The organism is Pseudomonas sp. Pseusp88, assembly GCF_047303955.1.
Classification (GTDB): domain Bacteria; phylum Pseudomonadota; class Gammaproteobacteria; order Pseudomonadales; family Pseudomonadaceae; genus Aquipseudomonas.
In genome coordinates this window covers 1-368264 of sequence record NZ_JBGLYM010000004.1, presented here as the reverse complement: position 1 = coordinate 368264, position 368264 = coordinate 1, and the positions used below count along the sequence as shown (strand labels likewise).

Genomic DNA, 368264 nt, shown 5'->3' with positions numbered 1-368264 from the left:
TCGGCAAGTTGTTGGAGGGGGATGCGCAGAAAAATAATGCGCCTGGTCTGTAGGAGCTGCCGAAGGCTGCGAACCGATTTGTCTGACACAACGCTTTCGCAGCCTTCGGCAGCTCCTACAAGCCCTCATTTCAAATCATAAAATCGTACTGACGCTTATTCGCGCAAATCCGACTCATGAATCGGCTGGTCACGATGGGTGGCGCGCTGATACTGCGCAGGCCAGGTCGCCAGGCGTCCGCCCAGGTCGTCATCGGCATGCAGCGGCCAATAAGGGTCACGCAGCAACTCACGGGCCAGCAGGATGATGTCGGACTGGCCGGTACGCAGAATATGTTCGGCCTGGGCCGGCTCCGTGATCATGCCGACGGTGCCGGTGGCGATACCGGCTTCCTTGCGTACCCGTTCGGCAAAACGCGTCTGGTAGCCGGGGCCAACAGGGATTTCCGCGCTGGCCGACGTGCCGCCCGACGATACGTCGATCAGGTCCACGCCCAAGTCTTTCAGGCGTCGCGCCAACTCCACAGTCTCATCCGGATTCCAGCCGTCCTCGACCCAGTCAGTGGCCGAGACCCGGACAAACAACGGCAACTCTTCCGGCCAGATATCACGGATGGCCTGGGTCACTTGCAGGGTCAGGCGAATGCGGTTCTCGAACGAGCCGCCGTATTGGTCCTGGCGCTGGTTGCTGATCGGCGACAGGAACTGGTGCAGCAGGTAGCCATGGGCGGCGTGGACTTCCACCACCTTGAAACCCGCCGTCAGCGCCCGCTTGGCGGCGGTGACGAATGCCTCAATCACCTCTTGAATCTGGCTTTCGCTCAGCTGTACCGGCTTGGTGTAGGTCGGATCGAAGGCAATCGGTGACGGCGCCCACGGGATCCAGCCGCCTTCGCTTTCCGGCACGCTGCCATGCTTGCCCAGCCACGGCCGCCAGGTGCTGGCCTTGCGCCCGGCGTGGGCCAGCTGAATGCCAGCCACCGCACCCTGAGCAGTGATAAAGCGGGTGATGCGTTGCAGCGGCTCGATCTGTTCGTCGTTCCACAGCCCCAGGTCTTCCGGGGTGATGCGACCGTCCCGGGTCACTGCAGTGGCCTCGGTCATGATCAGACCCGCGCCGCCAACCGCACGACTACCGAGGTGGACCAGATGCCAGTCATTGGCCAGGCCATCGACGCTGGAGTACTGACACATCGGCGATACCGCAATGCGGTTGCGCAAGGTCAGCTGGCGAAAGGTGCAGGGTTCAAGCAGCAGGCTCATGGGGACCTCTCAGGCAAGGAAATCGGACTGTTCTGACATTATCTAGAGACTAGTCGACAATCCGATCCCCACCGGGGTTCCTGAGAGGCCTTGGCTTAGCGCGGGGCGATATGCACGACCATCAACTGCACCGTCTCATTGCCGCGAAATTCGTTGACGTCCAGCTTGTAGGCCAGCTCGACCCAGCGAATATTCGGATTGGGCCAGATATCACGGTCTACGCCAAAGGCTATGCCATCGAGCTTGAGGCTGCCGCATTCGCTCTTGAGCACCATCTTCAGGTGACGCTCGCCCACCACCCGCTGTTCGACCAGCTGGAATACGCCATGGAACAGCGGCTCGGGGAAGTGCTGGCCCCAGGGACCGGCATTGCGCAGGGCGCGGGCCAGTTCCAGGTGGAACTCTTCGACAGCCAGACTGCCATCGGAAAGCAGGCGACCGGTCAGGTCATCCTCGGCCAGATGCCGACGCACTTCTTCGTCGAAGGCCTGGGCAAATAGCGGGAAATTGGCCTCAGTCAGAGTCAGGCCGGCCGCCATGGCATGGCCGCCAAATTTGCTCATCAACGTCGGATGACGGGCATTGACGGCTTCCAGTGCGTCACGAATATGGAAACCCTGCACCGAACGGGCCGAGCCTTTGAGCAGGCCATCCCCGGCATCGGCAAAGGCGATGGTCGGGCGGTGATAACGCTCTTTGAGGCGCGAGGCGAGGATCCCGATCACGCCCTGATGCCAGTCGGCATCGAACAGGCAAAGGCCGAACGGCATCGACTCCAGCGGCAGGTCCTTGAGCTGCGCCAGGGCTTCGTGCTGCATGCCCTGCTCGATGCTCTTGCGGTCCTGGTTCATCCCATCCAGTTCCTGGGCCATCTCCCGGGCACTGACGGGATCGCTGCTGAGCAGGCATTCAATGCCCAGGCTCATATCGTCCAGACGCCCGGCCGCATTGAGTCGCGGGCCGATGATAAAACCGAGATCGGTGGACGTGATGCGCGACGCCTCGCGCTTGGCCACTTCCAGGATCGCCTTGATACCGGGGCGGGCGCGGCCGGCACGGATCCGCTCAAGGCCCTGATGGACCAGAATGCGGTTGTTGGCGTCCAGCGGCACCACGTCGGCAACACTGCCCAGGGCCACCAGGTCGAGCAATTCACCGATATTCGGCTGCGGCGTGCTGGCGTACCAGCCCATTTCGCGCAAACGTGCACGCAAGGCCATGAGCACGTAGAACATCACACCGACCCCGGCCAGGGCTTTGCTCGGGAACGGGCAACCAGGCTGGTTGGGATTGACGATGGCATCGGCCAGCGGCAGCTCGGCGCCGGGCAAGTGGTGATCGGTGACCAATACTCGCAGGCCCGCAGCCTTGGCCGCCGCCACGCCTTCGACGCTGGAGATGCCGTTGTCTACCGTCACCAGCAGCTGCGGCTTGCGTTCCAGCGCTACAGCGACGATTTCCGGCGTCAGACCGTAGCCGAACTTGAAGCGACTCGGCACCAGATAATCGACATGGGCCGCGCCCAGCAGGCGCAGGCCCAGCACGCCGACAGTACTGGCGGTGGCACCGTCGGCATCGAAATCGCCAACTATCAGGATGCGCTGGCGCTGCTCCAGCGCCGTCACCAGCAGGTCGACGGCAGCATCGATGCCTTTGAGTTGCTGAAAGGGAATCAGCCGCGCCAGGCTTTTATCCAGTTCGGCTTCACTGGCGACGCCACGGGCTGCGTACAAGCGCGTCAGCAGAGGTGGCAGATCGCCTAAAAATGGCAGGGTCGCCGGCAGGGCACGGGGTTCGATACGCATCGATCAGCCGCGCTCGCCCGCGAGCCATTGCAGCTGCACTTCATGCTGGCCGCGATCGTCGGTGACGAAAATGGTGCCTTCGCTGATCATCACATCCCACTTGATGACCCGTGGCATGTCCTTGGCCAGGGTTTCCAGAACTTCCTGGGGCACGGCGGCGATATTGACGTTTTTCAGGTTCTTGACCGCAGGAATCACCTTGCCTTCCCAGACCCGCAGGCTACCGTAAGCCAGCAGGCTGGTACGTTCAGTGCGACGCGAGCACCAGGTCAGGCGATCAGCATCCGGCTGACCGACTTCGATCCAGTGCAGGACGCGGTCATCCAGGCTTTTTTCCCACAGCGCGGGCTCGTCGACTTCCGACAGCCCACGGCCGAAGGACAATTGCTCGTTGTACCAGAAGGCATAAGCCAGCAGGCGCACGGTCATGCGTTCCTCGGTTTCCGAGGGATGACGAGCGATGGTCTGCTTGACGCTCTCGTAAACCCCGCGATCGAGGTCGGTGAGGTTCAATTCGAATTTGTAGGTCGTGGACGGCTGGGCCATGAACGGACTTCTGGAAGCGGAGAAAGGCGGCAAGTCTAACCGATGCCGAGGCGGCGAACGATAAAAGCACGCGGTCTGGCCGTGGCATACACCCCCTTGATGGCGGCAATCGCCCGCCCTTAAGGGCTTTCGGTAAAAAATCCACTGGCGCAAAGATGGGCGCATGCCCTTTAATTACCGACCGAAGTCTTAAAAGACTCATCCGTTTGACCCCCTTTGACCTCCATTCGGACTATCCGGGTAGCGACAGGGGTCTTCTTGCCGGGCGCTTGCCCTTCCTGCACGCAACATTTATCGGGGATGACATCAGCGAATGGTCGGACACGCCTCAAGAATTGCGCGCTCATGCATGAGCTCATTGCTATTGGGACTGGCCCTGTCCAGTGCCGCCAGCCCGAGCCAGGCCAAGGACACTCTGACTTGGCTGCTGCGTGATCTGCCACCGTCGACGATTTTTGCCGGACCTCTTGAGGGCAAGGGGGTCATCGATCAATTGATGCCGTTGCTGATCGCGAAAATGCCCGAATACGACCATGTGACAATGCGGGTCAATCGCGCCCGAGGCATGCAAATGCTGCAAGAAACGTCCCTGACCTGCGACCCGACCCTGATCTGGACTGCCGAACGGGCGAAAACCATTGCCTTTTCAATTCCCACCTATGCCGTGATCAGCAATGGTCTGATCGTGCGCAACGATGACATGGGCCTGTTCAACCCGTTCCTCAAGGAGGGGCATGTCGACCTCTCCGCCCTCCTGGCCAGTAAGACCGTAAAACTGGGAGTTGTTGCCGAGCGCAGCTATGGCGCGGTCATCGATCAGATCCTGCAGGGGGTCGAACCCGGCGATATCAATGCCCATTACGGCAACAATGCCATCGGCAGCCTGCTGCAAATGGAACGCATGGGCCGTCTGCAGGCGGTGATTGGCTTCTGGCCGGAAGCCCGCTATCTGGCGCAGCAGCAAGGGATGGCGCCCGAAGAATTCAACTTCCTGCCGATAAAAGGCGCCCCCAAGTATCAGTTCACTCACTTCGGCTGCTCCAATACGCCGCAAGGTCGCCAGGCGATCGAGATCATCAACCGGGAAATGCGTTCTCTGCGCCAGACCAGGCTGGTGGACCTGTACGCGCAATGGCTCGATGGCAACACCCGCAAGGAATACGAAGAAGACGCCAGACACTTCTACGACAAGCAGTAATGTTGTCTTTTCCTGTGGGACCGGCCAAATCGCAGACAAAAGAAACCCCGAGCAGCGGGGAGACTACTCGGGGTAAACCGCGGTCCATCCGGACCCGAACGACAGGCCACAATCACCGGAGCACAATGTTTGAACCTGCCGTACTTCATAGGAGTACCGCACGAACATAAGGTTCCCGGACGTTAAACAAAACCTGCCGAGGCAGTGAACGCACGGCTAGATGCGACGTGGCGCAGGGCGGCAATCATACTGGGTTCAAGACGTCCTTCAGCGATCATCAAATCCCGGTGAAATCCATCCACGACATCCGTCAGCAGACGCTTGTCATGCAACTGCTCGGCCGAGACAACGCGCTCGAGCACAACAGCGCCAGCGGCATCTTTCAGGGTAACCAGACGCTCGCCACGAGAACCGGCAGCGCCCAGGCTGGCGTGGTACGGGGTCAGCGCTTCGCTTAGCAACAAGCTGATATTTTCCATCTGGATCACCACTCAACAGTTTGAATGCAAAGGTGCTTATCAATGACCTTCGGCCAATGCAGAAAGTTCGTCGGCACCCTGTGCGGGTGTGTTGCGGCTACCCGAAGCTTCGAGCATGCCAGCGGAATGTGACAGGGAGAAAACGGCCAGCGAACCAGGCTTTGCAAGCGTGTACAGGGCAATGCGCCAGATAAACGGGCCAACGCGAAACTGTAGGAAAAATCGCGAATAATTATTCCCATGCCTTACAGCTCGTTCATCACATGCAGGCAATTACAGGTCGCGGGTTCATGTGCAATAGCAGCCACCAACCCGCTCAGGGACGTCCTCGACCATCTTGCCATGGAGCCATACAGTGAGTGCTCTTACCGATCAAACCTTGCGCATCATCCTGGCGGACGATCACCCTATTTTCCTGATCGGGCTGCGGGTCGTACTGGAACAGGACAGTCTCGCCCAGGTGGTGGCCCAGGCCGCCAGCCCCGACGAACTGCTGCAACTGCTGCACAACCGGGCGTGCGACGTGCTGGTTACCGACTTCATGATGCCGACCGAACAGCAAAACGACGGCCTGCGCCTGCTACAGCGCATTCGCCGGGACTTTCCCGAACTGCCCATAATAGTGGTCACTACCCTGAATAACGCCGCACTGTTTCGCACCATTCTGGAACTGGGGATTCAGGGGCTGCTCAGCAAGGCCAGCGTGGCCAGCGAACTGCCTGAGGCCATCAGCAACGTGCGCCGACAAGACACATACGTGGCCGACTCTGTTCGTCATACGCTGCTTGCGGCCGCAGACTATGGAACCGACGAGAATACGCCGGTGAACAAACTGTCGCCCCGGGAGTTGGAAGTGATGCGCATGCTGGCCAGCGGCAATTCCGTCATGGGCATCGCCACGCGCCTCAACCGCAGCAAGCAGACGGTCAGCGCCCAGAAGATCAGCGCCATGCGCAAGCTGGGGTTGGACAACGATGCCGCGCTGTTTCTTTATCTGCAGGAAAACGGGCTTTCCTGACAGGTTGCAGGCCTGCTTCGTTGTGCCCGGTCCGCGATCCATGCCTGCAAGTCCGTCGCGCACATCGGTCGGGCGATGAAATAACCCTGTACCGCCGGATCCCCCAGGCACAGCAGGGAATGGAAGTCATCCAGGGTCTCTACCCCCTCCACCACCACGTCCAGGGCCATGCGCCGGGCGATGAACATGGCGCCGGTCACCGCTGCGCACTTGCGCTCATCGTCAGCCATGCCACGGACAAATTCCGCCGGGATCTTCAGCTCCGAAAACGGCAATTGCAGCAGGCGCTGGATATTCGAAGCGCCAGTGCCGAAGTCATCGATGGATAACTTGCAACCCTGCATCCGCAGACGCAGCAGCCCCTCCAGTTGCCAGGCGGCCAGTTCATCGCCACCCCACTCGACGATTTCCAGGGTCAGCACCTCTGCGGGCAGGGCAAAACGGCTCAGCAGGTCAGACACCTGACTGGCGAAATCAGCCTGTTCCAGCAATGCCGGAGCGATATTGACCGCCACGGGCAGCGCTTCGCCCTGTCGCCGCATCTGCTCGGCGGACAATTGCAGAGCGCGCTCCATGATCCGCCAGGTCAGCGCCTGCAGCAGGTCCGCCTGCTCTATCGCAGCCATGAAATTGCCAGGGGTCAACAGCCCATGGCGCGGATGCTGCCAGCGTGCCAAGGCCTCGACACCGAGCAATCGGCCATTGAGGCTGACCTTGGGCTGAAAGTGGGCAATCCATTGCCCGGCGAGATGCTGTGGGTCCATGTCACCGCACAGGGTCGCGTAACTGAAGGATTGGCGCAGCGACGGCAGCCGAGTGATGCAGGAAGACGGCGGTCGTTCGTCATACCGGCGCAGCAATTCACCCAAGACCATGGCCGATGCCGGCTTGGGCACGCAGCCCAGCACCTCGACTCCCCGCTTGCGCGCCAGTCGTGCGACGGCGTCCAACACACTGCGCTCAATGCCACTGACGAGGATTAACGCCCGAGCGGCCTGTCTTTGCGCCAAATGAGCGATGAAGGCGATGCCATCGGGACCCTCCATCTGTACATCGCAGATGGCGATATCCACCTCGCCTCGTCGCTCCAAAGCCTCACAGGCATCGGCGACAGAGGCGGCCACCCGCACATCGAAAATCTGGTTGGCATTGAGCATCTGATGCAGGGCCATCAGCTGGAAAGGGTTGTCTTCGAGAATCAAAACCTTGAGCGCGTGCATAGCCTGGCCTCCACATCACGAAACCTGCACTCTAGCGGTACCGCCAGCCCCGCCACATAGGACAAGTCTTAAAGTACGAAACCGGCCAACTGGTTTGCGATATCGGCCCGCAACCGATCAATCGACAACTCCAGCTCCGGCCAGTGTGCCGTGAGATCCTGAGCCCCCTGCGCGCGTATCCGGCCAGTCCACTGCGCGCAGACTCTGGCCAGGGGTGCAGCATTGATCAGACAGGCTGCGCCCTTGAGACGGTGCAGCGAAGCCTCCAGCGCGCTCAGATCCTGCCGGGCGACCGCCGCGCGCATGGCGTCCCTTTCTTCGAGCAGATTCTTGTCCAGCTCTTGCAACAGGCGCTGCATCTGCTCTTCATTGGCCCGGGTCATCCGCCGCAGTGTCCCCACTTCGAAGCTCGACTCCTTGAAACGTTGCGCCAGCAGGCTCGACAACCGCGTCAGCGACACCGGCTTGACCAACACGTCGTCCATGCCCGCCTGGGCGCAGCGCGAACCCTCCTCCAACGTGGCATTGGCGGTACAACCGATGATCATGCCCGGACGACGCTGCTCCCGGCGTTCCAGACGACGCAGAGTTTCGGCAAGTACATAGCCGCTCATACCCGGCATATTGCAGTCGGTGATGACCCCGTCGAAGCTGTCGTCGCGCCAATACTGCAAGGCCGCCTCGCCGTGTTCCGCGCACACCACGTCGTGGCCGAGAAACTCCAGTTGCCGGGCCAGGACCAGACGGCTGGCGGACAGATCGTCCACCACCAACAGGCGTAAACGCAGCTCGGCGGCGGCTATCGGCTCTTCGTCAGGCTCCGGGCGGGCCGACTGGGTAGTACTGCGCACCAACGGCAATTCGAGACTGACCCGAGTACCGCTGCCTTCGATACTGCTCAGGGCAATCCGCCCCTCCATCAGCTCGACCAGTTGCTTGCAGATGCTCAGGCCCAGGCCGCTGCCGCCATAGCGCGCAGCGGTCTCGCCACTGCCCTGGATAAATGGCTCGAACAGATGCGGTTGTTGCTCCGCCGGAATGCCCGCTCCAGTGTCTTCGACAGATATCCGCACAAGGGCCTTGTCGGAGGCGGACTCAAGCGCCTCGACGCGAATCACCACCGATCCCCGGGCAGTGAATTTCAAGGCATTGCCAAGCAGGTTGTGCAGCACCTGACGCAGGCGTAGCGGGTCCAGCCAGTAATCGCCTTCAGCCTCGGCGGCGAATAGCAGTTGCAGCTCCAGCCCTGACTGTCGGGCGCGACCGTCGAACAACTGCCGGATACTCTCCAGTAGTGGTCGCAATGGCGTGACGGCGGGCGCCAGTTGCATGCTGCCCGATTCGATCCTGGCAAGGTCAAGACTGTCGCCGATCAGCGCGATCAGTTCCCTTGCCGAGCGATAGGCTACGTCCAGCCCTTCGCTGAGGGTTTCGCCCCGTTGCAGTGCCTGTTCACGCTCCAGTTCCAGCAAACCGATGATGGCGTTCATCGGTGTGCGAATCTCGTGACTCATGCTTGCCAGGAATGCACTCTTGGCTTCATTGGCCTGATCCGCATGGGCGCGTGCCTGCTCCAGCTGCGCCTGCAGGCGTTTGCGCTCGGTAATGTCGATCCAGCCACCCAACAGCCCCTGCAGTTGCCCGTCGGCGCGGAAGAACGGCACGGTCCATTGCCAGACGTCGACTTGCCGGTCCAGCAGCTTGAGACGGCGATCGGCAAACACCGGCGCTGGCGACCGGGTTTGCAGCAGCGTCATGTGATCCCCGTGCAGGACCTCGGCGCTTTCGCGCGGGATCAGGTTGATATCGATCAGGCGTCGGCCCCTCATTTGCGCGAAACACAGGCCAAAGCTTTCCTCGTAACTGCGATTGCAGGACAGCAGACGGCCCTGCAGGTCTCGGACGTAGATCGGAATGGGGATGCCGTCGAGCAACGCGTGCTTGAACGCCAGTTGATCGTTGAGCTGCTCTTCGGCTTTGCGCCGCTGACGTATCTGCACCTTCAGGCGACTGCTCCAGATCAGCGAAACCAGACCCGACAGCAGCGCCAGCACGACTGTCCAATGGACCCATTGGGGAATTCGCTGCCATAACGACGGGGCTGGAATCAACGCGCCGCTGAGCCACTTCACGCGAATCGCGCGCATCTCGGCCACGGGAAACTCTTCCAGCGCTTTGTTGAGGATGCTCAGCAGCTCAGGATGGGATTTCACCACGGAGAAACGATCCGGCGACCACAGCCCCTCTACCTGCCGCCCGACCCTGAGCTTGCCTGGTGGAAACAGATGAGCTCCGGCTTCATTCTGGATAGTTACCTGCGCCTTGCCTTCGCTGACCATTCTGCGCGCATCGTCGTAAGTGGCGACGGACAACAGACGAATACCCGGGTATTCGCGCCGGATCAACTCTTCCAGCGCATGCCGGGCGGGCAGCGCCAGGGTCAGGCCATTGAGTTCCTGCAGCCTGTCTGGCGAAGGTGAATCTTCCCTGACGACAAACATCCAACTGTTGCCGCCAAACGAATAGGTGAAGTTGAGAAACCGTTTGCGCTCGACATTTTCCGCCAGGGACGTATTCATGTCGGCCTCGCCGGCCTGCAGCGTTCTGATGGTGGCCAGAGTCGAAGGGCTTTCCTTGAAAACGAACTGCAGACCGGTCAGGCGCGAGACCCGGGCCAGCACCTCGACGTTCAGGCCGATCCATTGATCGTTCTTGTCGCGATAGATGTAAGGCGGATGTTGCGCAGCGACAACAGTGACTATCGGGTGCCGGGTAATCCAGTGCTGCTCGGACCGGCTGAGGGTGATGCGCTGGCCGGTTACGTCAGAGCCGAGGCCGAGGGTCCAGCGGCCGAGAATTTCCCGGCTCACCGATGGCTCGATACTACCCAGAGCCGTATCGATAAGGCGCAACAGTCGTTGATCATTCTGGCGCGTAGCGAAAGCGAACCCTACGGCTGGCAGGGCACTCTCGAATTTGATCTGCAGGTCCAGATAGGGCCGCAAGGCCAGGTATGAACGCACGATGAGTTCATTGCCAACGAAGGCATCGACCTCGCCCTGGCCGACCGCCTCCAGGGCACTGAACAGGTTGGGCGCCAGAACGATTTCGCTGTCGGGATAAGCCTTGTGCAGTGTCCCGGCATCGGCATAACCATCCAGTACCGACACACGATTACCCCGCAGGTCAGGCATCATCCGGGTGTCTCTGCCACGGCCGACGACCACCGAACGGTCGGGCATGTACTCGACAGAAAAGCCCAGCTTGTCTACACCACGTTCGAAGCCGTTGGCGCTGGTGAGAATATCGATGCGGCCATCGTGCAGATCACTGACGGCGTCCTCACGCTGAACAAAGCCGACAACCGTGACGGGTATGCCCAATCGGCTGCTGATCAGGCTCAGGTAGTCGGCGCTGATGCCCTGATAGCGATTCTGGTCGCTGGTGATATCGATGGGTTCGTAATCGGCGATGGCGATGCCTACCCGCAGTTTCTCGCGCCGGTCAAGCCATTGCCGGTCCTCGGCCTCGAGCGGCAATGGCGCCACCGTGACGAAGGGCGGCGGCAGGCCGAAAGGCAGGCTCTCGGCAGCCACGGCCCATTGTCCGCCGAGCAACAAAAGACATAAAAACAGGACAGGAGCAGAGGCGCCATACGCGAGCCAGAAACGGGCTCGGAGGCAGGTTTGTTTCACAGCCACAGACAATCCACATGAGTTCTTGAACCCGCAAAGTGTGGCACGCAGAAAGCAGAAGGCCCGCCAAGTGGCGGGCCCTAAGTTGTTACACAACGATACCGTTAGAGCGGCTTACCGCGATTGCCGTGCTGACTGACGAAGGCCTGTATGGCTTTCAGGTCATTGGGCAGAACGGTGCAACGTTCTTCACGCTCGAACAAATCAGACAAATGTGCAGGCAGCTCAAGCGCTTTTCCTACACCCGCCTTCTCCACAGCCTCAGGGAACTTGACCGGGTGCGCCGTCCCCAACACCACCATCGGGGTGTCCAGGCTGCGTCGGCAGGCGCGTGCGGCCTTGACGCCAATGGCGGTATGCGGGTCAAGCACTTCGCCAGTGGCGGCAAAGACTTCGGCGATGGTTTCACAGGTCTGCTCATCGCTGACAGCCAGGGAATCGAACAGCTTGCGGGTTTCGTTCCAGCGATCGTCTTCGACGCTGAAACCGCCACCTTGCTTGAAGGTGTCCATCAGACCGGCAATGGCGGCACCGTTACGACCGTGCATGTCAAACAGCAGGCGCTCGAAGTTCGACGAAACCATGATGTCCATGGACGGCGACAGCGTGGCGTGCAGGGTTTCCTTGACGTACTGATTGCCGCTCATGAAGCGGTGCAGGATGTCGTTGCGGTTGGTGGCGACAATCAACTGGTTGATCGGCAGGCCCATGTTCCGCGCCAGGTAACCGGCGAAGATATCGCCGAAGTTGCCGGTCGGCACCGAGAACGCTACTGAGCGCGCCGGGCCGCCCAACTGCAGGGCTGCATGGAAGTAGTAGACGATCTGGGCCATGATCCGCGCCCAGTTGATCGAGTTGACCGCGACCAGACGGGTACCCTTGAGGAAGCCCTGATCGGCGAAGCTGTTCTTGACCATTTCCTGGCAGTCGTCGAAGTTACCTTCCACCGCGATGTTATGAATGTTTTCGCCGAAGATGGTCGTCATTTGCCGACGCTGAACTTCCGAGACACGGTTGTTCGGGTGCAGGATGAAGATGTCGACGTTGTCGCAACGACGGCAACCTTCGATGGCCGCCGAGCCGGTATCCCCGGAGGTGGCGCCGATGATGACGACGCGCTCGCCACGCTTGGCCAGGACATAATCCAGCAGGCGCCCCAGCAGCTGCAGGGCAAAGTCCTTGAACGCCAGGGTCGGGCCGTGGAACAGCTCCAGCACCCACTCATTGCCATTGAGCTGACGCAACGGCGCCACGGCGCTATGGGCGAATACGCCGTAGGTTTCCTCAAGAATCTTCTTGAAGTCGGCATCGGGAATGCTGCCGGTCACGAATGGGCGCATGACCCGGAAAGCCAGTTCGTGATACGGCAGGCCGGCCCAGGAGGCGATTTCTTCCTGAGTGAAGCGTGGCAGGTTTTCCGGAACATACAGACCACCGTCACTGGCCAGGCCAGCGAGCAACACGTCTTCGAAATTCAGGGCTGGCGCCTGGCCGCGAGTACTGATGTAACGCATGGGAAGCAAACCTTTGGTTTGAGCTGAAAGCTTCAAGCGGCAAGCGGCAAGCAGAGCGCGATCGGCTTCTGACTTGCAGCTTGTGGCTAATAGCTTGCAGCTGAATTAATTAAGATGTTCGACGCGAATCCGAACCACCGGCCCGACGACGTCCTGCAAGGCTTCCAGCGCCTTGATGGCATCGTTCATACGCTGCTCCAGCACACGGTGCGTGAGCAGGATCATTGGAACCAGGCCGTCATGTTCTTCGACTTCTTTCTGCATGATCGATTCGATATTGATCCCGCGCTCCGACAGGATGCTGGCCACCTGGGCCAGCACGCCCGGGTGGTCCTTGCCCTGGATGCGCAGGTAATAGGCGCTTTCGCAGGCCTCGATGGGCAGAATCGGGTGGGCCGACAGGCTGTCCGGCTGAAACGCCAGGTGCGGCACGCGATTCTCCGGGTCGCAGGTCATGGCACGAACCACGTCCACCAGGTCAGCGATGACCGACGAAGCCGTCGGCTCCATACCGGCACCGGCGCCGTAGAACAGGGTCGAACCGGCGGCGTCGCCGTTGACCATCACGGCGTTCATCACGCCATTGACGTTGGCGATCAGGCGGTCGGCCGGGATCAGGGTCGGATGGACCCGCAACTCGATACCCGAAGCAGTGCTGCGCGCCACGCCCAGGTGCTTGATGCGATAGCCCAGGGCTTCGGCGTAGTTGACGTCAGCCGTGGTCAGCTTGGTGATGCCTTCGGTGTAGGCCTTGTCGAATTGCAGCGGGATACCGAACGCGATCGAAGCCAGGATAGTCAGCTTGTGCGCGGCGTCGATGCCTTCGACGTCGAAGGTCGGATCGGCTTCGGCATAACCCAGGGCCTGGGCCTCGGCGAGTACGTCAGGGAAGGTACGGCCCTTCTCGCGCATCTCGGTAAGGATGAAGTTACCGGTGCCATTGATGATCCCGGCGACCCAATTGATACGGTTGGCCGACAGACCCTCACGGATGGCCTTGATTACCGGAATACCACCGGCAACCGCAGCTTCGAACGCAACGATCACGCCCTTCTCCCGGGCCTTGGCGAAGATTTCGTTGCCGTGCACGGCGATCAGCGCCTTGTTGGCGGTGACCACATGCTTGCCGTTTTCAATGGCCTTGAGCACCAGCTCACGGGCCACGGTGTAGCCACCGATCAGCTCGATGACGATATCGATTTCGGGGTTGCTGGCGACCGCGAACACATCGGTCGTAGTCGGTGTACCGGTAATCTGGCAATTGGGGTTGGGTGTGCGAACGGCAATTTGCGCCACTTCGATTCCACGCCCGGCACGGCGGGCAATCTCCTCGGCGTTGCGCTGAAGAACGTTGAAGGTACCGCCACCGACAGTACCCAGCCCACAGATGCCTACTTTGACCGGTTTCACTATGAACTCCCCGTAAAACGACCGGCGTGGGGCCGGCCGTGGAAAACAGCCGCATAAATGCATGCGGCTCTCTGAATGGTTTATTTGGCGGCCAGGGCCAGCTTGGCGACTTGCGGTGCCGGCTGATAACCCGGAATCAGCTGACCGTCAGCCAGCACGATGGCAGGCGTGCCATTGACGCCGATCGACTGGCCCATGGCAAATTGCTTGGTCACTGGATTGGCGCACTTTGGCGCTTCGATGTTCTTGCCGTCGACCATGCGGTTCATGGCGTCCTTGCGATCCTTGGAGCACCAGACCGCCTGCAACTGTTCGTCACCCGGCGAGCCAAGGCCCTGGCGCGGGAAGGCCACGTAGCGTACTTCGATGCCCAGCTTGTTCAGCGCGGGCACTTCGGCGTGCAGCTTGTGGCAGTAAGGGCAGGTGGTGTCGGTAAACACGGTGATATGGGATTTGGTCTCGCCAATGGCCGGGTAGACCACCATCTCGGCAGTCGGGATGCCGTTAATGGTTTTAGAGATGGCCAGGCGCTCAGTCTTCTCGGTCAGGTTGACCGGCTTGCCGCCCTGGATCTGATAGAGGTTGCCCTGCATCACGAACTGGCCGTCGGCGCTGGCATAAAGTACGCGGCCGCCCTGCAGCTTGACTTCATACAGGCCGTTCAGCGGGCTGCTCGAAATGCTGTCCACTGGCAGTTCCAGCTCGAGCGAGGCCAGGGTCTTGCGAATGGCCTGCTCAGCGGCGGCATCAGCCTGGGCGAACATACTGAAGCTGCTGGTCAGCACTACGGCGGCGGCAGCGATAATCCGGGTCACGCGCATGAAAAATCCTCGGGCGGTGGGCAGTGGGGTGGCTCTGAAAACAGGGATGGCCAGCCGCAATCTGCGAAACCGGCAAAGCCTATCACATAAGGTCCGTGAGGCCGAAAGAACGGATGCTCCTTTACCCTCGCGGGTGATGTTTGGCATGCATTTCCTGCAACCTGGCCCGAGCCACATGGGTATAGATCTGCGTGGTCGACAGATCGCTATGCCCCAGCAGCATTTGTACCACCCGCAGATCGGCGCCATGGTTAAGCAGATGGGTGGCAAAGGCGTGGCGCAAGGTGTGGGGTGACAAGGCAGCACTGATGCCCGCCACTTTCGCCTGATGCTTGATGCGGTGCCAGAAGGTCTGCCGGGTCATCTGCTCGCCGCGCTGACTGGGAAACAGCACATCGCTGGGGCGACCGTTCAGCAGCTCGCTGCGACCGTCGCGCAGATAGCGCTCGACCCAGACAATCGCCTCCTCACCCATGGGTACCAACCGCTCCTTGCTGCCTTTGCCCATGACCCGCAACACGCCCTGGCGAAGATTGACTTGATCCAGGGTCAGGCTGATCAATTCGGTGACCCGCAGGCCGCAGGCGTACAGCACTTCGAGCATGGCACGGTCACGCTGGCCGATGGACTCACTCAGGTCAGGCGCAGCCAACAGCGCCTCCACGTCGGCCTCCGACAGAGACTTGGGCAATGGCCGACCCAGTTGCGGCATATCGACCTGCAAGGTGGGGTCGATAGCGATCAGCTTTTCCCGCAGCAGATAGCGATAGAAGCCACGTACGCCAGAGAGGAAACGCGCAGTAGAGCGAGGCTTATAGGCATTGTCGAGGCGCCAGCCAAGGTGATCAAGAATGGCATCGCGGCTGACAGCGACCAACTCGATGCCACGCTCCTGTAACCAGCCATTGAATAGCGCCAGGTCGCTGCGGTAGGAATCGCGAGTGTTATCCGAGAGGCCTTTCTCCAGCCAGAGTGCGTCGAGGAATTGGTCTATCAGGGGGTGATCGATGGCGGGCATGGTTGATTCGAGGGTTTGCAGAGAAAGCGGGGAGGATACCGCATCCACAAAAACCCCGTCCTCGTCGGAGCGAGGCTTGCCCGTGAACAGGCCGGTACATCCGACAGATTTTCTGAGGGCAAAATATCGTATTCGCGGGCAAGCCTCGCTCCAACGAACCTGTTTCAAAGGCAACAAAAAAGGCAGCCCGCAGGCTGCCTTCTTTTGCATCGGAAGCTGGACTTAAGCCAGTTTTTCCTTGATGCGAGCTGCTTTACCGGACAGGTCACGCAGGTAGTACAGTTTGGCCTTGCGAACGTCGCCGCGACGTTTCACAGCCAGGCTGTCGATTTGCGGGCTGTAGGTCTGGAAAGTACGCTCTACGCCAACACCGTTGGAGATTTTACGAACAGTGAAAGCACTGTTCACGCCACGGTTACGCTTGGCAATTACTACGCCTTCGAACGCCTGCAGACGTGCGCGGTCGCCTTCCTTCACTTTCACCTGAACGACAATAGTGTCGCCCGGGGCAAAGGTAGGGATCTCTTTGGTCATCTGCTCTGCTTCGAGTGCAAGAATGATTTTGTTAGTCATGCTGTGCTCCTAAGGTAATCCGTCTGGATCAACCATCGATACGTTAACTATCGTCCCGCTCGCGGATGTATTCCGCCAGCAGCTTCTTCTCTTCTCCAGAAAGCGAGCGGCTTTCCAGAAGATCGGCGCGTCGTTCAAAGGTCCTTCCAAGGGACTGCTGTAAACGCCAACGCCGGATGTGTGCGTGGTTGCCACTCAGCAACACGTCGGGAACACGCTGATCCGCATACACCTCCGGTCGGGTGTAATGCGGGCAATCCAGCAGACCATCCGTGAAGGAATCTTCCTCCGCGGAATCCACATGCCCTAAAGCTCCAGGCAGCAGTCGCGTAACCGCATCGATCAGTACCATTGCCGGCAACTCGCCACCGGACAGTACGTAGTCACCAATCGACCACTCTTCATCGACATGAGCATCAATAAAACGCTCGTCAATGCCTTCATAGCGACCTGCGATCAGGATAAGTGCTTCTTCCTTCGCCAGTTCGCGTACCGCAGACTGATCCAGCTTGCGGCCTTGTGGCGACAGGTAAATCACCTTCGCCGCTTCCCCCGCTGCCTGCCTGGCCGAAACCAGAGCATCCTCCAGGGGCTTGATCTTCATCACCATGCCCGGACCACCGCCAAACGGGCGATCGTCCACAGTGTGATGTCGATCCGTTGTGTAGTCCCGCGGATTCCAACAAGTCAGCTGCAACAGCCCTTGTTTCACCGCACGACTGGTAATCCCGTATTCACTGATGGCAGAAAACATCTCGGGAAACAGACTGATCACTTCTATGCGCAGGCTAGCCATGGCTTAGAAGTCCGCGTCCCATTCCACCTTCATCTCGCCAGCACCCAGGTCGACGGCCAACACGCATTGCTCGGTATAGGGCAACAGGCGTTCGCGATCATCCAGACTGCCCGCGCAGGGCTTTACCACCATGACATCGTTCGAGCCGGTTTCGAGAAGATGATCGATTTTCCCGAGCAGTTGCCCGAGTTGGTCGATGACCTTCAGACCTACGAGCTGGTACCAGTAGTACTCGCCGTCGGTCAGATCAGGGAACAGGTTACGCGGCACGCAGATCTCATAACCGGACAGAAGACGAGCTTCCTCGCGATCATCGAGACCCTTGAGCTTTGTGACCAGGAACTTGCCTTGCAAGCGTCCGCTGACCAGCTCTGCCTGTTTTACGCTCCCCTCGCGCCGAAGCGTCCAGTTCGTGTAGTCCAACAGGTTTCCAATTGGATCAGTAAAGGAGTACACCTTCACTTCGCCGCGAACGCCATGTACTGAATAGATCTTGCCGATAACGATCAAATCGTCGGCAGAGGCTGGCGTCGCGTTCATATTGCTCAGGCCGCAGCCTTAGCGTTTTCCTTGAGCAGCTGTGCAACGCGCTCGGAAGTTTGTGCACCAACGCTCAACCAGTAGTTGAGGCGCTCTTGGTTCACGGACAGACGGATTTCCTGACCACGGGCAACCGGGTTGAAGAAACCGATTTGCTCTTTGTGCGAACCGTCACGCGCATTGCGGCTGTCGGTTACGGTCAGGTGGTAGAACGGGCGCTTTTTAGAGCCGCCCAGGGCAAGACGAATAGTTAGCATTGAACATCGTTCCTGTAGTCGGTGCTGCAAATCTAAGATGCACAGCGGGCATGGGTGCCCGAAAGGCCGCATATTCTAAGGAATATCCAGACTTTTGCAAATGACTTTTTCCGGCGCCTATCGGCATGCCATCCAGATCTGCTATGGAGCCGTCGATTAAAACGGCAGATAAAAGCCCGCCGGAGCGGGCCTGCCGGAGATTGCTCTCCGGATGAACGGTGCGCAGACGAGGCCGCGCACCACTCAATTACATTTTTGGCATGCCGCCGCCGGGCATCATTCCGCCCAGGCCACGCATCATTTTGGCCATTCCGCCTTTGGCGGAGAACTTCTTCATCATCTTCTGCATCTGCTTGTGCTGCTTGATCAGACGCCCGATATCCTGCACCTGGGTGCCGGAGCCCATAGCGATACGACGCTTGCGCGAACCGCTGATCAGGTCCGGGTCACGACGCTCGGCCGGGGTCATCGAGTTGATGATGGCTTCCATCTGCTTGAACTGCTTCTCGGCCGCGCCCTGGGCATTGCCCATCTGCGCCAGATTCACACCGCCCATGTTCGGCAGCTTGTCCATCAGGCCGCCGAGGCCGCCCATGTTCTTCATCTGTTGCAGTTGGTCGCGGAAGTCTTCGAGATCGAAGCCTTTGCCTTTCTTGAGCTTCTTCGCCAGTTTGTCGGCTTTCTCCTTATCGAGGCCTTGTTCGGCCTGCTCGATAAGGCTGAGCACGTCGCCCATGCCGAGGATGCGCGAGGCGATACGGTCCGGGTGGAAAGGCTCGAGGGCGTCGCTCTTCTCGCCCATACCGATGAACTTGATCGGCTTGCCGGTAATCGCCCGCACCGACAGCGCCGCACCACCGCGGGCGTCACCGTCGACCTTGGTCAGGATCACACCGGTCAGGGGCAGTGCGTCACCGAAGGCCTTGGCCGTGTTGGCGGCGTCCTGGCCGGTCATGGCGTCGACCACGAACAGCGTCTCGGCCGGTTTGACCGCAGCGTGCAGCGCCTGGATCTCGCCCATCATCTCGGCGTCGATGTGCAGACGACCGGCGGTGTCGAGGATCACGACATCAATGAACTTGAGTCTGGCTTCCTTGATTGCCGCGTTCGCAATATCCACCGGCTTCTGGCTGATATCGGACGGGAAGAAGGTCACGCCAATGTCGCTGGCCAGGGTTTCCAGCTGTTTGATCGCCGCAGGGCGGTAGACGTCGGCCGAAACCACCATGACGGTTTTCTTTTTGCGCTCTTTGAGGAAGCGCGCCAGCTTGCCGGCAGTCGTGGTTTTACCCGCACCCTGCAGGCCGGCCATGAGAATCACGGCAGGCGGAGTAACGTTGAGGGTCAACTCTTCGTTGGCCACCCCCATCATCTCTTCCAGTTCGGCCTGGACGATCTTCACGAACGCCTGGCCCGGAGTCAGGCTGCGCGACACCTCGGTGCCTACCGCACGTTCCTTGACCTTGTTGACGAAGTCCTTGACCACCGGCAGGGCGACGTCGGCCTCCAGCAGCGCCATCCGCACTTCACGCAGGGTGTCTTTGATGTTGTCTTCAGTCAGCTTGGCCTTGCCGGTGACATGGCGCAGCGTCTGCGAGAGACGGTCAGTTAGATTTTCAAACATGCGCGATCCTTTCAGGTTCTCGAAGAACCCCGGTTGATGCGGCCCGGCCCGTGAAAAATGGCGCTCGGCGAGCCTGCGGCTTGAGCAGGTCGCGGATTATAGCGAAGACTCTGCGCGGCGGACACCATCGGTCTTTCGTGCAGCGCCGGTTCTATGCCAAACTCAGCGCCTTTCGGGCCCGTCCATCAGGATCTATGTTCCCTCTACCACCCAGTCTGCTCCCCAGCATCGCCGCCGCCATCCTTTATGCCGCTGCGACTATTTATCAGGTCATGCGCCTGCGTCAGGCCATCAAGGTCGACAAACGCCTGCTGGGCCTGCTCGGCACGCTCGCAGTCATTGCTCACGCCTTCGGCCTGTTCACGCAGTTGGTGCGCCCCATCGGCATGGGCCTGGACTTTTTCAGTGCATCGAGCCTGATCGCCCTGGCAGTGATTTCGGTAACCCTGATCGCCTGCCTGCGCATCCCGGTGGAAAATCTGCTGGTCCTGTTGTTCCCCCTGGGCTTCGCCACTGTGCTGTTTTCCCAGTTCGCCCCCACCGGCACCGTACAGACCATCGTCGAAGAGCCCGGCATTCTCAGCCATATCCTGCTGTCGATCCTGGCCTACGGCATGTTCACCATCGCCGTGTTCCAGGCTTTGCTGTTGCTGGTACAGGATCACCGCCTCAAGCATAAGCATCCGGCTGGCCTGATCAAAAACTTCCCGCCGCTGCAAACGATGGAAAGCCTGCTGTTCGGTTTTCTCTGGGCCGGCTGGATCCTGCTGTCGCTGTCACTGATTTCCGGCTGGCTGTTTGTCGAGAATCTGTTTGCCCAACATCTGGTACACAAGACGCTGCTGGCCTGCCTGGCGTGGATCGTGTTCAGTGTGCTGTTATGGGGCCGCACTCGCCTTGGCTGGCGTGGGCACAAGGCCATCCGCTGGACCCTGGGCGGCTTCCTCCTGCTGATGCTGGCCTACTTCGGCAGCAAGCTGGTACGTGAATTCATCCTGCACATCTGACGGGCGTTGATTATGGATAATTTGCCCATCGCTCCATTGCTTGGAGTGCTGGCCCTGCTGGCGCTCTGGTCAGGGCTGCTGACTGCCGTCGAAATCGCCCACTATCGGCTCAAGTTCCGGCAAAACCCCAGCCGCCCGGCATCTGTCGTACATCCGGAACCGGCCTTCGAGCTGAACAGCCTGATTCTGGGCAACACCCTGATCAAAGTGCTGATCACCGTGATCATCACCCTGCTGGCGCTCAACCAGTGGTTCTACAACGGCGCCACCGTGGCGTGGCTCGGCACTACCGCCCTGCTGTTGATCTTCGTCGAGCTGATTCCTCGCCGCCTGGCTGCGCGCTACCCAGCAGGCGTGGTACTACTGGGCAATGCCGTACTGCGCCTGCCGATGAAGCTGCTGTGGCCACTGACCTGGCTGTTCAACTGCATCGCCCGCAGCCTGTTGCGTCCGTTTCTGCCGCGCCAGGTGGCACCCGGCGAGCCACAGGACGAAGACGAGCCAATACCCCGGTCACATCATGATGGCGTCATGGACCACCATCCCGGTCGTGCCCACGTCCTGTCCGGTATTCATGCCCTGGACAGCTTCACGGTCAATGACATCCTGGTCCCGCGCAACGACGTTGACGGCATCAACCTGGACGACAGCATCGAGCAGATCATCGACCGCCTGATGATCTCCCGCCATACCCGCCTGCCGGTCTATCACAACGACATCAACCAGGTGCAGGGCGTGCTCAATACGCGGCAGATCAGCCATCTGCTGCCCAAGCGCGAACTGACCAAGGAAACCTTGCTGGCCTCCTGTTATGAACCTTATTTCGTCCCGGAAAGCACGCCCCTGCAATTGCAGTTGCTGAACTTCCATAAGCAACAGCGCCGCCTGGGCGTGGTAGTGGACGAATACGGTGAAGTACAGGGCATCGTCAGCCTGGAAGACATTCTCGAAGAGATCGTCGGCGAATTCGAAAGCGAGCATTCCCTGGATAACCCGCACATCCACCCTCAGGCCGACGGCCGCCTGGTGGTGGACGGCGCCGCTTCGATCCGCGAGCTGAACAAGAGCCTGGGCTGGCACCTGCCCTCCGATGGCCCCAAGACCATCAACGGCCTGATTACCGAAGCCCTGGAAACCATTCCGGACAGCTCGGTCTGCCTGAAGATCGGCCCATATCGCCTGGAAATCCTGCAAACCGAAGACAATCGGGTGACGCGGGTGATGATGTGGCAGAAATCCATGGTCCGCCCTGTCAATTGACGGGCCACGGCTCTTGTTCTGGGTACGCCGCCCTTCCTATAATCGCCGACAGCTTACCCAGCCCCGCCGATCCGCGTGCTACCCGCACTGAACGTGATCCGGCCAGTCACCAGCCAATCGTTTCCTGGCGTCCGCTCACACCCTGAGCGCGAACCGACGCCCTCGGCCCTGATCCGGGCCAACCTGATCGCGCTGTAACCAGAATAATTAACCATTGCCGCAGTGACCCGTCCCTCGACGAGCGCTGACAGGCAAGACGACTGTCAGGGATATCCGCATGACCAGCACCTCCGCCTTGGGTGAGCATAACGAGCAGGCCGCTCCGGCCAACTCTGCCGCGCGCGTCGCCACCGCCAGCTTTATCGGCACGGCCATCGAGTTCTACGATTTCTACGTCTACGCCACCGCCGCCGCACTGGTGATCGGACCGGTGTTCTTTCCACAGACTTCCAGCACCGCACAGATGCTGTCGGCTTTTCTGACCTTCGGCATCGCCTTTCTCGCCCGTCCGCTGGGCTCGGCACTGTTCGGCCACTTCGGCGATCGCATCGGCCGTAAATCGACCCTGGTAGCCTCGCTGCTGCTGATGGGGATCTGCACCACATTGATCGGCGTGTTGCCGGGCTACGCGCAGATTGGTTCATGGGCGCCGATCCTGCTCTGCGTGCTGCGCTTCGGCCAGGGCCTGGGGTTGGGCGGCGAATGGGGCGGTGCTGCGCTGCTCGCCACGGAGAATGCGCCCAAGGGCAAGCGCGCCTGGTTCGGCATGTTCCCGCAACTGGGGCCGTCCATCGGCTTCCTGGCGGCCAACGGCCTGTTCCTGACCCTGGCCATGACCCTGACAGACGAGCAGTTCCGCAGTTGGGGCTGGCGCATTCCATTCCTGCTCAGCGCCGTACTGGTGGTGATCGGGCTGTATGTGCGGCTCAAACTTGAAGAAACGCCGATTTTCGCCAAGGCCATTGCCCGTCACGAACGTCTGAAAATGCCCATCGCCGAACTGTTCGCCCAGTACTGGGCGCCAATGCTGCTGGGTGCAGCCTCGATGGTGGTGTGCTACGCGCTGTTCTACATCTCCACGGTGTTTTCCCTGAGCTATGGGGTCAAGAGCCTGGGGTACAGCCGCGAGACCTTCCTCGCCATGCTGTGCTTCGCGGTGCTGTTCATGGCCGCCGCCACCCCGCTGTCGGCCTGGGCCAGCGATCGTTTCGGACGCAAGCCGGTGCTGATCATCGGTGGCGTACTGGCGATTCTCTCCGGCTTCCTCATGGAGCCCCTGCTGACCCACGGCACGACCGGGGCCGTAACACTGTTCCTGAGCATCGAGCTGTTTCTGATGGGCGTGACCTTCGCGCCGATGGGCGCCCTGCTGCCTGAATTGTTCCCGACCCGCGTGCGTTACACCGGCGCGTCGGCGGCTTACAACATCGGCGGCATTGTCGGCGCATCGGTGGCACCGTTCTTCGCCCAGCAACTGGTGGAAATGGGTGGCTTGAGCTGGGTGGGCGGTTATGTCTCGGTAGCCGCACTGATCAGCCTGATCGCCGTACTGTGCCTGAAGGAAACCCGTCACACGGATCTGGATACGATCGCCTGATCGTTAAAGATTTCCTGTGAAAAAGGCTTTGGCCGGAAATACCCTTTCCTGGCTAAAGCCGATCCACGCAAGCCCTTTGCCCCTCCCCTGCGACTCGCGCACCGGGCTTGCAACATCGCGCTTGCAGCCATCAGATAGCATTCGATGCGCCGGATGGGCGCACTCAGACCGGTCCGGCTTCCTGCGCATTCCCGGACAATCAAGCATCCGCACGCACGAGCCAGCGAGCCGCAAACCAGAGATATACGGGTCCATCGTTGCTTCCACCGGACGCCCATCGGACGAGGCCTTTCTCCGGTGATATCGCAGCTAGACTCAGCCTGACGGACGAACCATGCCAGGCACTCTTGTAACTCCCCGCCGGTCAAGCCATGCCCCATGACCATGTACGCAGTATTTGTGCGCTGATCCAATCGATAACAACCGAAAAGCAGGCGACATACACGACATGATCAACACGCTAGGCATCATGCAGCCTTACTTCTTTCCCTACCTGGGTTATTTCCAGCTGATTGCCTCCGTGGAACGAGGAGTGATCTTCGACACCGCGCAGTACGGTCGCAAGAGCTGGATGAACCGTAACCGGATCCTTGATGGCAAGGGCGGCTGGCAATATATCAATGTGCCCGTTAGCACGACCCTGGGCACCTCGATCAAAGAGACGATAGTGATTGATCACAACGCCGCGCTGCAGCGCATCCTCGGCCAACTGGAACTGTACCGGGGCAAGTCGCCGTTCTACAGACAGGTTGTAGAACTGGTAAAAAGTGCGTTTGGTGCAGTCAAGAACAACAGCATCAGCGATCTGAATACCCAGTCGCTGAACGTTGTTTGTGACTATCTGGACCTGGGCTTCGACTGGGTCCCTCATTCGGCCATGAACCTGCAACTGCCGCCCATCGAACATCCGGGACAATGGGCATTGGAAATCAGCAGCCAGCTGGAAGCTGGTCGCTATATCAATGCGCCGGGTGGTCGGGGGATCTTTGTTGCCAGCGAGTGGCAGGAACGTGGAATAGAGCTGCGTTTTCTGGACCTGTCGACCTTCATTTACGCCACCGGCCCATTCCCGTTCATCGAGAATCTCTCAATCCTTGATGTGCTGATGTGGAACGAACCGGGTGAAATCGTCGCGTATATCCGGCAGCAGACCCGGCTGGCCTGCTGATCGCACGTTGCCACTCCCCTTCAAGCGCGGAGCAGCCCGCCATTGCCTCAAGACAATGACGGGGTGGCTGAAACGTTGTCCTTACAACTGAACCTTCACCGAACGCGAAGCGCGAGTGGCCTTGGCACGAGCAACCTCCACCGACTCATCACGCGCCAATGCAACGCCCATGCGGCGCTGACCATTGACTTCCGGCTTGCCGAACAGGCGCAGGGCGGTGTCTGGCTCGCTCAGGGCCTGCTCGAGGTTGGCGAACGCGGTCTGGGTCGATTTGCCTTCGACCAGGATCACCGCCGAAGCCGACGGGCCGAACTGACGGATCAATGGAATCGGCAGGCCCAGAATAGCGCGAGCATGCAGGGCAAATTGGGACAAGTCCTGGGAAATCAGAGTGACCAGGCCTGTATCATGAGGGCGTGGCGAAACTTCACTGAACCACACCTGATCGCCCTTGATGAACAGCTCGACGCCGAACAGGCCGCGACCACCCAGGGCCTCGGTCACCGCCCTGGCAACGCGCTCGGACTCGGCCAGGGCCACCGGGCTCATGGCCTGGGGCTGCCACGACTCCTGATAGTCGCCCTTCTCCTGACGATGGCCGACCGGCGCACAGAACGTAGTGCCGCCGACATGACGCACAGTCAGCAGGGTGATTTCGTAATCGAAATCGATAAAGCCTTCGATGATCACCCGGCCCTTGCCGGCACGGCCGCCTTCCTGGGCGTAATCCCAGGCACTCTGAATATCAGCAGCGCTCTTGAGCAGGCTCTGGCCCTTGCCCGAGGAACTCATGACCGGCTTGACCACACATGGGAAGCCCAGATCTTCGACGGCCTTGCGGTAGTCTTCGAAGGTATCGGCAAAATGGTATGGCGAGGTCGGCAGGTCCAGCTCTTCAGCGGCCAGACGACGGATGCCTTCACGATTCATGGTCAGTTGCGCGGCGCGGGCCGTCGGGATCACGGTAAAGCCTTCGGACTCCAGCTCCACCAGGGTCGCAGTGGCGATGGCTTCGATTTCCGGCACAATGAAGTGCGGTTTCTCGGCTTCGATCACGGCACGCAGGGCATCGCCGTCAAGCATATTGATCACGTGACTGCGATGAGCAACCTGCATGGCTGGCGCATTGGCATAACGGTCGACAGCGATCACTTCCACGCCCAGGCGTTGCAGTTCGATCACCACTTCCTTGCCCAGCTCGCCGCAGCCGCAGAGCAAAACACGGGTCGCGGTAGGCGACAGTGGAGTTCCGATTTGAGTCATCTCAGGTCCTCGTGGAAGAGATATCGAGGGCAGCCCGCCATTGCGCGAGCGACCGCTGTGGAGAAAGGCGCGCAATTTACCACGAAGGCCCCACGAATTGGACCTTGGAGCGGACCGCCGTGTTACCGACAGAACTTGTGGGAGCGAATTTATTCGCGAAGAGGCCTGAACATCCAATGCATGTTCATTGTTTGAAATACCGCTTTCGCGAATGAATTCGCTCCCACAACGATCTCATGGCAAATCATAAGGTTACAGGGCGTGTGACAAGAGCCGCCTTCAAGCCGAAGGCGCCACCGCCCACAGCACACCACTGGCCTTGGCCCGTTCATGGCACAGCACAAGTACCGCACGCCGCTCGTCATTGTTCATGCGGCCCCAGCCGGTAATTTCCGCGACGCTGCGCTGGCAGCCAATGCAGATATCGTCGTTGTCCAGGGCGCAGATGCTCACGCAGGGCGAGCGAACCGGTTTTTCCGTACTCATCATTCGTCCTGAGGCACCAGGTCCCGGGCGTAACGCTGGGCATTGTGGACGTAGTGAGCGGCACTGGCTTCGAGCATTTTCTTCTGCACGTCAGTCAGTTCGCGCACCACTTTGCCGGGGGAGCCCATGACCAGCGAGCCGTCGGGAATGATCTTGCCCTCGCCGATCAACGAATTGGCGCCGATGATGCAGTACTTGCCGATCTTCGCGCCGTTGAGAATCACTGCGTTGATGCCGATCAGGCTGTAATCGTCGACGCTGCACCCATGGAGCATGGCGTTATGGCCAATGGTCACGCCCTTGCCGATATCCAGGGGCGAGCCCATGTCCGTGTGCATCACGGTACCATCCTGCACGTTACTGTTTTCGCCGATATGGATCAGCTCGTTGTCGCCACGCAATACTGCGTTGAACCAGACGCTGGCGCCGGCTGCAAGCTTGACCTTGCCAATCAGCGTGGCGTTGGGCGCGACCCAACTTTGCGGGTCAGTTTCGACGCGGGAATCCCCCAGTCGGTATTTCATGCAGTTGTCCTCAGGCAGACCATGCTCGAACGGCTGGCGCTTTTATAAGGTAATCGAGTGTGCAGGCGGTTGGTGCAGGCTGATCTTGCTGTCGTACAGCACATTGATCAGCTCGACGATCATGATCGCGGTCAGGCCCCAGATCTTGTACTCGCCGAAACGGTAGCTGGGCACATACCAACTGCGGCCCTGATAATCGATGCGATGGGTATGCTCACGTACGTCCTGACGAAAAAAAGACAAGGGCACACTGAACACAGCGGCAATTTCGCCATCATTGGGCCGGTATTCAACGAAGTCCGGAATCACGCCGACATAAGGTGTGACCTTGATGCCATGCTTGGAGATCAACGGGCTCAACGGGCCGATAATTTCAACCAGCCCTGGCGGCAGGCCAATCTCTTCTTCCGCTTCGCGCAGCGCGGTGAAGACCAGGTCGGGGTCTTCGGGGTCGCGGCGGCCACCGGGGAACGCCACCTCGCCGCCATGGGTCGACAGACCGCTGGCGCGCAGGGTCAGAATCAGCTCGGGATCGTCACTGCGGGTAATGGGCACCAACACCGCAGCCTCGGGAAAACGTCGATCCGTCTCCAGAGTACTCGGCGTATGGCTGCTTACTCGTCGAAGTAGCTCGTCCAGCATGGGAAATCTCGATTTGTTGCTTACCCCGCATCATGCACCAAAGCGAGCCAACGCCCAACCCCTTGTAGGACAACTTGCCGAGTCATAACAGGACACGCCAAGATAGCGCCTGACCAAGGACAAGAAAGCCACCATGAAATTTTGCAGCCAGTGCGGCCATACCGTCATCCAGCGCATTCCCGAGGGCGATAGCCGCCTGCGCTACGTCTGTGAACAGTGTCAGACCATTCACTATCAAAACCCCAATATCGTCGCCGGCAGCCTGCCGACCTGGGGTCGACAAGTGCTGCTGTGCCGCCGCGCCATCGAGCCGCGCCTGGGCTACTGGACCCTGCCAGCCGGCTTCATGGAGAACGGCGAAACCGTCGAACAGGCCGCCCGCCGGGAAACCGTCGAAGAAGCCTGTGCCACCCTTAAAGATCTGCACCTTTATATGTTGGTGGACGTGCCGCACATCAGCCAGGTCCACGTGTTCTACCGCGCTGAACTGGCCAGCCTGGATTTCGCTGCCGGCCCTGAGAGCCTGGAAGTGCGGCTGTTCGACGAAGCCGATATTCCCTGGTCCGACCTGGCCTTCATGACCGTGCGCAAAACCCTGGAATGCTTCTTCGCTGACCGCAAGCTTGAGGTATATCCTGTGCGTACTGACGCGCTGCCACCTTCACGGCCCATTTAACTTACCGGGCCAAGCGCCGATATATCGACTTTACAGCTGTTTTTTGGGGATACCGTTTCGATGCGCTGGTTGCTCGCCCTCTTCTGCTTTTCATTTATTCCGCTGTCCCAGGCCGCCTTCACCCAGACCATCGTGCCCAAGGGCAGCGAACAAGAGTTCGTCGGCAACAAGGTGATCAATACCGAGAACATTGCCGACCGCAAGATCGAGAAAGTGCTGATCCTCAAGTCCGCCCATCAATTGCAATTGATCAGCGGCGGCGAAGCGCTCAAGACCTATCGTATTTCCCTGGGCAAGCAACCCAAGGGCCCGAAGCTTCAGGAAGGTGACCAGCGCACCCCGGAAGGTTTCTACTGGCTCGACTGGCGCAAGCCCAGCAACAACTTCAACCTGTCGATGCACATTTCCTATCCCAACGTCAGCGACTCGGCCCGCGCCCGCCGTGAAGGGGTCAAGCCCGGCAGCATGATCATGATCCACGGCACGCCGATCGACGAAGAGTATCCGGAGTGGTACTTCCATACCCTGGACTGGACCAACGGCTGCATCGCGATGAAAAACACCGATATGCGCGAAGTCTGGGATCTGGTGAAGGACGGCACGATGATCGAGATCAGGCCGTAGGGATTGGATGAGGTTCGACGCGGATAATATGGGAGCGCATTTGGTGGGAGCGGATTCATCCGCGAAAGCGGTGTTCCAGGCGACATATATGCGCTGAATGTACCGGTCTCTTCGCGAATGAATTCGCTCCCACAGAATTCGCTCCGAAAGAACCCACATAATTCATGGCAGATCAGAAGTTTTCCAGCCGCCAGACCTCGTAAGCCGGGGTTTCGTAGGGATGGCTCTGCTTGAGAGCCATCACCACCGACTCAATCAGCTCGTCAGCCACGACCAGCTCGACCTTCCACTCGTCCACCCGCTCGACCTCGCCAGCCTGCCCGATAAACGGCTTTGCACCGTCCAGCGGGCGAAACTGGCCATGGCCGAGCACCTGCCAGGCGCAACGGTCGTAGTCGCCGATTCGCCCTGCTCCAGCGGCGAATACAGCGTCCTTGACCTGCTCCACATGGCTCGGTGGCACGAAGAAGGCGAGCTTGTACATCGTCTTCTTAGTTAACCCAAACGCGCGCGTTACGGAACATGCGCATCCACGCCGCATCTTCGCTCCACTCATCCGGACGCCAGGAGTTCTGCACACCACGGAAAACCCGCTCAGGGTGCGGCATCATGATGGTGACGCGACCGTCGCGGCTGGTCAGACCGGCAATGCCGCGCGGCGAGCCATTCGGGTTGGCCGGGTAGGCTTCGGTGACCTTGCCATGATTGTCGACAAAACGTACGGCAATGGTGCCGGACACATCGGCCTGCAGCAGGGATTCATCGTTGGCGAACTCGGCGTGACCTTCACCGTGGGCGATGGCGATCGGCATACGCGAACCGGCCATGCCTTGCAGGAAGATCGACGGCGATTCCTGAACCTGAACCATGGCCACACGGGCTTCGAACTGCTCGGAGCGGTTACGCACAAAATGCGGCCACAGCTCGGTGCCCGGAATCAGTTCGTGCAGGTTGGACAACATCTGGCAACCATTGCACACGCCGAGGGTAAAGCTGTCCTTGCGCTCGAAGAAGCCCTGGAAGGCGTCACGGGCACGGGCATTGAACAGCGCCGACTTGGCCCAGCCTTCACCGGCGCCGAGGACGTCACCGTAGGAGAAGCCACCGCAGGCGACCAGACCCTTGAAGTCGTTCAGGTCGACGCGACCGGCAAGGATATCGCTCATGTGCACGTCGATGGCGTTGAAGCCGGCGCGGTCGAAGGCCGCAGCCATTTCCACCTGACCGTTGACGCCCTGCTCGCGCAGCACTGCCACTTGTGGGCGAACGCCTTTCTTGATGTAAGGCGCAGCCACGTCGTCGTTGACGTCGAAGCCCAGCTTGACGCTCAGGCCCGGATTGTCTTCTTCCAGCAGGGCGTCGAATTCCTGATCGGCACACTCGGCGTTGTCGCGCAGGCGCTGGATCTGGTAGCTGGTTTCTGCCCACTGGCGTTGCAGCAGACGACGCTGGCCGGTGAAGACCGCCTCGCCATTGAAGCTGATGGCGACTTCGTCGTTGTTCACCGGCTGACCGATGACCGCAACGCAGTCTTCCAGACCGGCAGCGCTGAACTGAGCCAGCACTTCGGCGGTGGCGTCCTGGCGAACCTGAATCACCGCACCCAGTTCTTCGTTGAACAGGATCGCTGACAGTTCGGCAGAGGTTTGCGCCAGGCCATCGAGGTGCAGGTTCAGGCCGCAATGACCGGCAAAGGCCATTTCCAGCACGGAGACCATCAGGCCGCCATCGGAACGGTCGTGATAGGCCAACAGGTGACCGTCAGCGTTGAGGCCCTGGATCACGGCGAAGAACGCCTTGAGATCTTCGGCATCATCGACATCCGGCGCGATGCGGCCAAGCTTGCCGTGAGTCTGGGCAAGAATCGAAGCGCCCATGCGGTTCTGGCCACGGCCCAGATCGATCAGGATCAGATCGGTCTCGCCCTTGTCCATGCGCAGTTGCGGGGTCAGGGTCTGGCGGATATCGGTGACCGGGGCGAAACCGGTAACGATCAGCGACAGCGGCGAGGTCACGCTCTTCTCGGTGCCCTCATCGCTCCAGCGGGTTTTCATGGACATGGAGTCCTTGCCCACCGGAATGGTGATGCCCAGCTCAGGGCACAGCTCCATGCCGACTGCCTTGACGGTGTCGTACAGACGCGCGTCTTCGCCCGGGTGACCAGCAGCGGACATCCAGTTGGCGGACAGCTTGATATCGGAAATCTTGCCGATGCGCGAAGCCGCGATATTGGTCAGGGTCTCACCGATTGCCATGCGCCCGGACGCCGGAGCGTCGAGCAAGGCCAGCGGCGTGCGCTCACCCATGGCCATGGCTTCGCCGGTGTAGACGTCGAAACTGGTAGCGGTCACGGCGCAGTCAGCCACCGGAACCTGCCACGGGCCGACCATCTGGTCACGGGCCACAAGGCCGGTGATGGTGCGGTCGCCGATGGTGATCAGGAAGCTCTTGCTGGCCACGGCCGGGTGATGCAGCACGCGCTGCACGCTTTCTTCCAGGTCCAGGGCGCTCGGGTCGAAATCATCGCCCTGCTCGGCTTCGCGAGCGACCGAACGGTGCATGCGTGGCGCCTTGCCCAGCAGCACTTCCAGCGGCATGTCCACCGGGCTGTTGCCGAAGTGGCTGTCGGTTACGGTCAGCTGCGGCTCGGCAGTTGCCTCGCCGACTACCGCGAACGGGCAGCGCTCGCGCTCGCAGATGGCCTTGAAGCGTTCGAAGTCTGCGGCGCCGACTGCCAGGACATAACGCTCCTGGGATTCGTTGCTCCAGATTTCCAGCGGCGCCATGCCCGGCTCGTCGTTAGGCACATTACGCAGTTCGAAGCGACCGCCACGGCCGCCATCGTTGACCAGCTCAGGGAAGGCGTTGGACAGACCGCCCGCGCCGACGTCGTGGATAAAGCTGATCGGGTTCTTGTCACCCAGTTGCCAGCAACGGTCGATGACTTCCTGGCAACGGCGTTCCATCTCCGGGTTTTCCCGCTGTACGGAAGCGAAGTCCAGGTCCGCCGAACTGGTGCCGGTGGCCATGGACGAGGCCGCGCCGCCGCCCAGGCCGATCAGCATGGCCGGGCCACCCAGTACGATCAGCTTGGAGCCGACCAGGATCTCGCCCTTCTGCACGTGTTCTTCACGGATGTTGCCCATACCACCGGCGAGCATGATCGGCTTGTGGTAGCCGCGCACTTCGTCACCGTGAGGGGTGCTGATGGACTGCTCGAAAGTACGGAAATAGCCGGTCAGGGCCGGACGACCGAATTCGTTGTTGAATGCGGCGCCGCCCAGCGGGCCTTCGATCATGATGTCCAGCGGGGTGACGATGCGCTCGGGCTTGCCGTACGGCACTTCCCAAGGCTGTTGGAAACCGGGGATATTCAGGTTGGAAACGGTGAAACCGGTCAGGCCGGCTTTCGGCTTGGCGCCACGACCGGTTGCGCCTTCGTCGCGGATCTCGCCGCCGGAACCGGTGGAAGCACCCGGGAACGGAGCGATCGCAGTCGGGTGGTTGTGCGTCTCGACCTTCATCAGGATATGCACCGGCTCCTGCACCGCGCCGTACTGGCGGGTCTCAGGGTTCGGGAAGAAACGTCCGGCAACACTGCCGACGATCACCGAAGCGTTGTCCTTGTAAGCCGACAACACGCCTTCGCTGTGCATGACGTAGGTGTTCTTGATCATGCCGAACAGGCTTTTTTCCTGACTCTCGCCGTCGATATCCCAACTGGCGTTGAAGATCTTGTGACGGCAATGTTCGGAGTTGGCCTGGGCAAACATCATCAGTTCTATGTCGTGAGGGTTGCGCCCCAGACCGTTGAAACTGGTGACCAGATAATCGATTTCGTCTTCGGCCAGGGCCAGGCCCAGCTCGACGTTGGCCTTTTCCAGCGCGGCGCGACCACCACCGAGAATGTCCACTGCGGTCAGCGGCTTGGGTTCGGCGTGGCTGAACAGCCCTTCGGCCTGATCCAGGGACGACAGCACCAGCTGGGTCATGCGGTCATGCAGACCGTCGGCAATCAGCTGGGCCTCGGCTTCGCTGAATTGCCCTTCTACATAGAAGGCAATGCCGCGTTCCAGGCGCTGAATCTTGCTCAGACCGCAGTTGCGGGCGATATCGCTGGCCTTGCTCGACCATGGCGAAATCGTGCCGAAACGCGGCAGGACCAGGAACAGGCGACCGCGCGGCTCTTGAACCGGCACACTCGGGCCGTATTTCAGGAGGCGGGCTAGCACCTGTTGGTCTTCGCCGGTCAGGACGCCGGAGACTTCAGCGAAGTGGGCGAATTCAGCGTACAAGCCACTGACAGCCGAAACTTTTTGTTTCAGTTGTTCAAGTAATTTGCTGTGGCGGAAGGCGGAAAGGGCAGGAGCACCGCGCAGGATCAACATCTTCGGGACAGCCTCGGGAAGGGGGTGTGCTTTGAGGCCGTGCATTCTAGCCTAAACGGACTCTTTCGGCACCCGAAACGGCTGAATCCGCAGTAGCCGGTTATCGATAGTACCTGTACGGCGTCTGAACGGCGTTTCTCTAGCAGACCCGACCCTCGCTGTCGATATATGGCGACGGGTGTCCTTTGCGTATACTGCACCGATGTTTTCCCGATCAGATTTCCGCCCTCGTTGCGCCAAATGGCTCATCGCCACCGGACTCTTCCTGATGCTCAGCGCCTGTGTGGACAAACCCAACACACTGGAGCGAGTAAAGGAGGACGGCGTACTGCGCGTGATCACCCGCAACAGCCCGGCCACCTACTTCGAAGATCGCAACGGTGAAACCGGCTTCGAGTATGAATTGGTCAAGCGTTTCGCCGAAGATCTCGGCGTGGAACTGAAGATCGAAACCGCCGACAACCTCGACGACCTGTTTGACCAGATGCAGAAGCCCGGCGGCCCGGTGCTCGCTGCGGCCGGCCTGATCGACACGGAGAAACGCAAACAGCAGGTACGCTTCTCCCACTCCTATCTCGAAGTCACCCCCCAGATCATTTATCGCAACGGCCAGTCACGCCCGACCGACGCAGGCGATCTGGTGGGCAAACGCATCATGGTGCTTAAAGGCAGCAGCCATGCCGAGCAGCTGGCGGCGCTGAAAGCCAAGAATCCAGCCATCGAATACGAAGAATCCGACGCCGTAGAAGTGGTCGACCTGTTACGCATGGTTGATGAAGGCCAGATCGACCTGACCCTGGTCGACTCCAACGAACTGGCGATGAACCAGGTGTACTTCCCCAACGTGCGGGTTGCCTTCGATCTGGGCGAGGCGCGCAACCAGCGCTGGGCCGTGGCCCTGGGTGAAGACAACAGCCTGCTCAACGAGATCAACGCCTATCTCGACAAGGTGCAGAAGAACGGCATGCTGCAGCGGCTCAAGGATCGCTACTACGGCCATGTCGATGTATTGGGCTACGTCGGCGCCTACACCTTCGCCCAGCACCTGCAGGAGCGCCTGCCCAAATATCAGAAGAACTTCCAGGCCTCGGCCAAGCAGTCCCAGGTGGACTGGCGCCTGCTCGCGGCCATTGGCTATCAGGAATCGCTGTGGCAGCCCGACGTCACCTCAAAAACCGGTGTGCGCGGCCTGATGATGCTGACCCAAAGCACCGCCCAGGCCATGGGCGTGGCTAACCGCCTGGATGCCAAACAAAGCATTCAGGGCGGGGCCAAGTACTTTGCCTACATAAAGGAACAGCTGGATGACAAGATAGAAGAGCCGGATCGTACATGGCTCGCTCTCGCTTCCTACAACATCGGTAGCGGTCACCTCGACGATGCCCGCAAATTGGCGGAAAACGAGGGCCTGAATCCCAATAAATGGCTCGACGTTAAAAAAATGCTGCCCCGCCTGTCGCAGAAACAGTGGTACCGCAAGACCCGCTACGGCTATGCCCGCGGCGGCGAGCCGGTGAGCTTCGTGGCCAACATCCGCCGCTACTACGACATCCTCACCTGGGTAACCCAGCCGCAACTGGAAGGCAGCCAGGTCGCCGAAGGGAATCTGCATGTACCGGGTGTCGATAAGAAGCCGCCTGAAACGGCGCCGAAGTTGTAGGGGCTCAATCCTTTTACTGGAGCACATCCTGTGGGAGCGAATTCATTCGCGAAGACGCGGGTACATCCGACGTATGTCTATCGACTGAAATATTGCTTTCGCGGATGAATCCGGTCCCAAAAAATCTCAGCCAGACATTCAAACCTTCGCCCGGCGCATCCTGAAAAACTCGCTCAACATCGCCCCGCACTCCTCCCCCAGCACCCCGCCCTCATACAACACCCGATGATTGAGAAAGCCCTGGGCAAAGAACTGCCCCTGGCTCTGCACGATCCCGGCCTTTGGCTCCAGGGCGCCATACACGACGCGCATGATCCGCGAATGCACGATCAGCCCGGCGCACATGCTGCACGGCTCAAGCGTCACGTACAGGGTGGTACCCGGCAGCCGGTAGTTGCTCACAGCCTGAGCGGCATCACGGATGGCGACCATCTCGGCATGAGCACTGGGGTCATTGCCACTGATCGGCCGGTTGAAGCCGCGGCCAATAATGACTCCGCCCTGCACGACGACGGCGCCCACCGGCACCTCGCCCAATAGCGCACCCTCGGCCGCCAGGGCCAGGGCCTCGCCCATGAAATACTGGTCGTTGCTGCGATCAATGATCGGTGGCTGCCTCATCAGGACACCTCGATAGCGGCCATAAGCCCGGTTTCCATATGATCGATCACATGGCAGTGGAACATCCACACGCCGGGATTATCCGCTACCAGGGCCACACGGGCACGCTCGTTGCGCCCCAACAGAAAGGTATCGGTGAAATACGGGATGACAGGCCGACGATTCGACGCCAGCACCTTGAAACTCATGCCATGCAAATGGATCGGGTGCTGATACTGGGTCATGTTCTTCAGTTCGAAGATATAGCTCTTGCCCTTGATCAGTTTGGCGATAGGCCGGTCAGCGCAGGTCTTGTCGGTGATATCCCAGGCCTGGCCATTGATCTGCCACAGGCTCGGCGGCTTGCCGTTCTCTACGTTGACCGACACCGCCCCCGCCCACTCGATATTGAAATTCAGTTTCTCGGCGCTCTCCAGATCCGGCTCGGCAATAGGGTTGGCGGGCAATGCTGGTGGCCACTCCCCCGGCGCATCGTTACTGGCCACCGAACGGAAGGTGCCCAGGCGCACCGGCCCATTGCGCAGCGACAACTCTTCACCCGCAGGCGGTGCCTTGATCGCCAGGCAAATGCGCATGCCCGGCCCGAGCCAGTAATCCTCGCCCAGCGGACGTGGCGCCACCGGGTTGCCATCCAGCGCGTAGATCTGCGCCTCGGCCCCCGGCAAGTTCAGGCGATAAGTGACGGTGTTATCGAGATTGAGAATACGTACCCGCGTGACTTGCCCCGCAGGCAGATCGATTACCGCCTGGGGCACGCCATTGAGCGTCGACAGGCGCCCCGCCGTGCCCTCGCGCGCGGCTTCACGGGTCACGCTGAACTCGGTAAAGGCCCCGACTTCATCCACATGCCAGCTCTTCAGACTCACCGTGCGCTCATGCCGGAAGCCGGTCGGCTCGCGTTCCTCGACAATCAGCGGCCCGACCAGCCCGCGCCCCAGTTCCTCGCTGCTGCTGACATGGGGGTGATACCAATAGCTGCCTGCGTCGGGCACCAGGAACTTGTAGTCGAAATACTCGCCCGGCTTGACCGGCAACTGCGAAACATAAGGCACGCCATCCATCTCCAGCGGCAGGCGAATGCCATGCCAGTGAATCGTGGTCTCCACCGGCAGTTGGTTGATAAAGCGCAAACGCAACCACTCGCCCTGGCGCACCCGCAGTTCAGTGCCCGGCGCCGAACCGCCAAAAGCCCAGGCCGGGGTCTGATGCCCGGCAACCAGTTCGACATCCAGTGGCGCCGCGATCAACTCAAAGTCGTGCCCCTCTCCCGGCCCGCGTCGCCCCAGCCAATAGCGCGAAGCACCGCCTGCGCCCAGCCCCACCACGGCAAGCCCGGCCAGCCCTCCGAGAATTTGTCGACGGGTAAAGGACATAAACGCACACACCTGCAAAACGAGAAAGAGACGCACCTGAGAATGGGTACGAGGGGCGAACAGGATACAGGTGCGCTTGTAAAAAATTAAGGGAACGCAAGGTCGCACCGATAGGGAAAGCTGCGACCCCGCGATTGACCGTCAGCGCGCCAGCAGCATCGCGAAATAGCCAAACACCGTCAGCAGAATCCCGGACACCGCGTAAGCCACCGGAAAACCGATCCAGGGCACGGTACTGTCGATTTCCTTGGCCGCCTCGCGCGCCGGTCCAGAATGACTTCGCGCCCCCGCCACACCGCCCATGAGAATCGCCGGGTTGATCTTGAACACATGAAAGCCTACCGCCCAGACGATAAACGGCGGAATCGTGCAGGCCACAAACCCCAGCACAAAGATCTTCAGCGCGATGATTGCGCTGATCTGTGAAACCAGATTCGCCCCCGCATTCACCCCGACAATCGCAACAAAGAAAATCAGGCCCATGTCTTCCAGGATGTTACGCGCCGCATTGGGCGTATTGCCGAAGAAACGCACCCGCGATACCAGCGACGAGACGATTATCCCCGACACCAGCAAGCCGCCGGCATTGCCCAATCCCACCGCCGCACCAAATGCCGGGACTTGAATCAGGCCGATCAACAACCCCAACACCATGCCCAGCGACAGCGTCAGCAGATCGGTCGCCGTACTCGGCCGCGCCACTTTCCCGAGCAATGCCGTGGCCTTGTCGATGGCACTGCGCAGCCCAACCAGATGCATCACATCCAGACGCTGCAAGCGCGTTTCCAGGCCAACGGGAATCGGCGCGCCGCCCCGCTCAATGCCGACCAACTGCACTTGCCCGGCAATCGGCGACTGGCTGAATTCCTTGAGCGCCTTGCCGATGGCGTCGTGATGGGTCACCAGAATCACCGCCTCATCCAACGGTATATTCAGCGCCCGCGCATCCGGCACTTCAGGCCCGATCAGGCCCATGTGATCCGTCAATGCATCCAGGCTGCCACCCAGGGCAATCACATCGCCCTGTTGCAACACCAATGCTGGATCGGCGCCCAGCAACGTGTCGCCGCGTTCGACATTCTCGATCTGGTACTGAGCAAACCGCTCGCGAAATTGCGCGATGGTCTGGCCGACCAACTCGGTATTCATCAATCGATAGGCCCGCAGATCAAAGGGGCGATAACCGCTGAGCCCGGCGTCATCGACGTTCGGCACACCGTGCTCGATCTCGTACTCCTTGGCTGCCTTGCGCGCATCGACGCCCCACCAGCGCGGCAGGTATTTGCAGATCAGGATGATACCGACCGTGCCCCAGATATAGGTGATGCCATACGACAGCGCGATCATGGCCGTCGCCGCCGCGGCGGTGGTGCCCGGTGGCAACGGCACTACGCCCGAGGTAATGGCCTGCTCGGCAGAACCGATAGCCGCCGACATGGTTTGCGAACCGGCAAGAATACCGCCCGCCGCGCCCACCGGCAGCGATAGCAGCCGAACACCCAGGACCACGATACCCAGCCCGAGGAACGACGACAGAATCGCCAGGAAGGTGAACTTCAGCCCGTCGCCCTTGAGACTGTTGACGAACGAAGGGCCGACCCGCAGCCCGACGCCATACATGAACAGGTAATAGAACAGGCTCTTGGTGAAGTTATCGAGCGCGAAATGCACGCCGTAATACGACGCCCAGGTCGCAATGGCACAGCCGATGACGATGGCCCCCGCTACCGCGCCCAGACCATAACCCTTGATGGTACCGCGCCCGACCCAGACGGACAGGCCAACCACCAGGAATAAAAGAATGTAAGGGTTGTCATGCAGAAAAGTAAAAAAGGCAGTCACTATGATTCGCACCCGGCTGTGAAACGCTGAAGGCACCGGACCTCAGGGCCCGGTGAGCGTGAAATGCGTTTAGCCAAGGTTCGGGGTGTCGGCCGGGATAACCGGCGCAGCAATGGCGCCGTGACTGAAGCTTGGTCCGGCATCGGAATGCACCACCGGATTTTTCTGCAAGTAATCAATGGCCTTGCGCAGATCATCGAGCAACAGTGCGACCAGGTCGCGACTCACGCCATGGCGCACCAGAATCCGCTGCACCACGATGTTCTGACGGTCCGACGGCAACGGGTAAGACGCGATTTGCCAGCCGCGCATGCGCACGCGCTCCGACAGATCGTAGAGACTGAAGCCATGGTCGATGCCGTCCTTGAGCTTGTAGCAGACCGCCGGCAGCCCATCTTTGCCGTCGTACACCAACTCCAGGGGGGCAAACTTGACGATCTCCGACGCCAGCCACTGCGCCGTATCGGAACAAGCCTGCTGAATGCGTGTGTAACCGTCACGCCCGAGCCGCAGGAAGTTGTAGTACTGGGCAATGATTTCGCCGCCCGGCCGACTGAAATTCAGGGCAAAGGTAGCCATGTTGCCGCCCAGATAGTCCACGTAGAAGATCAAGTCCTCCGGCAGATCCTCAATGGAGCGCCAGATCACCCAGCCCACGCCCAACGGCGCCAGGCCGTACTTGTGACCCGAGGCATTGATCGACTTGACCCGCTCGATCACGAAGTCCCACTGCAGCTCCTGCTGAATGAACGGCGCGATAAAACCACCGCTGGCCGCATCCACATGAATCGGAATATCCAGGCCGAGGTCGCGCTGCATTGCATCCAGCTCGGCAGCCAGGGCGGCGACCGGTTCGTAGATACCGGTGAAGGTCACGCCCAGGGTCGCGACAACGCCAATGGTGTTCTCGTCGCAATATTCGCGCAAATCCGCCGGGCGCAGGCCCAGGGCGTCGCCGCGCAACGGTACTTCGCGAATTTCCACGTCGAAATAGCGGGCGAACTTCTTCCAGCAGATCTGCACCGGTCCGCAGACGAAATTCGGCTTGTCCGTCGGCAGGCCAGCGGCTTCCCGGCGCTTTTTCCAGCTCCACTTGAGGGCCAGGCCGCCGAGCATCGCCGCCTCACTGGAACCCGTGGTCGAACACCCCACGGTCTGCCAGGACTTCGGCGCATGCCAGAGATCGGCAATGATGTGCACGCAGCGGTTTTCAATCTCGGCGGTCTGCGGGTATTCGTCCTTATCAATCATGTTCTTGTCGAGGGCATCGGCCATCAACTGCTTCACCTCGGGCTCGACCCAGGTGGTACAGAACGTCGCCAGGTTTTGCCGGGAGTTGCCATCGAGCAGCAGCTCGTCCCGTACCAGGTTGTAGGCCGACGACGGCGTGGTCGAATGGTCCGGAAGGCGGTATTTGGGCAGTTTGTGCTGGGAAGAACCACTCGAATAGACGTCTTCGATGGCTTGGTCTTGAATCTCTACGGTTTTGTGAAGTGCCATGGAATCCTGCTCTTGAATGAGGGAAATGGCGTAGACGTTGATCGCGCCAAAGGCGGATCAGACTGCGTCAGGAGAGAAGCGGTAGGACGGTGAGGACGCTCAAGCCATACGGGACATGGCGTTGAGAGGAGGCAATTGCGCGTGATGGCAATGAACGGAAGATGCGAGCACTTAGGGCTCTGTATTTGCCGCGCGCAGTGTTGCATGTATGCCAGCGCGGAAAGATGACATGGATCAATTAAACGGCAGAAACACGCCGAGGATCGATCAAACGCTCATGGATATGCTTGCCCGAATCATGCCGCGCTCATACGAACGGCATATCCCAGACCCGGGCATCATGAAAGGTCAGTTCCAGGCCAATGCGTTCCCCCTCGCGCACGCGACTGATGGCGTGCTTGAGATTGACCCGGTAATAGCCGTTGGCGCCCTTGACCGGACGTTCGGCCGTGCTGATGATCGCTACGTCGCCGAGCTTGAGCGGCAACACCATCGGCCGCGATTGCATGCGCGGACGCTGCTCGGTCATCACGAATTCGCCACCCTGGAAATCCTTGCCCGGCTCGGACAGCAGCGCGACTATCTGCAACGGGAATACCTGCTCGTCATCGTTGCGCTGTTGAAGCGACGCATAATCTTGCGGACCGAGCCGGCTCAAGTGGGATTGCCCCAGGGTTTGGCCCGCCTGCTGATTACGTCGCACAAACTCGTCAAACTCCTGGGGGTAGCGATCACTGACACCGAGGATTTCGTTCCATCGATTGGCCATCACCGTCAGATGGCGATAGAAGGTCGTACGCCAGATATCCAGCGGCGCGGGCAGACTGGCGCCGAAGTAGTACAGTTCGCTGCCGCCCGGATCGACCGGGGCTAACGGCGCATGGTGGATGGACTCCCTGGTTTCGACCTGACGCGCCAGCTCGCGCGCAGTATCCGCAGCCAACAGACCGTGCAGCACGGCGTAGCCTTCGCTATCCAGTTGCCGGGCGATATCCGCCCAATCCAGGCACTCGATAATGCTGTGGTCTGAAGTCATGGCCAGTCTCGTCATCAGGCCTGAGCTTCCCGGAGCAGCAGTTCACGCTTGCGCTCGACACCCCAGCGGTAGCCGGAAATGTCGCCATCGCGTCGCACCACGCGGTGACAGGGAATGGCCACGGCAATGTGGTTCCTGGCACAGGCCTGGGCCACGGCGCGTACCGCCTTGGGCGAGCCGATGCGGTTGGCGATATCCGCGTAACTTACAGTGGTGCCCGGCGGGATTTCGCGCAGCGCCTGCCAGACACGTTCCTGGAACGCCGTGCCCTGCACATCCAGGGGTAGGTGCAGGCCGATTGAAGGTGCCTCGATAAAGCCCACAACCTGGGCGATCAATTGCTCGAACTCGCCATCGCATCCGATGATTTCCGCCTTGGGAAACTGATCCTGCAGATCCCGCGCAAGCACATCGGGGTCCTCGCCCAACAAAATCGCGCAGATGCCGAGCTGGCTCTGCCCGACCAGAATCGCGCCCAGAGAGCACTGGCCAATTGCAAAGCGGATGACCGCTCCGGCACCACCTGCCCGATAGTCCCGCGGGTGCATGCCCAACAGTTGATCTGAGACTTCATAGAAGCGGCTGTTGGAGTTGAAACCGGCGTCGTAGATGGCACTCGTCACGGTGGCATCCGGACTGCTCAGCTCCTTGCGCAGCCTGCGGGCACGGTAAGCCGAACTGTAGGCCTTGGGTGTCAGACCCGTTTCGGCCTTGAACAGGCGATGAAAGTGAAACGGACTCATGCCCACTTCAACGGCCAGGTCATCGAGTGAAGGGGGGGTCTGCGAGGTCTCGATCAACCGGCAGGCACGCGCCACCATCTCGGCACGTCCGGCCGCAGCGCTGGTCTGATCGGCCCGCGCCCGGCGACTGGCACGGTACCCCGCCGCTTCGGCGGCCTCGGCGGAGTCAAAAAACTCGACGTTTTCACGCTTGGGCAACCGTGCTGCAGAACTGGGCTGGCAATACACGCCCGTGGTGCGAACGGCATAAAGAAAGTGGCCGTCGGCCGCCGCGTCCCTCACCTGTACGGCCGCCCAACGGGCATCGTCCGTGGCATAGGCAGTAATCATAGTCATGACGGAAATCTCGAAGTCGTTGAACACAGCATCAGAGTAAGCAGGACTTCAACCGCAAGAACTCCGATTCTTGCGCATGAATTCATCGCGCGTTGTGAAAAATCAGGCCCACGGCATGACGCTTGCCACTGCGAATCAGGCTGACGCCATGGCGCATGGCGGCCTTGCGTATACCGCGCTGCCCCATTACCGGCCGCTGATTGACCGTAAACACCACGGCATCGCCTTGACGCAGCGCGACCACCTCGGCGCGCCGGGTTTTGGCCGAAAGCTCAGTCATGACGAACTCACCACCGTTGAAATCCCTGCCGGGCTCAGCCAACAGAATGGCCACCTGCAATGGGAAAACAAGTTCGCCATACAGATCCTGATGCAGGCAGTTGTAGTCGCCCGCGCCGTACTGAAGTATCAGTGGCGTAGGCCGTGTCTGCCCGGCTTCGTGGCAGTGCTGCAGAAACTCGTCCAGTTCGCGCGGATACTGCGTGTCGATACCCAACTGTCGATTCCAGCCGTTGGCGATCGGCGCAAGCCTGGCATACAGGGCATGGCGCAGCTCGTTGAGCAACTCAGGCAACGGATACGCGAAATACTTGTATTCTCCACGCCCGAATCCGTGGCGAGCCATCACGACCCGCGAACGAAAGCCCTCTTCCCGGGAGTAGAGGGTCGCAAGCTCAACGCACTGTTGCGCCGTCAGAAGACCAGGCAACACAGCGTGCCCGTGAAGATCAAGGGAGCGCTCGATATCCCCCCAATCGCCGGTCGCGGGCGTCATGAAGCAGCCATTCTGGCGCGCTCGAAATCAGGCGTGCGATAGGCCTCTTCCGGGATTTCACCGAGTCGGGAGCCATGGACCTTGGGCCCCAGACCGTAGAACTCCTGAAAGCTCATGATGAGCGGGCGCCATTTATCCGGATCGATTCGATCCGCATGACCATCCATCAGGATCGATTGCTCCACATGCACACGGGTGATCCTCGCTTCCAGCACAGCAATAAAGCCGGCCAGCGGGCCATTGGCGTCATAGCCGTTCTCATGTTCCAGAACCGCCTCCAACTGCACCGGACACTCGGCGACCCGGGGCGCGAGCACCGTTTCCGATGGGGCTTTGGTCAGTCCGGCGATGGCGAACTTATCCTTAACAAAATGATAGCCACGCACGATCTTGTCTTCAGGCACCGGATTGGAACCCGTCGTGCGCGCCAGACGATCAACGGCCGAGACCTGGGCCGGTGAAGGCAGATTGATCACAAACTGTTTGGTACGGCGGATGTTCTCGGTGGTCTGGGAATTGCCCTGAAGGCCGAGAAAGCACCGCCAACCAAGCCAGAACACCGAAGACATCGGCGCCAGATTGGCGGTGCCGTCCTCATTGACGGTGCTGAGCAAAGCAACGGGCGTACCGAAATACAGAATGGACGGGTGGGCGGTAACGTGCATGGCAACTCTCCTTGGGATGATGCGATGCACGATGCCAGTCGGCTTGAAGCTACACGCTCCGATTCTTGCTTTGGTATTTATCTTTTTGTAGGAGCCGGCTTGCTGGTGTTCGAGTGCGAAGCACTCGCAATAGCTTCAGCGAATGATCTGATCCCATCGCCAGCAAGCCGACTCCTACGGGCTCTGTGTTTGCTATTCGATAACGCGGTGTCAGAGACAGGGCCGGATTTCCCTGCCTTACACCGTCCTCAGATCTGCGCCAACCCACCATCAACCGCCAGCTCACTGGCAGTCATGAAACTGCTGTCCGCCGACGCCAGAAACGCCGCCGCCGCCCCCAGCTCCGAAGGTTCAGCCATACGCTGCAGCGGATTCATCGCCGCAAAAACCTTCATGCCCTCCTCGCCCAGCGCGGCCTTGGCCAGTTCGGTTGCCGTCGGCCCGGGCGACAGCACGTTGACCCGAATGCCAGTGCCCTTCAGGTCTTCCGCCCAGGATTTCGCCAGGTTACGCACCGCCGCCTTGCTCGCGCTGTAGGCACTGAATGCCGGGGCGCCCGTGGTGCCGGCGCTTGAGCCGGTAAGGATGATCGAACCGCCCTGCCCCATCAGCGGCAACGCCTTCTGCACCGTGAAAATCGAGCCCTTCACATTGGTATCGAAGGTCTCGTCAATGTGCTCGCCGGTGATCTGGCCCAGCGCCAGCGGACTGCCCGCCCCGGCATTGGCGAAAACGATATCGAGGGTGCCACGCTCGGCCTTCACCGCAGCAAAGAGTCGGTCGAGGTCATCCGGTTCGGAAACCGAGCCCTTCACCGCCCGGGCATTAGGCCCGAGGTCAGCCACGGCGGTGTCGAGGGCCTCCTGGCGGCGGCCAAAGATAAAGACAAAGGCGCCCTCCTCAATGAAGCGCTTTGCCGCAGCGAAGCCGATGCCGGTAGCGCCACCGGTGATTACCGCAGTCTTGCCATTCAGTCTGGTCATGTCGTGCATCCTCGTTGGAGTTGTGCGCAAGCACAGCTGCTTGCTTGAGGACGAGTATGCAGAGCTGATAACCTAACGACCAGTATGCACATTTTGGTAAGTATGGAAAAAATGACGAAATCTACGGAAATCTGCGACACCGGCTGCGGGCTCAACGCCACGCTGCGCATCATCTCGGGCAAGTGGAAACCGTTGGTCCTGTTTTTCCTGCGCAACGGCCCGAAACGCTACGGCGAGCTCAAACGCCTGATCCCCGGCGTCAGCGACAAGGTGCTGATTCAGTCTTTGAAGGATCTGGAGGCCGACCGGGTATTGTCGCGAACCGACTACAAGGAAGTGCCGCCACGCGTCGACTACGCCCTCACCCCGCTGGGTCGCAGCCTGGCTGAAGCGATCATCCCGCTGTGCACTTGGGGCACGGAGAATGCGGCGCAAATGGCGAGTATCTTTGCCGAACGGGATGCTTCGGCTTAGGGGGATGCTGACGCCGGCCCCAAAAAGCCAAAAGCCCGCAATCAAGCGGGCTTCGGGGTGTTTCTTGCTGGTGGGTGCCGGTCAGTGCCGGGCGCCTATCATTCCCACTCAATAGTCGCCGGCGGCTTGCTCGACACATCGTAAGTCACGCGGGAAATCCCTTCGATCTCGTTGATGATCCGGCCACTGACGGTTTCCAGCAGTTCGTAAGGCAGGTGTGCCCAACGTGCGGTCATGAAGTCGATGGTCTCTACAGCGCGCAGTGCCACAACCCAGGCGTAGCGGCGACCATCGCCGACGACGCCGACGGATTTGACGGGCTGGAACACGACGAAGGCCTGGCTGACCTTGTGGTACCAGTCGGCCTTGCGCAGTTCTTCGATGAAGATATGGTCGGCGCGACGCAGCAGGTCGGCGTATTCCTTCTTCACTTCACCGAGGATCCGCACGCCCAGGCCCGGGCCCGGGAATGGGTGGCGGTAGACCATGTCGTAGGGCAGGCCCAGTTCCAGACCCAGACGGCGGACTTCGTCCTTGAACAGTTCGCGCAGGGGCTCGACCAGTTTCAGGTTCATTTCTTCCGGCAGGCCGCCCACGTTGTGGTGCGACTTGATCACGTGGGCCTTGCCGCTTTTCGCGCCAGCCGACTCGATCACGTCCGGATAGATGGTGCCCTGGGCCAGGTACTTGATGTTGTCCAGCTTGCAGGATTCGGCATCGAACACGTCGATGAAGGTGCGGCCGATGATCTTGCGCTTCTTCTCCGGATCGCTCTCGCCCGCCAGATTGTTGAGGAACTGCTCTTCGGCGTTGGCGCGGATCACCTTGACGCCCATGTTCTCGGCGAACATGGCCATCACTTGCTCACCTTCGTGCAGGCGCAGCAGGCCGTTGTCGACGAAGACGCAGGTCAGCTGGTCGCCGATAGCCTTGTGCAGCAGGGCTGCGACAACGGAGGAGTCAACGCCGCCGGACAGGCCCAGCAGGACATTGTCGGTGCCGACCTGGGCACGGATGGTGGCGATGGCGTCTTCAGCGATCTTCGACGGCGTCCACAGCGCTTCACAGCCGCAGATATCGAGGATGAAGCGCGACAGGATGCGACCGCCCTGCTTGGTGTGGGTCACTTCCGGGTGGAACTGCACGCCGTAGTAGCCGCGGGTGTCGTCGGCCATGCCAGCGATCGGGCAGCTCGGGGTGCTGGCCAGGATGTGGAATTCTTCGGGCATCCTGGTGACCTTGTCACCGTGGCTCATCCACACGTCGAGGCCGAACAGGCCATCGGCGTCGATGTGGTCTTCGATGCCATCGAGCAGGCGGCTCTTGCCGACCACATCGACACGGGCGTAACCGAACTCACGCAGGTCGGAGCCTTCTACCTTGCCGCCCAGTTGCTCGGCCATGGTCTGCATGCCGTAGCAGATGCCGAAGACCGGCACGCCCAGATCAAACACTGCTTGCGGGCAGCGCGGGCTGTTGGCTTCGTGCACGGACTCGGGACCGCCGGCGAGGATCACGCCTTTGGGAGCGAACTGGCGAATGGCTTCATCGTCCATGTCGAACGGGTGCAGCTCGCAGTACACACCGATTTCACGCACGCGGCGAGCGATCAGCTGGGTGTACTGAGAACCGAAGTCGAGGATCAGGATACGGTGAGCGTGAATGTCGAGGGCCATGATTCAGTCTCGTCTAAGTCAATCAGTAACTGTCGTGATTCAGAAACAACTCGGGGCTGAATAAAACAGCCCCGGTTGCTTAACGATTTGCTTGAAGGCTCAACCTACGCGGTAGTTCGGCGCTTCTTTGGTGATCTGTACGTCATGCACGTGGGATTCGGCCATGCCGGCACCGGTGATGCGGACGAACTCAGGCTTGGTACGCATCTCTTCGATGTCGGCGCTGCCGGTGTAGCCCATGGAGGAGCGCAGGCCGCCCATCAGTTGATGGATGATCGCTGCCAGCGAACCCTTGTAGGCCACACGGCCTTCGATACCTTCCGGCACCAGCTTCTCGGCGCCTTCGGACGAGTCCTGGAAGTAGCGGTCCGAAGACCCCTGGGCCTGGGACATGGCGCCCAGCGAACCCATACCGCGGTAAGCCTTGTAGGAGCGGCCCTGGAACAGTTCGATTTCGCCCGGCGCTTCTTCAGTACCGGCGAACATCGAACCCATCATCACGCAGCTTGCGCCGGCAACGATGGCCTTGGACAGGTCGCCGGAATAGCGGATACCGCCGTCGGCGATCAGGGGAATACCGGTGCCTTCAAGGGCTTCGGCGACGTTGGCGATGGCGCTGATCTGCGGCACGCCGACACCGGCAACGATGCGCGTGGTGCAGATCGAGCCAGGGCCGATACCGACCTTGACCGCATCGGCGCCAGCGGCAACCAGTGCCTTGGCAGCAGCGCCCGTGGCGATGTTGCCACCGATGACCTGGACTTCAGGGAAGTTCTCTTTGACCCAGCGAACGCGGTCGATCACGCCTTTGGAGTGACCGTGGGCGGTGTCGACCACCACCACGTCAACACCGGCGGCGACCAGTGCGGAAACACGCTCACCGGTGTCCTTGCCGGTACCGACAGCGGCACCAACGCGCAGACGACCCTGGTCGTCCTTGCTGGCCAGCGGGTAGGCCTTGGATTTTTCGATGTCCTTGACGGTCATCATGCCCTTGAGGGCAAAGTTGCCATCAACGATCAGGACTTTTTCCAGACGGTGCTTGTGCAACAGTTCGCGCACTTCGTACTTGTCGGCGCCTTCGCGCACGGTGACCAGACGCTCTTTGGGCGTCATCACTTCGCGGACGGGGATATCCAGACGGGTTTCGAAGCGAATGTCGCGGGACGTCACGATGCCGACCAGGTCGCCATTGTGCAGGACCGGTACACCGGAAATGTTGTTCTGACGGGTCAGTTCGAACAGGTCGCGCACAGTGGCGTCGGCCTCGATGGTGATCGGGTCCTTGACCACACCGGCTTCGAACTTCTTGACCTTGCGAACTTCGGCAGCCTGCTGCTCGATGGTCATGTTCTTGTGGATGATACCGATACCGCCTTCCTGAGCCATGGCAATGGCCAGACGGGCTTCAGTCACGGTGTCCATCGCAGCGGAGACCAAGGGGATATTCAGTTCGATGCCACGGGTCAAACGGGTTTTCAGACTGACTTCATTAGGCAGTACCTCGGAATAACCGGGCACAAGGAGAATGTCGTCGAAAGTAAGGGCTTCTTGGCTGATACGCAGCATCGCGGGGGCTCCCAGGCGGGAAATTGGAAGCGCGCCATTATACCCAGACACCCCCCTTCACTCAATGTAAACCTCAGGCTAATTCACGATTACCTTATAAATGTACTTTTACCCAGGAAACAGGACGGTCCAGGCGTTCGGCAAATTCATCGAGAAAGCTTTGCTTGAACGAGGCTTGCAGCCAGTCATTGAAGATAAAACCCAGGTTTGAGAAGCCGCAGGGCTCGAGAAACAGAAAACCATTGATGTCATCCTCATGACGACATTCCGGACAGGTGAAGTTATCGGTATGGCCGGGCATCCAGTCTTCCAGGCTGTCGAACAGCGCCTCGCCGATCTCGCGGCGGCACTCCGGGCAACCGGCTTCCTCGGCAAAATCCTTGAGCGGGGTATAGATGCAGCGCCTGGTGACGATCTCCAGGCCATTGACTGTCTGGCCGAACGGCAGCGCCTCGGGGTGCTCCACCACGCGGCGGGCGCCGGGGGCGATGGCGTAGGCCATCTTGTTGTAGGTTCGCCCGCAGGTGCTGAGCTGCTCCTCGACCACATCGAGTTTCACCAGCCAGCGCAGGATCAACCGCGCCCGGGCTTCATGGCCGGGGAAGGAGGAAATCTGCGGGACGATAATGCTTTGGGTGTTCATTTAAAAACCTGTGCCGTGTGCGCTTCTATATATGAAGGTGCGTTTTGTGGGAGCGGATTCATCCGCGAAGCGGTATCCCAGACACTGAAGCCATATCGAATGTACCGGCCTCTTCGCGAATGAATTCGCTCCCACAGACGACTGGCCGCGGATTATACCCATTCCCCGGCAATGCCTTTATGATGCCGCACATGATCAAAGACCCCTTCGCAAGACTCGGCCTCGACCGGGAAGTCCTTACCGTCAGCCAGCTCAACGGCCGTGCCCGGGTGTTGCTGGAAGATGTGTTCAGCAATATCTGGGTCGAGGGCGAGATATCCAACCTGTCGCGCCCCGCTTCGGGCCATGTGTATTTTACCCTCAAGGACTCCGGCGCCCAGGTGCGTTGCGCGCTGTTCCGCCAGAGTGCGGCACGGGTGCGGCAGGCGCTGAAGGACGGTCTGCAGGTCAAGGTGCGTGGCAAGGTCTCGCTGTTCGAAGGCCGTGGCGATTACCAGTTGATCCTGGATACCGTCGAACCGGCCGGTGATGGCGCCCTGCGTCTGGCCTTCGAGGCACTCAAGGACAAGCTCAACGCCGAAGGCCTGTTCAGTGCCGAGCGCAAGGTGGCCCTGCCCCTGCATCCGCAGCGTATCGGCATTGTCAGCTCACCTACCGGTGCGGTGATTCGCGACATCATCAGTGTTTTTCGCCGCCGCGCGCCCCAGGTCGAACTGACCCTGATTCCCACCGCCGTTCAGGGCCGCGAAGCCATCAACCAGATCGTGCGCGCCCTCAAGCTGGCCGACGCCCGTGGCTTCGATGCCCTGATCCTGGCCCGCGGCGGCGGCTCTCTGGAAGACCTGTGGTGCTTCAACGAAGAAGCCGTGGCCCGGGCCATTGATGCCTGCGTCACGCCGATTGTCAGCGCGGTCGGCCATGAAACCGATGTGTCGATCAGCGATTTCGTCGCCGACGTCCGCGCGCCGACGCCCTCTGCCGCTGCCGAACTGCTTGCCCCTGATACCAGCGACCTGCATCGCCGCGTGGAAAACCTGCAACGACGCCTGATCAGCCGCATGCAGGATCGCCTGATGCGTGATCGCCTGCGCCTGGAAGGTGTATCGCGGCGCCTGCGTCATCCCGGCGAACGCCTGCGTCAACAGGCCCAGCGCCTCGATGACCTGGACCTGCGCCTGCGTCGCGCCTTCGAGCAGCAGGGCCACAAACGTCAAGTGCGTCTGGCCCATCTGCAAAGCCGCCTTGGCGCCCAGCATCCGGGCCGCACCCTGGCCTTCCTGCGGCAGCGCCTGGACGTACTGGCCGAGCGCCTGCCCCGGGCTATCCGCGAGAACCTCAAGACCCGCCGCCTGCAATTGCAGAATCAAGTTCAGACGTTGAATGTCGTCAGCCCCCTGGCAACTCTGGGCCGTGGCTACAGCATCCTGCTCGACGAACGCGGCCATGCCATACGCCGCGCTGAACAGACCCGACCCGGCCAGCGCCTGACCGCCCGCCTGGGTGAAGGCGAGCTGCAAGTGCGGGTCGAAGACAATCACCTGACACCTGTCACCCTTTCTTTACTGGATTGAGCCAAGCCATGCTGCGTGTTATTGCCCCTCTGTTCGCCCTGTGCCTGGCCCTGCCCGCCTACGCCGACAGCTATATAAGCCGCGCGCTGAACAAGCCGGTGCCCGGTGGCGTGGCAGTGATCGACCTCGGTGCCGCCGCCCAGGCCCCCAAGGCCACCTTCCAGGGCAAACAGGTATTGGTGGTCAAGGAACAGGACAGTCACTGGCTGGCCATTGTCGGCCTGCCACTGACCCTCAAGCCCGGCAATCAACAACTCGCCAGCGGCGGCCGCCAGTTGAGCTTCGTGGTCGGCAGCAAGAAATACCCGGAACAGCACATCACGTTGCAGAACAAGCGTCAGGTCAATCCCGAACCCCAGGACCTCAAGCGCATCGAGAAAGAACAGGCCCTGCAGTTCGCCGCCTACCGCAGCTTCAGCCCGGTCACGCCAAGCAACCTGATCCTCGACAAACCCGTGGACGGCCCGCTGTCGAGCAAGTTCGGCGTGCGCCGCTTCTTCAACGGCGAAGAACGCAACCCGCACTCGGGCCTGGACTTCGCCGTACCGGCCGGCACACCGATCAAGTCGCCGGCCGCTGGCAAGGTAATTCTGATTGGTGACTACTTCTTCAATGGCAATACCGTATTCGTCGACCATGGCCAGGGCTTCATCAGCATGTTCTGTCATATGTCGAAGATCGATGTGAAGGTCGGCGATGCCGTGCCCCGTGGAGGCGTAGTCGGTCGTGTCGGCTCCACCGGCCGCGCGACCGGGCCGCATATGCATTGGAATATCAGCCTCAATGATGCGCGGGTTGATCCGGCGATCTTTATTGGCGCCTTCCAGCCTTGAGATGAAGAAGCTGTTGCGCGACCTGAAAATACCGCGCAACAAATCTACAGTTAGCCGGGACATGACGCGATTAAATCCCGCCATAAGGAAAATTTGAGGAGCCTTTCCCAATTTTTCGCAAGAGCTTGCCAACTTTCACCCCAATGGGTACGGTTGGGCTTATGAAAACCTCTCAGACCCTCATTCTGTTGCGCCAGCATCGCTGCCTCAGCCTGGTCAGTGCCCGACTGCCAAGCTAGATCGCGGTGCCTCGCCCCTGTCTTCATTTCATACGGTGGCCGCCTCTTCTCGGCCTCTTCAGTACCAAAGGATTGTTTCCATGACCATGCTCAAAGACCCTTCGACCAAGTACCGTGCGTTCCCTGTCATCGACTTGCCTGATCGCACCTGGCCGTCCAAGACCATCACCGAAGTGCCGATCTGGTGCAGCTCCGACCTGCGCGACGGCAACCAGTCGCTGATCGAGCCGATGGACGCGGTGAAGAAACTGCGTTTCTGGAAAACCCTGGTCCAGGTCGGCGTCAAGGAAATCGAAGCGTCGTTCCCGGCAGCCTCCCAGACTGACTTCGACTTCGTCCGCACCCTGATCGAAGACGGCCACATCCCGGATGACACCACCATCCAGGTGCTGACCCAGGCCCGTGAAGACTTGATCGCCCGTACCTTCGAATCCCTGCGCGGCGCGAAAAAGGCCATCGTGCACTTGTACAACGCCACGTCGCCGTCCTTCCGCCGCATTGTCTTCAATCAGGACAAGGCCGGTGTGAAAGAGATCGCCGTCAACGCTGCCAAGCTGTTCGTCAAATACGCCGCCCAGCAGCCGGAAACCCAATGGCAGTTCGAATACTCCCCTGAGACCTTCAGCGCCACCGAGCTGGAGTTCGCCAAGGAAGTCTGCGACGCGGTCATCGAAGTGTGGAATGCCACACCGCAGAACAAGGTGATCCTCAACCTGCCGGCCACTGTTGAAGTGGCTACGCCGAATATCTACGCCGACCAGATCGAATGGTTCTGCCGCAATATCACCCGTCGTGACAGCGTGCTGATCAGCCTGCACACCCACAACGACCGTGGTACCGGCGTTGCTGCGACCGAGCTGGGCCTGATGGCCGGTGCAGATCGCGTCGAAGGCTGCCTGTTCGGCAACGGCGAGCGTACCGGCAACGTTGACCTGGTAACCGTGGCATTGAACATGTACACCCAGGGCCTGAACCCGCAACTGGACTTCTCCGACATCGACGGCGTGCGCAAGGTCGTCGAAGAGTGCAACCAGATTCCGGTTCACCCGCGCCACCCTTACGTCGGCGACCTGGTTCACACCGCATTCTCCGGCTCGCACCAGGACGCCATCCGCAAGGGTTTTGCCCAGCAGAAGGAAGACGGCGTCTGGGAAGTGCCTTACCTGCCGATCGACCCGGCCGATATCGGCCGCAGCTACGAGGCAGTGATTCGCGTCAACAGCCAGTCGGGCAAAGGTGGCATCACCTATCTGCTGGAGCAGGAATACGGCATCGCCCTGCCCCGCCGCATGCAGATCGAGTTCAGCCAGGTCGTGCAGGGTGAAACCGACCGCCTGGGCCTGGAAATGACCGCGCAACAAATCTACGCCCTGTTGCACAGCGAGTACCTGCAAGCCAACACCCCGTATGCGCTGGTCAGCCATCGCCTGCAGGAAGAAAACGGCCATAGCGCTGTGGAAGTGGAGGTGTCCAGCACCGGTCAGGGCGAAACCAACCTGACCTGGCGCGGCAAGGGCAATGGCGCCCTGGAAGCCCTGGTAGCTGGCCTGCCGGTTCCGGTTGAGATCATGGACTACAACGAACACGCCATCGGCGTGGGCACCACGGCCAAGGCCGCTGCCTACATCGAACTGCGGGTCAATGGTGAACGCGCGGTGCACGGCGTGGGGATCGATGAAAATATCACCACCGCCAGCTTCAAGGCACTGTTCAGCGCCCTTAACCGCGCGTTGAGCCAGGCTCAGGCCAAGGCGGCTTAAAAGCTGCGGTGACAAAAAAAGGCCCTTTTCAGGGCCTTTTTTATTCGTGGGTTCTGGCAGTCAGGAAGCTCGTACCAATACGGCATAACCCACTGAGATATATCGCGCTTTTGTGGGAGCGAATTCATTCGCGAAAGCTTTATTTCTGACGCCGCCAATGTGTTGGATGTACTGGCCCCTTCGCGGATGAATCCGCTCCCACAGATCCGACGATATGCACGCGCTACTGTGCGAATTCATTCGCGAAAGCTTTATTCCGGACACCGCCAATGTGTTGGATGTACGGGCCCCTTCGCGGATGAATCCGCTCCCACAGACCCGATGATATACACACGCTACTGTGGGAGATTCTATGTCTGGGGGGAACCCCCAGACATAGAACTCGGATTTTGTACCGCTCGATCAAGCCGTGGTATTGACGCTGCCCTTGGCCTGGTCCTGCATCATCTGCATCAACGCTGCCTGCTCGGCACCCAACTCAGCGGTGGTACCGGAGATCTGCTGCTGGATCGCCATGACCTGCTGGGCCTTGATCTCTTCCGGCGCCTTGGACTGCTGCGCGGCCGCCAACTGCTTCATTTGCTCTTGCAGACGTTTCTGAGTCTCCTTGATCCGCTCCTTCAACTGCTCGATGGCCTGCTCGGCAGGCGAACCGCCGGAACTCTTGGCACCCGAGCCATTGGTGTTCTGGGCCGGCTTGGACACGGTAGCTTTCAGATTCACGCCCACTGTAGTGGCATCGGCGTTGGCTTTGTCCTGATCGGCTTTCGAGGCAAGCGTGAAAGGGCTGCTGTAGAGGTTCAGCGAACTCGTATTGATAGTGGTCATAGCGAACTCCTGTTATGTAGAGCGGCTATCGACCAATACCGGCAGAACTTGAATCGAGCGCAAGATAAAGAGCCCGCAACCTTAGGTTGCGAGCATCTTGTGTCGTAACGGGTATCGCTTTGAAAACGACTCAGGCGGTGGTGTCGATACCGCCGCTGCTTTCCAGTTGCATCAACGCCGCCTGCTGGGTCGACAGGGTCGCCGTGGTACTGGCGATCTGGCTTTGTGCAGCCATGACCTTTTGCTGCTTCTCCTCGTCGGAGCCTTTGGCAGCCTGGGCAGCAGCGAGCTGTTGTTGCTGCTCCTGCAACTGCTTCTGGGTTTCCTTGATCTGCGCTTCCAGCTTCGCGATGCTTTCCTGGGTCGCCGTGCTGGACGACGAACCGCCGCCACCGCCACCCGCCGCACCACCACTGGAAGACGCCTTGGCGCCGCTCACATCGGCAGTGGCCGTAGTCGAAGAGGTGCTGCTGGAGTCAGTTGCGGTGGTGTCGTCGGTCGTGTTGCTCTTCACCGAAACGGTGAACGAAGACGAGTACAAGCTGAGGGATGAGGTGCTGATGGTCGTCACTTGGGGAGCCTCCTGATTGATATGGCTAATATCGACCCCAGCTCCCCATAACTGTAGCTAATTAGTGTATCTCGAATGTATCAGCGTCGAGATATGCCGGAAACCTTGAGCGGTAGGCCGCGAGTTCCGTGGCGCTCAGGGTGACCTCGAAAACACCGTCGGCCTCCCCGGCACCGAACAGGCTTTCACCCTGGAAGTCCAGGACCTGACTGTCACCGGTATAGGCAAAGCCTTTGCCGTCGGTGCCGATACGATTGACCGCCGCGACATAACACAGGTTTTCGATGGCCCGGGCTGGCAGCAGACGATTCCAGTGCAAGCGACGAGCACCGGGCCAGTTGGCGGTGTAAATCAGCAGGTCGGTGTCCTGGGCCGAACGGCTCCATACCGGGAAGCGCAGGTCGTAGCAGATCAGTGGTCGCACACGCCAACCCTTGAGCTCGAACAGCACCTGACGCTCGCCGGGGCTGTAGTGCTTGTGCTCACCGGCCATGCGGAACAGGTGGCGCTTGTCGTAGTGCTGCAACTCACCGTCGGGGCGTGCCCACAGCAGGCGATTGCGATGGCTGCCATCGGCGGCGCGGACAATCACGCTGCCGGTGACCACGGCGTTCAGGCGCCTGGCCTGGGCCAGCATCCAGGCGGCGGTCGGGCCGTTTTCCGGCTCGGCCAGCAACTCCGACTCCATGCTGAAGCCGGTGGTGAACATTTCCGGCAGGATCACCAGGTCGGCGCCTTCGGCCTGATCGAGCAAGGCATCGAAGTGTTCGTGGTTGGCCTGGCGGTCATGCCAGGCCAGGGTGGTCTGGACCAGCACCACCTTGAGATCGGGTAACTCGCTTAGATCACGCATAGTTTCTCTGCTGCTTGGCGCAGCGTCTCCTCGCGCTTGGCGAAGCACAGGCGAATGATGCGCTGTCCTTCGGGTGGGTTCTGATAGAAAACCGACACGGGAATACTGGCAACACCGTGTTCACGGGTCATCCACAGAGACATGTCTACGTCGTTGAGGTCCGGGCGGATCTGCGAATAGTCCACCAGCTGGAAATAGGTGCCGCCGACCCGATTGAAGGTAAAGCGCGACGCCGCCAGTTGGTCGCAGAAGAAATCCCGCTTGGCCTGATAGAACGCCGGCAGTTCTTCGACGTGCTCCGGGTGGGCGGCCATGAAGTCGGCCAGGGCCCATTGCAGCGGGGTTACGCCACAGAAGCTGACGAACTGGTGAATCTTGCGCAGCTCGGCGGTCAAGGCTGGCGGCGCGACCACGTAGCCGGTTTTCCAGCCGGTGACGTGATAGGTCTTGCCGAACGAGCTGACCACGAAGGCGCGCTGATACAACTCTTCATGGGCCAGTACACTGGCATGCTGGACGCCGTCGTATACCAGATGCTCGTAGACTTCGTCGCTGACCAGATAGATATCGCGATTGGCGATCAATGCCGCCAGTTGATCGAGTTCGGCACGGGTGATCAGGGCGCCGCTGGGGTTGTGCGGGCTATTGATGATGATCATGCGCGTGCGCGGGCTCAACGCATCGCTGAGCTTCTGCCAATCGATGGCAAAATCATTGATGCCCAGTTGCACATGCACGCACCGGCCACCCGCGAGTTCGACTGAAGGCTCATAGCTGTCATAGCAAGGATCGAAGACAATCACTTCGTCGCCAGGGCGGATTACCGTCTGGATGGCGCAGAAAATCGCCTGGGTCGCGCCTGGGGTGACCGTGACTTCGCTGTCCGGATCAACCTTGCGGCCATAGCTGCGGGCGATCTTCGCTGCAATCTGCTGGCGTAATGCAGGCAGGCCGGTCATTGGCGAGTATTGGTTATGGCCTTCGGCAACATGGCGGCTAAGCGCATCGCGCAAGGCTTGCGGGCCGTCGAAATCCGGGAAGCCCTGGGACAGGTTGATTGCCCCGGTCTCGGCGGCGAGCTGGGACATCACGGTAAAAATGGTGGTGCCCACGTTGGGCAATTTGCTGCTGATCATCGAGCCTTTCCCTGCGGTACACCCGGCTCCACAGCGGCACGGGTCAGGCAGGATAGCCCATAGCGCAAGCATAAAAAAAGGCGCCATTGGCGCCTTTTTCCGAGAAAGCCTTTTACAGAATCAACGCTTATCGCGGCGCTTCTTGTCGGCTTTCTTGTGGTGCGACATCATTCGACGCTTCTTGTTGACCTGGCGGTCTGTCAGCGTGTTCTTGTTGCCTTCGTACGGGTTCTCGCCGCCCTTGAATTCGATGCGGATCGGCGTGCCGACCAGCTTCAGGACGCGGCGATAAGTGTTTTCCAGATAGCGCACGTACGACTTGGGTACTTTCTCGACCTGATTACCGTGGATCACGATCAGCGGCGGGTTGGCACCACCCAGGTGCGCATAGCGCAGCTTGATGCGGCGGCTGCCCACCATCGGCGGAGCATGCTCGCTGACGGCGTCTTCGAGGATCTGGGTCAGGCGGCTGGTCGGCCAGCGGGTAACCGCCGACTTGAACGAATTCTGCACCGACTGATACAGGTTACCCACGCCCGTGCCGTGCAGGGCCGAGATGAAGTGGATATCGGCGAAGTCGACGAAGAACAACCGGCGTTCCAGCTCGGTCTTCACGAAATCGCGTTCGCTCGGCACCATGCCATCCCACTTGTTCAGTGCGATAACCAGGGCGCGCCCGGCTTCCAGGGCAAAGCCCAGCAGGTTGAGGTCGTGATCGACCACGCCTTCCCGGGCGTCCATGACGAAGATGACCACGTTGGCGTCTTTGATCGCCTGCAGCGTCTTGACCACCGAGAACTTTTCGACTTCCTCGTGGATCTTGCCGCGCTTGCGCACACCGGCCGTGTCGATCAGCGTGTACTTCTCGTCGTTGCGCTCGAACGGGATGTAGATACTGTCGCGGGTGGTGCCAGGCTCGTCATAGACGATGACCCGGTCCTCACCGAGCATGCGGTTGACCAGGGTCGATTTGCCGACGTTCGGACGGCCGATAATGGCGATCTTGATGCCGTCTTTTTCGCTCGGGCCAGGGATGCGCTTGGCTTCCTCGCCTTCGGCGACGTGCTCGGCTTCGCCCTCTTCAGGCTCTTGCTCGTCACGGGGGAAATCGCGCAGGGCGATTTCCAGCATCTGGCTGATGCCACGGCCATGGGCGCCGGCTACCGGAATGGCGTCACCGAGGCCCATCGGGCTGAATTCGGCGCGGGCCAGCTCAGGATCGATGTTGTCGATCTTGTTGGCGACCACGTAGGAACGCTTGTTGCGCTTGCGCAGGTGCTCGCCAATCATCTGGTCCGCAGCGGTGTAACCGGCGCGGGCATCGACCAGGAACAGCACAACATCGGCTTCTTCGATGGCCAGCAGCGACTGCTCGGCCATCTTTTCGTCCATGCCGTGCTCATCGCCGGAAATACCACCGGTGTCGATCAGGATGTAGGAGCGCCCCTGCCACTTAGCCTCACCGTATTGGCGATCACGGGTCAGACCGGACAGATCGCCGACGATGGCGTCACGAGTCCTGGTCAGGCGGTTGAACATGGTGGACTTGCCGACGTTCGGTCGGCCCACCAGGGCGATTACGGGAACCATGCGGCTCTCCACTTCGTTATTTCAGAAAATACAAAAGCCGCTGCACAGCAGCGGCCGGAGCTTGGCGCGACACACCGAGTGTCGCAGGCCTTGTCTGGGCAAGGCCGCTCGACGCCTGCCTCCCGCGTCAGGCAGGAGGCTCACATCGAGCATAGACAGCCATTACTTGATCGTCAGGGCTTCCAGTTTGCCGCTGTTGCCGTAGACATAGATCATGTTGCCATCCACCAGCGGCCGGGCACGCAGGCCGTCACTGTCGATACGCTCGCGACCGACGAAGCGACCGTCAACCTGGCTGAGCAGGTGCAGATAGCCTTCGAAGTCACCCACGGCGACATAGCTGGAGTAAACCTCTGGCGAACCCAGCTGGCGACGGGCCAGTTGGTCGTTGGTCCACAGACCGGTGGTGGTGCGCTCATCGACGCCCTCGACCGAACCGTTGGCCAGGCTCAGGTAGACGCTGCCAAAACCCTGGGCGACACCCGAGTAGCTGGAGGCATCACGCTGCCAGAGAATACGGCCGCTTTCCAGATCCAGACCGGCAACGCGGCCCTGATAGCTGGCGACGTAGATGGTATTGCCCGACAGCAGCAGGCCACCGTCGATATCGACCACGCGATCGAGCTCGGAACGACCTTGAGGGATGGCAACACGTTGCTCCCAGACCGGTACGCCGTTGCTGGTATCCAAAGCTACGACCTTGCCGGTGGAAAGACCGGCAATCGCCAGGTGATTGGTCACCAGCGGTGCGCTGGTGCCGCGCAGGGTCAGTACCGCCGGGGTGCTTTCGTAGATCCAGCGACGGTTGCCGGTGGACGCATCGAAGCCGACCACACGGTCGTCCTGGGTCTGTACCACGACCACATCACCGTTGTTGACTGGCGGTGCCAGTACTTCGCTGGTGACGTGGGCGCGCCATTTCTCTTCACCGTTGGTCGCGTCCATGGCGATGACTTCGCCCTTTAGCGTACCGATGGTCAGCATGCCGTACGCCACGCCGACTGCGCCGGATACCGGCACCTTGAGATCTTTCTTCCAGATCACGTCGCCGGTCATGCGGTTCATGGCTACCACTTCGCCATTGACGTCGGCGGCGTAAATCTTCTCGCCATCCAGGGCCGGAACCAGCATGTTGTAGGTTTTACCCTGACCATCACCGATGGAGCGGCTCCATTGCTTCTGCAGGACCACTTCTTCCTTGAAAGAAGTCAGTTCGGCGGGCGGCAATTCCTTTTTGCTGTTGCTGCTGCAACCCACGGCCATAACGGCCAGGGCCAGCAATGCTGCATGTTTCCAACGGATCACGTCACGCATCCCCTTTGGCCAGGTCGTCGAGTTTCATTTGCAGGTCACCCACGGCAGCCTCTTCGGACAGCGCGGATTTAGCTTTCTGGTAAGCAGCATGGGCTTCATCAGCGCGACCCAGTTGTACCAGCAGGTCACCCTTGAGCTCTTCACGACTGGCCAGGAACGCCTTGTCGGCATCACCAGCGAGCAGTTTCAGCGCATCTTCGGTCTTGTTCTGTGCCGCCAGGATCCGGGCCAGACGCTCACGGGCGATTTCGCCCAGGGTCGGGTTGACCGGCTTGTCGAGTACAGTCTTCAGCTCAGCTGCAGCATCATCGAGCTTGCCGGCATCGACGGCAACCTTGGCAACGAACAGGCTGCCGTATTGGGCGTAGGCGGTCCCAGCGTATTCGCTTTTCAGCTTGCCGGCGATGTCGGCGACACGGCCGATATCAGCCTGACCGCTTGGCGTCAGCGCAGTTTCGAGCAGTTGCTGATACAGCGCCGAGGCACCCTGGGTCTGGTTGCCCTGATATTTCTGCCAGGCCTGCCAGCCAAAGAACACGATCAACGCCAGCAGACCGCCAGTCACCAGGGGTTTGCCGTTGCGCTGCCACCAGTCCTTCATTACCGCCAGCTCTTCATCTTCGGTACGCGACACCCCAATACTCCTATTCGCTAAATCGGCTGTTAATCAGCTCTCAACCCTGCACGACGCAGGCGGCCAGGTGCTCGGACAGAGCATCCCAGGCAATATTTTGTTGTTCGCCCTGACCACGCAGGGGTTTGACACCGATGATCTGCCGCGCCAGTTCTTCTTCACCGAGGATCAGGGCAAACAGCGCACCGCTCTTGTCGGCCTTCTTGAACTGGCTCTTGAAGCTGCCGGCACCGGCATTGACTTGCAGGCGCAGGTCCGGCAACTGGTCGCGAACGCGCTCGGTCAGGGCCAGGGCAGCCAGCTCGGCCGCTTCGCCGAAGGCACAAAGGTAGACGTCGACCTGACGGGAGATCTCTTGCGGGATCTGCTCCAGGGTTTCCAGCAGCAGCACCAGACGCTCGATGCCCATGGCGAAGCCAACGCCGGAGGTCGGCTTGCCGCCCATCTGCTCGACCAGACCGTCGTAACGACCACCGGCACACACGGTGCCCTGGGCGCCGAGTTGGTCGGTGACCCACTCGAAAACCGTCTTGCTGTAGTAATCCAGGCCGCGCACCAGCTTGGGATTGATCACATAAGGAATGCCGGCTGCATCCAGACGCGCTTTCAGGCCTTCGAAATGCACGCGGGACTCTTCGTCCAGGTAATCCGCCAGTTTCGGCGCATCCACCAGTACGGCCTGGGTGTCCGGGTTCTTGGTATCGAGCACGCGCAGCGGGTTGGTCTTAAGACGGCGCTGGCTGTCTTCGTCCAGTTCGCTCAGACGGCTGGAGAGGAATTCGACCAGGGCGTCACGATAACGGCCACGGGCTTCGCTGGTGCCAAGGCTGTTGAGCTCGAGCTTGACCGCGTTGCGGATACCCAGCAGGCCCCACAGGCGCCATGTGAGCACGATCAGTTCGGCGTCGATATCCGGACCATCGAGGTTGAAGACTTCGACCCCGATCTGGTGAAACTGGCGGTAACGGCCTTTCTGCGGACGCTCGTGGCGGAACATCGGGCCGATGTACCACAGCTTCTGCACCTGGCCACCACCGGTGATACCGTGCTCGAGTACCGCGCGCACGCAGGCCGCCGTACCTTCAGGGCGCAGGGTCAGGGAATCGCCATTGCGATCCTCGAAGGTGTACATCTCTTTTTCGACGATGTCGGTGACTTCGCCGATGGAGCGCTTGAACAGCTCGGTGAACTCGACGATGGGCATGCGGATCTGGCGATAACCATAGTTATCCAGCAGGCGCGAAACAGTGCCTTCGAAGTAGCGCCACAGCGGCGTTTGTTCCGGCAGGATGTCGTTCATGCCACGAATGGCTTGCAGGGACTTGCTCACAAAAAATCCTTAGCGAAATCTTCTATTGGCCACACTCAGCCGCGGGCGATGAGCGCCGCTTCGGCTGCGACTTTTTCGGCCGCTTTCTGCCGGATCAAGCGTTCAAGCTCATCCACCAGATTGTCATTGGTCAGTTTCTGCGCCGGCTTGCCATCGATGTAGATCAGGTTCGGCGTGCCACCGGTGAGGCCGATATGCGCCTCCTTGGCTTCGCCAGGACCATTGACCACACAACCGATCACCGCGACATCCAGCGGCACCAGCAGATCTTCAAGGCGCCCTTCCAGATCGTTCATGGTCTTGACCACATCGAAGTTCTGCCGCGAGCAGCTCGGGCAGGCGATGAAGTTGATCCCACGGGAACGCAGGTGCAGCGACTTGAGGATGTCGTAACCGACTTTCACCTCTTCGACCGGGTCAGCGGCCAGGGAGATGCGGATAGTATCGCCAATTCCTTCGGCCAGCAGCATACCGAGGCCGACGGCAGATTTCACTGTGCCTGAACGCAGGCCACCGGCTTCGGTGATGCCCAGGTGCAGAGGCTGAATGATTTGCCTGGCCAGCAGACGGTAGGCTTCAACCGCCATGAACACGTCAGAGGCCTTGACGCTGACCTTGAAGTCCTGGAAATCCAGACGGTCCAGGTGCTCGACATGGCGCAGGGCCGACTCGACCAAAGCAGCCGGGGTCGGTTCGCCGTATTTCTTTTGCAGGTCTTTTTCCAGGGAACCGGCATTGACCCCGATGCGAATCGGGATACCACGGTCACGGGCAGCATCGACCACCGCACGCACACGATCTTCGCGACCGATGTTGCCGGGGTTGATCCGCAGGCAATCGACACCCAGTTCGGCCACGCGCAAGGCGATCTTGTAGTCGAAGTGGATATCGGCGACCAGAGGCACCTTGACCAATTGCTTGATGCGGCCAAAGGCTTCGGCGGCATCCATGTCCGGTACGGAAATGCGCACGATATCGACACCGGCGGCTTCCAGACGGTTGATCTGGGCGACCGTGGCGGCGACATCATTGGTGTCGCTGTTGGTCATGCTCTGTACGGCAATCGGCGCATCACCGCCGACAGGGACCGAGCCAACCCAGATTTTGCGGGATTCGCGACGCTTGATCGGAGATTCACCGTGCATGAGTTATTGCCCCAGCTTCAGGCGAGCAGTCTCGCCACTGGTGAATGGAGCGACGTCGACTGCCTGACCGTTGTAGGTCACCTGGGCGCCGCGGGCGTAACCGAGGCGTACGGTCAGCGGCGGCTTGCCATTGACGTCAACGCTGTCGCCTTTGCGTTTCAGGCCACTGAGCAGCACCTTGCCGCCGCCGTCGGTGACCTGGGTCCAGCAATCGGCAACAAATTGCAGCTTCAACTGACCATTACCTGCCGGCACTTCAACCGCAGGCGCCGCTTCGCTGGTAGTCGGTGCAGCCGTTGGCGCGGTGCTGGTCGGCGCCGTGGCAATCGTTGGTGCAGCAGTTTGTGGCACATGGGCAGGTGCAGCTGGCGGCGTTGCGGTGCCGTGGGTTGCAGTTCCCGGAGCCGTCGGAGCCGGAGTGGCCGCCGGGGCTGTCGCGGTTTCTGCAGACGGCGCGGTATTCAGTGGCAGAGGCGCGTCCTGAACCGGCTTGGGTGCTTCTTCCGGCTCGTCCAATGGGTGAATCTGCGTGGTACCGTCGGCGCTTTCCACTTCCACATGCTCAAGCGCCAGACCGCCCTGGTCCTTGCCGCGGGAAGAGGTTTGATCCTGCCACCAGACAAACCCGCCACCGACCAGCACGACCAGCAGCAGCAGGCTGACGATCCGCAGGATATTGTGGGACAGGCGCACGGGTTCTTCGATGCGGCCCAGGGCATGTACAGCGCTGCCCTTGCCGTCGGTACCGGTGGTCTGGTCGAACTGATTGACCAGCGCGGACTGATCCAGGTCCAGCAGCTTGGCGTAGGCACGGATATAGCCGCGGGCGAAAGTGTTACCGGGCAACTTGTCGAATTCACCGGCCTCGACGTGGCTCAGGGAAGCCACGGTGAGGTTGAGCCTCAAGGCCACATCGGGCAGCGACCAGTTCCTGCTCTCGCGGGCCTGGCGCAGGGTTTCTCCAGGATTCATGCGAGTGGTTGCCACAACTTCGGGATGCGCCGCTTTCATCATTGCTCCGACAGGTATTGCTGATATTCCGGCGTACCGGGATAGAGTCTTTTTAGTAGCAGGCCGTAACTGGCCACTTTGTTGCGATCGTCATAGATCTTGCCCAGTCGCGTACCGAGCAACAGGCTGCGCGCGTTCTGCTCGCTGACCTTGCTGAAACGATCGTAGTATTCGCGCGCCGGCACATATTGCCCGTCTTCGTAAGACAACTCAGCCATTTCCAGCAATGAACGTGACAATTGACGATCCAGGTGCAGCGCCTTGGTGAAGTGTTCGCGTGCGGTTTCGCGCTGCCCCAGCTGGATGGCGGTCAGGCCCAGGTTCTCGAAAACCCGTGAACGACCGGTGTAGAGGTTGTCTTCGGCGGCCTGCTGGAAACGCTCATAGGCTTCCTTGTACTTCTTCTGCTCGAACAGGAAGCTGCCGTAGTTGTTGAGGATGCGGGCGTCGTTATGGCTGTTGGACAGGGCCTTGCGGAAATACTGCTCGGCCAGTTCCGGCTCCATCTCGGCCTGGAACACCAGAGCCAGAGTGGCGTTGGCGTCCGGGTCGGAGCTGTTCATTTCCAGGGCTTTCTTGAGCGGCACCTTGGCCCGCTCGGTCTGCCCCTGCTGCAGGTAGCCCACGCCGAGCTGGACGTAGGCCGCACGTGCCTCGTCACGTCCCTTGCTGGTGCTCATGGGGTCGATATTACCCGATGAAACGCAACCAACCAGCGAGGTCAGGACCAACAGCAGCAGCGCAGCACGCACAGACATGGGTACCCTCTCGGTCAGTTTCGCGGCGCGGCGCTTTGCACCACATCGGCCTCGGCACTCAGCTCACGCACAGCAATGTAACGTTCACTGCGGCGAGTCCGATCCATGACCTGGCCCACCAACTGGCCACAGGCTGCATCGATGTCTTCGCCGCGCGTGGTGCGCACAGTGACGTTGAAACCGGCTTGATGCAACTGATCCTGAAAACGGCGTATCGCATTGTTGCTCGGACGCTCGTAACCGGAGTGCGGGAAAGGGTTGAACGGGATCAGATTGATCTTGCAAGGCGTGTCCTTGAGCAGCTCGATCATCTCGACTGCGTGCTCGACCTTGTCGTTGACATCCTTGAGCAGGGTGTACTCGATGGTCAGGACGCGCTTTTCGCCCAATGCCGACATGTAGTTGCGGCAGGACTCAAGCAGCATTTTCAGCGGGTATTTCTTGTTGATCGGTACCAGCTGGTTGCGCAGCGCATCGTTAGGCGCGTGCAGCGACAGGGCCAGGGAGACGTCGATATGCTTGGCCAGCTCATCGATCATCGGTACCACGCCGGAGGTGGACAGCGTCACACGGCGCTTGGAAATGCCATAGCCCATGTCGTCCATCATCAGATGCATGGCGGCAATGACATTATCGAAGTTCAGCAGCGGCTCACCCATGCCCATCATCACCACGTTGGTGATGGCACGGTCGACGGTCGCCGGGACGCTGCCAAAGGATTTGTTGGCAATCCACACCTGACCGATGACTTCGGCGGCGGTGAGGTTGCTGTTGAAACCTTGCTTGCCGGTGGAGCAGAAACTGCAATCCAGGGCACAGCCTGCCTGGGACGAAACGCACAAGGTGCCGCGCTTGCCCTGGGGAATATAGACGGTCTCGACGCAGCTGCCGGACGCCACGCGCACCACCCACTTACGGGTGCCGTCGCTGGAAATGTCCTCGCTGACCACTTCCGGACCGCGAATCTCGGCACAGGCCTTGAGCTTTTCGCGCAGGGCCTTGCCGACATTGGTCATGGCGTCGAAATCATCGACACCATAGTGGTGAATCCACTTCATTACCTGACCGGCACGGAAGCGCTTCTCCCCTATCGAGTCGAAGAACTTTTCCATTTCCAGCTGAGTCAGCCCCAACAGGTTTGTCTTGCCAATCGATTCAGTCATGAATTCACCTTCGCTCGTAGACCAGAGTCTTATCGAGCGGTTACTTCGGTAGCAGCGAAGAAGTACGAGATTTCGCGGGCAGCAGCGGCTTCCGAGTCGGAACCGTGAACAGCGTTGGCGTCGATGGAGTCGGCGAAGTCAGCGCGGATGGTGCCGGCAGCAGCTTCTTTAGGGTTGGTAGCGCCCATCAGCTCGCGGTTCAGAGCGATAGCGTTTTCGCCTTCCAGAACCTGAACAACAACCGGACCGGAGATCATGAAAGCAACCAGGTCGCCGAAGAAACCGCGAGCGCTGTGCTCAGCGTAGAAGCCTTCAGCTTCAGCCTTGGACAGTTGCTTGAGTTTCGAAGCAACGACGCGCAGGCCGGCTTTTTCGAAACGAGTGGTGATCTCGCCGATTACGTTTTTAGCAACGGCGTCAGGCTTGATGATCGAGAAAGTACGTTGAACAGCCATGTGAAACTCCAGAAACTGTGATTAAAGCGAAAAATTAAACCCGCGAATTATACGCGGGTTCTTGAGTATTGCCTAACTGCTATGCGTTGCAGACCGTTAGTCGGCCTCTTCGATCCATAAGGTCTGAATGGCTTCCAGTACCTTTTCTCCGCCTCGGTCGGGAACATCGTCGAAATCCGGCAATTCCATGACCAGATTGCGCAACTTGACGAAATTCACAGAGAGGGGATCGATATCCGGATGCCTTTCGGCCAACTGAATCGCAATTTCCTGTACATCAACCCATTTCAGGCTCATGACCGTTCCTTGAATCAATGCGGCGCTTCGGCCGCATGGTTGAGCGAATATTTCGGGATCTCGACGGTCAGGTCTTCACTGCCGACCCTGGCTTGGCAGGCCAGGCGTGACTGCGCTTCCAGGCCCCACGCACGATCAAGATAGTCCTCTTCCAGCTCGTCGGCTTCTTCCAGCGAGTCAAAACCCTCACGGATGATGCAGTGACAAGTGGTGCAGGCGCAGACACCGCCGCAAGCGCTCTCGATCTCGATATGGTTGTCGTGGGCCACTTCGAGGATGGATTTGCCTTCCTCGGCCTCGACAACCATACCGTCCGGGCAGTGCTCGGCGTGTGGCAGAAATATGACCTGCGGCATCAGTTATTCCTCGATTTCATTCAGATTGCGCCCTGCCAGTGCGGCCTTGACCGTCGAATCCAGGCGGCGGGCTGCAAATGCGTCGGTCACTTGCGACAGACGCTTGGTCTGCTGCTCGATGGCCGGACCATCGGTGCCTTGCATCAATTCACGGAGTTCATCCATCTGCAATTCGATGACCATGCGCTCTTCGGCATCAAGCAGACGCTCGCCATCAGCCTCCAGGGCACCCTGTACGGCCTCCAGCAGACGCTCGGCGTCCACCTGCTGCTCACGCAGGACCCGAGCGACCTTGTCGTCGCTGGCGTACTGGAACGAATCCTTGAGCATGCGGGCGATTTCACCGTCGGTCAGGCCGTAGGACGGCTTGACCTGGATGCTCGACTCGACGCCCGACCCCAGCTCACGGGCGGACACGTTAAGCAGGCCATCGGCATCAACCTGGAAGGTCACACGGATCTTCGCGGCACCGGCCACCATCGCCGGGATACCGCGCAGCTCGAAGCGCGCCAGGGAGCGGCAATCGCTGATCAGCTCGCGCTCACCCTGCAGGACATGGATCATCATGGCCGTCTGGCCGTCTTTATAAGTGGTGAAGTCCTGGCCGCGGGCGACGGGGATGGTGGTGTTGCGCGGAATCACCTTCTCCATCAGGCCGCCCATGGTTTCCAGCCCCAGGGACAGCGGAATCACGTCCAGCAACAGCAATTCTTCGCCATCACGCTTGTTGCCGGCGAGAGTATCGGCCTGGATCGCGGCCCCGATGGCCACCACTTGATCCGGATCGATTTCGGTCAGCGGCTTGCGCCCGAACAGTTCGCCCACGGCTTCACGCACGCGAGGAACACGGGTCGAACCGCCGACCATGACCACGGCTTCGACTTCTTCAATTTCAATACCGGCATCGCGTACAGCACGACGGCAGGCTTTCAGGCTACGGGCCAGCATCGACTCGATCAGGCCGTTAAACGCATCGCGAGTCAGCTCGCCTTTCCAGTCGCCGTAGGCAACTTCAACCGACGCCGCGTCGGTCAGGGCTTCTTTTGCCGCGCAGGCTACCTGCAACAGGCTGCGCTGGGCAGAAGGGTCGATATCGGCGGACAAACCGGCCGAGCTGACGATCCAGCTGGCGATGGCGTGGTCGAAATCATCACCACCCAGGGCGCTGTCGCCACCGGTGGCCAGCACTTCGAACACACCGCCCGTCAGGCGCAGGATGGAAATATCAAAAGTACCGCCACCCAGGTCATAAATAGCTACAACGCCCTGGGCATGCTGATCCAGGCCATAGGCCACGGCAGCCGCAGTCGGCTCGTTGAGCAGGCGCAGCACGTTCAGGCCGGCAAGACGCGCAGCGTCCTTGGTGGCCTGGCGCTGGGCATCATCGAAATACGCGGGAACCGTGATTACCGCCCCGACCAGTTCGCCACCCAAGGTCTGTTCGGCGCGCTGGCGCAGGACCTTGAGGATGTCGGCCGAGACTTCCACCGGACTTTTCGGCCCCTGCACCGTATCAATGAACGGCATATGGGATTCGCCGCCGACGAAGCGGTAAGGCAGTTGCTCACCCAATTGCTTGACGTCAGCCAGACCGCGACCCATCAGGCGCTTGACCGACAGCACGGTGTTGAACGGGTCAATGGACGCGGCAGCCTTGGCCGACTGCCCGACTTCCACACGATCGGCGTGATAGCGCACGGCCGAAGGCAGGATGACCCGGCCTTCAGCGTCGGCCAGGGGCTCGGAAAGACCACTGCGTAACGCAGCGACCAGCGAATTGGTGGTGCCCAGGTCGATTCCCACAGCCAGACGGCGCTGATGGGGTTGAGGACTTTGGCCGGGTTCGGCGATCTGCAGTAGAGCCATGCTTATCTGAACATCACAGGCGCGCCGCCCAAGGGCGACACGGGGTTAGTCGTCGAGGCGCTCTTCCAGCTGGCGCACTTCATAAGAGAGCTTGTCGAGGAACTGCATGCGCCGCATCAGGCGTTCGGCCTGGTCGCGTTGCGCTGCGTCATCCCAACAGGCGGCAAAACTTTCGCCCAACTGCTCCTGAGCCACTTTCAGCCGCCGCTTGAACACGGCAACTCCCGCCAGATCCGCATCGTCCTGCAGTTCCTCAAGCTCTTCGCGCCATTGCATCTGCTGCATCAGGAACTCGGGATCTTGCACGGTGACTTCCAGCGGCACCTCACTGCCCCCAATGGCCAACAGGTAACGCGCCCGTTTCGGCGCACTCTTGAGGGTCTGGTAGGCTTCGTTGAGGCTGGCGGAACGCTCAAGCGCAACGCGCTGCTCACGCTCGGAAGCGTCGGCAAAGCGATCGGGGTGCACGCTACGCGCCAATTCGCGGTAGCGGGTGGCCAACTGTTCAAGATCCAGGCGGAAACCGGGCTGGAGATCGAACAGGGCGAAATGACAAGGAGTACCCACGTTCAGCCTCAGACGTTGAAGCTTTCGCCGCAGCCACATTCACCGCGCGAGTTGGGGTTGTTGAACTTGAAGCCTTCGTTCAACCCTTCCTTGACGAAATCCAGTTCAGTGCCATCGAGGTAGACCAGGCTTTTCGGATCGATGATGATCTTGACGCCGAACATCTCGAACACGGTGTCTTCACCGGCCGCCTCGTCGACGAACTCCAGCACATAGGCCAGACCCGAACAGCCCGTGGTGCGAACACCCAGACGAATGCCGTCACCCTTGCCGCGCCCTTCGAGGGAGCGACGTACGTGGTTGGCGGCAGCTTCTGTCATGCTGATAGACATGAAAACTCCTTACTTAGCGCAAGCGTGGGGAAAAGCGGCTGCTTACAGCAGGCCTTTCTTCTGCTTGTAGTCGCGAACGGCGGCCTTGATGGCGTCTTCGGCGAGTACCGAGCAGTGGATCTTCACCGGCGGCAGGGCCAGTTCTTCGGCCAGCTGAGTGTTCTTGATGGTCTCTGCTTCATCCAGAGTCTTGCCTTTCATCCACTCGGTCGCCAGGGAGCTGGAGGCGATAGCCGAACCGCAGCCGTAGGTCTTGAACTTGGCATCTTCGATGATGCCCTGCTCGTTGACCTTGATCTGCAGGCGCATAACGTCGCCGCACGCCGGAGCGCCGACCATGCCGGTGCCTACGTCTGGATCTTCCGCGTCCATCTTGCCGACGTTACGCGGGTTCTCGTAGTGGTCGATGACCTTTTCGCTGTAAGCCATGATTCGTTTCCTCTCACATCAGGGTGCCGCTCTGCGGGTCATGTTCAATCTTGCAGGACCGTCATGACCCGTTCGGTAGGCGGCTTGAATTAGTGCGCCGCCCACTCGATCTTGGAGATGTCGACACCGTCTTTGTACATATCCCACAGCGGCGACAAGGCGCGCAGCTTGGTAACGGCCTCGCAGACTTTCTGCGCGGCATAATCGATCTCTTCTTCGGTGGTAAAGCGGCCGAAGGTGAAGCGTATCGAGCTATGGGCCAGCTCGTCATTACGACCAAGGGCGCGCAAGACGTAGGAAGGCTCCAGGGACGCCGAGGTGCAGGCGGAACCAGAGGAAACCGCCAGATCCTTGAGCGCCATGATCAGCGACTCGCCTTCGACATAGTTGAAGCTCAGGTTCAGGTTGTGCGGTACACGGGCAGTCATGCTGCCATTGACGTACAGCTCTTCCAGGTTTTCGACCTGCTTGTAGAAACGATCGCTCAAGGCTTTCAGGCGCACGTTTTCGGCGGCCATTTCTTCCTTGGCAATACGGAAGGCTTCACCCATGCCGACGATCTGGTGGGTGGCCAGAGTGCCGGAACGCATGCCGCGCTCGTGACCGCCACCGTGCATGGTCGCTTCGATGCGCACACGCGGCTTGCGGCTGACGTACAGCGCACCGATGCCTTTAGGGCCGTAAGTCTTGTGGGCCGAGAAGGACATCATGTCGACCTTGAGCTTGCTCAGGTCGATCTCGACTTTACCGGTGGACTGGGCAGCGTCGACGTGGAACAGCACGCCACGGGAGCGGGTCAGCTCACCGAGGGCGGCGATGTCGTTGACGGTGCCGATTTCGTTGTTCACGTGCATGATCGACACCAGAATGGTGTCTTCGCGCAGGGCCGCTTCAACCATGGCCGGCGTGATCAGGCCGTCTTCGCCCGGATCCAGATAGGTCACTTCGAAGCCTTCACGCTCCAGTTGGCGCATGGTGTCCAGGACAGCCTTGTGCTCGATCTTGGAGGTGATCAGGTGCTTGCCTTTGCTGGCGTAGAAGTGCGCTGCACCCTTGATCGCCAGGTTGTCGGACTCGGTTGCACCGGAAGTCCAGACGATTTCGCGAGGGTCGGCGTTGACCAGATCGGCCACCTGACGGCGGGCGTTCTCGACTGACTCTTCGGCTTTCCAGCCGAAAACGTGGGAGCGCGAGGCCGGGTTACCGAAGTTTCCGTCCACCAGCAGGCATTCGCTCATCTTCTGGGCGACACGCGGATCAACCGGAGTCGTCGCGGAATAATCGAGGTAAATCGGCAATCTCATTGAATCTCTCCTATCAGGCAGGCGCACCGCTCATTCATCTGCGTTCATTCGACGGCGGACGTTTCAATCTTACCCAGTTGCGGCGTCTTGCTTGAGCAACGGCGCTGGTCCTGGCGCTGGGCGACTTCTTGTACCTCACGGCGAGTGACAAGGTCGGCCAGACTGATACCGCTCAGAAACTCGTGAATCTGTGCACTGAGGTCGCACCACAAGTGGTGGGTCAGGCAGGTGTCACCGGCATGGCAATCGCCAAGGCCCTGGCAACGGGTCGCATCGACCGATTCATTGACCGCGTCGACCACCTGCGCCACCTGGATGCCACGCATGTCACGGGACAGCTGGTAGCCGCCTCCCGGACCACGGACACTGGAAACCAGATTGCTGCGACGCAGCTTGGCGAACAGTTGCTCGAGGTAGGACAAGGAAATCCCCTGTCGCTCGGAAATATCGGCCAGGGACACTGGCCCGTGCTGCGCGTGCAACGCCAGATCAAGCATGGCGGTCACAGCGTATCGGCCTTTTGTAGTCAGTCGCATGGCGTGTACCACGGGGGTTCGGGATAGGAGCGAGTATGCTATTCCCGAGTATTTAAGTCAACTATAAGACCAAGCAAAATAGTCGGGATTGAGCGCAAAAGAGCGGCAGTAGCATAGCAAACGATGGGGCACATTGACATGCCCCATGCGCTGCTGCCTTTCCTCTAGCCGACCTTGACCTCAACGATCTTGGCCTCGGCGTCATCCTTCACGCAGTCGAAGACTTCGTCGCGCAATTCGGGCAGCTCCCCGGCACAATAGTCACTGCCCAGCCTGGTCAGAGCCCCGCACATACCCTCCAGACGCCCGTCAACCGCTTGCAGATGATCGAGCAACTGGCCGATGGCCCGGGCGACCGGATCGGGCATGTCTTCGCTGACACCATAGGCATCGAAGCCCAGCTTCTCGGCGATGGCCTTGCGCTTGGCTTCCACGGCATCGTCGGACTTGACGATGATCCGCGCCGGAATGCCCACCGCAGTAGCGCCGGCTGGCACCGCCTTGGTGACCACCGCATTGGAGCCGATCTTGGCCCCAGCACCGACCGTGAACGGGCCCAGCACCTTGGCGCCCGCCCCCACGACTACACCATCTTCCAGCGTCGGATGGCGTTTGCCCTTGTTCCAGCTGGTGCCGCCCAGGGTCACGCCCTGATACAGGGTCACGTCATTGCCGATCTCGGCGGTTTCACCGATGACAATGCCCATGCCGTGATCAATAAAGAAGCGCCGACCGACCTTGGCCCCCGGATGAATCTCGATACCGGTCAGCCAGCGACCGAAGTTCGAGACTACGCGCGCCAGCCACTTCCAGTTGTTGCGCCACAGGATATGCCCCAGGCGATGCAGCCAGATGGCGTGCATGCCCGGGTAGCAGGTCAGCACTTCAAAGGCGTTGCGCGCGGCAGGGTCACGATGAAACACACTTTGAATATCTTCTCGCAGACGTTCGAACATTATTGATCCTTGCGCTTATAAGGTTCACCACGTGCAGCTTTCTGGGTCTCGGTCAGGACGCCGCGCAGAATGCTCAGCTCCGACTTTTCCACTTCGCTGCGACCGTAGAGTCGACGCAGGCGCGCCATCAGGTGACGAGGCTTTTCAGGATCAAGGAAACCGATGGCGACCAGGGTCGATTCCAGGTGTCCGTAAAACCCTTCCATTTCATCCATCGTCGCCAGATCGGCGTTACGCACTGGCGTCACTGTATTGCTTTGATCCGGCGTCGCCTGGGCCTGGGCTGCCAGCCACGACATGCGCACCTCATAACTGAGGACCTGCACTGCGGCAGCCAGGTTGAGGGAACTGAACGACGGATCGGACGGGATATGTACGTGATAATGACATCGCTGCAGCTCGTCATTGGTCAGGCCGGCGTGCTCACGACCAAACACCAGCGCCACTTCGGCGCCCTGACCCGCTTGTTCGGCGACCAATACACCGGACTCGCGGGGATCGAGCAAAGGCCACGGCAGACTGCGATCACGGGCACTGGTGCCCAACACCAGCGTGCAACCGGCCAGCGCTTCCTCGAGGGTGGCGACCACTTGAGTACGCTGAAGGATATCGTCGGCACCCGAAGCCCGGGCCGAAGCTTCCGGCGATGGGAACACCTTGGGATCGACCAGCACCAGGCGCGACAACCCCATGTTTTTCATGGCGCGCGCAGCCCCACCGATATTGCCGGGGTGGCTGGTTCCGACCAGGACAACACGAATGTTCTGCAACAAGGCGAGGCGCTCTATATAGGGATCAGGGGGGACAAATCTTACAGAACCACCCCGCGTAACGCCATGAACGCCTGCATGGCCGTCGGTCATTTCATACGACGCTCATACGCTGTAACGACAACGCAACGCTGGAAATATTCCGCCGCAATCAATAGAATGCCCGGCTCTCTTTAACAACCTCAGGTGAAACGTCCATGCAGCCCATGCTGAATATCGCGCTGCGCGCCGCCCGCAGCGCCAGCGAATTGATCTTCCGCTCCATCGAGCGCCTGGATACCATCAAGGTCGACGAAAAAGACGCAAAAGACTACGTAACCGAAGTCGATCGCGCAGCTGAACAGAGCATCATCACTGCTCTGCGCAAGGCTTACCCTACCCACGGCATCCTCGGCGAAGAAAGCGGCCTGCACGCGGGCAGCGGCGAAGGCACTGATTACCTGTGGATCATCGACCCGCTGGACGGCACCACCAACTTCGTTCGCGGCATCCCGCACTTCGCGGTCAGCATCGCCTGCAAATACCGTGGTCGCCTGGAACACGCCGTAGTCCTCGACCCGGTTCGCCAGGAAGAATTCACCGCCAGCCGTGGCCGTGGCGCCGCACTCAATGGCCGTCGTCTGCGCGTCAGCCCGCGCAAGAGCCTGGAAGGCGCCCTGCTGGGTACCGGCTTCCCGTTCCGCGACAACCAGATGGATAACCTGGAAAACTACCTGGGCATGTTCCGCAGCCTCGTTGGCCAGACCGCCGGCATCCGCCGCGCAGGCGCCGCGAGCCTGGACCTGGCCTACGTGGCTGCCGGTCGTTTCGACGCATTCTGGGAATCGGGCCTGTCCGAGTGGGACATGGCAGCAGGCGCCCTGCTGATCCAGGAAGCAGGCGGTCTGGTCAGCGACTTCACCGGTGGCCACGAATTCCTTGAGAAAGGCCATATCGTTGCCGGCAATACCAAGTGCTTCAAGGCTGTGCTGACAGCCATCGCTCCACACCTGCCAGCATCGCTTAAGCGCTGATTGTTGCGGGAACAAAAAAACCGGCCTTGGCCGGTTTTTTTGTGTCTCACGACAGGTGATTTGTTGTGGGAGCGAATTCATTCGCGAAGAGGCCCGTACAGCCATTACATCCTTATCGCCTGCACCACCGCTTTCGCGAATGAATTCGCTCCCACACATTTTCACCCAATCAATTACTGCGCAGGCTGCCCTGCCTGCCCCAGAATCAACTGCCCTTCCTTGTTCACCGGAATCTGGCTCCCCGGGTCGCGATCCATGCGTACCTGGCCAAACTTGTCATTCAACTTGTACTTCACGTCATAACCCACAACTTTGTCGCTGATGTCATTGACCGTGTTGCAGCGGGTTTGCGTGGTGGTGTAGGTGTCGCGATTCTGCATACCTTCCTGCACCTTGTTACCGGCATAGCCGCCACCGACCGCACCGGCCACCGTGGCGATTTTCTTGCCGTTACCGCCGCCGATCTGGTTACCCAGCAAGCCACCGGCCACGGCACCGATCACGCTACCGACGATCTGATGCTCATCCTTGACCGGCGCGCGACGAGTTACGGCTACATCCTTGCAGACTTCGCGAGGAGTTTTGACTTGTTCCTTGATGGGCTCCACTGCGACGACATCCGCATATTCAGGGCCGCTTTTCACGAGGCTATAGGCGGCAATAGCACCACCGGCGGTAACACCGACAGCACCCAATACAGCACCAACTAGCAACGACTTGTTCACGTGAACCTCCAGACCTTCTTAGGCGCAATTTCTTACGCATTGCCTAGCCTTGGAGCACAAAAAAAAGCGCGAGTTCACACTCGCGCTTTTTTAATAGACGGACAACCGTTAAGGACGATCGTCCACCTTGTCAGCCACCACCGGAGGAATCAGGTCCTCAGTGGTCAGGTTCAGCCAGATCAGCACCACGTTGGCGATATAGATCGACGAGTAGGTACCCGCCAATACACCAATGAACAGTGCGACGGAGAAACCGTGCAGGCTGTCACCGCCGAAGATCCACAGGGCAACGATGGCCAGCAGCGTCGAGATCGACGTCGCCATGGTACGCAGCAGGGTCTGGGTGGTAGAGATATTGATGTTCTCGATCAGCGATGCCTTGCGCAGCAGACGGAAGTTCTCCCGAACCCGGTCGAATACCACGATGGTGTCGTTGAGCGAGTAACCGATGATCGCCAGTACCGCCGCCAGTACCGTCAGGTCGAAGGTAACCTGGAAGAACGACAGGATACCCACGGTCACGATCACGTCGTGGATCAGCGAGACAATGGCGCCGACCGCAAACTTCCATTGGAAGCGGAACGCCAGGTAAATCAGTACGCCGCCCAGCGCCAGAAGCATGCCGATGCCACCCTGGTCACGCAGCTCTTCGCCGACCTGCGGGCCGACGAACTCGACACGCTTGACGGTCACCGGGTTATCCGCCTGCGCCTTGCGCAGTGCGTCAGCCACCTGGGCGCCCAGTTGCGGATCATCGCCAGGCATACGGACCAGCAGGTCAGTCGTTGCGCCGAAGCTCTGTACCACAGCTTCCTTGTAGCCGGCACCGAACAGCTCTTCGCGAACCTTGGCAAGGTCTGCCGGACGCTCGTAGGTCAGCTCGATGAGCGTACCGCCAGTGAAGTCCAGACCGTAGTTGAGACCCTTGTGGAAGCAGCTGAACAGGGCCAGGGCCGTAAGCAGCATGGTGAAGGCAAACGCGATGTTGCGAATGCCCATGAAGTTGATAGTTTTCATGGCAGCCCCTTAAATCCACAACTTCTTGAGGTCACGGCCGCCATAAATCAGGTTGACCATTGCGCGGGTCACCATGATGGCTGTGAACATCGAGGTAAAGATCCCGAGCGACATGGTCACGGCAAAACCTTTGACGGGGCCGGTGCCCATCGCAAAGAGAATGCCGCCGACCAGCAGCGTCGTCAGGTTGGCATCGAGGATCGCCGTAAAGGCACGACCGAAACCTTCATTAATTGCTCGCTGGATGGTCATGCCATTGGCAATCTCCTCGCGTATCCGCGAGAAGATCAGCACGTTGGCGTCCACCGCCATACCCATGGTCAGAACGATACCAGCGATACCCGGCAGGGTCAGCGTCGCACCCAGCAGAGACATCAGGGCCAGCAGCAGGACCATGTTGATGGCCAGAGCCACCGTCGCGATCAGACCGAAGAAACGGTAGATGGCCATGATGAACAACGACACGAACAGCATGCCCCACAGGGATGCATCGATACCCTTGGTGATGTTGTCGGCACCCAGGCTCGGGCCAATGGTGCGCTCTTCAGCGAAGTACATCGGCGCGGCCAGACCACCGGCACGCAGCAGCAGTGCCAACTCCGAGGACTCGCCCTGGCCGTTCAGGCCGGTGATACGGAACTGGCTGCCCAGCGGCGACTGGATGGTCGCCAGGCTGATGATCTTCTTCTCTTCCTTGAAGGTCTGGACCGGCACGTCTTTCTCGACGCCGTCGACCACTTGCCTGGTGTAGGTAGTGACCGGCTTCTGCTCGATGAAGATCACCGCCATGCTGCGCCCGACGTTGCTGCGCGTTGCGCGGCTCATCAGGTCGCCACCGTGATTATCAAGCTTGATATTCACCTGTGGATTGCCGTGCTCGTCGAAACCAGCCTTGGCGTCGGTGACCTGGTCACCGGTGATGATCAGGCCACGCTCGACCGCTGCGGCAGGACGACCGCCTTCGCGGAATTCGAACATCTCGGTAGTGGCTTTCGAATCATCAGGCGCTGCACCCAGACGGAACTCGAGGTTGGCAGTCTTGCCGAGAATACGCTTGGCTTCGGCCGTGTCCTGCACGCCCGGCAGCTCGACCACGATACGGTTGGCACCCTGACGCTGTACCAGCGGCTCGGCAACACCCAGTTCGTTGACCCGGTTACGCACAGTGGTCAGGTTCTGCTTGATCGAGTATTCGCGAATTTCGGCGATCTTGGCTTGGGTCATGACCAGGCGCAGTACCGGGATACCGTTCAGGTCGGCCGGGACTATATCGAAATCGGTGGAATTCTTGCGGATCAGGCCACGGGCCTGCTCACGTTCGGTGTCATCGTTGAAGCCAAGCTGAATGCCATTGGCAATCGGCGGCAGGCTGCGGTAGCGCACTTTTTCCTTGCGCAGCAGGCTTTTGACTTCGCCTTCATACACTTTCAGGCGGGCGTCGATGGCTTTGTCCATGTCCACTTCCAGCAGGAAGTGCACACCACCGGACAAGTCCAGACCCAGTTTCATCGGGCTCGCACCCAGGTGACGCAGCCAGGTCGGCGTGGTCTGGGCCAGGTTGAGCGCCACGACATAGTCGTCGCCCAGGGCCTTGCGCACGACATCCTTGGCCGGCAGCTGGTCTGCCTGCTTGTTCAGACGCAACAGGCCGCCCTTGCCGGTTTCGGCCAGGGTCGCACCCTTGACGGTAATGCCGGCATCGGTCAGCGCCTTGCTGGCACGATCCACGTCAGCCTGAGTGACGTGCAACGCCGTGCTCGCACCGCTGATCTGGATCGCCGGATCATCAGGGTAGAGGTTGGGTGCGGAATAAATGAAGCCGACCGCCAGCACCGCCAGGATCAGGACGTATTTCCACAGAGGATATTTGTTCAGCATCACGCCGCCCGCTTATAACGCGGGGCGCCTTGCGCGCCCCGTCGATTGGTAAAAGAACTGCAAATCAGATCGCTTTCAGGGTGCCCTTTGGCAGGGTGGCAGCAATGGCGCCCTTCTGGATTTTCAGTTCAACGGTGTCAGACACTTCGATGACCACGAAATCATCGGTCACTTTGGTGATCTTGCCCGCGATACCGCCGGTGGTGACAACTTCGTCGCCTTTCTGCAGGTTGCCGAGCAGGTTCTTCTGCTCCTTGGCGCGCTTGGCCTGTGGACGCCAGATCATCAGGTAGAAGATGACCAGGAAGCCGACCAGGAAGATCCACTCAAAGCCCGAAGCCGCAGGACCGGCAGCCGGTGCAGCAGCATCCGCAAAAGCGGAAGAGATGAAAAAGCTCATGTAGCACTCCAATTGCACATATTAAATAAGAAGCGAAATACTGTGTTGCATCAAGCCATGGGTGGCACGGGAAGCCCGCGCTTGGCATAGAAGGCATCAACAAAGGCGGCCAATGTACCCTGTTGAATAGCCTCGCGCAAACCAGCCATAAGCACCTGGTAATGGCGCAAATTGTGGATCGTATTGAGCATACTCCCCAGCATTTCGCCGCACTTGTCCAAATGATGCAGATAAGCGCGGGAGAAGTTCTGGCAGGTGTAGCAATCGCAGGTCGAATCCAGCGGCGAATCATCATGGCGATGAAACGCATTGCGGATTTTCAGCACGCCGGTCTCGACGAACAAGTGACCGTTGCGCGCGTTGCGGGTCGGCATGACGCAATCGAACATATCGACGCCACGGCGCACGCCCTCGACCAGGTCTTCCGGCTTGCCAACGCCCATCAGGTAGCGTGGTTTATCGGCTGGCATCTGGCCAGGCAGGTAGTCCAGCACCTTGATCATCTCGTGCTTGGGCTCGCCCACCGACAGCCCGCCAATGGCCAGGCCGTCGAAGCCGATCTGGTCAAGGCCTTCCAGGGAGCGCATACGCAGGTTCTCGTGCATGCCACCCTGAACGATGCCGAACAGCGCCGCGGTATTGTCGCCATGGGCGATCTTCGAGCGCTTGGCCCAACGCAGCGACAGCTCCATGGACACCCGCGCCACGTCTTCATCGGCCGGGTACGGCGTGCATTCGTCGAAAATCATGACGATGTCCGAGCCCAGGTCGCGCTGCACCTGCATCGACTCTTCGGGCCCCATGAACACCTTGGCACCGTCCACTGGCGAGGCGAAGGTCACGCCCTCCTCCTTGATCTTGCGCATTGCACCGAGGCTGAACACCTGGAAACCGCCGGAGTCGGTCAGAATCGGCCCTTGCCACTTCATGAAATCGTGCAGGTCGCCGTGGGCCTTGATCACTTCAGTGCCCGGACGCAACCACAGGTGAAAAGTGTTACCAAGTATGATCTGCGCGCCAATGGCCTCGATATCCCGGGGCAGCATGCCCTTGACCGTGCCATAGGTGCCCACCGGCATGAACGCCGGGGTCTCGACCACGCCACGGGGGAACGTCAGGCGACCACGACGGGCCTTGCCGTCAGTGGCCAACAACTCGAAAGACATACGACTCATGCGAGATCCTCTGGGTCCGACGACTTCGGAGCGGTCGGCGCAGGATTGCGGGTGATGAACATCGCATCACCGTAACTGAAGAAGCGGTAACCGTGCTCGACCGCCGCCGCGTAGGCAGCCATGGTCTCGGGATAACCGGCGAACGCCGAAACCAGCATCAGCAATGTGGATTCAGGCAGATGGAAATTGGTCACCAGGGCATCGACCACATGGAACGGCCGCCCGGGGAAAATAAAGATATCGGTGTCGCCACTGAACGGCTTCAATGTGCCATCACGGGCCGCACTCTCCAGGGAACGCACGCTGGTGGTGCCCACGGCAATCACTCGTCCGCCCCGGGCACGGCAGGCGGCCACGGCGTCGACCACATCCTGGCCGACCTCCAGCCACTCGCTGTGCATATGGTGATCTTCCAGACGCTCGACCCGCACCGGCTGGAAAGTCCCCGCGCCGACATGCAAAGTCACAAAAGCGCTCTCCACGCCCTTGGCCGCAATCGCATCCAACAGCGCCTGATCGAAATGCAGCCCCGCCGTCGGCGCCGCCACCGCACCGGCTCGCTGGGCGTACACGGTCTGATAACGCTCGCGGTCGGCGCTCTCGTCGGGCCTGTCTATATAAGGAGGCAACGGCATATGCCCGACCCGCTCGAGCAGTGGCAATACCGGCTCGGCAAAGCGCAGCTCGAACAGCGTGTCATGGCGTACGACCATCTCGGCCTCGCCACCGCCATCAATCAGGATCGACGAACCCGGCTTGGGCGACTTGCTCGAGCGCACATGGGCCAGCACGCGATGCGTATCCAGCACCCGCTCCACAAGGATCTCCAGCTTGCCGCCGGACGCCTTCTGTCCGAACAACCGCGCCGGAATCACCCGGGTATTGTTGAACACCATCAAATCGCCGGGGCGCACATGCTCCAGCAAATCAGTGAATTGACGGTGAGCCAGCGCCCCCGTCGGCCCATCCAGGGTCAACAGGCGGCTGCCACGACGCTCGGCCAGGGGATGGCGGGCGATCAGGGCATCGGGAAGATCGAAGGTAAAGTCAGCAACGCGCATGATGGGGTTCGTCTCGCAGGGCCGGGGAGTTTAGCCGGTTTGACGGAATTAGTAAAAAACCCTCACTAATCAAGGTTGACCGACAGTCGGACCCTCTCTATACTTCGCCGCCATTGAGCCCTGATGGCGGAATTGGTAGACGCGGCGGATTCAAAATCCGTTTTCGAAAGAAGTGGGAGTTCGATTCTCCCTCGGGGCACCACTCAAACGTTTCCACATGCACCCGCATGCCCCGGAAACCCAATAAAACCGCCACTTACGGCGGTTTTTTTGTGCCTGCATGAATCACCGTCCACCCGCACGATTCGTGATGTCGCGCATGACGTCACCTACGGCCTCTAGCTCCCCATTGCATCGAAGTCGTGATGCGCATTTTTTGACCACCCTCCGTATACGCCAGCAATGAACCATCGTTTTCAAAAGCGCTCTCAAATGCTTCGGCATAAAGGACATGCGCCATGTTTGAAAACATCACGGTCAAAGGCGGCCCGCTCGTACTGTCGACAGCGGCAGAGGTCGATCAGGCACAAGCAGCGTTGGGCATCCGGTTTCCAAGTGGTTACCGCGAATACGTCACACAGTTTGGCGAGGGAATTCTCGGCGGTGTGTATGTGCGGATCTACCCGCCTCATCAGATCATGCACGGCGAAAACAGCCAGGCTCAGTGGCTGGCCCGTATTAACCAGTACTGGTTCTGGGATGAAGACAAGGCACTGATGCCCAAGGAGAAGGCTTTACAGTGCGTCATCATTGGCGACACCTATGATGGCGACGAGCTCATCATTCATCCTGATGACCCGGATCGAATTTACGTTCTGCCGCGCCACAGCGAAGCGGCACTGGTGGCGGGGAACGGCTTGGTCGAAGCCATCGAATGGTTGTGCAGTTCGAATATCCTGACCGAAGCTTTTACCGAGCGGGATTTCGAACCATTTGATAGCTGCGTGCAGGCGTAGAACCGCTGTGACTTACCGGGACGAATATGAACCTGACTGAAAAGAACCCGCCTGCCATCACTGAGCACATCAACGCCATTGCCACGCTGTCAGACATACCTCCAGCGTCCTGGCTAGCCGCCTTCTGGGCGATCAGCGACGGCGCAATGATCGAAGATCTGATCAGGATTTATTCGACCGCCGAGTTAATCGAGCGGCAGCAGACCTACGAGATCGCTGATTACTTCCCTGATCATCTGTTGATTGGTGATGATTCCGGAGGACGACTGATATTGCTTGATCGAGCATCGATGACGAACTTTTATCTGCTGGACGCAGGCTGCCCCGATATCGCAGACGCCGAGATCTTTGCGTCGCTAGAGGCACTGGTTACGACTGTCGTCAGCGAATTGAACGCATATTCAGAGGCTGCCCCATGTCGATCCTGATCAACGAACACTTCCAGCGGGATATCCAGGCAGCCTGCAACAAAGCCATCGCGCAATTTCGCAATGACCATCCCGATACCGAGGTCTGTGGCTTTGCCCTGTACTCGGATGGCGATGCGCGGACGCTGGTGCCGGCCTTCAATACGCCGGACCACCTGATGCGTATGCAGGCGCAAAACCCTGATGATTGGCAATACTTCAAATGGTCGCCTGCCGAATGGAGCCATGAAGCCTTCGGTGGAGAACACTTCAATGAGCTGTCGCGGATGCTGTGGCGCCTGGCCGACTCTGTCCGCGACGAAGACTTCATCCAGCATCGTAACCAGGTCTTCGAACACTGTGTCGAGGCCTTGAAGCCCATCGCATCTTCAGCGTTCAAGGGGGCCATTTGCGTGTTTTCAGTCTCTGACTACCAAAGCCTGAAAGATGAAATGGCCTGGATCACGGCCCTGAACAATCCTGAGCAAGCACATGAGTTCAAAGCCTGGACAATGACCTGGAGCCAGCGCTGACGCAGGCTTTATGAGTCCGCCTGAATCAACGCCGACAACCGCACATCCGCCGCCAGCACCCGCTGCAATTGCCCGTTGGCGGCAAACACCGGCACGGAAATGGTCAGGCAGAAGTGATCCGTCGCCGATGACCGATAAACCGGCGTGATATGGCTGCTCAGCTGCTCCGCCACCGTGCGGAACCATGGCCGTTGCGACCAGTTGCGCCCACGGCAGCTTTCACCGGCATGGTCGGCGTCGGCGAAGACGTTTTCGCTGATCTGTACGCCATCGCTGCCGACCAGGTACAGCAGTTCGAAGCGGTTGTCCCGTTGCAGGGTATCGCGCATGAAGCGTTCAGCGTTGGCGATGTCGCCATGCAGCGCGGCCTCCATGGCCAGGCGTTCGACGCTGGCTTGCACGTCTTTGTGAATCTGCAGGCGGAAGCCGCCAAGGCCGGCCAACAGGTGATCGCCACTGGCGCGCACGGCAGCGCTGTGAGTCAGGACTTGTCCGGCCTTGCCCAACAGATCGGCTGAGACGCTGGCGATATTCTGTACGTCGCGGTTGATCGCGTGCACGGCGATGCCGATGTGTTCGGTGCCGGAGGCGATGCCGCCGACGCGCTTGTCCAGTTCTTCCATGGCCACTTGCGTGCTGTTGAGGTCCTGACCCATGCGGGTCATGCCTTCGCGGCCATCGGCGACGGCCAGGTGCATTTTCTGGCCGGCGGCGCCGAGCTGGTCCATGTCGGAGCGGAAGCGCTCGATGATCTGGCTGACCCGTGAGGTCGATTCAGTGGTGTGCCCGGCCAGGCGGCGGACCTCGTCGGCGACTACGGCAAAGCCGCGACCGTGCTCCCCTGCCCGCGCCGCTTCGATGGCGGCGTTGAGAGCGAGCAGGTTGGTCTGCTGGGAAATACTGGCGATGACACCGAGGACCTGGCTGACCTCCTCCAGTTGCCCGAACAGCTGCCCAATGACCTCTTCGAGTTTCAGCTCACTGGCACCGATGGCCTCGACCTGGCTCAGTACTTCATTGCCGGTCTGCTGGCATTGCCGCAGTGTGGCACTGACTTCAGTGGCCAACCGGGCGACCTGAGCCGCGCCGGGTACCAGTTCAGAGTCCAGAGAAGTGCTGACCTGCTCGCTGGCACTGGCGATCAATTCGGAGGCCTGGGCCAGGGTCTGGCCGCTGGCTTCGGTTTCCGTGGCGATGCGTGCCAGCTCCGGGGCATGGGAGGCGATGGATACCGACGCCGCGAGGCTTTCGGCCAGGCGTTCATGCAGGGTCTTGGTAAAGCCGTTCAGGCGATTGTTCAAAGGCTGTTGCCCGGACAGTTGCACTGTCAGGTCAAGGTCGTCACAAAGCAGATTCAGGGCATCATCGTCCTGAAGCCGGCGTTTCCGTGCGCGCATTAGCAACATTCGTAAATCTCCTGATGGTTGCATGGGCGCTTGCAATCACAATGCCATCACCTGAAGTGTTACTGAATCGTTCAAGCGCGCGAAACGGGTGAACTTAGTGCCCCTGTTTGGCGGTTTTTCAGCGCGGTACGGTTGTTATTGGTGCATTGGCCCCGCGTCCGTTCGTCCACTGGCGGGCACTCCTCGGCTGCCGAATCTCTCTCAATGCCATGTGCGGATGTGCCGCGCCAGCTACGGGAGAGCCGTCATGGCAATGCAAGACAACGAACCGGAAAGCGCTTATCAGGGCCCGGCAGCCAGAACCGGCGACACCGAGGACGGGCTTTATCCTGATGCCCAGGGAGATCTGGGGCACAAGAAAGGCGGGGATACCGAGTCGCTGCCGGGGAGTAATGAGCCACTGGCGTCGGAGTCGGGGTTGGATGAATCGACGTCAAAGGGAAATGCGGGCGATCCGGCGTCAACGCTGGATTCAACTATCGATGAGCAGTAGCGTCCTCGCTCACTTTCAGCACATGGTGCCAGTGGCCGCTGCAAGTCCGGCATGTGCGTGCGGTAACCGTGTAGCTTTTGTAAGCCCCTCATCGGCGGTATCATCTCACCTGGAAGCGCAGCTACGCATATACGCCCGGAGAGTCTCAATGAATGTACAACCAAACACAGTTTCTGACAGTGAACTGGACATTCTGGAAAGTCAGGTACCCGGCCTGGCCTCGACAGCAACGCATGTCGCTCACGTCAGAGCGCTGGCAGCAAACCCGCAAGGCGTTCTGTGCATCGACGCTGGCAATCTGGTTCGCATCTCTCAGGACGGCAATAAAACCGTCGTAGCTAAAGCCAAGCCACGTCACAGGGTCAAGGTCGGAGAGGTCATCACCGTCCGTCGAGTCGATGCGGGACAGGCAGGTGCCTAGACTGCGTGTTTTCGCTGGCCCCAACGGATCAGGCAAAAGCACCATTAAAGAAACCCTGTCACCCGCGCTGATCAAGACTTATGTAAACGCTGACGAACTCGAAAAAGAAGCGAAAACCACCGGGTTCGTCGACTTATCTGCTTTTGGCCTCAATCCCGCACTTTCAGAACTCTTGGCTTTTCACGCCGAACACTATCTGCTGATCAAAAAAGGCTTGATCGAACAGGTTACACAGCTCGGTCTGATCGATGGCAAAGTTGACTATCGCGCGGTCAAAATAGACTCGTATTTTGCTTCGGTCATGGCGGACTTTATCCGCCAATACCTGCTAGACAGCAGAGCAAGCTTTACCTTTGAAACAGTAATGTCTCACCCAAGCAAAGTCGAATTCATGCGCGATGCTCGCGCCGCCGGATATCGCACCTACCTGTACTTTGTTTCAACGGAAGATCCTGACATCAACCTGGACCGCGTGAACATCCGCGTTCAGGGAGGAGGACATCCCGTGGCCCCCCAGAAAGTAAGAGAGCGGTACGTAAAATCATTGGGTTTGTTGCCTGAGGCGATTGCCACCACCGACCGAGCCTATATCTTTGATAACTCGGGCGACAGCTCAGTTCTGCTTGCTGAGATAACAAGCGGCACGCAACTCGACTATCGGACGGAAGACATTCCGGATTGGTTCTTCGAAGCCTATACGAACAAAGTTGACAGCTGACAACCTCCCTCCGACAAAGATACAAACAATTCTCATTTATGTTATTTTGCCGCCCTCGCTCCCAGGCCAGCTAAGGTGGCTGTATGTCCGGTTCAGACCTCAAGGCGCTCTATCTCGCCCATCGCGCGGAAATTCAGGACTACCTGGACCGTCGCTTGCGCTGCAAAGAGACAGCTGCCGACCTGACGCAGGACACCTTCATTCGCCTGTCCGAGCAGATGGGTCGTGCGCGTATCGAAAATTTTCGCGCCTATCTGTTCCGCGCCGCGCGCAATCTGTTTATCGATCACACTCGCCGCCAAGGCCATCGCAAAGGTGAGTCGCTGGATCAGGAGGACGTGATCAACGCCGAGCAACAGACCCCCACCCTTGAGCAAGCGGCCATTGCCAACCAACAGCTGGCCACGCTGAACGAGGTGATTCAGAGCATGCCCGAGAGTTGCCGCGAGGTGTTTCTCATGGTGCGGGTCGAGGGCATGACGTATGCGGATATTGGCGAGCGCTTGGAGATTTCACCGAAAACGGCTTACAGCCGCATGGTCAAGGCGCTGGATTTATTGAAGCAGGGTATGTCCAAATGAACGCCCGCTTCCTGCGCGACGTTGAACTGATCAGCCTATGAATCCCTCCTCTTCGCCCGACGATATCAGCCATCAGGCCAGCGCCTGGTTTGCCCTGATCAATGGCGGCGAGCCGACTCAGGCCGAGCGCGAGCAATTGGCTGCATGGATTGCCGCCGACCCTCGCCATGCCCAGGCCTATGCCGAACTGGAAAACCTCTGGTCGGCCTCGGCTACCCTGTTGCGCCCGCGAGCGCCGGTGGTTCGTGCGCAACTGTCGCGGCGGCGTTTTGTCGGGCTGGGTGTTGCGGCCAGCGCGGCGGCGGTTGCCACTGGGGCCACGACCTTGTGGCTCAAGGGCATCGGCTCGCCGTTTGCCGATGTACGTACGGCCGTGGGCGAGCGTCGCACGGTGCGTCTGCCGGATGGTTCGAGCGTCGAACTGGCGGGCAATACTGCGCTGAACATGGATTTCTCGTCGAACAAGCGCGCTTTGCAACTGCTGCAGGGCGAGGTGTTTTTCACGGTGGCACCGGGCGCTGACAACGAGCTGATGGTGAGTACCGAAGCCGGCAAGGTGGCGACCCGTGAGGGCGAGTTCTGCCTGTCGTGCGAGGAGGCCACGGCGACGTTGGCGGTGAGCCGCAAGAGCGTGCGGGTGATCACAGCCAATCAGCAGACCGATGTTGAAGAAGGCCTGTCCCTGCGTTTCAGCGCCGGGCAGACCGAAGCCATTCAACATGCCGATCTGGATCAGGTACTGGCCTGGCGCAACGGTCGTCTGGTGTTCTTCGACAAGCCGCTGCTTGCTGTGGTCAATGAGCTGCAACGTTGGCGTGAAGGAAAAATCTTTATCCCGGACAAGCAACTGGCGGCGCGGCGGGTCAGTTTGATCCTCAACCTCAACCGCCCGGATCAAATGCTCGATGTACTCTCCAAAGCGTTATCGGTGCGTACGACGAAGTACACCGAGCTGGTGACCTTGATTTATCCCGCCTGATCTTCAAGCAGACGAGGTGTGAGCGAATTCTGTGGGAGCGAATTCATTCGCGAAAGCTTTATTCCGGACGCTGCCAATGTGTTGGATGTACTGGCCCCTTCGCGGATAAATCCGCTCCCACATAATTCACTTAATGCAGACAGAGCCAATTCATTCGCTCCCACACATTGACGCTCACAGACACACCTCATTTCAGTCAGTTATGAGCTATTTCGTTCCAATCAGTCATACGCCCGCCAAATATTTCAAATCGCCATCAGGTATCCCGATCACTCATGCGTCTTAACGTGACTGATATTTATTCGCATGCTTTAAGCAGTCTCATAGGGAACCACTTCAATGGCCAAGCACAACGACTCCGGGCTCAACCTCGACACGCAATGGCGACGCAGCGCCCTCAGCGCAGCCCTCGCCTGCACCTTGCTGACCGGGGCCGTTCAGGCTTATGCAGCGCCGGAGCAAGCCAGCGGTGCGACCACCGAGAAACTGTCGCTGAATATTCCAGCCCAGCAATTGCGTCAGGCGTTGCTACAGTTCAGCCAGCAATCCGGGCAGAATGTATTGCTCGACGGCAACCTCGATGCGGGCCTGCGCAGCCATGCCGTGGTCGGTCTGTACTCGGCACAGGACGCCCTGGCGATGCTGTTGCAAGGCAGCGGCTACAGCTTCGCCCGCACCGATGCCGTCACCGTCTACCTGGTGCCGTTGAAGACCGCCGGCGGCTCCGTGCAGCTTGCAGAGACCAAGGTCACCGCCAGCAACAATGACGCAGCGACGGACGATAGCGGTGAGGTGCGCGGCTACAAGGGCAAGCCGGCCTCCAGCACCACACGCATGGGCCTGAGCGCCAAAGACACGCCGCAAGCCATCACCACCATCACCCGCGAGCAGATCGACGACTTCAAGCTCAATAGCGTCAAAGACGCCTTGCGCAATGCACCATCGGTCACCGTCGAGCAGTTCGAAAGCGACCGTACCGCTTTCACCTCCCGCGGCTTCAAGGTCGAGAACGTCGAGTTCGACGGCATGGGCATGCCCTTCTCCGGCGGCGTGTTGATGGGCGATCAGGACATGACCGAGTTTGAACAGATCGACGTGCTGCACGGCGCCAACGGTTTGATGAGCGGTGCTGGTGATCCGTCGGCGACGGTCAACCTGGTGCGTAAACGGCCCACCGATACCTTCCAGGCCCGGGTCGATAGCAGCGTCGGTTCCTGGGACAGCCGCCGCCTGGCTCTGGACGTCTCCGGCCCGTTGAGCGACAGCGGCAACGTGCGCGGGCGCTTCATCACCTCCCACGACAAGGGCAATTCCTACCTTGACCAGTATGGTCATGAGGTCAACGTAGTCGCGGGGCTGCTGGCCTTCGACCTGTCCGACGCCGATACCCTCACTGTGGGTTACTCCCAGCAGGACAGCTATTCAAACGGCAGCACCTGGGGCGCCCTGCCCATCGCCGATTACGCCGGCAACCGCATTCATTACAGCAGCCGCAGCTCCAGCGTCGGCCAGCCGTGGACCTACTGGAATATCCACACGCAACGCGCGTTCGCCGAGCTGACCCACGCCTTCGACAATGGCTGGTCGAGCAAGATCACCCTGACCGGGACCAACCAGCATTCCGATACCAAAATGCTCTACGCCATCCCCGCGACGGCCGACACCGCCTACGCCTATATCAACCGCACCACCAGCACCGAGCATTCGTTGACCGGCGAGGCGCAGTTGTCCGGGCCGTTCAGCCTGCTCGGCCGCGAGCACGAACTGACGGTGGGGGCCAACTATGGCCGTACCCATCACGACGAGCGCGGGCACTATAAGGATGCCTCCGGCAACCAGATCGTCAGCCTCGCCGACGTACTGGCCGGGCGGGTCGTTGAGCCTGCGATGAACTACACCGACGAGCTCAACACCCAACTGTTCACCGACCGCCAGAAAAGCCTGTTCGCCGGTGCGCGCTTCAGCCTGCTCGACGACCTGCACTGGATCGCCGGTGCGCGCATGCTCAGCGCCGATGGCGAAGGCGCGGGCTATGGCTCGTCCCACTACACCCGGGTGCATGGCAAGGTCACGCCCTACACGGGCATCGTCTACGACCTGACCCCGGAGTGGAGCCTGTATGCCAGCTGGACCGAAATCTTCAAGCCGCAATACCTGCGCAGTGTCGGCGGCGGGCTGATCCTGCCGCTGGAAGGCACCAGCATGGAAGCCGGGGTCAAAGGCAGCCTGCTCGACAAGCGCCTGAACGTCACCGCTGCGGTGTTCAAGACCCGGCAGGAGAACGTCGCCGAACTCACCGGTCAGATCGTCAACGGCCAGTACGTCTATCAAGGCGTGGACTACAAGAGCCAGGGCATCGAACTGGAAGCCTCCGGCGAAGCCTTCCCGGGCCTGGAAGTGGCCGGCGGCTATACCTTTGTCGATATCAACGACAACCACGGTGACAAGGCCCGCCAGTACATCCCTACCCACACCATACGCGGCAGCCTGACCTACCGCCTGCCCGCCCTGCCCCAGGCCAAAATCGGCACCCGCGTGCAATGGCAGAGTGAAACCGAAGTCGACAGCAACAGCCGTATCCGCCAGGACGCCTACGCCCTGGTCGACCTGATGGCCAGTTATGACTTCGACGAACACTGGAGCACGTCGCTGAACATGAACAACGTCACGGACCAGAAGTACCTGCTGTCGCTGTATCAGGCGGCGGGCTCGACCAACTATGGCGCGCCGAGGAATGTGATGGCGTCGGTGACGTGGAAGTATTGAGTTGCCCCACCTTTCCCAGATTGGAATGAGACCTGTGGGACCGGCTTTAGCCGGGAAGAGGCCAGTACATCCGCTACATCCTCTTGAATCAAGTCACCGCCTTCCCGGCTGAAGCCGGTCCCACATGGGTCCAGGGTTTGCCGGCAGACCGCGTTACATTTGCCTGCCCACCAAAGTCCCGCTACCCTGCCGCCCTATCTGCATTCGTAATGGATGCAGAGACGGGCTTGGCGGCCCGAACAACAGGCGCGACAGCGTCACCACACAACAGTGCTAGCGCGCCTTTGCGCTCGCAATGCTGTGCTATGGCGGGTTGCGCAGGGACTTCTTCGGAAGTGCCGGGCTCCTGTTGCCGGTCCGCCAACCTTGCGTAATCCGTCACCCACATCTGCTTGGCGGCAGACGAAGGTGACTTGTCCACAACAGGAGATGTATCCATGGAAAACTCCACGCACCACAAAACCCTCGGCATCACCACCTTCGCTGAATGCGGCCCTGACGCCACCCCGCTACTGCGCGTCAATCCCGGCATTGATGTCAGGCACGCCCTCGAACACAGCGCCAACCTGCAACACATTGCCAGCCAACTGATGGCCGATTCGGCCATGGGTGACGGCGGGCAGCATGTGCCTTGGGCGGCGGTTTACCTGAACGAAATGGCCCAGGCGATTGTTGAAGATCTGGCTTTGGCTCGCCAGGAATGAGGTAGGTCGCTAAAAGCATTAAAGCCGGGGCTGGGTTGGTAGCTGGTTTCGGTAAATCAGTTTGAACATGTCCAAGGACAATATCGTGCGCAGTACATTTTTTGCACACCCTGATTGACGTGGGGCCGCGCTAGTTATGCACTTGCCTTTTCCCCATCGGGTATCAAGCGAACCTCAACCCGCTGACCAAGCGCTTTGGCTGCGCTGGCGAGAGTTGCCAAGGTCATACCTGCATCATTTTGATCGAGGACTCGATCAACTACGGTGCGACTGGTGTGCATCAGCAAAGCCAACGCTGTTTTAGTAATTCCCTGAGCCTTCATGGCTTCGGCAAGCTGCCATGAAATTACGCGTTTGAGCGCGGCAGCAGAGACTTCTTCTGCGAGCCCCTGTTCGATCAGAAAATCGTCAAAATCAGATCCGATATGTTTGCTCACGTGGCGTACCTCATAGTCTTGCTTTACGTTGTTTGGCGGTAGCCAAGTCGGACATGGGTGTTTTCTGGCTTTTCTTGATGAAGCCATGAAGCAGAATCATGTTCGAGCCTACGACCGTAAATAAAACCCTTGCGATGGTGTCACCGAGGTCAACACGGACCTTCCAAAGCCCGATATCAAGCTTTCGTACTACCGGCATGCCGATAGGCCATCCCATTTGAACAGTTTTGATCTCGATGCCAACCAAACGTCGCTGCTCACGAGGCAAATCGGTTAACCATTCACGCACCGGCTCGTTGCCCGCTTCTGTACAGAAAAACCTGACGCCGAGAACTGGTAGAAAATTGCTCATTGGAGAAGTGTACCTAAAAAGGTACATATTTCAACCTTCACCTACCTCCCCCGCGCCACCTCCAACCAGGCCCCCGCCGCCGGCGACAAATGCGCGTTCTTCCTCCACGCCAGCGCGATATGCCAATCCGTATCCGCTTCATCCAGCGCCACCAACCGAATGCCGTCATGCAGATGTTTCTGCGCCAGCATCCTCGGCAGAAACGCCACGCCCAATCCTGCTGAAACCAGATCAACAATAAAGTCGATCTGCCCGCTGCGGGCGGTGACTTTGGGGGTGACGCCCTTTTTATCGCAGGCGGCCTGGATCACTGCGTTCAGGGCAAAGCCGGCTTCGAAGAGGATAAAGGGCGAGTCGGCCAGGTCGGCGAAGTCGACGCTTTTGCGAGTGCTCAACGGGTGGTGTTCGGGCATGACCACAACCAGGGGTTCGATGCGCACGTCCTGATAGTCGAAGGCTTCGTTGTAGGGCTTTTGTTTCAGCAGCGCGGCGACATCCAGTTCCCCGGACTCCAGGCATTCGAGGAGTTTTTTGGCGCCGTATTCGATCAGTTCGATTTCGATATCGGGGTAGCGGGCGCGGTATTCGGCGAACATCGCGGCGAAGAGTGCGCCGCTGCCCACCGGCGGCAGGCCGATGCGCAGGATGCCGCCCTTGAGGCCACGCAGGTCGTTGATCTCGGCTATCAGGTCGCTGCGCTCGGCCAATAGCACCAGGGCGCGGCGATACACGATGGCGCCGGCGGCAGTGAGTTCGCTTTTGTGGCCCATGCGGTTGAGCAGCGGTGTGCCCAATTCATCTTCCAGGGTTTTGACCGCTTTGCTGACCGTCGACTGGGTCAGGGACACCACTTCGGCCGCTTGGGAAAAACCGCCCTGGCGCACCACTTCGACAAAGGTGCGTAATGTGCGAAGGTTCATCGCTATTCACTTTCCGACTGGAATCTATTTATAAAAGTTGTTTTTACCATGCGCTATACCTCTTTACTCTGCATGCACATAAAAATCCGTCTACCCAAGGACAACTGCCATGATCATCTCGTCGGCCTCTGACTACCGCGCAGTGGCCAAACGCAAGCTGCCGCGCTTTCTGTTCGACTATATCGATGGCGGCGCTTACGCCGAGCACACCCTGCGGGCCAACGTTTCCGACCTGTCCAGCATCAGCCTGCGCCAGCGCGTCCTCAAGAACGTCGACAGCCTCAACCTGAACACCACGCTGTTCGGCGAGCAGATGGCCACACCGATGGTCCTCAGCCCCGTGGGCCTGACCGGCATGTATGCGCGGCGCGGCGAGGTGCAGGCGGCCAATGCGGCGGCGAACAAGGGCATTCCGCTTTGCCTGTCGACGGTGTCGGTATGCTCGATCGAGGAAGTGGCATCGCAGTGCTCACGGCCGATCTGGTTCCAGCTGTATGTACTCAAGGACCGCGGCTTCATGAAGAACGCCCTGGAGCGTGCCCAGGCGGCCGGGGTCAAGACCCTGGTGTTCACGGTGGATATGCCCACGCCCGGCGCCCGGTATCGCGATGCCCACTCGGGTATGTCCGGGCCTTACGGCGCGCAGCGGCGCATGTTGCAGGCCATGACCAAGCCACAATGGGCACTGGATGTCGGCCTGCTCGGTCGCCCCCATGATCTGGGCAATATCTCCAAATATCTGGGCAAGCCCACCACTCTTGAAGACTACGTGGGCTGGCTGGGTGCCAACTTCGATCCGTCCATCAGCTGGAAGGACCTGGAGTGGATTCGCGAGTTCTGGAAAGGCCCGATGATCATCAAAGGCATTCTCGACCCGGAAGATGCCAGGGACGCGGTGAGCTTCGGTGCCGATGGCATCGTGGTTTCCAACCACGGTGGCCGCCAGCTCGATGGCGTGCTCTCCACGGCCAAGGCCCTGCCGCCGATTGCCCAGGCGGTGGGTAGTGACCTGACCGTACTGGTGGACTCCGGTATCCGTTCCGGCCTGGACGTCGTGCGCATGCTTGCCCTCGGCGCCAAAGGCGTGTTGCTCGGCCGCTCGGTGGCTTATGCCCTGGCGGCGGATGGACAACGCGGGGTGGAGAACCTGCTGGATATTTTCGCCAAGGAAATGCGCGTGGCAATGACCTTGACCGGTGTGACCTCGATCGAACAGATTGATGGCAGCACCCTGGTTCAGGCCAGTCTCTGAGACCCGCGACCAAAGATAGGAGCCAGCTTCCTGGCGAAGCGATATGTGACTCGAATCACCCGAGCTCTGTGGAAGCGAACTCATTCGCGAAAGTGATGTTGCAAACGATACGAATGCATCGGATGCGTTGGCCTATTCGCGAATGAATTCGCTCCCACAAGATTTGTATTCACCCGCTGCCCAGTGTTTGCCGCACTAACAAAAACGCCCGGCGCCGCTCACTGCGACACCGGGCGTTTATCATTTCAGCTCTGTTACGAGAACGCCGTAATATCCCCCCCGCCGTTGATCGTCAGCCCCGTCGCCGCAACGCCGGTGAGTTTGATCAACGCATCTCCTGACTGAATCCCTGCCGTGGCATCGCCCACTACAAACAGGTAACTGTCAGCGCCATCGGTGAATGTCACGGCGGTGCCGGCAGCATCGGTGTTCACCGCACTGACAACTGCTGCCAGTTTCGCCGACAACGTGGTGGCATCGGCAAAGAAGGTCGCAAAACCGTTCGTGACGCTCGCGGTGCCCGATACGGCAGCGGCTGAATGGTCGACCTTGGCCAAGGTTGCCGCAAAGTCGATCGTGTTGATGCCACCCCCAGTGCTCCAGTCGGTGACGGTGTCAGCCGCCAGGATCAGCGAGTTTGCATCGGTGGCCGTGAACTGGGCGGGCGCGAACTTGACCACGTTGGCACCGGCACCCAGGGTAAAGCTGTCCGCCTTGACCGAACCGGTAACCGTGTCGGCACCGCTACCGCCCGTGTAGGTAACCGCAGCATTTGACTGGCTAAGATCGACGGTATTGGTACCGCTGGCACTGCCCTTGAGGGTCAGGTTGGTACCGCTCAATGCACCGGACGTCCAGGTAAAGCCGCCGAGGGAAATCCCGCTGGCATCCACCGAGGTCAGGATCGTGCTGGCTGCAGTGAGGGTCAGGCCTGCGTTGCCGGACACGGTGACGGTCTTGAGAGCATTGCCTAGCAGCGTCAGAGAGTCATTGAAGGCGCCAGACGGAGTGCCTTGCCCGTCGACAGTACTGATGGCGATGTTTTCGACACTGGCCGCAGTAACCCCGGTACTGGCAAAAGCCAGCCCTGCCCCCGACTTGTCAGTGAGCGTCAGGTTCAGGGTGTCATTGTTGCCTGTGGCAAAGCCGTCGCCATTGAGCGTATAAGCCGTGCCGGCCCCCGTCAGGATCAGAGAATTGCCAGTGACCAACTTGGTGAGTGTCAGGCCATTACCGCCTGCGGTCGAGAAGCTCGTCGCGCCGACAAAGTTACTGAGATCCACCGTCTGGTTGGTAGCACCGGTCAGGGTCACTTGTTCAAACCCGGAAATCAGCGCCGCACTGCTCAAGACCGCTGCCGCCGTTGCCGTCAGGCTCAACACATCACTGCTGCCCGCCCCGCCGCTGAGGACCTTGGTCGGGGCAGTGTTATTGCTCAGGGTGAGCGTATCCACGCCCGAGCCCCCGCTGTAACTGGCTTTCGTGCCGTCAAGGGTCACCGTGACCGGGCCACTGCTGGCACTGGCATCCACTGATTTCAGTGTCGTTGTACTACCGAAATTGGCACTAAGGCCAGCCGAGCCGCTGACCGTAACGGTATTCAATGCCGTCGAGCCTGCGGTAGAGGTGAGAGTCAGGGTTTTGCTACCCGAGACATTGAGGCTGTTCAGCGCGCCGAAGGTGATATTGGCCAATGTCGAATTAGTGCCGGTCGTCGCGACATTAAGCGTCGTATACAAGTCGGCATCGTCCAGAGTGCCACCGGTCAGGCCACTGGCCGTCAGGTTCAGGGTGCGAGTGATGCTGGCACCAGCGAGGGACGAGCTGTTATCGATAATGATATTGCCCGAACCGCCGGTAAGGGACAGGTTGCTCAGGGCGTTATCCTGTGTGAAGAAGACCGTATAGTTTTTCACTGAGACGTTGGTGATCGTGCCAACCTTGGTGCTGGCACTGCCACCGTTCACATCATTGACGGTCACTATATTGTTATTGACTCCGGCCGTGCCGACGTCCGCAGTGGCCCTGGCCGCGTTGTTCACGCTGACCGAGGTGGTGCCCGCCTTGCCAGTGACGGTGACCGACCCCATCGCCACTGTGGTGTTGACGGCGTTGGCGGCGGCCTGGGTGACATTGATGACGCTGCCTCCGGTGACGGTAATAGGCCCCATACTGCTAGAAGTGGCAGCACTGGTCGCACTGACCGTAACGGCTCCGGTCGGCTGGGTAACGCCGCCGATGGTAATGGATCCTGTAGTTACCCCCGACGAGGTCACCGACACACTGGAGCCGCCATTGATCACTATATTATTCGTGCCCTGGGTCAAGGCAGTCGAGATGATAGCCGTGCCCCCACCTGCTGTAAGTGTTGTTGCGCCCGCATTGCTCTGGGTGGTCAGACTGGTGAGGCCGGTCCAGGTCGTGGTGGTCAGGGCGACATCACTGGTAGAGGTAAACGACGCCGACTCAACGCCGGTCACGGTGACACCCGAGCTGCTGATCTTGCCCGAGCCGCTCACGGTCAGGGTGTCGTTGCCCGCCCCGCCGTCAATCACGTCTCCTGAAGCGAAACCGCCTGCGACAGTGGAGACAATCGTGTCATCCAGTGCAGTGCCGGTAACGGTATCGGCACCTGCCGTGAGAGTGAATGTCTGCCCCGGCCCGGTCGGCGTAGTGGGTGGCGTCGTGACCGTGGTATTGGTGGCAATTGCTACGGTACTGGCCAGGTTGCTCGACGTGGTGGCGGTGCTCAGTGAGGCAGGCGTGGCATCGACGCCATTGAGGAAGGTGCGACCATAGGCAGCGGCGGTCTGGCCGACATAGCCGTTGACTTCAGCCGTGGTGTCGATCTGCGCGGTAAAGGCATTGGCGGCGGCCAGTTTATTGGCCACTGCGGTGGCGTCACCGGGTCCTGCGGAATTGAGAATGGTATAGGCGGCTTGCGCCGAACTCACAGAGCCTGAATCGATCAGTCCCGTCCAGTACGTCAGGCCAGCAGGCTCGGGAGTGCGATTGAATATCGCCAGGTAAATCGCCGAGACTTTCTGCGCGGTGCTGGTCCCGGCATACAGGGCGTTGGATTCGTTGGAAGAGGCAAAACCCGCGATCGCGGCGCTGAAATTGCCGTTGGCTGCATCCACGTTGGCGGCCCAGTAAGCCAGACCCACCGGGTCGGCTGGGCGGCCGAAATAGGCGATATACAGTTTTTGAACTTGATCGAAATACGCAGAAGCAGCCATTGGGCTAAAACTCCATTAAGGTCACTGCGAAAATGCATCGAGTAGCATTAACTAGATAGCACAGTGACTCTCTGGGTGCCTGACTGGCCGCGAGTTTGCCGACCAACGTCCCTCTCAGCGTACTAATGACGCTGCTAAAACTTTTGAGTCAGAGCGCGGAGACGGGCTTGTACACTGCTGGGAATAACCTCGATTGACTATAAGTTCTGGAAACCTGCCATGAACCTGATGTTGGCACTGGACACGCTGGAATCGGTCAAGCGTTCTACCCGATCGTCATTGCTGTGGCAGCAACTGGCGATCCAGGCCGGCAAGCTGCAAGGCAATGAGCGCCAGCGCTTGCTCGAGGACATTGCCGCCTGCCCGCTTGAATCGGCTGAGGCCGAGTGGTTGCGTTGCTCCGCCATGGCTGAGCTAACCCACGACACCGCGTGGTACGCCCGCCAGGCGCTCCAGGCCAGCGAAGCGACGCTGCCCGATGCTCTGATGAGCCTGCTGGGCCTGGCCTGGCACCATGGCCTGGCACGCACACAACCCCCGACAGCCATGGTGCACGCCCTGCAAAAGATTGACCTGCCGCGCCTGCAGAGTCTGGTCGCTCGCCAACTGCCCCGACGCCAGGCCACTGAACCGCGGCAGCCTCCAGGCCGCCTGCGTATTGCCATCTACACGCCCCATGTGGCCAACCCGACCCATGGCGGCACCATGTTCACCCTCAATGTAATGAGCGCGCTGAACGAAGACCTGGCTGACATTCACACCTTCGCCGCCCAGGAAAACAACATCCCGGCTGTGGGCAGCTATCACGGCGGCAATGAGGCCGTGCAACCGGTCATCGTGCAGCCCGAAACCCTGCGACTCAAACGCCCCGGACATTGCCAGCTGCTGTTGCCAGATGTGGAGTTCTCCGTACGGGCGCGCTTTGAGCAGATGCGGCAGGCCATTGATGACTTCGCCCCTGACGTGGTGTTTTTTGTCGGCTTCCTGTCGCCCCTGATCTTTGACCTGTATGAGCGCTACCCGGTGGTCGGCCTGTCAATCCACTCCTTGCCGCCCCTGGCGCCCGTAGACGTATGGCTCAGCGCCGATCCCGAAGCCAATGCAGCCTGCTGGCCCGGCTTGCCGGTGCCGCAGACTTTCGACTTCCCCCAGCGCTTCTGGCCTGGCGCCCCGGTCACACCGATTGATCGTGGGCAGCTGGGGTTGCCGGTGTCGGCCACGCTGCTGATCTCGGTGGGCTTTCGCCTGGAAGTGGAGCTGACGCCCGAGTGGCAAGAACGCATGTTGCAACTGCTTGAGCGTCATCCCGACGTACACTGGCTGCTGGTCGGCGTGCGCGAAGAGATCCCCTCCGATGCCCTGCCGCAGCATGTACGTATCTACCGCGCCCCCTTGCAGAGCCATATCGAAGCATGGCTGGCAGCCAGCGATATATTTATCAACCCGCCGCGCATTGGCGGCGGCAGTGCAGTGGCCCTGGCCATGGAACAGGGTCTGGCAGTCGCATCGATGAATACCGGTGATGGCGGCGACAAACTGGGGCCGTACGGCGCAAGCTCGGTAGATGATTATTTCACCCGGCTGCAAGCCTGGGTGGAGCACCCCGAACTTCGTCGCGAGATCGGCGCGGCGCTCAAGACGCGCTTCCATGAGCGTCTGGACTTTTCCACGACATTGGCGGCGCAAGGACTGCTGGCCGCCTGCAATCAGGCGATTGCCGCCTTTCAACAGCGCAAGGAAACCGCATGTGATTAATGGCTCTCCACAGGCATCGGGCGACGACCGCCCGGTGATCATTTTCGGCAATCTGCGCTCGGCCAGCCTGGCCTGGTACTGCCTGTGCCATGACAGCCCCTGGCATGTCGCCGGGTTCACCGTCGACGAAGCCTACCGTTCAACCAGTCATTTCGAAGGCCTGCCATTAGTGCCGTTCGAACAACTGGAAGCCTTCTACCCGCCGGGTGATTACCGTCTGCTGATCCCCATGGGCTATCAGCAGATCAACGGCGTGCGCCGTGCCCGCTACGAGCAAGCCAAGCAACGCGGCTATACCTTTGTCAGCTATGTTTCCAGCCGGGCCAGCGTGTGGCCCGATCTGGATATCGGCGAAAACGTGTTGATCTACGAACACGCCATCATCCAGCCCTTCGTGCGCATCGGCAGCAACTGCATCATTCGCAGCGGTGCGCACCTGTCCCATCATTGCCAGATAGCCGATCACGCCTTTGTCGCGGCCCAGGTCGCCATGGGCGGTGAAGGCTATGTCGGCGAACAGTCTTTTATCGGCGTGGGTGCCGTGCTGCGTGATCGCATCAACATTGCCCCGCGCAGCTTCATCGGTGCCGGTGCCGTAGTCCTCAAGGACACCGAGGCCGATGGCCTGTACGTCGGTAACCCGGCGCGCAAGGCCGAGAAAACTTCGCTGCAGGCGTCGGGAGGCTAGATGCAGAATTCCACCCCGTGGGAGCGAGGCTTGCCCGCGAAGGGGCCTGTGCAATTAGCGCATATTCCAAGGCGGGCCAGCTTCGCGCCAACGAGGCGTACTGCCGCATATGGATCGCCAATCGCATCACCACCCGTTTATCCCCGACAAGGCACACCAGATGCAAATCGGTAAACCGTTCTTCATTAACCTGGCCTGCACCGGCGTAATCCCGACCAAGGCGATGAATGCCCATGTGCCATTAAGCCACGATGAGATCGTCGCCGACGTCGCCCAGGCCCTCGCCCTTGGCGTGCAGATGGTGCACCTGCATGCCCGTGACAGCGACGGCGTTCAGACCGCCGATCCGCAACCCTATGGCCAATTGGTCGAGGCAATCCGCGCCTTGCCGGGCGGGCGTGAACTGATCGTCTGCGTCACCACCAGCGGCCGCCAGGATGCCGGTTTCGCCTCACGTTCACGGGTGCTGGACCTGGACGGCGACGCCCGTCCGGACATGGCCAGCCTGACCCTCAGCTCCATGAATTTCACCCAATCGGCCAGTCTCAATCCGCCGGACACCATCCGCCGTCTGGCCGAGCATATGCTGACCCGACGCATCAAGCCGGAGCTGGAAGTGTTCGACGCAGGCATGGCCAATTTCGCCGGGGTACTGCTCAAGGAAGGGCTGCTCGAAACGCCGCTGTACGTCAACGTGCTGCTGGGCAATATGGCGGGCGCCCAGGCTGATCTGCTGCAACTGGCCGCGATCCTGGCGGCATTGCCAGCGGGCTGCATCGTCGGCGTCGCCGGGCTCGGACGCTTCCAGTTGGCGGCCAACGGACTTGGCTTGCTGGCCGCCGATGGCGTGCGTGTCGGGCTGGAAGACAACCTGTGGTTCGATCAGCAACGCACTCTCCCCGCTGACAACTCGGCACTGATCAAACGCGTCATTGCCCAGGCCGCCTTGCTGGAACGTCCACTGATATCAGCGCAAGCCCTGCGCCACACTTTGGGAATCGCATCTTGAGTGAAGAGTTCATTGTCTTCGGCGCACCGGATATCAGCGAAGAAGACATCCAGGCCGTCGTCGCAACGATGCGCTCCGGCTGGCTCGGCAGCGGGCCGAAAGTCGCTGAATTCGAAGCCGCGCTCGCCAACTTCAAGGGGGTGCGCGGTGAACAGATGGTCGCCCTCAACTCCTGCACCGCCGCCCTGCATCTAAGCCTGCTCGCCGCAGGCATCGGCCCGGGCGACGAAGTCATCACCTCGCCCCTGACCTTCTGCGCTACCGCCAACGCGATCCTGCAGGTCGATGCCACACCGGTACTGGTGGACGTCGACCCGCAGACCCTGAACCTTGCCCCCACAGCCATCGAAGCGCGCATCACCGCACGCACCCGCGCCCTGCTGCCCGTGCACTTCGCCGGCCGCCCCTGCGCCATGAGCGAGCTCCTCGCCATCGCCCACCGCCACGGCCTGAGCGTTATCGAGGACTGCGCCCATGCCGTGGAAGCCAGCTACCGCGGCCAGCCCCTGGGCACTCTCGGCGACTTCGGTTGCTTCAGCTTCTACGCCACCAAAAACCTCACCACTGTTGAAGGCGGCATGCTGCTGGCCAAAGATGCCGAAAAAGTGCCACGCATCCGTATGCAAGCCCTGCACGGCATGACCCGCGACGCCTGGAAACGTTTCTCCGCCGATGGCTACGCCCATTACCAGGTGGTCGAACAAGGCTTCAAATACAACATGATGGACCTGCAAGCCGCCATCGGCCTGCAACAACTCAAACGCCTCGACGCCAACTGGCAACGTCGCCAGACCATCTGGCAACGTTACCAACAGGCCCTGGCCCACCTGCCCCTGATCCTGCCCCAAGAGCCCCCGGCTCATATGCGTCATGCCTATCACCTGTACACCGTGCAACTCGACGACAGCCGCACAGCCGTCTCCCGGGATACGTTTATTCAGCGCATGACGGCATCAGGCATCGGGGTCGGCGTGCATTACCTGGCGCTGCCGGAGCATCCGTATTATCAGCAGCAACTGGGCTGGCGACCGGAAGACACGCCCTCTGCCACGGCGATCGGACGGCGGATTGTGAGTCTGCCGCTGGGGCCGGGGTTGACGGATGGGCAGGTGGAACGGGTGATTGCGGCGGTCGCGACGAGTTTTGATCTGTAGGCGCGCTGCGGAACGGTTCGTGAGAACGAAATTTTTGGGCGAGTTTGTGGGAGCGAATTCATTCGCGAAAGCGATGTTGACGATAAGAATATGTGTGGCTTCACTGGCCTATTCACTCCAACGCTCGCCATCGTCCTGAACGACAGGCATCTCCCGCGTCCTGCAATCCTCATTCGACAGCATTCATGCAACATGCACGAAACAAGTCGCTGACCGCTCATCCAACCCAATGATTTTATTCAGATAAATCCTGAAGCCAGGATTGGCATAGCCGCTGCAATTACCTCTAGGCATCAGCCGGACCGACGCTAATGTCCGACTTGAAAACCGTGAAACCAGAGGAACTCTAAAAATGAACGCCATCGACCTTTTGCAAGCCGACCACGAACGCGTAAAAGCCATCCTGACCCAGCTGAGCGAGTCCACTGAACGCGCCATCAAGAAACGCACCGAGCTGCTGGCCAAACTGGAAATGGAAATCACCATTCACACCCAGATCGAGGAAGAGATCCTCTATCCGGCCTTCAAGGCGGCCGGGGCCAAGGAGCAGGATGTGATGTATTACGAGGCCAAGGAAGAGCACCGTACCGTCGACTCCCTGGTGCTGCCCGACCTCAAGCAGACCGACCCATCAACGCCCGAGTTTTCCGGCCGGGTGAAGGTCGTCAAAGAGCTGCTGGAACACCATATCGAAGAAGAAGAAACCGAGATGTTCCCTCAGGCCCGCAAACTGCTGGGCAAGGCCAAGCTCGATGAGCTGGGTGCACAGATGGAAGCCATGAAAGCGGATTATAAAAAATCCTTGAGTCAGGGCATGGCAGCTTGATTGGACAGGCTGTTACAAAAGCCCGGCGTAATGCCGGGCTTTTTCATACCCATGCAAAAGCGCCAACCGAGACACCTGACAGCTACCCCTTGCGACCCCTCCCTCACCTCGCTACCCTTGCGCCCGTCGCTGCCAAATCAGCGGCCTGGGTGTAGGAACCCAGATTCTAGGACGTACGCTTCAACCAATTCGACTGTATATACACAGCTCGTTATGGCGGCTGTGTGCGGGCACGCTTCGGCGTGGCCGGTTTCCTAGATCCGGTATTCCTACCCCGTGCACAGCTGCCACCCATAGCCCGTAGGAAGGTTTTCTGGCAGCTCCATCAATCTAGGAGCAAGACCATGAGCAACAACAGCCAAACTCCCACCCTCGCCCAACTGATCGATGAAACCGATGAGCTGCTGCGCTGTGTCAAAGCCACCGCCTATGAAAGCGCCGACAACCTCAAGGGCAGTCAGCGGGATCATTCGTTATCCGTGGTTCATCTGCTTGAGGTGATTCAGGGCAAGGTGACGCAGATGGCGCGTATCCAGGCAGCGGGCCAGCCATAAGCACGCCCATCAGGCCCGGTCGATGACTGGGTCTGACAAATTTTTATTCCTGTGAATACGCCGCAGATTTTCTTCACTCCACAAAGAAAATCTTGATAAATGGTGGTTTTGCCGATTTTTTCTTAACTGGCTTCGAAAGGCAGGAGCGAACTTGTTCGCAGAGCGCCGTGCCTGGCATATCGAGCGTCTGCGCTCGCCAACGAGTTGGCTCCTACCCAGGGGGCGTCCTGCCTGACATACCGAGCCAGGCAATTCGCTGGCAAAGCGGATCGCCGCCCGCTCGCTCCACCGATTCTGCGGTGTTCGCTCAAACTGGCACGCTTCCCGCTATTGTTTACCCACCGAGTTGTTGAACAATCTGTGGGAACCTCGTTATGCCCCCTGCCCCGGAAAATGATCTGTCCCTGGCCGACCGCGTTGCCATGGAGTTGCGTGCCGACATTATCGGCGGGCGGCTGTTGCCTGGCATGGCGTTGGTCGAGAGTGAGCTGGTCAAGGCCTACAACGCTTCGCGCAATACCGTACGCGAAGCGCTGCATCATCTCGGCCGCGAAGGGTTGGCGCGTTATGTGCGCAACAAGGGTGTGATGGTGCGGCGCATGAGCGTTGCGGATGTGCGGGATATCTTCCAGGTGCGCCGTACCCTGGAACTGCCCGCGCTGGCAGGCAGTCAGGCGCTGCAGCCATCCCGACTGGCGCTGATGGGCGATGCCATTGAGGCCGCCGAACTGGCCCGGGAGCGCGAGGACTGGCAGGCCTTCGGCACCCATAGCCTGCGCTTTCACCAACATATTGTCGGCCTGTTGGGCAGCCCGTTGTTCGACGAATTCTTTACTCAGGTCGCCGCCCAGTTACGCCTGGTGTTTTCCAGTGCCAGCAGCGAAGAACGCTTTCAGAAGCCGTGGCTGGAGCGCGACCGACAGATTCACCAACTGCTCGGCGAAGGTCGTCGGCAGGACGCCCATGAGGCCCTGCGCCTTTATCTCAAAGATTCCGAACGCGAGTTGCTGGATGTATTCAGCCGCGCCACCAAACCCTGAACGAGGACTCACCATGTACAAGGACTATCCCGCCGCTTACCAGGTCAGCAAGGGCAGCGCCCTGCAGGTCGATCAGGCGTTCTACGACCGTGTGCGCGAAGGCAAGGCCCAGCGCACGCTGATCGAGCAATTCGAGGTGCCGATCCGTACCGGTCGGGCCTGGAAAGTCCCCGCCGGCCATGTGTTTCGCGTGACCACGCCGGTCGGGCCACAGGTCGGCGACTTCAACGTGTGGAACGCCAACGACCCGCGCGAGCGCATGTGGGCGGCGCGCACCCGGCAGTTGCAGGGCGCCCATGTCACGACCTATGACCGCCTGTGGTCGAACCTGCCGTTTCTGCGCCCACTGGTCACCATCACCGACGACAGCCTGGCCGGGTATGGCATCGACGAACACGGCGGCCGCCTGCATGACTTGCTCGGCACCCGTTGTGATCCTTATGTGAACCGCATGCTGACCGGCGAGGACTTTCACCATCACTGCCACTCCAACCTGACCCGCGCCGTACTGCCCCATGGCCTGACCGAGTTCGATGTGCATGACGTGCTGAATATCTTCCAGTGCACCGGCCTGAACCATGACGACATGTACTTCATGAAAGCCTGCCCGGCCAAACAGGGCGATTACCTGGAGTTCTTTGCCGAAATCGACCTGCTCTGCGCCCTCTCCACCTGCCCCGGCGGCGACCTGTCGCTGCCAATGTGGGGGCCGGATGCGCAGGACCCGCTGAGCGTCTGCCGCCCGCTGGGGGTGGAGATTTATCAGCTTGATGACGAGCTATTGCGGGGTTGGCAGCAGCCTGAGCGCGCGGCTTACAAAGGCCTGCATGGGTTGCATATTGCCAGGGCCGAGTGGGAGGTTTGACACGTTTACAGGACCACTAGAGGGAGCCATTGTGGGAGATTCCATGTTTTCTGTAAAGCCAGAGCAGCCCCTTCGCGGATGAATCCGCTCCCACAGAGCCGACGATATGCACGCGCTACTGTGAGCGAATTCATTCGCGAAAGCGGTATTCCGAGCGATGGAGATTTATCGGATGCACCAGCCTTTTCGCCGATAAATCCACTCCCACAATTCGTACAGACCGTTTGCTGGCCATGCACTGATAGAGGCCTTATGCTGCCTGCTTTCGCAAGGACGCTGATCATGAAACACATTGCCATACTGGCCCTGACTCTCGCCCTGAGCGCATGCGGCAACATCGTCACGGTGTACATGGGAGATATCAAGACCAGTAACTATCTGCTGGATCAGGGTTCCTCCTGTGGTGCTGTGCCGCGGGTCTACAGCGGCGTGATATTCGACTTCTGCATGCTCTATGGCGAGCCTGCAAGCAACAGTAGAAGCACCGTATCATCCGGTAGCTCCGCGTTTCCGATCCTGTTCATTGATGCCGCCGCTTCCGGCGTCCTGGACACCGTTGTCCTGCCTTACACCCTCTACCGCCAATCCACTGATGGCAGTATCGAAATCAGCCGCCGCACCTGGAAAAGAGAGAGCTGAAAACCATGCAACGTTTGACCCTGACCCTCGCCCTACTGGCCGGTGGCGGCTTCGCCCATGCCCAGGAATTCACCTCCCATCTGGACAGCGTCCAGCAACAGGGCCAACTGGCCGTGTGCACCACAGGGGACTACAAGCCGTATTCGTTCCTGCGTCCGGACGGCGAATATGAAGGCATCGATATCGAGATGGCGCGCAACCTGGCCAAGAGCCTCGGCGTGAAAGTGCAGTGGGTGCCTACCACCTGGAAAACCCTGATGCCGGACTTCCTCACGGGCAAGTGTGATATCGCCGTGGGCGGTATTTCCGTGAGCCTGGAGCGGCAGAAGAAGGCCTTCTTCAGCAACACGCTGGATATCGACGGCAAGATTCCTCTGGTGCGCTGTGAAGAACAGGCGCAGTACCAGACCCTCGAGCAGATCAATCGCCCCGAAGTGCGCCTGGTTGAACCGGCCGGCGGTACCAATGAAGCCTTTGTCCATGCCTATGCGCCCAAGGCGCAATTGGCCTTGCATGACAACGTGACGATCTTCCAGCAACTGCTGGATAAAAAGGCCGACGTGATGATCACCGACGCGTCCGAAGCGCTCTATCAGCAGAAGCGCCTGCCCGGCTTGTGTGCGGTAAACCCGAGCAAATACATGCAGTACGGCGAAAAGGCCTACCTGCTGCCGCGTGACGACATGGCCTGGAAAAGCTATGTCGATCAATGGCTGCACCTGAGTAAAGCCAATGGCACCTATCAAAAAGTGGTCGGCGAATGGCTGGCGGTGCCGGGGGAATAAACCCCGGTCTGTCGCACATTGTGTGACCTTGTACTACGGTGTATTACATCTGATTACACTGGAGGATGAGGTATGACAATGCTCTCCCTGCGCCTGCCGGATGATCTGTCCGAGCTGCTGGCGGCCCTGGCCAAGGCCACCGGGCGTAGCAAGTCGTTTCATGCCGTGGAGGCGCTGCGCGAGTACCTGGCCAGGGAAGCCTGGCAGGTCGCGCAGATCGAAAAAGCCCTCACGGAAGCCGATGCAGGGGACTTCGCCAGCGAAGCCGAAGTCAGCGCGGTCATGGAAAAGTGGCTGGACAATGCGCGTTGAGTGGCTGCAAACCGCGCTGAACAATCTCCACGAAGAAGCGACCTATCTGGCCCGGGACAATCCTCGGGCGGCGGCGGAGTTTGTCGCGGCGATCAAATACCGCGTGGAGCAATTGGCGCGCCTGCCCGAGAAAGGCCGCGAGGGGCGAATTGTCGGCACTCGCGAGTGGACAGTAATCGACCGGCCCTATCTGATTCCCTACCGTGTGCGCCAAGGTCGCCTGCAAGTGCTGCGGATCCTTCATACGCGCCGTGCACTGAATCTCTAGCCAGTGATAAGGTTCTTCCTACGCTTGGCAGGGAACGGAGCCCATTGTGAAAACCAGCAAAACCATCACCCGCGCCTTTTGCGTCGAGTTGCAACGGGAGTTGTCGATTACGACGGCACGGCGTGAGTATTTTTCTCAGGAGCCGCCCCGCCAGCGCTTTGAGTTTCTCTGTTCCAGCGAGGCCTGTCGGGCGTTGGGCGCGAAGATCACCGGGGTGCGTTATGACGTCAAACCCCAGGACAACCCGACCTTCGTTGCTGCGCACTTCCGCGCCAATCCACACTATGAACATGACCCAGCTTGCGAGTGGGTCGATGTCGACGCGCCGGAAGAAGCCCCCGCCCCTGCCAACGAGACCGAAGGCGAGGCGCGTCTGCGCAAGGCCCGGCGTAAGCTCGATGACTATATCGACGTGTTCGACCCGACCATTCGTCCGCCTGCCAAGGACAAGGAGCCTGTCATTGCGAAGCAGGGGCTCGCCGAAGCCAGGCCCGGCCCGGAATTGAAAGTCGAAGAAAAAGCGCCGGGCGCAACGCCGATCCGCAGCGAAACCCGCACCAGTAATCTCGAACGTCTGGTGGATGCCTACCGTCAGGCCAAGGCGCAGTTAACGGCAGAAGATTTCAACCTGTTGAAACTGCGGGTGCCCGGCCAGGGCGAGATGACTTTGCGTTCGTACTTTCGCCACATCAAATACGCACAGGTGGGTGACAGCGGCAGGATCGTCTACGGCGGCGGCCTGGTCGAGCGCTATGGTGCAGGCTTCAAGTTCAAATTCTTCGATCGCCTGAACGGCAAACAGGTGACGCTCTATGTGTCACCCGCGCAGATGCAGGCCTATCGCTCCAGCCGCTACCTCGGTGAACTGCTCAGCCATGCCGACGAGGTGAAATTCTTCACGCTGTATGCTTTGGGCAAACTGGCGCTGAGCCCATCGGGCAAGAGCATCAGTGTGGAAGTAGAGGATCTGCGCCATCTGGCGATCGTACTGGGGCCGGAAAAGACGCCGGGCGACGCTGGTGTCCCATCTCGCAAATAAGTTGTTCAATCTGGACGGCGTCTGATTTCGCCAGCCTGCGTTGCCTTGAGCGCACTTAACGAAGCGATTTCCACCTTGCCGTACCTGAGCACCACCGCGCCTTCGGCGGCCATGGCCTTGAGCTCCAGGGCGAGCGTCTGGCGGGTAATGCCGAGCATCATGGCCAGTTCGTCCTGAGTGACGTTAAGTACCTGACGCTCACTGGCGGCCAGGGTCGCATCACCCCGGGCCAGGTGCTCAAGGCGCCGGGCAATGCGCGCGCGGGTCGAACGCAGCATCGCATCCTCAAGCATGGTGTAGACCAGCCGGGTATGAATGGCCTGTAACAGGGCCACGGCGCGAGCAAAACCGGCATGGAGCATCAGTCGATCAAAGACCGGCGGATCCACGCACAATACCTCGGCCGCCGTAATCGCACTGACATCATGGATGCGCGGCAAACCATCGAGCAGCGAAGTTTCGCCAAACCAGTTGCCGGCTTCGAACAGGGTCAGGATCGCCTCGCGCCCGTCTTCACGCAGGGTCGAGACCTTCAGCGTGCCCTGGACCAGGCCATAGAAACAGCCCGATACGTCGCCCTGACGCGACAGAAACTCACCGACGCCCAAGCGTTGCAGGCGACTGTTGGTCAATAACTCACCCTGAAGATGGGCGCTCAATCCGGCGAACCAGGAGTGGCGGCTCATCTGTTGCTGGATATCCATGCTCACGCTGTCTCCTGACCGGGAAATGCAAGATACCTTGCAGTGTGGGGGGATACAAAAGGCTAGTCTTGCCATGAGCAACGCCTCCCTTGTAGGAGCTGCCGAAGGCTGCGAAATCGATCTGTCAGATAAATCCATTCGCAGCCTTCGGCAGCTCCTACAGGAAATGTGCTTCCCCAATAACAATAAAAAGGCCCCCCTGATGAATATTCCCTCACTCAAAGACCAGGTCAGCCCCGAAGAATGGAAAATCCGCTGCGATCTGGCCGCCTGCTACCGCCTGGTCGCACTGCATGGCTGGACCGACCTGATCTTCACCCATATCAGCGCACGCCTGCCCGGTGATGATCACCGTTTCCTGATCAACCCCTACGGCATGCTCTTCGAGGAAGTCACCGCCTCATCACTGATCGTGGTCGATCAGCAGGGCAATAAGCTCAATGACTCCCCCTTCAACGTCAACCGTGCCGGTTTTGTCATTCACAGCGCCATTCATGCCGCCCGGGAGGACGCCCAATGTGTGCTGCACACCCACACTCGCGCCGGGATTGCCGTGAGTGCGCAGAAGTGCGGCGTGTTGCCGATTTCCCAGCAGTCAACCTTTGTCCTGGCGTCCCTGGGTTACCACGATTACGAAGGCGTGGCGATTCGTGATGAGGAGCGCGTCAGCCTGCAGGCCGACCTGGGCACGGCGAATTTCCTGATGCTGCGCAATCATGGACTGCTGACGGTGGGGCGTTCGATTGCCGAGGCGTTTCTGGCGATGTATCTGTTCGAGAGCACCTGCCAGATTCAGCTATCGGCTCAGGCCGGCGGCGAGCTGACCCATGTGCATGACGCGATAGTCGAAGGCGTTGCCCACGTCATGAAAGTGCAGACCGAAGGTCAGGGCGGGGAATTCGTATGGCCGGCGCTGCTGCGCAAGCTGGAACGGATAGGGAGTGATTACTGCAATTGAGCGGTAGATGAAAAGCATGTGGGACCGGCTGAAGCCGGCCCCACAGTCAAGCAACAAGGGCCATTCTTAGACCTTGACGATCCAGCCCGCTGGCGCCTCGATGTCACCGGACTGTACGCCGGTCAGCTCTTTGTACAGGCGCTGGGTGACCGGGCCGACTTCAGTCTGGCTGTGGAAGACGTGCAGCTTGTCCTTGTAGGAAATGCCGCCGATCGGGGTGATGACCGCAGCAGTACCGCAGGCCCCGGCTTCCTTGAATTCGTCGATCTTGTCGATGAACACGTCGCCTTCGACGACTGTAAGGCCCAGGCGGCTTTGTGCCAGTTCGATAAGCGACAGACGGGTGATGCCTGGCAGTACGGACGGCGACTTCGGCGTAACGAACTTGCCATCAGCGGTGATGGCAAAGAAGTTGGCCGAACCGACTTCCTCGATTTTCGAATGGGTCTGCGGGTCCAGGTAGATGCAGTCGGCGAAGCTGTTTTTCTTGGCTTCGGAACCTGGCATCAGGCTGGCGGCGTAGTTGCCACCGACCTTGGCGGCACCGGTGCCGTTTGGCGCGGCGCGGTCGTAGCTGGAGATGACAAAATTGTTCGGCTTCAGGCCGCCCTTGAAGTAGGCGCCGACCGGAATGCAGAAAATCGAGAAGATGAACTCAGGGGCAGTACGCACGCCGATGTTGTCGCCGACACCGATCACAAACGGACGCAGATACAGCGCGCCACCGGAACCATACGGCGGAATGAAGTGCTCGTTGGCCTTGACCACTTGCTTACAGGCTTCGATGAACATGTCAGTGGGCACGTGAGGCATCAACAGACGCGAACAGCTGCGTTGCATGCGCTGGGCGTTCTGGTCGGGACGGAACAGGTTGATCGAACCATCCTTGCAGCGGTAGGCCTTGAGGCCCTCGAAGCACTGCTGGCCGTAGTGCAACGCGGTAGACCCTTCACTGATGTGCAGGACGTTGTCTTCGGTCAGGGTACCTTCCTGCCACGCGCCATCACGCCAGTGCGACAGGTAACGCTTGTCCGTCTTGATGTAGTCGAAACCCAATGTGTCCCAGTTGATGCTTTCGTGACCCATAACACCCTCTTTGATTTAACCATTGCCTGGTTGAGTCAGGCCAAGAACCGATTCTGCCAGATCGACCCGACATCGGCGTACTCGCAAACAAGCAAGATAACCTGTAACGAAAAAATTCGCTGCAAAGAGACGACTCAAAGGTCGGGAAAAAGCGCCGGATCTTTCCAACACAACGCAGCTCGCTGAATTGGGACCGGCTTCTACGGGCGCTGTGTTTGCTCAGCGATAGCGTGAGCGGAATATCCTGCGCAAAAGCCAGAGGTCAAATCAGACCCGGAACTTCAACACCACTTCATTCAACCCCACGGCCAGTTGCGACAGCTCGCTGCTGGCCGCCGACGTCTGGTTGGCTGCCGCCGAGCTCTGCATCGACAGGTCACGGATACTGGTCAGGTTGCGGTCCACTTCACGGGCCACCTGGGCCTGTTCTTCGGTCGCCGAGGCGATGCCCAGGTTGCGCTCATTGATCAACACGATGGCCGCATTGATTTCCATCAGAGCCTGGCCAGCGGCTTCGGCGACCTGCAGGCTGGCCCTGGCCCGTTCGCTGCTGCTGCTCATGGCGCTGACGGCCTTGCCGGTGCCGGCCTGGATCGAGGTGATCATCTGCTCGATTTCCGCCGTGGATTGCTGGGTGCGATGGGCCAGTGCACGGACCTCATCAGCAACCACGGCAAAGCCACGTCCGGCCTCGCCTGCGCGTGCTGCTTCGATGGCCGCGTTCAGGGCCAGCAGGTTGGTTTGCTCAGCAATGCCGCGAATCACGTCGAGCACGCCGCTGATGCCTTGTACCTGCACCGCCAGACCGTCGATCTCCGTGGCCGTGACGCCGACTGCGCTGTGCAGTTCGTTGATTACGGTGACCGTTTCCGCAACACGCTGACGGCCCTTCTCCGCCGACTGGCTGGAATCCTTGGCGGCAGTGGAGGCTTCGGCGGCATTGCGCGCCACTTCTTCAACGGCAGCGCTCATCTGGTTGATAGCGGTAGCGGCCTGATTGATTTCGTCGTTCTGGCGCTGAATGCCGCGCAGGGACTCTTCGGTAACCGCAGTCATTTCTTCGGAAGTCGAGGCCAGTTGATTGGACGAATGACCGAGGTGAGAGATGGTCGTGCGCAGGTTTTCCTGCATCACGCTCAAGGCCGTCAGCAGGCGCCCCGCTTCGTCCTTGCCATCCGACGCGACCGGGCGACTGAAATCGTTGTCGGCAATCGCTTCAGCCACAGCCAGGGCCTTGGCGATGGGCGCCGTGAGACTGCGGGTGAACATGGCCGCCAGCACCAAGGTCGCTATCAGCGAGGCGACAATTGCGACGATGGTGATAGCGCGTGCCTGCTCATAAGTGGCAGTGGAGGCCGCCGTAGCCTGGGCGGCTTTGGCATCGGTCAGATCACTGGCGCGTTCGATGACCTTGGCCAGACGGTTGGCGGCCTGCGTCTGCTCGCCGTCGGGAGCGCTCAGGGCGTTGACCACATCATCGCGGTTCTGCTTTGCAGCGTCGACAAAGCGGCTGTGAACTCCAAGGTAACTGGTCACTGCGGCTTGCATCTCACTGAAGATGGATCTGCCTTCGTCGGAGTCCAACAGGGGCTTCATCACGTCGATATGAGTCTGCAAATCGGCCCTGGCCTGACTGATTTTGGCGCTGACAGCCCTGTCACTCTCCGGCGTCTTGGCCAGGCGTAACGAGGTGTTGTAGAGGCGCATGCTGATCAAGTCGGCACGAATATCATCAATGCCCGATACCGAAGGCAGCACATTGCTCTCGACGCGCTCCTGACTTCTTTTGAGGTCGGTTGACTGCTGCAGCGAAAACAACCCTTGGGCTACTACCAGCAGCGCGAAGAAACCGAAACAGACCAGTGCACGTGGGGCGATGTCCAGCGATCTCAGATTCATGAGAAGCGACCTATTTTTGCTTTGAGAGCACGAAATATACGCCTTAATCGTTTTTTCTTAAATTAAAATGATATTAAATGGCCATCACTTCATCCGAAACATACAGATGAATTGTGTCGTTATTGAAATGATTCGAATACAAGGGTGCAGCGGGAGCAGAGGTGCTCCCACCTGGGGAAGGGGATCAAACCGGCAGGGCTGCCTGCTGGCCCTGGCGAATCCGGATGTATTCCAGCACTGCAGGCAGATCGTTGCTACTCAGCGTGCGGGCAATGGCTTTGACTTCGTCCATGGGCCAATCCCACCAGGCGGCATCGAGAAGTTGCTGACGCACATCCTCATCGAAACGCCAGCGGATGAACTTGCAGGGGTTGCCGCCGACCACTGAGAACGGCGCGACATCACGGGTAACCACGGCACCGGCCGCGACAATCGAGCCATGGCCGATGGTCACCCCAGAGAGAATCATGGCGCCGGCACAGATCCAGCAATCGCTGCCGATCACCACGTCGCCCTTGCTCGGGGCGTAGTCCTTGATGTCCTCCAGGCCTTTCATCATGGCCGGGAATGGATAAGTGGTAAGCCAGTCGGTGCGGTGTTCGCCGCCCAACAGAATGCGTACGCCCGCCGCAATGGAGGTGTAGGAACCGATGCGCAGGACGGTGTCGTCGCCGAACTCCAACACTTCCGGAATGCCGTAAGTGCCCACGCCCACGGTGTAACGCGGATATTGCAGGCGAATCTTTTCCGGCGCCCGCTCCAGTTTGTCCATGCGCCGCAGACGTTTGCGGGTGGCGCGGTTTTTCAGCATTTCAAGGAATTTCATGGGGTATCCGTATCGGTCGCCGCCGGCGTTCAGCCTTCCTGGCGGTGCAGCAGAAAGCGCTTGAAGCGGCGGAAGGTGGTCATGTTGAACTGCCGCATGGGAATGGAGCGCAACAGGCTCCAGGCATGTTTTTTGTCCACGACCACGGCGTACTTGAGCGCCTTGTTGAGGATCGCCGTGCGTCCGCTCTGATACGACGGATGGCTGCTGTAAGGGGCGATGGTCTGCAAGTCGGCGTCGAGCAGGACCTTGTACTTGCGTGACAGGTTGTTGGGGTGACGCCGGTAGCGGGTAACGCTGATCGGCAGCACGTCGATGCCGTAGCCCTGATGGGCGATCTTCAGGGTGATCTGGAAGTCCTGGACCTTGATATTCGGGTCATAGAACCCCGCAGCTTTCAGGGCATCCATGCGGTACAGCGACACAGGCGCGCCAACCACCACCGCATCACTGAGGATCTCATCGAAATGCAGGTGTTTGATCTGGTCGAGCTTCTGATACTTGGTGGTGTTGCCTTCGCTGTCCATGTAAATGATCAGCGCACCGACGCAACCGACGTCCGGATGAGTGTCCAGATACTCGGCGCGCACCCGCACCGAGTCCGGCAACATCAAGTCATCCAGGTCAGGCGTGGCGACATACACGCCCTTGGCATAGCGCAGCCCATGATTGAGGGTCGCACTGACGCCCTGGTTCTCCTGGCGATAAAGCTGGAAGGCATAGTGTTTTTGCAGGGCCTGGAGCATTGCAAAACTGTTATCGGTCGAACCGTCGTCGACGATGATCACTTCGAAGTTTTCGTAGTTCTGCGCAAAGATGCTGGCAATCGCCCCCTCAAGAAATTTCTCGGCGTTGTAACAAGGGGCAATGATAGAGACCAGGGGCGGTGTATCGGCCCGCGTTCTTATAGAAGTAAGTTCTTCAGTCATAGTTCAGTGTTATCAAAACCTTCCAAGGGGCCGGCCAAGGCAAAATCTGCTTACCATCTGCCTACAAACCAGACACATGATGAGGCAAGCACCCATCTCTTGTCATGGTTTGTATCCCATGCCAAAGCTAAAAAATCGACATTCGACATTCCATCGGATGTCTGGATACCCGACTCTGTGCGGGCTGCAGTCGCTGCAAAGCCTGCGCGTTACTTAATTGACACACGCAAATCACGCGCTCTAAAAAAAACCCATTAAAGTCATTAATTTGACTAAATAAATCACTCTATTAAGGTGAGGATTCACGTGCGCGTCGTGGACGGCACCCACTGTTACTTCATCGCAGATGAGTCAGTAAGCCATGGAAGCAGGCATTCCCACTTTATCCTCCCTCGTAACCAGGGCTGTCGACCGACGACTGACCGCACTGCTGTTCATTCTGCCGGTCGGTCTACTGTTACTGGCAGCACTGGTTATCAATCATGGTCAACTGATCTACACGCTAGATGACCCTTACATTCATATCGACCTGGCCCGGCAGATCTTCAGTGGCCATTACGGGATTAACCCCGACGAATTCTCCGCGCCATCATCCAGTATGTTGTGGCCGCTGCTATTGGCGCCCTTTACGCCCTTGGGCAACGTACAACTCTGGGTGCCGCTGCTTCTTAACCTGCTGTTTTCCTGGCTGACGTTTTCGTTGCTCAGCCAGCGCCTGCAGGAACTGACCTTTGTCTATCGGCTGATCATCCTTGGCGGCTGGCTCCTGGCCAGCAACTTCTACGGCCTGATCTTCAACGGCATGGAGCATTGCCTGCAGGTCTATCTGGTGGTGGTGATTGCCTGTGGCGTACTGCGCAAGGAGTATGCGCATCCCGAGGTCAGCGCCTTTGGCCTGTATGCAGCGCTGCTGCTCCTGCCTCTGGTGCGTTATGAAGGCATGGCCGTTTCTCTGCCAGCGCTGCTGTACCTGTTCTATCGCGGTGAATACGCGCGTTCGCTGTGCTGCGCGGCAATGCTGGTGGGGCTTCTGGGGGCATTCTCGCTATTTCTGGCACACCTGGGCCTGGGTTATCTGCCCTCCTCGGTCATTGCCAAGTCAGACACCACGGGGCTCGCCTCGATCCTGCGCAACGTCATCAACCAGTTCGACAAATACGGTTGGGTGATTCTTGCCCTGTTAGTCACCTGCGGCCTGCTGGGGCGGCGCAAGCCTCTGGCATTGCTGCTGTTGAGCGTCACTGGCCTGCACCTGCTGTTTGGCAAGTTCGGCTGGTTCGGCCGCTACGAGATCTACTGGCTGAGCTTTCTCGGGGTGTTCTTCCTCCACTTGGGCTTGCGTCATTTGCCGGTTCGCAGCGTCGCCCTGATCTTCGGTCTATTGCCTGTGGCCTTCGCCCAACTGGTCTACACCACTCTGGCAACGCCCCTGGCTTCGGCGGCGATCTACAACCAGCAATACCCGATGGCGCAAATCGCCCATCGGCTGGACGCGCCGGTTGCGGTCAACGACCTTGGTCTGGTGGCGCTGAATAACCGGCACTATGTGCTCGATCTGTGGGGCTTGGGCGGCCTTGAAGCCCTGAAGCTGCGCAAGACGGAGCAAGGCCCTGGCTGGATAGAGGCACTGATGACGCGCAAAGGCGTGCACTACGCAATGGTCTACGAAGAATGGTTCCCGCAGCGCCCGGCCAATTGGATCAAGGTTGGCGAGCTGAAGATGAGCACACCGAAAATCGCTGCCGCTGCCGACAGTGTGGCGTTCTATGCGACCGATGAGGCTTCGGCGGACAGGCTCAAGAGCGTGATGCAGGCGTATGAAAGGGAAGTCCCGCGGGCACGCTTTCATTTCGACTATACCGATACGCATCCGGGCCTGTAGGAGCTGCCGAAGGCTGCGAACGAGGTTTCGCCTGAACCACCGCTTTCGCGCCTTTCGGCAGCCCCTACAGGTTTCATTCCAATTCAGACGAGGGTGTTTTCCAAGCACCACAAAAAAGCCCCGATCCTCAACGAGGAACGGGGCTTGGGTCTTTCTGCTTCAGGTTACGGTGCGTACGTCAGCAACAACTCTTTGGTTACCTGAAAGTCCACCGACATCATCACGCTCAGGGCAGTGATGGTGAAGATGGAAAACACGAACAGCTTGCGTGCCCAGACGGTGTCATCGACAGCCTTGTAGCCTTTCCACGCCATGTACAACCAGTACATGCCCATGCCTGCCGCGACGGCCAGGTAGTTAAGGCCGGCATAGCCGCCGAAGGTCAACATCAGTGTGGCAATGAGGAACGCCAGGATGTAGATCAGGATATGACGCTTGGCCACCGGGATGCCGCGCTCAACCGGAAGAACCGGAATCTTGGCAGCCAGGTAGTCATTGAAGCGGAAGATCGCGATGGCGTAGGAATGCGGCATCTGCCACAGACTGAACATCACCAGCAGGGTCAGCGCCGCGAGGTCGAAGTGATTGCTCACCGCGACATAGCCGATCACCGGAGGCATCGCCCCCGACAAGCTGCCGACGAGGGTGCCGTGTACGGATTTGCGTTTCAGCCACAGGCTGTATAAGCCCACGTAGATCACAAAACCGATCACCGCAAACAACGCCGCCAGCGGCGTTGCGTAGGTGTACAGCAGGCCCACGCCGCCAAGACCGAGTACCGTGGCATAGAGCAGGGCCAGTTTCACCGAAACCAGACCCTGAACCAGTACACGATTACGCGTGCGCTCCATCTTCACGTCGATGTCGCGGTCGATGCAGTTGTTGAAAACACAACCGGACGCCACAACCAGAGAAGTGCCTATGACTGCCGCCAGGAACACGACGAAGTCGATATGCCCTTTGGAAGCCAGAAAAAAGCCACCCGCCACCGAAAGCACGTTACCGAAAATGATCCCCGGTTTGGTGATTTGGATAAAGTGCTTCAGGGACATGCGGTTTTCCTCAGTGCGCCATCATTTCGGTGTGGATGCTGAACATGATCCACAGCGACAGACCGACCAGCAGGACAATGACCAGCGCTGCGAAAGCCAGCGCCGTGACGTTGTTACGCTGAGCCGCCGAGCGGTCCAGGTGCAGGAAGTACACCAGGTGGACCACAACCTGGACCACAGCGAAGATCAATACGATCCACAGCGTCGCAGCCTTGGACAGCGATGGGTACATCACCAGGCCGAAAGGAATGGCGGTCAGGATAATCGACAGAACGAAGCCGATTACGTACGACTTGACGCTGCCATGGCTGGCGTCGTCGTGATGAGCGTCATGGTTCGCCATTTACAAGGTCCCCATCAGATAAACAACGGTGAATACACAGATCCAGACCACGTCCAGGAAGTGCCAGAACAGGCTCAGGCAGCTCAGACGAGTGGTGTTGGTTGGAGTCAGGCCGTTTTTCCAGACCTGATACATCATGATTGCCATCCAGATCAGACCGCTGGTCACGTGCAGACCGTGGGTACCGATCAGGGTGAAGAAGCCCGACAGGAAGCCGCTGCGCTGAGGACCAAAGCCTTCGGAGATCAGCTTGTGGAACTCGTTGACCTCCATGACGATGAAGCCAAGACCGAACAGGAAGGTGATGAACAACCAGCCCAGCACCTGGCTTTTCTTGCCTTTGAACAACGCCAGCATGGCGAAGCCGTAGGTGATACTACTCAACAGCAGGAACGCTGTTTCGCCCAGTACGTACGGCAGCTCGAAGATGTCATGGCCCGACGGACCGCCGGCGAAGTTATTCGACAGCACCGCGTAGGTTGCGAAGATCGACGCGAACAACACGCAGTCGGTCATCAGGTAGAGCCAGAAACCGAATACGGTCATTCCACCACTGTCGTGATGATCATCGTGACCATGATCGTCATGAGCGTGGCCGTCAGCGTTCATTACTAAGTTCGACATGTTTTACACCTGCCCCAGCGAGGATTTGACAGGAGTGATTGCGCCAACCGACGCCAGCACTTTCTGTTGCTCACCTTCAATACGTGCCACTTCGGAAGCGGGAACCATGTAGCCCTGGTCATCACGCGCAGCATGAATTACGAAGTAGATAACGGTGCCTGCCAGACTGACGCCGGCCAGCCACCAGATGTGCCAGATCATGGCAAAACCGAATACGGTGATCAGCGCGCCCATCACCAGGCCAGTGGCGGTGTTGTGCGGCATGTGGATCGGCTTGTACTGGGCCGGAACCTTGTACGCCTCGCCAGCACGCTTGATTGTGGTGAAAGCGTCGATATCGGTAGCTTTCGGCAATTCAGCGAAGTTGTAGAACGGCGGTGGCGAAGAAGTGGACCATTCCAGAGTGTGGCCATTCCATGGGTCGCCAGTCAGGTCACGGTTCTGCTCGCGGTCACGGATACTGACGTACAGCTGGATCAGCTGGCACGCGATACCCAGGGCGATCAGCACAGCACCGAAGAAAGCAACGTGCAGGTAAGGAGTCCACAGTGGGTTATCGGTCATGTTCAGGCGACGGGTCATGCCCATGAAGCCCAGTGCATAGAGCGGCATGAACGCAACGAAGAAGCCGACGAACCAGAAACCGAACGCAGCCTTGCCCCAACCTTCGTGCAGCTTGAAGCCGAACGCTTTCGGGAACCAGAACGCGAAGCCAGCGATGTAACCGAAAACCGCACCGCCGATGATGACGTTGTGGAAGTGAGCGATTACGAACAGGCTGTTGTGCAGAACAAAGTCAGCACCCGGGATAGCCAGCAGAACGCCAGTCATACCACCGATGGAGAAGGTAATCATGAAGCCCAGGGTCCAGAACACTGGCGCGGTGAAGCGCAGGCGACCGTGGTAGATGGTAAACAGCCAGTTGAACAGTTTCACACCCGTCGGGATCGCAATCAGCATCGTCGCCAGGCCGAAGAAGGCGTTGACGTTGGCACCCGAACCCATGGTGAAGAAGTGGTGCAGCCAGACCATGAAGCCCAGGACAGTGATGACGCCACTGGCCACGACCATGGAAGTATGACCGAACAGGCGCTTGCCGGTGAACGTCGATATGACTTCGGAGAAGACCCCGAACGCCGGCAGAACCAGGATGTAAACCTCAGGGTGACCCCAGGCCCAGAACAGGTTCACGTACATCATTGGGTTACCGCCCAATTCGTTCGTGAAGATGTGGAAGCCCAGATAACGGTCGAGAGTCAGCAGGACCAGAGTAGCGGTCAGGATCGGGAACGAAGCCACGATCAGGACGTTAGCCCAGGTGCAGGTCCAGGTGAAGATCGGCATGTCCATCATTTTCATGCCGGGGGTACGCATTTTCAGCACGGTAGCCAGGAAGTTGACCCCCGTGAGCGTGGTCCCCAACCCGGAAATCTGCAGGGCCCAGATGTAGTAGTCGACACCCACGCCAGGGCTGTAGGCCAGACCGGACAGTGGCGGATAGGCAACCCAGCCGGTACGGGCGAATTCGCCGACGCCCAGGGACAGGTTGATCAGCACGACGCCGGATACCAGCAGCCAGAAGCTCAACGAGTTGAGGAACGGGAATGCCACGTCACGAGCACCGATCTGCAGCGGCAGAACGATGTTCATGAGGCCGGTGAAGAAAGGCATCGCCATGAAGATGATCATGATCACACCGTGGGCGGTGAAGATCTGGTCATAATGTTCAGGCGGCAGGTAGCCTTCGGAACCGTTGGTGGCCAGGGCCAGCTGGGAACGCATCATGATGGCGTCGGCAAAACCGCGCAGCAGCATGACCATGGCAACGATGATGTACATCACGCCGATTTTCTTGTGGTCGACCGACGTCAGCCACTCGGACCAGAGGTAGTTCCACTTCTTGAAATAGGTGATGGCAGCAACCAGCGATATGCCGAGAAGCGCGACCACCGACAGCGTGATCATGACGATCGGTACGTGAAACGGTACCGCGTCGAGCGTTAATTTACCAAACATCGTTTACTCCTCTGCCCCAGCAGCTGAATGCTTACCCATGTCCATCCCTTCCATCCCGGCGACTTCTTTGCCTTCGTGGTGCGGCGTGCCCCGTTTCATGCCTTCGTACTTGTCGACGATGATCTTGAACAGGTCTGGCGTGTACGAAGAGTAAAGCTCGACAGGATTGCGTTCGCTTGGTTTGGCCAGTGCGGCGTATTCAGCCGTTTCAAGCCGTTTTGGTGATTTCTTGACATCAGCGACCCAGGCGTCGAAATCAGCCTGGGAAGTCGCGGTGGCCGTGAACTTCATGCCGGTGAAACCTTCGCCGCTGTAATTGGCGGAGATACCGTCGAATTCACCCTTCTCGTTGGCGATCAGGTGCAGTTTGGTCTGCATGCCCGCCATCGCGTAGATCTGGCCGCCCAGCGCCGGGATGAAGAACGAGTTCATCACCGAGTCGGAAGTGATCTGGAAGTTGACCGGAGTATTGACCGGGAAGACGATCTTGTTGACCGTGGCAATCCCTTGTTCCGGGTAGATGAACAGCCATTTCCAGTCCAGCGAGACAACCTGGATGGTAACCGGCTTGACGTCGGACTCCAGCGGACGGTAAGGGTCCAGCGCATGAGTCGACTTGTAGGTGATGATGCCCAGGAAGATCAGCAGGATCAGTGGCACACCCCAGACCGCAATTTCGATCTTGGTGGAGTGCGACCAGTCAGGCAGATAAGTGGCCTTGGTGTTGGATGCGCGATATTTCCACGCGAACGCGATAGTCATCAGGATGACCGGAACGACCACGACCAGCATCAGCAGAGTTGCCGTGATGATCAGATCCTTTTCGGCCATACCGACCTGCCCTTTCGGTTCAAGCAGGGTCATCCCGCAACCACTAAGCAAAAGCATGCTGAAAAGGGCCAAGAAGCCAAACAATCTGGGGTACCTTTTTTTACTCATCTCACAACCTCTAAAGCAGCTTGCGCAGTGCAGTTGGGTTTCGACCGCCAACACTTCACCCTGCCGGTGTTGGCATGTTTTTTTGAATTGAACAGGGGCCTGCCGACACACACTCGGGCGCTACGACAAATCCGGTTATTGCGATGATTTCTTATTCGATTGGTGGGCAACGAGCCTGTCTGACGGGCCAATTCCATTTGGCGCAGACATCGAAAATATCCGCTGAAGCCGCTGTCTACCGGGGGTTGCGGGCGTGTGCAGAAACGCCTTGAACCTCGAAAATTGCTGATCGCCAAGCCAGGCTGGCCGATAAGTGCTGGCGATTGTAGATACGTAAGATTTTGTTGACTATGCCTTATTTTGCAACAGTTATTTACAGGATTGGCAACAATGGAAAAATAATCCGGGTTCAACCCTTGAAAAAAACCCGCTTTTTTTGATCTGAAGCGGGTTTTTTCGCCTTTAAAGCCCTTGCAAACCGCGTGGTTTTCGACGATTGCGAATAACCCCCAGCGGAACCAGCACGGCAGTCAGAACGAATGCCACCAGCGCCCACTGCGCCAAGGATAGACCGAGAATCGGCGGATAGGGAGTGGTGCAGAAACCGCTAACCTGAAACACCATCGGCAGCAGGTTGGCCAGGGGCAGGCCATCGACGATCGGTTGCAGGACATCGATGCCGCAGCTTTCGCTCGGATGGGCCAGGACCCAGACATGATTGCCCGCAGCAGCGATGCCGCCCAGCGCACTGAGTACGACCAAAGTTTCCAACAGGGTGACACTGCGGCTGCCCGGCATGGCGGCGCCGATAAAAGCGAAGATGGCGATGAACAGCAAAGCGTAGCGTTGCAGGATGCACAACGGACACGGCGCCTCAGACAACACCACCTGCATGTACAGTGCGCCGCCGATCAGGGCCAGGCAGATCAGCCCCAACAGGACCAGAAAGCGCTTTTCCCGTTTTAGGTACAACGTGTTGTCGCTCATTCCCATACCTTCCGAAGGTTTCCCGTTGAGGGTTACGGCAGACGCACCCGGCGCCCGACAGCCGGTCATGATCAGGGGCGCCTGCCAACAACTCAAGCGTGAAACCGCCATACGGATACATTTGGTCGCTCGATGGCATGCAGCCCACCGCAATGGGAACTGCTCCGGCCCAAACACCGTCTCAGTTCGCCCGCGCTTGCCAATCGCCGGACAGCCGAAAACCACACCCTTCTATATATATAGAAGGATGCGGCCATTTGTCGCACACACCTCTTCTATATATAGAGGGGATGCGGCCATTTGTCGCAGCGGATCACTCCAGCGCGGACGCCGGACCGAAGAACTCGTAGCGGCTTTGCGCCTCAGGCACGCCGGCAGCCTTGAGCTGGCGCCTGACCACTGCCATGAACCCTTTTGGCCCAAGGAAATAAGCATCCAGGTCACGGTCCTCAGGCAACCACTGCTCCAACTGCGCCTGATCAAGCAGGCCGATGGCATCGGCGGCCGGGCTGACGCCGTCGTCTTCGCCATACAGATAAAAGCGTTTGAGCTGCGGGTGCTTGACTGTCAGCGCGTCGATCCAGTCGCGGAAGGCATGTACGCCGCCGTTGCGCGCGCAATGGATGAAATGCACCGGGCGCTGTGACTGCAGAGCGTGGGTCAGCATCGCCAGGGTCGGCGTGATACCCACCCCGCCACTGATCAGCACCAGCGGCTTGTCGCTTTGAGTCAGGGTGAACTCGCCCGACGGCGGGAACAGTTGCAGGCTGTCGCCGACCTGTACCCGGTCATGCAGATAGTTCGACGCCTTGCCCGACGGTTCGCGCTTGACGCTGATGCGGTACTGACTGCCGTTCGCCGCCGCCGACAGCGAATAATTGCGCCGCATCTCGACGCCATCGATCATCAATTGCAAACCGATGTACTGGCCCGGGGCGAAATCCAGAATCGCGCCGCCATCGGCAGGGGCCAGGTAGAACGAGACGATCTCGGCACTCTCCTGGACCTTGTTGACCAGTTTGAATTCACGTACCCCGCGCCAGCCACCGGGGGCCTGCGCCTTGGCGGTGTAGACCTCGGCTTCGGCGTCAATCAGGATATCGGCCAACTGCTGATAGGCATTGCCCCAGGCGGTAATCACCTGCGGCGTGGCGATGTCGGCACCCAACACTTCCACAATCGCCTGCAACAGGCAGGTACCGACAATCGGGTAATGCTCGGGAAGAATTTGCAGAGCGACGTGTTTGTTGATGATCTTGGCCAGCAGGTCGCCCAGTTGCTCCAGTTCATCGATGTGTCGTGCGTACATCAACAGGCCATTGGCCAGCGCCCGAGGCTGGGCACCGCTCGATTGGTGCGCCGGGTTGAACAGCGGACGCACTTGCGGGTACTCGCTAAGCATTTTCTGGTAGAAATGGCTGGTCAGCGCCTCGCCGCCGCTTTCCAGCAGCGGTACGGTGGCTTTGACGATGGCACGGTCGGCGGCATTGAGCATGGGATATCTCCTGCATCAGGTTATCTATAATCAACCTGTGTCTATCAGGATCCATGCCAGTTATTTTTATTATAAAAATCAATAATTTAAAAATATTGAGTCGAAATGACACGGCTATTGATGCAGTCATTTAGACTGCAAAATGTCATTTTGACCATAAGCACTGAAACCAGCGCGCAGTTGCTTTTTTCCGTCGGTCAGATGAAAAATCTAAAGCCTGCCCTTACTGAGTCGATAACCCGTTATCGAAAGCTGTTTGCAGCTGCCTGATGCAACACAGCATCTCCTGCCAGAAGGTTTCTATGTCCACCAAGAACGCTCGAGCAGATTCACTTTCTCTGCTGCTGTTCACATTGCGCAGCGGCAAGCTGATGGCCATTAACCTGCTCAAGGTCAGTGAAATCATTCCCTGCCCACCACTGACCCATTTGCCGGAATCCCATCCCCACGTCAAAGGTGTCGCCACCCTGCGCGGCGCCTCGCTGTCGGTCATTGACCTGAGCCGAGCAATTGGCGAGCGCCCGCTGGCCGATCCGGACGGTGGCTGCCTGATCGTCACTGACGTCAGTCGCTCGAAACAGGGTTTACATGTTCAGGCGGTGAGCAAGATCGTGCATTGCCTGACCACCGACATTCGCCCGCCGCCCTTTGGCGCCGGGGGCAACAAGTCCTATATCACCGGAGTGACCCAGGTTGACGGCGTCCTGGTGCAGGTCCTCGATATCGAGAAGGTGATCCATTTCATCGCTCCACCCAACGTCGAAGTCCTCGAAGAAGAGCTGACCATGGAGGAAGCCGACCTGCTGGGCGCGGCGCGCATCCTCGTGGTCGACGACAGCCAGGTGGCTCTGCAGCAATCCCTGCACACTTTGCGCGCGCTGGGGATCGAAGCCCATACCGCGCGCAGCGCCAAGGAGGCCATCGACGTGCTGCTGGAGTTGCAGGGTACGGCGCGGCAAATCAACGTGATCGTTTCCGATATCGAGATGTCGGAAATGGACGGCTATGCCTTGACCCGCACGTTGCGCGAAACCCCGGACTTTCAGGAGCTCTACATCCTCCTGCATACGTCGCTGGACAGCGCGATGAACAGTGAAAAGGCCCAGGCTGCCGGCGCCAATGCGGTGCTGACCAAATTCTCCTCGCCCGAACTGACCAAATGCTTGATCGCAGCTGCCAGAGACGTGCGCGAACGGGGCATCTGAGCCCTCGCGACACCTCGGCCGAGCATTATTGGCTGATGCGTCGCGAGTGCCTGGATGCGCCGGTGCCGATCTGGCCAAATCATTTACATCAGGTCGCTTTTTCCCGCGAAAATGCCGCCAACGTCCATGATCTTTTAAGACTGACCGACCAGGACGTCGGCGCATTCGACACCTGGCTGCCAGCCCTCGAGCGCGATCCGGAATACGACGTCAATTTATGGGTTATCGTCGCCGATCATGAAGGCATTGTCGGCGTAGCCCAGTGCTGGACCAGCGCTTTCATTCGCCATCTGGGCGTTCATCCCCGGGCCCGACGCCAAGGCATCGGCCGCCTGCTCCTGCATCAGGCCCTGGCGATTTTCGCCCGGCGTGGTGAAGGCTGGCTGGACCTCAAGGTGATGGAAAACAACCTGCCCGCGCGCCGCCTCTACGAACAGGCTGGCATGCATTACATCAGCCGCTCGGCATTGGGCCGGGCCTGATCTGGCATAATCACCGGCCGACTACCCGTCCCCGGAGACTCTTGATGAAAGCATCTACCGTACTGGTGATTGCCCTGGCCGCCGTCACCACCCACGCTAATGCCTCTAGCAGCGAAGCCTGGAGCGCCCTGGACAAGGCCATGATCGACAGCTGCCTCAAGGCCAGCCAATTGAAGAACACCAAGCCCGCCGGCTCAGCCGCCATGTTTGACGACAGCGTCGGCTACAGCGCACTGCTGCTCAAGGGTCGCTACCCCCAGCCACACATGAAGAACCAGCCCGGCACCGAGCTGTGCCTGTATCAACGCCAGAGCAGGAAAGCGACCGTGACCGAGTGGGATAAGGTCACCACCGTGCCGAAGAAATAGCCCCGATAGTCCATTGTGGGACCGGCTTTAGCCCGGAAAATGACATGACAGACGATAGGAAAATATCGCTCATGCCTACGCCTTCCCGGCTAAAGCCGGTCCCACATTCCACATCTGGTGGCGCATAACTTGCTTCACCACTCGCCTTAGTCAGGGTATTGGCGCATTCATGAACACTCGATTTTCCTGCGTAGGCTGCGGCAGTTGCTGCACCGACCACCATGTCCCCCTGACGCTGGGCGAAGCCCGACAGTGGGCTGAGGACGGTGGCAGTGTGATCGTACTCACCGAAGCCTTTCTTGATAACGGCTATGGCCTGCCGGTCGAACAGACAACCCACGCAACACGTCGCTCGATCAAGGTCAGCAGCGGCCAGACCACCGCCCATGTGGCGATTACCTTTGCCGCCTACAACGTCGGTCCTTGCCGGAATCTTGACGAAGAAAAGCTCTGCCGCATCTATGAGCGCCGCCCATTGGTGTGCCGTATCTATCCGATGGAAATCAATCCTCATATTCCCCTGCGCCCGGAAAACAAGGGTTGTCCGCCCGAGTCCTGGGACCAGGGTCCGGATCTGATCGTCGGCGACAAACTGGTGGACACGCAGCTTCTGGAACTGATCGAGAAGTCGCGCCAGGCTGATCGCGATGATATCGCCGCCAAGGCGTCGATCTGCCAGTTGCTGGGCATCGGCACCACGGCGCTCAAAGGCAATGGCTTTGTCGCCTACCTGCCGAACATGAACGCCTTCGCTTCAGCGCTGCGCGAGGTGGTCGATGAGGGTCATGCCAGTAGCATAAGGGCGGACTGGACCTTCCATGTCGCCGGCGATGGCGTCCGCCAGACCCTGCAACAAGCGGGCGCTTCCCTGGCCATGGAAGCGGCAGCAAGTTACCTGTTCATTCCGTTACAAGCCGGTTGAACACGCACTTGAAGAGTGTCGCCATCGTGATTTTTCCCGGCGTCCAGGCCCTGGATGTCGCCGGGCCGCTGGATGTGTTCGCCGAGGCCAACCGCTTTGTCCCGCCGGACAGCGGCTACCACATCGTGACCCTGAGCAGCGCGCCCTACCCCGTCAACGCCTCTAACGGCATGCCCCTGGGCGCGCATTTCAGTCTCGATAGCGCTCCGGCGCAATTCGATATCGTACTGGTGCCCGGCGGCCCGGAACTGCCCTACAGCCTGCCCGATCCGCAGCTTACGGTGTGGCTGCATAAAGCGACGGCGCTGGCCGGACGCTATGGCTCGATCTGTACCGGCGCATTCATCCTGGGCCATGCCGGGTTGCTCGACGGCAGGCAGGCCACTACTCACTGGAGTCATGCCGGGGAGCTGGCCGAGCAGTTTCCCGAGGCACGGGTCGAGCCGGATCGAATCTATGTGCGGGATGGATCGTTGATGACATCGGCCGGCGTCACGGCCGGGATCGATATGGCTCTGGCATTGGTGTCAGAGGATCATGGCGCGGCGATTGCGCTGAAAGTGGCCAAGCGGCTGTTGGTGGTGGCTCAGCGCCAGGGCGGCCAGTCGCAATTCAGCCCCTACCTGAACGCGCCCAGCGACGACACTTCACCCGTGGCGAAGATTCAGCGCTATGTACTGGAGCATATTGCCGAGGCATTTTCTGTCGAGCGCCTGGCTGAAGTAGTGGCCATGAGCCCGCGCTCCTTTGCCCGAGTCTTCGCCCGGGAAGCCGGGGTGACACCGGCGGAATTCGTCCTGCGCGCCCGTATCGACGCGGCACGCAGCCTGCTGGAAGGCAGTGAAATGGCGATCAAGGCCGTGGCCTGGCATTGCGGATTCGGCAGCGCCAGCCGCATGCGGGTAATCTTCAGCCAGCGCCTGGGCGTGACGCCCACGCAGTACCGTGAGCGCTTCCAAAAGAATTAGCGTTTGCCCATGGACCGACGAGTCCCCGACGGAGCCGCGCCGGGGCGGCTGTCGTGGTTGGACTTGTTGGACTTCTGATACCAGGGCTGCTTGTCCTTGGACTGGGCAAAGTCAGCGGGCTTGAACGGGAAGGCAAAGGCCGGGACAGGCGCCTTGGCATTCTTCGTGGTCGATGCATCGACCGTGTCGGCAGCAGTTTCTGGAGCCGGGGTGTATTCGGGGGTGGTCATGAAAAGCTCCGGGTTGCGCGTATTCGGTCGATGGGAAGAAACAGCGGCGCAGCATACCTGAAACGCCCATCACCTGCCCACGACTGCCCCTATCATCTGACTGACGAGCCGACTGATGGGAATGAAATGTGGGAGCCAATTCATTCGCGAAGAGGCCAGTACATTCCACGCATATGTATCGCCTGGGACACTGCTTTCGCGAATGAATTCGCTCCCGCAGAGTTAGCTCCTGCGGGCATGCCGCTTATTTGTAAAAGAGATCCACCATCACCTCGGCGTCAAACGGCCCGGCCTTTGGCCGCGGGTTCTGCCAGACCAGTTCGGCGGTAAAGTCGATGCTGCTTTGCCGGGTATCATCGAGCAGATCGGCCAGATGAAAAGGTTCGTTGTAGAGCAATGGCGTTCCTCTACGCGCATTCATCAGGCGAATGCCCAGACCGTTGTTGGCCGAGGGGATCAGCATCCCGTTCTGGACCAGGCCGGTCACAGGCTTGAAGCGCGCATTCAGGCTGAAGGGCGAGTCGCAGCTGCGACTGGCCACCAGGGAAAATGGCCGACTGTCGATCACATTCCCCACCACCACTTTCTGGATGCCGATATTGCCGAACTCGATGGTTTCCGGCAGCACTTGCAGCTCGGCATCGCAGGCGACAAAGCGCAGGCCGCGCAGACTGGCGATCTGATAGCTGAGGCTCTGCCCCGGCAGTGGATTCAAGGTCTGACCGTCAAGCTGAAACAGGCGATAGTCCAACAGATCGCTGGCGACTCCGGACGGTGGCGTCGCACCGAACTTCTGAATAAATACCGAAAACGGCAGGGAAAAGCTGACTTTCGGACAGGCGCCTATATTCGAATCGCCTTCATGGCAGACCGGCAGAAATTGCCCGGTACTGATCCGCCCGCCGCTCTGCACATAATCGATGCCATTGAACGCCAGTCCGGCCCGAATACCCTGACCGATCGGCAGATTGTCTGGGTTGAGGTAGATAAAGATTTCCTCTCGCAGGCCCTGCTGGCCGTCCTTGGCGCATTCGACCTGAACATTGAAACGCTCGGAACGCCAGACCACATCCCCCTGGGGCACCGTCGCCGGAATGGCCACGGTGCTGCTCAATTCACTGCGCAGCAGGGTTTCGCCACCCTGAGTCTTGCAGACCAGGGCGAAACAGGTGGTAGGGCTGAGCAGTAGGGTCAGTAAAAGAAAGCGCATCCATTGACTGGGGAAAACCGGGTTCATGATCAGCATTGCTCCTTGTTGTGCTGAAGGGTTTGAAAAGTGTCCTGCGCTAACGGTTGCGCCGTGGCAGCCGTTGACCGAGCCAGGCGAGTGCAATAGCCAAGCTGGCCGCCGTAGTCATTCAGTGCCTTGAACGACAGCGTTGCGGCAGCCCAAGCATCGGGCAGCGGCCAGTCCTGCCCGGCGCCGGGCGCCAGTAACAGGTAGTCGCTCAGTTGCACGCCATTGACACGGATGTCCTGCAAGGTGGCGTAGAAGGGTGTGGGATTGCGCAGTTGCAGCACGCCATCGGTATGACGCAGCCATTGCAACGCCTGAGGCGTCAGGGCCGGATCACCGGGCATGTCCTTTGGCCGATAGAACACATTGATGCGCTGGCGAAGGGCGATATTCAGTTGCTGTGAACCTCGGGCACGCCGGGGAATTTCCAGGGCGTAAAGGTGCAGCAAAGATTCACGATCCGTGGGCATGCCCTGCCCCTGATACAGCACACGCAGCTGTTCGCGTCCATGGCCCGGCAGATGCAGCAGATGCGGCGTGACGACAAAGGGCAAAGGGGCATCAGGGGCGTCATTCTCCTGCAGACCATCCGTCAGCCAGACCTGCAACAACACCTCCCGATCGTCACGGTTGCGTGCCTCGATACTGGCCTCAACGTAACGTCCGTCGAACACCAGCCGAGTGCCGGACAACGATACCGCGCCCTGGACTGTTTCCAGCCAGACCCACAGCGCGGCGATTATTGCGCCTTGCCAGGGGCGCGTCACTGACACACCACTCGCAGCCGCTCGTAGGCCCGCGCCGGATCTCGCGGCGGCAGGATGAAGGGCGCCCGACAGCGCTGATCGGACCAGCGCACCGACAACTCGCCCTGCTCCTGTTCAGTAAGCACCAATGCGCGACTGGCTGGATCGACCACGGCCAGCAGCTTGCCATTGGCATCTTCGACACTCGCACCCATGGGCAATTTGCTGCCATCGGCCCGGACCAGCTCGAACTGCACGCGGCGGCCGAGAGCAGCCTTGAAATGCACCACCGGCACGGCACCACGACGTGGCACCACCTGAGTAATGGCATTGTCCAGATCGACGTCGGCACCCAGGCTGCGGGTGTCAAGGCTGACCCAGTTGGCGCGATAAGGCTGGGCATAAGGCATCACCGCATAACCATTGCCCGAGGTCTGTACGTTGTTGAAGTTGCTCAAGCGGGCCCCGGCTAAGTCTGGCACTTCGACCAATGCAAAGGTTTCACCCAATGGTTGCCCGGCATTGATACCGCCGCGGTGAGCCACCAGGGAACCGGCCGCGCCAACGCTCACCGCACGGAAGTCGCGGCCCTGGCTGTAGCCGGCATTGAAGCGGCCGAATGCCGTGGTGGTATCGAGCTTGCCCGCACCAGAACTGCCGGAGTAGCTGTCACGCCCGGCCTGCACGCTATAGAAGGTATCGCGATCATCCAGCACCTGGCCGCTGAGCCCGGCCTGAGTTGTGTAGTCGCCATGGCTGTCGCGCACGCCGTTGAACCAGGCGCGCGATGACCCCGGATTGCTGCCCAGTGGCACGCTCAGGGTCACGGCCAGTTGATTGTCGGTTTGCAGTTCGCCGTTACCAACGGACTGTTGATTGCGCTCCAGCGAGACGCTGTAGCTCAACGAACGCCAGGCGGCGTTGTAGGACACATAGAACTGCCGGGTCTTGCCCGACAGATTCCAGTAACGCTGCTCCGAGGCGGTCAGGCTGACAAAACCCAGTTGCTCAGGCAAGGCCTGGGAGACACTCATTTCCAGACGATCCCTGGCCAGCCCGGAGAGCAGTGGCCCGCCAGATCGGCCGGCTTCCTCGACATGATCATTCAGGGTGCGGTAATGCTCGGTGGAGTAACGATAACCGGCCACGGCCAGGGTGGTATTGGTCAGGTCCAGGGTATTGGCGTAACGCAGGCGCAGGCTTTCGCCGACGCGATCCTGTCCGCGCAATCTGCTGATTGACTGGGTCAGGTCGGCCGAGACCGCCCCCAGACCGGTATTGATCCCCATGCCGAGGTTGCCCGCCTGATAATCCTCGGCCACCTGCACCCCGCCATAACCGGTGAGGCGTTCGCTCAAGCCGTATACCAGGGTGGCGCTGAGGAAATTTGGCGACGCCTGATCGGTGCCGTAGTTATCGATCTGCCCAGCCGCCACGCCATAACGCAGAGCACCCGCAGGCAACATGATCGGCAGGGAGGCGTAGGCCTGGGTGAACGAGCGGCGCCGACCATCCGCCTCGATCACCGTGACCTCCAGATCTCCATTGGAACCGCTGGGGTAGATATCGGTGATCTCGAACGGCCCTGGCGAGACATTGCCGCTGTACAGCAGGAAGCCGTTTTGCCGGACTTCCACCAGGGCGTTGGTTTCGGCGATGCCGCGAATGACCGGGGCAAACACCCGCTCACTATCCGGCAACATGCCGTCATCAGAGGCCATGGCCGCCCCTCTGAAACGCACGCTGTCGAAAACCTGCGAGTCGGTGTAAGTCTCGCCCAGGGTCAACTGGCTGCGCCAGCCGGTCAGGTCGCGCTGGGCATAGGTACGATTGCTGCGATAGCGATAAGGCTGACGATTGCCATAAGTCAGCGACGCCTCATTGCGCAGGCGCCAGTCGCCCAGGTTAAGCCCGTTGCGCAGCCCCAGATAATATTGATCGGTATCGAGCTGTGAATTGCGCCGCTGAGTGCCGTTGAAATTGTAATTGATAAAACCGGTGGTCTCCCCGACGTCCCAGAGTTCCGGCGCCACATAGCCCCTGGCGCTGCGCGCCATGTAGGCCTGAGGCACACTGATGTTGAGACGCAGGGTCGTGGGCTGGTATTCGACATGGGCGAACTGCACCTGCCCGACCAGATCGAAGCACTCCTGCGCAGGTGTGGCATTGGCCTTTTCCTGCAAGCGTCCAAGGTCCAGGCCGAAGCCCTGCAGCATTTCCAGACTCAGGCACGGCTCGACCGGAGCGGACCCGGCTTTCTGTTTAAAGGTGATATCACGGCGGCCACTCAGCGCCCGATTGACATAGACATCCACTCGGTACACACCGGGGACCACACTGTTGCCACGGATGAATTCACTGAGGTCAGCCGGCTGATCGCTGCCCTGAATAAAAGCGGTATTGAACTTCACCACTGGCGTTTCTGCGGCCTCGACCCCCAATGCCAGACTGAGGCCGGCCCAGGCCATGACCACGCTTCTGTTGTTCTTATCAAGCCATTCCATAGCAACCTTCACTAAACTCAGAAGTTCCAACGCCACGCATCCCGGAATTTTTCCGCGTGCGCGCGAAAAAGAGCCAACGCACAGGGCGGGCTCCAACAAGCACATTAAAAAGAGATCGATCAGGGTTGTGGTTCGACCCTGTCTGCGTGAACGGGCTGATCGCCGTTCAGGTTCGTGCGATAGCGCACATGGGCGCCGAAGTCGTCGATGCTGGCAAACTCCAGCTGCAAGGCCCCGTTCACCGGGCCGGACTTGAGGGGCAGGCGCAGGCTCTGGCGAGGGGCCAGCATCTGGCTGTCTTTTTTCATCAGTTCATGACTGCCCTGGCGCACGCCGATACCGATCATCGAAACATGAAAGGGGCTTGGGTTCTCGACCTGCAATTCATCCTTGAGCACCCGCCATTTCAAGCCATCGGCCGCCTTGAACGGATCCCCGGCAAGACCACGAGGCCGGAAGAACACCTTGATGCGCTGACGGATGGCAATCTGCAAAGTGTTCTCGGCGGCCTCCTGGGGAATTTCCTGCACATTGAGCCAGAACACAGACTCCCGGTCCTCGGGCATTCCGCTTCCGGCATAGATAATACGCAGCAATTGCCGCGCATCTGCGGGCATCCGGGCCAGGCCCGGGGTGATCACGAACGGCAGGCTGGACGGATTTGTATCGGCAATGCCGGACTCCAGCCATGACTGCAAGAGAATTTCGGCGCGGCCACTGTTATGGGCGGCCAGGCTGACTTCCTTGTCCTTGGCCGGATAGATAACCCGCGTCGTGTTGAGTACCACGCCCGCCTGGACACTGACCGCCAGCGACAAACCCGACACGAGCAGGCATGCCGAGCGAAAAATACTGAAAAGCATGAGGGCATTCGCCTTGAATTCAGAACCCTCGCTCAAGGATCGGGTTCAGAAATTGAAACCAGAGAGACGGAGCAGGCAGTACCTGCTCCGTCCACTGCATTACTCGTAATCCAGCACGAATGGCATGAAGCCATCGGCGTTACCGGCACGGGTCGTGGTGCCGTTGAGGACATACACCGCGCCGAAGTTCAGCTCGGCGGTGGCGCCGCCGTTACCGTCCTGGACCAGGGGCTTGTCGATGGTTTCCGTGCCACCCAGGTCCATCAGGGCATTGGAGGCGTTGATCAGGCCGATACCCACCCCCTGCGCCGAGCCGGTGGTACGCAACAACTTCAGATCGTTCTGGTCCTGACCGGAACCATTGCTGGCGTTGAAACGCATCTTCACCTGGTTGTACTGGTCGGCACCGGCACTGCAGTTGATCAGCAATTGAATCGGCATGGCCGTTTGCAGCTTGCTCTCGCTGAACGCGCCGATATCGGAGAACGAAACGTTGCCCAGATCGACGTTGATATCGCCCGGATTGCTGCCTGGACTGGTACCGGTACCAGCGCCTACATCACAGGAAATATTGGTCAATGTGCCGTTAAAGATCAGCTTGCCATTATTCGCGGCTGAAGCTGTCCCCACCGAACCCAGAACCATCGCACCAACTACTGCCGCTGTAAGAGAAAGCTTCTTCATGTTCATGCTAACAACATTCCTTGTGTTATTTCGTGTGTGCCCATGATCGGACGGCGAGCACTATAGGCCCGGCGAACTTCTACCGCTGTCAGGAGGATTACTTTGAGGTGAAAGTTTTAGCTATTACGTCAGCAATCCAATTCTGTAGGAAAATTCCATATATGGCTGGACGCCGCATAATTAAAGGGTTTCAGAAAATACCCGAGTAATAAGATCAACCAAATGTTTTTTTAGCCGCTTGCCATTTGCCAATCAAAAACTTCCGCTCTGCTCATAAAAACGGCCGCTCCGATTCATCGGGCGGCCGTGTATGGGGACAGGCAATCAAGCCAACTAGTCGTAGGTCATCGTTACCACGCCAGACCTGGCTTGCGCGGCAGCATCGCCGACAGACAGCGGCAATGGCTTGTAAGCCAGGGTAAAAGGCACGGCCGGGTGGCTGCACACATTGTCAGCGGTACTGACCGTGATATTGACGCCGGGTGAAACCCTGAGCACCCGCTCATGGGTATTGGCCTGGGAGGCGTTTCGTGCCTCGCAACTGGCCTGGGTGATATAGCCGCGAAACTTTATAAACCCGCCAGATGCCGCACAGGCTAAATCAACACTTAGAGCACTCACTATAAACACAACCACAGCCATCCGTTTATTTATGTTTAACACCGGATATTCAAACCGCTGCCAACGTGAAACTTTCGTCTTCATCGTAGTACTCCAGCGTGGTAGATCACAGGAATGAGTTAAGCTGACGGACTAATGAATTGCCATACACACCAGAAATCAACGTAGGAAATTTCCATTAAATGGCAAACACTATGACCGTCAGACTCAACTGCCTTTAATCTTCATATCGTCCAGCTGCCGGTTTTCTTGATGGTTCGGTCAACAACTTATCGGGCTTGCTGACAATCCTGACAGGTAGCGGTCATTCTCCTGACCGGGTTGGCAGTCTATAAAGGGCAGACCTGAAACCTCCGTCTGATCTACTGACCTTCCCGGCGCCTTTTCGCATGCCTAAACAGACCCGAATCGCTCTTGTCGCCCTCGCTGTCGTTGCCATCGTCGCGGCCGCCAGCTGGAGCCTGACCCGGCCCGCCACGGCCAAAGTCTCGGCACCGGTGGCCATACCTGTGCGCACGATCAAGGTGCAGGAACAAGATGTGCCGTTGTACGTCAGCGGCCTGGGCTCGGTGCTGTCCCTGCACAGTGTGGTCGTGCGCCCGCAGGTGGACGGCATCCTGACCCGGATACAGGTCAAGGAAGGCCAAGTGGTGAAAGCTGGCAATCTACTGGCAACTATCGATGACCGTGCCATCCGTGCCAGCCTTGAGCAGGCCAAGGCACAACTGGCCCAGAGCCAGGCACAGCTTGATGTGGCCCAGGTCGATCTCAAGCGCTATCGCCTGCTGACCACTGATAACAGCATTTCCAAACAGACATTCGATCAGCAACAAGCCCTGGTTCATCAACTCAGCGCCACCGTGCAGGGCAATCAGGCGGCCATCAATGCCGCGCAGGTGCAGCTGTCCTACACCCAGATCCGATCACCGGTGACCGGACGGGTCGGTATTCGCAATGTCGACGAAGGCAACTTCCTGCGTGTCAGCGATAGCATCGGGCTGTTTACCGTGACCCAGATCGACCCGATTGCCGTGGAGTTCGCGCTGCCGCAGCAAATGTTACCGACCCTGCAAGGCCTGATCGCCACCAGCCCGCCCGCGCCGGTCAGGGCCTTCCTCGGCGATGGTGACACCGGCACCCTGCTCGGCCAGGGTCACCTGAGCCTGATCGACAACCAGGTCGCGGCGACCAGCGGGACCATTCGCGCCAAGGCCGAATTCAATAACCCCAAGGATCAGCTCTGGCCGGGCCAGTTAGTGACAATCAAGATCCAGACCGGGCTGGAGCGCAATGCCCTGAAGGTACCGCCGCAAGTGGTGCAGCGCGGTATCGACCAGCACTATGCCTATAGAGTGAAGGACAACAAGGTCGAGGTGGTGCCGGTCAAAGTGGTGTATCAGGACAGCGAGCAGACTCTGATCAGCGGCCCCAACGCCGGAGATGAACTGGTCAGCGACGGTCAGTCGCGACTCAAGCCCGGCTCCCGGGTCGATGTCCTGCGTGACGCCACGGCCGAAAACGGCCAGCTGGAGACCGCACGATGAAAGGCCAGGGCTCCATTTCCGCGTGGTGCATCGATCATCCGGTGGCAACCCTGCTACTGACCTTCGCCATGGTCCTGCTGGGGCTGATCGCCTATCCGCGCCTGCCGATCGCGCCGCTTCCGGAGGCGGAATTCCCGACCATCCAGGTCTCGGCACAGCTGCCCGGCGCCAGCCCGGAAACCATGGCTTCGTCTGTCGCCACGCCCCTTGAGGTGCAATTCAGCGCCGTGCCCGGCGTTACCCAGATGACCTCCAGCAGTGCTCTGGGCTCGACCAACCTGACCCTGCAATTCACCCTGAATAAAAGTATCGACACCGCAGCACAAGAGGTTCAGGCCGCCATCAATACGGCGGCCGGTCGCCTGCCCAAGGACCTGCCGACGCTGCCCACCTGGCGCAAGGTCAACCCTGCTGACAGCCCGGTACTGATCCTCAGCGTCAGCTCGAAATTGATGCCCGGCACTGAGCTGAGCGATGTCACCGAGTCGCTGCTGGCCCGACAGTTGAGTCAGATCGACGGTGTCGGCCAGGTCGCCATTACCGGTCAGCAGCGTCCGGCCATTCGGGTCCAGGCCGCGCCGGAAAAACTCGCCGCCCTGGGCCTGACCCTGGCCGATGTGCGCGGCGCGCTGCAACAGACCAGCCTCAACCTGGCCAAGGGCGCCCTGTATGGCAAGGACAATCTTTCGACCCTGGCGGCCAACGACCAGTTGTTCAAAGCCAAGGACTACGAGCACCTGATAGTCGCCTACAAGAACGGCGCCCCGGTGCAGGTCAAGGATGTCGCGCGAGTCATCGATGGCGCGGAAAACGCCTACGTCAAGGCGTGGTCCGGTAACCAGAACGGCACCAGCCAGGGCGTCAATATCGTGATTTTTCGCCAGCCCGGCGCCAACATCGTCGAAACCGTAGACCGCATCCAGCGCGAACTGCCGCGCCTGCAGGAAATGCTCCCGGCCTCGGTGGATGTTTCTGTACTGGTGGACCGCACCAAGACCATTCGCGCCTCGCTGCATGAAGTGGAAATGACGCTGTTGATCGCCATCCTGCTGGTGGTCGCGGTCATGGCCCTGTTCCTGCGTCAGCTGTCAGCGACCCTGATTGTGACTGCCGTGCTGCTGGTGTCGCTGGTGAACTGTTTTGCCATGATGTATGTCATGGGCTTCAGCCTGAATAACCTGACCCTGGTGGCGATCGTCGTCGCCGTGGGCTTCGTGGTCGATGACGCGATCGTCGTGGTGGAGAACATTCACCGTCACCTCGAAGCCGGTGATGGCATGCGCGAAGCAGCGATCAAGGGCGCCGGGGAGATCGGTTTCACCGTTGTCTCGATCAGCTTCTCCCTGATCGCCGCTTTCATTCCGCTGCTATTCATGGGCGGCGTGGTCGGACGACTGTTCAAGGAATTCGCCCTGACCGCCACCGCGACCATCCTGATTTCGGTGGTGGTATCCCTGACCCTGGCGCCGACCCTGGCCGCGCTGTTCATGCGTCGCCCGCATCATGATGCGCACGCCAAACCGGGCTTCGGCGAGCGTCTGCTGGCCGGTTACGAACGCATTCTGCGCAAGGCACTGGCCCGCCAGCGCCTGATGATGACGATTTTCTTCCTCACTCTGGGCCTTGCCGGTGCCGGCTATGTGCTGATTCCCAAGGGCTTCTTCCCGGTCCAGGACACCGCCTTTATCCTCGGCACCACCGATGCGGCCGCCGACATTTCCTACCCGGACATGGTCGCCAAACACCAGGCCCTGGCCGCCATCGTCGGCGCCGACCCGGCGGTGCAGGCGTTCTCCCATTCGGTGGGGGTCAGCGGCAGTAACCAGACCATCGCCAGCGGCCGCTTCTGGATTGCCCTGAAGCCGCGCAGCGAGCGGGATGTGTCGGTCAGTCAGTTCATCGACCGTCTGCGGCCTAAACTGGCGAAGGTCCCCGGCATCATGCTGTACCTGCGCGCCGGCCAGGACATCAACCTCAGTTCCGGCCCCAGCCGCGCCCAGTACCAATACGTGCTCAAGAGCAATGACGGCGCACTGCTCAACACCTGGACCCAGCGCCTGACCGAGAAGCTGCGCACCAACCCGGCGTTTCGCGACCTGTCCAACGACCTGCAGCTGGGTGGCAGCGTCACCCATATCGATATCGACCGCAGCGCCGCCGCGCGCTTCGGCCTGACCGCCACCGATGTCGACCAGACGCTTTACGATGCCTTCGGTCAGCGCCAGATCAACGAGTACCAGACCGAAACCAACCAGTACAAAGTCATTCTCGAACTCGACGCCCATCAACGCGGCAAGGCCGAGAGCCTGAACTACTTCTACCTGCGCTCACCCTTGACCGGCGAGATGGTGCCGCTATCGGCCCTGGCCAAGGTCAGTGCGCCGAAAATGGGGCCATTGTCCATTGCCCACGACGGCATGTTCCCGGCCGCCAACCTGTCGTTCAACCTGGCGCCCGGGGTCGCTCTGGGTGATGCGGTGCAGATGCTCAACCAGGCCAAGAACGAAATCGCCATGCCGACAGCCATCATCGGCAATTTCCAGGGCGCGGCCCAGGCGTTCCAGAGCTCCCTGGCCAATCAGCCCTGGCTGATCCTTGCCGCACTGGTGGCGGTGTATATCATCCTCGGCGTGCTCTATGAGAGCTTCGTGCATCCGCTGACGATCATTTCGACCCTGCCCTCGGCGGGGATCGGCGCCCTGCTGTTGCTGTGGCTGATGGGCCAGGATTTTTCGATCATGGCGCTGATCGGTGTCGTGTTGCTGATCGGCATCGTCAAGAAGAACGGCATCCTGTTGGTCGACTTCGCCCTCGACGCCCAACGCTCACGCGGGCTCAGTCCGCAGGATGCGATCTTTGAGGCCTGCCTGACCCGCTTCCGGCCCATTATCATGACCACCCTGGCGGCATTGCTCGGTGCCCTGCCACTGATGCTCGGCTATGGTGTCGGCGCCGAATTGCGCCAGCCACTGGGTATCGCCGTGGTAGGAGGATTGCTGGTCAGCCAGGCCTTGACGCTGTTCACCACGCCAGTGGTCTACCTTCAGCTTGAGCGGCTGTTCCATCGCCGTAATCCGGAGCCTTCGACCGAACCGGTCGCGGCCCTGGCCATTAATAAGTGAGTGTCGCTGCATGCGCGTGCTGATCATCGAAGATGAAGAGAAAACCGCCGACTATCTGCATCGTGGCCTGACCGAGCAGGGCTACACCGTGGACCTGGCGCGGGACGGCATCGAAGGCCTGCATCTGGGTCTGGAAAACGACTATGCGGTGATGATTCTCGACGTCATGCTCCCCGGCCTGGACGGCTACGGCGTGTTACGCGCGTTGCGAGCCCGCAAGCAGACCCCGGTGATCATGCTCACCGCCCGGGAGAACGTCGACGACCGCATCCGCGGCCTGCGCGAAGGTGCCGATGACTACCTGGGCAAACCCTTCTCCTTTCTCGAACTGGTCGCCCGCCTGCAAGCCCTGACCCGGCGCAGCGGCGGTCACGAACCGGTGCAGGTGAGCATTGCCGACCTGTGGATCGACCTGATCAGCCGCAAGGCGACCCGTGCCGGCGTCCGCCTGGACCTGACCGCCAAAGAGTTCTCGTTGCTCAGCGTGCTGGCCCGGCGCCAGGGCGAGATTCTTTCGAAAACCTCGATCGCCGAGATGGTCTGGGACATCAATTTCGACAGCGACGCCAACGTCGTCGAAGTGGCCATCAAGCGTCTGCGGGCCAAGCTCGATGGGCCGTTCGAGAAGAAACTGCTGCACACCATCCGCGGCATGGGTTATGTGCTGGAAAGCCGTGATGGCGAGTAATTCCATTGCCCTGCGCCTGAGCGGCATGTTCGCCCTGGTGGCGCTGCTGGTGTTCCTGCTGATCGGCTGGGCCCTGTACCTGCAGGTCGACAAGGGCCTGGGCCGGCTCCCCGCCGCCGAGCTGGATGCGCGCTACAGCGTGCTTGAATCGGCAGTAACCCGCTATGGCAATCCGGAACACTGGGCCAAGATCAACGCCAAGCTCAAACTGCTCAGTGAGGAGGACAAGCGCATTCACTTCTGGGTGGTCAGCGACAATCCCCAGTACGAATTCGGCAACCCCGATGCGCTTATCCGTCGGTTCGCCACGGGGCCAACCGGCATGCATGACCTGCAACTGCCGGATCGCGAATTTCCCCTGAAAGTGCTGGTCAGCCAGTTTCCGGCCAAAGACCAGCGCCCGCCCCTGCGCTTTCTGATCGCCATCGACATGCAAACCTTCTGGGACACTCAGCATCGTCTGCTGATGGCCCTGATCAGCCTGGCGGCCATCGGTATCCTGCTGGCTTCGGCGCTGGGCTACTGGGTTGCGCGCATCGGCCTCAAGCCCTTGGTCAGCCTGTCTCTGGAAGCACAGAAACTGGCGCCGCCGCGCCTGTCCGGGCGCCTGCAACTGTCGTCTCTGCCGCCGGAGCTTGATCAGTTCGTCACCTCATTCAACAGCACCCTGGAACGGGTCGAACAGGCCTATTCGCGACTGGAATCCTTCAATGCCGATGTGGCCCACGAGCTTCGCTCGCCGCTGACTAACCTGATCGGCCAGACCCAGGTCGCCCTGACCCGCGGGCGTTCAGCCGAGCATTACTTTGAAGTGCTGCAATCGAACCTGGAGGAACTGGAGCGCCTGCGTTCGATCATCAACGACATGCTGTTCCTGGCCAGTGCCGATCAGGGCAGCAAGGCCACAGAGCTGACCTGTGCTTCCCTGGCCGAGGAAGTGGCGACGACACTCGATTATCTGGACTTCATTCTCGAAGACGCCCAAGTGCGGGTCGAGGTCCATGGCGATGCCAGCGTGCCGATCGAAAAGGCCCATTTGCGCCGCGCCCTGATCAACCTGCTGCACAACGCCGTGCAACACACCGGACCAGGTCAGGTAATTCGCGTCGATATCCACGGCGGCGACCAACAGGCGAGCGTCGGCGTGACCAACCCCGGCAGCGCCATTGCCGATGAACATCTGCCCAAACTGTTCGAGCGTTTCTATCGGGTGGATGCGTCGCGCAGCAACAGCGGCGCCAACCACGGCCTGGGCCTGGCCATCGTCAAAGCCATCGCCCTGATGCATGGCGGCAGCGTGTTCGTGCGTAGCGAAAGTGGAATCAACACCTTTGGCATCACTTTGCCGCGCTAAACCCTGGCTGCAATTCCTCGCGGGGCTGGCATCCCAATACCGACGTCGCTGCCGGGATAGCGACGAAATACCTGTTCTGCAACAATATTTGTATAAGCATGCTGGCCGTCAGGTTACAAACAGCAATGTGGGCGCCCGGCCCTGCTGAATTCAAAACTTTTAGTCGGTCATCAAACAGAATGTACGCAATGAACGCCCCAACGTCGGAACCCAAGTTACGCGGGAAATGGTCACGGCCGGAAATGCTGTTGATCTCGGGTAGCCTGGCAGCGGTCGTGGCGATTATCAGCATCGTTGCCTCGATACTGGCCAGGGAACATTCTGACACCAGAGCCGGTGCAGCCAGAGCGGCGGCCAACATTGTCGAACTGATCGACGCAGACGTTGAGCGTAATGCCGAGCTATACGACACCTCGTTGTTGGGCGTTATCCTGGCCTGGCAGCGCCCGGACCTGATGAGTATTTCCCCGGAACTGCGCAAGATGGTGCTGTTCGACCGCTCCATCATTGCGCCCTACAAGGGCGATATGTTGCTGCTCGACCCACAAGGCAATGTCCTCGCCGACTCCACCTCGGTCACACCGCGCATCGGCAACTTTGCCAACCGGCCCAACTTCGACTGGCATCGCCAGCACAACGACCTCACCTTGAAGGTTGGCGGGCCGTTCAAGAACGGCTCAACCTTCAGTGACTGGTGCATTACATTCAGCCGCCGGATGTCCGGGCCCAATGGTGAGTTCCTGGGCGTCGCTACCAGCGCCATGCGCGTGGCGTACTTCAGGAACCTGTTCAGCAACCTGAATGTCGGCGAAGGCAGCGCCGTGGCCCTGATCAACACCCAAGGCATCCTGATTACCCGACAACCGGCTTCAGACGGCAATGATCTGGTCGGCACCGACTTCAGCCAGCGACCCAATTTCCGGCGTATGCTCCAGGAAGAAAACGGCAGCTTCGCCTCTATCTCCAGTCTGGACCAACACGAACGTCTCTACACCTTTTCACGCGTGGGTGATTTACCGCTGATCGTTGTGGTCGGCCAATCAATGGCAGAGGTCTATACCGTCTGGCGACGCAATGTCTTGTGGGTTGGCTCTGCCACCGGACTGCTGTGCCTGGGCATCATGTGGCTGACATTGCTGCTGTGTCGCGAGCTGCGTTTGCGCCATCAGGCCGAAGCCAATCTGGCACAGATAGCGTCCACGGATGGGCTGACCGGGCTGTCCAACAGACGCCATCTGGATCAATTCATGGAGCAGGAATGGGCGCTGGCCTTGCGCTCAGGTCAGCCTCTGTCATTGCTGATGATTGACGTTGATCACTTCAAGGCGTTCAACGACCGGCATGGCCATCATGGCGGAGATGAAGCGTTGCGGCGTGTAGCACAAACGCTGTCACAGGCTGTCCGACGCCCTGCGGATCAAGCTGCACGCTACGGCGGAGAAGAATTTCTTGCAGTGTTGCCGTCGACCGATCTGCCTGGCTCGCTGCTGGTAGCCGAAAAGATTCGCTGCGCCATCGAGGCCATGCCGCATTTTGACAACGATACCCAGCCCATCACCGTCAGCATCGGTATTGCCACGCAGACTGTGCGCCCGCATGACCAGCTTGCAATGCTATTCAGCATGGCCGACAAGGCGCTGTACGAAGCCAAACGCAAAGGTCGAAATCGGGTTGAACACTCCACGCTGCTAGCGCGCCAAGAGGATGAGAACTAACACCTCAACCCCGCGACCCGGGGCCAGCCTTGCGTTAACACCTCATCAATTCGCGCATGGGTGGCGCATAAAAAAACGCCAGACTGGCTGGCGTTTCTTCGGCGAAGCTAAGCAGCCTTAGCTGGCGCGACGCACCTGATCACGCAGGATTTTAACCTGATCGTGATTGCGTTGGGTGCCTTCCAACTGGCGATCGATCAGGTTCACCACATTGGCTGGCAGACCCTCTTTACGCGCCTTTTCAGCAGCTTCGCGATAAGCCTTCAGGGCGTGGTCTTCACCGCGCTCAACTTCATTGAGAACCGCTTCATCGCTTTTGCCGGTCACCGACGACTTCAAATTGACCCAGGCACGGTGTACCGAACCCGACACACTGCCGCTGGTCTCAGGATCACCGCCCAAGGCACGGACCTCAGTCTGAAGTTCGCGCACTGCGGTTGCACAGGCAATCGCGTGTTCACGGAAGAACTGCTGCAATTGCGGGCTTTTCAGATCCTTGGCGCTTTCTTCGAACCCTTTCTGACCATCTTTACTGGTTTCGATCAGGTCGTTAAGCAGTGAGATCGATTCTTTATTGATATCTGTCATTTTCCAATTCCTTATTGGCGGGTTGATCAAGTTTTGCATTGCTGACAAGGTAATTGCAGCGCCCGTGCCAGAAACCGAAGACAGATTTTTTACTTATTATTCAATTACTTAAAAATATCAAGAGACAGATCGACCGTGGTTTCTGCATGAACTGTCAATTGGCCTGCATGCAGAATGCACGTATCTTTTCCTACATGGACGTTATGGCCTGCCGAACTACGAGCCCACCTGATGAATCCGGAAAAACTCAAGCTGCTGGTGACCCTGCAAATGCCTTACGGCAAGTACAAAGGCCGCCTGCTGGCCGACCTGCCGGGGCCTTATTTGAACTGGTTCGCCCGTGAAGGCTTCCCCAAGGGCGAATTGGGCGCCCTGCTGGCCCTGATGCAGGAAATCGATCATAACGGCCTGTCCGAGCTGCTGGACCCGCTGCGCACCCGCCCCCGTCAACGCTTCAACGACAAGTGAGACCGCCATGCCTGCTGCCCGCGACAACGCCGCTGCTCTTGAACTGGCCCGTGACGAGGGCTTCTGGCAACGCATTGCCCGCTCCTATACCGTCGAGCCCGGCCCGATCAATCTGGAGAACGGCTATTTCGGGCGCATGACCGACAAGGTCCTGGCGGCCTACAAAAGCCATATCGACTACGTCAACCGCAGCAACTCGGTGTATGTGCGCCAGCAGTTCGACAGCCACGACAGCGAGCAGATACGCCAGCAACTGGCCGGGCTGGTGCAGGTGGCGACCGAGGAAGTGGCGATCACCCGCTGCGCCTCGGAGTCCCTGCAACTGCTGATCCGCAACTATAACGGCCTGCAACCGGGCGATCAGGTGCTGATCTGCGATCTGGATTACATCAGTGTGCAAAGTGCCATGCACTGGCTGGCCAAGAGCCGCGGCGTGGAAGTGATCGAAATCACTCACGTCCACCCGGCCAGCTACGACAGCCTGCTGGACAGCTACGAGGCGGCATTCAAGCAGTATCCACGCCTCAAGCTGATGGCCCTGACCCACGTCACCCACCGCACCGGCCTGGTCATGCCGGTGCAGGCCATCGCCGAACGGGCCAGGGCTCATGGCATCGATGTGATCCTCGACGGCGCCCACGCCCTCGCTCAGCTGGATTTCAAGCTCGATGAACTGGGTGTGGCATTCGCCGGTTACAACTTGCAGAAATGGATTGGCGCGCCCCTGAGCCTGGGCTTCGTCTACATAGCCCGGGAGCGCCTGGGCAGCATCGATGCCGACATGGGCGATACCCGCTATGCCGATGACGATATCCGCTCCCGTGCGCCTTACGGCACACCAAATATCCCGGCCTGGATGACCCTGCCTACGGTTTTCGAAGAGCATTACGCAATGGGCGGAGCTGCGGTCAAACAGGCACGCCTGAATTACTTGCGTGATATCTGGGTCGACGGGGTGCGGGATCTGGAAGGGATAGAAGTGCTGACACCGGACGATCAACGGCTGTATTGCGGGATCACGGCGTTTCGCTTTACCCGTCACGAGGATCAGCAACCGCTGGTGGAGAAACTGCTGAAGGACTACAACCTGTTTACTGTCGGCCGTACTGGCGCCGGTTGCGGGCCGTGCATCCGGGTGACGCCGGGCTTCAGTACCTCGGTGGCCGATGTACAGCTGCTGGTGCGCGCCCTGAAAGAACTGGCCTGAAAGAACCCGCCAAAAAAAAAGGCGCACCGGACCAGGGTGCGCCGAAAAAGCCAACTACACACACATCTTCATTGCTGCCCGGGCCGTCAGTGACAGCCCTGGCAAGATTCTTCAGTCAAACAGCGCCATGGCCTCGGCCGTGGCCTCGGTGATGCGATTCCAGTCACCGTTCTTGACCCACTCGTTGTCGATCATCCAGGTACCGCCGACGCACATCACGTTCGGCAGGGCCATGTATTTCTTCAGGTTGTCGGCATTGACGCCGCCTGTGGGACAGAAGCGCACTTCATTGAACGGACCGCCCAGGGCCTTGATAGCCGCGACACCGCCGCTGATTTCCGCCGGGAACAGTTTGAAGCGGCGATAGCCCATGGCGTAGCCGATCATGATTTCCGAGGCGCTGCTGACGCCCGGCAACAAGGGCAGCGGGCTGTCGACAGCGGCTTGCAGCAGGTCTTGGGTGCTGCCCGGTGTGACGATGAACTGCGAGCCCGCAGCTTCGGCCGCAGCCAACTGATGACGATCCAGAATGGTCCCGGCGCCAACGCACAGTTCCGGACGCTGCTCACGCAGAATACGGATTGCACTCAGGCCAAAAGCCGAACGCAGGGTAATTTCCAGCGCCGTCATGCCGCCTGCCGCCAGCGCATCAGCCAGCGGCAGGACATCCTGTTCGCGGGCGATGGTGATGACCGGCAGAATCTTCGCCTTGGCGCAGAGTTCGTCGATCTGGGTAACCTTGTTCGCCATGCTGTTGAGCGGCTGTCGGGTTTCAGGTGTGTTCATGGCGGCGGTTCCTTTGCTTATGGGCACCAGTAAATCTCGAGGGACGGGGTGAGAAAGGCACGCACCGGCATCTGGGCGAGGTCATCGCCCGCCAGTGCAGTGCGCAGGGTGTCGAGTTTGGCCTGCCCGGAAATGGACAGGATGGGCTGACGGGCCGAATTCAACAGGCGACGGGTCAGGGTCAGACGCTGATGCGGCACGGTCGGTGCCAGCATCGGCAGGCAACGACGCTCGCCGTCCAGGCTCAGAGCCTCAGCAAGGTTCGGGCTGTTGGGAAACAGCGAAGCGGTGTGACCATCATCGCCCATGCCCAATACCAGCACGTCGATGGCCGGCAGCTCGGCCAGGGCCTTGTCTGCCAACAGGGCCGCCGCTTCCAGGCTGTCGGCGACCTGATACAGGCCGACAAAGCGGGCCTTGGCCACCGGGCCTTGCAGCAAATAACGCTGCAACAGGCCGGCATTGCTATCGGTGTGTTCCACCGGCACCCAGCGCTCGTCGGCCAGGCTGATCACCACTTTCGACCAGTCCACGGCCTGTTCAGCCAGGCTCTGGAAAAACGCCACGGGGCTGCGACCGCCGGAGACTACCAGTGTGGCAATGCCACGCTCGCTGATCGCGCTGTTCAGTTGGGCTGCCACATTGGCGGCCAGCCCTTCGGCCAGCAGGCCGGGATTATCGAATTCCCGGGCCACCAGGCCAGCGGGCAATTCAAGTTCACATATCGCCATACCAGGATCTCCCATCTCGAGTAATCAGAGCGATGGAGCTCATCGGCCCCCACGATCCCGCCGCATAAGGCTTGGGCGCGTCGCCCGCCTTGCGCCAGCCGGAGATCAGTTGGTCACACCAACGCCAGGCGTACTCGATTTCATCTTTACGGACAAACAGGTTCTGATTGCCGCGCATCACTTCCAGCAACAACCGCTCGTAGGCATCCGGGACCCGGGCACTGCGGTAGGTGTCGGAAAAACTCAATTTCAAAGGACCGCTGCGCAGTTGCATGCCCTTGTCCAGGCCCTGATCCTTGGTCATCACTTGCAGGGAAATGCCTTCGTCGGGTTGCAGGCGGATGATCAGGCGGTTGCTGATCTGCATGCGCTGCTCCGGGGCGAAGATGTAGTGCGGCGGTTCCTTGAAGTGGATGACGATCTGCGACAGCTTCTGCGGCATGCGCTTGCCGGTACGCAGGTAGAACGGCACGCCGGACCAGCGCCAGTTACGGATGTCGGCGCGGATGGCGACGAAGGTCTCGGTGTCGCTCTGGGTATTGGAGTTTTCCTCCTCCAGATAACCCGGCACCGGCTTGCCTTCGCTGTAGCCGGCAATGTATTGGCCACGTACCACCTGGGTCGCCAGGCGCTCCGGGGTGAATGGCGCCAGGGCCTTGAGCACCTTGACCTTCTCGTCGCGGATACTGTCGGCGGACAGGTCGCTGGGCGGGTCCATGGCGATCAGGCAGAGCAGTTGCAGCAGGTGGTTCTGGATCATGTCGCGCAGTTGACCGGCCTGGTCGAAATAGCCCCAGCGGCCCTCGATCCCCACTTGCTCGGCCACGGTAATTTCTACGTGGGAGATGTGGTTCTGGTTCCACTGGGTCTCGAACAGGCTGTTGGCGAAGCGCAGGGCAATCAGGTTCTGCACCGTGTCCTTGCCCAGGTAATGGTCAATGCGGTAGACACGGGTTTCCGGCAGGAACTGCGCTACAGCGTCGTTGACCGTCTGCGAGGAGACCAGGTCGTGACCGATGGGCTTTTCCAGCACGGCGCGAGTGCGCTCGGTGAGGTTCACCGAAGCGAGGTTTTCGCAGATTGCGCCATACACGGAGGCTGGCGTGGCGAAGTAGGCAATCAGCGTCTCGGCATCGCCGACCCGCTCGGCCAGGGCGATGTAGTCCTCGGCCTTGAGGAAGTCAACGTGCAGGTAGCTCAGGCGCGCCTGGAAGCGCGCGACGTGCTCCGGCTCAAGTTCGGCATCCGGCACGAAGCGGCGCAGGGATTTATCGATGTACGCCAGATGCTGGTGCTCGTCGCCCGCTTCGCGCGCGAGCGCGAGGATACGGGTGTCGGCATGCAGCAAACCGGCACGGTCCAGCTGGTAGAGAGCCGGGAACAGCTTGCGCACCGCCAGGTCGCCCAAGGCGCCAAACAAGGCAAAAGTGCACGGTTCAACCGTAATCGAAGGCATAATGTTGGTTCTTTTATCAAGTTAGACTACAAATACCTTTTTTAAAGGCGTTACTCAAGGCCATATGTAGTAATAACCACAACATTTGTTCAGAATCGATATTCCAGTGGTGATCAACACAGGCCCTGAGTACGATAGGCCACCTTTGCGACAGGCTAAAGAGGTTCGTCGATCCTCGTTGAAGATCAGTCTGTTGCAACACGATGAAGGGACCCGAATGGACCGCATACGCAACCTCCTGGAGCAGATCCAGGGCCGGCTCGAAGAGCTGAACAAGGCTGAACGCAAGGTCGCCGAAGTGATCCTGCTCAATCCCCAGCAGGCGACCCGTTTCAGCATTGCCGCACTGGCCCAGGCAGCCAAAGTCAGCGAGCCGACGGTCAATCGCTTCTGCCGTTCGTTCGCGGTCAGCGGCTACCCCGAATTGAAGCTGCAACTGGCCCAGAGCCTGGCCAGCGGTGCGGCCTATGTCAGCCGTGCAGTAGAAGCCGATGACAACCCGGAGGCCTACACGCAGAAAATTTTCGGCAGTGCCATCGCCTCCCTGGACAGCGCTTGCCAGCAACTGGACCCGGCGCTGATCAGCAAGGCCGTGGATATGTTGATTCAGGCCCGGCAGATCCATTTCTTCGGCCTCGGCGCCTCGGCCCCGGTGGCCCTGGATGCACAGCACAAGTTCTTCCGCTTCAACCTGGCCGTCACCGCCCACGCCGACGTGCTGATGCAACGCATGATTGCTTCAGTGGCCCATACCGGTGAACTGTTCGTGATCATCTCCTACACCGGCCGCACCCGCGAACTCGTGGAAGTGGCACGCATCGCCCGGGCCAACGGCGCCTCGGTGCTGGGTCTCACCGCTGCCGGTTCGCCATTGGCCAAGGCCAGCTCCGTAAGCCTGAACATTCCGTTGCCGGAAGACACCGACATCTATATGCCGATGACCTCACGGATCATCCAGTTGACGGTGCTGGATGTGCTGGCAACAGGCATGACCCTGCGCCGTGGCGTGGACTTCCAGCCGCACCTGCGCAAAATCAAGGAAAGTTTGAACGACAGTCGGTATCCGGTGGAGGATCAGGGCTAAGACCTATCTGAGGGAGCGTATTTATTCGCGAAGAGGCCCGTACATTCAATGCATTTGCAGCGACTGGAATATCGCTTTCGCGAATGAATTCGCTCCCACCGTAGCGCGTGTATATCGTCGAATCTGTGGGAGCGGATTCACCCGCGAAGAGGCTGCTCTGGCTTCACAGCAAACATAGAATCTCCCACGGTTCGCGACCGCGTCAAACAGGCAATATCAATGCACCAGATACGCCTGCAAGCTCAGCTCGGCACGTTCCCCCGGCGCCAGGCTCAGGCTGTTGCCTCCCCCCGCCGCGGCTTCGACACAGACGAACTCCGACGCCTCGCTGCCCGCCACGCCCATCAACGGCCGACGCCCCGGATGCCAGACCACCGTACTGGTGCTATCGCCAGTATCAATGCCCAGGCGCCGATCCCAAACCGGGTCCTGCAGATGCAGCGGGCCACTGTGATCAAATTCGCGCTGGCAGCCACCGGCCACACGCAGCTCACCTTCCTGCTGACAAGTGCGGCGCACCAGATGGTCGTAGCCCTGCACGCCGTCCAGCCCCTGCAGCGCCACATCCGCGACATCACTGATACGCCAGTAGGCATGCAAGGCATGGCTGAACTGACAGGGCGCGCTGTCCTCGTGACATGTATTGAGTCGCAGCTCCATGCCCTGCCCCAGCTCAGCGTATAGATCCGCCTGCCAGTCCCACAGTTTCAGACGCCAGTGCAGGCTGACACCGGCTGCGCTTTCGCTGCTATCGATGAGTTTCCAGTCCAGTAGCCGCGCCCAACCGTGAGCCGGCCAGACGCCTTCACTGGGATGCCGGCCATACCAGGGCCAGCACACCGGCACGCCGCCTCTGATAGCCCCGACTTGCGGCCATTGAGACGAGCACCATAGCCAGGGCTTCTGACCGTGAGGCTGGAAATGCAGCAACTGTCCGCCTTGACGACTGAACACGGCCTGACATTGCGGGTGATCAATCACCAGCACATCGCGCAGTTGATAGCGTTCCCACTCGAACGTCGGGCGGGCCCGACACGACCTGAAAAAACGCTGCAGCGGATGCTCCAGCATCCCCGCTTCCTTGATCGCCATGGTTATCCCGGTTTACCGCACTGAAAAAAAAATGCCTCCGGGAGCACGGAAGCAAATTGTTCGAGCTTAAAAAAGGCGGGCAGAATTGCTGCCCGCAAAGCACACACGATCCCTTGGAGCCTGGAAGCTCGAGCTGCGAGCTTGTAGCGTCAAGCCCGTAGCTCATAACTCGTGGCTTAGAACTTCGACTGAATCTTGATACCGGCCACAATGGCGTCGTCGACCTGGTCAACACCACCTGGGTGTTTGACGAACTGCAGGTTAGGACGCACGGTCAGCCAATCGGTGACATGCACACCGTAGTAGATCTCGGAGTTGTATTCGGTCTTCTGCACCGGCACGAAACCTGGATTATCGTAGTCGCTGATGCCGCTGAGCTGGTTGCGCAGACGGGCATTATCCGTTGCATCGTCGTTCACGTGGATACGCGCAACACCGACACCGATATCGTCTTTTGGACGGGAATCGAACGGACCTTTGAAGACCAGACCGATCTGCTGGTAGTTGTCGACGAAGTTGGTCTCTTTGTCATGCACAGTGAGGTTGGCAAAAATGCTCAGGCCGCGGGAAGCGTCACCGCCCACCGAAGTCAGCTGTTGCTGTGCCACGACCCACCAGCCATGCTTATCGTCATGCTTTTTGAAGTCGCCACCGACCACTGCTTGTGGCTGGCCGTTCTGGGCTTCATAGAGGTCATTGGCGTCCGGGGTGCTGCGGTAGTAACCGATGCGGTATTCGCCCGGCAGCTTGTTGACCATCGGCGACCAGACCAGTTCGACCGGTACCACGTTGCCTTGTGAGCCGCCGGTGGCCAGGGTGAAACCGTTGTGTTTGTCGAGGTTATCCGGGTCCTGCATGTAGATACCGACCTGGGCGTACAACTCAGGCGTGATGTTGTATTTCACGCGGGCAGCCCACTGGCTGATTGGCCAGTTGTACCAGGTGTTCACATAGTTACCGACCTGGGAACCACACAGGGTCAGGTTCTGGAAGTCGCAAGGGAAGCTGTTGAAATCTTCGCCTTCGCCGAAGCGGCCGAGTTTGATGTCCAGGGCACCGTCGAAGAATTTCTGCTTGTACCACATTTGCGTCAGGCGCCAGGTCTGACCACGGCCCCAGACTTCTTGCGAGGAGCTGATGGTGCCGACGCGAGGATCGCCAAGGCGATCGTTGGAGATGTTGCGGCCGCTACGCTCGGTGACTGCCAGTTTGAATTCAGCATCGTGCCAGCCGAGGATTTTTTGCAGGTCCATGTCCAGACCGAAGGCAAACTGGTCGGCATAACGTGCGGTTTTGTCGTTGTTGTAGCCACCCTTGACGTTGCTGCCCATCTCACCGACGTACTCTGCCGAGATGGTGTAGCCCTTGCTCTCCAGCTCGCTACGCAGACCGCCCCAATCGCCGGTCATGTACTTGGAGTTCGCAGCGAATGCATCATCGGCCTGGGCATTACCCGTCAGAGCCAGCGCGCCCAATACCGAGAGCTGACTGAGCAACTGGAGACGGGAAATTGATTTGGCGTTGATCTTCTTCATCCCTTAAATCCTCGTAATTTTATTTTTATTGATTACTGCTTCGTGTATTCACTGCTTCGTGTTGACAGGCTGGTCATCCGGTAAGGCAGAGATGGCCAACCTGTTGTGCCCGGTTGCGTTACATCATGTTCAGCTACGGTTGAATTGGGTGACGTTGCCCACACGCTCAGCGGGCTGGGGCTTTCCCTCGGTGCTACCCAATACGCCCAGGCGCTCGCCGGTCTTGGCATCGAACAGCAGCACCTTGGATGGATCGAATTGCAGGTTCAGGCTTTCCCCGACCTGCGGCGCCACATCCGGCGCCAGACGGCAGCAGACCTTGCTCTGATTCAGGTCGACGAAGACCAGGGTGTCCGGACCGGTCGGCTCGGTAACCTGGACCTCGGCGCGAATGGCCGGCAACCCGGACGTCTCGGTCGAAGCCAGCAGGATCTGCTCAGGGCGCAGGCCGAGTATCACTTCACGATCTTCGAGCCCGGCATCGTTCATGCTCATCGGCAGCTCGCAACGGGCCTGGCCGCTGTCGAGCAGGGCAATCAGGCGGCCGTCCTTGCGTTGCAGGCGCAGCGGGATGAAGTTCATCGGCGGCGAACCAATGAAGCTGGCGACAAACAGGTTGGCCGGGTTGTTGTAGATCTCTTTCGGCGTGCCGAACTGCTGAACGATGCCGTCCTTCATGACTGCCACTTTATCGCCCAGGGTCATGGCCTCGATCTGATCGTGGGTGACATAGACGGTGGTGGTCTTGAGGCGCTGGTGCATCAGTTTCATTTCGGTGCGCATCTCGACCCGCAGCTTGGCATCGAGGTTGGACAGCGGTTCGTCGAACAGGTAGATCTTCGGCCGCCGCGCCAGGGCGCGGCCCATGGCCACACGCTGTTGCTGGCCGCCGGACAACTGGCCGGGCTTGCGATTGAGCAGGTGTTCGATCTGCAGCAGCTTGGCAACCCGGGAGACTTCTTCGTCGATGGCCGATTGCGGCATCTTGCGAATCTTCAGGCCGAACTCGATGTTCTCCCGTACGCTCATGGTCGGATACAGCGCGTAGGACTGGAACACCATGGCGATGTCCCGGTCTTTGGGGCTCATGCCGCTGACATCGGAGCCGTCGATGAGAATCGCGCCGCCGGTGATGTTTTCCAGGCCCGCGATGCAGTTCATCAGGGTCGACTTGCCGCAGCCCGAAGGGCCGACCAGGATCAGGAACTCGCCGTCCTTGATCTGCAGTTCGATGTTCTTCAGCGTGTCGGGCAGACCGGCACCGTAGGTCTTGTTGACGTTGCGTAGTTCGAGCGTTGCCATGATTACCCCTTGACTGCGCCGGCTGTGAGCCCGCGCACGAAATACTTGCCGGCGACGATGTAGACCAGCAGTGTCGGCAGACCGGCAATCATCGCCGCCGCCATATCAACGTTGTATTCCTTGACCCCGGTACTGGTGTTGACCAGGTTGTTCAGCGCCACAGTGATCGGCTGCGAATCACCGCTGGAAAACACCACGCCGAACAGGAAATCGTTCCAGATCTGAGTGAACTGCCAGATCAGGCAGACCATCACGATGGGCGTCGACATCGGCAGGATGATCTTGCCGAAAATGGTGAAGAACCCCGCGCCATCCAGGCGTGCCGCCTTCACCAGCGCATCGGGGATGCTCACGTAGTAGTTGCGGAAGAACAGCGTGGTGAACGCCAGGCCGTAGACCACGTGCACGAACACCAGGCCGGTGGTGGTGCTGGCCAGGCCCATCTTGCCGAGGGTGAAGGACGCAGGCAGCAATACGGTCTGGAACGGCAGGAAGCAGCCGAACAGCAACAGGCCGAAGAACAGCTGCGAGCCACGGAAGCGCCACATCGACAACACATAGCCGTTCAACGCACCGATGGCGGTGGAGATCAGCACCGCCGGGATGGTGATCTTGATCGAGTTCCAGAAGTAGCCGTCTACCGTGGCCCAGGCCTTGACCCAGCCAATGGCGGTGATCACGGTCGGCCAGCTCAACAGGTTACCGGTGCTGATGTCCTCGGGGGACTTGAAGCTGGTCAGCAGCATCACCACCAACGGCACCAGATACAGCAGGCAAGCCGCGATCAGCACCACGTGGATAGCGATGCGACTCAGGCTGATCGGCGATTTTCCAACGAGACTAGTCATTGCGCTTGGTCCTCAGCTCGGAATACAGATAAGGCACCAGAATGGCCAGGATCGCCCCCAGCATCAGGATCGCACTGGCCGAGCCCATGCCCATTTGCCCGCGGCTGAAGGTGAAGGAGTACATGAACATCGCGGGCAGGTCCGAGGAGTAGCCGGGGCCGCCAGCGGTCATGGCCGCGACCAGGTCGAAGCTCTTGATAGCGATATGGGCGAGAATCATGACCGAACTGAAAAATACCGGGCGCAGGCTCGGCAGGATCACTTTCCAGTAGATGGTCGGCAGGTTGGCGCCGTCGATCTGGGCAGCACGGACGATGGATTGATCGACGCCACGCAGGCCGGCGAGGAACATCGCCATGATAAAGCCCGAGGCTTGCCAGACAGCAGCGATAACCAGGCAATAGACCACGCGGTCAGAGTCAATCAGCCAGTCCAGCCGGAAGCCTTCCCAGCCCCAGTCGCGCAGCAGCTTGTCCAGCCCCATGCCTGGGTTGAGCAGCCACTTCCAGGCGGTGCCGGTAACGATCATCGACAGCGCCATCGGGTACAGATAAATGGTGCGGATAAAGCCTTCGCGGCGGATGCGCTGGTCGAGAAAAATCGCCAGGACCACACCTACGACCAGGCTGATGCCGATGAACATGCCACCGAACACCATGAGGTTCTTGCTCGCCACCCACCAGCGGTCGTTGTCGAACAGACGCTCGTATTGCGCCAGCCCGGCCCACTTGTAGGACGGCAGGAATGTCGAGGACGTGAAAGACAGCACAAACGTCCAGAGGATATAGCCGTAGAAGCCGACCAGAACGATGAACATACTCGGCGCCAGCACCAACTTGGGCAGCCAGCGCTGGAGCGCATCGAACGGCGAGGCTTTGGCTTTGCTGAAGACAGCGACAGAGCTCATCGGAAAATCCAGGTTTGATACATCGAATCCAGCCCGCAGGCGTGCGTGAAACCAGGGTTCGGTTTCAACAGCACAAACTGCGGCTGGGGGGGTCAGGTACTACGAGTTACTTGGCTGCCTTGATCGCAGTACCCAGTTTCTTGGCGGCATCGGCCGGGTCGGCTTTCGGGTCGTTGATGTAGTTGGTCACGACATCGAAAAACGCACCCTGCACGGCAAGGGTAGTTGCCATGTTATGGGCCATGCTCGGTTGCAGACCGCCGGTCTTGGCATCCGCCAGGAAATCCTTGGCGGCCGTCTGGGCGCAGGAGTCGAAGCCGTACTTGCCCATGTCGTTCAACATATCGGTACGAACCGGGATCGAACCCTTGTTGATGCTGAAGACTTTCTGGAAGTTCTCGCTCAGGGTGACCTTGGCTACGTCCTGCTGGGCAGCGGCGACGCCCTTGTCTTTTTGCTTGAACACGGCCAGGGAGTCGATGTTGTAGGTAAAGGCCTTTTCGGTGCCCGGGAAGGCTACGCACTCATAGTCCTTGCCGGCGACTTTCTTGGCGGCAGTCCATTCGCTCTTGGCCCAGTCACCCATGATCTGCATGCCGGCCTTGCCATTGATGACCTTGGCGGCTTCCAGGTTCCAGTCCTGACCTTTGCCATCCGGATCCATGTAGGTCGCGACCTTCTTCAGCTCGGTGAGAGCCTTGACCATCTGCGGGCCGGTCAGCGCGCCGTTGTCCAGGTCAACCAGAGCCTTCTTGTAGCCATCGGCACCCATCACCGACAGCACCACGGCTTCGAATACGGTGCTGTCCTGCCAAGGCTGACCGCCGTGGGCCAGGGGGATGAAGCCGGCTGCCTTGAGCTTGTCAGCCGCAGCGTAGAATTCTTCGAGGGTGGTCGGGTTCTTGGTGATACCGGCTTTCTTGAAGACTTCCGGGTTGATCCACAGCCAGTTGACCCGGTGAATGTTCACCGGCACGGCGACGTAATCACCTTCGTACTTCACGGTATCGGAGACTTTTTTGTCGAGCAGCGAATCCCACTTTTCCTGCTTGGCAACATCTTTGAGCACATCGGTGTCGAGCAGACCGGTAGACGCCCATTCCTGAATATCGGGGCCTTTGATCTGGGCAACGCCAGGTGGGTTACCGGCAACGGCGCGGCTTTTCAGTACGGTCATGGCGGTGGAACCACCACCACCGGCTACGGCGCCGTCTTTCCAGGTAAAGCCGTCTTTTTCAACTTGCGCCTTGAGTACATCGACAGCCGCTTTTTCGCCACCTGAGGTCCACCAATGGACGACTTCGACCGTACCCTTGGTATCAGCAGCGTGAGCGCTCAGCGGAAACAACGAGGCGAGAGAAATGACAGCAGCGAGGCGGGAGATTGAATTCATCGATTTAACCTTTCTTGTTGTTATGCATGAGCAAGTCGTCAGGTGCTTGCGCTGCATAGAAGTCTAACCAAGGGTTTTGAAAGAACAGTAACGAAGGGATGTGCAAAGGTCACAGGATGGTTACATTCCGAAACCATGAAATAACCGCTCTGGAATGGGCGTTACAGAGGATCGACTGTCAGACGGAGGATGTCCAGACTGTCGGAAAAAATCGTTTTGTCTGAATTTTCTTAATGTTTTGTAGGATTAATCCAACAAATACAGTGTGGGACCGACTTTAGCCGGGAAGGCTCAGGCATGATCGATACATTTCTACCATCTGCCATGTCCTCTTTCCGGCTAAAGCCGGTACCACAACACTGTGCCAGGGACTCACTCCGCCGTCCTCGGCAGATACAAGGTCACCCGCAGCCCGCCACCGCGAAGGTTTTGCAGACTCACTTCGCCACCATGGCTGTGGGCGATATTGCGCGCAATGCCCAGCCCCAGGCCGTAGCCCTGCTGCTGGCTGCCCGCCAGACGGAAGTGCGGCTCGAAGACCTGCTCCAGGCGCTGCTCGGGAACCCCCGGCCCTTCGTCGTCGACATGCAGGACGAATGCCTTGGGGTTGTCCTCGATCTTCAGATGGGCCTTTTGCCCGTACTTGATGGCGTTGTCGATCAGGTTGCCGATGCAGCGCTTGAGCGCCAGGGGTTTGCCCGGATAAGTCGCTTCGGCCTGGCCCTGCTGGGTCACGCAGCCATTGCCCTGGGGCAGCAGGTAGGGTTCGATCAGCACGTCGAGGACGTGATTGAGGTCGACGTCGACGATGTTCTCGTGGATGTCCGTGTCTTTTACGCATTGCAGCGCGCCTTTTACCAGCAGCTCCAGCTCGTCGAGATCGCGGCCGAACTTGGTTTGCAGGGTTTCGTCTTCCAGCAACTCCACCCGCAGCCGCAGGCGCGTGATAGGCGTGCGCAGGTCGTGGGAAATGGCGCTGAACAGCTGCCCTCGCTCGATCAGGTAGCGGCTGATGCGAGTACGCATGGCATTGAATGCCCGACTGACCTCCACCACCTCGCTGCCACCGCCTTCGACCACTGGCTCGACGTCGGCGCCCAGGGACATGTCCCGGGCAGTACGGGCAAGGCGCTTGAGCGGGCGACTCTGCCAGTGCACCAGCAGACCGATGAACAACAGCAGGAACACGCTGGTCAGAACAATGAACCAGACTTGGGACACCGGCAATTCCTGCTCTTCCAGCGTCGTGTAGGGCTCGGGCAACAGCGAGGCGATATACAGCCATTCCCCCGGCGCCATCTGGATCTGGGTAACCAGTACCGGTGGGTTGACCGGTTCCAGGCTCAAGGCGTAATGCGCCCATGAACGCGGCAACTCGTCGAGTTTGAGGCCGCTGTTGAAGATTCGCAGGTCCTCGGGACGAACGAAGCGCACCGAGATATCCGGGCCATTGCCCAAATGCTCACGCAGCACTTGGCCGACCATATCCAGCACCGCCTGCTTGCGCGGGGTCAGCTGCAGAGTGGTCATGTCCAGGGGGCGATCATTGAGGGTCACGACGAAGCGTGTGCCGCCCATATTGCGCAGCTGGTCCAGCACCAATGGGCGATAGGCCACAGGCAGGGAGCGAAAATAACTGGCACTGGCCGCCATGGAATTGGCCAGGCTGCGAGCGGCGGTAATCAGCCCTTCCATCTGGGTCGCGCGCAGTTGCGCCAGCCAGATCACACTGGACAGGGTCTGGGCCAGCAACACTGCCAGCAGGGTCAACAGCAACATGCGTCCCAGCAACGAACGCGGCAACGGAAAACGCCGCTTTGTGTCGAGACTTATCAAGTGCTAATAACCATTGTTGGGTTGCGACTGCACATTGGCCGCCAGCAGGTAGCCGCTGCCACGCACCGTGCGAATTAACCGTGGCGACTTGCCGGTATCACGCAGACGCTGACGCAGTCGACTGACGGCCATGTCGACGATGCGCTCCAGAGGCATCAGCTCGCGGCCACGAGTGGCATTGCCAATGGTATCGCGGTCGAGAATCTGCTGAGGGTTATCAAGAAACAGCTTGAGCAGGGCAAAGTCGGCACCGGAGAGAATCACCTCTTCGCCGTCCTTGTGAAACAGGCGATGACTGACCATATCCAGGCGCCACTCATCGAATACCAGCACCTCGCCGCCCACCCGCTCCTGCTGACCGAACTGGGCCCGACGCAACAGCGCCTTGATCCGCGCCTGCAATTCACGGGGGCTGAACGGTTTACCGAGGTAATCGTCCGCACCCAGTTCCAGGCCAATAACACGGTCGGCCTCGTCGGAACTGGCGGTCAGCATGATGATCGGCACCTGGGCCTGACGAGGGTGCTGACGCACCCAGCGACACAGGCTGAAGCCGTCTTCATCGGGCAGCATCACATCGAGAATCACCAGATCGCTGGGCTCGTCGTTGAGCGCCTGACGAAACCCGGCACCATCGCCCACGGTCCGCACCTGGAAGCCCGCGCGGGTCAGGTAGGTGTGCAGCAATTCACGAATCTCCTGATCGTCATCGACCAACAGAATGGATTTACTGGCTGAACTCACGATGGATCGTCCTTGTTATTAGAAATAATTTGCTATCGGTGAACCCTGCAGGAGCTGCCGAAGGCGGCGATGGCGTGCGTAGCGCCCCCAGTGTTTCAAATGCCCCCTGAAGGTCCTGCGGACCCTATCGCAGCCTTCGGCAGCTCATACAGAATGGCTACTGCTTGTTGAGTGCCAACGCCTGATCCAGCGCCACCCCCGCGCCGATCAACCCCGGATACTCGGCCGTGACCAGCCATACCGGCACGCCCTTGAAGTAGTCGCTCATATGGCCCTTCTCGCTGAACGAGCGCTTGAAGCCGCTGCTCAGGAAAAAGTCGGTAAAGCGCGGGACCACGCCGCCGGTAATATACACCCCGCCGCGTCCGCCGACTGTCAGTACGGTATTTCCCGCCACACGGCCGAGGAATACGCAGAACTGCTCCAACACCGCCGCCGCCACCGGATCACCGGCCACGGCCGCCGAGGTGATGGCCGCCGGTGACTTGAGCACCGGCTCGATATCGTCCAGGGCGCAACTGACCTGATACAGCAACAACAACCCGGCACCGCTGAGAATGGTCTCGGCGCTGACGTGTTCGTGGTCGGCCATCAGGCGCATCCACAACAGAGCTTCCCGGGCGCTGCCGATGGGCAGGTCGACATGGCCACCCTCCCCCGGTATTGCCGTCCAGTGCGCGTCACCGCTCTTGAGCAGGGTGCCGACACCCAGGCCTGTGCCCGGGCCGATCACCACCCGGGCACAGGTCGGATCGCCGATGCCATGAACCACGGTCAGGTACTCATCGTCCTTGAGCCGGGTCATGCCCAGGGCCTGGGCCGTGAAGTCGTTGACCATGATCAGGTTATCGATCTTCATTTCGGCGCAGAACTTCTGGCGATTGATCGTCCAGTGGCTGTTGGTAAAGTGAAAGTCGTCGCCGGTAACCGGCCCGGCCACCGCCAGACAGATCGAACCCACGTCGCCCTTGTGCAGCTCAAGGTCCTGCAGGTAGACCGTCAGGGCCTTTTCCGGGCTCACGTAGTCGATGGTCGGGAATACCCGGATCGAATGCAGTTGATCGTCTTCCCAAATGGCAAAACGTGCATTGGTACCGCCAATATCACCCACCATGGCCAATGTCACTTCAACGTCTCCAGTTGCGAGGTAAAGGCGCTGGCGCCCTGCTCGGCGGAGCTGAAGGCCATGCGCATGAATCCGAACAGCTCACGACCGCAACCGACGGCGTTGCCCAGGGTGCCGATCGCCGGTGTCCGGGCGGCCAATTCTGCAGGTTCAAGCAAAACTTGCAACGTCCCTTTTACGCCGTCCACACGAATGACATCGCCATCGCGAACAAGTGCCAAAGGGCCACCATCAAAGGCTTCCGGGCAGACGTGGATGGCTGCCGGAATCTTGCCCGAAGCGCCGGACATGCGCCCGTCGGTGACCAGTGCCACCTTGAAGCCACGGTCCTGCAAGACGCCCAGGAACGGCGTCATCTTGTGCAGCTCGGGCATGCCGTTGGAACGCGGGCCCTGGAAACGCATCACTGCGACGAAATCACATTCCAGCTCGCCCGCCTTGAACGCATCGGCAAGGTCCTGCTGATCTTCGAACACTTTGGCCGGTGCTTCGACGACCTGATGTTCAGGCGCCACGGCCGAGACTTTCATCACACCGCGGCCGAGGTTGCCTTCCATCACGCGCAGACCGCCTTCCGGCGAGAACGGACGTGACGCCGGGCGCAGGATATTTTCATCCAGGCTCTGCAACGGACCTTCGCGCCAGATCAGTTTGCCCTCTTCGAGGAAAGGCTCGCGGGTGTAGCGGCTCAGGCCGTAGCCGGCCACGGTATTGACGTTTTCATGGAGCAGACCGGCGCCCAGCAGCTCGCGGATCAGGAAGGACATGCCGCCCGCCGCCTGGAAGTGGTTGATGTCGGCCTTGCCGTTTGGATAGACGTGGCTGAGGGTCGGCACCACTTCCGAGAGGTCGGCCATGTCCTGCCAGGTCAGCTGGATACCGGCGGCCTGGGCAATCGCCGGCATGTGCAGGGTGTGGTTGGTCGAACCGCCCGTGGCATGCAGGGCAACGATGGAGTTGACCAGGGAGCGCTCATCGACGATCTCGCCGATGGGCATGAAGTTGCCGCTCTGCTTGGTCATGCGCGTGACCTGATGGGAGGCCTCGGTAGTCAGGGCGTCACGCAGCGGCGTGTACGGGTTGACGAAGGAGGAGCCCGGCAAGTGCAGGCCCATGACTTCCATCACCAACTGATTGGTGTTGGCGGTACCGTAGAAGGTGCAGGTGCCCGGGCTGTGATAGGACTTCATTTCCGAGTCCAGCAGCTCCTCGCGGGTGGCCTTGCCTTCGGCGTAGCGCTGGCGCACATCGGCCTTTTCCTTGTTGGAAATACCCGAGACCATCGGCCCGCCCGGGACGAAGATCATCGGCAGGTGACCGAAGCGCAAGGCCCCCATCATCAGGCCCGGCACGATCTTGTCGCAGATACCCAGCATCAGCGCGGCATCGAACATGTTGTGGGACAAGGCAATCGCCGTGGACATGGCGATGACTTCCCGACTGGCAATACCCAGTTCCATACCCGGTTCGCCCTGGGTCACGCCGTCACACATGGCCGGCACGCCGCCGGCAAACTGGCCCACCGAGCCGATCTCGCGCAGGGCCTTCTTGATCTGGTCCGGGTAATGCTCGTATGGCTGGTGCGCCGAAAGCATCTCGTTGTAGGAAGACACGATGGCCACGTTGGCCGCATTCATCATGCGCAGGCTTTGCTTGTCCTCGGTGCCGCACCCGGCCACACCGTGGGCGAAGTTGGCGCATTGCAGCTTGGCGCGCATCGGGCCATCGCTTGCGGCCCCTCGAATCAGTTCGAGATAGCGCTGACGTGTCTCGCGACTACGGGCTATCAGCCGTTCGGTTACCTCAAGAACGCGGGGATGCATGTGATGAACTCCAGGCTAACGTCTATGGTCACCCGTGCAGGCAGTGTCGGCGATCGATCCACGCAGGCATTGGCAAGCGCTTGATTTCGAACGTATGTACTGGCCTTACAGGCTTTGTCGTTGTAGATAAAACAAAATATTGCCATTAAAAAGGCTTGTTTTCTATTTCTATGCGAATAATCTTGTAATTCCAACAACAAATTCAGAGAGGATGCTTGTTATGACGCTCCGCATCGCAATCAATGGTTTTGGCCGTATCGGCCGCAACGTCCTGCGTGCACTCTATACCCAAGGCTACCGACAGGACCTGCAAGTCGTCGCCATTAATGATTTGGGCGATAGCGAGATCAATGCCCACCTCCTGCGTTTCGACACCGTGCACGGCCCTTTTGGCGGCACCGTGGAATTCGACAAGGAAAGCCTGACCGTCAATGGTGACCGTATCGCGGTCAGCGCTATCCGCAATCCGGCCGAGCTGCCGTGGAAATCCGAGAACATCGACGTCGTCTTCGAATGCACCGGCCTGTTCACCGACCGTGCCAAGGCGGCGGCGCACCTGACTGCCGGTGCCCGTAAAGTGATTATTTCGGCCCCGGCCAAGGGTGCCGATGCCACGGTGGTCTACGGCGTCAACCACGACATCCTGCGCCAGTCGCACCAGATCATCTCCAACGCGTCCTGCACCACCAACTGCCTGGCTCCGGTGGCCCAGGTGCTGCACCGTGAACTGGGCATCGAAAGCGGCCTGATGACCACCATCCACGCTTACACCAATGACCAGAACCTGATTGACGTCTACCACACCGACCCGTACCGCGCCCGTTCGGCCACCCAGTCGATGATCCCGAGCAAGACCGGTGCCGCCGAAGCCGTGGGCCTGGTCCTGCCGGAATTGGCAGGCAAGCTGACCGGCATGGCCGTGCGTGTGCCGGTGATCAACGTATCCCTCGTAGACCTGACCGTGCAGCTCAAGCGCGAAGCCACTGCCGAGGAAGTCAACGCGTTGATGAAGGAAGCCAGCCAGCATTCCCGGGTCCTGGGCTACAACACCCTGCCGCTGGTTTCCCACGACTTCAATCACAACCCGCTGTCGTCAATCTTCGACGCCAACCACACCAAGGCCAGCGGCAAGCTGCTCAAGGTCCTGGCCTGGTACGACAACGAGTGGGCGTTCTCCAACCGCATGCTGGACAACTGTCTGGCGCTGCATAACGCCGAGTAAGACGGCGCAATCCTACAAAACGTATTGGATTCTGCCCTTGACCGAACAAGCGGATGATAAGCATTATCATCTGCTTGTTTTCCCGGTCGGGTTTCCCCGTGACTCAGTCGCACCTCAATGACGTATTTCTCAGCCAGCGCACCGTGCTGCTGCGTACCCTGCAACGGATTGTCCGCAACCCCAGTATCGCCGAGGACCTGCTCCAGGAAACCTGGCTGCGGGTGACCCGCGCTCTGGGCGAACGCCGTATCGACCATCTCGAACCCTTTGTCTACCAGACTGCGCGCAACCTTGCGCTGGATCATCTGCGTGCGCACAAGCTGCATGCGCGAACCATGGTCGAGGATGCGCCGGCTGATCAGCTATACAGCGTCGTGGCGCCGTCGAGCCTGCCGGAAGACGCCGCCCATGCCGAGCGCCTGATCAAGGGCCTGAGCACTAGCCTCGGGCGCTTGAGCGAGCGTCAGCAACGCATCTTCACCCTCAGTCGATTGCAGGGTTGCAGCTACCTGGAAATCGCCGAACAGCTGAAAGTGTCGGCCAGTACGGTGCAAAAAGAGTTGAAACTGATCATGGCCCTCTGTCTCGACGTCGCCGCGAAGCTTGACCATGACTGACCGCTGCCGCAGGCTGCGGACCATTGCGTGTCCCATCGCCCGAGACTCTGTGTGAACACCCCCGAACCGACACCCACGGCCAACAGTGCCATGGACCAGGCCCTCGACTGGCTGATTCAGCTCGAACACTGCGACGCGCAACAGCGTCAGTGCTTTGAGCAATGGCTCGACGCCGATCAGGCCCACGCCGAGGCGTTCGCCCAGGCCCAGGCGATGTGGAATTCGGCACCGCTGCAACAGGTCGCCGCCCGCCTCGAACGGCAGGCGCGCGTGCCTGATTCGCGGACCTTGCGCCGCCTGTGGAAACCCATGGCCAGTGCCGCCGTCCTGCTGCTGGCGGTGTTCAACTTCACCAACCTGCCCCTGCGCCTGGAGGCTGATCACCTGACCCAGGTCGGTGAACGCCAGCGCCTGCAATTGCAGGATGGCTCCACGGTGCTGCTCAACACCGACTCGGCCTTTTCCAGCCAGTTCGACGAACAACACCGCACCGCGCAGCTTTATCAGGGCGAGGCGTTCTTCAACGTGCCGGACAATCGCAACCGGCCACTGGAAGTCGAGGCCGGGCCCCTGCACATGAGCGCCACCAGCACCGATTTTGCCGTGCGCTACCTGGATGGCGAAGCGCGCATTCAGGTCCAGCGCGGCGCCGTGGATGTGCACAACACCCAAGGCAACATCCGTATCAGCCTCAGTGCCGGCAACAGCCTGCGGGTCGGCCGCGCAGGTGTTGGCCAGCCGGAACCCATGAGCCGCAACGACCTGGCCTGGGTTCAGGGCCGCCTGATCTTTGACAATCGCCCCCTCGGTCAGGTCCTGGCCGAACTGCGCCGCTACTACCCCGGCTGGATCATCAACACCAATGCCGCCCTCGACGACGTCGCCGTCACCGGCAACTACCGCCTGGACAATCCGCTGGATGTGATGCGCTCCCTGGCACAGATCACCTCGGCCGGCCTGCATGAACTGCCCAGAGTCGTGATCCTCAATTAGAGACTCATGACCTTTGTGGGACCGGCTTCAGCCGGGAAGACGATCAAATGGGAGAAAAATATTTATCGCCCATGACCATGCCTTCCCGGCTAAAGCCGGTCCCACCGAAACCCGCCCATCGCATCGAAATCAAATCCCCCGAAAATTTTTTACGCGATTACCACTCGTCGTTCGTCTAGTCATCAAATGCAATTAATTCTCATTATTAAGCATCTATCACGACCATAAAGACCAGCACGACAGGGGAGCTTCAGTAATGCCATCTGCGACACCACCCATCCGCAAAACCCTCAACACCGATCTACATGTCTTTGCCCTGTCGTTGTTGACCGTGACCATGCTCGGCGCGACGCTCTATACCAGCGGCGCCCTGGCCGCCACGCCTGAGCAACCGGCGTCACGCAATGTCGGCACTTACCCTTTCACCATCGTCCAGCAACCGCTGGTCTCGGCCCTGAACGAATTCAGCCGCATCACCGGCTGGCAAGTGGGCGTTGCCGCAGATCTGGCCAAGGACGTGGTCTCCCCCGGCGCCATCGGTACTCTGCCTGCGGACAAGGCCCTGGATAAGCTGCTGGCCGGCAGTCACCTGAGCTATCGCAACCTGGGCAACAACAATATCGTGCTGGAAAAGCGCAACAACGGCGCCCTGGCTCTGGAACAGATCACGGTCAGTGCGACCCGCCAGGCTCAGGACGTGGCGACGGTTCCCAGCAGTGTCAGCGTGCATGACCGCGCCGAGCTGGACCGACAGAACGTCAATAACATCCGCGATCTGGTGCGCTACGAGCCGGGCATCTCGGTCGGCGGTGCCGGTCAGCGGGCGGGCACCACCGGCTACAACATTCGCGGCATCGACGGCGATCGCATCCTGACCCAGGTCGATGGCGTCGAAGTACCCGACAGTTTCTTTACCGGCCCCTACGCCAACACCCACCGCAACTACGTGGATCCGGAAATCGTCAAGCGCGTGGAGATTCTGCGCGGCCCGGCATCGGCGCTGTACGGCAGCAGCGCCATCGGCGGTGCCGTCAGTTACTACACCCTCGACCCTGACGACATCATCAAACCCGGCAAGGATGTCGGCGCGCGCCTCAAGACCGGCTACAGCTCGGCCGATGAGAGCTGGCTGACCTCGGCCACCGTCGCCGGGCGTACCGGTCAGTTCGATGGACTGTTGCACCTGAGCCAGCGCAATGGTCACGAGACCGAATCCTACGGCAGCAACAACGGCACCGGCCTGCAACGCACCGAAGCCAACCCGGAAGATGTGCGCACCACCAACGTGTTGGCCAAGCTGGGCTGGAACTACGCCGATGACGCGCGTCTGGGCCTGACCTACGAGAAGTACAAGGACGACCGCTCCACCAATCAGAAAAGCGCCGTCGGCGGCCCGTACAACAACGGCAGCCCCCTGGGCATGTACACCTCGCGTACCGGTAACGACGTGATTACCCGCGAACGCTTTGGCGTGGAAAACAGGTTCGCCCTCGACAGCCTGCTGGTAGACAACGTCAAGTGGAGCCTCAACTACCAGACCGCCAAGACCGAGCAGGACACCCTGGAGCGGTACTTCCCGTTCTCACGGGATGTGTGGCGTGACCGCGAAGCCTCCTATCAGGAAAAACAATGGATCCTGGACGTCCAGCTGGACAAGGCTTTCCAGATTGCCGACACCGATCACCTGCTGACCTACGGCACCACCCTCAAGCGCCAGGAAACCACCGGCCTGCGCCAGGGCAGCGGCATCTGTGCGCGGGTCTTCGGCAGTTGCCGTAGCGTCGGCGCCGACAGCTCGAGCGACCGTCTGGTGCGCTCCAGCGACTTCCCGGACCCGATCACCACCAGCTATGCCCTGTTCGCTCAGGACGAAATCCGCTGGAACGACTGGACCTTCCTGCCTGCGCTGCGCTACGACTACACGCGCCTGAACCCGGAGATCACTCAGGAATTCCTCAACGCCGTCGCTTTGAGCGATTCCAGCGAGGTCGATGGCAAGAACAAGACCTGGCATCGCCTGTCGCCCAAGTTCGGCCTGACCTACTCCATCACCGACCAGTACACCTGGTACGGCCAGTATGCCGAGGGCTTCCGTACGCCATCGGCCAAGGCGTTGTACGGGCGCTTCGAAAACCTCGGGTCAGGCTACGTGGTCGAACCCAATTCGAACCTGGAACCGGAAAAGAGCAAAAGCTATGAGACCGGCCTGCGCGGTCGCTTCGACTCAGGCTCCTTCGATGTCGCGGTGTTCTATAACAAGTACCGCGACTTCATCAACGAAGATGCCATCACTCCCGGCTACACCCGGACGGTGTTTCAGTCCAACAATATCAAGCACGCCACCATCAAGGGCGCCGAGGCCAAGGGTCGTCTGAACCTGGATATATTCGGCGCGCCCAAGGGCCTCTATACGCAGGGCTCCCTGGCCTATGCCTACGGCCGCAACGATGACAGCGGCGAGCCGATCAACAGCGTCAACCCGCTGACCGGCGTACTCGGCCTGGGCTACGAGCAGGACACCTACGGCGGCCTGCTGAGCTGGACTCTGGTCAAACGCAAGGACCGTGTAGATGACACCAACTTCCACACCCCGGACGGTGTTTCCACCTCCAGTCAGTTCAAAACACCGGGCTATGGCGTGCTCGACCTGAGCGGTTTCTACAAAGTCACCCGTGACGTCACGGTCAATGCCGGCCTGTACAACCTCACCGACAAGAAATACTGGCGCTGGGACGACATCCGCGGCTACGACGGCGTCGGCGAAGCGGGCGTGACCAGCCCGGCCAACCTCGACCGCCTGACCCAGCCGGGTCGCAACTTCGCCATCAACGTGGTCTGGGATATCTGACCCCACTCTCTGCGCCGGCCGTTTTTTCGCAGACGGACGGCGACGTTTTAATTCGATCAGGAAGACACTATGAACAACCCGTCCAACCGCCCGGCCCTGCGCTCGCAACGCCTGAACCAGATCACCCAGGCGCCTCACGAAAAACTCGACCGCGCCGTCAAAGCCAACGCCCCGTTCGAAACCCTGGCCAGCTACACCCGCTTTGTCGTTGCCCAGTACCTGTTTCAGAACGAACTCAAGGCGCTGTATACCGACCCGGCGCTGATCGAGGTATTCCCTGACCTGGCCCAGCGTTGCCGTGCCGAACAGGCCCTGGCCGATCTCGCCGACCTCGACACCGAAGTGCCGTCCCCCGCCCCCGGCGCCCTGCATAACCCGAGCAAGGCCCAGGCCATGGGCTGGCTGTTCGTCTCCGAAGGCTCCAAGCTCGGTGCGGCGTTCCTGATCAAGCGTGCCGTGGCCTTGAACCTGAGTGACAGCTTCGGCGCCCGCCATCTGGGCGAACCGGCAGGTGGCCGTGCCGAGGGCTGGAAGTCCTTTACCCGCACACTCGACAGCCTGGCATTCAGCGCCGAGGAAGAAGCCGACGCCGATCTCGGCGCCCTGCAAGCCTTCGAGCGTTTCAACGAGCTGCTCAACATTGCCTATGCGACAGCGCCAGCTGCCGAATCGGCTTAAGCACAGTGAAACTGCACCCGGCCTGTTAAGCTAGCCTGGCCCTGAACCCATCGATTGATGTGCGCCGCAAACGACCATGACCTGCAAACCGCCCGGAACCCCACTGTCGCGCTTTCTGTTCGGTATCCTCGCTTATGTCAGCCTGGGGATCGGGCTGGTGGCCATTGTCGTGCCCGGTCTGCCGACCACCGAGTTCATCCTCCTGGCGGCCTGGGCCGCGACCCGAAGCTCGCCACGCCTGAGCGCCTGGCTTGAAACCCACCGGCTGTTCGGGCCCATCCTGTACAACTGGCGCAACGGCAAACTCATCGCCCGCCGCGCCAAGATCAGCGCCACTATCAGCATGCTGATCTGTGCGGTACTGATGCTCAGCCTGCTCAAGCACGCCTGGCCGATGTACCTGGCGCTGGCGGGGATGGGCATGGGTAATCTGTGGATATGGTCGAGGCCGGAGCCAGTGTCACAGGCTTGATACGAAATTAGACTGGAACGAACAATGTTGAAGCGAGGCTTGCCCGCGAAGGCGATTTTCCAATCACGAAAAATGTATTGGATATATCGCCCTTTCGCGGGCAAGCCTCGCTCCAACGAGCCTTGATTAGCCGGAAAGGCTGAATGCGACATTTCCTTTCACATCTGTTCCGCGCCCCCTTAAATCGCCCGCAGTACTGATCCAGGTCAGCAGAATCAAATACCCCCCACCGTAGCCTGTTCCCATCTTCCCAGGATGGAGCTGCGCCATGTCCGATACTCCCGGCAAACTCAAACTCGGTGCGTTGGTTGCGCTGGTCGTCGGTTCAATGATCGGTGGCGGAATTTTCTCTTTGCCGCAGAACATGGCGGCCAGCGCCGATGTCGGTGCCATTCTCATCGGCTGGGCCATCACCGCCGTCGGCATGCTGACCCTGGCTTTCGTGTTCCAGACCCTGGCCAATCGCAAACCTGATCTGGACGGCGGCGTCTATGTCTACGCCAAGGCCGGATTCGGCAACTACATGGGCTTCTCGTCAGCCTGGGGTTACTGGATCAGCGCCTGGCTGGGCAACGTCGGTTACTTCGTATTGCTGTTCAGCACCCTGGGTTATTTCTTCCCGGTATTCGGCCAAGGCAATACCGTTGCCGCCATCATTGGTTCGTCGGTGTTGCTGTGGGCCGTGCACTATCTGGTGCTACGTGGCATCCGCGAAGCGGCGTTCATCAATCTGGTGACCACCGTCGCCAAGATCGTGCCATTGCTACTGTTCGTTCTGATTGCCCTGTTCGCCTTCAAACTGGATGTGTTCAGCGCGGATATCTGGGGCACAGGCAACCCGAACCTGGGCAGTGTGATGAACCAGACGCGCAACATGATGCTGGTCACCGTCTGGGTATTCATCGGCATTGAAGGCGCCAGCATCTTCTCGGCTCGCGCAGAAAAGCGCTCGGACGTCGGCAAGGCCACCATCCTGGGCTTTGTCACCGTGCTGTTGCTGCTGATCCTGGTGAACGTACTGTCCCTGGGTATCCTGACTCAGCCGGAGTTGGCCAAGCTGCCCAACCCGTCCATGGCCGCCGTGCTCGAACATGTAGTCGGTCATTGGGGCGCGGTGCTGATCAGCATCGGTCTGGTCGTCTCGCTGCTCGGCGCCTTGCTGTCCTGGGTGTTGCTGTGTGCGGAAATCCTCTTCGCCGCCGCTCGCGATCACACCATGCCGGCCTTCCTGCGCAAGGAAAACGCCAACCACGTACCAGCCAACGCCCTGTGGCTGACCAATGCCATGGTCCAGCTGTTCCTGATCATCACTCTGTTCTCGGCCAGTACCTACCTGTCGCTGATCTACCTGGCGACCTCGATGATCCTGGTGCCGTACCTGTGGTCTGCCGCCTACGCAGTGTTGCTGGCAGTGCGCGGCGAGACATACGAGAACGCCCTGGCCGAGCGCAAGAAAGATCTGATCATCGCTTCCATCTCCCTGATCTATGCGGTCTGGCTGCTCTACGCCGGCGGCCTCAAGTACCTGTTGCTCTCGGCTCTGCTCTATGCACCCGGTGCAGCCCTGTTCGCCAAGGCCCGTCACGAAGTCGGCAAGGCGATCTTCACCACCGTGGAAAAGCTGATTTTCGTCGCTGTGGTCATCGGCGCGCTGGTCGCCGCCTACGGCCTGTACTCCGGCTTTCTGAGCCTCTGATTCTTGTCATTGAAGGAAACGGATATGTCTTCGGATAACGTGAAATTGGGCGTCCACTCGGAAGTGGGCAAACTGCGTAAAGTCATGGTCTGCTCACCCGGCCTGGCTCATCAACGCCTGACCCCGAACAACTGCGACGAGCTGCTGTTCGACGATGTGCTGTGGGTCAACCAGGCCAAGCGCGATCACTTCGATTTCGTCACCAAGATGCGTGAACGCAATATCGAAGTGCTGGAAATGCACAACCTGCTGACCGATATCGTCGCCATCCCGCAAGCCCTGGACTGGATCATCGAGCGCAAGATAACCGCCAACCAGGTCGGTGTCGGCCTGATCCATGAAGTCGCCAGCTGGCTGCGCAGCCTGGAACCGCGCAAGTGCGCCGAATACCTGATCGGCGGCGTCTCGGCAGATGATCTGCCGAGCAGCTTTGGCGGCAAGACCATCGAGATCTTCCGCGACTTCCTCGGTCACACCAGCTTTATCCTGCCGCCGTTGCCCAACACCCAGTTCACCCGCGACACCACTTGCTGGATCTACGGCGGCGTCACCCTCAACCCGATGTACTGGCCCGCACGCCGCCAGGAAACCCTGTTGGCCAGCGCTATTTATAAATTCCATCCGCAGTTCGCCCAGGCCGATTTCCAGATCTGGTACGGCGATCCGGATCAGGACCACGGCAGCGCGACGCTGGAAGGCGGTGATGTCATGCCTCTGGGCAACGGCATCGTGCTGATCGGCATGGGCGAACGCACCTCGCACCAGGCCATCGGCCAACTGGCGCGCAACCTGTTCAAGCACAACGCCGTGCAGCGAGTCATCGTTGCCGGTCTGCCCAAGTCCCGTTCGGCCATGCACCTGGATACCGTATTCAGCTTCTGCGACCGCGACCTGGTGACCATCTTCCCGGAAGTGGTCAGCCAGATCGTCGCCTTCAGCCTGCGCCCGGACGACAGCCAGCCCAGCGGCATCGATATCCGTCGCGAGGAAGGCAGCTTCCTGGAAACCGTGGCCAATGCCCTCAACCTCAAGACCTTGCGCATCGTCGAGACCGGCGGCAACAGCTTTGCCGCCGAGCGCGAGCAATGGGACGACGGCAATAACGTGGTGGCCCTGGAACCCGGCGTGGTCATCGGCTACGACCGCAACACCTACACCAACACCCTGCTGCGCAAGGCCGGGGTGGAAGTCATCACCATCAGCGCCAGCGAACTGGGGCGTGGACGCGGCGGCGGCCATTGCATGACCTGCCCGATCACTCGCGACGCCGTCGACTACTAAAAGGAAACGATCATGGCTTTCAATATGCGCAACCGCAGCCTGTTGAGCTTGATGCATCACAGCAACCGCGAACTGCATTACCTGCTGGACCTGTCCCGGGACCTCAAGCGCGCCAAGTACACCGGCACCGAGCAGCAGCACCTCAAGGGCAAGAACATTGCCCTGATCTTCGAAAAGACCTCGACCCGCACCCGCTGCGCCTTCGAAGTCGCCGCCCATGACCAGGGCGCCCACGTCACCTATATCGACCCGGTGTCGTCGCAGATCGGCCACAAAGAGAGCATGAAGGACACCGCACGGGTGCTGGGACGCATGTTCGACGCCATTGAATACCGTGGCTTTGCGCAGGAAATCGTCGAGGAACTGGCGAAATTCGCCGGAGTGCCTGTGTTCAACGGCCTGACCGCCGAATTCCACCCGACGCAAATGATCGCTGACACCATGACCATGCGTGAACACAGCGACAAACCGCTGCACGACATCAGCTACGCCTACCTGGGCGACGCCCGCTACAACATGGGCAACTCACTGCTGATGATCGGCGCCAAGCTGGGCATGGATGTGCGTATCGGCGCACCCAAAGCGTTGTGGCCCAGCGAAGAGTTCATCGCCCAGTGTCATGGCTTTGCCGAAGAAAGCGGTGCGCGTATCACCCTGACTGAAGATCCTGAGGTCGCGGTCAAGGGCGTGGACTTTATCCACACCGATGTCTGGGTCTCCATGGGCGAACCGGTGGAAGCCTGGGACGAACGCATCAAGCAACTGCTGCCGTATCAGGTCAACGCCCAGATGATGAAGGCCGCGGGCAATCCGCGAGTCAAATTCATGCACTGCCTGCCTGCATTCCATAACAGCGAAACCAAGGTCGGCAAAGACATCGCCAGCCGCTATCCGCACCTGGCCGACGGCGTGGAAGTGACCGAAGAAGTCTTCGAGTCGCCGGCCAATATAGCCTTCGAACAGGCGGAAAATCGTATGCATACCATCAAGGCGATTCTGGTGGCGGCGTTGGCGGATATCTGAGCCCGGCACCTGTAGGAGCGAGGCTTGCACAGCGAACCGGACTACGCGCAATAGCAGGTAAACCGCAGTGATTCCTTCCCGGGCAAGCCTCGCTCCTACAGCGTTTCAATTTCAATCATCAAGGAGCTGATATGCGAATCGTCGTAGCCCTGGGCGGCAATGCCCTGCTTCGCCGTGGCGAGCCCATGACCGCAGATAACCAGCGCACCAATATCCGCGTCGCTACCGAACAGATCGCCCGCATAGTCGACGGCAATCAACTGGTCATCGCCCACGGCAACGGCCCGCAGGTCGGGCTGCTGTCCTTGCAGGCGGCAGCCTATACCCCGGTTTCGCCCTACCCGCTGGATGTGCTGGGCGCCGAAACCGAGGGCATGATCGGTTATATGATCGAACAGGAGCTGGGCAATCTGCTGCCAGTGGAAAAACCCTTCGCCACCCTGCTGACCCAGGTCGAGGTCGACGCCAAAGACCCGGCCTTCGACCATCCAAGCAAACCCATCGGCCCGGTCTACAGCCGCGAAGAGGCCGAACGTCTGGCCAAAGAAAAGGGCTGGGCCATTGCTCCGGACGGCGAGTATTTCCGCCGCGTGGTGGCCAGCCCGAGGCCCAAACGCATTTTTGAGATACGGCCGATCCAGTGGCTGCTGGAAAAGGATGCGATCGTCATTTGCGCCGGCGGCGGCGGGATACCGACGATGTATGGCGAGGACGGCAGTCTGCGTGGTATCGAGGCGGTGATCGACAAAGACCTGTGCTCGGCGCTGCTGGCCGCACAATTGGACAGCGACCTGCTGATCATCGCCACGGATGTCGCGGCGGCCTTTATCGATTGGGGCAAGCCCACTCAGAAATCCATTGCCAGCGCCCATCCCGACGAGCTGGAAAAGCTCGGCTTTGCCGCTGGATCCATGGGGCCGAAGGTGCAAGCTGCTTGCGAATTCGCCCGCAATACCGGCAAGGTAGCGGTGATCGGCGCATTGGCGGACATCCAGGAGATCGTCGCAGGCCGCGCCGGAACGCGCATCAGCACGACCTGCCACGGCATCGAATACCGTTGAGCGTAGGCCCTGAACCCTTGTCGAGGGCTCAGGGTCTGTATTTTTCACACCACCTATATCCGGGGAATCACGTCATGTTTGAGCCAGGACACTTGCACATCACCCGCGTGCCACTGCAACCGTCGGATTTCGGCTACGACATTCATATTCACTACGAGGTCAGCGAAGACTCCACGGAAGGCACTTGCATGCTGTTTCGCATGCAAGGGCATGTGAACGGCAAGACCTTTGAGGACCAGTTCCTGCTGCCCCGGGACATGGCCTTCAACTTTGCCCATGACGCCAATCGCATCGCCCTGAAAAACGGCCTGCCGCACAACACCGGCCTGCCCCTGGCCATGCACAAGGACTACGACGCCATGTTCGAGGACGTCCGGGCCAAACTGCATGCCCATTCGGGCGAACCGGTGAAGCCCGAGCATTTACTCTGACCCGAAGTTGAGGATGACTTCTCGCAAATAGGGTGGGAGACAATGTCTGTGGGAGCGAATTCATTCGCGAAAGCGGTATGACAGACGATACCAATGCGTCGAATGTACTGGCCTCTTCGCGAATGAATTTGCTCCCACAGTAGCGCGTTCATATCGCCGGATCTGTGGGAACGGATTCATCCGCGAAGGGGCTTCTCTGGCTTTGCAGCAAACATAGAATCTCCCACAGAACTCATGTCCGCAGAATACCCAGACGATAACCTCAAGCCCTGTTGTCATTTCACGAATCCCCCGTCCACAAGGCATACTGGCGCCTTCCCGCGTCCAGAACCCTTGATCCTCCATGCGCATCCACGTCAGTTTCATCGACCGTGTCGGTATTACCCAGGAAGTCCTGGCAATCCTCGGTGGGCGCAATCTGAATCTGGATGCGGTGGAGATGGTCCCGCCCAACGTCTACATCGACGCGCCAACCCTTAGCCATCAAGTCCTCGAAGAACTCAAGGACGCGTTGTTCCGGGTGCGTGGCGTCGAGGCGATCACCGTGGTGGATATCCTTCCCGGCCAGCGTCGACACCTGCAACTCGATGCCCTGCTCGCGGCCATGACCGACCCGGTGCTGGCCCTGGACAGCGCCGGGCATGTGCTATTGGGCAACCCGGCGTTGAATGCCCTGATTGGCCGTGACCCCACAGGTGAAGCCGTGGGCGAGCTGTTTGCCGATGCCGGGCTGCACAGCGCCTTGCTGGAGAATGGCTTCCGCCTGCCGCTGCGTGAAGTCACCCTCAATGGCGAAGCCCTGCTGCTCGACGCCACACCCATCACCGACGCCGGCGCTCTGCTAACCCTGTATCAACCGAGCCGCATCGGCGAACGCCTGGCGGCGCTGCACCATGACCATGCCGAAGGTTTCGATGCCCTGCTTGGCGAGTCGCCGGCCATTCGCACGCTTAAAGCCCGAGCGCAACGGGTCGCGGCCCTCGATGCGCCGCTGCTTATCCAGGGCGAAACCGGCACCGGCAAGGAACTGGTGGCCCGGGCCTGTCACGCTACCAGTGCGCGCCAGGCTGCGCCGTTTTTGGCGCTGAACTGTGCGGCCCTGCCGGAGAACCTCGCCGAAAGCGAACTCTTCGGCTATGCCCCCGGCGCCTTTACCGGTGCCCAGCGCGGCGGCAAGCCGGGGCTGATGGAACTGGCCAACCAGGGCACGGTATTTCTCGACGAGATCGGCGAGATGTCGCCGTACCTGCAGGCCAAGCTGTTGCGTTTTCTCAATGATGGCAGCTTCCGTCGGGTCGGCGGCGACCGGGAAGTGAAGGTCAATGTGCGCATTCTCAGCGCCACGCACCGCAATCTGGAAAAGATGGTCAGCGAGGGGACTTTCCGCGAAGACCTGTTCTATCGCCTCAACGTACTCAACCTGGAAGTGCCGCCCCTGCGCGAGCGCGGCCAGGACATCCTGCTGCTGGCGCGCTCGTTCATGGAACAGGCCTGCGCGCAGATCCAGCGCCCGGTCTGCCGCCTGGCCACCGGCACCTACCCGGCGCTGCTGGGCAATCGCTGGCCGGGCAACGTGCGTCAATTGCAGAACGTGATTTTCCGCGCCGCCGCCATCTGCGACGGTAATCTGGTGGATATCGGTGATCTGGACATAGCTGGCACCTCAATGGCCCTGACCAGCGAGACCGAAGTCGGCAGCCTGGAGCAAGCGGTGGAAGGCTTCGAAAAAGCCCTGCTGGAAAAGCTCTACAGCGACTACCCTTCTACCCGCCAGCTGGCTGCACGCCTGCAGACCTCACATACCGCCATTGCCCATCGGCTGCGCAAGTACGGGATCTCCGGGAAGTCGTAACAGCGGGCGTCTCACCCGGTAGGAGCAAGCTTTGGGGAGATGATTCTGTGGGAGCGAATTCGTTCGCGAAGAGGCCGGTACAACCGATGCATCATTTGCGCCTGATATACCGACTTCGCGAATGAATTCGCTCCCACACCATTCGCTTCTATAAGTTTCGATTGAGCCGTATCGATTTCAGTACATCGTAACGAATTCATTACGACCTCAGCATATCCACGCCCGCCAAGGCCTTGATCCCGTAAGTATTTTCCGACGGTCACATACTGTAGCGATTTCGCTACAGAACTCGCAAAGATACCGCCACTGAAATTACATAACATATTGATTTATATGGATATTCCAATATTGGCCACATTTTTGCTAAGTATTTCGCCATAACGCTCGTGCCTGTCACGAGCCCTTCACCTTGAGGAGTTTTTATGAGCGAGTTGCGTTTTACCGTTGAACACGAGTGGCTGCGCGCCGAAGCCGATGGCAGTGTCACGGTCGGCATCACGCCTTACGCCCAGGAATCCCTTGGTGACGTGGTCTATGTGCAACTCCCGGACTTACAGTCCTACACTCAAGACGCCGAAGTATCGGTAGTGGAATCGGTAAAAGCTGCCAGCAGCATCAATATGCCTCTCGATGGCGAAGTGGTCGAAGTCAATTCGGCGCTGGACAGCACCCCTGAACTGGTCAACCAGGACGCCCTGGGCGCCGGCTGGTTCTTCCGCTTCATCCCACAAGATGCCAGTGCCATCGATGGCCTGATGGATCAGGAAGCTTACGACCGCCTGATCAAAGCCAACGCTGACGCCTGAGGACCCGACATGACTGACCGTATCGAATTGAGCACCGCCAACGAATTCATCGCCCGTCATATCGGCCCGCGTGCCGCTGATGAACGCGCCATGCTCGCGACCCTGGGCTTCGACTCGCTGGAAGCCCTGAGCGCCAGCGTCATCCCGGACAGCATCAAGGGCACCAGCGTCCTCGACCTGCCTGCCGGGCAGAGCGAAGCCGATGCCCTGGCCTCGATCAAGGCCATTGCCGGCAAGAACCAGCTGTTCAAGACTTACATCGGCCAGGGTTACTACAACACCCACACCCCGGCACCGATCCTGCGCAACCTGCTGGAAAATCCGGCCTGGTACACCGCCTACACCCCGTATCAGCCAGAAATTTCCCAGGGCCGCCTGGAATCGCTGCTGAACTTCCAGACCCTGATCAGCGACCTCACCGGCCTGCCCATCGCCAACGCTTCGTTGCTCGATGAAGCTACCGCCGCCGCCGAGGCCATGACCTTCTGCAAGCGCCTGAGCAAGAACAAGAGCAGCACCCAGTTCTTCGCCTCCAGCCATTGCCATCCGCAGACCCTCGACGTGCTGCGCACCCGTGCCGAGCCCCTGGGCATCACCGTGGTCGTCGCCGATGAGCGTGGCCTGGACGATGTCAGCGCGTTCTTCGGTGCCCTGCTGCAATACCCGGCGAGCAACGGCGATCTGTTCGACTACCGCGAGTTGGTTGCGCGCTTCCATGCCGCCAACGGCCTGGTGGCGGTTGCCGCCGACCTGCTGGCCCTGACCCTGCTGACCCCGCCGGGCGAGTTCGGCGCCGACGTAGCCATCGGCAGTGCCCAGCGCTTCGGTGTGCCGCTGGGCTTTGGTGGCCCGCACGCGGCCTACTTCTCCACCCGCGATGCATTCAAGCGTGATATGCCGGGCCGTCTGGTCGGTGTTTCGGTTGACCGCCATGGCAAACAGGCCCTGCGCCTGGCCATGCAGACTCGCGAACAACATATCCGTCGCGAGAAGGCCACCAGCAACATCTGCACCGCTCAAGTGCTGCTGGCCAACATCGCCAGCATGTACGCCGTCTACCACGGCCCGCAGGGTCTGACCCGCATCGCCAAGCGCGTACATCAACTGACCGCGATCTTCGCCAAGGGCCTGGGTCAGTTGGGCCTGGAGATCGAGCAATCGTTCTTCTTCGACACCGTCAGCGTGCGCACCGGCGCCCTGACCGCCGAGCTGCACACCAAGGCTCGCGCCCAGCAGATCAACCTGCGGGAGATCGACGGCGAGCGTCTGGGTCTGTCCATTGACGAAACCACCTCGCAATCGGCCATTGAAACCCTCTGGGCGATCTTCGCCAGGAACGGCCAGAGTCTGCCTGACTTCGCGGCCCTGGCGGCCAGCGTCAAGGCCCACCTGCCTGCCCCGCTGCTGCGTCAGTCGGCGATCCTCAGCCACCCGGTGTTCAACCGTTATCACTCGGAAACCGAGCTGATGCGCTACCTGCGCAAGCTGGCCGACAAGGACCTGGCCCTGGACCGCACCATGATCCCGCTGGGTTCGTGCACCATGAAGCTCAACGCCGCCAGCGAAATGATCCCGATCACCTGGGCCGAGTTCGGCAACCTGCACCCGTTCGCCCCTGCCGAGCAGAGCGCCGGTTACCAGCAATTGACCCACGAGCTGGAAGCGATGCTCTGCGCCGCCACCGGTTACGACTCGATCTCCCTGCAACCCAACGCCGGTTCCCAGGGTGAATACGCGGGCCTGCTGGCCATCCGCGCCTATCATCAGAGCCGTGGCGAAGGTCGTCGCGACATCTGCCTGATCCCGTCATCGGCCCACGGCACCAACCCGGCCACCGCCAACATGGCCGGCATGCGCGTTGTCGTCACCGCCTGCGACGCCCGTGGCAACGTTGATATCGAAGACCTGCGCGCCAAGGCCGTAGAGCACCGCGAGCAACTGGCCGCGCTGATGATCACCTACCCGTCGACCCACGGCGTGTTCGAGGAAGGCATCCGCGAAATCTGCGGCATCATTCACGACAACGGCGGCCAGGTGTACATCGACGGCGCCAACATGAACGCCATGGTCGGCCTCTGCGCCCCGGGCAAGTTCGGCGGCGACGTGTCCCACCTGAACCTGCACAAGACCTTCTGCATTCCCCACGGCGGTGGCGGCCCGGGCGTCGGCCCGATCGGCGTCAAGTCGCACCTGACCCCGTTCCTGCCCGGCCACGGCCATATGGCACGCAAGGAAGGCGCGGTCAGCGCGGCGCCGTTCGGCAGCGCCAGCATCCTGCCGATCACCTGGATGTATATCCGCATGATGGGCGGCGAAGGCCTCAAGCGCGCTTCGCAGCTGGCGATCCTCAACGCCAACTACATCGCCCGTCGCCTGGAAGAGCATTACCCGGTGCTCTACAGCGGCAGCAACGGCCTGGTGGCCCACGAGTGCATTCTCGACCTGCGTCCGCTGAAAGAAACCAGCGGCATCAGCGTCGATGACGTCGCCAAACGCCTGATCGACTTCGGCTTCCACGCGCCGACCATGTCGTTCCCGGTAGCCGGCACCCTGATGATCGAGCCGACCGAAAGTGAATCCAGGGAAGAACTGGACCGCTTCTGCGACGCCATGATCAAGATCCGCGATGAAATCCGCGCGGTGGAAAACGGCACGCTGGACAAGGAAGACAACCCGCTGAAAAACGCCCCGCACACCGCGGCGGAAATCGTCGGCGAATGGACCCACAGCTACAGCCGCGAACAGGCCGTGTACCCGGTCGAGTCGCTGATCGACGGCAAGTACTGGCCGCCGGTTGGCCGGGTCGACAACGTGTTCGGCGACCGTAACCTGGTCTGCGCGTGCCCGTCGATCGAGAGCTATCAAGAGGCGTAATAAACAACTCACTCCCGTTGGAGCGAGGCTTGCCCGCGAATGATTCAACTCGGTGCCCCCTGACACACCGCATCGCCTCATTCGCGGGCAAGCCCGGCTCCAACAACGCTGTTAATAACCCATAATAAAAACCGGAGCCTGATCATGTCCCTGAGTGTTTTTGACCTGTTCAAGATTGGCATCGGCCCATCCAGTTCCCACACCGTCGGTCCCATGCTCGCAGCCGTTCGCTTTGTCGAAGGGCTGCGGCGTGACGACCTGCTGCTGAGCACTGCCAGCGTCAAGGTCGAGCTGTACGGCTCGCTTGGTGCTACCGGCAAGGGCCATGGCAGCGACAAGGCGGTCCTGTTGGGCCTGGAAGGCGAATACCCGGATAGCGTGGATACCGAACACGTCGCCGAACAACTGGCGCGCATCCGCAGCAGCGAGCGCATCAACCTGTTGGGCGAACACAGCATTGCGTTCATCGAAAAACAACACCTGGCAATGATCCGCAAACCCTTGGCCTATCACCCCAACGGCATGATCTTTCGTGCTTTTGACGAAGCCGGGTTGCAGATTCGCAGCCGCGAGTATTACTCGGTCGGTGGCGGTTTCGTCGTCGATGAAGACGCCGCCGGCGCCGATCGCATCGTCGAAGACACCACACCGCTGACCTATCCGTTCAAGACCGGCAAGGAATTGCTCGGTCATTGCACGACCCACGGTCTGTCTATCAGTCAGGTCATGCTGGCCAACGAGGCGGCGTGGCGTCCGGAAGCGCAAACCCGCCAGCGCCTGCTGCACATCTGGCAGGTCATGCAGGACTGCGTGGAAGCCGGTTGCCGTAACGAGGGCATCCTGCCGGGCGGGCTGAAGGTCAAGCGTCGGGCTGCGGCGCTGCACCGTCAGCTGTGCAAAAACCCGGAGGCGGCGCTGCGTGACGCGTTGTCGGTACTGGACTGGGTGAATCTGTACGCCCTGGCCGTCAACGAAGAAAACGCCAATGGCGGCCGGGTCGTCACCGCACCCACCAACGGCGCGGCGGGAATTATTCCGGCTGTTCTGCATTACTACATGCGCTTCAACAGCGGCGCCAGCGAGGACGCGGTCGTGCGTTTCCTGCTGACGGCAGCGGCGATTGGCATTCTGTACAAGGAAAACGCTTCGATTTCCGGGGCCGAAGTCGGCTGCCAGGGCGAAGTCGGTGTGGCCTGCTCCATGGCAGCCGGGGCCTTGTGCGAGGTCATGGGCGGCAATGTCCAGCAGGTGGAGAATGCAGCTGAAATCGGCATGGAACACAATCTGGGCCTGACCTGCGATCCGATTGGCGGCCTGGTGCAGGTGCCCTGCATCGAGCGCAACGCCATGGGTTCAGTGAAGGCCATCAACGCCGTACGCATGGCCTTGCGCGGTGACGGCCAACACTTCGTCTCGCTGGACAAAGTGATCCGCACCATGCGCCAGACCGGCGCCGACATGAAAAGCAAATACAAAGAGACCGCCCGTGGCGGGCTGGCCGTGAACATTATCGAGTGCTGAAACCGGCCTCATTCAATCGCGCCGGGCGACCCTGTCGGTCGCCGGCACCAAGGAGTCATGCATGTCCACCGAACAACTGTTGACCACCCCGCTCCACGCCCTGCATCGCGAACTCGGCGCCAAAATGGTGCCTTTCGCCGGTTACGACATGCCCGTGCAGTACCCGGCCGGGGTCATGAAGGAACACTTGCACACCCGTGAGAAGGCCGGTCTGTTCGACGTTTCGCACATGGGCCAGATCCGCCTGAGCGGCGCCAATGCCGCCAAGGCCCTGGAAGCCCTGGTGCCGGTGGACATCGTTGACCTGCCAGTGGGCATGCAGCGCTACGCGATGTTCACCAACGATAAGGGCGGCATCCTCGACGACCTGATGGTCGCCAACCTGGGCAACGATCAACTGATGCTGGTCGTTAACGCCGCCTGCAAGAACGAAGACCTGGCGCACCTGCGCAAGCATCTGGCTGGTCAGTGCACAATCGAACCGCTGTTCGAAGCCCGCGCCCTGCTGGCCCTGCAAGGCCCGGCTGCGGTCACCGTACTGGCACGCCTGGCGCCACAGGTCGCGAGCATGACGTTCATGCAGTTCGCCAGCGTGCAATTGCTGGGCATCGACTGCTACGTCAGCCGCTCGGGCTACACCGGCGAAGACGGCTACGAGATCTCGGTCCCGGCTGATCAGGCCGAAACCCTGGCCCGCGCTCTGCTGGCCGAGCCGGAAGTCGAACCTATCGGCCTCGGCGCCCGCGACTCCCTGCGCCTCGAAGCCGGCCTGTGCCTGTATGGCCATGACATGAACACCGAAACCACGCCCATCGAAGCCAGCCTGCTGTGGGCTATCTCCAAAGTGCGTCGTGCAGATGGTGCCCGTGCTGGCGGCTTCCCTGGCGCCGAAACCATCTTTGCCCAGCAGCAAGATGGTGTAGCCCGCAAGCGCGTCGGCCTGCTGCCACAAGAACGTACTCCGGTGCGTGAAGGTGCGCAAATCGTCGACGCCGAGGGTACGGTTATCGGCAGCGTATGCAGCGGCGGCTTCGGTCCGACTCTGGGCGGGCCGCTGGCCATGGGTTATGTAGACAGTGCCTTCAATGCGCTGGAAACACAGGTCTGGGCCATCGTGCGTGGCAAGAAAGTTGCGATGTTGGTCAGCAAAATGCCGTTTGTAGCGCAGCGTTACTTCCGCGGCTAAAAGCTGACGTCAAAGAAACGGATGTAACAGTATTGCCCGGATACTGTTACATCATTACTCACCCGGCATACCATAAGAGCACTGTTTATGAGCAGGGCACGCACTAGCAAAGTGCGTCAAAGAGTTAAAAACTATCGATCTGGCATTTTCAGTAAAAGTTTTTAAAAAACTGGCGAAACCGCCTGAAACCGGGGCTGTTACGGGGCTTGTTTTTGTAACAAGAGTTAGCGTAGAGTTTCCTGACTGTGTTTGCAAAGGTCGCTTGGATCGTGACCTGGGCAGTAGCTCTAAGCTTTGCTACATCCCGTTCTACGTGTCTTACTTCCTGCAACCAGCCCAGTACTCTTTCGAGCGAAAGGGACTGTCATCAATTCTAAGTTCCAAGGAAATAAGAAAATGTCTACACGTCAGAGCGGTACCGTCAAGTGGTTTAACGACGAGAAGGGTTTTGGTTTTATCACTCCAGAAAGCGGTCCGGATCTGTTCGTGCACTTCCGCGCTATTCAGGGCAACGGTTTCAAGAGCCTGAAAGAAGGCCAGAAAGTAACTTTCGTCGCTGTGCAGGGCCAGAAAGGCATGCAAGCTGATGAGGTTCAAGCTGAAGCGTAAGCCTCAGTCATGAAAAAGCCCCTGATGCTGACATCAGGGGCTTTTTTTTGCGTGCAATTTCGTAGAATCCGGTTTTTCGTGACCGAGACATAGCTCATGTCGAAACACCTGCTGCGTCCTCAAGGCAGCTTTCCTGCCGCAAGCCTGGGCCGACGCCTGGCCGCTATCTTCTACGACGCCTTCCTGTGCCTGGCGCTGCTGATGGTTACGGCGCTGATCTACAAACTGGTGATGATGGGTTTCATCGGCGAAGCGAAGCTCAAGGCAATGTCAGAATCCGGCTCGCTGGACGGCGATCCGTTGCTCTCGACCCTCCTGTTTTTCGTGCTGTTCGCCTTCTTCGCCAAGTTCTGGACCCACTCGGGACAGACCCTGGGCATGCAGGTCTGGGGAATTCGCGTACAGAACGCCGATGGCACCGGCATCAGCCTGTGGCAGGCATTGCTGCGCTTTGTGGTCGCGATCGCCTCATGGCTTTGCCTGGGTCTGGGTTTTATCTGGGCGTTGTTCGACAAGCAGAACCGCGGCTGGCATGACATGTATTCCAACACCCAGCTGGTGCGTGTGCCGAAGCAGAAGAAATAAGAAAGCCGACCGGAGTCGGCTTGTTGGAGCGTGGCTTGCCCGCGAGTTGGGCGACGCGGCGTATCAGACTCACCGCGTCATCGTTTGTTCGCGGGCAAGCCTCGCTCCAACGGCTACCCGCTGTTATCCCGCCCTGCGCAACAACCAGATCCCCGCCAGGGCACAGACCCCGGCAGGCACCAGCACCGCGAACAGCGGCGAGAAGCCGAATACCAGACTCGACGGCCCCAGCAGGTCCTGGATGATACGGAAGGTGAAGCCCACCAGTACCCCGGTAAACACGCGCTGGCCAAGGGTCACCGAGCGCAGCGGGCCGAAGATGAACGAAATCGCCATCAGCACCAGTGCCACCGTCACCAGCGGCTGCAGCACCTTGGTCCAGAACGCCAGCCAGTATTTGCCATTGGCCAGCCCCTGATCAGCGAGGTAGTGGGAATAGCCCCACAGGCCACTGATGGACAGGGACTCCGGCGGCAGCACCACGGTGCTCAACAGCTGCGGGCTGAGGGCGATTTCCCAATGCTCCGAAGGCACGTTGATGACTTCAGTCTTGTCCTTGCGGAAATAGGTCGTCGTGACGTCGGTCAGTTCCCAGGCGTTGTGCTTGTAGTTGGCCTGTTTGGCAAAGCTTGAGGTCAGCATGTGACGCTCGCCGTCGAAGCTGTAGCGAGTCACGCCATATAACAGGCCATTGGGTTGCACGGTGTTGATATGGATGAATTCCTGCCCCTGACGGTGCCACAAGCCATGCCTGGAACTCTGCGCGTCACCGGTACCCTGAGCCAGGGAGCGGTTGGACTGGGCAATGTTCTCGGTAACCGGCGCTACATACTCACCGATCAACAGCCCCGCAATCATCAGAACCAGCATGGGCTTCATCACCGCCCAGACGATACGACCAATGGAAACCCCGGCCGCACGCATGATAGTCAGTTCGCTACTGCTCGCCAGGCTGCCCAGACCGATCAGGCAGCCAATCAGAGCGGCCATCGGCAACATGTCGTACATGCGCCGTGGCGCGGTCAGCGTCACGAAACTCAGGACATCCATCAGGGTGTAGGTATCACTGACGTCAGCCATCTCGTCGATAAAGGCAAACAGCGAAGCCAGGCCAAGAATCACGCCCAGCACACCAATGATGGCGACGAAGACGCTCTTGCCGATATAGCGATCAATCTTAACCACGGGTCACCTCCGCTGCGGCGCGGCGGCTGGCCATCTTCAAGCGCAGGGGCTCCCAGTACAACAGCAGGAGTCCGATGGCCAGGAATATCCCGTGCACCCACCACAGGCCCAGGCTCATGGGCAGCTTGCCACGCTCAAGGGCGCCACGGGCGGCGATGAGGATCGTCAGATAAGCCATATAAAGAAGAATCGCCGGCAGCAGCTTCAGGAAGCGCCCCTGACGCGGGTTGACCCGGGCCAGCGGCACCGCCATGAGGGTCACGATAAAGACCAGGATCGGCAGGGAAATCCGCCATTGCAGCTCGGCCTTGTAACGCGGCGTCGGATTACCGATCAACTCGCTGGTGGCGATGGCGTCACGGTCGGTGATTTCATCGCTGATATCCGGCTTGGGCAGCAGCGCACCGTAAGTGTCGTACTTGATCGCCCGATAATCGGCTTCACCGGGGTTGCCGTCATAGCGATAGCCGTTTTCCAGGATCAGGAAGCGACTGCCGTCGGGCTTGATTTCCTGGTGGCCTTTTTCCGCGACCAGCACCGTGATGCCATGGTCCTTGGATTTCTCCCCGGCAATGCGTTTTTCCGTGATGAACACACCGCCCAGCCTGATCCGGTCATCCGAGAGCTCTTCGGTGTAGGTCACCCGACTACCATCGCGCAGGGTCTGGAAGCGACCCGGCACCAGAGTGTCGAACTCGGTCAGGGCATCCTGTTTGTTGATCAGCATGGCGAACTGGGTCGCCCCCAGTGGCGCCAGGCTGAAGCTCAGCCAGGCCACCAGCAGGCCGACCACCAGGGCCGGGGCCATGGTGATGCGCAGCAGGCGTTGCTGGCTCATGCCGGTGGCGGCGAGCACGGTCATTTCACTTTCCAGGTACAGGCGCCCGTAGGACAGCAGGATCCCCAGGAACAGCCCCAGGGGCAGGATCAACTGCATGAAGCCCGGCAGGCGATAGCCCATGATCAGAAACAGCGCACTGGGGTCGAGTTGGCCCGAGGCGGCCTGGGCCAGGTACTTGATGAAGCGCCCGCTCATGATGATGACCAGCAGCACGGCGCTGACCGCACCCATGGTAACCAGCACTTCCCGGGACAGATAACGAAAGACAATCAAACCGGACACTCCAGAGTTGTCAGGCTCAGGCAGCCGAACAAGGGAAAAATGATCGAACGGAACACGAATGGTATGTGCAAGACAGGCATGAACCGCGAAAAAATATGCGGCATTATCCAGTGAATGAGGGTGTCTGTCACTGCGCGCACCGGATACTTCGTACAAGGCCGTCCTACATCCCTGCCTGCCGAGTGGGCTGCGGGCTTGTCAGCGGTCGTGCCGCAGGGTCAAACTGCGGGCCTGCCGCTGGTATGCATGTGACAGCCATACCGCGCACCTTATTTAAACGGCGATAGCTCATCGCCCACTCGGGGACCCCGACATGGAATTGGTTGTTAAAAGCGTCAGCCCAGAAACCTTGAAGACCGCCACCCTCGTCATCGCGGTAGGCGAAGGCCGTACCCTCGGCGACGTGGCAAAAAGCGTAGACACCCTCAGCGGCGGCGCCATCAGTGCCGTACTCAAGCGCGGTGACCTGCAAGGCAAGGTCGGCCAGAGCCTGCTGCTGCACAGCCTGCCCAACCTCAAGGCCGAACGCGTGCTATTAGTGGGCAGCGGTAAAGATGAGGCATTGTCTGACCGCCAATTCAAAAAAATCGTCAGCGGTGTGCTGTCGACTCTTAAAGGTCTTGGCGGCAGCGACGCAGCCCTGGCCCTGGATCATCTGACCGTCAAGAATCGCGAAGCCTACGGCAAGGCCCGCCTGCTGGTGGAAACCCTGGCCGATGGCGAATACGTCTTCGATCAGTTCAAGAGCCAGAAAGCCGAAGCCCGCGTCCTGAAGAAAGTCACCCTGCTGACCGCCAAGGCCAGTGTTGCCGACGTCGAGCGCGCCGCGACCCACGCCCAGGCCATCGCCACCGGCATGGCTTTCACTCGCGATCTGGGCAATACGCCGCCGAACATCTGCCACCCGACTTACCTCGGCGAGCAGGCCAAGGCCCTGGGCAAAGCCCACAAGAACCTGAAAGTCGAAGTGCACGATGAGAAGAAACTCGCCGAGCTGGGCATGGGTTCGTTCCTTGCCGTAGCCCAGGGCAGCGCCCAGCCACCACGCCTGATCGTGATGAACTATCAGGGCGGCAAGAAAAGCGAGAAGCCTTTCGTGCTGGTCGGCAAAGGCATCACCTTCGATACCGGCGGCATCAGCATCAAGCCGGCTGCCGGCATGGACGAAATGAAATTCGACATGTGCGGCGCCGCCAGCGTATTCGGCACCCTGCGTGCCGTGCTGGAACTGCAACTGCCGATCAACCTGGTGTGCATCCTGGCCTGCGCCGAGAACATGCCGAGCGGCACCGCCACCCGCCCTGGCGACATCGTCACCACCATGAGCGGCCAGACCGTGGAAATCCTCAACACCGACGCCGAAGGCCGTCTGGTGCTGTGCGACGCCCTGACCTACGCCGAGCGCTTCAAGCCACAGGCAGTCATCGACATTGCCACACTGACCGGCGCCTGTGTTGTTGCCCTGGGCGGCCACACCTCCGGCCTGCTCGGCAACAACGACACCCTGATCAACCAATTGCTCGACGCGGGCAAGCTGGCTGATGACCGTGCCTGGCAGCTGCCGTTGTTCGACGAGTATCAGGAACAACTGGACAGCCCGTTCGCCGACATCGCCAACATCGGCGGGCCGAAAGGCGGCACCATCACCGCAGCCTGCTTCCTGTCGCGTTTCGCCAAGTCCTTCGACTGGGCGCACCTGGATATCGCAGGCACCGCGTGGCTGAGCGGCGGCAAGGACAAGGGCGCCACCGGCCGTCCGGTTCCACTGCTGACTCAATACCTGCTGGATCGCGCTGGCGTTTAAACGCCCTCGCAAACCTGCCGGGCTGTATACATAGCCCGGCAGACTTTCTGGACATCCCATGACCCAAGTCGATTTCTATATCCTGCCCAGTGCCGATCCCGTCGCACGCCTGGATTTCGCCTGCAAGCTCACCGACAAGGCTTGGCGCCTGGGCCACAAGGTCTATCTGCATTGCAGCGATGCCGCTCAGCGCGAAGAACTGGATGCCCGGCTGTGGCGCTTCAAGGGCGAGGCCTTCATCCCCCACGGCAGCGCCGAGGACGATCATGATGCGGCGGTAGTGCTGGGCCTGGGTGACGATGCCGGAACGCATCAGGACCTTTTGGTCAATCTCGACCTGCGCATCCCGACGTTTTTCAAGAACTTCGCCCGTGTAGCCGAGATCGTCGTCGAAGAACCGGCAATTCGTCTGGCCGCACGAGAGAGTTTCCGCTTCTACCGCGAACAGGGCTATCCTCTGCAGGATCACCGTCTACAGCGTCTTTGAGTAACCGATGGACACTTCAAAACCTCAGAAAGAAGCCGCACACCTGCTGGACGATCTCGAATCGATCCGCCAACTGCTCGGCGACGAATCCCAATCCGCCCCCGCCTCTTCGGGCGAAACCCAGATTCCCCTGCTGTTCGATGTGGTGGGCGCCCACCCCGTCCTGACGCCCGAACTCGACTTCGACAGCGACGACAGCCGCATCCCCACTCTGACCCCGACACCTGCGCCCGCCCCGGCGCCTAAGGCCCCAACGGTCAGCAAGGCCGATGCCCTGCTGCACCTGGATCGCGAACTGCGCGACGCCGCACAACTGATCATGCAAGACGTGATCGACGACTTCGCCCCGCATATCGAGACCGAGATCAAGCGGCGCCTGGATGTGCGACTGGAGCGCCTTCTGAGCCAGTATCAGGATTGAAATGCCTCCTGTAGGAGCTGCGAACAGGTTTATCTGACACACCGCCTTCGCAGCCTTCGGCAGCTCCTACGGCCTGCATCAAACGCCACTGGTGGCCTCAGGCTCCCCCCCTCGCTATACTTGTCGGCTTTCCCGAATTAATGCCAATCAGGTTCCCGCCGCGCATGGACAAGACCTACCAGCCGCACGCCATCGAAACTTCCTGGTATCAGACCTGGGAGTCCGAGAATTACTTCGCTCCGCAGGGCGCGGGTGACTCGTACACCATCATGATCCCGCCGCCGAATGTGACCGGCAGCCTGCACATGGGCCACGGTTTCAACAACGCGATCATGGACGCCCTGATCCGTTTCCGCCGCATGCAGGGTCGCAACACCCTGTGGCAACCGGGCACCGACCACGCCGGTATTGCCACGCAGATGCTGGTAGAGCGCCAACTCGAAGCCCAGGGCCTGAACCGCCACGAACTGGGTCGCGAGAAATTCCTCGAGAAAGTCTGGGAGTGGAAAGATCAGTCCGGTGGCAATATCAGCCGTCAGATTCGCCGCCTGGGCTCGTCCGTCGACTGGAGCCGCGAACGTTTCACCATGGACGATGGCCTGTCCGACGCCGTTAAAGAAGCCTTCGTGCGCCTGCATGAAGACGGCCTGATCTACCGCGGCAAGCGTTTGGTCAACTGGGATACCAAGCTGCACACGGCAATTTCCGATCTGGAAGTGGAAAACCACGACGAGAAAGGCTTCCTGTGGAACCTGCGCTACCCGCTGGCCGACGGCGCGAAAACCGCCGAAGGCCTGGATTACCTGATCGTTGCGACCACGCGCCCGGAAACCATGCTTGGCGACGCCGCCGTTGCGGTGAACCCTTCCGATGAGCGCTACAAGGCCCTGATCGGCAAGTTCGTCGAACTGCCCCTGGTCGGTCGGCGCATCCCGATCATCGCTGACGACTACTGCGATCCTGAATTCGGCACCGGCTGCGTGAAAATCACCCCGGCCCACGATTTCAACGACTACGAAGTCGGCAAGCGCCACAACCTGCCGCTGCTGAATATCTTCGACAAGAACGCCGCCGTACTGCCTGCGGCCCAGGTGTTCAACCTCGACGGCACTCTGAATGAAAGCATCGACGGCACCTTGCCTGCGCAATACGCAGGTCTTGACCGCTTCGAAGCACGCAAACAGATCGTTGCCGCATTCGATGCCGCCGGCCTGCTGGTCAGCGTTGATGATCACGCCCTGAAAGTACCGAAAGGCGACCGCTCGGGGACCATCATCGAGCCGTGGCTGACCGACCAGTGGTACGTCTCCACCAAGCCATTGGCCGAACCCGCCATCGCCGCCGTGGAAGACGGCCGCATCGCCTTCGTGCCCAAGCAATACGAAAACATGTACTTCTCCTGGATGCGTGATATCCAGGACTGGTGCATCAGCCGCCAGCTGTGGTGGGGCCACCGCATTCCGGCCTGGTACGACGAGTCCGGCAAGGTCTATGTAGGCCGCGACGAAACGGAAGTGCGCGCCAAGCACAACCTCGGCCCGGACATTGCCCTGCAGCAGGACAATGATGTACTCGACACCTGGTTCAGCTCGGGCCTGTGGACATTCTCCACCCTCGGCTGGCCGGAAAAGACCAAGGCACTGGAAACCTTCCACTCCACCGACGTGCTGGTTACCGGCTTCGACATCATTTTCTTCTGGGTCGCCCGGATGATCATGCTCACCATGCATTTGGTGAAGAATGAAGACGGTACCCCGCAAGTGCCGTTCAAGACCGTTTATGTCCACGGCCTGGTGCGCGATGGCCAGGGCCAGAAGATGTCCAAGTCCAAGGGCAACGTCCTGGACCCGCTGGATATCGTCGACGGTATCGACCTTGAAACACTGGTGCAGAAACGCACCAGCGGCATGATGCAGCCGCAACTGGCCAAGAAGATCGAGAAGCAGACCCGCCAGGAGTTCGCCGACGGTATCGCCAGCTACGGCACCGACGCCCTGCGCTTCACTTTCTGCTCGCTGGCGTCTACCGGTCGCGACATCAAGTTCGACATGGGCCGCGTCGAAGGCTATCGCAACTTCTGCAACAAGATCTGGAACGCCGCGCGCTACGTGCTGGACAAGGGCGAGGACTGCGGCCAGAACGGCGAAGAAGTCGAACTGTCCCTGGCCGACCGCTGGATCATCTCGCAGCTGCAACGCACCGAAGCCGAAGTGACCCGTCAACTGGATCAGTTCCGCTTCGACCTCGCCGCGCAAGCGCTGTACGAGTTTATCTGGAACCAGTACTGCGACTGGTACCTGGAACTGTCCAAGCCCGTGCTGTGGGACGAAAGTGCACCGATCGAACGTCAGCGCGGTACCCGCCGTACCCTGGTACGTGTGCTCGAAGTGGCCCTGCGCCTTGCTCATCCGTTCATGCCCTTCATCACTGAAGAGATCTGGCAGCGCCTGGCGCCGCTGGCAGGCAGCGAAGGCAAGACCATCATGCTGCAACCCTGGCCGGTGGCCAACGAGGCACGCATCGACGAAGCCGCCGAGAACGACATCGAATGGCTCAAGGGCCTGATGCTCGGCGTGCGTAACATTCGCGGGGAAATGAACATCGGCCCGGGCAAGCCGCTGCAACTGTTCCTCAAGAACGTCACGGCCGAAGACCAGCGTCGCCTCAACGAAAACGACTACCTGCTGAAAAAGCTGGCCAAGCTGGAGTCCATCACCGTTCTGGCAGAAGGCGCCGAAGCCCCGCTGTCCGCGACCGCACTGGTCGGCGAGATGGAAGTGCTGGTGCCAATGGCCGGGCTGATCGACAAGGGTGCCGAACTGGCACGCCTGGACAAGGAAATCCAGCGTCTGCAAGGCGAGGTCCAGCGTGTGGGCGGCAAGCTGTCCAACGCTGCCTTCGTCGACAAGGCGCCGCCTGAGGTGATCGCCAAGGAACGAGCCAAGCTGACCGAGGCCGAACAGGCCCTGGGTAAATTGGCCGAGCAGCACGCTCGCATCGCCAGTCTGTAAGTCTGTCCAGCAGTCGTTGCGCTGAAATGAGAGGCCCTTCACGGGCCTCTTTTTTTTCCTTGAAAAACAGCAGACCTGAAAAATAAAACAATTAAAATCAATGAGTTAAGAAATAAGATTAATAATCGTATGGTGGTATTTATGATCTTAATGAGCAAAAGGCCAGCATTTATTGACTTGAAATCCCACGCATCGGATAACGCTAGCAGACAGCAATCGGCGGAGTATTCGAAATGTTTGCAGCATTCAACGGCAATTCCCGGTTATCCGGCTTCAAACGTACGGTCCTGGGCCTGGCCCTGCTCTCGTGCATGAGCTCGGCCATGGCTGAGCAAACCTTGCGCCTGGCTCATGCCTCGAGCAGCGACAGCCTGATCAACCAGGCCATGATCAAATTCGCCGCGCAAGTCAGCGCCGAAACCAAGGGTGACCTGAAAATCCAGATTTACCCGGACGGCCAGTTGGGCGATGAAGCCCCCATCGTCGACTCAGTGGGTGCCGGTGCGATCGACATCGGCCTGGGGGGCTCGGTGGATGGCATCGACCCCAAGCTCAACGCGTTGTCTTTGCCGTTCCTGTTCAAGGATGAAAAAAGCGTCCACGCCTACCTCGACAGCCCGGCAGGCAAGCAGTTTCTTACGATGGGCCACGACAACGGCTTTATGATGCTGACCGCGCTGGACTCGGGGTTTCGTCAATTTGCCAATAGCAAACACCCCATCACTAGTCCCGCCGACCTGGCTGGCCTGAAGATTCGCACCCCGCCCAACCCTGTGATCCTGACCACCATCAAGCAACTGGGAGCCTTGGGTCAGTCAATTCCATTCGGCGAGGTCTACACCTCGCTGCAAGCCGGCGTAGTGGACGGGGTGGAACCGGAGCTTCGGGATTTCTACGATCAGAAATGGTACGAAGTGGCGAAAAACGTCTCGGTGTCCAACTACATCTGGTCGGCCAACTTCTGGTTCATCAACAAGGACAAATACGACAGCCTGAGCGCGGCTGATCGTACCGCACTCAATCATGCGGTCGCCGACACGACAATCTGGTATCGCGCTCAACTGGATGATGTCTACGCCAAAATCCAGAAGGAAATGGAAGCCAAGGGGGTCAAGTTCAATCAGGTCGACACCACAGCATTCCGCAGCCTGAGCAAGCCTGTCTACGAGCATTTCGGGGCAGTCTGGGGCCCTGACTTCGTCGAGAAGCTTCGCCACGACGCTCAGGGCGAGTGATTGATCATGTCGACCGCCCTGCCCTCAGAGCAAGCGCCACGCTCCTGGCCCGAGCGAGTACTGTCGGTGATCGGCGTCGCGATGTTCATCGTGACGTTCGTCTCGACGCTGGCCGGAATCTTCGCCCGCTACTTCAGCCTTCACGGCTTCGAGTGGTCGTTCGAAATAGCCACGATGAGCTTTGTCTGGGTCACGTTTGTCGGTGCCGTGATAGCCGAACTGCGCCACGAGAACGTCAGCTTCCAGGGCCTGGTGTCGCTGTTGCCAGGCAAAGTGCAGCGCGGGCTTGAAGGGCTCGGCTGCCTGACGCTGCTGATCATCAGCGTCTGGCTGCTGGTCAGCGGCAGTGCCGCAATCAGCCGCGGCTGGGCGCTGCCCACGCCGGTGCTGCGCTGGCCTTCGGGGCTGACCATGCTGGCCCTGATCAGTGCCTCAGCCATGCTGGCGATCATTGCTCTGGTGCGGTTATGGCTCATCTTCAACCGCCGGGAGAAAGCCCTGTGACCGTTCTGATTCTATTTCTGGCGTTTTTCTGCCTGCTGATGGCCGGCGTACCGGTGGTCTGGGCCATGGCGGGGGGCAGTATTGCCGCCCTGGCCCTGGGCGACCTGCACATGCCCTGGTCATGGCTGGCGCAACAGGCTGTACGCGGTGCCGACTCATCCACCCTGGCCTCGATTCCGCTGTTTCTGCTGGCCGGAGAGCTCATGAATCGCGGCGGACTGACCGTACGCATCATGCGCATCGCCGAACATTGCTTCGGTCGCATGCGCGGCGGCCTCGGCCCGGTCAACGTGGCCACGGCGTTTGTCTATGGCGGCCTGACCGGATCGGCGACAGCAGACACAGGCACCGTTGCCAAAGTCATGATTCCGGTCATGGAAGCCAGGGGTTATCCCCGGGCGTTCGCGGCAGCGGTTACTGCGGCGTCGGGTACCCTGGGTATTATCGTACCGCCCAGCGTGATTCTGATCCTCTACGGCGTGCTGACCAATACGTCCATCGGCGGCCTGTTCATGGCCGGCGTACTGCCAGGCGTCATGCTTGCCGCGACGTTTATGATCACGGCCTACATCATCGGGGTACGCCAGAACTTTCCGAAAAGTAATGAACCCTTCGATGCGCTCGCCCTGCTGCGCGATCTGTGGAGCGCGTCGCCCGCGTTACTGATGCCCGTCATGGTGTTGGGCTCCATCGTCAGCGGCTTCGCCACTGCAACTGAAGCCGCATCGCTGTCAGTGCTCTATGCCATCTTCGTAGGCACCGTGATCTATCGGCAACTGGCGTGGAAGGATATGTTCCCGGCCATTACCGAGGCCGTGACCATTACCGGTTCGGTGATGATCATCATGGCCGTGGCGATGCCCTTCGGCTGGATTCTGACCTTCGAACTCGTACCGCACACCGTGGCTTCGTGGATCGTCAACCTGCATACCGGGCCGATTGCGACAATTTTACTGGTGGTGCTGGTCCTCAAGGTTGTTGGTTTCTGGCTAGATCTGGGGCCGGCGATGATCATCCTCGCGCCCATTCTGGTGCCTATCGCCAAGACCGCAGGGTTCGATCCGTATCAGATAGGCCTGATCTTCACCATGACCCTGGGCTGGGGGCTGTTCACCCCGCCTATCGGCACCAACATTTTTGTGGTGTGTAACGTTGGGCGTGTCGACATCGGCGCAGTATCGCGCCAGTTGATTCCGTTCTGGTTCGCCACCGCCATCGCCATCGCCCTGTTGATTGCCTTCCCAAGCCTCACTCAATGGCTGCCACACATTACGGGCTACTGACTCCCTTTAAATTTTCCGGGTACATCTATGAAACATCTAATCGGTGGTATTTCCAGCGGCGGCCGCGCTTTGCCTGAAATCGACGGCCAGCCATTCGCAGTCCAACGCTCTCAGGGGGCCTGGCTGTGGGGTAACGACGGCGAGCAATATGTCGACACCGCCATGGGTTTTGGTGCAACGATGCTCGGCCATGCCGCCCCCAAGGTTTTGGCTCCCGTCATCCAGGCCTTGCAGCGCGGCCCCATGCCGTCATTCGCCCATGACCTTGAAACAGAGGCCGCCTGTTCTCTGGCCAGCCATACGGGCCCGCTGAGTCAGGTCATCTTCCTCAATACCGGCAGCGAAGCCGTGCACCTGGCCTGTCGGGCTGCGCGGGCTGCCACCGGGCGCAGACGCATCGTCCGGTTCGCCGCCAGCTATGACGGCTGGTTCGATGAAGTCGCATTCGGCAATGCCGGCTCCAGCGAAGCGCAAATGCCCGCCTCGGCAGCACGTCCCGAACGCGATGGCATGATCTTGCTGCGTTACAACGACTTCACAGACGTCGACCGCCTGTTCCACGACTACCCGGACATCGCCGCCGTGATCATCGAGCCGGTATTGGCCAATGCTGGCTGCATCGAGCCCGTGACGGGTTATCTCAAGCATTTGAGCGATAAGGCACATGAACAGGGTGCACTGGTCATACTGGACGAAGTGCTCATGGGCTTTCGTCTGCATGCAGGCCTGACCGGGCACTTGCTGGGCGTCGATGCCGATCTGGCAACAGTCGGCAAAGCCATCGGCAGTGGCGTGCCGGTCGCAGCGCTGCTGGGCAAACCTGAAATCATGCAGCTGTTTGAAGACAAGCGCATCGTTCGCGCCGGGACTTACAGCGGTAACCCGCCCGCTTGCGCGGCAGTCGTGGCAACGCTCGAGCAACTGCGCCAGCATGATTATCTGCCGCTGCTCAAACGTGGCAATCAACTGCGCTCGGACATCATCCGTGCATTCGCCGATGAAGGATTGCCCCTGAGCAGCAGCGGATATGGCTCCGTTTTTACCCTGTGGCCGAGTGACAAGGCGCCGGCAGACTATGCCCAGGCGGCAGCAATCGCCAACGCCCGGTGGAGTCTCGACCTGCATGTGGCGTTACGTGCGCAGAACGTCATGACCATGCCTTTCGCCTTTGGTCGCATCTACCTGACCTTCGCCCATGACGAGGCCGCGATGCAGACTTTGCTCAGCGGCTATAAGGCCGCCGCCAGTATCCTGGCTGCCGGAGCGGCCTGATTTCAGGCGCCGATGGCGACAGCAGCGGCAGCAACCTGGAAATGCTCGCGCACGAAATGCGCCAGACGGCGGGTGCTCAAGCGAGCATTTTCCGGGACCATCAACGCCAGCTCCAGCGCTGGCAAAGCCGGCAGGTTCTGCTCCTCGCCCAGAATACGCCACCCATTGGGGATGACTGACGCGGGTAGTACCGTAACAGCGGAACCGCTGCGCACCGGGTGCATGACCCCTGGCAGATGCGAGGAGGAACTGATCACGCGCCACGGCACCAGAGCATTGTCCAGCGCCTGAAGAATCCTCGGACGCGCGCGACACGAATCAGCGAACAGCGACAGCGGCAAAACCGCATTGGCCTCGGGGAAATATCCCGCCATTGCGCACCAGAGTTGCGCCTCGACACGCAAGAGCTCGCCGCTGTTGCTGCCTTCACTGCGCGTAATGATGGCCAGGTCGATACTGTCGTGGTGCAGCATCACTTCGAGCTTGGAAGAGAAATCGCAAATGATCTCGACCTGCAAATGCGGGTGCAGAACCGAGAACTGCTGGACCAGCACACAACCGATCGATTCGAGATAATCGTCCGGCATGCCGATGCGGATTCGTGAGGCTTCACCTTCACATTGCAACGCCAGCAATGCCTCGTCTTCCAGCATCTGGATGCGCCGGGCGTACCCAATCAAAAGCTCGCCATGTTCGGTCAGGGTGACGCCACGTCGATGCCGCTCGACCAGCTTGCGCCCGATCCGCGCCTCAAGCCGCGCAAGCATCAGGCTCACCGCCGCCTGGGTCTTACCGATACGATCTCCAGCGGCCGTGAAGCCGTTGTTGTCGATGACCGCCACGAACGCAGCCAAAGCATCTGTATCTAGATGGCGCATAGCTCGATACCTCATGAAAACCGCAGGACGGCGGTTAACTTATCCAGGCTTTTACAAGCAAGGATTGTTCCCCATATGCGGCTCATTGCGGACCGGGCTGCGCAGCGTTACTCGCAAGACTGTGTGACAATGTTGGTCTTTCTCCCGATTAAATCTGTACATGACAACTCCACCCAAATCCGTCGCGCCAGGTAAAAAGGCTGCAAAACCTTCAACAGGCAAATCTGCGCCTGTCAAAGAGAAAGCCACCTTGCATCCGCGCAACCGTCACCAGGGTCGCTACGACTTTCCCAAGCTGATCAAAAGCAGCCCCGAGCTGGCTAAATTCGTGATCATCAATCCCTACGGCAAGGAAAGCATCGACTTCGCCGACCCGGCCGCCGTACGTGTATTTAACCGGGCGCTGCTCAAGGCGTTCTATGGCATCGCCCATTGGGATATCCCGGCGGACTACCTGTGCCCACCCATTCCGGGCCGCGCTGACTATGTGCACTTTCTGGCAGATCTGTTGGCCGAACAAAACAGTGGCGCAGTCCCAAAGGGCGCGGCAATCAAGGCCCTGGATATCGGCACCGGCGCCAATTGCATCTATCCGCTGTTGGGGCACAGTGACTACGGCTGGCATTTCGTCGGCTCCGAGATCGACGCTACAGCTGTCGCTGCGGCCACGACCATCGTCAGGGCCAATGGCCTGGCCAAGGCTATCAGCGTGCGTCAGCAGGCCAATCGCAAGCATATTCTGCTCGGGTTGCTCGCCAGCGACGAACGCTTCGATATCAGCCTGTGCAACCCGCCTTTCCACGCCTCCCCGGACGAAGCCCTGCGCGGCAGCCAGCGCAAGTGGCGTGCATTGGGCAAGGCCGATCCCAAGCGCAAGCTGCCGGTGCTGAATTTTGGCGGGCAATCCCAGGAGCTATGGTGCGAAGGTGGCGAGATTGGCTTCGTGACGCAACTGATCAACGAAAGCGCCAAAGTGCCACAGCAGGTGCTGTGGTTCAGCACCCTGGTGTCCAAGGCCTCCAATCTGCCATTGATCCAGAACGCCCTGAAAAAAGCCGGTGCGCTACACAGCCAGGTGGTGGAGATGGGCCAGGGGCAGAAACAGAGCCGCTTCGTGGCCTGGACCTTTCAGGATCAAGCGCAGCAGGAGGCGTGGCGACAGGAACGCTGGAAATAACCCGGTCAATATTTCCAATCTGGAACGCAATCTTCGTAGGAGCCGGCTTGCTGGCGATGGCGTCCGTTCAGGCAATGAAATTGCCGTCTGTTATACCGCTATCGCCAGCAAGCCGGCTCCCCCAGATCCCGTCAATGCGAAAGACCCATAGCGCTTTCAAGAAAATCCCGGACATAAAAAAGCCGTGCCCGGTAGACCGGAGCACGGCTTTTTAACAAATCAGCCGAAGCTTACTTGTTGATCGAGTCGGTCAGCACTTTGGCTGGAACGAACTTGATGACTTTCTTGGCAGCGATTTCGATGGCAGCGCCAGTCGAAGGGTTGCGGCCGGTACGAGCCGGACGTTCGGTCACTTTCAGTTTGCCAATGCCTGGCAGAGTGATTTCAACGCCGTTTTCCAGTTGATCGGCAACGATCTGGCCCAATTGCTCAAGAGCGTTACGCGCGGTGGTTTTTGGCGCGTCGATAGCTTCTGCGATATCGGCGATCAATTGGTCTTTAGTCAGAGCCATGGTGGTGTTCCTTCCCTATCAAATTCATTTGGATTGCAGAGTGCAAGTCGGCCTGCGGCCAGGCAACGAACCTGGCCCCCCTAGAGCCACGATTAATCGCGAAATGTAGATACTCAAACCGGGGTTTGGTTCGGCCACAACGTGCAAAACTGCGTGCTTAGCGCGCTTCAGTGCGCAAGACGGCGCAAAACTAGCACAGCAGCGACCAAATATCCCCACCTACCTACCCTTTTGGTCAGGTTTACGGCGACAAAGTTGTAAAAAAGCAGAGTGAACGCTCAAAACCTGGCTCAGGCCGCGCATATCGACCCGGGTGCGTTACACTTGCCGCCTTTCAATCGAGCCGCCCCGCCGCCCTGCCGGCCGCTCACACCACCATCAGCGAGAAGCCCCATGCCGATCCGTCACTGCATCGTCCACCTGATCGACAAAAAACCCGACGGTACGCCCGCAGTCCTCCACGCACGTGACTCCGAACTTGCCGAATCCCAGGCGATCGAGAACATGCTGGCCGACCTCAACGAAAGCTATAACGCCAAGCAGGGCAAGGCCTGGGGCTTTTTCCATGCCGAGTCCGGGGCGCACCCGTTCAGCGGCTGGCTCAAGGAATACCTGGACGGCGGCAAGGACTTCACCGCCTTCAGCCGCGTCGCGGTGGAGCACCTGCAAAAACTGATGGAAGAGTCCAACCTGTCGGTGGGCGGCCATGTGCTGTTCGCCCACTACCAGCAAGGCATGACCGACTACCTGGCCATCGCCCTGCTGCATCACAGTGAAGGCGTGGCCGTAAACGAAGTGCTCGATGTCACGCCGTCACGCCATCTGGACCTGGGTCAACTGCACCTGGCGGCGCGTATCAACTGCTCGGAATGGCAGAACAACAAACAGTCCAGGCAGTACATTTCCTTCATCAAAGGCAAGAACGGGAAGAAGGTTTCGGAGTATTTCCGCGACTTCATCGGTTGTCAGGAAGGGGTCGACGGTCCCGGCGAAACCCGCACCCTGCTCAAGGCCTTCAGTGACTTCGTCGAAAGCGAAGACCTGCCCGAGGACGCCGCCCGGGAGAAAACCAAGGCCCTGGTCGACTACGCCAGCAGCCAGAGCAAGATGGGCGAGCCCATGGAGCTTGAGGAACTGTCAGGCCTGATCGACGAAGACCGCCCGCGCGCCTTCTACGATCACATCCGCAACAAGGACTACGGCCTGTCCCCGGAAATCCCGGCAGACAAACGCACCCTCAACCAGTTCCGTCGCTTCACCGGCCGCGCAGAGGGCCTGTCGATCAGCTTCGAAGCGCACCTGCTGGGCGACAAGATCGAATACGACGAAGAAGCCGGCACCCTGATCATCAAGGGCTTGCCGACGCAGCTGACTGATCAGTTGAAACGGCGGTAATCACCATGTTCACCGGCGTGCTGAAAAAATTTGCGTTGATCCTGCTGTTCGTCGCGGTCTATCAGAACTGGGGCAAGATCGAGCACTTCTTCAATCCTGACCCGGTCACCGCCAGTGCCGCGCAGAAGCAACAGCATGTGGTGCTGTACGCTACTGACTGGTGCGGCTACTGCAAGCAGACCCGGCGTTTCCTTGACAGCAAGGGCATCCCTTACAAGGAGTTCGATATCGAGAAGTCCGTCGAGGGTCGCAAGGCCTATGAAGCCCTCGGTGGACGTGGCATTCCGCTGATTGACGTCAACGGCACAATCATCCGTGGCTTCAGCGAGCAGGAGATCCTTGCGGCGCTGAACTGAGCCCGCCTGCCGTACCGGCATAAAATTGCGCGAAATAAACAATCCTGCGGTTATGAACTAACAGCGGGATTAACCTAGCAATAATGACAGTAGACAGCCCCACCCCTTCGTTTCACCTTTGATTCGTCCGTTAAAAACAATTCCAGGTACTGGACAGCGCTGTTGCCTGCACGGAATCCATGGAGTGACGAAGATGAATCATCTCGCTTCAATCCCTCTGTATATCTTGCTGACGACGCAATGCCTGGCCCTGGACTTCAGCATTGCACCATCAACAACCGCCGCCATGATCAACAAGAACTACAACGAACAAATACAGAGTTGTACGGATAAAACCGGCGCACAGCGCGGCCATTACTATTGCACCGGGGTGATCGTGCGAACTCTCGACACCGGCAGATTCAATCCATGGGACTACAGCCCGTTGGCCGTTGAACTGGGCTCCACCTCCTACAGCTGGATCAGGCAGGATACGCCCAGCAACAGGCTCTATCACCCCGCCGGTTTCGTCATCCGCGCCCCCGAAGATGCTGTAGCCAACCAGTTGCCACCTCTGGATGTGGGCTGGCTGTGCATCTACAGCTTCGATGCCGACACCACCCGTGCGCTGCGGGACAAGAGCGGGCAGTCGGGAACACCACGGGGCTGGAACGGTTGTGATTTCGAAAGTGACGCCCAGGAAGATCCCAGTAATCAGAAGCAGATGCAGCCCAACGTCAATCAGGCCAATGCCTATGGCTCCTGTGCTGAAGTGGGAGTATCCGCGGCAGCCAATCCGGCAGACGCCTGGATCAAACGCTACGGCGCAGGCGGCGTGACCATGCAACGCAATCAGTGTTCGTGGAACGTGGAGAGTAATTCCGATTGGCGCACCCTGATTGGCATTCATATATTCAAAGGCACCTGGGCGGCGAGCGGCTGGACGGAACTGCTGCTCAAGAACAGCTCGGCAACCAACGACGGCAGCAAGCTGACGCCTTATATCGACGCCTTCGTCTACGACGTCAATCGCGGCAGTGAACTCAACGCTGACAACCAGACACCCCTGACCCTGGCCATGATCTTTCAGCAGAAGCTGCGGCAGGCGGGTTATCTGGTACCGGTCCTGCGCATGAACCTGGCGCCGGGCTTTACCGGCGCCCGCTTTGCCTACGACGCCAATGATCAGGGAAGTTGCGACAAGTACATAGAAAGCGCGACCTGGAGCCAACCTGTCGAAAGCGGTATCCCGCAGGGTGCATGGCGCTTGAGCGTCACCCCCACGCCCTGTGGCAGAGCCATCAAGGCCAATGAAACCGATGTGGCCTATGCCGAACTGGCTAACGCCCACGACCAGGACCCGCAGTGGCTGGAACGAAACGGCGGTGGCATGCGCCGCCAATTCGTCTGCCTGCTGGTGAAGTACCGCGACAAGCCCGAATGGAACCTTGAGCCATTCAGGCCCAACGTGACCCAGGCAGTCGCCGAAGCCAGTGGCTGCAATCCGGTGCCTTGAGCGCGGTCAACGCTTGTCGAGGCGAAAGCCCAGGCGCGGGAAATGCACATGCACGACACCGGCACGCTCATCCTCGCGGCGCAGGATCAACTCTTCGCGACCGCTAAATGCCAACTCGCCCGCCACTGGATCAACACCATAGTCGGTGGCGGCGATAAGCACCTGATCACCAGCCTGGAAGCCATTCGGATCGACGAAGACTTCGTCTGGCAGTGCCACCGGGGTTGCGTTGGCAGCAATCTCCAACGCCTGGGCAGAACTCATTTCGCTGGGCGCGCCATGACCGAAGCCCAGCACCCGAGCCAGCCAAGTGGCGACCTGCGGATAGTCATCGACCAGCGGCGCGGTCACCGGGGTCTGTTTGAGGAACCACAGGGTATGGGCCACCGAGAAATCGGCAATCGACGGCTCGCCAAACAGGTAATCACCACTGCGCGACAGTTGCAGCTCCAGCCGAGTCATGAACGTCGGCCATTGATGCTGGGCCTGTTGCAGCGGCACGCGGGAGGCGCTGCCGCCATCGAACAGCGTGGTACGGTCGGCAACGAACGCCTTGAATGCCTCGGGGGGCACCTTGGCGAAGCGCACGGCCAGGGAGGCTGGCTGGAACACCAGGCTGACCGAATGCTTGAACAGCTCCGCGTCGGCCCATTCGGCGAACGCAGCCACGGTGAACTCCTGGCCTGCGGGGTACAAGGTTGGCGAGGCCTTTTCCTGCTCCAGGCGGCGCGCGATCAGGGCGGTGTCGCAGTAGATATCGGCGCCCACTTGCAACACCGGGGTCTTGCGATAGCCGCCGGTGAGAGCGGTCAGATCCGGTTTGGGCATGATCGGGGGGATGGTCACCGAGCGCCACGACAGCCCCTTGAACCCCAGCATCAGACGCGCCTTCTCGGCAAACAGCGAGGTGGGGTAATGGTGGAGGATCAGCTCTGACATAGTGGGTCCGTCCTGCGGTGGGAGAGCCCACAGCTTAACGTTCCCGGTGCGGGCGGCCTACCCGCTCAGGCTGATGGCGCCTTATCAAGCGGCTGGATGATCAGGGGATCGAAGCTCGCCACCAGGTGCTCCTTGGCGCTCTTTTTCAGTCGTTTGATCAGTCGTTCATGACGCAAAGCCTCACCCTTGCTCGGCCATGATTCGACATAGACCAACGCGACCGCCGGGCTGGAACTGAAGAACCGCGCGCCCTTGCCGTTCTGATGGCTGGCAAAACGGCGCACCGGGTTATCACTGATACCGCAGTACAGCGAACCATTGGCCGCGCGCACCAGATAGACGAACCACGGCTTGATGCTCGACAGTTCGGCTACTGGTTGGGCTGTGGCGGATGCAGCATCAGGCATGGCGGCGGTCGATAGGGCCAAAGGCGCGATTCTAACAGAGGCTCAACGCCCTGCCTGAAATGCCTTGAGGCCTTTCAGCGCCTGGGCGCGGACGGCGTTCTTGACCAGCGGCGTCCAGCCCAGCAGCAGGCCCTTGGTCCCCAGGGCCTGACGCGACCAGCGCCACAAGTCAAAGTAGTCGTGGTGTTCGATGATCTTGCCGTGGCGGAACACGAAGCGCGCCTGGATATCGTTGACCACCGTGCGGCCGGTCTGGCTGAACAGGTAGGTGGCGACCCAGTGGGCAGCACCACTGTGCTCGTCGGCGCGGACCTGATCGAAGGTTAATGAGAACTCCTTGGCCCGGGACGTGAGCATGCGCCACATATCCCCGACCTGACGACCGTGCAGCTCACCGAATACCGGATCGCTGAAAATCACGTCTTCGGCATAACAGGCAGCCATGCCCTCGGCGTCCAGGCGATTGAAAGCCTCATAGAAGCGAGTGATCAGGGCATTGTTGATCAGGCGTTTTTCTTCGTCACTCATGGGCGCTCATCCATTGGCAAAACAGGCTCTTACAATAAGCGGCGCAATGCCGCTTTGCCATGTACATCCATCACGCAAATATCTCGATCACACTTTTTCGCTGCTGACCTGCACATACCTCGCCCTTCCGGCACCAAGCCCGGCAACGATGGCAGCCAGGCCAATCACGCCGAAAATCCAGCCAATGGCATCCCAGCCGCCAGTCATGTCGTGGACGATGCCGACGGCGAAAGGCCCCATGGAGGCCAGAGTGTAACCGATGCCCTGGGCCATACTCGAAAGATTGGCGGCTACATGGGAATCCCGTGAGCGCAGCACAATCAGGGTCAGGCCCAGACTGAACGTACCGCCCTGCCCCAGGCCCAGCACGATGGCCCAGCCCCACAGGCCATCCAGCGGCCCGTACAGGCAACCGAACAGACCGCCCAGAGTCAGGGCCATGACGACCAGGATGCCCAGGCGCTGATCCTTGCCACGGGTCGCCAGCCAGGGAGCGCTCAAGGCGCTGATCAACTGGACCAGAATCGAACCGGAGAGCAGCAGCCCGGCCTGGATCGGCGTCAGGCCACGGCCGATCAGCACCGACGGCAGCCAGCCGAAAACGATATAGGCCAGCGAAGATTGCAGGCCCATATAAAGGGTGACCTGCCAGGCCAGAGGATCGCGCAGCAGACCGCGTACCCGATAGGCCACATGATGGGCGCCATGGCCTTGCTTTGCCTGGGGCAGCCATACCATCGCGGCGATCAGCGCCGGGACGATCCAGAAGCCCAGGCCGATGGCCCAGCTATTGTCGAAATAGTGACTCAAGGGCACCGTGGAGCCGGCAGCAATGGCCGCGCCCAGGCACAGTGCCATGGTGTAGACACCGGTCATGGTCCCCGCCTGTCTGGGGAAGTCGCGTTTGACGATCCCCGGCAGCAGCACGCCGATGATCCCGATACTGGCCCCGGCCATGATGCTGCCGACGAACAATCCGGCAGTCCCCATCGAGCTACGCACAACCAGCCCCGCCGCCAGCGTCAGTAAAATCCCCAGCACCACCCGCTCGCTGCCAAAACGCCGTGCCAGAATCGGCGCCAGTGGCGCGAACAGCCCCAGGCACAGCACCGGCAGCGTGGTCAACAAGCCCGCCGTCGAACCCGACAGGCCAAGGCTATCGGACACCGCACCGAGCAATGGCGACATGCTCGACAACGCCGGACGCAGGTTCAACGCCACCAGCACCAGGCCCAACAGCAACAGCCACGGACGCTTGAGCATCGGCGCAGCGTGCTGGACCTGCTCATCATCGCTTTCGCAGTCGATCAATGTCTCGATATTACGGGGCAGTAAAGTTTCTTCGGACAACGGGCTCTTGGGGGCCTGAATAGTCATGGGACGCTCTGTATCTGAAAATGTCATCGCACTGAATGGCGGGCAAGCATCCTGTTGGAGAATGGTGGGGAATACAAGGTTCACCGTTCTTCAGAGCCATACAGCGATCGTAGGAGCGAGGCTTGCCCGCGAAGAGGTCGGTACATCCGATACATATCCATGGTCTGACAAAGGCCTTCCCGGCTGAAGCCGGTCCCAGAAAATCAGCCCGATTCAAATCAACGGCCTGTATTCAGCAGGCATAAAAAAACCGGACCCAAGGTCCGGCTTTTTTGTACTGCCTTCAACCGATCAATGCAGGATCTGGCTCAAGAACAAACGAGTACGATCACTCTGCGGATTATCGAAGAAGTCGTTTGGCGCGGCTTGTTCGACGATCTCGCCTTTGTCCATGAAGATCACGCGGTTGGCCACGGTACGGGCAAAGCCCATTTCGTGGGTTACGCAGAGCATGGTCATGCCTTCTTCCGCCAGGCCGACCATGGTGTCCAGAACCTCTTTGACCATTTCCGGGTCGAGTGCCGAAGTCGGCTCGTCGAACAGCATGATCTTCGGCTTCATGCACAGCGCACGAGCAATCGCCACACGCTGTTGCTGCCCACCGGAGAGCTGACCCGGGAATTTATGCGCCTGCTCCGGAATGCGTACGCGCTCCAGGTAGTGCATGGCGATTTCCTCGGCCTTGGCCTTGGGCATCTTGCGCACCCACATCGGTGCCAGCGTGCAGTTCTGCAGGATGGTCAGGTGCGGGAACAGGTTGAAGTGCTGGAACACCATGCCGACTTCACGGCGGATGGTTTCGATCTGTTTCAGGTCCGACGTCAGTTCGGTGCCATCAACGATGATCTTGCCCTGCTGGTGCTCTTCCAGACGGTTGAGGCAGCGAATGGTGGTCGACTTGCCCGAACCCGACGGGCCGCACAGGACGATACGCTCGCCCTGACGCACGTTCAGGTTGATGTCTTTCAACACATGGAACTGGCCGTACCACTTGTGTACGCCCTCCATCCGGATCATGCCTTCAGCGCCCAGGGGCTTAACGATAGCTTCACTCATCACAAAACTCCTAACGCTTGTGGCCAGTGTCCAGCTTGCGCTCCAGATGCATGGAGTAGCGGGACATGCCGAAACAGAAGATCCAGAACACCAGTGCCGCGAAGACATAGCCTTCGGTGGCCATACCGAGCCATTTCGGGTCGGCGGCCGCTTGCTTGACGCTGTTGAGCAGATCGAACAACCCAATGATGATCACCAGGCTTGTGTCTTTGAACAGGGCGATGATCGTGTTGACGATACCGGGGATGACCAGCTTGAGCGCCTGAGGCAGGATCACCAGGCCCATGCTGCGCCAGTAACCCAGGCCCATGGCGGCTGCAGCTTCGTACTGCCCCTTGGGAATCGCCTGCATGCCGCCCCGTACCACTTCAGCCACATAGGCCGACTGGAACAGGATCACGCCGATCAGGGCGCGCAGCAATTTGTCGAAGTTCATGCCTTCAGGCAGGAACAGCGGCAGCATCACCGAGGACATGAACAGCACCGTAATCAACGGCACACCACGCCAGAACTCGATAAAGGTCACGCATATCACCTTCACCGCCGGCATGTTGGAACGACGGCCCAGGGCCAGGATCACACCCAATGGCAAGGCACCGGCAATACCGACGGTAGCGATGACCAGGGTCAGCATCAGACCGCCCCACTGGCTGGTCGCCACGGCAGCCATGCCGAAGACATCGCCATGCAACAGGCAGAAGGCAACGATCGGGTAAATCACCAGGAAGCTCAGGCCGTACAGGGCCTTGCGCGGAAACCGGGAGATAAACAGCGGTGCCACGCCAACGATCGCCAGGATGACGGTCAGGTCAACCCTCCAGCGCAGGTCCGCCGGGTAGTAGCCGTACATGAACTGGCCGAAGCGCTGTTCGACGAACACCCAGCAGGCACCAGCCTTGGTGCAGTCGGCGCGAGTGGTGCCGACCCAGTTGGCGTCGAAGATCGTCCAGCTCAGCAGCGGTGGAATGATCAGCCAGATCAGGTAGATCGCGAACAGGGTCAACAGGGTGTTGATCCAGTTCGAGAACAGGTTCTGGCGCATCCATGCCACCGGCCCGAAGACTTTGCTCGGTGGCGGCATGTTGGGTTTGAAAATATGTGTACTCATGCGCTCTTCCTCACCGCTCAATCAGCGCAATGCGCTTGTTGTACCAGTTCATCAGCAGGGAAATGCTGATACTGATCGCCAGGTACACGCTCATGGTGATGGCAATGACTTCAATCGCCTGCCCGGTCTGGTTGAGCACCGTACCGGCAAACAGCGAAACCATTTCCGGATAACCGATACCGGCCGCCAGCGAGGAGTTCTTCGCCAGGTTGAGGTATTGGCTGGTCAGAGGCGGAATGATCACCCGCAACGCCTGGGGAATGATCACCTTGCGCAGCGTTGGGCCGGGGCGCAGGCCCAGGGAACGCGCGGCCTCGGTCTGGCCATGGCTGACCGATTTGATACCCGAACGCACGATCTCGGAGATGAACGCTGCGGTGTAGACCGTCAACGCAAGGGTCAAGGCCAGCAGTTCCGGGATCATTACCCAGCCACCGACGAAGTTGAAGCCCTTGAGCTCCGGCATTTCCCAATGTACCGGCACGCCGAATACCAGCATGCTCAAGGCCGGGATCACAATGAACAGACCGAGGCCGGCCCAGAACTTGTGGAAAGGTACGCCGGTTTCATCGAAACGCTTGTTGGCCCATTTGGCCATCAGCACGATGGCGACAATGGCCACGACAATGCTGACCCAAAATGCCCAGAAGCCTTCGGCCTTCAGCGCGGCCGGCATGTTCAGACCACGGCTGCTGACATAGAACATGTTCAGGAAACCGTGGGCGTTACGCGGACCGGGCAGGGTCAGGAATACCGCGAAGTACCAGAACAGGATCTGCAACAGAGGCGGAATGTTACGGAAAACTTCAACGTAGACCGTGGCCAGCTTGTTCACGATCCAGTTGTTGGACAGCCGCGCGACACCAATGACAAAACCCAGCAGGGTCGCCAGGATCACGCCGATGAAAGTCACCAGCAAGGTATTGAGCAGACCGATGACGAATACGCGGGCGTAGCTGTCGGATTCGGTGTAGTCGATCAAATGTTGGGCGATACCGAAACCCGCACTTCGATCAAGGAAACCGAAGCCGGAGGTAATACCCCGATGCTGCAGGTTGGTCTGGGTGTTGCTGAACAGATACCAGCCCATCGCGATCACCGCGATAACCGTGATGATCTGGAATAACCAGGCACGCACTTTTGGATCTGTCAGGGAAAAACCCTTCGTTGGTGCGCCGATTTGCTTTTGCATGGAGTGCCCCAGGAAAAATGGAACAAAAATGCCCGCAAGCCTGACGGGGCTTGCGGGCACAGTTCAATTAGCGCACTGGTGGTGCGTATTGAATGCCGCCATTGGTCCACAGAGCGTTCAAGCCACGTTCGATTTCGAGCGGGGTGCTTTTGCCCAGGTTTTTCTCGAAGATTTCGCCGTAGTTACCGACTTGCTTGACGATTTGGACGACCCAGCCTTTCGGCAGTTTCAGGTCTTTGCCGTATTCGCCGTCAGCGCCGAGCATACGGGCAACGTCAGGGTTTTTGGTCGACTTGGCTTCGGCTTCGACGTTTTTCGAAGTGATGCCGGCTTCTTCGGTGTTCAGCAGCGCGTAGCCAGTCCAGCGCACGATGGCCAGCCACTCGTCATCGCCGTTACGCACTACAGGTGCCAGAGGCTCCTTGGAGATGGTTTCAGGCAGAACGACGTAGTCTTTTGGCGAAGCCAGTTTGCTGCGCTGTGCGTACAGCTGCGACTTGTCGGAGGTCAGTACGTCGCAACGGCCGGATTCCAGCGACTTGGCGCTTTCGTCGGAGGTGTCGAAAGTGATCGGGGTGTACTTCAGGTTGTTGGCGCGGAAGTAGTCGGAAACGTTCAGCTCGGTAGTAGTACCGGCCTGGATGCAGATGGTCGCACCGTCCAGCTCCTTGGCACTTTTCACGCCCAGTTTGTTGTTGGCCAGGAAACCTACACCGTCGTAGTAGGTAACGAAACCAGGGAATTTCAGACCCATGCCAGCGTCACGGGAGCTGGTCCAGGTAGTGTTACGCGACAGGATGTCGATTTCGCCGGATTGCAGAGCGGTGAAACGCTCCTTGGCGTTCAACTGGCTGAACTTGACCTTGGTGGCATCACCGAAGACAGCGGCAGCAACAGCACGGCAGACGTCGGCGTCGATCCCTACGATCTTGCCGGTGCTGTCCGGAACGGAGAAACCTGGCAGGCCATCACTGACGCCGCACTGGACAAAACCCTTCTTCATGACTGCGTCAAGGGTCGCACCTGCGTGCGCGAAACCCGAAACACCCAGCACTGCTGCCGTGGTGACTACAGCCAGGGTGGATTTCAACATCTTCATTCAAACCTCCAGTTTGCTCTTTGTTGTGTTGGAGCTTGAGCCCCGTCGCACCCTTGTGAGGCACTGATGACCCGTGCTGGCTTTTTTTTGGGTCATGCGACGTAAGACCCGAATCTGGAACCGGGCGCAAGATCATCTCGTCAACCCTGTTCCCGACCCGTCAATCGGTCAAATGGATCAAACCCCATGATGTACCTGACCAAGATGGTACAGGCCGAACCGTGCCGGGAATCCCGTTGTGTGGATTCCATGCCGCGCCGCACAGGCACTGAGAGTACTTGCCCAGTGTTACCGCACAAGCAGAGCACTTTCACTCGATTGATGCATAGCAAAGCCCGTACCACACTGCCACCAATGTCGAATAGGCGACACGTCAAGTCGAAAACTTGTAACCTTGCGACATCTTGATTCAAATTTCTTTTCATTCACTGCCGAATTTCATTTGATTGCGCACCTTAATAATGCATCTGAAATTTCGCCGCGCACTTCATTGGAGCAACCATGAACGAATCCCTCATTCTTGAACCCGTGGACACGCCGGATGCCTGCGTAATCTGGCTGCACGGCCTGGGCGCAGACCGATATGACTTCCTGCCGGTCGCTGAAGCGCTGCAGGAAAAACTGTTGACCACGCGCTTCGTTTTGCCCCAGGCGCCGACCCAGCCTGTCACCATCAATGGCGGTTATGCCATGCCCAGCTGGTATGACATTCTGGCCATGAGCCCGGCCCGTTCTATTAATAAGGAACAGATGGAGGCATCGGCGCAGCGCGTGATCGCCCTGATCGAGGCCCAGCGCGACGGCGGTATCGACCCGGCGCGGATTTTTCTGGCAGGTTTTTCCCAAGGCGGCGCCGTGGTTTATCACACCGCGTTCCTGCGCTGGCAGGGGCCGCTTGGTGGCGTATTGGCACTATCGACCTATGCCCCGACCTTCACTGAACAGATGGCCCTGACTGCCAACCAGAACCGGATTCCGGTCTACAGCTTGCATGGCCAATATGATGATGTGGTGCAAAAGGCCATGGGCCGCGCCGCCTACGACATACTCAAGGCTCTGGGCGTAACCGCCGCATGGCAGGAGTACCCAATGGGCCACGAAGTGTTACCCGAGGAAATCTCCGACATTGGAACCTGGCTTGCACAACGGCTTGGGTAACGCCTTTAAACACGTCGGGCAGGAACGTTCTGTAGCCCATGCGGCGTGCCACTACGCCGCGCACGGTTCTTGCTTTACACTGCCCGACGTACATTCCTTAATCAATTGATGAGATGACCGTGCTTAAAGCACTTAAAAAGATGTTCGGTAAAAGCGAGGTCGAGTCGCTCGCCCCTGTGCCTGCCCCCTCCGTTACCGCTCCCGCCGCCCAAGCCGAACCTGTCGTGCAGCCCCAGGCTGTCGCCGTAGACAGCACGCCTGCCGCAGTTGCCGCGCCCCAAGCCGAACAAATCGAGCAGGGCGACGGCGAAAAAACCCAGCCCAGAGCGCAACGGCCGCGTCGTGAACGCGCGCCCAAGCCGGTGGTTGTGCCATGGAAACTCGAAGATTTCGTTGTAGAGCCTCAGGAAGGCAAGACCCGCTTCCATGATTTCGACCTGGCTCCGGAATTGATGCACGCGATTCAGGACCTGGGCTTCCCCTACTGCACGCCGATCCAGGCGGGCGTGCTGGGCTTTACCCTTAAAGGCAAGGACGCCATCGGCCGCGCCCAGACCGGCACGGGCAAGACCGCCGCGTTCCTGATTTCGATCATTTCCCAGCTGACCCAGACCCCGCCGCCGAAAGAACGCTACATGGGCGAACCCCGGGCGCTGATCATCGCCCCGACCCGCGAACTCGTGGTGCAGATCGCCAAGGACGCGGCCGACCTGACCAAATACACCGACCTGAACGTCATGACCTTCGTCGGCGGCATGGACTTCGACAAGCAGCTCAAGCAGCTCGAAGCGCGCCACTGCGACATTCTCGTTGCCACTCCGGGCCGCCTGCTGGACTTCAACCAGCGCGGCGAAGTGCATCTGGACATGGTCGAGGTCATGGTCCTCGACGAAGCCGACCGCATGCTCGATATGGGCTTCATCCCCCAGGTTCGTCAGATCATTCGCCAGACTCCGCACAAGGGCGAGCGCCAGACCTTACTGTTTTCTGCGACCTTTACCGAAGACGTGATGAACCTGGCCAAGCAATGGACCACCGAGCCGTCTATCGTCGAGATCGAATCCGAGAACGTCGCCGCCGATAACGTCGAGCAGCATATCTATGCCGTGGCTTCGGCGGACAAGTACAAGCTGCTTTATAACCTGGTCACCGATAACGGCTGGGAACGGGTCATGGTCTTTGCCAACCGCAAGGACGAAGTGCGGCGCATCGAAGAGCGCCTGGTGCGCGATGGCGTCAACGCCGCGCAATTGTCCGGCGACGTACCGCAGCACAAGCGCATCAAAACCCTGGAAGGTTTCCGCGAAGGCAAGATCCGCGTACTGGTTGCCACCGACGTGGCCGGTCGCGGTATTCACATCGACGGTATCAGCCACGTGATCAACTTCACCCTGCCGGAAGTACCGGACGACTACGTACACCGTATCGGCCGTACCGGGCGTGCAGGGGCCGACGGTGTGTCAATCAGCTTTGCCGGTGAAGACGACTCGTATCAACTGCCCGCCATCGAAGAGAAGCTGGGCCGCAAGATCAGCTGCGAAATGCCGCCGCAGGAGTTGTTGCGGGCGGTGGTGCGTAAACAGCCCTAAAAGCCTGTCAGCGATTGTGGGGCCGTTGTGGGAGCGAATTCATTCGCCAAGAGGGTGGGACATCCGACCTATTTGTATCGTCTGATATGCCGCCTTCGCGAATGAATTCGCTCCCACAACATTCGATACCACAGCCAGTTATCACAGAGCACTTCAATAATCAGACTTTATCCCACCGCCCCGCCGCCGCATGATCACTGTCCCGCCCTTGCACCCAGCGCGGTCCTTCTGAAGTGTTTTCCTTCTTCCAGAACGGCGCGCGAGTCTTCAGGTAGTCCATGACGAAATCACAGGCCTCGAATGCGGCCTGGCGATGCGCACTGGCAACACCGACGAATACGATAGGCTCGCCCGGCTCAAGCGCACCAACCCGATGCAGCACTTCCAGCTTGAGCAGCGGCCAGCGCTGTTCGGCCTCGGCGGTAATCTTGCCCAGGGCCTTCTCGGTCATGCCGGGGTAATGTTCGAGGAACATCCCCGCTACGTCCCGCCCGTCATTGAAGTCGCGCACATAGCCAACAAAGCTCACCACTGCGCCAACACCGACATTGGCCGCATGCATGGCATTGACCTCGGCCCCCGGATCGAACGCGGCGGCCTGCACCCGAATCGCCATGCCTCAGCCTCCGGTCACTGTGGGAAAGAATGCCACTTCATCGCCGTCCTGCAACGGCTCATTTACCGAACACAGATCCTCATTACGGGCACACATCAGGTTCTGCTCGGTCAGCACCTGCCAGGCATCACCACGCCTGGCCAAGTGGGCACGCAGGTCATCGATGGTGGAAAACTCGCCATCAACCCGTTCGCCATCCAGCCCCAGGGCTTCGCGATAACGGGCGAAATAAAGTACCCGCACACTCATGCTATCGGCTCCTGTGCATCAGCAACAAAGTGCCCGCTCTTGCCGCCCAGCTTCTCCAGCAGGCGTACGGCTTCGATCACCATGCCCCGGTCCACGGCCTTGCACATGTCATAAATGGTCAGGGCAGCGACGCTGGCAGCTGTCAGGGCCTCCATTTCCACACCGGTCTGGCCGGACAGCTTGCAGCGCGCGACGATATGCACGGCGTCCTCGCCTTCGGCGCTGAGTTCGACCTTGACGCCGGTCAGCATCAGCGGATGGCACAAGGGGATCAGATCACTGGTTTTTTTCGCCGCCTGAATCCCGGCAATACGCGCCACGGCGAACACATCGCCCTTGGGGTGACCGCCGCTGACGATCATTTGCAGGGTGGCAGGCAACATGCGCACGCGCGCTTCGGCCACGGCTTCACGGAACGTCACGGCCTTGTCGGTGACGTCGACCATATTGGCGCGACCTTGGGAATCGAGATGAGTCAGCACGGAGATACTCCTGGGCAGGAGTCGGGATTGTAAACCAAACGAAGGGTGGAGGAATAACATCTACCCCTGAACATTAACCGAATTCAGGGGCAGACGTCTGGCACGCTTTATTGTTTGTTGCTTTCATCCTCAGCATATTTGGACAAGCGGAATCCATCCTGTTCCCGGGTGACGCCCATGAGAGAGATATTTGTAATGGTGACCCTGTCGGCAAATGCAGGCTGCACCAACAGGGTAATATTACCACTGGCCGCATCGGCACCCGCATTCAGAAGCAGATCCAGCGTTTCCCACTCCGACGACTCTTTAATATTATAGGTCGTACTGATGGGACCACTGGAACCACCAGAGAAGAAAAACGATACTTGTACGCCGCCACTTGGCACGTCCGATCCACCTTCAACTTTTATATCCATGAGAAACAACAATCTGTCGTGGGGCTCATCCATGCGCCAATGCTGCTGGATCCTCGACCCTTTTTCTATATGGACATGAAAGCGTTGACGATTGATATCCTCTTGAACTTTTACGGTTCCTTGTGGAAACCAAGGGTCCAGTGAGCCATTACTGAAATTGCCATTTTGAATATATTCAGCCATTGCTATAACTCCTGTAGTGATATTTTATCCATACCTTCTCTCAGCCACAGCCCGCCCGCAGGCAGTGCTGATGGCCTTAAAACATAGTCGATACAGATGGTCGTTCCCCGCAGCAGGAGCTGCGTCGGGAGAAATGACTATGGAACGAAAGACGCCCCTCGTCTACCTGTCAAAAATGCCAGTCCGTTCATCGCTTAAACGCGGTTAAACTGGAGTGCCGCGTCATTAAAAGGTGCGTCGTGGTTTACCTCTTTCTTGCCAACAACCATACTTTTCAGCGCAAGCAAAAAACACTCCCTGATCACCCTGTTTAAACCGGTTTGTCCACAATGACATTCATTGTTGATAAACCCGTTTATCAATACCGCTATTGTAACGCCAACAACCGTCATGCCTTTCACCCCATGAGATCCCCGATTGAATAGGGGCCTTTCATATAGATGCACTCAGACACTAAGAACAGACAGAAGTGTTTTCACACTTTGCTTTCGACACAGTGACTGTTAATCAAACCCGGCCATGACTGTCAAGCATCAACTGTACATCAGGCGATTAGAGAGGCAGAAAAATCAGGAGGAGTAAAAACAAAGCGGGGAACGGGTTTATCAACAGATAAACTCGTTCCCCGGCTACAGACGTTTATTTGAAACAGTTACAGATGCGACTCCGCATATTCAGCCAGGATAGAGCGCGGTACACCCTGAAGGGTGATATGCACGCCGTTGGGGAAGTCCTTGAAGCGCTCCGTGAGGTAGGTCAGGCCGGAACTGGTGGCCGACAGGTAAGGCGTATCGATCTGCGCCAGGTTACCCAGGCAGACCACTTTGGAACCGGCACCGGCGCGGGTGATGATGGTTTTCATCTGGTGCGGGGTGAGGTTCTGGCATTCGTCGATGAGAATCAGGCTCTGCTGGAAGCTGCGACCGCGAATGTAGTTAAGGGATTTGAACTGCAAGGGCACTTTGCTAAGGATGTAATCGACGCTGCCATGGGTGTTTTCATCATCCATGTGCAAGGCCTCGAGGTTGTCGGTGATGGCGCCGAGCCACGGCTCCATTTTTTCTGCTTCGGTGCCGGGCAGGAAGCCGATTTCCTGATCCAGCCCCTGCACACTGCGGGTAGCGATGATGCGGCGATAACGCTTACTGACCATGGTCTGCTCGATAGCAGCGGCCAGTGCCAGGATGGTCTTGCCCGAGCCCGCAGCGCCGGACAGGTTGACCAGGTGGATATCGGGATCGAGCAGGGCGAACAGTGCCAGGCCCTGATAAATGTCGCGAGGCTTGAGGCCCCAGGCTTCCTGATGCAGCAGTGGCTCCTGATGCATATCGAGGATCAGCAATTCATCGGCCTTGACGCCTTTGATCCAGCCGACAAAGCCCTGCTCGTCAACAATAAACTCGTTGATATGCACGGAAGGCAGCACATCGCTCATCTGCACCCGATGCCAGGTGCGGCCATGATCCTGACGGGTCTCGACCTTGCTGACCCGGTCCCAGAACGAGCCGGTCAAGGTGTGATAACCACGGGACAGCATCGACACGTCATCGACCAGTTGATCGGTGCTGTAGTCTTCGGCGGCGATCCCGCAGGCCCGCGCCTTGAGGCGCATATTGATGTCTTTGGTCACCAGCACCAGGCGCAGGTCCTTGTCGCGCGCGTGCAGGTCGATCAATTGATTGATAATGATGTTGTCGTTGAGGTGTTCGGGCAGCAGGCTGTTGGGTTCCTCGCGCTTGCTCATGAGGATCGACAGAAAGCCCTTGAACACGCCGGTGCCGCGATCAATGGGTACGCCTTTTTCAACATCCTCCGGTGTGGCTTCGCCCAGGGTTTTGTCGATCAGGCGGATGGCCTGACGGCATTCTGCAGCCACCGAATGCTTGCCGGCCTTGAGCTTGTCGAGCTCCTCAAGGACCGTCATCGGGATGGCGACGTGGTGTTCTTCGAAATTCAGCAGTGCGTTTGGATCATGAATCAATACGTTGGTATCGAGCACGTAAAGGATTGGCTGGTTAGAGGAAGGGGTGCGTCCGTGATCATCCATACTCGCTCACCTTTGTAGAAGCCAGGCGGCGCAGAGCCAACATACTGCGCCACGAAAAGGCCGCCGAGGCTCTCTCCTTCAGGCAGGAGAGAAATGCTCAAAATGGAGTCCGGGAAGACGCCACCTGTGTTGCAGGGTTCGGCGGTCTGTCTTCGTAATACCGCAAAACAGATGACAGAAAAAAGCTCTTTGACAGTTTTTTGAAGTTTATTTCACAGTATGACGAATAGCCCTTGGCGAGGGCGCTGCACACGTTTACAGTCGGAAGTCCGCTCCAGGCAAAATCACGTAGGAATCTTCCTACGCGCTCCTGCAAAAACCCTCTCCAGCCCTTATTCCACGGGCCTTTCCGGTATCTGACGACAGTCCTGCCACTGCACGCCGCTTTGTCCGGTATTGAGCAGCAGCCAGGGCAACGCATCCTGGGCCTTGCTGCCGGTGTCATGGAACATGATGGTGCCGCGCCGCCACAGCAGCATCAGGGTCAAGACACGCTCGGCACTCTGCTGCGGGGTGAGTCGCGGATTCAGATCCTGGGAGTCGATGCTCCACAGTGATACCCGCAGGTCCTGGGACCGGAAGAACTCCGCGCTGTCGGCCCGACGATGACCATAAGGCGGGCGGAACAACGGCACGTAGTTGTCCGGCAGCAGTTGCTGGACCAGTGCGGCACTGCGCGCCACCGAGTTCTGCCAGTCCACCCACTGGCTGTGGGAACGGTATTCCCAGCCCTGGATGCCAACGCATTGCAGACGATAAAGATCCTGCAACCTGGCCGCCGAGCTGTCCTCCAGGCGATCCTGCAGGCTCTTGCCAAGCACGTTGAAGGTGGCGGTGAGTTTCTGTTGACGCATGAAATCGGTCAGCCAATCGGTGCCGCCATCCACCGCCGTCGGGCCGCTATCGAAATTGAGCATGAAGGTGCGGTCAGGCATTTCATCGCCACTCAGCTCGTCGGAGTTGTAGCGCTCGATTTCGCTGCTGGTCTGGGGGAACAACGCCGCCATGCGCAGCAGCTCGTTCAGATAGCGGGCGTGAAACGCATCGCTCGGCTTGGCCCAGCTGGCATAGAAGGAGTCATCGGCGATCTGGTATTCGGCGGCCCGCTCGCGCAACTGGTCCATCTCATCGGCCAATACGCAGAAAGAAGCGTCCTGCTCACAGCTCTTCTGAGCGAACTGATAGTTCTCAAGCAGGCGCGTCCACAGGCGATTACGTACCAGATTGATCGACTGCATATTCACCGAACGCAGGCCCAGGCGCGCCTTGAGGCCTTCCTCATCGAGGCCTTCGCTGACATACAGGGCATGGGCGAACGCGAGGATTTCCGCACGCGAGGCGACATCGAACAATTGCTCCGAGGTCAACTGCTCGGGCCAGACGCTGCGGTCCATGGTCGCCGGCGGCGGCAACGCTGCCTGGGCATTGAGCCAGAACACTCCGGCGCACACTGCTATCAAGATCCGCAAAGCCACTGCACTCATCCTTAGACAAACCTGTTTGAACCAGCCCGGCACTATAGCCGATCCCGATGCCACACCTGATGTCGTGGCTGATACAAAGCCGGGCCAGCTGTGATCGAGTCGAGACTATCGCCGCCATAGCTGGAGTCGCGCACGTCATATCTCTAGAATCCCCCGACGATTAAAGGAGACGACGTTATGCTGATGGTGATTTCCCCAGCCAAGACCCTCGATTTCGAAACACCGCCCACCACGACGCGTTTCACCCAGCCGCAATATCTGGACCATTCTCAGGAACTGATCACACAATTGCGCGAACTGAGCCCGGCGCAGATCAGCGAGCTGATGCACCTCTCGGACAAGCTCGCAGGCCTCAATGCCGCACGCTTCGGCAGCTGGACCCCGGCCTTTACTCCGGAAAATGCCAAGCAGGCCTTGCTGGCGTTCAAGGGCGATGTCTACACCGGTCTGCAGGCCGAAACCCTGAATGACCAAGAATTGACGTATGCCCAAGACCACTTGCGCATGCTTTCGGGCCTGTACGGCCTGCTGCGCCCCCTGGACCTGATGCAGCCCTACCGCCTGGAAATGGGTACCCGCCTGGCCAACGCCCGGGGCAAGGACCTGTACGCCTTCTGGGGCACGCGCATCAGCGAATGGCTGAACCAGGCCCTGGCCGATCAGGGCGATGATCTGCTGCTGAATCTGGCATCCACCGAGTATTTTTCAGCGGTCAAGCGTTCGGCCCTCAAGGCGCGGATCATCGACACCGAGTTCAAGGACCTGAAAAACGGCCAGTACAAGATCATCAGCTTCTATGCCAAGAAAGCCCGAGGCATGATGAGCCGCTTCGTCATCAGCGAGCGCATCAATGACCCAGCAGCCTTGAAGCAGTTCGACGTGCAGGGTTATCGCTACAGCAGCGAGCAATCGGCCCCGGACAAACTGGTGTTCCTGCGCGACAGCCCCGAGCAGTAATCGGACACAACCGCTACCTGAACTGAAATGCGATTTCTGCAGGAGCGGCCGGGTGGCGTTCCGCTGGCTGGCGATCGAGTGCAAAGCGCTCGCAACAGCGTCCGTGACTGACCTGACGCCATCGCCAGCTAGTCGGCTCCTACCGCTCCGGTATTTTCTTCGCAAGACCTACGTTCGAACCTCAGACGAGCCGTTTCCAGGTCGATCATCAAACACTCGAAATGACAATTTATTGGCGACATAAAATTGTCGAGCAACTCGACAACTAAGCAGTCTCAAAAAAATAACAACTTTTTTTCAGTACTGGCATTTGGCTCATTTGTAGTGATGGCAAATAAACATCCCCCACCGGCAACTACCCATGAACTAAGGGCGAAACATAAGTCGCCATCAAAATGCGACCACCGTCACATTCCCTCTGATCCGGGCCGATTCTCAAAAAGAGGACGAGTGGCCAGGAACTTATCCAAAGAGGCCATGCTCCTACATCCCGTAACAATTATCGTCTGTGACGTGAGAGATCACTTACATCACACCGAGAAGATCAGGAAGTTCCGAGAGGAACTTCTGGCTTAATCGCCAGAGACGCAAGTACCGGGAGAAGAAGCACTTTACATTAGATGGAGTTAAACCGGGCTCAGCACCATCGAAGTGCTGGCTACGATCACTCAGGCGCATCAGGCCGGGGGCTTTGGCTCAAGGCTGTGATTGAGGGTTCGTGTGCATCCGCCCCCAGGGAGTGGCTCACCACTTCACCAGAGCAAGATCCCGTGCCCTCCGGACACGAGCTACTTGCCACTCATCGCTGCTGCGGTTCGAGTTTGCCTAAGTTAATAGGCACTCATTATTAATCCTGCCTGTGTTCGATTCTTCGGCCTTAATCCGTCGAACTTTCGAGCGCGCGTTAACTGCTGGTCAATACAACTATCCAGCCAACTTATGGCGTGAAATCGAGGAGAAAGACGATGCGTATCAGCATCTTTGGTTTGGGCTACGTCGGTGCAGTATGTGCCGGTTGCCTGTCAGCGCGAGGTCATGATGTTGTCGGTGTGGATATCTCCAGCGCCAAGATTGACCTGATCAACCAGGGCAAGTCGCCGATTGTCGAACCGGGCCTGGGCGAGTTGCTCGAAAAGGGCATCAACACCGGCCGACTGCGCGGCACCACGGACTTTTCCGAGGCCATCCGTGCCACCGACCTGTCGATGATCTGCGTTGGCACGCCAAGCAAGAAGAATGGCGACCTGGAACTGGATTTCATCGAGTCCGTTTGCCGCGAAATCGGTTTTGTCCTGCGTGACAAGACTTCCCGCCACACCATCGTGGTGCGCAGTACCGTACTGCCGGGCACTGTCGCCAACGTGGTGATTCCTATCCTCGAAGACTGCTCCGGCAAGAAGGCCGGTGTTGATTTCGGTGTCGCAGTGAACCCTGAGTTCCTGCGTGAAAGCACCGCGATCAAAGACTACGACCATCCGCCAATGACCGTTATCGGTGAGTTCGACAAGGCTTCCGGCGACGTGCTGCAAGCCCTGTACGAAGAACTCGACGCGCCGATCATCCGCAAGGACATCGCCGTTGCCGAGATGATCAAGTACACCTGCAACGTCTGGCATGCGACCAAGGTCACCTTCGCCAACGAAATCGGCAACATCGCCAAGGCTGTGGGTGTCGATGGTCGCGAAGTGATGGAAGTGGTCTGCCAGGACAAGCAATTGAACCTGTCCCAGTACTACATGCGTCCTGGCTTCGCTTTCGGCGGCTCGTGCCTGCCAAAAGACGTCCGCGCCCTGACCTACCGCGCCAGCAGCCTGGACGTGGAAGCGCCGCTGCTCAACTCGCTGATGCGCAGCAACGTCTCCCAGGTGCAGAACGCCTTCGACATCGTTGCCAGTCACGACACCCGCAAGGTCGCCCTGCTCGGCCTGAGCTTCAAGGCCGGTACCGACGATCTGCGCGAAAGCCCGCTGGTGGAGCTGGCCGAGATGCTGATCGGCAAGGGTTTCGACCTGAGCATCTTCGACAGCAACGTCGAATACGCCCGCGTCCACGGTGCCAACAAAGACTACATCGAGTCGAAGATCCCTCACGTTTCGTCGCTGCTCAACTCTGATTTCGATCAGGTGATCAACGACTCCGACGTGATCATCCTCGGCAACCGCGACGAGCGCTTCCGTGCTCTGGCGGACAAGGCGCCGGTCGGCAAGCACGTCGTCGATCTGGTCGGCTTCATGAGCAAGACCACCGGTGAAAGCGGCCGGTCCGAAGGGATTTGCTGGTAACGCCCTTGGGCCTCCGATCTCGGGGGCCCTAGTGGGGGCGAATTCTGTGGGAGCGAATTCATTCGCGAATGCAGTGTTTCAGACGACGAAGAAGCGCCGGATATGCCGCCCTCTTCGCAGATGAATCCGCTCCCACAACCCGCTCCCACATGTTCCGACACCGCTTAACGACGAGACGGATGCAGACTATGCACAGGCTAAAGCATGGCCTCCTACAGGCCGCAGGTTGGCTGTTTTACCTCAGTTTCTTGATGGCCTTGGCCCTGGCCTTGCCGACGAGCATCTTTGACTCGCAGTCCAAGAACTTTATTTTCCTGATTGGCGCCGTGGGTATCTGGCGCTACTCGATGGGCATTACGCACTTTCTGCGCGGCATGCTGTTTCTCTACGTGGTCTACCCGCACCTGCGGCGCAAAGTGCGCAAGCTGGGCGAAGCGGCGGACCCGTCCCATGTATTTCTGATGGTCACCAGTTTTCGCATCGACGCCCTGACCACCGCCCAGGTGTACAGCTCGGTGATCCGCGAAGCCATCGAATGCGGCTACCCGACCACCGTGGTCTGCTCGCTGGTGGAGATGTCCGACGAATTGCTGGTCAAGGCCCTGTGGGCGCGGATGAATCCGCCGTCTCGCGTGACCCTGGACTTCGTGCGCATCGCCGGTACCGGCAAACGCGACGGCCTGGCCTTTGGTTTCCGCGCTATCTCGCGCCACCTGCCCGACGAGCGTGCAGTGGTTGCGGTGATCGATGGCGACACCGTGCTCAGTGAAGGCGTGGTGCGCAAAACCGTGCCGTGGTTCCAGCTGTTCGGCAACGTCGGCGGCCTGACCACCAACGAGTTCTGCGAAGTGCGCGGCGGCTACATCATGAGCGAGTGGCACAAGCTGCGTTTCGCCCAGCGCCACATCAACATGTGCTCCATGGCCCTGTCCAAGCGCGTGCTGACCATGACCGGGCGCATGTCGGTGTTCCGCGCCACGGTTGTGACCGATCCCGAGTTCATTGCCGACGTTGAAAGCGACTCCCTGCATCACTGGCGTCTGGGCACCTTCAAGTTCCTTACCGGTGACGACAAATCCAGTTGGTTCAGCCTGATGCGCCTGGGCTACGACACCTTTTACGTACCGGATGCCGCGATCAACACCGTCGAGCATCCACCGGAAAAAAGCTTCTTCAAGGCCAGCCGCAAACTGATGTACCGCTGGTACGGCAACAACCTGCGGCAGAACTCCCGCGCTCTGGGCCTGGGGGTCAATCGCCTCGGCGTGTTCACCAGCGTGGTGCTGTTCGATCAGCGCGTGTCCATGTGGACGTCGATTCTCGGCCTGACCGTGGCCCTGATCGCCAGCTGCAAATACGGTGTGACCTTTTTGCTGATGTACCTGCTGTGGATCGGTATTACCCGCCTGGTCCTCACCCTGCTGCTGTCGTGCAGCGGGCACAGCATCGGCCCGGCCTACCCGGTGATTCTCTATTACAACCAGATCGTCGGCGCCCTGATGAAGATCTACGTGTTCTTCCGTCTCGACCGCCAGTCCTGGACACGCCAGGACACCAAGCTCAGCCGCGACATGGCCAGTTTCCAGGGTTGGTTCAACACTTGGTCGTCGCGAACCATGACCTTTTCTGCCGGCAGCATTTTCGTCGCCGTACTGCTGACGATGGTCTGAGCCTCGCCAGGTATCAGTGGACCAATGGATCAATCGATTAATCAGGAATTACCGACATGAATACAGCCGTGAATGTGAACGTCGTCCATGAATCCGAAGCCCAGCGCCAACATGCCCGGGTCAAGATTCCCGCCAAGCTGCGCCTGCTCAACGGGCAACCCAACGCCCCACTGGTGCGTATCGAAGACCTCTCTGCCGGTGGCCTGAGCTATGTCGCACCGGCGAGCCAACGGCCAACGGTCGGCGAGGTGATCAAGGGCCGCCTGCAGTTCCTCATCGATAATCTCGGCCTGGCCATGGATGTCGAGCTGCAAGTACGCTCCTTCGACGCCGCCAGCGGCCGGGTCGGCTGCCAGTTCCAGCATCTGGAAGCCCAGGACATCGCGACCTTGCGCCATCTGATCACCTCGCATCTGAGCGGCGATATCGTCAGCATGGGCGAAGTACTCGCTACCCTGCAGCGTGACAACTTCACCAAGGCGCGCAAGATCAAGGGCGATGGCAACGGCATGAGCGTTCTCGGCCGGATCCGTGCCGTGACCTTCAGCCTCGGTGTGTTTGTCGTCGGTCTGGTGGCCTTCGGTTTCATCTTCAAGACCGTCTACGGCCTGTACTTCGTCAGCCACGCCGAAGCCGGTGTGGTCAGCGTCCCCGGTATGGACGTGACCATGCCCCGTGAAGGCACCGTGCAAAGCCTGGTCGGCGCAGATGGCGTAGTCACCAAGGACGCACCACTGGCGTCTTTCAGCACCAACATGCTGGAAATGCTTCAGGGCCATCTGGATGACACAATGCTGCAACCGGCCAAGGTTGAAGAGCTGTTCGGGCGCAAGCTCAGCGGCACCCTGACCAGCCCTTGCGACTGCACCGTGGCCCGCCAACTGGTTGCCAACGGCCAATACGCCGCCAAGGGCCAGGTGATTTTCCAACTGGTGCCGCGTAACACCGCCGCCACCATTGATGCGCGCTTCAACTATCGCCAGTTCGGCAATGTCATGCCGGGCACCCGTGTGAACTTCCAGATTGCCGGTGAAAACGAAACCCGCAGCGGCGTGATCACCAGCAGCACCAACCTGGCCGCCAACGACCTGTCCACCGACATCCGTGTGCAAATCCAGCCGGACCAGGCCCTGGACAGCCGTTACGCCGGCAAGCCGGTTGAAGTGACCAGCGACCGGGGCCCGTCCCTGAGCTGGGTGATCGATAAAGCCATGGCTGCGGGTCTCTGACCATGACTGGCCCGTTGCGACACTTGTCGACTCCCGCGCTGTTGAGCATTGCTGTAGCCATCGGCATCAGCGGCTGCGCCGGTCTGCCTGACCAGCGCCTGGCCAATGAAGCCCTCAAGCACGGCGATACCGCGCTGGCCGAGCAGAACTACCGGCAACTGGCTGACCTGGGCTATAGCGATGCCCAGGTCGGGCTGGCCGATATCCAGGTCGAAAGCCGCGACCCGGCGCAGATGAAACTGGCCGAGGCGACCTACCGCGCCGCCGCCGAGACTTCGGTTCGAGCTCAATCGCGCCTGGGCCGCCTGCTGGCAACCAAGCCCGGCGCTACAGCGGCCGAACAACGCGAGGCCGAAGGCCTGCTGCAGAAGTCCATCAACAATGGCGAGACCGGTTCGGTTCTGCCCCTGGCGATGCTCTATCTGCAATACCCGCAGACCTTCCCTCAGGTCAACGCGCAGCAGAAGATCGATCAATGGCGCAAGGCCGGTTTCCCCGAGGCTGGCCTGGCCCAGGTGCTGCTGTATCGCGCCCAGGGCACCTACGATCAGCACTTGGCGGACGTCGAGAACATCTGCAAGCCGCTGCTGGCCAGCACCGACATCTGCTACATCGAGCTGGCCACCGTCTACCAGAAGCGTGGCGAGGCCGACAAAGACAAACTGGCCGCCCTGCTTGACCAGTTGCAGGACGCCTACCGCATCGGTGTCGTCGATCCGGCACGGGTCGATGGCGTAGCACGGGTTCTGGCTGATCCAGAGATCGGCAAGCCGGACGAAAAGACCGCACAGGCACTGCTGGAGAAAGTCGCGCCGGGCTATCCGATCTCCTGGGTCACCCTGGCCAAGCTGCTCTACGACTTCCCCGACCTGGGCGACGTCGACAAGATGATGGAATACCTGGACAACGGCCGCGCTGCCGACCAGCCCCGCGCCGAACTGCTGCTGGGCAAGCTCTACTACGAGGGCAAGCTGGTCCCGGCCGATCCGGCCAAGTCCGAAGAACACCTGAAGAAGGCTGCCAACACTGAACTGGCCGCCCACTACTACCTGGGGCAGATCTATCGCCGGGGCTACCTGGGTGATGTTTACCCGCAGAAAGCCACCGACGAGTTGCTCAAAGCCGCACGTGGCGGCCAGAACAGCGCCGACTTCGCCCTCGCCCAGCTGTTTTCCCAGGGCAAGGGCACCAAGCCCGACCCGGTCAATGCCTGGGTCTTCGGCCAACTGGCGCTCAAGCAAGACACTCCCGAAGCCAAGGATCTGGCCCAGCAACTCAGCGAACAATTGCCGCCTGACAAGCTCGCCGCCGCCCAACGGCTGCTGCAGCAAGAGCAACAGGTACGGGGCGCGACTGCCAACCAGAACAATGCACTGGTGATGCAGGCCCTGCAAAAACAAGACGGCGAGGACGCACTATGAAGTTGAACCCCTTGATGGCAGCCGGGCTTGGCCTGGGCTTTACCCTGCTGTGGGCCTGCCCGACGCTGGCGGCCCTGACCGAAGACAAGAACTTCGGTATTGAAATCAAAGCCACCGCGCAGTCCGAAGATGACCGCGACCTCGGCACCCGTGATGGCGGCGACGTCAATGGCCTGGGCCTTGACCTGCGTCCCTGGGCTTACTTCGAGAATGGTAACTGGAGCGCCTACGCCATGGGCCAGGCCGTGACCGCCACCGATATCGTCGAAACCGATACCCTGCGCCAGTCCGCCGATGGCAGCCAGCAAGACGACAGCTCTGCCGACAAGCGTAAACCCGACAAGAGCTACCTGGCCCTGCGTGAATTCTGGGTCGGTTACAGCGGTTTCACGCCCTATCCCGGCGAACTGCTCAAGTTCGGTCGCCAGCGCCTGCGCAACGACGATGGCCAGTGGCGTGACACCAACATCGAGGCGCTGAACTGGGACTTCGACACCACTCTGCTGCGCGCCCACCTGGGTGCCGCCGAACGCTTCAGCGAATACCGTACCGACCTCACCGAGCTGGCGCCCCAGGATAAGGATCGCCTGCATGTCTACGGCGATATCTACGCTCAGTGGATGCCCGGCCAATGGGTCGGCCTGCGTGCGCACCATACCCATGACGACGGCCACCTGAAGACCGGCAGCACTGAGGTCGACTCCCTGGACAAGACCGAAAACGGCGACCTGACCTGGCTCGGCCTGGACGTCAACAGTGACGCCTACAACCACAACAACACCAATACGCTCAATTACTGGGGCAGCGTCACCGGCCTCAGTGGTTCGCGGCACAGCATCAGCCCGCTGGACCAGAACGGCGTCCGGGTGGCCGGGCAGAAAAGCAGCGACGACGTCAACGGCTGGGCCACCGACCTTGGCTTGCGTCTGCGCCTGGACCCGCAATGGCAGGTCGGCGCGGCATATGCCCGGGCCAGCGGCGAGTACGAACAGAATGGTCTGGAGAGCAACCGCTCATCCTTCACCGGCACTCGCTCGCGCGTCCACCGTTTCGGCGAAGCCTTTCGCGGCAGCATGAACAACATGCAGTCGGCGACCCTGTTCGGTTCCTGGGAGCTGCGCGACGAATACGACGCCAGCCTGGTCTACCACAAGTTCTGGCGCGTCGACGGCAACAAGCCGGTCACCGGCACAGGCATCGATGCCGTGGACAACAGCACCGACCCGCTGACCGGCCTGGAATCGAGCACTTCCCTGCCCTTGGTCGATGGCAAGAAAGACCTGGGTCAGGAAATGGATCTGGTGGTCACCAAGTACTTCAAACAAGGTCTGTTACCTGCGGCCCTGAGCCAGTCCATCGACGAACCTTCGGCCCTTGTGCGTTTCCGGGGTGGCGTGTTCAAGCCCGGTGATGCCTATGGCAGCGGTGTGGACAGTTATATGCACCGTGCGTTTATCGACGTGATCTGGCGCTTCTGATGAACGCACAGGCCCCCCGATCTGTAGGAGCGAGGCTTGCCCGCGAAGGAAGTGTTGCAGCCTATGAAGATGTATCGAATGTATTGGCCTCTTCGCGGGCACGTCAGGTCGCCGCATCGCTCGCTCCAACGGGCCGGGTTAATTCGACTAATTACGCGTTGTTTGATAATGAGGGTGCAATGAGATGAACAGTCAAGCAAGCCGCAGGCTCTGGCCCTGCACCCTGCTCGGCGGCGCACTGTTGCTGGCAGGCGGTACGGCCCTGGCCAATGCCCCCGTTAGCGGCGCCACCGACAAAGTGGTCAAGGAGCTGCAACAGGCCAAGACCTATACCATCAGCAGCCCGCCCGTGGAGCCCCTGGCCCTGGCCAAGCCGGTGCCGCCGGACCTGTCCGGCTACACCGCCGAAGCCGCCGCTGCGAAGATCGTGCGCAGCAAGCCGGGCAAGGTACGGGTCACCCGCTTCATGATGGAAGACGCCCTCAAGGAATTCGTCGGCGGCGATAACAAGCTGGCCGAGTGGGTGCGTCGTCAGCACGGCATTCCCCAGGCGATCTTCATCGAAGACGGCTACGTCAACCTGCGTGACCTGACCAAGACCCTGCCGAAGAAATACTTCAGCGAAACGTCGCCAGGCGTGTTCCTGGCACGGATCCCGATCGTGGTCGGGCGCAAGGGTATCTTCGAGATCGACGGCAAGACTCAGGAACTGCGCCTGTCCCAGGAAGGCGGTTCGTTCCTGATCAACGACGGCCAGATGTTCATTCGGGACACCAAGGTCACCGGCTGGCGCGAGGCCGACAACGGCCCGGCGACCTTCCGCTCGCCCAAGGAATTTCGCCCGTTCCTGCTGGCCTGGGGCGGCACCGACACCTACATCATCAATAGCAAGATGGCCAGCTTCGGTTACGCCAACAGCAAGTCCTACGGGGTCAGTATTTCCCAGTACACGCCGAACATGGCCAAGGTGCTCAAGCGCCCGGAACCCACCGGCTGGATCATCGGCTCCGAGTTCAGCGACATGTGGTACGGCTTCTACTGCTATGAAGCGCGCGACGTGGTGGTCAAAGGCAATACCTACAAGGACAACATCGTCTACGGCATCGACCCCCACGACCGTTCCCACGGGCTGATCATTGCCAACAACATCGTCCACGGGACCAAGAAGAAGCACGGCATCATCATTTCCCGTGAAGTGAACGACAGCTTCATCTTCGGCAACAAGAGCTATGACAACCACCTCTCGGGCCTGGTGATCGACCGTAACAGTGTGAACAACCTGGTGGCCTACAACGAGATCTACCAGAACCACACCGACGGCATCACCTTGTACGAAAGCGCGGACAACCTGCTCTACGGCAACCGCGTCATCGCCAACCGTCGCCACGGCATCCGCGTGCGCAACAGCGTCAACGTGCGGCTGTACGAGAACATCGCCATGGGCAACGGCCTGATGGGCGTGTTCGGCCACATCAAGGACCTGAGCGACACCGACCGCGACATCGCTCTGGACCCGTTCGACGCCGAAGTCTCGCTGATCGTGGTCGGTGGTGAACTGGCCGGCAATGGTTCCGGCCCCCTGTCCATCGACTCGCCCCTGAGCGTGGAGCTCTACAAGGTGTCGATGAAAGCCCCGGTCAAGGCCAGCGGCATCAGCTTCAACGGTGTCCTGGGCGACCGTCAGGGAGAAATCCTCGATCTGCTGGTGCGCCAGCAAAAAGCCGTATTGATCGATCCGGTCGAACGCCAAGCCGATCTTCGCGACTGAGCAAAGGTATTTTTTATGCACGCCCATTTGATCAAGCTTCTCAGTTTCAGCGGCCTCAGCGCCGCCCTGTTTGCCATCAGCGCAGGCACCGCCAGCGCCGAAAATCTGCCCGCGGCACCGACCTTCACCGCCGAGCCGTGCTGCAACCTGTGCCCGCAAGCCCATGACGCCAAGAACTACGTCACGCGCTACCAGCAGAACTTCACCACTCTGGTCCAGGCCCAGGGCGACTGGCTGTTCCGTACCCAGGAAGACTTGCGTACCGAGTTCAACACCACGCCCGAAGGGTACCGGCGCATGCAGGAACTGCACGACGCGTTCAAGAGCAAGGGCGTCGAGCTGGTGGTGGTCTATCAGCCGACCCGTGGTCTGGTGGACCGCAACAAACTATTCCCGGCCGAACGCGACAAGTTCGACTACGACACCGCGCTGAAAAACTACCAGGCGATGCTCGGTCGTTTCAGCAAGATGGGTTACTGGGTGCCGGACCTGTCGCCGTTGACCAACGAGCAACAGGCTCATGATTTCTACTTCCGCGGCGACCAGCACTGGACGCCGTACGGTGCTGAGCGCACGGCAAAAATCGTCGCCGAGACGGTGAAGAAGATGCCGCAGTTCGCTGATATCCCGCGACGCGAATTCGAGACCCATCGCATCGGCCGCATGGGCAAGAAAGGCACCCTGCACAACATGGCCGGGCAGCTGTGCGGCACCAGCTACGCGATCCAGTACATGGACCAGTTCGGTACCGAGCCCAAGGGCGAAGCTGCCGACGGTGACCTGTTCGGCGATTCCGCCACTCCGCAGATCACCCTGGTCGGCACCAGTCACAGTGGCAAAAACTACAACTTCGGCGGTTTCCTGCAGCAGTACATCGGCGCCGAAGTGCTCAACGTCGCCTTCCCCGGCGGCGGCCTGGAAGGCTCGATGTTGCAATACCTGGGCAGCGACGACTTCCAGAAACATCCACCGAAGATCCTGATCTGGGAATTTTCCCCGCTGTACAGACTCGACCAGGAGACCATCTACCGCCAGATGATGTCACTGCTGGGCAACGGTTGCGAAGGCAAGCCCGCGCTGATGAGCGCCAAGGCCTCCCTCAAGACCGGCACCAACGAAATACTGGTCAATGGCGGCGCCAAGGACGTGCGTAACGGCAGTAATCAGGTCGACATCCGCTTTGCCGACACCTCGGTGAAAACCCTGCAGGCCCGCCTCTGGTACATGAACGGGCGCCACGAAGACCTGAAGATCGAAAAACCGGAGACATCCGATACCGACGGGCGCTTCGCCTTTGAACTGCGCGAGGACAAGGACTGGGCAGACCAACAACTGCTCGCACTGGAACTGCAAGGCCCGGAAGCGGGCGCGGCACCTCAGCAAGTCGAAGCGACAGTATGCAAACGCAACGTATTCCCCGGCGTGGGCAAAAGCTCCACCGCCCAGGCCGGGCTATGAGGTTTCCTATGCACACTAAAAGACTGATGCTTCCATCCCTGTTGTCCCTGGCCATGCTGTTCGCAGCCGGTACCACCCAGGCCGCTGGCACGTTGGTGCCGCCCCAGGGCTACTACGCCGCGATCGACAAGGTAAAGGACAAGGCCGGCAACTTCAGCTGCGATGCAGTACCGCAGCCCTACACCGGCGCCTTGCAGTTCCGCAGCAAATACGAAGGTTCGGACAAATCCCGTTCGACCTTCAACGCGGCCTCCGACCAAGCGTTCAAAGACACCACCAAGAGCATCACCTCCCTTGAGCGCGATATCAGCAAGGTGGTCATGCAGTACATGCGCGACGGCCGTCCGGAACAACTGGATTGCGCGCTCAACCTGCTGACCAGTTGGGCCAAGGCCGATGCTCTGGAGTCCACCGACTTCAACCACACCGGCAAGTCCATGCGCAAATGGGCCCTGGGCAGCATGGCCTCGTCTTACCTGCGCCTGAAGTTCTCCGATTCGCATCCGCTGGCCACCCGCCAACAGGAAGCGCAGGTCATCGAAGCCTGGTTCAGCAAGCTCGGCACTCAGGTGGTCAGCGACTGGGACAATCTGCCTCTGGACAAGACCAACAACCATTCGTACTGGGCAGCCTGGGCCGTGATGGCAACATCGGTAGCGACCAATCGCAAGGACCTGTTCGACTGGTCGGTGAAGGAATTCCGCCTGGCCGCCAGCCAGGTTGACCCGAACGGCTTCCTGCCCAACGAGCTCAAACGCAAGCAGCGCGCCCTCGCCTATCACAACTACGCCCTGGCACCGCTGGCCATGATCGCCAGCTTCGCCCAGGTCAATGGTGTCGATCTGCGGTCGGAAAACAACGGCGCCCTCAAGCGTCTCGGCGACCAAGTACTGGCCGGGGTCAAGAGCCCCGACGCCATTGCCTCGCGCAGTGGCGAATCCCAGGACATGACCGACCTCAAGGCAGACAACAAATACGCCTGGCTGGAACCCTATTGCTCGCTCTACACCTGTGCCCCGGATGTGCTTGACCGCAAACACAAGATGCAGCCGTTCAAGAACCCGCGTCTGGGCGGTGATGTGACCAAGGTCTACGACCCGAGTCATGACAAGGGCGACAAAGGCGGTACCTAAGGGACTGACACAAACCCGGTGGGAGCGGATTCATCCGCGAAAGGACCGGTACATTCGCCACATATGAGCTGTCTTCACTGACCTCTTCGCGAATGAATTCGCTCCCACAAATTGACGCAGAAATTAGCGATACACCCCCGGTTTCAGGCGGGGGGTTTGGGGGGGCTTTGGCCCTTGACTGATGGACAAACGGAGAAAATCAGGATGGTGTTCTCATCCAATGTGTTCCTGTTCCTGTTCCTGCCGATATTCCTCGGCTTGTATTACTTGAGCGGAACACGCTATCGCAACCTGCTGTTGCTGATCGCCAGTTACGTGTTCTATGCCTGGTGGCGCGTGGACTTCCTCGCGCTGTTCGCCGCCGTGACGTTGTGGAACTACTGGATCGGCCTGCGCGTCGGTGCTGCCGGCGTGCGGACCAAACCGGCCCAGCGCTGGCTGCTGCTGGGCGTTGCCGTGGACCTGTGCATCCTCGGCTACTTCAAGTACGCCAACTTCGGCGTCGACAGCCTCAATGCGATCATGACGTCGATGGGGCTTTCGCCTTTCATCCTGACTCATGTACTGCTGCCCATCGGTATCTCGTTCTACATCTTCGAGTCCATCAGCTACATCATCGATGTGTATCGCGGCGACACCCCGGCCACCCGCAACCTGATCGACTTCGCGGCGTTCGTGGCGATTTTCCCGCACCTGATCGCCGGCCCCGTGCTGCGTTTCCGCGACCTGGCCGACCAGTTCAACAACCGCACCCACACCCTGGACAAGTTCTCCGAGGGCGCCACGCGCTTCATGCAGGGCTTCATCAAGAAGGTGTTCATCGCCGACACCCTGGCCGTGGTCGCCGACCATTGCTTTGCCCTGCAGCACCCCACCACCGGTGATGCCTGGCTCGGCGCGCTGGCCTACACCGCGCAGCTGTATTTCGACTTCTCCGGTTACAGCGACATGGCCATCGGCCTGGGTCTGATGATGGGTTTCCGCTTCATGGAAAACTTCAAACAGCCCTACATCAGCCAGTCGATCACCGAGTTCTGGCGGCGCTGGCACATCAGCCTGTCGACCTGGCTGCGTGACTACCTGTACATCACCCTGGGTGGCAACCGTGGCGGCAAGATCGCCACCTACCGCAACCTGTTCCTGACCATGCTGTTGGGCGGCCTGTGGCACGGCGCCAATATCACCTACATCGTCTGGGGTGCCTGGCACGGGATCTGGCTGGCCATTGAGAAAGCCCTTGGGATCAACACCACGCCACGCAGCTTCAATCCGGTGCGCTGGGCCTTGACCTTCCTGCTGGTAATCATGGGCTGGGTCATCTTCCGTGCCGAGAACCTGCACGTCGCCGCCCGCATGTACGGCGCGATGTTCAGCTTCGAGCAATGGCAGCTGTCGGACCTCAACCGCGCCAGCCTCACCGGCCTGCAAATCGCGACCCTGATCGTGGCCTACATCACCCTGGCCTTCTTCGGCCTGCGCGACTTCTACAAGAACCGCGCCCCACTGAAGACAGATCGTGACAAGCCCGTGCAAGCCGATGGCCCTGCCACTGCCCAGCCAGGCCTGATCAAAGCCGTACCGGGCGACGCGCCGGGCAGCATTCATCAGCCGGGCTACATCGTCGGCACCGAAGCCCAGGTGCAACCGGCCTACTGGACCGCCGATTGGTCGCGCTACGTGATGCGCGGCCTGATCCTGCTGATGTTCGTTGCCTCGATCCTGAAACTTTCGGCGGCCAGCTTCTCGCCGTTCCTTTACTTCCAGTTCTGAGGAGCCAGCCATGACCCGCTCATTCCGCATCCTCTACATCGCGCTGTTCCTGGCCATCCTGCTGGCGCTGGGGCTGTGGTCGCTGCGCAGCTTCAGCGGCTTCTCGACGTCAAAGGAAACCACCGTGCTCAATGGTCACTGGACCAAGGCCGTGGAAACCCACTACGACGACCAGTTCCCGCTCAAGCGCCTGGGCACCAACCTTTGGGCTGCCTTGGACTACAAGGTATTCAAGGAAGGCCGCCCCGGCGTCGTGCTCGGCAAGGACCAATGGCTCTACACCGACGAAGAGTTCGACGCCGTAGCCAACAGCGAGCAGAACGAAGCCGACAACCTGGCGCTCATCCAGGGCGTGCGTGACACCCTCAAGGCCCACGGCACGCAACTGGTGATGGCGGTGGTTCCGGCCAAGGCCCGTCTGTATCCGGAACATATCGGCAGCGTCACGCCGACCGCCGTGCATGCCGACCTGTACAACCAGTTCCATGCCCAGCTCAACAGCATCGGCATCTTCGCCCCTGACCTGCTGCAACCGTTGGAACAGGCCAAGAACAATGGCCAGGTGTTCCTGCGCACCGACACCCACTGGACCCCCATGGGTGCCGAAGTGGTCGCGCAGCAACTCGGCGCCGCCATTGCCAGCCACGCGCCGCTCAATGGCGACCCGCAGACCTTCGTTACCGAGGCCAAGGACAGCGCGCCGTACAAAGGCGACCTGACCAACTACCTGCCCCTGGACCCGTTGTTCAGCAACATGCTGCCCAAGCCTGACCTGTTGCAGAAGCGCGACACCCAACCGGCCCAGGCCGAAGCTGCTGGCGACGACGCCTTGTTCGCTGATAGCGAGATTGCGGTCGGTCTGGTCGGTACCAGTTACAGCGCCAATCCCAACTGGAATTTCCTTGGCGCCCTGAAACAGGCACTGCGCAGCGACGTGGTGAATTACGCCGAAGACGGCCACGGGCCGATTCTGCCGATGCTCAAGTACCTGCAAACCGACGCGTTCAAAAACAGCGCGCCACAAGTGCTGATCTGGGAATTCCCGGAACGCTATCTGCCCGCCCACAACGACCTTGGCGAGTTCGATCCGCAGTGGATCGCTGACCTGAAAAAGGCTCGCGCTCCCCAAGAACAGCCTCAACAAAACCTGGCCGCTAACGCCAAACAATCCGAGTCGCCCGATCGGGCGCAAAACTGAGAGGACTCATCCCATGACCCTACAGACCATGCCTACCCGTAAAAACCGCCTGTTCGCCGCCTGCACCCTGGCCGTAGGCCTCACCTTGGGCGCCACATCCGCCTGGGCCGCCGGCGATGCCGCGCTGTACGGCCCGACCGCGCCAAAAGGCTCGACCTTCATCCGCGTGTACAACGCCAGTGGCAGCGAGATCAACGCCAGCGTCGGCAATACCCCGCTCAATGAAATCGCCCCTCAGGCCAGCACTGCGTTCAGCTTCATGCCCCAGGGTGACTACAGCGCCAAGGTCGGCAGCCAGACCCTGCCGGTGAAACTGGCCAGTGACCACTATTACACCCTGGTCAACAACGCCAGCGGCGCACCGCAACTGGTGGAAGAACCGCCGTTCAAGAACAAGCAGAAATCCCTGGTGCGCGTGCAGAACCTCAGCGACAAGGCCCTGACCCTGAAGACCGCCGATGGCAAGACCAACGTGGTCGAGGCAGTGAAGGCCAAAGGCACCGGCGAGCGTGAGATCAACCCGGTCAAGGTCACCCTGGCCCTGTATGACGGCGACAAGAAAATCAGCGACGTGAAACCCGTGGCCCTGGAGCGCGGTGAAGCCGCCGTGCTCTACGTCACCGGCAGCGGCAGCAGCCTGTCGCCAGTGTGGGTCAAGCCACCTGTCGCCACCCGCTAAGTAATTGCGTCGCCCGGCCTGCAAACAGGCGAGCCGGGCGACCCGGAACAAGAACAAGACAGAAACGACAGAAACCGACATACAGCCCTAACCGAATATTCTTGGAGAAACAAAATGATTCCAGTGATCTTGTCAGGTGGTAGCGGTTCCCGACTCTGGCCGCTTTCGCGCAAGCAATTCCCCAAACAGTTTCTCGCCCTGACCGGCGACCAGACCCTGTTCCAACAAACGCTGAGCCGTCTGGTCTTCGATGGCATGCAGGACCCGGTAGTGGTGTGCAACAAGGACCATCGCTTTATCGTCAACGAACAACTGGCAGCGCTGAATCTGGACACCCACGCCGTCATCATGGAGCCGTTCGGTCGCAACACCGCCCCGGCCGTGGCCCTGACCGCGATGATGCTGGTCGCCGAAGGCACCGACGAACTGATGCTGGTGCTGCCCGCCGACCACGTGATCGAGGACCAAAAGGCCCTGCAACGCGCCCTGGCCCTGGCCACCGTGGCCGCCGAGCGTGGTGAAATGGTGCTGTTCGGCGTGCCGGCGAAAAAACCGGAAACCGGCTATGGCTACATCAAGTCCACCGCCGACGCGCTGCTGCCCGAAGGCGTCAGCCGGGTCTCGCATTTCGTCGAAAAACCCGATGAAAAACGCGCCGCCGAATTCGTCGCCGATGGCGGCTATTTCTGGAACAGCGGCATGTTCCTGTTCCGCGCCAGCCGCTTCCTCGAAGAGCTGAAAAAGCACGATCCGGATATCTACGACACCTGCGTCCTGACCCTGGAGCGCAGCAAGCACGACGGCCAGACCATCGATATCGATGAAGCCACCTTCGCCTGCTGCCCGGACAACTCCATCGACTACGCGGTCATGGAAAAAACCCAGCGCGCCTGCGTCGTGCCACTCGATGCCGGCTGGAACGACGTCGGCTGCTGGGCGTCGCTGTGGGCCGTCCACGAGAAGGACAGCAACGGCAACGTCAGCAAGGGCGACGTGGTGATCCAGGACAGCCGCAACTGCATGATCCATGGCAACGGCAAACTGGTCTCGGTGATCGGCCTCGATAACATCGTCGTCGTCGAAACCAAGGATGCCATGATGATTGCCCACAAGGACAAGGTGCAGGGCGTCAAGCAGATGGTCAGCACCCTCAATGACCAGGGCCGCAGCGAAACCCAGAACCACCTCGAGGTCTATCGTCCGTGGGGTTCCTACGACTCGGTGGACATGGGCGGCCGCTTCCAGGTCAAGCGCATCTCGGTCAAGCCCGGTGCCAGCCTGTCGCTGCAAATGCACCACCACCGCGCCGAACACTGGATCGTCGTCTCCGGCACCGCTCAGGTGACCTGCGACGAAAACGTCTTCCTGCTCACGGAAAACCAGTCCACCTACATCCCGATCGCCTCGGTCCATCGCCTGAAAAACCCGGGCAAGATCCCGTTGGAAATCATCGAAGTGCAGTCGGGTAGCTACCTGGGCGAGGACGATATCGAGCGCTTTGAAGATATCTACGGCCGCTCCAATAATCTGGAGGCGGGCGTCAAGACTCAAACGATTGCGCGTTAACACTGCTTAAAAACTCTCCAGGTTTCACAGGCAGTCACCCTCGGCAACTTTCTGCGTATCCCCATCCGCAGAGGGTTGGCGAGGGTTTTTTAATGGCGCCAGATACGCGAGGCTCTGTTGCGCAGTCGAGACAGAGGCCTATAGCCCCTTGCTGGTAACAGCAATTTCCCCGACTTTATTTCTTTGACTGACCTGCCGGTCATATCATTTACCGGACGCAGGGCAACCACAGTCAGAGGCGCCTCGGACACAGGTGTCAGAACCCTGTGAATACTTTTTACTTTCATTAGTTCGTTAGGCAACACCAATACATGGTCCTTGACCACACTGGTCGCTGCGACTTTTTTGGGGATATCTTTATCGATCACCAACAGCAGGTTATTTCTGCGCAATGGTGCTTTTCTGGCCCCGACCCATGTTTCCATCCACTGGATGACGTTATGCGGCATGACGCTCGCAGACAGATAACCACTGTCGCTGACAATGTCGCCCTTCTTGATGGTTGCGCCGTACAGATCAAGAGTGGTCGTCATGGCCCGATAGGCGACACCCCCATAATCGCTTAATTTCTTTACTTCCTCTGCAAAGCCAGTGGCAAGTGCAGAGGCCTTGGTGTCGGACGGGCCGATATTGCGCAAAAAATTATTGATTTGCACGTCTACGCCACTGCCGCCTTCGGAATATAAATTCAGTATGGGTTGATCGTTTTCCAGGGACGCAAGCACCTCGAGCATTTGCCCCATTTCCTCTCGCTCCCCCTGTCTAAAAGTACGCAACTGCCCTTCGCTCGGGCGCTTATAGATTTCAATCAGCTTATCAACGGCTGTCGACAACTCCGTTGGCCGGTTAAAAGGCCAGCCCATCAGACCATTGCCATCCGACGCTGATATGGGGTTATTGCCAATAAAGGTATAAGCATTCAACCCATCCACCGCCCCCGCAGGATCCGGATTGATCCACCGCAGCAACCACGGCGCGTAGTACCTCAAACCGTAGTAATACAGCCCCGTTGCATCGCGCTCCTTGCCGGAATAACGCACGGTTTTATAACTGGCCTCGACGGCATTTCTGGTCGCCCACCATGCCGTGCCGCCAAACGGGTAATAGCCTTCCTGGCTGATGATCTGTGCATCGTTATCCAGTTCCAACAGGCTGGAACCCAGATGATCATTCAGCGAATAACGCACCTGATCATTGCCGATACCGCCGGGCGGCGGGCTTTGCCAGTGCAGCACTCGTACATTGCTGCAGCCGGCCTGGGCGGTCACGACATGCAGAACTTCACCAGTGGCCGTATCGGTGCGAATTTCCAGCCCCGGCAAGTAACGCACTTCGGCGCTATGGGTCACGACCTTCGCCAGGGTGGTTTGGATCTTGCGCGTGCGTTGACCGCTGGCGTTGTAGATATAGCGTTCGCTGTCATCGATTCCGGATTCGCGTATTACCGGGCGGACCTGCTGCAGCTGATTGCGTCGATCCCAGGTCAGTGCCTGCCCGGCTTGCAGCTCCCGCAGGTTGCCATTGGCGTCGAAGGCCGCGGCAATTTCTTCTTCATCAGGGACATGGTCGTTGACGACGGGCAAGGTGCGATTGCTGGTGCGGGATGTTGCAAAGTTCTGTGAATGATCCTGCCCGCCAACGTGGGTCAGCCGGCGCATATTGCCGCCTGAGTCGTAGCGATAGGTCTGCGTGAAATTGACCAGCTCCGGCCCTTGATTCACCGCCTCCCGGCCTGTGGCTTCGATCAGCTGGTAGAGCGTGTCGTAGTGATAGGTCGAGACCGGATCGATACGCTGATTGGCAAAGTGTCGGGTGGGTTGGGCATGGTCTTCAATGCGAGTGACATTACCTGCCGGGTCGTAGTCGTAAATCAGGTGTTGCAGTAATTCCCCGTTATTGCGCGAGGCTTTCAGTTCGCGCAGACGGCCATCTTCCGGACGATATAAGGCAGTGCTGATCACGCCGTTGCCCGCTGTTTCAAACTCGACCCGGCCTTGAGCATCGTAGCGAATATCACCGACCAATTGCTGTTCCGGCCGATTCTTGAGTTGCACATAAGTGCCTTTCAGTTGCCCGGCAACCGTATGGGCAAAACGCTGAATATTGCCCAGCGCATCGGTTTGTTCGAGGGCCTCGCCCAGTGCATTGAAGCGCCAGCGCGTAGTATCCAGATCATCGGCAAATTCTTGCGTCTGTTCGATCACTTCCCCAGTCAGCGCGAAGCGGTTATTAAGACGCGTACCCGCCGGGTCATCATGCTGAATCAGCTGGCCGACTTGATTGAACTCCGTCAAATCTGCACCGCCATACAGCAACCGTTCAACCTGCTCGCCATCCTCAAAAACCGCCGTGGGCCGCAGTAATTCGTCGTACTCAACCTGCTTGATCGTGCCCCGGCCATCCCAAGCATCTACTACCTGCCCGCCTTCGCCGGACAAGGACAAACGCCACCCCGCATCTACGCTGTCGCTCGATAACGCCTGACCACCAAGCGAGTAAATGGTCGTGAGATTGGCAGGCGCGTTATCGCCCCACAACCTGGGGTCCCAACAGGCAATCAGGCGCCCGGCGGCGTCGAACTCTGAGCGATTGACCCGTTCCTCAGGTTCGTCCGAGGCATGTTCACGGTAGAAGGCTAATGAATTGATTGGCAGACCGCGCGGGTCGACAGCCAGCAAGACTGGAGTGTGTCGATGCAACGCAGCGGACGTTGTGTTCATGATCAGGCCATCCTTATGTAACGCTTTAGAGTCCAGGAGTAGCAAAGAGTCACGCAAAATCCCGATCAACCCAACGGATTGCCGCCCGATAGATGCCAATGACGAGCTATGAAAAACCAAGGACGATCCAGATCTATCGCCCCAAAAACAGTCTTAAAGCGATAGAGGCAAGCGAATCTGCGTTTTGCAAACCTATTTTCGTTCTAAGCTCTGGGCTATCCCGAAATATCCTGTTAGATACCAGCGATAAAAATCCCTCATCCACGTCAGTAGCAGATATTTCTACGACCTGCTTGAGATAATAACTCTCGGTTACATCTGACATCCGTGTAGTATCTGGACCCGACTGGACAATACGTATTGCTTCGCGAGTGATACCACTCACAAACTCATCAAATTTATGCCCCCCGACGCCAGCTGTTAACTGATTTTCAGTCAGGTACCAAAAATCTCGAGAATCAATCTGCCCGGCCAAATGAGTAGCCTCATGAATCAAAACAAATGAGTTGTACAAAGTGTCATTTTCCATAAGTCCTTTTCGCCCAAAAACTATTGACGACAAAAAATTATCCGAACCTTTTAAGCTATTCATTACTGAATGAAAAACATTTTTGGGAGGCTCTATGGTTTTTAGCCCAAACGCCAATACGCCTTCATGAACTCCCGGCTGAAAATCCACGATATGCAGTCTTAAATCTGAGTCAGAGTGTAGCAACCCCTCCATGAATTTTGTAGTTACTGAAAAACGCTTACTCAGCTCTGCAACTATCTCGGAGATCTGACGAGGACTGGAAAATGCATCATGGCCAAAAGTATCCACCAGAGTTTGAATGGTCTCAGGACTAGTGTCGCCGGCCAAGGCAGCTGATGCGCTCGCCATGATAGTTAATCCGGTATTGATTACTGCTTTTGTCATCTCACGCTCGTCAGGAGAAAAGCTTGACAACCCATGCACCAATTTACTCGTCTTATATCGTTGCCCAATCTGCTCCTTTATTCTATCAAGCACCTTATCTCCAGCAGCCCCGCCTCTATCGACACTGGCGACAGGTGCATTCCCAACAAAACAAAACATATTCAACCCATCCACCGCCCCCGCCGGATCCGGATTGATCCACCGCAGCAACCACGGCGCGTAGTACCTCAAACCGTAGTAATACAGCCCCGTTGCATCGCGCTCCTTGCCGGAATAACGCACGGTTTTATAACTGGCCTCGACGGCATTTCTGGTCGCCCACCATGCCGTGCCGCCAAACGGGTAGTAGCCTTCCTGGCTGATGATCTGTGCATCGTTATCCAGTTCCAACAGGCTGGAACCCAGATGATCATTCAGCGAATAACGCACCTGATCATTGCCGATACCGCCGGGCGGCGGGCTTTGCCAGTGCAGCACTCGTACATTGCTGCGGCCGGCCTGGGCGGTCACGACATGCAGAACTTCACCAGTGGCCGTATCGGTGCGAATTTCCAGCCCCGGCAAGTAACGCACTTCGGCGCTATGGGTCACGACCTTCGCCAGGGTGGTTTGGATCTTGCGCGTGCGTTGACCGCTGGCGTTGTAGATATAGCGTTCGCTGTCATCGATTCCGGATTCGCGTATTACCGGGCGGACCTGCTGCAGCTGATTACGTCGATCCCAGGTCAGTGCTTGCCCGGCTTGCAGCTCCCGCAGGTTGCCATTGGCGTCGAAGGCCGCGGCAATTTCTTCTTCATCAGGGACATGGTCGTTGACGACGGGCAAGGTGCGATTGCTGGTGCGGGATGTTGCAAAGGTCTGTGAATGATCCTGCCCGCCAACGTGGGTCAGCCGCTGCATATTGCCGCCTGAGTCGTAGCGATAGGTCTGCGTGTAATTGACCAGCTCCAGCCCTTGATTCACCGCCTCCCGGCCTGTGGCTTCGATCAGCTGGTAGAGCGTGTCGTACTGATAGGTCGAGACCGGATCGATACGCTGATTGGCAAAGTGTCGGGTGGGTTGGGCGTGATCTTCAATGCGAGTGACATTACCTGCCGGGTCGTAGTCGTAAATCAGGTGTTGCAGTAATTCCACGTTATTGCGCGAGGCTTTCAGTTCGCGCAGACGGCCATCTTCCGGACGATATAAGGCAGTGCTGATCACGCCGTTGCCCGCTGTTTCAAACTCGACCCGGCCTTGAGCATCGTAGCGAATATCACCGACCAATTGCTGTTCCGGCCGATTCTTGAGTTGCACATAAGTGCCTTTCAGTTGCCCGGCAACCGTATGGGCAAAACGCTGAATATTGCCCAGCGCATCGGTTTGTTCGAGGGCCTCGCCCAGTGCATTGAAGCGCCAGCGCGTAGTATCCAGATCATCGGCAAACTCTTGCGTCTGTTCGATCACTTCTCCCGTCAGCGCGAAGCGGTTATTAAGACGCGTACCCGCCAAGTCATCATGCTGAATCAACTGGCCGACTTGATTGAACTCCGTCAAATCTGCACCGCCATACATCAACCGCTCAATCTGCTCGCCATCCTCAAAAACCGCCGTGGGCCGCAGTAATTCGTCGTACTCAACCTGCTTGATCGTGCCCCGGCCATCCCAAGCATCTACTACCTGCCCGCCTTCGCCGGACAAGGACAAACGCCACCCCGCATCTACGCTGTCGCTCGATAACGCCTGACCACCAAGCGAGTAAATGGTCGTGAGATTGGCAGGCGCGTTATCGCCCCACAACCTGGGGTCCCAACGGGCAATCAGGCGCCCGGCGGCGTCGAACTCTGAGCGATTGACCCGTTCCTCAGGTTCGTCCGAGGCATGTTCACGGCAAAAGGCTATAGAATTGATTGGCAGACCGCGCGGGTCGACAGCCAGCAAGACTGGAGTGTGTCGATGCAACGCAGCGGACGTTGTGTTCATGATCAGGCCGTTTCCAGGTCACTGTTTAAAGCCTAGGAGCAGCAGCCACTCACGCAAATGCGGAACAGCCCAATGGACACCCATCGGATGAATGGCCGGAAAGGATCGTCTGGCCCAGGGTGAATAGCGGTCGAAGTTGTCTGGGCTTATATAAACGGACCCACCACCGTACGTTATCGGCACTCAAAAAGTTATTTATCATCGCCATTCATTCTAAAAAACTGACAAGAATGCCAGTAGGTCGACTGAATATGAGGGCCTAATCTTTAGAAGGTCAGCCACTCAGGCTCTTTTCCACACTTCGTTGAGGACGACATAATGCCCGCGCTTCAGTTAAACCAAACAGGCAACGACGCTCTAACCCTGAGTCTCCCCTTCTCCGGGAAAAAACTGGAATATGATCCTCCGCTTGTCGTGACGACCACGGAATCGGCAGGGTCATCCGAGAATAACGGTACGGCGCTGAAAAAAACCTTTGTACTGGAGCTTTCAAGCGTCCCCGAAAGCAAATATACCCAGGCGCTGCTCGTGCTAAGTGAAGTAGGCAATGGCGCTGCCAGCATGGCTATCCTCCAACCGGTAGAGGCTGCCACTCCCACCCGATTCGAATTTGACAGACATGAAGTCGGTTCTGCCTTTTCTTCTGGTCGGACCGTATATGCCCGTGCCTACGTTTATGACTCATGGGAATATAAATGGGCAGAGGGCCCCCGCTCTGTCGATTATATTCTGCCGCAATAACGACGCTCGCTGAGCGAACTTTAGCGACAACAGAGCATGTATGGATAAACCCGGATTTTGCTTAACCTTTTCCTCAACTCAGGACAACTGGTGTTCGGCAGGTGTCCGGGCTCGCGACAACCCATTGGCAAACCCTACCCCGCGTTCTGTAGGATGCTCTCATTCTATGTTTTGATGAGGCATTCCCATGCTGATCGGTGTGGTGCTTATCCTGACCTGGCTGGTCCTGTTGCTGCGCTACCCGGCCAAGGCCTTGCCGGTATCCATGGCCGCTGCGGCGGGCTTGGGGATCGTGGCCTTGTGTGTGATCTGGCAGGACAGCCGAGAGGCTCGACAACTCGACCGGCTGCAACTGCGCCTGGACTACGCCCCGCAGCAATGCCCGGCAGGCAAGCCGCTGCTGGTGCTGATCGACAACGGCAATGACATTCCGCTGGTCGCGCTGCGCTGGCAGATCGCGGCCTATGCGCCGGGCGACCGGGTGAATCTGGCGGAAAACAGCTACGAAACCCCGCGCTACAGCGGTCCCGGCGAGCTACAAGCCCATGCCCAGTGGCAAGACTGTCTGCCGTTGCCGACCCTGCGCCCCGGTTATCGCCCGCAGACCCTGGAATTCCGTGCCGAACGCCTGCAAGGCAGTTTCTCGGACTGACAAACAAAAGGACCTGACATGCCCATCGCTTTTATCACCGGTTGCTCCAGCGGCATCGGCCGCGCCCTGGCCGACACCTTCAAGACAGCGGGATATGACGTCTGGGCCACGGCGCGCAAACCCGAGGATGTGAAAGCACTGAACCTCGCCGGGTTTACTGCCATGCAACTGGACGTCAACGACGCCGAAGCGCTGCAACGACTGGCGGACGATCCGGGCCTGCAAGCGGGCATCGACGTGCTGATCAATAACGCCGGTTACGGCGCCATGGGGCCATTGCTCGATGGCGGCGTCGAAGCCATGCAGCGGCAGTTCGAAACCAATGTGTTTTCCATCATCGGCGTGACCAAGGCGTTCTTCCCCCTGTTGCGCCGCAGCAAAGGCCTGGTAGTGAATATCGGCAGCGTGTCCGGCGTATTGGTAACACCGTTCGCGGGCGCCTACTGCGCCTCGAAAGCCGCCGTCCATGCGCTGAGTGATGCCCTGCGCCTGGAGCTGGCGCCGTTCTCCATTGGCGTCATGGAAGTCCAGCCCGGTGCCATCGCCACCCGTTTTGCCAACAATGCCAGCCACGAAGCCGAACGCCTGATCGAAGAGAGCTCGCCCTGGTGGCCACTGCGCGAAGGCATCCGCGCCAGGGCCAGGGCCTCACAGAACAACCCCACCCCCGCCACCGACGTCGCCCGGGATCTGCTCAAGGCCGTGCAACAACCCAATCCGCCACGGCTGCTGCGCCTGGGCAATGGCTGCCGCGTGTTGCCATTGATGTCGTGGCTGCTGCCCAAGGGGTTGCTGGAGAAGCAGTTGAGCAAGCGGTTTGGATTGCAGCAGCGCCTCTAACCAATGCAATCTGAATTGGAAAATGGATTTATGGGAGCGAATTCATTCGCGAAGAGGCCAGGACATCGATAGGTATTTCTTGCCTGGAATACCGCTTTCGCGAATAAATTCGCGCCCACAAATTGCGCCTTCATATTTAACCGATATCTGTTCAATGGACCTCAGGATTCACCACCACCGTACAGGTCATCCCCGCCGATAACACCAATCCGTCCGGCACCTGGTCCAGGTGAATCCGTACCGGTACGCGCTGGGCCAGGCGTACCCAGTTGAAGGTCGGGTTGACGTCGGCGACCAGTTCGCGGCTTTCCGGGTTGTCGCGGTCGTAGATACCGCGGGCGATGCTTTCGACGTGGCCCTTGACCAGTTCGCCGCTCATCATCTGCATGTCGGCGGGGTCGCCGACACGCACATGGGGCAGTTTGGTTTCTTCGAAGAAGCCGTAGACCCAGAACGAGTTCATATCGACCACGGCCATCTTCGCCTCGCCAATACGGGCGTAGTCGCCCTTGTGCACGTTCAGATTGGTGACGTAGCCGTCCACCGCCGACAGCACTTTAGTGCGTTTGAGGTCGAGTTGGGCCGCTTCCAGTTCAGCCTGGGCCAGTTGGTAATCAGCCTGGGCCGAGGTGGCCATATTGCTGGCGTCGTCACGGTTTTCCGTGGAGATCACCATGTTGTCCATGTTGGCGCGGCGGCTGGCATTGAGTTTGCGCATCTCCCAGGTCGCCTTGCGCGAAGCCACCTGGGCCTCGGCTTTCTTCACCGCCAACTGATAGTGCTCCGGGTCGATCTGCATCAGCAGGTCGCCCTTGTGCACTTGCTGGTTGTCGCGCACCGGCACATCGACCACGGTGCCGGTGACGTCGGCGGCGACATTGATGATATCGGCGCGCACCCGGCCATCGCGGGTCCAGGGTGTTTCCATGTACTGGATCCAGAGCAGGCGGCCGATCCAGATGGCCAGGGCCAGGACCAGCAAGGTGGCGATCAGACTGAAGAGCTTTTTCATGCCGGTGTTCTCAAGTGCCTCAACGGTAAACAGTGAGCGCCAGGGCGCCGAAAATGCAGCTGAACAGGCTCAGACGCAGCAACGCCGGGTGCCAGAAGAAACGGTACAGATCCAGCCAGGACAGCACCCGGTCCAACATCCAGGCCAGCACGGCGGCGAGCATGAACATCAGGGTAACGGTGGGCATGTACAGGCCGTGGAAAGCGATTTCACGAGGCATGGGCGAGTCCTTGCGACGAGTATTCCGAGGCGTAGGCAGCCAGGGGCGACTGCGGGTCCAGCAATGACGTGCGAATGAAGTGCAGGTAGCTCTGCACCCGGCGCAGGGCCGAGGTGTCGAAGTGCGGGGCGAACGGCTCGTCGGTGCCGCGCACCAGGGTGATGGCGTGATCGACCGCGTACAGGCTGCGCGCCAGGTTGTTGCGATCCGGCTGAATGAACAAGCGAATCAGCGAGCGGCCCATGACCCGGATCGCCTGGCGCCACGGCTGCGACTCGGCGTAGCTGGGATGAATCGGCAGCACCGCCTGTTCGCGACGCAGCTCAATGATCGCGTGACCGATTTCCAGCACCGAGAACATCCAGCGCAGCAGGTGGCGCTGCACCAGAGGTTTACCGGCGGCCAGGCCATAGGCCTGGTGCAACAGATCCCGGGTGCGACTCTCGAAACGCGAACCAAGGCCACGCAATGGTGCGCTGATGGCGAACACCACTTGCCGGCGCAGGTCGTCTTCCAGACGACGCCACATCCAGCCGCTATTGGGCGGCAGAATAATCGCCCCGGCTGCGGCGCAGAGCAGCATGCCGATGACCATGGCGATGTAGTCGTTGACGAAGGTGTAGGGGTTGTAGACCGTCAGGTTATCCGGCACCGAACCGATGCAGAAGAAAATCAGCAGGCCGATCCCGTAACCGACCCATTGCGGCCTGGATGCCAGAAACGCGCCGAACATGAATACCGGCGCCAGCAGCAGGCACAGCAGCGGAAAGCCGTCGATAAACGGGAACAGAAAGAAGGTTTCAACGAAACCGCAGACCGCCCCGAGCAAGGTACCGCAGGCCATCTGGAACGACATGCGCCGAGGATTGGGGGTCATGGCCGACAAGGCCACGGTGGCCGCCGACACCAGAATCATCGTCGCGCCACTGGGCCAGGCGGTGGCGACCCAATACACGCTCATGATCGACAGAATAAAAGTACCGCGCAGCCCCGCCGCAGCCGCCGTCATCCAGTTGGTCTTGGACACGAACGGTTCGTCCCAGCCTTCGCGGACATGGTTGTGATCGGCAAGGGACGCATGGGTCTGGGCGTAGTCGTGCAAATCGTTGACGAAGCGATAGAGCAATTCGTAGGCGGTGTGAAAATCCAGCAGGTCGGCGGCGTCCGGCCCGGTTTGCAGCAAGGCGCCGCGCAGGCTGCGCACCCTGGACGGCAGGCTGGATTTGTAGGCCTCCAGGCGCGCCACCAGACGCGAGGCGTCACGATCGGTCAAAGCGTGCCCGGCAAAACCGTCGAGCAATTCGGCCAGGGTAACCAGGCCCAGATCGATGGCAGTGAACACCTGGGAATCATCGCGGCCACGCAGGCGTTCGAGCAGTTGATGCAGGGCGTTGAAGCGCGTGGTCATGGCCATGAATTCGCTGTTCAGGCGATTGAGCCGACCATTGCGCCGACGCATGTGCGGGTCTTCGAACACCGTGACGCTGCGCAGCCCTTCCAGGCCGATGGCTTCCACCGTAAAACGCACGTTGCCCGCCTCAAAGGCTGCGCGCTCGGTGTTGCCACGCAGGCCGTCGCTGACGAATCGGGCAAATACGCCGAAGCGCTGGTACAGGGCGTTGCGCATGGCTGCACTGGAACTCTGGGGCAGAATCGCCGCACTGACCGCCGTGGAGCAGACGATGCCCAGGGAGATTTCCAGCACCCGCCAGACCGCCGCCATGAACGAACCTTCCGGATGCGCCAGGGCAGGCAGGCCGACCATCGCTGCCGTGTACCCGGCCAGCACGAAGCCATAAGCGCGAAAGTTGCGATACCGCGCCGCCCCGGCCGAGCAGATCCCCACCCATAGCGACAGACAGCCGAGAAACAGCTCCGAATTCTGCGCGAACAGGGCCATCAACAGCACCATCATCGACGACCCGGCCAGGGTGCCGAGGATGCGGTAGAAGCTCTTGGCGAACACATGCCCGCTCTGGGGCTGCATGACGATGAATACCGTGATCAGCGCGGTGCGCGGCTGCGGCAGCTCCAGACGCAGGGCCAGCCAATAGGTGAGGAAAGCAGCGATCAGGACCTTGAAGATATAGACCCAGGTCACCCCGTCACTGCGCGCCCAGCCGTTGAATTCGCGGCGCCATGGCAGTTGGGTGATGCGATTCATGAGCCCACACTCATATCAAACACCGGATCACAGTTTGAAATGAAGGGATTTTTTGTGGGAGCGAATTCATTCGCGAAAGCGGTACTCCAGACGATGAAAATGTATCGACCGTACCGTCCCCTTCGCGAATGAATTCGCTCCCACACTGCCCAGCGTTTTCGGCCCAGGCTCCCAAAGGTGTGAAGTTCACCAAAAATATTCACCGATCAAACACCGCCAACACCGCAGGCGTCTTCGGCGCCTGGGTCTTGTCTTCGCTCGGTGCATCGTTGCCCGCCATCAGCCCGCCGCCCAGGGCCACCACCAGTTCGGCGTGGGCACTCAGGCGCGCGGCCTGTACCTGTTGCTGAATCTGTTGCTGATGGAACAGCAGCGTCTGGGCATTGAGCACATTGAGGTAATCGGTCAGGCCGCGCTTGTAGGCGATCATGGCAATGTCGTAGGTCTTCTGCGCCGACGCCACCGACTCGGCGGCGAACACTTGTTGCTTGTCCATTGAGGCCCGGCGAATCAGCTGATCGGAGATGCTCTTGAGCGCCATGATCAGCGTCTGGTTGTAATGCGCCACGGCCATGTCGTAACCGGCCGAGGCTTCGCCCAGTTCCGAGCGCAGGCGACCGCCATCGAAGATCGGCAGGCTGATGGCCGGGCCGCCGCTGTAGTTGAATTTCTTGCCGGCAAGGAACTCCAGCATGCCGCCGCCGGTGGCCATGTAGCCGAGGCTGCCGACCAGATCGACGTTGGGATAGAAACCGGCGTGGGCCACATCGATGCCACGGGCCTGGGCCGCCACGCGCCACCTGCTGGCGACCACGTCCGGGCGCTGGCCAAGCAATTGCGCAGGCACGGTCGACGGCAACTTCAATGGGTTTTGCAGGGCCAGGGTCGGACGCTGCAATTGCGCACCGTCACCCGGCCCCTTGCCCGCCAAGGCGGCCAATTGGTTGCGACTGAGGGCGATGGCCTCTTCCAGCTCGTCGATCTGGCGATGGGTTTCCGGCAGCGGTGTTTCGGCCTGGCTGACTTCGAAATGAGTGCCGATGCCGCCCTGCAGACGGCGCTGGGCGAGGTCGAGAATCTGTTGCTGTTGAGCCAGTGTGGCTTCGACGATATCCAGTTGGGCGTAATGCAAAGACAGCTGGATATAGGCGCGGACGATATTGTCCTGCAATTCCAGTTGGGCCTGACGCTCTTCGGCGGCACTCATGTGCGCCATGTCCAGCGCCTGCTCTGTGGCATTGCTTTCCCGACCCCAGAGATCCAGGGAATAGCTCAGGCCGAGGGCGGCATTGTTGTCCCAGGTGCTGGTATTGGACAGCGCGCCCGGACCGTAAAATTGGTCGGTAGGCCAGTTGTGCCGTTTGATCGTCGCGTCACCGTTGATATGCAGGGACTCGGCGGACTCGGCAATCCCGGCCAACGCCTTGGCCTGGCGCACCCGGGCAGCGGCCATGGCCAGGCTCGGGTTGCCCTGCACGGCAAGATCGATCCAGCGATTGAGTTGGGCATCACCGTAGGCGCGCCACCACTGGGCCGCGGGCCAATGAGCGTCCTGGGCGGCGCTGGCAATCGCCTCGTCGGTAGCCAGGGTATTGGCAGCCAGCGAGTGGCTTTGTGGTGCGATTCCCCCGGTACCGATGCAGCCGCTGATGACTAATGACAAAGCCCAGATACTGAGGGGTTTGACCCCACTGATGATGCGACGCGGCACAGCTGCGAGTTCCCGACGGAGGTGAAATAGCCCAGAACGCTGATTCTAGAGAGCTGTCAATGCGCCGATAAGACGGGAGAAGTGCGATTCTTTGTTACCGAACTGGTGATAATGCTTTGGTATACCTGACATGGATCAGTAACTTCATGTCACAATTTGCCATCTCATCAGAGAACAGCTCATGGACACTCTGCAAAACATGCGCGCTTTCAGTTGCGTGGCACAAGCGGGCAGCTTCACTGCGGCCGCCGTTCAGCTCGACACCACCACGGCCAACGTGTCGCGTGCCGTTTCCAACCTTGAAGCCCATCTGCAGACCCGTCTGCTCAATCGCACCACGCGCCGCATTGCCCTGACCGAAGCGGGCAAGCGCTACCTGCTGCGCTGCGAACAGATCCTCGGTTATGTCGAAGAGGCCGAAGCCGAAGCCAGCGATGCCCACGCGCGCCCGGCCGGCCAGCTCAAGGTGCACTCCATGGCGGGTGTGGGCCAGCACTATGTGATCGATGCGATTGCCCGCTACCGGCGCAACCATCCGGATGTCTCGTTCGACCTGACCCTCGCCAACCGCGCGCCGGACCTGCTCGAAGAAGGCTATGACGTGTCCATCGTCCTGGCCAGTGAGCTGCCGGACTCGGGCTTCGTCTCTCAACGACTGGGCATCACCTACAGCATTGCCTGTGCCTCACCCGGCTACGTGAAAACCTTCGGCATGGCGCACAAGCCCAGTGATTTGCTCAATCACTCCTGCCTGCGCCTGATCAGCCCGATCTACCCTCTGGATAAGTGGGTATTCGACGGCCCCGAAGGCCAGGAAATGGTCAACATCAACAGCTCGCCGTTCCTGGTCAACTCACCGGACGCCATGAAAGCCGCGATCAGCAGCGGCATGGGCATCGCCCTGCTGCCGATCTACGCCGCCATCGACGGCCTGCGCAATGGCACGTTGGTGCGGGTACTGCCCAACTACCGCTCTCACGAGCTGAACCTGTATGCCATTTACCCTTCGCGCCAGTACCTGGATGCCAAGATCAAGACCTGGGTCGAGTACTTGCGCGGTTCCCTGCCGGAACTCATGGCCGCCCATGAAGCCGACTTGCAGACCCATACCCTGACCTCACTCAACTCCTGACACTTGCGCAAATCGGCTGCCCAAGGACGGGCATGAATGATAGGGTGCTACCCATTCCCAGTGAGCACCAGCGAGTAACTGCCCGATGAAAAAGACCGTCCTGGCCTTCAGCCGCGTCTCTCCTGAAATGGCCGAGCGCCTGTCGCAAGACTTCAACGTAATCATCCCCGATCCGAAAAAAGGCGACCTCAACGCCCAGTTCAACGAAGCCCTGCCCCATAGCCACGGCATGATCGGTGCGGGCCGCGCCCTGGGTCGCGAGCAACTGGCCAATGCCACGCAACTGGAAGTGGTCTCGAGCATTTCGGTGGGTTACGACAACTACGACGTCGGCTACTTCAACGAACGCGGGATCATGCTGACCAACACCCCTGACGTGCTGACCGAAAGCACCGCAGATCTGGGTTTCTCGCTGATCATGAGCAGTGCCCGCCGCGTCGCCGAACTGGACGCCTGGACCAAGGCCGGCCAGTGGAAGCGCAGCGTCGAAGCGCCGCATTTCGGCACTGACGTCCATGGCAAGACCCTGGGTATCGTCGGCATGGGCAATATCGGCGCGGCCATCGCCCGGCGCGGTCGCCTGGGTTTCAACATGCCGATCCTGTACAGCGGCAACAGCCGCAAGACCGCAGTCGAGGAGGAACTGGGCGCGCAGTTGCGCAGCCTCGATCAACTGCTGGCTGAAGCCGATTTCGTCTGCCTGGTCGTGCCCTTGAGCGAAAAAACCCGCCACCTGATCAGCACCCGTGAACTGGGCCTGATGAAGCGCAGCGCAATTCTGATCAATATCGCCCGTGGCCCGATCGTCGACGAACCGGCACTGATCAAGGCCCTGCAGGACGGCACCATTCGTGGCGCCGGGCTGGATGTCTACGAAAAGGAACCCCTGAGCGAATCGCCGCTGTTCCAGCTGAGCAACGCCGTGACCCTGCCCCATATCGGCTCCGCCACCTCGGAAACCCGCCAGGCCATGGCTGATCTTGCCTATGACAACCTGCGTAGCGCGCTGCTGGGTAAGAAGCCGAAGAACCTGGTAAATCCGCAGGTCTGGAAGGGCTGACTCGACACCGCTGGAGCGAGGCTTGCCCGCGAATGGGTCAACGCGATGTGCCTGATACATCGCCTCGCCTGATTCGCGGGCAAGCCTCGCTCCTACATGATTTGCTACGCCATTTTTGCGGCCACCGGTACCACGACCTGTTTGGGTTTTCTAAACACCAACACATTGCCCAGCATCACCAACGCCAACCCGGCCAGGGCCGGCAGCGTCCACTGATAGCCCTCGGCAAACGCCGAGATATTCAGCGCCACCACCGGGAACAGCACCGTGCAATACGCTGCCCGCTCCGGCCCCATGCGCCCGACCAGAGTCAGGTAGGCGGTAAAGCCGATCACCGATCCGGCCACCACCAGATACGCCAGCGAACTGATATAGCGCGTGTTCCATTCGAAGCTGAACGACGTGCCGCTGAGCAGGCAATACAACGCGAGCATCCCGGCACCGTAGAGCATGCCGTAGGCATTGGTGGTCAGGGGCCGCAGGCCGGCTTTCTGTTGCAGGCTCGACAGCATGTTCCCCGCCGAGAAACACAGCGTGCCCAGCAGGGCCAGGCCCAGGCCGATCAGTGTTTCGCGGCTGGCGCTATGGCCCGACAGCTCCGGCCAGAACAGGCAGGCCAGGCCGATCAAGCCAAGAGCACCGCCACCCAGCACATTGCGAGCGACTTTCTGCTTGAAGAAGATCCGCGCATTCAGGGCATTCCACAGGGTCGAAGTGGAAAACACCACGGCGATCAGGCCACTGGGAATCCACTGACTGGCGGTGTAGAAGCACATGAAGTTGACGCAGAACAGGCACAGGCCCTGGGCCAGGCAAATCCACTGACCGCGACGATTGACCTTCTGCAGGCGTCCGCTGAGCAGCAGGATGGCAAACAGCATCAGTGCGGCAAAACCGAAGCGATAGACGATGGAGACCGCAATGGCTACCACGCCGAGTTGCAGCTTCAGGGCAATCCAGGTGGTGCCCCAGATCAGTACGGTCAGCAGATAAAGCGAGATGTTCATGATGGGCTCCTCGATGAGCCATCAGTCTGCGTGGTCGGGCAGGCGGCCACTTGCAAAATCTTGCGCATTTGATCGTCCGCTGGCTGGCAGATGGCGAACGGCAGAGTAGGATGCAAGGCCTACAGGAACCGTACGAAATGCCATCACTCGACAACCTCCAGGTCTTCAATGCCCTGAACAGCTCGCCCAATGCCCATCTTGAGCAGAGCGCCGGGCTGGGCGACGGATTGGTTGCGGCGTTGTGGAATAACCGGCATGACGCTCAGGAGTATCACGGGCCGTCTCACCATACGCTGTCGTGTTATATCAACGGCGGCACCGGCACCTTTCGTCGCGATCAACCCGACGCCAAGGGCAGCCCCGGCAAGCTTTGCACCTTGCCTGCCGGACATGAATCGTCCTGGGTGATCAACGGTGAAATCCGCCTGGCGCACCTGTACGTCAGCCCGGAACAGTTCGCCCTGGGTTGCATCACCCTGCTCGACCGCGAGCCCCGGGAACTGCAATTGCGCGAAGACACCTTTTTCGACGACCCGCTGCAGGTCGAGCGCTTTCATCGGTTGATCCACCTCGACTGGAACGAACCCGCCGAACGTCTGCTCGGCAGCAGCCTGGCCCATGAACTGCTCAGCCATACGCTGTTGAGCCAGGTTGGCCTGCGCGATGGTCTGCGGGTCAAGGGGGGCCTGGCGCCGCACTTGCGTCGGCAACTGGTGGAGTTTATCGAACAGCATCTGGCCGATCCCCTGAGCCTCGGGCAACTGGCCGGGTTGTGTGCGCTGTCGGAATACCATTTCGCCCGCATGTTCCGCGAAAGCTTTGGCCTGCCGCCGCATCAGTATCTGCTTGCCCGACGCCTCGACCACGCCTGCCAGCTGCTGCGCAGCACCCGCCAGCCGCTTGGCCAGATCGCCCTGGCCTGTGGATTTGCCAGCGCCAGCCACTTCACCAATCGCTTCCGCCAGGTGGTAGGGGCGACGCCGGGGGAGTATCGGTTGGCGTTTGTCGGCACGCTCTGACGACAACACAGCTTATGTGGGAGCGAGGCTTGCCCGCGAAAAAGTTGGTACATCCGACAAACTTTCTGCGCCGGGTATAGCGCCTTCGCGGGCAAGCCTCGCTCCTACGTCTACCTCTTGTGTAACAAATAATGCCTCAACAAAACCCGCCAATATTCTCGATGCCTCGGGATCCCCAAGGAAAACCCCGGCATCGTCAGCGAACCTGCTGAGTGAATTTTTTTCCGTACAAAAATATTTCTGACTTATTGGGTTGAATTGTTTATCGATCGGCGCCAACACTGTGAATGAGGGCGCAGGAAACGGACCTCACCAGAGGCCCTCCGTTCTGCACTCACGAGCAAGCCTAATAAGGGAAGAACTATGCAAATCCAAGTCAATAGCGATAACCACATCGAAAGCAGCATCCGACTGGAGGAGTGGGTACGTACCACCGTTGAAAGCACGCTCGAACGCTATGAAGAAGATTTGACCCGCGTCGAAGTCCATATCCGCGATGAAAATGGCGACAAGCCCGGCCCGCATGATCTGCGCTGCCAGATGGAAGCCCGGCCAAAAGGACACCAACCGATTTCAGTCACCCACAAGGCCGATACGCTGGAGCAGGCTGTGGATGGCGCCGCCGTAAAACTTGATCACGCCCTGGAACACCTGTTCGGCAAACTGCGCCACAAACGCCCAGGTCAGAATGCCATCGTCCTTGAAGATCAGGACGCGGCCAACCCGGACGCTCTGCTGCAGGAAGAATTCCTGGAAAAAGAGCAGGAGAAGGAAGCCCAGGTCGGCTGATTCATCTTTTTATATTGACCATCGATAAGGGCGGGCCTGTGAGAACAGGTCCGCCCTTCTTGTTTGCGCAGATCTATTACAGTGATATGAAAACGCTGTATATGCCATCACACAGCGCACCACGACATGCACATGAAGCGCTGTAATGGTGCTTTGTTCGATATCTGCAACACTTCTCGAAAACAACCGCTCGACGGATCGTCCTACAATCCACGTCCATATCGCCCAATAAACGCTGAACCCCGCGTCCTGCCTCGCTCTCCATTCACAGTGATCACCTTGGATCTGGCCCGAACCATGCAAGTACACCGGTGTACCCATCCCCAACGGCCGAACATAAAATTTCACGCCGCTGATCATCCATTGAGAACTAAAGGGACTAACACCAAGTCAACTTATGCAGACCCACTGGCAGGTAGCGAATAATGGATAATCCATTTCAACAGATCACCGACGCCTTTCACCCAGACTACCGGGTGAACCTGAGTATCCAAGGCCTCGATGGCAGTATCATGCTGACCCTTTCCAATGAATCGGGCGTTGTTGCCAAACGTCTGATCAGCGCCGCCCAGCGCAACGAGCCCAAGCGCCTGCAGCGCCTGATCGAGAGCGTGCAATTCGGCATCGCCATCGAAAAAGGCCACTGCGCCATGGAAATCCTCGCGGCCATGACCGACGGCGATAACCTTCGCTCCCTGGCGGTACCGGCCCGTCGTAATGACTGGCAAAGCTTGCGTAATGTGCAGGTGGCCCGGCTTTAAGCCCTACCGATACCCGATTGACGCATTCTTTCTGTGGGACCGGTTTTGGCCGGAAGGCGTTATTCGAAGCCATGAATATGCAGTTTCCCGGCTAAAGCCGGTCCCACAGGATACGTGTTCAGGCAGTCGACAGACATGACCTGTTACAACTAACCCGATCGTCCCTCCCGGCGCTGTTTGACCCGACGCCGGGACCACCGAGGAGGTTGTATGTTCTTACGTTATGTTGCTGTGCTCGCACTGGTTGCCACCGCTTCCGGCTGCGTCTACGAGCACCCCTACCGCGAACGTCGGGTCGTGGTCGAACGCCCCGCCTACGCCGAAGTCATCGCCCCGCAACCGCCGCCCGTGCAGTACGTCGAAGTCGAACCGCGTCCGCGTCCGGGTTACATCTGGGCCCGCGGCTACTGGAACTGGGAAGGCGGCCGCTATGTGGCAGTACATGGCCATTGGGAACCGGAACGCGCCGGTTATCGCTATGTGCACCCGTACTGGGAGCAGCGCGGCAACAGCTGGCACTGGCATCAGGGCGAATGGACCCGATAACGCTCTGAAAACACGGAAAATGCCCCTTTATCGGGGCATTTTTTTGCCCGCCTGCATCTACTTGAAAGCCTTCCCACATCATCCCGCCACTACGACCAAAGACCCGCCCCTTCGCTACCTAAAGGACCATTTAGTCCCCCGCATGATGCTCCTAGGATGAATCCCACTTGATGAGTGCACCTCCGGCCGCCCTGGCCAAATAACCATAAAAAGAGGATTAATCATGAGCAGCACCTTTTTCATTCCGTCCGTGAACATGATGGGCATCGGCAGCCTTAACGAAGCCATGGACGCCATTCGCAAATACGGTTTCCGTCACGCGCTGATCGTTACCGATGCGGGCCTGGCCAAAGCAGGCGTTGCCGATAAGGTCGCGACACTGCTGCGCGAACAGGACATCAATGCCACGATCTTCGACGGCGCCAAACCCAACCCGACGGTCAGCAACGTGGAAAAAGGCCTGGAGAAACTCAAGCTCAGCGGCGCCGATTTCATCATTTCCCTGGGTGGCGGTTCGCCCCATGACTGCGCCAAGGGCATCGCCCTGGTAGCGGCGAACGGCGGGGAAATCAGCGATTACGAAGGTGTCGACCAATCAGCCAAGCCACAACTGCCGCTGATTGCCATCAACACCACGGCCGGTACGGCCAGTGAAATGACCCGCTTCTGCATCATCACCGACGAAACCCGCCACGTGAAAATGGCCATCGTCGACCGCAACGTCACCCCACTGCTGTCGGTCAACGACCCGGCGCTGATGGCCGCCATGCCCAAGGGCCTGACCGCCGCCACCGGCATGGACGCCCTGACCCACGCCATCGAAGCCTACGTTTCCACGGCCGCGACGCCGATCACCGACGCCTGTGCTCTCAAGGCCGTGGAACTGATCTCTGCCAACCTGCGCACCGCCGTCGCCAACGGCAGTGACATGCCCGCGCGGGAAAACATGGCCTATGCGCAGTTCCTCGCGGGCATGGCCTTCAACAATGCTTCGTTGGGTTATGTGCATGCCATGGCGCACCAGCTGGGCGGCTTCTACGACCTGCCCCACGGCGTCTGCAACGCGGTATTGCTGCCCCATGTGGAAAGCTTCAACGCCAGCGTCTGCCCGGCGCGCCTGAAAGATGTGGCCACGGCCATGGGCATCGACACCCAGCGCCTGGACAACACTGAAGGTGCAGCGGCGGCCATTGCGGCCATCCGTAAACTGTCTGGCGATATCGGTATTCCGGGCGGCCTGGCCGAGCTGGGGGCCAAGGCCGACGACATCCCGACCCTGGCCGCCAACGCCATGAAAGACGCCTGCGGCTTCACCAACCCGCGCCCGGCGAATCAGGGCGAGATTGAAGAGATTTTCCGTATCGCGATGTAAGCGCCAGATGCCAGGAGCCTGCCTGGGCTACTGACATCCGATGTCCCCTGGGGCAGCGAATTATGGAAGCAAACTTTGTGGGAGCGAATTCATTCGCGAAGGCAGTTGCTCAGACGCTATATGAGCGTCGGATGTACCGGCCCTTTCGCGAATGAATTCGCTCCCACAGGTTTCTCTCCCATCGAACTCAAACCAACGCCCCTCCCTTCCTCAACTCTCCCCACTCTCCTCAATCAGTACCTTGCTCTTGCTATGCGGGTCCTGCACCTTGACCGATGGATACTGCGACGACGCATAGCGCACCACCAGAATCGCAAACGCCAGCAGCAGAATCCCGCCGCACAGGTAGATGATGCCGATATCCGGTGGATTATGGTGCGAGACGTCGGAGATCAGCAGACGGGTCAGTGCCGTGATCGCCACGTAGATCAGGAAGCGCACGGGCATGTGGTTGGTCTTGAAGTAAATCCCGACCATTGCCCCCAATTCCAGGTAGATGAACAGCAACAGGATGTCATCGACGGCAATGTGGCCCTTTTCCAGCATGCCCAGGAACGCCATGACTGCCGCCCACGCCGTGACCCCGCCGATGGCGAACAGCGCCAGATAGTGGAAGCTCTCGACGAACAGGTTGCCCAATGATTCAGCACAGTTATGTACGCGCTGACGCAAGGTTTCAGCCCAGTTGATTTTCACGATGTACTTCCTTGATCAGACGATTGGAGCGTAGCGCCCAAGCATGACGCTTTGAGCGACAGGCTTTTTAAAGCAGGATCAGGGCCATTGGCTATGGTTGAGGGCGTGACGGGTTGTCGCAAGGTGTAAAAAAGAATGCAATTGCCCCTGTTCAGCGGACGGACATTTGGACTATCCTGAAACCTGTATAAAAACACAGTAATTGCTAAAGGCCGGTATGCGGCCCCGGCAGACGTGAACAGACTGCAACCTTCAATCGGGGATTAGCCCCTAACAGACGAGGCCGAATATGGCTGTTGAAACCCTGTATCGCAGTACCCGCGACTTGGAGACTACATTCGTGGACCGCAAACTCGCCGATGCACACGACCAGATGCTTGAGCTGGCCGAATCCCTGACCGCGACGCTGATCAAGAACGTACCGGACCTGACCGAGAACCTGGCGGAAGATATCGGCATCTTCATGGCCAAGAACCGCACCGTGTTTGCGGCGGCGTTCAAGAACAATGCGGCGGCATTGGAAGAGCTGGATCAGCCTGCTGCGAGCGAGTGACAGCTGGCGGGGCCGATGTGGACCATGTGGGACCGGCTTTAGCCGGGAAGGCGTAGGCATGACCGATGCATTTTATCGCCTGTCACATTGCCTTCCCGGCTAAAGCCGGTCCCACAGAAGCACACTGCGTCAACCTGCAGGTTATGCGTTGGCGGGTTTCGGGCGCTTCTCCAGTTCGATAATCGACTGATCAACCAACGCTTTAGCCATATCGATCATATAGACCACGGCCAATGCCATTCTCACGGGGCAAAAGGTGGCAGCCATGTACAGGGTGAGAATACCGGTTATAGGCACCCGGCCAGACCGAGGTCTGCCTGCACACAGCTGCCATATGCAATGACAAGCCTGTGCCTATAAAAAGCCGGGGTCTCACGCCCGACCACTGATTTGCCAGTGGCGGAGCGCAGACTAGTTCCGGAATTTGGTGGGCACAAGCGGCTGGGATTGTTAAGGAAACTTCATTCAAGATAAAGGGAGCGATCCGTCAGATTCGTCACTTTTCTTGTAAGACTTATCCTGCAAACACACAAAAACCGTGCGAAAAACACGGTCCCGTAGGAGCTGCCGAAGGCTGCGAATGGGTCTGTCTGATACACGCTTTCGCAGCCTTCGGCAGCTCCTACAGAAATCACATTTCAATTCAGAAAGTGCGTCGTATTGGGTGGGAGCGGGCAAGTCGGGTTACCACATCGCTCGCTCCCACAGGGTTGCTCAATACTGCTGCTGCCCCGGAATCCAGTTGGTCCCCGCCAACGGCACCCGCGCCATCGCCGCCGATTCCACGGTCAGCGCCACCAGGTCTTCCGGATCGAGGTTATGCAGGTGCGACTTGCCGCAGGCCCGGGCCATTGTTTGCGCTTCCAGCACCAGTACCCGCAGGTAGTTGGCCAGACGACGGCCACCTTCCACCGGATCAAGACGCTTGGACAGTTCCGGGTCCTGGGTGGTGATACCCGCCGGATCGCGGCCGTTCTGCCAGTCATCATAGAAACCGGCCGCCGAACCGATCTTCTTCAGCTCTTCGTCCAGACGTGGATGGTTGTCGCCCAACGCGATCAGCGCAGCCGTGCCGATGGCCACTGCATCAGCACCCAGCGCCATGGCTTTGGCCACGTCAGCACCGTTGCGGATACCACCGGAGACGATCAACTGCACCTTGCGATGCATGCCCATCTCTTGCAGGGCCTGCACCGCTTGCGGGATGGCCGGCAGAATCGGAATGCCGACGTGTTCGATGAACACTTCCTGAGTCGCCGCCGTACCGCCCTGCATGCCGTCGAGGACGATCACATCGGCACCGGCTTTTACCGCCAGCTTGACGTCGTAGTACGGGCGGCTGGCACCGATCTTCACGTAGATGGGCTTTTCCCAGTCGGTGATTTCGCGGATTTCGGCAATCTTGATCGCCAGGTCGTCGGGGCCGGTCCAGTCCGGGTGACGGCAGGCCGAACGCTGATCCACGCCAACGGGCAAGGTACGCATACCCGCCACACGCTCGGTGACTTTCATGCCCAGCAGCATGCCGCCACCGCCCGGCTTGGCGCCTTGGCCGAGGACGATTTCAATGGCGTCGGCCTTGCGCAGGTCGTCAGGGTTCATGCCGTAGCGCGACGGCAGGTACTGATACACCAGGTGCTGAGACTGGCCGCGTTCTTCCGGGGTCATGCCGCCGTCGCCGGTGGTAGTGCTGGTCCCGGCGATGGTTGCGCCACGGCCCAGGGCTTCCTTGGCGTTGGCCGACAGCGCGCCGAAGCTCATGCCGGCGATGGTCACCGGGATCTTCAGGTGCAGCGGCTTCTTGGCGAAGCGGTTGCCGAGGATCACGTCGGTACCGCACTTCTCGCGGTAGCCTTCCAGCGGATAACGCGACACGCTGGCGCCGAGCAGCAGCAGGTCATCGAAGTGCGGCAACTTGCGCTTGGTGCCGCCGCCGCGAATGTCGTAGATGCCGGTTTCGGCGGCACGCTGGATTTCCTGAATGGTCAGACGGTCGAAAGTGGCCGATTCACGCAGTACTGGAGGTGCCTTTGGGGTTTGCGAGTCACTCATGTTCTTGCTCCTGAATCAGTACGCGGAAGCGTTATCGACTTTGAAGTTGTACAGCTGACGAGCCGAGCCATAGCGCTTGAAGTCCGCAGCCTTCTCGTTGAAACCGGCGCGGTTGAGCAGCTCTTGCAGCTCTTCCAAGTGTTCGGCGCGCATCTCTTTGGCGATGCAGTCCGAACCCAATGACTCGACCTTGCCTTTGACGTAGATGCGGGTTTCGTACAGCGAATCGCCCAGGGCATCGCCCGCGTCGCCGCACACCACCAGACGCCCGGCCTGGCCCATGAAGCAGCTCATATGGCCGATGCTGCCGCCAACGACGATGTCGATGCCTTTCATGGAAATACCGCAACGGGCACCGGCATCGCCTTCAATGACCAACAGCCCGCCGTGAGCCGTGGCGCCAGCTGCTTGCGAAGCGCTGCCCTTGACCCGGACATAGCCGGACATCATGTTTTCCGCGCAGCCCACACCGACGTTGCCGTGTACGGTGATATTGGCTTTCTGATTCATGCCCGCGCAGTAGTAACCGGCGTGGCCCTGGATATCGATGGACACCGCTTCGTTGACGCCGACCGCCAGGTTGTGGGCGCCGTTGGCGTGGGTCACGACCCATTCGCGGTCCTGAACATTGTTGACCTGGTCGTGCAGCGCCTGATTGAGCTCACGCACGGTGGCAGTGGAAAGATCGATGGTTTTCATGTGCGTGCTCCTTAAGCCGACTCGCGTTCCCAGATGTACATGGTGGCCGGGACAGGTTCCCAGACCTTGGCTTTTTCAATGCCCGGCAGGCTCGACAGCGCCTGGTATTCCGAGGCCATGGCGACGTAGTCATCGGTCTCGGCGAGGATCGCCGGCTTGCAGGCAATCGGATCACGGATCACCGCAAAGCCGTTGCGCGTGCCGATGGCGAAGGTGAAAAAGCCATCCAGTGCTTCCAGGGAATTGTCCAACGCCTGCTTGAGCGAATCGCCCTGTTGCAGGCGCCAGGCCAGGTAACCGGCAGCGACTTCGGTGTCGTTTTCGGTTTCGAAATTGATGCCTTCGCGGCGCAGTTCCTGACGCAGGCGGAAGTGGTTGGACAACGAGCCGTTATGCACCAGGCACAGGTCGGCGCCGGTGGAAAACGGGTGGCTGCCTTCCATGGTCACGGCGCTTTCGGTGGCCATGCGGGTGTGGCCGATGATGTGGCTGCCTTTCATGGAGCCCAGGCCGAAACGCTCGGAAATCTCTTTCGGCAACCCCATGCCCTTGAGGATTTCGATGCTCTGCCCGGCGCTCATAATGCGCACTGTTGGCGCCAGTTCAGCCAGGGCGGCACGAACCACCGCTTCTTCAGCCTTGATCTTGAGCACGATGGCCGTAGCGTTCTGAAACCACTCCAATGGCGCGCCCAATTTGGCTTCAATCACCGAGACCAGCATCTTGAAGTCGTAATCTTCGGTGGTCGCCTGCAAGGTCAGCTTGACCCAGCCATCGGCCACTTCGTCACCGTAGATGGCGAAGCCGGCGCTGTCCGGACCACGGTCGGTCATGGCCGCCAGCATGGGTTCGAACAGCTTGCCGAGCTGGGATTCCAGCGCCGGGTTTTTCAGATATAAGCCCACAATTCCGCACATAGCCTCACCTTGTTCGGGAGCGGCAAGCCGCAAGCTTTAAGCTGCAAGCTGGCCGGGTTGATAGAAAATTTGGTATTCGCCGCAAAACTGCTTTTACTTGCCGCTTGCAGCTTGAAACTTGCAGCTGCCGCCCAGCGACCTCAAAAGAATTCCGTGTAACGCTTAACTTCCCAATCACTCACATGGCGGCTGTACTCCACCCACTCCATGCGCTTGAGCTTGATGAATTCGCCGACGATTTCATTGCCCATGACCTCGGCAAACAACGGGTCGGCCTCCAGCGCGTCGCAGGCTTCCTTGAGCGACTGCGGCAGGGTCTTGATGCCGCGCGCGGCGATTTCTTCGAGGCTCAGTTTGTAGAGGTTCTCGTTGCAGACGTTGTCGATTTCCAGTTGGCGGTCGATGCCATCCAGGCCTGCGGCGATGATCGCGGCGCTGACCAGATACGGGTTGCAACCGGCATCCGGCAGGCGGAATTCCAGACGGCCATAGGGCACGCGGACCATGGCCGAGCGGTTGTTGGAACCGAAGGCGATAAAGGCCGGAGCCCAGGTCGCGCCGGACAGGGAATTGCCGACCACCAGGCGTTTGTAGGAGTTGACCGTCGGTGCCGCGAAGGCACACAGGGCCGGGCCGTGGGCCAGCAGGCCGGCGGCAAAGTGATAGGCCATTTTCGACAGGCCCATGCCGCTCGGGTCACTGGCGTCGTGAAACAGGTTCTTGTTGCTGGCGCTGGCGATGGACAGGTGGAAGTGCATGCCGTTACCGGCGCGCTTCGGATCCGGCTTGGGCATGAACGAGCAGATCATGCCCATGTCATTGGCGATCTCGCCGGCGGCCATGCGGAAGAAGGTGAAGCGGTCTGCCGACTCCATGGCATCGCTGTAGGTGTAGTTGATCTCGAACTGGCCGTTGGCGTCTTCGTGGTCGATTTGATAGATGTCGAAACCCACCGGCTGCAAGGCTTCGGTCAGGCGTTCGAGAAAGGCCCGGGAGCGCGACAGGCCCTTGTAGTCGTAGCACGGCTTGTCGAGGTTATCGCTGGCGTCCACCAGTTGCAGTTTGCCCCCGGCATCACGCTGGAACAGGCTGAATTCCGGCTCCAGGCCGGTGTTCAGGGTCCAGCCGCGGTCGCTCAGGCGCTGTACCTGCTGTTGCAGCACATAGCGGCTGTCATACGGCCAGGGCTTGCCTTCGACGTGACCGATGCAGACCACACGACCGTAACCCGGCTGCCATGGCACCGGGGTCAGGGACGACAGGTCGCCCTTGGCCATGAAGTCCGGGCCGTGGGGTTCCATACCCATGCCGGAGATAGCGAACCCGGCGAACCCGGCGCCATCCTCGATGACCATTTCCAGACCGGAGATCGGCACCGACTTGGTCTTGGCCGAGCCGTGGATGTCCACGAACTGCGCCAGGACATATTTGATCCCGTGTTCCTGAATCAGACGTTGGGTTTCGCTTGGCAACATGGGCTGGGCTCCTGATAGGCAACAGCATGACTGTGATGTGAATGTCTTCCCGGGGACGTCATGCCGTACCGACAGCGACGTTTTACCCCAGAGTTAAAATTCCCACAAGGAAATTAACTTTCACAACAGGAATGCAAGAGCTTTGCCAATGTGCCGCCGAGCGGGGCTGAAACGACTCAAAACCGATGTGGATCAGAGACATGCTTATCGTATTTATGAGAAAATTCGTTTCCCGGTACGAATATCTGCCAGTGCAGAAATCCTCCCGAGCCTGATAAGCGCCCCGTTAGAGCGCGCAATTGAAATTCCCGCCACAAAAATGGGCGTCACATGAATACAGCGACCGAACCGCAGACCCGTCTCAAGCTCGAGCAGTACCTGGGCATGCAGATCAAGCGACAACGCCAGGCTCAAGACTTGAAGCTGGCGGAAGTTGCGCGCATCGCCGGGATCAGCCAGGGCATGCTGAGCAAGATCGAAAATGCCCAGGTCTCCACCAGCCTCGATACCCTCAGCCGTCTGTGCGATGTGCTGGGCATTCCCATGTCCAAGCTGTTCAGCCAGTACGACCAACAGGGCGGCAGTGCGCTCTTGGTGAAGAAGGATGAAGGGCTTGAAGTCGTGCGCCGTGGTACGGAGAAAGGCCACACCTACCACCTGCTCAACCATACCCGCGGGCCGAAGAAAAGTTTCGAGGCCTATATGGTGACCATGGATGACGCCAGCGAAGAGTTCCCGACCTTCTCCCACCCTGGCACCGAGTTCCTCCATCTGCTCGAAGGCGAGCTGGTCTATCGCCATGGCAACCAGTTGTACAAGATGGAAGCTGGCGACAGCCTGACCTTCGACGGCGACGTGCCCCATGGGCCGGAGCAATTGCTGCAGGTGCCGATCAGGCTGTTGTCGATCATGAATTACGGGAGTAATGGCGAGTAATCCGACTGCTGGATTTGTGACAGGCTTTGGTGGGACTGGCTTCAGCCGGGAAGAAGCCTGAGCACTCACCTGTCTGCTTAGCCTGTAATGTAGCCTTCCCGGCTAAAGCCGGTCCCACAGGTTAAGCAACCATCCGGCCAGATAGTTTCCCAAGGGGAAACTAATTTTCACAAAATCCCTAGACACCCTCCCTCCGCTTCACCTATAAAAGCATCCGCAGGAATAAATTATTCCCCGTGGGATTTTTTATTGACCGGTAAAAATTTCTTTCACCCCCGAACACTCGGTGATGACCTGCCCGTCACCTCCCGAGGATCTTTCGTCATGTCCAAGCTGCAGAACACCTTCATTCTCAAGGTCAGCTGTGCCGCCACGTCCGGCATTGTCGCTGCTGTCACTTCTTACCTGGCCGACAGCGGCTGCTACATCGGCGAGATGTCGCAGTTCGACGACGAGGGCAGCGGCAAGTTTTTCATGCGTGCCGTGTTCCGTTTCAACGACGGTCGGCAGGGTGAGCTGGACGGCCTCAAGGCGGGCTTCGTGAAGGTGGCCGAGCGGTTCGAGATGGACTGGGAGATGTTCGACAGCAATCAGCCGATGCGCGTCTTGCTGATGGTCAGCAAGTTCGACCATTGCCTGACCGACCTGTTGTACCGCCATCACAAGGGCGAGATGGACATGACCATCACCGCCATCGTCTCCAATCACCTGGACCTGCGGCCCATGGCCGAGCGTGAAGGCATTCGTTTTATCTACCTGCCGGTGACCAAGGACACCAAGGCCCAGCAGGAGGCGGCGCTGATGAAGATCGTCGACGAAACCGAGACCGATCTGGTGGTCCTCGCCCGCTATATGCAGATTCTCTCTGATGACCTGTGCCGCCAGCTCTCGGGTCGGGCGATCAATATCCACCACTCGTTCCTCCCCGGCTTCAAGGGCGCCAAGCCCTACCACCAGGCCTACGAGCGCGGTGTGAAGCTGATCGGCGCCACCGCCCACTACGTCACCAGCGACCTCGACGAAGGCCCGATCATCGAGCAGGAGGTGCAGCGCGTCGATCACGCCTATCGCCCCGACGACCTGGTTGCCATCGGTCGCGACACCGAGACCGTGGCCCTTTCCAAGGCAGTGAAATTCCATCTGCAACACCGCGTCTTCCTCAATAACGACCGCACGGTGATTTTCAAATGAACAGCTCACAACTGATCGATGGCAAGGCCGCCGCCGCGCGGGTTCTGCAACAGGTAAAGCTGGATGTGGCGAGCATGGTCGCAACCGGCATTCAACCGTGCCTGGCGGTGATCCTGGTCGGGGAAGATCCGGCCAGCCAGGTCTATGTGCGCAACAAAATCCTGCGCGCCGAGGAATGTGGCATCCGCTCGCTTGAGTACAAGCTGGCTGCGGACACCGGCGAGGACGAGCTGCTGGAGCTGATCCGCCGCCTCAACCTCGATAGCGAAGTGCACGGCATTCTTCTGCAACTGCCGCTGCCGGCCCATATCGAAGAAACCCGCGCCTTGCAGGCCATTGATCCGGGCAAGGACGTCGACGGTTTCCATAGCGAGAACGTCGGGGGCCTGAGCCAGGGCCGCACAGTGCTGACACCCTGTACGCCGTCGGGCTGCATGCAATTGCTGCAAGACACCCTCGGTGATCTGAGTGGTCTGCATGCGGTGGTCATCGGCCGTTCGAATATTGTCGGCAAGCCCATGGCCGCCCTGCTGTTGCAGGCCCATTGCAGCGTCACAATGCTGCACTCGCGCAGCCGCAACGCCGCCGAATTGTCGCGCCAGGCCGATATCGTCATCGCCGCCGTGGGTCGCCCACGGATGATCGATGCCAGTTGGCTCAAGCCTGGCGCGGTGGTGATCGACGTCGGTATTAACCGTATTACCGAAGGCGAGCGCAGCCGCCTGGTCGGCGATGTCGACTTCGACAGCGCCCTGCCTGTGGTCAGCGCCATCACGCCGGTGCCCGGTGGCGTCGGGCCGATGACCATCGCTTTCCTGATGAAAAACACCTTGATCGCCGCGCAACAGCAGGCCAGAACCCACGCCAAATCGGAGGCCCCATGCCCTTCAATCTCTTGAAATACGGGCTGGGCGCCGAATACCCGGCCGAAGTCGATCTGCCGCCGCCCAAGGAGCTGAAGTCCTCCTATGACGTGGTGATCATCGGCGGCGGCGGTCATGGTGTGGCCATCGCTTATTACCTGGCCAAGTATCACGGCATTACCAATGTCGCGGTGCTGGAAAAGTCCTACCTGGGTGGTGGCAACACCGCACGTAACACGGCGGTGATTCGCTCCAACTACCTGACCAGCGAAGGCGTGAAGTTTTATATCGAGTCGGTGAAGCTGTTCGAGAACCTGTCCAACGAATTCAACTTCAACGTCATGTACTCCGAACGCGGCCAACTGACCCTGGCCCACACCGATGCCACCGTGCGCGCGTTCCGCCAGCGTGCCGAAGTGAACAAGCATTTCGGTGGCCGCACGGAGATGATCGACCGCCAGCAGATCCGCGAACTGGTGCCGAGCCTGAACCTGGACCCCGGGCATATTCCGGTGCTGGCCGGGCTCTGGCACATGAGCGGCGGCACCGCTCGCCACGACGCCGTGGCCTGGGGTTACGCCAAGGAAGCGGCCAAGCGCGGCGTGGAAATCCACCAGCTCACTGAAGTGCAGGACCTGATCATCGAGAACGGCGCTATCACCGCCGTGAAGACCAATCGCGGCACCATCAAGTGCGGCTGCGCGGTGCAGGCGATTGCCGGGGCCAGTTCGCTGATGCTGAAGAAAGCCGGGATCCGCGCGCCGATCCATACCTACCCGTTGCAGGCCATGGTCACCCAGCCGTTCAAGCCGTTCCTCGACCCGTTGGTGAGTTCTTCGGCGCTGCACTGCTACGTGCAGCAGACCAGCCGTGGCGAAGTGGTGTTCGGCGGCGGTTCCGATCCATACCCGCTGTACAACACCCGTTCGACCCTGGACCTGAAGGAAAGCCTGCTGGCCCATGCCATCGAGATGTTCCCGTTCCTGGCCAACGCCAAGTTGATGCGCCAGTGGGCCGGGATCACCGATATGACCCCGGACTACAGCCCGATCATGGGGCTTTCACCGGTAAAAAATTATTACCTGGACGCAGGCTGGGGCACCTGGGGCTTCAAGGCCACGCCCATCGTCGGCAAGACCATGGCCGAGATGGTCGCCACCGGCAAGACCCCGGAACTGATCGCGCCGTTCGCCCTGGAGCGTTTCTCGCGCTTTATTCAAGTCAACGAAATGGGCGCCACGGCAGCCAGCCATTAACGCGGAGCACAGACCATGAAACTTCTGCATTGCCCGCTCAACGGGCTGCGCAACATCAGCGAATTCACTTACGGCGGCGAGTTCAAGCGCATGCCGGACCCGGCTACCTGCACCGACCTGGAATGGGCCGACTACGTGTTCAACAGCGATAACGAAGCAGGCATCGTCACCGAATGGTGGATGCACACACCGTCCAGCTACTGGTTTCTGGCCGAGCGCCACACCGTCACCGATGAAGTGATTCGCACCTTCGATGCCCGGGAAGTGTTCAACGCCCGTGTCGATTTCGCCGCCAGGGAGATTGCCGGATGAGCCGCCTGCCCGCCCCCATGGGGCTGTTGATCGACCGTGACCAGCCGTTGCGCTTCAGCTTTGACGGCAAGGATTATCAGGGCGTGCAGGGCGATACCGTCGCCAGCGCCCTGCTCGCCAATGGCCGTTTCCTGATGTCGCGCTCGTTCAAATACCACCGCCCGCGCGGCCCTTTGACCATGGCCGGTCAGGACGCCAACACCCTGGTGCAACTGCCGCAAGAGCCCAACGTCCTGGCCGATGCCTACCCGATTCGCGCGGGTCTCAATGTCTTCGGCCAGAACTTCAATGGCTCGCTGGATGACGACAAAGACGCCTACATGGGCAAGTTTTCCAGGTTCATGCCGGTGGGTTTCTATTACAAGGCGTTCTTCAAGCCCAAGGGCATGTGGAAAGTCTGGGAGCCGATCATTCGCAAGAAGGCCGGCCTCGGTGTGCTGGACCTGAACTTCAAGCCCGAGTACTACGACAAAGCCTACCTGTTCACCGACCTCGCCGTTGTCGGCGCCGGGCCTGCCGGTCTGCAGGCCGCCCTCACTGCTGCCAATGCAGGGGCCAAGGTGCTGCTGATCGAAGAGCAACCGATCCTCGGCGGCTCCCTGACCTATGCCCGCTTCGACGTGGCCGGAACTCGCGCCGGGCAACTGCGCGCGGAGCTGATCAACGCCGTCGAGCAGCACGCCAATATCCGCATTCTGAAAAATGCCGTGTGCAACGCCTGGTTCACCGACAACTACCTGCCGGTGATTCAAGGCAAGCGCATGTACAAAGTGCGGGCGCAACAGTGCCTGGTGGCCAGCGGCTCGTTCGATCAGCCGGTGATTTTCCGTAACAACGATTTGCCCGGCATCATGCTGACCAGCGCCGCTCAGCGCCTGATGAAGCTGTATGCGGTCAAGCCGGGCCAGCGCGCCGTGGTCCTGACCGGCAACGATGACGGTTACTACGCCGCCCTCGATCTGCTGGAACAGGGTGTGACCGTGGCCGCCCTGTTGGACATGCGCGCCACTGCCGACAACCGCAGTCTGCCCCGTGAACTGGAACAGCGCGGCATCAGTTGCCACGCCAACAGCACCGTCTATGAAGCCCTGCACGAAAAAGGCATGCGCCATGTGACCGCTGTCGATGTGCGCCGCATCACCGGCCAGGGCCAGGTTGAAGCGCGAGGCGAGATCATCCCGTGCGACCTGCTGTGCATGTCCGCCGGGTACATGCCGGTTTATCAGTTGCTGTGCCAGGCAGGAGGCAAGCTGGCCTATGACGAGAGCAGCGCCGAATTCGCCCTCAGCGGTTTGCCGGGGATCCTGCATGTCGCCGGTTCCGTCAACGGTCAGCACAACCTCGACAACGTCCTGGCTGACGCGGGCAATATTGCCGTGGATATCATCCAGGCCCTGGGTCTGGCGGCGTCGGGCAGCAAGCAGGCGCTGATCGACGAAGCCCGGGTGAACTTCCCGTGGCCGATTTTCCCGCACCCCAAGGGCAAGGATTTCGTCGACTTCGATGAGGACCTGCAAGTGCAGGACATCATCAACGCGACCAAATGCGGCTACCGCGATATCCAGCTGGTCAAGCGCTTCTCCACCGTCGGCATGGGGCCATCTCAAGGGCGCCATTCGGCATTGCCGACGGCGCGTCTGGTCGCCGCTTCAACCCAGCGCAGCATCAGCGAAACCGGCGTGACCACGGCGCGTCCACCCTTCTCCCCGGAGAAACTGGCCCACGTTGCCGGGCGCGCCTTCGACCCGTATCGGCAGACGCCCATGCACCGTCGTCACCTCGACGCCGGGGCCAAGATGATGCCCGCTGGCGTTTGGCATCGCCCGGCCTATTACGGCAAGGCCGAGGACCGCGAACGTTGCATGCAGGAAGAAGCCCTGCACGTGCGCAACAAGGTCGGCATCATCGACGTCTCGACCCTGGGTGGCCTCGACGTGCGCGGCCCGGACGCCGCCGAACTGCTCAACCGCATGTACACCTTCGCCTTCCTCAAGCAGCCCGTGGGCCGTTCGCGTTATGCGCTGATGACCAACGAGCACGGCGTGGTAATCGATGACGGCGTCTGCGCACGCTTTGCCGAGAATCACTTCTACGTCACCGCCACCACCAGCGGCGTCGATCGTATCTACCAGCAAATGCTCAAGTGGAACGCCCAATGGCGCCTGGACGTGGATATCGCCAACGTCACGGCAGCCATTTCAGCGGTCAACGTGGCCGGGCCGGATGCGCGCAAGGTGCTGGAAAAGGTCTGCACCGACCTCGACCTGAGCCCCGAAGGCTTCCCGTATCTGGGCGTGCGCACCGGCACGGTTGCCGGGATCAAGGCACGACTGCTGCGGGTCGGTTTCGTCGGCGAACTGGGTTATGAAATCCACGTCCCGGCGCGCCACGCCCTGCAACTCTGGGATGCCCTGATGCTGGCGGGCAAGGAACACGACATTCGCCCGTTCGGCGTCGAGACCCAGCGCCTGCTGCGCCTGGAAAAAGGCCATGTAATCATCAGCCAGGACACCGATGGCATGACCCATCCGGCAGAGATCGACATGGGGTGGGCGGTCAGCCGCAACAAGCCGTTCTTCGTTGGCCGCCGCTCGGTGGACATCCTCGAAGCCCAGCCGCTCAAGCGCAAACTGGTCGGTTTTACCCTGCCCAAGGGCAGCCCGCAGCCGCTGGAAGGTCATCTGGTCCTCGACGGCGCCGACATCAGCGGCAACGTCACCTCCTGCGAATACTCGTCGACCCTCGGCAAGATCATCGGTCTGGCTTATGCCGGGGCCAGCCAGAGCACGCCAGGGCAGCAGATTCCGATCCGCGTCGAGGGCGGCGTAATGGTCCAGGCCACCGTAGTGCAACTGCCATTTTTCGATCCCGACAACCAACGCCAGGAGCGCCAGGCATGAGCAGTCTGCTAGCGGAAAATCTTGAAAAAGTCATCGCCCACACCGCGCTGCAACCCTGCACCCTGCTCGACCTGACGGACCTGCCGCGGGTCGGTTTCCGGGGCAGCTTCAGCGCCGAATACCTGCGCAGCCGCGCCTTCGTCTTGCCGGAGCAGCCCAACCAGGCCGTGACTCAAGCAGACGGCAGCCATGTCGCACGGCTGTCCCAGACCGAGTACTTCATCCTTGGCAGCACTGCCGACCAGGGCCAGCGCGTTGCCGATGAGGAAGCGCGCTGGGAGCTGGATCATCAGGCCAACTACCTGCTGCCGCGCCAGGACAGCCATGCCTGGCTGCAACTGAGTGGTGATTGTGTTGCCGAGGTCATGGCCAAAGTCTGCGGCGTCGATTTGCGTGCACAAAGCTTCCCGGCCGGTGCCGTAGCCCAGACCTCGGTGGCGCGGATCAATGCCATCGTGATCAACGTCGGCAGTGGGACGGTACCGAGCTTCCAGATCCTCTTCGACCGGGCATCGCGGGAGTACTTCACCGCAGCGTTGCTGGATGCGATGCAGGAGTTTCAGTAGGTCCCTGCTGCAACATTGTTTATATGGCAATGAATTCTGTGGGAGTGAATTCCTGTAGGGGCCAACTCCTGTGGGAGCGAATTGTGGGAGCGAATTCATTCGCGAATAGGTCGGTACATTCGATACATCTTCATGGATCTAAATGCCGCCTTCGCGAATGAATTCGCTCCCACTGAATTCGCCACCATAATCTCCTGCTGCCAAAGAATTCGCCCCCCAGCCTTGAGTTTCAAAAGGTTTCCAACCATGGACAAAGACACCACCGACTATTGGGTGCCCGCCTTGCAACGCGGGCTCAGCGTGCTGGGCATGTTCAATGCCCGCACCCGTACCCTGAGCATCAACGAAATCGCTACGCGCCTGGGGGTCAGTACTTCGGCCTGCTATCGCATCCTGTTTACCCTGACCGAAATGGGTTACCTGAACAAACTGGCGACCCATTACGAACTTGGCAGCCGAGTAATCAGCGATGGCTTCAGCTACCTGGCCAGCCGCGATATCGTCGAAGTTGCCATGCCCCACCTCAACGCTCTGCGCGACCGTACTTCGCTGTCGTGCCACCTCAGCATTCGCGAGCAGACCGACAGCCTGTACCTCTATCGTGCCTTTGCCGCGCAGCGCCTGTCGGTGAATATCCCCATCGGCACACGTATCACCTGCCACTGCACGGCGATGGGCCGGATTCTGTTGTCGGGGCTGGATGACAACGAACTCGGCCAGCTCTATCAGAGCGTACGCCTGGATGGCTACCCGGCCCCGGCGCCACGTACCTTGCCGGAGCTATTGGCAATGATCGCGGCTGACCGGGAACAGTCCTGGGTGCTGCATCGTTCGGATTACTCGACGTCGGTCGCAACGGGGATTCGCGATCACAGCGGGCAGATCATCGCGGCGATCAACCTCTCCGGCCCGGATGCGGTGATGGACAGCCCCGGCACGCAGCAGCTGATGATTGCCGAGGTACTGGCCAGCGGCGCGGCGATATCCCGGGAGTTGGGGTTCAGCGCTATCTGACCGCGATGATGCACAAATGTGGGAGCCGGCTTGCTGACGATGGTGGTAGATCAGTCACCACTATTGCGAGCGCTTCGCACTCGATCGTCAGCAAGCCGGCTCCCAAAATCCTCGATCAATTCGAATATTTGTATCCCACCTCGCCATGGGCCGACAGATCCAGGCCATCCACTTCCTGCTCTTCATCCACCCGTAGACCACGACACAGCTTCGCGGTGATGGCGTAGGCAATCCAGCTGGTCAGCCCGGAGAACAGGATGCTGAACAGCAGCACGCCGCCGTTGACGCCCAGTTGCTCGATCAGGCCGCGATCGCCGGTGAACCCCAGGCCACCCAGAACCGGCAGGGCAAATATCGGGGTCAGCAGGCCGCCGACGATACCGCCGACACCGTGCACGCCGAACACATCAAAGGCGTCATCCAGGCCGATGATCGGCTTGAGTTTTTCCACCGCCCACAGGCAGATCGGCGCGACGATAAAACCCAGCAGAATCGCGCCCATCGGCCCGACAAAGCCGCAAGCCGGGGTGATCGCCACCAGACCGGCAATGGCCCCGGAAATCGCCCCGAGCATGCTCGGCTTGCCGCGATGCTTCCACTCCACCAGTTGCCAGGCAATCGCCCCGGCGGCACTGGCGAGCATGGTGTTGACCATCACCAGCATGGCAAAACCGTTGGCCATCAGCGCGCAACCGCCACAGAAACCCAGCCAGCCGACCCAGAGCATCGAGCCGCCGGTCATGGTCATGGTCATGTTGTGCGGCGCCAGAGCCGAGGTGCCGAAACCGCGACGGCGACCGAGCAGATAGGCGCCGACCAGGGAGGCGATGCCGACGTTGACGTGGACCACATTGCCGCCCGCGAAATCCTGCACGCCAAGGTTGAACACCCAACCACCGCCCCAGGCCATATGAGCCATGGGCACGTAATTGATGGTCAGCCAGATGGCCATGAACACCATCACTGCCGAGAACTTCATGCGCTCGGCAAAGCCGCCAACGATGATCGCCGGGGTGATCGCGGCAAACAGCAGCATGAACAGGAAATACAACAACTCAGGAATGGTGCCGGTCAGCGCATCCGGGCCAACGCCCTTGAGGAACAGTTTGTCCCAGCCACCGATAAACGCTTGCCAGTCGCCACCGGGGGCGAAGGTCAGGCTGTAGCCATAGATGGCGAACAGCACCGACATCAACGAAGCGACCGAGAACACCTGCATCAGGATCGACAGCACGTTCTTGCTCCGCGCCAGGCCGCCGTAGAAGAGGGCCAGGCCCGGCAAGGTCATCAACAGCACCACCAGCGAACAGGTAGCGACAAAGGCGGTATCGCCACTGTTGAGTACCGGCGCATCCGCCGCCCAGGCATTGCCCGCCCCGATTGCCAGTAAGCCTGGCGCCAGATAGCGCACACCGCTTCCTTTGTTTTTCATTGCACGTCCTCTTGAATGAAACGCTGAAATGACCGCTTTGCCGGAATAAAAATTCCCACAGGGAAATTTTGATTCCTTGAGATAAAGCAAATAAACGGCCAACCTGCGCTCATCTACCTCCAAAGAGGTAGTGAAGACGGGCAATTCGGGGCGCACAGGCGATTCAAGAAAGAGGCATGCCATGCAAGCGTGCGCGACCACGTACCGCGCACACCAAAACGGAGCGAAACATTTCGCAGCTTAGTAACAGCCTGTGGGAGCGAATTCATTCGCGAAGACGGTATTCCAGGCAAGGGAAATTTATCGAATGTACCTGCCTCTTCGTGAATGAATTCGCTCCCACAATTTTGCCTTCACACAGCTAGATCCGTGGGTCCCTTTAGTCCGGTTGCTCCAGCACCTGCACCATCGCCCGGAAAAACCGCGCCGCTTCGCCACCGGTCACCGCGCGGTGGTCGAAGGTCAGAGACAGGGGCAGGATCGGATGCACCAGCACTTCGCCGTTAACCGCCACCGGCTCGTCGCGAATGCTGCCGGCACCGATGATCGCCACTTGCGGCGGGACGACGATAGGGTTGGCGTAGCGGCCAAACAGGGTGCCGAAGTTGGAAAGGGTGATGGTTGCGCCCATCATTTCGGCGGGCGGAATGGAGCGGGCCTTGAGGTCGGCGCGCAGGCGGCTCATGCCCTCCTTGAGGTCCTGGGCATCGCGCTCGCCGACATTGCGCAGCACCGGTACGAACAGGCCGTCCGGGGTGTCTACGGCGATGCCCAGATCGAGTCGTTGATGCTGGCGGATGGACAGGGTTTTGCCGTCAAACCAGCTATTGAGCACCGGTTCCACGGCGCACGCCGCAGCCATGGCCTTGCCCAGGCGAATCAACGGATCACGAGCCTTTCCCCAAAGGTGCAGGTCGGCATCGCCAAAGATCGTCACCGGGACCACTTCGGCATGGGAACGCGCCATGTTCAGGGCCATGCTGCGCCGCACACCGCGCAGTTTTTCGCCGCCGAAACGATCACGGGCGGCCTGGGCGGCGCCTTCGACATCGGCACGGGTGATCAGCCCGCTTTCGCCACTGCCGCTCAGGGCACTGAGATCGACGCCGAGTTGCCGGGCCATTTGCCGCACCGCAGGCGTGGCGCGGGCGCCGAGATGCTCGCGGGTGGAAGGGGCGGCGCCGACGAAGAACTGATCGTCCTGAGTGTCGCCGCCGCCTTCCAGGCGACCGACCACCGTACCGGCATCGCCCTCGCCTTCGAATGCCAGCAACGGTTCGCCGACATGCAGAATGTCACCGTCGCCGCCGTAGAGCTTGCTGATCACCCCATCGTAAGGCGCGGGAATATCGACGATGGCCTTGGCGGTTTCCACCGAGACCAGGCGTTGATCGGCCTTGACCGTGTCGCCCGCCTTGACGTGCCATTCAACGATTTCGGCTTCCTGTAGACCTTCGCCCAGATCGGGCAGTTTGAAATATTTCATCGCAGACCTCTTCTCGAGAAGTTTGGCAATCTTGATTTGTGCGCTTCTGTGGGACCGGCTTTAGCCGGGAATGCGCTTTCCCGGCTGAAGCCGGTCCCACGGTGTTTCGGGATCCGGCCTAGGCAAAATTCAGTGCGCTGTCACAGGCATGAAGAATGTCGTCCACGCCAGGGATATACAGCGACTCCAGCCGATACAGCGGCGGCGGGATATCCGGAGCGGTGACGCGCTGGATCGGCGCCTGCAGATCGAGCAAAACCCGCTCGTACAGGCTGGCGGCGATTTCCGCACCGACCCCGCAGGAACGCGGCGCTTCATGGACGATCACGCAGCGCCCGGTCTTGCGCACCGAGGCTTCGAGGGTGTCCAGATCCAGGGGTTTGACGCAGGCGACGTCGATCACCTCCGCCGACACACCCCGTTCGGCCAGAACCTGAGCGGCCTGCAAGGTCTCGTGCACACTGGCGCCCCAACTGATCAGGGTGATATCGCTGCCTTCACGCAGGGTGAAACAGGTATCCAGGGGCAGGCGCTTGCCGTCGTCGGCCAGGGGTTGCGGGTTCATGCGGTAGAGCCGGGTCGGTTCGAGGAAGATCACCGGATCAGGGTCGTCGATGGCCGCCAGCAACAGGCCATAGGCCCGCGCCGGAGAAGAAGGAATCACCACCCGCAACCCCGGCACATGGGCAAACATGGCCTCGGTGCTTTCGCTGTGATGCTCCGGCGCGCGAATCCCCGCGCCCATGGGTGTGCGCAGGACCATCGGGCAAGTGATGCGCCCTCGAGTGCGGTTGCGCATGCGGCTGGCGTGGGACACCAGGTGCTCCATGGCGGCGTAGATAAAGCCCATGAACTGGATCTCCAGCACCGGCTTGAGACCCTGCGCCGCCATGCCGACGACCAGGCCGCCGAGCATGGTTTCCGCCAGTGGCGTGTCGATGACGCGCTTGAAACCAAACTCGTCGCGCAAGCCTTGCGTGGCACGAAACACGCCACCGTTGACGCCGACGTCTTCACCAAGCACCAGTACATTTTCATCCTCGGCCATGGCCCGGTGCAGGGCCAGGTTGACCGCTTCGAGCAGGGTGATTTTTTCACTGGCCATGATCTTCACCTCCGGCGCGGCGCTGTGCGCGTTCCAGGAACCATTCACGCTGCTCGGCCAGAGCAGCGGGCCATTGCGCGTAGACGTGGTCCATCACCGACTCGGGGGCTTGCGTCCCGGCATTGTCGAAGGCATTGACGGCCTGCTGGACCAGCCCCTGGCACTCGCTGATCAGGGCCTGTTCACGGCCCTCATTCCATACGCCCTGGGAGGCCAGGAAAGCTTGCAGACGCTTGACTGGCTCCTCCTGCCAGGCCTGTTTGACCTCGTCGGCGGGGCGATAACGGGTCGCATCGTCGGCAGTAGTGTGATCGCCCAGGCGATAGCTCAGGCATTCCAGCAGCACCGGCCCCTTGCCCTGGCGGGTGCGTTCGAGCGCCACCTGCATGCGGTCGTACACGGCGAGGATGTCGTTGCCGTCCACCTGCTCGCCATGGAAGCCCGCGCCAACGGCTTTCTGCGCCAGGGTCGGCGCACCGCACTGGATGCGCCGGGGCACGGAGATGGCCCATTGGTTGTTGTTGATGACGAAGACAATCGGCAACTGCCAGGCACCCGCCACGTTCAGGGCTTCGAGGAAATCGCCCTTGCTGGTGGCACCATCGCCGCATGTGGTCACCGCCACTCGATGCTCGCCGCGAATCTTGAACGCACTGGCCACGCCGCAGGCATGCAGCGCCTGGGTGGCGATCGGTACGCAGAGCGGGAAGTCCTGGGCCACGGCCGGTTCGGCATAGTCGCTGCCGCGCTCGTCACCGCCCCAGTACAGAAGGATTTCTTCCATGCGCACACCGCGCATCAGTTGCACGGCGGTATCGCGATAATAAGGGATTAACACGTCCTCACTGCGCATCAGGCTGCCGATGGCGACCCCGATGGCCTCCTGGCCCAGGGTCGGCGCGTAGGTACCAATGCGGCCGGTACGTTGCAGGGCAACGGCCTTCTGGTCAAACAAGCGGGTCAGGACCATTTGCCGATAGAGACGGGTCAGCAGGTTGAAATCATCGGCCCAGGCGGGCAGTGGCGTATTGAGTTGACCCTCGGGGGTCAGATAGCGGGTACAGGCGATCTTGTTATTGGACATTGCACACTCCTCACACACGGATAGGTGTGTTCACCGGGAACTCGCTGCTTGTGGCAGCGTATTCACACCGCTAGAGCCGGGTAAGGCTCTAATCGGTCTTGAGCAGACGCTCCGCCAGATCGTCGGCAACATGCGCGGGTGAGCGCTTTTCTGCCTGGGCGTGGGCGTAGACTTCGGTCAGGCGCACACCGATTTTTGCCAGGTGCGCCGTGATAGTGCCCAGATCCTCGCCCTTATGGCGCAGGGCCGCGTAGATCAGGCCGCCGGCATTGATCACGTAGTCCGGAGCGTAGAGGATGCCGCGCTTTTCCAGCTGGTCGGCAACCTGGGCGTTACTCAGTTGATTGTTGGCCGAGCCTGCTACGGCGGCGCAACGCAACTGCGCCACCGTCTTGCTGTTGAGCACCGCCCCCAGACCGCAGGGCGCGAGAATATCGCAAGGGGTGTTGAGCAGGGCTTCGCAGGCGATGGGGTGGGCGTTGAATTGCTCCATCGCCAATTGCACTTTGCCGTGATCGGAATCGCTGACCAGCAGATCGGCCCCCGCAGCGCGCAATTGTGCCGCCAGGGCATAGCCGACATGACCCAGGCCCTGGATCGCCACGCGCAGTCCTTCGAGATTGTCGCTGCCCAGACGCGCCATGGCCGTGGCGCGAATCCCCGCATACACACCCATGGCAGTGTGGGGCGAAGGATCGCCCTCAGCCGTGGTGCTGGTGACATGCCGGGTGTGCTGGGCGATGCAGTCCATGTCCTCGCTGGAGGTACCGCTTTCCACTGCCGTGATATAGCGACCGTCGAGGGTTTCGATAAAACGCCCCAGGGCTTCGAACAGCGCTGCACGATTGGCCACATGGGCCGGACGCATGATGATCGCCTTGCCGCCACCGTGGGGCAGGCCGGCAAGAACGGCTTTGTAGCTCATATTTCTGGCCAGACGAATGGCGTCTTCAATGGCGCTCTGCTCGTCTGGGTACGAAAGATAGCGGCAGCCGCCCAACGCCGGACCTTTCTGGCTGCTATGAATGGCAATGACGGCCTTGAGTCCGGTTTCAGGATCGACAACCAGGTGCAGTGTCTGCACCCGCGCGTTTTGCATGAGAGCGAACATCGGCAGTGCTCCCTTGTATTTTTCTACAGCGAGTATAGGCGCTGTCCAGAAAATCGATCGACGACTGGAACATATATATGCGGCCCTGACAGCGTTGCGCGATATAACCGTGACGCCAGACTTTTGCCACTGGACTAACTTGCAGGCCAGGGCTAAAACAAAGCATCACTGCCCACTGATCTGCCCGGAGAGGTCGATGACTCCACGCCAACATTGTCTGGCCTGCCTGCCTTCTTCGGTGTTCGAAGCGGCGTTGTGGGTCTGCGCCGAACACGATCCGCAATTGCGCCCGAGTCAGCTTCAGCCCGAGATGGATTCGCTGCAACGCCAGATTGGCGCAGCGCTGCCGATGATGCCACCTCAGGAACTGGCTCAGCCCTTGCTGCGCCAGCTCAACAGCATGGGTTTTCAACAGGACGACTGGAATCCGCTGAAACCCCAGGCGGCGTTGATGAACCATATCGTGCAACGTCGTCGGGGCCAGCCATTGGGTTTGGCGCTGCTCACCCTTGAGCTGGCCCGACGCCTGGATATTCCCCTCGAGGGCGTCAACTTCCCCGGCCATTTCCTGCTGCGGGTGCCGGGCGCCGATCACCTGCTCGACCCCTGTGGCGGGCGGCGCCTGTACACCAAGGACTGCCGCGACCTGTTGGCCAGGCAATTCGGCCCGGACATGCAACTCAAGTCCGAACACCTGCTGCGCGCCAGCAACGTGTCCATGCTGCAACGGCTGTCGCGCAACCTGCGTCATCTGCATCAGGTCAACGATGACCTGCTCGCTTCGCTGAAGGATGCCGACCGGGTTGTGGAACTGGGCCAGGCCACCACCAGTGATCATTTGGCGCGGGCGGCGCTTTACCAGTCACTGGAATGCCCTCAGGCCGAGCGCTTCGATCTGGAACATGCGCTACTGCTCAGTGACGACCCCATTCAACGGCTGCGCCTGACTGAGCGTATTAGCCATTTGCCATCACACGGCGCCTTTCATTAAACAAGTCCGACTGTTGCCGTGAATGTAACAGTCAATGTCGCAAAGTGCGGTTTTTCATTGGCTGTAATTCGTTAGAATGTCGCCACGCTAACGACTCACCTTAACGAACGTTTAATGTTGAATTCATACAGTCATATTGGCTGGATGATAATGTCGTCATGCCTCCATGTATCCGACGTTGTTTTGAAGCTCCTGTAACCAACGTCTTGTTTAGCCGCTGTTATATACAGCGGCTTTTTTTTGCGTCAACGAAGTTGTACGACGTCACTTCTTCTCCGCTTCCGACTTGACTGCCCCGGTCTTGTCCTGTTCCTTGTGCCGGGGCGGCGCGAAACCGTCTCCAGTCGAACCGAAGGCCTGCAGGTTTTGCAGCCCGCAGATTTTTGTGCTCCATAACGGCGGTATCGATGGCAATGGGGTCCTTGCCGATTTCCCGTAATACCAGACTGATCTCCAATGCAGCGATGTGCTGGGCCGGGGTTTTCTGTTCAGCTTTATCGGCAGGCGGTGTTCTGAATGTGACGGGGGGCAGATCGCCCCAGATATGGAATTTTGACATGGGTGATATCCCTTTTAATTGAAGATGCAAAGGGACTATCGGGAGCGGGAAATTTAACGTTATCATTGAAGTGGATGACGGGCCAAATCAAGATCAATACTACAATAGAACAAGAAACATCCTACTTAAATCAAAGATAATTCGATGCGGGACCGACTTTAGTCGGGAAGAGGCAGGTCCGATCGATACATTCCATCGCCTGCCATAGTGTCTTCCCGGATAAAGCCGGTCCCACGAATATCATTGCAATTACTTCGCGTACTTCTGCAAATTCGCCATCATTTCTTTTAACGCCTCAACGTTATCCCGTGGATGCGCCGCATCAGTGAAGTCATTGATGGTCTGCCATTGCGCGGCAACGTCGTCCGGGCTGAAGCCGGCCTGAGGGTCGAAACCGGCGCCCAGGCTGCGTTCCCAGCGCACTTTGCCGATCCAGCCACCCCCGACTTCAAACAGTCCGCCGCTGTCCTTGCATTGCTCGCTGCCCAGGTACACCACCAGCGGGCTGATCAGTTCCGGCTTGAGCATGTCGAAGATATTGGCCGGAATCAGTCCTTCGGTCATACGCGTGCCGCCTGTTGGCGCAATGGCATTGACCATGATGTTGTTCTTGCGCCCTTCCAGAGCCAGGGTACGGGTCAGGCCATACAGACCCAACTTGGCCATGCCATAGTTGGACTGGCCAAAGTTGCCATAGATACCGGAAGTCGAAGAGGTAAAGATCACTCGGCCATAGTTCTGTTCACGCAGATGCGGCCAGGCCGCGTGAGTTACTTTGTAGGAGCCTTCGACATGGACGCGGTAGACCAGATCCCAGTCGGCGTCCTCCATCTTGGCGAAGGTCTTGTCGCGCAGGATACCGGCGTTATTGACCAGGACGTCGACCCGACCGAAGGCATCCAGGGCGTGCTGCACGATCTTGTCGCCGTCGGTGACAGAGTCGTGATTGGCCACGGCCGTGCCCCCTGCGGCGATGATTTCTGCGACGACCTTGTCTGCCGCCGAAGCATTGGCGCCTTCGCCATGGGCCGAGCCGCCCAGGTCATTGACCACCACCCGGGCGCCATGACTGGCGAACAACAGCGCATGCGCACGGCCCAGACCGCCACCCGCGCCGGTCACGATCACGACTTTGTCTTCGAAACGAACGGCATCACTCATGCTAACTACTCCAGGTCAGGGTCCAGGCAAAGGTCCAGGTAAGGGACGAACGCACCGGAAGTGTCATCCAGGCGCACGCCGGTCACAATCAATACAGCAGACGCTGAATAGTGCACGATAACGCAGCAGGATGGGGCACAAACCGCTCTACAACACGGCGGCCAGCAGAGGCGCGGCAAAAAGATTGAGCAGCCCGGTGAGGACCATGACCAGCCCGGCGACCGAACCTTCTTCGCCGCCGACCTCCCGCGCCCGGCTGACCCCGGCACCGTGGGCACCAACGCCGAACAGCGCGCCACGGGCCAGGGCGCTACGCAGCGGCAGCCACTTGAGCAGCACGCCGCCCAGGGCCGCGCCGAATACGCCGGTGAACATGACGAACACTGCCGTCAGCTCGGGGACGCCACCCAGGTCGTGGGCCAGGGGCATGGCGAAGGGAGTGGTGATTGAGCGCGGCACCAGGGACAGGGTGACCGAAGCATCCAGGGCCAGGGCCTTGGCCAGCCAGAACGAGCTGCCAATCGACGCCGCACTTCCCGCCAGCATGCCGATGAGCAGGGCCAGCCAGTTGCGCGCAAGCAGCGACCGTTGTTGCCAGATCGGCACGGCGAAGGCGACGGTAACCGGTCCCAACACCAGCATCAGCCAGTGGGTGTTGGTCGAGTATTCGGCGTAGGCGGTATGCAGCGGCATGGCCACGGCCAGCAGCAGGACAGGAACGAGGATCAACGGCGACAACAGATAACGCCCGGTGCGCCGATAAATCCAGCGGCTGAACAGGTAGGCCGCCAGGGTCAGCACCAGCCAGAACACCGGCATCGGCTCAAACTTCACGGTTCGCCCTCCAGCGGCACACCAGTTCCACGGTCAGGGCCGTAACCAGCATCACCATCAGGGTGCTGACCGCGATTACCAGCATGATCCGCCAGCCTTCGTTGCGTACCAAGGCACCGTAATCGAGCAGACTCATGAGCGCGGGGATAAAAAACAGCAGCATTTCCGCCAGCAAAAGACCTGCGCCCAGTTGCAGGGCCGCCGGCTTGAGCACACCGGTGGCGAACGCCAGCAACAGCAACGCCAGCCCGATCACCCCACCGGGAATCGGCCAGTCCAGCCACAACGCCAGGGCGCAGCCCAGGCGATAAATAGCCAGAAACACCGCCAGTTCGAACACCAGTCGGCCCAGGCGACGCAAAGTAGCAACGTTCATGATCTTTGACTCCTCTGGCGTGCAGTCTAAATCCATGACTATCATCCCAAAAGCGAATAGTTGGATTCGATACCATTCCATTCAGGAATTCACACAACGCTAACCCAACGAGCACAGAGACCCTGTGGGAGCGGATTTATCCGCGAAAAGGTCATGATCGTGCAGCCTTCTTCGCGGATAAATCCGCTCCCACAGGATTCTCTATCACCCATTCGTCCTCAAACTCTCTTAATGCATCCAGCAGGAATTGGGCCACATGGAATTCAAACAATTGCGCAGTTTCATCGAGGTCGTCCGTCAGGGTGGCTTTACCCAGGCGGCCAGAACCCTTCACGTCAGCCAGTCAGCGGTCAGCAAGCAAGTGGCGCAGCTGGAACAGAGCCTGGGGGTCGTGCTGCTGGATCGCGAGGCTTCGAAGATCGCTCCGACAGCAGCGGGCAGCGTGGTGCTGCAACGTGCCGAGGAGATGCTGTTGTTGCGCAATGGCCTGCTGCGCGAGCTGGACGACCTGAGCAACCTGGCCCGGGGCGATCTGCGCCTGGGCCTGCCCATGCTCGGTGGCGAGACGCTGTTCGCCGAGCTGTTTGCCGAATACCGGCGTCGTTATCCGAATATCAATATCCAATTACTCGAGGGCGGCAGCCTGACTATCGAGCAGGCGATCATGAGCGGCGAACTGGAAGTCGGCGGCAGCCTGACGCCGGATGATCCGGCCTTTGCCTATCAGCCCTTCTGCGATGAATCACTGGATGTGCTGCTGCCCAGCGGACACCCGCTGGCCGAGAACGGCGAGATCGAATTGGCGGAGCTGGCCGACACCCCCTTTCTGATGTACCAGCGCAGCTTCGTGCTCAACAATCGTCTGATCCAGGCGTGTCAGCAAGTGGGCTTCACGCCCAAGGAGAGCGGGCGCAGCGGTCAGGCGGACTTTCTCGCTGCTCTGGTGGCCGCCGGGCAGGGTGTAGTGCTGTTGCCCAGCGTGGTAGCCCGGGGCCTGGTGCGTCCGGGCATCATTCGTTTGCGTCTCAAAGCACCGGCCGAGCTGCGTTGGGACATTGTCTTTATCTGGCGCCAGGGAGCCTATTTGTCAAAGGCGGCCCAGGCCTGGCTGGCGTTGCTGCGCGAGCGTTCGACGACTTAGCCCAACAGTTTGACGAACTGCGCCAGCCATGGCTCGGCGTCAGTTTCCGGGGTAACGCTTTCGCTGGCATCCAGACGCAGCATTTCCTGTACTTCCACGATACCCAGTTCAGCGAACAACTCGCGCATTTGCTCGCCCCCACCGCAGAACGTATCGCCATAGCTGGCATCGCCCAGGCCGATCACACCGCCGGGCAGGCCGCGCCAGGCGGCGGGCAGGATGTCGCGAATCTGCGAGTAGAGCGGTTGCAGGTTATCCGGCAACTCGCCCATGCCGGTAGTGGATGTCACTGCCAGCAATGCCTGAGGATTGAAAGCCTGCAACTTTTCCAGCATTGCGCTCCGGTCGTAGAATGTTTCGTGGCCTGCGCCACGCAGTATGCTCTCGGCATGGCGGGCGACTTCTTCAGCCGCACCGTAAACCGAGCCGGAAATAATGGCGATTCTCATATTAGCTTCCATCTCTGGGTAAAATCGTGCCGTAGTATGCCCGAAACGCAGAGGCCCCCAGCCACCTGACACGATGGAAAATGCTCCATGATCAATGCGAATTTGCTGCAATTAGTAATCGATGCGTCCATCGACGGCATTGTCGTCGCCGAGCAGGAGGGCGATGACGACAATATTCTTATCTACGTGAACAAGGCCTTCGAACGGCTGACCGGCTACCGCTCGGAAGACATCCTGTATCAGGACTGCCGCTTCCTGCAGGGCTCCGAGCGCGATCAGCCAGCCCGCGAGGCGATTCGTCAGGCGTTGATCGACGGCGTGCCCTGTCGTCAGGTATTGCGCAACTATCGTCACGACGGCAGTGCCTTCTGGAATGAGCTGTCAATTACACCCGTACGCAACGAAGCCGATCAGCGCCTTTACTTCATCGGCGTGCAGAAAGACGTCACGCTGCAAGTCGAGGCCCTGCAACGGGTTCAGGCCCTGGAAGCCGAGCTGGCCGAAGCTCGTGCTGAACTGCAGGCGTATAAAACCGACGAACGGACGCAACATAGAATCTAAAACGGAGTCTGCTTTGTAATTACCGGGTAGACCGAGCAAGACCATGCAGCACGACACCCTCCTCACCCAGGCAGAGCTGGATTTCATCCAGAACATGCAACACAACCCCAGGCTCAACGTGCGCGATTCGACACGCAGCCTGCTGGTGAACGGTGGCGTCCAGATCCAGGACCTGCTGACGCGTCTGGCTGCCCATGAGCAAATCACTATCCAGGCGCAGTTTGACAACCAGCAGATGACATTTCCGCTGCATCTGGTGGAGGACGAATTTCATGCGTTGCACCTGGAAGTCGGCGCACCGAGCATCTTCGAGGAGGGCCCGCGGATTCGCCCATGGCGCTTGATACTGCCGGAGCCGCTGCCCCTGGAGACCGAGAACGGCGCCCTCACGGGCCTGTGGGTCCACGAGCTTTCATTCAAGGGGGTGTTGCTGGAAAACCGTAACCCGACCAGAACGCCCAAGCGTTTCTCGGCATGGCTGCATCCGCCGGGAAATCGGCCCATTGCCCTGCACGGCAATATCGAGCGGGTGACGGAAAAAGGCCTGGTTGCCTACCGCCTCAACCAACGCAACAAGGATCATATCGAGCGATTGCGCCAGTACATCCTCGCCCAGCATCGGCAGATTCACCCGACGATGCACAAATAACAGACGTAATCAGCTATCCAGATGCCCGGCCAGGAACTGCTGCAAACGGCGCTGCATCGAACGCCCCTCACTGCCCAGGCAGGCCACCGCCGAGCCGTGCAAAGCATCCTGGGCCAGATCGGACATCTCCCCCGCCACCAGCAAAGGGCAATCCAGTGTCAGGCTCAGGCGCGCGAGTCGACGCGGCAGGTCCAGGCTCGGCGAGTGGTTGGAGAACAGTACCAGTGCCGACGGCCTGACCTTGCTGCACACCAGGCTAAGCTCTTCCAGGGGTTGCCCCATCGACAAGATGCGCACATCGGTATCGAAGCTGCCCAGCAGTAGCCCCGCGACCCACAGCTCCAGCTCCCGACATTGCCCCGGTATGGCAACCAACAGAACGTGCTGTTCCGCTGCCATCGTGCCCAGTTGCAGACGTTGCAGCGTGCGGCCGCGCAGGAAACTGTCTAGGAACAGCCACTGGCTGGTCTGGCCAAATATCTCTTGATGTTGAGCCAGTCCACGCCAGACCGGCATGAAGATGTCCTGAAACACCACATGCATCGGGTAACTGGAGAAGACCTGCCCATAGAGTTGCTCAAGGCGCCGCTCGTCGAACGACTCGGCGGCCTGACGGATCTGCAACTGCCACTCACCCCATTCACCGAGCACGACATCGTTCTGCACGGGCATGCTCTGAGCCTTGGAGATCTTGGCGGTCGCGAGAATCTTGCCGACCTTACTGACGGCCACACCGCGCTCGAGCCAGCCGAGAATGCTGAGCACTTCCTCGACATCGGCCTGGGAATACAGGCGATGGCCGCTGTCGGTGCGAGTGGGCTGGATCAAGCCATAGCGGCGCTCCCAGGCGCGCAATGTCACGGGATTGACGCCGGTAAGGCGGGCGACTTCGCGAATCGGGAAAAGCTCTTGCTCACGCAGATCCGGCTTTAGATCGAGAGTGTAGAGGTGGGCATCGGCAGCGTCAGTCATGACAGGAATCACTAGCAAACAGTAACTGCATTGTACCCTCGCGCGGTGAAAAATAGGTTAAAGCCCAGGAACGACGAACACCGCTGGCTTATTTGTGGATTTCAGGAATAATCCTTGCAAGCTTTCATGCGCAAATGCTCGCAAGCCAATGCAAAACTGACCAGGTGCCAACACCCCGGCGCCCGGTCATGTGACGTCCTTATCCGGGACCCTCACTCGATTACTGGAGATACACAATGTCTACCTCTCCCGTCACCTTGATGGTGGCCCGCCGCGTCGCCCATGGCCGCTATCAGGAACTGATGAGCTGGCTCAATGAAGGCGAACAACTCGCCACAGACTTCCCTGGTTACCTGGGTTCCGGTGTACTGGCTCCGCCTCCCGGTGGCGATGAATTCCAGATTATTTTCCGTTTCGCCAATGCCGAAACCATGCACGCCTGGGAGCACTCTTCCTCGCGGCGCTCCTGGCTGGTGCGCGGCAGCGGCATGTTCGTTCAGCCGTCCGAGCGCCGGGTCAGTGGTATCGAAGGCTGGTTCGGCGCCGCCGATGCCCGCCCACCGCGCTGGAAACAGGCCGTCGCCATCTGGCTGGCGTTCTTCCCGGTGTCGCTGGTATTCAACTACCTGCTCGGCCCGTTGCTCAATCATCTGGAGCTGCTGCCACGGATCATGCTCAGCACTCTGGTCCTGACCCCGCTGATGGTGTTCCTGTTCATTCCGCTATCGACCCGCCTGCTCGCGCCCTGGCTGAACAGCACGCCTACCGCGCCGGTAAGGCCTGCGGAGTCGGCGTCAACGCACTGATTGCGCTTGCGCGCGCTCTATGGGGTCGGCTTTAGCCGGGAAGACAATGGGCCAGGCGACTGAAAGGTATCGCCCATACCAATACCTTCCCGGCCAAAGCCGGCCCCACGTACGGTTGTTTGCCGCCGACCGTTGGTATAACTTGCCATCCAATGTAGGAAAGTTCCATTCGCAACGTAGTACCTCCCTCTTTTTGCCCGCGAGCGTCCCAATGGCCTCTGCCTCTGCCCCGATCCTGATCACCGGCGCCAGCCAGCGCGTGGGTCTGCATTGTGCGCAGCGTTTTCTGCAGGACGGATATGCGGTGATTTTCAGCTATCGCAGCGAACGTCCCGGCGTCGCCGCGTTGCGTGAGCAAGGGGCGATTGCGATTCACGCCGATTTTGCCAGCGAAGCGGGCATCATGGCCTTTATCGAGGCGCTCAAGTCCCATACCGACAGTCTGCGGGCAATTGTGCATAACGCCTCGCAATGGCTGGGTGAAACACCGGGCAACGAAGCAGAGGCCTTTGCCCGCATGTTTAACGTACATATGCTGGCGCCCTACCTGATCAATTTGTATGGCGCCGAACTGCTGTTACGCAGCGAAGTCGCCGACATCGTGCATATCAGCGATGACGTGACACGCAAGGGCAGCAGCAAGCACACCGCCTACTGTGCCACCAAGGCCGGGCTCGATAGCCTGACCCTTTCGTTTGCCGCGCGCTTCGCCCCGGCCATCAAGGTCAACGGTATCGCTCCGGCCCTGCTGATGTTTCAACCCGAGGACAACGCGGCCTACCGCGCCCAGGCCCTGGCCAAGTCGGCCATGGCGATCGAACCTGGCGCGCAAGTGATTTACCAAAGCCTGCGCTACCTACTGGACAGCCCGTATATCACCGGCACAACCCTGACCGTAAACGGCGGACGGCATCTCAAATAAGCCGCCCCGAGGACCACTCAATGACCTTGTCCCTGCCTCAGCACTACCGCGAAATTCTCGTCGGCCTGGGTGAAAACCCGGATCGGGAAGGTCTGCTGGACACCCCGCAACGCGCCGCCAAGGCGATGCAATACCTGTGTCATGGCTACGAACAAAGCATCGAGGAAATCGTCAATGGCGCACTGTTCGCCTCTGACAACGACGAGATGGTGATCGTCAAAGATATCGAGCTGTATTCGCTGTGCGAACACCATCTGCTGCCTTTTATCGGCAAGGCTCACGTGGCCTACATTCCGACGGGCAAGGTCCTGGGCCTGTCGAAGATCGCTCGCCTGGTCGACATGTTCGCCCGGCGCCTGCAGATTCAGGAAAACCTGACCCGGCAGATCGCCGACGCGATTCAGGAAGTGACCAATGCCGCCGGCGTAGCCGTAGTCATTGAAGCCCGGCACATGTGCATGATGATGCGCGGCGTCGAGAAGCAGAACTCGACCATGAACACCTCGGTGATGCTCGGCGCCTTCCGCGAATCCAGCACCACGCGCATGGAATTCCTGCAACTGATCGGACGGAGCAAATAACGATGCCCACACTGGAACCTGGAACCGCGCGCATTCGGGTCAAGGATCTGCGCCTGCGCACGTTCATTGGTATCAATGAAGACGAGATCATCAACAAGCAGGATGTGCTGATCAACCTGACCATCCTCTATCCCGCCCAGGAAGCCGTGCGCGATAACGATATCGATCACGCCCTGAACTACCGCACCATCACCAAGGCCATCATCCAGCACGTGGAAGGCAACCGCTTCGCCCTGCTGGAACGCCTGACCCAGGAAGTGCTGGACCTGGTGATGAGCCATGCCGAGGTGTCCTACGCCGAAGTGGAAGTCGACAAGCCCCACGCCCTGCGCTTTGCCGAGTCGGTGTCGATTACCTTGGCGGGACGCCGCTGAAACTTTTATCATCCGCGCCCTCGGCCCGTACACGACTTAAGAACCAGAGCCCCCGATCATGACCGACCAAGAACGTCTCGAACTCGAAGCTGCCGCCTTCCGCCGCCTGGTCGCCCATCTCGACAGCCGCAAAGACGTGCAGAACATCGACCTGATGAACCTCTCAGGCTTCTGCCGCAATTGCCTGTCCAAGTGGTACAAGGCCGCCGCCGACGAGAAACACATCGAGCTGAGCCTCGATGACGCCCGCGAAGTGGTTTACGGCATGCCGTACAGCGAGTGGAAAGCCCAATACCAGAAAGAAGCCAGCGCCGAGCAACAAGCCGCGTTCGCCAAGGAAGCCAAGCATGACTGATTTGAACACCCTGCGTAGCAGTTTGCGCAGCGGCGAACACGCCTTCGCCGACACCCTGGCCTTCGTTGCCGAGCACTACGACTATGAGCCCCGGGCCTTCAGCAACGGCCCGGTTGAAAACGCCGCCGGGCAGAACGAAGGTTCCTGCAAGACCCTGGGCCTGGCCCTGCTCGAAGGCCTGAGCGACGAAGAAGCCCTGCTCGCCTTTGGCGAACACTACCGCTCGGTCAAGGCTACGCCCGAAGGCAGCGACCACGGCAATATCCGTGCGTTGATCGCTCATGGGTTGGCCGGGGTGAAATTCAGTGGTGAGCCGCTGACGCGCAAGGGCTAAAACGTTTTGCAGAGCGCCCCATGACTATCTGAAATAACACCGTGTTGTGGGAGCGAATTCATTCGCGAAGAGGCCAGTGCAGGCGATACACCTCTAGCGGTTGAACTACCGCTTTCGCGAATGAATTCGCTCCCACAGTAGCGCGTGCATATCGTCGGATCTGTGGGATTCATCCGCGAAGGGGCTGCTCTGGTTTTACAGCAAACATAGAATCTCCCACAGAATGCGCTCCCACCCTGCACGGGGTTCGCTGCAGGCGTTGGGTAACCGCCCACAAAAAAACCGGCCTGAGCCGGTTTTTTTGTTATTGCCAGACGCAATCAGAACGATGCGTTGGCCAGGCCGTCCAGATAGCGCTCGACATCCAGTGCCGCCATGCAACCGGCACCGGCCGAGGTAATCGCCTGACGGTAAACGTGGTCAGCCACGTCGCCCGCCGCGAAAACACCTTCGACGCTGGTCGCAGTGGCGTTGCCTTCACGGCCGCCCTGTACAACCAGATAGCCATCTTTCAACGCCAGCTGACCATCGAACAGCGAGGTGTTCGGGGTGTGGCCGATGGCAATGAAAACACCATCGACTTTCAACTCGGCGAAGCTGCCGTCGTTGTTCTTCAGGCGCGCACCGGTCACACCCATGTTGTCACCCAGTACTTCGTCCAGAGTGGCATTGAGCTTGAGCTCGATCTTGCCTTCAGCGACACGGGCGTGCAGCTTGTCGATCAGGATTTTCTCGGCGCGGAAGGTCTCGCGACGGTGAACCAGAGTCACCTTGCTGGCGATATTGGCCAGGTACAGCGCCTCTTCCACTGCCGTGTTACCACCACCGACCACCGCGACTTCACGGTTGCGGTAGAAGAAACCATCACAGGTCGCACAGGCGGAAACACCCTTGCCCATGAAGGTTTCTTCCGACGGCAGACCCAGATAACGAGCACTGGCGCCAGTGGCGATGATCAGCGCGTCGCAGGTGTAGGTTCCGCTGTCGCCCTTGAGGCTGAACGGCTTGCCTGCAAGATCGACCGCATTGATATGGTCAAAGACGATTTCGGTTTCAAAGCGCTCGGCGTGCTCGCGCATCCGCTCCATCAGCACCGGGCCGGTCAGACCGTGGACATCGCCGGGCCAGTTGTCGACTTCGGTGGTGGTGGTCAGTTGACCGCCAGCCTGCATGCCAGTGATCAGCAGCGGCTTGAGGTTGGCACGGGCGGCATAGACCGCTGCGCTGTAACCGGCAGGGCCGGAGCCGAGAATAATCACTCGGGAATGACGTACATCAGACATGACACACTCCTATCGACCGGCCATCTAAAGCCGTGGTCGGAACGGCTGTATGAATAGGATTGCCAAATACCGGCCCGGCAACCCTGAAAATGTTGACGCTGCGACCCCGGCCGCAGCGAAGGTGTTACAGACTGGTGGCGTTCTCGGCCAGGTAGTCAGCCACGCCCTGGGCGTCGGCTTTCATGCCTTTCTGGCCCGGACGCCAGCCGGCAGGGCAGACTTCGCCATGCTCTTCGGTGAATTGCAGGGCTTCGACCAGACGCACCATGTCGTCCACGTCACGGCCCAGTGGCAGGTTGTTCACCACCTGATGCTGAACCACGCCGGCCTTGTCGATCAGGAACGAAGCGCGCAGGGCCACGCCGTCGTCGTGCTCGATGCCGTAGGCACGAGTGATCTCGTGCTTGACGTCAGCGACCATGGTGAACTGCACTTCGCCAATACCGCCCTTGGCCACCGGCGTACTGCGCCAGGCATGGTGGGTGAATTGCGAGTCAATGGACACGCCGACCACTTCCACACCCAGATCGCGGAACTTGGCGATGCGGTTGTCGTGGGCAATGATTTCCGACGGGCAGACAAAGGTGAAATCCAGAGGCCAGAAGAACAGCACCACGTACTTGCCGCGCAGGGACGACAGCTTGAAGCTGTCGACGATGGAGCCGTCACCCAGCACTGCTGCTGCATCGAAATCGGGGGCCTGCTTGTTTACCAGTACGCTCATGACATCTCCTTGGAGGTTCAAGGTTAAAAGGAAAGGGTTAATAAGTTGTCGGGCAGCTTATAGAGACCGCAAAGATTAAGGAAATACCGATTTACAATCCACCTTATAGGCACGCGCTATCCCTACAATCTGTTGCAAGCGCCTGTCCGTCTGACTCTAGGCCGACCCAGGCCGGACCGCTAATGCGCAAAGCCACCGCAATCCCCTTTCAAGCCCCCGGCAAAGCCGGTAAGGTCGGGCGGTTTTCCACCGTTTGGAGGCTGTCATGCCTGCTCCCGCTCTATCGGGCCCGCAATACCTGCGCGAGGGCCTGAAACTGGTTCTCAGCCCCGGCCTGCGACTCTTTGTCCTGCTGCCCCTGGCAATCAACCTGATCCTGTTCAGCGGCCTGATCTACCTGGCCGTGCATCAGTTCGAAATGTGGGTCGACACCTTCATGCCGACGTTGCCCCACTGGCTGAGCTTCCTCAATTACATCCTCTGGCCGCTGTTCGTTGTACTGGTGCTGCTGATGGTGTTCTTCACCTTCACCATGATTGCCAACGTCATCGCCGCGCCGTTCAACGGCTTCCTCTCGGAAAAGGTCGAGGTGGTGATCCGCGGTACCGATGACTTCCCGTCTTTCAGCTGGGCCGAACTGATCGAAATGGTGCCTCGCACCTTCAGCCGGGAAATGCGCAAACTGGGCTATTTCCTGCCGCGTACCATCGGCCTGTTCATCCTGTCGTTCATCCCCGTGGTCAACCTGATCGCCACACCGTTGTGGCTGGTCTTCGGCATCTGGATGATGGCTATCCAGTACATCGACTACCCGGCGGACAACCACAAGATGAGCTGGCAGGACATGCTCGCCTGGCTGCGCGCCAAACGCTGGCAGAGCATGAGTTTTGGCGGCATCGTCTACCTGGCGTTGCTGATTCCCGTGGTCAATCTCCTGATGATGCCGGCGGCAGTGGCCGGGGCGACATTGTTCTGGGTCCGGGAGAATGGAGCTGGGGCGCTGGCGGCCAAATAGATTTGGTGGCGACGAAAAAAAGGCCCTTGATTGGGCCTTTTTTGATTCTGGAATATTCCTACCTAACAAAGACAAACGCCCTACATAAAAGAAAGAATAAATAACGTATCGGCAGGTATCGACTACGAAAGGCAACGGGGCGGAGGCATCGGCACGGGCAATAATTTTGCTATTGCAATACCGCTATCGCCAGCAAGCCGGCTCCTACCGAACCCCATTCCAAATCATCGGTTCGAGGTGCGCAGACAAACCAACACCGCCCTTTCGCAAATCTGTCACAAATCCGTCACCCACAGGCCACAGAAACGAAATGCAACGCGCCGACACTGAGGTCATGAGTAAAATCCTGCATGTCACTCTCATTACCGAAACCTTCACCCCGGAAATCAATGGCGTCGCCAACACTCTGGGGCGGCTTTGTGACGGGCTGCGTTTGCGTGGGCATCGGGTCGAGTTGATCCGGCCGCGACAAAGCGCGGAGACCGGGTTTGTTGCGGCCGATGACCTGATGCTGTGTCGGGGCTGGCCGATACCGGGTTATCCGGGGCTGCAATGGGGTCAGTCGTCGATGCACAAGCTGCTGCGGCGTTGGCAGCGGCAGCGCCCGGATGTGCTGTATATCGCCACGGAAGGGCCGCTGGGACTGTCGGCGCTGCGTGCGGCGCGGCGCCTGGGGATTGCGGTGATCAGTGGCTTTCACACCAACTTCCAGCAATACACTCGCCCTTATGGAATGGGCTTTATCACCCGCCTGCTGACCCATTACCTGCGCTGGTTCCATAACCGTTCGCGGGTCACCCTGGTGCCCAGTGTCAGTCAGAAGATGGAACTGGAGCGGCGCGGTTTCGAGCGCATCGAGTTGCTGGCCCGGGGTGTCGACAGCCAGCTGTTCCATCCGGCCAAGCGCTCGCAAAGTCTGCGCGAAAGTTGGGGGGTGACGACTGACGATATTGTCGTTCTGCACGTCGGCAGGCTGGCCCAGGAAAAGAACCTTGGCCTGCTCAAGTCCAGTTTCGAAGCCCTGCAAACCACTCACCCCGAGCGCTGCCTGAAACTGGTGATCGTCGGCGACGGACCGCAGCGCGGCTTGCTCGAGCAGCAGATGCCGGAGGCGATCTTCTGCGACACGCAGCGTGGGGACGCATTGGCCACGCACTATGCGTCAGGGGATCTGTTTATCTTTCCGAGCCTGACCGAGACTTTCGGTAATGTCGTGCTTGAGGCGCTGGCCTCAGGCCTGGCCGTGGTGGCCTACGATGAAGCGGCCGCCGCTCAGCATATCCGTCACGGGCATAACGGTGCGCTGGCGATGCCGGGTGATGAAGACGCCTTTATCGACGCAGCATGCTGGATGCTGGATAACAGCGAGACCCTGCGCACCGTGCGCCTCAATGCACGGCGCCACGCCAGTCGTCAGGGTTGGGGCGCGGTGATCGATATGTTCGAGCGGCACTTGCACAATGTCTGCCCGGCCAATGACGAGCTCGGCACAGAACGGATGATTGGGGGATCGACCACGGCTGCCAGCGGCAAGCCGTGATCGCTTCTGCCAACGTCAGACCAGGGTGGTCAGTGCTTCACGACTGAAAGGCAGGATGTCCTGCTCACGACCGTCACGGACCTTCACTGCCCAGTCCGGATCAACCAGCAGCGCACGCCCTACCGCGACCAGGTCGAATTCGTTCTTGCCCAGACGCTCCAGCAGGTTTTCCAGGCTGGCCGGTTGCGCGACCTTGTCGGTGTTGACCATGAATTGCAGGAACTCGCCATCCAGGCCAACGCTGCCCACGGTAATGGTCGGCTTGCCGGTCAACTGGCGGGTCCAGCCGGCCAGATTGAGGTCGGAACCTTCGAACTCAGGCTCCCAGAAACGGCGTGTCGAGCAGTGGAAAATGTCCACGCCAGCGTCAGACAGTGGCTTGAGGAATTCGCCAAGGGCTTCCGGGGTCTGCACCAGACGCGCGCTGTAGTCCTGCTGCTTCCATTGGGAAAAACGGAAGATGATCGGATAGTCCGGCCCTACCGCCGCACGTACGGCCTGGATCAGTTCGATGGCGAAACGCGAGCGATTGGCCAGACTGCCACCGTACCCGTCGGTGCGCTGGTTGGAGCCTTCCCAGAAAAACTGGTCGACCAGATAACCGTGGGCACCGTGGATCTCCACGCCGTCCATGCCGATGGCCTTGGCGTCCCTGGCCGCCTGGGCAAACGAAGCGATGACCTCATCGATATCCTGCTGGGTCATGCCGTGAACCAGGACCTTGCCGTCCTTGAGCTTTTCCATCGGGCCATAAGCCGGGACTTCGCCATCCGGCTCGGTGCCCAGACGACGCACTGCGCCAACATGCCAAAGCTGCGGGACGATCTTGCCGCCTTCGCCATGGACGGCATCCACCACTTTCTTCCATCCCGCCAACGGCGCTTCGCCGAAGAACTGCGGCACGTTCGGATAACCGTTGGAGGCCTTATGGCCGACGGTAGTACCTTCGGTGATGATCAGGCCAACACCGGCCGCCGCACGACGGCGGTAGTACTCGATGACCTTGGAGTTGGGCACATGGCCCGGGGAAAAAGAGCGCGTCATCGGCGCCATGACCACACGGGAAGACAATTCCAGACTGCCCAGTCGGAAGGGCTGGAACAGGGCTTTTACAGGCATGGGACGCTCCTCGAAAGGTCAATTCGACAGGCGCATGGCGCCAACATAGAGGGGCAGGATAAGACCGGACAAATGCGCGGAACAGCACTATTGATTAGCGTGATTGTGCTGTAGAAGCCGGTTTTGGGCCGTCTCAAGACAAACACAATTCACGCAGGAGCTGTCGAAGGCTGCGAAGGCGGCCAATCAGATTGACCCATTCGCAGCCTTCGGCAGCTCCTGCAGAGTTCAGATGAGTGCAGGCAGCCCCGGGAAATCAGTGCAGGGCCTTTTCGATAGCCTGGATAACCGTCGGATCATTGGGCGGCGTACGTGGCGAAAAGCGCGCCAGTACACGGCCATCCTTGCCGACCAGGAATTTTTCGAAGTTCCAGGTGATATCCCCGGGAAACTCCGCGCCCTCACCGGCCAGAAGGCGATAGAGCTGATGACGGTGCGGGCCGTTGACCTCGATCTTGCCACCCAACAGAAAGCTGACGCCGTAGTTGAGACTGCAAAACGCCTGGATCTCGGCCTCACTGCCCGGCTCCTGCCCGGCAAACTGGTTGCACGGCAGGCCAAGGACGCTGAAACCTTTGTCCTTGTACTCCTGATAGAGCACTTCCAACGCGGCATATTGCGGTGTCAGGCCGCACTTGGAAGCCACGTTGACCACCAGCACCACTTTGCCCTTGAGCGGGGCAAGCGGCAAATCCTCGCCATCCAGAGCCTTTAAATTGAGGTCGTGAAAAGCACTCATGGCGAACTCCCGAAAAAAATCAGCAGACTAAAAAGGCGCCGCAATCAGGCTGTGCCAACGCAAGGCGTTGTAACAAACCTGTCTGGGCGCCTCGCCAGCTAACTGAGCTTAGCAGCACAAATCAGTGGTGGTGGCCGCCTTCGCCATGCACGTGGCCATGGGCCATTTCTTCCTGGCTGGCATCACGAATCGAGATGACCTTGACCTTGAAGTTCAGGCGCTGACCGGCCAGCGGATGGTTGCCGTCAACGGTGACATCATCGCCATCCAGATCGCGAATGGTGACGATCTGCATCTGGCCATCGGGCGCAGACGCGTGGAACTGCATGCCGACTTCAAGCTCGTCGACACCTTCGAACATACTGCGGCTCAGGGTACTGACCAGTTCGGCGGAGTATTCGCCGTAAGCCTCTTCAGGCTCGATGGCAACGTCCAGTTCATCACCAACGTTCTTGCCTTCCAGGGCTTTTTCCAGACCTGGAATGATGTTACCTGCACCTTGCAGGTAAACCAGCGGCGCACCGCCAGCAGAACTGTCGATGACCTCACCGGCGTCGTTGGTCAGGGTATAGTCAATGGAGACAGCCTTGTTTGCGGCGATCGACATGAGGGCAAGACCTTTTGCTTGTTAATGGATAGCGAGTCAGTTTAACCAAGCCCTCGCGCGAAAGCGAACGCAACTCTGACAGACGGCCCCGACGGACACCCCATGAGTACTCTGCAAGCCCCGACCATCCTCGGTTTTCGCCAGGACGAAGACGGCCACTGGATCGCGGTCCTGTCCTGCGGTCATACCCAGCATCTGCGCCACCAGCCGCCCTGGCAATCCCGGGCCTGGGTACTCGATCCTGCCCAGAGAGCAGAAAAAATAGGTCAATGCTTTGACTGCGGTTGGTGCGCTCAGGCGCAGGATCGGGATAACCTAGCTGTATAAGGCGTCGCAACGTCGACGACGTCAGAGTCTTTTTCGATTGGCCTTGGCTGGCGACTTGCCGGTCAGCCCCTTGCACTGCTCATACCGAGAAGCCCGCATGCAGACTTTCTTTATCGCCCCGACCGATTTTGGCGTGGGCTTGACCTCCATCAGCCTCGGCCTGGTACGCACCCTGGAGCGCGCCGGCCTGCAAGTCGGTTTCTTCAAGCCCATCGCCCAGCCGCACCCCGGTGACCTCGGCCCGGAGCGCTCCACCGAGCTGATCGCCCGGACCCATGGCCTGAAGCCGCCCAAGCCCCTGGGCCTGGCACATGTCGAACGCATGCTCGGTGACGGTCAGCTGGACGAGCTGCTGGAAGAAATCATCAACCTCTATCAAGAGGCTGCGGTGGGCAAGGATGTGCTGATTGTCGAAGGCATGGTGCCGACCCGTCACGCCAGCTATGCCGCCCGGGTCAACCTGCACCTGGCCAAAGCCCTGGATGCCGAGGTGATCCTGGTGTCGGCGCCGGAAAATGAAGTGCTCACCGAGCTGTCCGGGCGGGTCGAGTTGCAGGCGCAGTTGTTCGGCGGCCCCAAGGACCCGAAAGTCCTCGGCGTGATCCTTAACAAGGTGCGTACCGATGAAAGCATGGAGGCCTTCGCCACGCGCCTGAAGGAACACTCACCGCTGCTGCGCAATGGTGACTTCCGCCTGCTGGGCTGCATTCCGTTCCAGGCCGACCTTAATGCGCCGCGCACCCGCGACGTGGCCGAGCTGCTCGGCGCCCAGGTGATCAACGCCGGGGATTACGAAAGCCGTCGCATGTCCAAGATCATCCTGTGCGCCCGCACCGTGCTCAACACCCTGCAACTGCTCAAGCCTGGCGTACTCGTCGTAACCCCTGCCGATCGCGACGACATTATCCTCGCCGTCAGCCTGGCAACCCTCAACGGCGTGCCCCTGGCGGGCCTGCTATTGACCAGCGACACCATGCTCGATCCGCGCATCATGGAACTGTGCCGCGGCGCCTTGCAGGCCGGCTTGCCGGTCCTGTCGGTGAGCACGGGGTCTTACGACACCGCCAACCAGCTCAATCAGTTGAACAAGGAAATTCCCATTGATGACCGCGAGCGCGCCGAGGTCATCACCGATTTCGTCGCCAGCCATCTGGACGCCAACTGGCTGCACCAGCGCTGCGGCACCCCACGGGAACTGCGCCTGTCGCCAGCGGTGTTCCGCTATCAGTTGATTCAGCGCGCCCAGGCGGCCAACAAGCGCATCGTGCTGCCTGAAGGCGCGGAGCCGTTCATGGTCCAGGCTGCCGCCATCTGCCAGGCCCGGGGTATCGCCCGTTGCGTGCTGCTGGCCAAGCCCGAAGAGGTGTACGCCGTGGCCCAGGCCCAGGGCATCGAACTGCCGCCGGGGCTGGAGATTCTTGATCCGGACCTGATCCGCGAGCGCTATGTCGCGCCGATGGTCGAGCTGCGCAAGAGCAAGAGCCTCAACGCCCCGATGGCCGAGCAGCAACTGGAAGACCCGGTGGTAATTGGCACCATGATGCTGGCTCTGGACGAAGTCGATGGCCTGGTCTCGGGCCTGGTCCACTCCACCGCCAACACCATCCGCCCGGCCCTGCAGCTGATCAAGACTGCCCCAGGCTGCACCCTGGTCTCCTCGGTGTTCTTCATGCTGTTTCCGGAGCAGGTGCTGGTCTACGGCGACTGCATCATGAACCCGCACCCCAGCGCCGCGGAACTGGCGGAAATCGCCCAGCAAAGCGCCGACTCGGCCATCGCGTTCGGCATCGCGCCACGGGTGGCGATGATCAGTTATTCCAGCGGCAATTCGGCCAGCGGCGAAGAAGTGGAGAAGGTCCGCGAAGCCACCTTGCTGGCCAAGGAAGCCCAGCGCGATCTGCTGATCGACGGCCCGCTGCAATACGATGCCGCTCACAACGAGAACGTCGCCCGGCAACTGGCGCCCGATAGCCAGGTGGCCGGTCGTGCCACGGTGTTCGTATTCCCCGACCTGAACACTGGCAACACCACCTACAAGGCGGTGCAACGCAGTGCCGATTGCGTCAGCCTCGGCCCGATGCTGCAAGGCCTGCGCAAGCCGGTGAACGATCTGCCCCGCGGCGCCCAGGTCGATGACATCGTCTACACCATCGCCTTGACGGCGATACAGGCAGACAAACTTTCCTGACACACTTTTCGCCCACAATAAAAATGCCGTCGGCTCGACATCGACGGCATACGTCTTTTTTCGGAGCCCGATCCACCATGGATTTTTTGCCAGCCCCTTTGCGCGGCGTTCTTGCCTCGCTGCTTTTGGCGCTCAACACAGTGGTGTGCTGTACCCCGCTGTTTATCGTCGCGATCTTCAAGCTGTGTCTGCCCTTCCCCGCCGCCCAGCGCGTCACCGACTGGCTGATGAGTCATATCCATGAGGCCTGGATCAGCAATAACAAAGGCTGGATGAACCTGCTCGGCGGCACCCGCTGGCACCTCAGCGGTCTGCAGGGGCTCGACTATCAGCACTCTTATCTGGTGACCAGCAACCACCAGAGCTGGGTCGACATCATGGTCCTGCAATACGTGCTCAATCGGCGTATCCGCCCACTCAAGTTCTTCCTCAAGCAGGAGCTGATCTGGGTGCCGGTGATCGGTCTGGCGTGGTGGGCACTGGGCTTTCCGTTCATGAAGCGCTATTCCAAAGCCTATCTGGAGAAACACCCGGAAAAGAAAGGCAAAGACCTGGAAACCACCCGCCGCACCTGCGACAAATTCCGTCATAACCCGGTGGGCATTTTCAACTTCGCCGAGGGCACACGTTTTACCCCCGGCAAGCATGCGCAGCAGAATTCACCCTTTCGCTACCTGCTCAAGCCCAAGGCCGGCGGCATAGCCTTCGTACTGGATGCGATGGGTGACCAGCTGGAATCGATCATCAACGTCACCATCCATTATCCGGGCGGACGCTCCGGCTATTGGGACCTGCTGTGCGGCAAGGTCAGTGAAGTGGTCGTGCACTTCGAGGAAGTGCAGATCCCTGCGCAATTCATCGGCAAGAGCTACGACCAGGACGACGCCTACCGCCTGGAATTCCAGCAGTGGATCAATCGGCTGTGGGAAGAGAAGGATCAATTGCTGGGGCAGTTGCACCAGCAATACCCAAAGAAGGGTTGATACGGAACTGGCGGGAATTGGTGGGAGCGGAAATGTGGGAGCGAATTCATTCGCGAAGGGGCCAGTACATCCAATGCATTTGGCGGCGTCCGGAATAAAGCTTTCGCGAATGAATTCGCTCCCACATGTGGGAGCGGATTCATCCGCGAAGGGGCTGCTCTGGCTTTACAGCAAACATAGAATCTCCCACATCGATCTGCTTTAAGGCCCGCAGGCGTTACTGCTGCTGGTATTGCTGCCCCGGAATCGGCTTGAGGTTGACCTCTACACGACGGTTCTGCGCCCGGCCGTTGACGTCGGCGTTACTGGCTATCGGCTGGTCGGGACCGGCACCACGCACTGACAGGTGGCTGCCATCGACGCCCTGGGAAGTCAGATAAGTCGCCACGCTCTGGGCACGCTGGATCGACAGGTCAATGTTGTGCTGGCGGCTGCCGGTGCTGTCGGTGTAACCGACAATCTCAATATTGTTCTGATTGAACTGGCGCAAGGACCCGGCGAGGTTATTCAATGGCGCATAGAAGCTGCTGGCAATGGCCGAGGAGTCGGTGGCGAAGGTGATATTGCCCGGCATGATCAGCTTGATCTGGTCGCCCTGGCGCTGCACCTCGACACCGGTATTGGCCATGCTGGCGCGCAACGCGGCTTCCTGCTTGTCGGCGTAGTAGCCGTAACCGGCGGCACCGGCACCGACCACGGCAGCGCCGATCAGGGCGCCCTTGCCACGGTTGTTATGATCGATCGCGGCACCGGCAAGAGCACCCGCCAGGGCACCCAGACCACCATACTTGGCCGTCTTGCTCATGCCTGTGGAATTCTGCGCCTGGCCCTGATTGTCGTAAGGATTAGGTGATGCGCAGCCGGAAAGCAAAGCAACAGCGGTAGCAACAACAATCAAACGACGCGAAGTAAAAAACATGTATGGCTCCTGACTCGACTGGCACAGGGCTAAAGCCCAATACCCGAATTAGAGCACTTAAGCTGTCAAAAATTCCTTAACCCCGGCTGAACAAATGCCTAGGCACGGATGAAAGGATTTTCACGCATTTCGTCGCCCAATCGCGTATCAGGACCATGCCCTGCAACCACTGTCGCGTCCTCATCAAGGGTATACAGCCGCTGCTTGATCGACCGTACGATCGTCGCCTGATCCCCGCCCCACAAATCGGTCCGGCCAACCCCGCGACGAAACAGCGTGTCACCGGCAATCAACAATTTGGCATCGGCAAACCAGAAGCTCATGGACCCCGGCGTATGCCCCGGCGTGTGAATAGCCACGCCGCAACCGCAGGCCAACTCCTCGTCATCGTCCAGCCAGCGATCCGGTGACGGCACCGGGGTATAGGGCACGCGAAACATCTGGCATTGCATCTCCAGGTTGTCCCACAGGAACTGATCCTCCTTGTGCAGATGCAGGGTCGCGCCGGTCTTCTCTTTCAACTGCCCCGATGCCAGGAAATGATCCAGATGCGCATGGGTATGAATGATACTCACCACCTTCAACCCCAACGCCTCCAGACGTGCGAGGATCAGCTCATGATTGCCGCCCGGATCGACCACGATAGCCTGTTTGGTGACGGGGTCGCCGATGATGGTGCAGTTGCACTGCAACGGGCCGACGGGGAAGGTTTCGCGGATGAGGGTAGGCTTTAAGGGGTTCATCAGGAGTCCTGGGAGAGCATTCATGTGATTCATAAGTAAAGATTGACGCCAACTGCCCTGACCTTTCAAGGCAAAGTATGATCACAACACTGCTCACTGCTCGCCAAAGGACCCGCCATGCAAGACAGCCCGATCCGTATCACCGCCGAAGAAACCCTTTCTGACAATTGGTATCTGCTGAAGAAATACAGCTTCGACCTGCGCCGCCGTGACGGCAGTTGGCAGGCACAGACCCGGGAGGTGTACGACCGGGGCAACGGCGCGACGATCCTGCTGTATAACCTGGCACAACGCACCGTGCTGCTGATCCGCCAGTTTCGCATGCCGACTTTCGTCAACGGTCACAGCGGCTATCTGATCGAATCCGCCGCCGGCCTGCTGGACAACGCCAGCCCCGAGGAACGTATTCGTCTTGAGGCGCAAGAGGAAACCGGTTACAGGATCGGCGCCATCGAAAAGATTTTCGAAGCGTTCATGAGTCCGGGCTCGGTCACGGAGCGCATTCACTTTTTCATCGGCCACTATGAACCGGGCGACCGCGTCGATGATGGCGGCGGCCTGGCCGAGGAAGGTGAGGATATCGAAGTACTGGAGCTAGGCTTCGACGAGGCTATTGCCATGATTGGCAGCGGAGATATCGTCGATGGCAAGACCATCATGCTGTTGCAATATCTGCAACTACGGCTGATGAATCGCGGTCAAATCAGCTGAAATCTAAACTTACAGTTGAGTTGAACAATCATGAGCTCGCTACGGAGTTGCTTTTACCCTGCCTACCGTAGCGACAGCGTGATTAAGACCGAGTCTTATTTAAACTGCGACATTGTTGCTGCCCTGCCTCTACAACAGCAATAATTTGACGTCAAAACAAACCCTCTCATTAAGGAATTGATTCAAATAAAAAAAACAAATACTCACATAACCTCACCTAACGCTATAAAACTTCGTGTTTTTTTCACATATGGCCCCTTATACTGGCAATACGCGACCAGTGCGGCGGGCTTGGCCTTCAAGGTGGAATCATATGGCGACAGGGCAGTTTCAAATCGCTTTCCGCTCAGTGTATAGCCCGATGATTGCAGTCCTGGTTGCGAGTCAGTCAAAACGTTCAGCGAGCATGCAGTCATGCTAAAAAAAATCCGCGTCTCCGAACTGGCTCTGGGTATGTACATCCATGAATTTTGCCGTCCATGGGGAAACGATCCGTTCTGGATAAAGCACGTTGAAGTTGAACTGAAAGATGTTGAAGTACTTAAGCTTATTCAACAGTCGGACACCTTGGAAGTATGGATTGATACCGCTCTGGGCAAACGTCCTGATGAATGTGGCGAGTCGAAGCAAGAGCATCAGTGCGAGGGTGCAGTTGATATCAGACCGGCCACGCTGGACGAAGAAATCAACCGCGCTCAAGAGATCTGCAACAAGGCCAAAACGGCGGTCATGGGCATGTTCACTGACGCCCGCATGGGCCGCGCGATGGATATGGAGGATGTGGCCTTGCTGGTCGGGGAGATTTCCAACTCGATCATGCGCCACCCCCACGCCCTGATCAGCCTGTCGCGTCTGAAGAATTCCGACGAATACACCTACATGCACTCCGTCGCGGTGTGCGCCCTGATGATTGCCTTGGCCAGACGCATGGGCATGAGTGAGGACCAGGTGCGCGAAGCCGGCGCCGCAGGCCTGCTGCATGACGTCGGCAAGATGATGATTCCGCTGGAAATCCTCAACAAGCCGGGCAGCCTGACCCGGGAGGAATTCCTGGCGATGAAGAAGCATCCCGAGGAAGGTCTGAAAATCCTTCAGGAAAATCGCCACGTCCTTCCATCAGTGATGGATGTCTGTCTGCACCACCACGAGAAATTCGACGGTTCGGGCTATCCCCATGGCCTGGCCGGGGAAGAAATCAGCCTGTTGGCGCGCATGGGCGCGGTCTGCGATGTTTACGACGCAGTGACCTCCGAACGCCCCTATAAAAAGGGCTGGGGCGCGGCGCATTCGATCAGGGAAATGGCAACCTGGAAGGGCCACTTCGATGAGAAGGTCTTCCAGAGCTTCGTCAAGGCGGTGGGAATCTACCCTGTCGGTGCGCTGGTGCGTCTGGAAAGCGGCCGCCTGGGGGTCGTCGTCGAGCAGAATGACACCTCGCTGCTGCTGCCCAAGGTCAAGGTGTTCATGTCGGCGCTGACCCGCAAGCAGCTTGAACCCAAAGTAATCAACCTGGCCAGCCAGTACGACCGCGATCCGATTGTAAGAATCGAATCCCCCGACGACTGGGGCATTACCAACATCGACGAAATCTGGTGCAAGAAAAAACTTTGACCCGCATGGCATGATCGCAGGCAAGAACGCCTTATCCCCTCCCCACAATGCCCCCTTTCCCAGACAACACAGCCATTCCCACGGGTGAAGTCTCGGGAGAGCTGGCACCACCCGATATGTGATTACCTGACAGGCAATTATCTGGCCCGCAACCAATGCGGCTCCCGGGCGGGATCACGTAGCCGGTAAAATTCGCCCAGGTCGTTACTGGTCAGGTAGGGGCTGGCCGGCAGGGGCTGTGCTTCGCTATGCAAGCGCAAGAAACGGCCCTGATGCAGTTCGGCAATGTGGCATGACAAGGAACTGTGACCATTGCGCGCAGAGAATTTCAGTTGCCCCAGCACAGTGTCTTCGGTGTGCTCGCACAGATAGCGACGAATACCCACTGGGTCGTCACTGCCCAGCTGTTGCAGGGCTCTTGCCAACAGATGCACCGCGACGTAGCTGCTGACGTAGTAATGGGAACAGGCAACATCACCATGCAACTGTTGCTGATGCACACAGAAAGCCAGGTCGACATCTTCGAAAAAAGTCCCGCACGACAACAGCCGCAGGCTGCGCAACTCGCCGATGGCATCGCTCTCCGCTTCGCTCAGACTGCAACTGAGCACCGGAAAATTCAGGCCGTTCGCCTGGCAGGCCTGATCCAGTTGACGCAGGAAGGCGCTGGCGGAATCACCGAGCAGATTGTTGAGGATGAACGAAGGGCGCTCACTGACGATTTTCGCCACCACATCGCCGAACTGGGTCGCGCCCAGGCTGGCGCAATGTTCGAACACCACTTCGGCACAGGCAGCGTTCATCGCTTCGACGGCAATGCGATTGTATTCCCATCCCCAGATGGAGTTGGCACCCAGCAATACCCCGCGCTTGCCGAAGTGCTCCAGGGCATAACGCAGCAATGGCAGCAGTGTCTGATTCGGGCAGGCACCGAGATAGACCACTTGCTCGCTGCTTTCGAAGCCCTCGTAGGGGCTGCCGTACCAGAGCAGGGCATCATGGTGCTCAAGGGCGCCCATGATTTCCTTGCGCCCGGCTGATGTGGTGCCACCGAAGATATGTCGGACACCATCGCGCAGCAGCGCCTGGCCACCCTGGCGATAGCGATGCAGAAAACCTTGAGGATTGATCGCATGGGCACGCAGAGAGAAGCCCAGTTGCGGATCATTGTTGATTTCGGCCAAGGCCTGTTGGGCGCCGGACAGAGCCGCCTGCCCAAGGCGCTTATAGCCGCCATCAGTGGAAAACAGTAAGCCTACGTCGAAAGTGCAGCGCATATGATCGACTCCAGAAAAACCTGAGGACGCAAGCCCGGACAGGTTTTGCTTAACGATGGCTATTCGTGCAGGAAAATCATTCGCTTACCCTAAAGACACTAGCTCAAGAGCCAGAGGTTGGCGCAGGAAATTTGCAGATGTGCGTATGAAGTGCGCAGGAAAATTGCGCTCGACCCGTCAGCCCAGCAAACCCATTTCCTGAGCGCGCGCCACGGCTTGAGTACGCCGCTCGACCCCCAGTTTGCTATTGATGTGACTGGCGTGGGTTTTCACGGTATGGAGGGAAATAAACAACTGCTCGCTGATTTCCTGATTCGAGCACCCCTGGGCAATCAGCTGCAGCACCGACAGCTCCCGGGCGCTGAGATTATCGGTCGGATCACTGCCTTCCCGCACTGCCGTTGCCGTAACCGGCAGCCGCTGCAGCAAGGCATCGCGCACCGGGCAGGGCGCCCGTACCAGCAGCATTTCCTTCACCCACAGGGGATGACGTTCGATCAGTTCCTCGAACGGCGACAAGGTACCGCCCATGGCAGCCTGCAGGCATTGGCCGAACAGATCCCGGGCCAATCCTTCGTCAGGTGTGCCCATCAGCGAGAGAATCTGCTGATTCAGGACGATCAGGCGCATCAGCTGGCTATCGGCCTTTTGCGCGCACAACTCCAGGGCTCGCAGGCGCTCGACCGATGCCTGATTCTTGCCCTGAATGCGCTCGAGCACGGCGCGCTGCACATCGATGAGATAGGGCAGATGCGGCAGGCACTCGGGCGCTGTGGCCGCGTGTTCACCGCTGTAGGTCTGAGCCAGCCGCACCAGCCAGGCCTCGGCCAAGTCAATGCGATCCTGAGCCAGCCACAGCTCGCACTTGACCAGGGTAATCATTGCCAGGTAGTAAATCGGCGGCACATCCCAGATATGCATCAGACGCTCGGCTTCACCCAGTTCGGCAAAGGCCGCAGCAAAGCGTCCGGCCCGGCCTTCAAGCCCGGCAATCACACAATGGGCAATCAGTACGCTGATATCGCGACAGGCCCGCGCTTCGCTAAGCCCGGCCAACAGCCGCTCGCGGCCGGCCTCGGTTTGCAGGCGGGTGGTCAGCAGATAGCCTTCGTAACAGGTCAGACGTGCGCGAATGGCATACAGGCGTTGCGCTGACAGGCCTTTAAGACGTTGCAGCCCCTGACGCACTTCCTCAAGCGCGCGCAGAGTCTCACCCCTGGCCTGCAATACTCGAGCACGGTCGTAATGGGCCAGGGCTTCGAACAACGGGTTGGCCACGCGCTGGGCCAGTTCCAGAGCATCACGGTTCAACGCCCGGGCCCGCCACAGATCGCCTTCGCTCACCGCCAGATTGGCCAGGGTCGAGAGGCACATCAAGCGCTGGCCGTAACGCAGGTTAGGCAGGCTGGACAAGGCCTCGCTGCAATAACGTTGAGCCTTTTCCCGCTCGCCGCGCCCACGGGCAATGATCCCGCTCAGGGCCAACCACTGCGCCAGCATGGATTTCTGCGCGGTGGCTGATGGCGCAGGCAGGAAGCGGCTCAAGTGCGCGCCGAGCTCCTCGGCGGCATCGAGCTGGCAGGCCAGGCCCAGGGCCCAGGCGTAAAGCACGATCAAACGCGGCGTGCTGATCAGCAGACTGTCAGGCAAGTCCATCTTCCAGCGCAGCAACAGGCCGACATTCTGTTCGGCCAGCAGTTTTTCTTCCGACAGGTTCTGCACCAGATTCGCCGCCACATCGACATGTCCGGCACGCAAGGCCTGCTCCACCGCCTCGTCGAGCAGCCCTTGCTCACTGAACCAGCGACAAGCGTTCAGATGCAGACGGCGTTGCTGCGGCCCTACCGTCTGCGCCGCACGGGCGCGCAGCAGGTCCGAGAACAAATGGTGATAGCGGAACCAGCGGCCGTGCTCATCCAGCGGCACGAGAAACACTTGATGGGCCTGCAAATAACCCAGCATCGACACGCTGTCGTGGCTGTCCCTTGCGGCATTGCACAGTTCAGCGCAGAAGCGTTCGAGGCAGGCGGTCTCATAAAGGAAAGCCTGCACATCGGCAGGCAGGCAATCGATGACTTCTTCGAGCAGATAATCGCGAATCAGCGCTTCGCCGCCATGCAGCGCCTGGGGCAGGGTGTTGTCCCCCGCCTCGGACGCGGCCAGCAGCCAGAAACGTAGCCCGGCCACCCAGCCTTCGCTGCGCTGGATCAGGGTGTGCAGCGCCTCGCTGTTGAGAGCGCTGCCCTGTTGATCGAGCACCGCCAGCGATTCGGCGTGGGTAAGGCGCAAGTCCTGTTCGTTGAGTTCCAGTAGTTGCCGGGACAGGCGCAAGCGCGCCAGGTGCCAGTCCGGACGCTGGCGACTGGTGACCATCACCACCAGCCCGTTCGGCAGATGATTGAGGAAAAATTGCAGGCAACGGTCCAGCACCGGACCTTGCGCCAGATGGTAGTCATCCAGCACCAGTAAAACCGGACTGCCGGGAACCAGGTGCAACGCCAGCTCATCCAGCAAACCATCGAGCCATTCTTCGAAAGCAAAAGGTTGATGGCGCTGACGCATTTTCAGCAGACCCAGCGCCTGTCCGCCCAATTGAGGAAAGAATTGCTGCAACCCGGCCAGCAGGCGTTCGAGGAAGCGGCCTGGATCGCTGTCGCGCTGGCTCAAACCCAGCCACAGGCTCTGCCATTGCCGGGGCAGACCTTCGCAGAACTCCACTGCCAGCGAGCTTTTGCCAAATCCCGCCGGGGCACTGATCAGCAGCAGGCGCCCGGATAATCCGGCGTGCAGCCGCTCGCACAACCGGGCACGGGCAACGTAGCCGTCCGGCAGCGGGGGTCGAAAGAATCGCCCTTCCAACGCAGGCACTACGTTGTCTGCGAATCCTTGCAAACGGGACAAATCACTCATAGCCGGCTCTTGTTATTCGAAAGTGCTATTTATCGGCGTTGCGGATGTCCCGAGACTAGCGGTTAAGCAAGGGGTTTTGTAGGAGGTTTCCTAAAAGTCTGTAACAAAATCCCCACAATCATCGAAAAGAATATACGGCCATAGCCCAGCGCATACACAAACGCCCCGACAAGGCGGGGCGTTTGTGTGGAGTTCAGTGCGCAGTAGCTGTGATCAACGGCGCACTTTCAACGGTGTATCGGTTATCAGCGCACTCCTTCCTGACGCAAGGAGTTGGGCTGGTAGTCACTGATGGTGGCAGTGAAGCCGAAGTCATACGCGCGTTTCTCTTCGTTCTTCATACCCAGGGCCAGATAGCGTCCCGACTGTAGATCGTAGATGGCTTCCAGGGCGTACCACGGCACCTGCTTGTCGTAGTAGTTCTCGGCGTAAGCCTCGGACACACGCCACAGCTGGTTGCGACCGTCGTACTGGTCGATCACTGCTGCCTGCCAGGTGTCTTCGTCGATGAAGAAGTCACGCTTGGCATAGATGTGCCGCTGGCCTTCCTTCAACGTCGCGGTGACGTGCCAGACACGGCGCAGCTCGTAGCGAACCAGATCCTGATTGAGGTGCCCGGCCTTGATGATGTCGGTGTACTTGAGTTTCGGATCGTCGAGCTTGTAGTTGTTGGAAGCGATGTACATCTCCTGCTTGCCGATCAGTTTCCAGTCGTAGCGATCCGGAGCACCGTTGTACATGTCCAGGTTGTCGGAGGTACGCAAACCGTCCGCCGCGGTACCCGGACCGTCATAGGACACTTGTGGTGCGCGACGTACACGACGCTGACCGGCGTTGTAGACCCACGCAGCCCGTGGTTCCTTCACCTGGTCGAGGGTTTCGTGTACCAGCAGCACGCTGCCGGCCAGACGCGACGGTGCGGTTACTTCCTGCTTGAAGTAAAACAGGATGTTGCCCGGGTTTTTCGGGTCAAAGTCCTTCATCTTGTCGCGGAAGACGAACGAGTCGCTGAAATACACCGGGTTGAACGAACCGTTGGTTTGCGGCGTGGCCTGGGTTACCAGGCGGCTGACGCTGCCGCCACGATAGCGGGTGATGTGGTTCCAGATGACTTCGGTACCGTCCTTTGGAATCGGAAATGGTACGGCAGTTTCGAAGTTTTCCAGACCGTTGCCGCCGCCCACCAGGTTAGTGCTGGTGGCGTTGCGCTTGATGGCCGCGAACACATCGGCGGGCACGGTAGCGCCACGATGGGACGGATAGACCGGCATCTTGAAGGTGTCCGGATAACGCTTGAACATCGCGTATTGGCCCGGTGCCAGCTTGTCCTTGTACTTGTCGACGTTTTGCGCGGTGATGGTGAACAACGGCTGTTCGCTGGCATACGGGTTGGCGAGGAAGCCTTTGCTGTCCACTGCAGCAGCGTTGGTCGGCATCGGGCTCCAGGCCGGGATCGACTTGTCGGCATTGCCGGCCATTTCGGCGCCCATGGGCGTCAGGGTGGTGCCCAGTTTTGCTGCGTCACTGGCAGAGACCGCTGCCATCACACCTGTCGCCAGCAGCGACAGGCTCAATACGCCTACTTGTAACAGGCTCTTTGTTGTTTTCATTTTCATATGTCGTCCTGAAAAAGCCGTGTTCTTAGAAGTTCATGCCAACGCTGAGCGCAACGAAGTCGCGGTCATCCACGGTGGTGTATTTGCCATCGAAGAAGTTGGTGTAGGAAAGGCTCGCGGTGTAGGTGTTCTGGTATTCAGCATCCAGACCCAGACTGATGGCCTTGCGACCTTCCTCGAAGTTGCCGCCAGGACCTGGCGAGTAACCCTTGACGTCGTGGGACCAGGCCACGCTTGGCTTGAGGTTTACACCGGCGAAGACGCTGTTGTAGTCCCAGATCGCCCGGGCGCGATAACCCCAGGAGTCGGTGGTGGTGAAACCGTCGTTTTCGCAGTAGCGGCTGAGGTTGTTCTGCGCCGCGCCTGTCAGGGTGCTGGCGTTGAGCGTGGTGCACTGACCATTAGGCAATGGGCCAGGGCCGTAGCTCGGATCACGGCCGTAACGCAGCTTGGAAGTGCTTTCCAGGCCGCCGACGTGGGTCCAGCCCACCTCACCCACCACAGTCAGACGCTCGGCACCCATCACCTGATCAAAGAAGTGGGTGAAGGTGGTTTGCATCTGGCTGATTTCTTTGCGGCGATAGCCTTTCTGATCCTCGCCCGGACGACCTTGCAGCAGCGAAACGCTGGAGTTCAGAGGGCTCAGCCCGGAATACAGAATGTCGGTGGTGTTGAGCTGTACCGGTGCGTTCGGACGATAGCTGAACTCACCGCTCCACGCTGTGCCGGTAGGCAGGGTGGTGGAGAAGCTCAAACCGTACAGACGGATATCTTCAGGATATTCGACGTAATAACTGGAGTTGGCCGCCACCACGACCGGCAGCAGGGTCGGCGCCAGGGCCGTCGCCGTTGCCTGTGGAATGCCGTTGCGGACCAGCGAACCGACCAGGCCGGAAGCGCTGTAGGCACTGGCCGGGCCGCCTTTACCGCTGAAAATCGGCGCACGGCTGTGGTAGTTCATGGCGTAGGCACCGAATTCGGTGTCCAGCGGCTCGAAGTTGTAGTGGAACGCTACGCCGAACTGGCCGCTGTCCCGCGCATCACGATCCTGGCCGCGCTTGACGATGGCGCCCTCGTCCGGATTACCGAAGTTCACGCCTTGCTGGCCCAGGGAGTTAAGCACGGCACCCCGTGCGGTGGCAGGCAGACCGGCTGCCGCCAGGGAGCTGTTCAGGCCGTTGCGGCTGCGCAGTACCGCCAGGTTGTTATTGCAGCCGTCAGCAATTACGTCTGGCTGCGAGAAGAAGGTGCCGCAGTTGTCGACAACCGTCTGGTCCCACTCAAGCTGGTAGAAACCTTCGGCGGAAAGGTTCTGGGTCAGGCTTTGCGACAGATAGAACATGTTGACCGGAATCAAGCCTTCCTTGATTTCCGCGCCTGGCCGGCGGAACGCTGAAACGTCAACCGGGTTGATGCTGTTGATACCGCCCTGAATGAAGGTACTTTCACCCCAACTGACTACCTGCTTACCGAAACGCACCGACCCCGGCTCATCGCCGATCGAGTAGTTGTGGTAGACGAAGGCGTCGAGAATCTGCCCGCCGGACGACTTGGCGCCCTCTTTGCGGTTGGAGTTGCTGATGTCCTTGAACTCTCGGCTCTCGTCCTGGAGCTCGAAGTCATACCAGTACTTGCCCCGGATAAACACGCCAGTGTCGCCGTACTTCAGCTCAAGATCGTGAATGCCCTTGAAGATCTTCGAGAAGGTTTCGCCGCTCTTGAAGTTCAGGTGACCGTCATCGGAAGTCTGCGACAGCCCGTGGCCGCCGTTGTTGGAACCGATAAGGTTTTTGTTCGGGCTTTGCGTGGACCAACTGGCGCCAAGCGACAGCGACGAGTCGAAATTACCCTCGATTTCCCCGATATTGAACGAGATGCCGAACGCGGGACTTGCGAGCGTAGAAGCGAGGCTGACGGCCAGAGGCAGTTTCGCCCGGCGCCAGAACTGGTTTGTTGATGTCATCGACGCTACTCCATGTGCTTTTATTTTTATGGCAGTGAGTACTTGCAGATCGCCCCGGCCTTCAACCTCTGCTCCTGGCGGGTACGTCCCGCGTCTCGCAGCCTAAGGAGGCCGCCATACAGGCGCGGATCGTTTAACGTTCTGGTTGTCCTGTGCCGACTATAGCCAGCAGACTGAACTGCTTGATCCCTCTAAAGTGTGATTTGCAGCGTGAAAACCGTCTGGAATGGCTATTTGCCCTGTATTTCCAACAGGTGCAGGGAGGATGGCTTAATTTTCCGATTTGGCAAGCAAGGCGCCGCCCAGAGCGGCCCGCCGTACTGTTGGAGCACGGCGGGTGGGGCTTAGAGAGTGGACAGGAAGGTGCTGTTAGTGCTTTGCCATTCGATGATGTCCAGGCGGATGCGCTTCTTGTCGAGCTTGCCCACGCTGGTCTTGGGAATTTCAGTAACAAGGGCAATCTGGTGGGGGATCGCCCATTTATTGATATGGCCCAACTCGACGAACGGTTTGAGGTGTTCCTTCAAGTCGCGGGCATCAATGGTCTGTCCCTCGTGGGCGACGAGCAGAGCAAAAGGTCGCTCGCCCCACTGCGGATCGGCGATCCCTACTACCGCGACTTCGCGCACCGCCGGATGGCGACTGCACAGGTCTTCCAGGGCCAGGGAGGAAATCCATTCGCCACCGGTCTTGATCACATCCTTGATGCGATCCCGAATGTCGATAAACCCCATGCTGTCCAGGGTCGCGACATCCCCGGTATGCAACCAGCCACCTTTCCACAGTTCAGCGCCCTTTTCCGGCTCCCGGTAATAACCTTCGGTCAGCCACGGCGCGCGCAGCACCAGTTCGCCCTGGGATTCGCCGTCGGCCGGGAGGAAATTGCCCTGCTCATCGACTACCGCCGCCTCGACCAGCATGCCCGGTACACCGGCCTTGATCCGGTAGCTGATGCGCTCGTCTTCAGTGCCGGCCATCAGCTCGTCGTTCAAATGCGCTACCGACACCAGTGGCCCGGTTTCCGACATGCCATAGGCCGCCGTCAACTGGATCCCCTTGGCCTTGGCCGCTTCGTACAGCGAGCGATTGAGGGAGCTGCCACCGATAATAATCTTCCAGCCGCCAAAATCGACATCCTTGGCAGCCTTGGCGTTGAGCACCATCTGCATGATGGTCGGCACGCAATGGGAAAACGTCACCTTCTCCTTGCGCCACAACTCCACCAGCAGTTCCGGATCGTAACGGCCGGGATAAACCTGTTTGAGACCGAGCATGGTCGCGGCATAGGGCACACCCCAGGCATGCACATGGAACATTGGCGTGATCGGCATATACACGTCGTTGGTGCCAAGCAAACGCACGCTGTCGATGCAGCCCATGATTGCCGCCACGCCCATGGTGTGCAGCACCAGTTGTCGGTGGCTGAAGTACACACCTTTAGGATTGCCCGTGGTGCCAGTGGTGTAGAACGTGGTGGCGACGGAATTCTCGTCGAAGTCCTCGAACTCATACTCGGGGCTGGCTGCCGCGAGCAAGGTCTCGTACTCGCCGACCAGATTGGGCAGGTCGGCGGTCTTTTCCGGCAGGTCGGTCAGCAGCAGCGTCTTCTCCACCGTGGTCAAATGCCCGGCAATCGCCTGGTACAGCCCGACGAAATCACTGTTGACCAGTACAAAACGGTCTTCGGCGTGATTCATGGTGTAGAGAATCTGCTCCGGTGACAGGCGCACATTGACCTTGTGCACCACCGCGCCAATCATCGGGATGGCAAACATGCACTCCAGGTAACGATGGCTGTCCCAGTCCATGACTGCCACGGTATCCCCGGCCTTGACCCCGGCATTGCTCAGCACATTGGCCAGGCGCGCAACGCGCTCGACCAGTGTCGGATAGGTGTACCGCAACTGATCCCTGTAGACGATTTCGCGTGTCTTTTCGTAGCGACTGCCGGACATCAATAGCCGTTTGATCAACAGAGGGTATTGGTAGGCGCCATCAGCGGGCGGAATAACGCGAGTCTGCAACATAAGAATCCCTTTTCGTGGTGCACAGGCTTGGCCGAAAAAATATGCACTCTAGAGCCCTCGCCCGCCAGCCAAATCAGCCGAAGGGATGATTTGATGGACAAACGTGCATGGGAATTCTGGCGCCAGGGCCGTTTGAAAGGGCGCAAATGGCTTGAAGAGGGAAAAAGGATCGGGAAAGGGAAACGCCGGATCGCTGTATCAATAAACAACGCACAACCTGAAAATACGATTTGCAGGAGCTGCCGAAGGCTGCGAAAGCGGCGTGTCAGGCAGATCTCTTTCCAGCCTTCGACAGTCCTGCAGACGGGTGTCAGAAGCTTAATGCGCCTCGGTCAACGCCAGCTTCACGCCAATGGCAATCAATACCCCACCCATGGCCCGGTCAAACCAGTGGCCCATGCGGGCAAACCCGGCGCGCACGCGCTCCTGACTGAACAGCCGAGCCACCAGGCAGAACCAGAGAGCAGTTGCCAGGGCCAGATACACGCCATAACCGGCCTGGACCAGCAGCGGTGTATGCGGGTTGATCACGACGGTGAACAGCGACAGGAAGAACAGCGTCGCCTTGGGGTTCAGGCCGTTAGTGATGAAGCCGCTGGTGAAGGCACCCCGGGCGCTGCGTACGCCGGTCGCGATATCGACCGGCGCGTCAGAAGCGCTGGCCGGTTTGGCGCGCAGGGCTTTTATGCCGATGTACAACAGATATGCAGCAGCCGCCCATTTCAAGGCATTGAACAGCACGATAGATTGCGAAACGATCAGGCCGATCCCCAGCAGCGAATAGCCGACATGCAGGAAAATGGCCGTGCCTACGCCCATGGCGGTCCAGGTGCCAGCTTTACGCCCATGGGTCACGCTTTCACGCACCACTACGGCGAAATCGGGGCCGGGGCTGGCGACGGCAAGCAGGTGAATCAAGGCAACAGTGAGAAACTCCGCCCAATACATAAGGCCTCCAGGGTCGTGGCGCATACAGAAGTTGAAACAATCTACGCCTTCCCTTCCATGCAAAAAAGGTACAGCTGATGAGTAATCAAGCAAAAGCAGTTTTCCTCGACCATAGCTCCCTGGACCTGGGCGACCTTGATCTGGGCGCGCTGCGTGCCTGTTTCAGCGACCTGCAACTCTATGCCAGCACTACGCCGGATCAGGTGATCGAGCGCCTGCAAGGCGTGCAGGTAGTGATCAGCAACAAGATCATGATCGACGCTGCGACCTTCGCCGCCTGCCCGGAGCTGAAGCTGGTGCTGATCACCGCCACCGGCACCAATAACGTCGATCTGGCTGCCGCCCGGGAACATGGCGTGACCGTCTGCAACTGCCAGGGCTACGGCACGCCGTCGGTGGCCCAGCACACCCTGCTGTTGCTGCTGGCCCTGGCGACCTCCCTGCCGGACTATCAGCGCGCGGTGCAGCAAGGCCAGTGGCAGAAGTCGAAACAGTTCTGCCTGCTGGACTTCCCCATTGTCGAACTGGAAGGCAAGACCCTCGGCCTGCTTGGCCATGGCGAACTGGGTGGCGCGGTGGCGAAACTGGCCGAAGCCTTTGGCATGCGCGTTTTGCTCGGGCAGATTCCCGGTCGCCCGGCGCGTCCTGATCGCCTGCCCTTGGCCGAACTGCTGCCGCAAATCGATGCCCTGACCCTGCACTGCCCGCTGAATGAACACACTCGCGACATGATCGATGCCCACGCCCTGAGCCTGCTCAAGCCGGGCGCCTTTATCGTCAACACGGCGCGCGGCGGTCTGATCAACGAACAGGCGCTGGCCGATGCCCTGCGCAGCGGGCATCTGGGTGGCGCGGCCTCCGATGTGCTGACAGTGGAGCCACCGGTGACTGGTAATCCGCTGTTGGCCGACGATATCCCGCGCCTGATCATCACCCCCCACAGCGCCTGGGGCGCCCGCGAGGCACGGCAACGGATCGTCAGCCAGGTGACCGAGAATACCCGGGCGTTTTTTGCTGGCAAGACGCTGCGGGTGGTCAGCTGAGCAGCGATCTACGATCGCGACACCTGTAAGAGCTGCCGAAGGCTGCGACAAGGTCCTCAGGACCTTCATAACCGCAGGCACGCTGCGCGCGCCATCGCAGCCTTCGGCAGCTCCTACAGAAAGGGTTCCATTCCCCTTGAACACCTCCTTACAACAACCCTGCTAAACTGCGCCCCTTTTTCCAGGAGCCCGTCATGGACCCGCGCAGTGAAGTGTTACTCCGTCAGGCCGAGCTGTTTCAGGGCTCGTTGCTGCTGACCGGGCTGCCCGCCGACGATCTGCTGGGCAAGCTGCCGAACGCTCGTGGCTGGTGCTGGCATGCTGGCGATCAGGCGGCGCTCGACGCACGCTTCCCGGAGCGCACGCACTTTGGTGTCAACGCGCCCGAGCATGGCTTCGACGCCGCCGTGCTGTTCCTGCCCAAGGCCCGGGACCTGACCGACTACCTGCTTAACGCCCTCGCCTCGCGCCTGGCCGGTCGCGAACTGTTTCTGGTCGGGGAAAAACGCTCCGGCATCGAGGCGGCAGCCCGCCAGTTGAGCCCTTTCGGCCGCGCCCGCAAGCTGGACAGCGCCCGCCATTGCCAGCTCTGGCAAGTCACCGTGGAACATGCGCCCCAGGCCGTGGAACTGGAAAGCCTGGCCCAGCGCTACCCCATCGAAATGGAGGACGGTCCCCTGACCGTGATCAGCCTGCCTGGGGTATTCAGCCATGGCCGCCTGGATCGCGGCTCGGCCCTGCTGCTGCAAAACCTCGATAAATTGCCAAGCGGCCACCTGCTGGACTTCGGCTGCGGTGCTGGCGTTCTGGGCGCGGCAATCAAACGACGTTACCCGCATAACAGCGTGACCATGCTCGATGTGGATGCCTTCGCCACCGCCAGCAGTCGCCTGACCCTGGCTGCAAACGGTCTTGAAGCCGAGGTCATTACCGGCGATGGCATTGATGCCGCGCCCATGGGCCTGGACACGATCCTGACCAATCCGCCGTTCCATGTCGGCGTCCATACGGATTATCAGGCGACGGAAAACTTGCTGCGAAAAGCCCGCCAACATCTGAAAAACGGCGGCGTACTTCGCTTGGTTGCCAATAGTTTCCTGCGCTATCAGCCGCTGATCGAAGAGCATTTGGGGCCTTGCGTGACCAAGGCCGAAGGCAACGGCTTTCGCGTTTACAACGCCAAACGCAAATAAAATAAGTGCTTGCTCAATAGCATCGAGGTAGGCAAAATCCGCTCCGTCCTAGGGGAGTAGTCTCCCACGAGCCCAGCGCTCGTCCGGTACGCATCAACATACTTGGTCCTCAGACCATGGTGCGTACGACCCGGAATCTACTTAGATAGATCCGAGGTTTGACAAGACCTATGACACGCACACCTTACCCGGGGCGGGAAGGCTGTACGTGTCATAGCCGTGTCGACCCGCCCCTTAGGAATCCTGATGCTGGAATCTCTGTTGGTCCCCACCGGTATTGTTGCGCTTGCCGAGATCGGTGACAAAACCCAACTGCTCGCTCTCATTCTTGCCGCTCGCTTCCGCAAGCCCTGGCCTATCATCGCCGGGATCATCGCCGCGACCCTGGCCAACCACGCGGCTGCAGGTGCGGTAGGCGCCTGGTTCAGTAGTTTCGTCTCCGACGCCGTGCTGCACTGGATTCTCGCCGCCAGCTTCACCGCGACTGCGCTGTGGACCCTGGTGCCGGACAAAATGGACGACGACGAAGCCAGTACCAAACGCCAGTTCGGCCCGTTCATGACTACCCTGATCACCTTCTTCATCGCTGAAATCGGCGACAAGACTCAGATCGCCACAGTGATGCTCGCAGCCCAGTACACCGGCCACCTGTTCATGGTGATCATGGGCACCACCCTGGGCATGTTGCTGGCCAACGTACCGGTAGTCCTGGCCGGTAACTTCGCTGCCGAAAAACTGCCTCTGACCCTGATTCGCCGCCTGGCCGCCTGTTCGTTCTTCGTCCTGGCCATAGTCGCGGTGTACAACGCCATGCAGGTCAGTGGCTGGGTGTGACGACGAAGGATCGCGTTGCCTGAACGCGATCCGTCTGTACGGGGATCAGGACTTGGGTGCCTGCTGATACAACGGCATGACCTTGGGAATCGCCGCCTGCAACGAAGCAATACGACTCTCCGAGGCCGGGTGCGTACTCATGAATTCAGGCGGTGCGCCACCGGATTTCTGCGTCATTTTCTGCCACAGGGTAATGGCGGCGTTAGGGTCATAACCGGCCCGCGCCGACAGCTCCAGGCCGATCAGGTCGGCTTCGTTTTCATTGCTGCGGCTGTTGGGCAGGGTCAGGCTGTAATTGACCACGGTATCGGCCAGTTTCAGGCTGTCCTCGCCCATCCCCAGCAACGCCCCGGCGCCCTGTCGGGCCATGGCCACGCCGTAGGCCTTGGACATGGCTTCGCGGCCGTGCTCACGCAGGGCATGGGCGATTTCATGACCCATTACCGCAGCGATTTCATCGTCGGTCAGTTGCAAGGTATCGATCAGGCCACTGTAGACAATGATCTTGCCGCCCGGTCCGCAATTGGCGTTGAGCTCGTCACTCTTGATCAGGTTCACTTCCCACTGCCACTGCGCCGCATCCGGCCGCAGCTTCGGTGCCTGGGCGATCAGCCGTGTGGCGATGGCCTGCACACGCCTGGCTTCGGCGCTGTTCTTGTCCAGCACACCCTTGGTGCCCGCCTCGCTCACTGTTTCGGTGTAAGACTTGGCATACATCTCGTTGACCTCCTGGGTCGAGAGCATGCTGAACATGTACTGCTTGCGCTCGACACCCACGGCATCACCCTGGGTGGTATTGACGGCCTGGCAACCGCCGAGCAGCAGCCCCGCGGTGAGGGCACTCAAGATAAACATCTGACGCATGGTGGGTCTCCCTGGAAACAGTTGCTCATTAGTCTGCTGTTTTACCAATACGTTCTCGCCCGGCATGTTTCAGGAGCCCAACGGTGTCAGGCACTCCGGCGCATTCAATTTCGGATCGTTGACTAGATTGGCCAACGGCCGCTCACGCAGGGCCATTTGCGGGCTGGCGAGCAGACTGAGCAGCGCAGGCTGCGAAGCGTCGGCATCAAGCCAGGTCTTCTGCCCGGCGCTGTCAAGAATCAGCGGACGGCGTTGAGTCGCTGCCGCCTGGGTCACTACCGCGACGCTTAACCAGGTATGTTCCTGCATCGGGTACGCCTCCCAAATGGCCGCGAAGAACAGCGCCGACCCCTCACCCGGCGTCAACCAGAACGGTCGCTTGCGTACGCTGCCACGCCACTCATAAAAGCCGTTGGCCGGTAGCAGGCAGCGGCGTTGGCGAAAGGCATCGCGAAACATCGGCTGCTCGGCCAGGGTTTCGGCGCGGGCATGGGCCGGCGTGCGAGACAGATCGGTCAACCAGGCCGGCGTCAGCCCCCAGCGTGCCCGTGCCAATTCTACGTCGCCTGGCGCTTCGGGATTGGCGCGCATCATCAGCACGGAATCAGCGGGGGAAATATTCCACTGCGCTCGCTGATCGCCGGGAAAACCGGGCAAGGCCGCAAAGGCGGGCGTCCATCGAAACAGGGCATAACGTCCACACATGGGGCAATCGGACTCTTTAAGGCAGGCAAATCAGGATTAGCAGACCAGTACGTCCACAAAGACATCAGGTTCATCACCACTGAACGGCAACGCGCCATTGTACGCAGTGATCAGTTCCCGTGCCCGTTCGGCCTGATCGTTGTCGACGCTGATGCCCAGCAGGCCGAACACCGGCAGCTCGCCAATCCCGCCAAGCAGGTGCCGGCCGGTCAAATGGGCTTCGACGCCCTCACTGGCCAGCATCGCCTGCAATAACTCGCCTTCCATCAGGTTTTCCGGCTCGTAGATTTTCTGCATCACTCGTTCTCACTGCGTACGTCCAGATTCCAGTCCTCACCATCGGTTTGCAGGTCGAACACGATAGGTCGGCAGCACACCGGGCAATCTTCGATGTACTGCTGGTCGCCGCCGGACAGATCCAGCACCGCTTCCACCGGCTCACCGCAATAAGGGCAGTCATAAGCCTGTATTTCCTGCATCGGGGCCTCCGCAGTGAGTTGTGCGTATAATCGCGGGCTGTTAAGGGGCTCTTTGTTTCAATTTAAGACGACAATATCTTTAAAGCTCCGGTTTTCCATTCAGCCATTTCCAACAAGAGAACATGATGGGCGAATTTGATGCCATCCGACCATACGACGACACCGAAGTAGCCGCTGTACTGGCGCGCTTGCTCGGTGACAAAGCATTTCTCGCTATCCTCACTCATTTCCGCTTCCCGCGCCTGTCGGGAACCCTGGGCTGGCTGCTGCAACCGGTCATCGCCCATCGCCTGCGCCGCGAATTCGCCGGGATCAACTCGGTGGCCACCCTGCAGGACAAGGTCGAAGCCTACGTCGATCACACCATCGAACGGGCAACTGACGGTGTGACCTACACCGGCGTCGAGCAGTTCAAATCCGGGGTGGCCTATGTGTTTCTGGCCAACCACCGCGATATCGTCATGGACCCGGCCTTCGTCAATTACGCCGTGTATCACGCCGGCCTGCCGACACCGCGCATCGCCATCGGTGACAACCTGCTGCAAAAACCCTTTGTCAGCGACCTGATGCGCCTGAACAAGAGTTTCATCGTGCATCGTTCGATCGCCGGGCGCCGGGAAAAGATGGCGGCGTATCAACTGCTATCAGCTTATATCAATCATTCGATCCGCAACGATTGCGCGTCGATATGGATCGCCCAGGCCGAAGGCCGGGCCAAGGACGGCGACGACCGCACCGAATCGGCGATCCTCAAGATGTTCCATATGAGCCGCAAGGACGAGCCTTTCGGCGAGGTGATTCGCTCGCTGAACCTGACGCCGGTGTCGATCAGCTACGAATACGACCCCTGCGATCAGGCCAAGGCCCGCGAGCTGTACATCCGCGCCACCACCGGCAGCTATACCAAGGCACCGGGCGAGGATGATGTAAGCATTGCCCTGGGCATTACCGGCTACAAAGGCCGGGTCCACGTCAATTTCGCCCCGCCGATCAGCGAGTTGTTCGAAGATACCAAGCAACTGGCTATTGAGATGGATCGCCAGATTCTCGGTGGCTACCGGTTATTCCCGGTGCATTACCTGGCCTATGCGCAGTGGGCCGATGCCGATGCGAGCCTGAACGTGCCGCTGGCCGACGACGTCTTCGCCGCCGATGAACTGGCCAAGGCCAGGGAAGAATGGCAGCGCCGTCTTGAGGCCTGCCCGGTGGAACATCGCCCTTACCTGATACTGCAATACGCCACACCAGTGCGTAATCAGTATCGGATCAGGGCGGGGTTGGCGCTTTAATACATCCTGTGGGACCGGCTTTGGCCGGGAAGACGCTTTCCCGGCTGAAGCCGGTCCCACAGGTGAGCAAGCTTTACGCGGTGTGCCGGGAAATCCCCGCAGGTCAAACGTGCAACTGCGTGCTCAGCCACGACGTCAATAACGCCAGCCCCAGACAGGCAAAACCGACGCGGTAGCACAAGCGATTCATCCGCAGGCTCGCCACATCCATCAGATACATCGGTTCATCGAACGGCGCCTGCTCGGTCAGGGCCGCCAGATGCGCCAGCTCACGCTGCTCGCGATTGCGAGTGGTCAGCAACAGCCATATACCCGGCACAGCGGCCACCAGGGCAAGCAGATTGAGAATGAGGGCGGGGGCAAAAGGAAGTGACGACATGCAGGGCCTCGGTGGCGCCGCTTTGCACAGACGCCGGGATTCAGATTGATCTACCGGGCCAATTTAACGTTCGTCACCTTAACGTAACCTGAATCGGGCAGGGTATCGCTCCTCAAGGATGCACCTGACTTTCCGGAGTTCCCGATGCTGCACGCAACCAACCAGGACCGCCTCTACCTGATCGCCCCCAGCGATGAACAGCAGGCGCTGGTCGACGCCCTCTCCTTCAATATCCAGGACCGTCATTGGCTGGTGTACTGCGCCATCGGCGGCCATCAGCACCATGACCTGCCGGACGTCGATCTGGAGACGGGGTTCAGCTTTCTCGATTTCTATGAGCAGGCCGCCTGAATGTGAATCCAGGGTGGGACCGGCTTTAGCAGGGAAAGGATCGGTACATCCGCCAAATTTCCGTAACAGGAAATGATGCCTTCCCGGGTAAAGCCGATCCCACAAAAAAGCCCGGCCCTCATAGTGAGGACCGGGCTTTTTTGTAACGAGATCAGTTAGCCAGGTTCTGGCCGACGCTCGGATCCTGGAACAGGCGGGTCAGGGCGTCGCTCAACACATCACTCACCAGCTTGGTGTTGGTGTCCTGATTCGGCGCCATGCCGAAACGCTGGTTCAGGGACGCTGCATAGCGACCGCTGTAGCTGCGACCGTTGTTCTGGATATCAGCACGGAAGGTCGAGCTGATGGTGGCTTCGGTCACGTACATGCCTTCCTTGGGCGATTGATACTTGAGATCGGCCAGCGTCACCGTCAGTTGCGGACCGTTGCCACCACTGCTTGGGGTGAAACCCAGCAGGCGTACGGCTGCTTCGGCCTGGGCCTGCAGTTTGGGCAGCAGGTCGTTGGCCTGAACGGTCACCGCGCTGGTCTCTGGATAGAGGCCGCCACGGGTGCCCAGGGTAGGGCTCTGACGGCCGTCAACCACGCGCACGACAACCGGCTGACCGCGTCCGACAGGTGCCAGCTGGCTGGTCAGTTTGGGTTGCGGGCTGAGTTGTTGCGGGCTGTTGGCACAGCCGACCAGGGTCAGACTGCTTACAGCAAGCAAACCAAACAAAAAGCGACGCAGCATGCTCAATTTCTCCATGGGGGTAACTCCGAATGTGCCGCAGTATAGCGGCGTCAAACCGCGACTCACCAGTTGAAAATGGGACCGTTACACGAGCGCAATGGTTCAGCCACACAGATGTCATGGACACGTCACTGCCATGTCACTTGCGCCTGAGATGCTCGGCGGACTCACACAAAAGGAGCCGGACCATGGACTTCCTCTGGTCTTTGTTCAGTTTTCGCCAGCATCGCCACTATGCACGGGTAGACCAGGACGGTATCTGCCGCGCATTCAAACACTGCATCACGCCGCCAGTGGGCCATGACTGGGTGGAAATAAACGAATCGCGCCTGTGCTGGCTGAACCAGCCATTACCCGCTACAGCCCGCGTGGTTCGTGCACCCGCGCGGTCCCGTCGGCGCCCTTTGCTCACGGCCTGACCGATCAGCGAACAAAAGTCATTTTATTTCGATCAATTTCAGACGTTTCATCGCTATAATCTCCCCCCGATTATAAGGACGTCTCCTGATCGGGCCTCGCAGCACCGCTAATCCCAGTATTAGCACCTCCGTATCGCCCACAGAGAGCCGCCCACACAGGTCATGTCCAGGCCGGTGTTGACGCTGTCGGTGCGCAATCGCTCGAATTTCTTCGAACCTTTTCCCATCTGCCGCCCTCACACCAGACTGAACACTGAGCTGCCAGAGCTGCCATCGCGCAGCCCTTTTTGAGGTTTGAGGTTCACGTTTCCAAAAGAGCGTGAAAAAACGGGTTTTCACAACTTCACAAGAGTGTGGCAAGCAATGAATAGGTATGCGTGTGTCAAAGCACCATTAACGTCAGAACCAACCACTTTGAAGATTGCTCACTGCGCAGTCTCCATCAGCGAGGCCTGAAACGGTAACGAGATGGATTGCACAACCGGATGCCTTGACCATGGTCGAATGGCTTGCGGGTCGGAAAAATGCGTTCATGCCGACCTGATTTAATGCCTGTTCGAGCCCTGTGGCGGCGTGCGGTGGCGATGCGAAGAATTGCGAAGAATCGGACATGCTGATCCTGGCCAGGGTGAACCTGGGGCCCACTATGAAGAATGCCCCACCCTACCCGGCCACTGACCTAGGGATCGCTTGCCGTCAATTGGGTTGCAGATTTTGGAGACACGTTAATGGCGCATAACGAAGCAGTCGACGTGGTACTGGTCGGGGCGGGCATCATGAGTGCCACCCTGGCGGTGCTGCTCAAGGAGCTCGACCCCAGTCTGAAGCTGGAAGTCGTTGAGCTGATGGATTCGGGTGCGGCGGAGAGTTCCAACCCGTGGAACAACGCCGGGACCGGGCACGCCGGGCTGTGTGAGCTGAACTACACGCCCCAGGCCGCCGACGGTTCCATCGACATCAAGAAAGCGATCCACATCAACACCCAGTTTGAAGTGTCTAAACAGTTCTGGGCGTACCTGACTCGCAAGAGCACCTTCGGCTCGTCGAAGACCTTCATCAGCCCGGTCCCGCACCTGAGCTATGTCGAGGGCGAAAAAGGTGTGGCCTTCCTCAAGGCGCGCTTCGAAGCCCTGCACAAGCATCACGCCTTCTCTTCGATGGAATACACCGAAGACAAGAGCAAGATGGCCGAGTGGATGCCGCTGATGATGCCGGGGCGCGACCCGAATCAGGCTTTGGCCGCCACACGCGTGGAGCATGGCACCGACGTCAACTTCGGTAACCTGACCAATCAGTTGCTCAAGCACCTGGCCACCACCCCGGACGCCCAGGTCAAGTACAGCAAACGCGTGACCGGTCTGAGCCGTAAAGGCGACGGCTGGAGCGTCAGCATCAAGGACGTCAACAGCGGCGGCACGCGCGAAATCGACGCCAGATTCGTCTTCCTCGGCGCCGGTGGCGCGGCCCTGCCGCTGCTGCAGATGTCCGGTATCGAAGAGAGCAAGGGCTTCGGCGGCTTCCCGGTCAGCGGCCAGTGGTTGCGTTGCGATAACCCGGAAGTGGTCAAGCGCCATCAGGCCAAGGTCTACAGCCAGGCTGCCGTGGGCTCGCCACCGATGTCCGTGCCGCACCTGGACACCCGCGTGGTCGACGGCAAGAAATCCCTGTTGTTCGGGCCATACGCCGGTTTCACCACCAAGTTCCTCAAACACGGCTCGTTCCTCGACCTGCCGCTGTCGGTACGTGCAGCGAACATCGGCCCGATGCTGGCCGTGGCCCGGGACAACATGGACCTGACCAAATACCTGGTCAGCGAAGTGATGCAGTCCATGGAGCAGCGTCTGGAATCCCTGCGCCGCTTTTATCCGGAGGCCAAGGCCGAAGACTGGCGCCTGGAAGTGGCCGGCCAACGGGTGCAGATCATCAAGAAAGACGCGAAGAAAGGCGGCGTGCTGCAGTTCGGCACCGAGCTGGTTTCGGCCAAGGACGGCAGCCTTGCCGCCCTGCTCGGCGCCTCGCCGGGTGCTTCGGTGACCGTGTCGATCATGCTGGACCTGATCGAGCGCTGCTTCCCCGACAAGGCTCGCGGTGAATGGGCTGCCAAGCTCAACGAGATCTTCCCGGCCCGGGAAAAGATCCTGGAAACCGATGCGCAGTTGTACAACCGTATCAACGCCCAGAACAACGAGTTGCTGGAACTGGTCGCGAAGAGCCCTGCGGCGGAAAACATCGCCTGATGTTCTACCCCCATAAAAAAACGCCCTTCGGGGCGTTTTTTTATGGGTTGAATCAGGACTCTCGGAATGCATCGATTGTACCGGCCTCTTCATGAATGAGTTGGCTCTGTCTGCATTAATTGTTGCGTTCGAGGTATCGCGAATTATGTGGGAGCGGATTCATCCGCGAAAATGTCGTGATGGTGCACACTTCTTCGCGGATAAATCCGCTCCCACAACATCTACACCTCATTAGAACCGATGGCGATGCAGTTGCCTGAATCGGCCAGGTAAATCGCTGGCCGCAACACCTGACGCAGACAGAGCGAATGAATTCGCTCCCACAACTGGCGCTCACAGAATCAGCGGCCCTGATTACTCAGCCACGAGCCTTGTCGATCAACTCGATGTATTCCTCGGCGTTGCGCTGATCCTTGACCAGGGCAACGAAGGTATTGCCGTGCTCATCAGTACCGTCCAGGTCATAGCCGGCTTCCTTGAAAAACACCAGGAAACGCTCGAAGTCGCCGACGCGCAGGCCACGATAAGCCTTGATCAACTTGTGCAGCGACGGCGATGTGGCATCGACCGGCTCGAAATCGAGGAACAATTTGATCTGCGCGTCGCCGATCTCGTCCCCAATCAACTGCTTCTTATCTTTACGCATTGCAGACTCCAACTGGTCGCAGACACTTTCACGGCCGGGCAGTTTACCCCCGGCCCGTGATGCGGCTCAACGCGCACGTAAGCCGGTGGTGTGAATATCGGCCCAGACGTGGCCGTTGGCATAGCTGAGGAACTGGCAATAGACCTTTTCGTTACGCAGCAGATCCACCAGAACCCGGTATTGCGTGGGCGGGTAATAGAGCGTCAGAACGCGGCTCTGCGGATCAAAGGTAGGCTTTTTCAGGCTTTTGCTTTCGCCATCGAAGTGAATCAGCACCTCGGCAATGGTCGCCCCTTTGTTCATCGGCTTGCCCTTGAGGCGCAACACCAGAGGCGAGGTGACCGGAATCGGCTGCTGATTGGATTGCCGCTGACTACCTACTACTACCGAATACTCGGTGATCTGCAACAGTTGCTGTTGCTCGGGCTCGCCTTCCCGGACCGCCAGATCATCAGGCGGCAGGTATTGCGCGTGCATGGGTTCGGCAAAGGCAGGTGTAACCAGAGGCAGGCTGCACAACAGCAAGAGGGCTGCGGTACGGCGACAAAGCAATGACTTCATGTCGGCATCCCGTGAAAAGTGGCTGGCACTTTAGCACGGGATGCCGCGGTACTTAGAGACCCTTGACGGCGTAGATACCCGCCGCGTTGCGCCAGTAGCCCTTGTAGTCCATGCCATAGCCGAAGATGTAGCGGTCGATGCACGGCAGGCCGACGAAATCGGCTTTCAGGTCCGGACGCGCCTTGCGGTCGTGGTCCTTGTCGATCAGCACGGCGGTATGTACGGCGCGGGCACCGGCATGACGGCAGAAGTCGATGATCGCGCCCAGGGTGTGCCCCTCGTCGAGAATGTCGTCGATGATCAGCACGTCGCGGTCGATGAACGACACTTCCGGCTTGGCCTTCCAGAACAGCTCGCCGCCGCTGGTTTCATTGCGATAACGGGTGGCATGCAGGTAGGACGCTTCCAGAGGGAAGTTCAGATGAGTCAGCAGCTTGCCGGCGAAAATCAGGCCGCCATTCATCACACAGAACACCACCGGGTTGCGCTCGGCCAGCTCGGCATTGATCTGAGCGCCGACACGGGCAATGGCCGCTTCGACTTCGGCTTCGTTATACAGGCAGTCAGCCTCGCGCATGATTTGACGGATATGCTCGAGATCGGCAGACATGAGGTTCTCCAGAGGGGCAGTGTAAGAAAAGCGGGCAAAGGTACGCATCCGCTCGGGCCAGGGCAAGTGATTATGGACTAACGTTGCTTCAGAAGTAGTACACAGCCTTCCCAGCAGTAGGACATTGCCCCATCTGTAGTAAGACAGTAACAACCGAATAGATTAATCTAGGCCGTTTTTTGCCTGACGCCGGAGCTTTTCCTATGCCCATTCGTGAGATCCGCCACCCGCTGATCCGCCACAAGCTCGGCCTGATGCGCCGTGCCGATATCAGCACCAAGAATTTTCGTGAACTCGCGCAAGAAGTCGGTGCCCTGCTGACTTATGAAGCCACTGCCGATCTGCCTCTGGAAAGCTACGAGATCCAGGGCTGGGCCGGGACCGTCCAGGTCGAGAAGATCGCCGGCAAGAAGATCACAGTGGTACCGATCCTGCGCGCCGGTATTGGCATGCTCGACGGCGTGCTCAGCCTGATCCCGGGTGCCAAAGTCAGTGCCGTGGGCCTGGCCCGCAATGAAGAAACCCTGCAGGCCCATACCTACCTGGAAAAACTGGTGCCTGAGATCAACGAGCGCCTGGCGATGATCATCGACCCGATGCTGGCCACCGGCAACTCCATGGTCTCGGCCATCGACCTGCTGAAGAAAGCCGGTTGCAAGGAGATCCGCGCCATGGTTCTGGTTGCTGCGCCGGAAGGCATTGCTACCGTGGAGAAGGCTCATCCGGACGTGATGATCTACACCGCGTCCATCGACGACTGCCTCAACGAACAGGGCTACATCATGCCGGGCCTGGGCGATGCCGGGGACAAGATCTTCGGGACCAAGCAGAAGGATTGACGGCGAAGCGGCAGAGGCGTTGACCTCCCCCTCTGGGGAAGCGAATGTTGTGGGAGCGAATTCATTCGCGAAGAGGTCTGTTCATTCAATACAGTTTCATCGTCTGAAACGCCGTTTTCGCGAATGAATTCGCTCCCACAATTAGCCTCTATGACTCTGCCTCCACCTCCTGAAGCCATTGTTAAAGCATCAACGGCGCCCGCTCACATAACCGGTTCAACGCCACCGCCCAGTTCGGATCGTCGTTGAGGCAAGGAATCAGCACCAGTTCCTCTCCCCCTGCCTCGCGGAAAGTTTCCGCGCCGCGGTCGCCGATCTCCTCCAGGGTCTCGATGCAGTCGGCGACGAACGCCGGGCACATCACCAGAATCTTCTTCACGCCCTGCCTGGCCAGTTCTTCCAGCCGCGCCTCGGTGTAGGGTTCAATCCATTTGGCCCGTCCCAGTCGCGACTGGAAGGACACTGACCAGCTGCCTTCAGGCAACCCAAGGCGCTCAGCAAAATGTGCCGCCGAGCGCAGGCATTGCGCGCGGTAGCAGGTCGCGAGCACGTCGGCAGGCGCATTCTGGCAGCAGTCACTGCCTTTTAAGCAGTGCTGGCCGGTGGGGTCGAGCTTATGCAGATGCCGCTCAGGCAGACCATGGAAACTCAACAGCAGGTGATCGTGAGATTGCTGCAGATACGGGCGGGCGCTCTCCACCAAAGCATCGAGATACTCGGGCTGATCATAGAACGGCTGCAACAGCGAGAACTGCATGTTGAGGCTCTGCGCCTTGGCCACCCGCTTGGCTTCCTCGACCACCGTGGTCACGGTGCTGTCGGCAAACTGCGGATAAAGCGGGGCCAGGGTAACCTTCTTGATGCCCTGGGCAGCGAGGCGATTCAGCACGGTTTCAATGGACGGCTCACCGTAGCGCATCGCCAACTCGACTGGGCCATGAGTCCACTGCTTGCGCATCTGCTCCTGCAAACGCTGGCTGAGCACCACCAGAGGCGAGCCTTCATCCCACCAGATCGACGCATAGGCGTGGGCCGACTGCTCCGGACGCTTGATCAGGATCAGCGACACCAACAGGCGCCGCACCGGCCACGGCAGATCGATGACATAGGGGTCCATCAGGAACTGATTGAGATAGCGGCGCACATCGGCCACGTTGGTGGAAGCCGGCGAACCCAGGTTGACCAGCAACAGCGCGTGATCGGTCATGCAACGTCCTATTTCAGTGGCGGCCTGTCACATTATTCAAGGCCGCGGTCAAATCCAGATAACGAAAGGTGAAGCCCGCCGCCTGCAAGCGCGCAGGTCGTGCGCGCTGGCCACCCAGCAACAGCACCGACATCTCGCCCAGCAACACTTTCAGCACCGCCGCCGGCATGATCATGAAGGTCGGGCGATGCAGAACCTTCGCCAGAGTCTTGGTAAACACCTGATTGCGGACCGGTGATGGCGCACAGACATTATACGGACCTCGGGCATCCGGCAGGTTTAACAGAAAATCAATCGCCGCGATTTGATCGGCGATATGAATCCACGGCATCCATTGCCGACCACTGCCCAAACGGGCACCCAGGCCGAACTTGAAGGGCGCCAGCGTCTGTTGCAGAAAGCCGCCTTTAGCAGACAACACCAGACCTGTGCGCAGACAGACAACCCGGATACCCATGGCTTCGGCACGCTGAGCGGTTTCTTCCCAGGCAACGCACAATTGGCTGGCGTAATCAGGATTGACCGGCAGGGACTCTTCGTCGATTTCACGCTCGCCGCAGTCGCCGTAATAACCCACGGCAGAGCCGGAAATCAGTACCCGCGGCTTCTGCTCGCGCACTTGCAGCCAGGCCAGAAGACGCTCGGTCAGGCCGATGCGGCTGTCCCAAACGAAGCTCTTGCGCTTGCTCGTCCAGGGCCGAGCCGCCACCGGGGCGCCCGCCAGGTTGATCACCGCATCTACGGGTTGGTCGCCAATGTCTTCCAGCCGCGCGACGCCGAGCACCTGCGACCCACACAAGGCGGCGACCTCATGAGGACTGCGGCTCAAAACCGTCAGTTGATGCCCTTGGGTGAGCCAGAGACGACATAGCTCGCGTCCTATCAATCCCGTACCGCCGGTCAGCAATATATGCATGGCAGGTGTCCTTGCGTGGCGTTCATGGCACTTCAGTAGTCTATTTTTCAAGGTAGCGCTGATGCGTGCTAAAAGCAGCTGATCATCAGCGGCCCCGAGCCTTGGCTCAAAGACATCGACGGTTGACTGTCCGTTCGCACAGTTGACCGCTTGCATCCAAAGATCAGAATAGCGCTCGCGCCGTACGAGCCTGAAGCCAGAATTCTGTGCTTTTAGACACGCGACAACTTATACCAAAAAACAGATTTGTACAGGTTTTAACTACGGCGTACTCTGTGCAGACAAGGTAACGAGGCCCCTATGACTGTACCTATCGCAATCATCGGTACCGGCATCGCCGGACTCTCCGCCGCCCAGGCTCTACACGCAGCCGGGCATGCCATTCATCTTTTCGACAAAAGCCGCGGCAGTGGCGGACGCATGTCGAGCAAGCGCAGCGAAGCAGGCGCGCTGGACATGGGCGCGCAATACTTCACCGCCCGCGACCGGCGCTTCGTCAATGTCGTCAACCAGTGGCGGGCCAATGGCGTCGTCGCCGAATGGGCGCCGCAACTCTATAACGCCCACAACGGCCAGCTCAGCCCGTCGCCCGACGAACAGGTGCGCTGGGTCGGCAAGCCGCGCATGAGCGCCATTACCCGCGCCATGCTCGGTGATCTGCCGGTGACATTCTCCTGCCGCATCAGTGAAGTCCTGCGCGGCGAAGAACACTGGCACCTGATCGACAGCGAAGGCAAAAGCCATGGCCCCTTCAGCCATGTCGTGGTCGCCACGCCAGCGCCCCAGGCCACAACCCTGCTGGCTGCCGCGCCAAAGCTCGCCGGGGTGGTTGCCGGAGTGAAGATGGAGCCGACCTGGGCCGTGGCCCTGGCCTTCGACACGCCGTTGCAAACGCCGCTGGAAGGCTGCTTCGTGCGCGGCAGCCCGATCGACTGGCTGGCCCGCAATCGCAGCAAACCCGAGCGCAATGAAAGCGTCGACACCTGGGTGCTGCACGCCACCAGCCAGTGGAGCCGTGAGCATCTGGACATGCCCCGCGAAGAGGTGATCGATCACCTGCATGGAGCCTTCGCCGAGTTGATCGGCTGCGCCATGCCCGCCCCCGCCTTCAGCCTGGCGCACCGCTGGTTGTATGCCCGGCCTGCCGGCGCCCGTGAGTGGGGCGCGCTGTCGGATGCCGACCTGGGTATCTATGTCTGCGGCGACTGGTGCCTGTCGGGCCGGGTCGAAGGCGCCTGGCTCAGCGGTCAGGAAGCCGCGCGGCGCCTGCTCGAGCATCTGCAATGAATCAACTCAATCCGCGCAAACTGCTGCTGTCCAAGTGGACGGCAGCACAGCCGCGCAACCGGGAAAAGCACTTTCTGGTCACCGAACTGTTCCGCGATGAAGAAGGCACGGTACTGGAGATCGAACTCCAGGCCGTGCTTACCCGCCGCAGCGAACGCCTGCCCTGGCAGACCTTGCAGAATGCCGTGAGTTGGCGGATGGGCTGGCAGTAACACCCTCCTTGCTGATTTGAAAATGCGAATTGTGGGACCGGTTTTAGCCGGTCCCATAACGTCCAGTGCCTGCTTCGTGATGGCGCGGGACCCTGTCATCCGAGCAATACCTATACATAAAGTTTGACTTGTACAACTTCGCCCCTATGATGGACGTAAGTTGTACACGGGAAGTCCTGCGTACAAGTATTGTCCAGAGGCTGCCATGCTCATGCCCGTTGTCAACAAGCCAAAACTCGGTATCAGCGCCTGCCTCATGGGCGCCGAGGTGCGCTACAACGGCGGGCATAAACAATCCCTGCTGTGCACCCAGGTCCTGAGCGAGCACTTCGAGTTCATCACCGCCTGCCCGGAAGTCGCCATCGGCCTGGGTATTCCTCGGGAGACCATTCGCCTGGTCGGGGATGCCGAGCAACCTCAGGCAGTGGGCACGATCAGTGCCGACCTGAACGTCACCAAAGAGCTGGCCGCTTATGGCGAGCAGATGGCCGTCGAGCTGGCTGATATCTGTGGCTACATTTTCATGCAGAAATCGCCGTCATGCGGCCTGGAGCGGGTCAAGGTCTACCGTGAAAATGGCGCGCCGGTGGATGGCGGCGGCACCGGCATCTACGCCAAGGCGTTCTGCGCCCGTCATCCCAATCTGCCGGTGGAAGAAGACGGTCGACTCAATGACCCGGTGCTGCGCGAGAACTTCATCACCCGGGTTTTTGCCTATGCCGCCTGGCAGGCACTGTGCGCACAAGGCATCAGCCGCCGCAGCCTGACCGAGTTCCACTCACGCTACAAATACCAGCTGATGGCCAGCAACCCGGTGCAATACAAAGTGCTCGGTGCCCTGTTGGGCAGCATGGGCAAGCACGACGACATTGACGAGCTGGCCCCGCGCTATTTCACCGAGCTGATGGCTGCCCTGAAGAAATGTGCCACCCGCGGCACCCATACCAATGTCCTGCAACACCTGAGCGGCTACCTCAAACAGACCTTGAGCGGCGCCGACAAGCAGGAACTCCAGGAACTGATCAGCCAGTATCGCCAAGGCATCGTGCCGTTGGTGGTGCCGCTGACTCTGCTCAAACACCATTTTCGCCAACACCCCGACCCGTATGTCGCGCTCCAGGTTTACATGCAGCCGCACCCGGAAAATCTCAGCCTGCGCAATGCGATCTGATCATGAATGAATTGCCCGATATCGACCACGAAGGCGCGCAAGCCGATTGGTTGCCGATTCGTGAAATTGCCCGCAAGACCGGCGTCAACGCCGTCACCCTGCGCGCCTGGGAACGACGTTATGGCCTGATCGTGCCGCACCGCACGCCCAAAGGTCATCGCCTGTATTCAGAAGAACATGTGCAGCGTGTGCTGCACATCCTCACCTGGCTCAATCGCGGCGTGCCGGTCAGCCAGGTCAAGCATCTACTCGACAGCAGCCAGCCGGTCAGCCTGCCTCCCGGCAATGACTGGCAGGCCTTGCGCCAGAATCTGCTGGCGGCGATCCACGATCTGGCCGAGCGACGCCTGGACAGTACTTTCAACCAGGCCATGTCGCTGTATCCGCCGCGCACCCTGTGCGAACAGTTGCTGCAGCCGTTGCTGAACGAACTGGAACAACGCTGGCAGGGTCAGCTCGGCGCGCAACTGGAACAGGTGTTCTTCTACTCCTGGCTACGCAGCAAGCTTGGTGCGCGGATCTATCACAACAATCGCCAGATCAGCGGCGCACCCATGTTGCTGGTCAATCACTCCGACCTGGCCATGGAGCCGCACCTGTGGCTCACCGCCTGGCTCGTCAGCTCCGCCGACTGCCCGGTGGAAGTCTTCGACTGGCCCCTGGCCGTGGGCGAACTGGCCATGGCCGTCGAACGCCTGAAGGCACGCGGCGTGCTGCTGTATTCGAGCAAGCCGGTGAACCTGACTCAACTCCCACGTCTGTTGGCCACGATTTCCTGCCCCAGATTATTGGCTGGACCAACGGTGCGCATCCATTCGGCTGAGTTGTCCGTATCAGCTTACGAGTCCGAGGGTTTGACGCTCGCCGAAGACCCCTTGACCGCCCAGTCCGCCCTCCAGCGGCTCGGCCTTATTTGAAAGCTGAGGACTGACCATGCAACTGCTCTGGCTACGCAGCGACCTGCGCATTCACGACAACACGGCCCTGACTGCGGCCATGGAGCGCGGACCGACCGTGGCCCTGTTTCTGCTCAGCCCCGGTCAATGGCGGCAACATGACGACGCGGCCAACAAGGTGGATTTCTGGCTGCGTAACCTGGTGACGCTGGAGAAAGACCTGGCCGCACTGAATATTCCCCTGCTGATTCGTCACGCCGATACCTGGGACCTGGCCCCCGAGGTGCTGTTGCAAGTGTGCCGCGAACATCGCATCGAAGCGGTGCATGCCAACGATGAATACGGCATCAACGAAACCCGTCGTGATCAGGCTGTGGCCCATGCACTGGATAACTCAGGCGTGGACTTGCACCACTATCTGGACCAGTTGCTGTTCCAGCCCGGCAGCGTGCTGACCCGTAACGGCAGTTACTTCCAGGTCTTCAGCCAGTTCCGCAAGGTTTGCTATTCGCGCTTGTACGAAAGCATGCCCCGGCCGGTGCGCACGCCCAAGGCGCAAGCACCGCTGTCGATCAAGAGCGATGTGCCACCGACTCGGGTCGAGGGTTTTACCCCGCCATCACCAAGCTTGCGAGCACTCTGGCCTGCAGGTGAAGAAGAAGCACGGCAACGTCTGGAGCGTTTCAGTGATGAACGCATTCAGGACTATCAGTTGCAACGCGACTTCCCGGCCAAACCCGGCACCAGTCAGCTGTCGCCTTACCTGGCCAGCGGTGTGCTTTCACCGCGTCAATGCCTGCATGCCGCCTTGAGCAGCAACAACGGCGAATTCGAAACCGGCAACAACGGCAGCGTGACTTGGATCAACGAATTGCTTTGGCGCGAGTTTTACAAACACATCCTGGTCGGCTACCCGCGCGTTTCGCGCCATCGTGCTTTCCGCCCGGAGACCGAGGCGCTGCAGTGGCGCAAGGCTCCAGAGGATCTCGCGGCCTGGCAGCAAGCACGCACCGGCCTGCCTATCATCGACGCAGCCATGCGCCAACTGCTGGAAACCGGTTGGATGCATAACCGTCTGCGCATGGTCGTGGCCATGTTCGTAACCAAGAACCTGCTGCTGGACTGGCGAGAAGGCGAGCGTTTTTTCATGCAACACCTGATTGATGGCGACCTGGCCGCAAATAACGGCGGCTGGCAGTGGAGTTCGTCCACCGGCACTGATTCAGCGCCCTATTTCCGCATTTTCAATCCGCTGTCGCAGTCGCAGAAGTTCGACCCGGACGGGCGCTTTATCAAGCACTGGCTGCCGCAGCTGGCGGACCTCAACAAGAAGGATGTGCACAACCCGAGCGCCGCGGGCGCATTGTTCGCGCCGGTCGATTATCCGGCGCCCATGGTCGACCTGAGCGCCAGCCGTGCCCGCGCCCTGGCCGCATTCAAGGCGTTGCCGCACCGTCAATCGGCCCTCGAGTCCGCTTATGAGTGACTTCCTGCAGCGCTTCGCCCAAGGCTTCGCGGCCCTGGACAAGGACCACCTGGACCGCCTCGGCGAGCTGTACAGCGACGACGTTCGCTTCACCGATCCGCTGCATGAGGTCCATGGCCTGGATGCGATGCGCCGCTATTTCGCCGAGCTGTACAGCCAGGTCAGCGAATTGCGTTTCGATTTTCATGCCTTCGATCAGCTCCGCGAAGGCGAAGGTTATTTGCGCTGGACCCTGCACTACGCCCACCCGCGCCTGAACAAGGGCCGCACCGTGCACGTCGAGGGCTGCTCGCACCTGGCCTGGCACAGCAAGGTCTATAGGCACCGCGACTACTTCGACGCCGGAGCCCTGCTCTATGAGCACCTGCCAGTCATGGGACAGGCCATCGGTTGGTTGAAAAGGAGACTGTCATGAGCCACCCGGATCATCAGCGTATCTGGCTTACCGGTGCCAGCAGCGGCATCGGCCTGGCCCTGGCCGAAGAGCTGTTGCTTGCCGGTCACCACGTCGCTGTCACTGCCCGCACGGGTGCACCGCTGGAAGCCCTGTACAAGCGTTTTCCCAAGCAGGTCATTGTCGCACCAGGCGATATCAACGATGCCACGCAAATCTGTGAAATCTGCGACCGCATCGCCGGGGCCTGGGGCGCGCTGGACATGGCGATCCTCAATGCCGGCACCTGTGAATACATCGATGCCCGGCAGTTCGACGCCGCCATGATCGAGCGTGTAGTGCGCACCAACCTGATAGCGACCAGCTACTGCATCCAGGAAGCCCTGCCCCTGCTGCGCCTGGGCCATCGGCCGCATCTGGTCGGGGTGGTCAGTGCGGTGACGATCCTGCCGCTGCCGCGCTCCGAAGCCTACGGCGCCTCGAAAGCGGGCCTGCGTTATCTGTTCGACTCATTGCGCATCGATATTGCCGAAGAAGGCATTGACGTCACCGTGGTCAACCCCGGTTTCGTCGACACGCCCCTGACTGCGCAGAATGATTTCGCCATGCCCATGCGCTGGCATGCGCTAAAAGCCGCGCGCTATATCGCCATACGGATACAGCGCCAGCGCCGCCCAATGGAAATTGCCTTCCCCGGCCCGTTTATCCTGGCAATGCGCTTGCTGGCCATGCTGCCGCTACGCCTGCAACTGGCTCTGGGCAAACGCATGGCGCGCAAAGAACAGGCCCATGAGGACGCGCAATGAAGATCGCCATCATCGGCAGTGGTATCGCCGGCCTGACCAGCGCCTACCTGCTGGCGCGCAAGCATGACATCACGGTCTTCGAGGCCGCTGACTGGATCGGCGGCCATACCCATACGGTGGATGTCACGGTCGCTGATCGTTCCTATTCCATCGATACCGGCTTCATTGTCTTCAACGACTGGACCTATCCGAATTTCATCCGCCTGCTCAAACAGCTCAAGGTCGACTTCAAAGCCACCGAGATGAGTTTTTCGGTGAGCGACCCGGTGACCGGCACCGAGTACAACGGCAACAACCTCAACAGCCTGTTCGCCCAGCGTCGCAATCTGCTGTCGCCGCAGTTCTGGGGCATGTTGCGCGACATCATGCGCTTCAACCGCGAAGCCATCGCCGACCTGCAGAACCAGCGCATCGCCGACAACACCACCCTGGGCGAGTACCTGGAGGGCGGCGGCTACGGCCAACGCTTCATCGAGCATTACATTGTGCCCATGGGCGCGGCGATATGGTCCATGTCCCTGGCCGACATGCTCGCTTTCCCTGTGCAATTCTTCGTGCGCTTCTTCAAGAATCACGGCCTGCTATCGGTCAATCATCGGCCACAGTGGCAGGTGATCAGTGGCGGCTCCAGCCGTTATATCGAGCCACTGACCCGCTCGTTCGCCCGGCACATCCGTCTGAATTGCCCGGTACAAACGGTCGAGCGCGATGACGCTGGCGTACTGATCCATAGCGCCCATGGCAGCGAGCGCTTCGACAAAGTGGTATTCGCCTGCCACAGCGACCAGGCCCTGGCGCTGTTGGCCGAGGCCTCGACAGCGGAACGGCAAATCCTTGGCGCCCTGCCCTACGCCGACAACGACGTGGTCCTGCACACCGACACTCGCCTGCTGCCCAAACGCCCCTTGGCCTGGGCCAGCTGGAACTACCGCCTCGGCGGCAGCGGCCAACAACTGGCCGCAGTGACCTACGACATGAACATCCTGCAGGGCATCGCCAGCGACACCACTTTCTGCGTCAGCCTGAATCAGACGGCCGCCATCGACCCGCAGAAGATCCTCGCCCGCTACCGCTACGCTCATCCGCAGTACAGCCTGGCCGCAGTGGCCGCCCAGGCGCGCTGGGAAGAGTTGCATGGCGTGCGGCACAGCTATTTCTGCGGTGCCTACTGGGCCAATGGCTTCCATGAAGATGGCGTCGTCAGCGCCCTGCGTGTAGCCAGTGCCTTCGGGGAACACCTGTGAACAGCGCCCTGTACCATGGCTGGATCAGCCATCGGCGGTTCTCGCCCAAAGCTCATCATTTCACTTACCGCATCGGCATGCTGTACCTGGACCTGAGCGAACAGGAGCAAGTGCTCGGCCTGTCGCCCCTGGCGGGCAGCTGCCGTTTTGCGCCATTTTCCTTTCGCGAAAGCGACTATCTGCCTGAGCTGACTAAAGAGGGTTCAAGCCTGCTTGATGCCGTGCGAGCACAAGTCGCCATTGCGCTGGGCTATACGCCTCTGGGCAAGGTCTGCCTGCTGACCCAGGTGCGCAGTTGGGGTCTGTCGTTCAACCCGGTGAGTTTCTTCTACTGCCACGAAGCCGATGGTCAATTGGCTGCGGTGCTTTGCGAAGTCACCAATACACCCTGGCGCGAGCGCTATCACTACGTGCTCCCCGCCAATGGCGAAGGCCATCAGCACTTTGCCGTGGCCAAGGCGTTTCATGTCTCGCCGTTCCTGCCCCGTGACCTGGAATACCGCATGAGTTTCAGCCAGCCCGCCGCGCGCCTTGGCGTGCACATGGCCGACTGGCAGGGCGAGCTCAAGATGTTCGACGCGACCCTCAACCTCGAACGCCAGCCACTGAATCGCAAGACGCTGCACCGCTACCTGTTCACCTACCCGTGGATGACCGCCAAGACCGCCCTGGCCATCTACTGGCAGGCCCTGCGCCTGCTGCTCAAGCGCGTACCGATTTTTTCCCACCAGGCTGCCGACGGCGCCTTTCGTATTGCGCACGTGCAACTCAAGGATCGACGCCATGAAAAGCCCTAGCAGCAGTTTTTCCAGCAGCCTGAGCGCCAATAGTCTCACCGCCAGCCTCCTGCGGCGCGGAGTGTTACGTCAACTGGCCAAGCTGCGCAACGGACAATTGGTGATCAATGAGGGCCAGGAGCGGCATGTCTTCGGCCAGGCCGGTGCGCCGCTCCTGGGCGAAATCACCATTCTTGATCCCGCTCTGTGGGGCCTGGTTGCGGGTAACGGCTCCATCGGTGCGGGGGAAGCCTTTATTCATGGTTATTGGACATCCCCGGACCTGACAGCGGTAATTCGCGTGTTCGTCAGCAACCTTGATGTGCTCGACGCCATGGAAGGTGGCCTGGCGCGTCTGAGTCGCCCATTCGTCCAGGCGCTGCACTGGCTTAATCGCAATACCCGCAAGGGCTCGCAGAAGAATATTTCGGCGCACTACGACCTGGGCAATAATCTATTCGAGCAATTTCTCGACCCGACCATGATGTACTCCGCTGCCCAGTTCCAGCGCGAGGAAGACACCCTTGAACAGGCCCAGCTGAACAAGCTGGAGCGCATCTGCCAGAAGCTGGCCCTGACCCACACCGACCATCTGCTGGAAATCGGCACCGGCTGGGGCAGCATGGCGATCTACGCCGCGCAACGCTTTGGCTGCCGGGTAACCACCACCACCTTGTCAAAGGAACAATTCGCTTACACCGCCGAGCGCTTGCGGGCCTTGGGCCTGACCGACCGGGTCACGCTGTTGCTGGAGGACTACCGCGACCTGCAGGGCCAGTACGACAAGCTGGTGTCCATCGAAATGATCGAAGCCGTGGGTCATCAGTTCCTGCCCACCTACTTCCAGCAATGCGCCCGCCTGCTCAAGAGCGACGGGCTGATGCTGCTGCAGGCCATCACCATTCGTGAGCAGCGCTATGAACAGGCACGGCGCAGTGTGGACTTCATCCAGCGCTATATCTTCCCCGGCGGCGCCCTGCCGTCGGTGCAGAAGATGCTGGAAATCGTTGGTCGCGACACCGACATGAACCTGCTGCACATGGAAGACTTCGGCCTGCACTACGCCCGCACGTTGCGTCTGTGGCACGACAACTTCCGCCGCGCCCACGGCTCGCTGACCGAGCTGGGCTACGACGATTACTTCCTGCGTCTGTGGGAGTTCTATCTGTGTTACTGCGAAGGCGGGTTTCTGGAGCGCACCATCGGCACCGCGCAACTGTTGCTGGCCAAACCGGCTGCTGTGACGCAACCGCTGCTAGGCCGTTTTGATGCGTAGACAGCCAGCCCTGGCCAATGCCGCGCTGTTCCAGGCAGGGTGGTTCATCTGTGCGTTGGGCGGTGACAGTTATTGGCTGCTGCTGACGGTAGCCATCCTGATAATGCATCTGTACTGGGTGGGTTCATGGGCCCGGGAAGGCAAACTGCTGATCTGGGTGACTGCGCTGGGCACCCTGCTCGACAGCAGCCTGACCATGCTCGACGTCTTCCAATTCCCGCCCGGCGGACCGCTGATCCCGCTGTGGCTGATGCTGATGTGGGCCTTGTTGGCGATTAGCCTCAACCATTGCCTGGCCTGGAGCGCCACGCCCTGGTGGCGGGCGAGCCTGCTCGGTGCCATCGGCGGCCCGCTGTCCTACTGGGCCGGCGCCCGTTTGGCCGGGGTGCAGTTGCCATTGGGACTGTGGCCGAGCCTGATCCTGCTGGGACTGATCTGGGCCTGCGTGTTCCCCGCATTGCACTGGCTGGCAAGGTACCTGCGCAACATCCCGTCGGCACCGTCACTCGATCGTCACCACGACTGAGCCGTCATGCCCTACACTGCGCCGCTATGACTACGACCCTCATCCCCCTTGTCCCCGTTGCCACAGAGCCTGCCGTGACATGCTCGACCTGTGCGGCCTGCTGCTGCCAGCTTGAAGTGATGCTGATCACCGACACCGGCGTGCCTGATCGCTTTATCGACGTGGATGAATGGGGCGGCGAAGTGATGCTGCGTCTGGACGACGGCTGGTGTGCGGCGCTGGATCGCGACAGCATGCTGTGCACGATCTATGAGCGGCGGCCATTGATCTGCCGCGAGTTCGAAACGGGTTCAGATGAGTGTATGAACGAGCGCCAGGGTATCACCACGGCATATGTGTAGTTGCTCACGAACATGTAGGCCTGGACTAACCAGACAGTCCAGGCACACATGTTCATGAAGCATTGATTACAGCAAGCCAACAGACAGTAACTGCCCGTTCGTTACACTCAAACATCAGAACGGCATGGTGTAGTGCACGGCGTAGCTTTCGATACCGTCGTTAGGCTCTTTGATGCCGGCGTTGGAGTAATGCGTCGCGCGAATGCCGACTTCATGACCACCAGCGAAACGCAGGCCGAAACCAATGCGGTCCTCGAAGTTGAAGGCCGTGCCCAATTCCTTGTCTTCGATACGGTCATTGGAGAACACTGCGACCCCGATGCCTGCCTCGATATAAGGCTTGATCCGGTCACCGGCGAATTCGTAGACCAGTACCGGAGAGAACGACAGGCTGCTGACACTGGAGCGCTTGTCGCCATCCCAATAGGTATAGGCGCCACTCCAGTAGCCGGTCAGGCGCCCTACATCGCTCTGCATCCAGCTCTTGTCCCAATCGAGCTGCACACCCAGCCGATAGGTCATGTCCGACTGACCGGTGGCGCCTACGGAAAACTCAACCCCATCGGCCAACGCCAGTGCACTTTGTCCCACACACGCAGCCGCAATCGCAGCCAAACAAAACAGTCGCTTCATCGGAAACATCCTATGTTCTGAACGCAGTATCACGATTATTTTTTTGAAACAGTCTTGGAGACGACTGTAGAAATCCGCCATCGCCGAATAGTTCAATCGGCAAACGAATTTGTAACAGATTACTTACAGATCAAAGCTTCGCACAGAGTCGGTGCTTTTCCATAGCACCGGAAGAATTTTTCTGAATGCGTCAGTATCGCCGCTACTCCAGAATAATGTTTCACGTGCCGGGCCCCGGGCAAGTAAATCCTGCTGTTGCAGCAAGCGCTGAAGTTGCCGGGCGACGGCGCCGCCAGTGTCGATCAGGCTGATCGAGTCCGGCACCATCTGCCGCAGAAGCGGCTTGAGGAAGGGGTAATGGGTACAGCCGAGGATGATGGTGTCGCAACCTTCGGCCAGCAGCGGCTCGACATAGCTTTGCAACAGCTGACGAATCGCCGGGCTGTGCACGTCGCCAGTTTCGATCAGCTCGACAAGACCGGGGCATGGCTGCGTCACCACTTTTACATCGGTCGCGAAGCGATCAAGCAACGCCGCGAACTTGGCGCTCTTCAAAGTGCCAGTGGTCGCCAGCACACCGACCACGCCACTGCGGGTCGCAGCGGCCGCCGGTTTGACCGCAGGTTCCATGGCCACCAGCGGCCAATCGGGATAACGCAGGCGCAACTCGGCGGCAGCGGCCACGGTTGCAGTATTGCAGGCAATCACCAGGGCCTTGGCGCGTTGCTGATGGAAGAACTCGGCGATGAGCGCGCAACGCTGGCGAATGAACTCGGGGCTTTTTTCGCCGTAGGGAATGTGTCCGCAGTCGGCGACATACAGCAGCGACTCATTGGGCAGCAGGCGGTTGATCTCACCCAGTACCGACAGGCCGCCGACACCGGAATCGAACACAGCAACCGGCGCGTCACTGGCTTTGGTCATGGCTGCCCTGATGATGAATGGTCTGGCATACGCTGCATTTCGGGTCGCGGCGCACTTTCAGTTCACGGAATCGCGTAGTCAGGGCATCGATCAGCAGCAGACGGCCGACCAGGGTCTCACCGAAGCCCGCCAGCAGCTTGAGCGCTTCCAGCGCTTGCAGGCTGCCGACCAGCCCCACCAGCGGGCCAACGACTCCGGCTTCGCTGCACGTCAGCTCGGCCTCGCTGCCATGCCCATACAGGCAGTGGTAGCAGGGGCTGTCTTCACGGCGCGGGTCGAACACCGACAGTTGCCCTTCCAGGCGAATCGCCGCGCCGCTGACCAGCGGCTTGCGCGCTACGACACAGGCGGCATTTACGGCTTCGCGAGTACCGAAGTTGTCCGAGCAATCGAGCACCACGTCCACGGCAGCCACTGCGGTTGCCAGGGAATCGGCATCCAGCGCTGTGGGATGGGGCACCAGGGTGATGTCAGGATTGATCGCATTGAGACGGGCCATGGCCGAATCGACCTTGGTCTGGCCGACGCTGTGGCTGTCGTGCAGGATCTGCCGTTGCAGATTGGTCAGGTCGACCGTATCGAAGTCGGCCAGATGCAGCTCACCCACGCCGGCTGCGGCCAGGTACAGCGCCACGGGCGACCCCAGGCCGCCCAGGCCGATGATCAACGCCCGGCCCTGCTTGAGGCGCAACTGGCCGTCGATATCGATGTGTTGCAGCAGAATCTGGCGGCTGTAGCGCAGCAGCTCGGCGTCAGTCAGCACGGCAGATGCCCGAAGGTAATCCGTTCGTGATCCCCCAGATCGCGCCGGGTCTTCACCCGCTCGAAACCGTGCTGGACCAGCAGGTCACGCACGGCCGCGCCCTGGTCGTAGCCATGCTCGAGCAGCAACCAGCCGTCGCTGTTGAGATGCTGCGGCGCCTGGGCAACGATCTGCCGCAGGTCATCAAGGCCATCCGTGCCCGCCACCAGAGCACTGCTGGGCTCGAAACGCACATCGCCTTCGGCCAGATGCGGATCGCTGCTGGCGATATAGGGCGGGTTACTGATGATCAAGTCGAAGCGCTGCCCTTCCAGAGCACTGAACCACTGGCTTTCCAGCACCGTGACGTTATCCAGATGCAGGCGCTTGCGGTTGCGTTCGGCCAAGGCTACGGCTTCGGGCACGCGGTCCACGGCAGTAACGGTCCACACCGGACGCTCGCTGGCCAGGGCCAGGGCAATGGCACCGCTGCCGGTTCCCAGATCGAGTAACGATACCGTGGCGAAACCCGGCACCAGCTCCAGCGCCGCTTCAACCAGCATCTCGGTCTCGGGTCGCGGAATCAGGGTGTGGGGCGCCACATCCAGGTCCAGCTTCCAGAAACCCTGCTGGCCAAGGATGTACGCCACCGGCTCGCCGGTCAGACGCCGCTTGAGGTATTCGGTGAACGTCTGCGCCGCCTCGGTGCTGACGATGCGCTCAGGCCAGGTGTGCAGGAAACTGCGGGGCTTGCCCAAGGCAGCAGCCAGCAACAATTCGGCATCCAGACGCGCGGTCGGCGAGTCGGGGAGTTCGGCGTTTCTTAACAAACTGGCAATGATGGTCATTTACTCACCCAGAGCCGCGAGTTGGTCAGCCTGATATTCAGCGAGCAACGGTTCTATCACTGCATCGACCCCACCGGCCAGAACTTCATCCAGCGAATACAACGTGAGGTTGACGCGGTGATCCGTGACTCGCCCTTGAGGGAAGTTATAGGTACGAATGCGCTCGGAGCGATCACCCGAGCCCACCAGCAGCTTGCGCTCGCTGGCGATGGCATTGGCAGCGGCGCTGGTCTGCTGATCGTTGAGCTTGGCCGACAACCAGGACATGGCCCGTGCCCGGTTCTTGTGCTGGGAACGTTCTTCCTGGCACTCGACGACGATACCCGACGGCAAGTGAGTAATGCGGATCGCCGAGTCGGTTTTGTTGACGTGCTGGCCACCGGCACCGGACGAACGATAGGTATCCACGCGCAGGTCCGCCGGGTTGATCTCAATGGCCTGTTGCTCATCGGGCTCGGGCAGCACGGCCACGGTACAGGCCGAGGTATGGATACGGCCCTGGGACTCGGTTTCCGGCACGCGCTGCACGCGGTGTGCGCCGGATTCGAACTTGAGCTTGCCATAGACATTCTCGCCTTCGACACGGGCAATGACTTCCTTGAAGCCGCCATGCTCGCCTTCGTTTTCCGAGAGCACTTCCACGCGCCAGCCGCGACGCTCAGCATAACGCGAGTACATGCGGAACAGGTCACCGGAGAAGATCGCCGCCTCGTCACCGCCGGTACCGGCACGGATCTCGAGAAACACGTTGCGCCCGTCGTTGGGATCCTTGGGCAGCAACATGCGTTGCAGGTTGCTTTCCAGCCCGACCAGTTGCTCCTTGGCCTCGCGCACTTCCTCGACGGCCATTTCGCGCATGTCGGGGTCGTTGTCCTTGAGCAGCGCCTGGGCGCCTTCAAGGTCCGCTTGCACCTTGAGCAACTGACGGTAAGCCTCGATCACCGGCTCGACTTCAGCGTACTCACGAGAATAGGCGCGGAATCGGGTCTGGTCGGAAATGACTTCGCCGTCGCCGAGCAACGCGGTCAGTTCCTCGAAACGGTCGCTGAGCACATCCAGCTTATTGAGCAGTGAAGCTTTCATTGCGGGGTTTTATCCGTCGAGCCCTCGTTGAGGGCAAATAATTCCTGGGCCATGGCCAGCGCGTCGAAGCGACCTTCGGCAGACAGTTTCTTCAACTGTACGCTGGGGGCATGCAGCAGTTTGTTGGTCAGGCCGCGAGCCAGTTGCGCCAGTACTTCTTCGGCATTGCCACCGTTGGCCAGGGCACGCTGGGCCTTGGCCAGCTCCTCGTCACGCAGGCGTTCGCTTTGCTGGCGATAGGCGCGCAACACGTCGACGGCGGCCAGTTCGCGCAGGCGCGACATGAACTCATCGGCGCCGACACTGACCATCTCCTCGGCAGCCTGGGCCGCGCCCTGGCGACTCTTGAGGTTTTCGGCTACCACCTCGTGCAGGTCATCGACGCTGTACAGGTAGACGTCATCGAGCTCGCCGACCTCGGGTTCGATGTCCCGGGGCACGGCAATATCGACCATGAAGATCGGTTTGTGCTTGCGCAGCTTCAGTGCGCTTTCCACCGCGCCCTTGCCCAGGATCGGCAACTGGCTGGCGGTGGAGCTGATCACGATGTCGCTGTTGACCAGTTCGGCCGGGATATCCGAGAGCAATACGGCATGGGCACCGAACTCGGCGGCCAACAGGCTGGCACGCTCCAGGGTACGGTTGGCCACCACGATGCGCTTGACCCCCAGGTCATGCAAGTGGCGCGCGACCAGGGTGATGGTCTCGCCGGCACCGATCAGCAACGCCTGGCTGCGTTGCAGGTCGCTGAAAATCTGTTTGGCCAGGCTGACGGCGGCAAAGGCCACGGACACCGGGTTTTCGCCGATGGCGGTATCGGTGCGCACCTGCTTGGCCGCATTGAACGTCGCCTGGAACAGCCGCCCCAGCAACGGGCCGACGGTGCCGGCCTCTCGCGCAACGGCGTAGGCCGACTTCATCTGGCCGAGAATCTGCGGTTCGCCCAACACCAGAGAGTCGAGTCCCGAGGCCACGCGCATCATGTGACGAACTGCCGCATCGTTTTCGTGCACATAGGCACTGGCGCGCAGCTCTTCGAGGTTCAGCTGGTGATAATGGGCCAGCCACGCCAGGATGGAATCGGATTCGAGCTGGTCATGCTCGATGTACAGCTCGCTGCGATTACAGGTCGAAAGGATCGCGGCTTCGCGGCTGTCGGTGATCCGGCAGAGCTGCTGCAACGCTTCAACCAGCTGCTCGGGCGTAAATGCCACGCGCTCGCGGACGTCTACCGAGGCAGTCTTATGGTTGATACCAAGTGCAAGGAAGGCCATTCAAGGTCGCTGATGGTGACGTGAAGCCGACAATTGTCCTACTTCAAAAGGTTCAGAACAACTACCGCTGACTATTGTCCCTATAGAACGGACCGGGAAATGCCATCATTTTGCCCCGCAGAGGGGCTGCAAATGGCGATCCCGTAGTTTTCCAAGCGGCTGTGGGTTTGCTCCCAGCCTTGTGTCATGATGCTCAAACCGCAGGTAAGTCGTCCCTTCTTATATATGAATAGATCCTCCGCGTTACTCCTCGCCCTTGCCCTTCTTGGCGGCTGCCAGAACATGGCCGCCGATTCGCCGTCCGTCCCGGCGCAGCAGGACGCCCCGCCTGCGCCTGCCGCCAAGCCGCAGGTGTATGGCTCGTTCACCCAGGAGACTCTGGTCAGCCTGTTGAGCGCGGAGCTGGCAGGCCAGCGCAATCGCTTCGACCTGGCGCTGGACAACTACGTCACCCAGGCGATCAAGACCCAGGATCCCGGGGTTTCCGAGCGCGCCTACCGCATCGCCGAATACCTGGGCGCCGATCAGGCGGCCCTGGATACCGCGCTGATCTGGTCGCGCAACGATCCGGAAAATCTCGAAGCCCAGCGCGTGGCCGCCATTCAACTGGCCCGTGCCGGTCGCTATGACGACTCGATGCTGTATATGGAAAGGGTCCTGCAAGGTCAGGGCGATACCCATTTCGACTTCCTCGCCCTGTCGGCGGCGGAAACCGATTCCAGTACCCGCAACGGTCTGCTGACCAGTTTCGACCGCCTGCTGGGCAAATACCCGAAAAACGGCCAGTTGATCTTCGGCAAGGCGCTGCTGCTGCAACAGAATGGCGACGCCGACAAAGCCCTCAAGCTGCTGGAAGACAATCCGCCCAAGCCCGGTGAAGTCGCGCCGATCCTGCTCCATGCCCGCCTGCTGCAAGGCCTGGACCGGGGCAAGGAAGCACTGCCGCTGCTGGAAAAAAGCATCAAGAAATACCCGGACGACAAACGCCTGCGCCTGAGCTATGCCCGCGCCCTGGTCGAACAGAACCGCATGGAAGACGCCAAGACCCAGTTCTCGAACCTGGTGCAGCAGTTCCCTGACGATGACGAACTGCGCTTCTCCCTGGCACTGGTGTGCCTGGAAGCCAAGGCATGGGACGAGGCCGCCGGTTACCTGCAGGAACTGGTCGAACGCGGCGCCCATGTCGACTCTGCGCACCTTAATCTGGGGCGCATTTACGAAGAGCGCAACGACCCGCAGCAAGCCCTGGGCGAATATGCCCAGGTCGGCCCGGGTACTGATTACCTGCCTGCCCAGCTGCGCCAGAGTGACATTCTGATGAGCAACGGCAACGCTGCCGAAGCCTCCAAGCGTCTGGCCGAAGCCCGTGAAGCCAACCCTGACTATGCGATCCAGCTGTACCTGGTCGAGGCCGAAACCCAGGTCAACAACAATCAGGGCGAACGGGGCTGGCAGACGCTCAACACCGCGCTCAAGCAGTATCCCGATGACCTGAACCTGCTCTACACCCGCGCCATGCTCGCGGAAAAACGCGACGACCTGGCGCAGACCGAGAAAGACCTGCGGGCGATTCTCAAGCGCGAGCCGGAAAACGCCATGGCCCTCAACGCGCTGGGCTACACCCTGTCCGACCGCACCACGCGCTACGCCGAAGCCAAGGAACTGATCCAGAAGGCCCACGACCTCAATCCGGAAGATCCGGCCGTGCTCGACAGCCTGGGCTGGGTCAACTATCGCCTGGGCAACCTCGACGAAGCCGAACGCCTGCTGCGCCAGGCCCTTGAACGCTTCCCGGACCACGAAGTCGCCGCGCACCTGGGTGAAGTACTGTGGGCCAAAGGTCAGCAGCGCGAAGCCCGCAAGGTGTGGAGCAAGGCCCTCGAACAACAACCTGACAGCCCCGTCCTGCGCAGCACCATCAAGCGCCTGACCGGCTCCGAGACCCTCTGATTTATGTTTTTGCGCCACATTCGCCACGTTATCGCTTTCAGCCTGATCGCCCTGCTCGCCGGTTGTGCGGGGCTTACCTCCCACGAATCCCTGCAAGGCCAGGGCAATCCCGCCCAGTGGAATGCCCACAAGACCCAATTGAGCAGCCTCGACGGCTGGCAGATCAACGGCAAGGTCGGGATCCGCGCACCCAAGGACTCGGGCAGCGGCACGCTGTTCTGGCTGCAACGCCAGGACTACTACGATATTCGCCTGTCCGGCCCGCTGGGCCGCGGCGCTGCCCGCCTGACCGGACGTCCCGGTGCCGTGTCGCTGGAGGTGGCCAACCAGGGCCGCTTCGAAGCCAAGGACCCGGAAACCCTGCTTGAAGAACAACTGGGCTGGAAACTGCCGGTGTCCCATCTGGTCTGGTGGGTTCGCGGCCTTCCCGCGCCGGACACAAAAAGCCGCCTGACCCTCGATGGCGACAGCCGCCTGGCCAGCCTCGAACAGGATGGCTGGCAGGTCGAATACCTCAGCTACGTGGAGCAGAACGGCTATTGGCTGCCCGAGCGTATCAAGTTGCACGGTCAGGATCTCGACGTCACGGTGGTGGTCAAGGACTGGCAGCCACGCAAACTGGGGCAATAAGCATGAGCCAGCCGCGCCTGACCCTGCCCGCCCCGGCCAAGCTCAACCTGATGCTGCACATCCTCGGCCGTCGCCCTGACGGCTATCACGAACTGCAAACCCTGTTTCAGTTTCTCGATTACGGCGACGAACTTTCCTTCGCCGTACGCGAGGACGGCGACATCCGCCTGCAAACCGAAGTCCCCGGCGTACCCCACGACAGCAACCTGATCGTCAAGGCCGCCCGCGCGCTGCAACAACAATCAGGTTGTACGCTCGGCATGGATATCTGGCTGGAAAAACGTCTGCCCATGGGCGGTGGTATCGGTGGCGGCAGTTCCGATGCAGCCACCACCCTGCTGGCGCTCAATCATTTGTGGAAGCTTGCCTGGAGCGAGGATCAGCTCGCCGCTCTGGGCCTGACCCTGGGCGCCGATGTACCGGTTTTCGTCCGTGGCCACGCGGCTTTTGCCGAAGGTGTCGGCGAAATCCTGACCCCGGAAAACCCCGAAGAACCGTGGTATCTGGTGCTTGTACCGCAAGTCTCTGTAAGTACAGCAGAAATTTTTTCAGATCCACTGTTGACACGCGACACACCTCCCATTAAAGTGCGCCCCGTTCCCAAGGGAAACAGTCGAAATGACTGCTTACCGGTTGTAGCAAGGCGTTATCCAGATGTACGTAACGCTTTGAATTTGCTAGGTAAATTTACCGAAGCAAAATTAACCGGAACTGGAAGTTGTGTGTTTGGGGCCTTCCCAAACAAAGCTGAAGCTGATAAAGTCTCGGCCCTTCTTACAGAGACCCTTACAGGGTTTGTAGCAAAGGGAAGCAACGTTTCGATGTTGCATCGCAAGCTGCAAAGTCTGCTCTAAAGGAACCGAGTACTGGGTACTCGTTGCAACAGATACAGGGGCGTCGCCAAGCGGTAAGGCAGCAGGTTTTGATCCTGCCATGCGTTGGTTCGAATCCAGCCGCCCCTGCCATTTTCCTATACTCATCCAGGTATACCCTCAGCCTTCAGGTACTGCGCGTGTCCAAGATGATGGTCTTTACGGGGAACGCCAACCCCGATCTGGCTCGACGTGTCGTACGTCAGCTGCATATTCCTCTCGGTGATATTTCTGTCGGTAAGTTTTCCGACGGCGAAATTACAGCGGAAATCAATGAAAACGTTCGCGGTAAAGACGTCTTCATTATTCAGCCGACTTGCGCTCCGACCAACGATAACCTGATGGAACTCGTCGTGATGGCTGATGCCTTCCGCCGCTCCTCAGCGACTCGAATCACTGCTGTTATTCCTTACTTTGGTTATGCCCGTCAGGATCGCCGTCCGCGTTCCGCACGTGTGGCAATAAGCGCGAAAGTCGTCGCTGACATGCTCACCGTAGTCGGCATCGACCGTGTTCTCACGGTTGATCTGCATGCTGACCAGATTCAGGGCTTCTTCGATATTCCGGTAGATAACATCTACGGCTCCCCGGTTCTGGTGGATGACATCGAAGATCAGCGCTTTGAAAACCTGATGATCGTATCCCCGGATATCGGCGGCGTCGTGCGTGCACGTGCTGTTGCCAAATCCCTGGGCGTCGATCTCGGGATCATCGACAAACGCCGCGAGAAAGCCAATCACTCCGAAGTGATGCATATCATCGGCGACGTCGAAGGGCGTACCTGTATCCTGGTTGATGACATGGTCGATACCGCCGGCACCCTGTGCCACGCGGCCAAGGCCCTGAAAGAGCATGGCGCAGCCAAGGTATTCGCGTATTGCACACACCCTGTACTGTCGGGTCGTGCAATCGAGAACATCGAAAATTCCGTGCTGGACGAACTGGTGGTGACCAACACCATCCCGTTGTCCGCTGCTGCACAAGCCTGTAGCCGTATCCGTCAACTGGATATCGCACCGGTTGTCGCTGAGGCGGTCCGCCGCATCAGCAATGAAGAATCGATCAGCGCGATGTTCCGCTAAGGGCCCTGCCCTTCGCTCATCCCGCTGACGAAAAGCGCCCCGCCCCGACATTCCGTCGGGGCGGGGCTTTTTTGCCCATATCGTCCTGGCGTCGGTCGCAAACGCCAGTCGAATGTGGCTAATTTGGAGATACAACATGAACGAATTTACCCTGAATGCTGAAGTGCGTTCCGACCTGGGGAAAGGTGCGAGCCGCCGCCTGCGTCGTCTCGCAAGCCTGGTTCCAGCTGTAGTCTACGGTGGCGAAAAAGCCCCTGAGTCCATCAGCATGCTGGCCAAAGAAGTTGCCAAACTGCTCGAAAACGAAGCGGCCTACAGCCACATCATCGAGCTGAACATCGGCGGCACCAAGCAAAACGTCGTCATCAAAGCTCTGCAGCGTCACCCGGCCAAAGGCCACGTGCTGCACGCTGACTTCGTCCGCGTTGTTGCTGGTCAGAAACTGACCGCTCACGTTCCATTGCACTTCATCAACGAAGCTGCTCCGATCAAGAAAGGCGGCGAAATTTCGCACGTTGTTGCTGAAGTTGAAGTGACCTGCCTGCCGAAAGATCTGCCTGAGTTCATCGAAGTCGACCTGAACAACGCTGAAATCGGCGACATCGTTCACCTGTCCGACGTCAAGGCCCCTAAAGGCGTTGAGTTCGTTGCACTGGCGCACGGTAACGACCTGGCTGTTGCCAACGTTCACGCTCCACGCGTAGCACCGACCGAAGACGCTGCCGAGTAATTCACTCGCCATTGTCAGAAGTTGCTGAAGAAGGGCCCCTGTCGTGACCGCCATACAACTGATCGTTGGCCTGGGAAATCCAGGCACTGAATACGAACAGACCCGGCATAACGCAGGGGCTCTTTTCGTTGAGCGTATCGCTGCGGCGCAACGAGTCAATCTCGTCGCCGAGCGCAAATTCTTTGGCCTGACCGGGCGCTTCACGCACCAGGGTCAGGATGTTCGTCTGCTGATACCCACCACCTACATGAACCGCAGCGGCCAGGCCGTAGCGGCTCTCGCCGGTTTCTACCGCATCCCGGTAGACGCGATTCTGGTGGCGCATGACGAACTGGACTTGCCTCCGGGCGTTGCCAAGCTCAAGGTTGGCGGCGGCCATGGCGGTCATAACGGGTTGCGCGACATCATTGCGCAGCTCGGCAACCAGAACACCTTCCATCGCTTGCGGCTTGGCATTGGCCACCCGGGCGATGCCAGCAAGGTCTCCGGTTTTGTCCTGGGTCGTGCGCCGCGCGCCGAACAGGAAAAACTGGACGCCAGCATCGACTTTGCCCTCGGCGTGCTGCCGGATATCTTCGCCGGTGAATGGAACCGGGCGATGAAAAACCTGCACAGCCAGAAGGCCTGACACCACTCGAGGGGAAACACCATGGGATTCAATTGCGGCATCGTCGGCCTGCCCAACGTCGGCAAGTCCACCCTGTTCAACGCCCTGACCAAATCCGGTATCGCGGCGGAGAACTTTCCCTTCTGCACCATCGAACCGAACAGCGGCATCGTGCCTATGCCCGACCCGCGCCTGGAAGCCCTGGCCGCGATCGTCAATCCAAAACGCATCCTGCCCACCACCATGGAGTTCGTCGACATCGCCGGCCTCGTGGCGGGCGCGTCGAAGGGTGAAGGCCTGGGCAACAAGTTCCTCGCCAACATTCGCGAGACCGATGCCATCGCCCACGTGGTCCGCTGCTTCGAAGATGACAACGTCATCCACGTCGCCAACAGCGTCGACCCCAAGCGTGATATCGAAATCATCGACCTGGAACTGATCTTCGCCGACCTCGACAGCTGCGAGAAGCAACTGCAGAAAGTGACCCGCAACGCCAAGGGCGGCGACAAGGATGCCGTGGTCCAGAAAGGCCTGCTGGAACAACTGATCAACCACTTCACCGAAGGCAAGCCGGCACGCAGCCTGATGAAGAACATGAGCGCCGACGAGAAGCAGGTCGTCCGTGGCTTCCACCTGCTGACCACCAAGCCGGTCATGTACATCGCCAACGTCGCCGAAGACGGTTTCGAGAACAACCCGCTGCTGGATGTCGTAAAAGCCATCGCCGACGAAGAAGGCGCGATCGTGGTACCGGTCTGCAACAAGATCGAAGCGGAAATCGCCGAGCTTGATGACGGCGAAGAAAAAGACATGTTCCTCGAGGCCCTGGGCCTCGAAGAACCTGGCCTGAACCGCGTGATCCGTGCCGGTTACGAAATGCTCAACCTGCAGACCTACTTCACCGCCGGTGTAGAAGAAGTCCGTGCCTGGACCGTCAAGGTCGGCGCCACCGCACCACAGGCAGCAGGTGTGATCCACACTGACTTCGAAAAAGGCTTCATCCGCGCCGAGTGCATCGCCTACAACGACTTCATCCAGTACAAGGGCGAAGCCGGAACCAAGGAAGCCGGTAAATGGCGCCTGGAAGGCAAGGACTACATCGTCAAGGACGGTGACGTGCTGCACTTCCGCTTTAACGTCTAAGCAGCAGACGCTACCACCCAAGCCCCGCGCTCAACTGCTGAGCCGGGGCTTTTTGCGTTAACCGACAATAGCTTTCGCCGCCTGCGCAAGACGCTGCACAGCGCGCCTAATCTCCTCCTCATTCAATGAAGCAAAGCCCAGGCGCAACGCATTCTCGGGCCGGTCCTCGGGTGAGAACTGCCGCCCGCCGCGCACCACCAGATCAAGTGTCAGGGCCCTCTCGACCAGTTGATCGACATCGATCGATTCAGCAAAGCGTACCCATAGCGCCAGTCCACCTTCCGGCTCCTGCACTGAAATCCGTTCGCCAAACGCCTCATGCAGGCAGCGTTGCAAAGTCTCCCTACGCCGCCGATATTCCTTCGAGACCCGACGCAGATGTTTTGTCAGCTCGCCGTCATTGATCAGATCGGCCAGCATCTGCTGCATGATCGCGTCGCCCTGACCCAGGGTCAGCGCAGCGTTGCGCCCAAGCACTTCAATCAGGTTGGCAGGAGCCACCACATAGCTGCAGCGGAAGGTATTGCCCAGGGACTTGGAGATCGAGCCGATATAGATCACGTGGCGTTGCGTGCTGTCGCTGGCCAATGGCAGGTAGGGCCGCCCGGCGAAGTGATACTCGTGGTCGTAGTCTTCTTCGATCACGCAGAAGTCATGCTGGCGGGCCAACGCCAGTAATTGCTGGCGACGCCCGGCATGCAGGCTGACCGTGGTGGGAAACTGATGGTGCGGCGTGAGGTACATCATGCGTACGTCATGCTCGCGGCACAGCGCGTCGATCTGATCGACCCGGCAGCCTTCGCCATCCATATCCACCGTCACCAGTCGTGCGCCCAGGCGGCGAAATATTTCCCAGGCCGGGGGATAACTCAGGCGTTCCACCAGCACCACGTCACCGGGTTTGAGCACGGCGCTGGCCGCGAGATACAGCGACATTTGTGTGCCCTGGGTCAGGCAGATATGTTCCACGTCCACGGCCAGGCCGCGATTGTTACGCAGCATTTGCGCCAGGGCGCTGCGCAGGGCATGACTGGTGCCTTCGCTGCCGTGGCGCACGGTGTTTGAAGCGAAGGTGTTGCGCAGCGCGTTGCGGTAGTAACGATGCAGCACGGCCTGGGGCAGCAAGCGATGATCGCAGGCGCCATTGTCGAAAAACAGCGCACCGGGCCGGTGCTGCAGCGCCCTCACCCCTTGGCTCTGGGTGAAGTAGGGCACCGCTGGCGCGTCTCGCAACTCAAGGGCAAATGACTGCGCTGCGCCGCGGGCCGTGGTCGCACCAGATGCCAGCTGCGTACTGACGAAAGTCCCCCGGCGCTGCTCGCTGACCAGCCAGCCCTTGGTCACGGCCTCCTCGTAAGCGAGGATCACCGTCTTGCGGTTGACGTCCAGCAACCGCGCCATCTCCCGCGTGCCCGGCAGCAAGGTACCCGGCGCAAGACGCCCCTCGGCAATCGCCGTCACCAACCCTTCGACAATCCGCCGGAAAGACGCCCTGGATTGGCCGTTATCAAGATTGAGCAGCGGTCGCCATTTACGTAACTGGACCATATGAACTATCCAAATCTGGAGGTTTTCCTGGTCCTAGTCTAACGCAACACTTGAACCTCACCCGCTCCCGAGGTTTTTATGCCTGCACGTCATGTCGTTGAATTATCGCCCTCGGGCAAAACCTTCGAAGCTGCCGACGAGCTGCTGCTCGACGCCATGCTTGCCAGCGGCCTGGCCGTGCCGTTTTCCTGCCGTCGCGGCGCCTGCGGGTCGTGCAAGGTCAAGGTGGTGTCCGGTCAGTACCGCGACAAGCTGCTGGCCGCAGACGCACCTGCCCCCTGCTATCCCCTGGCGGCGGACGAGATGCTGCTCTGCCAGAGCCACGCCTGCAGCGATATGCGCCTGGAAATCCCCGGTTGGTCGCTGGATACACCAACCCTTGAAGTCAGCGCCGAGGTGGTCAGCCAACGGCCATTGAGCAGCGATATTATCGAGCTGGTCCTGCGCACGCCGCAGCCTCTCGACGTCCGTGCCGGACAGTACCTGCGCTTTCGTCTCGACAATGGCGACAGTCGCTGCTTCTCCGTGAGCAACCTGCCCGCACTGGACCACGGGCAACTGGTCTTTCATATTCGTCAGGTAAAGGGCGGGTTGTTTTCCGAGCGCATCCTGCCAGCCCTGCAAGTGGGCGATGCGCTACAGCTCGAAGGGCCGCTGGGCGCCTGCACCTGGCAACACGATGACCAACGCCCCGTCGTGCTGTTCGCCACCGGCACCGGTTACGCCGGGGTCAAACCGATGCTGCTGACGGCCCTGGCGCGCCATGCCGAGGTCACCTTGTACTGGGGCGGATCAACGACGACGGATTTTTACGACCGCGAGTTTCTCGATCAGACCAGCCGCGAACATCCAGGCTTTCGCTGGCACCCCGTGTTGTCGGCAGAAGGCCGCGTGCAACAGGTCGCAATGGCACAGGCGCACAACTGGGCTGATGCGCAGGTCTATGCCTGCGGTAATGGCGCGATGATCAGCCAGGTTCGTGAACACTGCCTGGCGGCGGGTGTGCAGGTGCATCGTTTTGTCGCTGAAGCCTTCGTTGCCAGCGGTGCACTGGCGCCGGTTGCGCTGCTCGCGGGATTGGACCCGGTTCTGGAAAAAGTCGGCCCGCGCTATTCACTGGACGGCATGCTCGCGGCCCGCGAGCAGTCGGTACGCGCTCTGGCCGCCATCGCCAGCCAGCTGAAAGTCGGCATGACCACGGCCCAAGCCCTGGAAATGGCCCATGAACAATTGCAGGCCATGGGCGCCTCCCATACCTGGCACCCCACCTATATCCGCTTCGGCGATGACACCGTGCGCACGCCGCGCCAGGGCATCGACCCCGAACGCAGACTGCGCGCAACCGACATCGCCGTGGTCGACCTCGGCCCGGTGTGGGACGGCTACGAAGGTGACTACGGCGACACCTTCGTGTTCGGCGGGCACCCGCTGCATCAGGCCTGTGTGATTGCGCTGCATGAAGTGTTCAACGAGACCCGCGATGCCTGGCACCGCGGTCTTACCGGGCGTGAGCTGTATGACTTCGCCGAACGCAGCGCCATCGCCAAAGGCTGGCGACTGGAGCGCAACCTGGCCGGCCACCGCATCGCCGACTTCCCCCACGCCTTGTTCGGGCAGGACAAACTGGCGGAACTGGAGATCGTGCCGAGCGAGATGGTCTGGGTGCTGGAGATTCAGCTGTGTCATCCCACGGAGGCGGTGGGCGGGTTTTTTGAGGATATTCTGATTGGTGGGAACGGCTCATAGCGTATGTGGGACCGGCTTCAGCCGGAAAGGCTATGTCATAGACATCAGAAATGTATCGATCATACCTGCGCCTTCCCGGCTAAAGCCGATCCCACAAAACCCTCCGGGCGGTTATGCCTTGATGGTTTTCGCGCGCGCTTCCAGCTCGACGATGGACTGATCAACCAGCGTTCTGGCCATATCGATCATGTAGACCACGGCCAAGGCCAGGCTGCGTTTCGAGCCGTTGAGGTGATCGCCCGCCTCGTACGCAACCGCAGAGGCGCAGCGCAGAATGTCGGAGATGCGGATCAGGTTTTCTTCGAGGGTGTGGGGTGGATCGGGGACGAGCTTGATCATTAGATTCTCCTACTTACTCGGGAGCCATCTTTTGCCGCTTCTCAATTCGGCAAAGGGTGGCAGCTATGTGCAGGTTGAGAAAGCCGGTTAGTAGGCACCCGGCAAAGACCGAAGTCTCCTGCACACAGCTGCCATAACGCATTCACCGATACGACGTAGCGGTGAGGGATAGGGCAGCTAATGTGCCTACTAAAAACGGCTTCTCAATTCCGTTCACTGATTCGTCAGTGACGGCGCGCAGATTAGTGACCGAATTTGGCAGGCACAAGCGGCTGGGATTGTTAAGGAAATTTCACTCAAGAGAAAGAGAGCGATCCTTCGGAATCGTCACTTTTCTTGTAAGACTGGTCCTGCAAACACGCCAGAAGCCATGAAGCAAACCGTTATGGCAGCAAGTTCTGTGGACGCGAACTCTGTGGGAGCGAATTGTGGGAGCGAATTCATCCGCGAAGAGGCCGGTACATCCGCCCCCTCTTTAGTGACAGGAACACCGCTTTCGCGAATGAATTCGCACAGTAGCGCGTGCATATCGCCGGCTCTGTGGGAGCGGATTCATCCGCGAAGAGGCCGGTACATCCGACGCCTGTTTAGTGACAGGAACACCACTTTCGCGAATGAATTCGCACAGTAGCGCGTGCATATCGTCGGCTCTGTGGGAGCGGATTCATCCGCGAAGAGGCCGGTACATCCGCTCCCTCTTTAGTGTCAGAAACACCGCTTTCGCGAATGAATTCGCTCCCACAGAGATCACTTCCACACATGCGCGCTCACCAAATAAGGTGTTGGTTATGTGATCACGACTTCACATTCTGAACCGCCAACGCATCCGCCGCACTGCGCTCCATCCCTTCAGCAAACTTGCCCATCAGGCGTACCAGGTCTTCGAACTCACCCGGCTCCCAGGTGGCGAAAATCTCCCGCGCCCGGCGCGCCCGCGCTTCATCAACGGCATCGGTCATGGTCTTGCCCTTGGGCAGGATCACCGCTTCGCGCACACGTCGGTCTTTCTCGCTGGCCTGGCGGGCGATCAGGCCCAGACTTTCCAGTTTGGCGACCTGGCGGCTGACCGTGGTGTAGTCGCGGCCGATGCGGTCGGCCATGTCCACCACGCCTATCGGCCCCAGGCGTTCGATGCCGACCAACAGCGGGAACAGCGCCCGGTCCAGGGCGATTCCGGCATCGCGGACCATCGCCTCATCGTTCTGCGGTCGGTTCATGACGCTGACGATACTGATCAGGGCGTTATGCAACGCCCTGAGCTGTGCGGAATTATGTGTATCTTGCACTCTTTTCTCCATTGGCATAGGATCTCGGCCAGTTGCGTGCATATTACACATATTGGAGTGAGTCATGACAGATAGCCCGGCGGTGGATGTACTGATTTGTGGCGCAGGTGCGGCAGGCCTGACCCTGGCCATCGAACTGGCCCGCCGGGGAATATCCCTGCGCCTGATCGAAAAAATGCCCGCGCCCTTCCCCGGCTCCCGGGGCAAAGGCATTCAGCCGCGCACGCAAGAGATCTTCGAAGACCTTGGCGTTCTCGACCGGCTGTTGGCCACCGGCGGCTTGTATCCGCCGCTGCGCCAGTACCTCGCCGACGGCACTCATACCGAGTCGAGCGTCATCGACAGCGAACCGCCAACCCCTGCCGAGCCTTATCACCATGCTCTGCTGGTGCCGCAGTTCCTTACCGAGCAGGTCCTGCGCGAGCGTCTGTTGGAATTGGGCCAGCGCCCCGTCTTCGGCTGCGAGCTGGTCGGTGTTGTCCAGGACGCGCAAGGTGTGACGGCAACGCTGTCCACCGCACAAGGCGAAGAGACGATTCGCGCTCGCTATCTGATTGGCGCTGACGGCGGCCGCAGCTTTGTCCGACACGCTCTGGAGATCGGCTTTCCCGGCAAGACTCTGGGCGCGCGAGCTCTGGTTGCCGATGTACGGCTGACCGGGCTGAAACGGGACGCCTGGCATCAGTTCAACCAGGGGTCGATGGCCCATCAACTGGCGATCTGTCCGCTGGCGGGGACCGAGCTGTTCCAGATTCAGGCGCCGGTAGCGCTGGAAGGCGATGTCGATCTTTCGCCGAAAGGCCTGACGGTTCTGGTCGCCGCCCGCAGTGGCCGGCCAAACATTGAGGTGCAGTCGGTCAGTTGGGCATCGGCCTACAGCATGAGCGCGCGACTGGCGGATCGTTATCGCGTTGATCGTATCTTGCTGATCGGCGATGCCGCCCATGTCCATCCGCCCACCGGTGGCCAGGGGCTCAATACCAGTGTGCAGGACGCCTATAACCTTGGCTGGAAACTGGCGGCAGTGATCGCGGGTGCGCCTGATGCCTTGCTCGACAGCTACGAAGAAGAGCGTCGCCCCATCGCCGCCACGATGCTGGAACTGGCTTCACGCCTGCTCGATGGCGCCAAACGTGGGGAGATGCGTCGGGGTCGCGAAGTACGTCAACTGGATCTTGGTTATCGTGAGTCGTCCCTTGCCCTGCACCATCAACGGAGCGAAGGCCTGCTTGCCGGCGATCGTGCACCGGATGCCCCTTTGCGCGGTGCGGCGGGTCAGCCGACACGTCTGTTCGAGTTATTGCGCGGCACGCACTGGACGCTGTTGGGCTACGAAACCGAACGTCATCTGATCAGCCCACGGCCGGGGCTGCACATCCATATGGTTGGCGCGCGGGGTGATCTTCTCGATGAGCAAAACCATTTCCACCACGCCTACGCGGCGACGGTTGGCGACTGGATACTGATACGTCCCGACGGTTACGTCGCCGCCATCGTTGACGGCAATGATCTCGACGCCCTGGAAGGCTTTTTACAACGACAAGGTCTGACCGCTTAAGCCAGGCCTGCGCTGTTGGTAATCCTGAAACCACTGTATCGCCCTGGAAATATCACCGAGGGTGTAGAGATGCAGGTGCAGTTCGCCCAGATCGTTCGAGGCCATGCGTTGCAACAGCGTGGTCAGGAAACGTTCAGGCCCTTCCGTGCCCAGCAGCGAGGTGACTTGCCAGCCGTAGCGTTGTAACAGTTGCGCGGAGGTGCCGACGCGGCATTGCCGGGCGAAGTTGAGCAGCCCGGTCATATTGCTCGGGCCAGGAATGCCAACGCGGATAGGCACATGGATCCCGGCGCGGCGCACTTGCTCGACCCAACGGATCACCGCATCGGTGTCGAACGACAGCTGCGTGGTGATTTCGACCTTGAAACCCTTCGCCGTGAGGGCATCGACCTTGCGCCGCAGGTAGTCCCACAGCACCTCGTCGGTGATGCGCGGATGGCCTTCCGGGTAGCCGGGGATGCCCACCGTTTCGATATCCAGGCCATCAAGAAAGCGGCCATTGATCACATCCATGGAATCGGTGAACGGGCCTTGCGGGCCGGCCGGGTCACCACCGACCAGAAACACTCCGCGTATCTGCCCGACTTCCACGGCCTGGGTCAGGTAGGAACGCAGCAATTCAGGGGCGGTGATCCGTCGTGCGGAAATGATCGGCCGGGGCCTTGCGCCAGCCAGGTGCAAGGCGTGGACAGCGGCGAGCCGCTCGGCATATGACTCACTACTAATGAAAGCAATATTGACCGGTATGTCCGTGGGCAGCAGGGCTTTGGCCTGAAGCAAACGCGATACGTCTTTTGCGGTGGTTTCCAGAGAGAACCCCTGGAACAGCGGTGAACGAAGGTTGCTCATGATAATGGCGTGGGCCTTGGGAAGAGTGCTGCCGGGACAACCTCCGTTATCACCTCTTGATAGCGGGATTGGAAGCGCCGCAGCGCTCCCGATCCGGGTTTTTTATCGAGTTGTGACCTGCACCTGCGTCAGCGCGCCCAACTGCTCCGGTTTGCCCTCGACCACCACCAGATAGCGACGCTGATCGGCAGTGTCGTTCTGCACAATCTGGCGGATCGGCCCGATGGTATTGACGATGGCCGAGCCGGCCGGATTGGTCATGAAGGCCGCCAAAGGTTCAAGCGTGCCGCCGCCATCTGCCTGAGTCGACAGCGCCAGGGTATAAGGCTGCTTTGGATTGAGGCCCGTCACCGCCGCCTGCAACACCTGGGTCAGGCCCTGGCTGAACAGCGTGACACTGGTCGGCGCCTTGTCGGTGGCTTTGCCCGCTGCCTGCAGTGTCAGATGCACCGCCTGCCCGGCGACGCCCAGAGGTTTGAGATTGTCGGTGCCCGGACCTTTGCTCACGGCATTGGGCACGTAGGCAATGGCCTGGGGCGCCTGGCCAATAGGCACGTTACCGATGACCGTGTTACTCAAGGTGTCGATCACTGCCAGCGCGTCGGCATTTTCCAGGCCGACGTAGACCCGCGTGCCATCGCCCGACGGCCACACACCGTGAGGCAGGTTACCTACAGGGATAGTGGCCACTTTCTCGAAGGTATCCGTGCGATAGACCTGCACCTCATTGAGCCCGCCCACAGTGATATAGGCGAATGAACCATGGGCATTAGTGACCAGATTGACGTGGTTGGCGATGGGCCCGATGTCCAGGGTCTTGATCAGCTTGAACGGTGGTGTGGCTTCGAATACCTGGGCCTTGCCGACGTCCTTGAGCGTAAACCAGACCTGCCTGCCATCGGCAGATGCGGCGATGTTCGGGCAGAACGGACTGGCCTGCTCGACGTGGCCGACGATCTTGTGACTGGCCACGGCCACCACCACGGTTTCCGGGTTGAACGAGGAACACACGTAACCGTATTTGCCGTCCGGGGAGAAAATCTGCATGCCTGGGCCGGCCGGGGTCTTGATCCGGGTTTTCTCGGTGTAAGTGTGGGCATCGAGGACCGACACATAGTCTTCGCCACGTACCGTTACCCAGACCTCCTTGCCATCCGGAGTGAAGAACGCCTCATGGGGCGCCCGGCCGACGTAGGTCTTGTGCTTCACGGTGTTGGTCTCGGTATCGATGAACGACACCGAGTTGGTGCCGATGGACACCACCGCCAGGGTCTTGTGGTCCGGTGAGAAGCCCAGGCCATGAACCAGTACCTCGCCCCGGTACAGCGGGCTGAGGTTGCCCGGCTGCGGATCGCCGAGGCTGATCACGCCCAGCAGCTTGTTATCCACAGGGTCGGTGACCGACAGGGTGTTGGAAAACTGCTCGGAGGCATACACCCGGTCCTGATGGCTGACCGGAATGTCCTTGGCCGAGGCCTTGCCGGGGATCTGCCCGGCCATGGCCGCGAGCGGTCCGCTGAACAGCGCGCAGGCGAGCAGCGCCAGGGGGAAGTTTGGCATTTTCATGGTTATGTCCTTCGGGTCAGGGTTTGACGGGAGCTATCTGAGTGGGGGATGCCACCGAGGGCGGCAGTGGATCGCCCAGGGCCTGGCGCATCGCGGCGATTTCCTGTTGCTGCTCGACGATGATTTCCTGGGCCATGCGTTTGAGCTGGTCGTTGTGACCGTACTTGAGCATGGTCACGGCCATATCGATGGCGCCCTGATGGTGGGCGCTCATGCTGGTGACGAAGTCGCGGTCGATATCGCCGCTGGGCTGGCCGGCCATGCCAGCCATCATCCTGTCCATGGCTGCATCGTTCTCGGCGAGAAACGGCGCTTCGGCGCTGACCGCGTCCGGCGCCGTGCCGTGGTCATGGCCTTCGTGGGCCATGGCACTGGTCATGCCGGTGAGCAGCAACAGGGCGAAAGCGCAGAGCAGGCTGTGCCGCGAGGGGATGCGTTTTAGGGTCAGCACTGACGTTTCCTCCGTAAGAAAGGGTTCGTCAGTGGGACGCGGGGCCTGGGCGTCTATTCCATGGGTGGTGAAATTTTTTACAACGGTCTACGAAATGCCTGACGGGCTTGTTCGATATAACGCGTCACCGCCGGAGCTTTTTCGAAGCGTCGATGGATCAGCGACAGCCACGACGAGCCACTGCTGCCCTTGATCGGCCGGTACAGCACATCGGGCAGGCTCAGATGGCCAACCACCGACTCCGGCACCACCGCCACGCCCTGGCCCAGGGATACCAAGGCAATCACCGCCAGCAGGCCGCCGGGCTGTGGGCCCAGGATCGGTGCGTAACCGCCATCGGCGGCGACCTGCAAGGTGCCGTTGATTTGCTCGGGCAGAATAAAGGTCTCGTTCTGCAGATGCTCGACGCCGATCTCCGGCAAGCGACGCAGCCAGGATTGCGACGATAAGGCCAGAACAAATCCTTCAGCACTGAGGCGAACGGCTTCCACACCTTCGGGCAGAGTCATCGGTGAACGGACATAACCAATATCAAAACGGCCTTCGGCAATCAGGGTCGGCAGGCCCGACATGGGGCTTTCGTGCAGGCTCAGGGTGACGTCCGGATGCTCGCGGCTGAAGCTCTGCACCTGCTTTTGCAGTACGCCCGAATAGACCGCCGACGCCACGTAGCCCAGTTCGATACGCCCGCTATCGCCACGCCCGGCGCGCTGGGCGCTGCGTTGTGCCAACTCGAACTGGCGCACCGTCGCCTCGGCCTCCCGTACCAGTGCCGCGCCCGCTTCAGTCAGGCTGACTTCCCGCTGCTGGCGCACGAACAGGCGCGCGCCCAGGGCCTGCTCCATGTCCTGAATCTGTCGGCTCAGGGTCGGCGTGGCAATGCCCAATTGCTCAGCAGCACGGGTGAAGTTGCGTTGCCGGGCGACTTCGAGGAAGTAGCGGAAATGACGTATTTCCATAATTGCGTTAGCTCAAAGGTAACGAAGTGATAAAGGCGACCTAACAACGCCGCGCAGACAGCGGGATAAGCTGGCCACAGATTAAACCCGGAGAGCCCCGCCATGCGCGTCAAATCCGTTTTACTGCCAATCCTCTTGAGTTGCACCCTGCAAACTGCCTTTGCGGCACAGCCTGAACCTAATGTTAGCCACAAGGCAATACTGGATCTGGCCAGCGCCCAGCAACTGTTCACGGCCGCACAACGCACCGCCGAAGCCGGGCATTGGCCTTGCGCGATAGCCATTGTCGACGACGGCGGCTGGCCGATTCTCACCGCGCGCATGGACGGCGCCCCGGTAGTGGCCGGGATCGAACTGGCTCAGGGCAAGGCACGCACCTCGGCGCTGTTCAAACGCCCCTCGGGGGATCTGGAAAATGCCATCAATGGCGGGCGCCAGGCGGCCATTACCGCCGGGCTGCTGATGATGAAGGGCGCACAGCCGATCATCGTCGAAGGTCGGGTGATCGGTGCCATCGGCATCAGCGCCGACACCCCGGTCCATGACGACGAAATCGCCCTGGCCGCCATTGCCGCACTGCGACCACGGGTGCAGCCATGACCCCGCGGCAGACCCTGCTCACCGCGTCGGGGGTGTGCTCATTGATCGTACTCGATACCAATATCGTCGCCGTGACCCTGCCGACCATCGCCCGGGATCTGGGGGCCAATTTCGCCGACATCGAGTGGGTGGTCAGCGCCTACATGCTCGCCTTCGCCGCCCTGCTGCTCCCCGCAGGCAGCCTGGCCGACCGTTTCGGCCGCAAGAAAACCCTGCTCTGTGGCCTGACTATTTTCATCCTCGCTTCCCTCGGTTGCGGCGCCGCGCCCAGTGCGCTGTTCCTGGATATAGCCCGGGCGTGCAAGGGCGTCGGCGCGGCGCTGCTGCTCACGTCAGCCCTGGCCACCATCGGCCACACCTTTCATGACGAAGTGGAACGGGCCAAGGCCTGGGCCTTCTGGGGCGCCTGCATGGGCGTGGCAATGACCGCAGCACCCACCATCGGCGGATTGATTACCCAGTACATTGGCTGGCGCTGGATCTTCTACCTCAACCTGCCAGTGGGCCTGTTTTTGATGCTGATGGTGGCGCGCTGCGTGCCTGAGTCACGGGACACCCTGGCCGCACGCCTGGACCCATGGGGCAGCCTGGCCTTCAGCGGTAGTCTGCTGTGCCTGATCTGGGGCCTGATCGAAGCCAATCGCATCGGCTGGAACAGCCCGCTGACCTACGCGCGCCTGATCGGTGGCATCGCATTGCTGGCGCTGTTCGTGCTGATCGAACGCGCTCAGCAGCGGCCCATGGTCGACCTGGCCCTGCTACGCCATCCGCGTTTTATCGGCGCCCTGCTCGGCATGTTCAGCTACGCCGGTTGTGCCCAGGTGATGATGACCTTGCTGCCGTTCTACCTGCAAAACGGCCTGGGATTCTCTGCCATTGCCTCGGGCCTGGGCATGCTGCCGTTTGCCGCGACCATGCTGATTTTCCCGCGCATCGGCGCACGTCTGGCCGGGCGCTATACCCCGGCGACGCTGATGGCGGTCGGCTTGATACTGGTGGGCACGGGTAACCTGCTCACCGCCTGGGCCGCCCATCTCGGCGGCTACCTGAACTTCGCCCTGGCCATCGCCATCACCGGTGCCGGAGCCGGGCTGCTCAATGGCGACACGCAGAAAAACATCATGGCCTGTGTTCCTCGCGACCGCACCGGCATGGCTTCGGGCATGAGCACCACCATGCGCTTCAGCGCCATCGTGCTTGCCATTGGTGTATTCGGCGCGCTGCTGGCCAGTCATAGCGAGCAACTGTTGCAGGCCAGCCTGAGCAGTGAGGCACCGCAATGGCTGGATCAGGCCCGCGGTATTACGGCCCGAGTCGTCGCCGGGGATATGCCTGCGGCCATGGGTTTGCTGCCGGAAAGTGCGCGAGAACAGATCGAACCATTCGCGCGGCAGGCGTTTGTGGGGGGATTCGTTGTGTTGTTGTGGGTGGCGGGGTTATTGGCGCTGCTGGGGGCGGTGGTAGTAGGAAGCTTGATGCGCAGGCCGATGCCGCGGATCAAGTAGGAGCGAACTTGTTCGCGAGACGTCCAAGGCATCCGCCTCACCAACAATTTGGCTCCTGGCGAGGGCACAGATCCTCGGGTTCGAGGCCGTCCATAGAGGCTAGCCACAAAATCGGACGCTTCAAGAATTATCTCTCATCACTTAGAGATTTGCCCTACAGAGCCATAAGTTCTTTTGGTTTACCGTTCGCAATCTTGCGCTGATCGCGGCAAAACAAGATTTCGAAGGTTGGAACTCGTATGGCTTAGGCGGCATGCATCCTGTTTCCGAGTGCTGAACTTATCCCATTCCGTATCTCTATCCTCGCCACGGCCTGCGTCTCCAGCAGATGGACGAGGCTTGTGTGGACATTGAATTAAACAAGGAGGTGTCATGAGACCACCCGCGACAGAAGCCCGGTTGAATCAGGCCCGGCGCAATCAGCAGTTCAGCAACGCCCCCATGGGCAGCGGCCAGTGCGGGCTGATGGCCCAGGAAGTGGCGGTGTTCCCGGTGCGCTATGCCCTGGACGAGTCCCCGCAAACCAGGGACCGCCCGCAAGGCCCGAACCCGCTGCCCAAAGGCTGGTCGGCTCAACTGCCCGAACTGCAGAGCCGAAGCTACACCCTGCGCCAATTGCGCGACGGCTGGCTCTACGTGTGGAACAGCGTCGATCAGACCTTCCATGAGTACCAGGTAGAAGGCGAATACTTCACCCGTCACAAGTGGACCGATGCCCAGCTGTACCAGGATGTACGGCATAACCCCGGCGAAACCCACCCGTACCTGCTTTACCCCCGGCGCAGCCAGCTGCGTATCGCCTATTCGCCGGTGCAATGGACCTGGCATCTGTGCGAATTGATGCGCACCAGCGCCAGCGAACAGCACCAGTGGATGCGCGCGGTGGATCTGCCGGGGTACTGCACCACCGGCACCGTCAGTCACGGCGCGCCGATCACCGAACTGGGCAACAGCGTGGCGGATATCCTGGTCTATGGCGCCCAGGCCCCGACCTTCAGCAGCACGCTTTTGCCCACCCAGGCCGGCGAAGCCGATACGCCGTTCAAGCCCGCGTTTGAAGAGGCGCTGGTACGGGGACGGGTCCCGGAGCAGGACACCGCGCTGTTCGTGGCCCTGGATGATCCACTGGCGATGGTCGACGACCTGAGCATGAACCTCGCCGGCCGTCTCATGGAGCAAAGCCAGTTTGAAATGCTGCATCAGGAGCGTCTGCAAAGTGCATCCGCCGTGCTTGACCTGTGCGGCTTCGATGTCGACGCCTTTATGCCGGCCTCGCTGAAAGATCCATTCCAGCGCCGGGCCTACACCGATGACCTGTACACCCTGCTCAATACCCATGATGACATCGCGCGAAGCCAGGAAATGGTGCCGGGCGATCAGGCGGGCATGGTCGATCTGGCCGCGGCGTCGGCGCTGAGCAATGCCGAAGCACCGTTCAAGGCCCGCTGGGGTCACCTGCCCGACAGAAGCAAATGGCAAAAAGCCCTCGAACAATGGAACGCCAAACGCCTCTGGCGCGAAGACGTACACTTTGCCGACGTACAACAGTACCTGAGCCAGACCACCGCCCAGGCGCAGCGCCTGCAAGAGCATTGCCAGCGCAGCGAACATGACCTGCTTATCTGGCTCGACCAACTCAGCCCCAGCGCCGAAGCGATCTACCACGACACCTGCCAGGAGGGTCAGGCCAGCCAGTTGCTGGAAACCGCGCACGCCCTTTACACCCTGTTGGGCAACGGCGAAAACGGTCAGCAGTGGCTGTGCAGGCAGGCCACGCAACCCGACACGCTGTTTGGCCTGGCGCTGTTCAACTTCAACGCGGAAATCGCCCGCCTGATCAAGCAGGTGACGCACAACTTCAGCACCTACGGTACCCTGGACGACCAGGGCCGCCAGGGCGATGGCAGCGCGCCCACCCTGACGCCGGGGGGGAGCGATGTCACCAGCCTCGGCACCCGCGTCAATGAAATCAAAGGGGTCCTGGACCTGGAATCCGTGCAGCACAGCAAGCTCTACCGCAACATGAGCATCACCGCCAAACACGCCATGGCCACCCTGATCAAAGTCGCCAACGATCAGGCCCGAGACGCCTGGCACGGGTTGAGCGCCCTGCTGCTACCGGGCATGAAACCCGAGAACGCATTGACCCTGGCGGCGCCTCAAGTGTTGTTCTCCATCGAAATCTCCCTGGCCACTCAACTGCTGTTCGACCCGTACTGGGAGCAGAGTTACCAGAAATGGCTGGCCAACATCGCCACCGTCAATAAACAAATAGTCGCCGCCAAAGGCATCCTTAGCCGCCCCGGCAATGCCTACGACCAACGCTCCGCCCGCCTTGCCCTGCAAGGCCATGAAGATGAGCTGAAAAGACTGTCGCTCATGCGCCCCATGCGCATCATCGGC

Annotated in this window: 345 protein-coding genes, 2 tRNA genes and 1 riboswitch; of the genes, 168 read left to right on the top strand and 179 right to left on the bottom strand. The window is 59.9% G+C overall.

Annotation, left to right across the window (positions count from 1 at the left end; genetic code table 11):
- Nucleotides 1-155 precede the first annotated feature (155 nt).
- From ACCD02_RS08330 to ACCD02_RS08320, 3 genes are all read right to left on the bottom strand, one after another.
- Complete coding sequence (locus tag ACCD02_RS08330) at nt 156-1262, bottom strand: NADH:flavin oxidoreductase/NADH oxidase (RefSeq protein WP_413300258.1); 1107 nt, start codon at nt 1260-1262, stop codon at nt 156-158.
- A gap of 95 nt (nt 1263-1357) precedes the next feature.
- The gene (gene recJ, locus ACCD02_RS08325; RefSeq protein ID WP_413300256.1) at nt 1358-3067 is read right to left on the bottom strand and encodes a single-stranded-DNA-specific exonuclease RecJ; all 1710 of its coding nucleotides are present in this window, start codon (nt 3065-3067) and stop codon (nt 1358-1360) included.
- Between the two features lie 3 nt (nt 3068-3070).
- Nucleotides 3071-3613 carry a YaeQ family protein gene (locus tag ACCD02_RS08320; protein WP_413300254.1) on the bottom strand — a complete coding sequence of 181 codons (543 nt, stop codon included), beginning with the start codon at nt 3611-3613 and terminating at the stop codon, nt 3071-3073.
- Nucleotides 3614-3962: 349 nt separating this feature from the next.
- Between ACCD02_RS08320 and ACCD02_RS08315 the strand changes: the two genes are divergently transcribed.
- Nucleotides 3963-4811, top strand: a complete 849-nt coding sequence (locus tag ACCD02_RS08315) for a TIGR02285 family protein (RefSeq protein WP_413300252.1) — start codon at nt 3963-3965, stop codon at nt 4809-4811.
- Nucleotides 4812-4993: 182 nt separating this feature from the next.
- On the opposite strand, the gene ACCD02_RS08310 is transcribed toward ACCD02_RS08315, so the two are convergent.
- Entirely contained in the window at nt 4994-5290 is a 297-nt protein-coding gene (locus ACCD02_RS08310) for a DUF3509 domain-containing protein (RefSeq protein WP_413300250.1), read from the bottom strand.
- A 355-nt stretch (nt 5291-5645) separates the two neighbouring features.
- Between ACCD02_RS08310 and ACCD02_RS08305 the strand changes: the two genes are divergently transcribed.
- Nucleotides 5646-6308, top strand: a complete 663-nt coding sequence (locus ACCD02_RS08305; RefSeq protein WP_413300248.1) for a response regulator — start codon at nt 5646-5648, stop codon at nt 6306-6308.
- Here the strand turns inward: ACCD02_RS08305 and ACCD02_RS08300 are convergent.
- The 11 genes from ACCD02_RS08300 to ffh form a co-directional block, all read right to left on the bottom strand.
- Nucleotides 6281-7528 carry an EAL domain-containing protein gene (locus ACCD02_RS08300; protein ID WP_413300246.1) on the bottom strand — a complete coding sequence of 416 codons (1248 nt, stop codon included), beginning with the start codon at nt 7526-7528 and terminating at the stop codon, nt 6281-6283. The genes ACCD02_RS08305 and ACCD02_RS08300 overlap by 28 nt on opposite strands.
- A 68-nt stretch (nt 7529-7596) precedes the next feature.
- Nucleotides 7597-11163 (bottom strand): ATP-binding protein, encoded by a 3567-nt coding sequence (locus ACCD02_RS08295; RefSeq protein ID WP_413300286.1) that lies wholly within the window; start codon nt 11161-11163, stop codon nt 7597-7599.
- 164 nt (nt 11164-11327) lie between these two features.
- Nucleotides 11328-12737 carry a threonine synthase gene (gene thrC, locus ACCD02_RS08290; protein WP_413300244.1) on the bottom strand — a complete coding sequence of 470 codons (1410 nt, stop codon included), beginning with the start codon at nt 12735-12737 and terminating at the stop codon, nt 11328-11330.
- 105 nt (nt 12738-12842) lie between these two features.
- On the bottom strand, nt 12843-14147 hold the full coding sequence (locus ACCD02_RS08285) for a homoserine dehydrogenase (RefSeq protein WP_413300242.1): 1305 nt from the start codon (nt 14145-14147) through the stop codon (nt 12843-12845).
- Nucleotides 14148-14227: 80 nt separating this feature from the next.
- Complete coding sequence (dsbC, locus tag ACCD02_RS08280) at nt 14228-14968, bottom strand: bifunctional protein-disulfide isomerase/oxidoreductase DsbC (protein ID WP_413300240.1); 741 nt, start codon at nt 14966-14968, stop codon at nt 14228-14230.
- 121 nt (nt 14969-15089) lie between these two features.
- Nucleotides 15090-15986 (bottom strand): site-specific tyrosine recombinase XerD, encoded by an 897-nt coding sequence (gene xerD, locus ACCD02_RS08275; RefSeq protein ID WP_413300238.1) that lies wholly within the window; start codon nt 15984-15986, stop codon nt 15090-15092.
- Between the two features lie 222 nt (nt 15987-16208).
- Nucleotides 16209-16559, bottom strand: a complete 351-nt coding sequence (gene rplS, locus ACCD02_RS08270) for a 50S ribosomal protein L19 (protein WP_259105837.1) — start codon at nt 16557-16559, stop codon at nt 16209-16211.
- Nucleotides 16560-16602: 43 nt separating this feature from the next.
- The gene (trmD, locus tag ACCD02_RS08265; RefSeq protein WP_413300235.1) at nt 16603-17355 is read right to left on the bottom strand and encodes a tRNA (guanosine(37)-N1)-methyltransferase TrmD; all 753 of its coding nucleotides are present in this window, start codon (nt 17353-17355) and stop codon (nt 16603-16605) included.
- Nucleotides 17356-17358: 3 nt separating this feature from the next.
- A complete protein-coding gene (gene rimM / locus ACCD02_RS08260; protein WP_413300233.1) occupies nt 17359-17895 on the bottom strand; it encodes a ribosome maturation factor RimM in 537 nt (178 codons plus the stop codon).
- 5 nt (nt 17896-17900) lie between these two features.
- The gene (gene rpsP / locus ACCD02_RS08255; RefSeq protein ID WP_259105840.1) at nt 17901-18152 is read right to left on the bottom strand and encodes a 30S ribosomal protein S16; all 252 of its coding nucleotides are present in this window, start codon (nt 18150-18152) and stop codon (nt 17901-17903) included.
- Nucleotides 18153-18399: 247 nt separating this feature from the next.
- A complete protein-coding gene (gene ffh, locus ACCD02_RS08250; protein WP_413300231.1) occupies nt 18400-19776 on the bottom strand; it encodes a signal recognition particle protein in 1377 nt (458 codons plus the stop codon).
- Nucleotides 19777-19970: 194 nt separating this feature from the next.
- Between ffh and ACCD02_RS08245 the strand changes: the two genes are divergently transcribed.
- The 4 genes from ACCD02_RS08245 to ACCD02_RS08230 all read left to right on the top strand — a co-directional run bounded on the left by ACCD02_RS08245 (nt 19971) and on the right by ACCD02_RS08230 (nt 24808).
- Nucleotides 19971-20783 (top strand): inner membrane protein YpjD, encoded by an 813-nt coding sequence (locus ACCD02_RS08245; protein WP_413300229.1) that lies wholly within the window; start codon nt 19971-19973, stop codon nt 20781-20783.
- 12 nt (nt 20784-20795) lie between these two features.
- Nucleotides 20796-22043 carry an HlyC/CorC family transporter gene (locus tag ACCD02_RS08240; protein ID WP_413300227.1) on the top strand — a complete coding sequence of 416 codons (1248 nt, stop codon included), beginning with the start codon at nt 20796-20798 and terminating at the stop codon, nt 22041-22043.
- Nucleotides 22044-22320: 277 nt separating this feature from the next.
- A complete protein-coding gene (locus ACCD02_RS08235; RefSeq protein WP_413300225.1) occupies nt 22321-23640 on the top strand; it encodes an MFS transporter in 1320 nt (439 codons plus the stop codon).
- Between the two features lie 448 nt (nt 23641-24088).
- Nucleotides 24089-24808, top strand: a complete 720-nt coding sequence (locus ACCD02_RS08230) for a WbqC family protein (RefSeq protein WP_413300223.1) — start codon at nt 24089-24091, stop codon at nt 24806-24808.
- 81 nt (nt 24809-24889) lie between these two features.
- Here the strand turns inward: ACCD02_RS08230 and purT are convergent, their stop codons facing one another.
- The 4 genes from purT to ACCD02_RS08210 form a co-directional block, all read right to left on the bottom strand.
- Nucleotides 24890-26071: a formate-dependent phosphoribosylglycinamide formyltransferase gene (purT, locus tag ACCD02_RS08225; protein WP_413300221.1), complete on the bottom strand. Its 1182-nt coding sequence runs from the start codon at nt 26069-26071 to the stop codon at nt 24890-24892.
- Nucleotides 26072-26350: 279 nt separating this feature from the next.
- Nucleotides 26351-26560, bottom strand: a complete 210-nt coding sequence (locus tag ACCD02_RS08220; RefSeq protein ID WP_413300219.1) for a DUF1289 domain-containing protein — start codon at nt 26558-26560, stop codon at nt 26351-26353.
- Nucleotides 26557-27081 carry a gamma carbonic anhydrase family protein gene (locus ACCD02_RS08215; protein ID WP_413300217.1) on the bottom strand — a complete coding sequence of 175 codons (525 nt, stop codon included), beginning with the start codon at nt 27079-27081 and terminating at the stop codon, nt 26557-26559. The genes ACCD02_RS08220 and ACCD02_RS08215 overlap by 4 nt, the downstream gene beginning before the upstream one ends.
- 42 nt (nt 27082-27123) lie before the next feature.
- Nucleotides 27124-27723 (bottom strand): CoA pyrophosphatase, encoded by a 600-nt coding sequence (locus tag ACCD02_RS08210; RefSeq protein ID WP_259105851.1) that lies wholly within the window; start codon nt 27721-27723, stop codon nt 27124-27126.
- A gap of 133 nt (nt 27724-27856) precedes the next feature.
- Between ACCD02_RS08210 and ACCD02_RS08205 the strand changes: the two genes are divergently transcribed.
- The gene (locus tag ACCD02_RS08205) at nt 27857-28399 is read left to right on the top strand and encodes an NUDIX hydrolase (protein WP_413300214.1); all 543 of its coding nucleotides are present in this window, start codon (nt 27857-27859) and stop codon (nt 28397-28399) included.
- A gap of 60 nt (nt 28400-28459) precedes the next feature.
- The gene (locus tag ACCD02_RS08200) at nt 28460-29023 is read left to right on the top strand and encodes a L,D-transpeptidase family protein (RefSeq protein ID WP_413300212.1); all 564 of its coding nucleotides are present in this window, start codon (nt 28460-28462) and stop codon (nt 29021-29023) included.
- Nucleotides 29024-29195: 172 nt separating this feature from the next.
- Here the strand turns inward: ACCD02_RS08200 and ACCD02_RS08195 are convergent, their stop codons facing one another.
- Nucleotides 29196-29507, bottom strand: coding sequence for an NGG1p interacting factor NIF3 (locus tag ACCD02_RS08195; RefSeq protein ID WP_413300210.1), 312 nt, complete (start codon nt 29505-29507; stop codon nt 29196-29198).
- A gap of 7 nt (nt 29508-29514) precedes the next feature.
- A complete protein-coding gene (purL, locus tag ACCD02_RS08190; RefSeq protein ID WP_413300208.1) occupies nt 29515-33411 on the bottom strand; it encodes a phosphoribosylformylglycinamidine synthase in 3897 nt (1298 codons plus the stop codon).
- A 202-nt stretch (nt 33412-33613) separates the two neighbouring features.
- Between purL and mltF the strand changes: the two genes are divergently transcribed.
- Nucleotides 33614-35071: a membrane-bound lytic murein transglycosylase MltF gene (mltF, locus tag ACCD02_RS08185; protein WP_413300206.1), complete on the top strand. Its 1458-nt coding sequence runs from the start codon at nt 33614-33616 to the stop codon at nt 35069-35071.
- A 138-nt stretch (nt 35072-35209) separates the two neighbouring features.
- Here the strand turns inward: mltF and tadA are convergent, their stop codons facing one another.
- The 9 genes from tadA to ACCD02_RS08140 form a co-directional block, all read right to left on the bottom strand.
- Nucleotides 35210-35692, bottom strand: a complete 483-nt coding sequence (gene tadA, locus ACCD02_RS08180) for a tRNA adenosine(34) deaminase TadA (RefSeq protein ID WP_413300204.1) — start codon at nt 35690-35692, stop codon at nt 35210-35212.
- The gene (locus ACCD02_RS08175; protein ID WP_413300202.1) at nt 35692-37065 is read right to left on the bottom strand and encodes a multicopper oxidase family protein; all 1374 of its coding nucleotides are present in this window, start codon (nt 37063-37065) and stop codon (nt 35692-35694) included. The genes tadA and ACCD02_RS08175 overlap by 1 nt, the downstream gene beginning before the upstream one ends.
- A gap of 141 nt (nt 37066-37206) precedes the next feature.
- On the bottom strand, nt 37207-38907 hold the full coding sequence (locus tag ACCD02_RS08170) for an aspartate:alanine exchanger family transporter (protein ID WP_413300200.1): 1701 nt from the start codon (nt 38905-38907) through the stop codon (nt 37207-37209).
- Between the two features lie 69 nt (nt 38908-38976).
- Nucleotides 38977-40407: a glutamate decarboxylase gene (locus ACCD02_RS08165; RefSeq protein WP_413300198.1), complete on the bottom strand. Its 1431-nt coding sequence runs from the start codon at nt 40405-40407 to the stop codon at nt 38977-38979.
- Between the two features lie 307 nt (nt 40408-40714).
- Nucleotides 40715-41443 carry a 2OG-Fe(II) oxygenase gene (locus ACCD02_RS08160; protein WP_413300196.1) on the bottom strand — a complete coding sequence of 243 codons (729 nt, stop codon included), beginning with the start codon at nt 41441-41443 and terminating at the stop codon, nt 40715-40717.
- Nucleotides 41444-41457: 14 nt separating this feature from the next.
- Nucleotides 41458-42522 carry a bifunctional DNA-binding transcriptional regulator/O6-methylguanine-DNA methyltransferase Ada gene (gene ada / locus ACCD02_RS08155; protein WP_413300194.1) on the bottom strand — a complete coding sequence of 355 codons (1065 nt, stop codon included), beginning with the start codon at nt 42520-42522 and terminating at the stop codon, nt 41458-41460.
- Between the two features lie 82 nt (nt 42523-42604).
- On the bottom strand, nt 42605-43297 hold the full coding sequence (locus tag ACCD02_RS08150; protein WP_413300192.1) for a 2OG-Fe(II) oxygenase: 693 nt from the start codon (nt 43295-43297) through the stop codon (nt 42605-42607).
- Nucleotides 43294-43962 carry a flavin reductase family protein gene (locus ACCD02_RS08145; RefSeq protein WP_413300190.1) on the bottom strand — a complete coding sequence of 223 codons (669 nt, stop codon included), beginning with the start codon at nt 43960-43962 and terminating at the stop codon, nt 43294-43296. Before ACCD02_RS08145 ends, ACCD02_RS08150 begins: the two co-directional genes overlap by 4 nt.
- A gap of 248 nt (nt 43963-44210) precedes the next feature.
- A complete protein-coding gene (locus ACCD02_RS08140; RefSeq protein ID WP_413300188.1) occupies nt 44211-44945 on the bottom strand; it encodes an SDR family NAD(P)-dependent oxidoreductase in 735 nt (244 codons plus the stop codon).
- A 111-nt stretch (nt 44946-45056) separates the two neighbouring features.
- Between ACCD02_RS08140 and ACCD02_RS08135 the strand changes: the two genes are divergently transcribed.
- Nucleotides 45057-45419, top strand: a complete 363-nt coding sequence (locus tag ACCD02_RS08135) for a winged helix-turn-helix transcriptional regulator (RefSeq protein ID WP_413300186.1) — start codon at nt 45057-45059, stop codon at nt 45417-45419.
- Nucleotides 45420-45517: 98 nt separating this feature from the next.
- On the opposite strand, the gene guaA is transcribed toward ACCD02_RS08135, so the two are convergent.
- The 3 genes from guaA to ACCD02_RS08120 form a co-directional block, all read right to left on the bottom strand.
- Nucleotides 45518-47095, bottom strand: coding sequence for a glutamine-hydrolyzing GMP synthase (guaA, locus tag ACCD02_RS08130; protein ID WP_413300184.1), 1578 nt, complete (start codon nt 47093-47095; stop codon nt 45518-45520).
- 99 nt (nt 47096-47194) lie between these two features.
- Nucleotides 47195-48664: an IMP dehydrogenase gene (gene guaB / locus ACCD02_RS08125; RefSeq protein WP_413300182.1), complete on the bottom strand. Its 1470-nt coding sequence runs from the start codon at nt 48662-48664 to the stop codon at nt 47195-47197.
- Nucleotides 48665-48758: 94 nt separating this feature from the next.
- Entirely contained in the window at nt 48759-49307 is a 549-nt protein-coding gene (locus ACCD02_RS08120) for a sugar ABC transporter ATPase (RefSeq protein ID WP_413300180.1), read from the bottom strand.
- A gap of 191 nt (nt 49308-49498) precedes the next feature.
- On the opposite strand from ACCD02_RS08120, the gene xseA reads away from it, so the two are divergent.
- The 3 genes from xseA (at nt 49499) to leuA (ending at nt 53710) form a co-directional block, all read left to right on the top strand.
- The gene (gene xseA, locus ACCD02_RS08115) at nt 49499-50878 is read left to right on the top strand and encodes an exodeoxyribonuclease VII large subunit (RefSeq protein WP_413300178.1); all 1380 of its coding nucleotides are present in this window, start codon (nt 49499-49501) and stop codon (nt 50876-50878) included.
- A gap of 8 nt (nt 50879-50886) precedes the next feature.
- Nucleotides 50887-51711 carry a peptidoglycan DD-metalloendopeptidase family protein gene (locus ACCD02_RS08110; protein ID WP_413300176.1) on the top strand — a complete coding sequence of 275 codons (825 nt, stop codon included), beginning with the start codon at nt 50887-50889 and terminating at the stop codon, nt 51709-51711.
- Nucleotides 51712-52030: 319 nt separating this feature from the next.
- Nucleotides 52031-53710, top strand: a complete 1680-nt coding sequence (leuA, locus tag ACCD02_RS08105; RefSeq protein WP_413300174.1) for a 2-isopropylmalate synthase — start codon at nt 52031-52033, stop codon at nt 53708-53710.
- A 402-nt stretch (nt 53711-54112) separates the two neighbouring features.
- Here leuA and ACCD02_RS08100 read toward each other — a convergent pair whose 3' ends face one another.
- From ACCD02_RS08100 to trmJ, 23 genes are all read right to left on the bottom strand, one after another.
- Nucleotides 54113-54538 (bottom strand): hypothetical protein, encoded by a 426-nt coding sequence (locus ACCD02_RS08100; RefSeq protein ID WP_413300172.1) that lies wholly within the window; start codon nt 54536-54538, stop codon nt 54113-54115.
- A gap of 130 nt (nt 54539-54668) precedes the next feature.
- Nucleotides 54669-55109, bottom strand: coding sequence for a hypothetical protein (locus ACCD02_RS08095; RefSeq protein WP_413300170.1), 441 nt, complete (start codon nt 55107-55109; stop codon nt 54669-54671).
- Nucleotides 55110-55170: 61 nt separating this feature from the next.
- A complete protein-coding gene (locus ACCD02_RS08090; RefSeq protein WP_413300168.1) occupies nt 55171-55962 on the bottom strand; it encodes an amidohydrolase in 792 nt (263 codons plus the stop codon).
- On the bottom strand, nt 55950-57098 hold the full coding sequence (locus ACCD02_RS08085; RefSeq protein ID WP_413300166.1) for a pyridoxal phosphate-dependent aminotransferase: 1149 nt from the start codon (nt 57096-57098) through the stop codon (nt 55950-55952). The genes ACCD02_RS08090 and ACCD02_RS08085 overlap by 13 nt, the downstream gene beginning before the upstream one ends.
- Nucleotides 57099-57218: 120 nt before the next feature.
- Nucleotides 57219-58688 carry a ribosome biogenesis GTPase Der gene (der, locus tag ACCD02_RS08080; RefSeq protein ID WP_413300164.1) on the bottom strand — a complete coding sequence of 490 codons (1470 nt, stop codon included), beginning with the start codon at nt 58686-58688 and terminating at the stop codon, nt 57219-57221.
- A 162-nt stretch (nt 58689-58850) separates the two neighbouring features.
- Nucleotides 58851-60002: an outer membrane protein assembly factor BamB gene (gene bamB / locus ACCD02_RS08075; RefSeq protein WP_413300162.1), complete on the bottom strand. Its 1152-nt coding sequence runs from the start codon at nt 60000-60002 to the stop codon at nt 58851-58853.
- Nucleotides 59995-60636: a YfgM family protein gene (locus ACCD02_RS08070; RefSeq protein WP_413300160.1), complete on the bottom strand. Its 642-nt coding sequence runs from the start codon at nt 60634-60636 to the stop codon at nt 59995-59997. Before ACCD02_RS08070 ends, bamB begins: the two co-directional genes overlap by 8 nt.
- Nucleotides 60637-60676: 40 nt before the next feature.
- On the bottom strand, nt 60677-61966 hold the full coding sequence (gene hisS / locus ACCD02_RS08065; RefSeq protein ID WP_413300158.1) for a histidine--tRNA ligase: 1290 nt from the start codon (nt 61964-61966) through the stop codon (nt 60677-60679).
- 35 nt (nt 61967-62001) lie between these two features.
- Nucleotides 62002-63111: a flavodoxin-dependent (E)-4-hydroxy-3-methylbut-2-enyl-diphosphate synthase gene (gene ispG / locus ACCD02_RS08060; protein WP_413300156.1), complete on the bottom strand. Its 1110-nt coding sequence runs from the start codon at nt 63109-63111 to the stop codon at nt 62002-62004.
- A gap of 3 nt (nt 63112-63114) precedes the next feature.
- A complete protein-coding gene (locus ACCD02_RS08055) occupies nt 63115-64122 on the bottom strand; it encodes a RodZ domain-containing protein (RefSeq protein ID WP_413300154.1) in 1008 nt (335 codons plus the stop codon).
- The gene (gene pilW / locus ACCD02_RS08050; RefSeq protein WP_413300152.1) at nt 64122-64880 is read right to left on the bottom strand and encodes a type IV pilus biogenesis/stability protein PilW; all 759 of its coding nucleotides are present in this window, start codon (nt 64878-64880) and stop codon (nt 64122-64124) included. The genes ACCD02_RS08055 and pilW overlap by 1 nt, the downstream gene beginning before the upstream one ends.
- Before the next feature lie 14 nt (nt 64881-64894).
- Nucleotides 64895-66043 carry a 23S rRNA (adenine(2503)-C(2))-methyltransferase RlmN gene (gene rlmN / locus ACCD02_RS08045; protein WP_413300150.1) on the bottom strand — a complete coding sequence of 383 codons (1149 nt, stop codon included), beginning with the start codon at nt 66041-66043 and terminating at the stop codon, nt 64895-64897.
- 29 nt (nt 66044-66072) lie between these two features.
- Nucleotides 66073-66498 (bottom strand): nucleoside-diphosphate kinase, encoded by a 426-nt coding sequence (gene ndk / locus ACCD02_RS08040; protein WP_002552482.1) that lies wholly within the window; start codon nt 66496-66498, stop codon nt 66073-66075.
- A 96-nt stretch (nt 66499-66594) separates the two neighbouring features.
- A complete protein-coding gene (gene iscX, locus ACCD02_RS08035) occupies nt 66595-66795 on the bottom strand; it encodes a Fe-S cluster assembly protein IscX (protein WP_413300147.1) in 201 nt (66 codons plus the stop codon).
- Between the two features lie 14 nt (nt 66796-66809).
- Complete coding sequence (fdx, locus tag ACCD02_RS08030) at nt 66810-67151, bottom strand: ISC system 2Fe-2S type ferredoxin (RefSeq protein WP_413300145.1); 342 nt, start codon at nt 67149-67151, stop codon at nt 66810-66812.
- Nucleotides 67152-67154: 3 nt separating this feature from the next.
- Nucleotides 67155-69017 carry a Fe-S protein assembly chaperone HscA gene (gene hscA / locus ACCD02_RS08025; RefSeq protein ID WP_413300143.1) on the bottom strand — a complete coding sequence of 621 codons (1863 nt, stop codon included), beginning with the start codon at nt 69015-69017 and terminating at the stop codon, nt 67155-67157.
- A 45-nt stretch (nt 69018-69062) separates the two neighbouring features.
- Nucleotides 69063-69584, bottom strand: a complete 522-nt coding sequence (gene hscB, locus ACCD02_RS08020) for a co-chaperone HscB (RefSeq protein WP_413300141.1) — start codon at nt 69582-69584, stop codon at nt 69063-69065.
- Between the two features lie 8 nt (nt 69585-69592).
- Nucleotides 69593-69916 (bottom strand): iron-sulfur cluster assembly protein IscA, encoded by a 324-nt coding sequence (iscA, locus tag ACCD02_RS08015; protein WP_413300139.1) that lies wholly within the window; start codon nt 69914-69916, stop codon nt 69593-69595.
- Nucleotides 69917-69958: 42 nt separating this feature from the next.
- On the bottom strand, nt 69959-70345 hold the full coding sequence (iscU, locus tag ACCD02_RS08010) for a Fe-S cluster assembly scaffold IscU (RefSeq protein ID WP_259105889.1): 387 nt from the start codon (nt 70343-70345) through the stop codon (nt 69959-69961).
- An 89-nt stretch (nt 70346-70434) separates the two neighbouring features.
- Nucleotides 70435-71649, bottom strand: a complete 1215-nt coding sequence (locus tag ACCD02_RS08005; protein WP_413300137.1) for an IscS subfamily cysteine desulfurase — start codon at nt 71647-71649, stop codon at nt 70435-70437.
- A 44-nt stretch (nt 71650-71693) separates the two neighbouring features.
- A complete protein-coding gene (iscR, locus tag ACCD02_RS08000) occupies nt 71694-72185 on the bottom strand; it encodes a Fe-S cluster assembly transcriptional regulator IscR (protein WP_413300135.1) in 492 nt (163 codons plus the stop codon).
- Nucleotides 72186-72349: 164 nt separating this feature from the next.
- Entirely contained in the window at nt 72350-73141 is a 792-nt protein-coding gene (cysE, locus tag ACCD02_RS07995; RefSeq protein WP_413300133.1) for a serine O-acetyltransferase, read from the bottom strand.
- Complete coding sequence (gene trmJ, locus ACCD02_RS07990) at nt 73141-73914, bottom strand: tRNA (cytosine(32)/uridine(32)-2'-O)-methyltransferase TrmJ (protein ID WP_413300131.1); 774 nt, start codon at nt 73912-73914, stop codon at nt 73141-73143. Before trmJ ends, cysE begins: the two co-directional genes overlap by 1 nt.
- Nucleotides 73915-74108: 194 nt before the next feature.
- Here trmJ and suhB point away from each other — a divergent pair, with 194 nt between their 5' ends.
- Entirely contained in the window at nt 74109-74924 is an 816-nt protein-coding gene (suhB, locus tag ACCD02_RS07985; RefSeq protein WP_413300129.1) for an inositol-phosphate phosphatase, read from the top strand.
- 173 nt (nt 74925-75097) lie between these two features.
- On the opposite strand, the gene ACCD02_RS07980 is transcribed toward suhB, so the two are convergent.
- The 6 genes from ACCD02_RS07980 to queA form a co-directional block, all read right to left on the bottom strand.
- Nucleotides 75098-75649: a glycine zipper 2TM domain-containing protein gene (locus ACCD02_RS07980; RefSeq protein ID WP_413300127.1), complete on the bottom strand. Its 552-nt coding sequence runs from the start codon at nt 75647-75649 to the stop codon at nt 75098-75100.
- Between the two features lie 108 nt (nt 75650-75757).
- A complete protein-coding gene (secF, locus tag ACCD02_RS07975) occupies nt 75758-76666 on the bottom strand; it encodes a protein translocase subunit SecF (RefSeq protein ID WP_413300125.1) in 909 nt (302 codons plus the stop codon).
- A gap of 9 nt (nt 76667-76675) precedes the next feature.
- Entirely contained in the window at nt 76676-78544 is a 1869-nt protein-coding gene (secD, locus tag ACCD02_RS07970) for a protein translocase subunit SecD (RefSeq protein WP_413300123.1), read from the bottom strand.
- Nucleotides 78545-78608: 64 nt separating this feature from the next.
- Nucleotides 78609-78944 carry a preprotein translocase subunit YajC gene (gene yajC / locus ACCD02_RS07965; RefSeq protein ID WP_259105898.1) on the bottom strand — a complete coding sequence of 112 codons (336 nt, stop codon included), beginning with the start codon at nt 78942-78944 and terminating at the stop codon, nt 78609-78611.
- Between the two features lie 50 nt (nt 78945-78994).
- Entirely contained in the window at nt 78995-80110 is a 1116-nt protein-coding gene (tgt, locus tag ACCD02_RS07960; protein WP_413300284.1) for a tRNA guanosine(34) transglycosylase Tgt, read from the bottom strand.
- Nucleotides 80111-80115: 5 nt separating this feature from the next.
- Nucleotides 80116-81180: a tRNA preQ1(34) S-adenosylmethionine ribosyltransferase-isomerase QueA gene (gene queA / locus ACCD02_RS07955; protein WP_413300121.1), complete on the bottom strand. Its 1065-nt coding sequence runs from the start codon at nt 81178-81180 to the stop codon at nt 80116-80118.
- A 117-nt stretch (nt 81181-81297) separates the two neighbouring features.
- Here queA and ACCD02_RS07950 point away from each other — a divergent pair.
- The 4 genes from ACCD02_RS07950 to ACCD02_RS07935 all read left to right on the top strand — a co-directional run bounded on the left by ACCD02_RS07950 (nt 81298) and on the right by ACCD02_RS07935 (nt 83076).
- Nucleotides 81298-81382, top strand: a tRNA-Leu gene (locus ACCD02_RS07950).
- Between the two features lie 256 nt (nt 81383-81638).
- The gene (locus ACCD02_RS07945; RefSeq protein WP_413300119.1) at nt 81639-82136 is read left to right on the top strand and encodes an SMI1/KNR4 family protein; all 498 of its coding nucleotides are present in this window, start codon (nt 81639-81641) and stop codon (nt 82134-82136) included.
- Nucleotides 82137-82162: 26 nt separating this feature from the next.
- Entirely contained in the window at nt 82163-82564 is a 402-nt protein-coding gene (locus ACCD02_RS07940) for a hypothetical protein (protein WP_413300117.1), read from the top strand.
- Complete coding sequence (locus ACCD02_RS07935) at nt 82552-83076, top strand: DUF4303 domain-containing protein (RefSeq protein WP_413300115.1); 525 nt, start codon at nt 82552-82554, stop codon at nt 83074-83076. Before ACCD02_RS07940 ends, ACCD02_RS07935 begins: the two co-directional genes overlap by 13 nt.
- Before the next feature lie 8 nt (nt 83077-83084).
- On the opposite strand, the gene ACCD02_RS07930 is transcribed toward ACCD02_RS07935, so the two are convergent.
- Nucleotides 83085-84473, bottom strand: a complete 1389-nt coding sequence (locus ACCD02_RS07930) for a methyl-accepting chemotaxis protein (RefSeq protein ID WP_413300282.1) — start codon at nt 84471-84473, stop codon at nt 83085-83087.
- 256 nt (nt 84474-84729) lie between these two features.
- Here ACCD02_RS07930 and ACCD02_RS07925 point away from each other — a divergent pair, with 256 nt between their 5' ends.
- The 7 genes from ACCD02_RS07925 (at nt 84730) to ACCD02_RS07895 (ending at nt 91144) form a co-directional block, all read left to right on the top strand.
- Nucleotides 84730-84975, top strand: a complete 246-nt coding sequence (locus ACCD02_RS07925; RefSeq protein WP_413300113.1) for a hypothetical protein — start codon at nt 84730-84732, stop codon at nt 84973-84975.
- 148 nt (nt 84976-85123) lie between these two features.
- Nucleotides 85124-85396, top strand: coding sequence for a hypothetical protein (locus ACCD02_RS07920; protein ID WP_413300111.1), 273 nt, complete (start codon nt 85124-85126; stop codon nt 85394-85396).
- Nucleotides 85374-86114: a zeta toxin family protein gene (locus ACCD02_RS07915; protein WP_413300109.1), complete on the top strand. Its 741-nt coding sequence runs from the start codon at nt 85374-85376 to the stop codon at nt 86112-86114. Before ACCD02_RS07920 ends, ACCD02_RS07915 begins: the two co-directional genes overlap by 23 nt.
- Before the next feature lie 83 nt (nt 86115-86197).
- Nucleotides 86198-86695 (top strand): RNA polymerase sigma factor, encoded by a 498-nt coding sequence (locus ACCD02_RS07910; protein ID WP_413300107.1) that lies wholly within the window; start codon nt 86198-86200, stop codon nt 86693-86695.
- A gap of 37 nt (nt 86696-86732) precedes the next feature.
- Nucleotides 86733-87674: a FecR family protein gene (locus tag ACCD02_RS07905; RefSeq protein WP_413300105.1), complete on the top strand. Its 942-nt coding sequence runs from the start codon at nt 86733-86735 to the stop codon at nt 87672-87674.
- Nucleotides 87675-88013: 339 nt separating this feature from the next.
- A complete protein-coding gene (locus ACCD02_RS07900; RefSeq protein ID WP_413300103.1) occupies nt 88014-90440 on the top strand; it encodes a TonB-dependent siderophore receptor in 2427 nt (808 codons plus the stop codon).
- Nucleotides 90441-90877: 437 nt separating this feature from the next.
- Entirely contained in the window at nt 90878-91144 is a 267-nt protein-coding gene (locus ACCD02_RS07895; RefSeq protein WP_413300101.1) for a DUF3077 domain-containing protein, read from the top strand.
- Nucleotides 91145-91278: 134 nt separating this feature from the next.
- Here ACCD02_RS07895 and ACCD02_RS07890 read toward each other — a convergent pair whose 3' ends face one another.
- From ACCD02_RS07890 to ACCD02_RS07880, 3 genes are read right to left on the bottom strand one after another with little or no spacing between them, the layout of a single operon-like run.
- Entirely contained in the window at nt 91279-91581 is a 303-nt protein-coding gene (locus ACCD02_RS07890) for a helix-turn-helix domain-containing protein (RefSeq protein WP_259105910.1), read from the bottom strand.
- A 10-nt stretch (nt 91582-91591) separates the two neighbouring features.
- The gene (locus tag ACCD02_RS07885; protein WP_413300099.1) at nt 91592-91933 is read right to left on the bottom strand and encodes a type II toxin-antitoxin system RelE/ParE family toxin; all 342 of its coding nucleotides are present in this window, start codon (nt 91931-91933) and stop codon (nt 91592-91594) included.
- Between the two features lie 41 nt (nt 91934-91974).
- Nucleotides 91975-92853: a LysR family transcriptional regulator gene (locus ACCD02_RS07880; RefSeq protein WP_413300097.1), complete on the bottom strand. Its 879-nt coding sequence runs from the start codon at nt 92851-92853 to the stop codon at nt 91975-91977.
- Nucleotides 92854-92962: 109 nt separating this feature from the next.
- Here ACCD02_RS07880 and lldD point away from each other — a divergent pair, with 109 nt between their 5' ends.
- Complete coding sequence (gene lldD / locus ACCD02_RS07875; protein ID WP_413300095.1) at nt 92963-94105, top strand: FMN-dependent L-lactate dehydrogenase LldD; 1143 nt, start codon at nt 92963-92965, stop codon at nt 94103-94105.
- A 254-nt stretch (nt 94106-94359) separates the two neighbouring features.
- Here the strand turns inward: lldD and ACCD02_RS07870 are convergent, their stop codons facing one another.
- Nucleotides 94360-97344, bottom strand: a complete 2985-nt coding sequence (locus ACCD02_RS07870; RefSeq protein ID WP_413300093.1) for a DUF4214 domain-containing protein — start codon at nt 97342-97344, stop codon at nt 94360-94362.
- 219 nt (nt 97345-97563) lie between these two features.
- Between ACCD02_RS07870 and ACCD02_RS07865 the strand changes: the two genes are divergently transcribed.
- From ACCD02_RS07865 to ACCD02_RS07805, 13 genes are all read left to right on the top strand, one after another.
- The gene (locus tag ACCD02_RS07865; RefSeq protein WP_413300091.1) at nt 97564-99099 is read left to right on the top strand and encodes a hypothetical protein; all 1536 of its coding nucleotides are present in this window, start codon (nt 97564-97566) and stop codon (nt 99097-99099) included.
- The gene (locus tag ACCD02_RS07860; RefSeq protein WP_413300089.1) at nt 99092-99787 is read left to right on the top strand and encodes an acetyltransferase; all 696 of its coding nucleotides are present in this window, start codon (nt 99092-99094) and stop codon (nt 99785-99787) included. The genes ACCD02_RS07865 and ACCD02_RS07860 overlap by 8 nt, the downstream gene beginning before the upstream one ends.
- 109 nt (nt 99788-99896) lie before the next feature.
- Nucleotides 99897-100796 carry a 3-keto-5-aminohexanoate cleavage protein gene (locus ACCD02_RS07855; protein WP_413300087.1) on the top strand — a complete coding sequence of 300 codons (900 nt, stop codon included), beginning with the start codon at nt 99897-99899 and terminating at the stop codon, nt 100794-100796.
- The gene (locus tag ACCD02_RS07850) at nt 100793-101950 is read left to right on the top strand and encodes a DegT/DnrJ/EryC1/StrS family aminotransferase (protein ID WP_413300085.1); all 1158 of its coding nucleotides are present in this window, start codon (nt 100793-100795) and stop codon (nt 101948-101950) included. Before ACCD02_RS07855 ends, ACCD02_RS07850 begins: the two co-directional genes overlap by 4 nt.
- A gap of 352 nt (nt 101951-102302) precedes the next feature.
- Nucleotides 102303-102776, top strand: a complete 474-nt coding sequence (locus ACCD02_RS07845; RefSeq protein ID WP_413300083.1) for a hemerythrin domain-containing protein — start codon at nt 102303-102305, stop codon at nt 102774-102776.
- Nucleotides 102777-103120: 344 nt separating this feature from the next.
- Nucleotides 103121-103330, top strand: a complete 210-nt coding sequence (locus tag ACCD02_RS07840) for a DUF6124 family protein (RefSeq protein ID WP_413300081.1) — start codon at nt 103121-103123, stop codon at nt 103328-103330.
- 374 nt (nt 103331-103704) lie between these two features.
- On the top strand, nt 103705-104370 hold the full coding sequence (locus tag ACCD02_RS07835) for a GntR family transcriptional regulator (RefSeq protein WP_413300079.1): 666 nt from the start codon (nt 103705-103707) through the stop codon (nt 104368-104370).
- Between the two features lie 13 nt (nt 104371-104383).
- Complete coding sequence (locus ACCD02_RS07830) at nt 104384-105235, top strand: urea carboxylase-associated family protein (protein WP_413300078.1); 852 nt, start codon at nt 104384-104386, stop codon at nt 105233-105235.
- Between the two features lie 282 nt (nt 105236-105517).
- A complete protein-coding gene (locus ACCD02_RS07825; protein ID WP_413300076.1) occupies nt 105518-105874 on the top strand; it encodes a YceK/YidQ family lipoprotein in 357 nt (118 codons plus the stop codon).
- Entirely contained in the window at nt 105871-106659 is a 789-nt protein-coding gene (locus ACCD02_RS07820; RefSeq protein ID WP_413300280.1) for a transporter substrate-binding domain-containing protein, read from the top strand. The genes ACCD02_RS07825 and ACCD02_RS07820 overlap by 4 nt, the downstream gene beginning before the upstream one ends.
- 72 nt (nt 106660-106731) lie before the next feature.
- The gene (locus ACCD02_RS07815) at nt 106732-106971 is read left to right on the top strand and encodes a CopG family ribbon-helix-helix protein (protein WP_413300074.1); all 240 of its coding nucleotides are present in this window, start codon (nt 106732-106734) and stop codon (nt 106969-106971) included.
- The gene (locus ACCD02_RS07810; protein ID WP_413300072.1) at nt 106961-107239 is read left to right on the top strand and encodes a type II toxin-antitoxin system RelE/ParE family toxin; all 279 of its coding nucleotides are present in this window, start codon (nt 106961-106963) and stop codon (nt 107237-107239) included. Before ACCD02_RS07815 ends, ACCD02_RS07810 begins: the two co-directional genes overlap by 11 nt.
- Before the next feature lie 46 nt (nt 107240-107285).
- Entirely contained in the window at nt 107286-108278 is a 993-nt protein-coding gene (locus ACCD02_RS07805) for an ATPase (RefSeq protein WP_413300070.1), read from the top strand.
- A 5-nt stretch (nt 108279-108283) separates the two neighbouring features.
- Here ACCD02_RS07805 and ACCD02_RS07800 read toward each other — a convergent pair whose 3' ends face one another.
- Nucleotides 108284-108982: a Crp/Fnr family transcriptional regulator gene (locus ACCD02_RS07800; protein WP_413300278.1), complete on the bottom strand. Its 699-nt coding sequence runs from the start codon at nt 108980-108982 to the stop codon at nt 108284-108286.
- A 202-nt stretch (nt 108983-109184) separates the two neighbouring features.
- On the opposite strand from ACCD02_RS07800, the gene ACCD02_RS07795 reads away from it, so the two are divergent.
- The gene (locus ACCD02_RS07795; RefSeq protein ID WP_413300068.1) at nt 109185-109940 is read left to right on the top strand and encodes a class II aldolase/adducin family protein; all 756 of its coding nucleotides are present in this window, start codon (nt 109185-109187) and stop codon (nt 109938-109940) included.
- Between the two features lie 66 nt (nt 109941-110006).
- Here the strand turns inward: ACCD02_RS07795 and ACCD02_RS07790 are convergent, their stop codons facing one another.
- From ACCD02_RS07790 to ACCD02_RS07775, 4 genes are all read right to left on the bottom strand, one after another.
- Nucleotides 110007-111026, bottom strand: coding sequence for a branched-chain amino acid aminotransferase (locus ACCD02_RS07790; RefSeq protein WP_413300066.1), 1020 nt, complete (start codon nt 111024-111026; stop codon nt 110007-110009).
- Nucleotides 111027-111293: 267 nt separating this feature from the next.
- Entirely contained in the window at nt 111294-112925 is a 1632-nt protein-coding gene (locus tag ACCD02_RS07785; RefSeq protein ID WP_413300064.1) for a methyl-accepting chemotaxis protein, read from the bottom strand.
- A 184-nt stretch (nt 112926-113109) separates the two neighbouring features.
- The gene (locus ACCD02_RS07780) at nt 113110-113751 is read right to left on the bottom strand and encodes a CatB-related O-acetyltransferase (protein ID WP_413300062.1); all 642 of its coding nucleotides are present in this window, start codon (nt 113749-113751) and stop codon (nt 113110-113112) included.
- Between the two features lie 29 nt (nt 113752-113780).
- On the bottom strand, nt 113781-114680 hold the full coding sequence (locus tag ACCD02_RS07775; RefSeq protein ID WP_413300060.1) for a glycosyltransferase family 2 protein: 900 nt from the start codon (nt 114678-114680) through the stop codon (nt 113781-113783).
- Between the two features lie 361 nt (nt 114681-115041).
- On the opposite strand from ACCD02_RS07775, the gene ACCD02_RS07770 reads away from it, so the two are divergent.
- Nucleotides 115042-116562, top strand: a complete 1521-nt coding sequence (locus ACCD02_RS07770) for a hypothetical protein (RefSeq protein ID WP_413300058.1) — start codon at nt 115042-115044, stop codon at nt 116560-116562.
- 164 nt (nt 116563-116726) lie between these two features.
- On the opposite strand, the gene cyoE is transcribed toward ACCD02_RS07770, so the two are convergent.
- From cyoE to hmpA, 7 genes are all read right to left on the bottom strand, one after another.
- Nucleotides 116727-117614, bottom strand: a complete 888-nt coding sequence (gene cyoE, locus ACCD02_RS07765; RefSeq protein ID WP_259105931.1) for a heme o synthase — start codon at nt 117612-117614, stop codon at nt 116727-116729.
- Between the two features lie 10 nt (nt 117615-117624).
- On the bottom strand, nt 117625-117957 hold the full coding sequence (gene cyoD / locus ACCD02_RS07760; RefSeq protein WP_259105932.1) for a cytochrome o ubiquinol oxidase subunit IV: 333 nt from the start codon (nt 117955-117957) through the stop codon (nt 117625-117627).
- Nucleotides 117958-118581, bottom strand: a complete 624-nt coding sequence (gene cyoC, locus ACCD02_RS07755) for a cytochrome o ubiquinol oxidase subunit III (protein ID WP_413300055.1) — start codon at nt 118579-118581, stop codon at nt 117958-117960.
- Between the two features lie 3 nt (nt 118582-118584).
- Nucleotides 118585-120597 carry a cytochrome o ubiquinol oxidase subunit I gene (gene cyoB / locus ACCD02_RS07750; protein WP_413300053.1) on the bottom strand — a complete coding sequence of 671 codons (2013 nt, stop codon included), beginning with the start codon at nt 120595-120597 and terminating at the stop codon, nt 118585-118587.
- A gap of 3 nt (nt 120598-120600) precedes the next feature.
- Complete coding sequence (gene cyoA / locus ACCD02_RS07745) at nt 120601-121536, bottom strand: ubiquinol oxidase subunit II (protein WP_413300276.1); 936 nt, start codon at nt 121534-121536, stop codon at nt 120601-120603.
- A 462-nt stretch (nt 121537-121998) separates the two neighbouring features.
- Nucleotides 121999-122523: a disulfide bond formation protein B gene (locus ACCD02_RS07740; RefSeq protein WP_413300051.1), complete on the bottom strand. Its 525-nt coding sequence runs from the start codon at nt 122521-122523 to the stop codon at nt 121999-122001.
- A 313-nt stretch (nt 122524-122836) separates the two neighbouring features.
- Nucleotides 122837-124018: an NO-inducible flavohemoprotein gene (hmpA, locus tag ACCD02_RS07735; protein ID WP_413300049.1), complete on the bottom strand. Its 1182-nt coding sequence runs from the start codon at nt 124016-124018 to the stop codon at nt 122837-122839.
- A 302-nt stretch (nt 124019-124320) separates the two neighbouring features.
- Here hmpA and ACCD02_RS07730 point away from each other — a divergent pair, with 302 nt between their 5' ends.
- The 5 genes from ACCD02_RS07730 (at nt 124321) to ACCD02_RS07710 (ending at nt 127963) form a co-directional block, all read left to right on the top strand.
- Nucleotides 124321-125223 carry a chemotaxis protein CheW gene (locus tag ACCD02_RS07730; protein ID WP_413300047.1) on the top strand — a complete coding sequence of 301 codons (903 nt, stop codon included), beginning with the start codon at nt 124321-124323 and terminating at the stop codon, nt 125221-125223.
- Nucleotides 125178-125705: a GNAT family N-acetyltransferase gene (locus ACCD02_RS07725; RefSeq protein WP_413300045.1), complete on the top strand. Its 528-nt coding sequence runs from the start codon at nt 125178-125180 to the stop codon at nt 125703-125705. Before ACCD02_RS07730 ends, ACCD02_RS07725 begins: the two co-directional genes overlap by 46 nt.
- A 44-nt stretch (nt 125706-125749) precedes the next feature.
- The gene (locus ACCD02_RS07720; RefSeq protein ID WP_413300043.1) at nt 125750-126073 is read left to right on the top strand and encodes a hypothetical protein; all 324 of its coding nucleotides are present in this window, start codon (nt 125750-125752) and stop codon (nt 126071-126073) included.
- Between the two features lie 169 nt (nt 126074-126242).
- Nucleotides 126243-126995 carry a YkgJ family cysteine cluster protein gene (locus tag ACCD02_RS07715; RefSeq protein WP_413300042.1) on the top strand — a complete coding sequence of 251 codons (753 nt, stop codon included), beginning with the start codon at nt 126243-126245 and terminating at the stop codon, nt 126993-126995.
- Between the two features lie 8 nt (nt 126996-127003).
- Nucleotides 127004-127963: a GlxA family transcriptional regulator gene (locus ACCD02_RS07710; RefSeq protein WP_413300040.1), complete on the top strand. Its 960-nt coding sequence runs from the start codon at nt 127004-127006 to the stop codon at nt 127961-127963.
- On the opposite strand, the gene ACCD02_RS07705 is transcribed toward ACCD02_RS07710, so the two are convergent.
- The 7 genes from ACCD02_RS07705 to ACCD02_RS07675 form a co-directional block, all read right to left on the bottom strand.
- Nucleotides 127960-128193, bottom strand: a complete 234-nt coding sequence (locus tag ACCD02_RS07705) for a hypothetical protein (protein WP_413300038.1) — start codon at nt 128191-128193, stop codon at nt 127960-127962. The genes ACCD02_RS07710 and ACCD02_RS07705 overlap by 4 nt on opposite strands.
- A gap of 244 nt (nt 128194-128437) precedes the next feature.
- The gene (locus ACCD02_RS07700; protein ID WP_413300036.1) at nt 128438-129430 is read right to left on the bottom strand and encodes a fimbrial protein; all 993 of its coding nucleotides are present in this window, start codon (nt 129428-129430) and stop codon (nt 128438-128440) included.
- 2 nt (nt 129431-129432) lie between these two features.
- On the bottom strand, nt 129433-130197 hold the full coding sequence (locus ACCD02_RS07695; RefSeq protein WP_413300034.1) for a molecular chaperone: 765 nt from the start codon (nt 130195-130197) through the stop codon (nt 129433-129435).
- Complete coding sequence (locus tag ACCD02_RS07690) at nt 130194-132680, bottom strand: fimbria/pilus outer membrane usher protein (protein WP_413300032.1); 2487 nt, start codon at nt 132678-132680, stop codon at nt 130194-130196. The genes ACCD02_RS07695 and ACCD02_RS07690 overlap by 4 nt, the downstream gene beginning before the upstream one ends.
- A gap of 119 nt (nt 132681-132799) precedes the next feature.
- The gene (locus ACCD02_RS07685) at nt 132800-133543 is read right to left on the bottom strand and encodes a molecular chaperone (RefSeq protein WP_413300030.1); all 744 of its coding nucleotides are present in this window, start codon (nt 133541-133543) and stop codon (nt 132800-132802) included.
- A gap of 99 nt (nt 133544-133642) precedes the next feature.
- Entirely contained in the window at nt 133643-134227 is a 585-nt protein-coding gene (locus tag ACCD02_RS07680; protein ID WP_413300274.1) for a fimbrial protein, read from the bottom strand.
- 333 nt (nt 134228-134560) lie between these two features.
- Complete coding sequence (locus ACCD02_RS07675) at nt 134561-134932, bottom strand: hypothetical protein (protein ID WP_413300028.1); 372 nt, start codon at nt 134930-134932, stop codon at nt 134561-134563.
- Between the two features lie 305 nt (nt 134933-135237).
- Between ACCD02_RS07675 and ACCD02_RS07670 the strand changes: the two genes are divergently transcribed.
- The 5 genes from ACCD02_RS07670 to ACCD02_RS07650 all read left to right on the top strand — a co-directional run bounded on the left by ACCD02_RS07670 (nt 135238) and on the right by ACCD02_RS07650 (nt 143271).
- Nucleotides 135238-136392: an efflux RND transporter periplasmic adaptor subunit gene (locus ACCD02_RS07670; RefSeq protein ID WP_413300026.1), complete on the top strand. Its 1155-nt coding sequence runs from the start codon at nt 135238-135240 to the stop codon at nt 136390-136392.
- Complete coding sequence (locus ACCD02_RS07665) at nt 136389-139514, top strand: multidrug efflux RND transporter permease subunit (RefSeq protein ID WP_413300024.1); 3126 nt, start codon at nt 136389-136391, stop codon at nt 139512-139514. Before ACCD02_RS07670 ends, ACCD02_RS07665 begins: the two co-directional genes overlap by 4 nt.
- A 10-nt stretch (nt 139515-139524) precedes the next feature.
- Nucleotides 139525-140202, top strand: coding sequence for a heavy metal response regulator transcription factor (locus ACCD02_RS07660; protein WP_413300022.1), 678 nt, complete (start codon nt 139525-139527; stop codon nt 140200-140202).
- Nucleotides 140192-141556, top strand: a complete 1365-nt coding sequence (locus ACCD02_RS07655; RefSeq protein WP_413300020.1) for a heavy metal sensor histidine kinase — start codon at nt 140192-140194, stop codon at nt 141554-141556. The genes ACCD02_RS07660 and ACCD02_RS07655 overlap by 11 nt, the downstream gene beginning before the upstream one ends.
- A gap of 188 nt (nt 141557-141744) precedes the next feature.
- Nucleotides 141745-143271: a sensor domain-containing diguanylate cyclase gene (locus tag ACCD02_RS07650; protein ID WP_413300018.1), complete on the top strand. Its 1527-nt coding sequence runs from the start codon at nt 141745-141747 to the stop codon at nt 143269-143271.
- Nucleotides 143272-143388: 117 nt separating this feature from the next.
- Here the strand turns inward: ACCD02_RS07650 and ACCD02_RS07645 are convergent, their stop codons facing one another.
- Entirely contained in the window at nt 143389-143859 is a 471-nt protein-coding gene (locus ACCD02_RS07645; RefSeq protein ID WP_413300016.1) for a ferritin-like domain-containing protein, read from the bottom strand.
- 231 nt (nt 143860-144090) lie between these two features.
- Between ACCD02_RS07645 and ACCD02_RS07640 the strand changes: the two genes are divergently transcribed.
- A complete protein-coding gene (locus ACCD02_RS07640) occupies nt 144091-144327 on the top strand; it encodes a DUF3820 family protein (protein ID WP_413300014.1) in 237 nt (78 codons plus the stop codon).
- A 7-nt stretch (nt 144328-144334) separates the two neighbouring features.
- Nucleotides 144335-145534: an aminotransferase class V-fold PLP-dependent enzyme gene (locus tag ACCD02_RS07635; protein WP_413300012.1), complete on the top strand. Its 1200-nt coding sequence runs from the start codon at nt 144335-144337 to the stop codon at nt 145532-145534.
- A gap of 111 nt (nt 145535-145645) precedes the next feature.
- Here the strand turns inward: ACCD02_RS07635 and ACCD02_RS07630 are convergent, their stop codons facing one another.
- From ACCD02_RS07630 to zwf, 3 genes are read right to left on the bottom strand one after another with little or no spacing between them, the layout of a single operon-like run.
- Nucleotides 145646-146320, bottom strand: coding sequence for a bifunctional 4-hydroxy-2-oxoglutarate aldolase/2-dehydro-3-deoxy-phosphogluconate aldolase (locus ACCD02_RS07630; protein WP_413300010.1), 675 nt, complete (start codon nt 146318-146320; stop codon nt 145646-145648).
- A gap of 17 nt (nt 146321-146337) precedes the next feature.
- On the bottom strand, nt 146338-147051 hold the full coding sequence (gene pgl / locus ACCD02_RS07625) for a 6-phosphogluconolactonase (protein ID WP_413300008.1): 714 nt from the start codon (nt 147049-147051) through the stop codon (nt 146338-146340).
- Complete coding sequence (gene zwf / locus ACCD02_RS07620) at nt 147038-148507, bottom strand: glucose-6-phosphate dehydrogenase (protein WP_413300006.1); 1470 nt, start codon at nt 148505-148507, stop codon at nt 147038-147040. The genes pgl and zwf overlap by 14 nt, the downstream gene beginning before the upstream one ends.
- A gap of 226 nt (nt 148508-148733) precedes the next feature.
- On the opposite strand from zwf, the gene ACCD02_RS07615 reads away from it, so the two are divergent.
- Nucleotides 148734-149591 (top strand): MurR/RpiR family transcriptional regulator, encoded by an 858-nt coding sequence (locus ACCD02_RS07615; protein ID WP_413300272.1) that lies wholly within the window; start codon nt 148734-148736, stop codon nt 149589-149591.
- Nucleotides 149592-149807: 216 nt separating this feature from the next.
- On the opposite strand, the gene ACCD02_RS07610 is transcribed toward ACCD02_RS07615, so the two are convergent.
- The 10 genes from ACCD02_RS07610 to edd all read right to left on the bottom strand — a co-directional run bounded on the left by ACCD02_RS07610 (nt 149808) and on the right by edd (nt 162197).
- Nucleotides 149808-150662: a D-hexose-6-phosphate mutarotase gene (locus tag ACCD02_RS07610; RefSeq protein ID WP_413300270.1), complete on the bottom strand. Its 855-nt coding sequence runs from the start codon at nt 150660-150662 to the stop codon at nt 149808-149810.
- A 197-nt stretch (nt 150663-150859) separates the two neighbouring features.
- On the bottom strand, nt 150860-152218 hold the full coding sequence (locus ACCD02_RS07605) for a carbohydrate porin (RefSeq protein WP_413300004.1): 1359 nt from the start codon (nt 152216-152218) through the stop codon (nt 150860-150862).
- A 129-nt stretch (nt 152219-152347) separates the two neighbouring features.
- Complete coding sequence (locus ACCD02_RS07600; RefSeq protein WP_413300002.1) at nt 152348-153520, bottom strand: ABC transporter ATP-binding protein; 1173 nt, start codon at nt 153518-153520, stop codon at nt 152348-152350.
- Nucleotides 153521-153522: 2 nt separating this feature from the next.
- Nucleotides 153523-154368 carry a carbohydrate ABC transporter permease gene (locus ACCD02_RS07595; protein ID WP_259105960.1) on the bottom strand — a complete coding sequence of 282 codons (846 nt, stop codon included), beginning with the start codon at nt 154366-154368 and terminating at the stop codon, nt 153523-153525.
- Complete coding sequence (locus tag ACCD02_RS07590; RefSeq protein ID WP_413299999.1) at nt 154361-155275, bottom strand: carbohydrate ABC transporter permease; 915 nt, start codon at nt 155273-155275, stop codon at nt 154361-154363. The genes ACCD02_RS07595 and ACCD02_RS07590 overlap by 8 nt, the downstream gene beginning before the upstream one ends.
- A gap of 106 nt (nt 155276-155381) precedes the next feature.
- Entirely contained in the window at nt 155382-156668 is a 1287-nt protein-coding gene (locus ACCD02_RS07585) for an ABC transporter substrate-binding protein (RefSeq protein WP_413299997.1), read from the bottom strand.
- A 372-nt stretch (nt 156669-157040) separates the two neighbouring features.
- Nucleotides 157041-158447, bottom strand: coding sequence for an ATP-binding protein (locus ACCD02_RS07580; protein WP_413300268.1), 1407 nt, complete (start codon nt 158445-158447; stop codon nt 157041-157043).
- Between the two features lie 60 nt (nt 158448-158507).
- Complete coding sequence (locus tag ACCD02_RS07575; RefSeq protein WP_413299995.1) at nt 158508-159248, bottom strand: response regulator; 741 nt, start codon at nt 159246-159248, stop codon at nt 158508-158510.
- A gap of 157 nt (nt 159249-159405) precedes the next feature.
- Entirely contained in the window at nt 159406-160374 is a 969-nt protein-coding gene (locus ACCD02_RS07570) for a glucokinase (protein WP_413299993.1), read from the bottom strand.
- Nucleotides 160371-162197: a phosphogluconate dehydratase gene (gene edd, locus ACCD02_RS07565; RefSeq protein ID WP_413299991.1), complete on the bottom strand. Its 1827-nt coding sequence runs from the start codon at nt 162195-162197 to the stop codon at nt 160371-160373. The genes ACCD02_RS07570 and edd overlap by 4 nt, the downstream gene beginning before the upstream one ends.
- Before the next feature lie 220 nt (nt 162198-162417).
- On the opposite strand from edd, the gene gap reads away from it, so the two are divergent.
- The 18 genes from gap (at nt 162418) to ACCD02_RS07475 (ending at nt 183952) form a co-directional block, all read left to right on the top strand.
- Complete coding sequence (gene gap / locus ACCD02_RS07560) at nt 162418-163419, top strand: type I glyceraldehyde-3-phosphate dehydrogenase (RefSeq protein ID WP_413299989.1); 1002 nt, start codon at nt 162418-162420, stop codon at nt 163417-163419.
- 98 nt (nt 163420-163517) lie between these two features.
- Nucleotides 163518-164036: an RNA polymerase sigma factor gene (locus ACCD02_RS07555; RefSeq protein WP_413299987.1), complete on the top strand. Its 519-nt coding sequence runs from the start codon at nt 163518-163520 to the stop codon at nt 164034-164036.
- 90 nt (nt 164037-164126) lie between these two features.
- Nucleotides 164127-165029, top strand: coding sequence for a FecR family protein (locus tag ACCD02_RS07550; RefSeq protein ID WP_413300266.1), 903 nt, complete (start codon nt 164127-164129; stop codon nt 165027-165029).
- Between the two features lie 256 nt (nt 165030-165285).
- Nucleotides 165286-167877, top strand: a complete 2592-nt coding sequence (locus ACCD02_RS07545; RefSeq protein WP_413299985.1) for a TonB-dependent receptor — start codon at nt 165286-165288, stop codon at nt 167875-167877.
- A gap of 69 nt (nt 167878-167946) precedes the next feature.
- Nucleotides 167947-168555 carry a biliverdin-producing heme oxygenase gene (locus ACCD02_RS07540; protein ID WP_413299983.1) on the top strand — a complete coding sequence of 203 codons (609 nt, stop codon included), beginning with the start codon at nt 167947-167949 and terminating at the stop codon, nt 168553-168555.
- A gap of 76 nt (nt 168556-168631) precedes the next feature.
- Complete coding sequence (locus ACCD02_RS07535) at nt 168632-169027, top strand: YbaN family protein (protein WP_413299981.1); 396 nt, start codon at nt 168632-168634, stop codon at nt 169025-169027.
- A 268-nt stretch (nt 169028-169295) separates the two neighbouring features.
- The gene (gene arcD, locus ACCD02_RS07530; protein ID WP_413299979.1) at nt 169296-170723 is read left to right on the top strand and encodes an arginine-ornithine antiporter; all 1428 of its coding nucleotides are present in this window, start codon (nt 169296-169298) and stop codon (nt 170721-170723) included.
- 24 nt (nt 170724-170747) lie between these two features.
- Complete coding sequence (arcA, locus tag ACCD02_RS07525) at nt 170748-172004, top strand: arginine deiminase (protein ID WP_413299977.1); 1257 nt, start codon at nt 170748-170750, stop codon at nt 172002-172004.
- 12 nt (nt 172005-172016) lie between these two features.
- Nucleotides 172017-173027, top strand: a complete 1011-nt coding sequence (locus ACCD02_RS07520) for an ornithine carbamoyltransferase (RefSeq protein ID WP_413299975.1) — start codon at nt 172017-172019, stop codon at nt 173025-173027.
- Nucleotides 173028-173158: 131 nt separating this feature from the next.
- Nucleotides 173159-174088: a carbamate kinase gene (arcC, locus tag ACCD02_RS07515; RefSeq protein WP_413299973.1), complete on the top strand. Its 930-nt coding sequence runs from the start codon at nt 173159-173161 to the stop codon at nt 174086-174088.
- A 74-nt stretch (nt 174089-174162) separates the two neighbouring features.
- On the top strand, nt 174163-174519 hold the full coding sequence (locus ACCD02_RS07510; RefSeq protein WP_413299971.1) for a DUF5064 family protein: 357 nt from the start codon (nt 174163-174165) through the stop codon (nt 174517-174519).
- Between the two features lie 343 nt (nt 174520-174862).
- Nucleotides 174863-176371: a sigma-54-dependent transcriptional regulator gene (locus tag ACCD02_RS07505; protein ID WP_413299969.1), complete on the top strand. Its 1509-nt coding sequence runs from the start codon at nt 174863-174865 to the stop codon at nt 176369-176371.
- Between the two features lie 422 nt (nt 176372-176793).
- Nucleotides 176794-177177 carry a glycine cleavage system protein GcvH gene (gene gcvH, locus ACCD02_RS07500; protein ID WP_413299967.1) on the top strand — a complete coding sequence of 128 codons (384 nt, stop codon included), beginning with the start codon at nt 176794-176796 and terminating at the stop codon, nt 177175-177177.
- A 9-nt stretch (nt 177178-177186) separates the two neighbouring features.
- Nucleotides 177187-180051: an aminomethyl-transferring glycine dehydrogenase gene (gene gcvP, locus ACCD02_RS07495; protein WP_413299965.1), complete on the top strand. Its 2865-nt coding sequence runs from the start codon at nt 177187-177189 to the stop codon at nt 180049-180051.
- Nucleotides 180052-180195: 144 nt separating this feature from the next.
- Complete coding sequence (locus ACCD02_RS07490; protein ID WP_413299963.1) at nt 180196-181572, top strand: L-serine ammonia-lyase; 1377 nt, start codon at nt 180196-180198, stop codon at nt 181570-181572.
- Nucleotides 181573-181633: 61 nt separating this feature from the next.
- Nucleotides 181634-182758, top strand: a complete 1125-nt coding sequence (gcvT, locus tag ACCD02_RS07485) for a glycine cleavage system aminomethyltransferase GcvT (RefSeq protein ID WP_413299961.1) — start codon at nt 181634-181636, stop codon at nt 182756-182758.
- Nucleotides 182759-183154: 396 nt separating this feature from the next.
- The gene (locus tag ACCD02_RS07480) at nt 183155-183367 is read left to right on the top strand and encodes a cold-shock protein (protein ID WP_003227496.1); all 213 of its coding nucleotides are present in this window, start codon (nt 183155-183157) and stop codon (nt 183365-183367) included.
- Nucleotides 183368-183463: 96 nt separating this feature from the next.
- Complete coding sequence (locus ACCD02_RS07475) at nt 183464-183952, top strand: RDD family protein (RefSeq protein WP_413299959.1); 489 nt, start codon at nt 183464-183466, stop codon at nt 183950-183952.
- Nucleotides 183953-184075: 123 nt separating this feature from the next.
- On the opposite strand, the gene lptG is transcribed toward ACCD02_RS07475, so the two are convergent.
- Nucleotides 184076-185137 (bottom strand): LPS export ABC transporter permease LptG, encoded by a 1062-nt coding sequence (gene lptG / locus ACCD02_RS07470; protein WP_413299957.1) that lies wholly within the window; start codon nt 185135-185137, stop codon nt 184076-184078.
- Complete coding sequence (gene lptF / locus ACCD02_RS07465) at nt 185130-186251, bottom strand: LPS export ABC transporter permease LptF (protein ID WP_413299955.1); 1122 nt, start codon at nt 186249-186251, stop codon at nt 185130-185132. Before lptF ends, lptG begins: the two co-directional genes overlap by 8 nt.
- Nucleotides 186252-186573: 322 nt before the next feature.
- Here lptF and ACCD02_RS07460 point away from each other — a divergent pair, with 322 nt between their 5' ends.
- The 8 genes from ACCD02_RS07460 (at nt 186574) to ACCD02_RS07425 (ending at nt 196277) form a co-directional block, all read left to right on the top strand.
- Nucleotides 186574-188064 (top strand): leucyl aminopeptidase, encoded by a 1491-nt coding sequence (locus tag ACCD02_RS07460; protein WP_413299953.1) that lies wholly within the window; start codon nt 186574-186576, stop codon nt 188062-188064.
- Nucleotides 188065-188122: 58 nt separating this feature from the next.
- Nucleotides 188123-188551: a DNA polymerase III subunit chi gene (locus ACCD02_RS07455; RefSeq protein ID WP_413299951.1), complete on the top strand. Its 429-nt coding sequence runs from the start codon at nt 188123-188125 to the stop codon at nt 188549-188551.
- A 7-nt stretch (nt 188552-188558) separates the two neighbouring features.
- Nucleotides 188559-188972 carry a DNA polymerase III subunit chi gene (locus tag ACCD02_RS07450; RefSeq protein WP_413299949.1) on the top strand — a complete coding sequence of 138 codons (414 nt, stop codon included), beginning with the start codon at nt 188559-188561 and terminating at the stop codon, nt 188970-188972.
- Nucleotides 188973-189136: 164 nt separating this feature from the next.
- Nucleotides 189137-191983 (top strand): valine--tRNA ligase, encoded by a 2847-nt coding sequence (locus ACCD02_RS07445; RefSeq protein WP_413299947.1) that lies wholly within the window; start codon nt 189137-189139, stop codon nt 191981-191983.
- Nucleotides 191984-192216: 233 nt separating this feature from the next.
- Nucleotides 192217-193218 carry a TRAP transporter substrate-binding protein gene (locus ACCD02_RS07440; protein WP_413299945.1) on the top strand — a complete coding sequence of 334 codons (1002 nt, stop codon included), beginning with the start codon at nt 192217-192219 and terminating at the stop codon, nt 193216-193218.
- A 6-nt stretch (nt 193219-193224) separates the two neighbouring features.
- Nucleotides 193225-193722, top strand: a complete 498-nt coding sequence (locus ACCD02_RS07435; protein ID WP_413299943.1) for a TRAP transporter small permease — start codon at nt 193225-193227, stop codon at nt 193720-193722.
- Nucleotides 193719-195005, top strand: a complete 1287-nt coding sequence (locus ACCD02_RS07430) for a TRAP transporter large permease (protein WP_413299941.1) — start codon at nt 193719-193721, stop codon at nt 195003-195005. Before ACCD02_RS07435 ends, ACCD02_RS07430 begins: the two co-directional genes overlap by 4 nt.
- Before the next feature lie 27 nt (nt 195006-195032).
- The gene (locus tag ACCD02_RS07425) at nt 195033-196277 is read left to right on the top strand and encodes an aminotransferase class III-fold pyridoxal phosphate-dependent enzyme (protein WP_413299939.1); all 1245 of its coding nucleotides are present in this window, start codon (nt 195033-195035) and stop codon (nt 196275-196277) included.
- Nucleotides 196278-196279: 2 nt separating this feature from the next.
- Here ACCD02_RS07425 and ACCD02_RS07420 read toward each other — a convergent pair whose 3' ends face one another.
- Nucleotides 196280-197155, bottom strand: a complete 876-nt coding sequence (locus tag ACCD02_RS07420) for a LysR family transcriptional regulator (protein WP_413299937.1) — start codon at nt 197153-197155, stop codon at nt 196280-196282.
- A gap of 160 nt (nt 197156-197315) precedes the next feature.
- On the opposite strand from ACCD02_RS07420, the gene rlmF reads away from it, so the two are divergent.
- Nucleotides 197316-198332, top strand: a complete 1017-nt coding sequence (gene rlmF, locus ACCD02_RS07415; RefSeq protein WP_413299935.1) for a 23S rRNA (adenine(1618)-N(6))-methyltransferase RlmF — start codon at nt 197316-197318, stop codon at nt 198330-198332.
- A 230-nt stretch (nt 198333-198562) separates the two neighbouring features.
- On the opposite strand, the gene ACCD02_RS07410 is transcribed toward rlmF, so the two are convergent.
- Nucleotides 198563-198844, bottom strand: a complete 282-nt coding sequence (locus ACCD02_RS07410) for an HU family DNA-binding protein (protein WP_259105994.1) — start codon at nt 198842-198844, stop codon at nt 198563-198565.
- A gap of 393 nt (nt 198845-199237) precedes the next feature.
- On the opposite strand from ACCD02_RS07410, the gene yejK reads away from it, so the two are divergent.
- The 3 genes from yejK (at nt 199238) to ACCD02_RS07395 (ending at nt 202090) form a co-directional block, all read left to right on the top strand.
- Nucleotides 199238-200239 (top strand): nucleoid-associated protein YejK, encoded by a 1002-nt coding sequence (gene yejK, locus ACCD02_RS07405; RefSeq protein WP_413299933.1) that lies wholly within the window; start codon nt 199238-199240, stop codon nt 200237-200239.
- 5 nt (nt 200240-200244) lie between these two features.
- The gene (locus ACCD02_RS07400) at nt 200245-200595 is read left to right on the top strand and encodes a glutaredoxin domain-containing protein (RefSeq protein WP_413299931.1); all 351 of its coding nucleotides are present in this window, start codon (nt 200245-200247) and stop codon (nt 200593-200595) included.
- Nucleotides 200596-200788: 193 nt separating this feature from the next.
- Complete coding sequence (locus tag ACCD02_RS07395) at nt 200789-202090, top strand: DUF2599 domain-containing protein (RefSeq protein ID WP_413299929.1); 1302 nt, start codon at nt 200789-200791, stop codon at nt 202088-202090.
- A gap of 6 nt (nt 202091-202096) precedes the next feature.
- On the opposite strand, the gene ACCD02_RS07390 is transcribed toward ACCD02_RS07395, so the two are convergent.
- From ACCD02_RS07390 to ACCD02_RS07355, 8 genes are all read right to left on the bottom strand, one after another.
- Nucleotides 202097-203029, bottom strand: coding sequence for a glutathione S-transferase family protein (locus ACCD02_RS07390; protein ID WP_413299927.1), 933 nt, complete (start codon nt 203027-203029; stop codon nt 202097-202099).
- Nucleotides 203030-203094: 65 nt separating this feature from the next.
- Nucleotides 203095-203436, bottom strand: coding sequence for a GIY-YIG nuclease family protein (locus ACCD02_RS07385; RefSeq protein WP_413299925.1), 342 nt, complete (start codon nt 203434-203436; stop codon nt 203095-203097).
- A gap of 42 nt (nt 203437-203478) precedes the next feature.
- Entirely contained in the window at nt 203479-203964 is a 486-nt protein-coding gene (locus ACCD02_RS07380) for a nuclear transport factor 2 family protein (RefSeq protein ID WP_413299923.1), read from the bottom strand.
- A gap of 87 nt (nt 203965-204051) precedes the next feature.
- Nucleotides 204052-205341, bottom strand: coding sequence for a CynX/NimT family MFS transporter (locus tag ACCD02_RS07375; RefSeq protein WP_413299921.1), 1290 nt, complete (start codon nt 205339-205341; stop codon nt 204052-204054).
- Nucleotides 205342-205632: 291 nt separating this feature from the next.
- A complete protein-coding gene (locus ACCD02_RS07370) occupies nt 205633-206397 on the bottom strand; it encodes an amino acid ABC transporter ATP-binding protein (RefSeq protein WP_259107453.1) in 765 nt (254 codons plus the stop codon).
- Nucleotides 206398-206407: 10 nt separating this feature from the next.
- Entirely contained in the window at nt 206408-207505 is a 1098-nt protein-coding gene (locus ACCD02_RS07365; RefSeq protein WP_413299918.1) for an amino acid ABC transporter permease, read from the bottom strand.
- 10 nt (nt 207506-207515) lie between these two features.
- Nucleotides 207516-208697, bottom strand: a complete 1182-nt coding sequence (locus tag ACCD02_RS07360; protein ID WP_413299916.1) for an amino acid ABC transporter permease — start codon at nt 208695-208697, stop codon at nt 207516-207518.
- 67 nt (nt 208698-208764) lie between these two features.
- Nucleotides 208765-209796 (bottom strand): amino acid ABC transporter substrate-binding protein, encoded by a 1032-nt coding sequence (locus ACCD02_RS07355; protein ID WP_413299914.1) that lies wholly within the window; start codon nt 209794-209796, stop codon nt 208765-208767.
- Nucleotides 209797-210297: 501 nt separating this feature from the next.
- Here ACCD02_RS07355 and ACCD02_RS07350 point away from each other — a divergent pair.
- Entirely contained in the window at nt 210298-210954 is a 657-nt protein-coding gene (locus tag ACCD02_RS07350; RefSeq protein WP_413299912.1) for an alpha/beta hydrolase, read from the top strand.
- Nucleotides 210955-211067: 113 nt separating this feature from the next.
- The gene (gene rhlB, locus ACCD02_RS07345; RefSeq protein ID WP_413299910.1) at nt 211068-212543 is read left to right on the top strand and encodes an ATP-dependent RNA helicase RhlB; all 1476 of its coding nucleotides are present in this window, start codon (nt 211068-211070) and stop codon (nt 212541-212543) included.
- A gap of 160 nt (nt 212544-212703) precedes the next feature.
- Here rhlB and moaE read toward each other — a convergent pair whose 3' ends face one another.
- The 6 genes from moaE to ACCD02_RS07315 form a co-directional block, all read right to left on the bottom strand.
- Entirely contained in the window at nt 212704-213159 is a 456-nt protein-coding gene (gene moaE / locus ACCD02_RS07340) for a molybdopterin synthase catalytic subunit MoaE (RefSeq protein ID WP_413299908.1), read from the bottom strand.
- Nucleotides 213160-213162: 3 nt separating this feature from the next.
- Nucleotides 213163-213408 (bottom strand): MoaD/ThiS family protein, encoded by a 246-nt coding sequence (locus ACCD02_RS07335; protein ID WP_413299906.1) that lies wholly within the window; start codon nt 213406-213408, stop codon nt 213163-213165.
- Nucleotides 213405-213890 carry a cyclic pyranopterin monophosphate synthase MoaC gene (moaC, locus tag ACCD02_RS07330; RefSeq protein ID WP_413299904.1) on the bottom strand — a complete coding sequence of 162 codons (486 nt, stop codon included), beginning with the start codon at nt 213888-213890 and terminating at the stop codon, nt 213405-213407. Before moaC ends, ACCD02_RS07335 begins: the two co-directional genes overlap by 4 nt.
- A 107-nt stretch (nt 213891-213997) precedes the next feature.
- Nucleotides 213998-214489: a hypothetical protein gene (locus ACCD02_RS07325; RefSeq protein WP_413299902.1), complete on the bottom strand. Its 492-nt coding sequence runs from the start codon at nt 214487-214489 to the stop codon at nt 213998-214000.
- Between the two features lie 652 nt (nt 214490-215141).
- Nucleotides 215142-216536, bottom strand: a complete 1395-nt coding sequence (locus ACCD02_RS07320) for a PhoH family protein (protein ID WP_413299900.1) — start codon at nt 216534-216536, stop codon at nt 215142-215144.
- Between the two features lie 332 nt (nt 216537-216868).
- Nucleotides 216869-218020: a polysaccharide deacetylase family protein gene (locus ACCD02_RS07315; RefSeq protein WP_413299898.1), complete on the bottom strand. Its 1152-nt coding sequence runs from the start codon at nt 218018-218020 to the stop codon at nt 216869-216871.
- 177 nt (nt 218021-218197) lie between these two features.
- On the opposite strand from ACCD02_RS07315, the gene yaaA reads away from it, so the two are divergent.
- The 13 genes from yaaA (at nt 218198) to ACCD02_RS07250 (ending at nt 236629) form a co-directional block, all read left to right on the top strand.
- Nucleotides 218198-218977 carry a peroxide stress protein YaaA gene (gene yaaA, locus ACCD02_RS07310; RefSeq protein WP_413299896.1) on the top strand — a complete coding sequence of 260 codons (780 nt, stop codon included), beginning with the start codon at nt 218198-218200 and terminating at the stop codon, nt 218975-218977.
- A gap of 965 nt (nt 218978-219942) precedes the next feature.
- Nucleotides 219943-221259: a nucleotide sugar dehydrogenase gene (locus tag ACCD02_RS07305; protein WP_413299894.1), complete on the top strand. Its 1317-nt coding sequence runs from the start codon at nt 219943-219945 to the stop codon at nt 221257-221259.
- Between the two features lie 188 nt (nt 221260-221447).
- Nucleotides 221448-222929, top strand: coding sequence for a mannuronan synthase (gene alg8, locus ACCD02_RS07300; RefSeq protein WP_413299892.1), 1482 nt, complete (start codon nt 221448-221450; stop codon nt 222927-222929).
- Between the two features lie 56 nt (nt 222930-222985).
- Complete coding sequence (locus ACCD02_RS07295; RefSeq protein WP_413299890.1) at nt 222986-224158, top strand: PilZ domain-containing protein; 1173 nt, start codon at nt 222986-222988, stop codon at nt 224156-224158.
- 2 nt (nt 224159-224160) lie between these two features.
- Nucleotides 224161-225579 (top strand): alginate biosynthesis TPR repeat lipoprotein AlgK, encoded by a 1419-nt coding sequence (algK, locus tag ACCD02_RS07290; protein WP_413299888.1) that lies wholly within the window; start codon nt 224161-224163, stop codon nt 225577-225579.
- On the top strand, nt 225576-227057 hold the full coding sequence (locus ACCD02_RS07285; RefSeq protein WP_413299886.1) for an alginate export family protein: 1482 nt from the start codon (nt 225576-225578) through the stop codon (nt 227055-227057). Before algK ends, ACCD02_RS07285 begins: the two co-directional genes overlap by 4 nt.
- 184 nt (nt 227058-227241) lie before the next feature.
- Nucleotides 227242-228825: a mannuronan 5-epimerase AlgG gene (gene algG, locus ACCD02_RS07280; RefSeq protein ID WP_413299884.1), complete on the top strand. Its 1584-nt coding sequence runs from the start codon at nt 227242-227244 to the stop codon at nt 228823-228825.
- A 15-nt stretch (nt 228826-228840) separates the two neighbouring features.
- Entirely contained in the window at nt 228841-230283 is a 1443-nt protein-coding gene (locus ACCD02_RS07275; RefSeq protein ID WP_413299882.1) for an alginate O-acetyltransferase, read from the top strand.
- 8 nt (nt 230284-230291) lie between these two features.
- A complete protein-coding gene (locus ACCD02_RS07270) occupies nt 230292-231416 on the top strand; it encodes a mannuronate-specific alginate lyase (RefSeq protein ID WP_413299880.1) in 1125 nt (374 codons plus the stop codon).
- Between the two features lie 204 nt (nt 231417-231620).
- Nucleotides 231621-233186, top strand: coding sequence for an MBOAT family O-acyltransferase (locus ACCD02_RS07265; protein ID WP_413299878.1), 1566 nt, complete (start codon nt 231621-231623; stop codon nt 233184-233186).
- A gap of 10 nt (nt 233187-233196) precedes the next feature.
- A complete protein-coding gene (locus ACCD02_RS07260) occupies nt 233197-234384 on the top strand; it encodes an alginate O-acetyltransferase (RefSeq protein WP_413299876.1) in 1188 nt (395 codons plus the stop codon).
- A 13-nt stretch (nt 234385-234397) separates the two neighbouring features.
- On the top strand, nt 234398-235063 hold the full coding sequence (locus tag ACCD02_RS07255) for an alginate O-acetyltransferase AlgF (protein ID WP_413299874.1): 666 nt from the start codon (nt 234398-234400) through the stop codon (nt 235061-235063).
- Nucleotides 235064-235177: 114 nt separating this feature from the next.
- Nucleotides 235178-236629, top strand: a complete 1452-nt coding sequence (locus tag ACCD02_RS07250) for a mannose-1-phosphate guanylyltransferase/mannose-6-phosphate isomerase (protein WP_413299872.1) — start codon at nt 235178-235180, stop codon at nt 236627-236629.
- Between the two features lie 89 nt (nt 236630-236718).
- On the opposite strand, the gene ACCD02_RS07245 is transcribed toward ACCD02_RS07250, so the two are convergent.
- Entirely contained in the window at nt 236719-239349 is a 2631-nt protein-coding gene (locus tag ACCD02_RS07245; RefSeq protein WP_413300264.1) for an RHS repeat domain-containing protein, read from the bottom strand.
- A gap of 133 nt (nt 239350-239482) precedes the next feature.
- The gene (locus ACCD02_RS07240) at nt 239483-242227 is read right to left on the bottom strand and encodes an RHS repeat domain-containing protein (RefSeq protein WP_413299870.1); all 2745 of its coding nucleotides are present in this window, start codon (nt 242225-242227) and stop codon (nt 239483-239485) included.
- A 318-nt stretch (nt 242228-242545) separates the two neighbouring features.
- On the opposite strand from ACCD02_RS07240, the gene ACCD02_RS07235 reads away from it, so the two are divergent.
- The 3 genes from ACCD02_RS07235 (at nt 242546) to ACCD02_RS07225 (ending at nt 244460) form a co-directional block, all read left to right on the top strand.
- Nucleotides 242546-242968, top strand: a complete 423-nt coding sequence (locus ACCD02_RS07235; protein WP_413299868.1) for a hypothetical protein — start codon at nt 242546-242548, stop codon at nt 242966-242968.
- Between the two features lie 187 nt (nt 242969-243155).
- Nucleotides 243156-243620: a multidrug transporter gene (locus ACCD02_RS07230; RefSeq protein ID WP_413299866.1), complete on the top strand. Its 465-nt coding sequence runs from the start codon at nt 243156-243158 to the stop codon at nt 243618-243620.
- 18 nt (nt 243621-243638) lie between these two features.
- Nucleotides 243639-244460, top strand: coding sequence for an SDR family oxidoreductase (locus ACCD02_RS07225; protein ID WP_413299864.1), 822 nt, complete (start codon nt 243639-243641; stop codon nt 244458-244460).
- Nucleotides 244461-244611: 151 nt separating this feature from the next.
- Here the strand turns inward: ACCD02_RS07225 and ACCD02_RS07220 are convergent, their stop codons facing one another.
- The 4 genes from ACCD02_RS07220 to ACCD02_RS07205 form a co-directional block, all read right to left on the bottom strand.
- Nucleotides 244612-245472 carry an efflux RND transporter periplasmic adaptor subunit gene (locus ACCD02_RS07220; protein ID WP_413299861.1) on the bottom strand — a complete coding sequence of 287 codons (861 nt, stop codon included), beginning with the start codon at nt 245470-245472 and terminating at the stop codon, nt 244612-244614.
- A 19-nt stretch (nt 245473-245491) separates the two neighbouring features.
- On the bottom strand, nt 245492-245692 hold the full coding sequence (locus ACCD02_RS07215; protein ID WP_413299859.1) for a DUF1656 domain-containing protein: 201 nt from the start codon (nt 245690-245692) through the stop codon (nt 245492-245494).
- On the bottom strand, nt 245682-247856 hold the full coding sequence (locus tag ACCD02_RS07210; RefSeq protein ID WP_413299857.1) for an FUSC family protein: 2175 nt from the start codon (nt 247854-247856) through the stop codon (nt 245682-245684). The genes ACCD02_RS07215 and ACCD02_RS07210 overlap by 11 nt, the downstream gene beginning before the upstream one ends.
- 199 nt (nt 247857-248055) lie before the next feature.
- On the bottom strand, nt 248056-249567 hold the full coding sequence (locus ACCD02_RS07205) for an efflux transporter outer membrane subunit (protein ID WP_413299855.1): 1512 nt from the start codon (nt 249565-249567) through the stop codon (nt 248056-248058).
- A gap of 181 nt (nt 249568-249748) precedes the next feature.
- On the opposite strand from ACCD02_RS07205, the gene ACCD02_RS07200 reads away from it, so the two are divergent.
- Together ACCD02_RS07200 and ACCD02_RS07195 are read left to right on the top strand one after the other, a co-directional pair.
- On the top strand, nt 249749-250699 hold the full coding sequence (locus ACCD02_RS07200) for a LysR family transcriptional regulator (protein WP_413299853.1): 951 nt from the start codon (nt 249749-249751) through the stop codon (nt 250697-250699).
- Nucleotides 250700-250784: 85 nt separating this feature from the next.
- On the top strand, nt 250785-251759 hold the full coding sequence (locus ACCD02_RS07195; RefSeq protein ID WP_413299851.1) for a 2-hydroxyacid dehydrogenase: 975 nt from the start codon (nt 250785-250787) through the stop codon (nt 251757-251759).
- A gap of 104 nt (nt 251760-251863) precedes the next feature.
- Here ACCD02_RS07195 and ACCD02_RS07190 read toward each other — a convergent pair whose 3' ends face one another.
- Nucleotides 251864-252766: a DMT family transporter gene (locus ACCD02_RS07190; RefSeq protein WP_413299849.1), complete on the bottom strand. Its 903-nt coding sequence runs from the start codon at nt 252764-252766 to the stop codon at nt 251864-251866.
- A gap of 137 nt (nt 252767-252903) precedes the next feature.
- On the opposite strand from ACCD02_RS07190, the gene ACCD02_RS07185 reads away from it, so the two are divergent.
- From ACCD02_RS07185 to yiaY, 5 genes are all read left to right on the top strand, one after another.
- Nucleotides 252904-253785, top strand: a complete 882-nt coding sequence (locus ACCD02_RS07185; RefSeq protein ID WP_413299847.1) for a helix-turn-helix domain-containing protein — start codon at nt 252904-252906, stop codon at nt 253783-253785.
- A 363-nt stretch (nt 253786-254148) separates the two neighbouring features.
- The gene (locus ACCD02_RS07180; protein ID WP_413299845.1) at nt 254149-254574 is read left to right on the top strand and encodes an HPF/RaiA family ribosome-associated protein; all 426 of its coding nucleotides are present in this window, start codon (nt 254149-254151) and stop codon (nt 254572-254574) included.
- A gap of 425 nt (nt 254575-254999) precedes the next feature.
- The gene (locus ACCD02_RS07175; RefSeq protein ID WP_413299843.1) at nt 255000-255335 is read left to right on the top strand and encodes a DUF3509 domain-containing protein; all 336 of its coding nucleotides are present in this window, start codon (nt 255000-255002) and stop codon (nt 255333-255335) included.
- A 210-nt stretch (nt 255336-255545) separates the two neighbouring features.
- Complete coding sequence (locus tag ACCD02_RS07170; protein ID WP_413299841.1) at nt 255546-255881, top strand: hypothetical protein; 336 nt, start codon at nt 255546-255548, stop codon at nt 255879-255881.
- 223 nt (nt 255882-256104) lie between these two features.
- A complete protein-coding gene (gene yiaY, locus ACCD02_RS07165) occupies nt 256105-257253 on the top strand; it encodes an L-threonine dehydrogenase (RefSeq protein ID WP_413299839.1) in 1149 nt (382 codons plus the stop codon).
- 210 nt (nt 257254-257463) lie between these two features.
- On the opposite strand, the gene ACCD02_RS07160 is transcribed toward yiaY, so the two are convergent.
- A complete protein-coding gene (locus tag ACCD02_RS07160; RefSeq protein WP_413299837.1) occupies nt 257464-257949 on the bottom strand; it encodes a phosphate-starvation-inducible protein PsiE in 486 nt (161 codons plus the stop codon).
- A gap of 289 nt (nt 257950-258238) precedes the next feature.
- Between ACCD02_RS07160 and ACCD02_RS07155 the strand changes: the two genes are divergently transcribed.
- Complete coding sequence (locus ACCD02_RS07155) at nt 258239-258502, top strand: YebG family protein (RefSeq protein ID WP_413299835.1); 264 nt, start codon at nt 258239-258241, stop codon at nt 258500-258502.
- Nucleotides 258503-259216: 714 nt separating this feature from the next.
- Here ACCD02_RS07155 and ACCD02_RS07150 read toward each other — a convergent pair.
- The 4 genes from ACCD02_RS07150 to glnT all read right to left on the bottom strand — a co-directional run bounded on the left by ACCD02_RS07150 (nt 259217) and on the right by glnT (nt 263645).
- On the bottom strand, nt 259217-260554 hold the full coding sequence (locus ACCD02_RS07150; protein ID WP_259107330.1) for an FMN-binding glutamate synthase family protein: 1338 nt from the start codon (nt 260552-260554) through the stop codon (nt 259217-259219).
- A 15-nt stretch (nt 260555-260569) separates the two neighbouring features.
- Entirely contained in the window at nt 260570-261253 is a 684-nt protein-coding gene (locus tag ACCD02_RS07145) for a protein glxC (protein WP_413299833.1), read from the bottom strand.
- A gap of 11 nt (nt 261254-261264) precedes the next feature.
- Complete coding sequence (locus ACCD02_RS07140; protein ID WP_413299831.1) at nt 261265-262170, bottom strand: class II glutamine amidotransferase; 906 nt, start codon at nt 262168-262170, stop codon at nt 261265-261267.
- A 140-nt stretch (nt 262171-262310) separates the two neighbouring features.
- Complete coding sequence (glnT, locus tag ACCD02_RS07135; RefSeq protein WP_413299829.1) at nt 262311-263645, bottom strand: type III glutamate--ammonia ligase; 1335 nt, start codon at nt 263643-263645, stop codon at nt 262311-262313.
- Between the two features lie 330 nt (nt 263646-263975).
- Here glnT and ACCD02_RS07130 point away from each other — a divergent pair, with 330 nt between their 5' ends.
- From ACCD02_RS07130 to ACCD02_RS07095, 8 genes are all read left to right on the top strand, one after another.
- Complete coding sequence (locus tag ACCD02_RS07130; protein WP_259107321.1) at nt 263976-264581, top strand: helix-turn-helix domain-containing protein; 606 nt, start codon at nt 263976-263978, stop codon at nt 264579-264581.
- Nucleotides 264582-264905: 324 nt separating this feature from the next.
- Nucleotides 264906-265772, top strand: a complete 867-nt coding sequence (gene purU / locus ACCD02_RS07125) for a formyltetrahydrofolate deformylase (protein ID WP_413299827.1) — start codon at nt 264906-264908, stop codon at nt 265770-265772.
- Nucleotides 265769-266671, top strand: a complete 903-nt coding sequence (folD, locus tag ACCD02_RS07120; RefSeq protein ID WP_413299825.1) for a bifunctional methylenetetrahydrofolate dehydrogenase/methenyltetrahydrofolate cyclohydrolase FolD — start codon at nt 265769-265771, stop codon at nt 266669-266671. The genes purU and folD overlap by 4 nt, the downstream gene beginning before the upstream one ends.
- Nucleotides 266653-267891 carry an FAD-dependent oxidoreductase gene (locus ACCD02_RS07115; protein ID WP_413299823.1) on the top strand — a complete coding sequence of 413 codons (1239 nt, stop codon included), beginning with the start codon at nt 266653-266655 and terminating at the stop codon, nt 267889-267891. The genes folD and ACCD02_RS07115 overlap by 19 nt, the downstream gene beginning before the upstream one ends.
- Nucleotides 267892-267906: 15 nt before the next feature.
- On the top strand, nt 267907-268203 hold the full coding sequence (locus ACCD02_RS07110; protein ID WP_413299821.1) for a sarcosine oxidase subunit delta: 297 nt from the start codon (nt 267907-267909) through the stop codon (nt 268201-268203).
- On the top strand, nt 268200-271103 hold the full coding sequence (locus ACCD02_RS07105) for a 2Fe-2S iron-sulfur cluster-binding protein (protein WP_413299820.1): 2904 nt from the start codon (nt 268200-268202) through the stop codon (nt 271101-271103). The genes ACCD02_RS07110 and ACCD02_RS07105 overlap by 4 nt, the downstream gene beginning before the upstream one ends.
- Nucleotides 271100-271669, top strand: a complete 570-nt coding sequence (locus ACCD02_RS07100) for a sarcosine oxidase subunit gamma (RefSeq protein WP_413299818.1) — start codon at nt 271100-271102, stop codon at nt 271667-271669. Before ACCD02_RS07105 ends, ACCD02_RS07100 begins: the two co-directional genes overlap by 4 nt.
- Nucleotides 271670-271915: 246 nt before the next feature.
- Nucleotides 271916-272683, top strand: coding sequence for an IclR family transcriptional regulator (locus ACCD02_RS07095; protein ID WP_413299816.1), 768 nt, complete (start codon nt 271916-271918; stop codon nt 272681-272683).
- Between the two features lie 115 nt (nt 272684-272798).
- Here the strand turns inward: ACCD02_RS07095 and ACCD02_RS07090 are convergent, their stop codons facing one another.
- From ACCD02_RS07090 to ACCD02_RS07070, 5 genes are all read right to left on the bottom strand, one after another.
- Nucleotides 272799-274115 (bottom strand): ammonium transporter, encoded by a 1317-nt coding sequence (locus ACCD02_RS07090; protein WP_413299814.1) that lies wholly within the window; start codon nt 274113-274115, stop codon nt 272799-272801.
- 379 nt (nt 274116-274494) lie between these two features.
- A complete protein-coding gene (locus ACCD02_RS07085) occupies nt 274495-275601 on the bottom strand; it encodes a dihydrolipoamide acetyltransferase family protein (RefSeq protein WP_413299812.1) in 1107 nt (368 codons plus the stop codon).
- Between the two features lie 118 nt (nt 275602-275719).
- Nucleotides 275720-276706: an alpha-ketoacid dehydrogenase subunit beta gene (locus tag ACCD02_RS07080; RefSeq protein ID WP_413299810.1), complete on the bottom strand. Its 987-nt coding sequence runs from the start codon at nt 276704-276706 to the stop codon at nt 275720-275722.
- Nucleotides 276696-277790 carry a pyruvate dehydrogenase (acetyl-transferring) E1 component subunit alpha gene (pdhA, locus tag ACCD02_RS07075; RefSeq protein WP_413299808.1) on the bottom strand — a complete coding sequence of 365 codons (1095 nt, stop codon included), beginning with the start codon at nt 277788-277790 and terminating at the stop codon, nt 276696-276698. Before pdhA ends, ACCD02_RS07080 begins: the two co-directional genes overlap by 11 nt.
- An 88-nt stretch (nt 277791-277878) precedes the next feature.
- On the bottom strand, nt 277879-278901 hold the full coding sequence (locus tag ACCD02_RS07070) for a Glu/Leu/Phe/Val dehydrogenase dimerization domain-containing protein (RefSeq protein ID WP_413299806.1): 1023 nt from the start codon (nt 278899-278901) through the stop codon (nt 277879-277881).
- A 196-nt stretch (nt 278902-279097) separates the two neighbouring features.
- Here ACCD02_RS07070 and ACCD02_RS07065 point away from each other — a divergent pair, with 196 nt between their 5' ends.
- Nucleotides 279098-279892, top strand: coding sequence for a SirB1 family protein (locus ACCD02_RS07065; protein ID WP_413299804.1), 795 nt, complete (start codon nt 279098-279100; stop codon nt 279890-279892).
- A 220-nt stretch (nt 279893-280112) separates the two neighbouring features.
- Here ACCD02_RS07065 and ACCD02_RS07060 read toward each other — a convergent pair whose 3' ends face one another.
- The 4 genes from ACCD02_RS07060 to ACCD02_RS07045 form a co-directional block, all read right to left on the bottom strand.
- Nucleotides 280113-280451, bottom strand: coding sequence for a hypothetical protein (locus tag ACCD02_RS07060; protein WP_413299802.1), 339 nt, complete (start codon nt 280449-280451; stop codon nt 280113-280115).
- 249 nt (nt 280452-280700) lie between these two features.
- On the bottom strand, nt 280701-281612 hold the full coding sequence (locus ACCD02_RS07055) for an SDR family oxidoreductase (protein ID WP_413299800.1): 912 nt from the start codon (nt 281610-281612) through the stop codon (nt 280701-280703).
- A gap of 147 nt (nt 281613-281759) precedes the next feature.
- Nucleotides 281760-282446, bottom strand: coding sequence for an LrgB family protein (locus ACCD02_RS07050; RefSeq protein WP_413299798.1), 687 nt, complete (start codon nt 282444-282446; stop codon nt 281760-281762).
- The gene (locus tag ACCD02_RS07045) at nt 282436-282822 is read right to left on the bottom strand and encodes a CidA/LrgA family protein (RefSeq protein WP_413299796.1); all 387 of its coding nucleotides are present in this window, start codon (nt 282820-282822) and stop codon (nt 282436-282438) included. Before ACCD02_RS07045 ends, ACCD02_RS07050 begins: the two co-directional genes overlap by 11 nt.
- A gap of 256 nt (nt 282823-283078) precedes the next feature.
- On the opposite strand from ACCD02_RS07045, the gene ACCD02_RS07040 reads away from it, so the two are divergent.
- Complete coding sequence (locus tag ACCD02_RS07040) at nt 283079-283963, top strand: LysR family transcriptional regulator (protein WP_413299794.1); 885 nt, start codon at nt 283079-283081, stop codon at nt 283961-283963.
- On the opposite strand, the gene ACCD02_RS07035 is transcribed toward ACCD02_RS07040, so the two are convergent.
- A complete protein-coding gene (locus ACCD02_RS07035; RefSeq protein ID WP_413299792.1) occupies nt 283960-284412 on the bottom strand; it encodes a flavodoxin in 453 nt (150 codons plus the stop codon). The genes ACCD02_RS07040 and ACCD02_RS07035 overlap by 4 nt on opposite strands.
- Before the next feature lie 87 nt (nt 284413-284499).
- Here ACCD02_RS07035 and ACCD02_RS07030 point away from each other — a divergent pair, with 87 nt between their 5' ends.
- Together ACCD02_RS07030 and ACCD02_RS07025 are read left to right on the top strand one after the other, a co-directional pair.
- Nucleotides 284500-284973: a PAS domain-containing protein gene (locus tag ACCD02_RS07030; protein ID WP_413299790.1), complete on the top strand. Its 474-nt coding sequence runs from the start codon at nt 284500-284502 to the stop codon at nt 284971-284973.
- A 43-nt stretch (nt 284974-285016) separates the two neighbouring features.
- Complete coding sequence (locus ACCD02_RS07025) at nt 285017-285622, top strand: hypothetical protein (protein ID WP_413299788.1); 606 nt, start codon at nt 285017-285019, stop codon at nt 285620-285622.
- A 9-nt stretch (nt 285623-285631) separates the two neighbouring features.
- Here the strand turns inward: ACCD02_RS07025 and ACCD02_RS07020 are convergent, their stop codons facing one another.
- The gene (locus ACCD02_RS07020; RefSeq protein ID WP_413299786.1) at nt 285632-286594 is read right to left on the bottom strand and encodes a MerR family transcriptional regulator; all 963 of its coding nucleotides are present in this window, start codon (nt 286592-286594) and stop codon (nt 285632-285634) included.
- A 236-nt stretch (nt 286595-286830) separates the two neighbouring features.
- Between ACCD02_RS07020 and ACCD02_RS07015 the strand changes: the two genes are divergently transcribed.
- The 6 genes from ACCD02_RS07015 to ACCD02_RS06990 all read left to right on the top strand — a co-directional run bounded on the left by ACCD02_RS07015 (nt 286831) and on the right by ACCD02_RS06990 (nt 289966).
- Nucleotides 286831-287400, top strand: a complete 570-nt coding sequence (locus ACCD02_RS07015) for an antibiotic biosynthesis monooxygenase (protein ID WP_413299784.1) — start codon at nt 286831-286833, stop codon at nt 287398-287400.
- Nucleotides 287401-287611: 211 nt separating this feature from the next.
- Nucleotides 287612-288322 carry a dihydromonapterin reductase gene (gene folM, locus ACCD02_RS07010; RefSeq protein ID WP_413299782.1) on the top strand — a complete coding sequence of 237 codons (711 nt, stop codon included), beginning with the start codon at nt 287612-287614 and terminating at the stop codon, nt 288320-288322.
- A 20-nt stretch (nt 288323-288342) separates the two neighbouring features.
- The gene (gene folE / locus ACCD02_RS07005; RefSeq protein ID WP_413299780.1) at nt 288343-288903 is read left to right on the top strand and encodes a GTP cyclohydrolase I FolE; all 561 of its coding nucleotides are present in this window, start codon (nt 288343-288345) and stop codon (nt 288901-288903) included.
- A gap of 2 nt (nt 288904-288905) precedes the next feature.
- The gene (gene folX / locus ACCD02_RS07000; RefSeq protein WP_413299778.1) at nt 288906-289277 is read left to right on the top strand and encodes a dihydroneopterin triphosphate 2'-epimerase; all 372 of its coding nucleotides are present in this window, start codon (nt 288906-288908) and stop codon (nt 289275-289277) included.
- Between the two features lie 58 nt (nt 289278-289335).
- On the top strand, nt 289336-289632 hold the full coding sequence (locus ACCD02_RS06995; protein WP_413299776.1) for a DUF1244 domain-containing protein: 297 nt from the start codon (nt 289336-289338) through the stop codon (nt 289630-289632).
- A complete protein-coding gene (locus ACCD02_RS06990; protein WP_413299774.1) occupies nt 289625-289966 on the top strand; it encodes a HopJ type III effector protein in 342 nt (113 codons plus the stop codon). The genes ACCD02_RS06995 and ACCD02_RS06990 overlap by 8 nt, the downstream gene beginning before the upstream one ends.
- 320 nt (nt 289967-290286) lie before the next feature.
- Here the strand turns inward: ACCD02_RS06990 and trxB are convergent, their stop codons facing one another.
- The gene (gene trxB / locus ACCD02_RS06985) at nt 290287-291249 is read right to left on the bottom strand and encodes a thioredoxin-disulfide reductase (RefSeq protein WP_259107250.1); all 963 of its coding nucleotides are present in this window, start codon (nt 291247-291249) and stop codon (nt 290287-290289) included.
- Between the two features lie 124 nt (nt 291250-291373).
- Nucleotides 291374-291973 carry a peroxiredoxin gene (locus ACCD02_RS06980; protein WP_413299772.1) on the bottom strand — a complete coding sequence of 200 codons (600 nt, stop codon included), beginning with the start codon at nt 291971-291973 and terminating at the stop codon, nt 291374-291376.
- Nucleotides 291974-292238: 265 nt separating this feature from the next.
- On the opposite strand from ACCD02_RS06980, the gene cysZ reads away from it, so the two are divergent.
- A complete protein-coding gene (gene cysZ / locus ACCD02_RS06975; RefSeq protein ID WP_413299770.1) occupies nt 292239-292988 on the top strand; it encodes a sulfate transporter CysZ in 750 nt (249 codons plus the stop codon).
- A 334-nt stretch (nt 292989-293322) separates the two neighbouring features.
- The gene (locus ACCD02_RS06970) at nt 293323-294528 is read left to right on the top strand and encodes a glycosyltransferase family 4 protein (protein ID WP_413300262.1); all 1206 of its coding nucleotides are present in this window, start codon (nt 293323-293325) and stop codon (nt 294526-294528) included.
- A gap of 15 nt (nt 294529-294543) precedes the next feature.
- Here ACCD02_RS06970 and ACCD02_RS06965 read toward each other — a convergent pair whose 3' ends face one another.
- The 3 genes from ACCD02_RS06965 to ACCD02_RS06955 form a co-directional block, all read right to left on the bottom strand.
- Nucleotides 294544-295647: an NADH:flavin oxidoreductase gene (locus tag ACCD02_RS06965; protein WP_413299768.1), complete on the bottom strand. Its 1104-nt coding sequence runs from the start codon at nt 295645-295647 to the stop codon at nt 294544-294546.
- Nucleotides 295648-295903: 256 nt separating this feature from the next.
- Nucleotides 295904-296386 carry a glutathione peroxidase gene (locus ACCD02_RS06960; RefSeq protein WP_413299766.1) on the bottom strand — a complete coding sequence of 161 codons (483 nt, stop codon included), beginning with the start codon at nt 296384-296386 and terminating at the stop codon, nt 295904-295906.
- A gap of 121 nt (nt 296387-296507) precedes the next feature.
- Nucleotides 296508-296993 carry an FKBP-type peptidyl-prolyl cis-trans isomerase gene (locus ACCD02_RS06955; protein WP_413299764.1) on the bottom strand — a complete coding sequence of 162 codons (486 nt, stop codon included), beginning with the start codon at nt 296991-296993 and terminating at the stop codon, nt 296508-296510.
- Between the two features lie 102 nt (nt 296994-297095).
- Here ACCD02_RS06955 and ACCD02_RS06950 point away from each other — a divergent pair, with 102 nt between their 5' ends.
- The 3 genes from ACCD02_RS06950 to ACCD02_RS06940 all read left to right on the top strand — a co-directional run bounded on the left by ACCD02_RS06950 (nt 297096) and on the right by ACCD02_RS06940 (nt 300491).
- Nucleotides 297096-297320: a DUF3565 domain-containing protein gene (locus ACCD02_RS06950; RefSeq protein ID WP_413299762.1), complete on the top strand. Its 225-nt coding sequence runs from the start codon at nt 297096-297098 to the stop codon at nt 297318-297320.
- Between the two features lie 97 nt (nt 297321-297417).
- A complete protein-coding gene (pta, locus tag ACCD02_RS06945; protein ID WP_413299760.1) occupies nt 297418-299508 on the top strand; it encodes a phosphate acetyltransferase in 2091 nt (696 codons plus the stop codon).
- 77 nt (nt 299509-299585) lie between these two features.
- Nucleotides 299586-300491 (top strand): acyltransferase, encoded by a 906-nt coding sequence (locus ACCD02_RS06940; RefSeq protein WP_413299758.1) that lies wholly within the window; start codon nt 299586-299588, stop codon nt 300489-300491.
- A gap of 217 nt (nt 300492-300708) precedes the next feature.
- On the opposite strand, the gene ACCD02_RS06935 is transcribed toward ACCD02_RS06940, so the two are convergent.
- Both ACCD02_RS06935 and ACCD02_RS06930 read right to left on the bottom strand, forming a co-directional pair.
- Nucleotides 300709-301410 (bottom strand): OmpA family protein, encoded by a 702-nt coding sequence (locus tag ACCD02_RS06935; protein WP_413299756.1) that lies wholly within the window; start codon nt 301408-301410, stop codon nt 300709-300711.
- Nucleotides 301411-301508: 98 nt separating this feature from the next.
- On the bottom strand, nt 301509-302153 hold the full coding sequence (locus ACCD02_RS06930; protein ID WP_413299754.1) for an MBL fold metallo-hydrolase: 645 nt from the start codon (nt 302151-302153) through the stop codon (nt 301509-301511).
- 117 nt (nt 302154-302270) lie between these two features.
- Between ACCD02_RS06930 and ACCD02_RS06925 the strand changes: the two genes are divergently transcribed.
- Nucleotides 302271-302864, top strand: coding sequence for an NUDIX domain-containing protein (locus tag ACCD02_RS06925; protein WP_413299752.1), 594 nt, complete (start codon nt 302271-302273; stop codon nt 302862-302864).
- 414 nt (nt 302865-303278) lie between these two features.
- A complete protein-coding gene (locus tag ACCD02_RS06920; protein ID WP_413299750.1) occupies nt 303279-304475 on the top strand; it encodes an HD-GYP domain-containing protein in 1197 nt (398 codons plus the stop codon).
- Between the two features lie 137 nt (nt 304476-304612).
- Here the strand turns inward: ACCD02_RS06920 and ACCD02_RS06915 are convergent, their stop codons facing one another.
- From ACCD02_RS06915 to ACCD02_RS06890, 6 genes are all read right to left on the bottom strand, one after another.
- Nucleotides 304613-305752, bottom strand: a complete 1140-nt coding sequence (locus tag ACCD02_RS06915) for a transporter substrate-binding protein (protein WP_413299748.1) — start codon at nt 305750-305752, stop codon at nt 304613-304615.
- 177 nt (nt 305753-305929) lie between these two features.
- The gene (locus ACCD02_RS06910) at nt 305930-308662 is read right to left on the bottom strand and encodes a LuxR C-terminal-related transcriptional regulator (RefSeq protein WP_413299746.1); all 2733 of its coding nucleotides are present in this window, start codon (nt 308660-308662) and stop codon (nt 305930-305932) included.
- Nucleotides 308663-308907: 245 nt separating this feature from the next.
- The gene (locus tag ACCD02_RS06905) at nt 308908-310272 is read right to left on the bottom strand and encodes a DUF1329 domain-containing protein (protein WP_413299744.1); all 1365 of its coding nucleotides are present in this window, start codon (nt 310270-310272) and stop codon (nt 308908-308910) included.
- A 31-nt stretch (nt 310273-310303) separates the two neighbouring features.
- Nucleotides 310304-312241: a DUF1302 domain-containing protein gene (locus ACCD02_RS06900; RefSeq protein WP_413299742.1), complete on the bottom strand. Its 1938-nt coding sequence runs from the start codon at nt 312239-312241 to the stop codon at nt 310304-310306.
- Between the two features lie 344 nt (nt 312242-312585).
- Nucleotides 312586-314268 (bottom strand): fatty acid--CoA ligase, encoded by a 1683-nt coding sequence (locus ACCD02_RS06895; protein WP_413299740.1) that lies wholly within the window; start codon nt 314266-314268, stop codon nt 312586-312588.
- A gap of 318 nt (nt 314269-314586) precedes the next feature.
- Nucleotides 314587-315216, bottom strand: a complete 630-nt coding sequence (locus ACCD02_RS06890) for a LysE family translocator (protein WP_413299738.1) — start codon at nt 315214-315216, stop codon at nt 314587-314589.
- A 77-nt stretch (nt 315217-315293) separates the two neighbouring features.
- Between ACCD02_RS06890 and ACCD02_RS06885 the strand changes: the two genes are divergently transcribed.
- The 3 genes from ACCD02_RS06885 to ACCD02_RS06875 all read left to right on the top strand — a co-directional run bounded on the left by ACCD02_RS06885 (nt 315294) and on the right by ACCD02_RS06875 (nt 318286).
- Complete coding sequence (locus tag ACCD02_RS06885) at nt 315294-316259, top strand: 2-hydroxyacid dehydrogenase (RefSeq protein ID WP_413299736.1); 966 nt, start codon at nt 315294-315296, stop codon at nt 316257-316259.
- Between the two features lie 194 nt (nt 316260-316453).
- The gene (locus ACCD02_RS06880; protein ID WP_413299734.1) at nt 316454-317452 is read left to right on the top strand and encodes a methyltransferase; all 999 of its coding nucleotides are present in this window, start codon (nt 316454-316456) and stop codon (nt 317450-317452) included.
- A gap of 39 nt (nt 317453-317491) precedes the next feature.
- A riboswitch (yybP-ykoY riboswitch) is annotated at nt 317492-317610 on the top strand.
- A gap of 88 nt (nt 317611-317698) precedes the next feature.
- Entirely contained in the window at nt 317699-318286 is a 588-nt protein-coding gene (locus ACCD02_RS06875; RefSeq protein ID WP_413299731.1) for a TMEM165/GDT1 family protein, read from the top strand.
- A 45-nt stretch (nt 318287-318331) separates the two neighbouring features.
- Here ACCD02_RS06875 and ACCD02_RS06870 read toward each other — a convergent pair whose 3' ends face one another.
- The 4 genes from ACCD02_RS06870 to ACCD02_RS06855 all read right to left on the bottom strand — a co-directional run bounded on the left by ACCD02_RS06870 (nt 318332) and on the right by ACCD02_RS06855 (nt 320334).
- Nucleotides 318332-319150, bottom strand: coding sequence for a M48 family metallopeptidase (locus tag ACCD02_RS06870; RefSeq protein ID WP_413299729.1), 819 nt, complete (start codon nt 319148-319150; stop codon nt 318332-318334).
- Between the two features lie 69 nt (nt 319151-319219).
- Nucleotides 319220-319855, bottom strand: a complete 636-nt coding sequence (locus ACCD02_RS06865; RefSeq protein ID WP_413299727.1) for an SOS response-associated peptidase — start codon at nt 319853-319855, stop codon at nt 319220-319222.
- 36 nt (nt 319856-319891) lie between these two features.
- Nucleotides 319892-320152, bottom strand: a complete 261-nt coding sequence (locus ACCD02_RS06860; protein ID WP_413299725.1) for a DUF2007 domain-containing protein — start codon at nt 320150-320152, stop codon at nt 319892-319894.
- Entirely contained in the window at nt 320152-320334 is a 183-nt protein-coding gene (locus ACCD02_RS06855; RefSeq protein ID WP_259107184.1) for a CPXCG motif-containing cysteine-rich protein, read from the bottom strand. The genes ACCD02_RS06860 and ACCD02_RS06855 overlap by 1 nt, the downstream gene beginning before the upstream one ends.
- A gap of 125 nt (nt 320335-320459) precedes the next feature.
- On the opposite strand from ACCD02_RS06855, the gene ACCD02_RS06850 reads away from it, so the two are divergent.
- On the top strand, nt 320460-321623 hold the full coding sequence (locus ACCD02_RS06850; RefSeq protein ID WP_413299723.1) for a 1-acyl-sn-glycerol-3-phosphate acyltransferase: 1164 nt from the start codon (nt 320460-320462) through the stop codon (nt 321621-321623).
- Nucleotides 321624-321726: 103 nt separating this feature from the next.
- Here the strand turns inward: ACCD02_RS06850 and ACCD02_RS06845 are convergent, their stop codons facing one another.
- The gene (locus tag ACCD02_RS06845; RefSeq protein ID WP_413299721.1) at nt 321727-322002 is read right to left on the bottom strand and encodes a hypothetical protein; all 276 of its coding nucleotides are present in this window, start codon (nt 322000-322002) and stop codon (nt 321727-321729) included.
- Between the two features lie 144 nt (nt 322003-322146).
- On the opposite strand from ACCD02_RS06845, the gene ACCD02_RS06840 reads away from it, so the two are divergent.
- Nucleotides 322147-322353: a hypothetical protein gene (locus ACCD02_RS06840; RefSeq protein WP_413299719.1), complete on the top strand. Its 207-nt coding sequence runs from the start codon at nt 322147-322149 to the stop codon at nt 322351-322353.
- 151 nt (nt 322354-322504) lie between these two features.
- Here the strand turns inward: ACCD02_RS06840 and ACCD02_RS06835 are convergent, their stop codons facing one another.
- Nucleotides 322505-323086 (bottom strand): YajG family lipoprotein, encoded by a 582-nt coding sequence (locus tag ACCD02_RS06835; RefSeq protein ID WP_413299717.1) that lies wholly within the window; start codon nt 323084-323086, stop codon nt 322505-322507.
- A 188-nt stretch (nt 323087-323274) separates the two neighbouring features.
- Between ACCD02_RS06835 and ACCD02_RS06830 the strand changes: the two genes are divergently transcribed.
- Nucleotides 323275-323505, top strand: a complete 231-nt coding sequence (locus tag ACCD02_RS06830; RefSeq protein WP_413299715.1) for a hypothetical protein — start codon at nt 323275-323277, stop codon at nt 323503-323505.
- Nucleotides 323506-323904: 399 nt separating this feature from the next.
- Here ACCD02_RS06830 and ACCD02_RS06825 read toward each other — a convergent pair whose 3' ends face one another.
- The gene (locus tag ACCD02_RS06825; protein WP_413299713.1) at nt 323905-324117 is read right to left on the bottom strand and encodes a hypothetical protein; all 213 of its coding nucleotides are present in this window, start codon (nt 324115-324117) and stop codon (nt 323905-323907) included.
- Nucleotides 324118-324233: 116 nt separating this feature from the next.
- Here ACCD02_RS06825 and mqo point away from each other — a divergent pair, with 116 nt between their 5' ends.
- Nucleotides 324234-325742: a malate dehydrogenase (quinone) gene (gene mqo, locus ACCD02_RS06820; RefSeq protein ID WP_413299711.1), complete on the top strand. Its 1509-nt coding sequence runs from the start codon at nt 324234-324236 to the stop codon at nt 325740-325742.
- Nucleotides 325743-326100: 358 nt separating this feature from the next.
- Here mqo and ACCD02_RS06815 read toward each other — a convergent pair whose 3' ends face one another.
- The 3 genes from ACCD02_RS06815 to ACCD02_RS06805 all read right to left on the bottom strand — a co-directional run bounded on the left by ACCD02_RS06815 (nt 326101) and on the right by ACCD02_RS06805 (nt 327559).
- The gene (locus ACCD02_RS06815; protein WP_413299709.1) at nt 326101-326388 is read right to left on the bottom strand and encodes a PA4642 family protein; all 288 of its coding nucleotides are present in this window, start codon (nt 326386-326388) and stop codon (nt 326101-326103) included.
- 66 nt (nt 326389-326454) lie between these two features.
- The gene (locus ACCD02_RS06810; RefSeq protein ID WP_413299707.1) at nt 326455-326949 is read right to left on the bottom strand and encodes a hypothetical protein; all 495 of its coding nucleotides are present in this window, start codon (nt 326947-326949) and stop codon (nt 326455-326457) included.
- A 52-nt stretch (nt 326950-327001) separates the two neighbouring features.
- On the bottom strand, nt 327002-327559 hold the full coding sequence (locus ACCD02_RS06805) for a hypoxanthine-guanine phosphoribosyltransferase (protein WP_259107157.1): 558 nt from the start codon (nt 327557-327559) through the stop codon (nt 327002-327004).
- Nucleotides 327560-327762: 203 nt separating this feature from the next.
- On the opposite strand from ACCD02_RS06805, the gene upp reads away from it, so the two are divergent.
- Nucleotides 327763-328398, top strand: a complete 636-nt coding sequence (upp, locus tag ACCD02_RS06800) for a uracil phosphoribosyltransferase (RefSeq protein WP_413299705.1) — start codon at nt 327763-327765, stop codon at nt 328396-328398.
- A 181-nt stretch (nt 328399-328579) separates the two neighbouring features.
- On the opposite strand, the gene hemH is transcribed toward upp, so the two are convergent.
- Together hemH and ACCD02_RS06790 are read right to left on the bottom strand one after the other, a co-directional pair.
- Nucleotides 328580-329605, bottom strand: a complete 1026-nt coding sequence (hemH, locus tag ACCD02_RS06795; protein WP_413299703.1) for a ferrochelatase — start codon at nt 329603-329605, stop codon at nt 328580-328582.
- A 13-nt stretch (nt 329606-329618) separates the two neighbouring features.
- Nucleotides 329619-330521, bottom strand: coding sequence for a TIGR01777 family oxidoreductase (locus ACCD02_RS06790; RefSeq protein ID WP_413299701.1), 903 nt, complete (start codon nt 330519-330521; stop codon nt 329619-329621).
- A gap of 300 nt (nt 330522-330821) precedes the next feature.
- Between ACCD02_RS06790 and ACCD02_RS06785 the strand changes: the two genes are divergently transcribed.
- The 12 genes from ACCD02_RS06785 (at nt 330822) to ACCD02_RS06730 (ending at nt 340936) form a co-directional block, all read left to right on the top strand.
- On the top strand, nt 330822-331808 hold the full coding sequence (locus ACCD02_RS06785) for an NAD(P)/FAD-dependent oxidoreductase (RefSeq protein WP_413299699.1): 987 nt from the start codon (nt 330822-330824) through the stop codon (nt 331806-331808).
- Entirely contained in the window at nt 331805-332020 is a 216-nt protein-coding gene (locus ACCD02_RS06780) for a TIGR02450 family Trp-rich protein (RefSeq protein ID WP_413299697.1), read from the top strand. Before ACCD02_RS06785 ends, ACCD02_RS06780 begins: the two co-directional genes overlap by 4 nt.
- A gap of 211 nt (nt 332021-332231) precedes the next feature.
- Complete coding sequence (locus ACCD02_RS06775; protein ID WP_413300260.1) at nt 332232-333191, top strand: YbgA family protein; 960 nt, start codon at nt 332232-332234, stop codon at nt 333189-333191.
- Nucleotides 333192-333193: 2 nt separating this feature from the next.
- Nucleotides 333194-334108, top strand: coding sequence for a MerR family transcriptional regulator (locus ACCD02_RS06770; protein WP_413299695.1), 915 nt, complete (start codon nt 333194-333196; stop codon nt 334106-334108).
- Nucleotides 334109-334124: 16 nt separating this feature from the next.
- A complete protein-coding gene (phrB, locus tag ACCD02_RS06765) occupies nt 334125-335573 on the top strand; it encodes a deoxyribodipyrimidine photo-lyase (RefSeq protein WP_413299693.1) in 1449 nt (482 codons plus the stop codon).
- Nucleotides 335566-335988, top strand: a complete 423-nt coding sequence (locus ACCD02_RS06760) for a nuclear transport factor 2 family protein (RefSeq protein WP_413299691.1) — start codon at nt 335566-335568, stop codon at nt 335986-335988. The genes phrB and ACCD02_RS06760 overlap by 8 nt, the downstream gene beginning before the upstream one ends.
- On the top strand, nt 335985-336773 hold the full coding sequence (locus ACCD02_RS06755; RefSeq protein ID WP_413299689.1) for an SDR family NAD(P)-dependent oxidoreductase: 789 nt from the start codon (nt 335985-335987) through the stop codon (nt 336771-336773). The genes ACCD02_RS06760 and ACCD02_RS06755 overlap by 4 nt, the downstream gene beginning before the upstream one ends.
- Nucleotides 336770-338017 (top strand): NAD(P)/FAD-dependent oxidoreductase, encoded by a 1248-nt coding sequence (locus tag ACCD02_RS06750; protein ID WP_413299687.1) that lies wholly within the window; start codon nt 336770-336772, stop codon nt 338015-338017. Before ACCD02_RS06755 ends, ACCD02_RS06750 begins: the two co-directional genes overlap by 4 nt.
- A complete protein-coding gene (locus ACCD02_RS06745; protein ID WP_413299685.1) occupies nt 338014-338814 on the top strand; it encodes a DUF1365 domain-containing protein in 801 nt (266 codons plus the stop codon). Before ACCD02_RS06750 ends, ACCD02_RS06745 begins: the two co-directional genes overlap by 4 nt.
- Nucleotides 338801-340069: a class I SAM-dependent methyltransferase gene (locus tag ACCD02_RS06740; RefSeq protein WP_413299683.1), complete on the top strand. Its 1269-nt coding sequence runs from the start codon at nt 338801-338803 to the stop codon at nt 340067-340069. Before ACCD02_RS06745 ends, ACCD02_RS06740 begins: the two co-directional genes overlap by 14 nt.
- A complete protein-coding gene (locus ACCD02_RS06735; RefSeq protein WP_413299681.1) occupies nt 340062-340595 on the top strand; it encodes a DUF2878 domain-containing protein in 534 nt (177 codons plus the stop codon). Before ACCD02_RS06740 ends, ACCD02_RS06735 begins: the two co-directional genes overlap by 8 nt.
- Nucleotides 340596-340621: 26 nt before the next feature.
- Complete coding sequence (locus ACCD02_RS06730; RefSeq protein WP_413299679.1) at nt 340622-340936, top strand: YkgJ family cysteine cluster protein; 315 nt, start codon at nt 340622-340624, stop codon at nt 340934-340936.
- A 114-nt stretch (nt 340937-341050) separates the two neighbouring features.
- Here ACCD02_RS06730 and ACCD02_RS06725 read toward each other — a convergent pair whose 3' ends face one another.
- The 6 genes from ACCD02_RS06725 to hemA form a co-directional block, all read right to left on the bottom strand.
- Nucleotides 341051-341569 (bottom strand): acyloxyacyl hydrolase, encoded by a 519-nt coding sequence (locus ACCD02_RS06725; protein ID WP_259107111.1) that lies wholly within the window; start codon nt 341567-341569, stop codon nt 341051-341053.
- Nucleotides 341570-341692: 123 nt separating this feature from the next.
- Entirely contained in the window at nt 341693-342493 is an 801-nt protein-coding gene (gene murI, locus ACCD02_RS06720; protein ID WP_413299676.1) for a glutamate racemase, read from the bottom strand.
- A complete protein-coding gene (locus ACCD02_RS06715; RefSeq protein WP_413299674.1) occupies nt 342477-343256 on the bottom strand; it encodes a molybdopterin-synthase adenylyltransferase MoeB in 780 nt (259 codons plus the stop codon). The genes murI and ACCD02_RS06715 overlap by 17 nt, the downstream gene beginning before the upstream one ends.
- Nucleotides 343250-344083 (bottom strand): peptide chain release factor N(5)-glutamine methyltransferase, encoded by an 834-nt coding sequence (prmC, locus tag ACCD02_RS06710; RefSeq protein ID WP_413299672.1) that lies wholly within the window; start codon nt 344081-344083, stop codon nt 343250-343252. The genes ACCD02_RS06715 and prmC overlap by 7 nt, the downstream gene beginning before the upstream one ends.
- The gene (gene prfA, locus ACCD02_RS06705; protein WP_413299670.1) at nt 344084-345166 is read right to left on the bottom strand and encodes a peptide chain release factor 1; all 1083 of its coding nucleotides are present in this window, start codon (nt 345164-345166) and stop codon (nt 344084-344086) included.
- On the bottom strand, nt 345163-346440 hold the full coding sequence (gene hemA / locus ACCD02_RS06700; protein WP_413299668.1) for a glutamyl-tRNA reductase: 1278 nt from the start codon (nt 346438-346440) through the stop codon (nt 345163-345165). The genes prfA and hemA overlap by 4 nt, the downstream gene beginning before the upstream one ends.
- A gap of 225 nt (nt 346441-346665) precedes the next feature.
- Between hemA and ACCD02_RS06695 the strand changes: the two genes are divergently transcribed.
- From ACCD02_RS06695 to ychF, 8 genes are all read left to right on the top strand, one after another.
- A complete protein-coding gene (locus tag ACCD02_RS06695; protein WP_413299666.1) occupies nt 346666-348390 on the top strand; it encodes a tetratricopeptide repeat protein in 1725 nt (574 codons plus the stop codon).
- Between the two features lie 3 nt (nt 348391-348393).
- Complete coding sequence (gene lolB / locus ACCD02_RS06690) at nt 348394-349020, top strand: lipoprotein insertase outer membrane protein LolB (protein WP_413299664.1); 627 nt, start codon at nt 348394-348396, stop codon at nt 349018-349020.
- A 2-nt stretch (nt 349021-349022) separates the two neighbouring features.
- On the top strand, nt 349023-349874 hold the full coding sequence (gene ispE, locus ACCD02_RS06685) for a 4-(cytidine 5'-diphospho)-2-C-methyl-D-erythritol kinase (RefSeq protein WP_413299662.1): 852 nt from the start codon (nt 349023-349025) through the stop codon (nt 349872-349874).
- A 36-nt stretch (nt 349875-349910) separates the two neighbouring features.
- Nucleotides 349911-349985 (top strand) — tRNA-Gln (locus tag ACCD02_RS06680).
- A 47-nt stretch (nt 349986-350032) separates the two neighbouring features.
- Complete coding sequence (locus ACCD02_RS06675) at nt 350033-350974, top strand: ribose-phosphate pyrophosphokinase (RefSeq protein ID WP_016971225.1); 942 nt, start codon at nt 350033-350035, stop codon at nt 350972-350974.
- A 136-nt stretch (nt 350975-351110) separates the two neighbouring features.
- Nucleotides 351111-351704: a 50S ribosomal protein L25/general stress protein Ctc gene (locus ACCD02_RS06670; protein ID WP_413299659.1), complete on the top strand. Its 594-nt coding sequence runs from the start codon at nt 351111-351113 to the stop codon at nt 351702-351704.
- Nucleotides 351705-351747: 43 nt separating this feature from the next.
- Complete coding sequence (gene pth, locus ACCD02_RS06665) at nt 351748-352332, top strand: aminoacyl-tRNA hydrolase (protein ID WP_259107059.1); 585 nt, start codon at nt 351748-351750, stop codon at nt 352330-352332.
- A gap of 21 nt (nt 352333-352353) precedes the next feature.
- Complete coding sequence (gene ychF, locus ACCD02_RS06660) at nt 352354-353454, top strand: redox-regulated ATPase YchF (protein WP_413299657.1); 1101 nt, start codon at nt 352354-352356, stop codon at nt 353452-353454.
- Between the two features lie 57 nt (nt 353455-353511).
- Here the strand turns inward: ychF and ACCD02_RS06655 are convergent, their stop codons facing one another.
- Nucleotides 353512-355002 (bottom strand): PLP-dependent aminotransferase family protein, encoded by a 1491-nt coding sequence (locus ACCD02_RS06655; protein ID WP_413299655.1) that lies wholly within the window; start codon nt 355000-355002, stop codon nt 353512-353514.
- A 78-nt stretch (nt 355003-355080) separates the two neighbouring features.
- Between ACCD02_RS06655 and ACCD02_RS06650 the strand changes: the two genes are divergently transcribed.
- On the top strand, nt 355081-356748 hold the full coding sequence (locus ACCD02_RS06650) for a M24 family metallopeptidase (RefSeq protein WP_413299653.1): 1668 nt from the start codon (nt 355081-355083) through the stop codon (nt 356746-356748).
- A gap of 111 nt (nt 356749-356859) precedes the next feature.
- Here ACCD02_RS06650 and ACCD02_RS06645 read toward each other — a convergent pair whose 3' ends face one another.
- Together ACCD02_RS06645 and ACCD02_RS06640 are read right to left on the bottom strand one after the other, a co-directional pair.
- Nucleotides 356860-357087 (bottom strand): DUF6124 family protein, encoded by a 228-nt coding sequence (locus ACCD02_RS06645; RefSeq protein ID WP_413299651.1) that lies wholly within the window; start codon nt 357085-357087, stop codon nt 356860-356862.
- Between the two features lie 794 nt (nt 357088-357881).
- The gene (locus ACCD02_RS06640) at nt 357882-358373 is read right to left on the bottom strand and encodes a MarR family winged helix-turn-helix transcriptional regulator (RefSeq protein WP_413299649.1); all 492 of its coding nucleotides are present in this window, start codon (nt 358371-358373) and stop codon (nt 357882-357884) included.
- 64 nt (nt 358374-358437) lie between these two features.
- Here ACCD02_RS06640 and ACCD02_RS06635 point away from each other — a divergent pair, with 64 nt between their 5' ends.
- Nucleotides 358438-359931 carry an FAD-dependent oxidoreductase gene (locus ACCD02_RS06635; RefSeq protein WP_413299647.1) on the top strand — a complete coding sequence of 498 codons (1494 nt, stop codon included), beginning with the start codon at nt 358438-358440 and terminating at the stop codon, nt 359929-359931.
- On the opposite strand, the gene ACCD02_RS06630 is transcribed toward ACCD02_RS06635, so the two are convergent.
- From ACCD02_RS06630 to ACCD02_RS06615, 4 genes are all read right to left on the bottom strand, one after another.
- Nucleotides 359905-360780 carry a methylenetetrahydrofolate reductase gene (locus tag ACCD02_RS06630; protein WP_413299645.1) on the bottom strand — a complete coding sequence of 292 codons (876 nt, stop codon included), beginning with the start codon at nt 360778-360780 and terminating at the stop codon, nt 359905-359907. The genes ACCD02_RS06635 and ACCD02_RS06630 overlap by 27 nt on opposite strands.
- 102 nt (nt 360781-360882) lie before the next feature.
- A complete protein-coding gene (locus ACCD02_RS06625) occupies nt 360883-362346 on the bottom strand; it encodes a YncE family protein (protein ID WP_413299643.1) in 1464 nt (487 codons plus the stop codon).
- 16 nt (nt 362347-362362) lie between these two features.
- On the bottom strand, nt 362363-362797 hold the full coding sequence (locus ACCD02_RS06620; RefSeq protein WP_413299641.1) for a DUF305 domain-containing protein: 435 nt from the start codon (nt 362795-362797) through the stop codon (nt 362363-362365).
- Nucleotides 362798-362874: 77 nt separating this feature from the next.
- The gene (locus ACCD02_RS06615) at nt 362875-363756 is read right to left on the bottom strand and encodes a LysR family transcriptional regulator (protein ID WP_413299639.1); all 882 of its coding nucleotides are present in this window, start codon (nt 363754-363756) and stop codon (nt 362875-362877) included.
- A gap of 102 nt (nt 363757-363858) precedes the next feature.
- On the opposite strand from ACCD02_RS06615, the gene ACCD02_RS06610 reads away from it, so the two are divergent.
- From ACCD02_RS06610 to ACCD02_RS06600, 3 genes are all read left to right on the top strand, one after another.
- Nucleotides 363859-364356 (top strand): GlcG/HbpS family heme-binding protein, encoded by a 498-nt coding sequence (locus tag ACCD02_RS06610; RefSeq protein ID WP_413299637.1) that lies wholly within the window; start codon nt 363859-363861, stop codon nt 364354-364356.
- The gene (locus tag ACCD02_RS06605) at nt 364353-365861 is read left to right on the top strand and encodes an MFS transporter (protein WP_413299635.1); all 1509 of its coding nucleotides are present in this window, start codon (nt 364353-364355) and stop codon (nt 365859-365861) included. The genes ACCD02_RS06610 and ACCD02_RS06605 overlap by 4 nt, the downstream gene beginning before the upstream one ends.
- 372 nt (nt 365862-366233) lie before the next feature.
- A partial coding sequence (locus tag ACCD02_RS06600; protein WP_413299633.1) for a toxin VasX occupies nt 366234-368264 on the top strand: 2031 nt, incomplete at its 3' end.

What these genes read in the sequence shown, in the direction of transcription:
- ACCD02_RS08330 (WP_413300258.1), bottom strand. Translation starts at nt 1,262, where the DNA reads ATGAGCCTGCTGCTTGAACCCTGCACCTTTCGCCAGCTGACCTTGCGC.
- recJ (WP_413300256.1), bottom strand. Translation starts at nt 3,067, where the DNA reads ATGCGTATCGAACCCCGTGCCCTGCCGGCGACCCTGCCATTTTTAGGC.
- ACCD02_RS08320 (WP_413300254.1), bottom strand. Translation starts at nt 3,613, where the DNA reads ATGGCCCAGCCGTCCACGACCTACAAATTCGAATTGAACCTCACCGAC.
- ACCD02_RS08315 (WP_413300252.1), top strand. Translation starts at nt 3,963, where the DNA reads ATGAGCTCATTGCTATTGGGACTGGCCCTGTCCAGTGCCGCCAGCCCG.
- ACCD02_RS08310 (WP_413300250.1), bottom strand. Translation starts at nt 5,290, where the DNA reads ATGGAAAATATCAGCTTGTTGCTAAGCGAAGCGCTGACCCCGTACCAC.
- ACCD02_RS08300 (WP_413300246.1), bottom strand. Translation starts at nt 7,528, where the DNA reads ATGCACGCGCTCAAGGTTTTGATTCTCGAAGACAACCCTTTCCAGCTG.
- thrC (WP_413300244.1), bottom strand. Translation starts at nt 12,737, where the DNA reads ATGCGTTACATCAGTACTCGCGGCCAGGCGCCAGCCCTGAATTTCGAA.
- dsbC (WP_413300240.1), bottom strand. Translation starts at nt 14,968, where the DNA reads ATGCGCGTGACCCGGATTATCGCTGCCGCCGCCGTAGTGCTGACCAGC.
- xerD (WP_413300238.1), bottom strand. Translation starts at nt 15,986, where the DNA reads ATGCCCGCCATCGATCACCCCCTGATAGACCAATTCCTCGACGCACTC.
- rplS (WP_259105837.1), bottom strand. Translation starts at nt 16,559, where the DNA reads ATGACTAACAAAATCATTCTTGCACTCGAAGCAGAGCAGATGACCAAA.
- trmD (WP_413300235.1), bottom strand. Translation starts at nt 17,355, where the DNA reads ATGGCTAGCCTGCGCATAGAAGTGATCAGTCTGTTTCCCGAGATGTTT.
- rimM (WP_413300233.1), bottom strand. Translation starts at nt 17,895, where the DNA reads ATGAACGCGACGCCAGCCTCTGCCGACGATTTGATCGTTATCGGCAAG.
- rpsP (WP_259105840.1), bottom strand. Translation starts at nt 18,152, where the DNA reads ATGCTAACTATTCGTCTTGCCCTGGGCGGCTCTAAAAAGCGCCCGTTC.
- ffh (WP_413300231.1), bottom strand. Translation starts at nt 19,776, where the DNA reads ATGTTTGAAAATCTAACTGACCGTCTCTCGCAGACGCTGCGCCATGTC.
- ACCD02_RS08245 (WP_413300229.1), top strand. Translation starts at nt 19,971, where the DNA reads ATGTTCCCTCTACCACCCAGTCTGCTCCCCAGCATCGCCGCCGCCATC.
- ACCD02_RS08240 (WP_413300227.1), top strand. Translation starts at nt 20,796, where the DNA reads ATGGATAATTTGCCCATCGCTCCATTGCTTGGAGTGCTGGCCCTGCTG.
- ACCD02_RS08235 (WP_413300225.1), top strand. Translation starts at nt 22,321, where the DNA reads ATGACCAGCACCTCCGCCTTGGGTGAGCATAACGAGCAGGCCGCTCCG.
- ACCD02_RS08230 (WP_413300223.1), top strand. Translation starts at nt 24,089, where the DNA reads ATGATCAACACGCTAGGCATCATGCAGCCTTACTTCTTTCCCTACCTG.
- purT (WP_413300221.1), bottom strand. Translation starts at nt 26,071, where the DNA reads ATGACTCAAATCGGAACTCCACTGTCGCCTACCGCGACCCGTGTTTTG.
- ACCD02_RS08220 (WP_413300219.1), bottom strand. Translation starts at nt 26,560, where the DNA reads ATGATGAGTACGGAAAAACCGGTTCGCTCGCCCTGCGTGAGCATCTGC.
- ACCD02_RS08215 (WP_413300217.1), bottom strand. Translation starts at nt 27,081, where the DNA reads ATGAAATACCGACTGGGGGATTCCCGCGTCGAAACTGACCCGCAAAGT.
- ACCD02_RS08210 (WP_259105851.1), bottom strand. Translation starts at nt 27,723, where the DNA reads ATGCTGGACGAGCTACTTCGACGAGTAAGCAGCCATACGCCGAGTACT.
- ACCD02_RS08205 (WP_413300214.1), top strand. Translation starts at nt 27,857, where the DNA reads ATGAAATTTTGCAGCCAGTGCGGCCATACCGTCATCCAGCGCATTCCC.
- ACCD02_RS08200 (WP_413300212.1), top strand. Translation starts at nt 28,460, where the DNA reads ATGCGCTGGTTGCTCGCCCTCTTCTGCTTTTCATTTATTCCGCTGTCC.
- ACCD02_RS08195 (WP_413300210.1), bottom strand. Translation starts at nt 29,507, where the DNA reads ATGTACAAGCTCGCCTTCTTCGTGCCACCGAGCCATGTGGAGCAGGTC.
- purL (WP_413300208.1), bottom strand. Translation starts at nt 33,411, where the DNA reads ATGTTGATCCTGCGCGGTGCTCCTGCCCTTTCCGCCTTCCGCCACAGC.
- mltF (WP_413300206.1), top strand. Translation starts at nt 33,614, where the DNA reads ATGTTTTCCCGATCAGATTTCCGCCCTCGTTGCGCCAAATGGCTCATC.
- tadA (WP_413300204.1), bottom strand. Translation starts at nt 35,692, where the DNA reads ATGAGGCAGCCACCGATCATTGATCGCAGCAACGACCAGTATTTCATG.
- ACCD02_RS08175 (WP_413300202.1), bottom strand. Translation starts at nt 37,065, where the DNA reads ATGTCCTTTACCCGTCGACAAATTCTCGGAGGGCTGGCCGGGCTTGCC.
- ACCD02_RS08165 (WP_413300198.1), bottom strand. Translation starts at nt 40,407, where the DNA reads ATGGCACTTCACAAAACCGTAGAGATTCAAGACCAAGCCATCGAAGAC.
- ACCD02_RS08160 (WP_413300196.1), bottom strand. Translation starts at nt 41,443, where the DNA reads ATGACTTCAGACCACAGCATTATCGAGTGCCTGGATTGGGCGGATATC.
- ada (WP_413300194.1), bottom strand. Translation starts at nt 42,522, where the DNA reads ATGACTATGATTACTGCCTATGCCACGGACGATGCCCGTTGGGCGGCC.
- ACCD02_RS08150 (WP_413300192.1), bottom strand. Translation starts at nt 43,297, where the DNA reads ATGACGCCCGCGACCGGCGATTGGGGGGATATCGAGCGCTCCCTTGAT.
- ACCD02_RS08145 (WP_413300190.1), bottom strand. Translation starts at nt 43,962, where the DNA reads ATGCACGTTACCGCCCACCCGTCCATTCTGTATTTCGGTACGCCCGTT.
- ACCD02_RS08140 (WP_413300188.1), bottom strand. Translation starts at nt 44,945, where the DNA reads ATGACCAGACTGAATGGCAAGACTGCGGTAATCACCGGTGGCGCTACC.
- ACCD02_RS08135 (WP_413300186.1), top strand. Translation starts at nt 45,057, where the DNA reads ATGACGAAATCTACGGAAATCTGCGACACCGGCTGCGGGCTCAACGCC.
- guaA (WP_413300184.1), bottom strand. Translation starts at nt 47,095, where the DNA reads ATGGCCCTCGACATTCACGCTCACCGTATCCTGATCCTCGACTTCGGT.
- guaB (WP_413300182.1), bottom strand. Translation starts at nt 48,664, where the DNA reads ATGCTGCGTATCAGCCAAGAAGCCCTTACTTTCGACGACATTCTCCTT.
- ACCD02_RS08120 (WP_413300180.1), bottom strand. Translation starts at nt 49,307, where the DNA reads ATGAACACCCAAAGCATTATCGTCCCGCAGATTTCCTCCTTCCCCGGC.
- xseA (WP_413300178.1), top strand. Translation starts at nt 49,499, where the DNA reads ATGATCAAAGACCCCTTCGCAAGACTCGGCCTCGACCGGGAAGTCCTT.
- ACCD02_RS08110 (WP_413300176.1), top strand. Translation starts at nt 50,887, where the DNA reads ATGCTGCGTGTTATTGCCCCTCTGTTCGCCCTGTGCCTGGCCCTGCCC.
- leuA (WP_413300174.1), top strand. Translation starts at nt 52,031, where the DNA reads ATGACCATGCTCAAAGACCCTTCGACCAAGTACCGTGCGTTCCCTGTC.
- ACCD02_RS08100 (WP_413300172.1), bottom strand. Translation starts at nt 54,538, where the DNA reads ATGACCACTATCAATACGAGTTCGCTGAACCTCTACAGCAGCCCTTTC.
- ACCD02_RS08090 (WP_413300168.1), bottom strand. Translation starts at nt 55,962, where the DNA reads ATGCGTGATCTAAGCGAGTTACCCGATCTCAAGGTGGTGCTGGTCCAG.
- ACCD02_RS08085 (WP_413300166.1), bottom strand. Translation starts at nt 57,098, where the DNA reads ATGATCAGCAGCAAATTGCCCAACGTGGGCACCACCATTTTTACCGTG.
- der (WP_413300164.1), bottom strand. Translation starts at nt 58,688, where the DNA reads ATGGTTCCCGTAATCGCCCTGGTGGGCCGACCGAACGTCGGCAAGTCC.
- bamB (WP_413300162.1), bottom strand. Translation starts at nt 60,002, where the DNA reads ATGCGTGACGTGATCCGTTGGAAACATGCAGCATTGCTGGCCCTGGCC.
- ispG (WP_413300156.1), bottom strand. Translation starts at nt 63,111, where the DNA reads ATGCACGGTGAATCTCCGATCAAGCGTCGCGAATCCCGCAAAATCTGG.
- ACCD02_RS08055 (WP_413300154.1), bottom strand. Translation starts at nt 64,122, where the DNA reads ATGAAAGCGGCGCATCCCGAAGTTGTGGCAACCACTCGCATGAATCCT.
- pilW (WP_413300152.1), bottom strand. Translation starts at nt 64,880, where the DNA reads ATGTCTGTGCGTGCTGCGCTGCTGCTGTTGGTCCTGACCTCGCTGGTT.
- rlmN (WP_413300150.1), bottom strand. Translation starts at nt 66,043, where the DNA reads ATGACTGAATCGATTGGCAAGACAAACCTGTTGGGGCTGACTCAGCTG.
- ndk (WP_002552482.1), bottom strand. Translation starts at nt 66,498, where the DNA reads ATGGCTGTTCAACGTACTTTCTCGATCATCAAGCCTGACGCCGTTGCT.
- iscX (WP_413300147.1), bottom strand. Translation starts at nt 66,795, where the DNA reads ATGAGCCTGAAATGGGTTGATGTACAGGAAATTGCGATTCAGTTGGCC.
- fdx (WP_413300145.1), bottom strand. Translation starts at nt 67,151, where the DNA reads ATGCCGCAGGTCATATTTCTGCCACACGCCGAGCACTGCCCGGACGGT.
- hscA (WP_413300143.1), bottom strand. Translation starts at nt 69,017, where the DNA reads ATGGCTCTACTGCAGATCGCCGAACCCGGCCAAAGTCCTCAACCCCAT.
- iscA (WP_413300139.1), bottom strand. Translation starts at nt 69,916, where the DNA reads ATGTCTATCAGCATGACAGAAGCTGCCGCCAACCACGTACGTCGCTCC.
- iscU (WP_259105889.1), bottom strand. Translation starts at nt 70,345, where the DNA reads ATGGCTTACAGCGAAAAGGTCATCGACCACTACGAGAACCCGCGTAAC.
- ACCD02_RS08005 (WP_413300137.1), bottom strand. Translation starts at nt 71,649, where the DNA reads ATGAGATTGCCGATTTACCTCGATTATTCCGCGACGACTCCGGTTGAT.
- iscR (WP_413300135.1), bottom strand. Translation starts at nt 72,185, where the DNA reads ATGCGACTGACTACAAAAGGCCGATACGCTGTGACCGCCATGCTTGAT.
- cysE (WP_413300133.1), bottom strand. Translation starts at nt 73,141, where the DNA reads ATGTTCGAACGTCTGCGAGAAGATATTCAAAGTGTGTTTCATCGTGAC.
- suhB (WP_413300129.1), top strand. Translation starts at nt 74,109, where the DNA reads ATGCAGCCCATGCTGAATATCGCGCTGCGCGCCGCCCGCAGCGCCAGC.
- secF (WP_413300125.1), bottom strand. Translation starts at nt 76,666, where the DNA reads ATGAAAACTATCAACTTCATGGGCATTCGCAACATCGCGTTTGCCTTC.
- secD (WP_413300123.1), bottom strand. Translation starts at nt 78,544, where the DNA reads ATGCTGAACAAATATCCTCTGTGGAAATACGTCCTGATCCTGGCGGTG.
- yajC (WP_259105898.1), bottom strand. Translation starts at nt 78,944, where the DNA reads ATGAGCTTTTTCATCTCTTCCGCTTTTGCGGATGCTGCTGCACCGGCT.
- tgt (WP_413300284.1), bottom strand. Translation starts at nt 80,110, where the DNA reads ATGTCTTTCGAGTTGTTGGCCACTGACGGCAAGGCCCGTCGTGGTCGC.
- queA (WP_413300121.1), bottom strand. Translation starts at nt 81,180, where the DNA reads ATGCGCGTTGCTGACTTTACCTTCGATCTTCCCGATGCCCTGATCGCC.
- ACCD02_RS07945 (WP_413300119.1), top strand. Translation starts at nt 81,639, where the DNA reads ATGTTTGAAAACATCACGGTCAAAGGCGGCCCGCTCGTACTGTCGACA.
- ACCD02_RS07940 (WP_413300117.1), top strand. Translation starts at nt 82,163, where the DNA reads ATGAACCTGACTGAAAAGAACCCGCCTGCCATCACTGAGCACATCAAC.
- ACCD02_RS07935 (WP_413300115.1), top strand. Translation starts at nt 82,552, where the DNA reads ATGTCGATCCTGATCAACGAACACTTCCAGCGGGATATCCAGGCAGCC.
- ACCD02_RS07930 (WP_413300282.1), bottom strand. Translation starts at nt 84,473, where the DNA reads ATGCGCGCACGGAAACGCCGGCTTCAGGACGATGATGCCCTGAATCTG.
- ACCD02_RS07925 (WP_413300113.1), top strand. Translation starts at nt 84,730, where the DNA reads ATGGCAATGCAAGACAACGAACCGGAAAGCGCTTATCAGGGCCCGGCA.
- ACCD02_RS07920 (WP_413300111.1), top strand. Translation starts at nt 85,124, where the DNA reads ATGAATGTACAACCAAACACAGTTTCTGACAGTGAACTGGACATTCTG.
- ACCD02_RS07915 (WP_413300109.1), top strand. Translation starts at nt 85,374, where the DNA reads ATGCGGGACAGGCAGGTGCCTAGACTGCGTGTTTTCGCTGGCCCCAAC.
- ACCD02_RS07910 (WP_413300107.1), top strand. Translation starts at nt 86,198, where the DNA reads ATGTCCGGTTCAGACCTCAAGGCGCTCTATCTCGCCCATCGCGCGGAA.
- ACCD02_RS07905 (WP_413300105.1), top strand. Translation starts at nt 86,733, where the DNA reads ATGAATCCCTCCTCTTCGCCCGACGATATCAGCCATCAGGCCAGCGCC.
- ACCD02_RS07900 (WP_413300103.1), top strand. Translation starts at nt 88,014, where the DNA reads ATGGCCAAGCACAACGACTCCGGGCTCAACCTCGACACGCAATGGCGA.
- ACCD02_RS07895 (WP_413300101.1), top strand. Translation starts at nt 90,878, where the DNA reads ATGGAAAACTCCACGCACCACAAAACCCTCGGCATCACCACCTTCGCT.
- ACCD02_RS07885 (WP_413300099.1), bottom strand. Translation starts at nt 91,933, where the DNA reads ATGAGCAATTTTCTACCAGTTCTCGGCGTCAGGTTTTTCTGTACAGAA.
- ACCD02_RS07880 (WP_413300097.1), bottom strand. Translation starts at nt 92,853, where the DNA reads ATGAACCTTCGCACATTACGCACCTTTGTCGAAGTGGTGCGCCAGGGC.
- lldD (WP_413300095.1), top strand. Translation starts at nt 92,963, where the DNA reads ATGATCATCTCGTCGGCCTCTGACTACCGCGCAGTGGCCAAACGCAAG.
- ACCD02_RS07870 (WP_413300093.1), bottom strand. Translation starts at nt 97,344, where the DNA reads ATGGCTGCTTCTGCGTATTTCGATCAAGTTCAAAAACTGTATATCGCC.
- ACCD02_RS07865 (WP_413300091.1), top strand. Translation starts at nt 97,564, where the DNA reads ATGAACCTGATGTTGGCACTGGACACGCTGGAATCGGTCAAGCGTTCT.
- ACCD02_RS07855 (WP_413300087.1), top strand. Translation starts at nt 99,897, where the DNA reads ATGGATCGCCAATCGCATCACCACCCGTTTATCCCCGACAAGGCACAC.
- ACCD02_RS07845 (WP_413300083.1), top strand. Translation starts at nt 102,303, where the DNA reads ATGAACGCCATCGACCTTTTGCAAGCCGACCACGAACGCGTAAAAGCC.
- ACCD02_RS07840 (WP_413300081.1), top strand. Translation starts at nt 103,121, where the DNA reads ATGAGCAACAACAGCCAAACTCCCACCCTCGCCCAACTGATCGATGAA.
- ACCD02_RS07835 (WP_413300079.1), top strand. Translation starts at nt 103,705, where the DNA reads ATGCCCCCTGCCCCGGAAAATGATCTGTCCCTGGCCGACCGCGTTGCC.
- ACCD02_RS07830 (WP_413300078.1), top strand. Translation starts at nt 104,384, where the DNA reads ATGTACAAGGACTATCCCGCCGCTTACCAGGTCAGCAAGGGCAGCGCC.
- ACCD02_RS07825 (WP_413300076.1), top strand. Translation starts at nt 105,518, where the DNA reads ATGAAACACATTGCCATACTGGCCCTGACTCTCGCCCTGAGCGCATGC.
- ACCD02_RS07815 (WP_413300074.1), top strand. Translation starts at nt 106,732, where the DNA reads ATGACAATGCTCTCCCTGCGCCTGCCGGATGATCTGTCCGAGCTGCTG.
- ACCD02_RS07810 (WP_413300072.1), top strand. Translation starts at nt 106,961, where the DNA reads ATGCGCGTTGAGTGGCTGCAAACCGCGCTGAACAATCTCCACGAAGAA.
- ACCD02_RS07800 (WP_413300278.1), bottom strand. Translation starts at nt 108,982, where the DNA reads ATGGATATCCAGCAACAGATGAGCCGCCACTCCTGGTTCGCCGGATTG.
- ACCD02_RS07795 (WP_413300068.1), top strand. Translation starts at nt 109,185, where the DNA reads ATGAATATTCCCTCACTCAAAGACCAGGTCAGCCCCGAAGAATGGAAA.
- ACCD02_RS07790 (WP_413300066.1), bottom strand. Translation starts at nt 111,026, where the DNA reads ATGGGTCACGAAAGCATCAACTGGGACACATTGGGTTTCGACTACATC.
- ACCD02_RS07785 (WP_413300064.1), bottom strand. Translation starts at nt 112,925, where the DNA reads ATGAATCTGAGATCGCTGGACATCGCCCCACGTGCACTGGTCTGTTTC.
- ACCD02_RS07780 (WP_413300062.1), bottom strand. Translation starts at nt 113,751, where the DNA reads ATGAAATTCCTTGAAATGCTGAAAAACCGCGCCACCCGCAAACGTCTG.
- ACCD02_RS07775 (WP_413300060.1), bottom strand. Translation starts at nt 114,680, where the DNA reads ATGACTGAAGAACTTACTTCTATAAGAACGCGGGCCGATACACCGCCC.
- ACCD02_RS07770 (WP_413300058.1), top strand. Translation starts at nt 115,042, where the DNA reads ATGGAAGCAGGCATTCCCACTTTATCCTCCCTCGTAACCAGGGCTGTC.
- cyoE (WP_259105931.1), bottom strand. Translation starts at nt 117,614, where the DNA reads ATGTCCCTGAAGCACTTTATCCAAATCACCAAACCGGGGATCATTTTC.
- cyoD (WP_259105932.1), bottom strand. Translation starts at nt 117,957, where the DNA reads ATGGCGAACCATGACGCTCATCACGACGACGCCAGCCATGGCAGCGTC.
- cyoC (WP_413300055.1), bottom strand. Translation starts at nt 118,581, where the DNA reads ATGTCGAACTTAGTAATGAACGCTGACGGCCACGCTCATGACGATCAT.
- cyoB (WP_413300053.1), bottom strand. Translation starts at nt 120,597, where the DNA reads ATGTTTGGTAAATTAACGCTCGACGCGGTACCGTTTCACGTACCGATC.
- cyoA (WP_413300276.1), bottom strand. Translation starts at nt 121,536, where the DNA reads ATGAGTAAAAAAAGGTACCCCAGATTGTTTGGCTTCTTGGCCCTTTTC.
- ACCD02_RS07740 (WP_413300051.1), bottom strand. Translation starts at nt 122,523, where the DNA reads ATGAGCGACAACACGTTGTACCTAAAACGGGAAAAGCGCTTTCTGGTC.
- hmpA (WP_413300049.1), bottom strand. Translation starts at nt 124,018, where the DNA reads ATGCTCAATGCCGCCGACCGTGCCATCGTCAAAGCCACCGTACCGCTG.
- ACCD02_RS07730 (WP_413300047.1), top strand. Translation starts at nt 124,321, where the DNA reads ATGTCCACCAAGAACGCTCGAGCAGATTCACTTTCTCTGCTGCTGTTC.
- ACCD02_RS07725 (WP_413300045.1), top strand. Translation starts at nt 125,178, where the DNA reads ATGCTTGATCGCAGCTGCCAGAGACGTGCGCGAACGGGGCATCTGAGC.
- ACCD02_RS07720 (WP_413300043.1), top strand. Translation starts at nt 125,750, where the DNA reads ATGAAAGCATCTACCGTACTGGTGATTGCCCTGGCCGCCGTCACCACC.
- ACCD02_RS07715 (WP_413300042.1), top strand. Translation starts at nt 126,243, where the DNA reads ATGAACACTCGATTTTCCTGCGTAGGCTGCGGCAGTTGCTGCACCGAC.
- ACCD02_RS07705 (WP_413300038.1), bottom strand. Translation starts at nt 128,193, where the DNA reads ATGACCACCCCCGAATACACCCCGGCTCCAGAAACTGCTGCCGACACG.
- ACCD02_RS07700 (WP_413300036.1), bottom strand. Translation starts at nt 129,430, where the DNA reads ATGAACCCGGTTTTCCCCAGTCAATGGATGCGCTTTCTTTTACTGACC.
- ACCD02_RS07690 (WP_413300032.1), bottom strand. Translation starts at nt 132,680, where the DNA reads ATGGAATGGCTTGATAAGAACAACAGAAGCGTGGTCATGGCCTGGGCC.
- ACCD02_RS07685 (WP_413300030.1), bottom strand. Translation starts at nt 133,543, where the DNA reads ATGCTTTTCAGTATTTTTCGCTCGGCATGCCTGCTCGTGTCGGGTTTG.
- ACCD02_RS07680 (WP_413300274.1), bottom strand. Translation starts at nt 134,227, where the DNA reads ATGAAGAAGCTTTCTCTTACAGCGGCAGTAGTTGGTGCGATGGTTCTG.
- ACCD02_RS07675 (WP_413300028.1), bottom strand. Translation starts at nt 134,932, where the DNA reads ATGAAGACGAAAGTTTCACGTTGGCAGCGGTTTGAATATCCGGTGTTA.
- ACCD02_RS07670 (WP_413300026.1), top strand. Translation starts at nt 135,238, where the DNA reads ATGCCTAAACAGACCCGAATCGCTCTTGTCGCCCTCGCTGTCGTTGCC.
- ACCD02_RS07665 (WP_413300024.1), top strand. Translation starts at nt 136,389, where the DNA reads ATGAAAGGCCAGGGCTCCATTTCCGCGTGGTGCATCGATCATCCGGTG.
- ACCD02_RS07660 (WP_413300022.1), top strand. Translation starts at nt 139,525, where the DNA reads ATGCGCGTGCTGATCATCGAAGATGAAGAGAAAACCGCCGACTATCTG.
- ACCD02_RS07655 (WP_413300020.1), top strand. Translation starts at nt 140,192, where the DNA reads ATGGCGAGTAATTCCATTGCCCTGCGCCTGAGCGGCATGTTCGCCCTG.
- ACCD02_RS07650 (WP_413300018.1), top strand. Translation starts at nt 141,745, where the DNA reads ATGAACGCCCCAACGTCGGAACCCAAGTTACGCGGGAAATGGTCACGG.
- ACCD02_RS07645 (WP_413300016.1), bottom strand. Translation starts at nt 143,859, where the DNA reads ATGACAGATATCAATAAAGAATCGATCTCACTGCTTAACGACCTGATC.
- ACCD02_RS07640 (WP_413300014.1), top strand. Translation starts at nt 144,091, where the DNA reads ATGAATCCGGAAAAACTCAAGCTGCTGGTGACCCTGCAAATGCCTTAC.
- ACCD02_RS07635 (WP_413300012.1), top strand. Translation starts at nt 144,335, where the DNA reads ATGCCTGCTGCCCGCGACAACGCCGCTGCTCTTGAACTGGCCCGTGAC.
- ACCD02_RS07630 (WP_413300010.1), bottom strand. Translation starts at nt 146,320, where the DNA reads ATGAACACACCTGAAACCCGACAGCCGCTCAACAGCATGGCGAACAAG.
- pgl (WP_413300008.1), bottom strand. Translation starts at nt 147,051, where the DNA reads ATGGCGATATGTGAACTTGAATTGCCCGCTGGCCTGGTGGCCCGGGAA.
- zwf (WP_413300006.1), bottom strand. Translation starts at nt 148,507, where the DNA reads ATGCCTTCGATTACGGTTGAACCGTGCACTTTTGCCTTGTTTGGCGCC.
- ACCD02_RS07610 (WP_413300270.1), bottom strand. Translation starts at nt 150,662, where the DNA reads ATGCTGGAGCATCCGCTGCAGCGTTTTTTCAGGTCGTGTCGGGCCCGC.
- ACCD02_RS07605 (WP_413300004.1), bottom strand. Translation starts at nt 152,218, where the DNA reads ATGAAGAAGATCAACGCCAAATCAATTTCCCGTCTCCAGTTGCTCAGT.
- ACCD02_RS07600 (WP_413300002.1), bottom strand. Translation starts at nt 153,520, where the DNA reads ATGGCAACGCTCGAACTACGCAACGTCAACAAGACCTACGGTGCCGGT.
- ACCD02_RS07595 (WP_259105960.1), bottom strand. Translation starts at nt 154,368, where the DNA reads ATGACTAGTCTCGTTGGAAAATCGCCGATCAGCCTGAGTCGCATCGCT.
- ACCD02_RS07590 (WP_413299999.1), bottom strand. Translation starts at nt 155,275, where the DNA reads ATGAGCTCTGTCGCTGTCTTCAGCAAAGCCAAAGCCTCGCCGTTCGAT.
- ACCD02_RS07585 (WP_413299997.1), bottom strand. Translation starts at nt 156,668, where the DNA reads ATGAATTCAATCTCCCGCCTCGCTGCTGTCATTTCTCTCGCCTCGTTG.
- ACCD02_RS07580 (WP_413300268.1), bottom strand. Translation starts at nt 158,447, where the DNA reads ATGTTGCTGTTGACCCTGCTGGCAGTGTTGCTGGCCCAGACCCTGTCC.
- edd (WP_413299991.1), bottom strand. Translation starts at nt 162,197, where the DNA reads ATGCATCCCCGCGTTCTTGAGGTAACCGAACGGCTGATAGCCCGTAGT.
- gap (WP_413299989.1), top strand. Translation starts at nt 162,418, where the DNA reads ATGACGCTCCGCATCGCAATCAATGGTTTTGGCCGTATCGGCCGCAAC.
- ACCD02_RS07550 (WP_413300266.1), top strand. Translation starts at nt 164,127, where the DNA reads ATGGACCAGGCCCTCGACTGGCTGATTCAGCTCGAACACTGCGACGCG.
- ACCD02_RS07545 (WP_413299985.1), top strand. Translation starts at nt 165,286, where the DNA reads ATGCCATCTGCGACACCACCCATCCGCAAAACCCTCAACACCGATCTA.
- ACCD02_RS07540 (WP_413299983.1), top strand. Translation starts at nt 167,947, where the DNA reads ATGAACAACCCGTCCAACCGCCCGGCCCTGCGCTCGCAACGCCTGAAC.
- ACCD02_RS07535 (WP_413299981.1), top strand. Translation starts at nt 168,632, where the DNA reads ATGACCTGCAAACCGCCCGGAACCCCACTGTCGCGCTTTCTGTTCGGT.
- arcD (WP_413299979.1), top strand. Translation starts at nt 169,296, where the DNA reads ATGTCCGATACTCCCGGCAAACTCAAACTCGGTGCGTTGGTTGCGCTG.
- arcA (WP_413299977.1), top strand. Translation starts at nt 170,748, where the DNA reads ATGTCTTCGGATAACGTGAAATTGGGCGTCCACTCGGAAGTGGGCAAA.
- ACCD02_RS07520 (WP_413299975.1), top strand. Translation starts at nt 172,017, where the DNA reads ATGGCTTTCAATATGCGCAACCGCAGCCTGTTGAGCTTGATGCATCAC.
- arcC (WP_413299973.1), top strand. Translation starts at nt 173,159, where the DNA reads ATGCGAATCGTCGTAGCCCTGGGCGGCAATGCCCTGCTTCGCCGTGGC.
- ACCD02_RS07510 (WP_413299971.1), top strand. Translation starts at nt 174,163, where the DNA reads ATGTTTGAGCCAGGACACTTGCACATCACCCGCGTGCCACTGCAACCG.
- ACCD02_RS07505 (WP_413299969.1), top strand. Translation starts at nt 174,863, where the DNA reads ATGCGCATCCACGTCAGTTTCATCGACCGTGTCGGTATTACCCAGGAA.
- gcvH (WP_413299967.1), top strand. Translation starts at nt 176,794, where the DNA reads ATGAGCGAGTTGCGTTTTACCGTTGAACACGAGTGGCTGCGCGCCGAA.
- gcvP (WP_413299965.1), top strand. Translation starts at nt 177,187, where the DNA reads ATGACTGACCGTATCGAATTGAGCACCGCCAACGAATTCATCGCCCGT.
- ACCD02_RS07490 (WP_413299963.1), top strand. Translation starts at nt 180,196, where the DNA reads ATGTCCCTGAGTGTTTTTGACCTGTTCAAGATTGGCATCGGCCCATCC.
- gcvT (WP_413299961.1), top strand. Translation starts at nt 181,634, where the DNA reads ATGTCCACCGAACAACTGTTGACCACCCCGCTCCACGCCCTGCATCGC.
- ACCD02_RS07480 (WP_003227496.1), top strand. Translation starts at nt 183,155, where the DNA reads ATGTCTACACGTCAGAGCGGTACCGTCAAGTGGTTTAACGACGAGAAG.
- ACCD02_RS07475 (WP_413299959.1), top strand. Translation starts at nt 183,464, where the DNA reads ATGTCGAAACACCTGCTGCGTCCTCAAGGCAGCTTTCCTGCCGCAAGC.
- ACCD02_RS07460 (WP_413299953.1), top strand. Translation starts at nt 186,574, where the DNA reads ATGGAATTGGTTGTTAAAAGCGTCAGCCCAGAAACCTTGAAGACCGCC.
- ACCD02_RS07455 (WP_413299951.1), top strand. Translation starts at nt 188,123, where the DNA reads ATGACCCAAGTCGATTTCTATATCCTGCCCAGTGCCGATCCCGTCGCA.
- ACCD02_RS07450 (WP_413299949.1), top strand. Translation starts at nt 188,559, where the DNA reads ATGGACACTTCAAAACCTCAGAAAGAAGCCGCACACCTGCTGGACGAT.
- ACCD02_RS07445 (WP_413299947.1), top strand. Translation starts at nt 189,137, where the DNA reads ATGGACAAGACCTACCAGCCGCACGCCATCGAAACTTCCTGGTATCAG.
- ACCD02_RS07440 (WP_413299945.1), top strand. Translation starts at nt 192,217, where the DNA reads ATGTTTGCAGCATTCAACGGCAATTCCCGGTTATCCGGCTTCAAACGT.
- ACCD02_RS07435 (WP_413299943.1), top strand. Translation starts at nt 193,225, where the DNA reads ATGTCGACCGCCCTGCCCTCAGAGCAAGCGCCACGCTCCTGGCCCGAG.
- ACCD02_RS07425 (WP_413299939.1), top strand. Translation starts at nt 195,033, where the DNA reads ATGAAACATCTAATCGGTGGTATTTCCAGCGGCGGCCGCGCTTTGCCT.
- ACCD02_RS07420 (WP_413299937.1), bottom strand. Translation starts at nt 197,155, where the DNA reads ATGCGCCATCTAGATACAGATGCTTTGGCTGCGTTCGTGGCGGTCATC.
- rlmF (WP_413299935.1), top strand. Translation starts at nt 197,316, where the DNA reads ATGACAACTCCACCCAAATCCGTCGCGCCAGGTAAAAAGGCTGCAAAA.
- ACCD02_RS07410 (WP_259105994.1), bottom strand. Translation starts at nt 198,844, where the DNA reads ATGGCTCTGACTAAAGACCAATTGATCGCCGATATCGCAGAAGCTATC.
- yejK (WP_413299933.1), top strand. Translation starts at nt 199,238, where the DNA reads ATGCCGATCCGTCACTGCATCGTCCACCTGATCGACAAAAAACCCGAC.
- ACCD02_RS07400 (WP_413299931.1), top strand. Translation starts at nt 200,245, where the DNA reads ATGTTCACCGGCGTGCTGAAAAAATTTGCGTTGATCCTGCTGTTCGTC.
- ACCD02_RS07395 (WP_413299929.1), top strand. Translation starts at nt 200,789, where the DNA reads ATGAATCATCTCGCTTCAATCCCTCTGTATATCTTGCTGACGACGCAA.
- ACCD02_RS07390 (WP_413299927.1), bottom strand. Translation starts at nt 203,029, where the DNA reads ATGTCAGAGCTGATCCTCCACCATTACCCCACCTCGCTGTTTGCCGAG.
- ACCD02_RS07385 (WP_413299925.1), bottom strand. Translation starts at nt 203,436, where the DNA reads ATGCCTGATGCTGCATCCGCCACAGCCCAACCAGTAGCCGAACTGTCG.
- ACCD02_RS07380 (WP_413299923.1), bottom strand. Translation starts at nt 203,964, where the DNA reads ATGAGTGACGAAGAAAAACGCCTGATCAACAATGCCCTGATCACTCGC.
- ACCD02_RS07375 (WP_413299921.1), bottom strand. Translation starts at nt 205,341, where the DNA reads ATGACTATTCAGGCCCCCAAGAGCCCGTTGTCCGAAGAAACTTTACTG.
- ACCD02_RS07370 (WP_259107453.1), bottom strand. Translation starts at nt 206,397, where the DNA reads ATGAGTGAAGCTATCGTTAAGCCCCTGGGCGCTGAAGGCATGATCCGG.
- ACCD02_RS07365 (WP_413299918.1), bottom strand. Translation starts at nt 207,505, where the DNA reads ATGAGTACACATATTTTCAAACCCAACATGCCGCCACCGAGCAAAGTC.
- ACCD02_RS07360 (WP_413299916.1), bottom strand. Translation starts at nt 208,697, where the DNA reads ATGCAAAAGCAAATCGGCGCACCAACGAAGGGTTTTTCCCTGACAGAT.
- ACCD02_RS07355 (WP_413299914.1), bottom strand. Translation starts at nt 209,796, where the DNA reads ATGAAGATGTTGAAATCCACCCTGGCTGTAGTCACCACGGCAGCAGTG.
- ACCD02_RS07350 (WP_413299912.1), top strand. Translation starts at nt 210,298, where the DNA reads ATGAACGAATCCCTCATTCTTGAACCCGTGGACACGCCGGATGCCTGC.
- rhlB (WP_413299910.1), top strand. Translation starts at nt 211,068, where the DNA reads ATGACCGTGCTTAAAGCACTTAAAAAGATGTTCGGTAAAAGCGAGGTC.
- moaE (WP_413299908.1), bottom strand. Translation starts at nt 213,159, where the DNA reads ATGGCGATTCGGGTGCAGGCCGCCGCGTTCGATCCGGGGGCCGAGGTC.
- ACCD02_RS07335 (WP_413299906.1), bottom strand. Translation starts at nt 213,408, where the DNA reads ATGAGTGTGCGGGTACTTTATTTCGCCCGTTATCGCGAAGCCCTGGGG.
- ACCD02_RS07325 (WP_413299902.1), bottom strand. Translation starts at nt 214,489, where the DNA reads ATGGCTGAATATATTCAAAATGGCAATTTCAGTAATGGCTCACTGGAC.
- ACCD02_RS07320 (WP_413299900.1), bottom strand. Translation starts at nt 216,536, where the DNA reads ATGGATGATCACGGACGCACCCCTTCCTCTAACCAGCCAATCCTTTAC.
- ACCD02_RS07315 (WP_413299898.1), bottom strand. Translation starts at nt 218,020, where the DNA reads ATGAGTGCAGTGGCTTTGCGGATCTTGATAGCAGTGTGCGCCGGAGTG.
- yaaA (WP_413299896.1), top strand. Translation starts at nt 218,198, where the DNA reads ATGCTGATGGTGATTTCCCCAGCCAAGACCCTCGATTTCGAAACACCG.
- ACCD02_RS07305 (WP_413299894.1), top strand. Translation starts at nt 219,943, where the DNA reads ATGCGTATCAGCATCTTTGGTTTGGGCTACGTCGGTGCAGTATGTGCC.
- alg8 (WP_413299892.1), top strand. Translation starts at nt 221,448, where the DNA reads ATGCACAGGCTAAAGCATGGCCTCCTACAGGCCGCAGGTTGGCTGTTT.
- ACCD02_RS07295 (WP_413299890.1), top strand. Translation starts at nt 222,986, where the DNA reads ATGAATACAGCCGTGAATGTGAACGTCGTCCATGAATCCGAAGCCCAG.
- algK (WP_413299888.1), top strand. Translation starts at nt 224,161, where the DNA reads ATGACTGGCCCGTTGCGACACTTGTCGACTCCCGCGCTGTTGAGCATT.
- ACCD02_RS07285 (WP_413299886.1), top strand. Translation starts at nt 225,576, where the DNA reads ATGAAGTTGAACCCCTTGATGGCAGCCGGGCTTGGCCTGGGCTTTACC.
- algG (WP_413299884.1), top strand. Translation starts at nt 227,242, where the DNA reads ATGAACAGTCAAGCAAGCCGCAGGCTCTGGCCCTGCACCCTGCTCGGC.
- ACCD02_RS07275 (WP_413299882.1), top strand. Translation starts at nt 228,841, where the DNA reads ATGCACGCCCATTTGATCAAGCTTCTCAGTTTCAGCGGCCTCAGCGCC.
- ACCD02_RS07270 (WP_413299880.1), top strand. Translation starts at nt 230,292, where the DNA reads ATGCACACTAAAAGACTGATGCTTCCATCCCTGTTGTCCCTGGCCATG.
- ACCD02_RS07265 (WP_413299878.1), top strand. Translation starts at nt 231,621, where the DNA reads ATGGTGTTCTCATCCAATGTGTTCCTGTTCCTGTTCCTGCCGATATTC.
- ACCD02_RS07260 (WP_413299876.1), top strand. Translation starts at nt 233,197, where the DNA reads ATGACCCGCTCATTCCGCATCCTCTACATCGCGCTGTTCCTGGCCATC.
- ACCD02_RS07255 (WP_413299874.1), top strand. Translation starts at nt 234,398, where the DNA reads ATGACCCTACAGACCATGCCTACCCGTAAAAACCGCCTGTTCGCCGCC.
- ACCD02_RS07250 (WP_413299872.1), top strand. Translation starts at nt 235,178, where the DNA reads ATGATTCCAGTGATCTTGTCAGGTGGTAGCGGTTCCCGACTCTGGCCG.
- ACCD02_RS07245 (WP_413300264.1), bottom strand. Translation starts at nt 239,349, where the DNA reads ATGAACACAACGTCCGCTGCGTTGCATCGACACACTCCAGTCTTGCTG.
- ACCD02_RS07240 (WP_413299870.1), bottom strand. Translation starts at nt 242,227, where the DNA reads ATGAACACAACGTCCGCTGCGTTGCATCGACACACTCCAGTCTTGCTG.
- ACCD02_RS07235 (WP_413299868.1), top strand. Translation starts at nt 242,546, where the DNA reads ATGCCCGCGCTTCAGTTAAACCAAACAGGCAACGACGCTCTAACCCTG.
- ACCD02_RS07230 (WP_413299866.1), top strand. Translation starts at nt 243,156, where the DNA reads ATGCTGATCGGTGTGGTGCTTATCCTGACCTGGCTGGTCCTGTTGCTG.
- ACCD02_RS07225 (WP_413299864.1), top strand. Translation starts at nt 243,639, where the DNA reads ATGCCCATCGCTTTTATCACCGGTTGCTCCAGCGGCATCGGCCGCGCC.
- ACCD02_RS07220 (WP_413299861.1), bottom strand. Translation starts at nt 245,472, where the DNA reads ATGAAAAAGCTCTTCAGTCTGATCGCCACCTTGCTGGTCCTGGCCCTG.
- ACCD02_RS07215 (WP_413299859.1), bottom strand. Translation starts at nt 245,692, where the DNA reads ATGCCTCGTGAAATCGCTTTCCACGGCCTGTACATGCCCACCGTTACC.
- ACCD02_RS07210 (WP_413299857.1), bottom strand. Translation starts at nt 247,856, where the DNA reads ATGAATCGCATCACCCAACTGCCATGGCGCCGCGAATTCAACGGCTGG.
- ACCD02_RS07200 (WP_413299853.1), top strand. Translation starts at nt 249,749, where the DNA reads ATGGACACTCTGCAAAACATGCGCGCTTTCAGTTGCGTGGCACAAGCG.
- ACCD02_RS07195 (WP_413299851.1), top strand. Translation starts at nt 250,785, where the DNA reads ATGAAAAAGACCGTCCTGGCCTTCAGCCGCGTCTCTCCTGAAATGGCC.
- ACCD02_RS07190 (WP_413299849.1), bottom strand. Translation starts at nt 252,766, where the DNA reads ATGAACATCTCGCTTTATCTGCTGACCGTACTGATCTGGGGCACCACC.
- ACCD02_RS07185 (WP_413299847.1), top strand. Translation starts at nt 252,904, where the DNA reads ATGCCATCACTCGACAACCTCCAGGTCTTCAATGCCCTGAACAGCTCG.
- ACCD02_RS07180 (WP_413299845.1), top strand. Translation starts at nt 254,149, where the DNA reads ATGCAAATCCAAGTCAATAGCGATAACCACATCGAAAGCAGCATCCGA.
- ACCD02_RS07175 (WP_413299843.1), top strand. Translation starts at nt 255,000, where the DNA reads ATGGATAATCCATTTCAACAGATCACCGACGCCTTTCACCCAGACTAC.
- ACCD02_RS07170 (WP_413299841.1), top strand. Translation starts at nt 255,546, where the DNA reads ATGTTCTTACGTTATGTTGCTGTGCTCGCACTGGTTGCCACCGCTTCC.
- yiaY (WP_413299839.1), top strand. Translation starts at nt 256,105, where the DNA reads ATGAGCAGCACCTTTTTCATTCCGTCCGTGAACATGATGGGCATCGGC.
- ACCD02_RS07155 (WP_413299835.1), top strand. Translation starts at nt 258,239, where the DNA reads ATGGCTGTTGAAACCCTGTATCGCAGTACCCGCGACTTGGAGACTACA.
- ACCD02_RS07150 (WP_259107330.1), bottom strand. Translation starts at nt 260,554, where the DNA reads ATGAGTGACTCGCAAACCCCAAAGGCACCTCCAGTACTGCGTGAATCG.
- ACCD02_RS07145 (WP_413299833.1), bottom strand. Translation starts at nt 261,253, where the DNA reads ATGAAAACCATCGATCTTTCCACTGCCACCGTGCGTGAGCTCAATCAG.
- ACCD02_RS07140 (WP_413299831.1), bottom strand. Translation starts at nt 262,170, where the DNA reads ATGTGCGGAATTGTGGGCTTATATCTGAAAAACCCGGCGCTGGAATCC.
- glnT (WP_413299829.1), bottom strand. Translation starts at nt 263,645, where the DNA reads ATGTTGCCAAGCGAAACCCAACGTCTGATTCAGGAACACGGGATCAAA.
- ACCD02_RS07130 (WP_259107321.1), top strand. Translation starts at nt 263,976, where the DNA reads ATGAATACAGCGACCGAACCGCAGACCCGTCTCAAGCTCGAGCAGTAC.
- purU (WP_413299827.1), top strand. Translation starts at nt 264,906, where the DNA reads ATGTCCAAGCTGCAGAACACCTTCATTCTCAAGGTCAGCTGTGCCGCC.
- folD (WP_413299825.1), top strand. Translation starts at nt 265,769, where the DNA reads ATGAACAGCTCACAACTGATCGATGGCAAGGCCGCCGCCGCGCGGGTT.
- ACCD02_RS07115 (WP_413299823.1), top strand. Translation starts at nt 266,653, where the DNA reads ATGCCCTTCAATCTCTTGAAATACGGGCTGGGCGCCGAATACCCGGCC.
- ACCD02_RS07110 (WP_413299821.1), top strand. Translation starts at nt 267,907, where the DNA reads ATGAAACTTCTGCATTGCCCGCTCAACGGGCTGCGCAACATCAGCGAA.
- ACCD02_RS07105 (WP_413299820.1), top strand. Translation starts at nt 268,200, where the DNA reads ATGAGCCGCCTGCCCGCCCCCATGGGGCTGTTGATCGACCGTGACCAG.
- ACCD02_RS07100 (WP_413299818.1), top strand. Translation starts at nt 271,100, where the DNA reads ATGAGCAGTCTGCTAGCGGAAAATCTTGAAAAAGTCATCGCCCACACC.
- ACCD02_RS07095 (WP_413299816.1), top strand. Translation starts at nt 271,916, where the DNA reads ATGGACAAAGACACCACCGACTATTGGGTGCCCGCCTTGCAACGCGGG.
- ACCD02_RS07090 (WP_413299814.1), bottom strand. Translation starts at nt 274,115, where the DNA reads ATGAAAAACAAAGGAAGCGGTGTGCGCTATCTGGCGCCAGGCTTACTG.
- ACCD02_RS07085 (WP_413299812.1), bottom strand. Translation starts at nt 275,601, where the DNA reads ATGAAATATTTCAAACTGCCCGATCTGGGCGAAGGTCTACAGGAAGCC.
- ACCD02_RS07080 (WP_413299810.1), bottom strand. Translation starts at nt 276,706, where the DNA reads ATGGCCAGTGAAAAAATCACCCTGCTCGAAGCGGTCAACCTGGCCCTG.
- pdhA (WP_413299808.1), bottom strand. Translation starts at nt 277,790, where the DNA reads ATGTCCAATAACAAGATCGCCTGTACCCGCTATCTGACCCCCGAGGGT.
- ACCD02_RS07070 (WP_413299806.1), bottom strand. Translation starts at nt 278,901, where the DNA reads ATGTTCGCTCTCATGCAAAACGCGCGGGTGCAGACACTGCACCTGGTT.
- ACCD02_RS07065 (WP_413299804.1), top strand. Translation starts at nt 279,098, where the DNA reads ATGACTCCACGCCAACATTGTCTGGCCTGCCTGCCTTCTTCGGTGTTC.
- ACCD02_RS07060 (WP_413299802.1), bottom strand. Translation starts at nt 280,451, where the DNA reads ATGTCAAAATTCCATATCTGGGGCGATCTGCCCCCCGTCACATTCAGA.
- ACCD02_RS07055 (WP_413299800.1), bottom strand. Translation starts at nt 281,612, where the DNA reads ATGAGTGATGCCGTTCGTTTCGAAGACAAAGTCGTGATCGTGACCGGC.
- ACCD02_RS07045 (WP_413299796.1), bottom strand. Translation starts at nt 282,822, where the DNA reads ATGAACGTTGCTACTTTGCGTCGCCTGGGCCGACTGGTGTTCGAACTG.
- ACCD02_RS07040 (WP_413299794.1), top strand. Translation starts at nt 283,079, where the DNA reads ATGGAATTCAAACAATTGCGCAGTTTCATCGAGGTCGTCCGTCAGGGT.
- ACCD02_RS07035 (WP_413299792.1), bottom strand. Translation starts at nt 284,412, where the DNA reads ATGAGAATCGCCATTATTTCCGGCTCGGTTTACGGTGCGGCTGAAGAA.
- ACCD02_RS07030 (WP_413299790.1), top strand. Translation starts at nt 284,500, where the DNA reads ATGATCAATGCGAATTTGCTGCAATTAGTAATCGATGCGTCCATCGAC.
- ACCD02_RS07025 (WP_413299788.1), top strand. Translation starts at nt 285,017, where the DNA reads ATGCAGCACGACACCCTCCTCACCCAGGCAGAGCTGGATTTCATCCAG.
- ACCD02_RS07020 (WP_413299786.1), bottom strand. Translation starts at nt 286,594, where the DNA reads ATGACTGACGCTGCCGATGCCCACCTCTACACTCTCGATCTAAAGCCG.
- ACCD02_RS07015 (WP_413299784.1), top strand. Translation starts at nt 286,831, where the DNA reads ATGTCTACCTCTCCCGTCACCTTGATGGTGGCCCGCCGCGTCGCCCAT.
- folM (WP_413299782.1), top strand. Translation starts at nt 287,612, where the DNA reads ATGGCCTCTGCCTCTGCCCCGATCCTGATCACCGGCGCCAGCCAGCGC.
- folE (WP_413299780.1), top strand. Translation starts at nt 288,343, where the DNA reads ATGACCTTGTCCCTGCCTCAGCACTACCGCGAAATTCTCGTCGGCCTG.
- folX (WP_413299778.1), top strand. Translation starts at nt 288,906, where the DNA reads ATGCCCACACTGGAACCTGGAACCGCGCGCATTCGGGTCAAGGATCTG.
- ACCD02_RS06995 (WP_413299776.1), top strand. Translation starts at nt 289,336, where the DNA reads ATGACCGACCAAGAACGTCTCGAACTCGAAGCTGCCGCCTTCCGCCGC.
- ACCD02_RS06990 (WP_413299774.1), top strand. Translation starts at nt 289,625, where the DNA reads ATGACTGATTTGAACACCCTGCGTAGCAGTTTGCGCAGCGGCGAACAC.
- trxB (WP_259107250.1), bottom strand. Translation starts at nt 291,249, where the DNA reads ATGTCTGATGTACGTCATTCCCGAGTGATTATTCTCGGCTCCGGCCCT.
- ACCD02_RS06980 (WP_413299772.1), bottom strand. Translation starts at nt 291,973, where the DNA reads ATGAGCGTACTGGTAAACAAGCAGGCCCCCGATTTCGATGCAGCAGCA.
- cysZ (WP_413299770.1), top strand. Translation starts at nt 292,239, where the DNA reads ATGCCTGCTCCCGCTCTATCGGGCCCGCAATACCTGCGCGAGGGCCTG.
- ACCD02_RS06970 (WP_413300262.1), top strand. Translation starts at nt 293,323, where the DNA reads ATGAGTAAAATCCTGCATGTCACTCTCATTACCGAAACCTTCACCCCG.
- ACCD02_RS06965 (WP_413299768.1), bottom strand. Translation starts at nt 295,647, where the DNA reads ATGCCTGTAAAAGCCCTGTTCCAGCCCTTCCGACTGGGCAGTCTGGAA.
- ACCD02_RS06960 (WP_413299766.1), bottom strand. Translation starts at nt 296,386, where the DNA reads ATGAGTGCTTTTCACGACCTCAATTTAAAGGCTCTGGATGGCGAGGAT.
- ACCD02_RS06955 (WP_413299764.1), bottom strand. Translation starts at nt 296,993, where the DNA reads ATGTCGATCGCCGCAAACAAGGCTGTCTCCATTGACTATACCCTGACC.
- ACCD02_RS06950 (WP_413299762.1), top strand. Translation starts at nt 297,096, where the DNA reads ATGAGTACTCTGCAAGCCCCGACCATCCTCGGTTTTCGCCAGGACGAA.
- pta (WP_413299760.1), top strand. Translation starts at nt 297,418, where the DNA reads ATGCAGACTTTCTTTATCGCCCCGACCGATTTTGGCGTGGGCTTGACC.
- ACCD02_RS06940 (WP_413299758.1), top strand. Translation starts at nt 299,586, where the DNA reads ATGGATTTTTTGCCAGCCCCTTTGCGCGGCGTTCTTGCCTCGCTGCTT.
- ACCD02_RS06935 (WP_413299756.1), bottom strand. Translation starts at nt 301,410, where the DNA reads ATGTTTTTTACTTCGCGTCGTTTGATTGTTGTTGCTACCGCTGTTGCT.
- ACCD02_RS06930 (WP_413299754.1), bottom strand. Translation starts at nt 302,153, where the DNA reads ATGAACCCCTTAAAGCCTACCCTCATCCGCGAAACCTTCCCCGTCGGC.
- ACCD02_RS06925 (WP_413299752.1), top strand. Translation starts at nt 302,271, where the DNA reads ATGCAAGACAGCCCGATCCGTATCACCGCCGAAGAAACCCTTTCTGAC.
- ACCD02_RS06920 (WP_413299750.1), top strand. Translation starts at nt 303,279, where the DNA reads ATGCTAAAAAAAATCCGCGTCTCCGAACTGGCTCTGGGTATGTACATC.
- ACCD02_RS06915 (WP_413299748.1), bottom strand. Translation starts at nt 305,752, where the DNA reads ATGCGCTGCACTTTCGACGTAGGCTTACTGTTTTCCACTGATGGCGGC.
- ACCD02_RS06910 (WP_413299746.1), bottom strand. Translation starts at nt 308,662, where the DNA reads ATGAGTGATTTGTCCCGTTTGCAAGGATTCGCAGACAACGTAGTGCCT.
- ACCD02_RS06905 (WP_413299744.1), bottom strand. Translation starts at nt 310,272, where the DNA reads ATGAAAACAACAAAGAGCCTGTTACAAGTAGGCGTATTGAGCCTGTCG.
- ACCD02_RS06900 (WP_413299742.1), bottom strand. Translation starts at nt 312,241, where the DNA reads ATGACATCAACAAACCAGTTCTGGCGCCGGGCGAAACTGCCTCTGGCC.
- ACCD02_RS06895 (WP_413299740.1), bottom strand. Translation starts at nt 314,268, where the DNA reads ATGTTGCAGACTCGCGTTATTCCGCCCGCTGATGGCGCCTACCAATAC.
- ACCD02_RS06890 (WP_413299738.1), bottom strand. Translation starts at nt 315,216, where the DNA reads ATGTATTGGGCGGAGTTTCTCACTGTTGCCTTGATTCACCTGCTTGCC.
- ACCD02_RS06885 (WP_413299736.1), top strand. Translation starts at nt 315,294, where the DNA reads ATGAGTAATCAAGCAAAAGCAGTTTTCCTCGACCATAGCTCCCTGGAC.
- ACCD02_RS06880 (WP_413299734.1), top strand. Translation starts at nt 316,454, where the DNA reads ATGGACCCGCGCAGTGAAGTGTTACTCCGTCAGGCCGAGCTGTTTCAG.
- ACCD02_RS06875 (WP_413299731.1), top strand. Translation starts at nt 317,699, where the DNA reads ATGCTGGAATCTCTGTTGGTCCCCACCGGTATTGTTGCGCTTGCCGAG.
- ACCD02_RS06870 (WP_413299729.1), bottom strand. Translation starts at nt 319,150, where the DNA reads ATGCGTCAGATGTTTATCTTGAGTGCCCTCACCGCGGGGCTGCTGCTC.
- ACCD02_RS06865 (WP_413299727.1), bottom strand. Translation starts at nt 319,855, where the DNA reads ATGTGTGGACGTTATGCCCTGTTTCGATGGACGCCCGCCTTTGCGGCC.
- ACCD02_RS06860 (WP_413299725.1), bottom strand. Translation starts at nt 320,152, where the DNA reads ATGCAGAAAATCTACGAGCCGGAAAACCTGATGGAAGGCGAGTTATTG.
- ACCD02_RS06855 (WP_259107184.1), bottom strand. Translation starts at nt 320,334, where the DNA reads ATGCAGGAAATACAGGCTTATGACTGCCCTTATTGCGGTGAGCCGGTG.
- ACCD02_RS06850 (WP_413299723.1), top strand. Translation starts at nt 320,460, where the DNA reads ATGGGCGAATTTGATGCCATCCGACCATACGACGACACCGAAGTAGCC.
- ACCD02_RS06845 (WP_413299721.1), bottom strand. Translation starts at nt 322,002, where the DNA reads ATGTCGTCACTTCCTTTTGCCCCCGCCCTCATTCTCAATCTGCTTGCC.
- ACCD02_RS06840 (WP_413299719.1), top strand. Translation starts at nt 322,147, where the DNA reads ATGCTGCACGCAACCAACCAGGACCGCCTCTACCTGATCGCCCCCAGC.
- ACCD02_RS06835 (WP_413299717.1), bottom strand. Translation starts at nt 323,086, where the DNA reads ATGCTGCGTCGCTTTTTGTTTGGTTTGCTTGCTGTAAGCAGTCTGACC.
- ACCD02_RS06830 (WP_413299715.1), top strand. Translation starts at nt 323,275, where the DNA reads ATGGACTTCCTCTGGTCTTTGTTCAGTTTTCGCCAGCATCGCCACTAT.
- ACCD02_RS06825 (WP_413299713.1), bottom strand. Translation starts at nt 324,117, where the DNA reads ATGTCCGATTCTTCGCAATTCTTCGCATCGCCACCGCACGCCGCCACA.
- mqo (WP_413299711.1), top strand. Translation starts at nt 324,234, where the DNA reads ATGGCGCATAACGAAGCAGTCGACGTGGTACTGGTCGGGGCGGGCATC.
- ACCD02_RS06815 (WP_413299709.1), bottom strand. Translation starts at nt 326,388, where the DNA reads ATGCGTAAAGATAAGAAGCAGTTGATTGGGGACGAGATCGGCGACGCG.
- ACCD02_RS06810 (WP_413299707.1), bottom strand. Translation starts at nt 326,949, where the DNA reads ATGAAGTCATTGCTTTGTCGCCGTACCGCAGCCCTCTTGCTGTTGTGC.
- ACCD02_RS06805 (WP_259107157.1), bottom strand. Translation starts at nt 327,559, where the DNA reads ATGTCTGCCGATCTCGAGCATATCCGTCAAATCATGCGCGAGGCTGAC.
- upp (WP_413299705.1), top strand. Translation starts at nt 327,763, where the DNA reads ATGCCCATTCGTGAGATCCGCCACCCGCTGATCCGCCACAAGCTCGGC.
- hemH (WP_413299703.1), bottom strand. Translation starts at nt 329,605, where the DNA reads ATGACCGATCACGCGCTGTTGCTGGTCAACCTGGGTTCGCCGGCTTCC.
- ACCD02_RS06790 (WP_413299701.1), bottom strand. Translation starts at nt 330,521, where the DNA reads ATGCATATATTGCTGACCGGCGGTACGGGATTGATAGGACGCGAGCTA.
- ACCD02_RS06785 (WP_413299699.1), top strand. Translation starts at nt 330,822, where the DNA reads ATGACTGTACCTATCGCAATCATCGGTACCGGCATCGCCGGACTCTCC.
- ACCD02_RS06780 (WP_413299697.1), top strand. Translation starts at nt 331,805, where the DNA reads ATGAATCAACTCAATCCGCGCAAACTGCTGCTGTCCAAGTGGACGGCA.
- ACCD02_RS06775 (WP_413300260.1), top strand. Translation starts at nt 332,232, where the DNA reads ATGCCCGTTGTCAACAAGCCAAAACTCGGTATCAGCGCCTGCCTCATG.
- ACCD02_RS06770 (WP_413299695.1), top strand. Translation starts at nt 333,194, where the DNA reads ATGAATGAATTGCCCGATATCGACCACGAAGGCGCGCAAGCCGATTGG.
- phrB (WP_413299693.1), top strand. Translation starts at nt 334,125, where the DNA reads ATGCAACTGCTCTGGCTACGCAGCGACCTGCGCATTCACGACAACACG.
- ACCD02_RS06760 (WP_413299691.1), top strand. Translation starts at nt 335,566, where the DNA reads ATGAGTGACTTCCTGCAGCGCTTCGCCCAAGGCTTCGCGGCCCTGGAC.
- ACCD02_RS06755 (WP_413299689.1), top strand. Translation starts at nt 335,985, where the DNA reads ATGAGCCACCCGGATCATCAGCGTATCTGGCTTACCGGTGCCAGCAGC.
- ACCD02_RS06750 (WP_413299687.1), top strand. Translation starts at nt 336,770, where the DNA reads ATGAAGATCGCCATCATCGGCAGTGGTATCGCCGGCCTGACCAGCGCC.
- ACCD02_RS06740 (WP_413299683.1), top strand. Translation starts at nt 338,801, where the DNA reads ATGAAAAGCCCTAGCAGCAGTTTTTCCAGCAGCCTGAGCGCCAATAGT.
- ACCD02_RS06735 (WP_413299681.1), top strand. Translation starts at nt 340,062, where the DNA reads ATGCGTAGACAGCCAGCCCTGGCCAATGCCGCGCTGTTCCAGGCAGGG.
- ACCD02_RS06730 (WP_413299679.1), top strand. Translation starts at nt 340,622, where the DNA reads ATGACTACGACCCTCATCCCCCTTGTCCCCGTTGCCACAGAGCCTGCC.
- ACCD02_RS06725 (WP_259107111.1), bottom strand. Translation starts at nt 341,569, where the DNA reads ATGAAGCGACTGTTTTGTTTGGCTGCGATTGCGGCTGCGTGTGTGGGA.
- murI (WP_413299676.1), bottom strand. Translation starts at nt 342,493, where the DNA reads ATGACCAAAGCCAGTGACGCGCCGGTTGCTGTGTTCGATTCCGGTGTC.
- prmC (WP_413299672.1), bottom strand. Translation starts at nt 344,083, where the DNA reads ATGACCATCATTGCCAGTTTGTTAAGAAACGCCGAACTCCCCGACTCG.
- prfA (WP_413299670.1), bottom strand. Translation starts at nt 345,166, where the DNA reads ATGAAAGCTTCACTGCTCAATAAGCTGGATGTGCTCAGCGACCGTTTC.
- hemA (WP_413299668.1), bottom strand. Translation starts at nt 346,440, where the DNA reads ATGGCCTTCCTTGCACTTGGTATCAACCATAAGACTGCCTCGGTAGAC.
- ACCD02_RS06695 (WP_413299666.1), top strand. Translation starts at nt 346,666, where the DNA reads ATGAATAGATCCTCCGCGTTACTCCTCGCCCTTGCCCTTCTTGGCGGC.
- lolB (WP_413299664.1), top strand. Translation starts at nt 348,394, where the DNA reads ATGTTTTTGCGCCACATTCGCCACGTTATCGCTTTCAGCCTGATCGCC.
- ispE (WP_413299662.1), top strand. Translation starts at nt 349,023, where the DNA reads ATGAGCCAGCCGCGCCTGACCCTGCCCGCCCCGGCCAAGCTCAACCTG.
- ACCD02_RS06670 (WP_413299659.1), top strand. Translation starts at nt 351,111, where the DNA reads ATGAACGAATTTACCCTGAATGCTGAAGTGCGTTCCGACCTGGGGAAA.
- ychF (WP_413299657.1), top strand. Translation starts at nt 352,354, where the DNA reads ATGGGATTCAATTGCGGCATCGTCGGCCTGCCCAACGTCGGCAAGTCC.
- ACCD02_RS06655 (WP_413299655.1), bottom strand. Translation starts at nt 355,002, where the DNA reads ATGGTCCAGTTACGTAAATGGCGACCGCTGCTCAATCTTGATAACGGC.
- ACCD02_RS06650 (WP_413299653.1), top strand. Translation starts at nt 355,081, where the DNA reads ATGCCTGCACGTCATGTCGTTGAATTATCGCCCTCGGGCAAAACCTTC.
- ACCD02_RS06645 (WP_413299651.1), bottom strand. Translation starts at nt 357,087, where the DNA reads ATGATCAAGCTCGTCCCCGATCCACCCCACACCCTCGAAGAAAACCTG.
- ACCD02_RS06635 (WP_413299647.1), top strand. Translation starts at nt 358,438, where the DNA reads ATGACAGATAGCCCGGCGGTGGATGTACTGATTTGTGGCGCAGGTGCG.
- ACCD02_RS06630 (WP_413299645.1), bottom strand. Translation starts at nt 360,780, where the DNA reads ATGAGCAACCTTCGTTCACCGCTGTTCCAGGGGTTCTCTCTGGAAACC.
- ACCD02_RS06625 (WP_413299643.1), bottom strand. Translation starts at nt 362,346, where the DNA reads ATGAAAATGCCAAACTTCCCCCTGGCGCTGCTCGCCTGCGCGCTGTTC.
- ACCD02_RS06615 (WP_413299639.1), bottom strand. Translation starts at nt 363,756, where the DNA reads ATGGAAATACGTCATTTCCGCTACTTCCTCGAAGTCGCCCGGCAACGC.
- ACCD02_RS06610 (WP_413299637.1), top strand. Translation starts at nt 363,859, where the DNA reads ATGCGCGTCAAATCCGTTTTACTGCCAATCCTCTTGAGTTGCACCCTG.
- ACCD02_RS06605 (WP_413299635.1), top strand. Translation starts at nt 364,353, where the DNA reads ATGACCCCGCGGCAGACCCTGCTCACCGCGTCGGGGGTGTGCTCATTG.